Genomic DNA, 448,976 nt, shown 5'->3' on the forward strand with positions numbered 1-448,976 from the left:
TGGTGTCCACGAAGGCGGGGACCACGTCGACCACCTTGCCGCCGAGTTCTTCGTCCACCTCGCGGTGCAGTGCGTCCACCACCGTGCGGTCGCCGCGCTCGACGCCGCCGCCGGGGGTGATCCAGTACGGATGGGGGGAGCCGGGGCGGGTGCGCTTGATCAGCACGAGCGAGGCCGGTCCGTACGGGTCGTTCGGGTCGACCTCCAGCAGGATCGCCCGGGCGGTGCGCTTGACGACGGGGCGGGGCGGGGTGCGCATGGCGACCTCCGGGGCTGGAGCGTTGTGCGGGAGTCTCCCGCGACCCGGCGTGCCCGAAACGCGGCCCGCCGACGGGTGCGTCCGGCCGTGGCGGATTCGTAGCGGCGATAGATCTTGGATAGCGAAGATGAACGTTGAACAGCTCTTCGAAAGCCAGATTTTACTCTTGAATGACCTTTGATTCGAAGGATTTTACCGAGTGAACCGTGTCAGAGTCATTGCAGCCGCGCCGCGCCTGTGCTGCAATGGGCGACTATCGGGCAAATCGGAGTGATTCACTCCGGATGTCCTTCTCTGCAATGACTCGGGCTGGGGGCTGGCTGTGGCCATGGATCGGATCGCAGAGCGTACCGCGCCGCCGACGCGGCCGGCGCGCACTTCGCGCAAGGAACGGCAGCCCACCCTGATCTCCTCCGTCCAGCGGGCGCTGCGCCTGCTGGAGGCCGTCGGCGGCTTCCGCCACGGGGCCACCGCCAAGCAGCTCGCCCGCGCCGCCGGCCTCCCGCTCGGCACCGCGTACCACCTGCTGCGGACCCTGGCCCACGAGGGTTACCTGCGGCGGGCCGACGGCCGCTTCTTCTACGGCGACTCGGTCGACGGCATCGTCCGGGCCGACGACCGGCAGACCGAACGGCACGGGCTGCGGGTGCGGATGGAGAGGTTAAGCGACGAACTCGGCGCGGCCGTCTACTTCGCCCTCTACCAGGACGGCGAGGTCACCGTGGTGGACACCGTCGACGGCGCCCACCAGCCGGCCGTCGAACCGTGGGCCGACTTCCGGGCCACCGCCCACGCCCACGCGATCGGCCAGTGCCTGCTGAGCCAGCTCCCCGAGGAGGCCCGGCGCGACCACCTCGCGCGCCACCCCCCGGTGGGGCTCACCCCGGCCACGCTCGTCGACGAGTCGGCCGTCCTGCGCCGGATCGCCGGAGTGCGGCACACCATGCCGGTGGTCGAGCGCCAGGAGTACGCGATCGGCACCGTCTGCGCGGCCGTGCCGATCACCGTGGGCTCGGTGGTCGCCACCATGGCGGTCTCGCTGCCGGTCGAGCAGGCCGACCGGCTCGCCACGGTCGCGGGCCAACTGCGGCGCGGCGTCGGTGCGATGACGCCGTCGTTCGTACTCTGACCGACCCGCCGCACCCGGCCGGTCCGTGCGCGGACCGGGCGATCCCGCTCTTTCACCATTTGAAAAAGCACATCTTGTCCACGACGTCCCCGGACGGGGACGATGAGGCTGGACGTAGCGCACGCAATCCCTCCCCCTGTCAGCCAACAGCCTTGTCCGGGTACCCGCGAACCCTCACCCACGCGCGGCCGGGCAGAACGAGAGGTGTCGGTGCCATGCAGCACAGCACAGTCCAGGGCCACCTGACCATGAACCTGGTGGTCTCGCAGGAGCTCACCTTCCGCATCGTGGTCGACCTCGACTACGACCCCGCCGACCCCTACGCGGTCCGCTTCACCTTCCACCTGCCCGGCGACGAGCCGGTCACCTGGGTCTTCGCCCGCGAGCTGCTGCTCGACGGGCTGGCCCGGCCGTCCGGTGAGGGCGACGTCCACATCCACCCGGTCGGCGGGGAACTGGGCGAGGTCTGCCTGGTGCTGCGCTCCCCCGACGGCGACGCCGTGCTGCACGGCTCCGCGCCGCCGCTGATCGCCTTCCTGGCGCGCACCGACCGGCTGGTGCCGATGGGCGAGGAGGCCGCCGCCGGCGACCTCGACGCCCAGCTCGAACTCATCCTGCACGGCCACGAGAACGCCGGGTGATCCGCCGGCGGGCACAGGACGCGCATCGAAAGGGGCCCGTACCCGGGTGTTTCACCGGGTACGGGCCCCCTCCGTGCGGGCCGGCACGGGACGCGCTCAGTCCTCGTCGAGGGCGAGGTTGAGGCCCCAGGACACCAGGCTGACGATCAGCGCGCCGAACAGCGCCGACCAGAAGCCGTCGACGTGGAAGTCCAGGTCGAGCTTGTCCGAGGCCCAGGAGGTCAGCCAGAGCATCAGCGCGTTCACCACGAAGGTGAACAGGCCCAGGGTGAGGATGAACAGGGGGAGCGAGAACAGCTGCACGACCGGCTTGATGAGCCAGTTGACCACGCCGAACACCAGCGCCACGGCGAGCACCGTGAGCGTCTTGTGCTGCCAGTCGTCCCCGGTGAGCGTGATCCCGGCGACGATCCAGGCGGCGACCCAGATGGCCGCCGCGTTGATCAGTGTCTTGATGACGAAACCCTTCATGGGGCCAGCGTCCCAGGTCGGTCAAGCGGAGCGGTGTCCCGGCCGGCGGGTGGTGTGGAATGCCGGTGGTGTTCCCGCCGCCGGAGGACCGAGGCGTGTCCGAGGGCGCTGAGCAGGGCCGGTTAGGGTCGGGGCATGAGCAGCCTGAGCCTGACCGAAGAACTCTGGGCGGCGATCGAGCCGGTCTACGCCGAGATCCTCGACCACCCCTTCATCGCCGGCCTGACCGACGGCACCCTGCCGCGGGAGGCGTTCCGCCACTTCGTCGTCCAGGACTCGCACTACCTGCGCGACTACGCCCGCGCGCTGGCCGTCTGCGCGGCCAAGGCGCCCGGCGAGGAGGAGGTGCGGGCCTTCGCCGACGACGCGATCGGCGCGCTGGCCGCCGAGCAGGGGATGCACGCCGAGTTCCTGGACGCCTTCGGCGACACCGCCGAGGGCGCCGCCGCCGAGCCGGTGCTGCCGACCACCCGCGCGTACACCAGCTACCTGCTCGCCACCGTCTACGGCGGCTCCTTCGCGGAGGCGGTCGGCGCGGTGCTGCCCTGCTACTGGATCTACGCCCGGGTCGGCGAGCGGCTGCTCGCCGAGGGCTCCCCGGACCCGCTGTACGCGAAGTGGATCGCCACCTACGGCGACGAGGCGTTCCAGTCGGTGGTGCGCCGGGTGCTGGCGCTGACCGACCGGCTCGGCGAGGAGATGTCCCCCGCCGAACGGCGCCGGGTGACCGAGCACTTCGTCACCACCTCGCGCTACGAGTGGATGTTCTGGGACGCCGCCTGGCGCGGGGAGGCCTGGCCGGTCTGAGCCCCGCCGCGGGACTGCTCCGGGGCGGTGCCGGGGGTGTTCCCCGAGGTCGGGGCGGGGGTTCACCCGGGGGCCGGGGTCGGGGGGATCTCCGGGTTCTCTCGGGGCCGTTGGGCCTCGTTCCGCCCCGCGCGTCACCGTACGATCGAAGTACCGAAAGCGAACGGGATGCGGCACCGGACGGCAGCCGACCCCTTGGGGAGAGAAGGAACGGACATGGCTGAGCTCTGGAAGTCGCTGCCCTCGTGGGTGCGGAACATCGTCGTGCCGGTGCTGGTACTGGTGCTGGTGTGGAACCTGCTGATGTTCGTCTTCGGCGTGGTCGGCGCGCTGCTGGCCTTCGCCGTCAAGGCGCTGGTGGTGGTCGGCATCGCCGCCGCCGTGGTGGTGCTGGTGAAGAAGGCGGCCAAGCACTAGCCAGGACCCCGGAAGAGCCCGACGCCCGCGCCCCTTGGGGGGACGCGGGCGTCGGGCGTTTCCGGGAGTGCTCAGGCGGCCTCGCGCAGGAAGGCGTCGAGGTCCCGGTGCGGCCGCCAGCCCTGGGAACGGGCCCGGGCGAGGTCCAGCACCACGCCGCGGGAGAGCTGGTCCACCGCGTACGGGGTCAGGCCGGGAAGCCGTCCGGTGCGGGCGGCCAGCCGGGCCAGCGGGGCCGGGACGTGGTGGATCCGGGCGCTCACCCCGTGCGCGGCCAGCACCGCGCGGACCACCGCGTCGCGCCGGTAGGGGCGGGCGTCGGCGATGTTGTAGGCGACCGGCGTCCACGGGCGGTCGCCGGTGCGGCCCGCGCCGACCGCGGACAGGCAGGCGTCGGCGAGGTTCTGCACGGCGGTGAGGCTGAGCCGGACGTCGCCGCCGGGCAGCAGCAGCCGGCCGTGCCGCACCCGCTCCAGCAGCCGGGGCACCAGATGAGGGTCGCCCGGGCCGTAGACGGCGCGCGGGCGCAGCACCACGGCGCCCGCCGCGAGCGCGAGCCGTTCCCCGGCGGCCTTGGTGCGGCCGTACGCGTTGAGGTGGCCGGCCTCGGTGGGGTGGTGCTCCCGGACGGACTCGCGGCCGGGCCGGGGGTCGTAGACGCTGGCGCTGGAGACCCAGGCGAGCGGCCGGTCCCCGGCGGCGCGCAGCAGGTGCTCGGTGCCGGTGACGTTGACGGCGTGCTGGGCGGCCTCGGCCTCGGCCCCCGGGGGCAGGTCGGCGACCGCGGCGGCGCAGTGCACCACCGCGTCGACGCCGGTGAAGTCGGGCTCCCCGGCGGTGGCGTCCCAGCGGATGTGCTGACCGGCCGGGCCGGGGCGGCGGCCGTAGCAGAGCACGTCGTGGCCGGCGGCGACGGCGGCCCGGACGACGTGCGAGCCGCAGAAGCCGCTCGCGCCGGTGACGGCGATCCGCATCGGGTCTCCTCGGGGGTTCGGGCGGTGGTGTTCCGGGGCGGGGGGCAGGTGGGGAACAGGCGGGGATCAGGCGGGCGCGCGGGTGGCGCGCAGGGTGAGTGCGGCCCAGCCGGGCAGGGCGGACCGGCGGTCGACACGGGCGCCCGTGACCACCGGGGCGTACGGCGCGAGCGCGAGCAGCAGGTCGGCGAGCAGGGCGCGGGCCGCTCCGGCGCCGGGGCAGGCGTGCGGGCCGGCGCCGAAGACCGCCTGGGCGGCGGCGGGTCCGGGGGACGGCGCCGGCCGGTGCGCCCCGGCGGCGTGCCGGGCGACCAGGACCAGCCGGTCGCCCTTGCGGACGGCCCGGCCGGCCAGTTCGGCGTCGGCCGCGGCCACCCGGGGAGCAGCGGCGAGGGGCGGTGAGCCGGAGCAGCTCGGCGGCCAGCGCGGGCGCGCCGGCGGCGTCGACCGAGGGCCAGAGCCCGGCGTCCGCGCACCAGGCGGCGGCCCGGGGGAGGGCGGCGACGGTGGTGTTGACGGTGGCCACCGCGACCATCGCGTCCCGGGGTCGGGCAGCAGGTCGGCCAGGTCGGCGGCCCGCGCGGCGGCCCTCCGCGCGGCGTCGCGCGGGCGCGGGCCGGGCAGGTGGTCGCGGGCGGCGGCCGCGGCGGCCTCGGCGGCGGCGCCGGCCAGGGCGTGCGGGCAGCCCGTCGCGCCGGTCAGCGCGGCGGCCGTCAATCCGGCCAACGCGCGGGACAGCGCCACGAGTTCGAGCTCGCCGGTGGCGAGCGCCGGGACCCGGTCGGCGAGCACCGCCTGCCAGCGCGGGCGGAGCCGGTCCACCGCCGCCGAGTCCAGGGCGGCCGCCAACTCCCGGCGGGCGGTGCGGTGCTCGGCCCCCTCCTGGTCGAACAGCGCGCCGCCGTAGGTGAGTTCGGCGGCGGCTCCGCCGGTGGTGCCGGGCGCGGTGCGGTCCAGCGGGATCCGGGTGAGCGCCTCGCGGTAGGCCTCGGCGCCGTGCACCAGCACGGTGCGGCCGAGCCGGGCCACCGGACGGCGGCGGGTGGCGGCGAGCAGCGCGAACAGCAGCGGATGGCTGCGCAGATAGACCCGGCGGTCCCGGCGGCGGGCGCCCGGGTGCCGGGCGGGCTCCGGTCCCGTCCCGCCGGTCATATCGCCAACTGCCGGGCGCAGTAGGCCGCGGCGGCCGCTCGGTCGGGCTTGCGGGAGCGGCCGGCCAGCGGCACCTCGCCGAACAGCAGGGCGTCCGGGCGGGCCGAGCCCATCCGGTCCAGCGGGCCGGTCAGCGCGCCGCGCAGCCGCCGCGGGTCGGTGCCGGGCGAGGGCTGGACGAGGGCGACCAGCCGCTCGTCGCCCTGCCCGTCCGGGACGCCGACCAGCACCGCGAGTTCGACGCCCGGCAGGTGCAGGGCCGGCTCGTACAGGCCCGGGTAGATGTTCTCGGCGCGGCGCAGCACCATGTCCTTGAGCCGGCCGGCCAGCACGATCCGGCCGTCCGGGTCGGGCGTGGCGCGGTCGCCGGTGCGCACCCAGGGCTCGGGTTCCTCGCCCAGGTAGCGGTGCCGGGCGCCGGTGCCGGCGAGCAGCAGTTCGCCGTCCGGGCCGAGGCCGGTGCGCACGCCCGGCAGCGGGGCGCCGACCAGGTCGCCGGGGCCGGTGAAGGCGCTCTTCTCGGCCTCCTCGACGGCCGCCGCCGGGAACAGCTCGGTGAGCGCGTAGACGCCCCAGGCCTGCTCGGCGCCGGCCTGCTTGACCCGGCGGAGCAGGGCCGCGTCGGCGGGCGCCGAACCGGTCCAGACCCGGCCGGTGAACCGGGCCCCGGCGGCGAGCGCGGCGCGCAGCTGCGGCGGGGTGAGGTAGCTGTGGGCCGGGGCGAGCCGGGCGAACTGGCGGGCCAGTGCGGCGGGCTCGCGGGCCGGCAGGGCGACGGCGGCGCCGGCGGTGAGCGCGGGGACCAGTACGAAGAAGGTGCCCCCCAGCACCACCGTGCCCGGCCGGGGGTCGACCAGCTCGGTGACGGTGCGCAGCCCGGCGGCCAGGCCGCCGCGGGAGTGCACGACGGCGCGCGGGTCGGCGGTGGTGCCGGAGGTGAAGACGATCACGGCGTCGCCGTCGCGTTCGGGCACGGCGCGTGCGGGGATGCTCGGCACCGACGCGCCGAAGGGGTTGGTCCGCAGCCGGGGTGCGCAGCCGGGCAGCCGGTGCCCCAGCGTGGCGACCGGGCCGAGGGTGTCGAGCGGGGGCAGCGCGAGGTCGGCGCGGCGGGCGAGCGGCCCGGCCCAGCCGGCCACCGCCTGGGCGGCGGCGTCGGCGAGCACCAGGTCGGGCCGGGCCAGGGCGAGCCGGGCGGCCAGCACGTCGGGGCCCGCGGTCGGGTCGAGGACGGCGGTGCGCAGGCCGAGCCGGTGCGCGGCGATCAGGACGGCGAGGGCGCGCGGGCCGGGGCGGACGGCGACGCCGAGGGTGTCGCCGTCGCGCAGGCCGCGGGCGTGCAGGGCGACGGCGTGGTTGTCGGCGAGGTCGGCGAGTTCGCCGCGGCGGATCCGCACCCGGGTGGTGCCGAGCCGGGTGTGCCGCAGCACGGCGGGGCGGTCGGGGTGGACGGTGCGCAGGGCGTGGGCGAGCCGGTCGAGCACGGCGTGTCCTCGGGTTTCGGCGGGGCGGGCGGGCCGGTACGGGCGGGGGTCAGCGGACGTCGACGGCGCGGGCGCCGGCGCCGCGGTCCAGGTACCAGCGGGCGGTGCCGACCACCCCGTAGGCGCGGATCCGCCGGGTGGAGTTCTGCACCACCATGTCGCGGCGGTGGACGATCGCGGTGGTGTGCCGGCGGACCCGGTTGACGAACAGCCGGTCGGTCGGCGAGGGGCGGCGCGGCATGCCGCCGACCGCCTCGTACAGCGCGGCGGTGATCGCCATGTTGTTGCCCGCGTGCATCCGGTACCGGGTGAGGTAGCCGTGCCGGCGCCGGTGCGCGGGCCGGATCCGGCCGAACAGGGCGCCGAGCGCGACCAGGGCCAGGAAGACCGCGCGCCCGGCGGGCCCGTGCTCGTCCCGGCGGGCGGTGACCCGGCCGCAGACCAGGCCGCCGCTGTCGTGCAGCGCGGCCCTGGCGGCGGCCGTCCAGCCGGGTTCGGGCAGGCAGTCGGCGTCGGTGCGGGCGAGCAGGGTGGCGCCCCGCGCGACGGCGTGCCGGAACGCGGTGTCGACGGCGCAGCCGACGCCCTTCTCGGGCTCGACCAGCACCTCGACCGGGAACGGCGCCCGGGCGGCGAAGGCGCGGACGGCCTCCACGGTGCCGTCGGTGGAGCCGTTGTCGGCGACCAGCAGGGTGAAGTCCCGGTCCCGCTGGGCGGCGAGGGCGTCCAGGGTGCCGGCGATCCGGGCCTCCTCCTGGTAGGCGGGGACGATCACCCACAGCGTGGTCACGAAGCCTCCCAGACCATCGTCATCAGGCTGACGCCGCCGCCGAGCCCGAGCATCAGCACCTTGTCGCCAGGCGCCAACTCGCCGTGTATTCGGTCGAGTTGCATGCCTATCGTGGCGCTGGCGACATTGCCGAGATCGGGTACGGTGACCACCAGCTTCTCCTCCGGGACCCCGGTGGCCGCCATGAACCGCTCCAGGTAGGGGACGGTCACCTGGTGCACCAGCACCCGGGCGTAGTCGTCCCAGCCGAAGCCGGTGCGGGCGGCCACCCGGGTCAGGATGTCCAGGCCGATCTTCTCGAAGACGGCGCGCAACTCCGTGCCGCCGCCCCGGAAGTAGCTGTACTCGTCGCCGCGCGGGTGGCGCGAGCCGCCGCCCGGTATGCCGCCGATCTCCCAGTGCTCGGAGGCGGTCTCGGTCTCCACGTCGAGGATGCCGCCGCGCTCCACGGCCTCGACGACCACGGCGGCGCCCGCGTCGCCGAAGGTGTAGCCGGCGAATCCCTCGCGGAACTGCTCCGCGCCGCTCGGGTCGCGGCGCATCGCCCGGCTGGGCGTCTCGCCGGTGACCACCAGGGCCCGCCGGGCCCGGCCGGCCAGGATCATCGCGCGGGCCAGGTCGATCCCGTTGAGGAAGCTGTTGCAGGCGTTGCTGACGTCGAACGCGTGGGCGCGGGAGCCGAGTTCGGCCTGGACGAGGTGGGCGGTCGCGGGCTCGGCGACATCCCGGGTGGCGGAGGCGAAGAGCAGCAGGTCGAGGTCGAGCGGGTGCAGTCCGCGGGAGTCCAGGGCGCGCCGGGCGGCCCCGACGGCCAGCGTGGAGGCGTACTCGTCGTCGGCGGCGAAGTGCCGGGTGACGATGCCGGTGGCCTTCTCGAAGGTCCGCGCCGGCAGGCGCAGCCGGCCGCCGGCGGTGATCTCGTCCTGGAGCTGCCGGGAGGTCAGTCGGCGGGCGGGGAGCTGGGCTCCGACGGCGGTGATGCCGATCCGCGCGGTGGCTGCTGGGTGCATGCCCTCATCGTGCGGTGGGCCCGGTCGCGGCCGCCTGAGTACGGGTACTCAGGCGGCCGTAACCGGGCTACCCAAACGGGGTCAGTCCTCCGTGCGGGCCCGCTCGGCGAAGCCCGTGGGCACGGCGTCCACCGGCGCCGCGTCCACCGGTACCGGGACGGCCGCCGCCTGTGCCGCCTGCGCCGCCGCCGGGGCGGCGCCGTCCGGGCCGACGGTGGACAGCAGCTGCCGGGCCACCCCGAGCCCGGTGCCGCCCATCGCGAGCGCCTTGGCGAACAGCTCGCCCATCCCGTCGGCCCCGTTGAGCAGCACCATGTGCTCGACGTTGCCGAAGGAATCCGCGGCGGCCCGGACGATCTGCGGCCACTGCTCCGCCAACTCCTGGGCCACCACGGCGTCCTGGTTCTCGGCCAGGGCGTTGGCGCGCGCCTTGATGCCCTCGGCCCGGGCCAGCCCGATCGCCCGCGCCGCCGTCGCGTCGGCCAGACCGCGCGCCTCGGCCGCGGACGCCTCCGCCTGCCCGGTCGCCGTGGTCGCCTCGGCCTGCGCCAGCCCGCGCACCCGGGTGGCCTCGGCGTCCGCCTCGGCCGCGACCCGCACCCGGCTGGCCTCGGCGGCCGCCTCCAGTTCGGTCTCCCGGGCCTGCGCCTGCGCGGCCGAGATCCGCGCGTCGCGGGCCGCCTCGGCGGTGGTGCGGGTGTCGTACGCGCGGGCGTCGGCGGGCTTGCGCACGTCGATCTGGAGCTGCTGCTCCTTGCGCCGCGCCTCCAGCTCGGCGACCCGGGTCTCCTGGACCACCACCTCCTGCCGGGCGGCGGCGTCGGCGAGCGGACCGGCCTGCCGGGTGCGGGCGTTGGCGGTGTCCATCTCGGCCTGGTACGAGGACTGCTGGATCTCGCTGTTGCGGGTCGCCTCGGCCTTGCGGGCGGCGGCCTCCTGCTCGGCCTCGGTGGCCAGCCGGTCGGCCTCGGCCTGGGCGATCCGGGCGTCCCGCTGGACGGCGGCGGCGTGCGGGATGGCGAGGTTCTTGATGTAGCCGGTCGGGTCGATGATCTCCTGGATCTGCAGGGTGTCGATGATCAGCCCGAGCTTCTCCATCTCCAGCCCGGAGGCGGCCCTGGTCTCGCCGGTGAGCCGCTCGCGGTCGCGGATCATGTCCTCGACGGTGAGCCCGCCGACGATCGAGCGCAGGTGGCCGGCGAAGACGTTGTGGACGCGCTGGCTGATCAGCTTCTGCTGGTCCAGGAAGCGGCGGGCGGCGTTGGCGATCGAGACGTCGTCGTCGCCGACCTTGAAGATCACCACGCCCTTCACCCGGACCGGGATGCCCTGGGTGGTGACGCACTCGACGTTCAGCTCCGCCTCGTTGAGGTCCAGCGAGAGCCGGCGGACCCCCTGCAGGCCGGGGGTGACGAGGGTGCCGCGCCCGGTGACGATCCGGAAGCCCAGGCCGTCGCCGACCCCCTCGGTGCGGTGCCGCGAGCCGGAGATGATCAGTGCCTCGTTCGGCTCGGCCACCCGCCACATGAGTTTGAAGAGCGTGATCCCGATGACCAGTGCCCCGACGGCGGCCCCGGCGATGACGAATCCCATGGTTCAACTCCCCCTTCAGGCGCAGGAGATGCGCCGATTCGGATTGTCCGCCCGGGTCGTCCCGAGGGAAAGGGAAGTGACCTGACTGCCCGTCACAAGGTCGTCACCGGACGGTCATCGGAGTGTCACGGGCCGATCGGCGCCACGTACACCGTCCTCGGCGGCTGGTACTCGATCACCACCACCGGCGTCCCGATCGTCAGCCGCTCGCCGGGCACGGCCAGGTAGGCGAGGAACGCCTCGGTGCCCTGACGCTCCGGCACGTGCACCATCACCTCGCCGACCAGCCCCGCGCCAACCGCCCCGGAGACCCGCCCCGTGCTCCCGACCACGCCGGCCTCCTCGCCTCGTCCGCTCAGGGGCCAGTCTGCCCGCAGCGGCGGCTCCGCGTCCCCCGTTCACCGTCCGGACCTCGACGTTCCCCCTCCCGGACCCCTCTGGACCTCGGGCGATCGGCTCGCTACGGTGTTGGACGTCATGCGCGGGCAACACCGCCTGCGGACGCGGGAGCTCGGAGCACCGGGCTGAGAGGGCGCTGAACGGGACGTCGACGGACGGACCGGCGGCTGCGCCGACCGCAGGAACCTGACCGGGTAATGCCGGCGTAGGGAGTTTGAGGTCCGATGACCACCTTCGATGCACAGCCGCAGCCTGCCCCGGCCCGGTCCGGCCCGCAGGGCGCCGTCACCAGCGCGGGCACCGGCTACCCCACCCCGGCCTGGCGCAAGGCCCACCGCGAGGGGTCCCGCCCCGACCTGCGCGTGCCGTACCGCGAGGTCGTGCTCACCAACGGGAGGACCGTCCCGCTGTACGACACCTCCGGGCCGTACACCGACCCGGACCACGAGCCCGACGTGCGGCGCGGCCTGCCCGCCCTGCGCGACGCCTGGATCCGCGGGCGCGGCGACGTCGAGGAGTACGAAGGCCGCGAGGCGCGGCCCGAGGACGACGGCATCCGGCACACCTCGCCGCGCGGCGGCGACCTGCGCAACCTCGACGCGGTCTTCCCCGGCCGCCCGCGCCGCCCGCTGCGCGGCCGCGACGGCGCCGCGGTCACCCAGCTCGGGTACGCCAAGCGCGGCATCATCACGCCCGAGATGGAGTTCACCGCCCTGCGCGAGGGCCTGGCGCCCGAGTACGTCCGCGACGAGGTCGCCCGCGGCCGCGCCGTCATCCCGGTCAACGTGAACCACCCCGAGGTCGAGCCGGCGATCATCGGCACCAACTTCCTGGTGAAGATCAACGCCAACATCGGCAACTCCGCCGTCACCTCCTCGATCGAGGAGGAGGTGGAGAAGATGACCTGGGCCACCCGCTGGGGCGCCGACACCGTCATGGACCTCTCCACCGGCCGCAACATCCACACCACCCGCGAGTGGATCCTGCGCAACTCCCCCGTGCCGATCGGCACCGTGCCGCTCTACCAGGCGCTGGAGAAGGTCGACGGCAGGGCCGAGGAGCTGAGCTGGGAGGTCTACCGGGACACCGTCGTCGAGCAGTGCGAGCAGGGCGTCGACTACATGACCGTGCACGCCGGGGTGCTGCTGCGGTACGTGCCGCTGACCGCCCGCCGCAAGACCGGCATCGTCTCGCGCGGCGGCTCGATCATGGCCGCCTGGTGTCTGGCGCACCACCGGGAGAACTTCCTCTACACCAACTTCGAGGAGCTCTGCGACATCCTGGCGCGCTACGACGTCACCTTCTCCCTCGGTGACGGCCTGCGCCCCGGCTCGATCGCCGACGCCAACGACGAGGCGCAGTTCGCCGAGCTGCGGACGCTGGGCGAGCTGGGCCGGATCGCCCGCGCCAGGGACGTCCAGGTGATGATCGAGGGGCCGGGCCACGTCCCGATGCACAAGATCAAGGAGAACATGGATCTCCAGAAGGAGATCTGCGACGAGGCGCCCTTCTACACCCTGGGCCCGCTCACCACCGACGTCGCGCCGGGCTACGACCACATCACCTCGGGCATCGGCGCCGCGATGATCGCCTGGTGGGGCACGGCGATGCTCTGCTACGTCACCCCCAAGGAGCACCTGGGCCTGCCCAACCGCGACGACGTGAAGACCGGCGTCATCACCTACAAGATCGCCGCCCACGCCGCCGACCTCGCCAAGGGCCACCCCGGCGCCCAGGCCTGGGACGACGCCCTCTCCGACGCCCGCTTCGAGTTCCGCTGGGAGGACCAGTTCAACCTGGCCCTCGACCCGGAGACGGCCCGCGACTTCCACGACGAGACGCTGCCCGCCGAGCCCGCCAAGACCGCCCACTTCTGCTCGATGTGCGGCCCGAAGTTCTGCTCGATGAAGATCAGCAAATCCATCAACGAGAAGTTCGGCAACGGCGCGGCCTCGCCGGAGTACGACGCGCAGGCCGTCGAGGGCATGAAGGCCATGTCCGAGGAGTTCAAGGCCCAGGGCAACAAGGTCTACCTGCCCCTCGCGGACTGACACACCGCACCCGAGCGCCGTCCCGACCGACGCGGGACGGCGCTCGGGCCCCGGTGGCCGGTGGAAGGTGTCGCGTCCTACGCTCGTGGCGCTCCACTTCGGCCCGAGGTGGTGTCACCGGGACCGGGCAGCTCGCGCCGGGTGCGCAGCGGTGAGAAGAAGATCGGTACCCAGACCGTGGCCAGCCCGGCCGCGCCGACCCACAGGGCGGTGCGGACCGAGGCGAGTTCGCCCAGCAGACCGGCCAGGGCGGCGCCGACGGCGAGTGAGCCGGTCAGGACGACCCGCATGGTGGCGTTCATCCGGCCGAGCAAGTGGTCCGGTGTCACGCTCTGGCGGAAGCTGACGTTGATCACGTTGTCGATGCCGACCTTGCACGTGGTGATCAGCCAGGCCCCCGCGGCAAGCCAGAGGGCCGGGCCGCGATCGGCCAGCGCCAGCAGGACGCCGAACGGCGCGACGGCCAGGCCCATCAGCCACAGCACCCGACCCGCGCCGAGTCGGCGGGCCAGCCGCCGGGCCGACTGCGAACCGATGAACACGCCGAGGCCACCGGCCGCGAAGTACAGGCCGATGACACCGTCGGAGAGGCCGAGTTCACGGGTGAACAGCACCGGCAGCATGGTCTGGCAGAGCTGGATGGACAGGTTGGTGCAGGCTCCGGCGAGCGCGATGGCCCGGAGGGTCGGGTGGCCGAAGACGAAGCGCAGGCCCTCCCGGATCTCGCCGCTGAGGCGGGCGTCGCGCCGGTGCTGCGGTTGCGGCTCCGCCCGGCGGATGCGCAGCAGAAGGATCGCCGACCACAGGTAACTGGCTGCGTCGACCACGACCGCTGTCGGGGCGGACAGCAGCGCCACCAGGAAGCCGCCCGCGCTCCGCCCGCCGATCTGGGTGAGGGCGTCCACTGTCACCAGGTGGGCGTTGGCCGGGGTGAGCTGGTCCCGCCCGACCAGGTCGGGCAGTTGGCTCAGCGTGGCCACGTCGGAGAAGACCGTGGCCACGCCCGCCAGCAGGACCACCAGGTAGAGCTGTTGGATCGTCAGGCAGTCGAGCAGCCAGGCGGCCGGCACCGACCCGAGGAGCGCGACCCTGGCGAGGTCGGCGGCGATCATCACGGGTCGCTTGCGGATCCGGTCCACCCAGGCTCCGGCCGGCAGACCGATCAGAAGGAAGGCGAGGGTGCTCAGCGTTGCCAGCAGACCGACCTGTCCGGCCGAGCTGTGCAGGGCCAGGACGGCGGTCAGCGGGATCGCCAAGGAGCTCACCGCGGTGCCGAGCTTGCTCACCGCGGCGGCGCCGATGAGCAGGCGAAAGTCCGGGTTCCGGAGGACCGAAGGATGCGGATCGGGCGTGCGAGCGGCCGTGTCCGGCCCGTGGGCGATCTCATTGCTGGTCATGGAGTGAGGTTCCTGCCGCGCCGCCCGGCGGGCGAGGAATTTAGGCTGGCCTGAATCCTGACCCGCCGGCCGCCGGGTCTTGCGCCGCAGAGGGGGCTGCACCGTGCTGGACCTGGCATTCTCCGTTCGTGACCTGGCCCGCACCCGGTTCGCTCTGTCGCCGCTGTGGGAGGTGGTGGCCAGTGTCAGGGTGCTGAAGCATCCGGCCGAGCACCCGCTGCACCGCCCGTGGATCGATCAGGTCCGTCGCCGGTTGGCCGCCTCGGGGCTGGACTGGCGCCTGCTCGCCGATCTGGTCCCGGACCCGCCCCGGTCGATCCCGGTCTTCATTGCGCCACCACCGACGACCTCGGTCGCTGATCTGGGACTTGAGCTTGCCGTTCTGCGCGCGACGCCACCCGAGAAGGTCCGGTCCGGCCTCAGCGGCCGACGGGCGCCGCGCTCCGAGCGGATCGATCAGCTGCGCGGCGATCCGCACCGCGGTCTCGGCGAACTCGCCGAACTGGTGGAGAGCTACTGGGAGATCGCACTCGCGCCGCACTGGCCCCGGATGCGCTCTCTCCTGGAGGGCGACGTGCTGCACCGGGCCAGACTGTTCGCCGAGCACGGAGCGGATCAGCTGCTGGGCGACCTGGCGTCCAACGTGGCCTGGGACGAGGACACCCTGTACGTCGGGCACCACTATGTCCGCGGCAGCCGGCAGCTCGGCGGGCGCGGGCTCCTCCTTGTTCCGTCGGTGTTCGTCTGGCCCCGGGTCTTCTCCGTCATCAGCCCGAACTGGCAACCCACCCTGCGTTATCCGCCGCGCGGCGTAGCCACGCTCTGGGAACGGCGATCCGCCGTCCCGCAGGCACTGGCAGCGGTCATCGGCCGCTCCAGGGCCCGCCTGCTGGTCGAACTCGACACCCCCGCCTCGACGACCGACCTGGCCCACCGCACCGGGATCACCGCCGGAGGAGTCTCCCAGCATTTGACCGCTCTGCGCACCGCCGGCCTGGTCGACGCACACCGCAGCGGCCGGTACGTGCTGTACGTCCGCACAGCGGCGGCGGAAGTCCTGGTGGCCGCTTCGGAGGCCCGGCGCGACGAGGCGGCTGTGCTGCCTTCCGGCTGAAACTCTCCGCCATGAAGATCAGTCAGAAGATCCGCGACGCCACCTCCCGCTGGTCGGCCGACCCGGGACACCTGAGCGCCGCCCCGATCACCTCGGGGCGGCGCTTCGCCGTCCTCGGCTACTTCTCGGCGCCGCCGAAGACCATGCGGTGTCCGCGCGCGGTGTCCATGTACTCACGAACGCGGTGGATCAGCCCGTCACGGAGTTCGAAGACCAGACAGTAGTCATTGGCGTAGTGACGGCCGTTGGCGAGCGTGGCGGTCATGGTCTCCTCCACGATCACGCGCTCGCCGTCGGCATGGAAGCCGTGGAAGGTGACGTGGACGTCACTGGCGAACAGGCGGGAGAAGTCCTCGGCGAGGAAGCGCGTGATCACCTCCCTGCCGACCATGTGGCTGGGGCGGTCCAGCGCGGTGGCCGTCGCGTTTCCCGGAGGTGCCAGCCACTCGGCGTCCTCGGTGAAGACCGCGGAGATCTGATCGGCGTCGTGGCCGGCGAACGCCTTCCAGGCGGCCTGGACGATGTCGTGGCTGCTCATCGAGCCGCGGGCCGAGGCGGGCGCCGGTCCGGGCGGGGCCGATGAAGCAGCCTCCAGCGTGCGGCGGATCACCGCCGAACCCCGCTCGACGGACTCGGCGATCGGTGCGGCCAGGGCGTCGGGCAGGACATCGGTGTGCCACACGAATCTCGTCCGGCCGCCGGCCTCCGGAAGGGCCTGCATGGACGCGTGGTGGTGGGACGGGTGGAGGCTGCCGCCGATGACCGTGTAGGCGACCCGCATCGCCTCGTGGTCGAGGTCGACGAGCCGTTCGAGCACGACCGTGCCATCGGCGAAGGTGACGGTGCGGGTGTCCGAGCTCAGCCGGGTGCCGGTGACGAACCCGGGCGCCAGCCGCTCGTGCACCGCGCCGTAGTCGCTGAGCACCGACCACACCGCTTCGGGGCGGGCGTCGATGACGAGTTCCTTGTGGATCGAGGCCATGGGTGATCGACTCCTCGTCAGGCCGAAGCGATGCAGAACAGATGGCCCTCGGGGTCGGCGAGAACGGTCCACTCGCCTTCGCCGGGCTGGAACTGCGGCTTGGTCGCCCCCGCCGAGAGCAGTTCCTTCACCGCGACCTCGGGATCGGCGACCGTGAAGTCGAGATGGGCGTGCTTCGCGGCGTCGGGCCAGCCGGGCCCCCGGTAGCCGGCGACCCGCTGGAAGGTCAACCCGACCGGCCCCCTGCCGAGTTGGACGAAGTCGTCGTCCGCCTGCCCGATCTCCCAGCCGGTGACCTTGCGGTAGAACTCGGCGAGGGCCCGGGGATCGGCGCAGTCGATGGTGATCGCGGTGAGCTCCGCGTGGACGGCCATGGATGGCTCCCTTCGTGTCATCACGTGAGCCCCAGCATCCGGGGCAAGGGCGCCGAAGGTCTTGAAGATCCTTGCGGGCCGTTCTGTCGTACCCGGCGGGTACCGTTCGCGGCATGCTGTCCGCATCGACCCTCGCGGCCCGGCCGGAGTTCACCGTGGCCGTGGTGGGGTGCCGCTCCGACCACGCCCGGTGGTCGCAGCCGGAGACCCGCGACGATCACCGCCTGGTGCTGGTGCGGCGCGGCAGGTTTCGGCGATCGGCCGACGGCACCGACGCCGATCTGGACCCGACCATGGCCTACTGGGGCGCGCCCGGCGAACAGGAGCGCTTCGCACACCCGGCCGGCGGCGACGTCTGCACGTCGGTCAGCTTCGAGCCCTCCCTCCTCGGGCGCCCGCCCGCCGCGACGACGGTGCATGTCGACGCGCGCGTCGATCTCGCCCACCGCCGTCTGGTCGCCGCCGCGGGCACCGGTGACATCGACTACGCGCTGACGGAGGAACTGCTCCGCCTCGTCGCGGCCGCGGCCGGTGAGCCGGCCGTCCGCTCCCGGCCGGCCGACCGGGCGCTGGCCGCGGCGGCGCGCGAGGCGATCATCGAAGGGGCCCCGGAGGCCGAAAGGCTCTTCGCCCTGGCCGCGCTGCTGGAGGTGTCGCCCTACCGGCTGAGCCGGGTGTTCTCCAGGGAGACGGGCGTCTCGCTGACCCGCTACCGCAACCGTGTACGCGTCGCCCGGGCCATGGACCGGATCGCCGAGGGCGAACCCAGCCTCGCCCACCTGGCAGCACAGCTCGGCTTCGCCGACCAGGCGCACCTGACTCGCATCGTCCGCGAGCACGTGGGGCACACACCCACGGTGCTGCGCCGGCTGCTTGCCCCGGTTCGCGTCCCGCGAGGCTTTCGCTAGCGTTCCGGTTGCTTCGGCAGGGCTTCGCGCAGGCGGTCGACCAGCACCCGGGCCGCGGGGCTCACGGGTCCGGTGGCCCGCCAGGCGAGAGCGATGCGGGCACGGATCTCGGGCTCGACGATCCGCAGGGTCCGGAGCTGTCCCTCGACGCCGGGCTCGTCCTCGCCACCCGGTAGCACGGCAACACCCAGGCCCCGGGCGGCGAGCTTCGCGAGCACATGCGGGGCTGCCGCCTCGAAAGCGACCCGGGGCCGGAACCCTGCCTGCGCGCAGCCGCGTTCGAACGCCGCGCGCACCCCGGTGCCGCGCGACAGGCAGATCAGCGGCCGATCGCTCAGATCGGCCAGCGGGACGCTCGTGCGGTCCACGCGGTCGAGAAGCGGATCGCCGGGTGCGACGGCGGCGACCAGCGGAACATCGATCACCGTCTGGAAGGCCATCCCGGGCGGGGGTTCCTCCGCGGTGAGCCCGAGGACGGCGATATCGAGCTCGCCGGCCAGGAGCGCGGCCTGCATCCGCTCCGTGGTGTCCTCGGTGAGTGCCACCTCCACCGCGGGGTGGGTGTCGTGGAAGTCCGCGAGGAAGGCGGCGATGTCGAAGGCGTGGCCCGTGGCGCTGGAGACCAGCCCGAGCGTGACCCGTCCGCGCAGCAGCCCGGTGTACGCATCCACCGTCTGACGCACCGCGTCCGCCGCGGCCAGGGCGGCGCGGGCGTACGGCAGGACCGCCCGGCCCACCTCGGTCGGCGTCACGGACCGGCCGGAACGGTCGAGCAGGGGTTGCCCCAACTCCTTCTCCAGTTGCCGGATCTGGGAGCTGAGGCCGGGCTGCGCCAGATGCAGTCGGGCAGCGGCGCGGGTGAAGCCACCGTCCTCGACGACGGAGACGAAGTAGCGCAGCTGGCGGAGTTCCATAACCGGTGATTCTAGATCGCAGCAGAATTGTCTACTGGAGATATCGCTTGCCCGGCCGCAGGCTTGATCACATGGCGAACGCGAGTGCACGTACGGAATCGAAGGCCCGGGCCGGCGCGGTGACCACGCGCATCCGGCTCCTCCAGGGGGCGTCCCTGTTGTCCGCCGGCCTGCTCGCCGGAGCCTTCGGCTACGGCGCCGCCAACCTCGTCCCGACCTTCAACGCCGTGCCGATCGACATGAGACTCCACTTCCACACCGAGCTGATGAAGATGAACGGCATCACGATGCAGGGGGCGATGGCGGTCTCGGCCCTCAGCTCCCTCGCCCTGGCCGCCTTGGCACGCGGCCGCGCCCGGATCCTCGCCGGCACGGCAGGGGCCCTGATCGTCACGTCCTTCCTGATCACCCGGTTCGGGAACATCCCGATCAACGGCCGCATCAAGCAGTGGGCCGCCACCGCGCCGCCCGCCGACCACGCGGAGATCCTGCGCCGATGGGAACTGTTCAACGATGCCCGCACCTTGACCGCGGTGGCGGCGTTCGCCGTCCTGATCACCCTCGCCCTACGCGAGACAGGGCGAGTGCCGGCCGCGAGCTGAGCCCGGCCGAGAGGTCCGCGGAGTTCGCCGCCCACGGCAGCCGGGTCCGTCGGTCAGCCGGGTCCGTCGGTCAGGCGGCGTCCTCGGGGTACCAGCGGAGTTCGACGGTGTTGCCGTCCGGGTCCTGGACGTAGACGGAGGTGGCGTTGCCGCGGGCGCCGTAGCGCTGGACGGGGCCCTCCAGGACGGTGAAGGTGCCGGCGTCGATGACCTCCTGCCAGTCGAGCGGGTCCACGGTGAGGCAGATGTGGTCGACGTTGGACTCGCCGCGCGGGCGGGCCGTCAGGTCGATGATCGTCTCGGGGGTGACCCGGACGGACGGGAAGGAGACCTTCCCGGCCCGCCACTCCTCGACCCGGACCGGCTCCAGCCCGAGCAGGCCGCTGTAGAACTCCAGCGAGCGCTCGACGTCGCGGACGTTGAGCACGAGGTGGTCGAAGGCCTTCACGCGCAGGGCGGGCATGGTGGCTCCAGTCGGGGAGGGGCGTCGCGGCGGACGCGGCCGGGTGCTGTTCCTCCACGATCCACCGGCCGGCCGGTGCCATCAAGGCGGCATCGGTGAACGATCATTGAGACGGGCTGAACAACGGGAGGGGCGCGCCGGGTGCTCGCCGTGGCGGCCGGGCATCCGCCGGCGGGCGCCGCCTCGGTGTCGCTGGAGGTCCTGGGCGACCACCCGGTGGTGCAGTACCCCGAGGTGACCTCGGCGGCTTTCAAGCGGGACCGCACCCCCGACCGCACCCCGTCGGGGCGCCGCCCGGTGCCGAAGGGCCCGGTCGGGGGCACGTTCGCGGAGATGCTGACCCTGGTCGTGCCGATCCGCGACGCCCCGCCGATCGAGCGCGGGCCGGTCCGGCTGGAGGGGAGCACCACGGAGCGGATCCGCGCGTTCGTCCGGGCGGCGGCGGACTCCGTGGCGCGGGCGGCCTCCGTGGCGGCGGACCGGGTGCCGGTGACGCTCCCGGAGCGGGCCGGCCCCCGCGGGTCAGACCGGTAGGCGGGAGACCAGCAGCCGGCCCTCCATCGTCACGCCGCCGTCCATGGCGACGGCCAGCTCGTCCGCGTAGACGTACGGTCCCGGGACGTGCGGCGGCATGCCGTCGTCGGCGTGCACCGCGCCGGTGAGGTACGGGATCGGGCTGTGCCCGTGCACGACGCGCGCGCCGCCGTAGGTGTCCAGCAGCTCGCGGACGGCCGTCGGGCCGGGCTCGCCGCGGAAGGCGAACCGCTTGGTGAACCGGCGGAAGCAGTCCCACCACTCGTCGACGCCCTCGTCCGCGAGCAGGTCGTGGACGGCGTCGTTGACCTCGGCGATGGACTCGCCGTACTCCAGGTACGCGGTGGTGTCGGAGTGCAGCAGCAGGTGGCCGTCCTCCAGGGCGATCGCCGGGAGCCGGGAGAGCCAGCTGATGTGGTGCGCCTCCAGGCGGTCCAGGTCGTTCTGCTGGCCGCCGTTGAGCCGCCAGGCGGCGAGGAAGGAGGCGGTGCCGGCGGTGGACTGGACCGGCTCGTCGCCGTACCTGGCGGCGCCCAGGAAGAGCAGTTCGTGATTGCCCATCAGGGCACGGCAGTAGCCGCCGGCCGCGGCCGCCTCGGCGGCGAGCTGCATGACCAGGTCGATGACGCCGATGCCGTCGGGGCCGCGGTCGGTGAAGTCGCCGAGGAACCAGATCCGGGAGCGGCCGGCCGACCAGTGGCCGTCGGCGTCGATCAGGCCCTGGTGGCGCAGCTCGGCGCGGAGCTCGTCGAGGTAGCCGTGCACGTCGCCGACCACGTAGAGCGGGCCGGGCGGCTCGCCGGGGCCGGGGGCCGGGTACGGGTGGTAGGGCAGGCCGGGTTCGGTGAGCGGGGGGCCGAGCTCGATGGTCGGCGGGTCGTCGCCGCCGCTCTGGGCGTGCACGGTGTGGCCGTGCTCGGGGCCGGCGGCCGGCCAGTGCTGTTCGAGGTAGCGGGCGCCGCCGTAGCCGCTGTAGGTCTCGGCCTCGTAGCCGCCCCCGGAGTAGTCGGCGACGGGTTCCGGTTCGTAATAGGTGCCGTACGGCAGCACGTCGAGGTCCGGCTGGTGGCGTGGGCCTGAGTCCGGGTGTTCAGGCCCGGGGAAGCGGTCCTCGGGTGTCATTCGCCCATCATAGGAAGACCACTCTCCCGGCGTCGTCACCTGGTGGGTATCCAATCCTCCGGAGCGTCAGCCGGTCGGTCCGTCAGGTCCGTTTTGTCCCGACTCGGCAGGGGGTGGGCCGCACGCCCGGGGGTGCGGCCCGGGGTCACACCTCGCCCGGCGGGCGGGGCGGGCTGACCGTGGTGCGCGGGCTCCGGCGTTGGGAGGAGGCGCGGACGATGAGCTCGGTGGGCATCAGGGTGCCGGGCGGCGGGCCGGTGCCGGCGGTGCGGAAACGCGGTGGGAAGAGCCGGGCGATGTCGACGCCGGTGCCGGAGTCCACCCCCTCGATGGCGTCGATCAGCAGGTTCACCACGGTGGTGCCGATCCGCCGGGGCTTGAGCGACAGGGTCGTGATCGGCGGCTCGGTGGTCGCGTACACGTCGCTCTCGCTGCAGCAGACCAGCAGCAGGTCGTCGGGCACCCGCAGGCCGTAGCGGCGGGCGGCGGCGAGCAGGTCGGTGCCGTTGGGGTCGAAGAGGCCGTAGACGGCGTCCGGCCGGTCGGGGCGGGCGAGCAGCCGGTCGGCGGCGACGGCGCCGGCGGCCGGGTCGTGCGCGGGGTAGGTCTCGTAGACCGGCTCCTGGCCGACCTTGGCGCACCAGCCGAGGTAGGCCTCGGTGGAGAGCCGGGTGTAGGTGTCGGTGCTGGTGCCGGTGAGCAGGCCGATCCGGCGGGCGCCGGCCTCGGAGAGGTGGTCGAGGATGCCGAGCACGGCGGCCTCGTGGTCGTTGTCGACCCAGGCGGTGACCGGGCAGTTGCCCGGCTTGCCGTCGCTGACCACCGGGACGCCGGACCGGTACAGCTCGCTGACCAGCGGGTCCTGGTCGGGCGGGTCGATCACCACGGTGCCGTCCAGGGCGATGTTGCCCCAGACGTCGTGGCGGGAGGAGGCGGGCAGCACCACCAGCGCGTAGCCGCGGCCCAGGGCGGCGCTGGTGGCGGCCCGGGCCATCTCGGCGAAGTAGGCGAACTCGGTGAAGGTGAACGGCTCTTCGCCGTAGGTGGTGACGGTCAGACCGATCAGGCCGGACCGTCCGGTGCGCAGGGTTCGGGCGGCCGCCGAGGGGCGGTAACCGAGGCGCTCGGCGACTTCGCGCACCCGGCTTCTGGTCTCGTCGGGCAGGCGGCCCTTCCCGTTCAGCGCGTCGGAGACGGTGGTGATCGACACTCCGGCGGCTGCTGCCACATCCCGGATGCCGGCCCGCTCCAGACGCCGTGAGGTGGTGGGTCGCCGACCGCTCTGGTTGGCTGCTGCTGTCATGGCGGACCGATCGTATGGCTCCTGACAAGGGTCTGTGACCGGCGCATTGGGAGCCTGTGGAGATACGTTTCTCCATGAGTGAGCCCGCGCGCGCCCCTTCGATCCCCGGACGGAACCAGCCGGTTTACCTCTGACATGTGCCAAAGGAACCCGGCAGAATGGCTGATCTGCACCTGTAACCCGACCGGGCATCTCACTCCTACGGGTGAGTGCGATCGGTATCGTTCAGGGCACCCGACCGGGGTGGACCGGGTGCGTTCCCAGATCCCGGGCACGGCGGCGATCCCGACCGTGGCGGGCGAACGCAGCGGGAAAGACAGAAGGAGAGCGACCGTGACCGCAGCACAGGGCCCCCGCCTCAGGCCGACCCTGGACGGCATCCCCAGCTACAAGCCCGGCAAGCCCGCCGGCGCCGACGCGTACAAGCTGTCGTCCAACGAGAACCCCTACGAGCCGCTCCCCGGCGTGCTGGAGACGGCGGTCGCCGCGGCCGGCCGGCTCAACCGCTACCCCGACATGGCCGCCACCGAGCTGACCGCCGTGCTGGCCGAGCACTTCGGCGTGCCAGCCGAGCACATCGCCACCGGCACCGGCTCGGTCGGCGTCGCCCAGTCGCTGATCCTGGCCACCGCCGGCCCCGGCGACGAGGTGATCTTCGCCTGGCGCTCCTTCGAGGCCTACCCGATCATCACCCAGATCGCCGGCGCGACCCCGGTCCCGGTGCCGCTCACCGCCGGCGGGGACCACGACCTGGACGCGATGCTCGCCGCGGTCACCGGGCGGACCAGGCTGATCTTCGTCTGCAACCCCAACAACCCCACCGGCAACGTGATCCACCGCGCCGAGCTGGAGCGCTTCCTGGACGCCGTCCCGTCCGAGGTGCTGATCGTCGTCGACGAGGCGTACATCGAGTTCATCCGCGACCCCGAGGTGCCCAACGGCATCGACCTCTACCGGGACCGCCCGAACGTCTGCGTGCTGCGGACCTTCTCCAAGGCCTACGGCCTGGCCGGGATGCGGGTCGGCTTCGCGATCGCGCACGAGCCGGTGGCGAACGCCCTGCGCAAGACCGCGGTGCCGTTCGGCGTCACCCAGCTCGCCCAGGACGCCGCCGTGGCCTCGCTGCGCGCCGAGGACGCCCTGATGGTCCGGGTGGACGCGCTGGTCGAGGAGCGCGGCCGGGTGGTGGCCTCGCTGCGCGCCCAGGGCTGGGAGATCCCGGACTCGCAGGCCAACTTCGTCTGGCTGGAACTGGGCGAGCGCTCGCAGGACTTCGCGGCGGCCTGCGCCGCGGCCGGCGTGATCGTCCGCCCCTTCCCGGAGGGCGTGCGGATCTCGATCGGCGAGGTCGAGGGCAACTCGATCTTCCTCGCGGTGGCGGAGGCGTTCCGCAAGGAGCTGTAGGCCCTCGCGCGGTGCGCGGCGGAGCGGGAGGCCCGGTGGGGCCGCCCGCTCCGCCGCGGCGTTTCCGGGGCCGGCCGGGGCCCGGCGGGGGCCCGGCGGATCAGGAGTGCCTGGGGGTTCCTGGGAGGCGGCTGGAAGGTCGGTCAACGGTTCGCCCGGCGGCCGCCAAGGCGCCACCCGGCGGCGGGCGAACCGTGGACATATGCCCGGTTCGGGCGGTCAGCCATCTCCCAGGCGGCGTCCAGGACGGCGCAAGAGCGCCCCGGGATGCTGTCCGCCATGAAGGTGTTCCCGCGACGGCGAGGTGCCGTCCTCGTCAACTCCGCGCTCGGCGTGGCCCTGGTCGGTGCCGCCGCCCTGGCGTACACGGTGCTGGACGACGGCACCGGTACGGCGGCGGCCAAGACCCCGGTCCGGACGGCGACCGTCACCAAGGGCACGGTCCTGGCCACGGTGTCCGGAACCGGCACCCTGGCCTCGCCCACCGACGCCGCCCAGGACTTCACCACCGGAGGGCGGCTCACGGCCGTCAAGGTCGCCGTCGGTGACACGGTGACCAAGGGGCAGGTGCTCGCCACCGTCGACACCACCTCGGCCCAGCAGCAGGTGGACGCCGCGCAGTCCGCGCTGAACACCGCCACGGTCAACCTGGCCAAGGCCCGGGCGGGGGTCACCACAACCACCGTCCAGCAGCTGCCGGCCAGGTCCAACGGCTCGTCCGGGTCCTCCGGGTCGGGCGGGTCGGGCGGGTCGGGCGGACGCGGGGCGGGCGGGAGCAGTACGCCCGCCCCGCAGTCCGACCCCTCCGCGCAGACCGGCCCGTCCGCGCAGGCCACCGTCCCGGCGGCGCAGAACACCGTGCCCGAGCCGCAGACCACCACCATCAGCACCACCAAGGTCGACGACGCGGCGGTCGCCCAGGCCGAGCAGCAGCTCGCCACCGCGCAGACCAGCCTCGCCAACGCCCAGGCGGCGCTGGCCGGGACGACGCTCACCGCGTCGGTGGACGGCACGGTCGCCTCGGTGGCGGGCAAGGCCGGCGACACGGTCGGCTCGACCGGCGGCGGTTCCTCCTCCGCCTCGTCCGGCACCAAGTCGTCGTCCGGCTCCTCCACCGCCCCCAGCGGCTTCATCGTGCTGACCAACCCGACCGGGATGCAGGTCACCGCCAACTTCTCCGAGCTGGACTCGCTCAAGCTGAAGAAGGGCGAGGCCGCCACCGTCACGCTGAACGCGCAGTCCGACAGCAGGTTCAACGCCTCCGTGCTGTCGGTCAGCCCGCTGCCGGTGAGCGGCTCCGGCGGAGGGTCGTCCGCCGTCCAGTACGCGGCGACGCTCCAGATCTCCGGGGACGTCAGCAGGCTGCGCACCGGTCTGAGCGCGACCGTCTCGGTGGTCACCGGCGAGGCGGACGACGCCCTCTCGCTGCCCACCGCCGCCCTGTCCGGCACCGGGGCGAGCCGGACGGCCACCGTGGTGCACCCGGACGGCGGCACCGAGCGGGTCACCGTCGAGGTGGGTGTCGAGGGCGACACCACGGTGCAGGTGGTCTCCGGGCTGGCCGAGGGCGACAAGGTCGAACTGGCCTCCACCAGCGGCTCGAACGGCTTCCCCAACGGCTCCTTCCCGGGGGCCGGCGGCAACCGGGGCGGCGCCGGCGCGGGCGGTGCGGGCGCGGGCGGTGCGGGTGTGGCCGGGATCGGCGGCGCTGCGGGCGGCGCGGGCGCCGGCCGGGGCGGTGGCCGCTGATGCCGCACCGCCTCCCCGCCCTCCCCGCCGGCCCCGAGGCACCGGCCCCGGTGATCCGGATCCGCCGCCTCACCAAGTCCTACGGCCACGGCGACGCCACCGTGCACGCGCTGCGCGGCCCCGACGATCCGGCCACCGGCGCCCCGCTGGGCGTCGACCTGGACATCGAGCAGGGCGACTACGTCGCCGTGATGGGCAGCTCCGGCTCCGGCAAGTCGACCCTGATGAACATCCTCGGCTGCCTCGACGTGCCGACCTCCGGCCGCTACCTGCTGGACGGCATCGACGTCGGCCACCTGGACGAGCAGCAGCTCGCGCTGGTCCGCAACCGCAAGATCGGTTTCGTCTTCCAGTCCTTCAACCTCGTCCCGCGCACCACCGCGCTCGCCCAGGTCGAACTGCCGCTCGCCTACGCGGGCGTGCGGTCCGCCGAGCGCCGCCGCCGGGCGCTCGCCGCGCTCTGCCTGGTCGGCCTGGCCGAGCGCTCCGGGCACCGGCCGAACGAGCTCTCCGGCGGCCAGCAGCAGCGCGTCGCGGTGGCCCGGGCGCTGGTCACCGCGCCCGCGATGCTGCTCGCCGACGAACCCACCGGCAACCTGGACAGCCGCTCCACCGAGGAGGTGCTCGCCCTCGTCGACGGCCTCAACGCCACCGGCCGCACGGTCGTGCTGATCACCCACGAGGACGAGGTCGCCCGGCACGCCAAGCGGGTGCTGCGGCTGGTCGACGGCGCGATCGTCGCCGACGTCCGGCAGGCCCCGGTGGACGGGCCGCCGCCGGCGCTGCTCCGGGCGGGGGTGCCGGCGTGATCCTCTGGCAGACGCTCCGCTTCGCCGCCGGCGGCCTGGCCGCCAACAAGGTGCGCTCCGCGCTCACCATGCTGGGGGTGCTGATCGGCGTCGCCTCGGTGATCCTGCTGCTGGCCGTCGGCAACGGCTCCTCGGTCGCGGTCAAGGAGTCGATCACCTCGCTCGGCACCAACGCGCTCACCGTGACGTCCGGCTCCGCCACCGGCGGCGCGCGCTCGGCCGGCGCCGCCAGGAAGCTGACCGTGGCCGATGCCAGGGCGCTGGCCACCGAGGCGGACGCCGGGGCCGTCCGGTCGGTGGCGCCGGTGGTGACGGCGAGCGGCACCGCGTTGTACGGGGACATCTCCTACAACCCCGGCTCGATCGTCGGCACCTACCCGGCGTACTTCGAGACCGCCAACCAGAAGGTCGAGCACGGCGAGTACTTCACCGAGGACGACGTCCTGAACTCCCGCAAGGTGGCGGTGCTCGGGGCGACCACCGCCAGGCAGCTGTTCGCCGCCGCCGACCCGGTCGGCAGGACGGTGACCGTCGGCGGGACCCCGTTCACCGTGGTCGGCGTGCTGCAGGCCAAGGGCGGCACCGGCTTCACCGACCCCGACGACGTGCTGATCGCCCCGCTGCCGACGGTGCAGAACGCGTTCACCGGCTTCGGCTCGGTCAACCAGATCCTGGTCCAGGCGGGTTCGGCGGACAGCACGGCGCAGGCCCAGTCCGAGATCACCCGCGTCCTGCTCGGCACGCACGCGATCGCCGACCCGGGCAAGGCGGACTTCCGGATCAGCAGCCAGGCCTCGCTGCTCAGCGCCCGCGAGTCGACGACCAGGACCTTCACGGTGCTGCTCGGCGCGGTGGCCGCGATCTCGCTGCTGGTCGGCGGGATCGGCATCACCAACATCATGCTGGTCACCGTCACCGAGCGGACCAGGGAGATCGGCATCCGCAAGGCGCTCGGCGCCCCGCGCGGGGTGATCCTCGGGCAGTTCCTCACCGAGGCCACCCTGCTGTCGGTGGTCGGCGCCGGGCTGGGCGTGCTGGCCGGGATCGCCGGTGCCCGCTTCAAGATCGTCGGCATCGAGCCGGTGGTGATCCCCGAGTCGGTGCTCGGAGCGTTCGGCATCGCCGTCGCCATCGGCCTGTTCTTCGGCAGCTACCCCGCCAACCGGGCCGCCTCGCTGCGCCCGATCGACGCCCTCCGGCACGAGTGACCAAGGACCGCAGACCATGAGCGACGAGATCGAGCCGCGCACCCCCGCCGAGCAGGTCGCCCTGCTCTCCACCGCGCCGGACGCCCGGGACGTCAGCGGTGAGCTGGCCGCGCCGCCGCGCCGCCGGCTGCCCTGGGTCCCGCTCGCGCTGTCCGGGGCGGTGATCGCCACGGCGGCGTTCGCCGGCGGCGTCTGGTACCAGAAGGACCGGGGCCCCGACCGCGCCGGCGGATCCGGCCGGACGACGGCCGCCGGGGCCCAGCAGCCGCGGGGGGCCGGAGCGACCGGTTTCCCCGGCAACGGCACCGGCACCGGCAACGGCACCGGCAACCGCCGCAACGGCCAGGGAGGTCAGGGCGGTCAGGGCGGTCAGGGCGGTTTCACCCGGGGCACGGTCAAGGCCGTGGACGGCACCACGGTCTACCTCACCGACGCCAACGGCAACACGATCAAGGTGACCACCGCCGACAGCACCAAGGTGCAGCTCAACAAGGAGGGCAAGGTCGGCGACCTGCAGCCCGGCCAGAGCGTCACGGTGATGGGCACCCCCTCCGGCGACGGCGGCTACGCCGCGACCCAGCTGGTCGAGGGCACGGCCGGCTTCGGGGCGGGCGGAGCCGGCGGGCCCGGCGCCGCCCCCTCCCGGTCCGCGTCCGGCGGCTGACCCGGCCGCCCCGGACGCCCGCGCGGCCCGGCCCCACCTCCTCCGGGGGGCCGGGCCGCGCACCCCCTCGCCGCCGCGCGGCCCGCCGCCGGAGCCGTGCGCACACCACCCAGGGCCGCCCCGCGGGGCAGCCCGGACAAAACCGCCGGATAAGGTGTTAATCCAACATTCATCGATGGCCCATAGCCTCCCCGGGCTAGCCTCGAGCTGAACGCCATCGTCCGACCGGGAGGCGGAACCCCCGTGCAAGGCACTGTGTCGACACCAGGAACCTCGGCGGTGAACAGCGGCGGGCAGGGGGAGGCCTTCCTCCTCGTCGTCGACGACGAACCGAACATCCGCGAACTGCTGTCCGCCTCACTGCGTTTCTCCGGCTTCCGGGTGGCCTCCGCCGCGACCGGCGCCGAGGCGCTCCGGCTGATCGCCGCCGACCGCCCGGACCTGGTCGTCCTCGACGTGATGCTGCCCGACCTCGACGGCTTCACCCTCGTCGAGCGGCTGCGCGAGCAGACCAGCCGCGGCCTGATCGCCGGCCCCGCCCACGGCCACCCCGGCGACCACCTGCCGGTGCTCTTCCTCACCGCCAAGGACGGTGTCGGCGACAAGGTCCAGGGACTCGCCGCCGGCGCCGACGACTACGTGACCAAGCCGTTCAGCCTGGAGGAGCTGATCGCCCGGATCCGCGCCATCCTGCGCCGCTCCGGCGGACCGGCCGAGGACGGCCGGCTGATCGTCGCCGACCTCCTCCTCGACCCGGTGGCCCACGAGGTCACCCGCGGCGGCAGCGTGGTCGCGCTCTCCCCGACCGAGTTCAAGCTGCTGCACTACCTGATGGCCAACGTCGGCCGGGTGGTCTCCAAGGCCCAGATCCTCGACCACGTCTGGGCCTACGACTTCGGCGGCGACCTCTCCATCGTCGAGTCCTACATCTCCTACCTGCGCCGCAAGCTCGACTCCGGTCCGGCGCACGGGCCCAAGCTGATCCACACCGTGCGCGGCATCGGCTACGCCCTGCGCCGCCCGCCGCAGAGCTGAGCAGCACGGAGATGACCCCCGCGGAGCCGACCAGCGCGGAGCCGGGCCCGGCCGCGCCGCCGCGCCGCCGCGGCCGGCTGTCGCTGCGCGCCCGGCTGCTGGTGCTCGCCCTCGCGCTGGTCACCACCGGGCTGGTGGTCAGCGACACCGTGGTGCTCGGGACCGTCCGGCACCAGCTGGTGCAGCGGCTCGACGAACAGCTGGAGCGCTACGGCGAGCCACTCGCCCACCGCACCCCGTCCCGGCTCAGCTGGCCGGAGAGCAAGCAGCAGCTGCCCTCGGCCGCCGGCAAGCGCAGTTCCCCGCAGTTCCTGGCCACCCTGCCCAGCCAGTACCTGGTCCAGTACCTGTCCGCCGACGGCACCGTGCTGTTCGTGGCGCGCCAGCCGGTCTCCGAGAACGACCCGGCGCCGCAGCCGGCCCGCTTCGACCCGGCCCGGGTCGAGCCCGACACCCCCTTCGACCTGGCCGACCAGCGCGGCGGCCGGGACCGCTGGCGGGCGCTGGTGGTGCCGGTCCAGCGGCAGAGCGCCCCGGTGGCCGGCGCCTTCGCCGCGCCCACGCCCTCGGCGGCGTACGTGATGGTGGCCATCTCCCGGGAGGACGTCGACGGCACGGTCGCCCGGCTGCGCACCGCCTTCCTCGGCATCGGCGCCGCCGTCCTGGTGCTGATCGCCGCGCTCGGCTTCTTCGCCGTCCGGGCCGGGCTGCGGCCGCTGCGCCGGATCGAGGAGGGCGCCCAGCGGATCGCCGCCGGCGAGCTCTCCCACCGGATGCCCGTCCTCCCGCCGCACACCGAGGTCGGCCGGCTGTCCATCGCGCTGAACGGCATGCTGGCGCAGATCGAGTCCGCGTTCGCCGCCCGCGCGGAGTCCGAGGCCCGGATGCGGCGCTTCGTCGCGGACGCCTCGCACGAGCTGCGCACCCCGCTGGCCGGCATCCGCGGCTTCGCCGAGCTGTACCGGATGGGTGCCCTGCCGACCGAGGCCGACGTACGGCGCACCATGGGGCGGATCGAGAACGAGGCGGTGCGGATGGGCGCCCTGGTCGAGGACCTGCTGGTGCTCGCCCGGCTCGACGAGGAACGCCCGCTCGACCTCGCCCCGATGGACCTGCGCACCCTCGCCGCCGACGCCCTGCACGACCTCACCGCGCTCGACCCGAGCCGCCCGGTCGCGCTCACCGGCCCGGCCGGCAGCGGCCCGCCCGGACCCGCGCCGGTCCTCGGCGACGAGGCCCGGCTGCGCCAGGTGGTCACCAACCTGGTCGGCAACGCCGTCAAGCACACCCCGCCCGGCACCCCGGTGCGGATCGGCGTGGGCACCGAGGGCGGCCTCTGCCTGCTGGAGGTCACCGACTCGGGCCCCGGCCTCACCGCCGACCAGGCCGCCCTGGTCTTCCACCGCTTCTACCGCGTCGACGCCTCCCGCAGCCGCCACGACCGCCGCGGCGGGGCCGGCCTCGGCCTCGCCATCGCCACCGCCCTCACCCATGCCCACGGCGGCGCCCTCACCCTCCACACCACCCCCGGCACCGGCGCCACCTTCCGCCTGGAACTCCCCCACCAGCGCTCGTAGCCGAGGAGAACGTCGTCGCCGCCGCGTCCGGACGCGGCGGACCTCGCAGAACTGGCGGTGCCTGCCAAGTAGGACTGTCTGATCAATCCGGCGTCTGGTTTCCCCGCCGGACGGCCGGGAAGGGCCCCGCCCGTACGCGAAGGTCCCGCAACTCCCAGGAGATTCCCGGATGGCAGCGTCAGCAGCGTCAGCAGCACGTCCCGAGGTCTCCTTCCGCCGGGACCTCTCGGAGTGGCGGATCGTGCTCGTCGCCTGGCGGCTGCTGGTGCTCCAGGCCTCCCATCCGGTGGTCGCGGCCGGGATGGGCGAGCACTCCACCTACCGCAGCCACCCCTGGCGCCGGATCGAGCACACCCTCGACAGCGGGCGGCGGCTCTTCCAGGCCGACCAGGAGCAGCTCTGGCGCGAGGTCCAGCGGCTCGACCGGGCGCACCGCCGGATCCGCGGCACCACCGAGGACGGCCGGGCGTACGACGCCCACGACCCGGCCACCCGGGCCTGGGTGCTGCTCACCCTCTTCGAAGCGGTGGCCGCCATGCGGGAGTTGAGCGGCGAGCCGTACACGGCGGACGAACTCGACTCCCTCTACAAGGAGTTCGCCGAGATCACGGCGGTGTTCGGGCTGCCGGCGGGGGAGTTGCCCGCGACCGCCGCCGAGCTGCCCGGCTACCTGCGGCGGACGACCGCCGAGCGGCTGGAGTTCACCGGGGCGGCGCGCCACCTGCTGTACGACATGCTGCACGAGGCGCCCTGCCCGCGCCGGCTGCGCTTCCTCGGGCCGGCCGGCTGGCGGGTGCTGCGGTCGGTGGTCGCCCGGGTGCTCACCGAGCTGACCGTCGCGGACCTCCCGGCGGTGTACCGCGAGCGGTTCGGCCTGGTCCGCACCCGCCGCGGCGCGCTGCTCTCCCGGGTGCTGCACCGCGGCGGCCGGGCGGTGCTGAGCAGGCTGCCGGACCGTTTCCGCTACCGCGCCCCCGGTGTCCGTCCGCCGTCCCGGCCCCGGCGGATGCCGCGCCAGGACACCCGGCCGCCCCGGCTGGACCGGTTCTTCCGGGAGGTCCTCGACCAGACCGGCGACGGCCTGCTGACGGCCCGCGACCTCCAGGCGATGGCGCACAACGTCTGCTGGCAGCTGGAGCTCTCCGAGGAGGGCGAGGCCCGGGTGTACGCCGCGTTCGAGGCGTGGTGGGAGCAGCTGCGGGCGACCATGGACACCGACGGCGACGGCCGGATCAGCCGGGACGAGTACGTCGCCGCGACGCTGGCCGGCTGCGACCGCGACCCGGCCTACCTGGAGGGCGGCCTGCTGCCCGCGCTGCGGGCGGTGTTCGCGGCGGCCGACGCGGACGGGGACGGCCTGCTGGACTTCGCCGAGTACCGGGTGCTGTTCGGCGGCCGGCGGGTGCACCCGGCCGAGCTCTCGCACGGCTTCCGCCGGCTGGACACCGACGGGGACGGCGTCATCACCGTGGCCGAGTTCGTGCGCGGCTTCATCGACTTCTTCACCGCCCGCGCCGCCTCCGCCCCCGGCACCCAGCTCCTCGGCCGGCCCTAGACACGCCCCGGCCGCGCTCGGCCGGCCCGTCGCCGGGGGCGGACGCCTCGAACAGGCCGTCCTGGATGATCCAGCGGCTGTCAATGCTACGGATCGTCCACATTCTCCGCGCCACCCGCCCCCTCGCTCGTTGTGGTTCCGGAGCCCCCTTCGCAGACTGTGCGCACGGCATCGCTGCCGGTCAAACCCACCCCGCCTGCAAATCACCTGTAAGAGTGGTGGATACTGATGCTTGTGAACGTGTTCACGTTCACAAGCGGACAAGCTTGCGCGCTTGGGCAGCGGTCTCCCGCTATAGATGAAGTTTGTCCTGAAATGTGACCTCGACAGGGTCGGTTGGAGAGAGGGCGACGTGGAACTGGCAATCGCTCACGAGACCATCGCGCGATGGCAATTCGGCATCACCACCGTCTACCACTTCCTCTTCGTCCCGCTCACCATCAGCCTCGCCGCGATCGTCGCCGGCCTGGAGACCGCGTGGGTGCGGACGGACAAGGAGAAGTACTTCCACGCCACCAAGTTCTGGGGCAAGCTCTTCCTGATCAACATCGCGATGGGCGTGGTCACCGGCATCGTCCAGGAGTTCCAGTTCGGCATGAACTGGTCCGACTACTCCCGCTTCGTCGGCGACGTCTTCGGGGCCCCGCTCGCGATGGAGGCGCTGATCGCCTTCTTCTTCGAGTCGACCTTCATCGGCCTGTGGATCTTCGGCTGGGACAAGCTGCCCAGGAAGCTGCACTGCGCCTGCATCTGGATGGTCGCGCTCGGCACCGTGCTCTCCGCCTACTTCATCCTGGCGGCCAACTCCTGGATGCAGCACCCGGTCGGCTACGCGATCGACCCGGCCACCGGGAAGGCGCAGCTCAACGACATCGCGCGGGTGCTGTTCCAGGACACCACCATCACCGTCGTCCTGCACACCCTGACCGCGGCCTTCCTCACCGGCGCGGCGTTCGTGGTCGGCATCGCCTCCTTCCACCTCTGGAAGGCCAAGCGCAAGCCGGCCACCGCGAACCCCAAGCGGGTCGCCGCGATGCGCACCTCGCTGCGCCTCGGCCTCGTCCTCGCCGTCATCGCGGGCCTCGGCACCGCGCTCAGCGGCGACCAGCTCGCCAAGGTCATGTTCCGCCAGCAGCCGATGAAGATGGCCGCCGCCGAGGCGCTCTGGGACACCAAGGCCCCCGCGCCGTTCTCGATCTTCGCGGTCGGTGACGTCAGCAAGGGCCACAACTCGGTCGAGCTGGAGATCCCCGCCGCCCTGTCCTTCCTCGCCAACAGCGACTTCAGCTCCGCCGTCCCCGGCATCAACGACACCGCCGCCGCCGAGGCCGCCAAGTACGGCGGCGACCCCAAGGACTACATCCCGAGCATCTTCGTCACCTACTGGGGCTTCCGCCTCATGATCGGCTTCGGGATGACCTCCTTCGTGGCCGGCCTGATCGGACTCTGGACCACCCGGAAGAAGCGCTTCCTGGCACCGGAGTTCCGCACCGGCGACGAGGAGGTGCCGCGGCTGATGCTCACCCCGAAGCGGGAGCTCGGCCCGTTCCTCACCAAGTGGAGCTGGCGGATCGGCATCCTCACCATGGGCTTCCCGCTGATCGCCAACAGCTTCGGCTGGATCTTCACCGAGATGGGCCGCCAGCCCTGGGCGGTCTTCGGACTGATGACCACCGCCAGCGCCGTCTCGCCCAACGTGAGCGTCGGCACCCAGATCGGCGCGCTGTGCACCTTCACCGCGCTGTACGCGATCCTCGCCGTCATCGAGGTCAAGCTGCTGGTCAAGTACGCCAAGGCCGGCCCGGCCACCGACGAGCAGCCGCCCGCCAAGGACCCGTCCCTGCGCGGCCCGGCCTCCGACGACGACGCCGACAAGCCGCTCGCCTTCGCCTACTGAGGCCACTGAGGATCGATAGGACCGACACACCATGGAACTTCACGACGTCTGGTTCGTCCTGATCGCCGTCCTCTGGATCGGCTACTTCTTCCTGGAGGGCTTCGACTTCGGCATCGGCGTCCTGACCAAGACGCTGGCCAGGAACACCGCCGAGCGGCGGGTGCTGATCAACACCATCGGCCCGGTGTGGGACGGCAACGAGGTCTGGCTGCTGACCGCCGGCGGCGCCACCTTCGCGGCCTTCCCGGACTGGTACGCCACCCTGTTCAGCGGCTTCTACATCCCGTTGCTGGTCATCCTGGTCTGCCTGATCGTGCGCGGAGTCGCCTTCGAGTACCGGGCCAAGCGGCCCGAGCCGCGCTGGCAGCGCAACTGGGAGGAGGCGATCTTCTGGACCTCGCTGATCCCGGCCTTCCTGTGGGGCGTCGCCTTCGCCAACATCGTGCGCGGCGTCGACATCGACGCGCAGAAGAACTTCGTCGGCGGCTTCTGGGACCTGCTCAACCCGTACGCGCTGCTCGGCGGCCTGGTGACGCTCGTCCTGTTCGTCTTCCACGGCTCGGTGTTCGCCGCGCTCAAGACGGTCGGCGACATCCGCGACCGGGCCCGGGCCAGCGCCCTGCGCACCGGCCTGGCGACGGCGGCGCTGGCCGCGGTCTTCCTGATCTGGACCCAGGCCGACCACGGCAACGGCTGGAGCCTCGCCGCCCTGGTGATCGCGGTGCTGGCGCTGGTCGGCGCGCTCGCCGCCAACCAGGTGGCCCGCGAGGGCTGGGCGTTCGCCCTGTCGGGCGTGACGATCGTGGCCGCCGTGGCCATGCTCTTCCTCTCGCTCTTCCCCGACGTCATGCCCTCCACGCTCAACCCGGACTGGAGCCTGACCGTGAGCAACGCGGCCTCCTCGGCCTACACGCTCAAGCTGATGACCATCGTGGCGGCGGTCTTCACCCCGCTCGTGCTGCTCTACCAGGGCTGGACGTACTGGGTGTTCCGCAAGCGGATCGGTGTCCAGCACATCCCCGGGCACGACCCGGCCGCCGCCCTCGACAAGGCCTGACGCCGTGAAGCCGGTCGACCCCCGACTCCTCGGGTACGCCCGCACCACCCGGGCCTTCCTCGCCGGGACCGTCCTGCTGGGCGCGGCGAACGCGGCCCTGGTGGTCGCCCAGGCGGGCCTGATCGCCGAGCTCGTGGTCCGCGGCTTCCAGCAGCGGGCCGGGCTCGACGAGCTCACCGCGCCGCTGGCGCTGCTGGTGCTCACCGCGATCGGGCGCGGGCTGGTCGGCTGGCTCACCGAACTGACCGCGCACCGGTCCGTCGCCCGGGTGAAGTCCACCCTGCGGCGCCGGCTGCTCGACCACGCCACCGCGCTCGGCCCGGCCCACCCGGCGGGTCGGCGCACCGGCGAACTCACCGCCCTCGCCACCCGGGGCGTCGACGCGCTCGACGACTACTTCGCCCGCTACCTGCCGCAGCTGGCGCTCGCCGTGATCGTCCCGGCCACCGTGCTGCTGCGGATCGTCGGCGCCGACGCCACCTCGGCGGCGATCATCGCCGGTACCCTGCCGCTGATCCCGCTGTTCATGGTGCTGATCGGGATGGCCACCCAGGCCCGGATGGACCGCCAGTGGACCACCCTGGCCCGGCTCTCCCACCACTTCCTGGACGTGGTCGCCGGGCTGCCGACGCTCAAGGTCTTCAACCGGGCCCGCGCCCAGGCCGCCACCATCGCCCGGATCACCGCCGACTACCGCAGGGCCACCCTGCGCACGCTGCGGATCGCCTTCATCTCCTCCTTCGCCCTGGAACTGCTCTCCACCCTCTCGGTGGCGCTGGTCGCCGTCTCGATCGGCTTCCGGCTGGTGAACGGCAGCCTCGACCTGGAGACCGGGCTGCTGATCCTGATCCTCGCCCCCGAGGTCTACTTCCCGATCCGCCAGGTCGGCGCGCTCTACCACTCCAGCGTCGAGGGCCTGACCGCCGCCGACCGGATCTTCGAGGTGCTGGAGACCCCGCTCCCGGCCGCCGGCACCGTCCCCGCGCCGGACCTCGCCGGGGCCACCGTCGAGGCCGACGGCCTCACCGTGCGCTTCCCCGACCGCACCGCGCCCGCCCTCGACGACGCCGCGCTGACGCTGCACCCGGGCGCGACCGTCGCGCTCACCGGCCCGTCCGGCGCCGGGAAGTCCACCCTGCTCGGCGTCCTGCTCGGCCTCACCGCCCCGTACGCCGGCACCGTCCGGATCACCGCCGCCGACGGGCGGACGTACGACCTGGCCGACCTGGAGCCGGAGAGCTGGCGGCGGCAGATCGCCTGGGTGCCGCAGCACCCGCACCTGTTCGCCGGCACCGTCGCCGACAACCTGCGGCTCTACCGGCCCGGGGCCACCGACGACCAGCTGTGGACGGCCCTGCGCTCCGCCCACGCCCTCGACTTCGTCACCCGGCTGGACACCCTCCTCGGCGAGGACGGCGCCGGGCTCTCCGCCGGGCAGCGCCAGCGGCTCGCGCTCGCCCGGGTCCTGCTCGCCGACGACCGTCCGCTCGTCCTGCTCGACGAGCCCACCGCCAACCTGGACGGCGCCTCGGAGGCGGCCGTGGTGGACACCGTCCGGGCGCTGGCCGCCGACCCGGCGCGCACCGTGCTGCTGGTCGCGCACCGGCCCGCGCTGCTGGCCGCCGCCGACCGGCAGGTCCGGCTGGCCGGCCCGGCCGCTCCCCCGGCCTGCCCGGCGGCCGTCCCGGTGCTCGCGCACCGCGGCCTCCCGACCCCGCCGGCGCCGCAGGACGAGCGGTCGCCCGGCCCGGACGCGGTCAAGCCCCGCCTCGCCCTCTCCGTCCTCCTCGGCGCCCTCGCGCTCGGCTGCGCCGTCGCGCTGATGGCCACCTCCGGCTACCTCATCTCCTATGCCTCCGAGATGCCGCCGGTCCTCTACCTGATGATGGCCGTCACCTCGGTGCGCGCCTTCGGCATCGGCCGCAGCGTCTTCCGCTACGCCGAGCGGCTGGTCTCGCACGACGCCGTGCTGCGCACCCTCGGCACCCTGCGCGCCGCCGTGTACCGCAGGCTCACCGCGCTCGCCCCGGCCGCGCTGCCCGCGTTCCGGCGCGGCGACCTGCTCTCCCGGCTGGTCGCCGACGTCGACGCCGTCCAGGACCACTACCTGCGCTGGCGCCTGCCGGCCGCCGTGGCCGCCGTGGTCTCGCTGGCCGCCGCCCTCGCCATGGGCGCCTTCCTGCCCGCCGCCGGGCTGGTCCTCGGCACCGGCCTGCTGCTCGCGGGCCTGGTGGTGCCCGCGCTGGCCGCCCGCTGGTCGGCCGCCGCCGAGCGCCGCCAGGCCCCGGCCCGCGGCCGGCTCGCCACCACCGTGCTGGACGCGTTCAGCGGGACGGCCGAGCTCACCGTGGCCGGCGCGCTGCCCGGCCGGCTCGCCGCCGTCCGCGCCGCCGACAGCGCGCTGACCGGGCTGGCCGCCCGCTCGGCGGCCACCGCCGCGCTCGGCACCGGGCTGATCACCCTGCTGACCGGCCTCACCGTGGCCGCCGCCGCGGCCGTCGGCCTGCGCGGCGTCGAGTCCGGGGCGCTCGCCCCGGTCTGCCTGGCCGTGGTCGTGCTCACCCCGCTGGCCGCCTTCGAGGCCGTCACCGGCATGCCGCTCGCCGTCCAGGCCCGCCGGCGCAGCCTGGCCGCCTCGGCGCGGCTCGCGGAGGTGCTGGACGCGCCCGCCGCCGTCGCCGAACCCGCCGCGCCGAAGGCCCTGCCCGAGCAGCCGCTGCCGATCGCCGTCCGCGGGCTGACCGCCCGTCACCCCGGCCAGGAGAGCGACGCGCTGTCCGGCGTCGACCTCGACCTCGCCGCCGGCCGGCGGATCGCCGTGGTCGGCCCGTCCGGCTCCGGCAAGACCACCCTCGCCCAGGCGCTGCTGCGCTTCCTCGACCAGGACGCCGGGAGCGTGCTGCTCGCCGCCGGCCGCCCCGAGGCCGTGGACAGCCGGGAGCTCGCCGGTGAGGACGTCCGCCGGGTGATCGGGCTCTGCGCCCAGGACGCGCACGTCTTCGACAGCTCGCTGCGCGAGAACCTCCGCCTCGCCCGGCCGGACGCCGCCGAGGACGAGCTGCGCGCCGCCCTCGCCGCCGCCCGGCTGCTGGACTTCACCGAGACCCTGCCGGACGGCCTGGACACCATGGTCGGCGAGCACGGCGCCCGCCTCTCCGGCGGCCAGCGCCAGCGGCTCGCGCTCGCCCGGGCACTGCTCGCCGACTTCCCGGTGCTCGTCCTGGACGAGCCCGCCGAGCACCTCGACCTGCCCACCGCCGACGCCCTCACCGCCGACCTGCTCACCGCCACCGCCGGCCGCACCACCGTCCTGATCACCCACCGGCTGGCCGGCCTGGACGACACCACCGTCGACGAGGTGCTCGTCCTGGACGCCGGCCGTGTCGTCGAGCGCGGCCGCTGGTCCGAGCTCCTCGCCCGCCCCGGCGGGCTGCTGCGGGGGATGCGGGACCGCGAGCGGGAGACCGACGGGCTGCCGCTCGCGGTCGGCCGCTAGCCGGGGCGGGGCCGCCGCCCGTCGCGTCGCTCCTTCTGTCGAAAACCGTACAAACTACGCTCTTCACCATGGACCCCACGCCAGACCTGCCGGACTTCACCCCGCCGGAGCCGGAGAGCGACCCGGCGCCGCACCGGGTGCCCGAGATCTCCTCGCTCGGGCTGGACACGCTGGTCACCGAGGTGTCGGAGCGGCTGCAGTCCGCCGCCGCCGTCACCGACCGAATGCAGCGGCTGCTGGAGGCGGTGGTCTCGGTCGGCGCCGGGCTGGACCTGCACGCCACCCTGCACCGGATCGCCGCCGGCGCCGCCGAGCTGGTGGACGCCCGGTACGCCGCGCTCGGGGTGGTCGCGCCCGGGGGACAGGGGCTGCAGGACTTCATCCACGTCGGCGTCGAGGACGAGACCGTCCGGGAGATCGGCGAGCTGCCGGTCGGCCGGGGCATCCTCGGCGCTCTGATCGACCGGCCCGAGCCGCTGCGGCTGACCGACCTCACCGCCGATCCGCGCTCGTACGGCTTCCCGCCGCACCACCCGGCGATGAAGACCTTCCTCGGCGAACCGATCCGGATCCGCGACGAGGTGTTCGGCAACCTCTACCTCACCGAGAAGCGCAGCGGCGGCGCCTTCACCCCGGAGGACGAGCAGGTGGTGCACGCGCTGGCCGCCGCGGCCGGCGTCGCGATCGAGAACTCCCGGCTCTACGAGGAGGGCCGGCGCCGCGAACGGTGGATCGCCGGGGCGGCCGCCGTCACCACCGCGCTGCTCTCCACCGACGAGGCCGAGGTGGCGCTCACGGTGGCCGCCGAGCAGGTCCGGGAGCTGGCGGACGCCGCGCTGGGCATGATCCTGCTGCCGACCGTCGACGGCCAGATGCGGGTCGCCCACGCGTCCGGGGAGGCCGCCGAGTTCCTGCAGGGCGAGCTGATGCCGTCCGACAGCGTCGCGGGCAAGCTCTTCAAGGGGGAGAGCGTCCACCTCGACGACATGTCCACGGATCCGACCGTGGTGATCCGGCTGGCCCGCAGCTTCGGCCCCTCGCTGGCCGTGCCGATGGTGGCCGCCGGCCGGGTGCTCGGCGGGCTCTGCGTCTGGCGCTCGCGCGGCGCCGTGCCGTTCTCCGAGGCCGAGAAGCAGCTCGCCGAGACCTTCGCCTCGCAGGCCGCGCTCGCGCTGCGGCTCGCCGAGGGCCAGCGCGACCAGCAGCGGCTCGCCGTCTTCCAGGACCGCGACCGGATCGCCCGCGACCTCCACGACCTGGTCATCCAGCGGCTCTTCGCCACCGGCATGATGCTGGAGAGCGCGGCCCGGCGCGCCATCGTCCCGGAGGTGAAGGTCCGCGTCGGCGAGGCGGTGGACGAGCTGGACGCCACCATCCAGGAGGTCCGCACCACCATCTACGCGCTCCAGCACGACGACCAGGGCGACGCGCCGGACACCCTGCGGACCCGGCTGCTGCGCGAGTGCAGCCAGGCGGCGGCGGCGCTCGGCTTCAAGCCCTCGGTCTCCTTCGTCGGCCCGGTGGAGAGCCTGGTCGGCGAGAAGACCGGCCGTCAACTGCTCGCCGCGCTCCGGGAGATGCTCTCCAACACGGCCCGGCACGCGCGGGCCTCCCGGGTCGGCGTCGAGGTCGACGCGATCGTGCACCTGGACAACGGCGGCCGCCCGGTCGGCGGTGACCCGGAGTCGCTGGACCGGGCCGGGCGGCCCGGCGTCCTGCTGACCGTCACCGACGACGGCGTCGGCATCCCCGCGGGCGGGCGGCGCAGCGGCCTGCGGAACCTGGCCCGGCGCGCCGAGGCGCTCGGCGGCGACGCCTGGCACGAGCCCGGCCCGTACGGCCGGGGCACCCGGGTGCGGTGGACGGCCCGGTTGTGAACATCCGTCCGACCGAGGGGGCCTTCCTCGGACGGCTTCGAACGGTTTGTAAACGACGGGAATCCGTCGCGGGGTTGGTTGGCGCGCAGTCCGTGTGTACTCCGTGAAAGTTTAACGAGAGAGAACTTCCCGGCCAACGGAGCAAGTTGTGCATTTCGCGGCCTTCCGGCGCTCTCGTGTGCACACATAGCTTTACTCCCGTCTCGGAGAGCAAACCGGACTGTGGGGGAGCAGTGGACGCGTTGAGCCGCGGTCACACCGCAGCAGGGGCAAGTCGAGGGGGGTTCCGGGCCGAACGGGCACCGGACGGGCGGTACCGCTGGCAGTTGAAAGCACCGAACGGACGCGTCGTCGCGGTCACCCCGGCCGCGTACGAAACGGCCGGGGAGGCGGAGCGCGGCTTCGACGGCTTACGGGCCGTCGCGGACGGGCTCACCGCCCGGATCACGCACGTCCGGGACGGCATCGGCTGGATCTGGGTGATCCCCGGCTCCCGCACCCTGCCGGAGGTGCGGTCCAGCCGCGCCTACGAGCGGTACGCCACCTGCCAGAACGCCTTTCGACGCTTTGTCGTGCTGCTGGCCAAGCAACCGGCCCTGGAACTGCCCGAACTCTCCGAACGGGGGCCGTCGTTGAGAACGTCCGATGTCCGCTGACCGGCGCGGGCCGCGCCTGCTGACCGTCCCGGTCGGCGACCGCTCGCTGTCCTGGGCGCTGCGCGCGGCGAACGGGCGGCAGCTCGGCGTGGGCGTGCGCACCTACCGCGGTGAGGCGGAACTCGCCGAGGCGGTCCGCGAGTTGATCATCGAGCGGGCCGCGCTGCGATGTACCGTCGGCCAGTCCGAGGCCCGGCTGTGGGTGTGGACGGCGTACCTGCCGGTGCGCAGCACCCGCCCGGGCGCCGCCGACGCCGCCGGGCCGGTGGCCCGCAGCGCCCGCGGCTACCTGAGACGCGACCAGTGCCAGGCCGGCGTGACCGGCTTCCTCGCCGGACTCCAGCGTCTGGGCCAGGAGTTGCGCCGTCCCGGCCGGGACGACGCCTGGCCGTTCTGACGGTCCCTTTGCCCCGCTCCCAGCCGCCTTCGGGCGGCTTCTCGCGTTGGCCCCTCGGTGCGGCGCCCCCGTTTCCCCCTCTTCCGGTGAAGCACAGGTATCCGGCAACCCCCCGAGCCGCCACCTGGAGAAGAACGTCACCGGCCTCTGACCTGCGGATTTCCACCCCTCTGCGGCCGGGCTGACCTGTTGCTAAACCTCTCCGAACCGAGAAATCGACAATCGCCCGCGGCGATGGTCCGCCCTTCCGACGGAACCGCGCCGACCGACAGGATCGGCACTGCCGAAACGGCCACCGCGGACGTGGCCGCCGGCCCCGGGACTGACCAGCAGTACCCGGGACAAGCGATGTACATCTCTCCCACCGGAGGAAGAGGAACATGCGCAAGACCGCTGCCAAGCTGCTCGCCGCCGCCGCGATCGCGACCTCGGTCGCCACCGTCGCCGCCGGCACCGCCGTCGCCGACCCGGCCGCCGGTGTCACCCCGATCGCCCAGGACATCGTGGGTGTCGGCTCCGACACCACCCAGGAGGTCCTGAACGGCCTGTCGGGTGGCTACAACGCCGCCCTGGCCGCCGCGGGCGACACCACCTCGCCGCGTCTGTACAGCTTCGACGCCACCGGCTCGGCCCAGATCACCAGCAAGGCCGGCACCAGCCCGTTCGACCGTCCGAACGGCTCCGGCGCCGGCATCAAGTCCCTGGAGACCCGCACCAGCACCCAGGTCGACTTCGCCCGCTCCTCGCGTGGCCCGGCCAACGGCACCGACCTCACCAGCGACGTCTTCATCGCCTTCGCGCGGGACGCGGTCTCCTGGGCGGCCAAGGCGGGCGGCAACGCCCCGGCCAACCTGACCACCGCGAACCTCAAGGACATCTACACCTGCGCCAAGACCAACTGGCAGCAGATCAACCCGGCCCTGCCGAACGCCACCATCAAGCCGTACCTGCCGCAGACCGCCTCCGGCACCCGTGCCTTCTTCCTGAAGGCCATCGGCGGCGCCACCGCCGTCACCCCGGGCGCCTGCGTCGTCTCCGGTCTCCAGGAGAACACGGGCACCGAGGCGGCCCTGAACGACAACAACGCGGTCGTCCCCTACTCCGTCGCCCACTACATCGGCCAGGTCTACTACGGCCACACCAGCACCAACGACGCTGCGGGCCCGGTCACCATCCGCAACGTCAACGGCATCGCCCCGGTCAACGTCGGCCCGCCGGCCGTCATCAACCCCAGCTTCTCGTCCACCCCGTACGGCCGCAACGTCTACAACGTGGTCCGCAGCTCGGAGTGGACCGCCACCGACGCCCACGGTGTCGCCCTGCGGAAGATCTTCGGCACCGCCAACCCCGACGGCACCGGCGGCTACATCTGCGGCACCGCGGGTGCGGCCATCCTGACGAACTACGGCTTCGGCTCCCTGGGCAGCGCCTGCGGCACCGAGATCTCGCCGGTCTGATCCACCCCGCCCCATCTGCTCCACCCGTGACAACCGGCGGCCGCGGGCCTCGTGCCCGTGGCCGCCGGCCCGGTGATCCACCGGGAGCCCTCGCCGACACACCGTCACCGCCGCACAGGGACCAGGAGAAACGATGCGAAAGACCATGGGCAAGCCGCTCGCCGTCGCCGCGTTCGCCGCCTCGCTGGTCGGTCTGACCGGTGGTGCCGCACTCGCCGACCCGCCCGTCGTGCCGAACCCCGGCGACATCGTCGGCGTCGGCTCACAGACCACCGCGCCGCTGTTCAACCAGTTGTCCACGGACTACGACGCCGCCCTGACCGCGGCGGGTGACACGACCTCGCCGCGGCTGTACAGCTTCGACGCGATCGGCCCCTCGCCGATCGTGCTGAAGGCCGGGAGCGGCCCCGCCGCCCGGCCGACCGGGAGCGGTACCGGCCTGGTCGCCCTGCACGCCGTCCCGAGCCAGGTGGACTTCGTCCGCATGGACCGGGGCCGGCTGCCCACCGACCCCGCGTCCGACACCTTCGTGGCGCTCGCCAAGGACGCGGTCTCCTGGGCCGCGAAGCTCGGGGGCCACGCGCCGGCGAACCTGTCCACGGCGCAGCTGAAGGACGTCTACACCTGCGTCAGGACGAACTGGCAGCAGCTCGACCCGACGCTGCCGAACGCGACGATCAAGCCGTTCCTCCCGCAGCCCGGCTCCGGCCTGCGTGACTTCTTCCTGAAGGCCCTCGGAGGCGGTACGCCGATCATCCCGGGTGCGTGCGTGACCAGCGGCGTCGAGGACAACCAGGGCACCGACCCGGTCCTGAACGACGCCGACGCACTGGTCCCGTACTCGGTGGGCCACTACGTCGGCCAGGCCTTCTTCGGCCGCAGCACCGGCTCCGACGCGCCCGGGACGCTGACCGTCCGCAGCATCAACGGCGTCGCGGCGGTGAACGCCGCGACCCAGAGCATCAACGCCCCGTTCGCCGCGAGCGCCTACGGCCGGGTGCTCCACGACCTGGTCCGGGGCGCCGACTGGACGGCGACGGACGTGCACGGGACGGCGCTGCGGAACATCTTCGGCACCTCCGGCTTCATCTGCACCAGCGCGACGGCCCGCGCCGACCTCAAGAGCCACGGCTTCCTGCCGCTTCCGGTCGGTGCCTGCGGCAGCACCAGCTGAGCCGACGGCCGAGACCCTCACCGACACTGAAGGACCCCCCAGCATGCGCAAGGCTTTTGCCCGGCTCACGGCGAGCACCGCCCTCGCCACCTCCTTCGTCATGGTGGGAGGCCTGGCCGCTGCCGACCCGGTCGTGCCCCCGAGGGCCGAGGACATCGTCGGGTTGGGGGCCGATATCACGGCACCGCTGTTCAACCGGTTGTCCACGGACTACAACGCCTTCCTGGCGGCCTCCGGGGACAGCACCTCGCCCCGCCTCTACAGCTGGGACACGAAGGGCGGTCCGTCGATCGTGCCGAAGGCCGGAGCCGGTGCTCTCCCCCGGTCGATCGGTTCGAACGCCGGCATCCTCGCTCTGGAGAACACCACCACCGAGTTGGACTTCGCCCGCTCCGCGCGGCCTGCGGCCAACGGCTCGGACCGGAACACCGACACCTTCGTCACCTTCGCGAAGGACGCGGTCTCCTGGGCGGCGAAGGCGGGGGGCCACGCGCCGGCGGACCTGACCACGGCGCAGCTGAAGGACATCTACACCTGTTACAAGACGAACTGGCGGCAGATCGACCCGACGCTGCCGGACGCGACGATCAAGCCGTTCCTGCCTCGGTGGGGCAATCACCTGTCCGACACCGGCGAACGCTTCCTGAAGGCCATCGGCGGCGCGGTCGCAATCCCCCCCGGTGCCTGCGTCGGCACCGTCGACACGGAGAACGCGGGCACCGATCCGCTCCTGAACAACGACGACGCCGTCGTCCCGTACGCCTTGAGCCGCTACATCTCCCAGACGTACTTCGGCCACACGTCGGGCGCTGACGCCCCGGGGCCGCTGACCGTCCGGAGCATCGGTGGGAAGCAGCCGGTGGACGTGGTCGAGAAGGCCATTGGTGCGGGCTTCCTGAACTCGCCCTACGAGTTCCGCGTTTCCAACGTCGTGCGCGACGAACAGTGGCGGGCCGCCGACGCTCGGGGCGCCGCGCTGCGAGCCGTCTTCGCCATGGATGGATGGCTCTGCACGGACCCGGTTGCCAGGGCGACGGTCAAGAGCCACGGTTTCACGCCGACGCCGGGCTGCGGGAGCGCCATCAACCCCGTCGGCTGATCCCGACCGAAAGCTTCGGCCGCCGTCACCCGCCGGGCAGTGCGGGGCGGACGGCCGTAGGGGCGGCCTTCTCGGGTCGCCTGCACCACCCAGCACACACCTCTCCCAAGGAGCACAGCATGTCCCGTACCCGCGCCCGCCTCGCCGCCACTGGTACCGCCGTCGTCCTCGCCGCCACCGGTATGAGCGGTGTGGCCGTCGCCGACACGGACCCGGCGAGCACGCCGTCCACCGGCAGCGCGGTGGTCAACTCCAGCACCACCTTCCTGAAGGACCAGGCGCTCAACGGCATCATCGTCATCCCGCTGCCGTCCGCCACCCCCTCGTACGACAGCACCACCGGCATCAACACCACCTTCCAGGTGACCGGTGGCAGCGCCGACCTGCTCAACTTCTACGGTGACATCGAGCTCGGCGGTGGCCTGCTCTTCGTCAACATCTTCACGGGCAAGAGCGTCACCTTCAACCAGCTCCACTTCAACGTCAACCTGTGGTCGCTGACGGGCGTTCCGGTGGGCTCCACCGACGCGGTGAAGCTGCTGGACCCGAAGGGCCGTCTCCAGCTCGGCGGCACCAGCGCCAACTCGACCCTCGCCTCCTCGGACCTCCAGCTGGACGCGGCCGCCGCGACCTACCTGGACACCAAGCTGAAGACCGACTTCTTCAAGGGCGGCCAGTCGGTCGGCTCGTTCTCCCTGAAGTTCAACCAGGGCAGCTGATTATTGGTCAGATAGCACTTCGGGTATCACGACGGACCCGCGCCACGGCGCGGGTCCGCTCGCATGCGGAGTTCCCAACTCCGCTACGGAGTCGTCGCGTTGTGTTCTCGTACACCCTGGCGACCGGATTCGGCCATGTCGGGCTGGCCGAATAGTAGGCAACCGGAGCCGTCAGCCTGAGCGCGACCATTCCCTCGTGCCGCCCCCGGCGGCTCGCACATCCCGGAGGTGCCCGCCATGAGATTCCGCGTACCCGATCCGAGAGAACGAGAGCGGTGGCGCCGGCGACTACCTCCGCTGGCCCTCGTCCTGGCTGTGGTGGGCGCGGTGGTGACGGTGCCGGTCGGGCTCGGCACCGTGACCGAGGCGCACGCGGCCTCGGCGAAGTCGGTGACGGCGAGGCCGGTCTGGATTCCGGACTTCCAGGGCGGAGGGACCTACGGGCCCGAGGGAACCGTCACCGTCTCGCAGGCCGACAACCTGCAGGACCAGGTGATCGAGGTCTCCTGGACCGGGTTCACTCCGAGCGTGAACAAGTACGACCACAGCGCCCCCGCGACCTCCGCGACGCAGGGCGGCAGCGACGTGCTCTACCCCGTGCGGGTCTACCAGTGCCGCGGTAAGGACCCGAAGGTCACGGACTGCTACGGAAGCAGCCTGTTCGAGGCGGATCCGGCCAAGGGCTTCGAGAATCCCCCGCCTGAGCCGGGGACGACCGTGCCGGACTTCCCGTCGAACATGCGGCTCGGCGTGACCGGGGCGGACGGCTCGGGCCGCGTCAGCCTGGAGGTCTGGTCGAGCCGCTTGAGCCCGCACCTGGGCTGCGACGCTACGAACCCCTGCTCCATCGTGGTCGAGCCGAACTACGGCGGTGACACGGACGACCCGTTCAACAAGTACGGCGGGAAGCCCGACTGTTCGAGGCACCTGTACGACTTCGACGACTTCGACATCAATCTCTCGGCGACGGACTCCTGGCCGAACGGTCACGTCAACCGGCGGAAGGGTACCCGGTCCGGTGAGATGTGCGCCTGGGAGAACCGGACCGTCGTCCCGATCACCTTCGCCGCCACGCCCAAGGAGTGCGGGAGCGCGAACCCGAACGTGATCGCCACGGGCCTGGAGATGCTCAACCGGGCCATGCAGCAGTGGATCGTCGGACTCTGCGGGGACAAGACGCCGCTGACGGTGCAGTACACCTCGGCCGGCGGCGAGCCGGCGGCCCGCAAGTCGTTCCTCGGTGGCTCCCGCATCGATGTCGGCCTCACGGCTCTGCCGGACCGGGCGACCCCCACCCGGCCGTACGTGTACGCGCCGCTCGCCACGACCGGGATCTCGATCGCCTTCTGGGTGGACGACCCGGTGACCGGCCGGCAGATCCGGGACATGCGGCTGAACCCGCGGCTTGTCGCCAAGATGCTGACCCAGACGTACCAGGCCTGGGGCGCGAGGACGCCGACGGTCGAGGGGAACCCCGCCTGCATCTTCGAGGACAGGGAGTTCCTGCAGCTCAACACGCTGCCGGAGAGCAGCGGGCTGAGCTGGCCGAGCTGTGACACCGGTCCGGACGGTCCCAGCCCGGTGGTGCTGGGCACCTCGACCGACCTCACCTACCAGTTGACCTCGTGGATCGCCGGCGATCCCGACGCGGCGCGCTTCCTGGAGGGCGAGCGCGACCCGTGGGGCACCCGGATCAGCCTCGGCTACCTGCGGCCGGGGCTCTACCCGACCGACCAGCTCATCCGCGAGGACGAGAGCGGCCTGATCCGGCCCCCGGGGGACACGAACCCGCAGCCCGAGGACGTCAAGTTCTGGAAGCGGTTCGAGTGGAACCCGCTGCAGACCGGCCTCAATGAGGTGCTCCGGTACATCCAGGAGGGCCAGTCGACCGCGCGGAGCCGGACCGACGTGAACGGCACCTATCCGAGGATGGCCTCGCGGGCGCCCGGTACCCGCTTCAGCTTCGCGATCCTCGACAGCGGCCAGGCCAAGGCCTACCAGCTGCCCGAGGCCTCGCTGCAGAACGCGGCCGGAGCCTTCGTGCCGCCCGCGCTCAACACCTTCCAGGCCGCGGTGGGGGACATGCCGGTCGACCCGGTGACCGGTACCCAGCTGCTGCCCTACGGACAGCCGAACACCCTCTACTCCCTCGACCAGCGGCCGTACCCGCTCACCGTCGTGCAGTACGCGATGGTGCCGACCGCCAACCTGTCGGAGACGAAGACCGCCGACGTGAGCCGTTTCCTGAGCACGGTCACCGGCACCGGTCAGCTGTACGGCATCGAGCCCGGCCGGCTGCCCGAGGGCTTCCTCGCGCTCACCAAGGAGCAGAAGGCGCAGGCCCAGGAGGCCCTGGCCCATCTGCAGGCGCAGGACGGCAAGCTGCCCGGCAACCAGCAGCCGGCCCCCAAGCCCACCGAGCCCGGGACGCCGACCGAGGGCGAGAACGGCTCCGGCACCACCGGCGGCTCCGGGGGCGACTCGGGTACGACCGGGGGCGGCACCGGCACGACCGGCGGTACGTCGGGTTCCGGCACCACCGGTTCCACCGGGGGCGACTCCACGTCCGGGAGCGACGGTGGCACCGGCTCGTCCGGCGGCACCGGTTCCTCCGGCGGGAGCGGCTCGTCCGGCCTCGGTTCCGACAGCGCCACCACGGGCGGCGCCGGCGGCACCGCCCCGGCGGCCGGCGGGGCGACGCAGCCCGCCGCCAAGCCGGGCGCGACCCCCGGTCAGAGTGCCGGCCCGCTCGCGGCTGCCCCGGTGGCCGCGGGCTCGCCGCTGGCCGACCGCTCCGGCGGGGCGCGGCTGCTGCTGCCGATCGCGCTGATCGCCGGTCTGCTGCTGCTGGTCGGCGGCCCGGCCGCGCTCGTCCTGGGCGGGACCCCGGCCGGTGCGCGGGCGACCGCCGCCACCCGGTCCCTGTGGGCGCGGATCCGCCGCCGCCCCTGACCACGCCCGACCGCCAGTGACTCGGCGGGGCCGCCGTTCCGGCCCCGCCGAGTCCCCTTCCCGGGGGCGGGTACCCCTGTTCCGGCGTCTCGCGCCGGGGCGGCGGTGTTCGTCCACCGATCCCTGTACCGAACACTTTTCACCGAGCGCGCCGGAGAGCAGACCATGACAGCCGCCGCCGAGCCCGCGGCACCCTATGCCGAGGCTCCACGCCAGCCCGATCCCGACGTACCCCGCACCATCACCGCCCCTGCCACCCCCGGTGACCGGGTGTTCCGCGGCCTGCTGCGGGCGGCCGGCCTCTCGGTCTTCGCGATCATGGGGCTCATCGCGTTCTTCCTGATCCTGCGCGGCGCCCAGGCGCTGCGCGCGGTCGGCTTCGACTTCTTCACCGAGAAGAAGTGGCAGACCCAGGCGCACAACTTCGGCATCGCCTCGGTGCTGCCGAACGGCATCCTGATCGCGGTGATCGCGCTGGTCATCGCCGTCCCGGTGGCGATCACCGCGGCGATTTTCATCTCCGAGTACGCGCCGGTGAGGCTGCGCGCGACGCTGATCTCGCTGGTCGACCTGATGGCGGCGATCCCCAGCATCGTCTACGGCCTCTGGGGCCTGTTCTTCCTCCAGCCCCGGATCATCGGCACCGTCCGCTGGATGTCGAACCACCTGGGCGACGCGATCCCCTTCCTGAAGGTGCGCACCGGTGACATCGGCACCTCGTACACCTCGTCGACCTTCATCGCCGGCGTGGTCGTCTCGCTGATGATCATTCCGATCATCATCTCGCTGAGCCGCGAGGTCTTCTCCCAGGCGCCGCAGGGCGAGCGCGAGGGCGCGTACGCGCTGGGCTCGACCCGGTGGGGGATGGTGCGCACGGTCGTCCTGCCCTTCGGCAAGGGCGGCGTGATCGGCGCGGTCATGCTCGGCTTCGGTCGTGCGATGGGCGAGACCATCGCCGTCGCGCTGATCATCTCGCCGAGCTTCGACGTCATGAGCCACGTGCTGGAGAACGGCGCCAACTCGATCTCGGCGCTGATCGCGCTGCGGTTCGGCGAGTCGGACGCGCTGTCGCTGTCCGCGCTGATGGCGGCCGGCCTGGTGCTCTTCGGGATCACGCTGCTGGTCAACGTGGCCGCGAGCTTCGTGATCAGCCGCTCCCGTTCCGGCGCGGCGACGGCGGACTGAGCCGTGGCCGCTTTGCGAACCCGCCGCCCGGCCGCCCGGGTCACCGCCCGCCCGGCCCGCCGACCGCTCACGATCCGCTGCGAAGGGACGCCCCGATGACCACCCTCGACAAGCCGCCGGCCGAGGCGCTCGCGCCCGGGTCGGCCCCGGCGCGAGCGACCGTGCCGCCGCCGGAATCCCAGGGCCCGGAGCGGAAGTTGAAGATCGGCGGGGTGACCCGCGAGGACGTCTTCACCATCGTCGGCACCTTCGCCGGATCGCTCGGCCTGGTCTGGGTCCTGTTCGAGCGCGTGCTGCCGTTCAGCGGCGCGCTGGGCTTCATGATCTGCTGGTACGCGCTCTTTCTGACCGGCTACTACCTGCTCGGCCGGCTCCAGTGGGGCGGGCCGATGGTCCGCGAGCGCCTGGTGTCCGTGGTCGCCTGGACCTCCGGCCTGCTGGTGGTCGGCCTGATCGCCGACCAGATCGGCTACGTCGCCTCGCGTGGCTACGACGCGGCCCAGCACTCCAACTTCTTCACCGAGTCGATGGAGAGGACCGCCTCGCTGTCGCCGATCACCTCCGGCGGCGCGTTCCACGCCATCATCGGCTCGCTCGAACAGCTGGGCCTGGCCACGCTGTTCGCCGTGCCGCTGGGCATCGCGGCCGCCGTCTTCATGTCCGAGATCGGCGGCCGGATGGCCCGCCCGGTGCGCACCCTGGTCGAGGCGATGACGGCGCTGCCGTCGATCGTCGCCGGCCTGTTCGTCTTCGGCGTCGTCATCCTCACCCTCGGCTTCGACAAGAGCGGCTTCGCCGCCTCGCTGGCGCTGACCGTGATGATGATGCCGATCGTCACCCGGGCCGCCGAGGTGGTCATCCGCCTCGTCCCGGGCACCCTGCGGGAGGCCTCGTACGCGCTCGGTGGCAGCCAGTGGCGGACGGTGTGGAACGTCGTCCTGCCGACCGCCCGCCGCGGTCTGATGACGGCGGTGGTGCTCGGCATGGCGCGCGCCGTCGGCGAGACCTCGCCCGTCCTGCTGACCGCCGGCTTCACCTCCCGGCTCAACGGCAACCCCTTCGAGGGCCAGCAGATCTCGCTGCCGCTGTACATCTGGAGCTACGTCAAGCTCCCGTACGACGCGATGATCGCCCGCGCCTTCGCCGCCGCCCTGACCCTGATGGCGGTGGTGCTCATCCTGTTCGTCACCGCTCGCGTCCTCGGCGGCCGCGCCGCCGGGGAGATGAGCCGGCGCCAGAAGCGCAAGCTGGAGCGCGCCGCGCGCGCCGCGGCCCGCGCGGCGGCGGCGCCCGAGGCACCGACCGGCCACCCGGCCGTCGCCACCGGGGAGCACTGATGTTCCGACCCACCACCCTCCGCACCAGAGGAGTTCCCATGTCGCGGGAGGCCGAACGCCGCCCCCTGGCACGTCCGTTGGGCGTGCTGATGTCCACCCTGCTCGCGGCCGGTTCGCTGCTCCTGGGGCAGGCCGTCCCGGCGCACGCCGCCGTCGCGCTCACCGCGAGCGGCTCCAGCTGGGCCTTCCCGGCGATCGACCAGTGGCGCCAGGACGTCGGTCCGCAGGGCATCCAGATCGACTTCAACGCGGTGGGCTCCGCCCGCGGCCGTACCGAGTGGACCGTCGGCCGCAACGACTTCAGCGCCTCCGACGTGCCGTTCCGCAGCAAGGAGGACACCGGTGCCAGCGCCGATGTCCGCCAGAAGGGCGACGGCGGCATCGAGAACGCGATGTACGGCTACTCCTACGTGCCGATCACCGCCGGCGGCACCGCGCTGATGTACCACCTGACGGTCGGCGGCAAGCAGGTCCGCGACCTGCGGCTCTCCTCGCAGACCCTCATGGACATCTTCACCAACAAGATCACCAACTGGAGCGACCCGAAGATCACCGCCGACTACGGCAAGACGCTGCCGAGCCTGCCGATCACCCCGGTGGTCCGCTCCGACGGCTCCGGCGCCACCGCCCAGTTCACCCGCTGGATGGGCCGCTCCTTCCCCGACCAGTGGGACGCGTACTGCAAGTCCGTCAACGGCGTCCCCTGCGGCGAGTACACCGAGTTCTACCCGAAGTCCGGCCGCATGACGGCGCAGAGCGGCTCCGACGTCGTCGCCGGCTACATCAAGGCCAGCTCCGGCGAGGGCACCATCGGCTACGACGAGTACGCCTTCGCCAAGCGCAGTGACATCCCGGTCGTGAAGGTCCTCAACCCGGCCGGGTACTACACCCTGCCGACCGCGTCCAACGTGGCCGTCGCGCTCACCGCCGCCCAGATCCGCGGCGTCGACGACAACACCCCGCAGGACGACCCGAACTACCTCCAGCAGAACCTGGACGGCGTCTACAGCAACGCGGACCCGCGCTCGTACCCGCTCTCCAGCTACAGCTACCTGATCGTGCCGCGCGCCAACTCGCTCAAGGCGCTCCCCCGGTTCAGCAACGACAAGGGCGCCGCGCTGAGCAAGTTCCTCTCCTACGTGCTCTGCCAGGGGCAGGGCGAGGCGGACGAGCTGGGCTACTCGCCGATCCCGCGCAACCTCGTCCGCGGCGGTCTGCTCCAGGCCCAGCACATCCCCGGCAACGCCAGCCCGGTCGACCCCAACACCCTCGCCAACTGCGGCAACCCGACCTTCAACTCCGCCGGTGAGCTGACCCTCCTCAAGAACGCCCCGCAGCCCAGTGCCTGTGACGCCAAGGGCCAGCCGCTGGACTGCAAGATCGACGGCAGCGGCAAGCCCGTGAGCTCCGGCAGCGCCTCCGGCGGCGGTGCGGGCACCTCCGGCGGTGCCACCGGCGGTGCGGGCACCACCGGTGGTGCCACCGGCGGCGGTACGGGCGGCTCCGGCGGCGCGGCTTCCGGCTCGGGCGGTGCCACCGGCAGCAAGGCCGGTAGCGGCAAGACCGGCCAGACGCCCGGTGCGGGCGGCACCGGGGGCACCGGCGGCAGCGGAACGGGCGGTGCGGGTGGCACCGGCGGTGCCGGCGCCGCCGACCCGAACGCGCCCGCCGCCGACCCCAACGCGGTCGCCGCCGACGGCACGGGCGCGGACGGTGCGGCCGAGGAGGTCGTCGACCCGCAGACCGGCCAGGTGGTCGCCCGCGGCCGCGGCTCCGGCGGCGCCACCGAGGTCGCCGCCGACGTGGTGAACGTCGGTGGCCGGCCCGAGGACTGGACGCTGAGCGTCCTCACCGCCGTCGAGCTGCTCGCCGTCGTCCTCGTCCCGCCGCTGCTCGGCCGCCGTCTGCTGCGCCGCCGTTCGCAGACGGGCGGCCGGTCATGACGGCCCCCGCCCTGGAGAAGCCCGTCGGTCCGGCGCAGCCCGCGCCGGCCCCGGCGGACGCGACCCCGCCCGCGCCCGCGCCGCAGGCCGCTGCGGCCGGGTCCGGCGCCGGCGGCTCCGGCCGGACGGCCAAGCGGGTCCGGTTCCTGCAGGGGGCCTGGGCGGCGAGCCTGCTGGCGGCGCTCACCCTGGGCTTCGTCGGCTACCTGTTCACCCTCTCGCACGTGCAGCAGAAGCACTTCCAGTCCACCGCCTACAAGTCCTTCCGCGACCAGCTCGGCAAGGCGACCGCGCCGACCGGCAAGGCGCCGGACGGCGCGCCCGTCGCCCTGCTGGACATCCCGGCGATCGGGCTGCACCAGGCGGTCGTGGTGGAGGGCACCACCGGCCGGGACCTCATGCGCGGTCCCGGCCACCGCCGGGACACCGCGCTGCCCGGGCAGGCCGGCGTGACGGTGCTGTTCGGCCGCGGGGCGACCTTCGGGGCGCCGTTCGGCGAACTCAGCAAGCTGCGGGTCGGCGACAAGATCGAGGCCACCACCGGGCAGGGCAAGTTCACCTACACCGTCAACGTGTACGGCGACGAGGACCACCCGATCGTCGACCCGGTCCGCAACCGGCTGGTGCTGGTGACCAGCGACTCCAACTGGATCCCGAGCTCGACGGTGCTGATCGGCGCCCGGCTGGACGACGACCCGGCGGTCAACCCGGGCGGCCGCCCCGCCACCGTGCCGTACGACAAGGCGCTGGCCGCCGACAAGGGCGCGCTGGCCACGCTGCAGCTGTGGTCGCTGGGCCTGCTCGGCGCGGTGGCCGCCGCCGTCGTGCTGGCCCGGTACTGGCACCGCTCGGCCGCCTACCTCAGCCTCGCGCCGGTGATCGGCGCGCTGCTCTGGGCGGTCTACGAGAACGCCGCCGCCCTGCTGCCCAACCTCTACTGAAGCGCGCCCGGAGGACCGTACCGATGACGGATGCACCGATGACCGACCTGCCGCCCGACCAGGCCCCGGGGGCCGACGAGACCACGATGACCCTGCCGGCCGTCGACCACGACGGGCACGTCGGCCACGCCGACCACGCCGAGCACGGCGGGGAGCACCTGCTGTACCCGCAGGACGCGCACTACGAGGACTACGACCAGGAGGCGGTCCTGGCCGGGCTGGAGACCCGCGACGTCTCCGCCTGGTTCGGCTCCCGCAAGGTGCTGGAGCGGGTCTCGCTCGCCATGCCCGCCGGGGAGGTGACCGCCCTGATCGGCCCGTCCGGCTGCGGCAAGTCCACCTACCTGCGGATCCTCAACCGGATGCACGAGATGATCCGCGGCGCCGCGCTCTCCGGCGAGGTGCTGCTGGACGGCGACGACGTCTACCGGCCGGGCCGGCGTCCCGCCGACGTGCGCCGCCGGATCGGCATGGTGTTCCAGCGGCCCAACCCGTTCCCGGCGATGTCCATCCAGGACAACGTCTCCAGCGGCCTGAAGCTGGCCGGGATCAAGGTCTCCAAGGACGAGCGCGAGCACCTGGTGGAGACCAGCCTGCGCCGCGCCGGCCTCTGGGACGAGGTCGCCAGCCGGCTCCACACGCCCGGCGGCTCGCTCTCCGGCGGCCAGCAGCAGCGTCTGTGCATCGCGCGCTCGCTCGCCGTCTCGCCGGACATCCTGCTGATGGACGAGCCCTGCTCGGCGCTCGACCCGACCTCGACCCGCCGGGTCGAGGAGACCATCGCCGAGCTGCGCGGCCGGCTCACCATCGTGATCGTGACCCACAACATGCAGCAGGCCCAGCGCGTGTCGCAGAGCTGCGCGTTCTTCCTGGCCACCCACGACACCCCCGGCCGGATCGTCGAGGCCGGGCCGACCGAGCAGGTGTTCCAGAACCCGTACGACCAGCGGACCGCGGACTACGTCAACGGCCGCTTCGGCTGACCGCTCCCGTCCCGCCCCTCACTCGCCGCGGTGCCGGAGGATCTCCTCCAGCACCGCGGCGACGCCGTCCTGCTCGTTGCTCACGGTGTGCAGCGGCACCGCCGCCAGCACCTGCGGATGCGCGTTCGCGACGGCGTAGGCGGTGCCGGCCCAGGCCAGCATCTCCAGGTCGTTCGGCATGTCGCCGAAGGCCACCACCTCGCTCCGGTCGATCCCGTGCCCGGCGCACCAACGGGCCAGCGTGCTGGCCTTGGTGACGCCGGGCGCACTGATCTCCAGCAACGGTATCGGCGCCGAGCGGGTGATCTCGGCCAGCTCCCCGGCGGCCTCCCGGGCCTGCGCGAGCAGCTTGTCCGGGTCCAGGTCCGGGTGCTTGGCGAGCAGCTTGAACAGGCCGCTCACCGGGCCGCCCGGGCCGAGCAGCTGCTCGGCCGGGCCGACCGGGTGGTTCTCGTCCTGCCCCCACATCCGCACCTCGTAGCCGGGCTCACGGGCGAACCCGGCCGGGTACTCGAAGGCGAACGCGGTGCCCGGCAGCTTGGCCCGCAGCCGCGCCACCACCGCGAGCGCGTCCTCGGACGCCAGCGGGAACGACTCCAGCAGCGCGCCGCGCCGCACGTCCACCACGGCCCCGCCGTTCGAGCAGATCGCCACCCCGTGGCCGCCGATGTGCGCGCTCACCTGCTGCATCCAGCGCGGCGGGCGGCCGGTCACGAACACCACCTGGATCCCGGCCGCCTCGGCGGCGGCCAGGGCGGCGGCGGTGCGCTCGGTGACGGTGCCGCCGGAGCAGAGCAGCGTGCCGTCCAGATCGGTGGCGATCAGCCGGGTCGGGGGAGCGGTGCGGGGTGTGGTCACCGCTCCATCTTCGCCCACCGGCGCGGATCTCCCCCACACCCCGTCGGCAGCCCCGAAGCGATCACTGCGGCGCCTTTCGGCCCCCGCTGCGCCAGTTCCGGCCGAACCGCCCGCCTGCGGGGTGTCCCACCGCCTCCCACCGGGCAGGACTGCCTCGGCCACCCCGTCGGCAGGAAGAGCCATGCGAACTCGCCAGGTCCCAGACGAGATCGAGATCGAGCCCGCGCCCCTCCCCGAGGAGGAGGCCCCACCGTCGTCCCGCGAGCCGGTCCTGATCGGCGACATCCTCTTCGAGACCCTCGCCGAACTGGCCCGGCGCACCACCCCCGCGCACCCCCTGCGCCTCCCCGCCCAGCGCCCCCACCCCTGACCGCCCCCCGCGCGTCGTCCACCGCACCGCCCCCCGGGACCCGCGTAGGGTCGGGGCCATGCGACTGAGCACCGTGATCCTCCCCATCCACAGGTGGGGCGAGGGGCAGAAGATCTGGCGGCGGGCCGAGGAGCTCGGCTTCCACGCCGCGTACACCTACGACCACCTCTCGTGGCAGAGCTTCCGCGACGAGCCGTGGTTCGGCGCCGTCCCGACCCTGACGGCCGCCGCCGCGGCCACCGAGCGGCTGCGCCTGGGCACGCTGGTGACCTCGCCGAACTTCCGGCACCCGGTGACCCTGGCGAAGGACCTGCTCACGATCGACGACGTGTCGGGCGGGCGGCTGACGGTGGGCATCGGGGTCGGCGGTACCGGCTTCGACGCGACGGTGCTGGGCCAGGAGGCGTGGTCGCCGAAGGAGCGGGCGGACCGCTTCGAGGAGTTCCTGCCGCTGCTGGACGAGCTGCTGACGCACGACGCCACGACCCGCGAGGGCACCTACTACGCGGCGGTCGGGGCCCGGAACATCCCCGGCTGCGTGCAGACGCCCCGGGTGCCCTTCTACGTGGCCGCGACCGGACCGCGCGGCCTGCGGCTGGCGGCGCAGTACGGGCAGGGCTGGGTGACCTACGGCGACCCGAAGGGCCCGGCGGACGTGCCGGTCGAGCAGGCGCCCGGGGTGATCGCCCGGCAGATCGAGAAGCTGACGGCCGCCTGCGAGGAGCGGGGCCGCGACGTCGCGACCCTGGAGAAGATGCTGCTCCAGGGCTCGACGGCGGAGCGTCCGCTGGCCTCGCTGGACGCCTTCGTGGACTGGGCCGGCACCTACCGGGAGCTCGGCATCACCGAGCTGGTGGTCCACTGGCCGGTGCCGGACTCGGTCTTCGCCAACGACCTCGCGGTCTTCGAACGGATCGCCACCGAGGGCCTGGCCCAGCTGGGTTGACGGCGGCCCGGGGGCGGCGCGTCGCGGCCGCCGCCCCCGGGGACGGGCGCGGTGATCCCCTAGGGGAAGGGGGTGGCGCCGTCATACCGGAGCAGCAGACGGGGTCGTCATCGCAGCCCATGACCGGGTGCGGGGGCGGGCACTACGTTGAGGCATGTGTCCACTGTCATCAAGACGGACGGCCTCTCCAAGAGGTTCCCCCGGGTGACCGCCCTCGATCAGCTGACCGTTGAGGTCGAGCCCGGGGTGGTCGGTCTGGTGGGGGCGAACGGGGCGGGCAAGTCCACACTCATCAAGATCCTGCTGGGGCTGGCCCCGGCGACCTCCGGGACCGGGCGGGTGCTCGGGCTGGACATCGCCACCCAGGGGTCGGAGATCCGCGAGCGGGTCGGCTACATGCCGGAGCACGACTGCCTGCCGCCGGACGTCTCGGCCACCGAGTTCGTGGTGCACATGGCGCGGATGGCCGGGCTGCCGGCCGCCGCGGCGCGCGAGCGGACGGCCGACACGCTGCGGCACGTCGGGCTGTACGAGGAGCGCTACCGTCCGATGGGCGGCTACTCGACGGGCATGAAGCAGCGGGTGAAGCTGGCGCAGGCGCTGGTGCACGACCCGAAGCTGGTGCTGCTGGACGAGCCGACCAACGGGCTGGACCCGGTGGGCCGGGACGACATGCTGGCGCTGATCCGCCGGGTGTACACCGACTTCGGCATCTCGGTGCTGGTCACCACCCACCTGCTGGGCGAGCTGGAGCGCACCTGCGACCACCTGGTGGTCATCGACGGCGGCAAGCTGCTGCGCTCCTCGTCCACCGCGTCCTTCACCGGCACCACGGCCACGCTGGCCGTCGAGGTGACGGACCACCCGGAGGACCACACCCTGGACGCGAGCGCCGCGGTGCGCGAGCGGCTGGCGGGGGCGGGGCTCTCGGTGGAGGCGGAGGGCGCGCGGATCCTGCTGGTCGAGCTGACGGGTGACGACACGTACGACGCGATCCGGGACGCGGTCGCGGACCTCGGGCTCGGGCTGGTGCGGCTGGAGCAGCGGCGGCACCGGGTCGCCGAACTGTTCACCCAGGGCGCGGAGTCGACGGGGACGACGGGAACGACGGAGAACGAGGGGGGTACCGCAGATGTCGCTGCCCTCTGAGTTCCGGCCGGCCGACACCGGCGTCATCCACGACATCGGCTACCGCGGCTACACCGGCCCCCGGCTCGGCCGGGCGTACGCCACGCGCTCGCTGTTCACCCAGAGCCTGCGCGCCGCGTACGGCCTGGGGCGGTCCGGCAAGTCCAAGGTGCTGCCGATGATCGTGCTGGGCGCGGCCACCGTGCCGGCCCTGATCATCGTGGCGGTCGCGGTGATGACCGCGTCCGAGAAGCTCCCGGTCGACTACGCGCAGTACCTGAGCGCGATCGGGCTGGTGGTCTCGATCTTCCTCGCCTCGCAGGCGCCGGTGCTGTTCTCCCGGGACCTGCGCCACCACACCGTGCCGCTGTACTTCTCCCGCCCGATCACCCGCGCCGACTACGTGCGGGCCAAGTTCGGGGCGATGGCCTGCGCCCAGCTGCTGCTGATGATCGCGCCGCTGGTGGTGCTGTACGCCGGCTCGCTGCTGATCAAGCTGGACTTCGGCGACCAGACCGCGCACTTCTTCTACGGCCTGGTGGCCGCGGTGCTCTACGCGCTGGTGCCGACCTCGGTCGCGGTGGTGATCGCCGCCACCACGCCGCGGCGCGGCTTCGGGGTGGCCGCGATCATGGGCTACCTCGCGGTCAGCACCACGGTGGTCGCGGTCGGGCTCGAGACGAGCACGGCCACGCTCACCGCCGGCGAGAACCTCCCGGACTCCGTGCAGTGGGCGGTGCTGCTGTCGCCGGGCGGGCTGGTGGAGAGCCTGACCAACGAGCTGTTCGACCTCGGTACCGGCCTCGAGCGGATGCACGCGCCGGGCGGACTCGGCCTGCTGGTGTTCACCGCCGTCGCCGCCGCGATGGTGGCCGGTTCGTACCGGCTGCTGCTGCGCCGCTACCGCAACGTTTGAGAGGGCGTCATGGCCACCATCACCATCGACAAGGTCTCCCGCTGGTTCGGGAACGTGGTCGCCGTCAACGACGTCAGCATGGCGATCGGCCCCGGCATCACCGGTCTGCTGGGGCCGAACGGGGCGGGGAAGTCGACCCTCATCCACATGATGAGCGGCTTCCTGGCGCCGTCCACCGGGGCGGTGACCCTGGACGGCGCGCCGATCTGGCGCAACCAGGAGGTGTACCGGCAGATCGGGCTGGTCCCCGAGCGGGAGTCCATGTACGACTACCTGACCGGCTGGGAGTTCGTCCTCGCCAACGCCGAACTGCACGGCCTGGCCGACCCCGGCGCCGCCGCCCGCAGGGCGCTCGCCCTGGTCGAGATGGAGTACGCCCAGGAGCGGCGGACCGGCACCTACTCCAAGGGCATGAAGCAGCGGGTCAAGATGGCCTCGGCGCTGGTCCACGACCCGGCCGTGCTGCTGCTCGACGAGCCGTTCAACGGCATGGACCCCCGCCAGCGGCTCCAGCTGATGGAACTGCTGCGGCAGTTCGGCTCGGACGGCCGGACGGTGCTGTTCTCCTCGCACATCCTGGAGGAGGTCGAGCAGCTGGCCCGGCACATCGAGGTCGTGGTGGCCGGCCGGCACGCCGCCTCCGGCGACTTCCGCAAGATCCGCCGGCTGATGACCGACCGTCCGCACCGCTACCTGGTCCGCTCCAGCGACGACCGTCGGCTCGCGGCGGCGCTGATCGCCGACGGGTCGACGTCCGGCATCGAGCTGGACGAGCAGGAGCGGGCCCTGCGCGTCCAGGCGGTGAACTTCCAGGGGTTCACCACCCTGCTGCCGAAGGTCGCCCAGCGGGCCGGCATCCGGCTGTACACCGTGGCCCCGGCGGACGAGTCGCTGGAGAGCGTGTTCTCCTACCTCGTCTCCGCGTAGCGACCGCACCGTCCACCGACCGGCACCCACCACCAGGACCTCAGGAAGGCCGACCCACCATGAACCCGACCGTCGCCAGGCTGACGCTGCGCGGCCTGCTCGGGCGCCGCCGCGGCTTGCTGCTGCTGGTGGTCCCCGCCCTGCTGCTGGCCGTCTCGGCGTTCGCCGCCGGGTCGAGCGGCGACAAGCACGACCTCGTCGTGAACGTGCTCGGCAAGCTCGGCCTCGGCACCCTGCTGCCGATCCTCGGCCTGGTCGTCGGCACCGGCGCCATCGCCACCGAGATCGACGACGGCTCGATCGTCTACCTGCTGGCCAAGCCGCTGCCGCGCTGGAAGATCATCACCACCAAGCTGGCGGTCGCGATCGGCACCACCTGGGCCTTCGCGGCCCTGCCGATGCTGCTCGCGGGGCTGCTGCTGTACGGGACGAAGGAGGGCCTGGCGCTCGCCTACGCGGTGGCCGCGCTGGTCTCCGGGGCGGCGTACAGCGCGCTGTTCCTGCTGCTCGGCGTGGTGACCCGGCACGCGGTGGTGGCCGGGCTGGCGTACGCGCTGGTGTGGGAGTCGCTGGTCGGCAACTTCGTCGCGGGCGCCCGCACGCTCAGCGTCCAGCAGTGGGGGCTGGCGGTGGCCGAGTCGGTGGCCGCCGAGGGCTCGCTCACCTCGGCGGTCTCGCTCGGGGCGGCCGTGCCGCTGCTGCTGGTGGTCGCCGTGGCGGCAACCGCGCTGGCCTCGGTGCGGCTGGCCGGGCTCACCCTGGCCTCGGACGAGTAGCGAACCGGGCGCGCCCGGCGGGCGCCGGCCGCGGGGTCAGAGCGTCCGGTTGCGACCGGCGCCCCAGCCCGCGGCGGCGACGACGGCGGCCAGCGCCAGCATCAGCGCCAGCGGCGTGGTCCAGTCGCCGGTCAGCTGGTGCAGCGCGCCGGCCCCGACCGGGCCGGCCGCCGCGACCAGATAGCCGACCGCCTGCGACATGCCGCCCAGCTGGGCGGCGCCGGCGGCGCTGTCGGTGCGCAGCACGATGAAGGCGAGTCCGAGCCCGAGCGAGCCGCCCTGGGCGACACCGAGGATGGTGGCCGACACCCAGGCGCCGGGCACCGGGGCGATCAGCAGGACGGCGATGCCGAGCCCGTTGAGCACGGCCATCGAGACGGCCAGCGCCCGCTGGCGGGTCATCCGGCCGGCGAACAGCGGCACCAGGAAGGCGCCGGCCACCTGCACCAGGTTGGAGAAGGCGAAGACCAGGCCGGCCTCGCCGCGGTCCATGCCGTGGTCGGCCAGGATGGTCGGCATCCAGGCGACCAGGGTGTAGACCAGCAGCGACGAGATGCCCATGAACAGGCTGATCTGCCAGGCCAGCGGTGAGCGCCAGATGCCCTCGATCGGCCGGGAGGAGGCGGCCGACGCGGCCGGGCCCGCGGCGGTGCCGGCCGTGGCGCCGGCCCTCGCCCGCAGCACCTGGGGCAGCCAGGCCACCGTCGCGACCAGCGCCAGCACCGACCAGGAGCCGAGCGAGGCCTGCCAGCCGCCGCCGAGCGCGTGCTCCAGCGGCACCGAGAGACCGGCCGCCATCGTCGCGCCGACCAGCATGGTGGTCGAGTAGACGCCGGTCATGGCGGCCGCCCGGCCGGGGAACTCGCGCTTGACCAGGCCCGGCATGGAGACGTTCAGCACGGCGATCGCGACGCCGATCACCACGCACCCGGCGTACAGCGCCGCCACCGAGGGCAGCACCCGCAGCAGCACGCCCGCGCCGAGCACCAGCACCGCGCCCAGCACCACCCGCTCGGTGCCGAACCGGCGGGTCAGCCGCGGGGTGAGCGGGGCGCCGACGCCCTGGAAGAGCACCGGCACGGTGGTGATCAGCCCGCTCGCGGTGGCGGAGAGCCCGAAGGTGTGCTGGATCTCGGCCACCATCGGCGACACCGCCGCCAGGCAGGCGCGCATGTTCAGGGCGACCAGCACGATGCCGGTCAGCAGCAGTGCGGGGTGGGCCAGCCGGCTGCGGACGGGGAGCGGGGCGGTGCCGGTGGTGGTGACAACCGGCTGCTGGGCACGGGTGACGGCCATGGGTGGTGCTGCTTTCGTGGAGTTCAGGTGCACGGAGGGCGGAAGGGGGCCTCGGGCCCGTTCACTTCCGGGCGGCGATGGCGGCGAGGAGCTGCTCGACGGCGGCGGTCGGCTCGGCGAGCAGCGCGCGACACGCCCGCTCGGCCCGCTCCGGGTCGCCGCTCTCGATCGCGTCGACCAGGGCCTGATGGGTCGCCACGACCACCTCGGGCATCTCGTGGTCGCCGAACGCCGTCCGCATCGATTCGCGCACCGAGGCGCCGAAGTAGCGGTACACCTCGGTCAGCGCCGGGTTGTGCGCGGCCTCGACGACGGCGGTGTGGAACTCCAGGTCGTGCTCGACGGTCGCCTCGCGGCCGGCCCGCTCGGGGTGCGCCGCGATCACCTCGGCCTCACGGGCCAGCGCGGCCCGCATCCGCCGGATGTCCTCGGGGGTGTGCCGCAGCGCCGCCAGCCGGGCGGCCTCGGTCTCCAGCGCGGCGCGGACCTCCAGGACGTCCCGCACCCCGGAGCGCTGCACGCCGCGCAGCACGGCGGCCGGGTCGCTGGTGGAGCGCACGAAGGTGCCCTCGCCCTGCCGGGAGACCAGCATGCCCGCGTGCACCAGCACCCGGATCGCCTCGCGGACGGTGTTGCGTCCGATGCCGAGGCGCTCGGCGAGCTCGTGCTCGGTCGGGATCCGCGAGCCGACCGGCCAGACGCCGGTGCTCAGCTGCTCCCGCAGCTGCTCGATCGCGGTGTCGACGAGGGAGCGCCGCCCGGCGGTCTGCAGCGTGTCGTGGCCGCTGTGCGCGCTGCTCATGGCGGGCTCTCCTCCCCGGGTACGGGCGTCTTCGGGCGGTGTCCGGGCCGTGGACGGGCTCGGTCGTCGGTCATCCTACAACTGCTTGCCCGGTCATCCTACAACTGGCGGGCGAACAGCGCGGGAACCGTCCACGGCGGCCTGGCGTTCCTTCGGACGACCGGCGATCCGGCGAGGACGGAGCCCGGCCCACACCCCTTGATACGAGGAGAGCGTCCGCATGGTGTTCAAGAAGCTGCTCGGTGCCCTGGGCGTCGGCGGTCCCGGTGTCGACACCGTCCTGAGCACGCCGGTCGTGCAGCCCGGCGCGACGATGGCCGGCACGGTCGAGCTGACCGGGGGGACGGTGGAGGCGGACATCCGGGGGATCACGCTGACCCTGGTCGCCCGGGTGGAGATCGAGCACGAGGACGGCGAGAGCACCGGCCTGTACCCGTTCGCGCGCTTCTCGGTGACCGCGCCGCTGAAGCTGGCGCCGGGTGAGAACCGCTCGATCCCGTTCGCCGTCCAGGTGCCGTGGGAGGCGCCGGTCACCACCATCGCCGGGCAGCGCCTGCACGGCATGCAGCTCGGGGTGCGCACCGAGGTCGACATCGCGGGCGCGCTGGACAAGGGCGACTGCGACCCGCTGGAGGTCGAGCCGCTGCCGGTGCAGCGCCGGATCCTGGAGACGCTGCTCCAGCTGGGCTTCCGGTTCCGCTCGGCGGACCTGGAGGCCGGGCACATCCGCGGCACCGGGCAGACGCTGCCGTTCTACCAGGAGATCGAGTACTCCTCGGCGCCGCAGTACGCGCACGCCTGCAACTCGCTGGAGGTCAGCTTCGTGACCACCCCGGGCAAGGTCGAGGTGGTGCTGGAGGCGGACCGCCGCGGCGGCCTGTTCGGCGGCGGCGGGGACGTGATCCGCACCCATGTGGTCGACCACGGGCAGGCCGACGAGGACCTCACCGGGCTGGTCGACGGCTGGATCCGCGCCGCGCTCTGAGGTCCCCGCCGCGCCGGCCCGGCCGTCAGCCGTCAGCCGTAGGAGACGTTGCTGCAGATGTCGTCGTCGGCGGACCTCGCCCCGCTGACCACCTCGGCGGGCAGCGCCGCCGCCGCGCCGGTCGGCGCACCCGCGGCCCCGGTCGGCGCGGCGGCGGCCGGAGCGGCCACGGCGGCGTAGTCCAGGCCGAGCCGCACGCTGATCCCGGCCCCCCGGCCGGGCGCCACCGCGGCGCCCGGGAACAGCGCGGCGACCCGCTGCGCGTTGGTCCGCTGTCCGGCCCCGTACTCGACGGTGGTGGTCGCCGCCCGGGCGGTGCCGCGCGCGGTGGCCGTCGCGGCGACGGTGACCCGGGCCGCCCGGAGCGTCTCGGCGGCCCGGGCGGCCAGGCCGGGGGTGCCGGTGCCGTTGTGGACGGTGACCCTGATCGGCGCGCCGTCGGCTCCGAGCGTCGGCGTCGGCGGGGACGTCGGCGTCGGCAAGGACGGCGGTGACGGCGCGGGCGCCGGCGGGGACGGTGCGGCGGTGGCGTCCGGCTGGCGGCCGGTGGCGTCCTGGCCGTCGATGGTCCGGTCGGCCTGCAGGGTCCGCCACAGGGTGTCGACCGCCGGGTGCACCAGGTCGATCCGCGCGCCGCTGTAACGCCACGGCGTGGTCAGGAACTTGACCTCGTGCAGATCGATGTCCTTGAGCGTCAGCGCGAAGTCCATCAGCTTGGCGGCCGAGTCGAGGCCCGGGTCGACGGTCATCGACCGGGTGGCGGCGTCGGCCAGCGGCAGCAGCGTGCCGGGGTTGAGCCCCTTGGTCTTGATCCGGGCCAGCAGCGAGGCCAGGAAGGCCTGCTGGCGCTTCATCCGCCCGACGTCCGAGTCGTCGCCGATGCCGTGCCGCAGCCGGACGTAGTCCAGCGCCTGCTGCCCGGAGACCCGTTGGCGGCCCTTGGCGAGCACCACCTTGCCCTTCCGGCCCAGGTTGGGGTTGATGTTCCCCTCGTGGACGGCGTTCGGCAGGCAGACGTCGACACCGCCGACGGCGCCGGTCATCGCGGCGAAGCCCGCGAAGTTGACCTCGATGGTGTGGTCGATCCGGATGCCGGTGAGCTTCTCCACCGTGTTCTGCGTGCAGGCCGGGTTTCCTGCCTCGGAATTGCCCACCGAGAAGGCGGAGTTGAACATCTGTCCGGGCTGCTCCCGGGTCCAGGTGCCGTTCGGGAGCTTGCACCGGGGGATGGTCACCAGGGCGTCGCGTGGGATCGAGACGCCGACCGCGTGCCGGTGGTCGGCGTGGACGTGCAGCAGGATCGTGGTGTCGGAGCGGGCGCCGCCCTCGTCGCCGCCGCCGAGGTCGCCGTTCCTCCCGGCGCGCGAGTCGGAGCCGATCAGCAGCAGGTTGACCGGCCGGTGGCCCTGCGCGTCGGCGGACGGTTCGGGCGGGCGGTCGGGGGCGATGGCGTCGGGGTCGAAGGACCGGAGGTTGCCGTTCAGCCGGTAGTACACCGCCCCGCCGGCGCCGGCCAGGGCCACCAGCACCCCGGCCACCGACCAGGCGATCAGCCGCCGGGCGCCGCCCCGGGCGCCGCGCGGGCGGCCCTGCGGGGCGGCCCGCCGGCGGGCCTGGGTGATCCGGCCCTGGGCGGCGCGCTTCTGGTCCGTACGGCTCCGGTCGGCACGGCTCTGGTCGGTACGGGCTTGTGCGGTACGGGTCTGCGCGGCGTGGCGGGCCTCGGCCCGGCCGCCGGTGCGCGGCGCCGGGAACCGGCCGGGGGCGTCCTCGGGGGGTTCGGTCCGGACGCCGCCGTCGGCACGCCGCCGCCCAGCCGGATCCGGCGGGCTCTGGTCCCACTGGACTGACATGGCGCGCACCTCTCAGGGGCGGAAGCGGGCAACCCTGGGAGCATACAAACTCCGCGGGTGCCGCCCGGCGGCCCGAGACGGCCGCACCCCCGCCGACCCGCGGCTTCGCCGTACCGGCTCACCGCAGGGTCACTCCAACGGCTGAACCGGCGGCGGCCGGAACGGGGTTCACCCGGCCGCGGAGGGGTGTCGGACCAAGGGGCCGTCAGGCCGGGTACAGCCGCTCCAGCACGGCCGCGACGCCGTCCTCGTCATTGCTCAGGGTGACCTCGTCGGCGACCGAGAGCAGCTCCTGGTGCGAGTTGGCCATCGCGACGCCGTGCCGGGCCCAGCCGAACATCGGCACGTCGTTGGGCATGTCGCCGAAAGCGATGGTGTCGGTGGCCCTCACCCCGAGCCGGTGGGCGGCGACGGCCAGCCCGGTGGCCTTGGAGAGGCCGAGCGGCAGCAGTTCGACGATGCCGGCGCCGGCCATCACCACGCCGACCAGGTCGCCGGCCGCGCGGCGGGCGGCCTCGGCGAGGGCGTCGTCGGTCAGGGCGTGGTGCTGGATGTACAGCTTGCTGACCGGGGCGGCGAGCAGTTCGTCCCGCGCGGCCCGGACGACCGGCAGGTGGGAGGCGATCTGCAGCTCGTAGCCGGGGCCGGCCAGCACGTCGCCGTCCAGGCCGTCCTGGCTGGCGGCGACCGCCAGCGGGCCGGTCTCGTCCTCGATCCGCTCGATCGCGAGCGCGGCCACCTTGCGGTCCAGGGTGAGCGAGGTGAGCAGCCTGTGCGCGCCCGCGTCGTAGACCTGGGCGCCCTGGCCGCAGACGGCTATGCCCCGGTAGCCGATCTCGTCGAAGACCGGGCGGGCCCAGGCGGCGCCCCGGCCGGTGACGATGATGTGCAGCGCCCCGGCCGCGGTGGCACCGGCCAGCGCGGCGCGGGTCCGCGCGGAGACGCCCTCGGTGCTGTTCAGCAGGGTGCCGTCGAGGTCGGTGGCGACCAGCCTGAAGGGCAGGCCGCCACCGTCCGCGGGGGAGACGGGGCTGGGGCTGGTGATGCTCATGGGCCGTGGTCTCCCGGGAGTTGCTTCGTTGCTGCTGTCCGCGTCGCCGCGGTTCCGGCCGGTGCCGGTGGTCCTACTGGGCGGTCTCCAGGACGCTGCGGCCGCCGAGGTAGGGACGCAGCGCCTCGGGGACGACGACCGAGCCGTCGGCCTGCTGGTGGTTCTCCAGGATCGCCACGATGGTGCGCGGGACGGCGACCAGGGTGCCGTTCAGCGTGGCCAGCGGGCGGACCTTGCCCTCCTCGCGCATCCGGATGGCGAGGCGGCGGGACTGGTACTCGGTGGTGTTCGAGGTCGAGGTGACCTCGCGGTACTTGCCCTGGGTGGGGATCCAGGCCTCGATGTCGAACTTGCGCGCGGCCGAGGCGCCGAGGTCGCCGGAGGCGACGTCGATCACCCGGTAGGGCAGTTCGAGGGCGTTGAGGAAGTCCTTCTCCCACTGGAGCAGGCGGCGGTGCTCGTTCTCGGCGTCCTCGGGCGTGGTGAAGACGAACATCTCCACCTTCTCGAACTGGTGGACGCGGATGATGCCGCGGGTGTCCTTGCCGTAGGTGCCGGCCTCGCGGCGGAAGCAGGACGAGTAGCCGGCGTAGCGCAGCGGCAGCTTGTCGGCGTCGAGGATCTCGTCCATGTGGTAGGCCGCGAGCGGGACCTCGCTGGTGCCGACCAGGTAGCGGTCGTCGCCCTCCAGGAAGTACACGTTCTCGGCGGCCTGGCCGAGGAAGCCGGTGCCGTCCATGGCGGCCGGGCGGACCAGGGCCGGGGTGATCATCGGAGTGAAGCCGGCGGCGGTGGCCTGGGCGATCGCCATGTTGACCAGGGCGAGCTCCAGCAGCGCGCCGACGCCGGTCAGGTAGTACGACCGGGCACCGGCGACCTTGGCGCCGCGCTCGGTGTCGATCGCGCCCAGCAGCTGGCCCAGCTCGACGTGGTCGCGGGGCTCGAAGCCCTCGGCGGCGAAGTCGCGCGGGGTGCCGATCTCCTCCAGGGTGACGAAGTCCTCCTCGCCGCCGACCGGGGCGGCCGGGTCGATGAGGTTCGCCAGCGAGCGGAGCAGGCGCTCCGCCTCCTCCTTGGCCGCGCTCTGCTCGGCGTCGGCGGCCTTGACCTCGGCGGCCAGCTCCTTGGTGCGCTGGAGCAGGGCGGCCTTCTCCTCGCCCTGGGCCCTGGCGACGAGCTTGCCGAGGCCCTTCTGCTCGTTGCGCAGTTCGTCGAAGCGCGTGCCCGAGGACCGGCGGCGCTCGTCGGCGGAGAGGAGGGCGTCGACCAGGTCGACGTCCTCGCCACGGACGCGCTGCGAGGCGCGCACTCGGTCAGGGTCCTCACGGAGCAGGCGAAGGTCAATCACGGGGCCAAGCCTACCGGGCGGTGACCTGTCCACCGGTACCGGTTTTCCCCTGGGGATAACTCCCGCCGGCCTGTGGATAACCGCGGTGGGAAACCGTCCGGAGGCCGGTTATCCACAGGTTCGGGGCGTGGGCTGTGGATCGTGGGGAGGCGTCGATGGGCCGGGAATCCAACCGGGGAATTCAAGTTTCAAACCTGAATTGACCTTCTCGGGTGAGCGAATTGAAGCACTCGGACGGGTGATTTGCTGACACCCGGGTGACTCTGGTCCGATTAGTCATCTCTGCGACGCAAACCGATGATCCGACCGAAACGTGCAGTGGCTATACCGGTTTGTCGACTCATCCCCAGGCCTGTGGATAACCCGGGCCTGTGGACAGTGCCCACCCCTGTGGACAAGCCCCGCGGCGGGGCGGCCGCCCTGTGGACGGCCGCCCGGCGGGGTGGAAAACGGTTCGAAAAGGACACATGGCCGCCGAATGGCGCCCGGATGTCCGGCGGACGCAGGCGGTGTCCGGCGGCGTCCGGCGGTCTCAGGCGGTCCTCGGGGGCCCGGGCGGCCCAGGACGGCCCGGGGCGGACTTCAGATGTCCCCGCGGCCGTCGAGGCAGCGCGAGAGCCAGTCCGAGGCCGCGGCGAAATCCGCGTCCGTGGTGCCGGGCCGCCCGTGTCCCGCCGCCTGCCGGTCGGCGCGCGGATAGGAACCGAGGAACCGCACCTGCGGACAGATCCGCTTGAGGCCCATCATCGCCTCGCCCACCCGGCGGTCGCTGAGGTGCCCCTCGCAGTCGATGAGGAAGCAGTAGTTGCCCAGCCCCTCCCCGGTCGGCCGGGACTCGATCCGCATCAGGTTGACCCCGCGCACCGCGAACTCCTGGAGCAGCTCCAGCAGCGCACCCGGGTGGTCGTCCGGCAGCCAGGCCACCATCGAGGTCTTGTCCGCCCCGGTCGGCGAGGAGACCCGGCCGGGCCGCCCCACCAGCACGAACCGGGTGGTCGCGCTCTGCGCGTCCACGATGTCCTTGACCAGCGGGTCGAGACCGTAGATCGGCGCCGCGAACTCGCCCGCGAACGCCCCGTCGTACCGGCCCTCGGCCACCAGCCGGGCGCCGTCCGCGTTCGAGGCGGCGGACTCCCAGTGCGCGTCCGGCAGGTGGGCGGCCAGCCACTTGCGGACCTGCGCCTGGGCCACCGGGTGGCTGGTGACGGTCTTCACGTCGGACAGCTCGGTGCCCGGCCGGACCAGCAGCGCGAAGGTGATCGGCAGCAGCACCTCGCGGTAGATCATCAGCGGCGCGCCGGAGGCCAGCTCGTCGTTGGTCGCCGTGACGGCGCCCTCGACCGAGTTCTCGATCGGCACGAACGCGCCGGAGGCCTCGCCGCCGCGCACCGCGTCCAGCACCAGCTGCACCGAGGACATCGGCACCAGCTCCCGGGTGGCCGCCTCCGGCAGGGTGCGCAGGGCCGCCTCGGTAAAGGTGCCCGCCGGCCCGAGGTACGTGTAGCGGGTTGCCGACATGACGCCTCCAAGGGGAACGGGACCTGTGGGAAAGAACGGCGGATCGCCGGGAGGAGTCACCTTAGCCACTCCGTCCTCCTTCCGTGATCGCGGTCCGCTCTGTGGGAGGAGGACGGACAACCGGTGGACAACCGGCCGGCCGGGCCGGGTCAGTCGAGCAGGGTCTGCCCGACGTACCCGCCCTGCGGCGCGCCCGGCGGGACGGCGTACACACCGCTCGCCTCGTGCCGCAGGAAGCGGGAGAGGCCGTCGCCCCGGGCCAGCTTGCGCTGCACGGGGGTGAACCCCTTGCGCGGGTCGGCCTGGAAGGCGAGGAAGAGCAGCCCGGCGTCCGGCGAGCCGTCGGCGAGCAGCCCGTCGTGGTACGAGAACCCGCGCCGCAGCATCGCCGCCCCGCCGTTGGCGGCCGGCGCCGCGACCCGGATGTGCGCGTCCGCCGCAACGGCCAGCGCCCCGTCCGGCCCCTGGGCGGCGAGGTCCACCGGCGTCCGCTCGCCCGCGTCGGCGGGCGCGCCGAGCGGGGCGCCGTCCGACTTGCGCCGCCCGATCACCCGCTCCTGGCGGTCCACCGGCAGGGCCTCCCAGTTGTCCAGCAGCATCCGGATCCGCCGGAACACCAGGAACGAGCCGCCGGCCAGCCAGGCCGGCTGCTCTCCCCCGGCGGCGACGAACACCTTGGCCGCGAAGCCCTCCTCGGCGGGCTGCGGGTTGTTGGTGCCGTCGATCTGGCCCATCAGGTTGCGCCCGGTCATCGGGCGGGCGGTGGCGCCGGGCGTCCGGGCGAAGCCGGACATCTGCCAGCGCAGCGCCGCGGTGCCGGCCGCCTGCCGCTGCAGCACCCGCAGGGCGTGCACGGCCACCAGCGCGTCGTCGGCGCCGATCTGCACGAACAGGTCGCCGTCCCCGCGCGCCGGGTCCAGCGCGTCGGCCGGGAAGGCGGGCAGCGGCTCCAGCCCGGCCGGGCGGCGGTCGGCCAGGCCGGCCTTGTCGAACAGGCCCGCGCCGAAGCCGAAGGTGACGGTGAGCGAGCAGGGGCCGGCGTCCAGGGCGACCTGGTTGTCGAACTCGTCGGCCGGCTCGCCCACGGCCATCCGGGCGGCCGTCCGCGACCAGCGCCGCAGCAGCGCGCGCAGGCCGTCCCGGCCGACCCCGCCGGCCAGGTCGAAGGCGGCCAGCTGGACCCGGGCCTGCTGGGGTTCGAGGATCCCGCCCTGGTGCTCGCCGTGGAACCCCACCCGGGCGGGCCCGAGGCCGTCGCCGGCCGGGACCGGCGGGTGGTTCGGGCCGTGCCGGTCCGCGGTCAGGGCCGCGGCGGCGCCGGCGCCCGCGCCGGCCACCAGTGCGGCCCCGGCGGTGCCCAGCAGGGCCCGCCGGGTGAAGCCGGGGGCGGTGCCCCGGGTGGTGCCGTCCTGCTCGACGGTGCGGTCGGTGCTGGTCTCCATGAGGGTGGTCCGCCCTATCCGATCTTCAGCTGCTTGATCTCCGTGGTCTGGTCGATGTCGGAGGATCTGATGACCACCGACACCACCCAGTTCCCGGCGAGCGGCAGCTGCGCCGTCCCGGTCCAGCGCCCGGTGCCCTCGGCGGTCAGCGGGACGGCGAGCGGGCCGAGGTCGCGGTCCGGCAGGGTGAAGGCGAGCTCCACCTCCGGTACCTCGACCGGCTGCCCGTCCGTGCCGTCCAGCTTCAGGTGCACCTCGTTGGACCCGGTGCCCGCCGGGTTGAGGGTGACCGTCGCGGTGCCCTTGGCGTTCGGCGTGCGGCCCTTGGTGTCGTACGGGAGCGCGAGCTCCACCGTCCGGCCCGGCACCGTCTGCGGGGCGGACGCGCCGCCGCCGGTGCCGCCGGCCGCCGGGGCCGTGCCGTTGGCGGCCCCGGCCTTGACCTCGCCCGCCACCCGCCCGGGCGGGGCGTTGGTGAGCAGGGTGGTGGCGACCAGCACGGCCACCGCGACGGCCGCCTCGACCAGCACCGAGCGGCGCAGCCCGGCGCGGGTCGGGGTGAGCCCGCGGGCCCGGTCGGCGTTCGCCCGGGCGGCCCGCTGCCGGGCCAGCTGGGCCCGCCGGACCGGGTCGTCGGACTCCGCGCCGTCCTCGGCGCCGTCCGTGCCGTGGTCCGCGGTGGCGCAGCCGCCGGCCGCCACGGCGACCGCCGCCGGGACGACCTCGGCCGCCTCCGGGGTGGCCCGCAGCCGGGCCAGCCAGCCGCGGGACATCCAGGCGGCGCCGAGCATGGCGATCACGCAGCCGGTCTTCACCAGCAGCAGCCGACCGTAGTCGGTGCCGGTCAGCGCGCCCCAGCTGCCGAGGCCGCGCCAGGACTGGTAGACGCCGGTGCCGGCCAGCACCAGGACGGCGCCGAACGCGATCTTCGAGAAGCGGTCGGCGACGTCCGCGCCGATCCCCTCGCGCAGTCCGACCAGCAGGGCCGCGAGGCCGCCCAGCCAGAGCGCCATCGCGACCAGGTGGAGCATGCCGAGCGGCAGCGCGAGCCAGACCTGGATGCCCACCGAGGCGTGGTCGGCGCCGGCCCAGGTCGCCGAGAGCGCGACGGCCAGCACCAGTCCGGCCACCCCGAGGCCCAGCCGGGCGTCGCGCTGCGGGCGCTCGGCGGCGCGCCGCTCCAGCTCCCGCAGCTCGGCCTCCTCAGCGTCGCCGTCCTGCGCCGGCCCGGACCCGACGGCCTGTCGGGCGGGTTGTCCGGCGGCCCGTCCGGCGGGTTGTCCGAGCTGGCCGACCAGCAGCGACAGGAACACCCCGCTCGCGGCGAGCAGCAGCAGCCGGGCGGCCAGCGCGGTGCCGATCCGCTCGTCCAGGGTGGCGCGGACCAGCGACAGGTCGAACGCCTTGCCGATCCCGGAGCCGCGCTCGTACGGGCCGCGCAGCATCAGCACCGCGACGGTGGACACCAGCAGCGCCACCCAGCCGCTCATCAGCAGCCGCTGCACCGGGCGCCGGGCCGCCCCGGCCGGCCAGCAGAGCAGCACGAAGGCGGCCGCGCCGGCGAGCAGCGCGAACGCCCCGTACGCGACCGCCCGGCCGGTGCCGTAGAGCGCGGCGACCACGCCGTCCGCCTCGGCGCTCTGCAGCGCGGTGGTGGAGACGGTGGTGGCCGAGGGCGCGCCGATGGAGAAGGTGAACGCCCCGCCGATCGGGTGCGAGTCGTCCGACACGGCCCGCCAGGCGACGGTGTAGGTGCCGTTGGCGAGCCCGGCGCCGAGCCCGACCCGGGCGGTGTTGCCCTTGCCGTCGGCGTGCGCCGGGTTGCCCGCGTCCACGGCCTTGCCGGACGGGTCGAGCACCCGCACCGAGTCCGAGGAGAGCGAGACGGCCTCGCTGAAGGTCAGGGTGACGGACTGCGGCGCGGTGGGCAGGACGGCGTTCTGCCCGGGGTCGGTGGACTGCAGGGTGGCGTGCGCGGCGGCCGGTCCGGCGCCGCCGAGCAGCAGCGCGAGGACGGCGCCGAGCACGCCGATCAGCCCGGCGGTCCGCCGTCCCCGCAGTCCCGGTGCGATGAGCATCGTGCGGTCCCTTACTGCTGGCCGGGGCGGAAGGTGAGCTCCTTGACCGGCACCTTCACCGAGATGGTGCCGGTCCGGGTGAAGGTCAGGTCGAGTTCGAGCTCGTCGCCGACGGCGGGGGCCTTCTGCCATCCCATGATCATCAGATGGGTGCCGCCGCGGGCGAGCTGCAACGCGCCGTGCGCGGGGACGTCCAGCTTGTCGACCTGCTCCATGGTGCTGGCGGTGGAGCGGTGCATGGTGACCGAGGAGGCGCCGGGGCTGGAGACCTTGACCAGCTCGTCGCCCTGGCCGCCGTCGTTGCGCACGGTCAGGTAGCCGGCCGCCATCCCGCCGGCCGGCGGCAGCGGGATGTAGGAGTCGGCGACGCTCAGCCGGGCCGCCGCGGTGCCGGAGGGGGCGTCGCCGGCGCCGTCACCGCCGCCCGATCCGCAGGCGACCAGGAACGCTCCGGAGCCCAGTGCCGTCGCCAGCGCCGCCCCGGCGAGTGCCGTCCGGCGGAAGCCGAGGGCGCCCTTCACGCGGCGACTCCCTTGGCGAGCAGCGGCAGGTCGTGCTCGTAGGTCTTCACCTCGGTGCCGCTCAGGTAGAGCAGGTGGGCCTTGTCGTCGGAGGGCAGGAAGCCCAGCACCTGGGCGCCGTGGGTGGAGGTGACGGTGCCGTCCGCGTTGGTCACCGGGTCCTCGATCAGGATGCCGAGCGTCTTGGCGGCCGCCTTCACCTTCTCCAGGTCGCCGGTCAGGCCTATGAAGTCGCTGCCCATCGAGTCCAGCCAGGCGCGCAGCACCTGCGGGGTGTCGCGCTGCGGGTCGGTGGAGACGAACACGACGTTGACCTTCTGCCGCTCCTCCGCGGAGAGCTTCTTCATCGCCACGCCGATGTCGCCCATGGTGGTCGGGCAGACGTCCGGGCAGCTGGTGTAGCCGAAGAAGAGCAGCGTGGTCTTGCCGTTGGTCTTCTGGCGCAGGTCGTACGGCTGGCCGGAGGTGTCGGTCAGCTGGAGGTCCGGCTTCTCGAAGTTCTTGCCGAGGACGGTGCCCTCGTAGGGCGAGTCGGGCTTCTGCTGGACGACCTTGGCGGGGGAGGAGGAACCGCCCCCGTCGGAGCCGCAGGCGGTCAGGGTGAGCGCGGCGGCCAGGGCGACGGCGGCGGCGCCGGCCAGCCGGGCGGTGCGGGGGGTGCGGGCGGAGCGGGGCATGGGAGAGGTCCGATCGTGTGCGGTGGATCACCGGCGGGGCCGCGCCCGGAGGCGGGCGTGACCCGCCGAGGGTGCCGGGCGCGGCCCCGCCGGTGCGGGGGTCAGGAGGCCGAGCCGCCGCTCCTGCGGCGCAGGCCGAGGACACCGACGGCGGTGCCGATCACGCCGACCACGATGCCGACGACGCCGAGCACCCGGGCGGTGGAGTCACTGGCCTTGTCGTCGGACGCGGCGGTCCCGTCGGTGGCCGCGTCGCCGTGCGCGTGGTTGTCGGCGGCGGCCGACGGGGAGGCGGAGGCGGTCACGCCGTGGCCGTCGCCGGCGGCGGCCTTGGTCAGCTTCAGCACCGGGGCGGGCTTGGCCGGCTCCGGCTGGCCGTCCTTGGCCTCGTCGATCCAGCGGACGACGTCGCCGTTCTCGTAGCTCTGCAGCGCCTTGAAGACCAGCGAGTCGGCGTCGGTCGGCAGCGGGCCGAGCGAGACGCGGAACTCCTGGAACTGGCCGGGGGCGATCTTCACGCCGGCGTCGGCGGTCCAGGTGATCTTGGAGACGGCCTCGTTGACGTCGTTGCCGTGCACCTTGATCGGCTTGTCCAGCTTGGACTTCTCGACGACCGCGGTCCAGCCCGGCAGCGGCTGGGTCCGGACGGAGGCCAGCGGGTGGTCCAGCGGGAGGTTGACCTCCAGCTTCACGGTGCCGGCGGCGTCGTTCTCGTTCGGGACCCGGAAGTCGACGGCGGTGTAGCCGCCCTGCTCGGCGCTGCCCGGGTTCACGGTGACGTGCGCGCAGGCGGGTCCGGCCAGGACCACCACCGAGGCGGCTGCGGCGAGGGCGACGGCGGCGGTACGGCGGGGGGAAAGCGAACGCATGGGGTTCGTGTCTCCGTTCGGAGGCTCGGCGGGCAGGCCCGCTCCCGGGCACGGGAGGATCCGTGCCGCGGCGGGGCCGCGCGGCGTGGGGACGAGGTGGGGGAGGCCGCAGGACCGCACGCGTGGGCGGGGACGGCTCGGCTTGCGCGTACACCCGTCCGCCGTCGGGCCACAGCCGGTGGGGGACCGGGGGACACCGGGGCGCGGGTCAGTACGCGAGGGCCCCGAGCGGCGGGCCGCGCCGCACCACGCTGTGCCGCAGCACGGCACCGGCCGGCAGCGGGTCGTCCCCGCCGCGGCCGCCGGGCCGGCGGACCGGGCCGGCCGGCAGGCCGAACAGGCCGCGCAGCAGGACCGCGGCCAGGGCGCACGCGGTGCGCAGCGGCTCCGCCCCGCGGGCGCGCGCGGCCGACGCGGCGATCCGCACCAGCCGCCAGAGCGCCGCCTCGCCGCGCCGCAGCCACCAGCCGGCCACCAGGGCCGCGGCCAGGTGGGCCGCCAGCATCGTCGGCGTCATCCCGAGCACCCCGCCCTGCCACCACGGCGCGGTCGCGTACGCCTGCGGGTCCAGCCCCGCGCCGGCGACCAGCTGTTCGGCGGTCGGGCCGCCGGGCAGGCCGGCCAGGGTGCCGGGCCGGGCCTCGTTGCAGATCAGCCGGCCGGCCACCTGCGGCAGGGTCAGCGGGCCGGAGCCCGGCGGACCGCCGTGGTGCGCGCCGACCGCGCCGGCGGCCGCGTGGCCGCCGAAGGAATGGAAGAGGCAGTGCAGCCCGAACTGGACCGCCGCCAGCGCCCCGGCGATCGCGCCGAGCGAGCGCTCCCGCCCGCCGAGGGCGGCGGCGAGCACCAGGGAGGCGGCGAAACCGGCCGCGAGCGCCGGAAGGGCGACGTCCCCGCCGCCCGCCAGCGCGTGCCCGGCCGCCGCGATCAGCGTGCACACCAGGGCGAACGGGACCGCCCGGGCAAGCCGCAGGTCCCAGGCGGCGGCCCCCACCGGCGCGTCCGGTGCGGGGGCGCCCGGGTGCGGGGCGGCGGCTGGGGCAGTCATGGCCGGGCCATCATCTCATCGCGCACACCGGCCGGACCGGCAGGGTGGGAAATCCCTACGAATGCCCCGATCGGCCCCGCGCGCCGCCCCGCGCACCCCCCGGACGTGCGCCGCCCGGCACATGCCCGTCCCCCCGTCCATCCGCCGAACGGGCGGTAGCGGACCCCCGGCACGGTTCACCTGCGCACCGTCCGGAGATACCTCGTTATATGTGGAGCCGCAGCCAGGAGGGACCTCCCGTGGACATCTGGTGGACTCTGCACCTCAAGCGCGACCCGGCCAGCGTGCCGCTGGCCCGCCGCATACTGCTGGGCGCGATGGCGACCGCGGGCGTCGATCCGCAGATCGCCCAGGACCTCGGCGTCGCCCTCAGCGAGGCCTGCGCCAACGCCGTCGAGCACGGCGCGGGCGGCCGCCCCGACGACGGCTACCAGGTCACCGCGTCGATCAGCGGCGACCTGCTGCGGATCGAGGTGACCGACTCGGGCCCCGGCCTGCCCGGCCCCGCCGCCCCGGCGGCGCGCCGTCCGGTCCCCGCCCCGGCGTCCCCGCCCGCCCGTCCGGCCGGGCGGCCGCAGCCCCGGCACCGCTCCCGGCGCGGCCGGGCCAGCGTCCCCGGGCCGCTGCTCACCGCGCACCGCCCGCACCGCGACGGCCGCCCGTACGACACCCACGTCCTGCCCCCGGCCACCGACCCGGTGCCGCTGCCCTTCCTGCGGCCGCTGGACCTCGACGCCCTCCCCGACCTCACCGCCGAGTCCGGCCGCGGCCTCTTCCTCATCCACGCCCTCACCGACCACGTCCAGCTCCGCAACCACCCGCTGCGCGGGGCGATCGTCAGCTTCGACAAGATCCTCAAGTGGCAGGACGACGCCCTGCTGCGCCGGGCCTCCTAGGGAGCCTTCCGGCGGTCCGACGCGGACGGGGCGGCTGAACGGTTTCCCCGGTCCTCGGTGATGGACCCGACCGGCTGCCGGGCGCGAGGGTGGAGGCATGACCGCCGACGCGAACTCCCACCCGAATCCCGTCCAGTCGTCCGACGCCGCCGCCCCGCCGTACGGGGGCGGCGACCCGTACGCCGACTACCGCGCCGCCGAGTTCCCGTTCACCGCGCTGGTCGACCTCGCCGACCGCCGGCTGGGCGGCGCCGTCCTCGCCGCCAACGACGAGCTGTTCGCCGAGCGGGAGAACCTGCTGCTGCCCCGGCCGGCCGAGTTCCGCCCGCACACCTTCGGCAACAAGGGCCAGATCATGGACGGGTGGGAGACCCGCCGGCGCCGCGGCGTGGGCGCCGGCCACCCGCACCCGGCCGACGACGACCACGACTGGGCGCTGGTCCGGCTGGGCGTGCCGGGCGTCGTGCACGGCGTGGTCGTCGACACCGCCCACTTCCGGGGCAACCACCCGCGACAGATCGCCGTCGAGGGCGCCGAACTCCCCGGCACCCCGGGCCCGGAGGAGCTGCTGGCCCCGGGGACGGCCTGGCACCCGCTGGTCCCCCGCTCCCCGGTGCGCGGCCACGCCGCCAACGGCTTCGCCGTCGCCGACCGCCGCCGCTTCACCCACCTGCGCCTCAGCCAGTACCCCGACGGCGGCATCGCGCGCTTCCGGGTGCACGGCGAGGCCCGGCCGGACACCGCCTGGCTGGCCGCGCTCGGCACCTTCGACCTGGCCGCGGTCGAGAACGGCGGCGCCGTCGAGGACGCCTCGGACCGCTTCTACTCCGCCCCGGTCGGCCTCGTCCTGCCCGGCAGGTCCCGGGCGATGGGCGACGGTTGGGAGAACCGCCGGCGCCGCGACGCGGGCCACGACTGGGTCCGGCTGCGGCTGGCCGGGCGGGGCGCGGTCCGCGCGGTGGAGATCGACACCGGCTACTACGTCGGCAACGCGGCCGGCTGGGCGGCGCTGTCCGGCCGGGACGAGCACGGTACGGACCCCGGGGAGTGGTTCGAGCTGGTGCCGCGCACCCGGCTGCAGCCGGACGCCGTGCACCGCCTGGTGATCGACGCGCCGCGCCCGGCCACCCACGTCCGGCTGGACGTCTTCCCGGACGGCGGGATCGCCCGGCTGCGGCTGTGGGGCGGGCTGGTCTGAGGGCACCGCGCCCGGCCCGGCTCCGCTTGCCGGGCCGGGCGGGCCGCCGGACGATGGGGGAATGATGCACCGGATGCGCGCCGAGTACGCCGACGGCGGCGCCTCTGCCGCGGTGCGGCTGTGGCACATGGTCCGCGGCGGCGGGAGCGTCGCGATGTGCGGCCGGGAGCTGGACGCCCGGGCGCCCGCCCGGGAGGCGGTGGACTGGGGGCGCACCCCCGAACTCTGCTGCCACACCTGCGGGGCCTACCTGCTGCGCGAGGCGCCCTGGCTGGCCGACGAGCACCGGCCGGGCCCGCCCGGCGAACAACCGGAGACGGCCTGGCCGTCGGGCTGAACGCCCCACCGGTGGTGCGGTGGACGGCCGCCCCGGGGCCGGGGCTACCGTGGTCGCCATGGAGGAATCCCCGGTCCGGCCGCGGTCGTTGACCCGCGAGGCCGCCGCGCTGCGCGCGGGCGTACCCGCCCTGGCCGTCCACGTCGACCGGCTCTGCGCCCGGATCGAGCAGGTGGACCCGCTGATCCACGCCTTCGTGCCCGAGCCCGGCCGCGCCGACCGGCTGCACGCCGAGGCCCGGGCGCTCGCCGCCCGCCACCCCGATCCGGCGCAGGCGCCGCCGCTGTACGGGGTGGCCGTCGGGGTCAAGGACATCGTGCACGTGGACGGCCTGCCCACGCACGCCGGCTCGGTGCTGCCGCCGGGCGTCCTGGCCGGGCCGCAGGCCGCCGTGGTGGACCGGCTGCGGGCGGCCGGCGCGCTGGTCGCGGGCAAGACGGTGACCGCGGAGTTCGCGGGCGCAGCCCCGGGCCCGACCCGCAATCCGCACCACCCGGCCCACACCCCGGGCGGCTCCAGCAGCGGCTCGGCGGCGGCGGTCGCGGCCGGGCTGGTGCCGTTGGCGATCGGCACCCAGACGGTCGGCTCGGTGGTCCGCCCGGCCGCCTACTGCGGCGTGGTGGGCTTCCGGCCGACGCACGGGCGGATCCCGGTGACGGGCGTGATCCCGAACGCGCCGAGCCTCGACACCCTGGGCCTGTTCACCGCGGACCTGGCGGGCGCCGCGCTGGCCGCCCCGCTGCTGTGCGACGACTGGGACACCGGGTACCGGCACACCGGGGACGAGGACGTGCCGGTGCTCGGGGTCCCGGTCGGCCCGTACCTGGAGCGGGCCCGCCCGGAGGCGCTGCGGGCCTTCCGGCGGCAGCTGGAGCTGCTGGCCACCCGGGGCCTGATGGTGCGTCAGATCGATCCGCTGCCGGACTTCGCCGAGCTGGAGCGGCAGCTGCAGACGATCAACCGGTTCGAGATGGCGGCCTCCCACGCCGAGTGGTTCGACCGCTTCGGCGGCCTCTACCGGCCGGAGACGGTGGCGGGCATCCGGCGCGGCCGGAGCGTCGGCCCGGCCGCCTACCGGGCGGCGCTGGACGCCCGCGCGGACTTCCGCGCGCTGCTCGCCGAGCGGCGCCGGCGGGCCGGGGTGGACCTGCTGGTGGCCCCCTCGGCGACCGGCCCGGCCCCGTTCGGGCTGGACAGCACCGGCAGCGCCGTGATGTCGCTGCCGTGGAGCTGCGCCGGGCTGCCCGCGCTGAGCCTGCCCGCCGGGGTGACGGACCAGGGCCTGCCGCTGGGCCTCCAGGTGGTCGGCGAGGCCGGGGCGGACGAGCGGCTGCTCGCCCAGGCGGTGGTCCTGGAGCGGGTGCTGGACGCGGCCTGAACGGCGGGCTCAGTCCCCCCGCAGTGCGGGGGTGTCCGGGTCGACGGCGTCCGAGCGCAGCCGGCGCAGCGCGGCGCGGTGGGCGCGCTCGTACGGGGTGTCCTCGTCGAACAGCAGGGCCTGCGGGTTGGCGTTCTCCAGCAGGGCGATCAGGGTGAAGGCGATGTCCTCCGGGTCGGCGTCGGCGCGCAGTTCACCGGCGTCGATCGCCCCGTTCACCAGGCCGAGGACGGTGGCGTGCCACTCCCGCCAGTTGGCCGCGAGGGCGTCGCGCAGCGGGCCGGGGCGGGCGTCGTACTCGGCGTTGACCTCGTAGAAGAAGCAGCCGCCGGGGAAGACCCGGGCGCGCGAGTAGGCCAGCCAGGACTCGCAGAGCAGGCGGAGCTTGCGCAGGCCGGGGGGCTCCGGGGCGATCGGGTCGAGCACCGCGTCGGAGAAGATCCGCCGGGCCGCCCGGACGGTGGCGAGCTGGAGCTCCTCCTTGGAGCCGAAGCCGGCGAAGACCCCGCTCTTGCTGAGCCCGAGGTCGGTGGCGAGCCGGCCGATCGACAGGGCGTCCAGGCCCTCGACGGAGGCGATCTCGACGGCCCGGCGCAGCACCGTCCGGCGGGTCTCCTCGCCGCGCAGCACCCGCCCGTCGGTGCGGGACGTGGTCGCTCCGGCCACCGCTCTCACCCCAGTTCTCCGGCATCGGTCCGTGTCGCCAGGGTAGCGGGGCGGCGGGCGGCCGGCCGGTCCAGAAAAAGCACGAACGGTCGTGCTAATATCTCGCCCAGTTCGGCTCTTGCCCCTCGGCATCACCAGGGAGTTCCGCATGGACCCGGCCGTCGCACTGATCCGCACCACCCTGAACGCCGCCTCGCTGGCCGCCCCCGGCCTCGCCGGCCGGGCCGCGTTCGAGCTCTACCGCCACCCCCTGCGGCGCGGCCGCGTCCGCACCCGCGAGCGCGAGGTGCACGACCGGGCCGCCACCCGGACGCTGCGCCACCGCGGCGAGCCGGTGGTCGTCCACCGCTGGGGCGACGGCACCCGGCCGGTCCTGCTGATGCACGGCTGGCAGTCCCGGGCCTCCCGCTTCGCGGACTTCGTGCCCCGGCTGCGCGCGCTCGGCCTCACCGCCGTCGGCTACGACGCCCCCGGGCACGGCGACTCCGGCGGCCGGACCGCCACCGTGCTGGACCACCGCGCCATCGCCCTGCGGCTTCAGAAGGAGTACGGCGCCTTCGAGGCGGTGATCGCCCACTCGCTGGGCGTCAACGCGGCCTTTCTGGCGCTGCGCGAGGGGCTGGAGGCCGGGCGGCTGGCCGCCCTGGCCGGCGTCGGCGAGGTCTCCTGGCTGCCCGCCGGGTTCTGCGCCAGGCTCGGTCTGAACGCCACCGTGGAGCGGGAGTTGCGGCGCCGGGCGGAGAGCGGCGCGATGTTCCCCGGGGTCACCGACGTCCGGGCGCACTTCGACGCCGCCCGCCGCCCCGAGGAGATCGCCCTGCCGATCCTGGTGGTGCACGACGAGGACGACGACGTCGTCCCGTTCGCCGAGGCCCGCCGGCTGCGGGCCGCGTACGGGGACCGGCTGGAGCTGCTGGCCACCCGGGGGCTGGGCCACCGGCGGATCCTCACCGAGCCGACCGTGATCGACAACGTGATCGGCTTCCTGTCGGCCGCCCCGGTGCCGGTGTCCGAGCCGGGGTCCAAGCCGGTGACGAGGCCGGTGGCGAAGCCGGCGGGTGCGGCATGAGCCTGCTCGAACTGCACACCCGCTCCCTGGAGTTGGCCGCCACCGTGGTGGACGCCGTGCAGCCGGAGCAACTGGTGCTGCCGACGCCCTGCGGGGACTGGTCGCTGCGCCGGCTGCTGGAGCACACGGTCGGGCAGCACCGGGGCTTCGCCGCCGCGGCCGGCGGCGCCGGGCCGGACCTCGCGCTCTGGCACGACGTCCCCGTGCACGGCGATCCGGCCGGCGCGTTCCGGCACTCGGCCGCGCGGCTGACCGCCGCCTTCGCCGTCGCCGCGCCGCGGTCCGCGCCGCTCTGGCTGCCGGAGATCCGCGACGGCGGGCCGTTCCCCTTCGACCGGGCGGTCGGCTTCCACCTGCTGGACACCCTGGTGCACGCCTGGGACGTGGCGGTCGCGCTGGGCTCGCCGGCCCGGCTGGTGGCCGCCGTCGAGGAGGATCCGGCGCTGGCCGGGACCCTGCTCGCGGTGGCCGGGGCCGTACCGGCCGGTCCGGCGGACCGGGCGCCGGGGCGGGCCTTCGCCGCCGTCCGGGCGGCCGACGCGGCGGCCGGACCGTTCGGCCGCGCGCTGGCCCTGCTGGGCCGCGACCCGGCCTGGGCCCTCCCGGCGCGCTGAACCGCGCGACCGCTACCGGTCGTCGCGCCGCTCGTCGGGGAAGCGGGGCCCACCGATGAAGAACAGCAGCGCGGCGGTCGGGAAGCCGAACGAGGCGACCACCAGCACGATGAACTGCCAGAACATCCGCCGCTCCTCACCCTCGGCCGACAGATCCACTCCTGCTCCGACGGTATGACCGGATCCCCCACCCTGCCACCGGGGGCGGCCTCCTAGGCGTGCCCGAGGGCATCGATGCGGACCGGGCCCAGGCCGGCGGCTTCGAGCGAGGGGACGACCAGCGAGGCATCGCCCTCGATCACCACCGCCGGCCGATCGGTACTGAGGAACTCCCGTGCGGCGTCCCCGACCTCGCCGGGGACGAGGCCGGCGAGATCGGCGTAGCGCCGCGTGTGGAACTCGTCCGTGGCGCCGGCGGAGGCCAGGGCGCAGAGCGCGAGGCCGACCGCACCGGGAGTGTGGAAGCCGATCGGCAGCCGGCCGATGAGCAGGTTGACGCTGCTTTTCAACTCCCCTTCGCTCACGCCGTGTTCGCGTAGCTCGGCGATGCGGTCGAGCACCCGCGCGACGACGGTGCCCGCGTGCCGGGGCGTGGTCTGAGTGGCCACGCCGAAGACACCGGTGTCCTGGGTGAGCTGCAGGGCCGCGTGCACCGCGTAGACGAGACCGCGGTCGTCCCGCAGGTCGCGGGTCAGCCGGGAATGGACGGTGCCGCCCAGGACGTGGACGGCGATCGCCAGGGCGCTGTGCTGGGACCGCGCCACCAGCGGGACGTGGTGGGCCACCCTGATCACGGCCTGCGCCGCTCCGGGGCGGTCGACCACGACGATGTCGCGTCCGGCCGGCGTCCGCGCCTCGGGAGGTGTGTACGGAAGGGCCCCGACCGGTCCCGCGGCCGGGTGAACCGGCTGCCGGGGGACCAACTGCGCCGCCGCCTGCGCCACCCGGTCGAGGGCGATGCGGCGAAGGTCTCCGACCAGGACCACGCGCGGCCCGGAGGCCAGCAGTGCGCCGTGGTGATCGCGCAACACCTGCTCGGAGAGGCCGCGGAGCGTGCGCGTGGTTCCGTGCGGCGCAACGGTCGGACGGCCCGTCCGGTAGAGGACACGGCCCAGCGCCTCGGCGGCCGCGGTGCCGGGCCTGGCCCACCTCGCCTCGACCTGGGCCGACTGGGCGTCGCGCAGGCGGGCGACCCGCCCGCCCTCGAAGGAGGGGAACCGGGCGGCCCGCGAGACATGGTCCAGGACCCGCAGGACGGTGTCGGCCGGAGCGGTGGCGGACACGATCAGGCTGTCGTCGCCGATGGTCGTGGACCACGTGGCGCCGAGTCCCTCCAGGACGGGCGCGAACTCCTCGGCGGGGAGTGTTCCGGCGCCCTCCCGCAGGACCGCGGCGAGCAGATGGCTGAGGCCGGCCAGGGAGGTCGGTTCGCTTCGGATGCCCGCGTCGAACTGGACCGCCGTGAAGGCGGTGGGGCATCCGGGCAGATCGGCGGCCAGCACGGCGTCCAGCCGGGTCACCGGGGGGAATCGATAGGGCGCGCGGACCAGGACGGGCGGCGGGCCGGGGACGAGGACCGAACTCATGCGCGCTCCTCCTTCGCGGCGCCGGTGAGGACCAGGGCGAAGCGGTTCTCCCGGCCGAGGTGCGCCCGGGCGACGCGCGCCAGGTCGGCCACGGTGACCGCGGCCGACCGGGCCGGCAGGTCGCCGATGCCGGCGGCCCGTTCGTGCAGGGCCGCGTGCCGGGCCAGTTCGTCGGCCCGGGAACCGAAGGCGGTCAGCGAGCGCAGCCACCCCGCGTGCAGGACGGCCCGGGCCCGCTCCAGTTCGGCCGGGTCGATCCGGCCGGCCGCGATCTCGTCGAGCACCGACTCCACGCCGGCGATCAGCCGGTCGCCGCCGATACCGGGCCGGGCGGTCAGGCCGACGGTGAAGAGCGACGAGCCGTGGGTCAGCCCCCAGGCGAAGGCGGCCCGCTCCTCGGCCCGGGCGAGTGGCCGCTCGACCACCAGCCGCCGGTGGAGGCGGGCTCCGCGGCCCCGGCCGAGGAGCGCGGCGAGCACGGTCAGGGCGTCGTGGTCGGCACCCGGCGCCGCCGGTACCCGGTGCACGAGGTAGACCCGGTCGGCATCGGCCCGCTCCTCGGCCTCCAGCCGCAGCACCGGGCCGGACAGCGGCTGTGGCGGTCGCGCTGTTCGGCCCCGGGCTGCGTCCGCAGGCCCCGCGGGACCGGCCGGGACGCCCCCGAAGTACCGCTCCGCCTTGGCGAAGACCTCGTCGGGCCGGACCGCGCCGACGACGGTGAGCACCGCGTTGTCCGGCGCGTAGTGGCGCCCGTGGAACGCCGCCAGCGTGCCCGGGTCGACCTCGGCCAGGCGTTCGACCGAGCCGATCGGCGGATGACCGTAGGGATGACCGTCGGGATACACCGAGGCCAGCGCGAACTCCTGCCAGCGTCCGTACGGCGTGCCCAGGTGCTGCTGCTGGTGCTCCCTGCGGACGACGGCCAACTGGTTCCGCAGGACGTCCTCGGACCACCGGAGCCCGGCCATCCGGTCCGCTTCCAGCCACAGGGCGAGGTCGAGGGCGTCGGCCGGTACGGTCTGGTGGTACTCGGTGCGGTCCATGGTGGTGCTCGCGTTGACGCCGTCCGCGCCGATCGCGTGGAGCAGCGCGGTGTGCTCCCCGCGGCCGACCTGCTCCGACCCCTCGAACATGAGGTGTTCGAAGAGGTGGGCGAGTCCGGGCAGTTCGGCCGGGTCGTGGCGGGAGCCGACCCGGTACCAGAGGTTCACGGCGGCGACCGGGACCAGGTGGTCGGGGGAGACCACCACCCGCAGGCCGTTGGCGAGCCGGTGCTCGGCCACCGGCCAGGGGAACCCGGGCCGTTCCCCCGCGGCCCCCGCCGCCGGCGCCGTCGTCCCCGCCCGCCTCATCGCCACTCCTCGGCCCGGACCGGTGCCGTCCCCGCCAGCATCGAGCTGTACTCCCCGCCCGACTCGGCGAGTTCGGCGTGGCTGCCGCGCTCGGCGATCCGGCCGCCGTTGAGCACGATGATCTGGTCGGCGTCCCGGACGGTCGAGAGGCGGTGCGCGATCGTGATCGTCGTCCGGTTTTGGGACAGCTGCGCCAGCGCCTCCTGCACGGCCCGCTCGGTCCGGGTGTCCAGCGCGCTGGTGGCCTCGTCCAGCAGGAGGACCGGCGGGTCGCGCAGGATCGTCCGGGCGATGGCCAGTCGCTGCTTCTCGCCCCCGGAGAAGCGGTAGCCCCGCTCGCCGACCACCGTCGCGTACCCGTCGGGCAGGCTCGCGACCAGGTCGTGGATGTGTGCCATCCGGGCGGCCTCGACGAGCTCCTCGTCGGTGGCCCCGGGTTTGCCGAGCCGAAGGTTCTCGGCGACCGTCGCGTGCAGCAGGTGGGAGTCCTGGGAGACCGCCCCGACGGTCCGGGCGAGCGTCTCGAAGTCGAGGTCGCGGACGTCGACGCCGTCGATGGTGATCCGGCCGGCGGTGACGTCGTGGAGCCGCAGCAGCAGATAGCCCAGGGAGGTCTTCCCGGCGCCGGTCGGCCCGACCACGGCGAGCCGGGTGCCGGGCCGGACGTCGAGGCTGATGTCCCGCAGCACCGGTTCGTCGCCGTAGCCGAAGTGCACCCGCTCGAAGCGGACGTGCCCCCGTGCGGCGGTGAGCGGCGTGGGGGAGGACGGCTCCGGGACGTCCACCGGCAGGTCCAGGTACTCGAAGACCCGCTCGAACAGCGACAGCGAGCTCTGGACCACCGCGCCGACCTGGGTGAGCTGGACGGCGGGACCCAGCAGGGACTGCTGGAGCGCGGCGAAGGCGACCAGCGTTCCGACCGTGACCGGCGATCCGCGCAGGCCGGCCGCCCAGTAGATCAGCACCGGCATGGCGGCGACCACCACCTGGAGGCCCGCCTGGCGCCAGCGCCCCGCCATCGTGGTGCGGACGCTGATCTCGCCCAGCGCCGTCGACTGCCGCGCGAACTCCTCGGTCACCGCCCGGGAGCGGCCCAGCAGACGGCCCAGCAGGAAGCCCGAGACCGACAGCGACTCCTCGATCAGGGTGGTCAGCGCGGCCACCTTCTCGTACCGCTCGCGGACGATCTCGCGGCGTTCGCGGCCGACCCGGTTGTTCACCCACACGAACAGGGGCAGCAGCGCGAGCGAGACCAGCGCGAGGCGCCAGTCCAGGAGCGTCATCGCGGTCAGGGCGGCCAGGACCGTCGCGCCGCTGCCGAGCACCGTGGTGACCGCGGTCGTCACCACGGTGTCCATGCCGCCGATGTCGTTGGAGATCCGGGACTGCACCTCGCCCGTGTGGGTGCGGGTGAAGAAACCGAGCGACATCCGCTGGAGGTGCGCGTAGACCTCGGTCCGCAGACCGCTCATGATCCGCTGGCCGACGATCATCGACTGGTGGGCCTGGAACACACCGAGGGCGGTGCTCGCCGCGGTCAACGCGATCATCACCAGGGCGAGCAGCGTGAGCAGCCCGGTGCGGCCGTGCGGGAGCGCGTCGTCGAGGATCAGCCGGATCAGCAGCGGGGGCACGGTGGCGACCGCGGCGGAGACCAGCACCAGCAGGGCGATCACGGCGAGCCGCGCGCGGTGCGGGGCGAACAGCCGCACGATGCGTGGACGGATCGCGGCCGGTCGCGCCGGTTGCTTCTTCACTCGTGCCCTCTCCCGTCCCTGGTCGGTGGCCTGGCCTGCCCGGAGCGCCCCGGGCCGGCCCCGAGACGGGGCCGGCCTGCGGCGAAGCCGTCTGATCGCGGGTCAGCAGACGGTGAGGAAACCCTCCTTGACCAGCGTCCGGACGAGCACCACCCGGCCCGGCTCGTCCAGCTCGCCGGGGATGCTGGCGGCGCTGAAGACGCCGCTGTGCCGCTCGGCCGTGAACCGGACCTCGTCGACGACGTGCGCGGGCAGCCGCACCGTCTTGCCGTGGAAGTGGAGCTGTACGGCCTCCGCGCCGGTCTCGATGCTCCACTGCAAGGAGATCCGGCGGCGCACCTCGGTGTCCTTGTCGATCCGGTCCAGCCGCTCCAGGTCGTCCAGATGCCCTTCCAGGGAGGGCGGGTTGAGCGCGATGCCGGCCTTGACCGTGCGGCGCAGCTCCTCCTCGGCGGAGACCTTCCGCGGCAGGTCGGCGAGCAGCTCCGCGATCCGCTCCTCGACCTGCCGTTCCAGATCGGGGTTGCCGAGGAAGCCGAAGGGCAGCGCCTCGCGGTAGGCGACGTCCCGTTCGAACAGGGACTGCAGGGCCTCCGCGACGACGTTGCTCCACAGGACGGGGTGGATGCCGATGGTCAGGTGCAGCGAGGCCTCGTCGGTGGAGGTGCCGGCGTGCACGGTGCCGCGCGGCAGGTAGAGCACGTCACCGGCGTGCAGCTCGAACTCGGAGACCGGCTCGGTGGGTTCGGGCGCGGTCCGGTCGTACGGCTGGGTGCGCAGCGGCAGCGGCAGCGGCGCCCCGAAGAGCTGCCAGCGCTTGGTGCCGTGGACCTGCGCGATGAACACGTCGTGCATGTCGTAGTGCGGCTTGAAGCCGCGGGCGCCGGCCGGCGTGAGGTAGCTGTTGATGTTGATCCGCGCGGAGATCTCCGCACCGAGCGCGCGCATCAGCTGGTTCAGCGCCGGGAACCGGTCCTGGATGCCGTTGAGCACCAGCGACGAGCCGGAGCGGTACCGGTCGTAGATCCGTTCGACCGCCGTCAGTGTGCTGCCGGCGCCGAGTTCGGCGACCGGTGTCTCCTTGCCGTCGACCACGACCCGGAAGTCGCTGAGGTCGTTGCCCGAGGTGTGCAGGGCCCGGTCCACGTCCGCGAGGGTCAGCAGCTCCGCGAAGTACGAGGGGTCGTCGCGCCGGACGAGCACCGGCTTCTTCTCGTAGTTCTCCTCCCGGAAGGTCGCGATGTTCAACGGGTGGAGGAGCCGGGCGAGCCCGAAGTAGTCGTCCGGGCCGCGGCGGTGATCGGTCCCGTGGTGAGGAGATGTCATGCGGTGAGTCCTTTTTGCGTGCGGAGGAAGTGCGGCGCCGTGACCGTGCCCTTGTGGACCGCGGGTGCCCCGCCCGGAGGGGGCGGGGCACCGAAACGGACCTGTCAGTCGTGGTCGTCGATCGGACCCCAGTAGCCACCGGTGGCCTTGGCCCAGAAGTCCGCTCCGCCACTGTTGTTGGAGTCGCTGTCGTCGTACCAGCCCTTGCTGTTGTCGTGCGCCGACGACACCGGGCCGGCCGACTGCACGACCGTGATGTCCTCGGGATTGAGGGACGTGGACATGATGATCCTCTCTCGTTCCGTGGGTGGGACATGCCTTACAGGTTCCTGGCAAGGTGCACGGCCAGGTGGTCCGGTGAATTCGCCTATTTCTCCTCCGACGAATTCGGACACGATCCAAGAGTAATCAGGGGGGGTCGCCGGCGGTCAAGAGTGATTTCGCGGCGACCATTTCGTGCAGGCCGGGCAAATCGCCGGTCAGGTGGTTGATTTGCTTCGGTATAGGCCCATTTTGGAGTGAGATTGGTCACACCGAATTGTTTTCTCCCCCCTCTCCGGTCGGTTATTGAGGTAATTTCGGACAACTGGCTGATTAGGGGTCGGAAAGTTGTTTCGCGGGCATGGAGAAACGGATCGGCCGCCCGTCATTTGACGGGCGGCCGATCCGTTTTGTGGTCGATGAATAATTGATTTCAGGGCCGGGCGGCAGTTCGGCCCGGGGAGGTGTCAGCCGCCTCGCCGGTGCGCACCGGCCAGGCCGGTCTCGTAGGCGGCGATCACCAGTTGGGTGCGGTCGCGCGCGTCCAGTTTCATCAGCAGCCGGCTGACATGGGTCTTCACCGTGCCCGTGGTGAGGTTCAGCAGTCCGGCGATCTCCAGATTGGACAGCCCCCGGGCGATCAGGTGCAGGACTTCGCGCTCGCGCACGGTCACGCTCTCCAGGCGCTCCTCCGCGCTGCCCGGGACGGCTGGGCCGGTCAGGTACTCCTCGATCAGCCGGCGGGTGACCCGGGGCGACAGCAGCGCCTCGCCCGAGGCCAGCACCCGGACGGCGGAGAGGAGTTCGCGGGGCGGGGTGTCCTTGAGCAGGAAGCCGGCCGCACCGGCCCGCAGCCCGTCGAAGGCGTACTCGTCCAGGTCGAAGGTGGTCAGCAGCATCACCCGGACCGGCCCGGCGTCGTCCTGGGCGAGGATCTGCCGGGTGGCCGAGATCCCGTCCAGCACCGGCATCCGGATGTCCATCAGGACGACGTCGGGCCGGAGTTCGCGGACCAGCCGGACGGCCTGGTCGCCGGATCCGGCCTCGCCGACCACCTGGAGGCCGGGATCGCCGTCGATCAGCGCGCGGAAGGCGTCGCGCACCAGCACCTCGTCGTCCGCGAGCACCACCCGGATCGTCATCGGGCCGCCTCCGGCACGTCCGCGGCCCCGGTGGCGGGCGCGCCGCCCGGGGCGGCAGCGTCCCTGAGTGTGACGGCCACCCGGAAGCCGTGCGGTCGCACCGGCCCGCTGACCGCCTCGCCGCCGTACAGCGCGGCCCGCTCGGCGATGCCGATCAGGCCGTTGCCCGGCGCCGGCGGTTCCCCGGGGGCGCCCGCCCCGGCGTCGGTGACGGTGAGGGTGATCCCGCCCTCCCGGTACCCGATCGCGGCCTCGGCGCGGTCCGTCCGGGCGTGCCGGACCACATTGGTCAGCGCCTCCTGGAGGATCCGGTAGGCGGCCCGGTCGACGCCCGGGGGCAGTCTGCGCACCGTCCCGGTCACCGAGAGCCGCACCCGCACCCCGGTCCGCTCGATCTGCGCGAGCAGCTCGGGCAGATCGGCCAGTCCTCCGGGCAGCAGTTCGGCGGGGTCGCCGTCGCGGAGCACCCCGAGGAGCAGGCGCATCTCGCCCAGTGCCGCCCGGCTGGTGGTCTCGATGACGGCCAGCGCCTTCGCGGCCTCCGCGGGCCGGGTCGCGGACACATGGTGGCCGACGCCGGCCTGCACCGCGATCACGCTCATGCTGTGCGCGACGACGTCGTGCAACTCCCGGGCGATCCGCAGCCGTTCCTCGACCAGGGTGCGGCGGGCCAGGTCGGCCTCGGTCTCGGCCCGGTACTCCGCCTGCCGCCGCAGCCCCTCGCTGTACGCCCGGCCGCGCCGGACCGACCAGCCCAGCACCCAGGCGGTGCCGGTCGCGACGACGGCCTCCACCAGGTAGCCGGGCCCGAGTTGATAGTGGACCTGCCGATGGTGGCCGAAGAGCCCGACCAGGCTCAGCAGGGTCACCGTGACGGCCAGCGCTCCGGCCGACACCCGGGTCGGCCGCTCCACCGCCACGACGTACCCGGCCAGCACCATCGCCAGGATCGAGAAGCTCGCCGCACGGTCGAACACGCCCACCGAGGCGGCGGCCGCGGTCAACGCCAGTGCCGGCAGCGGCAGCAGACGCCGCACCGCCGTACCGGCGACCGCGAGCGCCAGGAGCACCCCGTCGACCGGCCGGCCGTCGCGCGCGAGGACGGGCAGGAACGGCAGGGCCAGCAGCACCGCCAGCACGCAGTCCGCTCCCACGAGCTGGGAGCGCCCCAGGCGTCTGGTGAGCGGGGGCTGCAGCGGCTGATCCACGGCGCGATCGTAGACGGAGGAGATGGCCCGCGCATCTGTCTCCAGACAGATGCGCGGGCGGGGTTCGGTTGTCCACACTGGGCACCGGAACGCCGGCATCCGCCGCCGGACGGGCATCCCTTCCTACCGAGCGCCGACCGGCGCCGACGACCGGGCCGGTGCCGTCGGGCCGCGCGGGCCGGGTGCGGGCTCGGCGCAAGGCCGGCTGGACACGAAGGCCACAGATGATCACCGTTACCGGACTCACCAAACGCTACGGCCCGACCACCGCGGTCGACGGCCTGAGCTTCGAGGTGAGACCGGGCCTGGTGACGGGGTTCCTGGGGCCCAACGGCGCCGGCAAGTCCACCACCCTGCGCATGATCCTCGGACTGGACGCGCCGACCGGCGGCTCCGCCCTGGTCGACGGCGCGCCCTACACGACGCTGGGGCGTCCGCTGCACCGGGTCGGCGCGTTGTTGGACGCGACGGCCGTCCACGGCGGCCGCAGCGGTCGCCGGCACCTGGCGGCGCTGGCGCGCAGCAACGGCATCGGCCGGGCCCGGGTGACCGAGGTGCTCGCCGAGGTCGGACTGGCCGATGCCGCGGGGAAGCGCGCGGGCGCCTACTCGCTGGGGATGAAGCAGCGGCTCGGGATCGCCGCCGCCCTGCTCGGGGACCCGTCCGTGCTGATCTTCGACGAGCCGGTGAACGGCCTCGATCCGGAGGGCGTGCGGTGGATCAGGCTGCTGCTGCGGCGGCTGGCCGCGGAGGGCCGCACGGTCCTGGTGTCCAGTCACCTGATGAGCGAGATGGAGCACACGGCCGACCACCTGATCGTGATCGGCCGGGGGCGCCTGCTCGCGGACTGCGGCATGGCGGAGTTCGTCGCCCGCGGCGGCGAGGGCGTGGTGCGGGTCCGGACGCCGGACGCCGCCGCCCTGCGGCGGGCGCTGCTGGCGGCCGGTGCCGCCGTCGGAGCGGAGGACGGCGAGGTCCTGGACGTCTCCGGTCTCGGCGCGCCCCGGATCGCCGACATCGCCCTGGCGGAGGGCATCGCCCTGCACGAGCTGACCGACCGGTCGGCCACTCTGGAGGACGTCTTCATGGAACTCACGGCCGAGGCCGGGGACCACCGCGCCGCCGGCGGCGCCCTGCCGGGGAAGAGGAGCTGATCATGGCTGTCGTCACCTCCCCGGCGCCGCCCGGTGCGTTCGTCCGGGTCGGCGACCTGCTCGGCGCCGAGTGGATCAAGCTGTCCTCCGTCCGTTCGACCGTGCTGACCGGTGTGCTCGGCGTCGCCGGGGCGATCGGTGTCACCCTGATGTTCGCCGACTCCGCGATGCGCCAGTGGGACCGGATGTCGCCGGAGTCCCAGGCCTCGTTCGACCCGCTCGGCGGGTCCTTCGGTGGCTTCCTGCTGCTGCAGCTGGCGGTGCTGGTGATCGGTGCGCTGTCGATCGGCGGCGAGTACTCCAGCGGTCTGATCCGCACCACCCTGACCGCGGTCCCGGACCGCCGCCGGGTGCTGCTGGCGAAGGCGGCCGTGGTCGGCGGGGGCGGGCTGGTGGTCGGCGGGGCGGCCGCGCTGTTCTCGGCGGCCGTCGCCCAGGCGCTGTTCGCGGAGCACGGGGTCGGACTGCCGCTGCTCTCCTCGGAGTTGCTGACGGGGATCGCGGCGACCGCGGTCCGGCTCGGGGCGGTGGCGGTGGTCGGCCTGGCGCTGACGGCCCTGCTGCGGAGCACCGCGGGGGGCGTGGTCTCCGGCTTCGCCGTGCTGTTCATCGCCCCGGCCTTCCTGCGCGGCTCCGAGGGCTGGATGCTGACGGTGCACCGGGCCCTGATGGAGAGCGCCGTACGGCGGCTGACGACCCACCACCACGATGTGCTCGGCCCGTCCGCCGGCAGCGCGTGGGCGAGTCTGCTCCTCTACCCCGCCGTCACCCTCGCGCTCGCGGCGTTCGTGATCGGCCGCCGGGACGTCTGACCCGCCCGCCCGCGTGCCCTCCACGCCGCCCACCCGGAGCCCACGGATGTCCTCGCCCGCTCAGCGCCTGCTCGCCCGCACCCCGCCCCGCCTGCGGTCCGCGGTGATCCGTCACCGCAGCCTGGCCAGGTTCCTGGCGGTGGGCGGGAGCTGCTTCCTGCTGACGCTGGCGATCAACTACGTCCTCAAGCTGACGGTGCTCCGGACCCACCCGGTCGCGGCGCAGACCGTCGGCATCGCGGTGGCGACGGTGGCCTCGTACCTGCTCAACCGCCGTTGGTCGTTCGAATCCCGGGGCGGCCACGGCGAGGCGGTGCCCTTCGTCGTGGTCAGCGCCCTGGCGCTGGGGGTCAACGACCTGCCGATGCTGCTCTCGCGCTATGTGCTCGACCTGCGGGAGCCGTACGTCAGCGGTTTCACCCAGGAGACGGCCGACTTCCTGAGCGGGATGGTCCTCGGGACGCTGCTCGCGACGGCGTTCCGCTACTGGGCCCTGAAGCGGTGGGTGTTCGTCCACTCGGCCGCGCCGGCCCCCGTTCCCGCCCCGGGAACGCCACAGGCCCCGCGGAGCGAACTGCCGCTCGCTCCGCGGGACCTGTCCGAGCCGCCGGTCCTCCGACCGGCGTGTTCCGTGTCGAGGGCGCCTCGGGTGTGACTAGTGACCGTCGGCGGGGATGGTGCCGAGGCGGCCGGCCTGGAAGTCCTCCATGGCCTGCTGGAGCTCGCGGTGGCTGTTCATGACGAACGGGCCGTAGTGGGCGACGGGCTCGCGGATCGGCAGGCCGCCGAGGAGGACGACCTCGAAGTTGTTGTCGCGGGAGTCCTGCTTCTCGTCGGCGCGCAGGGTGATCGAGCCGCCGTCGCCGAAGACCACGGCCTGGCCGCGGTGGAAGGGGCGGTGCTCGGTGCCGGCCGAGCCGTTGCCGGCCAGGCCGTAGGCGAGGGCGTTGAAGTCGGAGCGCCAGGGCAGGGTGATCTGGGCGCCGGGGCTGATCGACGCGTGGATCATGGTGATCGGGGTGAAGGTGGTGCCCGGGCCCTGGTGGCCGTCCAGCTCACCGGCGATGACGCGCAGCAGCGTGCCGCCGTCCTCGGTGCTGAGCAGCTTGACGCTGCCGCCGCGGATGTCCTGGTACTTCGGGGTGATCATCTTGTCCGAGGCGGGCAGGTTCACCCACAGCTGGAGGCCGTGGAAGAGGCCGCCCGACCGCACCAGCGACTCCGGCGGGGTCTCGATGTGCAGCAGGCCCGAGCCGGCGGTCATCCACTGGGTGTCGCCGTCGGTGATGGTGCCGCCGCCGCCGTGCGAGTCCCGGTGGATGAAGGTCCCGTCGATGATGTAGGTGACGGTCTCGAAGCCGCGGTGCGGGTGCCAGGGGGTGCCCTTGGGCTCGCCGGCCGCGTAGTCCACCTCGCCCATCTGGTCCATCATGATGAACGGGTCGAGGTACTTCTGGTTGATCTTGGCGAAGGCGCGGCGGACGGGGAAGCCCTCGCCCTCGAAGCCCTCGGGGGCGGTGGCCACCGTCAGGACCGGCCGGGCGCTCGTGACGGCGGGGTCGGGGGTGGTGACGCGCGGGAGGGTCAGCGGGTTGTCGACGGTCACGGCGGGCATGTCGGCCTCCTTCGGTGGATGGCTCCTCTGGCCTGTGTCCACGAGATTAGTTCAATCCTCAACAAGAAGCAAGTTGAAACTTGAACCAAATCTGCGCGGCGCGGCCGGAGCCAGGGGGCGGCGGGGCCCCCGTCCATCGTCCGTCAGCCGTACATCCGGCGCATGGTGAAGTCGACCATCTGCTCGACCGCCTTGGCGTCGAACACCATCCGGTGCTCGCCCTCCATGTCCAGCGCGAAGCCGTAGCCGGTCGGCAGCAGGTCGAGGACCTCGGCGCCGGTGACGGTGAAGTGCTTGGAGTCCTTGCCGGCGTACCGGCGCAGCTCCTTCAGCGAGCTGAACATCGGGATGACCGGCGTCGGGGTGTTGTGCAGGGCCAGGAAGCCGGGCCGGTCGCCGCGCGGGCAGTGCACCTTGGAGGTGATGAAGATGGCCTGGAAGTCCTCCACCGCCATCGAGCCGGTGGTGAAGGCCCGGACGGCGTCCGCCAGGGACGGCGGCGAGGGTTCCGGGTAGAGGGACTGCTGTGCGCTCGGCGGCTGCTCGCCGTACGCGCCGGGGCCGGGCATGCCGTTCATGCCCGGCTGCGGCCCCGCCTGCTGGTAGGGGTCGCCCGGGTACGCGTTCTGCTCATAGCCGTACACACGGACAGGCTATCGGGAGCGCGGCTCCCCGCGCGGGCGTCGATCCTGACAAGAGCGGGTCGTCCCGACTTGTGGGACGTGACCACGTTCATACGGTAATCCGCGGAGGATTCATCGACGGGGGCTTGAAACAAGTTACCGCTGGGTAGCATCATGAGGCCTACTGGTGGGTACGGGCGCCCGAACGCGGAGATGTCCCGGAAGCGACGAACCGGAGATAACGGCCATGGGTCACTACAAGTCCAACCTGCGGGACGTGGAGTTCAACCTCTTCGAGGTGTTCGGCCGCGAGCAGGTGTACGGCACCGGACCGTTCGCGGAGATGGACGTCGAGACCGCGAAGAGCATCCTGAGCGAGATCGCGCGCCTCGCCGAGAACGACCTCGCCGCGTCCTTCGCCGACACCGATCGCAACCCGCCGGTCTTCGACCCGGAGACCAGCACCGCGCCGGTCCCGGAGGCGTTCAAGAAGAGCTACCAGGCCTTCATGGACGCCGAGTGGTGGCGCCTGGGCATCCCGGAGTCGATCGGCGGCCAGGTCACCCCGAACTCGCTGATCTGGGCCTTCGCCGAGCAGATCCTCGGCTCCAACCCCGCCATCTGGATGTACTCCTCCGGCCCGGCCTTCGCCGGCGTCATCGCCGAGGAGGGCACCGAGGCCCAGCTGGAGATCGCCAGGCGGATGACCGACCGCCTGTGGGGCTCCACCATGGTCCTCACCGAGCCGGACGCCGGTTCGGACGTGGGCGCCGGCCGCACCAAGGCGATCCAGCAGGAGGACGGCTCCTGGCACATCGAGGGCGTCAAGCGCTTCATCACCTCGGGCGAGCACGACATGTCCGAGAACATCGTCCACCTGGTGCTGGCCCGCCCCGAGGGCGGCAAGCCGGGCACCAAGGGCCTGGGCCTGTTCATCGTCCCCAAGTACGACTTCGACTGGGAGACCGGCGAGCTGGGCGAGCGCAACGGCGTCTACGCCACCAACGTCGAGCACAAGATGGGCCTGAAGGCCTCGAACACCTGCGAGATGACCTTCGGCGCCAAGCACCCGGCCAAGGGCTGGCTGCTCGGCGAGAAGGTCGACGGCATCCGCCAGATGTTCAAGATCATCGAGTTCGCCCGGATGATGGTCGGCACGAAGGCCATCGCCACCCTCTCCACCGGCTACCTGAACGCGCTGGAGTACGCCAAGGAGCGCGTGCAGGGCGCCGACATCTCGCAGTTCCTGGACAAGACCGCCCCGCGCGTCACCATCACCCACCACCCGGATGTGCGCCGCTCGCTGCTGACCCAGAAGGCGTACGCCGAGGGCATGCGCGCCCTGGTGCTGTTCACCGCGTCCACCCAGGACGACATGGCGGCCGCCAAGCTGCGCGGCGAGCGCGACGAGGCCGCCGAGCGCCTCAACGACCTGCTCCTGCCGATCGTCAAGGGCTACGGCTCGGAGAAGTCCTACGAGCAGCTCGCCCAGTCCCTGCAGACCTTCGGCGGCTCCGGCTACCTGCAGGAGTACCCGATCGAGCAGTACATCCGGGACGCCAAGATCGACACCCTCTACGAGGGCACCACGGCCATCCAGGGCCAGGACTTCTTCTTCCGCAAGATCGTCAAGGACGGCGGCCAGGCGCTCACCGCGCTGTCCGAGCAGATCCAGAAGTTCCTCGGCTCCGCCGCGGGCGGCGACGCCCTGGCCGCCGAGCGCGCGCTGCTCGCCAAGGCCGCGGGCGACCTCGAGGCCATCGTCGGCAAGCTGCTCGCCGACCTCTCCTCGGTCGAGCAGGACGTCAAGAACATGTACAAGGTGGGCCTGAACACCACCCGCCTGCTGATGGTCTCCGGCGACGTCGTGGTCGGCTGGCTGCTGCTGCGCCAGGCCGCGGTGGCCCTGGCCAAGCTGGAGGCCGGCGCCTCCGAGAAGGACGTGCCGTTCTACCGGGGCAAGGTCGCGGCCGCCCGCTTCTTCGCCCGGAACGTGCTGCCGACCGTCACCCCGCAGCGCCTGATCGCCGAGGGCATCGACAACGAGATCATGGAGCTGGCGGAGGAGGCGTTCTGACGCCCACCCGTCTCCCGCCGCCGCCCTTCACCGGGCACGCCGCGCGTGACACCTTCCTGACCGCCTGACCCCACCCTCACGCCGAAGGGCCCGGTCCCTTGACCGGGCCCTTCGGCGTGCCCACGGGCGGTACGGCCCCGGTCGCCCCGGCGCCTACGCACGCGCTGACGATCGGTCAGCAGCGGGTGTGCCCGGGCGGACGCACTCGGTGACGGGCGGGCGGGCGGCGGCAGTTCACGTTTCTGTCTGCGTTCTGCATCCGTTGGGCTGCTCCGAGTGTCATGTCCGTGTACGGGCATATGCTCAAGGTGCGAAGCCGATCCCCCATTTCGGCCTCGGCCCTCCCTCGACCCAGGAGCAGCATGTCGACCGCCGCCCGCCAGGCCTTCTTCGACCGGACGCACACCGATGACCTGATCGCCTTCCTCGGCACCTCGCCGTCGCCCTATCACGCGGTCGCGAGCGCGGCCGAGCGTCTGGAGAAAGCCGGCTTCCGGCAGGTGCTGGAAACGGACGCCTGGGACGGAGTGGCCGGCGGCCGGTACGTCGTCCGCGGCGGCGCGCTGATCGCCTGGTACGTGCCGGCCGGCGCGGGCCCGGAGACGCCGTTCCGCGTGGTCGGCACCCATACCGACTCGCCCAACCTGCGGGTCAAGCCGATCCCCGACACCGGGTCCGCGGGCTGGCGGCAGGTGGCGGTGGAGATCTACGGCGGGGTGCCGCTGAACACCTGGCTCGACCGGGACCTCGGCCTCTCCGGCCGGCTCACCCTGCGGGACGGCAGCCGGCGGCTGGTCCAGCTGGACGAGCCGCTGCTGCGCGTGCCGCAGCTGGCGATCCACCTGGACCGCCAGGTCAACGACGGCATGAAGCTGGACAAGCAGCGCCACCTCACGCCGATCTGGGGCCTCGGCCCGGTCGACGAGGGCGCGCTGATCGCCTACGTCGCCCAGCGGGCCGGGGTCGACGCGGCCGAGGTGACCGGCTGGGACCTCATGACCCACGACGTCCAGCCCGCCTCCTACCTGGGCCGGGACCGCGAGCTGCTGGCCGGCCCGCGGCTGGACAACCTGCTCTCGGTGCACGCGGCCACCGCCGCGCTGGCCGCGGTGGCCACCGCCGCCGAGACGGACGGCGCGGCGCTGCCGTACATCCCGGTGCTGGCCGCCTTCGACCACGAGGAGACCGGCAGCGAGTCGGACACCGGCGCGCAGAGCCCGCTGCTCGGCAACGTCCTGGAGCGCAGCGTGTACGCGCGCGGCGGCGCCCTGGAGGACCGGGCCCGGGCGCTGGCCGGCACCGTCTGCCTCTCCTCCGACATGGGCCACGCCGTCCACCCGAACTACAGCGAGCGGCACGAGCCGGGCCACCAGCCGCTGCCCAACGGCGGGCCGATCCTCAAGGTCAACGTCAACAACCGGTACGCCACCGACGGCGTCGGCCGGGCGGTGTTCGCGGCGGCCTGCGAGAAGGCCGGCGTGCCGTGGCAGACCTTCGTCTCCAACAACGCCATGCCCTGCGGGACGACGATCGGCCCGATCACCGCGGCCCGCCTCGGCATCCAGACCGTCGACTGCGGCATCGCGGCGCTCTCCATGCACTCGGCGCGCGAGCTGTGCGGCGCCGAGGACCCGTACCTGCTGGCGAGCGCGATCAAGGCGTTCCTGGAGGGCTGAGCCCGCCCGAGGACGCGGAAGGGGCCCGGCGAGCACGCACTCGCCGGGCCCCTTCGTCCGTGCCGCGGGCCGGCTACTCCAGGCCCGCCAGCACCAGCGGCAGCCGGCGGGCGCCGTCGGCGGTGAGCTTCACCGGCACGCCCCAGTCCTGCTGGTGGACGTGGCAGGCCGGGTACTCGATCTCCGGGTCGTCGTCGCAGGACGCCGCCATCGCGGAGACGTGCAGCACGCCCTCGGTCACCGTGTCCGAGAGCACCAGCTCGCGGGAGAGCGCGGAGTCCGCGCCCGCACCGGAGACCAGCAGCTCGGGCGGGGTGGCGCTGACCAGCAGCCGGGTGGACGGGCCGTAGCGCTCGTCCAGCTTCTGGCCGGTGGGCGCCCGGAAGACCACGTCCAGCCGCAGGGCGCCCGGCGCGACCTCGGTGGCGGCCCGCTGGGTGCGGTGCGCCACCGCGTCCACCCGGACGGCCTCCTCGGGCAGCCGCAGCCGGGTCAGCCGGTGGCGGGCGGACTCGACGACCACGATGTCGCCGTCGGCCGGCACCGCGCCGGACGGCTCGCGCAGGTCGGTGGCCAGCGTGCTGACCTCGCCGCTGGCCGGGTCGTAGCGGCGCAGCGCGTGGTTGTAGGTGTCGCTGACGGCCACCGAGCCGTCCGGCAGCACGGTGACGCCCAGCGGGTGCTGGAACAGCGCCTGCCCGGCCGCGCCGTCCCGGTGGCCGAAGTCGAACAGGCCGGTGCCGACGGCGCTGTGCACGGCCTTGGTTTCACGTGAAACCCAGCGCAGCGCCGAGGTCTCGGAGTCGGCGACCCAGAGCCGCTCGCCGTCCGCCGAGACGGCCAGGCCGGAGGGCTGGGCGAACCAGGCCTCGGCGGCGGGGCCGTCGACCAGGCCCTCGTTGGTGGTGCCGGCCGCGACGCCGACCGTGCCCGCGGCCGGGTCGTACGCCCACAGCTGGTGGACGCCGGCCATCGCGATCCACACCCGGCCGTCGAACCAGGCGACGTCCCACGGCGAGGAGAGGTCCACCTCGCGGGCCGGCCCCTCGGTCGCCGAGCCCTGCCACCACTGCCGGCCGGTGCCGGCCAGGGTGGTCACGCCGCCGTCGGCGAGCCGGACGCCGCGCAGCGCGTGGTTGACGGTGTCGGCGACGATCACGTCGTACCCGGCGGTGCCCTCCGGCAGCAGCGCCAGGCCCTGCGGCTCGCTGAACCGGGGGCTGGTGCCGTCCACCAGGCCGCGCACCCCGTCCCCGATCCGGCGCACCACCGTCTCGCCGTCGGCCTCCAGCTCGACGAGGCTGTGGTGGCCGGAGTCCGCCACCAGGAAGTGGCCGTTGGGCAGCCTGACGGCCTTGCCCGGGAACTTGAGGTCCCCCGCGGCCGGCTCGGGCGCCACGTACGGGCCGTCGCCGCGCCGCAGGGTGCCCTTCGCCGCGTGCTCCGCCTCCAGCTCCTCGACCAGCCGGGCGATCGCGTGCGCGTGCCCCTCGCCGGCGTGCTGGGCGACCACGTAGCCCTCGGGGTCGATCACCACCAGCGTCGGCCAGGCCCGCACCGCGTACTGCTTCCACGTCGCGAGCGCCGGGTCGTCCAGCACCGGGTGGTGCACCTCGTACCGGTCCACCGCGTCCACCACGGCCCGGTGGTCGGCCTCGTGCACGAACTTGGGCGAGTGCACACCGACGATCACCACGGTGTCCCGGTGCTTCTCCTCCAGCTCCCGCAGCTCGTCGAGGACGTGCAGGCAGTTGACGCAGCAGAACGTCCAGAAGTCCAGGATGGTGATCTTGCCCCGGAAGTCGGCGAGCGTCAGCTCCCTGCCCCCGGTGTTCAGCCAACCGCCTGCCCCGACCAGCTCGGGGGCGCGTACACGTGCACGAGATGCCATGGGCTAATCAAACCCCACGCCGGTGTCCCTCATTCCGGGGGAAGCCGGTGGGGGCGCGGCGGTCAGGCTTCGCGGGACGCGGGGACCGGCTGCGGGAGTGCCTCGGGGAGCGGCTCGGCGGGCGTTGTGGGCCGGTCCGAGGGGGGTCCCGCGGGGGCCGGGACGGCGGCGGCGGGCTTGCGGACGAACCGCTTGATCAGCGTCCGGCCGGTGTTGATCAGGGGCTGCTCCAGCCGGTAGTACAGGGCGTCGGCCACGAACAGGCTGACCAGGGCGACGACCGTCCCCCGGAGCAGGGTGCCTCCGGGCAGCCAGGGGGCCAGTGTCCCGGCCATGCCCACCGCGATGCCCTGGAACAGGTAGAGGCCGTAGGAGCGCTCGCCCACGAACACCATGGGCCGCAGCGAGAGCAGCCACCGCCCGGGGCCCGGGCTCAGCAGCGAGGGCAGGACGAGGGCCAGGGCGAGCGAGTAGATGAAGATCGCCGGCTCCTCGGCACCGAAGTGCTTGGTGAGGTCGGGGATGTGCATGTGCAGGACGACGAACGCGACGGCCGCCGCCACGCCGGCGACCGGGTGGGTGATCGGCCGGAACAGGGCGTAGCCGCGCGGGGAGTGGAGCACGAGCGCCAGCAGCGCGCCGATCAGCAGGACCGAGTAGTGGATGCCCATCTTGTGCCAGGTGTCCGACCAGTCGACGAGCGCGGCGGCGATGGCGGCGATGGCGACCGGGATGCGCAGCCGGGTGGAGATCCTGCTGGCGAGGATCAGCACCAGCGGCCAGACCAGGTAGAACTTCCACTCGATGCCGATGGTCCAGGTGTGCAGGAACGGTTCGTAGCCCTGGAGGTGGTACTCGTTCATGAAGAACAGGTAGTGCGGGAGGTGGTTCATGAGCGCGTCCCAGCCGCCCCCGCTGCGGTACACGCCGACGGCGGTGACCGCGAGCGCCACGTAGTAGAGCGGCCAGATCCGGAAGATCCGGCGGATGTAGAACTCGCGGAGCGAGATCCGTCCCGTGCGGTCGTGCTCGCGCAGCATCAGAGTGGTGATCAGGAAGCCCGAGACCACGAAGAAGATGTGTACGCCGATCCACCCGGACAGCCCGGTGGCCCAGGGCCGCGCGTAGTGGAAGAAGACCACGATGACGGCGGCTATCGCGCGTAGGCCGTCCAGGGCGTCGAACCGTCGCAGCGCCAGGAAGTCGGCATGGGTCATGGTGCGCATGCGCATGGGCAGGATCTCCGGGGGTCCAGGAAGACGGCGCCCGGATCGTACGGATACCGACGGGGCGCGAGGCGGCCAGCATTATCGCGGATCGTGGTGGCCGGTTGCCAGTCGTCCGACGTACGGTGTCAGACCCGGTCAAACGGCCCCGCCGGCCCCGGCACCGGCCTCGGCTGGGGTGATGAGGTGGGGCAGGAAGCGGGCGCCCTGGTGGGTGATGGGGCTGTCGTCGGTCTCGCGGATGCCGAGGCCCGCGGCCTCGCCGTCCACCACCCAGGTGCCGAGGACGGGGCGGTTGCCGTCGAAGTCGGGCAGCGGGTGGAGCTGTTGGTAGCAGTGGCCCTCGGCGCCGTAGCGGTCCGGGTCGCCGGCCCAGTCGGCGAGCCGGGTCTCGCGGCCGCCCGGCTCGACGATGCGCACGCCCGCGCCCTCGCGGCCGAGCAGCGGCTTGGCGGCGTAGCCCGGGCCGTCCGGGGCGGCGAGCTCGCGGGGGCCGTCCAGGTAGGCGGGCAGCAGGTTGGGGTGGCCCGGGTTCAGCTCCCACAGGACGGCCAGCAGGGCCTTGTTGGAGAGCAGCATCTTCCAGGCCGGCTCGATCCACATCGTGGAGCCGGTGGAGCCGCCGTGGTCGACGACGTCCAGCAGCTGCTCGCCGAACTCGTCGGAGGCCAGCCACTCCCACGGGTAGAGCTTGAACGCGGCGCGGACGAAGCGGTGCTCAAGGTCGACGAAGCGGCCGGACAGGCCGTCCCAGCCGATGTCCTCCATGGCGATGCCGACCGTCTCGATGCCCGCCTGCTCGGCGCACTCCTGGAGGTAGAGGGTGGTCATCCAGTCCTCGCCCTCGGTGTCGCCGCGGGAGTGCGCGAAGTGCACCGGGCCGGGCGGCAGCAGGTGCTTCTGCCGGGCCCAGGCGGCGACCAGCCGCTCGTGCAGCGAGTTCCACTGGTCGGCGTGCGGGAACCGCTCCTCCATCCAGAACCACTGCGGGCCGGCCGCCTCGATCAGCGAGGTCGGGGTGTCGGCGTTGTACTCGAACAGCTTGGCCGGGCCGGTGCCGTCGTAGGCGAGGTCGAACCGTCCGTAGAGGGTGGGCTGTTCGTCGCGGCGGCGCCAGGACTCGGCGACGGCGGCGGCGAGCCCCGGGTCGGTGATGCCGTAGTCGGCGAACCGGCCGGTGCGCACCACGTGGTCGGCGGCGGCCAGCGACAGCTCGTGCAGCTCCTCGACCACCTCCTCCAGCGCCTCCACCTCGGGCAGCGAGAACTCGTAGTAGGCGGACTCGTCCCAGTAGGCGTGCGGGCCGCCCTGGTTGCACGGGTCCGAGCACATCGCGTAGATGAGGCCCTGGCCCTCGACGGTGGCCAGCCAGTCGGGGCGGGGTTCGAGGGTGCGGCGGCGCACGGCGGATCAGCCCCCGCCCGAGCCGCTGGAGCCGGACGGGCAGCCGAAGCCGCCGCGCTTGGTGGCGGCCTTGTCGAAGGTGCCGCCGGTGGCGGTGGTGGCGCCGGAGCCGCAGTAGTACCAGCGGCCGGCGGTGGTGGTGGTGCCCTTGGTGGTGCAGGAGTGGCTGTCGAGGACCTTGAGGGTGGCCGGGTCGACGCAGCGGCTCGGCGGGTTCTTCCCGGAGGAGGACGAGCAGCCGCAGAGGGCGAGCGCGAGGGTGCCGACCATGCCCAGCGCGACGAAGCCGGAGCGGCGGCGGGCGGGGGCGTCCGGTGTCGCGGCGTCCGGGTGGCGGACGTCCGGGTGGGGGACGTCCGGTATTCGGGCGGGAGCGACGGGCGGCGGCTGGGTCATGGCGCCTGATGGTACGCGTGCCACTGATGGGGCGGGAGGGTCCGTTCCCCCTCGGAATCCGGCCGCGATGGGTTATCTTTTGCCGATCCTTGACCGTGGGAGGGGGCCTGCGCGCGGGCCGCCCGCACCACGGCGTGCGACCTGCGACACGGACCCCGGGGGCCAGACACCCATGAACGACATCCTGCACGGTCTCGGCGCGGCGGCCGCCTTCGGCGGCGTCGGGGTGGTCCTGCTGCTGCTCGGCATCGTCCTGGTGGACGTCCTGACGCCCGGCCGGCTCGGCCGCCAGATCTGGGTGGAGCGCAACCGCAACGCCGCCGTGCTGCTCAGCTCGGCGCTGCTCGGCATCGGCGGCATCGTCTTCACCGCGATCCTCTACACCTACGAGGACTTCGGGAAGGGCCTGGTCTCCACCGCCAGCTTCGGCGTGCTGGGCCTGGTGCTGATGGCCGTCGCGTTCTGGGTGGTGGACGTGCTGACGCCGGGCAAGCTGGGCGCGATCCTCGTCGACCCGGAGCCGCACCCGGCGGTCTGGGTGACCGCCAGCTGCAACCTCGCGGTGGCGGCGATCGTGTCCGCCTCGATCGCCTGACCCGTTCAGGGGTGCCGGGCGCCGTTCAGCACGTGCTCGCGCCCCCAGGCGCCCAGCGGCGCCAGCGCCTCGTTGAGCCGCCGCCCGGCCGCCGTCAGCGAGTACTCGACCCGCGGCGGCACCTCGTCGTACGACTCTCGGTGCACGATGCCGTCCGCCTCCAGCTCCCGCAGGTGGGCGGCGAGCACCTTCTCGGTGATCCCCGGCACCTGCCGGCGCAGCTCGCCGAAGCGCAGGCCCGGCCGCTCGCCCAGCGCCCAGAGGATCAGCACCTTCCACTTGCCGCCGATCACGTCCATCGCGGCGTCGATCCCGCACACGTGCGCGCCGGGCCTCGGCACGGTTGCCGCCATGTCCTGCCCCACCCCTCGCCGGCCTGCTCGCTCACCCCAGGGTAACCACCCACTCCCAAGTGCGTACTTGATCGTTCCCGGAGGCCGGAACGAGGCTGATCGGCATGACACAGAACGCCGCTGACACCGTTTCGAAGACCCCGCTCACCCTGCTCGGCCTCGGTGCGATGGGCACCGCGCTGGCCGGGGCCTGGCTCGCCGCCGGGCATCCGCTCACCGTCTGGAACCGGACCGCCGCCAAGGCCGGACCGCTCGCCGCCCGGGGCGCCGCCGTCGCCGCCGGCGCGGCCGAAGCGGTCGCCGCCAACCGGCTGGTGGTGGTCTGCCTGCTCGACGACGCCTCGATCGAGGAGGCGCTGGCCGGCGCCGACCTCACCGGCAAGGACGTCGTCAACCTGATCACCGGCACCCCCGGCACGGCCCGCGCCCGGGCCGCCTGGGCCACCGCGCGCGGCGCCCGCTACCTGGACGGCGGCATCATGGCCGTCCCGCCGATGATCGGCATCCCGCAGGCCGGCCCGTACGTCTTCTACAGCGGCTCGCGGGACCTGTTCGAGGAGCACCGCGCGACCCTCGCCGCCCCGGCCGACGCCCGGTACGTCGGCGCGGACGCCGGCTTCGCCGCGCTGCACGACGTGGCGCTGCTGAGCGCGATGTACGGCATGTTCGGCGGCGTCGCGCACGCCTTCGCCCTGGTCCGCGGCGAGTCCGTCGACCCGCGCGAGCTGGCCCCGCTGCTCTCCTCCTGGCTCACCGCGATGGCCGGCTCGGTCGCGGCCACCGCCGAGCACCTGGCGGCCGGCGACTACACCGGGGGCGTCGCCTCCAGCCTGGCGATGCAGGTCGCCGGCGTGCCGACCTTCCTGCGCACCGCCGAGGAGCAGGGCGTGAGCGCGGAACTGCTCACGCCCTACTTCGACCTGATGCGGCGCCGCCTCGCCGCCGACCCGGCCCGGCACGGCGCGGAGGACCTCACCGGCGTGGTCGACCTCCTGCGCGGGTAGGGCCCGGGCCCTCCCGGTCGGCCGGTCAGCCGGCCGCCGGGCGGTCGGCGGTGAGGCGGCGGCGCAGGGCGGGGTCGGTCAGGGTGCGGGGCCGCCAGACGCCGTCCGGGGGGTAGACGTCGGTGCCGGGCGCGACGATCGCGTCGATGCGGTCCAGGGCGGCGTCGTCGAGGACGAGGTCGGCGCCCTGGAGCGCGGCCTCCAGCTGGCCCAGCGTGCGCGGACCGATGATCACCGAGGTGACCGCCGGGTGCGCGAGCGGGAAGGCGAGGGCCAGTTCGGGCAGGGTGCGGCCGAGGTCCTCGGCGACGGCGGTCAGCTCCTCGACGGCGTCCAGCTTGGCCCGGTTGACCGCCAGCGCCGGGTCGAACCGGGCCGGCATCAGGGCGGCCCGCCCGCTGCTCAGGTCGACCGGCCGGTCCTTGCGGTAGCGGCCGGTGAGGAAGCCGGAGGCGAGCGGGGACCAGGTCAGCGCCCCCATGCCGAGCCGCCGTACGGTCGGCAGGACGTCCCGCTCGATGCCGCGGGCGAGCAGCGAGTACGGCGGCTGTTCGGTGCGGAACCGGGGCAGGCCGCGCCGTTCGGCGAGGTGGTGGGCCTCGACGAGTTCGTGCGCCGGGAAGGTGGAGCAGCCGAAGGCGAGGATCTTGCCGGCCCGCACCAGGTCGCCGAGGACGGCGAGGGTCTCCTCGAGGTCGGTGGCGGGGTCGGGTCGGTGCACCTGGTAGAGGTCGATGCGGTCGGTGCGCAGTCGGCGCAGGCTCTCCTCGACCTCGCGGACGATCCAGCGGCGGGAGTTGCCGCCGCGGCCGCGGCCCTCGCCCATCGGGAAGTGCACCTTGGTGGCGAGCACGACGTCGTCGCGGTCGCCGCGGGCCTGCAGGGCCTTGCCGACGATCTCCTCGGACTCGCCGGCCGAGTACATGTCGGCGGTGTCGACGAAGTTGATGCCCGCGTCGAGGGCGGCGTGGATGATCCGGGTGCAGTCGTCGTGGTCGGGGTTGCCGATGGCGCCGAACATCATCGTGCCGAGGCAGTAGGTGCTGACCTCGATGCCGGTGCCGCCGAGGGTGCGGTAGCGCATGGTGGTGTCCCCCTGGGGATGCGGGTCGGTGATTCGGTTGCCGACCCTAGGAGTTGGAGTGGACTCCAGCGCAAGGCGCTTCCCTCTGCCGGGGGAGCCGGCTCGTCCCGGCGGGCGAGGTGCGGTCCGTCCGGCCACTGCGAGCGTGGCGGTATGACGACGACGGGCGGCCGATGGCGGCGGCAGTGGTGGGCGGACGGGCGGGTGGTGGCCGGCTGGGGCGCCGGGTACGCGGTGCTCGGCGCGGGCTGCGCGCTGGGCGGGACGCCGCTGTTCGGCGCCGCCGCCGCGGGCTGGGCGGTGGCGGCGGTGGGCCTCGCCGCCGCCGTGGCCGGGGCGGCGCTGGCCGCCGTCGGACCGCGCCCGGCGCTGAGGGGGTGCTGTGGGCGCTCTGCGGGCTCGCCGGGGCGGGTGCCTTCAGCCTGCTGATGGACGTGATCACGCTGCTGTTCGGCCAGGGCGTGGACAGCGGTCCGGGGGCGGCGCAGCACGCGCTGGCGGCCCTCGGCGCGGTGCTGCTCGCGGGCGCGGCGCGCTCCGGCGCCCCCGCCGCCGCCCCGGCCCCCGCCCCGGCCCCCGTCCGGTCGGCGGCCTCGGGGGCGGTCCACCTCGCGGCGCTGGCGGGGAGCGCGGCGTTCGTCCCGTACGCCGCGATGAAGCTGCTCTGGGCGTCCGGCGGCACCTTCGCCGGGGTGAGCGGGAGCGACATGCACGCCGCCTCCGTGCGCAACGGCGCCTCCGGGATCTGGCTCACCCTGGAGTCCTGGGGGCTGGACGGGACGGCGCTGCTGGCGGCGCTCGGGGTGTTCCTGCTCTGGGGGCTGGTCCGCCCCTGGGGACAGGTGTTCCCGCGCTGGACCCTCCTGCTGGCCGGCCGCCGCGTCCCGCGCTGGCTGCCGCTGGTACCCGCCCTGCTGGGCGCGGCCACGCTCGCGCCGTACGGGGTGGTGGGCGTCGGCTGGGCGGCGCTGGCCACGGCGGGGGCGGTGGAGGTGCCGCGCGGGGACTTCCCGTCGGCCGCGGACACCCTGCTGGTCGCCTGGATCGGACTGGGCGCGTTCGCGGTGTACGGGGTGGCGCTGGCGGTGGCGGCGCGCTCGTACTGGCGGCGCACCGCCGGCTGACCCGGGCCGGTGCCGACCGGTGTCGGACGGTGTTGCCGAAACAGCAACGAAAGTTGCCTCCCGCCCGGCGGTCGGCGCAGCCTGGCGGTGGAGGTGATCGCCGTGAGCGACACGCGAAACGGGACCGTTCCCGAGACCCCCGGCGCTGCCGACGGCTACGAGGTCGTGGTGGTCGGCGGCGGCGCGGCCGGACTGAACGCGGCCCTGGTGCTGGCCCGGGCCTGCCGCCGGGTGGCCGTGGTGGACGCCGGGCAGCCGCGCAACGCCCCGGCCGCGCGGATGGGGGGCTTCCTCTCCCGGGACGGCATCGCCCCGGCCGCGCTGCTGGAGACCGGCCGCGCCGAACTGGCGGGCTACGGGGTCGACCTGCTCGACGCCCGGGTGGACCACATCGAACCGGTGCCGGCCGCAGGCGCCCCCGCGTTCGACGTGCACCTGGCCGGCGGCCCGGCGCTGCGAGCGCGCCGGGTGGTCGTCGCCACCGGGCTGCGCGACGGCCTGCCGGAGCTGCCCGGCCTGGCCGAACGGTGGGGCCGCGACGTGCTGCACTGCCCGTACTGCCACGGCTACGAGGTCCGCGACCGCCCGCTCGGTGTGCTCGGCAGCCACCCGGGCGCGGTGCACCAGGCGCTGCTGCTGCGCCAGTGGTCGGCGGACGTGGTGCTCCTCGCCCACACCCTGGAGCTGTCGGCGGACGACCGCGCCAGGCTCGCCGCCCGGGGCGTGCGGGTCGTCGAGGGCGCGGTCAAGCGGGCGGTCGTCACCGACGACCGGCTGCGCGGCGTCGAACTGGCGGACGGCACGGCCGTGCCGCGCGAGGCGCTGTTCCTCTTCCCGCGCATGGTGCCCCGGGACGCCCTGCTGTTCGGCCTGGACTGCGAGCGGGACGCGCAGGGCTGGGTGACCACCGACCGCACCGGCCGCACCAGCGTGCCCGGGGTGTGGGCGGTGGGCAACGTCGCCGACCCGCGCGCCCAGGTGGTCACCGCCGCCGGAGCGGGCGCCGCGGCGGCGTTCGCGCTCAACCACGATCTGGTGGACGAGGACGTCGAACGCGCCCTCGTCGCCGCCTGAGCCACCCCGAAGCCACCCCGAGAGGAAGGACCTCCCGATGACCGGGCACCACCACCCCCCTGAGCACCACCACGCCCACGCCCACCACCACGGCCAGGACGCCGAGTTCGACTGGGACGCCCTCGCCGGCCACCTGGAGCGCGAGGCCGAACTCCAGGCCCCGGCCGTCACCGGGGCCGCCCGCTGGCTGGGCGGCCTGCTGGACGGCGCGCCCGTCCGCCGGGTGCTCGACGTGGGCAGCGGCCCCGGGGTGATCGCCGGGCTGCTCGCGGACGCCTTCCCGGCCGCCGAGGTCGTCGCCGTCGACCGGTCGGCCGCCCTGCTGGAGCGCGCCCGCACCCGCTCGGCCGGCCGCGTCGGCACCCACCGCGCCGACCTGCCCGGGGACTTCGGCACGCTCGGCCGCGCCGACCTGGTCTGGTCCGGCAACGCGATCCACCATCTCGGCGACCAGCAGGCCGCGTTGACCGCGCTGGCCGCCACCCTGCGCCCGGGCGGCCTGCTGGCCGTCGCCGAACGCGGCCTGCCGGCCCGCTACCTCCCGCGCGACCTCGGCCTCGGCCGCCCCGGCCTCCAGGCCCGCCTGGACGCGGCGCACGAGGACTCCTTCACGGCGATGCGCGAGTCCGTCCCGGACACCGTGGCGGTGGTCGAGGACTGGCCCGCCATGCTGGCCGTCGCCGGCCTGGTCCCCTCCGGCACCCGGACCTTCCTGGTCGACCGCCCGGCCCCGCTGGACGCCCCGGCCCGCGCGTTCCTGCACGTCCAACTCTCGCGCCGCCGCGACCAGTTGGCCGAGCGGCTGGACGGCGCCGACCGCGCCGCCCTGGATGCCCTGCTGGACCGCGACGCCCCCACCGGCATCCTGTCCCGCCCGGACGCCTTCTATCTCACCGCCCTCACCGTCCACACCGCCCGCGCGACCGACGGGCGCTAGCCGGGCCGTCGTCCCGGACCCACCGGTCCAGAAAGGCGGCGACGGCCGCGACGAAGGCCCCGGGCCCGGCCGGCCACGGGGAGCGGCCGCAGCCGGGGAGGGCGAGGGGGCGGTCGGGACGGTCCGGTGGTCAGAGGTCGGGCTTGCGGTGGCGGCCGGTACCGCGGCGCAGCAGCGGGACGGGGGTGTCGGCCTGGGGGAAGACCGCCGGGGGGCCGGGGGCGTGGGCCGGGCGGACGATCAGCGGGTAGGCCTCGGCGTAGTTCTCGGCCACCGCGACGGGCTGCCAGGCGTGGCCGTCCCACTCGACCACCAGCCGGGGCACGTCCTGGAAGAGGTGCGCCGCGCGTCGGGGGCCGGGGGCGAGGGTGATCGCGTCCCGCGTCCCCGGGGCCCGTCGGCGGCGCGCCCGCTTGGCGTACCAGTCGGCCAACGGCTCGTCGGCCGGGGGCTCTTCGGCGAACGGATCGTCCTCGGCGGCCATCGTCGGGGCCTCCCTCGGGTGTCGGTCGGGGACGGCCAGTCTTGCCGATCCGCCGTGGGCCGGGCGATTCCACGATCGGGTGAAAAACCGATGGACGGCCGCCTCCCCCGCGAGGGGAGGGCGGCCGCCCACCGGCTGCTACCCGCCCACCTGCCTACTCGCCGCCGCCGAAGCGCTCGCTCCAGGCGGCCAGGTCCTCGTCCGTGATCTTCGCGAACAGCACCGGCGGCACCGTGAACGGCGTCCCGGCCGGCACCGCGTCCAGCGCCCGCGCCGCGTCCGCGTCCACCCAGGAGGCGGTGCGCGCCGGGGCGTCGGCCGGCAGCGCGAAGGCCTCGCGCATCGCCTGCGCCGCCGCCGGGATGAACGGCTCGGAGACCACCGCGTACAGGTGGATGAGGTTCATCGCGGTGCGCAGCGTCAGCGCCGCCGCCTGCGGGTCGGTCTTCACCTGCAGCCAGGGCGCCTTCTCGTCCAGGTAGGCGTTGCCCGCGCTCCACAGGGTGCGCAGGCTCTGCGCCGCCTTGCGGAAGTTGAGCGCCTCCAGCTGGGCCTCGTAGTCGGCCAGCAGTTCGGCGATCTGCGCGCCCAGCCGCTCCTCGGCCTCGCCCGCCGGGTGCCCGGCCGGCACGTCGTCGCCGAACCGCTTGCGGCTGAACGACAGCACCCGGTTGACGAAGTTGCCGAGGGTGTCGGCCAGGTCCTTGTTGACCACCGAGGCGAAGAGGTCCCAGGTGAAGCTGGAGTCGTCGGACTCGGGGGCGTGCGCCATCAGGAAGTAGCGCCAGTAGTCGGCCGGCAGCAGCTCCAGGGCGACGTCGGTGAAGATGCCGCGCTTCTGGCTGGTGGAGAACTTCCCGCCGTAGTACGTCAGCCAGTTGAAGGCCTTGACGTAGTCGACCTTCTTCCACGGCTTGCGCGAGCCGAGGATGGTCGCCGGGAACATCACCGTGTGGAACGGGACGTTGTCCTTGGCCATGAACTCGGTGTAGCGGACGGTCTCGTCCGCCTCGTACCACCAGGACTTCCAGTCCCGCAGCTCGCCGGCCGGCGCCGCGTCCGCCCACTCCTTGGTCGCCCCGATGTACTCGATCGGCGCGTCGAACCAGACGTAGAAGACCTTGCCGGTGGCCGCCAGCTCCGGCCAGACGTCGGCCGGCACCGGCACGCCCCACTCCAGGTCACGGGTGATCGCGCGGTCCTGGAGGCCTTCGGTCAGCCACTTGCGGGCGATCGAGGAGGCCAGCACCGGCCACTCGTCGGCGTGCGCGGCGACCCAGTCCTCGACCTGTCCGGTCAGCTTGGACTGGAGCAGGAACAGGTGCGTGGTCTCCCGCACCTCCAGGTCCGCGCTGCCGCTGATTGCCGAGCGCGGCTCCAGCAGGTCCGTCGGGTCCAGCACCCGGGTGCAGTTCTCGCACTGGTCGCCGCGCGCCTTGTCGTAGCCGCAGTGCGGGCAGGTGCCGACGATGTACCGGTCCGGCAGGAAGCGGCCGTCGGTGTTCGAGTACACCTGGCGGATCGCCCGCTCCTCGATGAACCCGTTGGCGTGCAGCTCGCGGGCGATCTCCTGGGTGATCTCCCGGTTCTGCGGCGAGGAGCTGCGGCCGAAGTAGTCGAACGACAGCCGGAAGCCGTCGTACACGGCCTTCTGCTGCTCGTGCGCCCGGGCGCAGAACTCCGCGACCGGCAGCCCGGCCTCCTGCGCGGCCAGCTCGGCCGGCGTCCCGTGCTCGTCGGTCGCGCAGATGTACAGCACCTCGTGCCCGCGCCGGCGCAGGTACCGCGAGTAGACGTCCGCCGGCAGCATGGACCCGACCATGTTGCCCAGGTGCTTGATCCCGTTGATATAGGGGAGGGCGCTGGTGATCAGGTGCCGAGCCATCCTCGGATGCTCCGATTTCTCCCGCACGCACCCCTGTCCCGGAGTGCCGTGACGGGCGCAGGGTCTGGGCGGCGAGGGGGGCCGGGTACAGGCGCCGCCTCCCGGGCTGCCGGCCAGAGCGACGTTCCACTGTGGGCCTCCCAATCCTATCGAAGCCCACCCTCCCCCTCGCGCCCATTTCCCCGGCCCCTTCGCCGCTCCCGCCGCCCCCGGCGGGGAGCGGGCGGGCGGCGCAGGGGGGTCGGCTACGGGGCGACGAAGTGGTCGAACTCGCCGGCCTTCACACCGAGCACGAAGGCGGCCCACTTGCGGGGGGTGGTGCGGACGATGACGGCGTCGTTCCTGGGGTCGCGGATCTCGACCATGCCGTTGACGGTGCGGATCTCGAGGGCGTCGTCGCCCTCGCCGCCGGGGGCGGCCTTCTGCCAGCTGTCCATGGAGGGGTCGGCTCCTTCGAGGTTCGGGGTTCGGGGTCGGTGCGGTCAGGCGTGGGTGAAGCGGTCGAACTCGCCGCGCTTGACGCCTGCGAGGCAGAGCGCGAACGTCTCGGGGGTGGTGGTGATGACCGCGTCGGGGGCGTCGGACTCGCGGATCTCGATGCGGCCGCCGGCGGTACGGACCTCGACGCACTGGTTGCTGTTGCCGCTTATGGAGGACTTCTGCCAGTCGGTCATCGGGGTGGCCTGCCTTTCAGGTCCGTCATGATGCGCCGGATGAAGCCGCGGGACTCCTCGGGGCTCAGGGCGAGGGAGTCGGATTCGGCGACGATGGCGCGGTAGGACGCCAGGTCCGCTTCCGAGTCGATGAACTGCGGGCCCTGGGTCAGGTCGATCTGCACGGTGTCGAGTTCGGGGACCGGTCCGTGGGCGAGGAAGAGGTCCTCGCCCGAGCCCGGATAGGTGTCGACGCTGAAGGGGATCGCGCGGACGGTGACCCCGGGGCGCTCGGCATCGTCGAGCAGGCTCGCGAGCTGTTCCCGGAGGACGGTGGGACCACCGAACTGCATCCGGAGCGCCGCCTCGTGTATGAACGCGGTGAACGGCCTTCCGGCGGACAGGACTTGCTGACGTTCCGTGCGGAAGGCGGCGCGTACGTCGGCGTCGTGGCGCGGCAGCGGCGGGCGCAGCCGGGCGAACATCGCGGCGGCGTACCGACTGGTCTGGAGCAGGCCCGGGATCGAGGTCGTGTTCAGGACGAGCAGCGACTCCGCGTGGTGTTCGAGTTCGGCGATGTCGAGCATCCCGCTGGGAACCCGGCCGCGGAAGTGGTGCCACCAGTGCTTGCCGCGGTCCTGGGTCATCAGGGTCAGGGCTTCGATGAGCGGGAGGTTCGCGCACCGGCAGGCCGAGGCCCAGGACCGGAGGCGGTCGGCGCTGACGCCCGACTTCCCGTTCTCCATCTGGGAGATCTTGGGGACGTCCGTGCCCAGTGCGGCCGCCATGGCCTTGGGGGTCATGCCCGCGTGCTCGCGCAGCCTGCGCAGTTCCGAGCCGAGTCGTTGCTGGCGCACGCTGGGCGACAGGCGTGGTGGCATGCGCGTCTCTCCTCGGTCGGTGCCTTCGGTGCAGTTTGCCGCCCCGTGGACACCGGGTCCACCGAGTAGCCCGATGGGGTGAAGTGCACCAGGAGTAGTAGCAACTGTTGCCCCTGGAACCCTAGCGTCGTCGCTGCAGGGCCGGCCTGCTGCGGGTAGCCGACTTCACCCCTCAACTGGACTGGAGACAGTCGATGGTGCTTGCCCTCCTGCGTCCGCTCGGCAGCGATCCGGTCGGAGGGCCGCGGCCCGGCCCCCTCCCGCCGGCGACGGCTCGAACATGCGGGCGGGGGCTTGACCTCGTCGCCGCTTTGGCCGATGACTGGGGTGTGGAACTCATCGGGGTGTGCGGCAAGGCGGTCCGGGCCGTGGCGGCGGTCGATCGCTGATGGCCGTGGTGTTGCTGACGGGCCTGCTGGTGTCGGTGGTCTTCGTCGGAGTGGTGGCGCAGATCATCGCGACCCGTCAACCGCGGGAACGGCGCACGGGCAAACGGGACTTGGCGCCGCGCAACGAAAAGTAGCGCTCAGCCGGCGGCCAGCCGCCGCTCCAGGCGGGCGCGCGCGGCCGGCCACTCGTCGCGCAGCATCGAGAAGTACGCCGTGTCCCGCCAGACGCCGTTGGCCCGCCGCTTCTCCCGGCGGTGGACGCCCTCGTACTGCGCGCCCAGCCGCAGGATCGCGTTGCGCGAGCGCTCGTTGAGCGCGTCGGTCTTCCAGAACACCCGACCCATGCCCAACTCCTCGAACGCGTGGACGAGCAGCAGCAGCTTCGCCTCCGTGTTGACGGCACTGCGCCACACCGACCGGGCGTACCAGGTGCCGCCGATCTCGACGAGCTCGTCCTGCGCGTCGAACGCGTAGAACCCGGTGATGCCGACGGCCCGGCCGGACGCGAGGTCGATCACGGCGAACTTCACGGCCCTCCCGGCCGCCGTCTCGGCGAGCCGGAAGTCGAGGATCGCCCCCAGTTCCTCCTCCGACGCCGGCGCGGCGAACGGGATCCACCGCCACACCTCGGGGTCGGGGCCGACGGTGGCCCACAGGTCGGACAGGTGGCGGCGCTCCAGCGGCTCCAGGCGGATGTGGCGGCCGGTGAGGGTGACGGGGACGGGCGGCTTCGCGGTCATGATCGGAGACGGTAGTCCGTGAATGCACTAGAGGCAATGGACTTTTGCGCTAGTGCAATGGTCGGAGGGCGGACGAAGGCCCCGCGGGCGAACCCGCGGGGCCTTCGGTTCGGCGGGGGCCGGCCGGCCTACAGGAACGAGTTGATCTGGATCGTCTCGTCCCGGCCCGGGCCGACGCCGATGGCGGAGATCGGGGCGCCCGACATCTCCTCCAGCGCCTTCACGTACGCCTGGGCGTTCTTCGGCAGATCGGCGAAGGTCTTCGCCTTGCTGATGTCCTCGCTCCAGCCCGGCAGCATCTCGTAGACCGGCTTGGCGTGGTGGAAGTCGGACTGGTTGTACGGCAGCTCCTCGACCCGCTGCCCGTCGATCTCGTACGCCACGCAGACCGGGATCTGCTCCCAGCCGGTGAGCACGTCGAGCTTGGTGAGGAAGAAGTCGGTGAGGCCGTTGACCCGGGTCGCGTAGCGCGCGATCACCGCGTCGAACCAGCCGCAGCGGCGGTCGCGGCCGGTGGTGACGCCGCGCTCGCCGCCGATGCGGCGCAGCGCCTCGCCGTCCTCGTCGAGCAGCTCGGTCGGGAACGGGCCGGAGCCGACGCGGGTGGTGTAGGCCTTCAGGATGCCGATGACACGGTCGATCTTGGTGGGGCCGATGCCGGAGCCGGTGCAGGCGCCGCCCGAGGTCGGGTTGCTGGAGGTGACGAACGGGTAGGTGCCGTGGTCGACGTCGAGCAGGGTGCCCTGGCCGCCCTCCAGCAGGACGACCTTGCCGGCCTTCAGCGCCTCGTCCAGCACCAGGGTGGTGTCGGCCAGGAACGGCTTGATCTTGTCCGCGTAGCCCAGGTACTCCTCCAGCACCAGGTCGGCGGGGATGGCACGGCGGTTGTACAGCTTGACCAGCAGCTGGTTCTTGTCGTGCAGCGCCGCCTCGATCTTCTGGCGCAGGATCGACTCGTCGAAGAGGTCCTGGACCCGGATGCCGACGCGGTTGATCTTGTCCGCGTAGGTCGGGCCGATGCCGCGGCCGGTGGTGCCGATCCGGCGCTTGCCGAGGAAGCGCTCGGTGACCTTGTCCAGGGTGCGGTGGTACGGCGTGATCAGGTGGGCGTTGCCCGAGACCAGGAGCTTGGAGGTGTCGATGCCGCGCTCGTTCAGGCCCTTGAGCTCGGAGAGCAGCACGCCCGGGTCGATGACGACGCCGTTGCCGATCACCGGCGTCACATTCGGGCTGAGGATGCCGGAAGGCAGCAGGTGCAGCGCGTACTTCTGGTCGCCGATGACCACCGTGTGACCGGCGTTGTTGCCGCCCTGGTAGCGGACGACGTAGTCGACGGAGCCGCCGAGGAGGTCGGTCGCCTTCCCCTTGCCCTCGTCTCCCCACTGAGCGCCAACGAGCACGAGTGCCGGCACAGGCGTACACCCCTTCCGGTTGGGGCATCCTGCGTAGGCCGCAGTCTGCCCCGAGATAGACGAAGCCCCTGGCGCAATAGCGCAAGGGGCTCTTGCACCGAGAGATTACCTGAGGAAGGACCGGTTGTGTCGTCCCTGTCCACGCCTGCAACCGGCGGCCCGGAGCCGCTTCTCCTGCTCCTCGACCCGGCGGCCCGGCAGTCGGACGGCGAGTCGGTGCGGATCGCGAAGGACGTTCTCGCCGGTGGGACGGACGTCAAGGTGGCCTATCCGCAGACGCCTTCCGAGCTGGACCGGGTGCTTTCGCACCGAGGTCGGAGGCGACCGGTGGTGATCGGTTCCGATCTCGCGCTCCAGCGGGTGCTCCAGGCTCTGTACCGCCAACGTGAGCTGGGGACTGACCCGGTGGGCCTGGTGCCGGTCGGCCGTCCGGAGGAGGTGGCGGCGGCCCGCGGGCTGGGTGTGCCGGCGGCCCCGGTGGCGGCCGCGCGGGCGGTGCTGGCGGGGGCGGCGCGCAAGCTCGACCTGCTGGTGGACGACGGCGGCGGGGTGGCGCTCGGCGGGGTGCGGATCTCGGGGAGCGGGGTGCGGCGGCCGGTCGGCCGTCCAGGTGGTTGGCGTTCGCTATGGGCGAAACTGGCTGCGGCCGAGCAGGGGACCGTACTCACCCCGGAGCGCACCGGTCCGGTCCGGCCCGCCCGGGGGGAGCCGGGCCTGGAGGGGCAGAGCTCGCGGCTGCGGGTCGAGGCGGACGGCCGGCTGCTCGCCGATGTGCACCGGCCGGTCCGGGTGGTCCAGGTGACCCTGCCCTCCGGCGACGCGGCCGGCGAGGGCGTGATGGAGATCGTGGTCCGCGCCCCCGGCGCCCTGCTCCGGGCCCGGGCGGCCAGCGTCTCGGTGGCCGGCCGCGGCTTCGGGTACGAGGCGGACGGCCACCCGGTCGGCCCGGTCCGGGCCCGCACCTGGACCGTCCACCCGGGGTGCTGGGGCCTGCTGCTGCCCGCCGCCGGGCCGCCCCGCGCCGGCGGCGTCCCCGGGTGAGCAGGCTCACGTTGGACGAACGGCGGACGAACGCCGGGCGAAGCGCCGTGCGCGCCCGGAGCGCGCCAACGGGCGCGAGCCGTAAGGCCCGGCGGGTTCGCCGGTGGTTCCGGGAAGCCGAAATCCGCCTCGGGTAAGGGGTTTTGTCTACGCGCGTTACCGGCCCACGTCCGGTCACCTCCGGCCGCCCGGGTGCCCGAGGGCCGGATCGGCTGGCCTAGACTCGAAGGCGTGCCACGTGGTGACGGAAGACTCAACCACGATCTTCTTCCCGGTGAGAAAGGCCCCCAGGACGCTTGCGGCGTCTTCGGTGTCTGGGCTCCCGGCGAGGAGGTCGCCAAGCTCACGTTCTTCGGCCTTTACGCCCTGCAGCACCGCGGTCAGGAATCCGCGGGCATCGCAGTGAGCAACGGCTCCCAGATTCTCGTCTTCAAGGACATGGGACTCGTCTCCCAGGTCTTCGACGAGGCCTCGCTGGGGTCGTTGCACGGGCATATCGCCGTCGGACACGCCCGCTACTCGACCACCGGTTCCTCGGTCTGGGAGAACGCCCAGCCGACCTTCCGGGCGACCGTGCACGGCTCGCTGGCCCTCGGTCACAACGGAAACCTGGTGAACACCGCCGAACTGGCGGCCATGGTCGCCGAACTCCCCGGCGAGGAGCACGTCTCCCGCTCCGGGCGGACGGCCGCGACCAATGACACCGACCTGGTGACGGCGCTGCTCGCCGGCCACCCGGACCTCTCCATCGAGGAGACGGCCAAGCTCGTCCTGCCCAAGGTCAAGGGCGCCTTCTCACTCGTCTTCATGGACGAGAACACGCTCTACGCCGCCCGCGACCCGCAGGGCATCCGCCCGCTGGTGCTGGGCCGGCTGGAGCGCGGCTGGGTGGTCGCCTCCGAGACGGCGGCGCTGGACATCTGCGGCGCCTCCTTCATCCGCGAGGTCGAGCCCGGCGAGCTGATCGCCATCGACGAGAACGGCATGCGCACCTCGCGGTTCGCCGAGGCCAGGCCCAAGGGCTGCGTCTTCGAGTACGTCTACCTGGCCCGCCCGGACACCACCATCGCCGGCCGCAACGTCCACCTCTCCCGCGTGGAGATGGGCCGCCGGCTGGCGAAGGAGGCCCCGGCCGAGGCCGACCTGGTGATAGCGACGCCCGAGTCCGGCACCCCGGCCGCCATCGGCTACGCCGAGGCCAGCGGGATCCCGTACGGCTCCGGCCTGGTGAAGAACGCCTACGTGGGCCGCACCTTCATCCAGCCCAGCCAGACCATCCGCCAGCTCGGCATCCGGCTCAAGCTCAACCCGCTGCGCGAGGTCATCCGGGGCAAGCGCCTGGTCGTGGTCGACGACTCGATCGTCCGCGGCAACACCCAGCGCGCCCTGGTGAAGATGCTCCGCGAGGCCGGCGCCGCCGAGGTCCACATCCGGATCTCCTCGCCGCCGGTGAAGTGGCCGTGCTTCTTCGGCATCGACTTCGCCACCCGCGCGGAGCTGATCGCCAACGGCATGACCATCGAGGAGATCGGCCGCACGCTCGGTGCGGACTCGCTCTCCTACATCTCGATCGACGGCATGATCGAGGCCACCAAGCAGCCGAAGGACCGGCTCTGCCGGGCCTGCTTCGACGGTGAGTACCCGATGGAGCTGCCGGACCCCGCGCTGCTCGGCAAGCTCCTGCTGGAGGCCGAGATCAAGGGCGGCCAGCAGCCCCCCGCGGTCCGCGGCAAGCCCACCAGCGGCAGCGACCTGGACGGCGTCCAGTCGCTGCTCGGCGGGGCGGGCGCGGCCGACGCGCTGCGCCGCCCGTAACGACGTACCCCGGTGGGGTCCCGCACCCGGGGCCCCACCGCCGTTCCACCCCCCACCACAGACCCGAAAGGGCCGCACAGCAGTGACTACCGACCAGAACGGCGCCACCTACGCGGCCGCCGGCGTCGACATCGAGGCGGGCGACCGCGCCGTCGAGCTCATGAAGCAGTGGGTGAAGAAGGCCAACCGCCCCGAGGTGGTCGGCGGTCTCGGCGGCTTCGCCGGCCTCTTCGACGTCTCCGCCTTCAAGAACTACGAGCGGCCGCTGCTGGCCTCGGCCACCGACGGCGTGGGGACCAAGGTGGCCATCGCGGCCGCCATGGACAAGCACGACACCATCGGCCACGACCTGGTCGGCATGGTCGTCGACGACATCGTGGTGTGCGGCGCCGAGCCGCTGTTCATGACCGACTACATCTGCGTCGGCAAGGTCGTCCCGGAGCGGGTCGCCGCGATCGTCAAGGGCATCGCCGAGGGCTGCGCGCTGGCCGGCTGCGCCCTGGTCGGCGGCGAGACCGCCGAGCACCCGGGCCTGCTCGGGCCGGACGAGTACGACGTCGCGGGCGCCGGCACCGGCGTGGTCGAGGCGGACGCGCTGCTGGGCGCCGAGCGCGTCCGGGCCGGTGACGTGGTGATCGCGATGGCCGCCTCCGGCCTGCACTCCAACGGCTACTCGCTGGTCCGGCACGTGCTGCTGAACCAGGCCGGCTGGAAGCTGGACCGCAAGGTCGAGGAGTTCGGCCGCACCCTCGGCGAGGAGCTGTTGGAGCCGACCCGGATCTACTCGCTGGACTGCCTGGCGCTGATCCGGGCCACCGAGGTGCACGCCTTCTCGCACGTCACCGGAGGCGGCCTGGCGGCCAACCTGGCCCGGGTGATCCCGAACGGCCTGCACGCCCGCCTGGACCGCGGCACCTGGACCCCGCTGCCGGTCTTCCGGACCGTCGCCGAGGTCGGCAAGGTGGCCACCCTGGAGATCGAGAAGACGCTCAACATGGGCGTCGGCATGGTCGCGGTCGTCCCGCCGCACTCGGTGGACGCCGTGCTGGCGGTCCTGGAGGACCGCGGCGTGGAGTCCTGGGTGCTGGGCGACATCGTCGACCGCACCGGTGAGCACGAGGGCGGCGCGGCCCTCTACAACGCCTACGAGGGCTTCACGGGCTGAGCGCCCGTCCGATGCGCGCGCAAGGCCCCTCCGGCACTGCCGGAGGGGCCTTGCGCGTCCTGCCCGGCGGCGGGCCGACGGGTGCGGGAACGCCGAAGACCGGCCTGGTGCACTGGGCACCGAGGCCGGTCAGGTCAGACTGGAGAGACTACGCGCGACGGCGGGCCTGGGAGGGCCCGGTACCCGACTCGGTGTCGTCGTCCTCGCCGTCATCGGCGTAACGAGCCGCGTACTCCGCGTACGGGTCGTCGTCCTCTTCCTCTTCGATCGGCTCCGGCTCGATCGGGGAGGTGGAGGGCGATACGCCCAGCTCGCTGGAGAGACGATTGGCGTCGAACCCGCCGCTGTTGTACTTCAGCTCGCGGGCGACCTTCGTCTGCTTGGCCTTGGCCCGGCCGCGCCCCATGGGTCGACCCCCTCAACGATGGGGCTCACGGCCCCGAGTCTGACACGTGTTCATGATCAGGAGCGGCCTGCCCGAATGGGGAGAACCGTCCCTTGGAGCATCAACGGTACCTGTTTCTGCCGCTGGACGGTACGTCGTCAGTGTGACGTGGCGCGCACCGGCCGCACCCGCGACCAGGTCGTCCCAGGTCAGGGGAGGTTTTGCGGCTTTCTGCACGCTGTCCGGAGGTGTCTCAGGTCCGTTGTTTCCTCATCGATTATCCCCCCAAGGGGGACGTTGGATCACCCGATCGGGTGCAGAAGTGAGAATCCGGTTCCACATTGTGATGCGCGGGGGGCGGATGTTGGACGCCCCCCGCGCATCATCGGTCGGACCCGGCCCGGCCGGACCGGGATCAGCCCCGGCGGGCGCCCGGCAGCAGGACCGAGCGCAGCGCGCTGATCTCACGCATCCGCTTCTCCGCGAGGCGGTCGGCGGCGACGGCCGGCGGCACGCCGTCGGAGGCGGCCCGGGTGAAGATCTCCAGGGTGGTGTCGAAGATCTTCGTCGCCTTGTTCTTGGCGCGCTCGAAGTTGAAGCCGTCGATCTCGTCGGCGACCTGGATGACGCCGCCGGAGTTCACCAGGTAGTCCGGGGCGTAGAGCAGACCGCGGTCGGCGAGGTCCTTCTCGACGCCCGGGTGGGCCAGCTGGTTGTTGGCGGCGCCGCAGACGACGGTGGTGCCGGACTCGCCCAGCGCGGCCACCGTGTCGTCGGTGAGCGCACCGCCGAGCGCGCATGGGGCGTAGACGTCCAGCTCGGCCCGGAGCAGCGCGGCGGTGTCGGCGACCACCTCCACCTCCGGGTGGGCGGCCCGCACGCGGTTGACGGCGGCCTCGGAGACGTCGGTGACGACGACGGTGGCGCCGTCCGCGACCAGGTGGCCGACCAGGTAGTGGCCGACCTTGCCGACGCCGGCCACGCCGACCCGCTTGCCGCGCAGGGTGGGCTGGCCCCAACGGGCCTGGGCGGAGGCGCGCATGCCCTGGAAGACGCCGAAGGCCGTCAGGATGGACGAGTCGCCGGCGCCGCCGTGCTCGGGCGAGCGGCCGGTGACGAACTCGCTCTCGCGCGCGATGACGTCCATGTCCTGGACGTAGGTGCCCACGTCGCAGGCGGTGATGTAGCGGCCGCGCAGCGACTCGACGAAGCGGCCGTAGGCCCGCAGCATCGCCTCGTTCTTGTCCTTGTTCGGGTCGCCGATGATGACGGCCTTGCCGCCGCCGAGGTCGAGGCCGGCCAGCGCGTTCTTGTAGGACATGCCGCGGGAGAGGTTGAGCGCGTCCTCCAGCGCCGCCTCCTCGGAGGCGTACGGGAAGAAGCGGGTGCCGCCGAGGGCCGGGCCCAGCGCGGTGGAGTGGATGGCGATGATCGCCTTCAGCCCGGAGGAGCGGTCGTGGCAGAGGACGACCTGCTCGTGGCCGTCGCCGGTGGCGCCGTCCTGGGGGTTGCCGAAGATCCTGCCGAGCACGCCGGGTGCGGAGTGCGTGGGGGCGGCGGTCTGTACGTCGGTCACTGTGGTGACTCCAGTAATTCGAGGCCCGCTTGCTGTGGTGCGGGCGCCTAGGGCGAAGCGTAGCTCCGAGCACCGCGCCGGTCCGCCCCCTTGGCGAAGCTCGGGCCGCATGTCCGAGGGCTGAGACGGGGGTGGGTGCCAGCAGCCCGTTCGTGTCCCGGGGGTGCGTCCGCGAACGGGGCCGCGGCCCGGTGCCCACCGGGTGGCGGCCGCAGGACACTCCCGGGCGACGGGGGGTGCGTGCGACGATGCAGGACGTGACCGTCGTGCGTACCTCCGTGCTGCCGCCCTACGCCGCGCACCTGCGGGTCTACGAGCCGCTGGCCGCCTACCCGGAGCCCGAGCGGGCGCACTGGCAGGCCTACGCGGCGGAGCACGGCCCGGACGCGCCGGAGGCGGGCCGCTCGGTGGCCGCGGCGGCGCTGGCGGAGCAGCGCACGGCGCTGGCCGAGCTGGTCGGCCGCACCCCTCGGGCGCTGCCGGAGCGGGAGAGCGAGCGGGCCTTCGTCCGGCTCGTGGACGGGGTGCTGTACATCTGCCCGTGGGCGACCAGGCTGCGCAACTGGCAGGCGCTGGAGGAGCTGCGGGCCGGGGCGCCGGTGGCGCTGGTGGACACCGCGCTGCCGCCGGCCACCCGGGCGGAGGCGGAGGCGGACCGGGAGCGCTGGCGGGTGGAGCACCCGGACGCCCGGCCGTGGATCCTCACCAGCCGGTGGGAGGTGCCGGTCCGGTGGTTCCTTCCGTTCGGGGACGAGGATCGATGCTTCGTTCCCGCAGGGGCGGGGGAGAAAGGGGGGGAAGGGGTCCGGGGGGACCGGGCGTCGTTGTTCTATCTGACGCCGATGGCGCAGGCGCGCCGCCGGGTGGCCCGGGCGTACCGGGCGTTGCGCGAGGCGGTGCCGGAAGGGGAGCTGGTGCGGGGGGCGGAGCAGGTCGGGCGGTGGCTGGAGGAGTTCCATCCGCGGTCGCTGGTGGAGCTGGACTACGGGGGGCTGGTGCATCTGCTGGGGCCGGAGCGGCTGTCGGCGGACCATTCGGCCGGGGAGCTGGAGGACGGGCTGCGCGCGATGCGGGCGGGGGACAAGGCGGAGGCGGTGCGCGCGTACGAGGCGCTGTTGGTGCGCTGGCGGCGGGTGCTGGCACTGCGCCACGCGAACTGAGCCGGGCGGGCCGGGTGCGGCGGCCGCGGACCGGGCTGAGGAGGCGTCACCGCTGGCCCGGGCAGGTGTCGGTGGTACTTGTAAGACTGTAAGAGTCGTATGGCCCGAGCCATATGACCAAGGTCCCGGTTCGGGTCAATAGCTGTCGAACGTGACACTACTCACTGTTGACGCGAACTCACCCCTATGTGCAAAAATGGGACAACCAGCCCAACTTCACGTGAGCGTGCCCACTTTTGGGTGGTTCTGGAGTCGATGCGTGCTTTGCGGGAAAACGGCGGGTCTGGTCCCCTCGTAACCTAATGTCACTATAGGGTGACCGCCCGTTATGGGGTGGTCCATCGCCATCCGTCGGGCTTGAACCCGTGAGGGGTCAATTTTGGCGGTTTGGTCGATAGGGCTGGACGGATGGTGTAGTTGTAGACACCAGGACAAGCCGTTCGTCCTATAACCGACTCGGCCCGTCTATGCCATTTCGGGCATCGCGGGCCAAGGTGCAGAATTTGAAGGATAGAACCGCCCTGGTTCGGTTCTCCCGAGGAGGCCGCTCATGACCGCTCGTACCCCCGATGCCGAGCCCCTGCTGACTCCGGCAGAGGTCGCCACCATGTTCCGTGTGGATCCCAAGACCGTGACCCGCTGGGCTAAGGCCGGCAAGCTCACGTCGATCCGCACGCTGGGCGGCCACCGCCGTTACCGTGAGGCGGAGGTGCGCGCCCTGCTGGCCGGTATTCCGGCCCAGCGAACCGAGGCCTGACAGGCCGAACGTTCAAGGCTCTTTCGAAGGGGCTGCTTACCGGACTCCGCCGGGTCCGGTAAGCAGCCCCTTTGGTTTGTCCCGGACCTTGTTCCGGAGCTTGTCCCGGGCCGCCCCGAGGAGTTCGTCTACAGGCTTGTCGAACTCGTGCGATCCACCCGGAATGTTGAACTCCGGATAACGATTTGAGGGGGGAGGGGCGGGGGGGATTTGCTGTGAATAGCAGTACAATTTTACATATTAAATTAAGCCCTTCCGGGAAGGGCGCTCGAACGGCCGGTTCCCGGGAAACGCGGGTGACGACTATCACACGCATAGTCACTTGTGGTCTAGACCTAGTCCGGGTAAAAGAGCCGACCCGGCAAACGCGAGAGGCCCGGAACCAAACGGTTCCGGGCCTCTCGACTACGGCGATCCCGACGGGACTTGAACCCGCGACCTCCACCTTGACAGGGTGGCGAGCTAACCAACTGCTCCACGGGACCAGAGTGTTCCTGATCCGTCCGCTCCGCTTGCCGTTTCCTGCCGCGCTGCGAACAAGACAGATCGTAGCCCATGTGGGGCCCCCAGGTCGAACCGGCTCCTGAGGGCCCCCGGCGCAGCTCAGAGCGTGGCCCTGGCCGCCTCCATCGCCTTGGCGATCCGCTTCTCCGAGACCGGTGACGGCGTGCCCAGCGACTGGGCGAAGAAGCTGACCCGCAGCTCCTCGATCATCCAGCGGACCGCCCGCACCTCCGGGGAGGGCTGCCGTCCGGCCGGCACGGCCGCCAGCAGCTCCCCGTAGGCCCGCTGGACCTGCTGCACCTTCAGCAGCTGCTGGGCGTCCCGCTGCGGGTGGTTGGGCAGCGCCTCCAGCCGGCGGTCCACCGCCAGCAGGTAGCGCTTGAGGTCCGGCAGCCGCTGCCAGCCGGTCGCGGTGACGAAGCCCGGGTGCACCAGCGAGGCCAGGTGCAGCCGGATGTCGTTCACCGCGCTCAGCAGCACCGGGCTGCTCACCGACTTCAGCCGGGTCGACGCCTTGTGGAAGGCGATCAGCGCGGTGGCCGTCTTCAGCGTGGTGTCCGCCGAGAGGTCGTACAGATCGGCCCGGACCTTGTCGCGCAGCGCGGCGAAGGCGGGCTCGTCCCAGGCCGGACCGCCGGCCAGCGTCATCAGCCGGTCCGCGGCGCAGGCCACCACGTCCTCGAACAGGGCCGGGATCGAGCCGTGCGGGTTGTAGGACAGCGCGAGCTTGGCCTGGTTGCCCAGCCGGCCCTGGATCGACTTGGCGGGCGAGGTGGTGGAGAGCATCAGCAGCCGCCGGGTGCCCTCCCACATCGCCCTCTCCTGCGCCTGCGGGGTGTCGAACAGCCGGATGCCGACCGTCTCCCCCTCGTCCACCAGCGCCGGGTAGGCGCGCAGCGCGTGGCCGCGGGAGCGCTGCTCGAAGGTGCGCTGGAGCACCGGCAGGTCCTCCGGCCAGGCGGTCAGCCCGGAGCGCTCGATGCCCCGGCCGGAGGCGGCCGAGGAGAGCGTCTCCTTCAGCTTCGGGTTGAGCCGCTGCCGCAGCTCCTCCAGGTCCTTGGACTCGGCGAGCTTCTTGCGGCCGTCCACGACCCGGAAGGTCACCTTGAGGTGCTCCGGGACCCGTTCCTCGTCCCAGGCCTCCGGAGGCACGGTGACCGCCGTCAGCCGCTTCAGGGCGTGCTCCAGGGCCGGGAGCAGCGGCTCCTGGCGCTCCTGGTGGTCCCTCAGCCCGCGCAGCGCGGCACGGGCGAAGTCCGGGGCGGGCACGAAGTTGCGCCGCACCGCCTTCGGCAGCGCCTTGATCCAGGCGGTGACCAGCTCCTCGCGCAGGCCCGGGATCTGCCAGTCGAAGCCCTCCGCGGTGACCTGGTTGAGCACCGGCAGCGGGATGTGCACGGTCACGCCGTCCGCGTCGCTGCCCGGCTCGAACTGGTAGGTGAGCTGGAAGCGGAGCGCGCCCTGCTGCCAGTGGTCGGGGTAGTCGGCCTCGGTGACGCCGTCGGCGGCGTCGTTGATCAGCATCGACTTCTCGAAGTTGAGCAGGTCGGGCTGGTCCCGGCGGGCCTGCTTCCACCAGGAGTCGAAGTGCCGGGTCGAGACGATGTCGTCGGGCAGCCGGCCGTCGTAGAACTCGAACAGGGTCTGGTCGTCGACCAGGATGTCCCGGCGGCGGGCCCGGTTCTCCAGCTCCTCGACCTCGCTGAGCAGCTTGCGGTTCTCGGCGAAGAAGCGGTGGTGGGTCTCCCAGTCGCCCTCGACCAGGGCGTTGCGGATGAACAGCTCGCGGCAGAGCTCCTGGTCGATCCGGCCGTAGTTGACCTTCCGCTGGGCGACCACCGGCACCCCGTAGAGGGTGACCTTCTCGTACGCCAGGACGGCCCCGGCCTTCTTCTCCCAGTGCGGCTCGCTGTAGCTGCGCTTCACCAGGTGGCCGGCCAGCGGCTCGACCCACTCGGGCTCGATCTTCGCGTTGATCCGGGCCCAGAGCCGGGAGGTCTCCACCAGTTCGGCGGACATCACCCAGCGCGGCGGCTTCTTGAACAGGCCCGAGCCGGGGAAGACCGCGAACCGGGCGCCGCGCGCGCCGCCGTACTCGCGCTTCTCCACGTCGTACAGGCCGAGGTGGGAGAGCAGGCCGGCCAGCAGCGACTGGTGGATCCGGTCGGCGTCCGGCTCGGCGTCGTCGTGCGCCTCCTCGATGGTGACGCCGAGCTGCTTGGCGACCGTGCGCAGCTGGGAGTAGATGTCCTGCCACTCCCGTATCCGCAGGTAGTTGAGGAACTCGGCCTTGCACATCCGGCGGAACGCGGAGGAGGAGAGCTCGCGCTGCTGCTCCCGCACGTAGCGCCACATCGACAGGAAGGAGAGGAAGTCGGAGGTCTCCGAGGTGAACCGGCGGTGCCGCTCGTCGGCGGCCTGGCGCTTCTCGGCGGGGCGCTCGCGCGGGTCCTGGATGGAGAGCGCGGCGGCGATCACCATGACGTCGCGCACGCAGCCGTTCTTGTCCGCCTCCAGGACCATCCGGGCCATCCGCGGGTCCACCGGGAGCTGGGCCAGCTTGCGGCCGAGCGGGGTGAGCCGCTTGCGGACGTCCTTCTCCTCCGGGTCCAGCGCGCCCAGCTCGTGCAGGAGGCTGACGCCGTCCTTGATGTTCCGGGAGTCCGGCGGGTCCAGGAACGGGAAGGCGGCGATGTCGCCGAGGCCGGCGGCGGTCATCTGGAGGATGACCGAGGCCAGGTTGGTGCGCAGGATCTCGGCGTCGGTGAACTCGGGGCGGGAGAGGAAGTCCTCCTCCGAGTAGAGCCGGACGCAGATGCCGTCCGAGGTGCGGCCGCAGCGGCCCTTGCGCTGGTTGGCGCTGGCCTGGCTGATCGCCTCGATCGGCAGCCGCTGGACCTTGGTGCGGTGGCTGTAGCGGGAGATCCGGGCGGTGCCGGGGTCGATCACGTACTTGATGCCGGGGACGGTGAGGCTGGTCTCGGCGACGTTGGTGGCCAGCACGATCCGGCGGGAGTTCGAGCGCTGGAAGACCTTGTGCTGCTCGGCGGAGCTCAGCCGGGCGTAGAGCGGCAGGACCTCGGTGCTCCTGAGCTTCAGCTTGGTGAGCGCGTCGGCGGTGTCCCGGATCTCGCGCTCGCCGGAGAGGAAGACCAGGATGTCGCCCGGGCCCTCGGCCTGGAGCTCCTCGGCGGCCTCGCAGATCGCCTGGATCTGGTCGCGGTCGCGGTCCGCCTCGTCGGCGTCGCCGTCCTCGTCGTTCTCGTCGACGATCGGGCGGTAGCGGACCTCGACCGGGTAGGTGCGGCCGGAGACCTCGACGATCGGGGCGTCCTCGAAGTGCCGGGAGAACCGCTCCGGGTCGATGGTCGCCGAGGTGATGATCACCTTGAGGTCGGGGCGGCGGGGCAGCAGCTGCTTGAGGTAGCCGAGCAGGAAGTCGATGTTGAGGCTGCGCTCGTGCGCCTCGTCGATGATCAGGGTGTCGTACTGGCGCAGCTCGCGGTCGGTCTGGATCTCCGCGAGCAGGATGCCGTCGGTCATCAGCTTGATCAGGGTGTCCGGGCCGACCTGGTCGGTGAACCGGACCTTCCAGCCGACCGCCTCGCCGAGCGGGCTGCGCAGTTCCTCGGCGACCCGCTCGGCCACCGTGCGGGCGGCGATCCGGCGGGGCTGGGTGTGGCCGACCAGGCCGCGCACGCCGCGGCCCAGCTCCAGGCAGATCTTCGGGATCTGGGTGGTCTTGCCGGAGCCGGTCTCGCCCGCCACGATCACCACCTGGTGGTCGCGGACGGCTTCGAGGATCTCGTCCTTCTTCTGGCTGACCGGCAGCTCGGCGGGGTAGCCGATGGCGGGCACGGCGGCGCGGCGGCGCTCGACCAGCAGCTCGGCCGCGGCGACGTCGGCGGCGATCTCGGCGGCGACCTTCGCGCGGGCCTCGGGCTTGCGGACCCGGCGCGCGCCGTCCAGCCGGCGGCCGATCCGCACCTGGTCGCGCAGGGTCAGCTCGGGCAGGCGCGCGGCCAGCTCGCCGATGCCGGGCCCGTCGCTCCGGGCGGACTCGGCGGCGGACGGGACTGCGGGAGAACTCACGGCGGGCATCCCTCTAGGTTCGCAAGGAGATGCGGTGGAGCGCACCTCGGTTTTCGAGCGTCTCCAGTGTCACAGGGGACGCCCGTCCGCTGCCAACGGCGGCCCGGGGCGACGTCGGCACCGACCGGAACGGCGCCGTCGCGGTGCGTGAGGGAGCGGCGGCCCACCCCGCTGCCACGTGTGGAGAACGGCCGTCGGGAGGGCGGTGCCGGGCCGGGATCCCGGGGGCCGCGCGCCCCGGGATCCCGCTCTCAGGCCCGCAGCGCCCGGTCCACCAGGGCGCCGGCCGCGCCGGTGTACCCGGCCGGGGCGCACAGCGCGGTGAGCTCCTCGGGGGTGAAGTGCCCGGCCAGCTCGGCCTGTTCGCCGAGCACCTCGGCCAGCGTCCGGCCCTCCCGCTCGGCGGTCAGCGAGACGTCGGTGAGGAGCTGCTTGGCCACCGCCTTGCCGAGCTTGGGCGCCAGCCGGGCGGCGATCCGCTCGGAGACCAGCTGCCCGCCGGTGAGTTCCAGGTTGGCCCGCATCCGCTCCGGGCGGACCAGCAGGCCCTCGGCCAGCTCCACCGAGGTGTGCGCGGCGCCGCCGGCCAGCCGCAGGCACTCGCGCAGCAGCAGCCACTCGGCGTGCCAGGCGCCGCCGGAGCGCTCGTCCTCGGTGACCAGGCACTGGGTCAGCCCGGCGGCGAGCACCGGCACCTGGAGCGCGGCGCTGCGCAGCAGGGTGGAGAGCACCGGGTTGCGCTTGTGCGGCATCGCCGAGGAGGCGCCGCGCCCGGCGACGGCCGGTTCGACCAGCTCGCCGACCTCGGTGCGGGTCAGCGACTGCACGTCCACCGCGATCTTGCCGAGCGCCCCGGCGGTGAAGGCCAGCGCGGCGGCCAGGTCGGCCATCGGGGTGCGCAGCGCGTGCCAGGGCAGCGCCGGGCGGGCCAGGCCGGTCTCCGCCGCGAAGGCGTCCACCAGCCGGTCCAGATAGCCGCCGGCGTCGGCGTCCGGATCCGGGCCGTCCAGCCGGGCGTACTCCAGGTAGCCGGCCAGGGTGCCGGCGGCGCCGCCGAGGGCGACCGGCAGCCCGTCGGCCAGGACGGCGGCGAGCCGGCGGTCGGCGTCCAGCACCAGCTGCCGCCAGCCGGCCGCCTTGAGGCCGAAGGTGGTGGGCACCGCCTGGAGGGCCAGGGTGCGGCCGGCCAGCACGGTGTCCCGGTGCTCGGCGGCCAGGGCGGCGAGCGCGCGGGCGGTGCGTTCCAGGTCGGCGCGGATCAGCCGCAGGGCCCGGGCGGCGACCAGCATCGCGCCGGTGTCCAGGATGTCCTGGCTGGTCGAGCCGCGGTGCACGTACTCGGCGGCGGCCGGGTCCTCGGCGGCCACCACCCGGGCCAGCGCCTGGACCAGGCCGACGACCGGGTTGGCGGTCTCCCGGGAGGCCAGCGCGAGGGCGCGGGCGTCGAAGTGCTCGGCGCGGGCGGCCCGGGTGATCGCGGCGGCCGCGGCGGGGGGCACCGTGCCGAGCCCGGCCTGGGCACGGGCCAGCGCGGCCTCGGCGTCCAGCATGGCCTGGAGCCAGGCGCGGTCGGCCACGGCCGCCTCGACCGGGGTGCCGGCCCGCACCGGGGAGAGCAGCCCGGAGTCGGTGTCCGCCCCGGCCGGGGCCTGCTGCTGGTCGGTCATACGACGACGCCTCTCGGTTCGGTCTCGTCGGTCTCGTCGGTCTCGTCGGTCTCGCGCGGGGTGAACGTCCCGGCGGCTGCGTCGGTGCCGTCGGTGCCGTCGGTGCGGTCGGGTCCGTCGGCGCCGGTGCGCGGCGGGACGGGTGCGGCGGGCCACTCGGGAGCCGGGGAGAGCGCCAGCACCGCGCGGGCGATGGCGTCGGAGTCGCCCAGCGTCACCGAGTCGACGCCGGGGCGGATCCCGGCCGCGGTCACCCAGTGCACCCACTCGGTGGGGATCCCGTACGCGAAGCGGCGCGGGTGGGCCCGGCCGCGCGCGTCCAGCAGCCGGTAGGGCCGCTCGGTGACGGCGAGGCCGCCGGTCTGGTAGCCGCCGTGCTCGCCGGGGATCCGGTAGGCGGCGCACTGCTCGGTGTCCAGCAGGTGGCGCAGCAGCGGGTCGTCGGTGCGGCGCAGGTCGGGCTCGGGCAGCCGGGCCTCGACCAGCACCGAGGCCCGGACCGGCGGGCCGGGGACGGCGCTGGAGTGTGCGGTGAACGCCGGGTCGACCGGGTCGATCCGGATCTCGGTGCCGGGGCCGAGGAGTTCCAGCACCCCGGCCTCGATCAGGGCGATCAGCTGCTCGATCCGCTCGGTCGGCGGGCCGATGGACAGGAACGCGTTCAGCGGGGTGTACCAGCCGTCCAGGTCGTCCCGGTAGGAGGCGCCCTCGATGCCGCCGTGGTCGACCGCCAGCCGGATCTCGTTGCGCAGGTCGCGCAGCACGTCCAGGGCGGCCTTCAGCGGGCCGCTGAGGTTGCCGGCCCGGGCGTCGGCGACGTCCTGGCGCAGGTGGTCGAGCAGCCAGCCGCGGAAGTCCGCGCGGTCGGTGAACCCCCGTCCGGCGTACGGGCGGGAGAGCCGGTCCCAGCTCCACCGCTCGGCCGGCGGGAGGTCGTACGCGTCGAGCACCGCGGCCGGGTCGCCGGCGGTCAGGAAGCGGTCGGTGAAGTCCGCGCGCTCGGCGCCGCGGGCCTTGGCGGTGAGCAGCGCGCCGTAGTAGACGGCCTCCACCTCGCGGGAGACCAGCGGCCAGAGGTCGGTGGCGAAGCGCACCGGCTCGCCCCGGCGGACGCGCTCGCGCAGCGCGGCGACCACCTCGGTGGTGAGCAGTCGCGGCAGGTGGCGCCCGTAGGCGCCCTTCTCGTTCTCGCCGCGCGCGTGGTACGGGATGCCGCGCCGGGAGGTGGCGTAGAGCTTGGGCTCGGTGCCGGAGGGGCGGTAGACCAGGGCGCCGTCCACCCGCGCGAAGTGGCCGCCGCGGCCGAGCGTGAACAGCGCCATGTGGTCGAAGAAGTTGAGGCCCAGGCCGCGCAGCAGGACGCTCTGGCCGGGTCTGGTGGTGACGTGGACGTCGGCGGGGTTGGCCGGGCTGACGTAGTCGAGGTGGTGGATCCGGGCCAGGCTGGCGGTGCGCGCCTCGCGCGGGGTGAGCCGGGTGGGGACGTGGCCCTGGGCGAGGACGATGGCGTCCAGCCGGTTCAGTCGGGTGCCGTCCTCCAGCCGGACGCCCTGCGGGCCGCCCGGGAAGCCGTGCGCGTCGGCCATCGCGACCGCGCGGGAGCGGTGCACCCGGACGGTCACGGTGGGCGGGGCGGCGGCGACCACGGCCCGGAAGGCGTCCCGCAGGTACTGCCCGTAGAAGGCGCGGGTCGGGTAGGTGTTCGGGCCGAGGTCGGCGGCCTCGGCCAGCGTCTGGTCGTCGTGGCGGGCCGGATGGTCGGGAGAACTGCCCTCGCGGGCAAGGGACGTGGCCCATTCGTACAGGCTGGGGCCGGGTTCGACCGGCCCCTCGATCCGTACGCTGTCGTCGGTGTACACGGTGATCTGCGAGGCCACCGTGTTCATCAGGAGGTGGCGGGACTGGTCGGTGCGCCAGACCCGGCCCGCGCCGGGGGGCGCCGGGTCCACCACGTGCACGGTGACGGAGGCCCCGGCGGGCCCGGTTCGTTCGTTGGCGCAGAGCCGTTCCAGTACCGAGAGGCCGCGCGGACCTGCGCCGATGACACAGATCTGGAGATGACGATCGATCATGCCCACGGATGGTTATCGTAGTTGTGATGATCTGATGATGAAAAGCTCTTGACCCCGTGCATCCCGGCAACCCGCTCGTGCGGCTCCTCCTCAAAGGGCCCGCGGACCTGACGGATCAGCGGCCGGCTACTTCAGCTCCAGGCCGAAGTGCAGGGCGGTGACCGCCATCCGGTGCGCGTGGTAGAAGCGGTGCGCGCCGTGGTTGGCCGTCCCCGAGTCCAGCTCGATCCGTACGCAGCCGGCCGCCCGGGCGCGCTCCCGGAGCACCGCGAAGAGCCGCCCGCCGACCCCCGCCGAGCGGGCCGCCGGCGCGGTCACCAGGTCCTCGACGAAGGACAGCCGCCCCCGGCTGGTGGCCAGCACCCGGTGGGTGGCCACCGCCAGGCAGCGCCCGCGGTCGTCGTACGCGGCCGTGAAGACCAGCCCCTGGGCGTGCGCCTCGGCGGCGAAGGCGGCGAAGCCGTCCGCCCCGAGCGTCGGGCGCAGCGCCCGGATCAGCGGGGCGACGTCCCGGTGCAGCGCGGGTGAGTCCGGTCCGATGTCGACGACGGTCAGTTCCATGTCCCGTTCCCCCCGCGGGTCGTGGCCGCCCGGGTGTCCGGGCACTCCCCGGGAGGCTACTGCCCGGCGCCGTACACCGCGAGGAACGCCGTGACGCCGTTGCCCACGATGTCGGCGATCCGCTCGCCCGGCATCGGGAGGGCGCCGTAGAAGGTGGGCTGGGCGACGGCGAGGAAGGTCAGCAGGTTGAGCATCCGGGCGGCCTCCGCCGGGTCCGGCACCACCAGCAGCCCGCGCTCGGCGACGTCGGCCATCCAGTGCGTCAGCACCCGGTGGGTCTCCCGCGGGCCGGCCTCCTGCCAGGCCTCCAGGAGCGCCGGGCGGATGTGCAGCGCCTCGGCCTCGATGGTGCGCACCAGCGCCCAGTGCTCGGCGAAGGTGGTGAGCGAGTCGACCCGCTCCAGGCCGAAGTCGACGAGGTCGGTGCGCAGGTCGACGATCTTGCGCAGGTGGCGGTCGGCGATCCTGGCCTGGGTGGCGGCCACCGCGGTGGCGCCCTCCAGGACCACCGACTGGAACAGCTGCTCCTTGTCGGCGAAGTGGTTGTAGATGGTCCGCTTGGAGACGCCGGCCTCGGCGGCGATGACGTCCACGCTGGTGCGGGTGAAGCCCTCGCGGCCGAACACCGTGCGCGCGGCGCGGGTGATCGCCACCCGCTTCTCCGGCATGCCGCGCCGGTCGCCGCCCGGGCCGGTGGCCGGGGTCGGCGGGTCGGCCGGGGTCGGCGGGTCGGTCGGGGTCGCCGGGTCGGCCGCGGCCTGCGGGGTGGTCCGGTCGGTCACGGGGAACCCTCCTTGCGGTGCACTACATCGTGTAGTTTACGTCACACTTGATGTGAAGCGGACTTGAAGTCCTAGGCTCGAAGGACGTCCGGAGGCCCCAGGAGGGAAGCGTTCCATGGCCGTTCAGCTGAACCACACGATCGTTCCGGCGCGGGACGACGAGGAGACCGCCCGCTTCCTCACCGAGATCCTGGGCCTCGCCGCCCCGGTGCGCAGCGAGCCCTTCCTGGTCGTCCGGCTCTCCAACGACGTCGCCCTGGACGTGATGCGGATCGGCGGACCGGTTCCCACCGGGCACTACGCCTTCCTCGTCGACGACGAGGAGTTCGACGCCATCCTCGGCCGGATCCGGGAGCGCGGACTCACCTACTGGGCCGACCCGTTCCACCGCCACGCCGGTCGGGTCAACGACTGGTTCGGCGGCCGCGGCGCCTACTTCGAGGACCCGAGCGGCCACAACCTGGAGATCATGACCCGGGCCTCCGGCGACAGCCGCTGACCGGAGCCGACCCCGCCTCCTGCGTCCCCGGCGCCCTGACCTGCGGCTCTGCCCGTTCGGCCGGTCCTTGCGGGCCGGCCGTCGGCGTTCCCGGCAACGGTTCGGGGCCGGTTCGGGCTCTGGTGGGGCGAGGAGGCACTCATGGGAGCCAAGAAGGCCGAGCGGGACGCGGAGTTCAACGCGTTCGTGACCGGCGCCTGGCCACGGCTGATCCGCACGGCGTTCCTGCTGACCGGGGACCGCTACCTGGCGGAGGACGTGGTGCAGACCGCACTGGAACGGACCTACGCCGCCTGGGGGAGGGTCGTCCGGGCCGACGAGCCGTACGCCTACGTGCGCCGGATCGTGGTCAACGAGCACGCCCGCCGCTTCCGGCGCCGGGTGCCGGAGCAGCTGGTCACCGCCGTGCCGGAGCGGTCCGGCCCGGACGGCTTCGAGCGGCTGGACGACCGGGCCGCCCTGCTGGAGGCGCTCGGCACGCTGCCGTCCGGGCAGCGCCAGGCGGTGGTGCTGCGGTACTGGGAGGACCTGAGCGAGTCCCAGGCCGCCGCCGCCATGGGCTGCTCGGTGGGCACGGTCAAGAGCCAGGCGTCGAAGGGCATCGCCAGGCTCCGCGAGCTCTCCTCACTCACCACCAGGACGAGCATCGGAGGTGCGGCATGAACCGCGACGGGACGCCCGTGGACACGGCGGTCGAGGGCGGGGAGGAGGTGGCCCGGGCGCTGTCCGGGCTGGCCCGGACGATGGAACCCGGCCCGGCGCCGTACCCGGCGGTGCTGGCCGGCGGCCGGCGGCGGGTGGTCCGGCGGCGGGCGTCCCTGGGCGGCGCGCTGGCGCTGGCCCTGGTCGCCGCGGTCGGCGGCGTCGCGGCGGTGAACGGCGGGCCGGGCGGACCGGCCGGCAGCGCGGCGGTCGCGGTCTCCACCGCCGACCTCCCGGCCCTCCTGGTCCCGGGCGCCGCCCCGGCCGCGCAGGGCCCCCGCGACCCGCTCGTCCCGACCCGGATCCAGGTGCTCGCGGGCACCGTGGACGGCAAGCCCTGGAGCGTCCGGGCGGCCCTGTGGCCGGCCCCGGGCAAGGAGCGGATCCACGAGCAGGCCCGGAGGATCTGGGAGGAGGACGCCGCCGCCGGCTACCCCTGGCCCGCGCCGACCGAGGACTACGTCAACCGGTACGGCACCCCGGACGCGGACCACGTGGTCTTCTACTACGTCCTGGACGGCAAGCGCCTGGCGACTCCCGCGGAGGCCCTCGTCGCACCGCCGGGCGCCCCGGTGGGCCTGGCCTTCAACGCGCCCGACGACCGGTTCGCCAAGGTCTGGCTGGGCCGCCAGGCCAAGAACGGCGAGGCGGACCCGCTGTTCCACGTCCCGAAGGCCCAGGCCGGGCTGATCCGCCCGGACGTCGCCCGCGCCGAGATCCGCTGGACCGACGGCGTCACCGCCGAGCCGGCCATCCTCGCCCTCGGCGACTCCGAGGCCCGCTGGATCGCCGTCGCCAAGCGCGGCATCCCGGCCGAACTGCGCCTCTACGCGGCCGACGGCTCGCTGATCGCCGCCGACAGGAAGTGGCTGGACAGCTGACGGGACGCCGCGGCCGCGGTCCCGGCGGCCCGCGGCGGCCCGGTCAGTGCACGCCGAGCCCGCTCGGCCGGGCGGTGCGGTCCGGCACGGCCGGCAGCCGGCGCCGGATGCGCTGGGCGGCGAGCGCGAGCGGCCGGTAGCCGAGCGCCGAGGCCGAGGCGTGGGCCCGGTCGGCGTAGTCGGCGGCCCGTCCGAACCCGCCCTGCTGGAGCGAGGCCTCGGCGAGCCCGACCAGCGCGTGCAGTTCGGCCCGCCGGTAGCCGAGCCGGCCGGCCAGGCTGAGCGCGGCGCCGTACCGGGCGGCGGCGGTGTCCGGGCAGTCCGTGGCCAGCGCGGCGGCGCCGGTGGCGTTGAGGCACTCGGCCTCCGTCCAGCGGTCGCCGTGCGACTCGGCCGCGTGCAGGGCCTCGCGGGCCGCCGTACGGGCCTCGTCGGTGCGCCCGGCCTCGCCGTGCAACTGGCTGAGGATCGCCAGCGCCAGCGCCTCGGCCCGCCGGTGGTTGCCGGTGCGGCCGAGCGAGAGCGCCGCCCGCAGCGACTGGAGGGCGTTCCCGGGCCGGCCCAGCGCGGCGTGCGCCATGCCGAGTTCGACCAGCGCCATGGTCTCCAGGGCGCCCGAGCCGGTGGTGCGGGCCAGCCGCAGGCAGCGGGTGTAGTGGCGGTAGGCCTCGGGCCGGTCGCCCGAGTCGAACTCGGTCCGGGCGAGCGCGGCGAGCGAGACGGCGAGGCCGAGCGGGTCGCCGTTGCGGGTGTGCAGTTCGACGGCCGTGGTGAGCAGCGACCGGGCCTCGCCCAGGGTGCCGCGGATCCAGGCGGCGCGGCCCAGCTGGTCGAGCGCCGCCGCCTCGATCTGCGGCCGGTCCAGTTCGTGGCCGAGCGCCAGGGCCAGCCGGGCGTAGTCCTCGCCGGCCGTGATCAGGCCGGAGTTGTGCTTGGCGTCGCTGAGGTTGAGCAGCATGACCGCCTCGGCGCCGCGGTCCCCGGCCTGCCGGGCGGCGGCCAGGCCGGACTCGGCCAGCCGGCACCACTGGGTGAGCCGGGCGTGCTGCTTGCAGAACGGCCGCAGCGCCTCGGCGAGCAGCCAGGCGACCGGGAGCGGCCCGTGCTCGGCGGCGTACCGGACGGCGGCGGTCAGGTTGGCGAACTCCGCGTGCAGGTCCCGGCCCCCCGCCCGGGGGGCGGACCCCGGCTCGGGGGAGACGACGCCTGCCTGGTCGACGCTGCGGCGCGGGGCCGGGCCGCCGCCCGCCGCGGCGGCGGTCGCCACGTACCAGCCGAACAACCGGCCCAGCGCGGTGGTCCGCTCATCGGCCGTCAGCCGCTGGTGGGCGCGCTCGTGGGCGAAGAGCTGCAGCAGCTCGTGCGGGAACCGGTAGCGGTCGTCCACCCGCTCCAGCAGGTTGGCGACCTCCAGCTCGCGCAGCTGCCGCTCGGCCGCGGCCGGCGGCGAACCGGCCATCGTGGCCGCGGCGTCCACGGTGAAGTCCGGCCCGGGGACGAGCCCGAGCAGGCAGAAGAAGGTGCGCACCTTGGTGCGCAGCAGGTCGTAGGAGAGGCCGAGCGAGCCGGCCAGCGCGGTCTGCGCCTCGTCCGGCGCGGAGAGTGCGGCCACCCGGTCGACGGCGAGTTCCCGGGCGATCCGGCCGAGCGGCACGTCGGAGCGGTAGGCCGCGTTGGCGGCGACGATCCGCAGGGCCAGCGGCAGTCCGGCGCAGAGCCGGACGATCTCGTCCACGGCGGCCGTGTCGTCGCTCTGCCCGGGCTGCAGCAGCGCGCCCACCAGACGGTGCGCCTCGGCGGCGGGCAGCACCGGGACGACGAGCCGGTGCGCGCCCTCCCGGACGGTCAGGCTGACCAGCCGGCGGCGGCTGGTGACCAGCACCGCGCTGCCGCCGCCCCCGGGCAGCAGCGGCCGGACCTGGTCGGCGTCCCGGGCGTTGTCCAGCACCACCAGCACGCTGCGGCCGGCCAGCAGGGAGCGGTAGAGGCCGATCCGCTCGTTGACGCCCTGCGGCACCCGCTCGGCGGGCACCCCGAGGGCCCGCAGGAAGTCGCCGAGGACCTCGGCGGGGCCGACCGGCGCGGCCCGCCCGTGGCCGCGCAGGTCGACGAAGAGCTGGCCGTCGGGGAACAGCGGCGAGGCCCGGTGGGCGACGTAGAGGGCGAGCGCGGTCTTGCCGACCCCGGCGGTGCCCTCCAGGCAGACCAGCGGCAGCGTGTCGTCGGTGGGGCGCAGCAGCTCGGCGAGCCGGTCGAGGTGCTCCCGGCGTCCGGTGAAACCCCTGGGGCCGGAAGGAAGTTGGGCAGGCCTGGGCACGTCCGGCGCGATCGTCCGGGGCTGCGGCGGGGCGGGCGCCGGCACCGGGCCGGCCGCTGCTGCCTCCGCAGCCGGCGGCCCGCCGCGGCCCGCGGCGGGCCCGGGCGGCTGCGCCGGGGCCAGGCGCAGGACCCGCTCCTGGGCGGCGCGCAGGTGCGGCCCCGGGTCCAGGCCGTGCTCGTCGGCGAGCAGCCGGCGGACCCGCTCGTACACCTCCAGCGACTCCGCCTGCCGCCCGGACTGGGCCAGCGCCAGGACGAGTTGGGCCTGGAACCGTTCGCGCAGCGGGTGTTCGCCCGCCAGTCGGCGCAGCTCCGGGATCCGGCCGGCCAGCCGGCCCAGCTCCAGCTCCAGGTCGAAGAGGTCCTCCAGCGCGCCCAGCCTGGCCTCGGTCAGCCGCAGCCGCAGCGGCTCGATCCCCGGCCCGTCCACGCCCTGGGCGAGCGGCCCGCGCCAGAGCGCCACCGCCTCGGTGAACGCCTCCGCGCCGCCGGCCGCGTCGCCGGTGGCCCGCCGCGCCCGCCCGTCGGCGAGCAGTTCCTCGAACCGCTCGACGTCCACCGTGCCGGACGCGGCGAGGACGTACCCGGCGTCCGTCCAGGACAGGGTGGCCAGTCCGGCGAGCGCCCGGCGCAGGCCGGAGACGTACTTCTGCACCAGGTTGACGCTGCGCCCGGGGGCGTCGGCGCCCCAGACCAGCTGGACGATCCGTTCGGTGCGCACCGGGCGCCCGCTGTTGAGCAGCAGGACCGCCAGCACCGCCCGTTGCCGGGGCGGGCCGAGGTCCGCCGCGAGCTGTCCCCGTCCGACCCGTACTGGTCCGAGCACCTCGAACCACGCGTCGTCAGCCAACGCTCCCCCCAAAGCAGTTGTGACGTATCGCCCCCACGCGGACGTTACCACCGGCCGTCGGGAGCCCTCCGGATCGGCCCTTCCCGCCGCTTCCCGAACCCCTTCCCGGCGCCTTCAGCGGACGGTCAGCGCGCGGCCGGACAGTGAGCCGCAGGCCGGGACCCGCGAGGACCCGGCGCGGCGTGCGCGATCTCGCCGACGTCCTGCTGCTGCTTCCGCCGGACGGGCCCGTGCCCGCCCCGGCGGGGCCGCCCGGCCACGACCTCGCGGCCGGCCGGCTGCCGGGGTGGCAGGCCGGGGCGGCGGCCGTGGCCTGCCACCTCCGTCCGGACGGGGTGGTGGCCCGGGTCGTGGCCCTGGACCGGCCCGGCCGGGTGGGCGAGCTGCTCTCCGCGCTGCCGACCGGGCAGCGCTCCGCCACCCCCGCTCCGTGAGGTTCCCGATGCTCGAGCGACTCGGCCGGGCGGTCACCGCCCGGCCCTGGTCCGCCCTCCTCTTCGTGGTGGTCTTCCTGGTCGACGCCCTGGTCGTGGGCGCCGGCGTCACCGACCGCCTGCACAACGGCGGCACCTCCGACCCGGGCTCCGAATCGGCGCGCGCCGCCGTGCTGCTGGAGCACTCCTTCCCGGCCGGCTCGCCCAACCTCGTCCTGGAGATCTCGGTGTTCGCCGCCGTCCGGGGACGCCCCGCCGTCCCCCGCCTCACGTCTGGAGACCAGTTGTCATGACGCTCACCCTCGAACCCGGGGTCGGCCGGCGGGTGCCGTTGCTGCGGAGGCTGGGTCGGCTGCTGGTCGACCGGCGGCGGGCGGTGCTGATCGCCGGCGCCGTCGTGCTGGCCGTCGCCGCCGCGCTCGGCGCCGGCGCGCAGAAGTCGCTCTCGCTGTCGCGCTTCGAGGCGCCCGGCTCGCAGTCCGACCGGGCGGAGCAGGTGCTGCACCGCGAATTCGGCCACGGCAGCCCCAACATGGTCCTACTGGTCACCGCCAAGCACGGCACCGTGGACGACCCCGCCGTCGCCGCCGCCGGCCGGGCGCTGGCCGACGAACTGGGCGCCTCGGCCGGCGTCCGGACCACCGGCTCCTACTGGGCGCAGGGCAACAGCCCCGCGCTGACCGCCACCGACCGGAGCAAGGCCCTGGTCACCGCCTGGCTGGACGGCACCGCCACCGAGTCCCGGGAACGGCTCGCCGACCTCTCGCCGAGGTTCACCCGCGAGACCGCCGACCTCAAGGTCGAGGTCGGCGGCCAGGACGAGGTCTTCCGCCAGGTGGGCGCCCAGGCCCGGAAGGACTTCCTCGGCGCCGAGGCGATCGTGCTGCCGATCGTCCTGCTGCTCCTGCTCGTCGTCCACCGGCGCTGGTCGGCCGCCGGGCTGACCATCGGCGTCGGCCTCTTCTCGGTGCTCGGCACGATGACGCTGCTGCGCGGGGTCACCGCCTTCACCGAGGTCTCCACCTTCGCCGCCAACCTGGCCCTGGTGATGGGCCTGGGCCTGGGCATCGACTACAGCCTGTTCGTGATCTCCCGGTTCCGCGAGGAGTCCGCGGCCGGCCACGACAAGCACACCGCCGTGGTCCGCGCCGTCGAGCGGGCCGGCCGGACGGTGGTCTTCAGCGGGATCACCGTGGCCATCTCGCTGCTCGCCCTGTTCGCCTTCCCGTTCCCCTTCCTGCGCTCCTTCGCGTACGCGGGCGTCTTCGTCGTGCTCACCGCGATCGTCGGCGCCGTCGTCCTGCTGCCCGCCGCGCTCGCCGCCGTCGGGCACCGGGTGCTGCGGCCGGGCGCCGCCGCCGCGGCCCGCCCGGTCGAGGACGGCCGCTGGTACCGGCTCACCCACCGGGTGATGGCCCGCCCGCTGGTCTGGGGCACCGCCGTGGTCGCCCTGCTGCTGCTCGTCGGGGCGCCGTTCCTCGGCGTGAGGTTCGGCCTGCCCGACGAGCGGGTGCTGCCGGCCGACGCCACCAGCCGGGTCGTCCAGCAGCAGGTCCGCGACGGCTTCCCGGCCCGCGAGACCGACGCCCTCCAGGTCGTCGCCACCGGTGTCGCCGACCCGAAGGGCAGCACCGGGCCGACCGACGCCTACGCGGCGAAGCTCTCCGCCCTGCCCGGCGTCTTCCAGGTGGACACCTTCACCGGCTCCTACGCCGGCGGAGAGCTGCGCACGCCCCCGACCGCCGACTCCGCGCGCTTCGCCACCGGTTCCGGAGTCTGGCTCACCGTGATCCCCGAGGAGGCCGCGCTGGCCGGGGACATGCCCGGGCTGGTCGGCAAGGTCAGGGACGAGGCCGCGCCCTACCGGGTGCAGGTCGGCGGCTTCCCGGCCGACCTGACCGACTTCCGCTCCCGGCTGCTCTGCGCGCTGCCCCTGGTGGCGGGGCTGATCCTGGTGCCGACCTTCGTCCTGCTCTTCCTGATGACCGGCAGCCTGCTGATCCCGGCCAAGGCCACCGTCTCCAACCTGCTCAGCCTCACCGTGATGTTCGGCGCCCTGGTCTGGGGCTTCCAGGACGGCCACCTGGCCGGCCTGCTCGACTTCACCTCGGCCGGCTCGATGGAGCCCAGCATCCCGATCCTGATGTTCTGCATCGCCTACGGGCTGTCGATGGACTACGAGGTCTTCATCGTCTCCAGGATCAAGGAGGAGCACGACCGCGGCGCGGACACCGCCACCGCCGTCGCCACCGGCATCCAGCGCAGCGCCCCGCTGATCACCGCCGCCGCCGGCATCCTGGCCCTGACCTTCGCGGTCTACGCCACCGGCTCGGTCGTCTTCCTCAAGGAGCTCGGCGTCGGCCTCGCCCTCGCCGTCCTGGTCGACGCCGTCCTCGTCCGGGCGATCCTGCTCCCCGCCGTGATGCGCCTCGCCGGCCCCGCCAACTGGTGGGCCCCCGCCCCCTCCGCCGCCTCCACTCCCGCTTCGGCCTCACCGAGTAACCCCTCCGCCACCCCCACCCGCCCGGGGCGGCCCCCCTGCCCCGGGCACGACGAAGGCCCCGGAGAGCGAACTCTCCGGGGCCTTCGTGCCTTTTCAGGCTCCTGTGGCCAGGGCCGGGGTCGAACCGGCGACCTTCCGCTTTTCAGGCGGACGCTCGTACCAACTGAGCTACCTGGCCGTACTGCACCGCCTCTTGCGAGACGAGCGATCCCGACGGGACTTGAACCCGCGACCTCCACCTTGACAGGGTGGCGAGCTAACCAACTGCTCCACGGGACCTTGGAGTGGCGAACCACCCAGGTCTTGCGGCACAACACTTTACTACGGTACTGCGTGCCCCCAACGGGATTCGAACCCGTGCTACCGCCTTGAAAGGGCGGCGTCCTGGGCCACTAGACGATGAGGGCTTGCGGCCTGTCCGGCTGTTTCCAGCGTTCGGGGACGTCGAGAAGCATATGGGATGTCGGGCCGAACGCCAAAACGGGTTTCGGCCGGGCGGGCGGAGGGGTGGCGGCGGGGTCAGGACCACCCGAGCTCGTCGAGCTCGTGGTCGTCGAAGCCGAAGTGGTGGGCGACCTCGTGGATGACCGTGGTGCGGACCTCCTCGACGACCTGCTCGCGCTCCTCGCACAGGCGCAGGGTCGGGCCGCGGTAGACGATGATGCGGTCCGGCAGGACGCCCGCGTACCACTCGCCGCGCTCGGTGAGCGGGGTGCCCTCGTAGAGGCCGAGCAGCTCCGGGTCGGCGGGGTCGGGCTCGTCCTCGACGAAGACGGCGACGTTGTCCATCATCGCGGCGAGTTGCGGCGGGATCCGGTCCAGCGCGTCGGCGACCAGTACCTCGAACTCTTCCCGGGTCATCTCCACCGGTCCATTGTCGGGTCTGCGGTGACGGGGTGCCAGGCGATCGGGGCCGGTGTTACATGGGTCTGTGGCGACCTCGGAGGACCTGGCGGCGGACGGTGCGGCGGTGAGCGCGGCGCGGCGGCGGCCGCCGGTGCTGCGCGGGCAGGGCCCGGCGGTGGCGGTGGTGGCCGCCGGCGGGGCGCTGGGGGCGACGGCCCGGTACGGCGCGGGGCTGCTGTGGACGACCGGACCCTCGGCGTTCCCGTGGACGACGCTGCTGGTGAACGTGGTCGGGTGCGCGGTGATCGGGGTCTTCCTGGTGGTGGTCACCGAGGGCCGGCCGGCCCACCCGCTGCTGCGGCCGTTCTTCGGGACGGGCGTGCTCGGCGGGTTCACGACCTTCTCGACGTACGCGGTGGACATCCGCCGGCTGCTGGAGGAGGGCCGGCCCGGGCCGGCCGTGGCGTACCTGGGCCTGACCCTGGTGGCGGCGATGGCGGCGGTCTGGGCGGCGGCCGCGGTGACGCGCCGTCTGCTGCTGCGCGGGGCCGGGAGGGCGCGGTGACGGGCGCGGCGGAGCCCCGGCTGGGCGGTCCGGCGCTGCGGCTGACCGTGCTGGTCGGCGAGAACGACCGCCACCGCCACCGCCCGCTGTTCAGCGAGATCGTGCACCGGGCGCGGGCGGCCGGGCTGGCCGGGGCGAGCGTCTTCCGGGGGGTCGAGGGGTTCGGCGCGTCCTCGATGGTGCACACGGCGCGGCTGCTGTCGCTGAGCGAGGACCTGCCGGTGGCGGTGGTGATCGTGGACACCGAGGAGCGGGTGCGGGCGTTCCTGCCCGAGCTGGCGGGGCTGGCGGTGGAGGGGCTGGTGACCCTGGAGCGGTGCGAGGTGGTCCGGTACGCCGGGCGGGCCGGCGGGACGGCGGCGGGGGAGGGCCGGGCGTGAACTGGCTGCTGGTGGTGGCCGGCGCGGTGGTCGGCGCGCCGTTGCGGTACCTGACCGACCGGGCGGTGCAGTCCCGGCACGACTCGGTGTTCCCGTGGGGGACCTTCGTGGTGAACGTGGGCGGCTGCCTGGTCCTCGGGCTGGTGACCGGGGCGGTGGCGGCCGGGGCGGCGTCCTCGCACCTCCAGCTGCTGCTCGGGACCGGGCTGTGCGGGGCGCTGACCACGTACTCGACGTTCTCGTACGAGACGCTGCGGCTGGCCGGGAGCGGGGCGGGGCGGTACGCGGTGGCGAACGTGGCGGGCAGCATCGCGGCGGGCCTGGCGGCGGTGTACGCGGGGGCGGAGCTGGCCGCGGCGCTCTGGGGCTGAGCGCGGGCCCGAGCGCCGGGTCCCGGGGCCGGGGCCGGGCGCGGCGGTCCGGGGCTCGTCCGAGTGCTTCGGGTGGTCCCACCCGTGTCCGGGCGCCCGGGGCGGGCGTTGGACACCGCAAGGGTGGCCGTGCGCGGTTGGGTGGGCGGCCCGGGCGGGGCGGGTGCAGGAGAGGGACTCGGTGGCGGCGATGCGTGCGGTGCGGGTGGTGCGTGCGGTGACGGAGCGGGAATCGGCGGTGGTCCGGAGCGCCGTGGTGCGCGGCGCGGCGGTCCTGGCGGTGGCCGGACTGGGGCTGACCGGCTGCATGTCGGTCGGGCCGGGTGCGGACGAGAAGCACGGCGTGGTGCCGGTCGGCCAGGCCGGGACGCCGGCCAGGCCGGGGGCGACCCCGTCGGCCTCGCCGAGCGGCGGCGGACACCCGGGGGGCGCGGCCGGGCGGTCGGATCGTGCGGCGGGCGCGCAGGCCCAGAACGCGGCGACCGGGGGGATGAACGCGGCCCCGGGCGAGGTGGCCGGCGGCGTGAACGGGGTGTCGGGCGCGGGTGGCGGCAATGGCGCGGGGGGCGTGAACGGCGCGCCCAGCGGCGCGGACCCGGTGCCGGCGGCGGCCCTCGGCGACGCCGCGCCCGGCGCGACCGGCACCGCAGGGGGCGCGAACGCCAGCCCCGCGCCCCGTCCGGGCTCCGGCGGCACCGCCGCGGGCGGGTCGGCCGGGGGCGCGGCGGGCGGGGCCGCGGGCGGCCCGGGGCACCCCTCGGGCGGCACCGGGACCACCGCGGGCGGCTCCGGCGGGGCCACGGCGTCCGCCCCGGCGGCCAGCCCGACCGGGCACCCGTCCTCCCCGGAGCCCGGCCACACCACCCCCGCCCCGAGCGCCACCACCGCCCCGGAACCGACCCCCGCGCCGAGCACCACCGCGCCCTCCAGTTCGGGGGCACCGGGTGGGCACTGAGCGCCGATCCACAGCCTGGCCAGCGCGTTTGCCTCCGATCCCCGGACTCCTCTATGGTGGTAGATCGTTCGTTTGATCCATTTGACTGGCGCCCTAATCCCATCTGGCGCCCTTGGCGCGTTCCGGCGATCCGTGGCTGACCGCATAGAGGCGGTTGTGAAACAGAACCCCGGACTTTGGCGCGTGCCACTTCCGGAAGGTTTTGCATGTCTCTCGTTGACGACGCCCGCTTCGCCATGCCCGCGAGCGAGTCCGCCGCCGATGCCACCACCGCCCCCGCCGAGTCCGACGCCGAGCTGACCGCCGCCGTCGACGCCGTCGAGGACACCGACACCACCACCGACGCCGCCACCGAGGCCGAGGACGCTGCCGCCGAGGCCGACGACGCCGACGCCGAGCCGACCCTCACCTTCGGCGACCTGGGCCTGCCGGACGAGATCGTCCGCGCCCTCGCCAAGCGCGGCGTCACCACCCCGTTCCCGATCCAGGCCGCGACCATCCCGGACGCCCTGGCCGGCAAGGACGTGCTGGGCCGCGGTCGCACCGGCTCCGGCAAGACCCTCAGCTTCGGCCTGCCGCTGCTGACCCGCCTCGCCGACGGCGAGCGCACCCGCGCCAAGCACCCGCGCGGCCTGATCCTCGTCCCGACCCGCGAGCTGGCCATGCAGGTCGCCGACGCCCTGGAGCCGTTCGGCTCGGTGCTCGGCCAGCGCCTCAAGGTCGTCTGCGGCGGCACCTCGATGTCGAACCAGATCTACGCGCTGGAGCGCGGCGTCGACGTCCTGGTCGCCACCCCGGGCCGCCTGCGCGACCTGATCAACCGCGGCTCGGCCAAGCTCGACGACGTCCAGGTCGCCGTCCTCGACGAGGCCGACCAGATGGCCGACATGGGCTTCCTGCCCGAGGTCACCGAGATCCTCGACCAGGTGCCGGCCGGCGGCCAGCGCCTGCTGTTCTCCGCCACCCTGGAGAACGAGATCGACACCCTGGTGAAGCGCTACCTGAACAGCCCGGTCACCCACGAGGTCGACCCGTCGGCCGGCGCCGTCACCACCATGACCCACCACATCCTCGTGGTGAAGCCCAAGGACAAGGCGCCGATCACCAACGCGATCGCCGCCCGCAAGGGCCGCACGATCATCTTCGTCCGCACCCAGATGGGCGCCGACCGCGTCGCCGAGCAGCTCGTCGAGGCCGGTGTGAAGGCCGACGCGCTGCACGGCGGCATGACCCAGGGCGCCCGCACCCGGGTGCTCGGCGACTTCAAGGACGGCTACGTCAACGTCGTCGTCGCCACCGACGTCGCCGCGCGCGGCATCCACGTCGACGGCATCGACCTGGTGCTCAACGTCGACCCGGCCGGCGACCACAAGGACTACCTGCACCGCTCCGGCCGCACCGCCCGGGCCGGCCGCTCCGGCACCGTCGTCACCCTGGTGCTGCCGCACCAGCGCCGCGGCGTCTTCCGCCTGATGGAGGACGCGGGTGTGGAGGCCGGCCGCCACATCCTCGACCACGCCTTCGACGCCGAGGTGGCCCGGATCACCGGCGCCCGCTCGCTGGTCGAGGTCCAGGCGGAGAGCGCGGCCAACATCGCCGGCGCCGCCGAGCGCGAGGTCGCCGACATGGGCCGCCAGCTGGAGCGCGCCCAGCGCCGCGCCGCCGAGCTGCGCGACGAGGCCGACCGCCTGTCCGCGCGGGCCGCGCGCGAGCGGGCCGAGCTGGGCATCGAGGACGAGGCCCCGGCCGCCGAGGCCGAGGCCGGGACCGAGGGTGCCGCCGCCGACGAGGCCGCCGCCCCGGTGGCCGCCGCCGAGCCGGCCGCCCCGGTGGCCGAGGAGCGCGCGCCGTCCTACCGCGAGGCGCGCACCGAGCGTCCGTCGTTCGGCCGGGACCGCGGTGGTGACCGCCCGTTCAACCGCGACCGCGATGACCGCGGTGGCCGTTCCTTCAACCGCGACCGCGATGACCGTGGTGGCCGTTCGTTCGGTGACCGTGAGCGTGGTGGCTTCAACCGCGACCGTGACGACCGTGGTGGCCGTTCGTTCGGTGACCGTGAGCGTGGTGGCTTCAACCGCGACCGTGACGACCGTGGTGGCCGTTCGTTCGGTGACCGTGAGCGTGGTGGCTTCAACCGCGACCGTGACGACCGTGGTGGCCGTTCGTTCGGTGACCGTGAGCGTGGTGGCTTCAACCGCGACCGCGACGACCGCGGCAGCCGCTCCTTCGGCGACCGTCCGGCCCGTTCCTTCGGTGACCGCGACCGCGACGACCGCGGCAGCCGCTCCTTCGGCGACCGTCCGGCCCGTTCCTTCGGTGACCGCGACCGCTCGTTCGGCCGGGACCGCGATGAGCGCGGCGGCAGCAACAACCGTCCGTTCGCCCGCCGCGACGACCACCGCTCCGGCGGCCGTCCGCAGACCGGCGGCTTCAACCGGGACCGCGACGACCGCGGCGGCCGCTCCGGTGGCTTCAACTCCGGCGCCAACCGCGACGACCGCAAGCCGCGCTGGAAGAACTGACGCCGGTCAGCACCTGACACACCCGCAACGGGCCCGTTCCACTTCGGTGGAGCGGGCCCGTTGCCGTTCGCGCCGGTCCGGCCCGGTTGTTCTGCGGCCGAGAATAACCAGTGGCGCGCCACCACCGCCGTCGCCTACCGTCGGCGGCATGAGCAGCAGAACGCATGTGGCGGCGGTGAACGAGGGCATCGCCGAACAGGGGAGCTACCGTGCGACCGGGGGTGAACTCGTCGAGCTGGCCGAGCCGTTGGCGGCGGCGCGGGCCGGCACGGTGTCGTACGACCCGGCCGGGCTGGACGCGCTGGTCGCGGCGGGCGGGCCCGGTCCGGCGCCGGCGGGCACCTTCGAGGTGACGGCCGAGGGCAGCGTCCAGGCGGCCGGCCGGCTGGTCGAGGCGGGCGCCGGACCGGTCGGGGTGCTCAACTTCGCCTCCGCGCGGAACCCCGGCGGCGGCTACCTGCGCGGCGCCCGCGCCCAGGAGGAGGACCTCTGCCGCGGCGCCCTGCTGTACACCTGCCTGCTGGAGGCACCGGACTACTACGAGGCGCACCGGGCCTCCGCCGACCTCCGGTACAGCCACCGGGTGATCGTCTCGCCCGGGGTACCGGTGATCCGGGGCGAGGACGGCGGGCTGCTGGCGCGGCCGTACCCCGTGACCTTCCTGACCTCGCCGGCGCCGAACGCGGGCCAGCTGGCCCTGCGCACGCCCGGCGGCGTGGACGTCCGGGGCGTGCTCGCCGAGCGGGCCGAGCGGGTGCTCGCGGCCGCCGCCCGGCACGGGGTGCGCGCGCTGGTGCTCGGGGCGTGGGGCTGCGGGGTGTTCCGCAACGACCCGGCCGAGGTCGCGGAGGCCTTCGACCACGCGCTGGCCCGCTACGGCGCGGCCTTCGACCGGGTGGTCTTCGCGGTCTGGGACCGGACGCCGGTCTCGCCGAACCGGGCCGCCTTCGAGGCCCGGTTCGGCGGCTAGCGGGGCCGGGGTCGGGGCAGGGTCGAGGCAGGGGCCGGGCGTGGCCCCGGGCCTCAGGCCTTGCGGGTGACCAGCGCCGACGTGATCGCGGAGGCGGCCGTCACCACGCCGGTGACGGCGAAGACGGACGGCCAGGCGCCGATCTTCTTCGCCAGCGGGTGCGAACCGCCGAAGGCCACCACGTACAGGCCGGTCAGCGCGGCCGCGGCGGGCGCCCCCGAGCGCCGGTGCCACTGCGCGGCGGCCCCCGCGCCGGCCACGGCCAGCACGGCCCCGCCGAGCTGCCGCCTGCCGGTCCACCGGGCGACGCCGTAGCCGCCGACCAGGCCGCTCGCCGCGGTCAGCGCGGCCGGTGCGGTGCTCGCGAGCGCGTTCGGGATCCTCGCCATCGTCGACTCCACTCCTCGGCGGATCCGGTGCGGATCCGCGGCAGGTTCTCGGGACTCCTCGGACTTCCGACCCTAACCCGCCGCCTCCACGGCCTCGGAACCGCCGTCCTCCCCGGCTACCGCACGGCCTGCTCGAAGGGCAGCGCGGGCGCGGCGGCCGCCAGCCGGGCCACGGCCTCCTCCGGCGCCAGGACCCGCTCCAGCCGCAGGTCGCCGGGCACCTGCTCGACGAACCGCCCGGCCGCCCAGCTCCGCTCGTACGGCTGCGGGTCGAGGACGAGGGTCCGTACGCCGTCCACCACCGGGATGTCCTGCGGCATGCCCTCGTTCCAGATCCAACCGCCGTCCGGCGCGACCAGGTTGAACGCGCCCGTCGCGATGAACCGGCGGCCGTCGAGCCACTCGGTGCGGCTGAGCGCGACCACCTCCGGGTCGGGCCGGACGCCGGGCAGGTGGCCGCCGCCGATCAGCGCCTCGGCGAGCAGCGTGTGCAACTGGAAGTTGTCGGTCAGGCCGTCCATCCGGAGCAGGTAGCCGGTGCCGCTCGGGCGGTGCAGGACGAGCAGCGGTTCGTCGTCGAGGGCCGCGGCGAGGTGGCGCAGGCCCTTGAGGTCGTGCTGCTCCGAGCGCTCGCGGTAGCGGTCGATCAGCTCGGTGAGGACGTCGGTCACGCCGTCGGCGCGGGCCGTGCGGCGCACGGCGGCGTGCGTGCAGAGCGCGAACGCGGCCCGCCGCCACAGGTCGAGCGTCCACCAGCCGGCCACCGCCCGGTGGGCGTGCCGGGCGTCCGCCCGCCCGTCCCCGGCGATCCTGGCGTGGGCCCGGCCGGGGTCGTCGCGGTCGGGGTCCGGCAGGGCGTCCTCGTCGCTCTCCGCCCACCGGTCGAGCAGCAGCAGCGCACCGGTCAGGGCCTCGCGCAGCCCGGCGAGCACGGGGTCGGCGCAGGCCACCGGGTCGGCGCCGCGCTCGACGCAGGCGCCGACCATCATCGCCAGGTGCGCGCGGGGGAACGGCGGGGTGTCGGTGAGCAGCGCGGACAGCCGGGGACCGACCGCCGCCGACTCCGCCTCCCCGGCGGGCCCGAGCAGCCCGCCCAGCCGGCGCAGCGCGGCGTCGAAGCGCTCGCCGTCGTCCGGCCCGCCGTCCGCCAGGGCGGCCACGGCGTCCTCCAGGGCGCCCACCGCCCCGGCGAGGGCGGACTGCTGACGGACCGACGGCCCCGCGGGGCGGCCGTCCTGCGCGGAACGATCATCGGACACCATTCGCCGCAGCATAGGTGCCCGCGGCCCGCTGTCGGTACCGGGTGGGAGACTCGCCCCGTGACCGACCACGAGATCACCGACGGCCTCTACCGGATCCGCAGCGCCGCCACCGCCCTGCTGCTGGAGGTGCCCGGCGGCAGCCGCCGCAGCGGTGTGAAGGTGCTGCTCGCCGCCGAGGACGGCTCGGACGCCCAGCTCTGGCGGCTGACCGCCGTCCACCCGGGCGGCGCGCTGTTCCACGTCGAGAACGTCGCCGGCGGCAAGCGCCTGGACGTCACCGGCGCCGCGACCGACAACGGCGTGCCGGTCCAGCAGTGGTCCGCCAACGCCTTCGGCGCGCAGGAGTGGCTGGTCGAGCACCACGTCGACGCCCCCGGCACCTACACCCTCACCAGCTTCATCAGCGGCAAGCCCCTCACCGCCCCGGCCGGCGACGATCCGGCCGCCCCCGTCCACCAGTGGGAGGACACCGACTCCCCGACCCAGTGGTGGCACCTGGAACGGCGGTAGTCCGGCGCCGCCGCTCAGCCCAGCGGGTGCCCCTCGTGCTTGAACACCGACCGGTCGTGCCAGCGCAGGTAGTCGTGCCCGCGCGGGGCGACCGGCCGGCCGTGCGGGAGCGGCACCGGGCGGTCGTGCAGTGCCCGGACGGCCTCGCCGGCGGGGGAGTCGGTCCGAAAGTGCGGGGAGATCCGCACGGTGCGGTCCTCCGTCACCCCGAGCACGCCGAAGTCGAACAGCGCGTGGTGCAGCGAGCAGAGCGCGAAGGCGTTGGCGAGGACGTCGGGGCCGCCCTGGCTGTGCCACCGGATGTGCGCGGCCTCGACGCCGACCGGGTGGCGGCCGAGCTTGCCGTCGTAGCCGCAGAACGCGCAGGCGTGGTCGAACGCCCGCAGCACGTCGGCGGCGAACCCGGCGGCCCGCACCCGCCGTTGGACCAGCCGGAAGACCGGGCCGCCGAGGTCCGGGCCGCCGATAGCCGGGCCGTCGAGGTCCGGCTCCGCGACGGCCAGGTCCGGCAGCCCGACGCCGGCCTGCTCGCAGATCGCCGCCTCCAGGGTGGGCGTGAAGTGCAGGTCGAGCAGCAGCCGGACGGCGACCGGCCCGGCCGAGGGGTCCTCGGTGAGCAGCCGTTCGACCTCGGGCCGCAGCCGTCCCACCGCGCCCACCCGGCGCAGTGCCGCGCCGCTGTCCCCGACGTCCTGCGGGCCGAGCTCGCGCCCGGTGGCGTCGCACAGCGACCAGAGGCTCCGCTCCAGGTGGACGAACGGCATCGCCGCCCGCTGGACGGCCGTTGCCCGGCCGACGGCCGGCCCGAAGTCGTTGATCATCCGGCTGACCGGCTCCTCGGCCTGCGGGTACGCGACCGCGCTGGTCCCGAGGCGGGCGTGCCGGCCCAGCAGCCAGAGCAGCAGCAGCGGCTTGTGCGGGGCCCGCACCCCGCCGGGGTGCGCCTGCCGGAGCCGCCTCAGGGTGTCGAGCAGTTCCGCCCGTTTCATCTCCCGCTCTCCCCGCTCTCCCCCCGTGCGCTCCGCGGCCTACGCCGACAGGTTGGCCCGCAGGGCGTCGAGGTCGGCGTCGGTGGCGCCGTGGGCGTGCAGGTAGGCGGGGAGGGAGCCGTGCCGGTCGTGGATCCAGGCGAAGGAGGAGGCGAGCAGCTCCGCCGAGATCGGCCGGGAGAGCCGCTCGGCGCCGGTCTCGTCGAGGTACGGGGTGGGGCCGTCCAGCAGGCCCAGGCCGATGTTGGAGCGCAGGTAGTCGGCGGTGATGTCGGCCTCGGAGGCGCCCAGCAGGGACTGGACGACGGCGATGGTGAGGCCGGTGCGGTCCTTGCCGACGGCGCAGTGGACGACGGCCGACAGGGCGCCGGGCGCGCCGAGGCGGCGGATCGCGGCGACCAGCGACGGGCCGGCGGTGGCGGCCATGAACGGGTAGAGCTCGACCTGGTCCTCCGGCCAGGGGCGCTCGGTGTCCTCCCGGTCCGCGGGCAGGGTGGGGAGGTGGAGGGACTCCTGGTCGAGGCCGTCCAGCCGGTCCGGAAAGGACGTCCGCTCGTCCCGGCTGCGCAGGTCGATCACGGTGCGCAGGCCGAGGGCCTTGAGCCGCAGCGCGCCCTCGGGGGTGAGGGCGTGGAAGGAGCCGGAGCGGAACAGCACGCCCCTGCGGAGCGCACCGACGCCCCCGGCGTCACGGAAGTTGCGTACGCCGGGGATGTCGATGAAGGCGGACTGCACGTCGTCGGTCATGGCCACCACCGTACGGTCGCGCACCGGGCCAGGGGAAGGAGACGGTCCGCCTTTCCGATCTTGGCCGGAAGGCCGGCTTCCACCCCCGCCGCGCTCACCGGCCGCCGGAGACGTCCAGGAACGCGCCCGTGGTGTACGAGGAGGCCGGCGACAGCAGGAAGAGGATCGCCTCCGCGACCTCCTCGGGCTGTCCGCCGCGGCGCATCGGCAGGTTCGGCGCGACCCGGTCGACCCGGCCGGGCTCGCCGCCCAGGGCGTGGATGCCGGTGTGGATCAGGCCGGGGCGCACGGCGTTGACCCGGATGCCCTCGGCGGCGACCTCCAGGGCCAGCCCGCGGGTCATCGAGTCGACGGCCCCCTTCGCCGCCGCGTAGTCCACGTACTCGTTGGGCGAGCCGAGCCGGGAGGCCGCCGAGGAGACGTTGACGACGGCGCCGCCGCGCCCGCCGTGCCGGGTGGACATCCGGCGGACGGCCTGCGCGGCGCACAGGAACGGGCCGGTGATGTTGGCGGCCCAGATCCGGTTCAGCCGCTCCTCGTCGATGTCCTCCAGCCGACCCTGCTGCTCCAGGGTGCCGGCGTTGTTCACCAGGGCGGTGAGCGGCCCGAGTTCGGCATCGACGGTGTCGAACAGCCGGGCCACCTCGGCGCTGCGGGTGACGTCCGCGCGGACGGCGAGCGCGGTGCCGCCGTCGGCCCGGATCGCGTCCACCACCGAGGCGGCGGCGGCCTCGTCCGCCCGGTAGTTGACGCACACCCGGTACCCGCGCCGCCCGGCGAGCAGCGCGGTGGCGGCGCCGATGCCGCGCCCGGCACCGGTGATCAGAACGACGTCGGGCAGCTCGGAACCGTTCGCGGTCGACATGCTCCGCACCCTACTCGCCCGCCCCGACGGGCGCGCCGTCCCCGCCCCGGTCCGCCGCGAAAACGGTTCGCCGGAAAAAGGGTTCGCCCGGCGCGGTCCCGCCGGGCAGACTCCTCGGCACCGGCCGACGAGAGGAGCCCGGCCCGTGTCCACCGCGCCCGGCACCGTCCTGCTCTCCGGCATCGTCGGCTCGACCGCGTACGGGCTGGCCCACGCCGGCTCCGACCTCGACCGGCTCGGCCTGTTCGCCGCCCCGACCGAGGGCCTGCACGGCCTGCACCGCCCCGCCGAGTCGCACGTCACCACCGCCCCGGACCGCACCCTGCACGAGGCCGCCAAGTGGTGCCGGCTGGCGCTCGCCTGCAACCCCACCGCCTCCGAGCTGGTCTGGCTGCCCGACGACCTCTACGAGGTCCGCACCCCGCTCGGCGAGGAGCTGATCGCGATCCGCCGCTCCTTCCTCGGCGCCCGGGCCGTCCGCGACGCCTACCTCGGCTACGCCACCCAGCAGTTCCGCAAGCTGCGGACCCGCGACACCGCCGACCCGGCCACCCGCGCCCGGGCCGCCAAGCACGCCCGTCACCTGGTCCGCCTCCTCGACCAGGCCGTTCACCTGCACGAGGCCGGCCACAACCTGGTCCGGCTGCCCGACCCGGAGCGCGTCCGCGAACTCGGCGAGCGCATCGCCGACGCCCCGGACCGCGCCGAACGCCTGCTCGCCGCCGCCGCCGAGCGCCTCGACCGCCCCGGCGTCCTCCCCGACCGCCCCGACGAGCGCCCCGCCGACGCCTGGCTCCGCCGCGTGCGCGCCGCCCACTGGGCGCACCGCCCACCGGACGCCGGCGCGTGAGCCCGACCCCACCGGGTAGGATCACGGCGGCCCGCCGCCGCCACCCCGGCCCGGGCCACGGGCCGCTAGCTCAATTGGCAGAGCTGCGGACTTTTAATCCGTAGGTTCAGGGTTCGAGCCCCTGGCGGCCCACCTGGAACGAGACATCCCCAGCCCCGGTCTGCGGCGCGCCCCGGAAGGGCGACGGCCTCAGGCGGGTCCGGGCGCGGCGTCGGGGGCGGCGACGGGGGTCCCGGTCGGCCGGAGCGCCATCGCCCGGATCGGGAGCATGACCAGCGCGGTGGTGCCGCCGGAGGCGCGGGGACGCAGCTGGACGCGGATGCCGTGGCGCAGTGACAGGCGGCCGACCACGAAGAGGCCGATGCGGTGGGAGGCGGGGACGTCCACCGTCGGCGGGCCGGCGAGGCGGTCGTTGATCTCGGCGAGCTCGTCGAGGTCCAGGCCGAGGCCGGTGTCGTGGATCTCGACGAGCACCCGGCCGTCCGGCAGCGCGTGGCCGGTGACCCGGACGCGGGTCTGCGGGCTGGAGAAGGAGGTGGCGTTCTCCAGCAGTTCGGCGAGCAGGTGGACGAGGTCGGTGACGACGGGTTCGGCGACCTCGGCGGGCGGCACCTCGGTGTGTTCGATGCGCTCGTACTGCTCCACCTCGGAGGCGGCGGCGCGGATCACGTCGACCAGCGGGACGGGGCGGATCCAGCGGCGGCCGGGGGCCTCACCGGCGAGGACGAGCAGGTTCTCGCTGTGGCGGCGCACCCGGGTCGCGAAGTGGTCCAGCCTGTAGAGGCCGGTCAGCAGTTCCTGGTCGGTCTCGCGGAGCTCCAACTCGTCGAGGAGCGTCAGCTGGCGGTGGACGAGGACCTGGCTGCGGCGCGCGAGGTTGGCGGACATCGCGCTGGCGCTGCCGCGCAGGAGGGCCTGTTCGGCGGCGATGGACACGAGGTCGCGGTACAGGGTGTCGAAGCACCTGGCCAGGCGTCCCACGTCGTCCCGGCTGTGGATGCCGGCGGACGGGATCGTGAGTGCGGTGTCCGTCAGCCAGGACGGGTCACCGGCGAACTTCCGTCCAAGTGCCGGAAGTTCCCGCTCGGTGACGTGCTCGGCGTGCTCGCGCAGGGCGCGCAGGGCCGCCGAGGTCCGGAGCCGGCCGGATCGACGGACCTCGTCCACCAGCCGTTCGGCCTCCGCCTGCGCGGTGCGGCGTACCGTCGCGGCCTCGGTCCTGGCCCCCTGCAGGACGAGATCGGCCCCGTCGACCCGTTCGACCGCCACGCGGGTGGCCGCCGTGAGGACGTCGGAGGCCTCCTCCCTGATCCGCCGGGCTTCGCTCTCGGCCTCCGTGCGGATGACGGCCGCCCGTTCGTCGGCCGCGTTCAGCAGCCGGGCGGCCCGCTGCCGGGCGTCCGCCAGGAGCAGCACGGCCTCGGCCTCGGCCGCCGCGCGAACGCCTCGCGCGTGTTCCTCGGCCGTGCCGGTGGTGGCGTCCGCCGCCCGGGCCGCGTCCTCGATCAGCTGCTTGGTGGCGTTGCGGATGCGGCTCAGCGGGGACTGGATCTGTCGGTTCAGGGCCTTGAGGTCCACCCATCGGCGGCGCCAGTGCTCGATCAGCGCCGGGTTCGCCTTGTAGCCCCGGGGCTTCTTCTCGTCCACGGGGAAGGGGTTGCCGACCACGCGGACGAACTCCAGGAGGAAGTCCATCCCGGGGAGCCGCTTGCCGTTCAGGAGGTCGGCGATGCCCGCCTTGGTCAGCTTGCAGATCTCGGCGGCACCGCAGATCTCGCTGTAGGAGCGGGCGCCGTACTCGATGTGCAGGCGGTTCAACTCGTCGACGAACACGGCCAGCCGTGCGTCATAGGCCTCGACGGTCGCGAGGTCCGCCGGGTCGATCCCGGCCGGTCCGTCCGTCGCCGGATCCAGCTGTGGTGGCATCAGTCCACGATAGGGCAGCCGGAGTTGGAACGTCCAAGGACGCCCTTGAACGTTCCTGAACGCCGGCGGCGTTCAGGAACGGGGGCTGCGTGTCCGATCGGACGGCCCCGGCGTCCGGGAACCGGCGGGGGCGTACGGCCGGCTGGGCCGTCGCCGGGCTCCCTGTTCCTCTGGACGCATGACGGACGAAGAACTCCCCTCTCCCCCCGCCGGCGGATCCCGGTCTCCCGAGCCCGCCGAGGACTTTGCCGCCGGTCGCCAGCGGATGCTGGACCTGATCGGTCTGGTCAGCCTCCTGGTCATCGCCACCGGCGTCTACCTGACGGCGGGCAGCGGCGGATTCTCGGTGATCACCGGAGCCGGTGTCGGCCTGTACGGGCTCTGGCGGGCGCGTCGGTGAGTGCGGCCCCCGCCCGCCCCCCTCCGGCGGGCGGGGTGGCTCGGACGGCTGCGGCGAGGCGGCCGTGGTCGAGGGTGAGGACGTCGTCGACGGCGGTGAGGGCGGCGTGGTCGTGGGTGACCAGGAGGGTGGTCCGGCCGCGGGTGGCGTCGAGGATGTCGGCGAGGACGGCGGCGGCGGTGTCCGGGTCGAGGCCCTCGGTGGGTTCGTCGAGGACGAGGACGGGCGGGTCGGCGAGCAGGGCGCGGGCCAGCAGCAGGCGTTGGCGCTGGCCGCCGGACATGGTGGCGCCGTCCCCGCCCAGCACGGTCTCCCAGCCGTGGGGGAGGGACTCGATCCAGTCGAGCAGCCGGGCCCGGCGGGCGGCCTCGCGCAGGTCCTCGTCGGCGGCGTCGGGGCGGGCCAGGCGCAGGTTGGCCCGGATCGTGGTGTGGAAGACGTGGGCGTCCTGGGTCATGCCGGTGATCACCCGGCGGACGTCGGCGCCCGCGCAGTCGCGCAGTTCGCGGCCGCCGACCCGGATGCTGCCGCCCTCGTAGGGGACGAACCGCATCAGCGCCGCGATCAGCGTGGACTTGCCGGAGCCGCTGGCGCCGAGCAGGGCGACCCGGCGGCCGGGCGGCAGGCGCAGGCTGACGCCGTCGAGGGCGGCGGGGCCGTCGGCGCGGTGGCGGACCCGCAGGCCGGTGATCTCGACGCCGAGCGGGCCGGCGGCGGGAAGCGGTTCCGGGTCGGCCGGGTCGGTGACCGGCGGCGGGGTGTCCATGAGGTCGGCGAGCCGGCGGGCCGAGGCCCAGACGGTGGCGAGCCGGCGGGCGGCGGCGGGCAGGGCGGCCAGGGCGTCGAAGGACACCAGGGCGAGCACCGCGAGGACGGTGAGCTGGACGGCGGGCAGCCGGCCGTCGGCGTGGGCGCGCAGGCCGAGCCAGGTGGCGCCGACCGTGGCGGCGGCCTGGAACAGCAGGATCACGGCGGAGGCGAGCGAGGTGGTCAGCGCGCCGCGGCGCTCCAGGGCGGCGATCCGGGCGGTGGCGGCCCCGGCCCGCCGGTGGGCGCGGCCGCGGGCGCCGTACGCGGCGAGGTCGGCCGCACCCTCGGTCAGGTCGACGGTGAGCGCGGCGAGTTCGGCGCGCGCGGCCTGTTCCGCCCGGCCGGTCCGGCGGGACAGCGCGAGCACCAGGGCGGGCACCAGCAGGCCGGCCACCGCGAGCAGCACCCCGAGCAGCAGTCCGGCGGAGGGCAGCAGCACCAGGGCGGTGCCGGTGGCGGCCGCCGCGACCAGGCCGGCCGCGGTGACCGGGACGAGGACGCGCAGCAGCAGGTCCTGGGCGGCGTCGACGTCGTCGACCAGGCGGGTCAGCAGGTCGCCGCCGCGGAACGCCGGGGTCCCGGCCGGGGCGAGCGGGACGAGCGCCTCGTACACCCGGGCGCGGAAGCCGGCGACGGCGCGCAGCACGCCGTCGTGGCCGAGCAGGCGGTCGGCGTAGCGCAGGGTGCCGCGGCCGAGGGCGAGGGCGCGCACGGCGACGATGGCGACGGCGACGGCCGAGATCGGCGGCTGCTCGGCGGCGCGGGTGATCAGCCAGGCGGCGGTGGCCATCAGGGCGGCGCCGCTGAGCTCGCTGCCGGCGGCGGCGAGCACGGCGGGCAGCAGCCGGCGCCAGTGCGGCAGCAGGTGGCGCAGCAGCCGGACGGTGGGGCGGGAGGCGGCGGCGGTCATGAGAGCACTCGGCCCTCTCTCTCGGTGGCCGGGGCGGGTTCGGCCGGGTCGGGCCCGGCCGGGTCGGGGTCGAGGAGGCCGGTCCGGACGGTGACGATCCGGTCGGCGTGCGGCAGCAGGCTCGCGCGGTGGGCGACGACGATCGCGGTGCGCCCGCGGACGAGGTCGGCGGTGGCCCTGGCCACGGCGGCCTCGCTCTGCGCGTCGAGGTGGGCGGTCGGCTCGTCCAGCAGCAGGATCGGCGCGTCCTTGAGGAACGCGCGGGCCAGCGCGATGCGTTGGCGCTGTCCGGCGGAGAGTCCGGCGCCGTGTTCGCCGAGCAGGGTGCGGTAGCCCTGCGGCAGCGCCTCGGCGAAGCCGTCGGCGCAGGCGGCCCGGGCGGCCGCGCGGACCTCGGCGTCGGTCGCGTCGGGGCGGCCGAGGCGGATGTTGTCGGCGACGCTCGCGGCGAACAGGTGCGGGCGCTGCGGCACCCAGGCGACCTGGGCGAGCCAGGCCTCGGGGTCGAGCGCGGCGAGGTCGGTGCCGTCGATCAGGACCCGGCCGGAGCCGGGGGCGGTGAAGCCGAGGAACAGCGCGAGCAGGGTGGACTTTCCGGCGCCGCTCGGGCCCACCAGGGCGAGGTGCTCGCCGGGGTGGACGGTGAGCGAGACGGCGTCGAGGGCGGGCGCGGTGCGGTCGGGGTGGTGGACGGTGACCCCGTCGAGGCGCAGCCGCGCCGTCCGGGCGTCGGGGACGGGCACGGGGACGGGCGCGGGCACGGGGACGGAGGACGGCGCGCGGTGCGTCGCCGCGGGCTCCTCCTCGTCGAGGACGGCGAAGACCCGCTCGGCCACCGCGATGCCCTCGGCGCTGTCGTGGAACGCCGCGCCCGCCGCGCGCAGCGGCAGGTAGGCCTCGGGGGCGAGGAAGAGGACGACCAGGGCGGTGCGCAGGTCCAGCTCGCCGGCCAGCAGCCGCAGGCCGACCGGGACGGCGACCAGCGCGACCGACAGGGTGGCGACGGTCTCCAGCACCAGGGAGGAGAGGAACGCCACCCGCAGGGTCCGCATGGTGGCCCGCCGGTGGGCGTCGGCCATCTCCCGCACCACACCGGTCTGGTGGTGCTCGCGGCCGAACGCGCGCAGCGTCGGCAGTCCGGCGACGACGTCGAGGAAGTGGCCGCCGAGCCGGGCGAGCAGCCGCCACTGCCGGGCGGTGCGGCGGGCGGTGTGCATCCCGACGAGCGCACCGAACACCGGGATCAGCGGCAGCGTGATCACGACGATCAGCGCGGAGGTCCAGTCGGTCCACCACAGCCACCCGACGACCGCGAGCGGGACGACGGCGGTGGCGGCCATGGTGGGCAGGTAGCCGGTGAGGTACGGGTCCAGGGTGTCCAGGCCGCGGGTGAGCAGGGTGGCCGTCTCGCCGTGCCGGCGGGCGGCCAGGCGGTGGGGGCCGGTGTGCCGCAGGCGGGCGGCGAGGCGCTCGCGCAGGGCGCGCTTGGCCTCGGCGGCGGCGCGCTGGGCGAGGGCGCCGCGGGCCCAGGCGAGCAGGGCGCGCAGGACGAGGACGGCGGTGAGGGCGGCGAGGGCGGTGGCGCGCGGGCGCTGCCCGGCGAAGCCGTCCGCGAGGAGGCCGGCCAGCAGGACGGCCTGGCCGATGACCAGTCCGGCGCCCGCCAGCGCCAGTGCGGTCGAGGTGGTCAGGTGCCGTCGCACCACCGGGAGGTCGCGCCGCAGGCGGCGTTCGGCCGGCTTCATCCCGTGCTCCCTCCCGGGTCGGTTCCCGGCGTGCGGTGCGGACGGCTTGCGCGGCCCGTGCGGGCCGGTCGGGTGGCCGCCGGGCCGCGAGCCGGCTGGAAGCCGCCGGCCGGCAGCGGTGGGCTGCCGGCCGAGGGCGGTGGGTCAGAAGTAGCTGGGGTGGCGCAGCCCGGTCCGGCCGCGGAACGCCCACCAGCTCCAGGCCTGGTAGGCGAGGATCAGCGGGAAGATCACCACGCCGAAGCCGATCAGCAGCTTCAGCGTGGCCTCGTCGGCGACGGCGTCGTCGACGGTGATCCCCGCGCCGGAGGCCGCGGTCAGCAGGTACGGGTACTGGCCGGCCCCGATCAGCAGCACCGGCAGCGCGGTCGCGGCGCAGGTGGCGGTGAACGCCAGGACGTCGCGGCCGCGGGTGAGGCACCACCAGCCGGCCGCGAGGGCGGCGGCGACGAGCAGGAACAGGACCGCCGAGGTGGCCGTCTTCGTCATCGAGGCGCCCACCCCGAACAGCGAGAGCACCAGCGCCAGCGCGCTCGCAGCGCCGGCCGCGGCGATCAGGGTGGCGCCCACCCGCCGCGCGGTGGCGGCGAGTTCGGGCTCGGAGCGGAGGGCGATGAAGGCCGCGCCGTGCCCGGCGAAGAGCAGCGCGGTGGCCACCCCGCAGGTCAGCGGGAACGGCGCGAACACCTCGCCGGCGCCGATGTGGAAGGAGCCGTCCGCCCGGCGGGGCACGCCGTGCAGCAGCAGGCCGACCACGATGCCCCAGCACACGGCGGGCAGCGCGCCGCCGAGCACCACCAGGGCGTTCCACCGGCGCAGTGCCCGGGGACCGCGGGAGCGGCCGCGCAGCTGGACCGCGGCGTTGCCGAGCACCAGGCCGACCAGGATCGCCACGATCAGCGGGTACAGGCCGGACAGCAGGCTGCCCTCCAGGTGCGGGAAGGCGCCGAACATCGCGCCGGCGAAGGCGACCAGCCACACCTCGTTGCCGAGGAAGAACGGGGCGATCGCGTCGAGCGCGGCGTTGCGTTCCCCGGCGCCGCCCTCCTCGGCCGGGGCGGGGGCGGCGTCCGGAGCGCCGAGGAACGGGGACAGCATCTGGACGCCGTAGTCGTAGCCGCCGAGCACGAAGTAGCCGGCGAGCAGCAGGCCGAGGAGGGCCAGCCAGAGGGTCTCCAGGCTCATGTAGCCCAACCTTCCGTCACATCAGGTGAGTTCATCTCGGTGCGGGATCCGTCGCCGGGCTCAGAAGGCCGGGACCGGCTGCTTCTCGTCGGCGCCGCCCGCACCGGGCAGGTCGTCGGCGAGCGGATCGCCGGCGCCGAGCTGCGCGCCGTCCGGGCCGCGCCGGGCGAAGCGGGTGATCAGCGTCCAGTTGACCGCCGCGAGGGCGACGAAGATGGCGATGAACAGCGTGCAGGACACGGCCAGGGATCCCCTGCTGACGTTCGAGAGCGCGTCGTCGACGCTCAACTCGCCGTAGACGAGCCACGGTTGGCGGCCGATCTCGCGCACCACCCAGCCGCCGACGGAGGCGATGAAGGGCAGCGGGATGATCGCGGTCATCAGGTAGGCGAGCCAGCGCTTGCGCACCAGCAGGTCCTTCAGCAGCAGGAAGACGGCGATGAACGTGATGGTCGAGACGGTGTTGCCGAGGATCGACATCAGGTCCATCGAGTTCTTCACCCAGCCCTGCCAGGGCACGTAGTCCCCGGGGCCGTGCTGGGCGACCAGCCGGGCCTGCTCCTCGGCGACACCGCTGCCGTCGAGGAGGGCGGCCTTCATCGGCTGGGTCCGCTCGATCACCGGGATCTGGAGGTTGCCGACGATGATGACGAAGAAGGAGGAGAGCATGCTCACCCAGACGCCCAGCCGCAGCGAGCTGCGGAACAGCGCGGTCTCCCGGGTGCCCTTGGCGAAGTGCCACGCGCTGATGCCGGCGACGAAGACGCCGCCGGTGGTGAGCGCGGCGAGCGCGATGTGGCCGAGCGCGACCAGGGCGTTGGCGTTGGTGACCAGCGCGCCGAAGTCGGTCAGGTAGGCCACGCCGTCGCGCACCTCGTAGCCGACCGGGTGCTGGAGGAAGCCGTTGGCGACCAGGATCCAGAACGCCGAGGCGTACGCGGTGAGCGCGACCAGCCAGATCAGCGCGACGTGCACGCCGCGGCGCATCCGGCCCCAGCCGAAGATCCACATGCCGAGGAAGGTGGACTCGGCGAAGAAGGCGATCAGGGTCTCCAGGGCCAGCGGGGCGCCGAAGACGTTGCCGGCGAACTTGCTCAGTCCGCTCCAGCTGAGTCCGAACTGGAACTCCATGACGAGGCCGGTCACGATGCCGACCGCGTAGTTGATGACGTACAGCTGGCCCCAGAAGCGGGTCATGCGTTCGCGCACGGCGCGGGTGGCGGGGTCCCGGGTGTACGCGGCCCGGGTGTGCATGAACGCCACCATGGGGACCAGCCCCATGGTGAGGATGACGAAGAGCCAGTGCACGCTGGTGGTGGCCGCGAACTGGAGTCGGGCCAGGTCCGCAGCGCTCATGATGCGACCTTCCTTGGGGGGCGGTGTGCCTCCGGGTCGGCGGACGGATGAGGGGACGGGGGGAAGCGGGGAGGGGGAGGGGGAGGGAAGAGGTCGGGTTCCTCGCCTCGCGTGTGCAGGTGGCGGGCACTGCTGCCCGCCACCTGCTGCGACGAACCCCGCCAATGACGTTAGGCGAGGATTGCTTATGCATTCCAAGACCGGTTTTGCTATGTGTGGATAACCCGTCAGGCATCAGCAGAGGTGAACCGTGGATTTGCTGCAACTGCGCCACTTCCAGGCCGTCGCCCGTTTCGAGCACATCAGCCGGGCCGCCGAGGAGCTCAACGTCGCCCAGCCCTCGCTCAGCCGCACCATCGCCCGGCTGGAGGCCGAGCTGGGCACCCCGCTCTTCGACCGGCTGGGCCGGCGGATCCGGCTCAACCAGTACGGCGCGGTGTTCCTGCGCCACGTCGACCGCGCGCTCAGCGAACTCGACGACGGGCGCCGGGCGCTGCGGGAGGCCCGGGACAGCGGGCTCGGCCGGGTCGGTGTCGCCTCCGAGACGCTGCTGACCGTCACCCATCTGATGGGCGGCTTCCGGGCCGCCTTCCCGGGCGCCGAGGTGCGGCTCTTCCAGTCCAACGTGGAGGAGATGGACCGCCAACTGCGGGCCGGTGAGGTCGACTTCTGCGTGGCCTCGCAGCCGCTGGCCGGGCCGGACCTGGAGTCGGTCGAGCTGCTCCGCGAGGAGGTGCTGCTGGCCGTCCCGCGCGGACACTGGCTGGACGGCCGGGAGAGCGTGACGATCGCCGAGATCGCCGACGAGCCGTTCGTCACCACCCGCCGGGGTCACTGGCAACGCGCCCTGCTGGAGCGGCTGTTCGCGACCGAGGGGCTCACCCCGCGGCTGTCCTGCGAGGGCGACGAGCCGGGGGCCAGCCAGGACATGATCAGCACCGGCCTCGGCATCGGCCTCATCCCGGCGATGTCCCGGCTGGCCGGCACCGACACCCACGTCCCGGTGGCCTGGGTGCACATGGAGGCCCCGAACTGCTACCGGGTGCTCACCCTGGTCTGGAACCGGGCGGCCTATCATTCCGAAGCGGCCCGCCGTTTCCGGGAGTTCACCATCAGCAGGCCGCTGATGACGCACCGCCGCCCCGACCTGCGGATGCTCCGCGAGCGGGGCTGACCGCTCCGCCGCCCCGGTGATCGATCCTGGCGCGCCCCAGGGTCCTTTGCTACGCTCGAACGCGCTGCCGTGTTCCTGGCCGAGGGCTTCGCGTGTCCGAACGGCCGGTATGAGATGGCGGGTTGGCCGGGGAATCGCTCCCCGGGCCGACCGCCGGCGGCGCCGTCCTGCCTCCCCTTCGTCACGTGACCGGTGCCCGTGTTCCGGTGCGCCCTCGCGCGCGCCCGGGCGCCACCGAGGAGTTCCGTCATGCCCAAGATCACCTACGTCGCCGTCGACACGACGGAGCGCACCATCGACGTCCCGGTCGGCACCAGCGTCATGCGCGGCGCCGTCTTCAACGACGTCGACGGCATCGTCGCCCAGTGCGGCGGCAACCTCCAGTGCGCCACCTGCCACGTCTACGTCGACGAGTCGACGCTCGACAAGCCGGAGCCGATCCGGTCCGACGAGGACGCCATGCTGGACTTCACCGCCTGCCCGCGCCGCCCCAACAGCCGGCTCAGCTGCCAGCTCAAGTCGAGCGAGGCGCTGGACGGCCTGATCGTGCACCTCCCCGAGCGGCAGAAGTGATGGCGTACGCCACCGGCCCCGCGCCGGACCGGGCGTCGTCGCAGCGGGCGCCGTCGGCCCACCCCGGGTCGGTGGTCGTCGTCGGCGCCGGCCAGGGCGGTTACCAGACGGCCGCCTCGCTGCGTGAGCACGGCTACCGAGGGCGGCTGGTGCTCATCGACGCCGAGGACGAACTGCCCTACGAGAGACCGCCGTTGTCGAAGGCCTACCTCCACGGCGAGGCGGGCGAGGCCCAGCTCTGGCTGCGGCCGGTCGGCTACTACGCCCGCCGGTCGATCGAACTGGTCGCCGGCTCGGTGACGGCGGTCGACCCGGCCGCCCGGACGGTCCGGCTCGCCGACGGCTCGGCGTTCGACTACGACCACCTCGTCCTGGCCACCGGGGCCATCCCGCGCACGCTCGGCGTGCCGGGCGCCGGCCTGCGCGGCGTGCACACGCTGCGCACCGTCCAGGACGCCGCCGCCCTGCGGTCCTCGCTCGGCGCGGCCCGGCGCGCGGTGGTGGTGGGCGCCGGGTTCATCGGCCTGGAATTCGCCGCCGCGGCCCGGAGGGCGGGCTGCGAGGTGACGGTGGTCGAGGCCCTCGACCGCCCGCTCGCCCGGGTGGTCTCCGCCCGCACCGCCGAGCACTTCACCCGGCTGCACCGCCGGGAGGGCGTCCGGCTGATGTTCGGCCAGGGGGTGGCCGCCCTGCACGGCGACGAGCTGGGCCGGGTCGCCGAGGTGGAACTGGCCGACGGCGGCCGGCTGCCGGCCGATCTGGTGCTGGCCGGGATCGGGGTGATCCCGCGCACCGGCCTCGCGGCGGCGGCCGGCCTTCGGGTGGGCGGCGGCATCGTCGTCGACTCCCACCTGCTGACCAGCGACCCGCACATCTCGGCCATCGGCGACTGCGCGGCGTTCCCGCAGGTGCGCTCGGGCAACCGGCTGCGGCTGGAGTCGGTGCAGAACGCCGTCGGCCACGCCGAGGCGGTGGCCGCCCGGCTGACCGGCGCGGGCCGTGCCTACCGCGAGCTGCCGTGGTTCTGGAGCGACCAGTTCGCCACCACCGTGCAGATCGCCGGCCTGGACGAGGGCCATGACACCGAGGTGGTGCTCGGCGACGACCCGGACGCGTTCTCGGTGCTGCTGTTCCGGGCCGGTGAGCTGCGGGCGGTGGAGTCGGTGAACCGGCCGACCGACCATCTGGCGGCCCGACAGCTCCTTGACCGAGGCGTGGTGCTGAATCCGGTCGACGCCGCCGCCCCGGGCTTCACGCTCCGCGGCCACCTCGCGAGCCTGCGCGGCGGCTCCGCGATGCCCGTGGGCTGACCGGCGGAAACCGTTCTCCGGTGGGCCGGCGCCCGCCCCGCCGTACCGCGGGGCGGGCGCCCGGCAACGGAACAGGGGATTCCGAGAACATTGGCCCCACGCTTTTCAGAGGTGCGGCCGAAGAACAAACGTCTTTAATTTCCGATCGGTTTTCGGCCACGCCCGGACGGCGTTGTGTCGATCGAACCTTCACAGTTAGTTCATAGGTCACTGTTGCGAAAGCATCTGCCGGTGAGGCAGGATTCAAACAAGATCGCTTGCTTGCTCATTCACTCGTTCGAATAACAAACAGGGGATACGACTGTGCCTGAATCCGCCGGAGTGCAGGGATTCGCCGACGAGGCCGAGCTGCGCCGCCTCAACCGCGCCACCGTCGAGCAGTACATGCACACCCTCGGCCAGGACCGGCTGCGCCGGCACGAGCTCTTCACCGAGGACGGCGTGGGCGGTCTGTGGACCACCGACACCGGCTCCCCGGTCGCCACGCACGGCCGGGACCGGCTGGGCGAGCACGCCGTCTGGTCGCTGAAGTGCTTCCCGGACTGGGAGTGGTACAACATCGAGATCTTCGAGACCCAGGACCCGAACCGCTTCTGGGTCGAGTGCGACGGCCGCGGGAAGATCCTGTTCGGCGACTATCCGGACGGTTACTACGAGAACCACTTCCTCCACTCGTTCGAGTTGGAGAACGGGCGGATCAAACTGCAGCGCGAGTTCATGAACCCGTTCCAGCAGCTGCGTGCGCTCGGCATTCCGGTGCCGGAGATCAAGCGCACCGGAATACCCACCTGACAATTCAAGAAATCCACCGCCGGATCGGAGTACGTCGTGGAAGACGTCATACGGGAGATTCGTATCCGCGGGGCGTTGCATCAACCCGAATGGAGCGACCTCCTCCAGGTCAGCCGGGTGGGCGAGGCGCTTGCCTCGCGTCCCGCCCTGGCCCAGCCGGACGAGCTGGCCACCTTGCGCACCCTGCTGGGAAAAGTGGCGACCGGCGAAGCGCTGGTGCTGCAGGCGGGGGACTGCGCGGAGGATCCGCAGGAATGTACACGTCAACATGTGGCGCGGAAGTCCGCCCTGCTCGACCTGCTCGCCGGGACGCTCGGATTGCGGACCGGAAAGCCGGTCATCCGTGCCGGCCGCATCGCGGGGCAGTTCGCCAAGCCCCGCTCCAAGCCCACCGAAGTCGTCGACGGGGTCGAACTCCCGGTCTTCCGCGGGCACATGGTGAACGGACCGGAGCCGGACCCGGAGTACCGCCGGCCCGACCCGCTGCGCATCCTCACCGGCTACATGGCGGCCGGTGACATCGTCGAGCACCTGGGCTGGCGCGACCGCGCCGCCGGCCGCGACGTGGTCGAGCCGCCGGTGTGGACGAGCCACGAGGCCCTGCTGCTCGACTACGAGATGCCGATGCTGCGCATCGACGACAAGGGCCGGCTGTTCCTCGGCTCGACCCACTGGCCGTGGATCGGCGAGCGCACCCGCCAGGTCGAGGGCGCCCACGTCGCCCTGCTGTCCCAGGTGGCCAACCCGGTGGCCTGCAAGGTCGGTCCGGCCATGGAGCCCGGCGAGCTGCTCGCCCTCTGCGAGAAGCTCGACCCGTGGCGCGACCCCGGCCGCCTCACCCTGATCGCCCGGATGGGCGCCGAGACCGTCGCGGACCGGCTGCCGAAGCTCGTCGACGCCGTCCGCGGCGCCGGCCACCCGGTGGTGTGGCTCAGCGACCCGGTGCACGGCAACACCGTCACCGCGCCCGGGGGCCTGAAGACCCGTCTGGTGGGGACCGTCACGCTGGAGGTCGCCCGGTTCGTCGAGGCCGTGCGGGCCTCGGGCGGCGTCGCCGGCGGGCTGCACCTGGAGACCACCCCGGACGACGTGACCGAGTGCGCGTCCACCGAGGCCGACCTCGACTCCGTCGGCGAGCGCTACACCACCTGCTGCGACCCCCGGCTCAACCCGGCCCAGGCCGTCTCCGTGGTGTCCTCCTGGACCGCCTGACCCGGTCCGCCGCACCATTCGTCCGCGCGACGCCGCCCGCGCCACGTCGCCCGCACCGCGTTCACCGCACCGTGTTCACCGCACCACGTCATCGCAGCGGCCCCACCGCCCCGCTGCGCGCGCGCCCCTCACAGACCCTCGCATCAGGTAGAGAACCGGAGCCATGACCGGCATACCCCTCATTCCGTCGTACCCGTTACCGGCCGAGGCCGACCTGCCGCCGGCCGTCGTGTCCTGGACCGCCGAGCCGGACCGCGCGGTCCTCCTCGTCCACGACATGCAGCGCTACTTCCTCGCCCCCGTCCCCGACAGCACCCGCACCGCCCTGGTGCGCAACGCGGCCCGGCTGCGCGAGCGCTGCGCCGCCCTGGGCGTCCCGGTGGCCTACACCGCCCAGCCGGGCGGCATGACCGACGAACAGCGCGGCCTCCTCAAGGACTTCTGGGGCCCCGGCATGCGCCCCGCCCCGGAGGACCGCCAGGTGGTGGACGCCCTCGCGCCCGCCGAGCAGGACTGGCTGCTCACCAAGTGGCGCTACAGCGCCTTCTTCCGCACCGACCTGCTGGAGCGGATGCGCGACGCCGGCCGCGACCAGCTCGTGCTCTGCGGCGTCTACGCCCACGTGGGCGTGCTGGCCACCGCCGTCGAGGCCTTCGGCAACGACATCCAGGTGTTCTTCGTCGCCGACGCCACCGCCGACTTCTCCGCGGAGTACCACCGCTCGGCGCTCACCTACGCCGCCGAGCGCTGCGCCCGCGTCACCACGGTCGAGGGGCTGTTCTCATGACGGCCGGCCCGCCCGGCCCGGCCGGCGGCCCGGACCTGCTCCGCGCGGTGCTGGAGGGCCGCCCGGAGGCCTTCGCCCTGCTGCACCGGCCGGCCGCGGCCGCCGGGGGCGGGTCCGGCGGCCCGGTGGTGGAGGTGCTGACCGGCTCGGTCGCGCTGCCCGCCGCGCTGGCCGACATCCGGCTGCCCGCCGCCCCGGTGCCCGGCACCGGGGAGCGGCACGAGGTGCTCGTGGTGATCCCCTACCGGCAGCTCGCCGAGCGCGGCTTCGAGGCGGCCGACGACGGGGCGCCGCTGGTGGCGATGACCGTCACCGGCCAGCAGCGGGTGCCGCTGGCCGAGGCGCTGGTGCGCCTGCCGGACGTGCCGACCACGCTCGCCGGCGGCGCGTTCGACGTCGACGACGCGGCGTACGGCGAGGTGGTGAGCCGCATCGTCCAGGAGATGATCGGCACCGGCGAGGGCGCGAACTTCGTCATCCGCCGCACCTTCGTCGCCGACATCACCGACTACGGGCCGCTCAGCGCGCCCGCGCTGTTCCGCCGCCTGCTGGAGCGGGAGTCCGGCGCCTACTGGACCTTCCTGGTCCACACCGGCACCCGCACCCTGGTCGGCGCCTCGCCGGAGCGGCACGTCAGCCTCCGGGAGGGCACCGCGGTGATGAACCCGATCAGCGGCACCTACCGCTACCCGCCGTCCGGGCCGACCCTGTCGGGCGTGCTGGAGTTCCTCGGCGACCGCAAGGAGACCGACGAGCTCTACATGGTGCTCGACGAGGAGCTCAAGATGATGGCCCGGATCTGCCCGGGCGGCGGCCGCGCGGTCGGCCCCTACCTCAAGGAGATGGCCCGGGTCGCGCACACCGAGTACCTGATCGAGGGCCGTACCGACCGCGACGTGCGGGACATCCTGCGCGAGACGATGTTCGCCCCCACCGTGACGGGCAGTCCGGTGGAGAGCGCCTGCCGGATCATCCACCGCTACGAGCCGGGCGGCCGCGGCTACTACAGCGGCGTCGCCGCGCTGATCGGGCGGGACGCGGCGGGGAAGCGGGTGATGGACTCCGCGATCCTCATCCGGACCGCGGACATCACCCCGGGCGGGCGGATCGGCATCGGGGTGGGCGCCACCATCGTGCGGCACTCCGATCCGGCCTCGGAGGCGGCGGAGACCAGGGCCAAGGCGGCCGGACTGGTCGCCGCGCTCGACGGCGGCGGACAGAAACGTTTCGCCGACCACCCGAGCGTGCTCCGCGCCCTGGAGTCCCGCAACGACTCGATCGCCGGCTTCTGGCTCGCCGACACCGAGGCCCGGGCCTCGGCCCGGCCCGGCCTCGCCGGGCGCAGCGTGCTGGTGGTCGACGCGGAGGACACCTTCACCTCGATGATCGACCAGGAGCTGCGTTCGCTGGGCCTGCGCGTCACGGTCCGCCGGTTCGACGAGGAGTACGCCTTCGAGGGCCACGACCTGGTCGTGATGGGCCCGGGGCCGGGCGATCCCCAGGAGGCCGCGCACCCCAAGATGCGGCACCTGCGCGGTGCGATCGACACCCTGCTGGCGGAGCGCCGGCCGTTCCTCGCGGTCTGCCTCAGCCATCAGGTGCTCGGCCTGCGGCTCGGGCTGCCGATCCGCCGCCGTACGGTGCCCAACCAGGGGGTGCAGAAGGAGGTCGACCTCTTCGGCGCCGTCGAGCGGGTCGGGTTCTACAACACCTTCACGCTGGTGGCCGCGGCGGAGGAGTTCGCCGCGGACGGCGTCGGCCCGGTCCGGGTCAGCCGTGACCCGGCCACCGGCGAGGTGCACGCGCTGCGCGGGCCCGGCTTCGCCTCGCTCCAGTTCCACCCCGAGTCCGTCCTCACCCGGGAGGGGCCGCGGATCGTGGCCACCGCCCTGTCCGGACTGCTCGGCCCGGCGCGGGTCCCCGACCCGGCCTGACCCGCCGGTGGACCGCCGGGCCGGCGCATCTCCCCCCGATCCGCGCCGGCCCGGCTCCGCCCTGCCCGGCCCTGCCCGATCCAGCGCCGCCCGCCGCCCGCCGTGCCCGGCCGGCGTGGCGTGGCGTGGCGTGGCCCGCACCCGCATCCCCAACGACGAGTGGGAGGACCCATGCACCAGTACGTCGTCGTCGACGCCTTCGCGCGCCGGCCGCTCACCGGAAACCCGGTGGCGGTCTTCTTCGGGGCCGACGACCTCTCCGCCGACCAGATGCAGCGCATCGCCCGGGAGATGAACCTCTCGGAGACCACCTTCGTCCTCGCTCCCGAGCAGGGCGGGGACCACCATGTGCGGATCTTCACCCCGGTGAACGAACTCCCCTTCGCCGGACACCCGTTGCTCGGCACGGCGATCGCCCTGGGCGACCGCACCGAGGCCGCCGGACTGCGGATCGAGACCGCGATGGGCATCATCCCGTTCGAGCTGGAGCGGGAGGGCGGCCGGACCGTCGCGACCAGCATGCGCCAGCCGGTGCCGGTCTGGGAGCCGTTCGACCGGGCCGAGGAACTGCTGCGGGCGCTGGGGGTGAGCGGGTCGACGCTCCCGGTGGAGATCTACCGCAACGGCCCGCGGCACGTCCTGGTCGGCTTCGAGAGCGTCGAGGCGCTCTCCGAGGTGGACCCGGACCACCGCGCGCTGGCCCGCTTCCCGGACATGGCGACCAACTGCATCGCCGGCTCCGGGACGGTCTGGCGCAACCGGATGTTCTCGCCCGCCTACGGGGTCGTGGAGGACGCCGCGACCGGCTCCGCCGCCGGGCCGATCGCCATCCACCTGGCCCGGCACGGTCTCGGTGCCTACGGGCAGCGCATCGAGATCACCCAGGGCGTCGAGATCGGCCGTCCCTCGCCGATGGGCGCCCTGGTGCACGGCGAGGGCGAGCGCGTCGACAGCGTCGAGGTCTCGGGCCACGGCGTCATCACCATCGAAGGAGTCCTGCATGTCTGAGCACGGGTCCGGGCCGTCGAAGCGTTCCGAGTCGCTGACCGGGACGGTCGTGGTCGACTTCCCGGAGTTCCGCACCCCGCCGGCCGAGCCGATGGGCCTGCTGAACTCCTGGCTCGCCGCTGCGGCGGGGCACGGGGTGCGCGAGCCGCGCGCCCTCGCGCTGGCCACCGCGGACGCCCGGGGCCGCAGTTCGTCCCGGATCCTGGTGATCAACCGGATCACCGAGCGGGGGATCGTCTTCGCCACCCACGCCGGCAGCCAGAAGGGCCGGGAGCTGGCGGAGAACCCCTGGGCCTCCGGGGTCCTGTACTGGCGGGAGACCAGCCAGCAGATCGTCCTGGCCGGGCCGGTGCGGCAACTGCCGGACGCCACCGCCGAGGAGCTGTGGGCCGCCCGGGCGGTGTTCACCCATGCGATGACCACGGTCTCCCGGCAGAGCCGGCCGGTGGAGGACCTCGACCACTTCGAGGAGATCCGGGCCGAGGCCCTGGAGCTCGGCCGCCCGCAGCGGCCGCTGCCCCGTCCCGCGTCCTACACCGGCTTCGAACTGGTGCCCGACGTCCTGGAGTTCTGGGCCGACGGCACCGACCGGCTGCACGAGCGGCTGCGCTACGACCGCACCGCCGACGGCTGGGGGGTCAGCCGGCTCCAGCCGTGACCCCGCGCGGAGCCCCCTCCGCGCCGACCCCGCCCCACGCCCCCGGAGATGTCATGACCTCGCCACAATCCTTCGCCGACCACCACGACCTGCGCGCCCGCAACCGCCGGGCCGTCGAGCGGTACCTGGAGACCGGCCCGCAGGCCCGGCTGCGCCGGTACACCCTCTACACCGAGGACGGCACCGCCGCCCTGTTCTACACCGACATCGGCCGGCCCATCGTGGTCACCGGCCGGGAGAGGCTGAAGCGCCACAACGAGCTCTCCCTGGAGGTCCTGCCCGACTGGCAGTGGTCCGACGTCCGCCTCTACGAGACCCAGGACCCGGACCTCGTCATGGTCGAGTGCGAGGGCGAGGGGACGATCCGCTTCCCCGGCTATCCCGAGGGCCGCTACCGCAACCACTTCATCCACGGCTTCACCCTGCGGGACGGCCTCATCGCCGCCAGCCGTGAGTACACCAACCCGATCGAGCACATGAAGGCGCTCGGCATCGAGACCCCGCACATCCGGCGGGACTGGATTCCCACCGACTGACCGGCCGGCCGAGGCAATCCGGGTGCCGCACGCACGCACCGAGGAGATTCGATGGAGTCCCACCCCTGTCCCAGGAACCACGGACGGGCGGTCCCCGCCGCCGCCGGTTCCGTTCTCTGCGCCCCGTGCATCGGACAGCTGGAACGCACCCTGCGGGCGCTCCCCGAGCTGCACCGGGAGTGCCTGCACCACATCCAGTCGGAGCCCCGGCGGCGCAACCCCACCAAGGTGTCGGGGACCCGCCGCCGGGACCGGCTGAACCTGGCGGCGATCGACGCCCGCAACAACATCGTGGCGATCCTGGAGTCCTGGTCGCACTTCGCCGCCGAGCGGCTCGGCACCACCACGGCGGTCCGCTCCGTGCCGCACCTGGCGCGGTTCCTCGGCCGCCACCTGGACTGGCTCACCGCGCAGCCGCCGGCCGCCGAGTTCGCCGACGAGATCGAGGACCTGCGGGTCGAACTGCTCAACGCGATCGACCCCGACCCCGACAGCGCCGACCGCCCCGCGCCGCCCGCCCGGGACTGCGTGGTGGACGGCTGCCCGGGGACGATCGACGCCTCACCGCAGCACCACACCGGGGGACGGACCAGCATCGGCTGCTCGTCCGGACATTCATGGGGGATACGCGAATGGCTCACGCTGGGGCATCTCATGGACCAGCGGCGAAGGGCGGCGGTCTGAGCCGCCCGCCCCGCCACCGGCTCGTTCCGACGAACGTCGCCGCGCTCGCCGCCGGCGTCTCGGAGGCGACCATCCGCAAGTGGGTCAGCCGGGGGAAGATCACCCGCTACGGCACGCCGGGCCGCTCGGAGTTCGACATCGAGGAACTCACCGAGATCGCCCTGCGCCGCCGGGCCTGAGGCCGGCGGCACCGCACGGCGACCACCCCGCGGATCCGCTGCCGGGCGGGCGGCAACACCGCCCGTCAACGGATCCGCGGGTGCTCCGTGCCCGGATCGCGCGGGCCGTCAGCGCTTCTCGTAGCGGCGCTTGTGCCCGTTGATCCCGGCCAGCCGGAACGGGCCGGTGGTCTCCTCCGGGCTCGGGTGGTCGCCGCCGTCGGTCGGGAGCGACGCCCCGTGCAGTTCGCGGTAGCGGGCGTAGCCGATCGGCCGGCGCCGCTCGACCGCCGCCCGGTGCTGCGCCGTGCGCAGGTGCGCCCGGTAGCCCGGCGCGACCGTCCCGGCGAAGAACTCCGCGACGCTGCCCGAGCCGTAGCTGAGGAAGCCCACCGCCCGCCCGCCGAGGTCCTCCGCCTGGTCGAGCAGCGCGGCCAGGCCCAGGTACACCGAGGCGGTGTAGCTGTTGCCGATCACCTCGTTGTACGCGGTGGTCAGCCCCAGGGCCCCCTGGACCGCCGCCTCGTCGGTGTCGTACCCGGCGGAGTTCAGCAGGTGGCGGTGCGCCTTGTAGGCCATCCTGGTGAACGGCTGGTGGTAGCAGAAGGCGCTGAACGCCTCCAGCGGCCGGCCGCCCTGCTCGCCGTAGTCCTTCCACGTCCCCCGCACGGCCTGGAGGTAGGCGCCGATCGACTCCTGGCCGTCGACCAGCGCGGCGTCCCGGTAGTTCGGCCGCCAGAAGTCCATGACGTCCGCGGTGAACAGGCCCGAGGGCTCCTCGATCCGCACCAGCGCCGGGTCCGCGGTGACCAGCATGGCCACCGCGGCGGCGCCCTGGGTCGCCTCGCCGGGGCTGTCCAGCTCGTACCTGGAGACGTCGCTCGCCACCACCAGGACCTTCTGCGAGGGGTCGCGGTGGATCAGCCCGAGGGCGAACTGCAGGGCGGCGGTGGCGCCGTAGCAGGCCTGCTTGAGCTCGACCACCCGGGTCGCCGACGGCAGCCCGAGCAGCGAGTGGACGTACACGCCGGCGGCCTTCGCCTGGTCGATCGAGGACTCGGTGGCGAACACCAGGGTGCGGATGCCGTCCGCGCCGTGCCGGGCGACGACCGGGGCGGCGGCCGCGGCGCCCAGGGTGACGATGTCCTCGTCGGCGGCCGGTACGCTCATCGACCGCTGGCCGATGCCCACGTGGTACTTGCCGACCGGTGTGCCGTTGTGCTCGGCGAGCGCCGTGTGCGGCAGCACGAACTCGGTGGTGGCGAACGAGAGGTCGTGGATCCCGACCGCGGTGGCGGCGGTGCTCGTGGACATGCGCTACACCCCGACCTTCTGCGTCGCGCTGCCGCGTTCCAGGTGGACGTGGGCGCGCATCAGCTCGCCCGGGTTGGTCTGCGCCGCGAGCAGCGAGAGTTCGCCGCACAGCACGGTCGCCGCCGCGATGACGGCCAGCCGCCGGGCGTTCTCCCCCGGCTCGCGGTCGGCCCGGCAGCCGAGCCGGGCCAGGTTGCTCTCCACGAAGGCGAGCCCCTTGCCGTTGCCCACCGTGCCGACGATCAGGTTCGGCAGGGTGCAGGCGAAGTACAGGTCGCCGTCGCGGTCCTCGGCCATCACCACGCCCTGCGAGCCCTCGACGATGTTCGCCGCGTCCTGGCCGGTGGCCAGGTAGAAGCCGAGCAGCATGTTCGCGAAGTGGGCGTTGGCCGAGCGGATGCCGCCCGCCAGCAGGGTGCCCAGCATGTTCTTGCGGACGTTCAGCTGGACGACCTTCGCCGCCGTGGTGCGCAGCACGCCGCTGACCACCTCGCGCGGCACCAGCAGCTCGGTGACCACGTTCTTGCCGCGCCCCAGGATGCCGTTGACGGCGGTCGCCTTCTTGTCGGTGCAGTAGTTGCCCGATATCGAGCCGTAGGAGATCCCCGGGACCGTCCGCAGCAGGTGCTGCAGCAGCGCGTCGGAGGCGAGCGTCGCCATGTTGTGCCCGGAGGCGTCGCCGGTGGTGAACTCGAACCGGACGAACAGCAGGTTGGCGTTGATCTCGTGCCGGACGCCGACGAGTTCGGCGAACCGGCTGCAGCCGCGCACCACCTCCCGCAGTTCCTCGAAGCGCGCCTCGACGGCGCGGGCGGCGGCCAGCGCGGTCTGCGCGTCGGTCGCCTCGACCAGCACCGAGCGGGTCATCCGCTCGTCGACCAGGGTCGCGACGATGCCGCGCTCGGCGAGCATGGAGACCTTCGCGCCGCGGCCCACCGAGGGCCACAGCGGGGACTCGTAGGTGGCCAGCGGGACGTGGGTCTCGGTGGTGGCGACGTTCCCGGAGATGCGCACCGGTCCCACCCAGCGCATCGGGACGCCGGCGACGGCGTGTTCGTCGGTCATCGGGTGCCTCCCGTGAGGTCGTCGGCCGCGGCGGAGCGCCGGGCGAACTGGGCGGTGTCGATGCCGCGGTCGGCGCAGAACTCCCGCAGGGAGCCCTGGATCAGCAGGTCGCGGCGGGTGAGGTCGGCGGGGGTGGCCGCGCCGAGCATGGTCATCAGCGCCGCCAACTGGTCGAGCCAGGTGGAGAGCTGGACGACCAGCGCCTCCACGCCCTCGTCCATCAGCGTGCGCAGGAAGGTGCCGGAGGCCCCGACGCCCCGGGCGCCGAGCGCCAGCGCGCGGGCCACGTCGAGCGGGTGGCGCACGCCGCCGGAGGCCAGCACGGGCAGGTCCACGCCCTGCGCGTCCAGCAGGCAGGCGGCGGTGGACAGGCCCCAGCCCTCCAGGTAGGAGTAGTCGCGCAGGTCGCGCCGGCCGTTCTCGATCCGGGCGAAGTCGGTGCCGCCCCGGCCGCCGAGGTCGGCCACCCGCACGCCCAGTTCGCGCAGCGTCAGGACGGTTTCCCGGCTGAGCCCGAAGCCGACCTCCTTGACGATCACCGGGACGTCCACGCCGGCCGCGATCTTGCCGATCTGCGGCACCCAGGCGGAGAACGAGCGGTCGCCCTCGGGCATCACCGTCTCCTGGACGGTGTTGACGTGGATCTGCAGGGCGTCGGCCCGCAGCAGGTCGACGGCGCGGCGGGCCTTCTCCACCGAGGCGGTCGCGTTGACGTTGGCCAGCACGAAGCCGTCCGGGTTCTCCTCGCGCAGCACGCTGAACGTGGCGGCGCAGGACTCGTCCTTGAAGTAGGCGCTCATCGAGCCGGACGCGATCGGCACGCCGGTCTGCCGGGCGGCGATCGCGAGGTCGCGGTTGATCCGGCCGGTCATCTCGCTGCCGCCGGTCATCGCGTTGATGTACAGCGGGACCGGCCAGGAGAGGCCGGCGAAGGTCGTGGCCAGGGACACCCGCGGCCGGTCGATCCCGGCCAGGGCGTGGTGGACGAACGACACCTCGTCGAACTGGTTGCGCCCGACGTGGCCGTGCTGCTGCTCGACCGCGAGCCGGACGTGGTCGTCCTTGCGTTGAGAGATCATTGCGAGTCTCCTTCCAGGGCGGGACGCAGGGCCAGGGGTCGTACCCCGGCCGCGGCCCACCGCTCCCGTAGCTGGTCGATGTCCGGCGCCGCGCCCGCGGTGTCCAGCAGGGCGATGCCGCAGTCGCCGCCCCCGGCGCCCGAGGGCTTGGCCGCGCCGCCCACGGCCTCGGCCGCGTCGCACAGCGCCGTCAGGGCGGGGGTGAAGACGCCGAGTCCGACCTCGTCGTCGAACCGGGCCAGTTCCCGGCGGGCGCGCCGGATCTGTTCCAGGAGGGCCGGCGGGTCGCCCCGGTCGAACGCCTCGGCGGCGGCCCGTACGCAGTCCTCGGCGGCGGCCGCGTACCGCCGGTGGGCGGGTGTGCCGCGCGGGCCGCGCCGGTGCAGTGCGGACACCATCTGCGCGGTGGAGGCCGGGGTGCCGCTCCAGCCGACCTCCAGGGCCAGCCCGGGCACCGGCGGCAGCCGGCGCACCGCGAGGCCCGGCCAGGGCGCGGACAGCGCCTCGGCCACGCCCCGGCGGCGGGCCAGGTCCAGCACGGCGCCCCGGTCGGGCGACCGGTAGGCGATCCAGCCGCCCCAGGTGCCGGCGGCGAGGTCGCCGCCGGAGCCCTGGGGGTCCAGCCCGGCCGACGCCAGCAGGGCCAGCCGGTAGCGCTCCTCGGCCGACAGCGCCAGGCCGCCGTACGCGGCCACCGCCGCGACGGTCGCCACGGTCACCGCGCCGCTCGACCCGAGGCCGAACTTGACGCCGTTCTCGTGCAGCCGGCTGCCGATCGAGAGGTCCACCGCGGGCTCCGGAAGGCCGTGTTCGGCCAGCAGCCGGGCGACCGCCTCGACGGCGGCGACGACGTGGGCCAGTTCGCGGCGGGCCCGGGCCGGGTCCGCCGCGCCGACCGGGTCGAGCCGGCCGCCGCGCCACCGCCAGCGCACCGGCGCGGCGGCGAGGTCGGAGGCGATCAGCACGCCCGGGCCGGCGGCGGGCTCGGCGGCGGTGACGGTGACGTGGCGGTCGACCGCCACCAGGATCGCCGGGCCGCCCGGCTCCACCACCGCGTACTCGCCCGCGACGAACAGCTTGCCCGGCGCGCTCCGCACCACCGGCGGGCGGCCGCCGCTCACGGGTTCGCGCCCGGGTTCGCGTCCGGGTTCGCGCCCAGCAGCCGGGCTCCAGGCCCAGGCCCGGCGAGGTGCACCGCGGCGGTGCCGACGGCCCCGCGCACCGCCGCCGCCACCCGCTGGGCGTCCGCGCCCCGGCAGAGCACCTTGACGTTCGGCCCGGCGTCCATCGTCGCGTACGCCGCCACCCCGCCGCGCCGCAGCTCCAGCACGGCGTCCAGCACCGTCAGCGTGGCCGCCGACAGGTAGCGCACCGCCGGGCGGGCCGCCAGCATCGTGGCGTGCATCCCGAGCGCGTTGCGCTCGGCGATCTCGCCCACCGCGTCGAGGTCGGCGCGGTCCAGCGCGTGCCGCATCTCGATCAGGTCGGCCTGGCTGGAGGCGGCCCAGGGCCGGTACAGCGGCGAGGTGTCGACCGTGTGGCGCATCGCCTCCCGGCTGGAGACCGCCTTGGGACCGGCGTCGACCACCGCGACCACCAGCGCCGGGTCCAGCGCGCGCACCGGCACCGGCAGCGGCTCGGCGTACGAGCCGAGGTCGGCGTCGGCGTGGCCGGGCTGTCCGGCGTGCCAGAGGGCGAAGCCGCCGAAGACGGACCGCGCGGCCGAACCCGAGCCGCGCCGGGCCAGCCGGGAGAGCCCGGTGGCGTCGAGACCGAGCCCGTACGCGGCGCCGGCGGCGGCGGCCAGCGCGGCGAACCCACTGGCGGAGGAGGCCAGTCCGGCGCCGGTGGGCACGGTGTTCCGGGTCTCCACGACGGCCGGCAGCGCCAGCCCGGCGCGCTCGCGGACCAGTTCCAGGAAGGCGACCACCCGGCGCCGCGGCTCGCCGGCCAGCGGCACGCCGTCGAGGGTGACCGCGTCCCGCCCGGCGCCGGGCGCGAGCCGGACCCGAGTGGTGGTGGGGAAGACGTCCAGGGTCAGCGAGAGGCTGTCGGTCCACGGCAGGACGAGCCGCTCGTCCCGCTTGCCCCAGTACTTGATCAGCGCGATGTTCGGGTGCGCGACGGCGGTGGCGTCCCCGGCGGCGGCGGGGTGGTCGGGCACGCCGACGGGCTGCTCAACGGCCATGGCCGGCCTGCCCCCCGAACGGGACGGACCAGGTCTGGACGGCGCCGGCCGCCAGCAGCCGGCGGGTGACCTCGGCCGCCTGCTCCGCGCGGGCCAGCGCGATCACGCAGCCGCCCATCCCGCCGCCGGTGATCTTGGCGCCGAGGCCGCCGCCGGCCAGCGCGGCCTCGACCATCTTGTCGATCCGGTCGGTGCTCAGCCCGCTCGCGCGCAACAGTTCGTGGTAGTCGGTGAGTTGGGCGCCGAGCCGCTCCGCCCGGCCCTCGGCGAGCGCCCGCCGGGCCGTCTCGGTCAGCTCGGTGGCCCGGCGCACGAAGGCGTCCTGGGTGCCCGGGCGCTCCCCGAAGCCGCGGCGCAGCAGCTCGACGGCGTCCTTGGTCCGGCCCGCGACGCCGCTGTCCGCGACGATGAACAGGCCCTCGCAGCCGATCGGCAGCTCCTGCGCCCGGCCGGCCCGGAACAGCAGCGGGGCGGTCGCGCCGACGGCCATCGCGTCGACGCCGCTGGCCCGTCCGTGCGCCACGTTCTCGGCCGTCTGCACCAGGTCGAACGCCAACTTGGGCGACACCTCGCGCTCGAAGAGGTCGGCCAGCGCGTGGACCACCGCCCGGGCGCAGGCCGCGCTGGAGCCGAGCCCGCGGCCGACCGGGATCGCGCAGTCGATGACCACGTCGAGGTGCACGGTGTCGGGCACCCCCAGGACGGCCCGGAACTCGGCGGTCAGCCGGTGCAGTCCGTCGGAGGCCTGGGCGGCCCTGGGCCGCGCCTTGTCACCGGTCATGGTGAGGGAGAAGTCGTCGGGGTCGGCGGGCGACTGCGCGAAGGACCCGGCGGTGGCCGTGACGGTCAGCTGCGGCACCGGGAGAGCGAGCGCCGGGGCCCCGTAGACCACCGCGTGCTCGCCCAGCACGATGGCCTTGGCCCGGGCCCGGCCGGTGCCGACCGGCCGGGCCGCGCGGTGCTCCGACAGCCCCTCGGCTGCGGCGGGTAGGGACAACGAACTCAGCTCCCCGTGTCGTTTCTGCATGGAGATCGCTCATCCAGGGTTCTCGGAAGGAAGGAATCCGGTGGCGGGCCGCGTGCCGGGACGGCGAAGGGCCCGCCGGGGACCGAGGAGCGGTCCCCGGCGGGCCCGGGCGGGCACCGCCGGCGCGTCCTACTTCTCGGCGACCAGCATCCTCTCGACCGGCCGCCGCCACTGGTAGTACGACTGGATCTTGTGGTATTCGCCCTTGGGGGTGACCGTGACGCCGTAGACGAAGTTGCGGCCCTCGGTGCTGTACGGGGCGTCCTTCACCAGCCGCTCGATCTGCGGGGCGACGGTGACCGGCAGCGCCAGCGGCTCGGGCGTCATCACCGAGTAGGTGATCCGCGAGATCTCCGGGGAGTCCCAACCGAGCGTGGCGTACAGGACGAAGGCCTTCTCGTTGAACGCCAGCAGCTCGTCGCTGGGGCCGGGCAGGCCGATCTCGCGGAGCATCGAGCGGACGCCGTCGGGACCGAGGGTCTCCCGCGGCACCCGGCCAGAGGCGCCGCCGCCGAAGTAGAGGTTGACCGTGCGGCTGCCGTAGTCGATGCCGACCGTGCTGACGATGTCGGACAGCCCGTAGCGGTCGAAGAGGTCGAGGTGGGCGCCGATGCTCTCCGGCGCCGACGGCAGCGCCATCACCTCGCGGACCGTCAGCAGCCGTTCGGCGGCGGGGAAGGACCAGGCCTTGGTGAACCCGGCGCGGACCCCGAAGTCGACGCCGCAGCTGTCGATCGGGAGCTCGCCGTGCACCTCGGCCAGCAGCCGGCCGACGGGGTGGTCGGTCGGCCCGGTCAGGCCGTTGGCCAGCGCGACGGCGTACGGGTCGAGGCCCCGGGGGAGCATGGTGAAGCGGCAGTCGAGGTCGTCGGTGCCGCGCGGGCTGTTCTGCACCCGGAAGGAGATCACCGAATCCTCCAGCACGTCCTGGTAGGCGGTGAGGACGGGCCGGACCGTGTCGCGCTCGAAGGGCACGTCCACCACGCGGGCGGTTCCCTCGATGGCTGCGTAGAAGGTCTCCAGGAAGGCGTTTTCCGACATTGTTCCTCCACCTGTCCAATCGTGGCGTGCGTGTGTGGACGTCCCCCCGCGCACGCCGCGGCTCGGGCGGGTGACGGACCATCGAGGGGGAGCCGGTACTCGTGTCGGCCGCGGACCTGGTCCGACCTGCGCGGACCGGCGGCTTCGACACTCAACCCCCGCCCCCGGAACGGGTTTTGGGCAGGGTGGGCGTGCAGGAATAGTGACACGCGGTCCGCCGCCGGGCCAAGGCCCCGGGAAAGTGACCCGGATCACTCCCGGCCGCCGCGCCTTTGCCGCGCCCCCGTCGGGCCCTGCCGGACCCCGCCGGACCCCGCCGGCCCGTCCGCCGGGCCGTATTCGGCCGCACGGGTCGGCCCGGTCTGGCATGATGTCCACGGTGTCGGGGTGCTAGCTCAATGGGTAGAGCAGCGGACTTTTAATCCGTAGGTTCAGGGTTCGAGCCCCTGGCGCCCCACCGACACGAAGGCCCGGGCCGGACCACCTCCGACCCGGGCCTTCGCCGTTCCCGGGATACCGCCGCACGGCGGAACGGTTCGGTCGTATCGTCGGTTTGTATGATCCAGAGGTGGGCCCTCTGGGGAACGAGGGACCCGCGGTGGGAGTCGTGGGGGGTGTCATTCCGGGGGCGTTCGTCGGTTATTGCGACCGTCGTACGTGCAACCCCGGGGCGACCCCGGCCGTCTCTCTGTGTGCAACGCGTCCGGACACCGGGGGGCGCGGCGTCCGGCGGTGAAAGGTGCACGCATGTCAGGTCAGCGGAGCGAGGGTCCGGCTCGCGGTGACGACGCGCCCGGCGCGCCCACGGCCGACGGAGCGCACGCCGGCACGGTGCCCCCGCCGCGGCAGGGCGGCCGCGCCGAGGCCCGCCGGGCCGCCCAGGGCAGGGCGGGCGCCGCCCAGGGCGCGCCCCCGGCCGCCGGTGGTCGCGCGGCGGCCAGGGCCGCGGCGCGCAAGCCGAAGCGGAGCGCCAAGAAGATCGTCGCCTGGTCCGCCGCCGGTGTGCTGGTCCTGCTGGCGGGCACCGGCGGGCTGATCTACTACAAGCTGAACGGCAACATCAAGACCATCGACCCGGACGCGATAGCCAAGGACCGGCCGCCGGAGGCCCAGGCCGACGCGAACGGCAACAAGCCGGTCAACGTCCTGCTCATCGGTTCGGACAGCCGCGGCGGCAACAACTCCGACCTCGGCGGCGGCGACGCCGCCGGCGCCCGCTCGGACACCACGATCCTGCTGCACGTCTATGCGGACCACAAGCACGCCGTGGGCATCTCGATCCCGCGCAACTCCCTCGTGACGATCCCGCCCTGCAAGAAGCCGGACGGGAAGTGGTCCAAGGAGGTCAAGGGCGAGGACATCCTCTTCAACTCCGCCTTCTCCGTCGGGAACTCCGCGGACGGCAACCCCGCCTGCACCCAGAACACCGTGGAGAAGCTCACCGGCATCCGGATCGATCACACCATGGTGGTCGACTTCCAGGGCTTCGCCTCGATGACCGAGGCCGTGGACGGCGTCGACATATGCCTGCCCAAGGCCATCTACGAGGGCGACATGAACCCGAACCTCGGCAAGAAGGGCGGTCTCGTCCTTCCCTCCGGGCGCCAGAAGGTGGAGGGCCAGAAGGCCCTCGACTACGTCCGCCTGCGGCACGGCCTCGGCGACAACTCGGACATCGGCCGGATGAAGCGCCAGCAGGCCTTCCTGAGTTCGATGATCAGCGCGGTCAAGCAGCGCGGCCTCAACCCCACCAACCTGCTGCCGCTGGCCGATGCCGCCACCAAGTCGCTCCGGGTGGACGAGGGGCTCAACACCGTCGACAAGCTGATGTCCTTCGCGCTCTCGCTGAAGAACATCGACCTGCACGACATCAAGTTCGTCACCCCGCCCTGGAAGTACCACAAGGAGAACCTGGAGCTGGTGTCGCCCGACGTCGACAGGCTCTGGGACACCCTCAAGGCCGACCGCACCATCGACGGCCAGAACGCGACCGGCGAGCAGCCCCCGGAGGCGGCCTCGCCGACCGCGCCGGCGGCCCCCACCACCCCGGCCTCCCCGGTCGCGGCCGAGACCGCCAACACGGACTTCAAGGTGTCCGTCTACTCCGGCACCCCCGCCGGCGGCATGGCCACCAAGGCGGCCGAGCAGCTCAAGGCGGCCAAGTTCACCGCCACCGCGGTGGGCCCGGCGAAGAGTCTCAAGTACACGACCACGATGGTCCAGTACGGCTCGGGCCAGAAGGCGAACGCCGAGAAGGTCGCGGCGATGTTCCCCGGCGCGACCGTGGAGCCGGGCACCTCGCCGGGTGTCACCGTGATCGTCGGCAAGGACTTCGCGGCGGCCAACGGAGCGGCGGCCACGGGTACCGGCGGCTCCCTGACGGCGGCCCCGTCCACCCCGGGCACGCCCGCACCGCTGCCCACCAGCGTCACCAACGAGGCCCGGTCGGCCGACGACGACATCTGCCTCAACACGTCCTACTGATCGGCGGCCACCGCGCCGGCCCGGGGCGCGCCGTCCCCGGGCCCGTGCCATGGTGGGCCTGGCGGACACGCCCGGGGGGAGCCGCAGGCCCGAAAGGCGGAACCCATGGCCGAGATCGCCCTGGAGCTCGACATCGCCGCTCCGCGCGCCGTCGTGCTGGCCGCGCTGACCACCCACGACGGGCTGACCTCCTGGTGGACGACCGAGGTGGAGCGGGAGGACGACGTGCTGCTGCTCGCCGTCCCCGGGGACCCCGAGCCGTACCGGCTGCGGCGCGAGCGCACCGACCGGGACCGGGTGGTGTGGACGAACGCCGGGGCCTTCCCGCCGCACTGGGCCGGCACCTGGATCAGCTGGGACCTCGCCGAGCGGCCCGACGAGCGGGGCGACCCCGGCCACCGCACCCGGCTGCTGCTGCGGCACGGCGGCTGGCAGCCCGGCGGCGAGGAGGGCGTGCCGCTGGTGGCCGGCACCTGGGCGCAGCTGCTCGTCCGGCTCAAGGACTACGCGCAGAGCGGCCGGCCGCAGCCGCTCTTCACCAGGGGCGGCCACCACCACGCGCCGTGACCGCCGGGCGCCCCCGCGGTGACCGCCCGGCGGACGGCGACCCGCCGGGACGCCGTCCGGTGGCGGGATCGCGGATGCGCGGCGATCGTGGGCGGTGTACGGCCGTCGGCGCCGCGCGGCCGGACGGTCCGCGCCCCCGGCGGTCCACCCGGCGGACGACCATCGCTTGGAGGCCAAGGAATGCCCGTAGTCACCGCACCGTACAAGCCCGGTACCCCTTGCTGGGTGGACCTGACGGCGAACGACCAGCAGGCCGCGCTCGACTTCTACCGCGACCTGTTCGGCTGGCAGGGCGAGGTCGGCCCGGCCGAGTACGGCGGCTACGCCGTGTGCTCGCTGAAGGGCAGGCCGGTCGCCGGGATCATGGCCCGCTCCGCCCCGGAGGGGCAGCAGCCGCCCCCGGTCGGCTGGACCACCTACCTCGCCGCGGACGACGCCGACGCCGCCGCGCAGGCCGTCGCCGGCGCCGGCGGCACGATCGTCCACCCGGTGATGGAGGTCGGCGGCACCGGCCGGATGCTGGTCGCCGCGGATCCGACCGGCGCGGTGTTCGGCGTCTGGCAGACGCTGGACTTCATCGGCGCGGGCATCGTCAACGAGCCCGGCGCGCTGGTGTGGAACGAGCTCAACACCACCGACACCGCCGCGGCCGGGCGGTTCTACCAGCAGGCGTTCGGCCTGCGCCCGGGCACCATCCAGGGCATGGACGGGTTCTACTCGCTCAACGTCGGCGACCACACGGTGGGCGGCATGCAGCCGGTCGCCGGGTACCTGGCGCCGGGCACGCCCCCGCACTGGATGGCCTACTTCTCGGTGGACGACACCGACTCCACGGTGGACGCCCTGGTCAAGGCGGGCGGCTCGGTGATCCAGCCGCCGTTCGACATGCAGGCGGGGCGGATGGCGGTGGTGCGGGACCCGCAGGGCGCGGTCTTCGCCGTCACCGCGACCCCGGACTCGCCCTGAGGGTCCGGTTCCGGCCGCCGCGCGGTCGGTTTCGAACGAACCGCCGCCCGTTCCCGCGACGCGCCGCCGGGAATGGGCGGCACGGCGCGCGCGGACGGGTAAGACTGCACCCATGCTGGGGCTACCGGACGACATCCGCGCTTTCCTCTTCGACCTCGACGGGGTGCTCACCCAGACCGCCACGGTGCACGCCGCGGCCTGGAAGGACACCTTCGACGCCTTCCTGCGGGCCGAAGCCGCCCGCACCGGCGGGCCGTTCACCCCGTTCGACGCCGTCGCCGACTACGACGCCCATGTGGACGGGCGGCCGAGACTCGACGGCACCCGCGCCTTCCTGCACAGCCGGGGCGTCGACCTGCCCGAGGGCACCGACGCCGACCCGCCGGGCGCCCGCACCGTGCACGGCGTCAGCCGGGCCAAGAACGACACCGTGCTGCGGATGATCCGCGAGCAGGGCGTCGCCCCGTACGACGGCTCGGTCGCCTACGTGCGCCGGCTGCGGGCGCTCGGCCTGCCCACCGCCGTCGTCTCGTCCAGCGCCAACTGCCGGGACGTGCTGCGCGCGGCGGGCATCGAGGGCTACTTCGACGTGATCGTGGACGGCGTGGTCGCCAAGCGCGAGGGGCTGCCGGGCAAGCCCGCGCCGGACACCTACCTGGCCGCCGCCCGGGCGCTGGGCGTGGAGCCCGCGCACGCCGCCGTGTTCGAGGACGCGCTGGCCGGGGTCGCCTCCGGCCGGGCGGGCGGCTTCGGCGCGGTGGTCGGCGTGGACCGCACCGGCCAGGCCGCCGAACTGCGCCGCGACGGCGCCACCGTGGTCGTCCGCGACCTCGCCGAGCTGATCCCCGACCACCCGCAGCAGCCCGAGGAGGCGTCGTGACGAGCGGCCAGGAGCAGCCCTTCGCCGTCGATCCGTGGCAGGTCGTCGAACACGGCCTCGACCTCACCTCGCCGGCCCGCGCCGAGTCCGTCTTCGCGCTCTCCAACGGCCACATCGGCCTGCGCGCCAACCTCGACGAGGGCGAGCCGCACGGCCTGCCCGGCACCTACCTCAACGGCGTCTTCGAGCTGCGCCCGCTGCCCTACGGCGAGGGCGGCTACGGCTACCCGGAGTCCAGCCAGAGCGTCATCAACGTGACCAACGGCAAGATCATCCGGCTGCTGGTGGACGACGAGCCCTTCGACCTGCGCTACGGACAACTGGTCAGCCACCGCCGCTGGTTGGACTTCCGCGAGGGCCTGCTGCGGCGCTCCGCCGAGTGGACCTCCCCGGCCGGGCGGACCATCAAGGTCGACTCCACCCGGCTGGTCTCGCTCACCCAGCGGGCCGTCGCCGCCGTCGAGTACATCGTCGAGGCGGTGGACGGCCCGGTGCGGATCGTGCTGCAGAGCGAGCTGGTCGCCAACGAGCAATTGCCCGGCGGACCCGAGGGCGACCCGCGGGCCGCCGCCGTGCTGGAGGCCCCGCTGCTCGCCGAGGTGAACCACGCGGGCGGGACGAAGGCGGTACTGGTGCACCGCACCCGGTACAGCGGCATCCGGGTCGCGGCCGGCATGGACCACCTGATCGAGGGCCCGGAGCGGCTGGACACCGTCGCCGAGGCGGAGGCCGACCACTGCCGGATCAGCGTCACCACCGTGCTGAACCCCGGCGAGCGGCTGCGGCTGGTGAAGTTCATCGCCTACGGCTGGTCGGCGACCCGCTCGCTGCCGGCCGTCCGGGACCAGGTGGAGGCCGCGCTGACCGCCGCCCGGTACACCGGCTGGGACGGCCTGGTCGCCGAACAGTCCGACTTCCTCGAGGAGTTCTGGGACACCAGCGACGTCGAGATCGAGGGCGACGTCGAACTCCAGCAGGCCGTCCGGTTCGCCGTCTTCCACGTGCTCCAGGCCGGCGCCCGCAGCGAGGAACGCGCCATCCCCGCCAAGGGGTTGACCGGACCGGGCTACGACGGGCACAGCTTCTGGGACACCGAGGCCTTCGTCCTGCCGGTGCTCACCTACTGCCTGCCCGCCGCCGTCAACCAGGCCCTGCGCTGGCGGCACACCACGCTCCCGCTGGCCCGCGACCGGGCGGTCCAACTCGGCCTGGCCGGAGCGGTGTTCCCGTGGCGGACGATCCGCGGCGAGGAGTGCTCCGGCTACTGGCCGGCCGGCACCGCCGCCTTCCACATCGGCGCGGACATCGCGGCCGCCGCCGCCCGCTACGTCCGGGCCACCGGGGACACCGAGTTCGAGCGCGAGTACGGGCTGGAACTGCTCGTCGAGACCGCCCGGATGTGGCGCTCGCTGGGCCACCACGACTCCGCCGGCCGGTTCCGCATCGAGGGCGTCACCGGCCCGGACGAGTACAGCGCCGTCGCCGACAACAACGTCTACACCAACCTGATGGCGCAGACGAACCTGCGCGCCGCGGCCGAGGCCGCCGCCAGGCACCCGGGCGAGGCCGCCGCACTCGGCGTCGACACCGAGGAGACCGCCGCCTGGCGGGACGCCGCCACCGCGATGTTCATCCCGTACGACGAGAACCTCGGCGTCCACCCGCAGGCCGACGGCTTCACCGACCACCAGGTCTGGGACTTCGAGAACACCCGGCCGGAGAACTTCCCGCTGCTGCTGCACTACCCGTACTTCGACCTGTACCGCAAGCAGGTGGTCAAGCAGGCCGACCTGGTGCTCGCCATGCAGGTCCGCGGCGACGCCTTCACCGACGAGCAGAAGGCCCGCAACTTCGCCTACTACGAGCGGCTGACCGTCCGCGACTCCTCGCTCTCCGCCTGCACCCAGGCGGTGATGGCCGCCGAGGTGGGGCAGCTCGACCTCGCGTACGACTACACCGCCGAGGCCGCCCTGATGGACCTGCACGACCTCGGCGGCAACACCCGCGACGGCCTGCACATGGCCTCGCTCGCCGGGGCCTGCATCGCCCTGGTGGCCGGCTTCGGCGGGCTGCGCGACCACGGCGAGGTGCTCTGGTTCCGGCCCCGGCTGCCCATCGGGCTGATGCGGCTCAGCTTCTCGCTGCTGGTCCGCGGGCAGCTGCTGCGGGTGGAGATCGACCACGACCGCACCACGTACACGCTGCGCCGCGGCGAGGTGATCCACCTGCGGCACGACGGCGAGACGGTCCAGGTGAAGGCGGGCCGCCCGGTCTCGCTGCCCACCACCACCCCGCCCGCCCAGGAGCGCTGCAGCCAGCCCCCCGGCCGTGAACCGGCCCGCCGGCAGGCCCAGGCCGGCCTCTCCACCGGCCGCATCACCTCCGGCCCCGACCACCTGGCCGCCGAGTAGCCCGGGCACCGGGGGCGCCCCCTGCGCGGAGGCGCCCCCTCACCCGTCCGGCCCACCCCGGGTGCGGGGGGCCCGCCGGCGACGGACGGTGCTGGTGTCCCGCGTCCCCGGTGTCAGGAGATCCCCATGGTGAGCGTGGCCGAGCAGCTGGTCGCGGTGCTCCGGCAGGCCGGGGTGGAACGGGTCTACGGCGTGGTCGGCGACAGCCTCAACCCCGTGGTGGACGCGATCCGCCGGGCGGAGGGCATCGGCTGGGTGCACGTGCGCAACGAGGAGGCCGGCGCCTTCGCGGCCGCCGCCGAGGCCGAGCTGACCGGCCGCCTCGCGGTCTGCGCCGGCTCCTGCGGCCCCGGCAACACCCACCTGATCCAGGGCCTCTACGACGCCCAGCGCAGCGGCGTCCCCGTCCTCGCCCTCGCCTCGCACATCCCCTCCGGCCAGATCGGCACCGGCTTCTTCCAGGAGACCCACCCCGAGCGGGTGTTCACCGACTGCAGCAGCTGGTGCGAGATGCTCTCCACCCCCGGCCAGCTGCCCCGCCTGCTGCGGGTCGCGATCCAGCACGCCCTCGGCGCCCGCGGCGTCTCCGTGCTGGCCTTCCCCGGTGACGTCGCCGCCCTCTCCGCGGCCAACCCGACCGGCACCAGCCACTTCCTCACCGAGCAGGCCGTCGCCGCCCCGCCCTGGTCCCAGGTGCAGGAGCTCGCGCGGGCGCTCAACGCCGCGCGCCGGGTCGCCCTGTTCTGCGGCGCGGGCGTGCGCGCGGCGCACGCCGAGGTGATGGAGGTCGCGGCCGCCCTGCACGCGCCGGTCGGGCACTCCCTGCGCGGCAAGGAGTGGATCCAGTACGACAACCCGTACGACGTGGGCATGAGCGGCCTGCTCGGCTACGGCGCCTGCCACGAGGCGCTGCACTCCGCCGACCTCGTCGTGCTGCTCGGCACCGACTTCCCGTACGACTCCTTCCTGCCGCAGGCCCGCACCGTCCAGGTCGACCACGACGCCACCCGGCTGGGCCGCCGCACCGCCCTCGACCTCGCGGTGCACGGCGACGTCTCCGCCACCCTGCGCGCCGTGCTGCCGCTGCTGGAGCAGAAGCCCGACCGCTCCTTCCTCGACGACATGCTGCGCCGCCACTACCGCGCCCTGGAGGGCGTGGTCGGCGCCTACACCCGGGACATCGAGAAGCACCTGCCGATCCACCCCGAGTACGTGGCCTCGGTGCTGGACGAGGTGGCCGCCGACGACGCGGTGTTCACCGTCGACACCGGCATGAACAACGTCTGGGCCGCCCGCTACCTGCAGCCCAACGGGCGCCGCCGGGTGATCGGCTCCTTCCTGCACGGCTCGATGGCCAACGCGCTGCCGCACGCGATCGGCGCCCAACTCGCCTTCCCCGGGCGGCAGGTGGTGGCGATGGCGGGCGACGGCGGCCTGTCGATGCTGCTCGGCGAGCTGCTGACGGTGGTCCGGCACCGGCTGCCGGTGAAGACGGTGGTCTTCAACAACGGCGCGCTCGGCATGATCAAGCTGGAGATGCTGGTCTCCGGCTACCCGGAGTCGGAGATCGACAACGGCGACGTCGACTACGCCGGGATCGCCCGCGCGATGGGCATCCCGGCCAAGCGGGTCACCGAGCCGGCCCGGGTGCGGGAGGTACTGGCGGAGGCGCTGGAACGGCCCGGCCCGGCCCTGGTGGACGTGGTCACCGACCCGAACGCGCTGTCCATCCCGCCGCACATCACCGCCGCCCAGCTGAAGGGGTTCGCGCTGGCCGCCGGCCGGACGGTGCTCTCCGGCGGCGTCGGGCGGATGATCGACCTGGCCCGGTCCAACCTCAGGAACATTCCCCGCCCGTAGCGGGTCGACACGCGCTCTTGCCTGTGGGGCAAAAATATTGCCCATGCGGCAGGCGAGGTGTCCACTGGACACATGACCACCAGCCCAGCCGGTCCGCCCGAGGAGCCCCTCGTCCCCGCCGTCCCCGTCGCTCCCGGCGGCGACCACGAGACGCAGGAGGTGGCCGGCCTCGCCGCCAGGCTGCGCGACCACCGGCTCGGCAGCCGCCTCACCCTGGAGGTCGCCGCCGCCCGGGTCGGTCTGTCCCCAGCCTACTTGTCCCGACTGGAGACCGGACGCCGGCAGCCCTCACTGCCCGTCCTGCTCGGCCTCGCCCGCGCCTACGGCACCTCCGTCTCCGGCCTGCTCGGCGAGACCTTCACCGAGCCGGACCCGGTGGTGCGCGGCGGCGCGATCGAACCGGGCCGCGCCGGCGGCTGGGGCTACCGGCGGGCCGGCGCCCCCGGCCGGGCGATGCAGGCGCTGCGCGTGCACGTCCCCCCGGGCGTGCAGGACGCCGTGGTCCGCGTCCACCCCGGCGAGGAGTGGCTCTACGTCCTCCAGGGCCGGCTGAAGCTGACCCTCGGCGAACGCGTCCACCTGCTGGAGGAGGGCGACTCCGCCCACTTCGACTCGCTCACCCCGCACTGCATCGCCGCCGACTCCTCGTCCGGGGTCGAACTGCTCTTCATGCACACCCTGCTGCAGAGCCCCGGCGGCGAACTCTGCCTCGGTGGCGGCCCCGCCGCCCCGCACCACTGACCCGACGTCAGGAAACCCGGAGGAGATCCCCGATGGCCGAGACCGCCGCCACCCCCGCCCCGAACGCCGTGCCCGCTCCGGACACCAGGGCCGCCGATGCCCCGAAGACCATGGACGCGGGCAAGTGGGCCAACCGCCGCGTCTACCACCGCCTGGTGATCTACACCGCCGGCATCCACATCTTCGCCGGCTTCATCATGCTCCTGTTCGAACTGGGCAGCCGCAACAAGTAACCCCCCCCGCCCCGGCCGCCGAGGACCACCCCCGGCGGCCCCGGCCCGTTCCGGCCCTGGCAACCCGGGCACCCTCACCCCAGGCACCGCGCTGGCCCCGCCCGCCCGGTCCCCGGCGGCCCCGGCGGGCCCGGGCGTGCTCGGTCGACCCCAGTGCCCCGGCCGCCCGGGCGCGCACAGCGGCGGTGGCCCCGAGACCTCGTCAGCCGCCCCTTCCGCCCGCCCACCTCGCCCGGTCCCTGGTCGGCCCCAACCGGTCCCGGAGCCGTAAGCCTGGGCATCGTCGCCCACCCTTTCCCGTTCCGGGCCCGCCCGATCCCCGGGTCCTTGGTCGGCCCAACCGGTTCCGGAGCCGTAAGCCTCGGCACCCTCACCCCAGGCGCCGCGCCACTCCCGCCCGCCCGCCGACCCACCTCGCCCGCCCCTTCCCGTTCCGGGCCCGCCCCGGAGCCGGTCCTCAGGCCGTGCGCAGCACCTCGCACAGGGCCGAGAGGGCGGCGGGGAAGGCGCGGTCCGGCGGGGTGGCGTAGCCGACGACCAGGGCCGGCGGGGCGTCCGGGACGAGGGCCCGCTCCGTCAGGTACCAGCCGAGGCCGGTGAGGACCAGGCCGGCGGCGCGGGCGCGGTCCATCAGCTCGGGCTCCGGGAGGGAGCCGGGCGGCAGTTCCAGGACGGCGTGCAGCCCGGCGGCGATCCCGGTGACCCGCACGTGCGGGGCCCGTTCGGCGAGCGCCGCGACCAGTTGGTCCCGGCGGCGCCGGTAGTGCAGCCGGCAGCGCCGGACGTGCCGGTCGTACCGGCCCGAGGTGATCAGTTCGGCGAAGGTGAGCTGGTCGATCACCGGGCCCATGGTGTCCGCCGACTCCTTGAGCCGGGCGACCGGTTCGACCAGCTCGTCGGGCAGCGCCAGCCAGGCCAGCCGCAGACCGGGCGCCAGGCTCTTGGCGGCGGTGCCGCCGTACACCACCCGGTCCGGGGCGAGCGCCTGCATCGCGCCCAGCGGCTGCCGGTCGTAGCGGAACTCGCCGTCGTAGTCGTCCTCGATCACGTACCCGTCGTGCTCGCGGGCCCAGCGGACGGCGGCCGCCCGCCGGTCGGCGGCCAGCGCCGCGCCGGTCGGGAACTGGTGCGCCGGGGTGAGCAGCACCGCCCCCACCCGTCCCCCCGTCAGCCCGGCCAGCAGGTCCGTCCGCGCCCCGGCGCAGTCCAGCGGCAGTGGTGCGAGGCCGAGCCCGGCCGCCCGCAGGGTGTCCCGCTGCGGCGGCAGCCCGTACGTCTCGACGGCCACCCGCTCCGCCCCGCGCTCGCGCAGTGCGGCGGCCAGCAGGGCCAGGCCCTGGCCGAAGCCGGCGCAGATCAGCAGCCGGTCCGGGTCGGTGCGCACGCCCCGCACCCGGGCCAGGTAGTCGGCGAGCGCCCGCCGCAGCTCGATCCGCCCCAGCGGCGAGCCGTAGTCGAAGGCCTCGTGCGGGGCCACGGCCAGCGCCCGGCGGGCACTGGCCAGCCAGGCGGTGCGCGGGAACAGCGAGAGGTCCGGGCGCCCGGCGAGCAGGTCGTGCCGCCCGGTGGGGCGGTGGCCCGCCCGCAGCCCGACGGCCGGTCCGGCGGGCCGGGGCGCGGCGCGTTCGGCGACCGTCGTCCCGGAGCCCTGCCGGGAGCTGAGCCAGCCCTCGGCGGTCAACTGCCCGTACGCCTCGACGACCGTGTTCCGGGCGATCCCGAGGTCCTCGCCGAGCGCCCGGGAGGACGGCAGCCGGGTGCCGGGCGCGAGCCGTCCGTCCTGGACGGCCTCGCGCAGCGCGTCCTCCAGGGCGGCGCGCAGTCCGGCCCCGGCGGCGCGCCGTTCGCCGAGGTCGAGGTGCAGATCGCCGCCGAACGCGGTCCAGGGGGCGGCGGCGCGGGCGGCGCGCGGGGCGCTCCGGGGAGCGCTCGGCTCGGCGCCGGGGGTGGTTCGCGGGCGGCTCATGGCGGGATTATCGCCGCAACCCCCGCGGGCCCCGGACGTCCGATACATTGCGCCGGACGCACGATCGCGCTGGGGGTGGCGAACATGGCGTACCAGTACGGGAGTTCAGCCGTTCCGCAGCGAAGACGGCGGCCCGGCCGCGGCGGCTGTCCGACCGCCTTCCTCCTGCCGTTCCTCTTCGCGCCGCTGGGCGGTCCGCTCGCCGCGCCGGTCCTGGTTCCCGCCCTCATGCGGGCGCAGACCCCGCCGCAGCACGCCACGCCCGGACAGCTGGCGATCCTGGTGGGCATCGCGTACGCGGTCGCCCTGCTGGTGGACGGCCGGGCGGGCGGGGGCCGGCGGGCGGTCGCCCGGTGGGTGGTGCCGGTCCGGGCGGCCGTGCTGACCGCGGCCTGCTCGCTGGTGGCCCACCTGGTCGGCGAGTACCTCGTCCCGAAGGTCTTCGGCGCCGGCCAGGACCCGGCGGCGGCGAACGGCTACGCCCTGCAGTGCCTGCTGGTGGGCGTGTTCGCCTGGGTGTGGCGCCTGGGCGTCCGTTCCTGGGCGGGCGAGCCGGTGGAGCGTCCCCGGCCCCGCCGGACGGCGCCGGCCCCGGGTTCGGACCGCGCCTCCGCGCGCACCGCCACCGTCGGCCGCCCGGCGGCGGGGGAGGTGTGGGTGGCGATGGTCCCGTTCCGGGACCGCGCGGAGGCGGCGCGGCACTACTGCGTGGTCGTGGCCGCCCGGGCCGGGTACGTGGAGGTCCTGCAGATCACCAGCAAGGACAAGGACCACCGCGCCGACTACATCCGGATGGAGAACGAGGGCTGGGACCGCACCGGCAGGCCGTCCTGGGTCGAGATCGGGATGGCGCCGCGCCGGGTGCCGTACGGGAGCTTCCTCTCCGACCACCCGCAGGGCCCGTGCCCGCCGCGGATCTGGCGGGAGATCCAGCGCCGGCAGGCCGCCCTGGGCGCCGCCCGGCCGCCCCGCCCGCCCCGCCCGCGCCCCTCCGGCGGCCCGGCCCCGTCCGCCCGCGGCTCCCGCCGCCCCTGAGGCCGCGGCCCGCAGGCCCTCGTCGGCCCATCGCCTCCGGCAGGACCACCGCCGGGTTCTTCATCCGGGCGGTGCGGACGGTGTTCTGAGCAGTCATCGGATGATCCTCCGGAGCAAACTGCCCGCGTTCACGTCACGCGGACCGGTTAACGTCCGTCAATGAACTGACGGATCCCGACGCGAGGGTGTGACAGATGAACGGGGAAGACCTCCTGGCCGAGCGCTTCGAGGAGCACCGGCCCCATCTCCGGGCGGTCGCCTACCGGATGCTCGGCTCGCTCAGCGAGGCCGAGGACGCCGTCCAGGAGACGTGGTTCAAGCTGAGCCGGTCGGACGTCGCCGAGGTCGCCAACCTCGGCGGCTGGCTGACCACCGTGGTCGGCCGGGTCTGCCTGGACCTGCTGCGCTCGCGCGGCGCCCGGCGTGAGGACCCCCTGCAGGACCAGGACGGCCGGGAGGTGCGGCTGCCCGATCCGATCATCGGCGGAGCCCGGGCGATCGACCCGGAACAGGAGATCCTGACGGCCGACTCGGTCGGCATCGCGCTGATGATCGTGCTGGAGACGCTGGCCCCGGCGGAGCGGCTGGCGTTCGTGCTGCACGACCTGTTCTCGGTGCCGTTCGACGAGATCGCCCCGATCCTCGGCCGCACCTCCGCCTCCACCCGCCAGCTCGCCAGCCGGGCCCGCCGCCGCGTCCAGGGCGCCGCGCCCGCGCCGGACGCCGACCTGGCGCTGCGCCGCGAGGTGGTGGAGGCCTTCCTGGCCGCCGCCCGCGGCGGGGACTTCGACGCGCTGCTCACCGTCCTCGACCCGGACGTGGTGGCCCGCTCCGACGGCGGCGCCCTGCGGCCGGCCACCTTCCGGCGCGGCGCGAACGAGGTGGCGACCGGCGCGAGCGCCTTCGGCGCGCGGTTCGCCGGGGAGTCCCGCCCGGTGCTGGTCAACGGCGAGCCGGCCGTGGCCACGTTCCTCGACGGCCGCCCGGTCTCGCTCGCGGCGTTCACCGTGCGCGGCGGCAGGGTCGTCGAGCTGAACATCTTCACCGACCCGGAGCGCCTGGAGCGCCTCGGCCTGTCGGCGGCCTGAGGCCCGCCCGCCGGCCGCCCGCGCCGTCGGCCGCCGCCCGGGGGCCTCACCCCGGGCGGCGCCCGGCGTCCGGTGGAGCAGCCACCACAGCACCGTCCAGCAGACCGCGACGCCCAGGCAGGCCCCGGCCGTCATGGTCAGGTACAGCGGGTCGGTGGAGTGCCGGGCCGCGCTCAGCCGCCCGCCCACGGCGATCACGGCGCCGAAGTACACGACGTTCAGCACGAACGCGACGACGCCGTGCCCGGTCTGCTCCAGCAGGGTCAGCGCGGTCAGCGCCAGCGCCGTGCAGCCGAACGACGGCCCGGCCAGCTGGAGGAAGCGCACGGCCTGCCCGGCGGTGGCCGGATCGTCGGAGAGCCGCGCGGCCAGCGGCGCGCCCGCCGTCCACAGCACCGCCGTCACGGCGAGGTAGCAGCCGGCCGTCAGCAGGCCCCCGGTGCGCACGGCGCGCCGGGCGGCGCCCCGGTCACCGGCGGCGCCCGCCTGGTTCACCAGGATCGCGACGGCGGAGCCGAACCCCACGGCCGGGACGACCACCGCGCTCTGCAGCGCCGAGCCGAGCGCGAACCCGGCCACCGCACCCGGGCCGAACGGGGTCACCACGCGCAGCAGGGCCAGGTTGACGGCGCAGAGCAGCAGGAACGAGGCACCGACCGGCACCCCGACGGACACCACCGCCGCCCGCATCTCGCCCCGCCCCCGTCGGCCCGCCGGCGGCCCGACAGCCCCGCCCGCCGCAGCAGCGCCGCGCCGAGCAGCACCTCCACCACCCCGGCCACCAGGGCGGAGACCGGCAGCGCGGTCAGCCCCCAGCCCGCCCCGAGCCCGAGACCGCCGACCCCGGCCAGCAGCAGGCCCGCCGAGCCGAGCGTCAGCAGCATCCCCCGCCCGGTCGCGCCGGAGCCGCGCAGCACGGCCGCGCACAGCTCGCCCAGCGTGCCGACCGCGTTCACCGCCACCATCGCGGCCAGGAAGGCGAGGAACGGCGTCCGGTCGGCGGCGGGCACGTCGAGCAGCGCCCCCAGCGGCCCGGCGCCGGCCAGGACGACGGCGCCGCACACCAGGTGGCAGCGGACGCCGATCCGGGCCGCGGCGGCGAGGTGGCCGGGCAGCTCGCCGCGCCGCCCGCTCCCGGCGGCGCGCGCGGCCACCACCTGGAGTGCGATCGAGAGACCGGAGTTCAGGGCCACCAGCAGGAAGCCGACGGGCGTGTAGAGGGACCGCAGGTAGAGCGCGTGCCCGCCGGCCGCGCCCAGCATCGCCACCACGGCGAACTGCGCGCCGAGGGCGACGGCCTCGCTCAGCACGACGGGCGCGGCGAAGCCCGCGATCCGGCGGACGGTCGGTGGCGGCACGGTCGTCCGGGTCATGGCTCCCCCCGCTCGCACGCTGTCCGTCGACCATGCCAAATTTCCGGCCCCGTACGGAACCCCGGACACGCCCCTCCACCCGCCCCCGCCCGCCCCCGCACCTCCCCGGCACCTCCCCGGCACCGAGGTGCGGAAGGATGTCGAAAAAATCTTTCCGGCGGATGTCGAAACCCGGCTGGGCGGCTCCGACCGAAGGTGAGAGCGCGCCGCACGGGGCGTGCGGGACGGGAGGACACCCAAGATGAAGTACCTCGTCACGATCTACGGCAACCAGGCCAAGTGGGACGCGTTCCCGCCCGAGGAGTGGCCGACGGCGATCGCCAAGCAGGAGGCGTTCAACAACAGGTACCGCGAGACCGGCGAACTCATCGGCGCCTACGGCCTCGCCGACGCGGCCGCCGCCCAGCTGGTCCGCCGCGCCGAGGGCCTGCCGGTCGTCACCGACGGCCCGTACCTGGAGACCAAGGAGTACATCGCCAGCTTCTACCTGCTGGACTGCGAGAGCCTGGAGCGCGCCCAGCAGATCGCCGCCGACATGCCGTTCGCGGACGTCGAGCCGGTGGAGCTGTGGCCGATCCTGCACGAGTCCCCGGCGAACGCGGCAGACGTGTGAGCGTCGGCCGGCTGCCGGATCCGGGCGGTTTCGAGGGCCTGCTGCGCGACCTCGCGCCGCAGGCCCTCGGGACACTGGTCCGCCGCTACGGGCGCGGGCAGTTCGACGCCTGTGAGGACGCCGTGCAGGAGGCGCTGCTGGCGGCCGCCACCCAGTGGCCGGCCGAGGGGGTGCCGGAGAACCCGCGGGGCTGGCTGGTGACGGTCGCCGGGCGGCGGCTGGCCGACGCCGTGCGCAGCGAGGCGGCCCGCCGCCGCCGCGAGGACGCGCTCGCCCTCGCCACGCCGCAGTCCGCGCTGCTCAGCCCCGCGCCGGACGCGGCGTCCGCCTGCGGCCGGGACGACTCCCTGCACCTGCTGTTCCTCTGCTGCCACCCGGAGCTGTCCGCGCCCAGCCGGATCGCCCTCACCCTGCGGTCCGTCGGCGGCCTCAGCACGGCGCAGATCGCGGCGGCGTTCCTGGTGCCGGAGGCGACGATGGCGCAGCGGATCAGCCGCGCCAAGCAGGCCGTGCGGGCGTCCGGCCTGCCTACCGGAGAGCTGTCCGAGCGCCTCGCCGAGGTCCGCCAGGTCCTCTACCTGATCTTCAACGAGGGCTACACGGCGAGCACCGGCGACGACCTCACCGCACCCGAACTCTCCACCGAGGCGATCCGGCTGACCCGGCTGCTGCTCCGGTTGGTCCCGGACGACGCCGAGACGGCCGGGCTGCTCGCGCTCATGCTGCTCACCGACGCCCGCCGTCCGGCGCGCACGGGGCCGGGCGGGGAGCTGGTGACGCTGACGGAGCAGGACCGCTCGCTGTGGGACCCCTCGCTGATCGAGGAGGGCGTGGCCCTGATCATCCGGACCCTGCCGCACGGCCGGCCGGGGCCGTACCAGCTCCAGGCGGCGATCGCGGCGATCCACGACGAGGCGCCGGACGCCGAGTCGACGGACTGGCCGCAGATCCTCGCCCTCTACGACCTGCTGGCCCGGTACGGCGAGAACCCCTTCATCGCCCTCAACCGCGCGGTGGCGCTGGCGATGGTCGAGGGCCCGGCGGCCGGCCTCGCCGCCCTGGCACCGCTGGAGGCGGACAAGAGGTTCGCCCGCCACCACCGCCTCTTCGCCACCCGGGCCCACCTGCTGGAACTCCTCGGCGACCCGGCGGCCGCCGAGGTCCACCGCGAGGCCGCCCGCCGGGCCACCAGCGCCCCGGAACGCCGCCACCTGACCGAACGGGCCCGCCGCCTGGAGGCCGGCGTTCCCGACGACAACACCGGAGGAAGCACATGACCCAACTCCTGAGGATCCAGAACTTCAACGTCTCCAGTGACGGCATCGCCGCCGGCGAGGACCAGAGTCTGGAGCGGCCGTTCGGCCTCGACGGTCCCGAGCGGCTGTTCTCCTGGGCCGGGGCGACGGCGAGCTGGCCGATGCGCACCGACCCCGGGGGCAGCCGGGGCCTCGACGACTACCTGACCCGGGACTACGCCCGCAACATCGGCGCCGAGATCATGGGCCGCAACAAGTTCGGCCCCCAGCGCGGCCCCTGGCAGGACCACGAGTGGCAGGGCTGGTGGGGGGAGCGGCCCCCGTTCCGCACCCCGGTGTTCGTGCTGACCCACCACGAGCGCCCTTCCATCACCCTCTCCGACACCACGTTCCACTTCGTCGACGCCGACCCGGCCACCGCCCTCCGGCTGGCCCGGGAGGCGGCCCAGGGCCAGGACGTCCGCCTGGGCGGCGGGGTGACCACCATCCGGGAGTTCCTGGACGCCGATCTGGTGGACACGATGCACGTGGCGGTCTCCCCGGTGAAGCTCGGTTCGGGGCTGAAGCTGTGGGAGTCCCCGGACGAACTGCGCGACCGCTTCCACCTGGACGTCGTCCCCAGCGCGAGCGGCGTGACGCACCACCTGTTCTGGCGGAAGTAGCCGGTACGCAATGGCGGCCCCGGGAGGACTGCGCAACCTCCCGGGGCCGCCTGCCGTTCCCGGAGACCGGCGCATGACCGAACGCACCGTCGCCCGCGACGACGTGGGCCTCGTCCGTGGCCCCTCAGGCCTTCCGCTCCGCCTTCCACTCCTCGGCGAGGAGCCCGAGCAGCACCTGGTCCAGGAACTCGCCCAGCACCCAGGCCGAGGAGCGCAGCACGCCCTCGCGGACGAAGCCGTTGCGCTCGGCGGCGCGCAGCATCGCGGTGTTGTCGGCCAGGGTCTCGATCTGGAGCCGCTGCAGGCCGCGCACCACGAAGCCGTAGTGGCACAGCGCCGCGACCACGTCGGTCCCGTAGCCCTTGCCGCGGGTGGACGGCAGCAGTCCCAGCCCGATGTGGGCGGTCCGGTTGTGGGTGTCGATGCCCCACAGGGTCGCCGCGCCGACCAGCGCCCCGCCCTCCAACTCCACCACGGAGAAGGGGACGTTCACCTGGTTGGTGTCGTCCACCACGAGCCGGGGGTCGTTGGAGCCGGGCGTGATCGGCCGCCACGGCCGGCCCTCGGCCCGCGCGGAGTTGACCACGTCGTCGTAGAGCTCGGCCAGCAGGATCGGGATGTCTTCCTCGTGCCGGGCCCGCAGCCCGATGGTGTCGCCTCGAAGCATGCCGTCCTTCCTATCTGACGGATCGTCCGTCGGCAAACCAATTAGCCAGACCCCACCGACATCCTCGCCGAGCAGCCCGGCGCCAAGGTGGCTTACAGCACCCCGGTCGACCGGCTCCACCTCGACCGCAAGCGCCTCCGCGGTGCGCTGTCGGGCTTCAGCCGGGTCCTGAAGGCGCACTACGACCGGTCGTTCTGGCCGATGTGGTGGACCGAGGCGGTCAGCGTGGAGGAAGGTCGGGCGACGGAGTTCTCCTACTACGTCGGCGACACCGTCGCGAAGCGCTGGCGCGAGGCCCGCGCCGAGGGGTGAACGACGGTTACTGGATGCCGGTGACGGTGAACGCCCCCTACAGCTCCACCCGCCGCCAGCCCTCGCAGCCGCCCGGCTCCGCGGGGACGGCGGCGAAGTCGTAGCGGACGCTCCCGGGGCCGAGGGCCAGCAGTGAGATCGAGGACGAGCCCCAGATCCGGCCGTCCCCGAACTCGCGCCGCTGGACCAGCGCGGCGGGGTCGTCGAGCGCCAGCCCGTCGCCGGTGACGATCGGCAGCCAGCCGCCCCACGCCTCCTCGGCCGTCGCGGCGCCGGGGCGCGGCCGCGGCCGGGGCTCGGTGGCGAAGCGGGCGCGGAAGTGGGCGGCGCGGGCGGCCATCAGGGTGCGGATCCGCTCGGAGGCGGTGCGGCTCTCGGCCAACCCCTGCGGCCCGTCGTTGAGGACGACGCTCAGGCCGGTCGGCAGCTCCAGTTCGGCGGGCCGGCCGCCGCTGCCGCCCCAGCTCAGCACCCGCGCGCCGGACGGCCGGACGACCACCAGGTGGAACGGGTCGTAGCGGTCGAGGTCCAGGTCGCCGAGCCGGCCGCCCCGGACGGCGAACAGCGGCAGCTCACCGCGCGAGAGCCGTGCGCCCTCCGCCGCCGGGGTGCCGAAGCCGTTCAGCAGACACGCGGCCACCGGCCCCGTATCCGCACCGCCAGGCTCCACCGCGAGCCACGTCCCGCCCGCGACCAGGTCCAGCCCGCCGACGGCCGAGGCCTGGGCGGGCCAGTGGTGCCCGGGCGGCGCCCACCGGCGTCCGGCGTACTCGTCCCGCACCGACAGCAGCAGCACCGGCACCGCCGCCGCCGGCTCGATGCTCACGAACGCCGTACACACGTCCGGTCCCCCTGACCTCGTCGGTACCACCCTCCCCGCGATCCTCGCACGAACGTTCGTGGACCGGGAGTGGCCCGAGGCCTTCCGCCCGACCGTCCGGTCGTGCCACACTCTCCGCCCGGCCCCTCGGCCGCCGCACCCGAAGTGGCCCACGATTCCGATGGCCGAACGTACCGGGACAGTGGGCCGCCGGTTTCCTAGGCTGGTGGCCATGACGACGACGAACGACAGCGCCGAAGCCACCGTGTCCGCCCCGGCGCAGCGGATCTCCCTGCCCGAGCTGGCGCCCGAGTTCTACAAGGCGATGTTCGCCATGGAGCGCACCGCACGGCAGGGGGTGGACCCGGTGCTCGCGGAGCTGGTCAAGGTGCACGCCTCGATGATCAACGGCTGTGCGTTCTGCATCGACATGCACTCCACCGACGCGCTCAAGGACGGCGAGCAGCAGCACCGTCTGCTCTCCCTCCCCGCCTGGCGCGAGACCCCGTGGTTCACCGCCAAGGAGCGCGCCGCGCTCGCGCTGACCGAGTCGATCACGCTGCTGACCCAGGGGCACGTGCCGGACGCCGTGTACGACGAGGCCGCCGCCCACTTCGAGCAGGCCGAGCTGGCGCAGCTGATCGCGCTGATCACCACCATCAACGCCTGGAACCGGATCGGCGTGGCTTCCCGGCTCAGCCCGGCCGCGAAGTAGGGGCCGCCGCGATGAGCACCGAACAGCGGGACAGGGCCCGTCGTCTGCACGAACTCCACCGCCCCGGCGCGCCGCTGGTGCTCGCCAACGTCTGGGACGCGGTGGGCGCCCGGCTGGTCGCGGCCGCCGGGGCGCCGGCCCTCGCCACGGCGAGCGCGAGCGTCAGCTGGGCGCTCGGCAGCGCCGACGGCGACGCCGCCGACCGGGACGCGGTGCTGGCGCAGACCGCGCTGGTGGTCCGGGCGGCCGGGCCGCTGCCGGTCACCGCCGACCTGGAGAGCGGGTTCGCCGACACCCCCGCCGGCGTCGGCGGGACGGTCGCCGCGCTGCTGGCCACCGGCGCGGTGGGCGTCAACCTGGAGGACGGCGCCCGGCCCGCCGCCGAGGCGGCCGAGCGGATCGCGGCGGCCCGGGCGGCGGCGGACGCGGCCGGTGTGCCGCTGTTCGTCAACGGCCGCACCGATGTCTTCCTGCGGCGACTCGGCGCGCCGCAGGGGCGGTTGGACGAGGCGGTCGCCCGCCTGCGGGCCTACGTCGAGGCGGGCGCGGACGGCGTGTTCGTACCGGGGGTGGCCGACCCGGCGGTGATCGCCGCGCTGGTCGAGGCCGTCCCGGCGCCGCTGAACGTGCTGGCCGGGCCGGGTTCGCCGGCCGTGCCGGAACTGGCGGCGCTGGGCGTGGCCCGGGTGAGTCTGGGGCCGGGCCTGGCGAAGGCGGCGTACGCGGCGGTGCGCCGCGCCGCCGAGGAGGTGTACGCGGCCGGGACGTACACCGCGCTCGACGGCGGGCTGGACTACGGGGAGCTGCAGGGGCTGTACGTCACCGGGTGAGCGGGCTCACCGTGCCCACGGCGTGGTCGGGCAGGTTCCCGCTGGCGCGGCGGCCGGCGCCGGCGCGCCCGGCCCGGGCGCGGCGGTCCGCCGCACGCCGGTCACAGGCCCTGCCCGATCTGGCCGCTGAGGCCGGGGTGGGTCATCTGGCCGGTGCCGATGGCCTCGATCTCGGTGGCGGCCTTGCCGACCAGCGGCAGGTCCTTCGCGTGGTGGATGACGAGGTCGGCGGGGGAGAGGGTGAGCCCGTTGGACAGGCCGCCGAGCGCGTCCGGGGAGGACGCGGTGGAGGTGGCGGCGGACGCGGCGGGAGCGGCGGCGGCGAGACCGGCCACGGTGAGGGCGGCCAGGGTGGCGAGTTTCTTCATGAACCCCCCAACGACCCGGGCCGCCCTCGGTCACCGCAGGGTTCGGACGGTCACCCGCAGCGTCCGCACGCTGTTGCTGACGAACGACCCGATCGGCTCCGGCACCGGCCCGTCGGCGAGCGCCAGCGCGGGGTAGCGCTCGAACAGCAGCCGCAGCGCCGTCTCCGCCTCCAGCCGGGCGAGCCCGGAGCCGAGGCAGAAGTGCGGGCCGTGCCCGAAGGACAGGTGCCGGTTGGGCTGCCGGGTGACGTCGAAGCGGTCCGCGTCCGGGTAGTGGGCGCCGTCCCGCCCGGCGGCCGCGTACGAGGCGAGCAGCGCCTCGCCCCGCCGGATCACCGCGTCGCCGACCGGGATGTCCTCGCTCGCGTAGCGGAGCGGGAACTGGCCGACCGGCGAGTCGTAGCGCATCGTCTCCTCGACGACCGCCGACCACGGCACCGTGCCCTCCAGCACCAGCCGCAGCTGCCCGGGGTGGGCGAGCAGGGCGCGGACGGCGTTGGTGATGAGGTTGAGCGTGGTCTCGTGGCCGGCCACCAGCATCAGCAGCAGGGTGCCGACCAGCTCGGTCTCGCTGAGCCGGTCCTCGTCCTCGCGGGCGGCGATGAGGTCGGTGGTGAGGTCGTCGCCGGGCTCGGCCCGCTTGGCGGCGACCACCGAGCCGAGCAGCGCGAACAGCGACTGCTGCGCGGCGACGGCGGCCTCGGGCGTCGCGGAGCTGGAGACCAGGGTGTCGGAGAGCTCGTGCAGCTCGTCCTGCTGCTTGGGCGGCAGGCCGAGCAGCTCGCCTATCACCTGCATCGGCAGCGGATAGGCGAAGTGCTCGCGCAGGTCGAAGCCCTCCGACGCGCCCTCCAGCCCGGCGATCCGGTCGAGCAGCGCGACGGCCCGGGCCTCGACGGCGGGCTGCAGGGCGGCGACCCGGCGCGGCGTGAACGCCTGGGTGACCAGGCCGCGCAGCCGCCGGTGGTCCGCACCGTCGGCGGTGATCATGCCGGGGACGGTGACGAAGGTGATCAGCGGCCAGCCCTCGGGCAGCAGCCCCTCCCGGAAGGCCGTCCACAGCTGCGGGTTCTTGCCGACCCGCGGGTCGGCAAGCAGCTCCTGCAGGGTGTCGTGGTGGGTTACTGCCCAGACCACCACCCCGCCAGGGAGCTCCACCAGGACCGCCGGGCCGGCTTCCCGGAGTCGGGCGTTCTCCCCGTGCTGGTCGCGTCCGAGGGCGTCGAGCCGGACGGGTTCGGGCCGGACGGGTTCGGGCCGGACGCCGCCGTCTCCTCCACCGGGGCCGGGCCGACGGCCGGGTCCTGGTCTTCCGGGGCCGGGAACGGTATCTGCGGCGGTGTCCATGCGGAGGGCCTCTCGGGGGCTGGCGGGCGGGGCGGGGTGAAGGCGCTGTAGAGCACCGGAAGACTGACCAGGGCCCGCGACCAGGGGGACGGTCGCCAGGCCAGCTCATGGGCGGGGACGGCCAGTTGGAGGTCCGGCAGCCGGTGCAGCAGGGTCTCGACGGCGGTCTCGACGATGATCCGGGCCGGGTGCTGGGCCGGGCAGACGTGCTTGCCCGCGCCCCACGCCAGGTGCGCCCGGTTGCCGCCGATCGCGCCGTGCCCGAGCGCGCCGGGGCCCTGGGCGGCCGGGTCGGCGTTGGCCGCGGCCAGGCCGAGCACGAGCATGTCGCCCCGGCTGATGTACTGGCCGCCGAGCACGGTGTCGTCGGTGGCCCAGCGGCCGGGGAAGTTCTGCGTCGGCGGGTCGCGCCAGAGCACCTCCTCCAGCGCGTCGGCGACGGTCAGCCGGCCGCCGGTGAGGGTGGCCCGGAAGCGGCGGTCGGTGAGCAGCAGCCGCAGCGTGTTGCCGGTCCAGCAGATGGTGGTCTCGTTCCCGGCGACCATCATCACCACCAGGTGGTGCACCGCCTCCTCGTCGGTCAGCGCGGCCGGGTGGGCCAGCAGCCAGGAGGTGAGGTCGGCACTGGGCGTGGCCCGGCGGCGCTGCACCAGGTCCACCAGGACCGCCTGGAACTCCTGGTTGGCGCGCACCGATTCGGCGCCGCTGTCGGCGATGTGGTTGATCAGCCGGATGAGGTGCGGACCGGCGTCGGAGGGCAGGCCGAGCAACTGGGTGAAGACCAGCAGCGGCAGCCGGCGCGCGTACCGGGTGACCAGGTCGGCGGTGCCGTCCGGGCCCCAGCTGTCGATCAGCGCGTTGGCGGCCGTCTCGGTGGTCCCGCGCAGCTGCCGGTGGTCGATCCGGGCGAGCGTGTCGGCGACGGCGGCGCGCAGCCGCTGGTGCTCGGCGCCGTCCAGGTTGAGCAGGGTCGGGCGCCAGGAGGTCATCGGCTGGAGCCGCGAGTCCGGCGCCAGCCGGCCCTCGGCGGGCACCCGCCAGCGGCGCGAGTCCTTGGAGAACAGCGCCTCGTTGCGGGTGAGTTCGAGCAGCTCGGGGTAGCCGAGGACGAGCCAGGCCTCGACGCCGGGCTCCAGCTCGATCGGCGCCACCGGGCCGTACTGGGCGCGCAGCCGGGCGTACAGGCCGTGCGGGTCGTCGGCGACGGCGGCGCCGTACAGCGGGGTGAGCGGCACCCCGACGGGCAGCCCGCCGGGCAGGGTCCCGCGGTGGGTCGCGGCGTCGGCCGGGCCGCCCGCGTGGGCGGGGCATCCCGGCGGCGGGACGGCGGCCGTGCCGGCGGGCTCGGGAACGGTCATCGCTGCAGCTCCAGGACGGCGGTGCGGTGCAGGTGGTCGACGAAGTCGATCAGCAGGTCGTACGCCGCCCGCCGGTCCCGGGCGTCGCAGTGGAGGATCGGCGCCCCGGGCAGCAGGTCCAGCGCCGCGCGCAGTTCCTCCTCCGGGTAACTCGGCGCGTCCGGGAAGGTGTTGACCGCGACGGCGAACGGGATCTGCTGCTCCTCCAGCCGGCCGAGCACGTCGAAGCTCTCGTCCGGGCGGCGCAGGTCGACCATGGCGATCGCGCCGAGCGCGCCGCGCGACAGGTCGTCCCAGAGCGGCCAGAACCGCTGCTGGCCGGGCGTGCCGAACAGGTACAGCGCGAGCCGCCGGTTGAGCGTGATCCGGCCGAAGTCCAGCGCCACCGTGGTGGTGGTCTTGCCGCCGCGCCCGGTGAGGTCGTCCACGCCGGCGCTGGCGGCCGTCATGGTCTCCTCGGTGCGCAGCGGGGTGATCTCGCTGAGCGAGCCGACCAGGGTGGTCTTGCCGACCCCGAACGGTCCGGTGACCAGGATCTTCACCGCGCCCTGGACGGACGGCGGCAGGTACTGCGGTTCGGCGGGCGGACCGGAGGGCACGGCGGTCACCGGACCGGCGAGCGGGTCAGCGGAGTTGGCGGAGGCCAACGAGCACCTCTTCGAGGAGAGTGGTGGGCAGGCGCTCGGCCTGCGGGACGGGCGGGAGCACCTGGACGGCGCCGAGGTCCCAGAGGTCGCCGACCAGCACCTTGACGACGCCGAGCGGCAGCCCCAGGTGGGCCGCCACCTCGGCGATCGACAGCAGGCTGCGGCAGAGGTCGATGATCCGTTGGTGCTCGCGGTTGAGCAGCGCGTCATCGGGGAGCTCGGGCCGCTCCGGTAAGGCGCTGACCAGGCTCTCGATCGCCAGCTCGGGGCGGGTGGAGCGGCTGCGGCCGCCGGTGATGACGTAGGGGCGGACCGGGCTGCCGCTCACCGGTGGCCCCCCGCCGCGAGGTCGGCGCGCGGCGGGCTGGTGAGATGGGTGCCGATCCGCTCGACGAGGACCTGCATCTGGTACGCGACCAGGCCGGCGTCGACGGCCTCGCCGGTCACCACGGCCAGGTGGGCGCCGGCGCCGGCGGCGACGATGAAGAGGTAGCCGCCGCCGTACTCGATGATGATCTGCCGAGTGGCGCTGTGGTGACCGCCGAAGCCCTGGGCGACGCCGCGGGCCAGCGACTGCAGGCCGGAGCAGGCGGCGGCGAGGCGCTCGGCGTCCTCGCGGACGATGTTCTCGCTGCGCCCGATCTCCAGGCCGTCGTTGGACACCACGACGGCGTGCTGGACCTCGGGGACGTTGATGATGTCGGCGAGCAGCCAGCCGAGGTCAGGGGTGGTGGTCATGGAACTCTCCGGAACGCTGGGGAAGCTGGGGGGAAGAGGGAAGGGAAGGGTCGTGCGGGGCCGGGGCCGGGGAGTGGCCCGAGGGATGGAGACCGGCCTGGTCCTGGCCGAACGGGCCGCGGGGGCGGACCCGGTCCTGCCGCTGGACCTGAGCCTGGGCCTGAGCCTGAATCTGGGCCTGGGCCTGGTACGCCGCCTGGGACTGGGAGTTGGCCCGGGCGGCCGAGCGGCCGCTGGCGGTACCGGCCTGGAACATCGACATGAACGCCTGCGCCTGCTGCGCCGAGCGGTACGGCGGAGCCGGCGGCGGGGCGCAGGCGGCGTCGGCCGCGTGCCGGCTGGCGGCGCGGCCGCGCCGGTGGCTCCGGCGGGGCAGCGGCGGCGGCGTGGCGCCGCCGGCCGAGGGGTCGCCCGCCGAGGGTCGCCCGCCGGGGCCGCGGCGTACGGGGGCCGGCCGGCGGTGCGGCGGCCGGCGGGTAGCCGGCGGGCGAGGGGTAGACGGGCGGGTAGCCGGACGCCTGCGCCGGGTCGTACGGACCCACCGCGCCCTGGCCGGGCCGCGTCGGAGCCGCTCCGTACCCGGTGCCCCGGCCCGTCCCGGCCGGCGGCGGGCCGCCGCGGCGCGGGCCGCCCCCGAACACCGCGTCCTCCACGCCGAGGCCCGGCACGGTCGGCGGCAGCGGTTCGGTGAGCAGCGCGTTCGGCAGCAGCAGCACGACCCGCACCCCGCCGTACGGCGAGGGCGCGGAGCTGAGGGTGACCCGGAACCCGTACTGCTCGGCGAGCCGGCCGACCGCCGCCAGGCCGAGCTGCGGCACCTCGCCGAGGCGGGAGATCTCCACCGTGGAGCCGCCGGCCAGGGCGGCGGAGGCCTTGGCCACGGCCTGCTCGGGCATGCCGACGCCGCCGTCGTCGATCTCGATGACGGCGCCGTTGTGCACGGGCATCAGGGTGACGAACACCTGGGTGCTGGGCGGGGAGTAGCGGGTGGCGTTGTCCAGCAGTTCGGCCACCGCGTGGATCAGCGCCTCGGCGGCCGCGCCGACCACCGCGGTCTCGATCCGGCTGCGGATCATCACCCGCTGGAAGGGCAGGATGCGCGACTGGGCGCCGCGCACGACGTCCTCCAGCGAGACCGGCTCGGGCCAGTGCCGGCCGGCCCGGGCGCCGCAGAGCACGGCCAGCGTCTGGGCGAGCCTGGCCTGTTGGGCGGCGGCGTGGTCGGCCTTGAGCAGGCCCTCCAGCAGGGCCGGGTCGTCGTGGGTGCGCTCCATCTCGTCCAGCAGGGCCTGCTGGTCGTGCGCCATCACGAGGATCCGGCGGGCCACGCTGAGGAAGGCCCGCTGGGTGGAGGCGGTGAGCTCCTGCTCGTGCTGGACGGCGGCCAGTTCGGCGTTGCGGCGGGAGAGTTCGGCGGTGAGCCGGTCGCGGAGGGCGGCGATCTCGCGCTGCTGGTCGCCGGCCCGGCGGCGCTGGGTGGCGGCGACGGCGCGGTAGCGGGTGGCGGCCACGAGGGCGAGGACGGCGAGCACGCCTGTTGCCGTTGCGCACCACTGAGTCATCGTCACGCGGCGAATTCTAGGGTGATGATCCTACGAAGGTGTGACCGGATCTCGCCAAGTGACCGGATCTCGTCGATATCCTGTCAATACCGCGCCAATCCGTACTGCTTCGGACCCGATCGGACGGTCCGTGGACCTCCGATCGGTGCACCACCGGCCCTGCTAGTGCACAGTGGACAACCGGTGCAACAGCAGTAACGCGACGTCGTCCGGACGCGAACGCCGTTCGGTGACGTTCAGGGTGAGCAGATCGGCCAGTCGTTCCAGCGCCGGACCGGGCTCCACCCGCACCGGGCCGGCGTTGCGCGCCCACAGCTCCAGCCCGCCGAGCATCCGCTGCACCGACTCGTCGTAGTCCTCCTCGCGGTCCTCCACCAGGCCGTCGGTGTAGACGAGCAGCGTCTCGCCGGGCGTCAGGTGCTCCACCGCCAGCGGGTACGGCCGGTCCGGGGCGACGCCCAGCGGCGGGCCGCCGGGCAGCTCCAGCTCCACCGCCCGGGCGTCCTCGGAGAGGCGGACCGGGGCCGGGTGCCCGGCACGGGCGGCCCGCAGCGTGCCGTCGGCCGGGTCGAGGGTCAGATAGAGGCAGGTGGCGAACAGCTCGGTGTCCAGCTCGGCGAGCAGCCGGCTGGTGCGGGCCAGCGTGGCGGCCGGATCGTGCCCGTCGGTCGCGTACGCGCGCAGACCGCTGCGCAGCTGGCCCATCACCGCGGTGGCCTCGGCGTTGTGGCCCTGGACGTCGCCGATCACCAGGCCGATCCGGCCGTCCGGCAGCCGCAGCAGGTCGTACCAGTCGCCACCGATCTGCATGCCCTCGGTGCTCGGCAGGTAGCGGGCGGCGCTGGCGATCCCGGGCAGCCGGGGCAGGGTGCGCGGCAGCATCGCGCGCTGCAGCTCGGTGGCCCGGTGGTGGTGGGTGTCGTAGAGCCGGGCCCGCTCCAGGGACTGCGCGAGGATGCCCGCGAAGGCGGAGTAGAGGGTGCGGTCCTCGCGGCTGAAGACCCGTTCGGTGCCGAAGGTGATCAGACAGGAGCCGACCTGCCGGCCGGAGGCGACCAGCGGCAGCACCGCCCACGCGGCCGGGGCGAGCGGGCCGCCGGCGGTGTCCGCCCCCGGCGGCCGCTCGCGTTCCCGCCCCCGCCCCCGCCCGCGTCCCCGCCGGGCCGGCTCGCTGAACAGCGGGGTCGAACGGGCCAGCGCGCGCTGCATCACGCCCTCGGACAGGTCGGCCAGCCGGGTCAGCTCGGTGCGCCGGGGCCCGCCGTAGACGGTGTGCGCGACGGGCAGCAGCCGGCCCTCGTCGACCAGGTCCAGCACGATGCTGGCCGCTCCGAAGGCGGGCCGGGCGACGTCGGTCACGGTGGTGGTGACGTCCCGGACGGTGACCGCCCGGGACAGCGCCCGGGTGAGCGCCAGCAGCAGCGCGGACCGGGCCGCGGCGGCGGAGGTCCCGCCGGCGGCCGCCCCGGTGTTCCCGGCCCTTTGGGCGACGCGGCCGGTGGCCGGGCGTTCGCCGGGGGCGCGGCCGTGGTCGAGGTCGGCGATCAGCCCGGAGATCCGGACCGGCCGGCGGTGCACGTCCAGCATGACCTCGCCGGTCTCCTCGATCCGGATCACCCCGCCGCCCCGGCGCGGCACCCGGTAGCGGATCCGGTAGGGGCCGCCGGTGGCGAGCGCCTCGGCGAGCGCGGCCTGGACGTCCGGCAGGTCCTCGGGGTGGACGACGAGGTCGAGGTCGGGCGCGGGGGACGGGCCGCCGCCGGCCGGGGCGGGCCGGTCGACCAGCCGCAGCGCCTGGGCGTCCCAGTGGGTCTCGCCGGTGACCAGGTCGCGTTCGAAGGCGCCGTGCCCGGCGGCGCGGACGGCGAGCGAGAGCAGCGGGTGGGCCGTCCCGGCGGCCGGATCGCCGTCCGGGCCGGGCCCGGGCCGCACCCCGTTCGGCGCGGCGCCCCCGGTGCGCGGCGCCCGGGGCGCCCCGGCGTGCTCCAGCAGGTACGCCAGCCGGTGCGCGCAGGCGTCCGCCAGGGTCTCCAGGACGTCCAGGTCGCGTCGCGGGACGGTGCCCCGGTGGGCGAGCGCGAGGACGAGGACGCCGGTCGGCTGCTCGTCGACGATCATCGGCAGGGCGACGACGGCGACCATCCCGGTGCCCATGCCGGCGTTCCGGTTGGGGTAGTCGACGCTGGTGCGTTCGGGGCTCAGCAGATAGGGGCGGCGCAGCTTCAGCGCCATCGCGGCGGGCAGCTCACTGGCCGGGTCGACCACGCTGTAGCGCTCGTGGGCCCAGTCGGGCAGGCCTTGCGAGGCGGTGAGCCGGAGCATGCCGCCGGGGTCCAGCAGATAGAGGGCCGAGCCCTCGCCGGTGATCCAGCCCGGGCCCTCGGCGAGCACGGTGCCGAGCAGTTCGGCGGCGCTGGTGCAGCCGAGCAATAAGCGGACGCAGCGCATGGCACTGCGCGCGGTGGGGCTGCTGCGCGGGTCCACGGGACGGCCGGCCTCTCCGGTTCCTTATGGGGCGGTTAATTCTTAATACCTTATTTCTTAAGTGGGTGAGGCGTGGGGCGAACGGCGACTCCCGGGACGCCCGCTCACCCGGGGTTCGGGCGCCCCCTTTGGGTCCGGTACCCTTCTCCGTACGACGTGCCGCCGTGCAGGCGGGGCGTCCGCGGTGCGGGGCTATAGCTCAGACGGTTAGAGCGCTTCCCTGATAAGGAAGAGGCCACAGGTTCAAGTCCTGTTAGCCCCACAGCACGCCGAAGGGCTCGGAGCGTTCCCCGCTCCGAGCCCTTCGGCGTTCCCCGTTCCCGGCCGGCGCCGCTCGGCGGCCGCTCAGGGGCGGGGCCAGCTGCGCAGTCCGGCGGTCAGCACGGTGATCATGCGGTCCTGGGTCTCCCCGAGGTCCTCGGCGAGCTGGAAGGCGCCGCCGGTCGACAGCGCGGCGAAGCCGTGGGCCAGCGAGCGGAAGGTGCGGGCGGCGTGGATCGCCTCGGAGCCCTCCAGCCCGTACCCGCGCAGCACCGCGACGATCACCCCGACCAGCCGGCCGGCCGCCGCGACCAGGTCCTCGTCCGGCTGCGGTGCCTGCGGCAGGGCGCCGTAGCGGTGCGGGTGCTCGGTGGCGTACGCGTGGTACGCCCGCAGGACGGCGGCGACCGCGGCGTCCCCGCCGCGGCCGAGCGCGGCCTCGGCGAGCCGGTCGGCCAGCTCCCCGGTCACCCGAACGGCGACCAGCCGGCGCAGTTCGGCCAGGCCGCCGCTGACGTGCTTGTACAGCGAGGGGGTGGCGACCCCGGCGCGGGCGGCCACGGCGGCCAGGGTGAGGGCCTCGGGGCCCTGCTCGTCGATGAGGGCGAGGGCGTGGTCGACGACCTGCTCGGGGGTCAGTCCGACTCGGGGCACTGCGGTTCTCCTAGCGGGGGGAGGGGCTGACGGGGACGGTGGTGGCGCTCAGGCCAGGTCGGCGAGGAAGGCCAGCAGGGCGTCGGCGGTGGCCCGGGGGTGGTCGGCCATCGGGTAGTGTCCCGCGCCCTCGATCATCACCTTGCGCGCGTTCAGCGCGGCGGCCTGCCGGTCGGCGACCAGCTCCGGCTTCGCGAAGTCGGGGTCCTTCGCGCCCATCACGACCAGGGCCGGGCAGCGCACGGCGGCGGTCCAGCCGACGGGCGACGAGTCGCCGCGCACATAGCCCCGGGTGGCGGTCTTCCGGCCGGGGGTGCGCATCGCGGCGACCAGCGCGGCCACGTACTCCTCGTGGTCGGCCGGCTTGGGGCCCGGGTAGGCGGCCTTGCGGTGGTAGAGGCCCCAGAACGCGGGCGAGTGCACCAGCAGCGCGCCCATCGCGCCGACCGCCAGGCGCTGCAGCGCGCCCGGCGGCACGTTCTCGACGAAGGCGTCCAGCAGGACGATGCCGGCGACCCGCCCGGGGGCGTCCCCGGCGGCCTTCACGACGCTGGCGCCGGTGTACGAGTTGCCCGCCAGCACGGCCCGGTCGATGCCCAGGTGGTCCAGCAGGGCGAGGACGTCGCCGGCGATCGCGGCGGGGGAGTAGTCGTCCCAGAGGATCGAGGACTCGCCGAAGCCGCGCAGGTCCATGGTGATCACCCGGCGGCCGGCGGCGGCCAGCAGCGGGCGCAGGTGCCGGTAGGCGGCCCGGCTGTCGAGCATCCCGGGGAGCAGCACGACCGGGGCGCCCTCGCCGTGCTCGGTGTCGTCGAAGGCGATCCGGCCGCCGGGGAGGTCGAGGTGGCGGGTGACGGGAGCGGTGGTGCCGTTCATGGGGAGCCTCCTGGGCCGGGGATCGTCGGCGATCGCTGATAGCCATAAAGCTAAGGCTAATAGCCTTAGCCGTCAAGCCGTCGGCGGCGCCCGGCCCCGTCCGTGGGTTCGGTCAGACTCCCTCCACCTTGAACGGGTCGTGCTCGGCCAGCAGCTTGTCCAGCCGCGCCTGGTCGACCCGGGTCACCAGTTCGGAGGTCTCCTGCCGGTCCCGGACCACCTTGGCGAGGGTGAACGTCGAGGTGATCGTGTAGAGCAGGCCGAGGGCGAGGAAGGCCCGGGTCCACGGCTCCACCGGGAGGAAGGCGATCCCGGCGCCGAGGGCGATGGCGGAGAGGGCGAAGGACAGCACGGCCTGGATGTGGTACGCGGCCGTGGTGCGGGACTGCATCGGTGCGCTCATGGGCGTCAGGATGGCCGCGCCGGACCCGGTCGCACATGAGTAGGGGTACTCAAGTGAGGGGCCGTTCGTTGACGTCCCGACACGTTCGGTAGTGTCAGTTGTCATCAAACGTCCCAAATCGCCCATCGGGTCGCGTGGAGCCCGGTCCGTATCCTGCCGTCACCAACGGATGGCTTGGAATCGGGGGCCTCTCGGATTAACGTTTGATAACGCAGCGCGGTCCGCAACGCCGTACCCAGACGGCACCGTGCGCCGTCGCCTAATCCCGCCGGCCGGCCTCCGGGCAGGCCAGGGAGCCGGGGAACCACGTTCCTTGGGGTGAATCGGCCAGGCCCTGGCCCGTCCAGGTCCAGCCGTAGGAGACCTTCCTGCTCCGAACCCGTCAGCTAACCCGGTAGGCGCGAAGGAAGGAAAGGAGCGCGCCTCCGTGGCGTCGACGCATACTCCGGCACACCCGTCCGGCACCCAGCTGCTCGACCACCCGGGCCCCTTCGCCGGGCACGGCCCGTTCGGCGGCCCCGCCGACGAGACCGCCCCGCCGACGGCGGAGACCAGTAGGCACCGGATGCCCCGCCAGGGCCGCGGCACCGCTCCGCTGCTCGGCGTCACCGCCGTCGCCGCCACCCTGGGCGCCACCGGCTTCGCCTCCGCCACCCCGGCCGCCGCGCCCGCCGTCGAGGCGCCCGACGAACTGCCGGTCGCGCTCTCCGCCGACCCCGGCCTCGCGCTCGCCGCCCGCATCCAGCAGCAGGCCGACAGCCAGCGCACCGCGGCCGAGGAGACCGCCCGCGTCCAGGCCGCCCAGGAGGCCGAGGCCAAGCGCGCCGCCCAGGTGGCCCAGCAGGAGCAGGCCAAGCGCGCCGCCGAGGAGGCCGAGAAGGCCAAGCTCGCCGCCATCAAGCTGCCGGTGAACGACTACCGGCTCTCCGCCCACTACGGCCAGAGCGCCCGCTACTGGGCCCACCTGCACACCGGCCTCGACTTCGCCGCCGACCAGGGCGAACCCGTCTACGCGGTCGGCCAGGGCACCATCACCTCGGCCGGCTGGGCCGGCGCCTACGGCTACCGGATCGTCGAGACCCTGCCCGACGGCACCGAGATCTGGTACTGCCACCTCTCCTCGATCATCAAGGGCTCCGGCAAGGTCGTCCCCGGCCAGCAGATCGGCAAGGTCGGTGCCACCGGCAACGTCACCGGTGCGCACCTGCACGTCGAGGTCCGCCCCGGCGGCGGCGCCCCCGTCGACCCGGAGAGCTGGTTCGAGCAGCGCGGCGTCACCCCCTGACGCTCCCCCGGCCTTCCGCCGCGCCCCGCCGGACCGCCGTCCGGCGGGGCGCGGTGCTGTCGGGGGATCAGCAGGTGACGGGCGCCGTGACGGTCGCGGTCGCCCCGTAGCCCCAGGTGGTGGTCAGGAGGGTGGCCGTCACGGTGGAGCCGCACGGCGCGGTGGCCGCGAGGTAGCCGAACCCGCGCCCGCCGGGCGGGAGTATGCCGCTGCCGGTGTCGGTGCCGAGCGAGGCGCCGCCGACGACGCCGAGGGTCAGGGTGTACGAGGCGGTCTGCGCCGTCCAGCCGGGGGTCGGCGTCGTGTAGCCGCCGGCCGTCACGCCGGTGCCGTCGACCGTGATGCAGACGCGGTTCTGGAGGACGCCGTAGAAGCCGTCGGCGCAGGTGGAGGTCGAGGCGACCGCGGTGGTCGCCGTGGTGCCCGTGGTCTGCGCGGTGGCCTGGGTGGCGCCCGCGACACCGAGCGAGGACAGCGCGGTACCGGCCGCGAGGAGGGCAGCGAAACGCTTCACGAGGGTTCTCTCCTTCGAAAACGGTGGAAAGGGAGGATGCGAAGCGCATGTGACATGTCACGCTCCACTCGACGGATGATTCCACCGTGCGCGATCCATTGCTCGTGATCGGCCCCAAAGTCCTGGATGAGTACCGGAATTGACCGTCCGGTGGCTCGAATCCACGGTGCCGCCGGGCTCCCGGCACCCCGACCGGGGCGACGGGAGCCCGGCGCGTTCCTACTCCTCGTCCTCGACCGGCTCCAGCCCCGCCAGGTAGGCGTCGATCTCCGCCTGCCCCGGCTCCGGTGCCAGCTCCGGGAACTCGTCCACCAGCAGCCGCGGCAGTCCCGGCACCGTCCACGCGCCGGCGAGCTCCAGCGCCACCTCGACCGCGGCCTCCTCGAACGCCCCGAAGTCCCCGGCCAGCTCGTCCGGCATCGGCCGGCCCAGCGCCGTCAGCTCCGCCAGGTTCCGGTAGCTGCGCCGCATCAGCCCCTGCTCCAGCAGCCGCCGCGCGCCGTCGGTGGCCATCCCGACCGCCAGCGGTCGGGCCGCGCCGTCCCAGCCCCCGTCGTCCACCGGGTCCAGCACGCCGTCCGCCTCCAGCGCCGCGAACGCCGCCGAACGCTCCTCCCGCGGCAGCTCCCGGAACCCCTCCAGCCAGGCCCGCACCGCCGCCTCCCCGTCGGTGTCCACCCCGGCCGCGCGCAGCAGCAGGGTGTACAGCCGGGGCCAGGTCACCAGGTCCGCCCGGCGCAGCAGCCCGGCCGCCACCTCGCCCTGCCACTCGGCCTCGGCGTGCAGCCGCTCCTGCCGCTTGGCGTTCAGCCGCTTCGCCGCCCGCTGGTGGTCGACCAGCAGCCGCACCGCCGCGCCGTACGCCAGCGGGTCCTGCCCCGGCTCCGGCTGGACGTACAGGTGGAGGCGCTCGTACAGCAGGTGCTCCACCGCGGCGGAGGTCAGTTCGGGCCAGCCGTCGTGCATCCTGCCGCCGCCCAGCTCCAGCAGCGCCAGCACCGCCCGCAGCGGGGCCTCGGCGACCGGCTCGCGGCCCTCCGCCTCCGCCCAGGCGAGCAGTTCGGCGGCCTTGGTGCGCGGGGCGAGCCGCAGGTCTTCGTCTTCCATAACCACGAACCGTAACCGCTGGTCGGCGGTAGGGTCGGGAGCCATGGTTCCCGTCCGACTCACCGGCGCCCGGCTGGCCATCCGCGAGTTCCACCACACCCCCGAGGACGTGGACGCGCTGCACGCGGTGTTCGGGGATCCGGAGGCCACCCGCTACCTCCCGTTCGCGCCGCGCGACCACGAGACCTGCGCCGACCAGGTCGCCCAGTTCGTGGAGGAGGCGGAGAAGGAGCACCGGGAGGTCTACCGGCTGGCCGTCACCCGGCTCGCCGACGCCGACGACCCGGCCCGCGCCGTCCCGGTCGGCAACGCCGCGCTCGGCCTCGTCCCCCACCACGCCGCCCAGCTCGGCTACGCCCTGCGCCGCGACGTCTGGGGGCTCGGCTACGCGGGCGAGGTCGTCGGACTGCTGCGCGACCTCGCCTTCGGGCCGCTCGGCCTGCACCGGCTGGAGGCCCGGGCGGACGTCGACAACGCCGCCTCGATCCGGGTGCTGACCAGGGCGGGCTTCCGGCTGGAGGGCCGGGTCCGGCACGACTACCGGCGCCACGACGGCTGGCGCGACGCCTACCAGTACGCGCTGCTCGCCGACGACGTCCCCGCCGGGGACCGGGCGGCCGGGAACCCCGCTCAGGGGGGATAACCCCACCCCCGGTTCGCCGGGGAGCCGGATGTCCCGCCCGGGCGCGCTTTGACAGGCTAGGGGAGTCAGCAGGAGAGACCCCCCAGAGCCCGAACCGCGACCGACCCGAGGGACCGAGACCCGGCCATGAGCACCCACAGCATGCAGCGCAACGAGTACGACGCGTACGACGGCGGCGAGAGCCACGCCGTCTCCCGCCGCATCGAGGAGCCGCCGTACGCCTGGCGGGCCCCGTTCACCTCCTACTTCTACCGCGAGATCGGCTACACGCTGACCGGCCTGCCGGTCGCGATCGTCGGCTTCACCGTCGCCGTCGTGCTGTTCTCGCTGGGCATCGGCACCTTCGTCACCGTGCTCGGCCTGCCGGTGCTGGCCGGGCTGACCGCCGCCGCCCGCGGCTTCGGCGGGCTGGAGCGCGCCCGGGCGCGCGGCATGCTCGCCCTGGACGTGCCCGCCCCGGCGCCGGTGCGGGCCGCCCGGCCGGGTGCCTGGGGCGCGATCACCGCCCGCCTCGCGGACGCGGCCGGCTGGAAGGCCGTGCTCTACCAGGTGGTGATGTTCCCCTGGGCGATCCTCAGCATGACGCTGTCGCTGGTCTTCCTCTGCGTCGGCTGGACGCTCACCTTCTACCCCCTCTACCACTGGGTGTTCCCGCGCTACACCGACTGGTCGGGCTACCGGGTCTTCGACTTCACCGACAACGACGGCGTCCGGCACGTCTACGACATCCAGTCGCCGCTGCAGATCGCCGGGGTGTGCCTGATCGGGGTGCTGTTCGTCTTCCTGACGCCGCAGCTGGTGCGCGGTCTGACCAACGTCAACCGCCTCGCCGCCCGCGGCCTGCTCGGCCGCTGACCCCGGGCCCCGCCCTCTCGGCCCCGCTCTCTCGGCCCGCCCTCGCGGCCCCCGCCCGGACGCCTCCGGGTGCGGGGCCGCGCGGCGCGTGGTCGGATGGCCGCGATGGCCGACCGAACCGTCCGCGCCCCGGCTCCGCCCGCCGCCCCCCTGGTCACCTCCCGCTCGCTGGACGAGTACTGCGAGCTCTTCGGCCTCACCCGCGCCGGGATCGCCGCCCTGCCGGGGCCGCTGCTCGACTGCCCCGGCGGCGCCGCCGCGCTGGTCGCCGAAGCCCGCCCGCTCGGCTGCCGGGTCGTCGCCGCCGACCCGGTGTACGCCCGCCCGGCCGAGGAGATCACCGCCCGGGCGCTGGCCGCCCGGGCCGCGATGGCCGCGGCGATGGCGGCCCGCCCCGACCTCTACCCGGCCCGCCGGCAGCGCCGGCCCGAGCACTACCTGCGCGGCTGGGACCGGGCCCGCCTGCTTTTCGCCGCCGACCGCGCCGCCCACCCCGGCCAGTACGTCGCCGCCGCGCTGCCCCGGCTGCCCTTCGCGGACGGCACCTTCGCCCTCACTCTGAGCGGCTACCTGGTCTTCGCCTACCCCGAGCTGTTCGGGCCGGAGCGGCGGCTGGCCGCACTGGCCGAACTGGTCCGGGTCACCGCCCCCGGCGGCGAGGTCCGGATCCACCCGCTGAACGACGGGGAGGGCCGCCGCAGCACCGGACTGGACGCCGTCCGCCACGCCCTCGGCGAGCGCCGGATCTCCAGCGAGATCCGCGTCCTGGCGCCCACCGACCGGGGTGACCGCGCCCGCCGGGTGCTCGTCCTGCGCCGGGTCGGCCACCATCGGTAATAGGTGAACAGCCGGTGTGCCCCTATACTCACCGGTCATGACCGAGATGTTGATCAAGCCGGCCGCGGTCTCGGACGCCGACCGGCTCACCGCCCTGATCCAGGACTGCTCCGCCTACCGCGGCGACTACGCGCCGATGATCGCCGGCTACCGGGTGACGCCCGAGTACCTGGCCGAGCACGAGGTCCACCTCGCCGTCCGCGCCGACGACGACCACCTGCTCGGCTTCTACGCGCTGATCACCGACATCGCCGATCTCGACCTCATGTTCGTCGCCGACGCGGCACAGGGCCTCGGCGTCGGCCGCCGGCTGATCACCCACCTGCTCGACCGCGCCCGCGCCCTCGGCGTCACCGGCGGCATCCGGGTGGTCTCCCACCCGCCCGCCGAGGCCTTCTACCTGCGGATGGGGGCCGAGCGGGTCGGCACCTTCCCGGCCCGGCCGCCGATCGGCTGGGACCGGCCCGAACTCCGGTTCGCCCTCTAGCCTCCGTCAGTCCCGCGGTTGCCCGGACCCCGCCGTCGGCGCCGTCGCCGTGGCGGTGGCCGACGCAGGGCGCGTTGCGCCGTCCGCGGCCGGCCCGCCCTGCTGCTGCGGCAGGAACGCCGGCGCGTCCAGGCCCGAGAGGATCTTCTCCGCCAGCCAGCTCCGGTCCGAGCCGTACGGGATCCCGTCCGGCGCCATCAGCCGCCCCGCCACCGCGTCCCGCAGCCGCCGCGCCTCCCCGGCCGGCAGCCGGGACATCAGCCCGCGCGCCGCCAGCAGCGCGTGGTACTGCTCGAACCCGGAGCGCGGGCGCTCGATCGCCTCCAGCACGCTCGGCAGGTCGGCCAGTGCCGGATCGCCCTGCATCAGGGCCAGCGCCTGGATCCGCCGCCCCTCCGAGCCGTCCGCGAACAGCTCCCGCACCTGGGACGGGGTCAGCGCCGAGCGCCGGGCCGTCGACCGCACCTCGGCCACCACCCGTTCCGCCCCGGCCGCCCGGTCCGCCGCCGACAGCGAGCCGGGCAGGTCGTCCGGCTTCCCGTCGCTGGTGCCGACCAGGCCCAGGTGCTGCATCGCCCGCATCCGCAGGTCGTCCGCGCCCACCTTGTCGCCCTTGCGGTCCCGGTCCTGCCCGGCGAGGAAGAGGTCCAGCGCCTGGTCGGCGTCGGAGAGCACCCGCGGCAGCGCCAGCCGGGTCAGCAGCCAGCCCGCCAGGAAGCCGAGCAGCAGGAAGTACAGGACCAGCGCGGCCGCGAACGGCGCGGTGCCCGGGCCCCCGCCCAGGGCCGGGGCGAGCGTCGTGCCGAGCCGGCCGAGCCGCTCGCCGAGCGAGCCGAGCTGGGTCAGCCCGACGCCCAGCAGCACCTTGGTGAGCCAGTCCGAGACCTGCTCCAGATTGGTGTTCGGCGCGTACGAGCCGTGCGGTTCACCGCCCTCGGCGGCCGCCGCGCCGCCTGCGCCGCCGCGGACCCGGGGGACCCCGAACAGGAACCCCAGCGCCCCGCCGACCAGCGTCGCCGCGCAGGCCACCACCAGTCCGCCGCCCAGCGCCTGCCAGGGGTGCGGCCGTCCCAGCGAGAACAGCACCAGGCCCACCAGCCCCGAACCCAGCAGCATTCCGGCCGCCGCCCGCTGTGCCGTCCGCACGACCGCCGCGCCGCCGGTCCGCCGGTTCCGCGTCGCCATCGCCCACCACCCCCAGTGCCCGCACCCCACCCCTGCGGAGCGCGCGCCGACTCTAGCGGGGATGCCCCCGACGTCGAGGGCGTGATGCCCGGCCGGGGCCGCGGGCACACCCGGACGGACCCCTCCGGGAACGCAGACGGCCCGCGGGCTGCTCCTCGATCGCCGGGCCCACTGGAAGGGGCCGGGCGCCGAGGCACCGGGGATGTACCGGTGAGCCCACGGGCCGGGTGACTGCTGGGATTTCGCCTGCCGGGGGCCTGGGGCCCCGTCCTGCGCAGGCAGGGGCGGCTCTAGCGAGCAGCCACCTCACTCATCCTGATGGAACTCAACTCAGGATCACCTCCTTTCAGTGTGCCGCCACCATAGGCAGGCCACCGGGCGGAGGGCAACGCATTTATCCGGGTGCTTCCCGGCGGCCTTCGCAGGCCGATCAGGCGGACTTCACCTGGGACTTGAACTTCGAGAAGTCGATCACCTGGTCGGCCGGCGGGGACTGGACGCTCAGCGGCTTGTTGATGTCGGTGAAGTCCGCCTGGCCGCCGCCCTGGCCGGTCTTCTCGATCCGCACCGGGTACGGCGCGCCCTCGGTGGCGACGTGCACGACGATCTCGTCGCCGCCGCTGTTCTTCGACTTGAGGCTGAAGGTCTTCGTGCCGTTGACGGTGCCGGCCGAGCCCTTGGTGAGGCCGGTGGACTTGCCGTCCTCCAGGAAGCTCTTGGTGAGGTCCTTGAGGTTGCAGGCGGTGGTGAGTTCGCTCATCTCGGGGTCGTCCTTCACGCCCGAGATGTAGCGGCCCTTGAGGAGCTCGGCGGCCTGGGCGCCGTCCGCGCCGCCGCCGGCGACGTTGCTGATGAACTCGCTGTCGGGCTTCAGGTAGACCTGCTTGCCGTCGCCCAGCAGCTCGAACTTGCCGACCCCGGGCATGGTGACGGTGCCCTTGCACTGCCCCTGGGTGTCGACCGCGAGGTCGAGGGCCATGTTCTGGTCGGCGCTGCTGATGGTGCCCACGATCTTGACCGAAGTGGCGCCGGCCAGGGCCTCCTTGGACTTCTTCTGGATCTCCTCGGCACTGAGCTTGGCGGTGTCCAGCTTCGTGGCGGAGGCCTTGTCGTCGCCGCAGGCGGTCGCCCCGGCCGCCAGCAGGAGACAGACCGCGGCGGTACCGGCAAGACGCTTCGACAGCATGAGTGCTTCCTAACCCGGCGCGACGGTGCGCGTCCGAACGGGTGACGTTGCCCCTCAGTATGATCGAAGGATCATTCAACCGATCTTGACTCGCCGTGCTGTTACAGCTTCGTGGCGGGACCGCACCGCCCGGCGTCGCCGGGCATGACGAAGGCCCGGAGGACGAATCCTCCGGGCCTTCGGCTACTGAGTAGCGGGGACAGGATTTGAACCTGCGACCTCTGGGTTATGAGCCCAGCGAGCTACCGAGCTGCTCCACCCCGCGTCGGTGAACACAACGATACGGGGAAGTCGCCCGAATGGGAAATCGGTTCCACACCCACCCCTCGGCCCCCGCACGGCGCCCCTCGGCACCCTCGGCTCACCGGCCTTTCACCGGCCTCTCGACGGACCCCGCACGGGGTGCCGCCCGGCCCGCGTCCGGGCCCAGGCGGCGAAGCAGACCAGCGCCGCGAAGCACGGCACCATCAGCACCGCGTAGACCAGCAGGAAGCCGTGCGTGCCGAGGTCGGCCGCGGCGTTCCAGGTGCCGTGCAGGGCCGTCGCCAGGACGAGCCCGCCCGGCGCCGCCAGCCGGGCCAGCAGACGGCGCCCGGTGGTGAGGGCCAGCGCCAGGCCCAGCCCGGTCAGCGCGGTGAACAGCGGGTGGGCGAACGGCGAGAGCAGGCCGCGCAGCACGAAGGTCTGCACGGTGCCGTCGAAGTCCCGCAGGCTCGGCGGCTCGCCGAGGCCGATGCTGTCCAGCCGCTGCTGCTGGTCGTCGGTGAACGCCCGCCCGAGGTAGAGCGCGTTCTCGGTGAAGGCGAAGCCGCAGGCGGTGATCCCGCCGAGCACCACTGCGGCGGCCAGGACGCGCGGCCGGGACCGCGCCCGCCGGTGGTCGGGGAGCGCCGCGCGTGCGCCGGCGTCCGGGTGCGGTCCGGGGCGCGGGTGGGGCAGCGGGCGCAGGTAGGGGCGCAGCCGCAGCCGGCCGCGCGCGTGCGGCAGGGCGAGCCGGCGCTCGTACCCGCGCGGCTGCCGGTGGCCGGGGAGCGCCAGGGCGCGCCCGGGCCGGGGCGGCCGTCGTGCCGGGCCGCGCAGCGCGGCCGCCGGCCGAGCGGCAGCAGCAGGACGAGCAGGGCGGCGCCCTTGGCGCTCTCCTCGATCACCGGGGTGACCAGGTCCGCGCCCAGCGCCTCGCCGAGGCTGCCCTGGTGGGCGGTCAGATAGCTGCTGGCCCAGCCGTTGGCGAGGATCGCCACCGTGGTGGCGGCGCAGGTGCCCCAGCCGAGGCAGAAGACGGTGTACCGCAGCGGCACCCGGGCGGTCTGGTTGAGCCAGGCGAGTCCGCCGAGCACGAAGGGCAGCGGGACCGTCGCCAGCCCGAGGCCGACCAGCAGCCCGGCGGTGCCGGTCTGGCGGCGGACCAGGTGGAGGATCAGCACGCCGCAGCCGGCCAGGGCCAGGACGACGGTCGCGGTCAGGGAGGAGAACGCCGCCGAGCGGAGCGAGCGCGCGGCGCGGGCGGCGCGGGTTCCGGCGGGAGAGGCCGTCGGGGCGGCGGACGCGTCCGTCCGGGCGGGCCCGGGGACGGGCGCGGGGGCGGGCGCCGGGAGGGCGGGCACGAGCCGGTGTGCCCGGCGCCTCCGGGGCCCCGGGATGGTCCGGGTGCCGGCGGTGGGCGTGGGCATCTCTCGGTCGTCGGCGGCCCGCACGGTGATGTGGTACCCACCGCCGGACGGGGTGCTCACCCGGCACAGGGTAGGCCACCGCGCCCGGCGGCCGGGGGGAGTCGGGGCGGACACCCCGCCGGGGCCCCGCCGGGCAGTGGCCGCCGGGGCCGTCGCGGCCCGCCGGGTCGAACACCCGGCGCGGGTTCAGCGGCGGCGGAACAGCAGGTCGTGCACCACGTGGCCCTTGGCGAGGCCGGCCCGTTCGAACTTGGTGAGCGGGCGCCAGTCGGGTCGCGGCGCGTAGCCGGGGACGGAGCCGTCCGGGTGGTCCGCCGGCTCCAGCCAGCCGGTGCCGTCGCCCTCGGGGTGCAGGTTCTCCAGCTCCGGCGAGGCGGACAGCACGGCGAGCATCTGCTCGGCGTAGGGCTCCCAGTCGGTGGCGCAGTGCACCAGCGCGCCGGGCGCCAGCCGGGGGAGGACCAGCTCCAGGAACGACGGCTGGACCAGCCGGCGCTTGTGGTGCTTGGGCTTGGGCCACGGGTCGGCGAAGTAGACCCGCAGGCCGGCCAGCGAGGCGTCGGGCAGCATGTCGCGCAGCAGGATCACGGCGTCGCCGGCGGCCGGGCGGACGTTGGTGCTGCCGTCGCGCTCCAGCAGGCCGAGCAGGTTGCCGTGGCCGGGGGTGTGGACGTCGGCGGCCAGGATGCCGGTCGAGGGGTCGGCGGCGGCCATCGCGGCGGTGGTCTCGCCCATGCCGAAGCCGATCTCCAGGGTCACCGGCAGGCCGTCGAACAGCGCGGGCAGGTCGAGCGGCGTGCCGTCGATGGCTATGCCGTACTTCTCCCAGCCCCGGTCCAGCGCGCCCGCCTGGGCGTTGGTCATCCGGCCCCGGCGCGGCTGGAAGCTGCGGATGCGCCGCTCGCTGTGCTGGGCCTCGGTGGCCTTGTGCGGGTACATCGGCGCGGGGTACGCGGCGGGCGCCGCGGAGAGCCGGGCGGAGGGCGAGGGCGGGGGGATCGGGGCGGTGGCAGTCACAATCACCCGAGTCTACGGGGCCGTCGGCGGCGGGCCGGCGGCCCTGTGACGGTCCCCACGTCCCCGGGATCCGTCCGCTTCCTCAGCCGCCGGCGGCCAGTGCGGCCAGCGCCCGGCGGGCCACCTCCCGGCCGATCGGGAGCGAGGCCGTCGCCGCGGGGGAGGGCGCGTTGAGCACGTGCACCAGCCGGCGGGTGGAGCGCGGGTCGTCCGGGTCGAATCCGGCGAAGGCGAAGTCGTCCAGCAGCGAGCCGTCCCGGGCCACCGCCTGGGCGCGCACGCCCGCCCCGGCCCGGACCAGGTCGGCCGCCGTGACGGCGGGCAGCAGCCGCTGGACGGCCGCGGTGAACGCCCGCTTGGACAACGAGCGGTGCAGCTCGCCCACCTCGTAGCGCCAGTGCCGGCGGGCTATCTGCCAGGTGCCGGGGAAGGCGACCGTGCCCGCCAGGTCGCGTGGCCGCACGGTGCGCCAGTCGTAGCCCTCGCGGGCCAGCGCCGGCACCGCGTTCGGGCCGACGTGCACGTCCCCGTGCACGCCCCGGGTCAGGTGGACGCCCAGGAACGGGAACGCCGGGTCGGGCACCGGGTAGACCAGGCCCCGGACCAACTCCCGCCGCTCCTTGACGAGTTCGTAGTACTCGCCGCGGAAGGGCACGATCCGCACCCCGGGGTCGTCGCCGGCCAGCCGGGCGATCCGGTCGCTGTGCAGGCCCGCGCAGTTCACCAGCACCTGGCAGCGCAGTTCGCCCGCCGAGGTCTGCACGGTGACGCCGTCGGCCCGCCGGACGACCGCCCGCAGCTCGGCCCCGGTGCGGATCTCGGCCCCGGCCTCGCGGGCCAGCCGCGCGTAGGCGGCGGCCACGGCGGGGAAGTCGCAGATGCCGGTGGTCCCGATGTGCAGCCCGGCGATGCCGGTGACCTGCGGCTCGTACCCGGCGATGCCCCCGCGGTCCAGTTCGGTGACCGGGATGCCGTTGGCCCGGCCGCGCTCGGCCAGGGTGCGCAGCCGGTCCAGTTCGGCGGGCCCGGTGGCCACGATCAGCTTCCCGGTGACCTCGTGGGGGATGGCGTGGGCGCGGCAGAACTCCACCATCTCGGCGGCGCCGGCCACCGCGTAGCGGGCCTTGAGCGAGCCCGGCCGGTAGTAGACGCCGCTGTGGATGACCCCGCTGTTGCGCCCGGTCTGGTGGGCGGCCAGGCCGGGCTCCTTCTCCAGCACGGTGAGCCGCAGCCCGGGCCGGGCCACGGTCAGCGCGTACGCCGTGGCCAGCCCGACGATCCCGCCCCCCACCACCAGCACGTCGACGTCGTACCGCACGGCCCGCTCCTCGCCTCGCCTCGTCCGACCGTCCCCGTCCGTCCGCGATGCTGCCACGCCGACGGGGGCCGGTCGAGGGGGCGTCGGCGCCCCGGGGTTCCCGGTCAGGCCGGGGCGACGATCACCGCGCGGGCCCGTTCGGTCAGCTCGCGGACGCGGCGCTCGCCCTGGAACGGCTCCAGCCGGCGCAGCATCTCCACCACGTACTCGCGGCTGCGCTGCGAGGAGATCCGCCCGGCCACGTCGACGGCGCGTTCGCCGGCCGCCACCGCCGCGTCGAGGTTGCCCGCTTCGGCCTCGGCCATCGCCGAGACCACCAGCCGCAGGCCGTGCGAGCGGACGAACCCCTCGGTGGGCCGGGCCAGCGCCTCGCGGGTGAACTGGCGGACCTTGGAGGGCACGCCGAGGTCGCGGAAGCACTCGGCGGCGTCGGCCGCGAGCCGGTCGTAGGCGTAGAAGTCGATCCACGCCGGATCGGGATCCCCGGCGCGGGCCCGTTCGAGGGCGCTCTCCGCCGCCCCGAGCGCGGTCGCGCACGCCGGAGCGTTCCGGGCCTTGGCCTGGGCCCGGGCCTCGACCAGGTGGAAGAAGCTCATCGTCCGGGCGGTGGCCAGGCCCCGGTTGCGCTCCAGGGCGGCCTGGGCGAGGTCGACGGCCTCCTCGGCGAAGCCCCGGTAGCCGGCCTGCAGGCTCATCGAGGCCAGCACGTAGCCGCCGAGCGGCACGTCCGCGGCGGCCCGGGCGAGCCGCAGGGCCTGGATGTAGTAGCGCTGGGCGGCCTCGTGCTGGCCGGTGTCGAAGGCCATCCACCCGGCCAGCCGGGTGAGTTCGGCCGTCGCGCCGAACAGCGCCCGGCCCACCGCGTCGCTGTAGGAGGCGAGCAGCAGCGGCGCCGCCTCGACCCGCAGACACTCCGGCACCATCGACGAACGCCAGTCCCCGCCCCCGTACTTGGAGTCCCAGCGGCGGGCCTCCTGGGCGGCCTCACGGAGCTTGGCGGCGTCCGAGTGGCCGACCCGGTACGAGCCGGCCTCGGCGGGGGAGCGCGGCAGCTCGCGGGCCACCGAGCCGTCGGCGGGGGTGATCAGCCAGCGGGAGACCGGGGTCGCGTACGCCGCGACCGAGAAGGTGCCGGTCAGGCTGTCGCTCCAGCGCCCGCCGCCGGGGCCGCGCCGCAGGTCGAGGTCGACCCGCCAGAGGTCGGTGGCGGAGCGGACGGCGTCGGGGACCTCGCGCGGGAAGGCGAGGCCGAGTTCGGGCGCCGGGTCGGTGTCGCCGAGGCCGATCTCCTCCAGCGGCACCGGCCGGCCGAGCTTGCCGCCGATCGCGGTGGCGATCAGGTGCGGGACGGGGCCCTGCGGCACCATGCCCTTGCTGACCCAGCGGGCCACCGAGGTCTTGTCGTAGCGGAGCGTCAACCCGCGCTGGGCGCCAAGGTCGTTGACGCGGCGGGCCAGCCCCGCGTTGCTGATCTGAGCGAGGGTCAGGAGCGTGCCGAGCCGTTCGTTCGGTCCTCGTGGGCTGACGGTCATGGTGGCGGCGGCACCTCCTGCGGCCTCGTGCGCGGGGCCCGGGCGGCACCGGGCCGTAGCTGCTGTACCTAGAGTAGTCGGACGCGTTCCGACGGTTAAGAGGCCGCATTCCGGATGGCGGGATCGCGCGCCCGGGCCCGGGGCGGTGGACGGTCCGGGGGATTGGTCCGGACCACCCGGATCCGGCCGTCCGGGGGTGTTCGGGCGGAGCGCCGGAGCGTCGTGCTCCGGTCCCGTGTCGATGTGCGCCCGGCCGTGCCCCCTGGCCCGACCGGCTGGTCGGCGATTCGCTGGTGGTCGTGGGTCGGCCCGCCGTCGAGGACCCGGCGGGCCGGGGGATGCCGCCGCCTTCATCCCCGCGGGCGGCGGTGACGTCCGGGAGGGCATGCGGATGCCCTCCCGGGCAGAGCGACGCCTTTCGGCCATTTCGCGATGGCCATGACAGGGCGCCGTGGAGGGCGGTCCGGGCCATGGAGGGGGAGGCCCGGCCCGCCCCGACGGGGACGGGTGTCCGAGTGCCGCCCGAGTGCCGCCCGAGTGCCACCCAGGGATCGTCCAGGGATTGTCCGGGGATCGTCCGGGTGTTCGAAACCGTCTGCCGTCGTGCGCACCCGACCGCCCGGGCACGTACCGGAAACGACAACTCCGGTCGCCGGACGCCCAACCGGTGGCACCATGTCTTCTGACGGCGCGCCACGGGCCGGCCAGGGGGACCGCCCGCTGACGGGCGTGCCGCACGGTGCAGGTCCTCGGGCGGTGGAGGCGCGATGCGGTGGCTGACGGGCTGGTGCACGGGCGCTCCCCGACCGGGCACGCCGGCGCACGAGCCGCCCGGCGCGATCGCCCCGATCGCCGCGCGCCCCCTGTGGAGCGGCCCCGACCCGCTCTGGGCGGTCGGCGACTGGCGGCCCGAGGAGATCCGCCTGGTCACCCTCCGGCCCGGCGCCCCCGCCGTCGTCACCACCGGCCCCACCTCCCCGGACCCGGTCGAGGCCGGACCCGCCGTCCTGCGGCTCGCCGTCCTCGGCCACTGCGGCGCCACCGACGCCGAACTCGCCGCCGGCCTGGCCGCCGCCCGCGGCGGCGCCGTCCGCCACCTCACCGCCTGGCCCGGCGGCTACACCGCGGTGCTGCGCAGCGGCACCCGCTCCACCGTGCTGCTCACCGACCTGGCCGGCGCCCGGCCCGTGTTCCACACCCCCTGGGGCGGCGGCACCGCGTACGCCACCGCGGCCCTGCCGCTCGCCGACCTGGTCGGCGCGCCGTTGGACACCGGCCACCTCGCCGCCCGGCTCGCCTGCCCCGAGGCGCCGGAGGCGCTCGGCACCGGCACGCCCTACCTCGGCGTGCAGCGGGTGCCGCCCGGGCACGCGCTCGGCCTGCGCGACGGGCGGCCGTACCTCTCCGGGTACGACGAGCCGGGTGCCGGCGGCGCGCGCGGGCGCGGCGAGGCGGCGGCGGTCGGCGAGCTCACCCGGGCCCTGCTGGAGTCGGTGCGCTTCCGGGTCCGCACCAGCCCCGGCGGGCCGCCGGGGCGGGCCCGGCTCGGCGTCGACCTCTCGTACGGGACGGCGTCCGCCACCGTCGCGCTGCTCGCCGCCGCCGTCCCGCTCGCGGCCGGCGGAGCGGCGGTGCCGCGCCGGTCCGGCCCGCCGCCCGGCGAGTCCGAACCGGCCGCGGCCGGGCCCGCGGCCGCGCGCACCGGGGCGGTGAAGGGCTCCTGGGCCCGTGCCGCCGGCCGGGCGAGGAGCGCCCCGGAACCGGTCGCCGCCGTCACCTCCGGCGAGTCGGCCGCCTCCGCCGGTGCACCCGTCCCGGTGCCGGTGCCGGTGCCGGCCTCGGACGTCCCGCGGCTGCGCCACACCGTGCTCGCCGCCGGCCCGGACACCCTCCCGTACGCGGACCTGCGCACCGATCCGACGTCCGGGCGGCTGACCGACGAGCCCGGGCCGGAACTCGTCGCCGCGGCCTGGGCCGGGGCCCGCTTCGAGGCGGGCGGCACCGACCACCTCACCGGCTACGGCGCCCGGCACGTCCTGGACGGGCACCCGGCCCGGCTGGCCGACCTGGTCCGGGCCGGCCGGTCGCGCGAACTCCTCTCCCCGGTGGCCGCGCTGGCCGGGGCCGACCGGGCGGCCGCCGGTGTCCTGGCGGGCGCGCTGCGGACCCCGCTGACCGTGGTGCGCGCCGCCCACCGGCTGGCCCGGAGCCGGTGGGCGGACGCGCTCGACGACACGGCCGTGAAACTGACCCTCCGCCGCACGCCCGACGGCGGCGGCACGGCGGGCACCCGCTCGGCGGGCGACCTCGCCTGGGTGGTCCCGGGGCCGGCCGCCCGCTGGCTGTCCGACGAGGCGCTCTCCGCCGTCGCGCTGCGGCTCCGGCTGGCGGCGCGCGAACCGGCGCCCGGCGAACACCCGGGCGCGCACCGGGCGCGGCACGCCCTCCATCGGCACGCGCGCGGGTTCCGCACGCTGGTGCACGCCACCGAACAGCCCGGGCAGCGCCTGCACGCGCCCTTCCTCGACAACCAGGTGGTGCGCGCCGCCCGGCTGCTCCCGGACGACGTCCGGCTCCAGCCCGGGGCGCGGCACGCGCTGCTGCGGTCCGTCCTGGCCGGCACCGGGCGTACCGACCTGCCGCCCGACTGGGGCCGCAGGCCCCGCCCCGACCGCACCGCCCCCGCCCGGGCGGGCCTGCGGCTCGCCGCCGACGGCCTGGCCGAGCTCTTCGACGCCCCGCTGCTCGCGGAGGCCGGCCTGATCGACCTGCCCGCCGTCCGCACCGCCCTCGCCCGCGCCACCGACCAGGCCGGCCCCCTCCCACCCGCCACCCTCGCCGGCCTCGCCGAGCTGGTGGCCACCGAACTCTGGCTCCGCCGCATCCGCGCCCGCCGCCACGGCGCCTGCTGGACCGGCCTCCCCCACCCCACCCGCCCCGCCCTCACCCCCACCCGCTTCCCCTGACCCCCCTCACCCCACCCACACCCCGCCCCCGCGGAGCAGGAAGTCGGTCGGCCCGACTTCCTGCTCCCGGCGGCTCGTCCGTGGCCCACGAATATGCAGACCGGTCTACTGATTCCCTCGCCTTGTCCCGTGCCCGCTGGAGTGGAAAGTCGGCCCGGCCGACTTCCTGCACCCATGGGTCCCGTTCGTGGCCACGAATATGCAGACCGGTCTACCGATTTCCCCCGCTCGGCCCCGTGCCCCGCTGGAGTGGAAAGTCGGCCCGCCCGACTTCCTGCGCTCATGGGCCCCGTTCGTGCCATGAATATGCAGACCGGTCTACCGATTTCCCCCGCCCGGCCCCGTGCCGCTGGAGTAGGAAGTCGGCCAGGCCGACTTCCTGTGCGGACGCCGTGCTGCGCCGTGCCTCGTGGGCGTGTTCGGCGCGGCTCGGGGATGGGGGCGGGGTGGGGCGGCGATCATGGCGAGGCGTCCCGTCCCCGGCTCCCCTTCTGTCCTGCACCCACGGAGGTCATGGTGACCAGTGCCAGCCCGGACCCGTCCGTCCCCGTCGTGCTCTCGGTGCTCGGGCGGCCGCCGACGGGGCGGCCGCCGGGGGTGCTCGCGGCGTGCGACGGGTCGGACGGTTCGCTCTGGGCGTTGGAACGGGCGATGACCGAGGCCGAGGCGCACGGCCTGCCCCTCTACGTGCTCGCCGTCGTCAACCCGGCACCCGCCGGCTACCCGCCCGGGATGGCCGAGCTGGTCCAGGAGAGCGTGGAGACCCTGGTCGAGTCGATGGCCGACGGCCTGCGCCGCTCGGTGGCCGCCGTCCAGCAGGCCCGCCCCCACCCCTGCACGGCGGAGATGTCGCTGCACGTGGTGCTCGGGAACGTGATCGAGGTCCTGCTGGCCGCCTCGGCCCGCCAGCACACCCTGGTGCTCGGCACCCGGGGCAACGGCGGCTTCACCCGCCTCCTCCTCGGCTCGGTCAGCAGCGCCGTCGCCCACCACGCGTCCTGCCCCGTCCTGCTCGTCCCCGCCCCGCCCGAGGGCTGAGCACCCGGGGCAGCGGACGCGCCGGGAATGTCCCGAGATGGTTCATCGTTCACCAACCTCGGAACACAAGCCCCCCATCTTCCCTGGAGCCCCCGTCATGAAGGTCGAGATCTACTCCGACATCGCCTGCCCCTGGTGCTACATCGGCAAGCGTCGCTTCGAGCAGGCCCTCGACGGCTTCGCGGGCAAGGAGAACGTCGAGGTGGTCTACCGGCCGTACCAGCTGGTGCCGGACGCGCCGGCCGCCGCCAGCCCGCACCGCGCGTGGCTGGCCGAGCGCTACGGCCCGCAGTCCGTCGCGATGGACGCCCGGGTGGCCGAACTGGGCCGCACCGAGGGCATCACCTACGACTTCGACGCCGCCCTGCACGCCAACACCTTCCTCGGCCACCGCCTGCTGCACCTGGCCGAGACCGAGTACGGCGCGGCCGCCCAGGGCCGCCTCAAGGAGGCCCTGCTCAAGGCGCACTTCACCGACGGCGTGGACGTCGGCGACCGCACCGCGCTCACCGAGGTCGCCGTCGGGGCGGGCCTGGACCGCGACCGGGTGACCGCCTACCTCGCGGGCGACGAGGGCACCGCCGAGGTCCGCGCGCAGCTGGACGAGGCCCGCGAGGTGGGCATCACCGCCGTGCCGACCTTCGTCTTCGAGGGCAAGTGGGCCGTCCAGGGCGGCCAGGACGCCGAGACCTTCCGCCGGGTGCTGGAGCAGGTCGCCACCGAGATCGGCGAGCGCCGGCCGGCGCCGGTGCAGGTCGCCCCGGCCGGCGAGGCCTGCGCGGACGGCTCCTGCGCCATCTGAGCCGACACCCGCGACCGGCCCGCGCCCCCGCGGCACCCCCGAGGCCCGCTTCAGACGCACCTGAAGCGGGCCTCGGCCCAGTCGGCCATGTTCAGCGCCGACCAGATGCCGTTCGCCGGCGTCACCACCAGCCGGATCGACTTCTGCCCCTCCAGCGACACGTGCACCGGCACCGCCGGTTCACCCGCCCGCAGCGTGCGCGAACTCCACAGCGTCCGCCCGTCGCCGCCCTGGACCGAGAAGACCACGCCGCCGAGCGTCACGCTCAGGTCGTCCATCCCGGCCACCGCGTCGAACGACGTGCAGTTGCGGTTGAGGTCGATCAGCGTGGTCGCCGGAGCGTGCACGCTGACGCCGTGCCGGTGCTCGGCGCCGCCCACGGAGACGGCGTCCCGCTGCCAGAACCAGTCGCTCCCCTTCTGCCGGATGCTCGGCTGCGGCGGGGGCACCCGGTTGTTGCCGGGCTTGATCACCGGCAGGCTGTCGGCCCAGAAGTCGCTCGGCTCCGGGGGCGTGGGGACCGCCGTCGGCACGTTGGCCGTGACGGTGGGCGTGGGGATCACCGGGATTTCGGGCGTGGGGATCACCGGCAGCTCGGGTGTCGGGATCACCGGCAGGCTCGGCTGCGGCGTCACCGGCACCGGGGGCTTGGGCCTGGCCGGTGACGGCGTCGGGGACGGCCCGGACTTCGGGGGCGCGGGCGCCGGCGAGGCCGCCGTGGTGGCCGGCGGCGTGCCGGGCGCGGCCGGCGGCACCGGCCTGGGCTTCGAGCCGGGCGTCGCAGGCGCGGACGGCGCGGACGGCGCGGTGACGGGCTCCTCCACCGGGGCCGGCTCGGCGCCCGCCGGCGCGGGCTGCGGCGCCGGTTGCGGGGCGGCGGGTTCGGGCGCGGGGGCCGGCGGCGCGGGCGCGGCCGGGGCGGACGCGGGGGCGCGGCCACCGGCGGCTTCGGCTCGGGCGAGCCGGTGAGCGCGTACGCGGCCACGGCGGCTGCCGCCACCGCGACGGCGGCGGCGATGCCGGCCTTGGCGGCGGTGCCCAGACCCTCGCCGGCGGCACCCGCGCCCGCACCCGCACCGCCACTTCCGCCCGCGGCCCCGGCCCCGCCCGCAGCCCCACCCGCGGCCCCGGTCCCTCCCGCAGTTCCTCCCGCCGTCCCCGCCGCACCCGCGGCGGCACCCCCGCGGTCGCCCCACCCCCGCCGTGGCGGCCGCGGTCCCGGCGGCCGCGCCGCCGACCACCGCCGCCCCGCCCACGGCGGCCGCAGCGGCACCGACGCCGCCCACACCGACCCAGAGCAGCACCCCGCCGGGCAGCAGCGCGCGCAGCCCGTGGTTGATCTCGGACAGCTCCAGGCACGCGGCCGTGCACCGGTCGCACTCCTTGAGGTGCCGCCCGACCTCCGCCGAGGCGCGCTTGCGCAGCGAGCCGCGCGCGTACGCGCCGAGCCGGTTGGCGTGCGCCGCGCAGTCCCGGTCCTGGCTGCCCGAGACATGGGCCTGCAGGAACCCGGCGGCGAGCCGGTCACGGGCCCGGTGGGCCTGGACGGCGGTCGCGTTGGCGGTCTTGCCGAGCATCACCGCGACGGTCTTGGGCGACTCCCGCTCGACCTCGGTGTGCCAGAGCACCATCCGGTCGTCCTCGGGGAGTTCGGCGTAGGCCTGCATCACCATGCGCTGGTCGGCCATCGCCATCGCCCAGGCGTCGGCGCCGGGGTCGGCCAGGTCGAGGTCGACCACGGCGGCCGAGGTCTGCGCGAACACACTGAAGTCGTCGACGAGTTGCTCGCGCCGCTCGCTGCGGGTCCAGGCCGCGGCGACGTTCCGCACGGCGGTCAGCAGGTAGGCGCGGACGGCGAATTCCGGACCCTTGCCGGCCTTCAGCGCCTGCAGGGTGCGGGCGAACACCTCGCCGGCCAGGTCCTCGGCGGTGAAGCTGTCACGGCAGCAGGTCCGGGCGTAGCGGCGCACCGAGTCGACGTGCCGGCGGTAGATCTCCTCGTACGCGGTGTCGTTCCCGGCCCGTACGAGCGCGGTCAACTCGGCGTCGGAGGGCGGACGTTCGCCGTCGACGGGATCGGCGGGCGCCGGCACGGTGGGGCGCGCCGGGGTGCCGGTCCCGACGAAGGCCTCCGGGGTGACGCTGCCGTGCCCGGCGGGGGCCTGTCCGGGGACGCGGCCCTGGGGGAGGGCGGCGGCGGAGGCGGAGAGCGTCTCACGGCTGGGCATCCCGGCCTGGTCGGGCACCTGGCCCGCCGGACGCCCGGACTGCCCGGACTGCACGGGGCCGGACACCTGGGCCGCTGCCGACGGCCCCGCGCCGGCCGCCCCGGCGTCCGCGCCCGGACCGTCGGGCCTCCAGTCGGACCCCCAGTCGGGCCCGGTCCCCGCGGACCGCCCGAAGTCGAGGCCGTAGCCGTAGTCGTTCTGTTCCTCGGCACTCACAACGGACCCCAGATTCCACGACAGCCCCCGTAGTGTGGCAGGGCGCGCAGGAGTGCGTGGGCGCACGAGCTCCCGCTGCACGGCGCCGAGGGCGCGCGAACGGCGCGCATCGGGACATTGGCTCCAACCACGGGCAAAGGATGGCATAGCGCAGAGTGGGGCGGTAGCCGGACCGGCCGCGACCCACTCTTCCGTGGGCCGTCGCGGATGTGTTCGCCCGGAGCGCGGCGCCTCGGCGGGCGTCGCCCGCGCCGGGCGCGCGACCCGTTTCCACGCGCCGCCCGGTTCACCAACCTCCTTGCCCGCGACGGACGGTGGCCGTCCGGCGAGGTGACGTTCAGCGGGCCCGCAGGCCGTCGAGCAGGATCTGCAGCAGCCGGTCCGACGGGCCTTCGGCAGGTTGACCGTCCGTCTGCGGACCACCGGCCGACTGCGATGCGTCCCCGGCCGCCGGGCCCGCCGCGCCGGGACCGGAGGCCCCGTCCGACGCCGTACCCACCGGACCGGCACCGACCGCCCCGCGCCACGCGTGCACCGGTACCGACGCCGTCAGCACCAGCACCACGTCCGCGACGGTGACCCCGGGCCGCAGCTCACCGGCCGCGCCCGCCCGCGCCACCAGGGCCGCGAGCAGCTGCAGCAGCAGCCGCGGGTCCGCGTCGGCCACCAGCGCCGCGGCCTCGGCCTCGGACGTCGGGACCCCGGTGTCCGGGAACCCGCCGGACGCCGCCGGTGCGACGCCCAGCGGCTCGTACCGCGCGGAGCCGAACCCGCCGGCCGGTCCGGTCGGCCCGAGGGGGTCCGGCGACCGCTGCTCGGGCACCCGCCCGAGCTCCTCGGCGTACCGGAACGCCTCCGGCGGCAGCAGCCGCCCGGCCCCGCTGGACACCGCACGTGCCAGGTACCCGGCCAGCGCCTCCCACGCCCCCGAGCCGCCGTACAGCGACTCGCGGGCCTGGGCGGTCAGCCAGGCCACCTCCTCGGCCGCGATCCGCTGGACCAGCACCTCCTTGCTCGGGAAACGCCGGTACACCGTGCCCACGCCGACCCCGGCGCGCCGCGCGACCTCCTCCATCGGCGCGCCGTAGCCGAACTCGCCGAACACCTCGCGGGCCGCGCGCAGCACGCTCTCGAGGTTCCGGCGGGCGTCGACCCGCAGCCGCGCGCCCGGTGGAGGCCCGGACTGTGTCATCTCGCCGCCCCGGTACGGGACCGCCGCGTACGACGTCCCGGTCGGCCCGGCCGTCTCGGCGGGGCCGCGTTGCTCCGGCACCACGCCCTGGCCGGGATGTGCCGCACCCGCTCGCCCCAACAGTCGCTCCTGTTCCATCATCCCAACTCTCCCCCACAGACGTCCGGTTCCGGACCCTGTCGTCGCCCGCCCCTGCACCCCCCGGTGCAGCTACGCCTGAAAGAAATGACCGATGACCCATCGCTCGTGCCGTTGGTGGTACCGCCCGGGTGACGCCCGACCGTGGGTGCGGCCGCGCGCAGACCACCCGGACCCCGATCCGGCGGGCGCCGCCGGGCCGATCGGTGCGATCGGACCGGCGTGTCGGCGCCCGTATCCGGGGCCTTGTCCGGGAACTACCCTTCCCCGGATCACGGTCCCGCAGTCGGGTTCTCCCGCCAACACTAGAACTGGCCGTAATGGCCGCTCCACGGTGCGTCGCCGCCAGTTGACATGGCAGTGGCCGCGCCGCCACACAATCCGACCATAGTTCACCGCAGTTCGCGGCCGAAAGTGCGTCAGAAAGTCACCCCGGCAGCACATCCGCCCCCGCCCCGCCCCACCGGCCCCGTCCGCCACTGCACGGATGGTGGACAAGACGGCCTCGGCGGTCCTTTATTGGGGGGCGTGATGGGGGCATGCCCGGTCGAAGGCGGGCACCGGGACCCATCGACAGGAGGTGCGCCATCAGGATCCTGATCGTCGGCGGCGGCTGCGCGGGCATGTCCGCAGCGCTGCACCTCCAGCGCGGCCTGCGCGAGCGGCTGCGCCGCGGCGAGGTCCACCTCACCGTGGTCGAGCCGCAGGCCTACCTCACCTACCACCCGCTGCTCGCGGAGGTCGCGGCCGGCAGCATCGACCCCCGGCACGTGGTCGTGCCGCTCCGCCGCGAGCTCACCGAGTGCAAGGTGCTCACCGCGCGGATCACCCGGATCGAGCACGCCACCCGCCGGGCCTGGGCCGACGCCGCCGGCCCGGGCGAACCGCCGGCACCGGTCGAACTCGACTACGACGTCCTGGTGCTCGCCCCCGGAGCGGTCTCCCGCACCGCGCCCGTTCCCGGCCTGGCCGAGCAGGGCCGCGGCTTCTCCACCGTCGGCGAGGCCGTCGGCCTGCGCAATCACGTCCTGGAGCAGCTGGACCTGGCCGCCACCACCCGCGACCCGGCGCTCCGCCAGGCCGCGCTCACCTTCGTCTTCGTCGGGGGCGGCTACGCCGGCGTCGGCGCGCTCGCCGAACTCGAGGACATGGCCCGGTACGCGGTGCGCGGCCACCACAACATCACCCCCGAGGACCTGCGCTGGGTGCTGGTCGAGGCCACCGACCGGATCCTCGCCGAGGAGTCGCCCGAACTCGCCGACCACACTTTGGCCCAGCTGCGGGACCGCAGCGTCGACGTCCGACTGCGCACCACCCTGGAGTCGGCCGTGGGCGGGGTCATGGCGCTCTCCGACGGCAGCCGGTTCGCGGCCCGCACCCTGGTCTGGACGGCCGGGGTCCGCCCGCACCCGCTGCTGCGCGACACCGACCTGCCGCTGGACACCGCCGGCCGGGTCCGCTGCCTGCCCACCCTCCAGGTGCTCGGCCCGGACGGCCGCGCGCTGCCGGGGGCCTGGGCCGCCGGGGACTGCGCCGCCGTGCCCGACCCGCACGCGGACGGGGCGCCGTGCGCGCCGAACGCCCAGCACGCCTTCGCCCAGGCCGAGCTGCTGGCCGCCAATGTGCTGGTCGCGCTGGAGGGCGGCCCGCACGCGCCCGCCATCACCGAGTACCGGCCCGGGGCCCCGGTCTGTTCCACCTCGCTGGGGCTCGGCCGGGCGGTCGCCCACACCAGGCGCGGCGGACGGCTCACCGGCCGCCGCGCCTGGTGGCTGCACCGGGCCCGCCACCTGCGCCGGCTGCCGAGCGGCGAGCGGCGGGTGCGGGTCCTCATGGACTGGGCGCTGGCCGGGCTCTTCGCCCGCGAGGTCGTCCCGATCGGCCGGCCCGAGCAGTCGGCCCCGGCCGACGAGCGGCCCGTGTGAGCGGCGCCGGCGGACCGCCCGCCACCGCCCGCTCGGAGTACCGGGACGGCCCCGCGGCCGACCGGACCACCACGCCTGGCGCGGACGACTTCCGGAATCGGGCCTCCGCCTGACAGGATCGGCCCGACCGAGTCATTACCCCGTGTGCTGACGAGTGCACAAGAAGTGATGATATGTCTGGAACCCGAGGAAGCGGCCGTCGTTTGAACCTCATGCGCTGGAGCGCCCGGCTCACCGGAGTCCCGTGGCGTGCCACCCCGCGGTCCGGGGCCGGCACCGACCGCGGCACCCCGCCCGGCGACGCTGTCGTGGTGCCCGGCCCCCGCGACCCCACCAGCCCCGCCGGTTCGGCCGACACCTCCGACGCCCTCGCCATCTCCGACGCCCTCGACCCCACCGGCGTGCTCGACCCCCACCGGCCCCAGGACCTCCGCGAGGTCCTCAACCGCATCCCGGCCCCGGTCGCCGTCACCTACGGCCCGCTCCACCAGCTCGGCTACGCCAACCGCGCCTACCGCGAACTCTTCGGCGAGCGCCCCACCGGCCTGCCCGCCTGCGACGCCCTGCCCGAACTCGGCACCCTCGGCGTCCTGCCCCTCATGGACCAGGTGATCCGCGGCGGCAGCCCCCGCAGCGTCAAGGCCCGCTGCATCCTCGGCCTCACCGGCAACCGCTACTACAACGTCTCCTGCGTCCCCCTCGCCCGCGACCCGGGCCGCGAGGGCCCCGACGGCGGGCCCGTCCTTTCCACTCCAACGAGCGACGACCCGACCTCCGGCGTCCTTGTCTTCGCCGCCGAGGTCACCGACCAGGTCCTCGCCGCCGCCCGGCTGCGCGAGTCCGAACGCCGCCACCGCGAGGCCGCCGTCACCCTCCAGCGCAGCCTGCTCCCGCAGAAGCTCGACCAGCCGGCAGACCTCCGCGTGGCCGCCACCTACCAACCCGGTGGAGCCGAGGCCGCCGTCGGCGGCGACTGGTACGACGTCATCGCCATCGGAGGCGGCCGCACCGCCCTCGTCATCGGCGACGTCATGGGACGCGGCCTGCGCGCCGCCGCCGTCATGGGACAGCTCCGCACCGCCGTCCGCGCCTACGCCCGCCTCGACCTCCCGCCGCACAAGGTGATGACCCTGCTCGACGGCCTCGCCATGGAGATCGACGCCAACCAGATCGCCACCTGCACCTACGCCGTCTGGGACCCGCAGCGCCGCACCCTCGGCTACGCCTCCGCCGGCCACCTCCCGATCCTGCTGCGCTGCCCCGACGGCACCGTCCTGCGCAGCGAGGAACAGAACGGCCCGCCCCTGGGCACCGGGGGAGGCGTCCACATCTCGCACACCCTCCGACTGCTGCCCGGCACCACCGGCGTCCTCTATACGGACGGGCTGGTCGAACGCCGCGACGAGGACATCGACCAGGGCCTCGACCAGCTCGCCCGTACCCTCGCCGGCGCGGTCGGCGCCCCCGACGTGGTCTGCGCCCGTCTGCTGCGGGCGATGGGCGTCACCTCCGAACACGACGACGACGTCGCCGTCCTCGCCTTCCAGCTGCCGGCCGAGGAGGAGTCCCCCGAACGGAGACCGGCGCTTGACTCGGCCGCCCGAGAGGTCTAGTGTTCTTCGAGCTGCCTGGCTGGGAGCACCGGACACGCGTCTGCGCGGACGGTCCCGAGGTAGCCAATCCTCTGAAACACCACCTCTTCCCGGTTACGGGCCGAGGCGTGTCGTTATTCGTTTCGACGCGTTCCGGCTCAGGGTTTATTCGGTGTGCCTGTTTTCAGGGATTGCGGCCGGATTCGCTTTTCGGAGCGGGGATCGGCTAGAGTTTGAAACGTCGGACGGGGCGTCAAGCCGCAGAAGACGCCAGCGAGTTGGATGAAGGAAGCGCCGGGAACGGCACGGAAAACATCTGGTAAGCTGGAAACACGAAAGAACGAAGCGCCCGGAGGGCCGGTGTGAAAGCCGCCTGATGGAAGCGTCCGTTCCTTGAGAACTCAACAGCGTGCCAAAAGTCAACGCCAGATATGTTGACATCCCCGGCCTCAGATTCTCTGGGGTTGGAGATTCCTTTTGAAATAACACTAGCGAGGACGCAGTGCGCGGGGCCGCCTAATTCCGGTGGTTGCCGTGCCGCTCAACGCGGGTGTGAACCCGATTACGGGTAATCATTCACGGAGAGTTTGATCCTGGCTCAGGACGAACGCTGGCGGCGTGCTTAACACATGCAAGTCGAACGGTGAAGCCCTTCGGGGTGGATCAGTGGCGAACGGGTGAGTAACACGTGGGCAATCTGCCCTGCACTCTGGGACAAGCCCTGGAAACGGGGTCTAATACCGGATATGACCTGGGACCGCATGGTCCTGGGTGTAAAGCTCCGGCGGTGCAGGATGAGCCCGCGGCCTATCAGCTTGTTGGTGGGGTAATGGCCTACCAAGGCGACGACGGGTAGCCGGCCTGAGAGGGCGACCGGCCACACTGGGACTGAGACACGGCCCAGACTCCTACGGGAGGCAGCAGTGGGGAATATTGCACAATGGGCGAAAGCCTGATGCAGCGACGCCGCGTGAGGGATGACGGCCTTCGGGTTGTAAACCTCTTTCAGCAGGGAAGAAGCGCAAGTGACGGTACCTGCAGAAGAAGCACCGGCTAACTACGTGCCAGCAGCCGCGGTAATACGTAGGGTGCGAGCGTTGTCCGGAATTATTGGGCGTAAAGAGCTCGTAGGCGGCCTGTCGCGTCGGATGTGAAAGCCCGGGGCTTAACCCCGGGTCTGCATTCGATACGGGCAGGCTAGAGTGTGGTAGGGGAGATCGGAATTCCTGGTGTAGCGGTGAAATGCGCAGATATCAGGAGGAACACCGGTGGCGAAGGCGGATCTCTGGGCCATTACTGACGCTGAGGAGCGAAAGCGTGGGGAGCGAACAGGATTAGATACCCTGGTAGTCCACGCCGTAAACGTTGGGAACTAGGTGTTGGCGACATTCCACGTCGTCGGTGCCGCAGCTAACGCATTAAGTTCCCCGCCTGGGGAGTACGGCCGCAAGGCTAAAACTCAAAGGAATTGACGGGGGCCCGCACAAGCAGCGGAGCATGTGGCTTAATTCGACGCAACGCGAAGAACCTTACCAAGGCTTGACATATACCGGAAACGGCTAGAGATAGTCGCCCCCTTGTGGTCGGTATACAGGTGGTGCATGGTTGTCGTCAGCTCGTGTCGTGAGATGTTGGGTTAAGTCCCGCAACGAGCGCAACCCTTGTTCTGTGTTGCCAGCATGCCTTTCGGGGTGATGGGGACTCACAGGAGACTGCCGGGGTCAACTCGGAGGAAGGTGGGGACGACGTCAAATCATCATGCCCCTTATGTCTTGGGCTGCACACGTGCTACAATGGTCGGTACAAAGGGCTGCGATGCCGTGAGGCGGAGCGAATCCCAAAAAGCCGGCCTCAGTTCGGATTGGGGTCTGCAACTCGACCCCATGAAGTTGGAGTTGCTAGTAATCGCAGATCAGCATGCTGCGGTGAATACGTTCCCGGGCCTTGTACACACCGCCCGTCACGTCACGAAAGTCGGTAACACCCGAAGCCGGTGGCCTAACCCGTAAGGGGAGGAGCCGTCGAAGGTGGGACCAGCGATTGGGACGAAGTCGTAACAAGGTAGCCGTACCGGAAGGTGCGGCTGGATCACCTCCTTTCTAAGGAGCAATATGCCGCTTGCAGGCGAATGTCCTGCACGGTTGCTCATGGGTGGAACGTTGACTATTCGGCACAGGAAGAGATCAGAAGGTAGTACTGCTTCGGCGTGGAACGCTTCTGGGATTGACTGTGTCGGGCACGTTGTTGGGTCCTGAGGGAACGGAAACGTACCTCAGTGATGCCGGTCCCATGCTTGTTGAGGTGGGTGTCTGGTCGTTGTTTGAGAACTGCACAGTGGACGCGAGCATCTGTGGCCAAGTTTTTAAGGGCGCACGGTGGATGCCTTGGCACCAGGAACCGATGAAGGACGTGGGAGGCCACGATAGTCCCCGGGGAGCCGTCAACCAGGCTTTGATCCGGGGGTTTCCGAATGGGGAAACCCGGCAGTCGTCATGGGCTGTCACCCATACCTGAACACATAGGGTATGTGGAGGGAACGCGGGGAAGTGAAACATCTCAGTACCCGCAGGAAGAGAAAACAACCGTGATTCCGGGAGTAGTGGCGAGCGAAACCGGATGAGGCTAAACCATGAGCGTGTGAGACCCGGCAGGGGTTGCGCTGATGGGGTCGTGGGATTTTTCTTGACCGGTCTGCCGGCCGGTCGACGAGTCAGAAACCGTATGGATAGTCGAAGGACATGCGAAAGGTCCGGCGTAGAGGGTAAGACCCCCGTAGGCGAAATCTGTACGGCTCGTTTGAAGAACTCCCAAGTAGCACGGGGCCCGAGAAATCCCGTGTGAATCTGGCGGGACCACCCGCTAAGCCTAAATATTCCCTGGTGACCGATAGCGGATAGTACCGTGAGGGAATGGTGAAAAGTACCGCGGGAGCGGAGTGAAATAGTACCTGAAACCGTGTGCCTACAAGCCGTGGGAGCGTCGTTCATCAGCTTGCTGATGGGCCGTGACTGCGTGCCTTTTGAAGAATGAGCCTGCGAGTTTGCGGTGTGTAGCGAGGTTAACCCGTGTGGGGTAGCCGTAGCGAAAGCGAGTCCGAATAGGGCGTTTGAGTTGCATGCCCAAGACCCGAAGCGGAGTGATCTAGCCATGGGCAGGTTGAAGCGGAGGTAAGACTTCGTGGAGGACCGAACCCACCAGGGTTGAAAACCTGGGGGATGACCTGTGGTTAGGGGTGAAAGGCCAATCAAACTCCGTGATAGCTGGTTCTCCCCGAAATGCATTTAGGTGCAGCGTCACGTGTTTCTTGCCGGAGGTAGAGCACTGGATAGGCGATGGGCCTCACCGGGTTACTGACCTTAGCCAAACTCCGAATGCCGGTAAGTGAGAGCGTGGCAGTGAGACTGTGGGGGATAAGCTCCATGGTCGAGAGGGAAACAGCCCAGAACACCGACTAAGGTCCCTAAGCGTGTGCTAAGTGGGAAAGGATGTGGAGTCGCAGAGACAACCAGGAGGTTGGCTTAGAAGCAGCCACCCTTGAAAGAGTGCGTAATAGCTCACTGGTCAAGTGATTCCGCGCCGACAATGTAGCGGGGCTCAAGCACATCACCGAAGTCGTGTCATTGCAGCATGAAGGGCCAACGCCTGCTGTGATGGGTAGGGGAGCGTCGTGTGCCGGGTGAAGCGGCGGTGGAAACCAGTCGTGGACGGTATACGAGTGAGAATGCAGGCATGAGTAGCGATACAAGAGTGGGAAACTCTTGCGCCGATTGACCAAGGGTTCCTGGGTCAAGCTGATCTGCCCAGGGTAAGTCGGGACCTAAGGCGAGGCCGACAGGCGTAGTCGATGGACAACGGGTTGATATTCCCGTACCCGCTTTGAAGCGCCAACGCTGAACCGAGTGATGCTAAGCCCGTGAAACCGGCCTGGAGTCTTCGGACAAAGGGACGTGGTGGAGCCGGCGATCCAACCTCGTATTAGGTGAGCGATGGGGTGACGCAGGAAGGTAGTCCAGCCCGGGCGGTGGTTGTCCCGGGGTAAGGGTGTAGGACGTTGCGTAGGCAAATCCGCGCAACACATAGTCTGAGACCTGATGCCGAGCCGATTGTGGTGAAGTGGATGATCCTATGCTGTCGAGAAAAGCCTCTAGCGAGTTTCATGGCGGCCCGTACCCCAAACCGACTCAGGTGGTCAGGTAGAGAATACCGAGGCGTTCGGGTGAACTATGGTTAAGGAACTCGGCAAAATGCCCCCGTAACTTCGGGAGAAGGGGGGCCATTCCTGGTGACGAGTCTTGCACTCCGAGCTGGGGGTGGCCGCAGAGACCAGCGAGAAGCGACTGTTTACTAAAAACACAGGTCCGTGCGAAGCCGTAAGGCGATGTATACGGACTGACGCCTGCCCGGTGCTGGAACGTTAAGGGGACCGGTTAGCTCCATTTCGGTGGGGCGAAGCTGAGAACTTAAGCGCCAGTAAACGGCGGTGGTAACTATAACCATCCTAAGGTAGCGAAATTCCTTGTCGGGTAAGTTCCGACCTGCACGAATGGCGTAACGACTTCTCGACTGTCTCAACCATAGGCCCGGTGAAATTGCATTACGAGTAAAGATGCTCGTTTCGCGCAGCAGGACGGAAAGACCCCGGGACCTTTACTATAGCTTGATATTGGTGTTCGGTTCGGCTTGTGTAGGATAGGTGGGAGACTTTGAAGCCGTGACGCCAGTCATGGTGGAGTCGTCGTTGAAATACCACTCTGGTCGTGCTGGATGTCTAACCTGGGTCCGTGATCCGGATCAGGGACAGTGTCTGGTGGGTAGTTTAACTGGGGCGGTTGCCTCCTAAAGAGTAACGGAGGCGCCCAAAGGTTCCCTCAGCCTGGTTGGCAATCAGGTGTTGAGTGTAAGTGCACAAGGGAGCTTGACTGTGAGACTGACGGGTCGAGCAGGTACGAAAGTAGGGACTAGTGATCCGGCGGTGGCTTGTGGAAGCGCCGTCGCTCAACGGATAAAAGGTACCCCGGGGATAACAGGCTGATCTTCCCCAAGAGTCCATATCGACGGGATGGTTTGGCACCTCGATGTCGGCTCGTCGCATCCTGGGGCTGGAGTAGGTCCCAAGGGTTGGGCTGTTCGCCCATTAAAGCGGTACGCGAGCTGGGTTTAGAACGTCGTGAGACAGTTCGGTCCCTATCCGCTGTGCGCGTAGGAGTGTTGAGAAGGGCTGTCCCTAGTACGAGAGGACCGGGACGGACGAACCTCTGGTGTGCCAGTTGTTCTGCCAAGGGCATGGCTGGTTGGCTACGTTCGGGAGGGATAACCGCTGAAAGCATCTAAGCGGGAAGCCTGCTTCGAGATGAGCACTCCCACCTCCTTGAGAGGGTAAGGCTCCCAGTAGACGACTGGGTTGATAGGCCGGATATGGAAGCCCTGTGAGGGGTGGAGTTGACCGGTACTAATAGGCCGAGGGCTTGTCCTCAGTTGCTCGCGTCCACTGTGTTGTTCTGAAACAACGACCCCCACACGTCTGGTCATGGTGTGGGTGCGGTTGACAGTTTCATAGTGTTTCGGTGGTCATAGCGTGAGGGAAACGCCCGGTTACATTCCGAACCCGGAAGCTAAGCCTTACAGCGCCGATGGTACTGCAGGGGGGACCCTGTGGGAGAGTAGGACGCCGCCGAACAAATTTTGAGAAGAACCCCCGCCGGTATTCCGGCGGGGGTTCTTTGCGTTTGCCGTTGACGTATCGTCAGGGCATGGACGATGGAACGGCAACACCGGGCGACGCGACCACGGTCCTCGCCTCCGACGTACTGCGGCCGGCACAGCGGGATGCGGCCCTGCGGGTCCTGGCGGACGCCCAGGGCGCGGACGGCCGGGAGGCCGTGTCCGAGCAGGGACGTCTGCGCCTGCGCTCCTCGGAGACGGCGCGGACCGGCGCGACCCACTTCCTCGAGACCGTCGGACACGACGCGGAGGGCGCCGAGACCGTCGGCTACGGCCAGCTGGAGATCCCCGAGAGCGGCAGCGCCAACCCGGCCGCCGAGCTCGTGGTGGCGCCGGCCGCCCGCGGACGGGGTTACGGGCGGCCCCTGGTGGACGCGGTGCTCGCCGAGGCCGGGCGGGCGGGCCGGGATCACGTCGACTTCTGGGTGCACGGCGGACACCCGGCGGCCCGGCACCTGGCCGAGGGATACGGCGCCGAGCTGGTCCGCGAGCTGCGGCAGATGCGCCGCACCGGGCCGCAGACCGAGACCGTCCCGCTCCCGGACGGGATCGAGCTGCGGACCTTCCGGCCCGGCGAGGACGACGCGCAGTGGCTCCGTCTGAACGCCCTCGCCTTCGCGCACCACCCGGAGCAGGGCTCCTGGACCGGGCGTGACCTGGCCGACCGGCTGGGCGAGCCGTGGTTCGACCCGGCCGGCTTCTTCCTCGCCACCCGGGGCGGCAGGCTGGTCGGCTTCCACTGGACGAAGGTGCACCCGGCGACCGCGACCGAGCCCGCGCTCGGCGAGGTGTACGTGGTGGGCGTCGATCCGGCGGAGCAGGGCAGCGGCCTCGGCCGGGCGCTGACCGCGGCCGGTCTGCGCCACCTGACAGGCAGTGACGCCGCAGCCGGTGAGCGCGGTCTGGAGACCGTGCTGCTGTACGTCGACGCGGACAATCCGGCGGCGGTGCGGGTGTACGAGAGGCTCGGATTCACCGTCCACGAAGTCGATCTGATGTATCGCGCGGGGGTCGTCCACCCGAATTTCCGGTGACCTCCTACCGGTGACCGAGAGTGACCGGTCGATCAGCGCGCCCCGGCGGCGCCTAGCGGAGAAAACGGGGCTGCGGCAACGGGCGTGCGCCCCTCGCCGCAGCCCTGACCGCCTCAGCTTTCCTCCTGGCCACGCGGTGTTTACCGTGGATTCAATTAATGCCGTGAAGATCACAGGATGAAGTCCGTAGTGTCTCGCTCGTGCAGCACCGGTCGGCACGTGTCGACCGGTTCTGTGACGACCGCGCCGGGTGGGTGGGCGTTGGTGATGGGCGAGGGCGACAGCCCGAAGAGCATTTCGCGTCCGGACGCCGTCCTGCTGGAGGAGCTGGAGCCAATGAGCATCCCCCGCCCCGTCCCTGCCCCGCTGTCCCCGCCCGCGCGGATGGCCAGCGCGCTCGGGATACCGCCGGAACTGACGGTCGCCGACGAGCAGGACCTCGAGGAACTGCCGCAGGGCCGCTTCCTGGACCGTGAGCGCAGCTGGCTCGCGTTCAACGAACGCGTGCTGGAGCTGGCCGAGGATCCGGGAATACCGCTGCTGGAGCGCGCCAAGTTCCTGGCGATCTTCGCGAGCAACCTCGACGAGTTCTTCATGGTCCGGGTGGCCGGCCTCAAGCGCCGGATCGCCACCGGCGTCGCCCAGCGCAGCGCTTCCGGGCTCCAGCCGCGCGAGGTGCTGGACCTCATCTGGACCCGCTCGCGGGAGCTGATGGCCCGCCACGCCGCCGCGTTCCAGCAGGAGGTGCTGCCGGACCTCGCCGCCGAGGGGATCGACGTGGTCCGCTGGTCCGAGCTGGCGGAGAAGGAGCAGGCGCGGCTGCACACCCTGTTCCGGCAGAAGATCTTCCCGGTCCTCACGCCGCTGGCGGTGGACCCGGCGCACCCGTTCCCCTATATATCGGGGCTCTCGCTCAACCTGGCGGTCGTCGTGCGCAACCCGGTCTCCGGGCACAAGCACTTCGCCCGGGTGAAGGTGCCGCAGTCGCTCGCGCGCTTCCTGGAGGCCTCCCCGCAGCGGTTCGTGCCGCTGGAGGACGTCATGGGGGCGCACCTGGAGGAGCTCTTCCCGGGCATGGAGGTGCTCGCCCACCACGCCTTCCGGGTCACTCGCAACGAGGACCTGGAGGTGGAGGAGGACGACACCGAGAACATCCTCAAGGCCCTGGAGAAGGAGCTGATGCGGCGGCGCTTCGGCCCGCCGGTGCGGCTGGAGGTCGAGGAGTCGATCGACCCCTACATCCTGGACCTGCTGGTGCGGGAGCTGAACATCACCGAGGCGGAGGTCTTCCCGCTGCCCGGGCCGCTGGACCTGACCGGGCTGTTCGGCATCGCCGAGCTGGACCGGCCGGAGCTGAGGTACCCGAAGTTCGTGGCGGGCACCGCGCGCGGCCTGACCGACGTGGAGTCGGCCTCGCAGCCGGACATCTTCGCCGCGATGCGCGAGCGGGACGTGCTGCTGCACCACCCCTACGACAGCTTCTCCACCTCGGTGCAGGCCTTCCTGGAGCAGGCCGCGGGCGACCCGGACGTGCTGGCGATCAAGCAGACGCTGTACCGGACCTCGGGCGACTCGCCGATCGTCGACGCGCTGATCGACGCGGCGGAGTCCGGCAAGCAGGTGCTGGTGCTGGTCGAGATCAAGGCGCGCTTCGACGAGCAGGCCAACATCAAGTGGGCCCGCAAGCTGGAGGAGGCCGGCTGCCACGTGGTCTACGGCCTGGTCGGGCTGAAGACGCACTGCAAGCTGTCGCTGGTGGTCCGGCAGGAGGGCGACACCCTGCGCCGGTACTCGCACGTCGGCACCGGCAACTACCACCCGAAGACGGCCCGGCTGTACGAGGACATCGGTCTGCTGACCTCGGACCCGCAGGTCGGCGCGGACCTCTCGGACCTCTTCAACCGCCTCTCCGGATACTCGCGCCGTGAGTCGTACCGCCGGCTGCTGACCGCCCCGCGCGGGCTGCGCGACGGCCTGGTGGCGCGGATCCACAACGAGATCGCCAACCACCGGGCCGGGCGTCCGGCGCACGTGAGGCTCAAGGTCAACTCGATCGTCGACGAGACCGTGATCGACGCGCTCTACCGGGCCTCGCAGGCCGGCGTGCCGGTGGACGTGTGGGTGCGCGGCATCTGCGCGATCCGGCCGGGTGTGCCGGGGCTGAGCGAGAACGTCCGGGTGCGCAGCATCCTGGGGCGCTTCCTGGAGCACTCGCGGATCTTCGTCTTCGGCAACAACGGCGATCCGGAGGTGTGGATCGGCAGCGCCGACATGATGCACCGCAACCTGGACCGCCGGATCGAGGCGCTGCTGCGGATCACCGACCCGGCGCACCGGGCCGAGCTGTCCGGGCTGCTCGACCTCGGGATGTCGGACGAGACGGAGTCCTGGCACCTCGGGGCGGACGGGGCCTGGGCCCGACACGCCCAGGACGACGACGGCAAGCCGCTGCGACAGGTGCAGGACCTGCTCATCGACTCGCGTCAGCGTCGTCGGGCCGCCACCGCCCGATGACCGCCGGTCGCCGCCACGACCCCGCTGACGCCAGACGTGACGACGTGAGCCGCGACGCCGCGCGGCGGGCCCGCACCCTACCGAACGGTGCGGGCCCCGCCGCCGGGGGACACGGCGGCACGAGACTCGACGACGCGACCGCGCGACCCACCGACGCGAGCCGCTGAGCGGTAGGGACCCGCTGAGCGGTCGGCCACCAGCCCCGGGGACGGCCCCGGGGGAACGGGGATCTACCTAGCCATGACCGATGCGCCGATGACGGCCCGGGCGGCCTCCACCGCGACCGCCGGGGACATCCTCTCCAGCCATCTCACCGCCCTGGCGAGCGCCTTCCTGCGCGCTCTGCCGCTGGCGGTGGGCGAGGTCGGTGCGAGACCGGGTGCGTCCGTCGTCCCGTCGGAGGGCACGGCGGATCTGCTGCGGGCGGTGCGGCGGATCAACGGGCTGCTGAACACCTTCTCCGCCTCCTTCGAGCCGCTCTGGGGGCAGGAGTCGCGGACCGAGCTGGCCTGGCTGCTGAACCTGCTGGCGCTGGAGCCGGGGTACGTGCGGCGGTCGGCCCGGCTGCTGGGCGCGCTGGACGGGCTGAGCGGGAGCGAGGCGGAGGGGCCGGGCATGCTGGCCGGCCACGCGGGGGCGCCGAAGGCGCGGGCGCTGCTGGACCGGCAGCTGACCCTGGCCCGGACCAGGGCGCACTCCACGGTGCTGCAGGAGCTGCGCTCGGCGCGGCTGCACGCCCTGGCGGACCGGATGACGCTGCTGGTGGCGGAGGCGCCGCTGGCGGCCTCGGCGGACGACCGGGCGGGCGCGGTGCTGGTGCCGCAGGCGGCGGCCGCGTTCGGGGCGCTGGCGGCGAGCGCCCAGCAGCTGCCGTTGCAGCGGACGGCGACGCCGTACGGCGGGGACGGGCTGCGCCGGCTGGGGTCGGTGCCGGGTGCGCGGGGCGCGCTGGACGCGGACGCGGCGCTGGCGGCGGACGACGCGCCGTGGCACCGGACGCGGGTGCTGGTGAAGCGGGCCCGGTACGCGCTGGAGGTGTGCGGGCGGCCGTCGGCGGTGCTGGACGAGCTGGACCTGGTGCTGCTGCGCCACCAGGAGGCGTCGGAGGCGGCGGTGACGGCGGCGACGGCGGCGCGCACGCCGCGGATCACCCCGGCGACGGCGTACGTGCTGGGCGTGGTGCACGCCGACCAGCGGCTGGAGGTGGAGGCGGCGCGGTACGCCTTCGGGCGGCGGTGGCCGGAGCTGCCGCCGGGCTCGGAGGCGTGGCTGGACCTGCCGCCGGCCGAGGGCTGGGGGGCGGCGGCGGAATCCCGGACGGCCTGAGGTGGGCGGGCGGCGGGGGCCGGAGGACGGTGGGCGGGCCGGATCGAGACCCGTCGGCCGGCCGTGGTCCGGGCAGGGGGCGTGCGACCGGACGGTTTCCGGCGGGCGGGTGGTGCTGGCGGCGGGGGCGGTGCTCTGGCTGCCGGGCCGCCCGAAGAAGAGCGGCCGGCTGGGCCGGCCGCGGATCGCGGTGATCCACCGGCCGAAGTACGACGACTGGAGCCTGCCGAAGGGGAAGCTGCACCCGGGTGAGGGCGTGGTGGAGGCGGCGCTGCGCGAGGTGCGGGAGGAGACGGGGTTCTGCTGCGTGCTGGGGGCGGAGCTGCCGACCCAGCACTACCTGGCGCAGGGCCGGCCGAAGGAGGTCCGGTACTGGGCGGCGGTGCCGACGGCGGGGGAGTTCCGGCCCAACCGGGAGGTGGACCGCCTGGAGTGGCTGCCGGCGGGGAAGGCGCGGGCGCGGCTGAGCCGGGAGCAGGACCGGCGGCTGGTCGACGCCCTGCTGGAGCTGCTGGAGGCCAGGCCAGTGCGGTCGCGGGGCCCGGAGGCGTGAAGGAACAGTGGAAGTGATCTTCCCGCGCCCTTGCCGTGACGCAACCGTTACTACCTGACGTAGTTTCCTGTCATCCGTTCGAGGTTCACTCCCCGTTCACTTACGACCGGCTGACGCGTCACCTACCCGGCCTAACTTCGGTACCACCGGCGGGCCGAACGGGCCCCGGACCTCAGCAAAACCCGCGCTCCGCCTTGCCCGACAGGGTCTGCGCGCCGGGCAATGCCACAGAAAGGGACACCCTGTGAAGCTCCAGCGGAACGGCCGCTCCAAGGCCCTCGCGATCGGTGCCATGGCGCTCGTCAGCTCGCTGTCGCTCGCCGCCTGCGGCTCGGACGATAACAACAACAACGCCGCCGCCCCGTCGGGCTCCGGCTCCGCCGCCGCTCCCGCCGCGATCAACTGTGGCTCCAAGCCCACCGCGCTGGTTGCCGCGGGCTCCACCGCCCAGGGCAACGCGATCGACATCCTGAAGAACAACTTCGAGGCGGCCTGCAAGGGTGCCACCGTCAACTACGGTGGCGGCGGCTCCGGCGCCGGTGTCCAGCAGTTCAACCAGGGCAAGGTCCAGTTCGCCGGTTCGGACTCGGCGCTGAAGCCGGCCGAGGTCGACGCGAGCAAGGCCGTCTGCACCGGTGGCCAGGGCATCAACCTGCCGCTCGTCGCCGGCCTGGTCTCGATCGTCTACAACGTGGACGGCGTGGACAACCTGGTCCTGGACGGCCCGACCATCGCGAAGATCTTCGACTCGCAGATCACCAAGTGGAACGACCCGGCGATCGCGGCCCTGAACCCGACGGCCAAGCTGCCGGACGCCGACATCCAGGCCTTCCACCGCACCGAGGACTCGGGCACCACCGAGAACCTGACCAAGTACCTCGCCAAGACCTCGGGCGGCGCCTGGGCCTACCCGGCCAGCAAGGCCTGGGCGGGCAAGGGCGGCCAGGGCGCCAACGGATCGGCCGGTGTCTCGGCCCAGGTGAAGCAGGTCAAGAACTCGATCAGCTACGCCGAGCTGTCCTTCGCCCAGACCAACAACCTGAAGAGCGCCGCGATCGCGACCGGCGCCTCCAAGCCGGTCGAGGCCACCGCCGCCAACGCCGCGAACACCTTCGCCAAGGCGCAGATCGCCGGCACCAACAGCAGCGACCTGGCGCTGACCCTCGACTACGCGACCAAGGACGAGGGCTCCTACCCGATCGTCCTGGTCACCTACGAGATCGCCTGCGACAAGGGCAACAAGGCCGACACCCTCGACACCCTGAAGGCCTTCCTGGCCTACACCGCCAGCGACGCGGGCCAGAAGGCGATCGGCGACGCGGGCTACGTCCCGCTGCCGAAGTCGCTGACCGAGAAGGTGAACACCGTCATCGGCACGCTCGCCTGACCCGCTAGGACCTCCGCTGGGGCGGCCCCGTGAACGAGGGGGGCCGGGGCCGCCCCCGCGGGAAGCACCGAAGAAACGCACCACGTCCGGGGCACCGCCGCCAGGGTGCCGCCCCCTCGGGGCCGCACCACCAGACCGGAGTAGACCAATGACTTCATCCACCCCTGCCGCCCCGCGAGGCAGGGAACGCCGCCAGCGCGACAGCCGGGTCGGCGACAAGATCTTCATGAACCTGTCCCGCGGGTCGGGCATCCTGCTGCTGGTGGTCATGGCCGCCATCGCCGGCTTCCTGACCTGGCGCTCGGGCGTCGCCCTGAGCAAGAACGAGGGCAACTTCCTCACCACCTTCGAGTGGACGCCGGACGCCCCGAAGCCGGTCTTCGGCATCGCCGTCCTGGCGTTCGGCACCATCGTCAGCGCGCTGATCGCGATGGTGATCGCCGTCCCGGTGGCCATCGGGATCGCGCTCTTCATCTCCCACTACGCACCGCGCCGGATCGCCCAGCCGTTCGCCTACCTGGTGGACCTGCTGGCGGCCGTGCCCAGCATCATCTACGGCCTGTGGGGCGCGCTCTTCCTGGTGCCGCACCTCGGTGGCCTGAACAGCTGGCTGGACGAGTACCTCGGCTGGACGTACATCTTCGACCAGTCCCGGACCGGCACCCCGCCGCGCAACCTGTTCACGGTCGGCATCCTGCTGGCGATCATGATCCTGCCGATCATCACCGCGGTCAGCCGTGAGGTCTTCCGGCAGGCGCCGCGGATGCACGAGGAGGCGGCGCTCGCGCTCGGCGCGACCCGCTGGGAGATGATCCGCACCGCGGTGCTGCCGTTCGGCCGCCCCGGCATCATCTCGGCCTCGATGCTCGGCCTCGGCCGCGCGCTCGGCGAGACCATCGCGGTCGCCGTCGTGCTCTCCTCCAGCAACGTCCTCTCGCTGCACGTGCTCGACCCGGGTGGCGGTACCTTCGCGCAGAACATCGCGCTGAAGTTCAACGAGGCCCAGCCCTACGGCCGGGACGCGCTGATGGCCTCCGGCCTCGTCCTGTTCGTGATCACCCTGTTGGTGAACGGTGCCGCGCGGCTGATCGTCGCCCGCCGCAAGGAGTACTCGGGGGCCAACGCATGAGCGCTGCTACGACGTCGGTTCCGGCGGACGCCCGCCCGCTGGGCCGCCCGCTGACCGCCAACCGGCTGCCCAAGTGGGCCCCGGCCGGCGTGGCCGTGGGCTCGATCGCCCTCGGCTGCGGCATCGGCCTGGTCGGCGGCCTGGAGAGCAAGCTCCAGTGGGGCCTGATCTCCGCGGCCCTGTTCCTGGTGATCAGCTACGCGCTCGCGGCCCAGGTCGAGGGCCGCCGGCAGGCCAAGGACCGGTTCGCCACCTCGGCGGTCTGGGTCGCGTTCATCCTGGCCGTCATCCCGCTGCTCGCGCTGACCGTCTACACGGTCCAGCAGGGCATCGGCGTGGTGGACGGCAACTTCCTGACGCACTCCATGATGGGCGTGCGCTCGGCCGGTCCCGGCGGCGGTATCTACCACGCGCTGATCGGCACCCTGGAGCAGGTCCTGCTGGCCACCCTGATGGCCGCCCCGATCGGTCTGCTGACCGCCGTCTACCTGGTCGAGTACGGCCGCGGCACGCTCGCCAAGGCGGTCACCTTCTTCGTCGACGTCATGACGGGTGTCCCGTCGATCGTCGCCGGTCTGTTCGTCCTGTCCTTGTGGAACATCGCCCTCGGCTTCAACTACTCCGGCTTCTCGGGCAGCCTCGCGCTGGCGATCCTGATGATGCCGGTCGTGGTCCGCTCCACCGAGGAGATGCTCAAGCTCGTCCCGAACGAGCTGCGCGAGGCGTCGTACGCGCTCGGCGTGCCGAAGTGGAAGACCATCCTGCGGATCGTCCTCCCCACCGCCATCGGCGGCATCACCACCGGTGTGATGCTCGCGGTCGCCCGCATCACGGGTGAGACCGCCCCGGTGATGATGCTGGTCTTCGGCGCCGCCTACATCAACAACAACCCGTTCGACGGACCGCAGCAGTCGCTGCCGATGTACATCTGGCAGCAGTACGCCGTGGTGAACAACGACTACGGCTACGCCCGCGCCTGGGGTGCCGCGCTCGTGCTGATCGCCTTCGTGATGGGGCTCAACCTCATCGCCCGCGGCATCGCCCGGTGGCGCTCGCCCAAGGCCGGACACTGAGCGACCGACTGACGTACGACGAAGACTGAGAGAAGACGAACGATCATGGCCAAGCGCATCGACGTCAGCGGACTGTCCGCCTACTACGGCTCCACCAAGGCCATCGAAGACATCTCGATGGCCATCGAACCCCGCTCGGTGACGGCCTTCATCGGCCCCTCCGGCTGCGGCAAGTCCACCTTCCTGCGGACCCTCAACCGGATGCACGAGGTGATCCCCGGCGCCCGCGTCGAGGGCAAGGTGCTCCTGGACGACGAGAACCTGTACGGCTCCGCCGTCGACCCGGTCGCCGTGCGCCGCTCGGTCGGCATGGTCTTCCAGCGCCCGAACCCGTTCCCGACCATGTCGATCTACGACAACGTGGTCGCCGGGCTGAAGCTCGCGGGTGTGCGCAAGAAGTCCGTGCTGGACGACGTGGTGGAGAAGTCGCTCAAGGGCGCCAACCTCTGGAACGAGGTCAAGGACCGGCTGAACAAGCCGGGCGCCGGCCTCTCCGGCGGTCAGCAGCAGCGCCTGTGCATCGCCCGCGCCATCGCGGTCGAGCCGCAGGTCCTGCTGATGGACGAGCCCTGCTCCGCCCTCGACCCGATCTCCACCCTGGCCATCGAGGACCTGATCGGCGAGCTGAAGTCCCAGTTCACGATCGTCATCGTGACGCACAACATGCAGCAGGCGGCCCGCGTCAGCGACCGCACCGCCTTCTTCAACCTGGCCGGCGTCGGCCAGCCGGGCAAGCTGATCGAGCTGGACGACACCCAGCGGATCTTCTCCAACCCGTCCGTGCAGGCGACCGAGGACTACATCTCCGGCCGCTTCGGCTGATCGGTCCGCCCGACCCGCGGGCGGCGCTTCACAAGCTGCTTCGCGGTGCTGCATGGCGGTGCCGCCGCGGAGCTGAAAAGGGCCCGCCCCCCGAGATGTGGGGGGCGGGCCCTGTCGCGTCCGGACGGTTCGGGCGTCAGCCCCAGAACAGGTGGACGAACCAGTACACCAGCGCCGCGACGAGGCCGGCCGCCGGCATCGTGATGAACCAGCCGAGCACGATGTTCTTGGCGACGCCCCAGCGCACCGCGCGGAGCCGCTTGGTGGCCCCGGCGCCCATGATCGCCGAGGTGATCACATGGGTGGTGGAGATCGGCGCCTTGAAGACGAACGAGGTGATGTACATGACGGCCGAGGCGGTGGCCTCGGCGGCGAAGCCCTGCGGCGGGTCCAGCTCGATGATCTTCCGGCCCAGGGTCCGCATGATCCGCCAGCCGCCCGCGTAGGTGCCCAGCGAGAGCATGGTCGCGCAGGAGATCTTCACCCAGACCGGGATCGGGTCCCCGGGGTTCTCGTGGCCCGAGATGACGAGGGCCAGCACCACGATGCCCATGGTCTTCTGCGCGTCCTGCAGGCCATGCGCGAGTGCCATCGCGGCGGCCGAGGCCGTCTGGGCGACCCGGAAGTTGCGCTTGGCCCGGTGAGGGTTGGCCCGCCGGAAGATCCAGAGGATCGCCAGCATCACCAGGAAGCCGCCGACCAGACCGACCACGGGCGAGACGATCATCGGAATGATGATCTTGTCGATGACGCCGCTCCAGATCACCTCGGTGCCGCCGGCCAGCGCGGCTCCCACCATGCCGCCGAACAGCGCGTGCGAGGAGGAGGACGGCAGGCCGAAGTACCAGGTGACCAGGTTCCAGGCGATGGCGCCGACCAGCGCGGCGAACAGGATCACCATGCCCTGGTCGCCGGTCGGGGTCTCGATGATGCCCTGCGAGACGGTGTGCGCCACCCCGCTGCCCAGGAAGGCGCCCGCCAGGTTCATCACCGCGGCCATCGCCAGCGCCGCCCGGGGCGTCAGCGCCCGGGTGGAGACCGAGGTGGCGATCGCGTTGGCCGAGTCGTGGAAGCCGTTGGTGTAGGTGAAGAAGAAGGCGACGCCGACGACGGCGATGAGTGCTGCCATGTCCACGGGGGTCAGGACTCCTTGACCGCGATGGTCTCCACCGTGTTGGCGACGTGCTCGAAGGCGTCCGCGGCCTGTTCGAGGACGTCCACGACCTGCTTGAGCTTGAGCACCTCGATCGCTTCGTACTGGCCGGAGAAGAGGTGGGCGAGCAGCTTGCGGTGGATCTGGTCGGCCTGGTTCTCCAGCCGGTTGACCTCGATCCAGTACTCGGTCAGGTTGGACATGCTGCGCAGGTTCGGCATGGCCTCGGCGGTCAGCTCGGCGGCGCGGGCCAGGACCTCGATCTGCTGCTCGATGCCCTTCGGCAGGGTCTGGATGTCGTAGAGGACGACCAGGTCGACGGCCTCCTCCATGAAGTCCATGATGTCGTCCAGCGACGAGGCGAGGTTGTAGATGTCCTCGCGGTCGAAGGGCGTGATGAAGGACGAGTTCAGCTGGTGGAAGATCGCATGGGTGGTGTCGTCTCCGGCGTGCTCGGCGGCGCGCATGCGCTCGACGATCTCCGCGCGGGCCGACACGTCTGATCCCAGCAGTTCCAGCAGGAGCTTGGAGCCGACGACCAGGTTCTCCGCGGCTGCGGCGAACATGTCGTAGAAGCTCGTCTCCTTCGGGGTCAGGCTAAAACGCACGGAAATCTCCGATGTGCGGGGTAGGGGACTGAACGATGCTAGGGGCAACCGGGCGCCGTGGCGCAAACGGGGTGCTCGAAGAGGAGCCGGAACCTCCCCTTCCGTTCTGCTGCCGCAGCAGTGGCTCCGATCCGCACCACAGGTGCGGTCACGAGCCCCCAGTCTGACGGAACCTCGCCCGGATCGCCCCTGCCGTGCGGCGGGAAGAGCGGGGTGTTCCCCGGACGGGGGAACCCCGTCCGGACGCGTCCGCGGCCGGTCGGCCGTGCCGGAGGAACACCACGACGGGCCCTGGTGTTGGACACTGGAGGCCGACGCAGCCACCAGGCACTCAGACGAAGGCGGGCCGATGACCACCACGCAAGCGCGCACCGAGCCGGAGCAGGCGCCCGGGGCGGAACCGCACGGCGAGCACGCCGCACCCGGGACCCCGGGCGCCGAGACCGCCCCCACCGCCCACGGCCCGCACGGGTACAGCGGGCAGAAGGACGCGCACCTCAAGCGGCTGCGCCGGATCGAGGGCCAGATCCGCGGCCTCCAGCGGATGGTCGACGAGGACGTCTACTGCATCGACGTGCTCACCCAGGTCTCGGCCGGCACCAAGGCCCTGCAGTCCTTCGCGCTGTCGCTGCTGGAGGAGCACCTGCGGCACTGCGTCGCGTCCGCCGCCGAGGAGGGCGGCACCGAGCTGGACGCCAAGGTCGCCGAGGCCACCGCGGCGATCGGCCGGCTGCTGCGCAGCTGACCCCGGCACCGGCCCGCCCGTCCGGGCGCTAGCCCTCCGGGCCCTCCCGGTCCTGCGGGTCCCGGGCGGGACCGGCGGCCGGACCGCCGTCGGTCCGGTCGAGCAGCACCTCGTCGATCCGCTCGGTCGGCAGCCGGTCGCCGCTGCTGGCCGTGGCGGCGATCATCAGCTCACCGGCCAGCTCGATCTCGTCGAGGGCCGCGTCGTCGTGCCCGCCGCTGCGGCCGCCCGTGGACGCCATCACCTGCACCACCCCTTCAGCGCCTCGCCAGCCCGGGCGGCAGCCACCCGACATCCAGCCTAGGCACTTCGGAGCCCGTCCACATGGCACGGACGGGCCATCTCGGCGCCGCCGAAACGGGTGGGCCCGGGGGCGTCCGGGCCCACCCGGACCGGCGGCCTCCCCGCGGGCCCGCGCCCGCGGCGTCCGGGCCGGCTCCCCGCGGCGCGCTACTTCGGGCTCTCGGTGGGCTTCACCGCGAAGATGTCCGCGGCCGGCGGCTCGGCGGCCTCCACCGGCGCGCCGAAGTCGCTCAGGGTGGTGGTCGAGACCACCTTCACCTGGTCCTTCGCCTCCTTGGAACCGGCCACCCCGGCGAAGGTGAACACCTCGACCACCTTGTGCAGCCGGCCCTGGTCGTCCAGCCAGACGTCGTAGGGGACCTCCTTCACGGTGAAGGTCTGCGCCCCCATCCGCAGGCCGTCCCCGCCGCGTCCGCCGGTGGCGTCGGCCGCCTTGGCGAGGTCCAGGGTGCCGCGGTAGTGCTTCAGCGCCACCCCGTCGAGGGTCTCGGCGCCGACGAGCTCGGCCTTCTGCGCGCCGCGCAGCGCACCCGCGGCGGACGACGGGTCGGTGGCGCCGCCGCTGACCAGGTTGCCGTCCGGCAGCTGGCGGACGTCCAGCTTGACCCACTTGCCCTCCGGCACCTTGGCGCCGCTGTTCTGCAGGTAGACCGTGCCGGGCAGGAGCACCTCGACGATCTTGCCGGTGGTCGCGGCGCCCGGCGGCACCTGCACCTCCAGCCGGCCGATCCGCTTCACGTAGTCGTAGCCGCCGGTGCCGGTGAAGACCGCCTTCTTCTCCGCGGACTCGGTCACCAGCTCGGTGACGGCGTGCGCCGAGCCCGAGCGGCCGGTGATGTCGGCGGCGCCGCGGACCGCGGCCAGCGGGTCGGCGGAGAGCTGCTCGGGGGCGCCGCTCGCCTGCTGGTCGGCCGAGCCGGCGTCCACGCCGCCGGCGGCGTCCGGTGAGCAGCCGGCCAGGGCGGCCGCCCCGGCGAGCACGGCGGCGAGCAGGGCGGCTCCCGCCGCCGGACGCGCCCGCCGCTCGGTGCGGCCGCCCGTCCGGCCGGTGCGCTGCTGGTCGGTCATCTTCATCCTCGCGACAACCCCCTCGGGCCCGACTGCCCCGCCGGCCACCATCAGCGGGTGGGCAGAGCTCTTTCCGGGCAAACGAGTTGGGGCGCCAGGAGTTACGCGGCGTCCCGCGTGTCACAGGCGTCGCGCACCGGTGCCCCGGCGCGTTACGGTGAAGCCCGTGCACAGTGAGCTGCCGGCCGTTCCCGGCACCACCCCGATGCCCGAGCACCGCGTCGCGATCAGCGAACGCGGTTCCTTCTGCCACGCGACCTGCGCCTGCGGCTGGTACTCCCCGGCCCGGCGCTCGCGCGACCTCACCCGGCGCGAGGCGGAGGACCACCTCGCCGCCGAAGGGGCGGATCCGGGGTAGGCCGTTCACACCGGGCGTCCGCGTCGGGTGCGCGCGCGTCGGGTGCGCGCGTCAGGTGCCCGCGCCGGGTGCCCGCGTCACGCGGCCAGATCGGACTCCCGCGGCTGTTCCTCGGTGCGGACCGCGCCCCGGGCGCCGCCGCCGCGCCGGCCCCGTCCGCCCGGTCCGGAACCCCGTTCGGCGCCCCGTCCGGCGCTGATCAGCGGGGCCAGCGGCGTGCGGGCGAGCGCGTGGCAGAGCGGGACGAGCACGGCCATCGCGATCGGCGCCAGCAGCAGCACCACCGCGGTGGCCAGCGCGAAGCCGCCGATCACGTCGGTCGGGTAGTGGACGCCCATGTACATCCGGCAGAAGCCCTGCAGCAGGGCGAGGCCGCCGGCGATCCAGCCGAGCCGCCGGTTGACCAGGAAGAGCGCCACCGCGATGCCCATCGACATCGTGGAGTGGTCGCTGACGAAGGAGTACGTGCCGGCCTTGCCCTCGACCAGCACCTCCAGGCCGGAGTGGTCCACGAAGGGCCGGGGGCGGTCCACGATCGCCGAGATCGGCAGGTTCGCCAGCTCGGCGATGGCGACCGAGAGCGGGGCCCAGAGCAGCCCGGCGACCGCCACCGGGGCGTCCGGGCGCCGCCGGGCCCGCAGCCAGCCCACCAGGCCCAGCAGGGCGAGGCCGATCAGGATGCCGTACTCGCCGATCCAGGACACCAGGTGGTCCACGGAGGCCGGGGCGTGTCGGGCCAGGCCGTTGACGGCGTAGAGCAGGCCGAGGTCGGGGTTGGTCGTGTCGGCAAGCGGCGTCGACACGCCGCACCTCCTTCTGGGTCCGCTGCACCTGGTCGTCGCTCCGTGGCCCGCACGCCGGCCGCCCGGCGCGGGGCGGTTGACGGGGAGCCATCGGACACAACGTCATCACCGGTGTACAGCGTTCCACGGAAACGCGCGGTTATCGAAACTTGACTCAGCGTCCACACCGCGCGCACACCCGGCGGGCGGGCGGGGTTCAGTTCTTTGCGGGTAGTTGACCTGGACCTGCCGTGCCGGCGCCGGTCGCGACGGCGCCGGCGGTGGGCCGGCCGGGGGCGGCGGCCTGGACGGCCGCCTGTGTCGCCGGGGTGGTCGGGGCCGGGGCCGGGGCGGTCGGGGTCGGGGCCGGGGCGGTCGGGGCGGGCGTCGTCGGGGCCGGGTCGCCGGGGCGGCTCGGGGCGATCACCCCGCCGTCGTCGTTGCGGGTCGGCAGGGCCTGGGCGCCGTCCGAGGTGACCCGGGTGGCGCCGATGTACTCCCGGGTGTCGATCTTGTCGTAGCGGATCACCGCGTTGGTGTGCGGCGCGTTGATCATGTACCCGCCGCCCACGTAGATGCCGACGTGGTGGATGCTGCGCGGATCGGTCAGGTCGGTCGCCCAGAACACCAGGTCCCCCGGACGCAGCTGGTCGCGCGACGGGTGCGGCCCGGCGTACCACTGGTCGTTGGCGACCCGCGGCAGGAGGATGCCCACGCTCTCGAACGCGGCCCGGGTGAGCCCGGAGCAGTCGAACCGCCCGCCCTGCGACTTCAGCCCCTCGCCGCCCCACAGGTACAGGGTGCCGAGCTTGGTCTGGGCGAAGTAGATCGCGCCCGCCGACTGCGCCGAGACCTCCACCGGGACGGCCGGGTCGGCCGGTGCGGCGAAGCTGCGGGCCGTCGCCAGGATGTTGCGCACGTACCCCTGGGTCTCCCGGTACGGCGGCACGCCCCGGTACTTCGTCACCGCGCCCGGGCCGGCGTTGTAGGCGGCCAGCATGTTGGACTGGCGGTCGCCCGGCACCTTGGAGACGTCCCTGGCGAGCGCGCAGTCGAAGGTGGCCGCCGAGGCGATGGCGTCCAGCGGGTCCCAGGGGTCCCGCCGGCCGTCGTTGTTGCCGTCGGTGCCGTACGACGCCCAGGTGCCCGGCATGAACTGCGCCAGGCCCTCCGCCCCGACGCCGGAACGGGCCCGCGGGTCGAAACCGCTTTCCTGGTACAACTGCGCGGCGAGCAACGGGGGGGAGAGGTCGGGGCAGAGCCGTCCCCACTGTTCGATCGGCCCTTGGTACGCGGCCGGAACGGTTCCCGGGGAGAGCCCCGCGGCATTGCCCTGCTGCTGTGGCGTCCCGCTCGCCGCATACGTCCCGAGCGTCACCAGACCGACGAAGCCGGCGAGGACAACTCCCGCAGCAGCGGCGGCCGTACCACCTTTCCGGAGTACCATCAGCACCATCCCGACGAATCGTCAGTCGAAGTGTCCCGGAAGGCGTTGCTCACCGCAATCATCAGAGATACAAAGAGTGAGCGCTATCCTTCGTACGGTGGACATCCTCGCGTACGTGTCCGATGCCTCACGACCAATCCGCGAGAAGTAGCCAAGTCGACATCAGATCTGGCCAAGAATAGGTACTGACCCTTCGCGCGGGTGGGGTCTGGGCCCTTGAATTTGCCTGATCGGGCGGTGAGATGGAAATGAACCAGAGCAGCGTGCACAGCATCGCGATCGGCCACCTGGCCGAGGACCCTCCAAAGAAGCCGAATATCGACACCATCATCGGCGGGATCGCCCCGGACTGGGGCCCGTTCGCGAGTCTCGGGTCGGAGGCCCGGGTGATGGTGGAGGTCGTCATGGCCGTGGCCATCCTGGGCTGCCTCGGCATCGCCGTCTGGGGCGCGGCCAAGCAGCGGATCGGCGCCACCGCGATGCGCGACAGCTTCGGCGCCGAACAGGGCAAGGGGCTGATCATCGCCGGGCTGACCGGCGTGTTCATCATTGGATCACTCGGCACTCTGTTCACCATTGTGTACGGCATGGCGGTCTGACGGTCGAACAGTTCGGGCGGATCGAACAGTTCGGGTGGATCGGACAGTCGGGGCGGACCCGGCAGTTCGGATGCTTCGGGCTCTTCGGTGCTTCTCGGTGCTCTTCGGGCCACCGTGACGTGACGTGGCGGTGGACGGCGGGCCACTCGTGCCCGCGGACCTGTCCGATCGTCTGACCGTCCGACCTCCTGTCCGGGCATCCGTGAATGTCCGGCGCCCCGCCGGGAATCCATCCATCACCCCTCCCCTCCGCGCCCGCCCACGGCCGGAGGGGCCCCCGGAGCCGCCAGCAGGCTCCCCGCACCAGGAGGGCCGCCGTGCCGTTGTCCGACGACCAGCCGCACACCCGTACGCGGCTGCCGGTCGGCGAACAGCCCTCCTCCCAGCCGAGCCTCCGTCAGGCACGCCCGCTGCGGACCCTGCTGACCGTCGTGCTGGTCATCGCCCTGCTCGTGCTGGCCATCTCGATCGCCAACCGGGGCAAGCCCGCCCCTGGCAACGGCAACGCCGGCCGTTCCGCCGACCGGGCCGGCGCCACCGCCGCCTCCGGCGCGGGCCCCGCCCCCAGCGGCGACCAGCCCGTCACCGCCACCGTCAACGGCATCGCCTCCGGCTTCCCGCACACCGACCAGGGCGCCCAGTCCGCCGCCGCCAACTACGCGGTGGCCATCGGCTCCGCCGACATGTTCCGCACCGACACCCGCCACACCATCGTCACCACCATCGCCGACCCCGCCGCCGCCCCGACCCTCCAGTCCCGCCTGGACCAGGGGTTCGGCGGGGACACCGTGGCCCGCTACGGCCTGGACGCCCAGGGCCGCGCGCCCAAGGGCCTCACCTTCGTCAGCCGCACCGTCCCGGTCGGCACCAAGTCGGTCGGTTACACCGACGCCGAGACCAAGGTCGAGGTCTGGTGCAGCGGCCTGACCGGCCTGGCCGGCGAGCGCTCCATGCTGCCGGTGGTGGCGAGCTGGTTCACGCTCACCCTCTCCCTCCGCTGGACTGGCAGCGACTGGAAGCTCACGGACTACACGAGCCGGCAGGGGCCCGCCCCCATGCCGGGTGATGAACAGGCCGCCACCGCCGAGGAGATCACCGGCGCCGTCCAGCAGTTCGGGGGTTTCCGCTATGCCCGTTGACCCGACCACCGCCCCACCGGCCTCCCGCGGCGGCGTACGCCGGGGCGCCGCCTCCGTGGGTGCCCCGCGGCCCGCCGTCCGCCGCGCCGGGACATTGGCGGGTGCGCTGGCGACCCTTCAGCTCGGCGCGCTTCTCGCGGCGCAGCGCGTCTTCGCGGAGCCTTCCCCGACGGGGTCGCCGTCGCCGTCCCCGTCGGCGACCTGCCAGAAGGTGGACCTTCCGATTCCCGGCAGCGACGCGGGCTGTGCCCCGAACGGCGCCGTGGTCATCCCCGGGAGTGGGACGGTGGGGACGGTGGCGGATCCGCTGGGGTCGTTGGCGAAGGGGTGTGCGCAGGCGGCGGCGTGGGTGGTGCGGAAGCTGTCGGGGGCGATCGACGGGACGACGGAGGTGGACTTCACCAATGCGTCGTTCCTGCAGCAGTACGCGGTGGTGTTCGCCGCGTCGACGATCGTCACGCTGGTGCTCTGGCTGCTCGCGGTGACCAAGCGGGCGGTGCGCGGGGCGCCGTTGGCGACGGCGATCTCGGAGGCGATCGGGTTCCTGTGGCTGACGGTGGTCGCGTCGGCGTTCACGCCGTTGATCCTGTACACGGTGGTGAGCGCGACCGACGGGCTGACCAAGGCGGTCGCGGTGGGGACGAAGTCGGACACCGGGACGTACCTGGGCGGGTTCGCGGACACCCTGGAGAAGGGTGACATCGGCGGCGGGCCGCTGATCCTGATCATCACCTCGCTGGTGGCGGTGCTGGCGGCGGCGGTGCTCTGGATCGAGCTGTTGATCCGGGCGGCGATGCTGTACGTGGGCGCGCTGCTGGGGACGGCGGTGTACGCGGGGCTGGTGGACAAGCAGTTGTGGAAGCACGTGCGCCGCTGGGCGGGGGTGATGGTGGCGGTGGACCTGGCGAAGCCGATCATCGTGATCATCCTCGGGCTGGCCGGCGCGGTGTCGGCCGGGGCGGGGGCGAGCGACGACTTCGCCCGGGTGCTGTCGGGGCTGGCGATCCTGTTCCTGTCGATTTTCGCGAGCGCCGCCGTGTACCGGTTCGTGCCGGGCTTCGGCGACGAGATGATGAACATGCGCAGTGCCCGGGCGAGCGCGGTCTCGGCCGGATCGGCGATGATCAACGGGACCGCGAACTTCATGCGGCAGGGCATCAGCACGCACGGGGACCGCGGCCCGCAGCCGGGCGGCGGGGGCGGGGGCGGTGCGGGCGGCGGCTCGGTCGCCCCGGGCATCGCCGCCCACGCGGCGCGCACGCCAGCGCCGCCGTCGCAGGCCGGGCCGCCGTCCCAGGCCTCGGCTCCGATCCGCGACAGCAATCCAGCGAAGGGAGGGTGACGGGTAAGTGAGCAGCGAACCACTGGGCCAGTACGGCGCCCCGTACGCCCAGCCGTACGTGCACCAGCGCCGTACCTACCTGATCGGCAAGGCCCGCCCGAACGCGCCGATCGGCCGCAACCGGGAGTCCGGCGAGATCGTGCTGATCATCTTCGGGGCCTTCCTCGGGATGGTCTGGGGCCTGATGATGCCGATCCTGCCGTTGCGCATCGCCGGCCTGGTCGGTCTGCCCGTGCTGGCGATCGCGGCGGTGTACGTGCCGTACCGGCGCCGGACGTTCTACAAGTGGGTGGAGATCAACCGCACCTACCGCCGGACGGTCCGCAGCGGCCGGGCGGTGTGGAAGTCGGACGCGATGGACGCCGGGACGCGGCTGGACGGCCGCGAGGTGGAGATCGGGCCGCCGCCCGGGGTGGGGCGGCTGCGCTGGCTGTCGGCGCCGTTCGGGCCGGACGAGGTCGGGGTGCTGATGCATCTGGAGCGGCGCACGGTGACGGCGGCGATCGAGATCGAGGGCCCGGGTGTCGGGCTGCGCGACTCGGAGGACCAGGAGGCGCTGGTCGACCGGTTCGGGACGCTGCTGAAGCACGTCGCGAACGGGGACGGTTTCGTGACCCGGCTGCAGATCCTGGCCCGCACCCTGCCGGCCGACCCGGACGCGCACGCCAAGGACGTGGAGCGGCGTGGGGATCCGGCCGCGCCGCGCTGGCTGATGGACTCGTACGACCAGCTGCAGTCGATGGTGTCGACCTCGTCGGAGCAGCACCGGGCGTACCTGGTGGCGTGCATGCACTACACCCGGGACCTCGCGGCCGAGGCGCACGCGATGGGCCGCACCGCGACCGACCGGCGGGCCCGGGACGACGAGGGGCTGGCCGCGGTGATGGCCCGCGAGCTGACCGACATCTGCGCGCGGCTGGCGGAGGCGGACATCCGGGTGCGGCAGCCGCTGGGCCAGGCCCGGCTCTCCTCGCTGCTGCACTCGATGTACGACCCGGACCACCCGATCGACCACATCCAGGCGATGTCGAAGCGCAACGCCTGGCCGGCCGAGCTGGACGCCACCAATCCGCAGTACCTGGAGGCGAAGACCCGCGAGTCGGCGACCCGGGAGCCGTGGTGCCACGCCACCGCGTGGGTCAAGGAGTGGCCGCTGACCCCGGTCGGCGTGAACTTCCTGGCGCCGCTGCTGGTGCACACCCCGGACGTGATCCGGACGGTGGCGGTGACGATGGACCTGGAGCCCACCGACGTCGCCATCGAGCGGATGCTCACCGAGAAGACCAACGACGATGCGGAGGCCAGCCGCGCCGCCAAGATGAACCGCACGGTCGACCCGCGCGACCTGGCCCACAGCGGCCGGGTGGACCAGCGCGGTGACGACCTGGCGTCCGGCGCGGCCGGCGTCAACCTGGTCGGCTACATCACGGTCTCCTCGCGCAACCCCGACGCGCTGGCCCGGGACAAGCGGACCATCCGGGCCTCGGCGGGCAAGAGCTACCTGAAGCTGGAGTGGTGCGACCGCGAGCACCACCGCGCGTTCGTCAACACCCTGCCGTTCGCCACCGGTATCCGCCGCTGAGCGGGCACCGGCCGAGCGACTGATCTGGAGGCCCCCGTATGGCGATCGGCAACCTCACCGACGCGTTCACCAGCCTGATGTTCGGCAAGGTGGAGACCACCCGGCTGCCGGTGCGCACGTCCACCGGCCAGGCGCAGGCGGTGTACCTGCCGACCGCCGCGCCGGGGCTGGGCGACTCCGGGGTGATCATCGGGCGGGAGGTGTACAGCGGGAAGGGCTATGTGTACGACCCGTTCCAGCTGTACGGCCAGCAGCTGCCGGCCCCGCACTGGCTGGTGCTGGGGGAGTCCGGCAACGGCAAGTCGGCGCTGGAGAAGACCTACGTGCTGCGCCAGCTGCGGTTCCGGGACCGGCAGGTGGTGGTGCTGGACGCGCAGGGCGAGGACGGGGTCGGCGAGTGGAACCTGATCGCCAACGCGCTGGGCATAAAGTCGATCCGGCTGGACCCGATGGCGGCCCGGGACGGCGGGGTGAAGCTCAACCCGTTGGACCCGGCGATCACCCAGACCGGGCAGCTGTCGCTGCTGCGCACCATCGTCGAGGTGGCGATGGGGCGCGGGCTGGAGGAGCGGGCCGGCTTCGCGCTGAAGGCCGCGCACGCGCACGTGGTGGCGACGGTCCTGGACCGCCAGCCGGTGCTGGACGACATCATCGACACCCTGCGCAGCCCCGAGCTGTCCTCGGTGGAGTCGCTGGGCGTGGCGGTGGAGGAGGTGCAGTCCTGGGGCCTGGACGTCGCGCTGGTGCTGGACCGGCTGGTCGACGGTGACCTGCGGGGCATGTTCGACGGCTCGACCACCGACGGCATCGACCTGGACGCGCCGCTGATCGTCTTCGACCTGTCGCACATCGACCGCAACTCGATCGCGATGCCGATCCTGATGGCGATCGTCGGGGTCTGGCTGGAGCACACCTGGATCAGGCCGGACCGCAAGAAGCGGATCTTCCTGGTCGAGGAGGCCTGGCACATCATCAACAGCCCGTTCGTGGCGCAGCTGTTCCAGCGGCTGCTGAAGTTCGGCCGCCGGCTGGGCCTGTCCTTCGTCGCGGTGGTGCACCACCTGTCGGACGTGGTGGACGGGGCGGCGGCGAAGGAGGCGTCGGCGATCCTCAAGATGGCCTCCACCCGGACCATCTACATGCAGAAGGCCGAGGAGGCGCGGGCCACCGGGCGGGTGCTCGGCCTGCCGCGCTGGGCCGTGGAGATCATCCCCACCCTTTCGCCGGGCATCGCGGTCTGGGACGTCAACGGCAACGTCCAGGTGGTGAAGCACATCATCACCGAGGCGGAGCGTCCGCTGGTCTACACCGACCGCGCGATGACCGAGGACGCGGTGGCCGAACGGGTGCGGGCCGAGCGGCACTTGGCGGCCGAGCCGGGCGTCTGAGGGCGGTTCGGGCCGGGCGGCGGGGCGGTGTCCCGGGCGGACGCCCCGGCGGGCCGCCGGCCGTGCCGCAGGGGAGCTCCGGCGGAGAAAGTCCGGCGACGATTCGTCAGGAGGTAACCCTGTCGTTACGTCCGGGGGCCTGACAGCTACGCGCGTTGACCCTAGGCTGCACTCGCGCAACGACACTCGTCTCGCGCGCCCGGGCCTGTCCACAGCTGGGCGCTCTCACAGGTGCAGGGGACCCCCTACATGCTCTCCGTCAGAACCCGACGGTCGGCGCTGGCCGTCGTCGCCGCGGCCGGCCTCGTCGGCACGGTGGCCATGCCGTCCGCGGCCCAGGCCGCGACCGCGAACAAGCCCAAGACCGTCAACCTCCAGTTGCTGGCCATCAACGACCTGCACGGCAACCTGGAGCCCCCGGCCGGCTCGTCCGGCACCATCCGGGAGATCGACCCGGCCACCGGCCAGCCGGTCAGCACCCCGGCCGGCGGCGTCGAGTACCTGGCCACCGCGCTGCGCCAGGCCCGCATCCCCGCCGACGACTCGATCACCGTCGCCGCCGGCGACCTGGTCGGCGCCTCCCCGCTGACCTCGGCGCTCTTCCACGACGAGCCCACCATCGAGGCGCTGGACAAGCTCGGCCTGGACGTCACCTCGGTCGGCAACCACGAGTTCGACGAGGGCTCGGCCGAGCTGCTCCGCCTCCAGAACGGCGGCTGCCACCCGACCGATGGCTGCTACGAGGAGGGGCGCAAGTTCAAGGGCGCCAACTTCAACTACCTGTCGGCCAACGTCACCAACGAGAAGACCGGCAAGCCGCTGCTGGCCCCGTACTGGGTGACCAAGTCCCAGGGCGTGAAGATCGGCTTCATCGGCGTCACCCTGGAGGGCACGCCGAACATCGTCACCGCCGAGGGCGTCAAGGGCCTCAAGTTCGCGGGCGAGGTCAGCACGATCAACAAGTACGCCGCCGAGCTGAAGGCCAAGGGCGTCAACTCGATCGTCGCGCTGATCCACGAGGGCGGCCTGCCGGCCAGCAGCACCTACAACTACGACTGCGGCGCGGCCGGCCAGGGCATCTCCGGCCCGATCGTCGACATCGCCAAGCAGATCGACCCGGCGGTCGGCGCCATCGTCACCGGCCACACCCACAACGCGTACGCCTGCACCATCCCGGACCCGCAGGGCGTGCCGCGCTCGGTGACCAGCGCCGCCTCCTTCGGCCGGCTGTACACCGAGATCGACCTGAAGCTCGACAAGACCAGCGGCACCATCGTGCGCCCGTCGGTCAAGGCCGAGAACCACATCGTGCGCCGGACGGTCGAGAAGGCCCCGGACATGACCCAGCTGATCGACCACTACGCGAAGCTGGCCGCGCCGATCGCCAACCGTCCGATCGGCTACATCGCCTCGGACATCAACGGCCGCGGCAACAGCGACCCGGAGAAGCCGCTCGGCGACGTCATCGCCGACGCCCAGCAGGCCGGCCTCGCGCCCGCCGACAAGGGCGGCGCGCAGGTCGCCTTCATGAACCCCGGCGGCATCCGCGGCGACCTCGTCCACAAGGCGAGCGGCGCCGAGGGCGACGGTGTGGTGACCTACGGCGAGGCGTTCACCGTCCAGCCGTTCACCAACATGATGCAGGTCAAGACGCTGACCGGCGCCCAGCTGATCCAGCTGCTCCAGCAGCAGGTCAGCGGCTCCAACGAGGCCTCGCCGAAGATCCTCCAGCCGTCCAAGGGGCTCAGCTACACGCTGGACATGCGCAACAAGGGCGCGGACCGGATCGTCGTCGACTCGGTCCGCCTCAACGGCGCGCCGGTCGACCCGGCCGCCAAGTACCGGGTCGCGGCCAATGAGTTCCTGGCCGGCGGCGGCGACGGCTTCCCGGCCTTCGCGGCCGGCACCGACAAGCTCGTCGGCGCCTCCGACCTGGACGTCTTCGCCGCCTACCTCGGCGCCAACAGCTCGGCCGCCGCGCCGCTGAAGGCCCCGGCGCAGGACCGGATCAAGGTCATCGCCGCGGGCAGCACCACCGGCTGAGCCGGGGGTCGCCGGCCGTGAGCCGGCCGGGGGCGGGGCGCTGTCGGGGCGCCCCGCCCCTTCTCCGTTCCTAGGCGGGGGTGGAGCCGCCGGGCAGGCGGACGGTGGCGAGGGTGCCGGGGCCGCCGTCCTGGGCCGGGCCGAGCGCGACCTCGCCGCCGGCCTCCCGGACGCTCTGCGCGACGATCGACAGCCCCAGGCCGGAGCCCGGGAGCTGGCGCGAGGAGGGGGAGCGCCAGAAGCGGTCGAAGACGTACGGGAGCTCGTCCGGCGGGATGCCCGGGCCGTGGTCGCGGACGGTCAGCACGCCCCCGTCGAGCCGGACCTCGATGGTGCCGCCGGGCGGGCTGTACTTCACCGCGTTGTCCAGCAGGTTGATCACCGCGCGCTCCAGGGCGGCGGCGTCGGCGTGCACGTACCAGGGCGCGGTGGCGGTCTCGAAGACCAGCCCCGGTCCGCGCAGCTTGGCGCGCTCCACGGCCCGGTCGGCGATCTCGTGCAGGGCCACCACGGTGAGCGTGCGGACCGGTTTGGGGGAGTCCGGGCGGGAGAGCTGGAGCAGGTCGCCGATCAGCACGGTGAGCTCCTGCATCTGGGCCTTCATGTTGCCGAGGAGCTTGGTACGGGTGGCCGGCGGGAGCGGGCGGCCGGTGTCGTCGCTGCGGATCAGCAGGTCGACGTTGGTGCGCAGGGAGGTGAGCGGGGTGCGCAGCTCGTGCCCGGCGTCGGCGATCAGGCGGGTCTGCCGCTCGCGGGAGTTGGCGAGCGCGGTGCTCATGGAGTTGAACGAGGTGGAGAGCCGGGCGATCTCGTCCTCGCCCTGCACGGGGATGGTGGTGCCGACCTCCTCGGTGCGGGCGATGTGCTCGACGGCGTCGGTCAGCTGGTCGACGGGCTTGAGCGCGGAACGGGCGACCAGCCGCCCGGCGACGGCGGCGAGGATGACGCCGCCGAGGGCGACGCCGCCGAGGAGGAAGGCGAGCTGGCGCAGGGACTCCTCGACGCCCTTGGTCGAGGTGGCGACCATGATCAGCGCGGGCTGGCCGGTCTCCAACTGGGCTCCGGAGATCCGGATCATGGCGGGTTCGCCGTTGGTGTACTGCCCGTCCCGGATGAGGAACTGGTTCGGATCGAGGTTCAGTGCCCGGACGTCTCCGGGGTCGATGACCATGGCCTTGGCGGCGGCCGGAGGCAGACAGACGAGGGACGGCTGGGTGAGGACGACGAACTGGGTGTCGCGGGAGGCGGAGACTCCGCCCGGTGAGCTCTGGGTGAAGCCCTGGACGTTCTTCAGCGCCGCCTGCGGTGTGGTGGCGCAGTCCTTGAGGCTCAGCCGCGGCGCCGGGCCGCCGCCCCGCACGTTCTGCAGGTCGCTGCGGACCACGCCGTACATCCGCTCTTCCACGATGAACCAGCAGGCCAGCGCCGAGAGCGCGATCGCCACCGCGACCGCGGCCGCCGTGAGGAAGGTGAGCCGGCTGCGCAGCGAGCGGGCGCGGTACCAGGTGGTGAGGCGGCCGCGGCGCGGGATGCCGGGCGGGGTGAGCGGGGGCGGTGGGACGGTGGGGCTCACGCGGCGGAACCGGCGGCGGAGCGGAGCGCGTAGCCGACTCCGCGGACGGTCTGGATGAGCCGGGGCAGGCCGCCCTGCTCGGTCTTGCGGCGCAGGTACATCACGTACACGTCCAGGGAGTTGGACGAGGGCTCGAAGTCGAAGCCCCAGACCGCCTTGAGGATCTGCTCGCGGGTGAGCACCTGGCGGGGGTGGGCGAGGAACATCTCCAGCAGCATGAACTCGGTGCGGGTCAGTTCGACCGGCCGGCCGGCCCGGGTGACCTCGCGGGTGGCGGTGTTCATCCGCAGGTCCGCGAAGGCGAGGACGTCGGTCTCCTCCTCGACGGCGGCCGCCCGGGCGGCGGCCTCGGTGGCGAGCGCGTTGCGCCGCAGCAGGGCGCGCACCCTGGCGAGCAGCTCGTCGAGTTCGAAGGGCTTGGCGAGGTAGTCGTCGGCGCCGACGTCGAGGCCGGTGACCCGGTCGCCGACGGCGTCCCGGGCGGTGAGCATCAGCACCGGGACGGTGTCGCCGCGCGAGCGCATCCGGCGGACGGTGGTCAGGCCGTCCATCCGGGGCATCATGATGTCGAGCAGGACGAGGTCCGGCCGGTCGTGTTCGACGGACTCCAGGGCCTCGTAGCCGTCGGTGGCGGTGGCGACCTCGTAGCCCTCGAAGGCGAGGCTGCTCTCCAGGGCGTCCCGGAGCGCGGGTTCGTCGTCGACCACGAGGAGCCGGGCGGTGGTCTGCTGCCCGGGCTCGGCAGGGGTGCGGTCGTCGGCGGACGGGGTCATCGGCGGTTGCCCTTTCTGGTGGCGGGAGGGCCTGTTCGGGTCAATTGTCGGACGTGGTCAGATGTTCTGGCCGGACTGCAGCTTCGGCAGCACCTGCTTGATGTCGTCGATCGGGATGGCGAAGCCGAGGCCGACGCTGCCGGCGCCGCTGCCGCCGGCGGTGGCGCTGGACCCGCTGGGCGAGTACATGGCCGAGTTGATGCCGATGACCTGCCCGTTGGCGTTGATCAGCGGGCCGCCGGAGTTGCCGGGGTTGAGCGCGGCGTCGGTCTGGAAGGCCTGGTAGGTGGCGGTCTCGCCGCCGCTCTGCGGGGTGGTGCCGCGCAGTCCGGGCAGGTTGGGGAAGCCGAAGCCGCCGTTGCCGCTGGTGGTGCCCTCGTCGAGCTGGACGGTGACCTCGCGGTGCTCGGCGCTGATGATGCCGGAGGTGACGGTGCCGGTGAGGCCCTCGGGGTTGCCGATGGCGACGACCGGGTCGCCGACCGCGACGGCCGAGGAGTCGCCGAGGACGGCGGGGGTGAGGTCCTTGGCGCCGGTCGCGGTGATCACCGCGGCGTCCAGGCCCTTGTCGGTGCCGGTCAGGGTGGCCCGGGCGGTGGAGCCGTCGTGGAAGGTGACGGTGATCTGGCCGCCGCCGGCCGCGCCGGAGACCACGTGGTAGTTGGTGAGGATCCGCCCGTCCTTGTCGATCACCACGCCGGTGCCGGTGGCGGTGCCGTTCGCGGTCTTCACGGTGATCTGGACGACGCTGGGCGTCACGGCGGCCGCGACGGCGGCGACGTCGGCGCTGCCGTCGGAGCGGGCGGTGACCGGGCTGGCGATGGTGCCGGTGCGGGGGGCGGAGCCGTGGCCCTGGGCGGCGACCACGCCGCCGGTGACCCCGCCGAGGACGGCGGCGATCGCGGCGACGGCGGTGACCAGGGCGAGCCGGCCGCGCAGCAGGCCGCGCCGGGCGCGGTGGCCGGGGCCGCCGGAGGCGCCCGGCGTGCCCGCCTCGGGCGGGAACGGCGGGGCCGGGGGAGGGGGCGGGGTGCCGGCGGCGGGGTGGGCGGGGCTTCCGTGGCCGGCGGCGTCGTACACGGTGCCCTCGTACCCGGTGCCCTCGTACCCGGCGTGGTCGTGCGCGGTGCGGTCTTGCGTGGTGCTGTCGAGGACGCTGCCCGGGATGACCCGGGGCTGCGGGTACCCGTACGGGCCGTCGTACTGCTCGCCGTCGGTGCGGCGCTGCCACTGCTGGTGATCGCTCATGGCGACCAACGTCCGCCCGGTGGATGAGAATCGGGTGAGAACCCGCTCAGAAGGCTCCGAGAAGCCCGTTGACTTCTCATAAAGCCTGGTCAGGCTACGATCCGGCGCCGTCCGGCGAGCAGCCGCAGGAACGCCGCACGACCAGGCGCGACGGGAAGATGCGGACCCGTTCGGTGTCCGAGCCGGGCACCATCAGCGAGTCGTCCAGCACCAGGTCCACCGCCGCCCGGGCCATCGCGTCGCGGTCGGAGGCGACGGTGGTCAGCGGCGGGTCGGCGAGCGCGGCCTCCGGCACGTCGTCGAAGCCGGCCACCGCGAGGTCCTCCGGCACCCGCAGGCCCAGCTCGCGGGCGGCCCGCAGCACGCCGATGGCCTGGTCGTCGGTGGAGCAGAAGATCGCCGGCGGGCGGTTCGCGGAGCGCAGCAGGTCGAGCGCGACGTCGTAGGCGCCGTAGCGGTGGAAGGGCGCGTCGACGAGGTGCGGCTCGGTGGGCAGGCCGTGCGCGTCCATGGCGCGCTGCCAGCCCTCGACGTGGTCGATGACCGGGTCGCCGGGCGCGGGGGACTCGACCGGGCCGCCGAAGCAGGCCACGTACGGGTGCCCGTGCACCTCGAGCAGGTGGCGGACGATCGCCTCGGCGCCGGCCACGTCGTCGGTGACCACCGCGACGTCGTCGATCGCCTCGGGCCGGCGGTGCAGCAGCACCACCTTCGCGCCCTCCATGGCGGCGAACTCCTCGGCGGCCCGCTGCGAGGGGCCCTGGCTGACCAGGATCAGGCCGGAGACCCGCATGCCGAGGAAGGCGCGGACGTAGTGGACCTCGCGGTCGTCGACGTAGTCGGAGTTGCCGATCAGCACGAGCTTGCCGCGCTCGGAGGCGGCCCGTTCCACGGCGTGCGCCATCTCGGCGAAGAAGGGCTGGCGGGCGTCCGGGACGACCATGCCGATCAGATTGGTGCGGCGGGAGGCCATCGCCTGCGCGACGCTGTTCGGCCGGTAGCCGAGCTGCTCGATCGCGGCGAGCACCTTCTCCCGGGTGGCGGGCGCGACCGGGCGCGGCCCGTTGTTGATCACGTAGCTGACGACCGCGGTCGAGGTACCAGCCAGTCGGGCTACATCGTCGCGCGTCACTTTGGCCACGGGGGGGAGTCTACGCGTGTGGCGTGCGGCCGGGCAGTGGGGGACCCGCGCCGCGCGGGCGCGGCGCGCGGACGCCCGGGGCGCGCCCCGGGGCGAATCCGGGCAGACCGGACGGGGCGGCGCGACGGCGGCCCCGCCCGGTCCCCCGGTCAGGTGTCCAGGACGGCCGGGGAGCGCCGGCGGGCGGGCGGTTCGGCCCGCTCGGCGCGCTCCCCCTTGTCCCCCTTGTCGGGGATGACGAAGCGGTAGCCGACGTTGCGCACGGTGCCGATCAGGCCCTCGTGCTCGACGCCGAGCTTGGCGCGCAGCCGGCGGACGTGCACGTCGACCGTCCGGGTGCCGCCGAAGTAGTCGTAGCCCCAGACCTCCTGCAGCAGCTGCGCCCGGGTGAAGACCCGGCCGGGGTGCTGGGCGAGGTACTTCAGCAGCTCGAACTCCTTGAAGGTGAGGTCGAGCACCCGGCCCTTGAGCTTGGCCGAGTAGGTGGCCTCGTCGACCGAGAGGTCGCCGCTGCGGATCTCCATCGGACTGTCGTCGGTGGTGACCTGGAGGCGGCCGAGGGCGAGCCGCAGCCGGGCCTCGACCTCGGCGGGGCCGGCGGTGTCGAGCAGGACGTCGTCGATGCCCCAGTCGGCGGTGACGGCGGCCAGGCCGCCCTCGGTCACCACCAGGATCAGCGGGCAGCCGATGCCGGTGGAGCGCAGCAGCTGGCAGAGGCTGCGGATCTGCGGCAGGTCGCGCCTGCCGTCCACCAGGATGACGTCGGCGCTGGGTGTGTCGACCAGGGCGGCACCCTCGGCGGGGGCCACCCGGACGTGGTGCAGCAGCAGGCCGAGGGCGGGCAGGACCTCCGCGGAGGGCTGCAGCGCGTTGGTGAGGAGGAGCAGAGAACTCATACCCGGTAGTCCCCTTTCCGGGTCGTCGCGGTCGCGTTCCGGCTGCCGCCACAGCCGGCTGGCGCGCGTGCTGGTGAGGGGGAGGAGACGGACGTCCGAGGGGAGGCGGGGGACACGGCGGCGCGCGCGGCCGAACGGGGCACGTCCTGGAGGTCCCGCAACCCCTGGTGCACCGTTTCTGCCCTGCTCATCCGTGAACCTTCCGGTCCTGGCCCGTCCCGGGCGGCGGCCCGGAGCCGGGGGTGTCCGACGCCCCGGCCCGGTCCCGGCACGTCGTTGTGCCGCGTGTGGCGGGGCGGTCCCTGCGGCACGCCGGGGGTGGGCCGACGATTCGCAAGGACGTCCGTACTGGCGTCCTGAAAGCACAAAAGGATCCGGGGGCGACTCTGCCCGGATCCCTCGGGGATCGAGGATAACCGACCGGCCCCCGCACCGGGAGGGCCCGAATCCGGCGGTTCGGCCTTTTCGGGCGCGCCCCGGGTGAGCCCCGCCACAGCCTCGCGACGGCGCCGCCGGGCGCCGGGCCAGGGCGATTGCCGCTCGCGCGGGCGAACACGCCATCATGGGGGACACATCGGCGGCACCGTGCGCGTACCACTTTCGGGCGAGGCGCGGGCGCCTGCGATGGTGGACCCGGCCGGGACACCCGGGCCCGGGCGAGGACGACGAGAAGGGGTTGCCATGGGCGCGACCACCGGGCACGACCCGGCGGCCGCCGTTCGGGTGAGCGGGACGATCCGCTACTGGGCGGCGGCGAAGTCGGAGGCCGGGCTGGGTGAGGAGCCGTACCTGGCGGCGACCCTGGCCGAGGCGCTGGCGCAGGCCGTGGAGCGGCACGCGGACCGGCCGAGGCTGCTTCGGCTGCTCGGCCACTGCTCCTACCTGGTGGACGGCTCGCCGGTGGGCGGCCGTGACCACGCGACCGTGGCCCTCACCGAGGGCGGGACGGTCGAGGTCCTTCCCCCGTTCGCGGGCGGGTGAGCGGCATGACCGGGATGAACGAAACCCCCGAGGGGCAGCAGCCCCAGCAGCCGCAGCCGCCGTACCAGCCGCAGTACCCGTATGGGCAGCCGCAGCAGTCTCAGCAGCAGGCGCCGCAGGGCTACCCGCCCGGGCAGGCGCCTTATCCGTACGCCCCGCCGCAGGCGTACGCGCCGGATCCCTATGCGCAGCAGGGGCACGCGGAGCAGTCGCACGCCCCCGGCACGGGCCACGCGCCCTACGGCCAGCAGCCCTACAGCCAGCAGCCCTACGACCAGCAGCCTTACGGGCAGCAGTCCTACGGGCAGTCGCCGTACGGGGCCGGGCCGGGCGCGGACGACGCCGCGACCACGCTGCTGCCGCCCGTTCCGCCGATGGACGACCCGGCGGCCACCACGCTGCTGCCGCCCGTCCCGGCGTCGGGCCCGATGCCGCCGGTCGCACCGGGGCAGCCGCCGGCCCAGCCGTCGGCGCAGGGGCCGGCCCGCCCCTACACCGAGCCGCGGCGCGGCCGTTCGCACCGCCGGACGGAGCCCTCCGCGCCCGCCGAGGCGTACGCCCCCGTCCAGCCTCCCGCCCAGTCCTTCGCCCCGGCCCCGGCCCCGGCCCATGGGCAGGGCCTGGACCAGCCGACCATGACGCTGAAGCGCCCGGAGCCCCCGGCCCCCGTGCTGACCGACCCGGCCGCGGCCCGCGCGGCCCGCGCCGCGCGGGCCGAGCGGGCCGACCGGAACGCCCACGCCGCGCCCGCCCGCCCGGCCGCGCCGTTCCCCGGCCCGGCCCCGTCGCTGGGCGCGCAGCCGTTCCCGGCCGCGGCCCCGGCCGGCCCGCCGTCCCCGGCCGCGCCCGTCCGGACCGGTTCGCCGATCAACGACCCGGGCCTCCAGCCGGCCCTGATCACCGCCGGCGCCGCCGCCCTGCTGGCCGGCGGCGCGGCGCTCGGCCAGGTGCCCCTCGCGCTGGTGCTCGTCCTGCTCCAGGGCCTGACGGCGGCCGGCTGGTTCCGGCTGAACGGCATGTGGCCGGCCCGCCAGGGCATCGCGCTGGCCGCGCTGTCCGGCGTGGTGGCCGACGTCTCGGTGCTGCTGGCCGACGCGGACGGCGGTCCGGCCGCCGTGGTGGGCACCCTCGGCGGGTTCTTCCTGCTGGTCCTGGTGCTGCAGACGTTCCGGCCGGCCGATCCGAAGGAGCGGTTCTACGCGCTCACCGTGCTCGGCTCGGCCACCGTGGTGACGGTGCTCTGCACCGCGCTGCTGCTGGCCGACTGGGTGCCGGCGGCGGTCGGCGCGGTCGCGCTGGCGACCCTGCTGGCGGCCGCGCCGCTGCCCGGGCCGCGCTGGCTCGGCCCGCTGCTGGGCCTGCTCGCGGCGGTCGGCCTGGGCCTCGCGGTCGGCGCGCCGCCGTTCCTGGGCGTGGCGGCCGGTCTCGGTGCGCTGATCGGTCGCCGGGTGGCCGGGTACGACTTCCCGTCCCGGTTCGTGCACATGACGGCGGGCGTGGCCCTGCCGCTCGCGGTGTCCGCGCCGCTGGTCTGGATCGCCACCGCGCTGCTCGGCTGACCGCCCCTCGTCCCGCCCCGGAACCATGCTCCGGGGCGGGACGTCGTACGGTCGTGCGGAAGCGGCCGCACCGGAACGGCCCGGTACGCCGGGGCGACGGCCGGCCGGGACCGGCCAAGGCGGACGACAGCGACCGGCGACGACGGGGGAGAGCGATGCGCGGCTGGTTGAAGGCGACGATCGGCGTGGTGGTGCTCGCCGGGGTGCTGGTGGGCGCCGACCGGATCGCCGTCGGCGTCGCCGAGGACGAGGCGGCCGACCAGATCCTGCGGAGCGGCCGGATGAGCCAGAAGCCGGACGTCTCGATCGAGGGCTTCCCGTTCCTCACCCAGGTCGTCTCGAAGAAGCTGGACGACGTGCGGATCTCCTCGGACGGGCTGACCGTCGGCGAGGGCAAGGACAAGGTGGCCCTGCACGCGTTCCGGGCCGAGCTCTCCGGCGTCGAGGTGAGCGGCAACATGAGCAGCGCCGTCGTGGACCACGGGAGCGGCACCGCGCTGATCACCTACCCGGACCTCGCCAGGCTGCTGCCGCCGGCCTCGGAGCTGGTGCCGAACGCGGGCCGGCTCTCGCTCGGCGCCGGCACCCGGCTGAGCCTCTCCTACGGCGGTCCGGGCAAGGTCAAGGCCTCGATGGGGCCGTTCCCGGTCGGCGACGCGGCCGTGCACAGCCAGGGCGACACGGTGACGGTGGACGGCTTCACGCTGAGCACGATGGCCTCGCTGCTGGCCGGGGTGTCCGACCAGGCCCTGGCCCCGATCAGTTTCACCCTCTCCACGCTGCCCGCCGGGCTGAATCTGTCCTCGGTCACGCCCCGGGAGGACGGCCTCCAGCTGGCCTTCGACGGCAAGGACGTCAAGCTCATCGGCTGATCCCGGCACACCCGGCCGGCCCTTCCGCAGGCCCTCCCACCGTTCCGCTCCGCGAGACGCGCTGTCCAGCGTCGGCCGTGGAGCGGTGCCGTTCCCGCCTCCCGACCGTCCCCCGCGCGCCCGCCGCCCAGGCCCCGGCCGGTTCCCGACGCCCATGAAATGGTCAAATCCCACGATGCGAGCCATCGGGTCTCGCTATTCGATACGCTGATGACAGCGGGCACCGGGTGTCCCTAGCATCGTCCGCATGAAGCGACAGACGGACCTCACCAAGCGGCGGGCGGTAGACCTGTGCCGCGTGGCCGCCTGTCTGTGTCGAATGCGTTAACTCGGCGCTTAGGCAGGGCAGTTGCCCCCATCGCCGATCTCCTCCGGTGATCGCCGTCGGTCCTTCGGGCCGGGCGTAGCCGCCGTACTCCGCCACATATCGCCCGGTCGGGCCGCACACCGCCCTCCGTCCCAATATTCGGACATGAATTCGGACCGGCGGCCGACGGGCACCCGCACCACCGCTGAGCAGCAGCACCCGAAGCAGCGAACACCTTCCGCCAACCGCCCCCGGATGGAGAACATCACCATGAGCCGCAGCGACGTCCTGGTCGACGCCGACTGGGTCCAGGCCCGCCTGGACGACCCGAAGGTCGTCATCGTCGAGGTCGACGAGGACACCTCCGCCTACGAGAAGAACCACATCCGCAACGCGGTCCGGATCGACTGGAAGACGGACCTCCAGGACCCGGTCCGCCGCGACTTCATCGACCAGGCCGGTTTCGAGGCGCTGCTCAGCGCCAAGGGCATCGCCAACGACGACACCGTCGTGCTCTACGGCGGCAACAACAACTGGTTCGCCTCCTACGCCTACTGGTACTTCAAGCTGTACGGCCACGGCGACGTCCGCCTGCTCGACGGCGGCCGCAAGAAGTGGGAGCTGGACTCCCGCGACCTGGTCGTCGAGGTGCCGCAGCGCGCCGCGACCGAGTACACGGCGCAGGCCGTCGACTCCTCGATCCGCGCCTTCCGCGACGACGTGATCGCCGCCATCGGCACCCTCAACCTGGTCGACGTCCGCTCGCCCGACGAGTTCTCCGGCAAGCTGCTCGCCCCGGCCCACCTCCCGCAGGAGCAGTCGCAGCGCCCCGGCCACGTGCCGACCGCGCTCAACGTCCCGTGGGCCAAGAACGCCAACGACGACGGCACCTTCAAGAGCGACGACGAGCTCAAGGCCCTGTACGAGGCCGAGGGCCTCGACCTGGCGACGGACACCATCGCCTACTGCCGCATCGGCGAGCGCTCCGCGCTCACCTGGTTCGTGCTGCACGAGCTGCTCGGCCAGGAGAACGTGAAGAACTACGACGGTTCCTGGACCGAGTACGGCAGCCTCGTCGGCGTGCCGATCGAGCTCGGCAACTGACCAGCCGGCTCCACCCGTAAGGCAGAAGGGAAACAAGACAATGTGCGGTGCGAAGGCCGGCGGCCCGGACCTGGCAGGAGTTGACGTGGCGAACGAGACGATCATCCAGGGTTCGGTGACCCGCGACGGCGAGCCGGTCAACGGCTACGTCCGACTGCTCGACGAGAACAACGAGTTCACGGCCGAGGTCCCCACCTCGGCGACCGGCCAGTTCCGGTTCTTCGCCCGCCCGGGCAAGTGGACCCTGCGCGCGCTCATCCCGGGCCAGACCGTGGACCGCCAGGTGGTCGCCTCCCAGGGCAACCTGACCGAGGTCGCCATCGCCGTCTGACCGGCGGCGAGCGACAGCAGTACCGAGGGCCCCTGCCACGCGGGGGCCCTCGGGCATACCGTGGAAGGGTGCAGTCCCGACGGCGGCGCCGCTACTACTACGCCATGATGGGCGTCTGCCTGGGCCTCTTCGTGCTGGCCTGGGGAGCGGTCCGGTTCGTCTCCGTCCCGGCGGCCGTGGGGCTGTGCGTGGTCGCGATGGTCATCCCGCCGGCGGCGGCGGTGTTCGCCAACCGGCGCGATCCCGAGGACGACTGGTGGGACGACCCGCGCTGGGAGGATCCGAAGTGGGACGACCCCGGCCACGACCGGGACCGCCCCGACGACGAACCCCGTCAGTAGACGAGCGCCTGCACGCCGTCGGCCATGATCTCGCTGACGAAGACCTGCGCGCCCGCGATCCGGGCGCCCTCGATGAGGTCCTTCTCCTCGATCCCGCGCCGGGCCGCGCACTGGGTGCACACGGTGATGACGCCGCCGCCGGTCAGGATCCCGTCGATGAGGTCCGGCAGCGGCGCCGCGTGCGGCAGCTCGAACTCCGCCGCCCGCCCGGGCAGGGCGAACCAGGACGACTCCCCGGTCAGCCAGAGCGACACCTCGATGCCGCTGGCGACGGCCACCGCGGCCACCGTGAACGCCTGCGAGCACCGCTCGGGGGCGTCCGCCCCGGCGGTGACCTTGATGACGAGCTTCTTCGAAGACATGCCGACACCCTAGATCGCCGACGTGGTGGGGCTCACCGAGACCCGTCCCCACCCGCCGGATAGAGTGAGCGGCAGCAAAATCCACCACACTGTCGCCGCAATGGGAGCCACCCGTGTCCGGTCTGGAAATCTTCTTCGACGGTCTGCTGGCCCTCATGGCCGTGCTGATCACCTGGTTCGCCATCTTCTCCGTGATGAAGCTCTACCAGGGCCAGCGCTGAGCACTGCCGTACGGTTGAAGTACTCCCGCACCGACGACAGCGACCAGGAACATGATCGAGATCCCCTCTGACCTCCACAAGGACGTCGTCCCGCTCGCCTTCCTCCTCGGCACCTGGGAGGGCGCGGGCGTCTACGCCCCTCTGCCGGGTGAAGGGGGCCCCGGTACCGAGAAGTGCAACTTCGGCCAGGAGATCGTCATCCGCCACGACGGACGGCCCTTCCTGGAGTTCCGCTCCCGCACCTGGGTGCTGAACAACGAGGGCGAGAAGGTCCGCCCGCTGGAGAACGAGCACGCCTTCTGGCGCATCACCAGCAACCAGCACGGCACCAGCGGTGCCCGCGGGGTCGAGATCTCGTCGGTCCGCGACGACGGCACGGTGGAGATCTGGTACGGCGAGCTGGCCGACGGCAAGCCGCAGATCGACGTCTCCACCGACGCGGTGGCCCGGATCGAGGGCTCCCCGGAGTACTCGGGCGGCAAGCGGCTCTACGGCTTCGTCAACGAGGAACTGCTCTGGGTGGGCGAGAAGGCCGCCCCGAACGTCCCGCTGCGCCCGTACATGTCGGCGCAGCTGAGGAAGGTGCTCTCGCCGGCCCAGCTGGTCAAGGACATCAACGACCTGCCGGACGACGGCATCGCCTTCTTCAAGTAGGCGACACGCAGGCACGGCCGCCCGCCGCGGCGCGCACATGGGTAGGGACCGGCCCCCGGCCGGTCCCTACACTTGGTCCAGGACCCCCGACGTTTGGCAGGGAACAGGACCGTGGCGGACACCGGCACCACCGACTGGCAACTCTCCGGCGACTGGAAGGCCGACCTGCGTGAGCGCGGGTACCGGCTCACCCCCCAGCGGCAGCTCGTGCTGGAGGCCGTCGACGCGCTCGACCACGCCACCCCGGACGACATCCTCTGCCACGTCCGGCAGACCGCCAGCGGCGTCAACATCTCCACCGTCTACCGGACCCTGGAGCTGCTGGAGGAGCTGGGCCTGGTCTCGCACGCCCACCTCGGCCACGGCGCCCCGACCTACCACCTGGCGGGCCGCCACCACCATCTGCACCTGGTCTGCCGGGACTGCGAGAAGGTCACCGAGACCGGCACCGAGATCGCCCAGCCGCTGATCGACAGCCTCCGCGCCCGGCACGGCTTCGACACCGACCTCAAGCATTTCGCCATCTTCGGCCGCTGCGCCGACTGCACCGCCGAGCGCGCCGCCGAGCGGTCGTAAGCTTGCCGGTATGACCGGTCTGAAGAGCCCGCTGCTTGCCCTGCCCGGAGCCGTCCCCGCCGAGGGAACCGACGAGGGCGTGGCCGCCCACTACGGCGACCTCTTCCGCGAGCAACGGAGCCTCGCCCGGGGCACCGGCTTCGTGGACCTCTCCCACCGCGGCGTGCTCACCGTCACCGGCGAGGACCGGCTGAGCTGGTTGCACCTGCTGGTCACCCAGCACGTCAGCGCGCTGGCGCCGCAGCAGGCCACCGAGGCGCTGGTGCTCTCCCCGAACGGGCACGTCGAGCACGCCCTCTACCTGGTCGACGACGGCACCACCACCTGGGCGCACGTCGAGCCGGGCACCCAGCAGGCGCTGGTCGGCTACCTGGAGAGCATGAAGTTCTTCTACCGGGTCGAGGTGGCCGACGCGACCGCCGACTACGCGGTGGTCCACCTGCCGGCCGGCTCCACCGCCTCCGCCGAGGGCGCGGCGGCCGTCCGCGAACTGCCCTACGGGCGCGACCTCTTCCTGCCGCGCGCCGAGCTGGCGGAGCGGACGGCGGACTACGGTCCGGCGGCCGGCGTCTGGGCGTACGAGGCGCTGCGGATCGAGGGCCACCGGCCGCGGCTCGGCTTCGAGACCGACCACCGGACCATCCCGCACGAGGTGGACTGGCTGACCAGCGCCGTCCACCTGCAGAAGGGCTGCTACCGGGGACAGGAGACGGTGGCCCGGGTGCACAACCTGGGGCGTCCTCCGCGCCGGCTGGTCTTCCTGCACCTGGACGGCACCGAGGAGGTGCTGCCCCCGCACGGCACGCAGGTGCGGCTCGCCTCGGACCCGCAGGGGCGGGCGCTCGGCTTCGTCACCTCCTCGGCGCGCCACCACGAGCTGGGACCGATCGCGCTGGCCATCGTGAAGCGCAACGTCCCGGTGGACGCGGTGCTGCTGGCCGGCACGGTGCCGGGGACGCAGGACGTGATCGTCCCGCAGTAGCGCCTCAGACCTCGACGAGCACGGTGAACGGGCCGTCGTTCACCAGGGCGACCTTCATGTCGGCGCCGAAGCGGCCGGTCTCGACCTTGGCGCCGAGCGCGCGCAGCTGGGCGACCACCTCGTCCACCAGCGGCTCGGCGACCGGGCCGGGCGCGGCGGCGTTCCAGGTGGGGCGGCGGCCCTTGCGGGCGTCGCCGTAGAGCGTGAACTGGCTGATCACCAGCAGCGGCGCCCCGATGTCGGAGCACGACCGCTCCACACCGCGATTCCCCCGCTCGCCTTCGGCGTCGGCTCGGGGGGAGGGGTCATCGGCCGGCAGCAGCCGCAGCGTCCAGAGCTTGCGGGCCAGCTGGGCCGCCTTGGCGGGGGTGTCGTCATGGGTGACCCCGACCAGGACGCAGAGCCCGGGCTCCTCGATCGCGCCGACGGTCTCCCCGGCCACCGTCACCCGGGCCTCGGCCACTCGCTGCACCACTGCTCGCATGCGGCCATTCTGCCGGAGCCGGCGAGGGGCGTGAGCAGAGCCCTGGGGCGCTCGGAGCCATAGCGCACGCCGGGTAGCACGCGCCTGCGTGCAGCATGGCGGTGTTCTCCCGGCGAAAAGCTTCGGTCGTATCAGCCACCCCTCTTCGCCAGGGGGCCGTTCGGGTGCACGGGCGGTGCGGCGGCGCCGGGCGGGGTGGCACGCTGGGAGACCGTACGAGGGCGGTCCCGCCGCTCCGCCGCACAGGGCGGGGGCGATCGGACGCGTCCGAGGTCCGGGGCGCCGAGGTCCGCCGCGCCGGGCCCGGTTCGGCCGGGCGGCCGAGCCGGTAGGGCAGGCGTTCTGGTCGTGTCGCCCCGGCGGGTGGCCACGGCCGGGGGCGGGAATCTTCGCGGGCGTCCGGGCGTGCCTCCGGACGGGAACGCGCCACTGGCGCGCGCGGCGGTTGACGGGCCGGACCGGCGGCAGGCGACGGGGCGCCGCGAGTGGGCGGGATCGGGACGACGGCAGGTGGGTTGGTTGATGGACGCGATCAGCGCGGCACAGGACCGGTACGGGCGGCTGCCCGAGGAGCCCGGGGCCGGCTCCGAGCCGGACCTCGGACGGTTGGGCCTGGACCAACTGCGGACCCTGCGCCGGGACACCCTGGAACAGGAGGCCGACCTCTCCTACCTGCGGCGGCTGCTGCACGGCCGGATGGACATCCTGCTGGCCGAGCTGGACCGCAGGCCGGGAGCCGGTGCCGCCCGCCCGGCGGACGCGGCGGAGCCGGCCGGCGCCCTGCTGGAGCGGCTGCCGGCCATCCTGACGGACGCGCCGTCCACCGTCCGCCGCTCGGCCCGGCACGTCACGCTGGGGCCGCCGCGCGGGGAGCAGTCCCAGCTGGAGGCGGACACGTTGATGGGCGACGTCCAGCTGGCCGACCTGGCGGCGCACCCGGCCGAGGAACTTCTGGCGGCGCTGGAACGGCTGCGGGAGCACGAGCGGGAGGTGTCCGGGCGGCGGCAGCGACTGTTGCGGACGGCGGACGGCTGCAACGCCGAAATCACCCGCAGGTACCGTGATGGGGAAGCACGGGTCGACGACCTGCTCGCAGGCGGCCCGCTCTGACAGGTGCGAGGGCCGCCGGGGGCGGGGGACGGGCCCGGCTCGCCCCCCGGTTCACCCTCACCTCCGGAAGGCTTTCGCCATGTCCAGTTCCGCTGCCCTGCCCGTGCTCGCCGAGGTCGTCCGCTCGGGTTTCGTCGAAGGCCGACACCACGGTTCGCTGGTGCTGCTGGCCGCCGACGGCTCGGTCGAGTTCGCGCTGGGCACGCCGGACGCGCCGGTCTTCCCGCGTTCCTGCGCCAAGCCGTTCCAGGCGGTGGCCACCCTGCGGGCCGGGCTGGCGATCGAGGGGGAGCTGCTGGCGCTGGCGGCCTCCAGCCACTCCGCAGAATCGTTTCACCTTGATGGCGTGCGGCGGATCCTCGCCGGTGCGGGGCTGGACGAGTCCGCCCTGCGCACCCCGGCCGACCTCCCGCTCGACGACCTGGAGGCGGAGCTGCACCTGCGTTGGGGCGGCGACCGCGAGCCGATCCTGATGGACTGCTCCGGCAAGCACGCCGGCTGGCTGGCCGCCTGCGCCGCCAACGGCTGGCCCACCGACAGCTACCTCGACCCGGAGCACCCGATCCAGCGGCTGGCGCGCGAGGCCCTGGAGGAGGCCGTCGGCGAGCCGGCCGCGCACTCCGGGGTGGACGGCTGCGGCGCACCGCTGCTGGCCGTCGGCCTGACCGGCCTGGCCCGCGCCTACCGCGCCCTGGTGCTGGCCGAGCCCGGCACCCCGCAGCGCCGGGTCGCCGACGCGATGCGGGCGCACCCCGAGTACGTGGCCGGCACCCGCCGGGCCGACACCCGGCTGATGCGGGCGGTGCCCGGTGCGCTCGCCAAGATGGGCGCGGAGGCCGTCCAGGTGGTGGCGCTGCCGGACGGGCGGGCGCTCGCCTTCAAGATCGACGACGGCGCCGAGCGGGCCCGCGGCCCCGTCCTGGCCGCCGCGCTGCGCCGCCTCGGGGTGACCACCGGTGACGGCACGCTGGAGCGCATCGCCGCCTCCCCGCTGTACGGCGGCGGCGTCCGGGTCGGAGAGGTCCGCGCGGCCTTCTGATAGTCGCCCGCTCGCCTCCGGGGCGCTGTGACCCGGTGCCGACGGTCGGCGCTCCCTCGCTCCTGCGTCGCTCCCTCGCTTCTCCCTTTCGGCACCGGCGCGCCCCTTCGGCTCGGGGCGGGTGGGCCTTCGGCCCGTGCCGGGGCGGAGTCGCCCGCTCGCCGCAGGCAGGGGGCTCGGGGCGGGGTTACTCACACGCCCGTCTCCGCGTGCGGACGGACGGCCCCCGGTGCACCGTGGACCGGGGGCCGTCGCACAGCTGAGGGAGTCCGCCATGACCGAGCACGTGTACCGGGTGACCGAGATCGTCGGTTCCTCGACCGAGAGCATCGACGCCGCGATCCGCAACGGCGTCGACCGCGCCTCCCGGACGCTGCGCCACCTCGACTGGTTCGAGGTCTCGCAGATCAGGGGCCACCTCGCCGAGGGGCGGATCAAGCACTACCAGGTGTGCATGAAGGTCGGATTCCGGCTGGAGGACGAGAGCTGAGTCGTCCGCGCCGGGTCACCCGCGCTCCGGCAGCACCAGCGGCAGCCCCGTGCGCGGGTGCGGCAGCACCTCGACCGGGTGCCCGTACACCTCGCTGAGCAGCGGCCCGCGCAGCACCTCGGCCACCGGCCCGTCGGCGACGGTCGCGCCGTCGGCCAGCAGCACCACCCGGTCCGCGTAGGCCGCCGCGAGCGACAGGTCGTGCAGGACGACGACCACCCCGTCCCCGGCGGCGGCCCGGGTGCGGGCGAGGCGCAGCACCAGTTCCTGGTGGCGCAGGTCCAGCGCGGCGGTGGGTTCGTCGAGCAGCAGCAGGGCGGTGCGCTGGGCGAGCACCCGGGCCAGGGCGACGCGGGCGCGTTCGCCGCCGGAGAGCGCGGTGAACGGCCGTCCGGTGAAGGCGGCGGACTCGGTCGCGGCCATCGCCTCGGCGACCACCCGCTCGTCCTCGGCGGCGGCCGCGGTGTCGGCCCAGGGGGCGCGGCCCATCCGGACCACCTCGTCGGCCGGGAACGGGAAGGACAGCGCGGCCGCCTGCGGCAGCAGTGCCCGGCGCCGGGCGAGGTCGGCGGGCCGGTAGCCGGCCAGCGGGCGGCCGTCCAGCCGGACCTCGCCCGCGGTCGGCGCGAGGTCGCCGGCCAGCACGGAGAGCAGCGTGGACTTGCCCGCGCCGTTCGGCCCGAGCAGGGCGACCACCTCGCCGGCGGCGACCCGGACGTCCGCGCCGGCCAGCAGGTCGCGCCCGCCGACGGTCAGCCGGACGGCCTCGGCGGTGAGCAGTTCGGTGCCGGGGGCCGGTCGTCCGGGCACCTCGGGGCGGCTGCGCAGCGTACGGATCCTCATGCCCAGCCTCCCTGCTTGGTCCTGGTGCGGCGCAGCAGCCAGAAGAAGAACGGGCTGCCGATCAGCGCGGTGAGCACGCCGAGCGGGAGTTCGGCCGGTTCGGCCAGGGTGCGCGCGGCGAGGTCGGCGGCGACCAGGACGAGCGCGCCGCCGAGCGCGGAGGCGGGCAGCAGGAAGCGGTGGCCGGGGCCGGCGACCATCCGCAGCAGGTGCGGGACGACCAGGCCGACGAAGCCGATGATGCCGCTGACCGCGACGGCGGCGGCGGTGAGCAGGGCGACCACGGTGATCAGCACCAGCCGCATCCGCTCGACGTCCACGCCGAGGTGGCGGGCGGGCCGTTCGCCGAGCGCCAGCAGGTCCAGCGAGCGGGCGTAGCGGGGTGCGACGGCGAGGCCGACGAGGGCGAACGGGAGGACGGCGAGCACCTTGCCCCAGGTGGCCTGGGAGAGCGAGCCGAGCTGCCAGAAGGTGACCTGGCTGATCGCCGCGGAGTCGGCGGTGAACAGGAACAGGCCGATCAGGGCGCCGCAGAAGGCGTTCACCGCGACGCCGGTGAGGATCAGCGTGACCACCTCGGTACGGCCGCCGGAGCGGGACATCGCGTAGACCGCGAAGACCGTCAGCAGGCCGGTGGCGAAGGCGGAGGCGGTCACCGTCCAGGTGCCGAGCCCGTCCAGGCCGAGCACGATGCAGCCGACCGCGCCGACCGCGCCGCCGGAGGAGACGCCGATGACGGCCGGTTCGGCGAGCGGGTTGCCGAACATGCCCTGCATCAGCGCGCCCGCGCAGCCGAGCGCGCCGCCGACCAGCAGGGCGAGCACCACCCGGGGCAGCCGGACGTTCCAGAGCACCGACTCGGGGACGCGGTCGAGTGCGTGGCCGCCGAGCCCGAGCCGGTGGCCGACGGAGGCGAGGATGTCGCCGAGCGGGATGCGGTAGGCGCCGGTGCCGGCCGCGAGCAGGGCGCAGAGCAGCAGGGCGGCGGCGAGGCCGGCGGTGATCAGGGCGGTGCGGCTGGTGCGCCCGGCCACGGGAAGGCTCCGGTCGGTGACGGCGGCGGTCACTGGGCGGCCTTCGGGTAGAGCTGTTCGGCGATCTCGCGGATCACCTGCGGGGTGCGCGGGCCGTAGCTGAGCAGTTGGCCGTCCTCGATCGAGACGATCCGGCGGTCGAGCCCGGCCGGGGTCTGGGCGACGCCGGGGAGCTTGAGCAGGCCGTCGACGCCGTCGACGGAGTCGAGTCCCTTGCTCATCACCAGGATCGCGTCGGGGGCGGCCTTGACCAGGGCCTCGCTGGTGAGCGGGGTGAAGTCGCCGCTGAGGCCTGCGGCGGTGCCGGCGTCCTCGCCGCCGACCGCCTCGATCAGCGAGCCGGCGCCGGAGGCCGGGCCGCCGAGCAGGTAGACCGAGGCGCTGCCGCGCAGGTAGAGGAAGGCGACCTTGGGGCGGCGCTCGACGGCGGGCAGGGCGGCCCTGGCCTCGGTGATCCGCTGCTCGGTGCGCTCCTTCAACTGCCGTCCGGCGTCGGGGACTCCGAGGGCGGCGGCGACGGTGTCGATGCGCGGGCCGACGTCCTCCAGCCGCTTGGCGTCGTCCAGGACGAGCAGCGGGACGCCGGCCGCGCGGATCTGCGCGATCGCCTCGGCCGGGCCGGTGGTGCGGTCGGCGAGGACGACGGTCGGGTGCAGGGAGAGCACGCCCTCGGCGGAGACGTCGTGGGCCTGGGTGATCACGGGCAGGGCGGCGGCCTGCTCGAAGGTGGTGGAGACGTCCCGGGCGACGACCTTGGGGCCGAGGCCGAGGCTGAAGACGATCTCGGCCAGGCTGCCGTTGAGCGGGATGATCCGCTCGGCGCTGGTGACGGTGGCCGTGCGGCCGTCGGCGGAGGTCGCGGTGGCGGGGAGCTGCGGGGTCGGCGGGTCGGGCAGCGGCTCGACCGCGTCCGGGGCGCGTGAGCCGGTTCCGGTGGCCGAACCGGTGGCGCCGGTGGCCGCGCCGCAGGCGGTCAGCGCGAGCAGCAGACCGAGCAGGAGCAGCAGGATCGCGGGGCCGCGGACGGCCCGATGTCGGGTGGTACTGCTGCTCAACGTCGTTCCCTTCGTCGGGAGTTGTCGCCGCCGGTGAGTGGGGTGCGGGGGTGCCCGGCGGGGCTCTTGACTCATATATTAGGTTAGCCTTACCTAAAACCAGCAAGGGGGTCGGCGATCCGCCGACCCTGCTTTCCCCTGTCGCGCCGAGGAGTGATCCGCGTGCCTCTGCCCCATCGGCTCCGCCGTCTGACCGCCGGCCTGGTGGCCGCCCTGGCGGCCCTGTTGACGGTCGCCCTGCTGCCCGGCCAGGCGGTGGCGGCCGAGGGGCGGGTGTCCGGCGGGCGGCTCGACTGGGGGATCAAGCAGTCCTTCCTGACGTACGTCACCGGGCCCATCTCCCAGGGGAGCTGGTCGCTCACCGGCGGCGCGGCCACGGTCGCCGGCAGCGGCTTCCGCTTCCACTCCGCCACCGGCACGTACGACCCGGCGAGCGGCGCGCTGAGCGCCGCGTTCTCCGGCGGGGTCCGCTTCACCGGGCACCAGGAGAACGGCGCCAACGCGCTCGACCTGAGCATCGGGCGGCTCACCTTCCGGGCCACCGCGGGCGGTGCGGCCGGGCTCTACGCGGACGTCAGCAGCAAGTCCCGGGAGACCGGGCAGGTCAGCAGCGCGAGCCAGGCCAAGCTGGCGGACCTCTCGCTGGCCGGCGTCGACCTGCGCGGCGCGGCCGGGACCCTGACGCTCGGCAACGTCCCGGCGACGCTGACCGACGCGGGCGCCAAGGCCTTCGGCGGGTTCTACACCGCCGGGACGGCGCTCGACCCGGTCAACCTGTCGGTCAACCTCCCGGCGGCGCAGCCGGCCCCGGCCGCGCCCACCACTCCGACGGCCTCGACGGCCCCGACGGCCCCGTCCGCGTCCACCGCGCCGAGTGCGGCCGCGTCCGAGCCCGCGTCGCCGAGCGCCGCGCCGTCGTCGACCGCCCCGGCGGCTCCGACCGACACCCCGGCCCCGACCACCGCCCCGGCCGCCGCCACCGAGTTCGGCAACGGCGCGCTCGACTGGGGTGTGCGGCGCACCTTCCGCGACTACGTCACCGGCGGGATCGCCCAGGGCCGTTGGGAGCCCACCGGCGGTGCGGCGGACGGCGGCGCGTTCTTCCGCTGGACGCCCGCCAAGGGCACCTACGACCCGGCGAGCGGTGCGCTCACCGCCGCCTTCTCCGGCAGCGTGCGCTTCACCGGACTGAAGAGCGGCGACGCCTACGGCCTGGACCTCACCCTGGCCAACCCGGGCGTCACCGTCGCCGACGGCAAGGGCGTCCTGCGCGCCGACGTCTCCGGCCGCACGCCGGACGGCGCCGCGCAGCAGCTCACCGGCGTCGAACTGGCGACCTTCGACCCGGCCGGCCTCAAGGCCGAGGGCGGGCTGCTCAAGGCCGTCGAACTCCCGCTCACGCTCACCGAGCCGGGCGGCAAGGCCTTCGGCGGCCTCTACCCGGCGGGCACGGAGATGGACCCGCTGAGCTTCGCCGTCGCCCTCGACCCGGCCGCCGCCCTCCCGCCGCTGCCCGACATCGGCAGCGCCCCGGCCGTCGCGCCGAGCCCGTCCGTCACGCCGGTCGCCGCCACCACCGACGCCGAGGGCTCGGGCGGCGTGCCGACGGCGGCCGTGGTGGCCGGCGGTGCGGCCGTCGCCGCGCTGGCCGTGACCGGTGGCCTGTTCGCCCTCCGCCGCCGTCGGTCCACCCCCGCCGACGCGGTCTGATCCCCTTTCTCCCCCCCGTTCATCGATCGGAGTTCCCCCCATGTCCCGCAACCGCACCCGGATGGCCGCCCTGGCCGCCGTCACCGCCGGCCTCGGCCTGACCGCCTTCGGTGCCCCGGCCCTGGCCTTCGGCGCCGGCGCGCCGAGCAGCGTCACCTACGACACCGGCGCGCTGGACTGGGGGGTGAAGGCCAGCTTCCGGAACTACGTCACCGGGCCGGCCGGCCAGGGCGCGGTGGAGCTGAGCGGCGGCGCGACCACCAACGCCGACGGCACGTTCCACTTCGGGCTGGCGAGCGCGCGCTACGACCTGAGCACGCATGTGCTGACCTCCGCGTTCACCGGCGGGGTGCGGTTCACCGCCCACCACGGGGCGCTGGACGTCGGGCTGAGCGACCTGAAGATCACCACGGCGGGGACGGCCGGCACGCTCACCGCGGACACCGCCTCCAAGGAGTCGATGGGCGCGACGGAGGTCACCAAGCGGGACGACGTGCCGCTGGTGACCTTCACCGTGGGCCGGGACACCACGACGGGCGTGCCGACGGCGGCGAAGCTGACGGAGGAGGGTGCCAAGGCGTTCGCGGGCTTCTACCAGGCCGGGGCGGACATGGACCCGCTGGCACTGCTGCTCAAGCAGAGCCCGGCCACCCCGTCCCCGACCGCCACGCCGACGGTCACGGCCACCGCCACCGCCACGGCCTCTCCCACGGCGACCGCCACCCCCACGCAGTCGCCGTCCGCGACCGCCTCTCCGACGGCCACCGCCACGCCGTCGGCCACGCCCTCCGCCACCCAGTCGCCGTCGGCGACCTCCTCGCCGTCCGCGACCTCGTCCCCGAGCGCCACCACCACCGCCACGACCACGCCGTCCGCGACCGGCAGCCCGTCCACCGCGCCGAGCGGCAACGGTGAACTCGCCGTCGTCAACGGCACCCTGGACTGGTCGGTCAAGGAGAGCTTCCGCAAGTACCTGCAGAGCCCGGTGGCCAACGGCAAGGTCGAGTTCGGCGCCGGCGCGGCCGACTACCGCTTCGGCGGCGGCAGCGGCAGCTACAACACCAAGAGCCACGCCCTGTCGGCGGGCTTCGCCGGCTCGGTGCGCTTCCTCGGCCACCCGGCCGAGGGCGGCGGCTACCAGCTGGACACCACCTTCTCCAAGCTGGGCCTGAGCATCGACAAGGACGGCGCCTTCCTGACCGCCGACGTCAATGCCAAGTCCCTGGACGGGAGGACGACCTCGCTGTCCGCCGCCCGGATCGCCAAGCTGGACGTGTCGAAGGCGAACCTCGCCCCGGTCAACGGCGTGGTGACGCTCAACGCCGTCCCGGCCACCCTGACCGCCGAGGGCGTCCCGGCCTTCGCCAACTACAAGGCGGGCGAGGCCCTCGACCCGGTCACCGTCTCGCTGGCCTTCGACAAGAACGCCCAGCTGCCCACCACCCCGCCGTCCGGCGGCACGGCGGGCGGCACCACCACCGGCACGACCGGCTCCGCCGGAGGTACCGGTACGGTCGGCGGAGCCTCCCTGACCACCACCGGCGGCACCACGGTCGGCGGCTCCGGCGTGCTGGCCTCCACCGGCTCCTCCACCCCGGTGGCCCCCCTCCTGGCCACCGCAGGCGGCCTGCTCCTCCTCGGCGGCGGCGCCACCGCCCTGGCCCGCCACCGCAAGTCGACCACCGCCTGATCAGAAGGGCCGGAGTGGGAAGTCGGCGGACCCGACTTCCCACTCCGCACGATGGGCCCTACCCGCAGGGGAAGTTCCTCGACCGGCTCCGCGATACCCACGCCGCCGTCCGCCCTCACCCCGCCAGGCCACCGGCTGGATCACGGGCCGCCCCGGCGCTCGCCCGAGCTCACGGCCGCCGCCGACCACGTCCGCACCTTCGCGACCATCATGACCAACCGCGAAGGAGACCGGCTTCGACACTGGATCGCCGACGTCTGCGCAGACGAACAGGCCGGCCTGGCCAACTTCGCCGCCAGACTGCTCCCCGACCTCGACGCTGTCGTTTACGGCATGAGCACTGACTGGTCATCTGGCCTGTTCGAAGGCCGCGTCAACGACCTGAAGGCGCTCAAGCGCAGCATGTTCGGCAGAGCGAAACCGCCGCTCTTGCGCAAGCGGCTCCTCCTACTCGCGGCCAGCCGCCAGTCCTAACCTCTGGTGCCTCGGGTCTGACGGTCCAGGAAAGCGATCAACCGCGTCTCCGAACATAGAAGCCGCTCTCGCTGCCCAAGGGGAAGAGAGGCAAGGGTGTCGACCACGACTCGCTTCCGCGGGATGTGCACCAGGTTGCTGGAGTAGATCCTGCAACCGGAACACCACGCGAGTCCGATGCAGCGCTCGAACATGGAGGACTCGGGCGGGTGCAAGCGGTACTGGAACGAGCGGACAGGCGTTCCGCAGGCGGCGCAGACTCGTCGAACCCCGTCGGGAATCGCCGCCCAGGTCGCGACCTTTCGCCAGTAATGTCGCCCGGCCTGTGCTCTTCAAGTCGTCATGCTGGGCATTCTGCCTCACAGCGATTCGCCCAACACAGCCGACCGAGCAGCGTTCTGGCCGACCACAGACCGTAGCTGCCACAGCATGCCCTTCACGAAATCCGTGCCTGAACCAAAACTCACCGGCGCAGACAGATCCCGGAGCAGGAAGTCGGCCTGACCGACTTCCCACTCCATGCCCGGCGGACCGGAGCTGTGCTCGGTGGTCCTCGCTCGACCCGAGCGAGGACCACCAACCCACCAGCACGTAGTTCCTGCGGCGCCTCGCGTGGAGCGAGGGGCCGCCCACAAAGCCGCGCAGCTTCCACCTGGAGTAGGAAGTCGGCCTCGTCGACTTCCTACTCCGTCGGACCTCAGGCGAAATGGCGACCGGTGGCCCCTTGCAGCGAGCAAGGGGCCACCGAAGGCAATAGCGCACAAGCGTCGCCCATAGTGGAAAGTCGATCTCGCCGACTTCCCACTCCCACGGGGCTGCTCCTCGCTCGGGTCGAGCGAGGAGCAGCCGGGGGCTGGCGGGGTGATTGCGGGCCAGGGAGTCGGACGGGCCGACTTTCCACTCCGCGTACCGAACCTCGCAGACCGCGCAGCACCCACGACATGGCTCCGGAGTGGGAAGTCGTCCCCTTCGACTTCTTACTCCAGGGCGGGGTGGGGCGGGTGGGGGGTGCGCGGATTGGCTGGCGGGGTGATTGCGGAGCAGGAAGTCGGATGGGCCGACTTCCTGCTCCCGTTCAGTCGTTCAGGCGCTCAGCGGGTACCGGGTGTCCAGGTCGCGGAAGAGGGCGCCGTTCAGCTGGAAGGCGCGCTTGCACTCGTCGACCACCCGGCGGCGCTCGACCTCGTCCAGGGCCAGTCCGGCGGCGTCCAGCTTGGACCGGTAGTCGCGCTTGAAGGCGGCCGGGTTGTCCACGCCCTCGAAGACGTAGAACCGCACGCCGTCGCCCTTGCGCTCGAAGCCCCAGGTCTTCTCGGCGATACCGCGGATGATCTGACCACCCGACAGGTCGCCCAGGTAGCGGGTGTAGTGATGGGCGACGTAGCCCGCCGGCCACTCGGCCGCGAGCTCCTCCAGCCGGGTGACGTACGCGGCGGTGGCGGGCAGCGGGGCGAGGCCCTCGCGCCACTGCGGGCCGCGCAGGTGGGCCAGGTCGCGCTCGATGGCCTCGGTCCGCAGCACCGCGGGATCGATGAACGGCCCGGCCACCGGGTGCTCCGCCAGCTCGGCGGCCCGCTCCTCCAGCGCCCGGTAGACGAACCAGAGCTGGCCGGTGAGGTCGGCGTACGCCTCGACGCCGAGGTGCCCGCCGAGCAGGCGGCTCATGAAGGACGACTGCTCGGCCGCCTCGTGCTCGGCGCTGCTGGCGGTGCGCAGCACGGTGGAGAACGGGACGACGGGCTGCTCGGGTATGGGCATGCGGGCCTCCAGAGATCGAGAACACCCCCGATTGCTTTGGTTAGCCTAACCTAATCAATCATCATGCCGACAGGGTGTCGGGAAGAATCGCGCCGACCCCCGGGAACGGCGAAGGCCGGGACCCGCGGAAAACTCCGCGAACCCCGGCCTCCGACTGCCTCGACCTACCTCGAAGCGCCCTGGCGGACGGACCGCCGGACGGACGAGACGGGTACGACGGCTCAGTGACCGCCCTGCTCCGCCAGACGCTTGATCGACGCGGTGACCTCGGCCTCGGCCTCGGTGCGGCCGACCCAGTTGGCGCCCTCGACGGACTTGCCGGGCTCCAGGTCCTTGTAGACCTCGAAGAAGTGCTGGATCTCCAGGCGGTCGAACTCCGACACGTGGTGGATGTCCTGCAGGTGCTCCCAGCGCGGGTCGGTCGCCGGGACGCAGAGCAGCTTGTCGTCGCCGCCGGCCTCGTCCGTCATCTTGAACATGCCGATGACGCGGCACTTGATCAGGCAACCGGGGAAGGTCGGCTCGTCCAGGATGACCAGGGCGTCCAGCGGGTCACCGTCGTCCGCCAGGGTGCCCTCGACGTAGCCGTAGTCGGCCGGGTAGCGGGTCGAGGTGAAGAGCATCCGGTCGAGCCGCAGACGGCCGGTCTCGTGGTCGACCTCGTACTTGTTACGAGAGCCCTTCGGGATTTCGATAAGGACGTCGAACTCCAACGGTTCCTCCAAGGTAGGGACTGACAGAATCCAAGTGTCTCCTACGGGAGTGAGTGCTCAGGAAAGGGGCCGGGTCGGTGCGAGCAGGGGCTGGGTCGGGGGACCGACGTGGGGGGACGGCCGCCGGGCTGTTCGGGGCGGCGTTGCTGGTCGCCGGAACGGTGCTCGGCACGGGCGGTGCGCACGCGCAGCCGTCCCCGACGCCGACCGGATCGGCCTCGCAGGGCGGCCGGACCGCCGGGAACGCCCAGGGGGACGAGGACGAGGGCAACGGCCGGCGGGACGACGGCAGGGGCGACAAGGGGGACAAGGGCGACCGGAACGGCAACCGGCCGGGCCACCGGGGCGGCGAGTCGCCCCACCCGTCCGCGAGCGCCACCGGCACCACGCCCGCCACCGGTGCGGCGGGCCCCACCGGCACCACCGGTCCCGCCACGGCCCCGCCCGCCGCCAAGTCCACCGGGGCCGCCCACCCGGCGCCCGTCGGGACGGTGCTGGCCGCCGCCGGGGCGGGAGCGGACACCGGCCTGCCCACCGCCCAGGGCCTTCAGCAGGCGCTCGCCGCCGTGCTCGCCGACAAGAACCTCGGCACCGTCGGCCTCGCCGTCGCGGACGCCGCCGACGGCCAACTCCTCTACGGAAACGGTGAGAACACCGCCGCCACCCCGGCGTCCACCACCAAGCTGGCCACCTCGATCGCGGCCCTGTCGCTGATCCCCGGTGACACCCGGCTGACCACCAGGGTCGTCAAGAACGCGGCCACCGGCGGGATCACCCTCGTGGGTGGTGGCGATCCGACGCTGACCGGGCTGCCCGCCGACCAGGTGCAGATCGGCGGCGTCCCCGCCGACCCGGACACCGCCCCCGCCTCGCTGGACGCGCTGGCCCGGCAGACCGCCGCCGCGCTGAAGACCGCGGGCACCACCACCGTCGCGCTCGACTACGACGTCTCCCTCTACACCGGCGCCCTGCTGCACAAGAACCACGACGGCGAGAACATCGCCGCCGTGACGCCGCTGATGGTCGACGAGGGCAAGGTCGACCCGAAGAGCCGCGAGGACGCGCCCGCCCGCGTCGGTGACCCGGCCCTGGCGGCGGCCGACGCCTTCGCCAACCTGCTCAAGGCCCAGGGCATCACCGTCCAGGGCAAGGCGAAGCAGGTCACCGCCCCGGCCGCCGCCGACGCGCCCGTGCTCGGCCGGGTCGACTCGCCGACCGTGGCCCGGCTGGTCGAACGGCTGCTGACCACCTCCGACAACACCCTCGCCGAGGCGATCGCCCGGCAGGCCGCGATCGCCGCCCACCAGCCGGCCAGCTTCGAGGGCGCCGCCACCGCCGTCACCCAGGAACTCGCCCGGCTCGGCGTGCCGACGACCGGGGTGGTGCTCAACGACGGCAGCGGCCTGCACACCGGCAACGCGATCCCGCCGGTCGTCCTGGTGAAGCTGCTCGCGCTGGCCGCCTCCGCGCAGCACCCGACGCTGCGCCCGGTGCTGACCGGCCTGCCGATCGCCGGATTCACCGGCACCCTCGGCAAGCGCTTCGGCTCCGCCTCGGGCGCCGCCGACGCGGCCGGCCTGGTCCGCGCCAAGACCGGCAGCCTGAGCGGCGTCAACACCCTGGCGGGCACCGTCGTGGACGCCGACGGCCGCCTGCTCTCCTTCGCCCTGATGACTCGGACCACCGCCCCCGCCGACACCGCCCGCACCGCGATGGACCGCGTGGTGGCCCGCCTGGCCGCCTGCGGCTGCCACTAGCCAGGACAGGTGTCTCGACCTCGCGTTGCCGCCGGGCGCCGACGACCACCCCTGGCCCGGCGCCCGGGAGATGCCCCGCCACGCCATGGTCCCGGCCGGCGGTGCACGCACCCATGGAGGCGCCGCAGGGTCCGCCCGGCCCGCCCTCCGGGCGACGGGAGCCCGGTGACCTGCGCCCGGGTGGTCCGGCCGGACCCCGTGGCCGCCGGGCGGCTCGATCACGGAGCCGCCCGGCCCCGAGCAGGAGGGTCCGCCCGGCCCGCTTTCCGAGCGCCGGCGCGAGTCCGGTGACAGGGTCCGGGCCGGATTCGTCCGGCACGCCCGGTGCGGTGCCGGTGGGCCGCCACGAGCCGGGCGTGGGCGTCGCGTGCCGCGCTTATCCGGTGCCGTGCCGCCCGGCGGGGACTTCGCGTGGGGTGGCGCGCGCCGGGGGTGGGGTGAGCCCGTTGTGGTCGTGCCTCGGTGCGGGCGGGTCAGTGCCCCCGCAGGGTGTGGGCATCGCGTGCCGGGGGCGGGTCGAGCCCGATGTGGTCGTGCCTCGGTGTGGGGCCGCGTCGGGCCGCGTCGGGTGTGGGCTTCGCGCGCCGGATACGAGGCGCCTCCGCTGCGGTGCTTCCGGCAGGGCCGCCTCGGTGTGGGTCGGTCGTGCGGGCGGGGTGACTCCGGTGGGGCTCCTCGGCGTGGTCGGCGGTCCGGTCCGGGCGGGGACTTCGCGTGGTGGTGGCGTGTGCCGGGGGGCGGGGCGCGTGCGGCCGGGGCAACCCGCGTCCGGGGCGGGCTTCGTGTGCTGCGGGCGGGCCCCTCGGCGTGCCGGGGCGGGGTCTTCGGGCGGGGGTGGCGCGGGTGCGTTCCGGCCGGGTGGGCGGCGGGCCGTTGCCGGGCGGCCATTGACCGGCCGTTCCGGCTCCCCCCGGCGGGCGGGAGCACGTACGGTGAGGGCATGACGAGCGCGAGCGGCGGTGCCGACATGGTCGACTGGAATCTCGCGGTCGCGACCGCGACCCGGCTGGTGCGGCCGGGGCCGGAGGTGAGTCGGGCCGAGGCGGCCGCGGTGGTCGCCGAGCTGCGCCGGCACGCGCTGGCGGCCGAGGAGCACGTCCGGGAGTTCACCGGCATGCGCTCCAGCAGCCTGGCCGAGGCGGCCGCGACCCCGGTGCTGATCGTGGACCGGCCCGGCTGGGTGCGGGCCAACGTGGCGGGCTTCCGCACCATCGTGCAGCCGCTGGTGGAGAAGCTCCAGGCGCGCCGGACGAACGGGTCGGCCTCCGCGGTGTTCGGCACGGTGGGGGAGAAGGCCACCGGCATCGAGGTCGGCGCGCTGCTGGCGTTCCTGGCCACCAAGGTGCTCGGCCAGTACGAGACCTTCGCCCCGGGCGAGCCCTCGCTGGAGGCGCCGGACAGCCCGGCCGCGCTGTTCGACAAGCCCCGCCTGGGCCCCGAGGGCCCCGGCCCCGGACGGCTGCTGCTGGTGGCGCCCAACATCGTGCACGTGGAGCGGGAGTTGGACGTCGACCCGGCCGACTTCCGGCTCTGGGTCTGTCTGCACGAGGAGACCCACCGCACCCAGTTCACCGCGGTGCCCTGGCTGCGCGACCACATCCAGTCCGAGGTGCAGTCCTTCCTCGCCGAGACGGACGTCGACCCGGGCGCGCTGCTGGAGCGGCTGCGCGACGCCGCCGGCTCGCTGGGCGCCGGGCTGCCGGGCCTGGGCGGCGGCCGGGGCGGCGACGCGGCGTCGTCGGCCGGCCTGCTGGAGATCGTCCAGTCGCCGGCCCAGCGGGAGATCCTCGGCCGGCTGACGGCCGTGATGTCCCTGTTGGAGGGGCACGCGGACGTGGTGATGGACGGCGTGGGCCCGGCCGTGGTGCCGAGCGTGGCCGAGATCCGCGAGAAGTTCCAGCAGCGCCGGGACCGCGGCGCCAACCGGCTGGACCTGGTGCTGCGCCGGCTGCTCGGCATGGACGCCAAGCTCCGCCAGTACCAGGACGGCGCGGTCTTCGTCCGGGGCGTGGTCGAGCAGGTCGGCATGGAGGGCTTCAACCGGGTCTGGACCTCGCCGAACACCCTGCCGACCAAGGAGGAGATCCACGACCCCGCCGCCTGGGTGGCCCGCGTCGTGCGGTGAATCGGGGGAGGGGCGCGCTCAAACCCGTTCGTACGGGTGGTCCAGTCGTGCACATGGCGGGTGAAGATACGTTTCTTCATTCACCCGAACGTGGGACGGTGGTCGTACCGGTGGCGCGGGTGGCGTAGCGGGTGTCTCCTTTCTGCCACCATCTGTGAGCGCCCGGTAACAGGGCGCGCACGGATGCGCGGTCCCCCGCCGCGCCCACCGCCGTCCTGTCCCCCCTCCGCGAGGAGTCGTCGCCGTGGGCCCTCACCCCGCTGTCGCCGCGATACGCCTGGCCGTTCGCCGCACCCTCACCGACCTCGTCGCCGAGGTAGGTTCCACCTTCACCGCACCCGCCCGGGAGCCGCGCGAGCGCACCGGCGGCGTGCCGCTGCCCGCCGCAGCCCCGCTGCCCGCCGCGCTGTCCGCCGCCGTCGGCACCACGCTGATCGGCAACGCCCACCGCCACCCGTCCGGGCTGCCCCGCACCCCCGCCGCGCCCGGCTCCCCGCTGGTCCTGGTCGCCGTCAGCGGCGGCGCGGACTCCATGGCGCTCGCCATCGCGGCGGCCTTCGAGGCCCCCAAGATCGGTCTGCGGGTCGGCGCCGTCACCGTCGACCACGGCCTGCAGGCGGGCTCCGCCGACCGCGCCGCCCAGGTCGCCGGCCGGCTGAGCGAGCTGGGCCTGGACCCGGTCGAGGCGGTCGCCGTGCGGGTCGGCCGCGAGGGTGGGCCCGAGGCCGCCGCCCGGGACGCCCGCTACGCCGCGCTGGACGAGGCCGCCGAGCGGCACGGCGCGGTCGCCGTCCTGCTCGGCCACACCCGCGACGACCAGGCCGAGACCGTCCTGCTGGGCCTCGCCCGCGGCTCGGGCGCCCGCTCGCTGGCCGGCATGCCGGCCCAGAAGGGCCGCTACCGCCGCCCGCTGCTGGAGCTGGACCGCGCCGCCACCCGGCAGGCCTGCTCCGCCCAGGCGATCCCGGTCTGGGACGACCCGCACAACTGCGACCCGGCCTACACCCGCTCCCGGGTCCGCCACGAGGTGCTGCCGGTGCTGGAGAAGCACCTGGGCGGCGGCGTGGTCGAGGCGCTCGCCCGTACCGCCCGGCTCTTTCGCGACGACGCCGACGCGCTGGACCAGTGGGCCGCGCTGGCCGAGCGCGACATCCGTACGGGCGAGGGCGCGCTGGACGCGGTCAAGCTGGCCGAACTGCCCCCCGCCGTGCGCCGCCGGGTGCTGCGCCGGGCGGCGCTGCGGGCCGGCTGTCCGGCCGGGGACCTGTTCGCCCGGCACCTCGAGACGATCGACCTGCTGGTCACCGGGTGGCGCGGCCAGGGGCCGCTGCACCTACCCGGGGGCGTCGAAGCGACCCGGCGGTGTGGCACGCTGGTCTTTCGGCGACAGGGCGACTGACGGGCGCGCATGCCCGGGGGAGCCGGCCGCCGGCCATTCAGACCCCGACACGTTTGAGGACGTATCCCCGGTGGACCAGAACGACATGGGCGCTGACCTCGCGAAGGTGCTCATCAGCAAGGACGAGATCGACGCCAAGCTCCTGGAGCTGGCCGAGCGCATCGACCGGGACTACGCAGGCAAGGATCTGCTGATCGTCGGCGTCCTCAAGGGGGCCGTGATGGTCATGGCGGACCTCGCCCGCACCCTGCACTCGCAGGTCACCATGGACTGGATGGCCGTCTCCTCGTACGGGATGGGCACGAAGTCGTCCGGCGTCGTGCGGATCCTGAAGGACCTCGACACCGACATCGCCGGCCGCGACGTGCTGATCGTCGAGGACATCATCGACTCCGGCCTGACCCTGTCCTGGCTGCTCGGCAACCTGGGCTCGCGCGGCCCGGCCTCCCTGGAGGTCTGCGCCCTGCTGCGCAAGCCGGACGCCGCCAAGGTCGAGATCGACGTCAAGTACGTCGGCTTCGACATCCCCAACGAGTTCGTCGTCGGCTACGGCCTCGACTACGCGGAGAAGCTGCGCAACCTGCCGTTCATCGGCACCCTCGCCCCGCACGTCTACGGCGGCTGAGACCCGTTCGGACGACGGGCGGGAACAGCAGCCTGTTCCCGCCCGTTGGATCCGGGGGACCATAGAAGAACGCCGTATCGCCGTGCTCCCGCCATATGGGGGTCGTACTGCGGTACGGTCCAATAAACCGCTCTTCACATGAGCAGTAACCGAATGCGCCGGCGGCCCACAGCCACGCGGCGCCGTTGAGTGGCAGGAGGGACGGGGCGGCAACGCCCCGCATGGATGGACGTCAAGCGATACTTCCGTGCGCCGATCATGTGGATCGTGCTGGCCGTCCTCGCCGTCATCGTGTTGATGCAGGTCGTTTCGGACTCGAACGGCTACAAGACGGTGGACACCGGTCAGGTCGTCGCAGCGATCGACGCGAAGCAGGTCAAGTCGGCGCAGATCACCACAGGTGATTCGAACACCATCAAGATCCAGCTGAAGGACGGCGCCAAGCTGCCCGCCGTGAGCAGCGGCAAGGCGCAGTCCGGCAGCAAGTTCCAGGCCTCGTACATCGGCGACCAGGGCGTCGCGATCGCCGACAAGCTGCAGGCCCAGATCAACGACAACGACCAGAGCACGCTCTCCGAGGGCTACACCGTCAGCCCGGAGAAGCAGAGCACCCTCGTCAGCCTGCTGCTGTCGATGCTGCCCATTGTGATCATCGTGCTGGTCTTCCTGTTCCTGATGAACCAGATGCAGGGCGGCGGCTCGCGCGTCATGCAGTTCGGCAAGTCCAAGGCGAAGCTGCTCACCAAGGACACCCCGAAGACCACCTTCGCCGACGTCGCCGGTGCCGACGAGGCGGTGGAGGAGCTCCACGAGATCAAGGAGTTCCTGCAGGAGCCGGCCAAGTTCCAGGCCGTCGGCGCCAAGATCCCCAAGGGCGTGCTGCTGTACGGCCCGCCCGGTACCGGCAAGACCCTGCTGGCGCGCGCCGTCGCGGGCGAGGCCGGCGTGCCGTTCTACTCGATCTCGGGTTCGGACTTCGTCGAGATGTTCGTCGGTGTCGGCGCCAGCCGCGTCCGCGACCTCTTCGAGCAGGCCAAGGCGAACGCCCCGGCGATCGTCTTCGTCGACGAGATCGACGCCGTCGGCCGGCACCGCGGCGCGGGCCTCGGCGGCGGCCACGACGAGCGCGAGCAGACCCTCAACCAGCTGCTGGTCGAGATGGACGGCTTCGACGTCAAGGGCGGCGTCATCCTGATCGCGGCCACCAACCGCCCGGACATCCTGGACCCGGCGCTGCTGCGCCCGGGCCGTTTCGACCGTCAGATCGCGGTCGAGCGCCCCGACCTCCAGGGCCGTCTGGACATCCTCAAGGTGCACCAGAAGGGCAAGCCGATCGCGCCCGACGTCGACCTCTCGGCCGTCGCCAAGCGCACCCCCGGCTTCACCGGTGCCGATCTGTCGAACGTCCTGAACGAGGCGGCCCTGCTGACCGCCCGCTCGGACAAGAAGCTGATCGACAACTACATCCTGGACGAGGCGATCGACCGCGTCGTGGCGGGTCCGCAGAAGCGCACGCGGATCATGTCCGACAAGGAGAAGAAGATCACCGCGTACCACGAGGGCGGTCACGCCCTGGTGGCGGCGGCCTGCCAGTACAGCGACCCGGTGCACAAGATCACCATCCTGTCCCGCGGCCGGGCCCTCGGCTACACCATGGTGCTGCCGGAGGAGGACAAGTACTCCACCACCCGCAACGAGATGCTCGACCAGCTGGCGTACATGCTGGGCGGGCGCGCGGCGGAGGAGCTGGTCTTCCACGACCCGACCACCGGTGCCTCGAACGACATCGAGAAGGCCACCGCCACCGCGCGGGCCATGGTCACCCAGTACGGCATGACCGAGCGGCTGGGCGCGATCAAGTTCGGCAACGACAACTCGGAGCCGTTCCTGGGCCGTGAGATGGGTCACCAGCGCGACTACTCGGAGGAGGTCGCCGGGCTGGTCGACGAGGAGGTCAAGAAGCTCATCGAGTCCGCGCACAACGAGGCCTGGGAGATCCTGGTCGAGAACCGCGACGTGCTCGACAACCTGGTTCTGGAGCTCCTGGAGAAGGAGACCCTCAACAAGGAGCAGATCGCCGAGGTCTTCGCCCCGATCGTCAAGCGCCCGGCCCGTCCGGCGTGGACCGGCTCCGCCCGTCGGACGCCGTCCACCCGCCCGCCGGTGCAGTCGCCCAAGGAGCTGGCGCTCACCAACGGCGCCGCCGCCACCGCCGAGGCCGCTCCGGCCGACGTGGTGAAGCTCCCGCCGCTGCCGGTCGATCCGCCGACCGAGGACTGACGGGAGCTCCGGCACCCGACGGAATGGATGCCGCGTCACCGGGGTTTGTACCCTGGAGGCGCGGCATCCGTGCTGTTCAACCCTTGTTCGTCAACCAGTTAGCGAGGCCCGCATGATCGACCCGGTGACGCTCGACGGTCCGCCCGCCGTCGGCACCTTCGACCAGAAGCGCGCCGAGAACGCGATCCGCGAGCTGCTGCTGGCCGTCGGGGAGGACCCGGACCGTGAGGGCCTGCTGGAGACGCCGGCCCGGGTGGCGCGGGCCTACAAGGAGATATTCGCGGGGCTCTGGCAGGAGCCCGAGGACGTCCTGACCACCACCTTCGACCTCGGCCACGACGAGATGGTGCTGGTCAAGGACATCGAGCTGACCTCGGTCTGCGAGCACCACCTGGTGCCGTTCCGGGGCGTCGCGCACGTCGGGTACATCCCGTCCACCAGCGGCAAGATCACCGGCCTGTCCAAGCTGGCCCGGCTGGTCGACGTCTACGCCCGCCGGCCGCAGGTGCAGGAGCGGCTCACCAGCCAGGTCGCCGACGCGCTGATGCGGATCCTGGAGCCGCGCGGGGCGATCGTGGTGGTCGAGTGCGAGCACATGTGCATGTCGATGCGCGGCATCCGCAAGCCCGGTGCCAAGACCATCACCTCCTGCGTGCGCGGGCAGCTGCGCGACCCGGCGACCCGGGCCGAGGCGATGAGCCTCATCATCGGGCGCTGACCGGGTCGCGGCGGCCCCGCCGGTCCGGACGGGCGCGGGCCGGTCAGATCGGCTCGTGCTCGGGCTCGTGCTCGGGCTCGGTGTGCGGCGGCGCCGGGTCGCCCAGCGCGTTGCGGCGCGCGGGCGTCCGCAGCCGCACCATCCGCCGCCAGCCGTACAGCAGGTCGTACAGGTAGAGCGCGTGCACCCCGGCCGCGACCGCGGCCCGCTGCCAGCGCGACCACCCGAGGATCCTCGCCATCCGGGACGTCACCGCGAGGCCGACGTCCCGGTGGGTGCGGATCTCGCCGCGGGCGCTGGTCTCCAGCACGTGCCGGATGTACGGCCCGTGGCCCTCGGCGGCCAGCCGCAGCAGCTCCTCGTGGCAGTAGGCGAGGTGGTTGTCCTCGTCCGCCGAGATCATCCGCATCGCCCGGCCGAGGTCGGGGTTGTCCCCGTACGCCCTGACGAGCTGGCGCATCTGCTCGGCCGCGCGCTGCTCGGTGACCCGGCTGTGCGCCAGGTAGGTGATGATCTCGCGGTCGGTCAGCGGGACCGCGGTGGTCAGCCGCTCGTGGGCGAGGCCGACGCCCTGGCGCTCCAGCAGCATGCAGTAGTCGGCCTCGGCGGGCACGTCGACCTTCGGCAGGCCGCGCTTGTGGAGCAGCTGGGCGAAGATCCGGCCGTGCTTGCGCTCGTCGGCGCCGTGCCGGGCGATCTTCGGAGCGAGCACCGGGTCGCGGGTGAGCTCGGTGATCCGCTCGTTCTCCCACCCGCCCTGGTCCTCGCCGCCGGCGGCGATGCTGCAGAACAGTTGGTAGGCCTCGTCGTTCCGGTAGATCTCGTCGAAGAGCGATCGGGTGCTGAGCATGGGTCCTCCTGCCCGGATCCGGGGCGGCGCCGGCCGTCGTTCGGCCGGGGCGGTCGAGATACGTCCCCCCGCGGCGGCGGGCGCCGTGCCCGACCGGCCGGTATTCACCCTCCTGGGGGCGCTCGGGGGTTCAGCCGAGGTGGTGGCCCATCCACTCCAGCGAGGCGGGCAGCTCGCGCACCCAGCTCTCGAAGTTGTGGCCGCCGTCGTCCAGGTACATCGACTCGGCCTGGAACTGCGGATTGGCGGCGGCGACCTGCTGGGCCAGCTCGACGAACTGGACGGTCTGCGGGTAGTCGCCCTCCTTGCGGGTGGAGACCACCAGCATCGACAGCGCGGGGGCGGGCAGGTTCTGCAGCCGCCAGGTGAGGTCGCTCTGCTCGGCGAGCGCCCGGTCCCCGCCGAACAGGCTGCCGCCGGTGAACTGGTCCTCGTTGACCTTGAAGTCGGCGTGCAGCCCGCCCGTGCTGCCGAAGACGGTCGGGAAGCGCATCGCCAGCCGCAGCGCGCAGCTGCCGCCGGTCGAGTAGCCGAAGACGCCCCAGGAGGCGGGGGAGCGGCCGATCCGGTACGCGGAGCGCAGCGCCTCCGGGACGTCCTTGGTGAACCAGGTCTCGGTGCGCGGCCCGCCGACGACGTCCACGCACTCGGTGTTGCGCGGCGGGGTGAGGGTCGGGCGGGCCAGCACCACGATGGCCGGCTGCATCCTCCCGGAGCGCTGGAGCTCCGCGGCGGTCTGGATGACCGGCAGGTCCTTCATCAGGTTGAGGGTGGTGCCGGGGTAGCCGGCGATGGCCAGCAGCACCGGGAAGCGGGTCAGGCCGAGCTTCGGGTCGAAGTACTCCGGCGGCAGGTAGACGAACATCTGGTCGGACAGTCCGGTCTCCTTGCCGGTGATCCGGACCGACTCGACCTTGCCGACCTCCTCGGGCGCCCCTTTGGGCAGGTCTGCGACGGTCTCCATGCCGCCCTCGTTGGTCGGCTCCAGCAGGGCGTCGTCGGCCGGCGCGCCGCCCCGGTGGTTCTCGCTGCTGGTGAGGGCGAGCTTGGTGCCGCCGGGGCTGAGCAGGTCGTCCCATGAGGTGTAGAACCCGAACGAGTTGTTGACGCTGAGCGCCAGCACCGCGAGCACCGAGGCCTGAGTCACCGTCAGCAGTCCCACCCGGCCGAGCACCGGCAGTGGCCGCTGCCGGGCCAGCCTGGGCCAGATCCAGAGGGTGGTGAGGAGCGCCGCCGCGCCCAGGGCGAGCAGCGAGTTCATCAGTGCGTCGCTGGTCAGTTCCATACCGTCGGCCTTCCGGTGGGACACTGTCGGTGCAGGCTTCATCGTCTGGTGGTCCGTCAGCCCCGGCCACCGCGGCTAGGCTGTCCGGACGCCGGGAGAGCCCGGGAGGCCGACGGCGCTCGCACGCAACCGACGCCCCAAAATGCGGCGTCCACCGTACGTAGGACGTACGCGGGGGCCCGTCGCGCCACGCGGCGGGGGGCTCCGGCGCCCACCCCTCGGCTCAATTCGCAGTGCCCCAAGGGCGCCGGTTTACCCTTCGTTGCCGGTTCCTTGGTGTGCGCATTGCTCGATGAAGGAAAAGGAATGAAGGTCCATCACGGCTCCCGCCCGGGAGTGACCGGACACCCCTCCACAACCTCTACGCTGAACCCCCATGAGCGTTCCCGTGTCCGTTGAGCCGAGCCCCGAGCAGCCGCCGCGTCGTCGCGGCCTGCAGACGCTGCGTACCCAAGCGGCCGCCGTTCCGAGGGCCTGGCTCCCCGGCGCGGTCGGCTACGCCTGTCTGCTGATCGGACTGGTGGACATCGCCAGCGCGGTGTTCCCCAAGCTCCGGCACACCAAGGTGCACACCTTCGCCGGACAGCTGCCCGGCGGCACCACCACGCTGGCCGCCGCCGGCACCCTGATGATCGGCCTGCTGCTGGTGCTCCTCGCGCACGCGCTGCGCCGGCGCAAGCGGCGTGCCTGGCGCGCGGTGTGCGTGCTGCTGCCGATCGGCGCGGCGCTGCACCTGCTGCGCTGGCACCAGCTCGGCCCGGCGGTCGTCTCACTGGTGCTGTTCGGGGTCATGCTGGTGCACCGGCGCGAGTTCTACGCCAAGGCGGACCCGCGCACCCGCTGGCGCGCCGTGGTCAACCTGGTCGTGCTGGGGGCCTTCAGCATCCTGCTCGGCCTGCTGATCGTCAGCACCCGGACCAAGTACGAGCTGGGCGACCCGGGGCTGTACCAGCGGCTGGAGCACGTGGTCTACGGGCTCTTCGGCTTCGAGGGCCCGGTGCACTACAACGCGGACCGGATCGAGGACCTGGTCGGCTACCTGCTCGGCGCGATGGGCCTGATCACCGCCTTCACCACCACCTACCTGGCGCTGCGGCCGGAGAAGCCGAAGCCGGAGCTGACCGCCGAGGACGAGGAGAAGGTCCGGGCGCTGCTGGAGCGGCACGGCGCGCGGGACTCGCTCGGCTACTTCGCGCTGCGCCGGGACAAGAGCGTGCTGTTCTCGCCCACCGGGAAGGCGGCGATCTCCTACCGGGTGGTCTCCGGCGTGATGCTCGCCTCCGGTGACCCGGTCGGCGACGTCGAGGCCTGGCCCGGCGCGATCAAGGTGTTCATGACCGAGGCCCGCGAGCACGCCTGGGTGCCGGCCGTGATGGGCTGCAGCGAGGTCGGCGGCGAGGTCTGGACCCGCGAGGCGGGGCTGGACGCGCTGGAGCTGGGCGACGAGGCGATCGTCGACACCGCGACCTTCTCGCTCGCCGGCCGGGCCATGCGCAACGTCCGCCAGATGGTCAAGCGGATCGAGCGCAACGGCTACTCCTGCCAGGTCCGCCGGGTCGCCGAGCTGAGCCCGGAGGAGAAGCAGCGGATCGCCGACGCCGCGGCCCGCTGGCGCGGCACCGACACCGAGCGCGGCTTCTCGATGGCGCTCGGCCGGTTCGGCGACCCGGGCGACGACGACTGCGTGGTGGTCACCGCCCACAAGGCGCCGGAGGAGGGCGAGGGCGGCGACGACCTCAAGGCCGTGCTGCACTTCGTGCCCTGGGGCCGGGACGGCATCTCGCTGGAGCTGATGCGCCGCGACCGGGCGGCCGACCCGGGCCTGAACGAGCTGCTGATCGTCGCCGCGCTGCAGGCCGTCCCGGCGATGGGCGTGCGCCGGGTGTCGCTGAACTTCGCGATGTTCCGCTCGGCGCTGGCCCGCGGCGAGCGGATCGGCGCCGGACCGGTGCTGCGCGCCTGGCGCGGACTGCTGGTGTTCCTGTCGCGCTGGTTCCAGATCGAGTCGCTGTACAAGTTCAACGCGAAGTTCCAGCCGGAGTGGGAGCCCCGGTTCCTGGTCTTCCCGAACAACCGCGACCTGCCCCGGATCGGCTTCGCGGCGATGCAGGCGGAGGCCTTCATCACCCTGGGCATGCCCCGTCTCGGCCGCAAGCCGCAGCGCCAGGGGCTGCTGCCGGGCGATGCCAGGCCGACGGTCACCGAGGCCGCCTGAGCCCCGTGACCGCCTGAGCCCCGTGACCGCGGTGCCGGCCCCCGTCGAGGACGCTCCCCGGCGGGGGCCGGGCGCGTTGCGCGGGCGGCGGCGGGCGTGTCCCGGGGGTGGCCCGGGTGGCCGGAAGCGGACGGTCAGATAATGGGGGTATGAGCAATTCGGTGCCCTTCTCGCTGCCGCCCGGACTGCCGCGGCTGGACCGCTGCGCGGTCATGGGCGTGGTCAACGTGACCCCCGACTCCTTCTCGGACGGCGGGCTGTGGCACGATCCCGCCAAGGCGATCGCCCACGGGCTCGCGCTGCGGGCCCGGGGCGCCGACCTGGTCGACGTCGGCGGCGAGTCCACCCGTCCCGGTTCGGAGCGCGTCCCCGAGGAGGAGGAGCTGCGCCGGGTCGTCCCCGTGGTGCGTGAGCTGGCCGCCGCCGGGGTGGCGGTCTCCGTCGACACCATGCGGGCCTCGGTGGCCGAGCGGGCCGTCGAGGCCGGCGCGCTGGTCGTCAACGACGTCTCCGGCGGCCTGGCCGACCCGGCGATGGCCCGGGTGGTGGCCGAGACCGGCGCGCCGTTCGTGGTGATGCACTGGCGCGGGCAGTCCGCCGACATGGACCGGCTGGCCGTCTACGACGACGTGGTCGCCGACGTGGTCGCCGAGCTCACCGCCCGGGTCGACGCGCTGCTCGCCGCCGGGGTCAAGGAGGACCAGCTGATCCTCGACCCGGGGCTCGGCTTCGCCAAGACCGCCGAGCACAACTGGGCGCTGCTCGGCCGGCTCGACGCGCTCACCGCGCTCGGCCGGCCCGTGCTGGTCGCCGCATCGCGCAAGCGGTTCCTGGGTACGCTGCTGGCCGACCCGGAAACCGGGGAGCTGCGCCCGGCCCGGGAGCGCGACGACGCCACCGCCGCGGTGTCGGTGCTGTCGGCGCGGGCCGGCGCCTGGGCGGTGCGGGTGCACGATGTGTCCGGCACGGCGGACGCCGTCCGGGTGGTCGCGGCCTGGCAGCGCGCGGCCCGGCAGGGGTGACGGTCGGTGAAGACGGGAGGGTCATGGCGGGTGACGGCAGGTTGAGCGGGGAGACGGCGGGCCGACGGGCCGGCGGGGCGGACCGCGAGGCGGTCCTGGCCGCCAACCGGGCGCTCTACGAGGCACTGGAGACCGGTGACCTCGCGGCGGTGGAGGACGCCTGGCTGGGTGCCGGCGAGGCGGACGACAAGGGGGGCGTCGTCTGCGTCCACCCGGGGTGGCCGGTGTTGCGCGGACGGGCCCAGGTGACCCGCTCGTACATGCTGATCATGGCGAACACCGAGTACATCCAGTTCATCCTCACCGACGAGGAGGCGGAGGTGCACGGTGATGTGGCCCTTGTCACGTGCACCGAGAACATCCTTTCCGGCGGCGAGGCCGAACAGGAGGGCGAGCTCGGGCCGCTGGTCGGCGGAAAGGTCGTGTCCACGAATCTCTTCCGGCGCACTGAGGCCGGGTGGAAACTGTGGTCGCACCACGGTTCACCCGTTCTGACCAGCGCCGACGAGGACGACGAGGACTGATTCCGGGCCGCGGCGGGAAATCGCGGGACAATGTCGCCGGGCGGCGGCCGGGGAATTCCCGGCAGGTCACCGAACGTTCACGTCAATCGCCATTCCGGTGCGCGTGGCGACGGTTCGTGCCGGGTAGGACGGTCGGGTGTTGTCGGCGCGCGCGGGTAGATTCGAATGGGTCAGCGGCGGGCACGACGCCCGTCTCCGCCCTGCCCGCGGCCCTGCTCCGGGGCGGGGCCCGTCCGACTGGGAGCAGTGATTCGTTTGCTGGACCGCGTCACCCTGCGGGGCCTGCGTGCCCGCGGCCACCACGGCGTCTTCGAGCGCGAGCGGGCCGAGGGCCAGACCTTCGTGGTGGACCTGGTGCTGTACCTGGACACCCGCCCCGCCGCCGCCGGCGACGACCTGACCCGTACGGCGCACTACGGAATCGTGGCCGAGGAGGTCACCGCGATCATCGCCGGAGAGCCGGTCGAGCTGATCGAGACGCTGGCCCAGCGGATCGCGGACCAGTGCCTGAAGCACGAGCCGGTGGAGGAGGTCGAGGTGATCGTGCACAAGCCGGACGCCCCGATCACCGTGCCGTTCGACGACGTGACCGTGACCATCCACCGGACCCGCGGATGACCCGCACCGTCCGCCCGGTGCCCGCCGTAGGGCCCGTCTCAGCCATAGGGGAAGTCCGATGACCACAAGTGACCCGACCGCCGCCCCGAGCGCCTTCGACCTGGAGCAGCGGCTGGACTCGGTCGACACCACCCTGCACAGCCAGCGCTTCGCCGTGATCGCCCTCGGCTCCAACCTCGGCAACCGCCTGGACACCCTCCAGGGGGCCGTGGACGCCCTCGCGGACACGCCCGGGCTCAAGGTCAAGGCCGTCTCCGCGGTGTACGAGACGGACGCCGTGGGCGGCCCCGCCGAGCAGCCGGCCTACTACAACGCGGTGGTCGTGCTCCGCACCACGCTGCCGCCGCACGACCTGCTGGAGCGCGGCAACGCGATCGAGGACGCCTTCGGCCGGGTCCGCGCCGTCCACTGGGGCCCGCGCACCCTGGACGTCGACATCCTGGCCTACGAGGGCGTCGTCAGCGAGGACCCGCGGCTGCTGCTGCCGCACCCGCGCTCGCACGAGCGGGCCTTCGTGCTCGCCCCGTGGCTGGACGCCCAGCCGGACGCCGAGGTGCCCGGGCACGGGCCGGTGGCCGAGCTGCTGGCGGCGCTCGGCGGCCCGGACGCCCAGGGCGTGCGGCGGCGCGACGACATCCGCCTGACGCTGCCGGAGTAGGCCGCCGGGTCCGGGGGCGGTCCGGAGCGTGCCCGGCCGGGTCCGCGCGCGGGCCGGGGAACTCGCGCGGGGCCGCCGTCCGTACCCCTAGGTGTCCGCCCCGGTCCGGGACCGCTCGGGCCGGGGCCCGGTACGGTGGCCTGACGCCGTCGTACCGCGCCGCCCGCGAAAGGACCCCGTCCGAGTGAAGCTGCTCCGCCTCCGCCTGCTGATCGGCATCACCGCCGCCACGACGGCGCTCTCCTGGGCCGGCGCCAAGCTGTGGGCCGCGCTGGACACGCTGCCCGCGGTCCCGGGCGCGGCGCCGGTGGTGCTGGCGGCGGTGGCGGTGATCCTGCTCGCGACCGCGCTCTCGCTGCGCTCGCGGCTGAAGGCGGCGCGCGAGCGGCAGCCCGGGGCGAAGCGGGTGGACCCGCTGGGCGCGGCCCGGGCGGTGGTGCTGGGGCAGGCCAGCGCGCTGGTCTCGGCGGTGGTCACCGGGGTCTACGCGGGCGCCGGGATCTACCTGCTGGGCGAGCTGGACGTGCCGGCCCGCAAGGACCAGGCGATCACCGCGGGCTTCGCGGTGCTGGCCGGCGCGGCCGTGATCGCGGCGGCGCTCTGGCTGCAGCACATCTGCCGGCTGCCGGAGAACCACGACGACCCGGGCGGGCACGGGCCGGCGGCCACCCATCGCTGACCAGGGCTTTTCCGGTGATCTTGAGTGATTTCCCGGATGCGTCCGGTAAAACCGCCGCGGTGTCAAGGGCCGAACCGGACCCTGGGCTGACACGGCCCCAATTCGCACGCTAGTTTCTTGGCATGTCTCGCGGACGCCACCGTCATTCCTCCGTCCTCGGCCGGGTCTTTCCCCCCACTGCCGCCGGCGTGCTCATCGTCGCCGCGCTGGGGGCGCTGCTTTTCAGCCGGGACACCGTGCTGGTCCGCTCGGTGGGCGCGGCCGCGGTGCTCGCCACGCTCGGGTTCGCCGTGCTGCTGCGCCAGCGCGACCGGGCCGCGCGGGCGGCGGCCGAGGTCTCCGTCGCGCAGCGGCTGCGGGCCGAGGAGCGGTTCGAGGAGCAGCTCGCGGAGGCCGAGTACGCGGCGGAGGTGGCCGAGGAGCGGGCGACCCGCTTCGGGCGGCGGCTGACCGCCGAGAAGTCGCGGCTGGCGAAGGCCGAGACGGAGATCGCCCGGCTGCTCAAGGAGCGGGCCGTGATGGTCGCCGAGCAGGCCCTCAAGGAGGCCGAGGCGGCCCAGCGGGCGCTCGCCGCGACCCGCCCCAGGCATCCGGCCAGTCCGGCCGCGTACGTGCGCGCCGGGGCCGTGCTGCGGCAGCTGGAGCGGCGGGCGGCGCAGGCCCAGGAGCAGCGGGAGCGGGAGGCCCGGCGGGAGGCGGAGCGTGCGGCGGGCGCGGAGGTCGCGCTGCGCGCGCGGACGGCGCCCGCGACGACGTCCGCGCCGGCTCCCCAGCGGGTCGCGCCGGCGGTTCCGGCGCCGGCCGCTCCTCGGTGCCCGCGCCCGGTGCGGCGCCCTCCGCGGCCGCTCCCGCGGCTGCCGGGGGCCCGGCCCGGCCGGTGCTGACGGCGACCGTCGGGCAGCTCGGTGGAGCCCCCGCCGTGCCGCCGGTGCGGGCGGCCGAGCGGCAGCGTCCGCGTCCGGCGGTCTCCCCGGCCCCGCGTCCGCAGGGCTTCAGCTTCTTCGGCCGCGGCTCCGGCGCGGCGGTCCGCGCGGCGGCTCCGGCGCCGGCCGTGCGCAGCGTCGAGGAGCTCGGCGAGCGGGCGGACCTCGCGGACGTGGTCGGCGACGAGGCGGTCGCGGCCCAGGCCCGGGAGCAGAGCCGGGACCAGGAGCAGGCGGCGGCGCGGGCGGCGGGCGCGGAGGCGCAGACCCGGGTGCTGCCGCAGGTCGGCGACGCCGACCCCGAGGTGGTCGACCTGACCCCGCACGACGAGACCGAGCAGATCGAGGTGCCCGAGCTGCGCGCCTCGCGCTGAGGCGGTGGCCGACGGCCGGGGAGCGGCGCCGGGTGGACGGGGACGTCCGCCCGGCGCCGCTCGCGCGTTCGGGGCGGGTCCGTGAACGGCGGGTCCGCGGCCGGCGGGCGCGGGAACGACGCGGCGCCCGCCCCGCCGGGTGGCGGAACGGGCGCCGGAACGGCACCGGGGTGCCGGAGCGTCAGATCTGGACGCCGAAGTCCTGGGCGATGCCGGCCAGGCCGGAGGCGTAGCCCTGGCCGACCGCGCGGAACTTCCACTCGGCGCCGTTGCGGTAGAGCTCGCCGAAGATCATGGCGGTCTCGGTCGCGGCGTCCTCGGAGAGGTCGTAGCGGGCGATCTCGGCGCCGCCGGCGGAGTTCACCACGCGGATGTAGGCGTTGCGGACCTGGCCGAAGTTCTGCGACCGGGCGACGGCGTCGTAGATCGAGACCGGGAAGGTGATCCGGGCGGCCTCGGCCGGCAGCGCGGCGAGGTTGACGTTGAGCGCCTCGTCGTCGCCGGCGCCCTCGCCGGTGCGGTTGTCACCGGTGTGGACGACGGTGTTGTCCGGCGTGCTGGTGTTGTTGAAGAAGACGAAGTGGCTGTTGGACAGCACCTTGCCGTCCGCGTTCAGCACGATCGCGCTGGCGTCCAGGTCGAACTCGGCACCGGTCGTGGTGCGGACGTCCCAGCCGAGGCCGACGGTGACCGCGGTCAGGCCGGGGGCCTCCTTGGTCAGCGAGACGTTGCCACCCTTGGAGAGGCTCACTGGCATGGTGTGTGCTGTCCCTTCGATTGCTATGTGTGGGGGATAACGCGGGAACCGCCGGATTTGGTTCCGCGCGGCCGGGCCTTTTCGCCGTCGGCACGGTTTCGGGTATTCCCTCGTCAGATCCGCCGGAACCGGCCCTGGAGCTCCCAGATCGCCGGGTTGTCGGCGAGGTCCGGGTGCATGTCGAAGAGGTCGGCGAGGGTGTCCTGGAGGAAGTCGCGGGCCTCGCGGCGCAGATCGCCGTGGCGCACCACGGCGGGCGGCTCGTCGGGCAGCCAGGTGGCGGTGACCTCGACCCAGTTGAAGCGGCGGGCGAACCGCAGCAGTTCGGTGTTCTGGGTGAAGTCGAGGTCGGCGGTCTGGACCCGGGCCGCGCGGCCGCCGGCCGGGTCGCGGTCGAGTTCCTCGACGATGTCGCACAGTGCCCAGGCGAAGTCCAGCACGGGGACCCATCCCCAGGCTGTGGACAGTTCCGCGCCCTCGGCGTCGAGGTAGACGTCGCCGCAGAACAGGTCGTGCCGCAGTTCGCGTACGCCCGCGGTCCGGTAGTCGGTCTGCGGGGGGTCGGGGAAGCGGTTGGAGAGGGAGTAGCCGAGCTCGATCACACAGGCCATTGTCGGGGCTGTCCGGTCCTGACCGGATAACCGGGTGACCGGCGCGGCCCGGCGCGGGATGATGGGCGCATGCCCGAGCCCATCCGCGTCCGGGGATCGGTGGTCGTCCCCGACGCCGAGCTCGTCTGGCGCTTCTCCCGTTCCTCCGGCCCCGGTGGCCAGCACGTGAACACCTCCGACACCCAGGTCGAGCTCCGCTACGACCTGGCGGCCTCCGCCGCGCTGCCCGAGGTGTGGAAGCAGCGCGCCCTGGAGCGGCTGGCGGGCCGGCTGGTGGACGGGCGGGTGCTGGTGGTCCGGGCCTCCGAGCACCGCTCGCAGTGGCGCAACCGGGAGGTCGCCGCGGCCCGGCTGGCCTCGCTGCTGGGCGAGGCGACCGCGCCGCCGCCGAAGGCGCGCCGGGCGACCAAGCCGAGCCGGGGCATGGTCGAGCGGCGGCTCTCCAGCAAGCGGCACCGCTCCGAGCTGAAGCAGGGGCGGCGCTCCCCGCGCGGCGAGGGGTAGCGCGCGGGTTCAGCCCAGGGCGCGGTAGCCGCCGCGGAAGTACAGCAGCGGACGGCCGCCCGGGTCGGGCACCGTCGCCTCCAGGACGCGGCCCAGCAGCAGGGTGTGGTCACCGGCGGCCATCCGCTGCTCGGTGCGGCACTCGACGGTGGCGAGCGCGCCGTCGATCAGCGGGGCCCCGCTGTACGGGCCGCGGTGGTGCGGGGCGTCGGCGAACAGCAGCCGGTCGCTGAGCCGGCCCTTCATGGCGAACCGCGAGCCGAGCGCCTTCTGCTCCTCCGACAGCAGCGAGACCGCCCAGGTGTCGGCGCGGGAGAGTACCTCGTCCATCCGGGAGTCCTCCCGGACGGAGATCAGGACCAGCGGCGGCTCCAGCGACACGGAGAGGAAGGACGTGGCGGTCATGCCGGCGTCCTCGCCGTCATCCGGGTCGTGGACGGTCACCAGGCTCACACCGGAAGCGAGCTGGGAGAGCGCCGCCCGGAACTCGTCGGGGGTCGCTTGGGTGGCAGCTTCGGGCTGCGGGGACGGGTACACGTACCGCACGGTAGCCCGCGACCGGGGGAAACGACATCGGGCCCTGGTCGTAGGACCAGCGGCGCAGCGCCGTTCGGCCCGTCGGAGTGGTGTAAAGGTTACGGTCCGCGCCCGGGCTCACTCGCAGGAGTGAAGAGGACGGGCTGCCCGGCGGTCAGTCGGCTACAGCGCGCGGCCAATGCGACCGACCACGGGAAATGTTCCGATGGGCGGTGATGTCCCGGTATGGGACAGATGAACGGATTAAGGGCGCATTAGTCTTGTGTGATTTAAGTCACAAGTGCTGACCTATTGCTGACCGAGCGTGCCGAACGCTGTGCTCCCTGTGATTCAGTTCTTCTGGCAATCGGACGATAACCAATCAAGACCTATCCGAAGCAGCCGGGGAGCCCCCGCATGGAAGCCGAGTCGGAGCCGTACGTCCGTCTCGCGACCCTCCGCACCTTGCACCGGGTCGTGGCGGACCTCAACGCTGCCCGCAGCCTGGCGGGCACGCTGCAGGCCGTGGTCGAGGGCGCGGTGCACGGACTCGGTTTCGACGCCGCCGCGGTCAGCCTGGTGCGGCCGGACGGCGACCTCGTGGTGGCGGCCGTCTGGGAGCTGGAGGAGAGCGCCATGGGCGGGCCCTCCGTCCTGCTCGGCCAGGTCGGCTCCCGCGAGTCCTGGGACCGGCTGCTCGGCGTCAGCGACCACTGGGGCACCCTGCGCTTCCTCCCCTACGACCGCGGCTGGGCGGTTGCCAGCGACATCCCGCGCTGGATCGGGGACGGCCCGATGCCCGTCTACGCCAACGACTGGCACCCCGCCGACGGCCTGCTCGCCCCGATGTACAGCGCCGGCGGCGACCTGCTCGGCGTCCTCTCGGTGGACCGCCCGCGCAGCGGCAAGCGGCCCGGCGCCTGGACCCGCGAGGCCCTGGAGATGTTCTCCCTGCAGGCCTCCATCGCGATCGGCAACGCCCGGCTGCGCGCCGAGATGCAGCGCGCGCTGGCCCGCCTGGAGAAGGAGCAGCAGGCGCTGCGGGCCAGCGAGGAGAGCTTCCGCCAGGCCTTCGAGTACGCCCCCAGCGGGATGGCCATCACCGAGCTGCACGGCGCCGGGCGGGGCCAGCTGACTCGGGTCAACGACGCGCTCTGTCGCCTGCTCGGCCGCCCCCGGGCGGTGCTGCGCCAGCAGAGCTTCGCCGACCTCGTCCACCCGGACGACCGGGCGCTGCTGGAGCGCACCAGCGCCGAGAGCGGCCGGGCCGAACTGCGGCTCTCCCGCCGGGACGGCGGCTACCAGTGGGTCTGCCTGCGGAACTCGATCGTGGCCGACGCCGCCGAGGGCCCGAGCTTCCTGCTCACCCACGTCGAGGACATCGAGGACCGCAAGCGGCACGAGCTCCAGCTCGCCCACCGGGCCAGCCACGACGCGCTCACCGGCCTGCCGAACGGCGCCGAGCTCAAGGCCCGGCTCGGGCGCCGGCTCTGCGCGCTCCCGCGGACGGCCGCCGCCGGGAACCAGGCCGGGCCCGCCGAGGCCGGCCACGGGAGCAACGGCCACGGCGGCACGGCGTACGGGAGCAACGGGTACGGCGCCGACGGTTTCGCCGGGTACCCGGAGAGCCTGTTCGGCGACTCCTCCCACCCGGCCGGCGGCTACGACCCGGAGCCGGCGCACGGCCACGGCCTGCCGGAGGGCTACCCGGCGCCCGCCGCCGACGGCACGCCGGCCGGCCCGAACGGCTTCGGGGAGCACGTGCACGCGGTGGTCCCGGCCGACCACGGCCCGAGCGGGGAGCTGCGGTCCGGCCCGTTCCGCTCCAGTGCGGCGGCCGCCGCCGCCGTCGAGAAAGGGCTCGCGGTGCTCTTCTGCGACCTCGACGGCTTCAAGTCGATCAACGACCGGTTCGGCCACAACGCCGGCGACGCCGTCCTGGTCGAGGTCGCCCGCCGGCTCAGCTCGGCGGTGCGCGACGGCGACACGGTGGCCCGGCTCGGCGGCGACGAGTTCGTGGTGCTCGCCGACGGCATCGGCCGGGACGAGGCGAAGGACCTCGCCCACCGGCTGCGCAACGCGATCATCCCGCCGATGCGGATTGACGGACGGGCGATGCGGGTCGGCGTGAGCCTGGGCATCGGCTGGGCCGGCTGCGGGATGAGCATCGAAGAGGTCCTGCACACCGCCGACGAGCGGATGTACGACGAGAAGCGGGCCCGCGGCGGCGCGGTGCGCGGGGCCCGCGGCGAGCGCTCGCACCGGCGGGCCGGGTAGGGACACCGGGGCGAGGCTACTCGCGGGTCGTCAAGGGGTCTGTCCGGGGCGCGCGCGGCGGCAGGTAGGGTTCCGGGGTACGAGCGACCACGACCAGCGCCGACGGCACGGCAGCCCGGCGGCGCGACCGCGATGGGGGAGTTGACCACCGTGACCACCGCCGGCAGCAGCGGAGCGCCCCAGGACCCGGAGGGCGGCGCCCCGCAGGAAGACGATCCGTTCGGCTACCTCTACCGTCCGGCCGACGGCGGCTCGGGCCAGCAGGCCGAGCCGCAGCAGGGCGTGCCGCGCACGTCGTACAGCCGCCCGATGGAGGTCGGCCGTGCCCAGTACGGCCAGCCGCCGCGGCCGCAGCAGCCCTACCCGCCGCAGCCGGGCTACCCACAGGCCCAGCCGCCGCAGCAGCCGTACCCGCCGCAGGGCGACTTCGGCGCGGCCCCGACCCAGCAGACCCGCTACGCCGAGCACTCCCGCCCGCAGCCGGGCGAGGAACGGCCGCCGAGCGGCGGCCGGAGCAAGGGCGCGGTGATCGGGGCGGTGGCCGTGGTCGCGGCCATCGCGATCGGCGCCGGCATCGCCCTGTCCGGGGACCCGGACAAGGACAAGGACAAGGACAAGGACAAGGGCGGCACCACGGCGAGCGCCCCGGCCGCCCCGGGCGGCGCCACCGGTACCGCGAGCCCGACCGGCTCCGCGTCGGCGACCCCCTCGGCGAGCGCCTCGGCCGGGCCGGGCACCGTGGACGCGACCCAGCTGCAGGGCCAGAACGCGCCGTCCGGCAACACCGTCAAGGGCACCAAGTCGGCCGACGGCAGCTATCTGACGCTCAACCCGGGCGGCACGATCACCTGGAGCGGCGACCTGGCGGCAGCCGGTACGTACAAGTTCACCGTGCACTACAACAACCCGGGTGCCGACGTGCGGGCGACCGCGGCGGTCAACGGCAAGGACTGGCCGGGTGGGGCGTTCTTCAAGAACTACTCGCCGGGCAAGGACCCGGCCTCGTCCTGGTTCAACACCTACATAACCCCGCCGATGCAGGCGGGGCCGAACACGATCGTGCTCTCGCTGCCGCCGGGCAGCGGCACGATCCTGATCGACCAGGTGACGCTGGAGGCGGGGTAGCTCCGCACCGCGGACGGCCGCCCGTTCCCCCGAGGGGAGCGGGCGGCCGTGTCGTGTGCGGGCCGGGTCAGACGGCCGCGATCGGGGCGAAGCGGTCGCCGCCGGTGATCCACTCGCCGCGGCGCATCACCGCGACCAGGTCCAAGCTCGCGGAGTCGACGACGGCGAGGTCGGCGAGCTTGCCGGGCTCCAGGCTGCCGACCTGGTCGGCGAGGCCGAGCAGCCGGGCCGGGACGGTGGAGAGCGACTCGACGGCCTGGTTGAGGCCGAGGCCGTTGACCGTGACCGAGCGCTTGAACGCCACGTCCAGGGTGAGCGTCGAGCCAGCGATCGCGCCGCCCTCGACCAGGCGGGCGACGCCGTCCTTGACCTCGACCTGGAGCGGGCCGAGCGGGTAGAGGCCGTCGCCCATGCCGGCCGCGCCCATGGCGTCGGTGATGAGGGCGACCCGGGAGGCGCCGGCGGTGCCGTAGGCGAGGTCGAGCACGGACGGGTGCAGGTGCACGCCGTCGTTGATCAGCTCGACGGTGACCCGCTCGTCCTCCAGCAGCGCCACGATCGGGCCGGGCGCGCGGTGGGCGATGCCGGGCATCGCGTTGAAGAGGTGGGTGGCGACGGTGGCGCCGGCCTCGATGGCCTCCAGCGTCTTGGCGTAGTCCGAGTCGGTGTGGCCGACGGCGGCGATCACGCCGAGGTCGGCGAGCATCCGCACGGAGTCCAGGCCGCCGGGGAGCTCGGGCGCCAGGGTGACCATCCTGGCGTGGCCGCGGGCGGCGTCGACCAGCTTGCGCACCAGCGCCGGGTCGGGGTCGCGCAGCAGGTCCGGGCGGTGGGCGCCGCAGCGGTTGTGCGAGATGAACGGGCCCTCGAAGTGGATGCCGGCGAGGACGCCGTCCTCGACGAGCTCGGAGAGCACGGCCGCCTGGCGGGCCAGGTCGTCGATCTCGCCGGTGACGGTGGAGGCGACCGTGGTGGTGGTGCCGTGCTCCAGGTGGGTGCGGGCGACCTTGAGGGCCTCCTCGGCGATGCCGGAGGCGTAGGACGCGCCGCCGCCGCCGTGCACGTGCAGATCGACGAAGCCGGGGACGACGGTGTACCCGGTGAGGTCGAGGTCGCCGGGCGTGGCGGAGCCGCCGAGACCGGCGATCCGGTCGCCCTCGACGGCGAGGCGGTCGCCCTCGACGACGCCTCCGGGCAGGACCAGCCGGGCGCCGGCCAGAGCGAGTCGGTCCGCGGTCACGCGGTCACCTCCATGGAGAGCAGATCCCAGGCGAGCAGGCCCGCGCCCAGTGACGCGGCGGTGTCTTTGAGCATGGCGGGTACGACCTCGGGGGGCATCTGGAAGGTCAGCCGCTCGGTGACCGCCGCCCGCAGCGGGGTGAAGAGGGTGTCCCCGGCCTCGGCCAGCCCGCCGCCGACGATGACCCGGGACGGGTCGAGCAGGCTCTGGGCGAGCACGATGCCGTCGGCCAGGGCCTCCACCGCCTTCTGCCAGACCGCGACCGCGCGCGGGTCCCCGGCGTCCACCGCGACGGCGCAGGATGCCGCGTCGGCGTCGGGGTCGCCCACGGCCTCGGCCCAGGCCCGGGAGACGGCGGAGGCGGAGGCGAGGGTCTCCAGGCAGCCGCGGGCGCCGCAGCCGCACTGCGGCCCGCCGGGGCGGACCACCACGTGGCCGATCTCGCCGCCGAAGCCGTGGGCGCCCGCCTCGATCCGGCCGTCGATGCCGATGGCGCCGGCGATGCCGGTGCCGAGGGCGATGAACAGGAAGCGCCCGATGCCCCGGCCGCCGCCGAGCCGGCCCTCGGCGAGGCCGCCGGTGCGCACGTCGTGGCCGAGCACGACCGGCATCGCGCCGCCGTCCGGGGTGGCCAGACGCTCGCCCAGCAGCTTGCGCAGCGGCAGGTCGCGCCAGCCGAGGTTGGCGGAGAAGACCGCGATGCCGTGCTTCTCGTCGATCGTCCCCGGGACGGCGACACCCGCCGCAAGGGGCGCGGCGCCGAAGCGGCTGCGGCCTTCGTCCGCCAAGTCGGCGGCGAAGTCGAGGATGGCGGTGACCACGGCGTCCGTGCCGTGCTCCCGCCCGGTCGGGCGGCGTGCTTCGAACAGCACGGAGCCGTCCTGGGCGAGCAGCGCGGCTTTCATGCCGGTGCCCCCCACATCGAGTGCGATGACGTGCTTCACGGAGGACAGTTTCCCTTGACCAGGTCTAAGAGGTCTAGTCCAGTTGTCGGATTGGTCTGGTCCAACGGGGTGAGCTTTGTCGCAGAAGCATGTGGTGTGCGGCACTTTGCACGAGCCCCCCGGGCGGGGTCCGGGACGGGTCCGGCAGGCCGGATCCGCCGGTTTTGTTGCGCGGTGTGCAACAAATCCCGCACTTCGATAACTACCCGGCGCCAGGGCGGCGCAGATGTGGACCGCCGTGCGCCCGGTTTGGCAGCCTTGCGGCCTCCCCCCGGCCGGATCCCTCCCCCGATCCGGTCCGTTCCACCCCAGGATCCCCCTCGAAGGCGGTACCCGCGTTGGACAGACGCGCCCAGGTCCCCACCCGGTTGTTCGGCGTCGCGCTGGCCGGAGCCCTGGCCGGAGCCCTGGTGCTCACCGGCTGCGGCGGCCAGGACGGCGGCCCCGTCACGCTCCGGCTGGTCGCCGCCGACTACGGCGAGAGCACGGACACCAGCTCCAAGCTGTACTGGGACGACGTCGCCCGCCGCTTCGAGGCCGCCAACCCGGGCATCAAGGTGGACGTCGAGGTGGCGAGCTGGACCGACATCGGCAAGCGGGTCGACGAGCTGGTGAAGAGCGGCAAGTCGCCCGACCTGCTGCAGACCGGCGGCTTCGCCGACCAGGCCGCCGCCGACCGGCTGTACCCCGCCTCCGACGTGCTGTCCCTGGAGACCCAGGCCAACATCATCGATTCGTTCTCGCACGCGGGGCAGGTGCTCGGCACGCAGTACGGCATCCCGTTCGTCTCCTCCTCCCGGGTGCTCTTCTACAACAAGGCGATCTTCCAGAAGGCCGGCGTCGCCCAGCCGCCTACCACCTGGAACGAGCTCAAGGCGGCCGCCGAGAAGATCAAGGCCAAGGTCCCGGGCGTGGTGCCGTACGGGCTGCCGCTCGGGCCCGAGGAGGCGCCGGCCGAGTCGATGCTCTGGACGCTGAGCGGGGGCGGCAGCCTCTCCGACGACGTCGGCAACTACACCATCGACAGCACGCAGAACCAGACCACCTTCACCTGGCTGAAGACCAATCTGGTCGCCACCGGTCTGACCTACCCCGAGCCCGGCAAGGTGAACCGCACCCCGGTGTTCAGCGACTTCGCGGCCGGCAAGGTGGCGATGCTCAACGGGCACCCGACCCTGCTGCGGATGGCCACCAACGGCAAGATCGACTTCGGGACGGCGCCGATCCCCAAGAAGGACGGCCTGGCGAAGACCGGCAGCCTCGGCGTGGCCGACTGGATGATGGCGTTCAAGGCCAACGGGCACCGCAACGAGATCCGCACGTTCCTGTCCTTCGTCTACGGCAAGGACAACCAGCTCAAGTTCGACGAGACCTACAACCTGCTGCCGGTCACCCAGGACGCCTTCGACGCGATGACCAAGGACCCGAAGCACGAGGACCTCAAGCAGTTCGCGGCCGGGCTGGGCAACGCGAGCTTCTACCCGTTCGGCGACCCGGCCTGGGCGGAGGTCTCCAACCGGATCAAGGCCGGCATCGGGGCGGCGGTGACCGGCGACGCCAAGCCGGTGCTGGAGGACCTCCAGCAGGCGGCGGTGAAGGAGGCGGCCCGGATCCGCAAGTGAATCCGGGCCGGGGGCGGGCGTCGGAAGGCGTCAGTGGGTGATCGTGTAGACCTTGCGGAGCGTCTCGTGGACGGTCCAGGTGGTGCGGTCGCCCGCCCGGAGCACCCCGCAGTCGCCCGGACCGAGCTCCAGCACCGGGCCGCCGTCGACCACGACGGTGGCCCGGCCGCTCAGCACCACGAACACCTCGTCCGCCTCGACGTCGGTGGCCACGCCCGGGGTGATCTGCCAGATGCCGGTCTCCCCGGTGGCGGACTCGGCGAGCACCAGGCCGGACACCTCGGGGGTGCCGGAGACGATCTGCGCCGGGTCGAGCGGGTCGGCGACGAGTTCCGCGGTCGGGACGTGCAGGGTGAAGGCGGCGGTCGGGATGCTGGTCATGGGGTGACGCTAGCCGCGGGACGGCAGCCGCGCAGGACGCAGAGTGTGTCGGGTCCCCGGGGGAGAATGACACTCCGTAGTGATGGACGGAGGTGGGCCCGGATGGGCGCGGACGACGAGGCGGCACGGGAACCGGGTGCGCCCGGCGCGCTGGACGAGCGGGACCGGGCCGTGCTGGAGCTGGAGGGCCGCTCCTGGCGGACGGCCGGCGCCAAGGAGCGCGCCGTCCGGGAGGAGCTGGGGCTCTCCAGTACGCGGTACTACCAGCTGCTGAACGCACTGCTGGACCGGCCGGAGGCGCTGGCGCACGCGCCGGTGCTGGTCAACCGGCTGCGCCGGGTCCGGGACGCCCGCCGGGCCGCACGGTAGGCCCGGCGGGGCGGCGTCGGGGCGGCGTCGGGCCCGACGGGTGACCCCCGCCGGGGGTGGGTACGGTGCCAGGCATGGGCCTTGCCGACATGACGCGACCGCTGACGGATGCCGGGCGTGCGGGGCTGGACGCGCTGCTCGGTGCGCCCCGCGACGCCGTGATCGCCCTCGACTTCGACGGGACGCTCGCCCCGCTCGTCCCCGACCCGAGCCGGGCCCGGGCGCACCCGGGCGTGGCGCCCGCGCTGCGCGCGCTGGCACCGCGGGTCGGCACGGTCGCGGTGGTGACCGGCCGCCCGGCCGACCTGGCCGTGGAGTACGGCGGGCTCGCCGACCTCGGCGGCGTGGTGGTGCTCGGGCACTACGGCGCGGAGCGCTGGGAGGACGGCGAGCTGACCGCGCCGCCGCCGCACCCGGGCGTGGCCGCGGTCCGCGAGCGGCTGCCGCAGGTGCTGGCGGCGCTCGGCGCGCCGGACGGCACCTGGGTGGAGGACAAGGGGCGCTCGGTGGCCGTGCACACCCGGCGCGCGTTTGGGCCGGTCGCCGCGTTCGAGCTGCTGCGCGGGCCGATGGAGCAGCTGGCGGGCGAGCACGGGCTGGTGGTGGAACCGGGCCGGCTGGTGCTGGAGCTGCGGCCGCCGGGGGTGGACAAGGGCGCGGCGCTGACCGGGCTGCTGCGCGAGCGCGGTGCCCGCTCGGTGCTCTACGCGGGCGACGACCTCGGGGACGTCCCGGCGTTCGCGGCGGTGGAGAAGCTGCGCGGGGAGGGCCTGGCCGGGCTGCTGGTGTGCAGCGACGCGCCGGACGCGCCGGTGCGCGAGCTCGCCGACCGGGCGGACCTGGTGGTCCCGGGCCCGGCCGGCGTGGTGGAACTGCTCGGCGCGCTGGGGGAGGAGCTCAGCCGCCCGGCCGCAGGGCGTTGAGCTGATCCAGGAACCACTGCTGGGGCGGCAGCGCCGTCGCGGCGGCGGCCAGCCGCTTGGTGCGGTCGGCGCGCTCCCCGGCCGGCATGGTGAGCCCGGCGTGCAGCGCCTCGGCGGTGGCCACGACGTCGAACGGGTTGACGCTCAGCGCGTCCTCGCCGAGTTCGGCGTGCGCGCCGGCCTCCCGGGACAGCACCAGGGCGCAGCCCCGGTCGGAGACCACCGGGACCTCCTTGGCGACCAGGTTCATGCCGTCCCGGATCGGGTTGACCAGGGCCACGTCGGCCATCCGGTAGGCCGCCAGCGAGCGCGGGAAGTCGTCGTCGACGTGCAGGATCAGCGGCTTCCAGCCGGGCGTGGCGAACTCCGCGTCGATCTCGGCGGCGAGCGCGCGCACCTGGTCGGTGTAGGCCCGGTACTCGGCGAGGTCGGTGCGGGACGGGTAGGCGAAGGCGATGTGCACCACCCGGTCGTGCCACTCGGGACGGGTGCGCAGCAGGTGCCGGTAGGCCAGGAAGCCGCGGACGATGTTCTTGCTCAGCTCGGTGCGGTCGACCCGGACGACGGTGCGGCGCTCGCCGACGGCGGCGCGCAGGGCGGCGAGCCGCTCGTCGACGTCCGGGCGGTGGGCGCGCTCGCGCAGGAAGTCGGCGTCGGCGCCGAGACCGTGGACGCCGAGGGCGGTGGTGCGGCCGGCGTGGCTGACGGTGAGCGCCTCGCGGTCGACCGTCGCGCCGAGGAAGCGCTCGCAGCAGTCGGCGAAGGCGAGCGCCCAGCGGCGGGTGAGGAAGCCCGCGCGGTCGGCGCCGAGGATGCCGGTGAGGACGCTTTCGGCGATGTCGTCGGGCAGCAGCCGCAGGTACTCGGGCGGTGCCCAGGGGGTGTGCGAGAAGTGGCCGATCCGCAGGTCGGGGCGGGCGGCGCGGAGCAGGGCCGGGACGAGCGAGAGGTGGTAGTCCTGCACCAGGACGGCGGCGCCGGGGGCGGCCTCGGCGGCGAGCGCCTCGGCGAAGGCGCTGTTGTAGGCGGTGTAGGCCTGCCACTCGGTGCGGAAGCCGGCGTCGAAGGCGGGGGCGGTCGGGGTGTTCCAGAGCAGGTGGTGGACGAACCAGAGGGTCGAGTTGGCGATGCCGTTGTAGGCGCGGGCGAAGGTCTCCGGGTCTATGTCGAGCATCCGCACGGCCTGCCCGCCGACGTCGTGGCCGGCCCGGTCGAGGCGGCCGTCCGGGGCCTGGCGGGCGGCCCGGCGGTCGGCCCCGGAGAGGGCGGCGCAGACCCAGACGGCGTCCGGGTCGTCGATGGCGGAGAGCCCGGAGACCAGGCCTCCGCCGCCTCTGCGGAGGGTCAGCGTGCCGTCGTCCGCGGTGCCGAAGGACACCGGCCCCCGGTTGGACGCCACCAGCACGGGGGCGGCGCCGGTCGGATTCGAACGCTCGGTCGTGTCAAGGCCCATGGTTGGTTGGTTGCCGGGGGCCCGGGGCGGCAAACGTGTCAATGCCGGGTGGCGTACTCGGGGACGGTGTGCATCGGCGGGCGCTCGGTGGCGGTGACGGGGTGGGTGTGGGCGGTGAAGGCGCGGGTCCGCGGGTCGCGGGTGAACTGGGTGAGCCGCGGGTGGAGCAGATCGGCGGAGGCCTTGAGCCGGTGGGCGCGGTCGAGCCGTTCCAGCGCGGTGCGGTAGATGGTGGCGGCCATCCGGCCGAGCGCCTGGCCGTCCTGGTGCCGGTGGTGGCGGACGCCGACGTCCACCTGGGCGAGCGCGTCCAGGCCGGCCGTCTCCAGGGCGTCGACCAGCAGGCCGAGTTCGACCCCGTAGCCGGTGGGGAAGGGCAGCCGTTCGAGCAGCGAGCGCCGGGCCGCGTACTCGCCGCCGAGCGGCTGGACGAAACCGGCGAGTTCCGGCCAGTGCAGGTTGAGCAGCGGGCGGGCGACCAGTTCGGTGACCCGGCCGCCGCCGGCCGGCACGACCGCGCCGTCCGTCTCCAGCGGCCGGTCGTACATCGCCTTGACCAGCTGGATGTCCGGCTCGGTGAGCAGCGGGCCGATGATGCCGGAGACCAGGGTGGGGTCGAACTCGCGCAGGTCGGCGTCCACGAAGCAGACGATCTCGCCGCGGGTGACCAGCAGCGAGCGCCAGAGCACCTCGCCCTTGCCGGGGGCGGCGGGCAGCCGGGGCAGGATCGCGTCGCGGTGGACGACGGTGGCGCCGGCCTCGGCGGCGACCTCGGCGGTGGCGTCGGCGGAGCCGGAGTCGACCACCACCAGCTCGTCGACCAGCGGCAGCCGCTCCATCAGCTCGCGGCGGATCACCCGGACGATCTCGCCGACGGTGGCCTGCTCGTCCAGGGCGGGCAGCACGACGCTGACCGTGCCGGCCGGGCCGAGCGCGCGCTTGGCCGCGAGGAGCGTGCGCACCGGGCGGTCGGCCGCGTTCCACGAGCGCCGGCGCAGCCAGGACGCCGTCTCGGGGAGGAGCTCGGGGGTCGGTTCGGCGGGCACGGTGCGCTCCTCGGCAGGGTCGGGTACGGGGCCGGATGGGACAGGACATCTCGCGTGGCGGACGGTGCCGTTCGGGGTTGACGCCTTCGGATACAGTCTTCGTACAGCGGTCGGACCTTCGCACGCCGGGGTCGCCGCTGAGCAGGACCACAACTTCACAGAGCTCATCCAGAGGGACTGAGGGAACGGCCCGTTGACGTCCCGGCAACCTTCTCGCCCGGTCGGCTTCAGGCCCCGGCGGGACAGGTGCCAATTCCGGCCCGGGCGCGACCGCGTCACGGGGAAGATGAGGAGAGAGGCCTCGCCACATGGCTATCGACACCGCCGCACCCGTCACCGTTGACCTCGGCCCCGCAGCCCAACTGTCCTGTCGGGAGTGCGGCACCAAGTTCCCGCTCGGCCCCAGCTTCGCGTGCCTGGAGTGCTTCGGCCCGCTGGAGATCGCCTACGACTTCGGCAGCGAGGGCGCCGAGGAGCTGCGCAAGCGGATCGAGGCCGGTCCCGCGTCGATCTGGCGCTACGCGCCGCTGCTGCCGGTCCCCGCGGACGTCGCGACCAAGCCGAACCTCAACCCGGGGTGGACCCCGCTGGTGAAGGCGGACAACCTGGGCCGCGAGCTCGGCTTCACCGCGCAGCTGCACGTCAAGGACGACTCCGGCAACCCGACCCACTCCTTCAAGGACCGCGTGGTGGCCTGCGCCATCGAGGCGGCCCGCGCGTTCGGCTACACCACGCTGTCCTGCTCGTCGACCGGCAACCTGGCCGGCGCGGTGGGCGCGGCGGCGGCCCGGGCGGGCTTCCGGTCCTGCGTGTTCATCCCGCACGACCTGGAGCAGGGCAAGGTCGTGATGGCCGGGGTGTACGGCGGCGAGCTGGTCGGCATCGAGGGCAACTACGACGATGTGAACCGGTTCTGCTCGGAGCTGATCGGCGACCCGGCCGGCGAGGGCTGGGGCTTCGTCAACGTCAACCTTCGGCCGTACTACGGCGAGGGCTCCAAGACGCTCGCGTTCGAGATCTGCGAGCAGCTGGGCTGGCGGCTGCCGGAGCAGATCGTGATCCCGATCGCCTCGGGCTCGCAGCTCACCAAGATCGACAAGGGCCTGCAGGAGCTGATCAAGCTCGGCCTGGTCGAGGACCGGCCGTACCGGATCTTCGGCGCCCAGGCGGCGGGCTGCTCGCCGGTCTCGGCCGCGTTCAAGGCCGGCCACGACGTGATCCGACCGGTCAAGCCGGACACCATCGCCAAGTCGCTGGCGATCGGCAACCCGGCCGACGGCCCGTACGTGCTGGACATCGCCCGGCGCACCGGCGGCGCGGTGGAGGACGTGACGGACGAGGAGGTCGTGGCCGCGATCCGGCTGCTGGCCCGCACCGAGGGCATCTTCGCGGAGACCGCGGGCGGCGTGACGATCGGCGTGCTCAAGAAGCTGGTCGAGACCGGTCAGCTGGACCCGTCGAAGGAGACCGTCGCGATCAACACCGGCGACGGCCTGAAGACCCTCGACGCCGTCGCGGAGGCCGGGATGACCGCCGTCATCCGGCCGAACCTGGAGTCCTTCCGGGACGCCGGCCTGGCGTCCGTCTGACCCCCGCGCCCCACCCGTCCCGCCCCGTTCCGCCCGCGCGCCCGCACCGAGGAGACCCCCATGAGCGCCAACGTCCGCATCCCGACCATCCTGCGCACCTACACCGGCGGCGCCAGCGAGGTGCCCGCCGAGGGCGCCACGCTGGGCGAGGTCGTCGCCGACCTGGAGAAGAACCACGCCGGGATCGCCGCGCGCATCCTGGACGACACCGGCAAGCTGCGCCGCTTCGTCAACGTCTACGTGAACGACGACGACGTGCGCTTCGCCGAGGGCCTGGCGACGGAGATCAAGGACGGCGCGAACATCTCGATCATCCCGGCGGTCGCCGGCGGCTGAGCCCGCGCCGCGCCCGTTCCCGCCGGGGCGGGTGCGCCGTTACCGGCCGTTCGCGGCACGGAATTCCGTGCCGCGGACGGCCGCGCGCATTTTGGCGGGAATATTCTCGGTCCCGCGCGGAGTAAAGTGTCGCTCGACCGGGAACAGGGGCCGCCCTCCCCCTCTTCCGGGAACGAATCCACCGCACTGCCACCACCGCCGCCGTCCGCCCGTCGAGGCCGGGAGCGGGCCCGGGACCCGGGAATCATGTCAGGCCGGTGTCAGAATTCTGGCGACAATTTTTGGCAATTCGTCCGCTATGTCCGGCGGGAATTGCGGCTTTCCTGTTGATTGCTCCCGCCCTGTCCCCCGGGGTGTCGGGTGAATTCCCCGGCATTGGGCCTGTTGCAGAGGGCGTCGATCCGGATACATTCAGCCGCGGTCGACGCAATCGCCCGTTCGCCGGATGCCGTTCGGCGACATCGGGAGGATCGCGGCGTGCACGGCCGCGCCCAGGGGGGGTTCCCCGGGCCGGCCTCCAACCAGACCCGTGCCCGCAGACCTGCGGGGGCGTGAAGGGCCAGCACAGCACTAGGGGAGTTCGGAATGGCTCAGGGCACCGTCAAGTGGTTCAACGCGGAGAAGGGCTACGGCTTCATCGCGGTCGACGGTGGTGCGGACGTCTTCGTCCACTACAGCGCGATCCAGATGGACGGCTACCGCACCCTTGAGGAGGGCCAGCGGGTCGAGTTCGAGATCTCTCAGGGGCAGAAGGGCCCGCAGGCGGACATGGTCCGCGCGGCGGTCTGACCTTCCGACACCCAGGAGTTCGGCTCGGCCCATCGGCTGGTGCACCTCTTGCTTCACGGCGGGCCCGTGCGACACGCGTCGCACGGGCCCGCCGTCATGCCCGTCGCGGCTCGCGGGTCGCGCATTGGGCTTGCACTCGCCCACCCAGAGTGCTAATCATTGGCGTTAGCACTCAGAGCTTGAGAGTGATAAGCGGACCGGGTCGGTGAGGCCCCCGGGAGCGGTAGGGGAATGGACCCCCGCACACCAGGGCCGTCCGTCGCGGGCACCCCTTGGTCCGAGCAGTCGACCGTGTCCCGGAGGACCACTTCAGATGGCCAAGATCATCGCCTTTGATGAGGAAGCTCGCCGCGGCCTTGAGCGTGGCATGAACCAGCTCGCCGACGCGGTGAAGGTCACGCTCGGCCCCAAGGGTCGCAACGTCGTGCTGGAGAAGAAGTGGGGCGCCCCCACCATCACCAACGACGGCGTCTCCATCGCCAAGGAGATCGAGCTCGAGGACCCGTACGAGAAGATCGGCGCGGAGCTCGTCAAGGAGGTCGCCAAGAAGACCGACGACGTCGCGGGTGACGGCACCACTACCGCCACCGTGCTCGCCCAGGCGCTCGTCCGCGAGGGTCTGCGCAACGTCGCCGCCGGCGCCAACCCGATGGCCCTCAAGCGCGGCATCGAGAAGGCCGTCGCCGCCGTCTCCGACCAGCTCCTGGCCCAGGCCAAGGACGTGGAGACCAAGGAGCAGATCGCCTCCACCGCCTCCATCTCCGCCGCCGACACCCAGATCGGCGAGCTCATCGCCGAGGCCATGGACAAGGTCGGCAAGGAAGGCGTCATCACCGTCGAGGAGAGCAACACCTTCGGTCTGGAGCTGGAGCTCACCGAGGGCATGCGCTTCGACAAGGGCTACATCTCGGCGTACTTCGCCACCGACCTGGAGCGTATGGAGACCTCGTTCGAGGACCCGTACATCCTGATCGCCAACTCCAAGATCGGCTCGGTCAAGGACCTGCTGCCGCTGCTGGAGAAGGTCATGCAGAGCGGCAAGCCGCTCGTCATCATCGCCGAGGACGTCGAGGGCGAGGCCCTGTCGACCCTGGTCGTGAACAAGATCCGCGGCACCTTCAAGTCCGTCGCCGTCAAGGCCCCGGGCTTCGGCGACCGCCGCAAGGCCATGCTCCAGGACATCGCCATCCTCACCGGTGGCACCGTGATCTCCGAGGAGGTCGGCCTGAAGCTGGAGAACGCCGGCGTCGACCTGCTGGGCTCCGCCCGCAAGGTGGTCATCACCAAGGACGAGACCACCATCGTCGACGGTGGCGGCGACAGCGAGCAGGTCGCGGGCCGCGTGAACCAGATCCGCGCCGAGATCGAGAACAGCGACTCGGACTACGACCGCGAGAAGCTCCAGGAGCGCCTCGCCAAGCTGGCCGGCGGCGTGGCCGTCATCAAGGCCGGCGCGGCCACCGAGGTGGAGCTCAAGGAGCGCAAGCACCGCATCGAGGACGCCGTCCGCAACGCCAAGGCCGCCGTCGAGGAGGGCATCGTCGCCGGTGGTGGCGTCGCCCTGCTGCAGGCCGCTGTCGCGTTCGACAAGCTGGAGCTGGACGGCGACGAGGCCACCGGTGCCAACATCGTCAAGGTCGCGCTGGAGGCCCCGATCAAGCAGATCGCGACCAACGCCGGCCTGGAGGGTGGCGTCGTGGTGGAGAAGGTGCGCAACCTTCCCGCCGGTCACGGCCTGAACGCCGCCACCAACGAGTACGTCGACCTGGTCGCCGAGGGCATCATCGACCCGGCCAAGGTCACCCGCTCCGCGCTGCAGAACGCCGCCTCCATCGCGGCGCTCTTCCTCACCACCGAGGCCGTCATCGCCGACAAGCCGGAGAAGGCCGCCGCGGCCGCCGGCGGCGGCATGCCGGGCGGTGACATGGACTTCTGATCCTGACGGATCGGACGGTTCCTCGTTCGCACGGGCGGTTCCCCTCGGGGAGCCGCCCGTGCGGCGTTCTCGGACGTTCCTGGGAGACTGGACGGATGGCTACGACAGACGACATCGAGACGGCGCTGCACACCGCGCGGGCGCTGATCCTGGCCGACCTGACCGCGCGGGACACCGCCGACGCCGCCGTGGTGTCCCTGGTGGAGCAGGCCGTGGTGCACCGCCGGTGGTGGCTGGAGCAGTGGCCGGACGGCACCGGGTACGTGCTGGGCCTGGTCGCCCAGGACGTCCAGGACGCGCTGCTGGAGAGCCACGGGCGCTGGCCGCTGTGCGCGGACTGCGCGGCGGACGGGGACCCGCACGCGCTGGGCGTGGAGCCGGAGCTGGGGCCGGATCCGCACTGGGTGTGCGGCAAGCACGGTGCCGTGGTGGCGGCGGTGGGGGAGCTGTCGTAGGCCGCCCTCCCCCCGCGGTCCCGCCGCCGTCGCGCCTCCGGGTGCGGCGGCGGTTTTTTCGTGTCGAGTGGAACCGATGGACGGCATATGTAGTCTACCGACTTATATAGTCCATCTGAGCTTTTCATGGCAGCGAAGGGGAGACCCATGTCCCAACCGGATCGGACCCGGCCCGTCCTGGAACTGCGCGCGGTCACCCGGGTGCACGGCGCGGGCGCGGCCGAGGTGCACGCCCTGCGCGGCGTCGACCTGTCCGTGCGCGCCGGCGAGTTCGTCGCCGTGATGGGGCCCTCCGGCTCCGGCAAGTCCACGCTGCTCACCCTGGCCGGCGGCCTCGACCGGCCCAGCGGCGGGCAGGTGCTGGTCGAGGGCGTCGACCTGGGCGGCCTGAACCGCACCGCGCAGGCCGCCGTGCGCCGCCGCTCGGTCGGCTACGTCTTCCAGGACTACAACCTCGTCCCGGCGCTGACCGCCGCCGAGAACATCGCGCTGCCCCGGGAGCTGGACGGCGTCCCCGGGCGGACCGCCCGCCGCGAGGCCCGGGCCGCGCTGGGCGAGCTTGGCATCGCCGAGCTGGCCGACCGCTTCCCCGAGCAGCTCTCCGGCGGCCAGCAGCAGCGCGTCGCGATCGCCCGCGCCCTGGTCGGCGAACGGCGCCTGGTCCTCGCCGACGAGCCCACCGGCGCGCTCGACTCCGCCACCGGCGAGGCCGTGCTGGGTGTGCTGCGGGCCCGCTGCGACGCGGGCGCCGCCGCCATGATGGTCACCCACGACGCCCGGCACGCCGTCTGGGCCGACCGGGTGGTCGTCCTGCGCGACGGCCTGGTGGTCGAGGAGACCGCCGGGCGGCAGGCCGCCCGGCTGCTCCCCGCCGCTCAGGACGGGGGCCGGCGATGAGGCTCTCCGCCCTGCGCGTCGCCCTGCGCATCGCACGCCGCGACGCGCTGCGGGCCAAGGGCCGCAGCGCCCTGGTCGTCGCCCTGGTCGCGCTGCCGGTGCTCGGTGTCACCGGTGCCGACGTCGTCCACCGCAGTGGGCAGCTCACCCCCGGCGAGCGGGTCGAGCGGATGATGGGCGGCGCGGACGCGCTGGTCGCGGCCCACCGCCCGGGCCGCTCGGTCGAGCAGGCACCGATCGCCGAGGACGGCGTGCGGGTGATGCAGGAGGCCGAGACCGACCCGGCCTCGGCGCCCGCCGCCGCGGCCGCGGCCTCGCCGGCCGCGCTGCTCGCCGGGCTGCTGCCGGCCGGCACGGTCCTGCTGCCGGCCACCCCCGGGCCCGAGGTGAGCGCCTCGACCCGGGAGGGCCTGTTCACCACCGCGACCACCGAGGCCGACCTGGCCGACCCGGCCTGGAAGGGCCGGCTCGACCTGGTCGACGGCCGGGCGCCGGCCGCGCCGCACGAGGCCGCCGTCACCCGGGCATTCCTCGACGAGGCCGGACTGCGGCTCGGTGACGCCACCACGCTCAAGGGCCTGGACACGACCCCGTTCACGCTGACCGGCGTGGTCGAGCACCCGGGGGACCTGAACAAGGTGGAGCTGGTGGGTCGGCCCGGCGAGGTGATCGCCCCGCTGGCCGCGGTCACCCAGGACACGGCGTCCGGGCTGATCCCGGTCGGCGCCGGCCTGGACGCCCGCGCCGAGCGCTGGCTGGTGCGACTGCCCGACGGCGCCGGGCTCGACTGGGCCGCGATCCGGCAGCTCAACCGGTACGGCTTCACCGCGACCTCCCGGGCGGTCGCCCTCGACCCGCCGCCCGCCTCCGCCGTCCCCTACGACCCCGACCGGTGGAAGCTGGTCGAGGGCGGCGTCGACGACCGGCTCGTCGTGGTGGTCACCGCGGCCGGGATGGCGTTGCTGGAGGTCACCCTGCTGGCCGGTCCCGCCTTCGCGGTGGGCGCCCGGCGCTCGCGCCGGCAGCTCGCCCTGATCGGCGCCGCCGGCGGCGACCGAGGCCACGTCCGCGCGGTCGTGCTCGGCGGCGGGCTGGTGCTCGGGCTCGCCGGCGCCGCCCTCGGCCTGGTGCTCGGCACCGTCCTGGTCGCCGTGCTGCGGCCGTGGGCCGAGGCGGCCGGCGGCAGCCGCTTCGGGCACTTCGCCATCGCCCCGCTCGACCTGCTGGCGATCGCCGCCGTCGGCGTGGTCACCGCGCTCGCCGCGGCCCTGGTGCCCGCGGTGCAGGCCGCCCGCCGTGACGTGGTGACCGGGCTCACCGGCCGGGACACCGTCGGCACGCCCGGCCGCAAGCTGCCGCTGCTGGGGCTGCTGCTGGTCGTCGCCGGTGCGGCCGCGGCGCTGTACGGCGCCGCCGATCGGCAGAACGGCGGCCTGCCGGTGGTCGGGGGCCTGACCCGGCGGGCGCTCTCGGTCCTCGCCGGCGCCGCCACCGCCGAACTGGGCGTCCTGCTCTTCGCCCCGCTGCTGATCGCCCTCTGCGGCCGACTGGCCGGTCTGCTGCCGCTCGGCCCCCGGCTGGCCCTGCGCGACTCGGCCCGTCACCGGGGCCGGACCGCGCCGGCCGTGGCCGCCGTGATGGCCGCCGTCGCCGGAGCCGTCGCCGTCGGCGTCTACACCGCCGGCACCGACGCCCAGGAGCGTGCCGCCTACCGTCCGGCGGCCCCGGTCGGCGCCGTCGTGCTCGACGCCGTGGCCGATCCGGGCGGCCCGGAGCCGACCGCGTTGCGCGCGGCCGTCGAGCGGGACCTGCCCGGCCTGGGCACCCGCGCCGACGTCTACGACATGACGTACGTGTTCTGCGCGGGCTGCTCCAGCACCGTGCTGGCCAAGGGGGCCGGCGACCGGCCGGGCCCCGGCACGAACCGGAGCCGCGGCCTGGCCGGGGACACGACCGTCCTGCACAACCTGTTCGGGCTGCGCGACCGGAACGCCGAGGAGGCGCTGGCCGCGGGCCGGGCCGTCGTCTTCGACCGCGCCTACCTGCACGACGGGAAGGCGGTGCTGACGATGCAGGGGGCCGCCGGCGGATCGGTCCAGCCGGGCCAGGCGCCCTTGCCCGAGGTGCGGGAGGTCGCCGTCGAGGCCGTCCTGGTGGAGAACGCGGACGCGGCCCGCTACGGGTCCGTGCTGATGAACCCGGACGCGGTGCGCCGGGCCGGCCTCACACCCCGGCCCACCGGATCGGTCTGGCTGCCGGACGACGCGCCGGGCGCCAAGGCGCAGCAGCGCGCCGAGGCGGACGTTGTGCGGCTCCTCCCGCACGCCCGGCTGCTGGTGGAGCGCGGCTACCAGCCGAAGCGCGACGTGAACACGCTGGCGCTCGGCGGTTTCGCCGCCGTGGTGGTGCTGGGCGCCGCGGCCGTGGCCACCGGGCTGGCCGCCGCCGACTCGCTGGGGGACCGGGCCACGCTGGCCGCGGTCGGCGCGCCGCCGCGGATCCACCGGGTGCAGGCCGGGCTGCAGTGCGCGCTGATCGCGGGGATCGGCGGGGTGCTCGGGACGGTCAGCGGGTTCGTGCCCGCGCTGGGGCTGCTGCGCTCGCGGCTGGCCTCGGAGCTCGGCGGGTCGGGCGTGCCGGTCGCGGTGCCCTGGGAGCTGCTCCTGCTGGTCACGGTGGTGCTGCCGGTCGCGGCCGGGATGATGGCGGCCGCGTTCACCCGGTCGCGGCTGCCGCTGGGGCGGCGGACGGGCTGACGCCGGGCGGTCCGGCCGCCGGCCGCGCGGGTCCGCCCGTGCTCAGCCGGCGGCCTCCAGGCGGGCGAGCTCGGCGGCCAGATTGGTCCGGGCGGCGGCGTCGAAGCGGGCGTGCGCGGTGGGCGTGCGGTAGAGCGCGGGGAGCGCGAGCAGCCGGCGGAGCACGGCCGCGCGCCCGGCTCGGAAGTCCGGCTCCGGCACGAAGGCGTACTCCTCCCGGACGGCCGCCGCGTACGCCGCGTAGGCCTGCGGCGGGCCGCCGAGCACGGCGAGGTCGGCGTCGCACAGCACCTCGCCGTCGCGGTCGCCGGGCCCGGGGTGGTGGGTGACGGTGAGCCGCACCAGCCGGGTGACCTCCTCGACCCGGGCCGCGGGCAGTCCCGCCGCGCTGAGCGCCCGGACGGCGAGGACGGCGCTGCGCTCCTCGTTCTCGGAGCGGTCCGGACGGTAGACCGCGTCGTGGAACCAGGCGGCCAGCCGGACGGCGTCCGGGTCGTCGGCGTGCCCGGCGAGCGCGTCGACCTGGCCCAGCACCGCGCGCAGGTGGTCGGTGGTGTGGTACCGGCGCTGCGGCTCGGACCAGCGGCGCAGCAGCTCCCGGCCGGCCGGGGCGGGGTCGCCGTCCGTGCCGCAGCGGTGGAGCAGGGCGGTCCAGCCGGTGAGCAGGGCCTCGGCGAGTGGGGCATCGGTGGCGGGCATAGGGCCATTCTGCTGCCCGGGAGCGCACGGACGGCCTGTTCCACTGGACTTGATATGCCGATGACTTGTATATGTAAGCGCATGACAGAACGGGCCATGCAGGAACCGACACTGCTCCTCCTCACCGCACTGGCCGACGCCCCGCGGCACGGCTACGCGCTCATCCAGGAGATCTCCGCGATCTCGGACGGCCGGGTCAAGATGCGCACCGGGACGCTGTACGGCGCGCTCGACCGGCTGCTCCAGCAAGGGCTCATCGAGGTCGCGGCCGAGGAGATCGTGGACGGCCGGGCCCGGCGCACCTATGCGCTCACCGAGGGCGGGCGCGGCGCCCTGGCCACCGAGGCGCAGCGGTTGCGCGCCGTCGCCGAGGAGGCCCAGCGCCGGCTGGCGGCCGTCCGCCCGGCCGGCTTCCGCCCCGCCGGCGGGACCGCCAAACTCGCGTTCACCAGCGTCAGGGGGGCCTTCGCATGACGATTCAGACATTCCCGGGAGCGATGGGGGAGCCGGTGGCGTTCCGTGCCGCGCTCCTGCTCTACCCGGCCCGCTACCGGCGCGAGCGCGGCGACGAGATGTCCGCCGTCTTCGCCGACAGCACGGCGCGGGCCGGCAGGCTCGCCACCGCCCGGGAGGCCTTCGACCTCGGGGCGTACGGGCTGCGGGTGCGCACCGGACTGACCTCCTCCTCGCTCGCCGGGCGGCTGCTCGCGGTGGCCGCGCCGCTGGTCGCCGGAGCGATCGCGGGGCAGGGCCTGGCCCGGGCCGCGCACGACGCCCTCCAGCCGTCCCGGTACTCGATGTTCAGGGTTCCGCACCTGCTCGGGGACCTGCCCGGCTACTTCTGGTACGTCGGCCAGGTGGTCGTGCCGCTGCTGCTGGCCGCCGCCGTCCTGGCCGGCTGGTGGCGGCTCGCCCGGGTCGCGGCGTTCGCGGTGGCGACCGTCGGGGTGCTGGGGCTGCTGTGGGCGGTCGCGATCGCGTACAACGGCTGGGACGCCTTCCTGCAGTCCTGCGAGGCGACCCCGCAGCTGTTCGCCGGCCTGCTGGTCGCGCTCGTGCCGAAGGACCTGCTGGAGCGGCCGGCCTGGCGCGACCGGGTCCTGGTCGCCGCCGCGGCGGTCGGCGGCTGGCTGGTCCTGGTGGCCGAGGACTTCTACAGCTCCTGGGTGCTGATGGACGGTGTGGCGGCCGGGGCGCTGCTGCTCGTCCCGCTGGCCGCGCTGCTGTTCACGGCGCGGGAGTGGCTGCTGCCGGCGGCGGCCGGGCTCGCGGTGCTGGCGCTGACCCTGTCGTTCAGCCTGTTCCGGCTCTGGCAGGTGGTCGGCGGGATGTGGCGGCTGCTCCCGGTGGCGGGCGCGGTGCTGGTGGTGCTGTCGGTGGCCGGCCGGCTGCTGCGCCGGGGCGCCGACGGGGCGGGAGGTGGCCGGAGCCTCGCCTAGGAGTTCTTCCGCAGCGGCCGGACGACGGGGTTGTGGGACCCGGTCGTCCGGCCGCTGCGCGGTTGTCGCGGCGGCGCGCGTCGTCCGGCCAAGTGGCCGCACGGGGCTCGCCGGAGGCGGACCGATGTGGCAGGCTATCCGATATGTCTAGACCAATTTTCGAAGTCATCGCGTTGACGCCCCAGGACGCCCGGGCCGCCGAGTCGGGCGGCGCCGACCGGCTCGAACTGGTCACCGACATGGCCGCCGACGGACTCACCCCCTCGGTCGAGGACTTCGCCGCGATCCGCGCCGCCGTCGAGCTGCCGCTGCGCGTCATGCTCCGCATCCGGGACGGCTTCGCCCCCGGCGACCTGGACGAGCTGCGCGCCCGCGCCGCCGCGCTGCGGGCCGAGGGCGCCGACGAGTTCGTCTTCGGTTTCCTGGACGCCGGGGGCGGTGTCGACCTGGCCGCCACCGAGGCCGTCGCCGAGGCGGTGGCCGGCTGCCGCTGGACCTTCCACCGGGCGATCGACCACAGCGCCGACCGGGCCGCCGTGCGCGCCGCCGTGGGCGCGCTGCCCGGCCTGGACACCTTCCTCACCTCCGGCGCGGCCGGCGGGGTGGACGCCGGCCAGGATGTCCTGCTGGCCGAGCTGGCCCGGGCCGGCGAGCCCGGCTACACCCAGCGGATCCTGATCGGCGGCGGCCTGCGCGCCGAGCACCTGCCGGGCCTGCGGGCGGCCGGGTTCGACGCCTTCCACGTCGGCGGCGCGGTCCGGGTGGACGGCTGGCAGTCGCCGGTGGACGCCGCCAAGGTCGCCGAGTGGCGGGCGCTGATCGGCGGCTGAGCCGCCGCCGGGCACCGGGGCCGGCCCGCCGCGATGACGGGCCGGCGCCGGTCGTCCGGCCGCTCCGGTTCGGCCCCGCGGGTTCAGTCCTGGCCGTTCAAGTCCTGACCGTTCAGTCCTGGCCGTTCAGCTGCTCCGGCAGCGGCTCGGCGTGCAGCACCTCCAGGCCGGAGACCGCGCGGGTGAGCGCCACGTACAGCCGCCGCAGGCCGGTCCGCTCGTCCGGCTCGCCCGCGACCACCGCGGCCGGCTCGTCCAGCACCACGTAGTCGTACTCCAGACCCTTGGCCAGCGACGCCGGGACGAGCGTCAGCCGGGCCTCGGCACTGGTCTCGGTGCCGGGCGCGAGATGCGCCAGCCCGGCCTCCGTGAGCGCCTGCGCCAGCAGCGGGACGCGCGCGTCGGCCGCGATCAGACCGGTCGAGCCCTCCCGCTCCAGGGCCCGCCGGCAGGCCTCGACCACGGCCTCCGCGCGCTCCTCCCCGGCGACCTGGCGGATCGTCAGTGAGCCCGGGGCCTCGCGCACCGAACTCGCCGGGTTCAGGCCGGGGGCGATCGACGGCAGCAGCCGGGAGGCGTACGCGATGACCTCCTCCGGCACCCGGAAGCCCTTGGTCAGCTCCTCGATGTGGGCGGCCGGCTTGCCCAGGTGGTGCAGCGCCTCCGGCCAACTCGCCGTCGCCCAGGGGGTGGTGCCCTGGGCGAGGTCGCCGAGCACGGTCGCCGAGCCGGTGGTGCAGCGGCGGCCGACCGCGCGGTACTGCATCGGCGAGAGGTCCTGCGCCTCGTCCAGCACCACGTGCCCGAGCGAGGCCGTGCGTCGCACCAGGTCGGTCGCCTCGTCGACGAGGACGGCGTCGGCGGCGGTCCAGCGGGCGGTCTTCACCGAGCGGCCCGGCTTGGGCCACAGCACGGCCGCCTGCTCCTCGGCGCTCAGCACGCCGTCCGCGCACGCGGCCAGGAACTCCGGCTCGGAGAGCAGTCGCAGCACCAGCTTGGCCGGGTCGACCGCCGGCCAGCACGCCTTGACCGTCGCCTTCACGGCGGCGTTGCGGGCCACCGCGTCCTGCACCCGGTCGTCCGGGGCCTCGCCGCCCTGCTCCATCTTCAGCAGCACGGCGTGCGCGATCCGCTGCGGCAGCGCCTCGGCCGCCGCCCCGTAGCGGATGTCGCGGCCCTTCAACTCCTCGATGATCTCGACCAGTTCGTAGGCCGGGACGCGCCAGCGGCGGGAGCCGCGGACGACCACGCACGGCTCGGTGGGCAGCGCGATGCCGGAGCGGACCGCCCGGCGCAGCACCTCCGCCATCCGGGCGTCGCCCTTCAGCCGGGCCGCCTCGGGGGCGTCCTCGCCGCGCACCTCGACGTGCCCGACCAGCTGCTGCACGGTGGCCTGCGCGACGTCCAGCTCGCCCAGGGCGGGCAGCACCTGCTCGATGTACGAGAGGAAGGCGTTGTTCGGGCCGATCACCAGAGTCCCGGTGCGGGCCAGCCGCTCGCGGTGCGCGTACAGCAGGAACGCCACACGGTGCAGGCCGACGGCGGTCTTCCCGGTGCCGGGGGCGCCCTGCACGCAGAGGGTGCCGGAGATGTCGGCGCGGACGATCTCGTCCTGCTCCGGCTGGATGGTCGCCACGATGTCGCGCATCGGGCCGACGCGCGGCTTCTCGATCTCGGCGGCCAGCAGGGCGGAGGCGGTGCTGTGCTCGGCGGGGTCGCAGAGGTGCTCGTCCTCGTACGCGGTGAGCTCGCCGCCGGTGTAGCCGAAGCGGCGGCGGCGCTCGACGTCCATCGGCTCGGTGCGGCTGGCCCGGTAGAACGGCTGGGAGACCGGCGCGCGCCAGTCGATCACCATCGGGTCGCCGTCGGCGTCGTGCACGTGACGCCGGCCGATGTAGAAGCTCTCTCCCGCCCGTCGCCCGCCACCACCCTTGTCCGACGCGCTTCGCGCGGCACCGTTTGTGGACCCCTCGCTCAGCTCCTCGCCGATCGCGTGCAGGTAGTCGAGCCGGCCGAAGAACAGCGGGGTGTGCGAGAGGTCGGCCAGGGCGGCGATCCTGGCCTCGATCTGGTTGTGCAGCACCAGGGCGGTGACCCAGGTGCCGGTCACGTCGCGGATGTCCAGGGACTCGACGTCCTCGCGCATCGCGCGCAGCGCGGCCCTGGACGCGGCCAGGTGGTCGCGTTCGCGCTGCAGGGGTTCGGTGGTGGGGGTGGCGGGCACAGCGAACCTTTCCGGCTGCCCCGGACGCGGGCGCAGCGGATCGTAGGAGCTCACGGTGGATACCGGCCGGTTGCCGAACGGCCGGCACCTCCCCCGGCTGCCTGCGCGACTACAGCAGGTACCACGGTTCGGGAGGGGCAGACGGACGATCCTAGCCGCGTCCGCCCCTCCGTTCCACCCCCGTCTCCTGCGTTACAGGACGTCGTCCGCGTCGATGATGCGGTAGGCGTAGCCCTGCTCGGCGAGGAAGCGCTGGCGGTGGGCGGCGAAGTCCTGGTCGACGGTGTCCCGGGCGACCACCGAGTAGAAGTGGGCGGAGTGGCCGTCCGCCTTGGGGCGCAGGACCCGGCCGAGGCGCTGGGCCTCCTCCTGCCGGGAGCCGAAGGTCCCGGAGACCTGGATGGCGACGGTCGCCTCCGGCAGGTCGATGGAGAAGTTGGCGACCTTGGAGACGACCAGGACGCCGATCTCCTTGTTGCGGAAGGCGTCGAACAGCTTCTCGCGCTGGGCGTTGCTGGTCTCGCCCTTGATCACCGGGGCGTCCAGGGCCTCGCCGAGCTCGTCCAGCTGGTCGATGTACTGGCCGATGATCAGCGTCTGGTCCTTCTCGTGCTTCTTGACCAGGGCCTCCACCACCCGGCGCTTGGTCGCCGTGGTCGCGCAGAAGCGGTACCGCTCCTCGGGCTCCGCGGTCGCGTAGGCCAGCCGCTCGGAGTCGGTGAGGGTGACCCGGACCTCGCAGCAGTCGGCGGGCGCGATGTAGCCCTGTGCCTCGATCTCCTTCCACGGCGCGTCGAAGCGCTTGGGACCGATCAGGCTGAACACGTCGCCCTCGCGGCCGTCCTCGCGCACCAGGGTGGCGGTCAGGCCGAGCCGGCGGCGGGCCTGGAGGTCCGCGGTGAACTTGAACACCGGCGCCGGCAGCAGGTGGACCTCGTCGTAGACGACCAGGCCCCAGTTGCGGGCGTCGAAGAGCTCCAGGTGGGCGTAGACGCCCTTCCGCTTGGTGGTCATCACCTGGTAGGTGGCGATGGTGACCGGGCGGATCTCCTTCCTGGTGCCGCTGTACTCGCCGATCTCGTCCTCGGTGAGCGAGGTCCGCTTGACCAGCTCGTGCTTCCACTGCCGGGCCGAGACGGTGTTGGTGACCAGGATCAGCGTGGTCGACTTGGCGTGCGCCATCGCCGCCGCGCCGACCAGCGTCTTGCCGGCGCCGCAGGGCAGCACGACGACGCCCGAGCCGCCGTGCCAGAAGCCCTCCACCGCCTGCTCCTGGTAGGGACGCAGGGTCCAGCCGTTCTCCTCCAGCTCGATCGGGTGCGCCTCGCCGTCCACGTAGCCGGCGAAGTCCTCGGCGGGCCAGCCGAGTTTCAGCAGCACCTGCTTGATCTGCCCGCGCTCGGAGGGGTGCACCACCACGGTGTCCGGGTCGAGCCGGGCGCCGACCAGCGGGACGATCTTCTTGGAGCGCAGCACCTCCTCCAGCACCGGCCGGTCGGTGCTGGTGAGCACCAGCCCGTGGACCGGGTGCTTGAGCAGCCGCAGCCGCCCGTACCGGGCCATCGTGTCGGCCACGTCGACCAGCAGCGCGTGCGGCACCGGGTAGCGCGAGTACGTCACCAGGGCGTCCACGACCTGCTCGGCGTCGTGTCCGGCCGCCCGCGCGTTCCACAGCCCGAGCGGTGTCACCCGGTACGTGTGCACGTGTTCGGGCGCCCGCTCCAGCTCCGCGAACGGCGCGATGGCGCGGCGGCAGTCGGCGGCCTTGGGGTGGTCGATCTCCAGGAGGAGAGTTTTGTCGCTCTGGACGATGAGCGGTCCGTCGTTCACGCGGGGGAGCCCTCCACTGGCTGACAGGTCGGTCGGGTCTGCGGGTCCTTCGGGACGCCGACCCTCCAGTGTCGCCCATCCGACCGGGTGGACGGGACCGCTCGGGGCGGGAGGGCTACTTCCACTCGTGGAACGTGCCGGTGGACTTGCCGTCCGGGGCGACCTCGTACTCGAAGAGGCCGACGACGTGGTTGAGGCGGTCGAGCCCGGGCGAGGCGGTGTGGAAGAAGAGCGAGCCGCGCCAGCTGGTGCCGCCGCCCTCGGTGAAGTGGCCGATGCCGATGCCGTGCCAGACGACGCTCTGGCCGTCGGCCGCCATGTCGACGCCCTGGCCCTCGCCGTGCAGGCTGCCGTCGGCGCGCAACTCGGACTCGTAGGTGCCGAAGCCGGTGACGGCGGTGCCGTAGTAGCTGCCGCTGCCCTCGAACGAGACCTCGACGACGACGTGGCCGTCCCCGGCGTCGAGGACGCGGCGGCCGGTGTCATGGCCCTGGGTTTCGCCGATGAGATCGCCGAGCATGATGACTCCTTTCGTCACCCCCCGCACTCCGGACTACGCCGGTGGGGGCGGGTCGTCAACTGCCGGTACGCGCGGTGCGGACGGGGTGGCGGGGGGTGACCGGGGGCGGGGTGGCTCGTTGGGCAGGGCATGAACAAGTCGAAGCGTGTCCTCACCGCCCTCGCCCTCGTCGGGACGGCCTTCGCCGCCACCGCCTCCACGGCCACCTCCGCGCACGCGATCGCGGGCATCGGGGAGGGGCCGGGCGGGCTGCTGGCCTCGCCCGGGTTCCTGCTCGCGGACCTGGCCGGGGCGAGCTCGGTGATGCCGGTCGGTCAGGGGGACCTCGCCGCCATGGCGGAGAAGGCGATGAAGGAGAAGCAGGCGGAGCAGGCGGCCAAGGGGTAGGGGGCCCTGAGGCCCTGAGGCCCTGAGGCCCTGAGGCCCTGAAGCCCTGAGGTCCGGGGGCCGTTACTCGTCGAGTTCGGCGACGCCGGTGATCCGGTGCAGCGCGAAGGTGCGCAGTTCGCCGTCGTGGTGGTCGAAGGCGGTGACGTAGCCTCCTTCGACCTTGACCGGGTCGATGATCCGCTGGCTGGCGAGGCCCTCCGCGTTGAGGTAGCCGATCCACATCCGCTCGCCGAGCAGGACCGCGGTCTGCAGTGCCGCGAGCGTCTCGGCGGCTGCGGTGCGCGGGAGTTGGCGTCCGGCCGGGGCGGCGGGCTCGCGGCGGGCGGCGGTGGCGGCCCGGTCGCCGGCCCGGATCACCTTGACGGCGGCGGCGAGCAGGGTGTCGTCCGGCGCGGGCGGGCCGTCCGGGACGGGGACCGGGGCCGCGCGCGGCGGGGTGCGGTGGCTGTCCGGGCGGGTGATCAGCACATCGCCCTCGGCGGACTCGGCGGCCGGCGCGTACCCCATGGCGCGCAGGCCCGCGAGCAGGACGTCGGGGGCGGCCTGGGCGGCCAGCACGGTGGGCGCGAGCAGCCGCAGCCGCAGGTCGGCGGAGCGGCGGTCGGCCAGGATCTCGTTCAGCAGCGCCGGGTCGTCGCAGCGCAGGTAGGACGAGGCGGCGCCGACCCGCAGCAGGCCGTGCCGGCGGGCGACGTCGTCGATCAGGTAGGCGAGCGGCTGCGGGACGGGCGTGCGGGAGTGCTGCGCCAGGAAGGCCCGCAGGTCGGCGGCGGTGCGTCCGGCGTCCAGCGCGCGGCGCACCGACCCGGGGGTGAACCGGTAGACGGTGGCGCCGCCCTTGGACTCGATGTCGGCGCAGAGCGCGAGCGCCTGGGCGAGCGGGGTGAGCAGCGGGCCGGGGGCGATCGCGGTGAGGTCCGGCTGCAGGATGACGTGGTCGAGCGGCTGCGGCAGCAGCGGGGCGAGCACGGCGGCCGGGTCGTGCTCGGCGGTGAGCAGGGCCCGGGCGGGGGCGGCGAGCGCGCCGCGGCCGGTGATGCCGAGGAGTTCGGCCTCGGTGAGGGTCCAGGCGGCCAGCTGGTCGCGCAGGTCGCCGCTGCCGTCGGGGGCGGTCGGGCCGCCGCGCAGCGGGCGCTGCCAGCGCAGGGTGGGCAGCAGTTCCTCGGCGGTGGCCGGGGTGCCGGGCGGGAGTTCGGCGAGCAGGGCGAGGGCGGCGCGGCGGACGGACGGGGCGAGGGTGCGGTCCAGCTCCGGGCCGAGCGCGGCGCGCGGCTTGCCCCGGCCGTCGGCGGTGCCGGCGAGGGCCGGGACGCGGGTGGCGGCGAGCCAGGCGCGGGCGAGTACGGTCCAGCGCCCGGCGGTGTCCAGCCGCAGCCACTCGTCGTACCCCGGGGTCGGCGCCCAGTGTTCGTCGGCCTCGCCGTCCGGGGCCAGCAGGCCCGCGGTGTAGGCGAGTTCGAGCCAGAAGGCGGCGATCGGCTCGGTGCTCTCCAGGGCCTGGGCGGTGCGCTTGAGGTCGCGCACACCGAGGCCGCCGGCGCGCAGGGTGGGCGGCGGGGTGAGGCCCCAGAGGTCGAGCAGGTCCTCGACGGTCCGCACGGCGGTGTGCGCCTGCCCGGCGGCGGCGCCGTCCACCGTCCGGGGGTCGCGCGGCGCGGCGGCGGGCGCCGGCTCGGGCGCGAGCGGTTCGACGGTGCGGTGCGAGCGGCCGCCGCGCAGGTGGAGGGCGAGTTCGCGGGGCAGCACGACGCTGCCCGGGCTGCTGGGCAGCAGCAGGCCGCGGGCCAGCAGCCACTCGACCGGGCTCTGCGCGTCCTCGGCGGTGACCGGGCGGGTGGCGTCCGGGACGGTGCCGGTGGGCGGGCCCCAGACCAGCCGGTCGAGCAGCCGCAGGGCGGGTTCGGGGGCGGTGGCGAGCAGGTCCTCGCAGCGGGTGCGGTCGGTGAGCAGCGCGGTGAACGCGGCGACGGCGGTGACCGGGTCGGGCGTCGCGGGCTGCCCGGCGGAGGCGAGCAGCTGCTGGAGGCGGGCCGGGGACATGCCGGTGCTGGCCTCGGCGAAGGTCGGGCCGAGACCGGTGCGGCCCGGGTTGGTGGCGGTCGGGGCGAGCGCCTCGCGGGCGGCGATGACCAGGCGCAGGCCGTTGTCCGGGCCCCAGAGCAGTGCGCGGTCGCGCAGGGTGGCCAGGGCGCGGGGGAGCGCGGAGGCGACGGCGGACCGGTCGGCGGCGCTCAGCGGGGTGGCGCCGGGGTGCGGCTTCACCTTGGCGGGTCCGGCCAGCAGGGTGCGGACGGCGGCGGGCGGGGAGCCGTCGGGGAGCGCGGCGAGGGCCTCGGCGGCCTGCAGGGTGAACCGGTCCAGCCGCTCCAGCGCGCGCAGGGCGGAGGCGCGGGAGGAGAGCCGGGCGGTGAGCTGGGTGAGGTCGCCGGGCACGGGGTTGAGCAGGTCGGGGCGGGACCGGAGCAGGGCGGCGAGGTCGTCGTCGGGCCGGGCGCGGAGTTCCTCGGCGAGGGTGCGGGGGCCGGCGGAGGACTTGGCCTGGCGTGGAGGGCCCTGCTGTGCGGTCATTCGACCTAGGTTAGTCGGGTGGCGGCGGGACAGGAGGGTCCCGGCGTCGGCGGGACGGCCGGTGCCACGGGGCGCGCCCGGGGCGCTCCGGCTCGCGTGGCGGGGCGGCGGGTGGGTACCGTCACGGTCGGCGGGGCTGACGCCGCGTCCGGACGCGTGGCGGGTCCGGTTCGGTACGGGCAAGGCGGGGTGTGGGATGTCGGACGGCGAGTGGTGGCGCAAGCAGGGGCCCTGGACCGAGCCGCCGGGTGCCCCGGGGGCGGCGGGCCGGGGCGGGGGTGGTGACGGGGACAGCGTGTACGCGCAGGAGCCGGCGCCCGCCGCGCCGCCGCGCCCCCCGGTGCCGCCCCGCCCCGCCGGACCGCCGTCCGCGCCGCAGTCCAGGCCGGCCGACGGTGCGCCCGCCACGTTCCTGCCGCCCCCCGCGCGCGCCCCGAGGTCCGGGCGGTCCGGGCCGTCCGCTCCGGCCCCGTCCGCCCCGTCCGCGCCGCCCGGGCGGGACGGCGGATCGCCGTGGCTCGCGAAGCCGGCCGAAGGGGCCCCCGTCGACCCCGAGGCGCTGCCGCCCGCGTACCGCGCCGTGAACACGGGCGACTGGGACTACGTGAGCATCGACTTCGGGGACGGCCCGGCCGTGTCCAACCGGCCGATCCCCGAGCAGCGGACCGCACCCGAGGACGAGAACGGGCCCGGCGCGGCGGGCGCGGACACCGCGCCGGGCGAGGCCGCGGCGACCGAGCCGCCCGGCGCCGCCGCCCCGAAGAAGAAGGGCCGGGCGAAGAAGGCCAAGGCGCGCAGGGGCCGGGCGGCCGAGGACGGGGCCGCCCCCGCCGAAGGCGCCCCCGCGGCCCCCGACGCCTCCGCAAAGCCCGCCAAGGCCGGGGTGTCCGCCGGCCGCCGCCCCTCACCGCTGCTGCTGCTCTCCGCCGCGGTGCTGATCGGCGGCGCCGTCACCGGACAGCTGATCGCCATGCTGATCGGCTGGGCGCTCGGCTACGTCTCCCGCCACCTGTCCGACCTCACCCGCAAGGTGGCCGTGTTCGGGATCCCGCTGATGACGATCAGCGGCAGTTCGCTCTGGGTCTGGGGCCGCGCCCAGGGCCGCTGGGGCACGGGCCTGAATCCCGGCGAGCAGGCCAACCGGGTGATGTGGGACTCCGCGCCGGGCGTGCTGCGGGTGGCGGCCGTGCTGTCGGCCGTCTTCCTGCTCCTGATGTCGCTGCGCCGGCGCGGTGGAGGAGCGGACGGGGCGGGCGGGTAACTCCCCTCCGGTGAACGGGAAGAGGGTAAGACGTCGCCTTCTGTTCATGGTTCGGCGCCCGTCGCTCTGATGGAATGTCGGCCTTGGTGTCCCGACGCCCAGCAGCCGCAGGAGGTCTCCCGTGCCGCCGTCCCCGTTGCCCTCGTCCCCGACATCCCCGACATCCCCGACGTCCCTGCCGGCCGTTGCGCCGAGGCCCCGGTCCGCCGCGCTCAGCCGCCGCGGACTGCTGGTCGGCGCGGCCGTCGCCGCCGGCGTCCAGGCGCTCGACATCCGCACGGCGCACGCGGAACCGGTCCGGCGCGACCCGTTCCTGCTGGGTGTGGCCAGCGGCGATCCGCTGCCCGACGCGGTGGTCCTGTGGACCAGGCTGGTCGCCGACCCGTTCGACGCCGCCGCCATGGGAACCCGCACCGTGCCCGTCTCCTGGGAGGTCGCGACGGACCCGGGCTTTTGCCGGGTCGTCCGGCGCGGCGTCGCCGCCGCCGAGGCCGAGCGCGCCCACAGCGTCCACGTCGACGTGCGCGGACTGCAGCCCGGCCGCGACCACTGGTACCGCTTCCGGGCCGGCCGCCACCTCAGCCCGGCCGCCCGGACCCGCACCGCCCCGGCGGCCGGCGCCCGCCCCGGCCGGCTCCGCCTCGGCGTGGTCAACTGCCAGGACTGGCAGAACGGTTACTGGCCCGCCTACACCGCCCTGGCCGCCGAGGACCTCGACGCCGTCGTGCACCTCGGCGACTACATCTACGAGACCGATCCGGGCGGCCGCCACCCGGACCGCCTGCACACCGCCCCGCGGACCCCGGGCCTCGACCAGCTGATCACCCTCGCCGACTACCGGGCCCGGCACGCGCAGTACAAGACCGACCCGGCGCTGCAGGCCGCGCACGCCGCCTTCCCCTGGATCGTCACCTGGGACGACCACGAGGTCGAGAACAACTACGCCGGCCTGGTCGACGAGATCGACGACACCGGCGCCCGTCACCAGGACACCGCGGCCATGGCCCGCGAGCGCGCCGCCGCCTACCAGGCGTACTACGAGCACATGCCGCTGCGGAACCCCTACCGCAACGGCTCCCCGGACTACCGGCTGTACCGCCGCTTCGACTTCGGCGACCTGCTGCGGCTCAACGTGCTCGACACCCGCCAGTACCGCACCGACCAACCGGGCGGCCGCGCCCAGGACTTCGGGCCCGTCGCGGACGGCCTGGGGAACACCTCCGGCACCCTGACCGGCGCCGAGCAGGAGGATTGGCTGCACCGCGGCCTGACCGGCTCCCGGGCCCGCTGGAACGTCCTCGCCCAGCAGGTGATGATGAGTCAGATCCGCTTCCCCGACTTCCTCGACCCGGCGCACCCGCTGCCGCCGATCGCCAACCTCGACCAGTGGGACGGCTACGACCCGGCCCGCGCCCGGCTGCTGCACTTCCTGCGGGACGCCGAGGTGGCCAACCCGGTGGTGCTCGCCGGAGACATCCACTCCTCCTGGTTCAGCGACCTGCGGATCGACCGCGACGACCTCGCCGCCGCCCCGGTCGCCGTCGAGTTCACGGCCACCAGCGTCAGTTCGGACTTCCCGGCCGCCTTCGACGCGCCGCTCAAGGCGCTCAACCCCTCGCTCAACCCGCACGTGAAGTACTTCGAGGGCCTGCGCCGCGGCTACCTGCGCCTGGACGTGGACCGGGAGCGGTGGCTGACCGACGCCCGGACCGTGGACAGCATCGACGTACGCGAGTCGCCGGTGCGGACCTCCGCCTCCTGGGCCGTGGTGGCCGGCGAGCCGGGCCTGGTCCCGGCCTGACCGTCCGGCCGTCAGGCCGTCCGGCGCAATCGTCGGCATGCCGGGACCCGGTTCGGTGGTGCTCGGGGTGGCGGACGTCCGCCGCGCGGCGGCGTTCCGGGGCGAGGCCCGCTCCTAACCCTTCCGGCGGCGGCGACGGCGGCCGTGGTGGTGCTCGTGCCCGTGGCCGTCGCGGTGGGCGCGGGTCTCCATGCCGCTGCGGACGGTCCGGCTCAGGGCGCCGGCCGCCGCCGCCAGGAAGACGAAGTTGTAGGCGATCTGCAGCAGCACCACCAGCCGCGGTCCCTGCCCGGCCGCGGTGATGTCGCCGTAGCCGATGGTCGCCATCGTGACGACCGTGAAGTACAGCGAGTCGAGCCGGGTCTCCAGCCCGACGAACTCGCCCGGGCGGTCGGCCAGCACGTAGTAGGTGCCGGCGAAGACGGTCAGCGAGAGACAGATCAGGAAGGCCAGCCACACCCCGGGGTGACGGCCCGTGCCGCGGAAGGTGTCGACGATCCGGGCCAGCAGCAGCCCGGTCAGCCCGGTCAGCACCACCCCGAAGAGCAGCCAGCTCAGCACCGGGCGGTCCTCGCCCAGGACGCGCAGCGGCACGGTGAAGTAGCCGAGCAGCAGCAGGGTGAACGAGCCGAGCAACAGGCCCCAGGCCCGCAGGTCGAAGTTGTCCCGGGGCGCGGGCGTGGGCGGGGTCGGGGGCGCCGACGGCGGCTGCTGGGTGCTCATCCCGGTCGGCGCGCCCCGGCCGGGACGCCGTCGGGCTCGTCCAGGAACTCCAGCAGCGCCAGTACCGCCACCAGCGCGAGCGCCAGGCAGAGCGTCACCAGGACGGTCGGATAGCTCCACAGCAGGAACGCCAGCGCGGCGCCCGCCACCGCCGCCCAGCCCAGCCAGGCCTTCCACCGGTGCACGAACCGCCCCACCGGGCCCAGCCGCAGCCCGGCCCGCTCGGCGGCGCGCCGCACCGCCCCCAGCCCGGACGCCCACATGCCCCGGGTCGTCCCGGCCCACCGCCCGCGGCCGCCGATCCAGGCGCCCAGCGCCACCAGCACCCCGAGCGCGATCACCACCCGGACCGCCGACCGCAGGTAGCGCACCAGCGTGTCGTACACCGCCTGCGCCGCCGCCAGGTCGACCCCGGCCGCCAGCCGGTCCAGGTACAGGGCGCGGAAGACGGACAGCGCGATCCCCAGCAGCAGCGCCCCGCCGGCCATGCCCAGGGCGACCGTGACGACGGCCCGGCGGCGGCGGACCGCCAGCAGCACGCCGCCGACCGCGCAGGCCACGGTCAGCACCGGCAGCCAGAATCCGGCCAGGTCCAGCAGCCGGAAGCCGGTGCGGACCTTGGGGATCGCGTCCGACTGCACCAGCGTGTACTGGGTGTGCACCTCGGGGATCCGCGCGGCGATCGACAGGCCGTTGTCGACCAGCCGGGCCTTCACCCGGTCGATCAGCGGTGCGAGGTCGAGCACCACGGTGTCGTTCCTGATCACGACGGTCCCGCCGCCCTGGCCGGTCAGCATCTTCTCGACGGCCGCGTGGGCCTCCCGGTTGACGTCGGTCCAGATGGTGGCGAACGCGTCGCTCGCCACCACCCGCTGGACCTGGTCGTGCACGAAGCCGGAGATCCCGTCGGTGAGCGCCTGGCCGATGCCGCCGAGCAGCGTGTTCAGCAGGGGGCGGTCCGCCGGGGCGACCGAGGTGAGCAGCGAGTCGACCGGGAGGTAACCGACGATCTCGTCGGTCACCCGGTCGGTGACGGCCGTCCGGATGGCGGGGTCGCCGGCCAGCGGTGCCATGGTGGCGACGTAGCGGTCGGTGTCGGTGATCTGCGACCTGGTCCAGACGGCGGCGACGCTCAGCGGCGTCAGCACGCAGGCGAGCAGGACCAGCAGGACGGCGAAGGCGGAGCGGGCCCGGTGGCGCCGGGGCGGCGCCGCCGCCTCGTGGGCCTCGACGGCGCTGAGACGCGCGCGCAACTCGGCGAGCTCGTCGGGCCGGTCGCCGGCGGGCTCGTTGGTCGCCATGCCTCGACTCCGTTCCTCCTGTCGTGCACACCAGGAGATAACGGATCAAAAGGGACGGCCAGTCGAGTCCGTCAGTGGACGGCCGAACAGGCGGACACGACGAAGCCCCCGCCGCGGGGCGGGGGCTTCGGCCGGGTTCGCGCCGCCTGGTCTCAGGCGGTGGTGGTGGGCCGGGGCTGCTCGGTGGCCTTGGTCACATGGGTCGGGTTCACGGCCTGGCGGGGCTGCTCGGCAGCCGGCTGCGCCGGGGCGGCGGTGCTCTGCGCGGTGCCCTGGGCGGCGTCGGCGGCGGGCGTGTCGTCCTCGCGCATCGCCTTCGTCTCCGCCTTGAGGATTCGCATCGACTTGCCGAGGCCGCGGGCCATCTCCGGCAGCTTCTTCGACCCGAACAGCAGGATCACGACAGCCAGCACCACGAGCACGTGCCAGGGCTCAAGACCGTTACGCAGCATCCCTGGCCACCGGTCCCTTCTCGTCTAGAGTCATACGTCACAGTTGGGCAAAGCGCCCGTCCTGGCCAGTATGCCTGCCCGTGGCGGCGAACGTATACACCGGTCGGGAAACGCTGGTCAAAAACCAGATGTTGCGCGGGCGGGCCGAGCCCCGCCCCACGGGCCCCGTCCGGGCCACCCCCATCACCCGAGGTCGCGCCCCCCGCCCCCCGCCCCCTGGACCCGGCCGCCCCCGGCGCGACAGGTGGCCGGGCGCCCGTGGACCGCACGTCCGGCAGCCCTCCCGCCCCGGCGTTTTGGCCGGTTCCGGTCACACGGGCTGACGGGCTGTGGGCCACGTCGCGCGGTTCACGCCGCACGCGCAGCGGGACCTCCTGAAGGTTCCCCGGCCGGAGGCGATGCGGATCCTCCGCCGACTCTCGGATCTACAACGGGGGTTGGACGCCGGGGACACCGCGGGGTTCGACATCAAGGCGTTGCAGGGCCACAGCGCGCGGTGGCGGCTGCGGGTCGGGGACCACCGGGTCGTCTACACGGTTGAAGGGGGACAAGTGGTCGTCTGGGTCCTGGCGGTGGGGAATCGGCGAGAGGTTTATCGCGGCCAGTGATCCCCGGGAACGCGGCAGCCCCCGGCCGGGTGGGGGCGGGGGCTGCGATGACGCGCTGCGGGGGATCGGCGGTGGGGCGGTCAGGCGGCGGCCGGCTCGGGGGTGGGGGCCGGGGCGGCGGCGGGGAGGTGGCGCATCAGGCGGTAGGCGAGCAGGGAGGCGCCGAGCACGAGCACGAGGCCGACGACGGCGGCGACGTGCAGGCCGTCGGTGAACGCGGTGCGGGTGGTGGCGAGGAGGTCGGCGCCGAGCTGGCCGGGCAGCTGGGCGGCCACGGTGACCGCGCCGCCGAGGGTGTCCTGTGCGGCGCGGGCGGCCTCGCCCTCCACGCCGGCCGGCAGGGCGCCGTCCAGCTGGGAGCGGTAGACCGCGGCGCCGGCCGCCCCGAGCAGCGCGATGCCGAGGGAACTGCCGAGCTCGACGGCGGTCTCGGAGGTGGCGGAGGCGACGCCGGCCCGCTCGGCGGGGGCGGAGGAGACCACGAGCTCGGCGGTGAGGGTCATGGTGCCGACGGTGCCGGCGGCCAGCACACCCGCCGCGGTGAGGATGAGCGCCAGCGGGGAGTCCGCGCCGACCTGGGTCATCAGTGCGAAGCCGCCCGCGCCGATCAGGAAGCCCGAGGCCATCATCACCGCGGGGCGCACCTTGCCGGCGAGCGCCGAGGTGATGCCGACGGCCGCGCCGACGCCCACGCTGGGAACGAGTGACCAGAGCGAGGCGGTGAGCGGGCTCATGCCCTTGACCAGCTGCAGGTACTGCGAGGTGAAGAGGGTGAAGCCCATCATCGCGAACATCGCCACGGTGTTGACGCTGATCGCCCCGCTGAAGGCGCGGATCCGGAACAGGCCGAGATCGAGCAGCGGGTGCGCGGCGGTGCGCTGGCGCCAGACGAACGCGCCGCCGAGGAGCAGGCCGGCCGGGACGGCGAGCGCGGCGAGCAGGTCCCAGCCGTCCACCGCGAGCGTCTTGACGCCGTAGATCAGCGGCAGGACGGCGGCCAGCGAGAGGACCGCGCCGAGCAGGTCGAAGCTGCCGTGCTGCGGGGAGCGGTACTCGGGGAGCAGCACCGGGGCGGCGAGCAGGACCAGGGCCATCACCGGGAGGGCGAGCAGGAAGACCGAGCCCCACCAGAAGTGGTCGAGCAGCAGGCCGCCGGCGACCGGCCCGAGGGTGGCGCCGGCGGTGAGGATGCCGCCCCAGGCGCCGAGCGCGACCTGGCGCTGCTTGGGGTCGTGGAACATGTTGCGGATCAGCGCGAGGGTCGAGGGCATCACGGTGGCCCCGGCGACGCCCAGCAGGGCGCGGGCGGCGATCAGCTGGCCGGCGCTGTCCGCGGAGGCGGCGAGCAGCGAGGCGCCGGCGAAGCCGGTGGCGCCGATCATCAGCAGCAGGCGACGGCCGATCCGGTCGCCCAGCGCGCCCATCGTGATCAGCAGCCCGGCCAGCAGGAACGAGTACATGTCCATGATCCACAGCTGTTGGGTGCCGCTCGGCGCCAGCGTGGTGGAGATGTAGGGGACGGCGAAGAAGAGCACGCCCATGTCCATGGTGAGGACGAGGGTCGGGAGCAACAGGACGGCGAGGCCGATCCATTCGCGACGGCCTGCGCGGCCTGGGGTGGCGGTCATGAGGAAGACGGTACGGATGTGTCAGACGTTTGTCTAGTACGAGCGTCTAAATCATTCGTGCCAGACAGGCGTGCAAGACATCCGTCTGGATCGGACGTAGCATTCGGGCATGGGAAATCGAGAGGACCTCATGGCCGGCGCCAAGCGCTGCCTGATCGAGAAGGGCTACGGGCGCACCACCGCCCGGGACATCGCCACCGCCTCCGGCGTGAGCCTGGCGGCCATCGGCTACCACTTCGGCTCCAAGGAGGCGCTGCTCAACGCGGCGCTGATCGAGGCGACCGGGGAGTGGGGCGTCATGGTGGGAGCCGTGGTGGCGCGGGCCAACGAGGCGTCCGACGACCCGGAGGAACGGTTCGTCGCCGTGTGGGACGGCGTGCGTGAGACCATCGCCGAGCACCGCGGCCTCTGGGCCGCGCAGTTCGAGGCGATGGTGCAGGTCGAGCGGGCGCCCGAGCTGCGGGAGGCCCTGGCCGGGGCCCAGAAGGACGGGCGGCTCGGGCTTGCGGCCGTGTTCCAGGGGCTCTCCGAGGTGTCGGACACCGAGGAGGAGCTGGCCCGCGGCACCTTCTACCAGGCCTTGCTGGTGGGCCTGGCCGGGCAGTGGCTCGCCGCGCCCGAGATGGCGCCGGGCGGGCGGGACCTGCTGCGCGGGCTGGAGCTGGTCGGCGGCTCGCTGCTGAAGCCGAAGCCCGCGGGGGCGTGGCACGGCCCCGCCTGAGACCGTTCGGCGCCCGCGCCGGGGGCTCAGACGGTGACGGCCGTCAGCAGCACCACCGAGTCGATGTGGGCCAGCAGGCCGTGCCGCTCCTGCGGAACGGCCTGCAGCTGCCCCGTCGAGAGCTCCTCGCGCCGCCCGGCGATGGTGAGCGAGACCCGCCCGCGCAGCACCTGGACGCTGGCGGCGGCCGGGGCGTTGTGCTCGTCGAGCGAGGTGCCCGCGGTCAGCGCGATCACCGTCTGCCGCAGCACCCCGTCGTGCAGCACCAGATGGGCGCTGCGGCCGTGCGGGCTCTCGGCCGCCAGGGCCGCGTGCTCCGCGACGAGCTGTTCGAGATCGACCATCGCGCGTCCTCCTGCCGTCCGGTGCCGTCCTGCTGCGCGGGCGCTCCTGCGGCCCAATGTCCCGGACGCGCCCCGCTCCCGCACGCCGAGCCGCGTCGCGCGCGGGTGCGCTCGGCGTGCGGCGGCGGCCGACTGCCTCCATCGTGGAGGCATGGCGACCAACGAGCGTTTTCTCAGCGGGTTCCAGATCAACCGCTCGCTGCTGGCCGGCGGCGCGGTGCTGACCGGCATCGGCGCGCTGTTCGGCACGGCGGGCGCGGTGATGGTGTGCGCGGCGCTGGCCACGGCCGGCCGCGCCTGGGTGCGGCGGCTGGACACCCCGCCGACGGCCCTGGCCCAGCGGGCCCTGCACGAGGCGAAGGTGGCGTCCTCGGCCGGCTGGGACGCGTGGCGAGCCGAGCACCACTCGCCCAACTGATCGCGGGACCGCGGCCGTTCACCCGCTCGACTCCGCCGGCCGGGTGAACGGCCGGGCCGCCGCCGGGGCCGGCTACAGCCCGAGCGACTTGGCGACGATGCTGCGCATGACCTCGCTGGTGCCGCCGTAGATCCGGAACACCCGGTTGTCGGTGTAGAGCCGGGCGATCGGGTACTCCAGGATGTAGCCGTAACCGCCGTGCAGCTGCAGGCACTTGTCGATCACGACGGACGCCGACTCGGTGCAGAACAGCTTCGTGGCCGCCGCGTCCGCCACCGTCAGCGCGCCCTGCTGGTACAGCTCCAGCGCGCGGTCGACCATCGACTGCTGCGCCATCACCTGGGCCTCGCAGTCGGCCAGCGTGAACTTGGTGTTCTGGAACTCGGCGACCGCCTTGCCGAACACCTTGCGGTCCTTGACGTACTGCACCGCGAACCGCACCGCCGCCGCGGCGGCCGCGTACGCGCCGACCGCGATCGCCAGCCGCTCCTGCACCAGGTTGTGGGTGAGGTACGCGAACGCCCTGCCCTCCTCGCCGAGCAGGTTCTCCACCGGCACCTTGACGTCCGAGAACGCCAGCTCGGCGGTGTCCGAGGTGCGCAGGCCGATCTTCTGCAGCTTGCGGCCGACGCTGTACCCGGGGGAGGCGGTGTCCACGCAGAGGATGGAGAGCCCGGCCCGGCGGTTCTCCGGGTCGTACGGCGCGGTGCGGCAGACCACCAGGACGAGGTCGGCGAGGACGCCGCCGGTGATGAAGGTCTTGGCGCCGTTGAGGACGTAGTGGGTGCCGTCCTCGGAGAGCCGCGCGGTGGTGGAGATGCCCGCGAGGTCGGAGCCGGCGCCCGGCTCGGTCATCGCGATCGCGGTCATCAGGTCGCCGGAGACGAAGCCGGGCAGCCAGCGCCGCTTCTGCTCCTCGGTCGCGTACTCCAGCAGGTAGGGCAGCACCAGGCCGGTGTGCACCCCGGAGGAGCCGAAGCTGACGCCGGCCCGCGCCGTCTCCTCGGCCACCACCGCCTGGTACTTGAAGCCGCTCTCGCCCGCGCCGCCGTACTCCTCGGGCACCTCGATGCCGAAGACGCCGAGCGCGCCGAGCTCGCGGTAGAAGTCCCGCGGCGGGTGGCCCTCGGCCTCCCAGCTCTCGTAGACGGGGACGACCTCGTTGGCGATGAAGTCCCGGATGGTCTCCCGGAAGGCCTCGTGGTCCTCGGTGAACACGGTGCGGCGCACGGCGGCGCCTCCCTTCGACGGTGCCTGACGTTCGGTGGAACCCGACGTGCGGTGGTGCCTGACGTTCGGTGGAGCCCGGTGCGGCGGACCCGGGCGGCCCCGCCGGTCGCCCCACAAGTTAATCCCGGGTAGCTTCGGCTGTCCAGGGTGGGGGGAGCGGCGTCGGCGCTGCTGCGAACGGCCCGGCGGCGGCTTCCCCGGGCCCTTGAGTGAACGCCTGCTAGCCTGCCGGGCAGCCTCCGGACGGCTGCCGGGGCGGCGGTCGGAGCAGGTGCGGGGAGGGACGGGCGTCATGGTGGTGCGGCGGCCGCCCGCGGAGGTCCGGCGGGCTCAGATCCTGGCCGTGGCCGCCGAACGCTTCCACCGCGGCGGCTACCACCGGGTCTCGATGGCGGAGATCGCCGCCGGCGTCGGCATCACCGCGCCGGCGCTCTACCGGCACTTCCGGGGCAAGCCCGAACTGCTCGACCGCACCGTCCGGGTGGGCCTGGACGCGCTGGCGGACGGGGTGCGCTCCGCCGGTTCGACGGCCGGACTCACCGCCGCGCTGGCCGCCGTCGCGGTCGCCCACCGCCCACTGGGCACCCTGGTGCAGCGCGACGCCCGGCTGCTGCCGCCCTCTCGGCGGGCGGCCCTGCGCCGCGAACTGCGCGCCGTCGTCGGCCGGATGGCGGCCGTGCTGCGCGCCGAACGCCCCGGACTCGCCGCCGCGGACGCCGAGTTGCTCTGCTGGTCGGCCCTCTCGGCGGGCGCCGGGCTCTCCTACCTCCCGGCCGCCCCGCAGCCGCGCCGGGCCGAGCGGCTGCTCCGCGAGCTGCTCACGGCGGTGCTCGCCGTCCGGCTCGACGGCGCCGGCCCCGGTCTCGTGCCCGGCCCCGGTCTCGTGCCCGGTCTCGTGCCCGGTGCCGACCCCGTGCCCGGCCTGCGGTCGCGCCGGGAGGAACTGCTGGCCGCGGCCGTGCGGCTGTTCCACCGGCAGGGCTTCGACAACGTCAGCACCGAGCGCCTCGGCGCCGCCGTGGGGATCTCCGGGCCCAGCGTCTACCGGCACTTCGACAGCAAGGCCCAGCTGCTGGCGGCGGCCCTGGTGGGCGGCCGGGAGCGGCTCCGGCACGAGGTCGGCGGCGCGATCCCCGGCACCCCGGGCGAGCCGGAGCGGGCGCTGGCGGCGGGCCTGGCCGCGTACGTGGGCTTCGCCCTGCGCAACGGCGACCACCTCGGCGTGATGCTGAGCGAGACGGAGCGGCTGGCGCCGCCGGACCGGCGGGCCGCGGTGGACTTCCGGCGGGACTTCCTGCGCGCCTGGGTCGACCAGCTCGTGAGGGTGCGGCCGGAGGAGGGCGCGATGGCCGCCCGGATCCGGGTGCACGCGCTGTTCTCGCTGGTCGACGACGGGGTGCGGAACCGCCCGGCCGGTGCCCGGCCGGATCTCGGTGACTGCCTGCTGCGGCTCGGCCGGGTGGTGCTGGGCCTCCCGGAGCAGCCGCCGACCGGGCCCCGCTGACCGGACCCCGCGCGCCGCTCAGCGGCCGGGCCGCGGGGCGACCGAGGCGGCGAGGCCGGTGACGTCCTTGGTGAATGCTTTACTGTTTCATTGCCAAGAGTCGACCTATCCTTCAGGCCCTCAGGAGTCCGCACCGTGACCAGCCTCGCCCTCGGCCCGTCCTGGCTCGATCCGACCCACCTGATCTCCACCTTCGGGCCGATCGGCATCCTGGCCATCGTCTTCGCCGAGTCCGGCCTGCTGATCGGCTTCTTCCTCCCCGGTGACTCGCTGCTCTTCACCACCGGCCTGCTGGTGGCCGACGGCACCTACCTGCACCAGCCGCTCTGGCTGATCTGCGCGTTGATCGTGGTCGCGGCGGTGGCCGGCGACCAGGTCGGCTACCTGTTCGGGCGGAAGGTCGGCCCGAGCCTGTTCCGGCGCCCCGACTCCCGGCTGTTCAAGCGGGAGAACGTGGAGAAGGCGGCCGCCTTCTTCGACCGGCACGGGCCGAAGGCGATCGTGCTGGCCCGCTTCGTGCCGGTCGTCCGCACCTTCACCCCGATCGTCGCCGGGGTGAGCGGGATGAACTACCGGGTCTTCGTCCTCTTCAACGTCATCGGCGGCGTGCTGTGGGGCGCCGGCGTCACGGTGCTCGGCTACTTCCTCGGGCAGATCCCGTTCGTCCGGGAGAACATCGAGGCGATCCTGGTGGGCATCGTGCTGGTCTCGGTGGTCCCGGTGGCCGTCGAACTGCTCCGCGCCCGCCGCGCCGGCCGGGCCGCCCCGTCCGGGGTCACCCCGCCCGGGACCGGCGCCGTCCGGACCGACGCCGAGGCCGTCCGGACCGACGCCACCGCGGCGCCGGCCACCCGAAACGGTGGCCGCCACCGCGCCGGGTAGGCGTCCGGGGAGGCCCGCGCCCGCCGCCGCGTACATGTGCGTCCGGCAGTTCGATCAGGCAAGGTGTATCCGGAGATCGAACGGCGGCCCGGGGGACCGGCACCGCCAGGGGCGGCAAGGAGCGGAAGTGCCGAAGCGGGGCCGGCCGGGCGGCGGCAAGAGGGCCAGAGGCGGCCGGGGCGGCCGTCCGCAGCGGCAGGCCCGCCCGGCCGCCGGCACGCCGCTCCACCCGTCCGAGGCGCCGCCCACCGAGGGGCTGCTCGGGCGCCCCGCCCCGGTCACCGAGCCGACCGTGGAGATCCCGCTCGCCCCGCCCGCCCCCGAGACCAAGGGCCTGCTGGCCCCGGAGCCCGAGCCGGCGGGCACCTCGGAGCCGTCGGCGCCCGCCGGCGAGCCGCTCGCCCCGGTGTACCGCCGCCGCTCCGCGGCCGAGGACACCCTCACCCCCGAGGAGTGGCGGGCCGCCGGCTACACCCCGCCGGCCGGCATCCCCGTCGGCGCCCTGAGCCCCGGCGCCCCCGGCGAGGCGCCCTGGCCGGACCGGATGCGCACCCTGCTGCGCACCCCGATGTCCGAGCGCCCCGCCTTCGAGCGCACCGCCCGCGAGCTGCACCCCTCCGCCGCCGCCACCCGCAACGTGCCGCGCATCCTCGACCTCACCCTGCGCATCGGCGAACTGCTGCTGGCCAGCGGCGAGGCCGCCGAGGACGTCGAGGCGGCCATGCTCGGCATCGCGCACGCCTACCGGCTGGACCGCTGCGAACCGCAGGTCACCTTCACCCTGATCGGCATCTCGCACCAGCCCTCGCTGGTCGAGCCGCCGATCACCGCCGACCGGGTGGTGCGCCGCCGCACCTCCGACTACACCCGGCTGAACGCGGTCTACGAGCTGGTCGCGGACATCACCGCCGAGCAGGTCAGCGTCAACGACGCCTACCGCCGGCTCGCGGCGATCCGCCGCAACCGGCACCCGTACGCGGCCTGGCTGCTCGCGCTGAACACCGGTCTGCTGGCCGGTGCGGCGACCTTCCTGGTCGGCGGGAAGATCGACGACAAGGCCTGGCTGGTCTTCCTCAGCGCCTTCGTCGCCGCCGTCCTCGGCGACCGGCTGGCCTCGCTGATCGCCCGCCGCGGGCTGCCGGAGTTCTACCAGTTCGTGCTGGCCGCGATGCCGGCCGCGGCCTCCGGCATCGTGCTCTCCTTCAACGAGCTGGGCCTGCGCGGCTCGGTGGTGATCACCGGCGGACTGTTCGCGCTGCTGCCCGGACGCGCCCTGGTGGCCGCCGTGCAGGACGGCCTGACCGGCTTCTACATCACCGCCGCGGCCCGTCTGCTGGAGGTGATCTACCTGGTGGCGGGCATCGTCATCGGCGTGATGCTGATCCTCTACCTGGGGGTCGGCTTCGAGGCGAAGCTGCGGCCGGACGAGTCGCTGGTCGGGAACAGCGACCCGCCGGTCCAGATGGTGGCCGCGATGGTGCTGACCCTCGCCTTCGCGATGCTGCTGCAGACCGACCGCCGCTCGCTCGCCCTGGTCACCCTCAACAGCGGCATCGGCTGGGCCAGCTACGGCGTGCTGGCCTACAACGCCGGGGTCTCGCCGATCGTCGCGACCGGCGTGGCGGCCGGCCTGGTCGGCCTCTTCGGCCAGCTGATGGCGCGCTACCGCAACGGGTCCGCGCTGCCGTACGTCACCGCCGCGATCGGGCCGCTGATGCCGGGTTCGGCGCTCTACCTCGGGATGCTCTCGTTCGCCCAGGGCCACCCCAACGCGGGCCTGGTCCAGATCACCCGGGCCGCCGCGATCGCCATGGCGCTGGCCATCGGCGTGAACCTGGGCGGCGAGATCGCCCGGCTCTTCATGAAGCTCCCGGTCGGGGTCGAGCGTCCCTCGCTCGCCCCGGTGATCCCCCGCCGGGCCGCCAAGCGCACCCGCGGCTTCTGACGCCGGCCGTTGGCCCGCGGGCCATGTCGCGGCAGACCGCACGCAGTACCAGGAACGAAGGTAAGACCCATGACCACACTGCTGGACGGCTACCGCGAGCACATCGTCGCGACGCACAAGCAACCGCTGTTCCTGCTGCTGGTCGGGTTCATCACCTCCTTCGTCTTCATCCGGTTCAGCGTGCGGATGATCAGGGCCCAGGTGCGCTGGTGGCCCGGCAACGTGACGCCCGGCGGGCTGCACATCCACCACATGGTCTTCGGCCTGGGCTTCCTGCTGGCCGGCGGCATCGGGGTGTTCGCGACCTACGGCGGGCACCCGTGGATCGACGTCTTCGGGCTGCTCTTCGGTATCGGCTGCGGCCTGGTGCTGGACGAGTTCGCGCTGATCCTGCACCTGGACGACGTCTACTGGGGCGAGCAGGGCCGCAAGTCGGTGGACGCGGTGATCTTCGGCATCCTCTTCACCGGCCTGCTGCTCGTCGGATACGTCCCGCTCGGCGCCGAGCCGACCGGGGAGACCAGGTGGGGGCTGGTCACCGTCATCTCGGCGAACGCGCTGGCGATGGTCGTCACCCTGCTCAAGGGCAAGGTGTGGACCGGGCTGCTCGGCATCATGGTGCCCGGCCTCTCCTGGGTCGGCGCGGTCCGGCTGGCCCGACCGAGCAGCCCCTGGGCGCGCTGGCGGTACGCCGCGAGCCCGCGTCTGCGGGCCCGGGCGCTCCGGCGCGAGCGCCTTCTGCACCGGCGCGCGGACCGGGCCCGGACCTGGCTCTTCGACCTGATCGCCGGGGCGCCCGACAAGGTCCCGGCGCACCACCCGGCCGCCCACCGGGTGGCCGAGCAGATGGCCGCCCGGGCCACCGCCCACCTGGACGCGCACGCCGCGCGGGCGCTGGCCCGGCGGTCCGCCCGGCTGGCCGACCGCCGCTCGGCGGCGGGCGGCGCGGAGCACCCGACGGGGAGCCGCCGAGGCGTCGGCGCGGCCGACGGGCCGGGCGGGTACGACGGTCCGGCCGACCGGGCGGGGCGGCACGGCCGCTCCCAGCAGCGGCGGCGGGTGGTCCGGGCCGGGCGCAGCCGGGCGTACGCGGTCGGGCCGGCCGGCCAGGCGCCCCGGCCGGGCCGGCACCGCTGGCTGCGGACGCGTACCCGCAGGATGAGCCGGTAGTCCGGCTGCCCCGGCTGCCCCGGGCGGTCCGCCGGGGCCGGGCCGCGATCGGATCATCCGACGGCCACCCGGTCGGCGGCGCGGGCTTGAGGGGGGAAAGCGGTCCGGCTTGAGAACATGGCGGTCAGTGACCGTCCTGTCACGGAAGGGGAGTCTTCGCCGGGTCGCCGGCGGCCGACACCGGCCGGTCCCGTCGTCACCCCGGTCCCCGCGGCGGTGCGCGCGTGCGGCCGCTCCGCTCCCTCGTGACCGTTCGAAGGGGTGAACCGTGGCGCGCAGGCTCCTGCCGACCCTCCTGTTGTCCCTCACCGCCCTGCTCGGACTGCTCCCCGCCGCGGCGGCCGCCCCGGCGGAGCCCGGTCCGTCCGCCCCCGCCGAGCCGCCCGGGCCGCCGCCGGCCCCCGATCCGTCCGGGGCCGCCGCAGCGGGGGAGCAGGCCTACCCCTCCGCCGGGGAGATCGACCGGGCCCGGACCGAGGCCGACCGCCGGGCCGGCACGGTCACCGCCATCGAGGCCGGGCTCACCGCCGCCAAGGCCGAGACCGACCGGGCCGCCCGGACCGCCGAAGAGGCGGTCGAGGCCTACAACGGCGCCCAACTCTCCCTCACCCGGGCCCGCGCGGAGGAGTCCGCCGCCGCGGCCCGGGCGGCCGCCGCCGAGGCCGAGCGGGCCGCCGCCGCCGAGGAGGCCGCCGCCCTGGCCGCCGAGACGTACCGGCAGGGCGCCGGCGCCGAACTCTCCGCGATCAACGCCCTGCTCGGCGCGCACGGCCCGCGCGAGGCCGGGGACCGGGCCGCGGTGATCGGGGTCGCCAGCGACCGAACCCGGCAGATCCTCGACGCGGCGGTCTCCACGGCCGCCGGGGCGTCCCGGGCCTCCGCCGCCGCGCACGCCGCGACCGGGGCCGCCGAACGCGCCGCCGCCGAGGTCGGCGCCGCCCGGGCCCGCGCCGAGGCCCGGCTGACCGACCAGCAGAACCAGGTCACGGCCACCGGGCTGCGGCGCGAGCAGCTGCTCGCCGAGCTGGCCGCCGCCCGGAGCACCACCGTCGAGCTGGAGCGGCAGCGGCGCGAGGCGCTGGAGGCGATCGCCGCCCGGGAGGCCGAGGCCAGGGCCGCCTCCGAACGGGCGGCCGCCGAAGCCGCCGGGAAGGCCGCCGCCGACGCCGCGCGGACGCTCCCGCCCGCCGGCTCCGCCGCCGCACCCCCGCCGCCGCGTTCCTGGTCGGCCGAGGGCGCGGCGGCCGCCATCGCCTTCGCCCGCGCCAGGATCGGCCTGCCCTACGTCTGGGGCGGCGAGGGCCCGGGCGGCTACGACTGCTCCGGGCTGACCATGATGGCGTGGCGCGAGGGCGGCAAGCGGCTCAACCACTTCGCCGCCGACCAGTACGCCCAGTCCACCCCGGTCACCTACCGCCAGCTCCGCCCCGGCGACCTGGTCTTCTGGAGCACCACCGGCCGCGCCGCCGACATCCACCACGTCGGCCTCTACATCGGCGACGACCAGATGATCGAGGCCCCCCGGGCCGGCGTGCCGATCAAGCAGGCCAGCCTCTGGATCATGGGCACCCCGGACTTCTACGCCCGCCCCTGACCCGGTCCGGGCGTCCGCTCACCGCGCCACCGGCAGGCACTCGGCGAGCAGGCCGAGGACGTCGCGCCAGGCCCGCTCCGCGTGCCGCGGGTGGTGGCCGACACCGGGGAGCACGGTCTGGTCGACCGGCGGGTGGTGGAAGGCGTGCAGCGCCCCGCCGTAGACCACCAGGCGCCAGTCGACGCCCGCGGCCTGCATCTCGGCGGTGAACGCCTCCCGTTGCGCGGGCGGCATGATCGGGTCCTCCGACCCGACCCCGGCCCACACCGGGCAGCGGATGCGCGCCGTCTCGCCCGGTTCGCCGGTGGTCAGCCCGTTGACCGTTCCGATCGCCCGCAGGTCGACCCCGTCGCGTCCGAGTTCCAGCGCGATCGCGCCCCCGGTGCCGTAGCCGATGGCGGCGATCCGGCCGGGGTCGGTCCGCGGCTCCCCGCGCAGCACGTCGAGCGCCGCGTGGCCGATGGCCCGCATCCGGCCGGGGTCGGCGAGCAGCGGCATCACGCGCGCCAGCATCTCCTGGGGGTCGGTGAACCAGTGCCCGCCGTGGAGGTCGAAGGCCAGCGCCACATAGCCCAGTTCGGCGAGGGCGTCGGCCCGGTCGCGCTGGACGTCGTTCAGGCCCGGCCCCTCGGGGCCGAGCAGGACCGCGGGCCGGCGGCCGGTGCCGGAGGGGATCGCGAGGTGTCCGACCATCATCAGTCCGTCGGCCGGATAGGTGACCGTGCGTGTGGTAATCGTCGTCATGGACCGGACGGTAGTGCGGCCCGGGCCGGCCCGGGCCGGTCTTCACCGTGGGCGGAAAACGCGGGTACGGGGGCCGCCCTCCGCCCCGGAATAAATCGGGTGCCCTCGTCGAAATCCCGCCGTACGGTGAGCGAATGGGCAACGAAACGAACGACGGCCCCGGTGACCCGGGCAGCGGCCGCGTGAAGGAACAGGGCGGGATCGTCGACGGGATCGAGATCCGCGCTGTCGGGGAGGACGAGGTCGAGGCGTGGGACCGGGCGCTCGTCCTCGGCTTCCTGCGCGCGCACGTGGGCCGGGCGACGGAGTTCCGCCGCCGCCAGTGGGAGCCGGGCCGGATGCTCGGGGCGTTCGACGACGGGCGGATCGTCGCCACCTTCCGCAGCTTCGACGCCGAGCTGACCGTCCCCGGCGGCGCCGTGGTGAAGGCCGACGCGATCACCGCCGTCACCGTGACCGCCACCCACCGGCGGCGCGGCCTGCTCCGCCGGATGATGACCGCGGACCTCGCGGCGGCCCGGGAGCGCGGCGCCGCCGTCGCCATCCTGATCGCCGCCGAGTACAACATCTACGGCCGGTACGGCTTCGGCCCCGCCACCCGCGGCCACGGCTGGAACATCGACCTGCTCCGGGCCGGCGGTCTGCGGCCCGGCCTGCCCGCCGTGCCCGGCGGGCGGATCGACCTGGTCACCATGGAGGAGCTGCGCAAGATCGGCCCCGAGCTGTTCGACCGCTGGCGGGTCACCCAGCCCGGCGCGATCGACCGCGACGAGCTCACCTGGAAGCGCCACACCGGTGAGATCGAGGTCCCCGGCTTCGACTGGAAGGAGCCCTTCGCCGCCGTCCACCGGGACGCCGAGGGCGCCCCCACCGGTCTGGCCGTCTACAAGGTCGACGACACCTGGGACGGCTCCTACCCGAACTGCACGCTCACCGTGCTCGACCTCTTCGCCCTCGACCGGCCCACGGCCACCGAGCTGTGGCGCTACCTCTTCTCGGTCGACTGGGTGCGCAAGGTCTCGGTCGAGAACGTCGGCCCGGACGACCCGCTGCCGATGCTGCTGAACGAGCCGCGCGCCGCCACCCCGCACGCCGACAACGCCGACTTCATGTGGCTGCGGGTGCTGGACGTCGAGGCCGCCTTCAACGCCCGGACCTACGGCGCACCCGGCCGCGTGGTGCTGGACGTCGAGGACCGGGACGGCTACGCCGCCGGCCGCTGGGCGCTCGAGGTCGCCGCCGACGGCACCGGCCGCTGTGCGCGGACCACCGACGAGGCCGACCTGGCGCTGGACGCCTCGGCGCTCGGCGCGCTCTACCTGGCCGGCGAGACGCTGCCCCGGCTCGCGGTGGCCGGCCTGGTCACCGAGCTGCGCCCGGGCGCGGTGGCCGCCGCGGACCTGCTGCTGCGCAGGCCGCTGCTGTCCTGGAACATCGACGGCTTCTGACCGGCGCTCACCCCCGGCCCGCGCGGCCGGGGGTGCCCGCCCCCCACGGCTGCTCCGCGGCTACTTCACGGCGGTCTTGCCGATGGTGGGCAGGATGAAGTCCTGGATGAGGCCCTTGGCGTCGCGGACGATCGGCCGGAACACCCGGTAGCGCGAGAGGTTGATCACCCGGGCGGCCATGGGGGTCGAGCGCCGGACGAACTCCCGGGTCCGTTCGGTGTCCTCGGTCCGGTCGAAGACCCAGTAGAGCACCACGACCATGAGGTGCAGCCAGAGCACGTCGGGCAGCAGCTCGACCAGTTCGGCGTCCAGTTTCGGCGCCAGCTCGGAACCCTGCAGCACCTCGCGGAACAGCTCGACCGCCGTCGCCCGGGCCGGGTGGGACTCGTCGGAGAACGGGCTCAGCGAGCTGTTCGGGTCGGCGGCGGTGCGGAAGAACTGCGCCGCGAACTCGTGGTACGGGGCCGCCGTGTCGAGCCAGGAGGTCAGGGCGATCTCCAGGCGCTCGGCGAAGTCCCGGGTGTGCGCCATGCGGTTCCTGGCGTCCGCCGCGTGGTCGTACGTCATCCGGTCGTAGAAGCCCTGGATCAGGAACTCCTTGGCCGAGAAGTAGTAGTAGGCGTTGCCGACCGAGACGCCCGCCTCGGTGGCGATGGCGCGCATGGTGGTCTTCTCGTAGCCGCGCTCCTGGAACAGCCGCATCGCGGTCTCCAGGATCAGGGCCCGGGTCTGCTCGCTCTTGTCGGTCTTCGGCTGCGCGCGGCTGCCGCGCGGCTCGGCGGGGCCCGCGGCGCCCCCGTCGGTGCCGGTGCTGCCGCTCGCCGCGCTCGTGCCGCTCGCCGCGCTCGTGCCGTTCGTCGCTGCCAGGTCGTCCACGGCCCCGAGCCTAGCCCGATCGGCCCATGTCCCGGCCGTGCCGGCCTGCCCGGCACCGGATGAGAGGCTTGTCGAATGAGCACCGTGATCCGCCCGGGCGGTACCCGGGACGCCGAGGCCGTCGCCGACCTGCACGCCGCCAGCTGGCGCACCGCGTACGCCGGCATCGTCCCCGACGACGCCCTCGGCGACGGGCTGGCCGCCGAACGGCGCGAGATCTGGGAGCTGCGGCTGGCCGCCGACTACGGCGGCCCGGAGACCACCCCCGAACTGCTGATCGCCGAACGGGACGGTGAGGTCGTCGGGTTCGCCTACCTCGTCCCGCACGGGGACGGCCGGATCCTGCTCGACAACCTGCACGTCCGCCCCGGACTCACCGGCGGCGGCATCGGCCGGCGGCTCCTGGACGCCGCCCGCGCCCACACGGCCCGTCGCCACCCCGGGACCGACCTCTACCTGGAGGTGCTGCAGGCCAACACCCGCGCGATCGCCTTCTACGAACGCGCGGGCGGCCACCGCACCGACGCGCGCGCGGGCTTCTTCCCCGGCGGCCACACGCTGCCCGAGTACGAGTACACCTGGCCGGCCTCCGAACTCGCCCGTCAGCCGTGGTCGTAGACGGTCACCGGCACTCCCCGGGCGGTCAGTCGGGCCGTCACCAACGGCTCCACCGACTCCCAGCGCCCGCCCGCCAGCCCGCACCCGATCCGCGGCATGTGCACGGAAGCGCCCAGGTCGCGCGCGTGCCCGCCCAGTGCCGCGAGCGCGGCGTCGATGGCCTCGTAGCGCACCGGCGGCCCGGAGGAGCGGCTGGTGCGGATGCCCCGCTGGCCGATCAGGTTGGCCACCCAGAGGTACGGCCCGACCTGCACCAACTGGACGGCGCCGAGCCCGAAGTCGTTCCCCGCCCGCTCCCGGTGCCACCGCCGGTACGCCGCCTCCGGCTCCGGCCAGCGGCGCGAAAGGGCCAGCACGAACCCCTTCCCCCACCCGCCGAGGTCGTTGCAGACGTGCGCGATGACCTTCACCCCCTTGCCCCGGGGCGTCGTGGCATCGCCGCGGACGTAGGCGATGGCGCTCACAGCCGTCATGCCCCGAACGCTAGCGCGCCGCACCGACAGCGGGTTCGGGACTTTCCGCCGCGACGGCCAGGTGGCGGCGGCCCGCGAGGGCGATCAGCAGGGCGAGCGCGGCCGCCCCCGCCGGGATCCAGTAGCCGGTGCCCGGCCCCGCGTGCTCGGCGACCACGCCGGCCAGCGCCGAGCCGCCCGAGATGCCGACCACGATGCCGGACACCGCGATCGCCATGCCCTCGTTCAACTGCCGCTGCGGCAGCAGCTCCTGGAGCAGCGTCATACCGGTGACCATGGTCGGCGCGGTCCCCGTGCCGGCCGCGAACAGCGCCGCCCCGAGCAGCGCGAGGCCCGCGCCGCCCAGTCCGGCGGCCAGCGGCAGGAGCAGCAGCCCCACCATCGCCGCGACGCCCCGCAGGAAGCGGGTGCCCGCCGGTCCGCTCGGCCGCAGCGTCCCGAAGACCAGCCCGGCCACGCAGGACCCGGCCGCCACCAGGGCGAGCAGCCCGCCCGCGACCGGCCGGTGCCCGAGCGCCTCCGCGTAGGCCACGGTGGTCAGGTCGAGCGCGCCGAAGATCACGCCGGTGCCGAGGAAGGTCAGCGTCAGCACCCGCAGTCCCGGCATCCGCAGCGGCGAGCCGTGCCGTCCGGCCGCGGGGCGGTCGGCGAGCGGCGGTTCGGTGCCGCGCTGGGCGGCGAACAGCAGCGCGCCGGCCGCGCCGAGCCCGCCGGCGGCGAGCATGCCGGCCTCCGGCGCGATCGTGGTGCACAGCACCATGCCGAGCACCGGTCCGGCCATGAAGCAGAGTTCGTCCAACGCCTGTTCCAAGGAGTTGGCGAGGTGCCGGTCGTCCGGCCGGTCCCGCAGCAGGTGCGCCCAGCGGGCCCGGGCCATGCCGCCGAGGTTCGGCGCCGCCGCGCAGGCCGCCCAGCAGAGGTAGAGCGTCCAGTCGGGCGCCCCGGCGCGGACGCAGAGCAGCAGTCCGGAGAACGGCACCACGTTGTAGAGCGCCGCCGGGACGGTGACCCGCGCCTGCCCGAACCGGTCGACCAGCCGGCCGATCACCGGCATGCCGACCGCCCCGGTGACCAGGCCGGCCGCCGCGACGGTGCCCGCGAGCGCGTACGAGCCGCGCCGTTCGGCGAGCAGCACCACCAGCGAGACGCCGGTCATCGACATCGAGAGCCGGCCGAGCAGCCCGGCCAGGGTGAAGGCGGCGGTGCCGGGGCGGGCGAACAGGCGTCGGTAAGGGGCGAGCATGGGACTCCGCGGGAAGAGGGGGGGAGGGAAGCCCCCAGCCTCGGGCCGCCGGCCGCGCGCGGTCCAACACCGGTTCGGCCGCGTCGACAACAGCATGTTGTCAATGGCCCCGGTCCGCCCGGCCCGGGAGCGTTGCTAGCCTGCCGCCATGCCCCGTGACCTGCACCCCCGCCTGCTCCGCGGCTTCGTCGCGACCGCCGAGACGCTGCACTTCGGGCGGGCCGCCGAGCGCCTGCACGTGGCCCAGCAGGCCCTCAGCCGGGACGTCCGGACGCTGGAATTGCTGCTCGGCGACGCGCTGTTCACCCGCACCACGCGCAGCGTCGAACTCACCGCCGCCGGGCACGGGTTGCTGCCCCGGGCGCGCCGCCTGCTGGCGCTGCACGACGAGATCCTGGCCGGCGCCGCGCACCGTCCGCTGCTGCTCGACCTCATCAGCGACGTCACCGGACCGGACCTCGCCGGCTACCGGGTGCTCCATCGGGCCCGCGCCGCCTGGCCGGAGGGGGAACTCCTGGCCCGCTTCCACGGCGGTCTGGCGGCCGCCGCCGACGAACTGATCGCCCACCGGCTGGATGTCTCGTTCGGCCGCTTCGCCGGTCTGCCCGCCGGGGTGCGCGCCCAACTCGCGCAGCGGCCGGTCCGGTTGGAGCGGATCTCGGTGATGATGGCGGCCGGCCATCCGCTCGCCGGGCGGCCGGTCCTGCGACTGGCCGAGCTGGCCGGCCATCCGGTGGACGTCTGCGTGGGCAACCCGGCCACCACCGAGTGGGCCGACCTCGGCCTGCGGCTGCTGCGCGAGCACGGTCTGACGCCGGCGCCGCCGCGGGTCCCGCCGGTGGGGGTGGACGAGACGGCCCGCTACCTGGCCCGGCACGGCGATCCGATGCTGACCACCGCCGGCGGCCCGACGCTGCCGGGCGCGGTGAACGTGCCACTGGTCGAGCCGGTGCCGCTCAGCCTGGTGAGCCTGGTGCACCGCCCGGACCTGCGGCATCCCGGGCTGACCGCGCTGCTGTCCGCGGCCGCCGAACTCGGCGCGCGCGAGGCGTGGTTGCGGCGCCCGGCGGACAGCTGGCTCCCGGCTCCGGACGCCGCGCTGCTGGCGCCCTGAGCGGTCCGCCGTCCGGGCGCGCAGGCCCCGGCGAAGGTGGTGTGCGAACCGGCCGGGACCGAGGAATCGCCGGGCGCCGGAAGGTTGTTCGAGCCGAAGACGACTCCACCCCTGCCGCTCGGGGGTCGGCAGGGGTGGAGTCGGGTGCGGGCGCGCGGTCGCCGGGGGCGCCGACCGCTGCGTGCCCGCGGTCGGGGAGGGCCCACAGGGCCCGGGGCCGCGGTCGGCCGGGTCAGGCCGCCTTCACGGCGGAGATGTCGAAGGTGAGCTTCACCTTCTCGCCGATCAGCACGCCGCCGGTCTCCAGGGCCGCGTTGTAGGTCAGGCCCCAGTCGGTGCGGTCCAGGACGGCCTTGCCCTCGAAGCCGACCCGGTCCACGCCGTAGGCGTCGACGGCGGTACCGGTGAAGTCGAGGTCCAGGACGATCGGGCGGGTGACGTCCTTGATGGTCAGGTTGCCGGTCAGCCGGTAGGAGTCGTCGCGCACGCGCTCGGCGGCGGTGCTGCGGAAGCTCATCTCGGGGAAGGTCTCGGCGGAGAAGAAGTCGCCGGTGCGCAGGTGCTCGTCGCGCTGGGCCTGGTTGGTGTCGATGCTGCCGACCTTGATCACCAGCTCGGCGCTGGAGTTGGCCGGTGTGGTGCCGTCGAGGTGCAGCTTGCCGTCGTACTCGGTGAAGCGGCCCTTGACGTTGGTGACCATCGCGTGGCGGACGGAGAAGCCGATCTCGCTGTGGGTGGTGTCGATGGTCCAGTCGCCCGAGAGGTGGCCGAGGTCCGGGCCCTCGGCGACGGCGACGGCGGTGGTGGTCGCGGCGGCGACGTTCTTGGTGCGGTTGAACAGGCCCATGGTTCCTCCTCGGGTCCGAAGCCATTTGTTTAGGCTTCAACTTGTTGGCTTCACTGTAGTCCGGTTTCGTTCAAAGTTCAACCATGCTGGTCGGGGGCCTGTCGGTAGGGTCGGAGCCGGTCCGGCCGCCCCGGTTTGACCCTCGACCTGGTCGAGGCCCCAGAGTCCCCGCATGGAGAGCGACCTGCGCAGCATCGGAGAGCTGGCCCGCGACAGCGGTCTGAGCGTGAGCGCCCTGCGCTTCTACGACGGCGCCGACGTGCTCGCCCCCGCCCGGGTCGACCCGCGCACCGGCTACCGCTGGTACGCGCCCTCGCAGCTCGCCGACGCCCGGCTGCTGGCCCGGCTGCGCCGGGTGGGCCTGCCGCTGGCCGGCATCCGGGCCGTGCTCGGCGCGGCCCCCGGCAGCGGCGACGGCCGGCGGGTGCTGGACGCGCACCTGCGCCGCCTGGAGGACGGCCTCGCCGACGCGCGCCGGGAGCTCTCCCTGATCCGACGGCTGATCGACCAGAGGGAGAACCCGATGACCGCCACCCCCGAAGAGCACCGCTTCACCGTCCCCGCCCGCGCGCTGGCCGGGGCGCTGGACGCCGTCCGCTTCGCCGTCGGCAGCGACCCGGGGCTGCCGGTCCTGTCCGGCGTGCTGTTCGACCTGGACGGCGGGCTGCTGCGGCTGGTCGCCACCGACCGCTACCGGATGGCCCTCGCCGAGATCCCCGTCGACGCCTCCGACGCCTCCGACGCCTCCGACGCCTCCGACGCCTCCGCGGCCTCCGTCGCCGCGATCGTGCCGACCGCCCTGGCCGACGCCCTCCGCGCGCTGCTGGGCTCCGGCCCCGGTGTCGGGCCGGTGGAGCTGACGCTCGGCGGTGCGACGGTGCGCGTCGCGGTGGACGGCCACCGGATCGAGGGCGCCGCGCTCGACCACGACTACCCCGACTACCGCGCGCTGGTCCGGCTGGACCCCGTCCACCGGGTCGCCCTGCCCGCCGCCGACCTGCGCGACGCGGTCGCGTCCGCCCCGACCCGCAGCCTCCCGTCCGGCCCGGACGGCGCCGACTGCGAGGTCGCCGTCCTCGCGGTCGACGCGGCCGGCCGCCTCACCGTCGCCGCCCCCGACCCCGGCGCGCCGGGCCCGGACGCCCTCCGGGTGGCGGTCAACCGGGACTTCCTCCTGGAGGCGCTCGCGGCCGGCGCCCCGGGTCAGCTCGTCCTCGAACTCGGCGGCCCGGTCGCCCCCCTCGCCCTCCGCACCCCCGGCCACCCCGGCACCTTCTCCGTGCTCATGCCGGTCCGCCTCCCGGCCTGACGCGCCCCGGCCCGGCGGAAAGGAGCCGTTTGCTGGTGCTAGCGGTGCGCTTGCAAAAGCAAGCAGGGTGGGGCAGGGTGGCCCCATGGCCTCCCTGAACGTCGGCTCGCTGGGCGAGTACATCCGCGAACAGCGGCGCAACGCGCAGTACTCGCTGCGGCAGTTGGCGGAGGCCGCCGGCGTGTCCAACCCCTACCTCAGCCAGATCGAGCGAGGGTTGCGCAAGCCGAGCGCGGAGATTCTGCAGCAGATCGCCAAGGCGCTGCGGATCTCGGCGGAAACGCTCTACGTCCAGGCCGGGATCCTGGAGGAACGGCGCGGTGAGGGCCTGGAACTGCGGGCCTCGATCCTGGCCGATCCGCTGATCAACGAGCAGCAGAAGCAGGCGCTGCTCGCGGTCTACGACGCCTTCCTCAAGGAGAACGCCGCCGGGAAACCGTCCGGCGCGGACGAGGGTGCGGGCGGGAGCGCGGACGAGCACGAGGGCAAGGCACCCTAGACACCACGGGAGGACCGGCCGTGCCGATCACGGACGAGATCAAGAAGACCCTGACCGACCCGACCCCGCTGTACGCCCTCGCCGGCGCCGGGGAACTCGCCTACGAGAAGCTGCGGGAGGTGCCGGGCAAGGTCGAGGCGCTCGCGGCCGACCGCAAGGGCGCCCAGGAGAAGGCCACCGCCCGGCTGGCCGAGGCACAGGCCAAGGTCACCGGCACGGTCACCGCGCTGCCGGCCGACCTCAAGGTCCTGCAGGAGAAGGCGCAGACCTTCGCGCTCCAGCAGGTCGGCCGCGCCGTCGAACTGGCGGTGAAGGCCAAGGAGACCTACGACGGGCTGGCCGAGCGCGGCAAGGTGGCGGTCGAGCGCGGGCGCGAGGCCGGGGCCGGCGCGGACGAGGCTCTCGCCGAGCGGATCGACGCGGAAGCGGCCGAGGGCGAGCTCGTCGAGGGCGAGCTGGTCGAGGACGAGGCGCCCGCCGCCCCGAAGCGCGGCCGCTCCCGCAAGACCGCGGAGTAGGGCCGCGGAGCCCGGGGCGCATCGGGCGCCGCCGGGTCGTTGACCCCTTGGCGGACGCCCCGCCGTGCCAGGATGGACGGACGGGGTGCCGCAGCGAGACGAGGAGGCCGTGATGGGCGGAGTGGCCCAGATCCTGTTCCTGGACTACCTGAATCCGTTCTGGTGGCTGGCCGTCGCCATCCTGGGCTACAAGCTGTTCGCGCTGATCGACGCCGCCACCCGCCCGGAGGACGCCTACCGGGCGGCCGACAAGAAGACCAAGGGCTTCTGGCTCGCGGTCCTCGGCATCGCCTTCGGACTGGACCTGCTGTTCGGCGCGAACTTCATGACCAGCTTCCTCACCCTGGGGGGCCTGGTCGCCGCGATCGTCTACGTGGTCGACGTCCGCCCGGCGATCCGGGCGCTGACCAACCGGGGCGGCGGCCGGGGCGACCGGCGCAACATGGGGCCGTACGGGCCCTGGTGACGGCGGGACCACCGAGCCCCGGCGTCCGGCGGGCCGACCGCGCGGATGCCGGGGCTCGTGCCGTCCGGCGCAGTCCTAGCCGAGGATCAGCTGCATCGGGTTGCGCTCCAGCAGCAGCACCGCGACGTCGTCCGTCAGGGCGCCGCCGTTCAGCTCCTCGACCTCGGCGATCGCGCTGTCGACCAGCCGGCCCCGGGTGAGCCCGGCGGACTGGTGGTCGCCGATGAGGTCGGCCAGGCCGTCCTGGCCGAGGCGGCGGGAGCCGGCGCCGATCCGGCCCTCGATCAGCCCGTCGGTGTAGAGCAGCAGCCGCCAGCCGGGGCGCAGCTCGAACCGGTGGGCCGGCCAGACGGCCTGGCCGTCGTCGCAGGGGAGCAGGCCGAGCGCGGGGCCGGCGTGGTCGGCGGGCAGGCCGATCGGGGCGTGGTCGTCGCCGAGCAGCAGCGGCGGCGGGTGGCCGGCGAGGTGGAGGCGGGCCCGTTCGGCGGCCTCGGGGGCGGCGGCGTCGCCCGGCTCGATGCTCAGCATGCAGAGCGTCGCGAAGATCTCGTCGCTGCGCCGTTCGTGTTCCAGCACGTGCTGAAGGGTGGTCAGCAGGGTCTCGCCGGTGAGGCCGGCGAAGACCAGGGTCCGCCACGCTATCCGCAGGGCCACACCGAGCGCCGCCTCGTCGGGACCGTGGCCGCAGACGTCGCCGATCACCACGTGGACGACGCCGTCCTCGGTGCGGACCGCGTCGTAGAAGTCGCCGCCGAGCAGGGCTCGGCGGCGGCCCGGGCGGTAGCGGCGGGTGAAGGAGAGGTTCGCGCCCTCGAGCAGCGGGGTGGGCAGCAGGTGGCGCTGCAGGCGGGCGTTCTCCTGGCCGCGCAGCTCGGCCTCGACGAGCCGGCGCTGCGACTCGTCGGCGCGCTTGCGCTCGACGGCGTAGCGCAGGGCGCGGGCGAGCAGGGGGCCGTCGGTCTCGTTCTTGACCAGGAAGTCCTGGGCGCCGGCGGCCACGGCGGCCGCGCCGAGTTCGGCGCCGGCGGCGTCGGTGAGGACCACGACGGCGGTGTGCGGGGCCCGGCGGAGCAGTTCGTGCAGGCCCTCCAGGCCGTCCGAGGGGTCCGAGGGGTGCGGCAGGTCGGCGGGGGCGGCGAGGTCGAGCAGGACGCAGCTGAAGTCACCGCGGCCGGCTTCGGGGCCGCGCGACCGGCCGCGCCGGGAACCCGGGCCGGCGGGGGTGAGCAGGGCGAAGGCCTGGTCGAGGCCGCGGGTCCAGTGGATCTCGATCGGGGCGCCGCTGTCGGCCACCGCGGCCTTGAGCAGCTGGGCGTCGGTGGCGTCGTCCTCGATCACCAGCAGCTTGAGCGGGGCGGTGGCGGCGGCCTTGGGGACGGACGGGGCCGCGGGGGCGGCGTCCGCACGCGGGTGGGGTATCGGCGCGGCCGCCGTGGCCGGGCCGGCCGGCTGCCGGACCGCCGCGGGGGAGCGGTCGGACGCGGACCGTTCGGGGCCGGACCGTTCGCGGGCACCCCCGGAGCGGGCGCCGTGCTGGGCGCCCGGCGGGTCCGCGGCAGCAGGTGCCCGCCCGTCTCCCGTAGCGGGCATCGGCTGATCCTCCCTTTCCCCGCATGCGTAACGGCCGGCGTCCGTCCGCAGTGCCCGCTTGGCACCCTGCGGCGGGGAACTTCTCGCGACCATAACGTGATCTCCGGGGATTTCTCTGACCGACCGGCGCCGTTGTGGCTGTCGCCACGCCGGTGGCGGTGTGTTGGATGGGTGGTGAGGACATGAGAGGGGCCCGTGCCGACGGGTGTCGGGGCGGACGAGGAGAGGAGTCCCGTGATGGTGACACGGATCACCCTGGTCGAGGGTGACATCACGGCGCAGCAGGTGGACGTCGTCGTGAACGCGGCCAATTCCTCCCTGCTGGGCGGCGGTGGTGTGGACGGTGCGATCCACCGCCGGGGCGGGCCGCGGATCCTGGAGGAGTGCCGCGGGCTGCGGGCCTCGCGGTACGGGCGGGGGCTGCCCACCGGGCGGGCGGTGGCGACCACGGCCGGCGACCTGCCGGCCCGCTGGGTGGTGCACACCGTGGGGCCGGTCTACCTGGCGGACGAGTACGAGGGGCGGGCGGAGTTGCTGGCCTCCTGCTTTCGCGAGTCGCTCCGGGTGGCGGCGGAGCTGGGTGCGCGCACGGTGGCCTTCCCGGCCGTGTCGGCCGGGATCTTCGGGTGGCCGCCGGCGGATGCGGCCAGGATCGCGCTCGGCACCGTCGCGGCGGTGACGGCGGAGCCGGGGGGCGGACCGGAGGAGGTGCGGTTCGTGCTGTTCGGGTCCGAGATGTACGGGGTGTTCGCGGGTGTCGGGCGGGAGTTGGGGCTGACGGGACTGGAGTGAGGCCCGGGCCGGGTCCCATGGTGGCGTGACGAGGCGTCAACACGCCAGAGATATTCGATAACTCGTTCGAGTGAAACCATGGATCCGGTCACCGGCGCCCGCCGGGGGCTGCGGTGGGGGAACGGTGGATCCAGGGTCTGCGGGGCCCTGGCCCACGGGACCAGGACCTACGGGGCCAGGGCCGTCCAGGGCAGGGTGACCTCGCCCTGCCGCCACCGCCCGCGCGCGTCCACCAGCGGCCACGACCCGGCCAGCGAGCCGCAGGACGCCGCCCAGCGCTGGCGGGCGCCGAACGCCCCGTACGGCGCGGCCGCCGCCCAGGCGCGGTCGAAGTCGCGCAGGAACGCGTGCACCGGCCGCCCGGGCACGTTGTGGTGGATCAGCGCCTTCGGCAGCCGTTCGGCCAGGTCGGAGGGCTGGCCGAGGCCGCCCAGCCGGGCCGCGAAGGTGACCGTCCGCGGCCCCTCCGGGCCGAGCGCCACCCAGACGTGCCGGCGGCCGATCTCGTCGCAGGTGCCCTCGACCAGCAGCCCGTCCGGGGCCAGCCGGGCGCACAGCCGCTCCCAGACCCCGGCCACCGCCGACTCGTCGTACTGCCGCAGCACGTTGGCGGCCCGGATCAGCTGGGCGGGCGCCCCGCCGTCCAGCGGCACCTCGAAGCCGCCGCGCCGGAAGGTCAGCAGCGGCGGCACCGCGTACGGCAGCGCCGCGGCGACCCGGGCCGGCTCGATCTCGATCCCGACCACCCGGACGTCCGGCCGCACCGCCCGCAGCCGCCCGGACAGCTCGACGGCCGTCCACGGCGCGGCGCCGTACCCGAGGTCGACGGCCACCGGCGGGTGCCCGGCGGAGCGCAGCGCGGGCCCGAGCGTATGGGCGATCCAGCGGTCCATCCGGCGCAGCCGGTTGGTGTTGGTGGTGCCGCGGGTGACGGTGCCCACCGGTCGCCCGGCCCGTCCGCGGGCGGGCGCGGTCGCGGTGTCGGGGGAGGAGGCGGCCATGCCCCACAGGGTACGGGGCCCTCGGCGGCCCTCGGCGGCGTGGCCCATCTCATCCGGCGGCCCGGGAATGCCGGTCGGCGATCGCGTGGTTGGCAGACTGATGGTGATGTGTGCCCGGACGGGGCAGCGGTCGGGCGCGCCGTACCGGGCGCCGCGGACGTGCGGCGCGCGGGCGGTGGCGCACACACCGGACAGCAGGCAGAACAGCAGGCAGCAGGCAAGCAGGGCTGCCGAGGCGGGCAGTACACGAGGAGGCTCCAGCCAGGTGATCCAGCACCCCGTCCGTTCGGTACGCCGTGCCCAGCCGGCCGCACCCGCGCGCGGCCGGCTCCAGTCGCTCGTCCAGGGCGGCCGGCGCCGCCCGCGCCGGATAGCCATGCTCAGTGTCCACACCTCCCCGCTGCACCAGCCGGGGACGGGCGACGCGGGCGGCATGAACGTCTACATCGTGGAGCTGGCCAAGCGCCTGGCCGAGCTCAACATCGAGGTCGAGGTGTTCACCCGGGCGATCTGCTCGGACGACGCGCCCACCGTGGAGCTGGCCCCGGGCGTGCTGGTCCGGCACGTCACCGCGGGCCCGTACGAGGGGCTGGTGAAGGAGGACCTGCCCGCCCAGCTGTGCGCCTTCACCCACGGGGTGCTGCGCACCGAGGCCGGGCACCGCCCCGGCCACTACGACCTGGTCCACTCGCACTACTGGCTCTCCGGCCAGGTCGGCTGGCTGGCCGCCCAGCGCTGGGGCGTGCCGCTGGTGCACACCATGCACACCATGGCGAAGGTGAAGAACGCGGCGCTGGCCGAGGGCGACACCCCCGAGCCGGCGGCCCGGGTGATCGGCGAGACCCAGGTGGTGGAGGCGGCCGACCGGCTGATCGCCAACACCACCGAGGAGGCCGCCGAGCTGGCCCGGTTCTACGCGGCGCGCCCGGACCAACTGGCCGTCGTCCACCCGGGCGTCAACCTGGACGTGTTCCGCCCGGCGGCACCGGGCGCCGCGCAGGCCCGCCGGGCCGCCCGGGCCCGGCTCGGGCTGCCCGCCGGGGCCGCGGTGCTGCTCTTCGCCGGCCGCATCCAGCCGCTGAAGGCCCCGGACGTGCTGCTGCGCGCGGTCGCCGTGCTGCTGGAGCGGCGCCCGGAGCTGCGCGAGCGGCTGGTGGTGCCGGTGGTCGGCGGGCCGTCCGGCACCGGGCTGGCCAGGCCGGAGAGCCTGCACAAGCTGGCCGCCCAACTGGGCATCGGCGACGTGGTGCGGTTCCACCCGCCGGTGGGCCAGGCGCTGCTCGCCGAGTGGTACCGGGCCGCGACGGCGCTGGTGATGCCCTCGTACAGCGAGTCGTTCGGGCTGGTCGCACTGGAGGCGCAGGCCTGCGGCACGCCGGTGGTGGCGGCCGCGGTGGGCGGCCTGCCGGTCGCCGTCCGGGACGGCGAGACCGGCACCCTGGTGGCCGGCCACGACCCGGTGGACTGGTCGTACGCGCTGGAGCCGTACGCCACCGACCCGGAGCTGGTGGCCCGGCGGGGCGACGCGGCGGCCCGGCACGCGGCCGGGTTCGGCTGGGACACCGCCGCCGCGAGCACCGCCGAGGTGTACGCCGGCAGCCTGGCCAGGTCGGTCGGTCGGCTGGCCGGGGCGCGCCAGCGGCGGGGCTGAGCCGCCGGGGTCCGGCCGGCCGCCGCCGGTGCGCCGCTGCGCGCGGGTGTACTGCTGCGCGCGGGCGTACCGCCGAGTAACGTCACCCCCATGGCAATCCGCACCAAGGACGAGGCCCTGACCCTCCTGCGCACCGCCCTGGACGAGGCCGGGGTGGCCTGGGAGCCGGCCCCCGCCGACCCGTACACCCTGGTGGCGGCCCTCCCGGGCACCCGGAAGCTGAGCACCACCTGCGCCCTGCGGGTCGGCGACCACACCCTGTCGGTGAACGCCTTCGTGGTCCGCCGCCCGGACGAGAACCACGAGGCGGTCTACCGCTGGCTGCTGGAGCGCAACACCCGGCTCTACGGCGTGGCGTACGCGGTCGACCGGCTCGGGGACGTCTACCTGGCGGGCCGGCTGCCGCTGGAGTCGCTGACCCCGGACGCCGTGGACCGGTTGCTGGGCACGGTGCTGGAGAACGCCGACGAGCCGTTCAACACGCTGCTGGAGCTGGGCTTCGCCACCGCGATCCGGCGGGAGTGGGAGTGGCGGACCAAGCGCGGGGAGTCGACCCGCAACCTGGCCGCCTTCGCCCACCTCGCCGCCCCGGGCCCGGACTCCGCGCCGGTGGCCGCGGCCGCCGAACAGGAGGCAGCCGAACAGCAGGCCGCCGAGTAGCCGGCCCCCGGGTGGCCGACGGGAGGCTCAGCCGCCCGTCGCGGCCCGCTCCGGCTCGGCGGGCCGCTCCGGCTCGGCGGCCCGCGCCGTGCCGGGGACCGGGGCCGCCGCCACGGCCGCGGACTTCGCCAGCGCCGCCCCCGGCCGCCGGCCGAGCAGGACGTACCCGCCGGCGGCGAGCGTGCCGAGCACCGCGCACGCCCCCCACATCACCCCGCTGCCGGCCCGCTCCAGCAGCACCCCGCCCGCGGCCGGGCCGAGGAACGAGGCGAGCGACCAGGAGAGCGAGTAGACGCCCTGGTAGCGGCCACGCGCCTCGGCCGGCGACAGCTCGGCGACCAGACCCATCATGGTCGGCGCGTTCAGGATCTCGCCGAGCGTCCAGACCGCCACGGTGAAGGCGTAGAACCAGGCCGAGGAACCGGCCAGCGCGGTCAGCCCGAAGCCCCAGCCGATGAACAGCGCGCTGGCGACCAGCAGGGCGGTCCGGTCCCGGCTGGCCATCCACCGGGTGAGCGGGATCTGGAGCACCACGATGAGCAGGCCGTTGAGGCCGATCACCAGGCCGTACTGGGTGGAGGTGATGCCGGCCCGGCCCATGTCCACGGCCAGCGTGGTGGAGCCCTGTTGGGCGACCAGGGCGAGCAGCAGGTTGAGCACCACCACCGCCATGAACCGGCCGTCCTGGAACACCGCGCCGAGGCCGATCGCCGGCCGGGCCGCCGCTCCGCCCTGGTCCGCGGCGGGCGCGTCGGGCCTGGTCTCGGGGATGCGCACGAAGATGACCACCGCGCAGACCACCGTGGAGAGCGCGTCCAGCAGGAAGAGCGTGAGGTAGCCGTGGGTGGCGATCAGCCCGGCGACCGCCGCGGAGAGGCCGAAGCCGATGTTGATCGCCCAGTAGTTCAGCGCGAAGGCGCGGACCCGGTCCTCGGCGGGCACGATGTCCGCGATGATCGCCGAGGTCGCCGGCCGGGTCGCGTTGTTGCAGAAGCCGACCAGGAAGGCGACCACCGCGATGGCCACCTGACCGTCGCTGAAGCCGAGCAGCGCGGTGAACAGGGCGGTGCCGAGCTGGGCGGCGACCAGGGTCGGCCGCCGGCCGATCCGGTCGGCCAGCACCCCGGCGACGACGGAGGCGATCGCCGAGCCGAGGCCGAACAGCGAGGCGACCAGACCCGCGTACGAGGCCGAGTAGCCGCGGTCGGTGGTCAAGTAGAGTGCCAGGAACGTGACCACGAACGCGCCGAGCTTGTTGATCAGCGTGCTGGTCCACAGCCACCAGAACTGGCGCGGGAGTCCGCTCACCGCCTCGGTGACGGCTCCGGCGGCTCTTGCGGAAAGGGACGGGTCGGGCATGTGGGGGCTCCCGGGCAGGCGGACGTCCGCTGAGCCGTACGGGCAGGACCGCTCAGCAAGCGGGTAAGAGTCTCTGGCGCGGAGCACACCTTACCTGTCTGGCGAGGTCACGACCAGGGGGTTTTACGGGCTCCACTAAGCTGGGGGCCATGGCTGACACGACGTACCGACTCATCCTGCTCCGCCACGGCGAGAGCGAGTGGAACCAGAAGAACCTGTTCACCGGTTGGGTCGACGTCGACCTCAACGAGAAGGGCGAGAAGGAGGCCGCGCGCGGTGGCGAGCTGCTCGCCGCGGAGGGCTTCCTTCCTGACGTCCTGCACACCTCGCTGCTGCGCCGCGCCATCCGCACCTCGCAGATCGCCCTGGACAAGGCCGACCGCCACTGGATCCCGGTCAGCCGCAGCTGGCGCCTGAACGAGCGGCACTACGGCGCGCTCCAGGGCAAGGACAAGGCCCAGACCCTGGCCGAGTTCGGCGAGGAGCAGTTCCAGCTCTGGCGCCGCTCGTACGACACCCCGCCGCCGGCGCTGGCCGACGATGCCGAGTACTCGCAGGCCGGCGACGCCCGTTACGCCGAGATCCCGAGCGAGCTGCGTCCGCGCACCGAGTGCCTGAAGGACGTCGTCGAGCGGATGCTGCCGTACTGGTACGACGCCATCGTCCCGGACCTCGCGGCGGGCCGGACCGTCCTGGTGACCGCCCACGGCAACAGCCTGCGCGCGCTGGTCAAGCACCTCGACGGCGTCTCCGACGCGGACATCGCCGGCCTCAACATCCCGACCGGCATCCCGCTGGTCTACGAGCTGGACGCCGACTTCAAGCCGATCGTCCCGGGTGGCCGCTACCTCGACCCGGAGGCCGCCGCCGCCGCGATCGAGGCGGTCAAGAACCAGGGCAAGAAGTAGCCCGGTCCGGCCGTCGAGGGCCCCGCTCCCCGTCTCGGGGGAGCGGGGCTCTTCGCGTTCAACTCGCTTGCGGCTCGCGCGAGTTCGCCATGTCGTGAAAATGGTTCAGACCATTGACGGCCCCGGTGGCGGCTCCTACGGTGTGAGCACCGACCGGGGCGGTCAGGCCGGTCCCCCCACACGCGCGCGTGTCCGCGCCCGGCGCACTCTCCATCCACCCCCACGGAGGAGCACCATGCGCACACGTCATGTCGTCGGAGCCGTGACCGCCGCCCTCGCGGTGCCGGTCGCGGTCGCCCTGCCGGCGCAGTCGCACGGCTACATCACCACCCCGCCCAGCCGGGCCGCGCTCTGCGGCGCGGGCACCGTGACCGACTGCGGCGAGATCCGGTGGGAGCCGCAGAGCGTCGAGGGGCCGAAGGGCTTCCCGGCCACCGGGCCGGCCGACGGCGCCATCTGCGCCGGGGGCAACAGCCGGTTCGCCGAGCTGGACGACCCGCGCGGCGGCGCCTGGCCGGCCACCGCGGTCTCCGCGGGCCAGCGGCTGACCTTCACCTGGCGGTTCACCGCCCGGCACGCCACCTCGGGCTTCCGGTACTACCTGACCAAGCCCGGCTACAGCGCGACGCAGAAGGTCACCCGGGCCAACCTGGAGCTGACGCCGTTCCTGAACGTCCCCTACAACGGCACCCAGGTGCCCGGCACGCTCAGCCACACCGCGACCCTGCCGTCCGGCCGGACCGGTCACCAGGTGGTCGTCGCGGTCTGGGACGTCGCGGACACCGGCAACGCCTTCTACTCCTGCACGGACGTCACGTTCTGACGCCCGGCCCGTCCGGCGGGACCACCGCCCGGCGGGTGCTCACCCAGCGGACCCCGTCGGCGGCCCGGCGGTGAGGAGACCGGGGTGCGCGGCCGTCTCCCACGGCAGCCGTGCACCCCGGGGCTCCGCGCCGGCACCGGGGGAGGGGACGGACGGACGGTCTCAGTGGCCGCAGCAGCCGCCGTCGACCCCGCCGCACTGGCAGGGCGCGCCGGACTGGCAGCCGCAGCCGCAGCCCGGTCCGCAGCCGCAGCCGGCCGCGAGGACGGGCAGCAGCTTCGGGGCGGGCGGTTCGATGGTCTCGGGAGCCGATGCCGGGTCGGTCGGGTTTGCCTTCATCGCGCTGACCCCTCCTTCGGACGGGCACACCTCGGTGCCTACGGCTTCGAGTGAAACCGCCGACCGGAGGGAGCGTCAACGGGCGCGCAGTGGTGGGGAGTCCGGCCGCTCGTGCTTCCCCACCACCCCGCCCCGGGGTTTACTCACCCCCGGGGCGGAACGCCGTCCGAGGACGGGAGACCGACCGCAGCTCACTCCACCTCGGCGGCGGCCTCGGTCGCCGCGACGAACTCGTCCACGTGCTCGCCGGTCACCAGGTACACCACGCGCTTGGCCACCGAGACCGCGTGGTCGGCGAACCGCTCGTAGTAACGGCCGACCAGGGTGACGTCCACCGCGGTCTCGATGCCGTGGTGCCAGCGCTCGTCGATGAGGTGCGCGAACAGCTCGCGGTGCAGCGCGTCGATCGCGTCGTCGTCCTGCTCCAGCTCCAGCGCCTTGTCGACGTCCTTGGTGGCGATCACCAGACCGGCCTTGGCGACCAGCCGCTGGGCGAGCTGGCCCAGCTCCAGGACCGTCGCGTGCAGGTCGCGGGGGACGGCCGACTCGGGGTAGCGCAGCCGCGCCACCTTGGCGACGTGCTGGGCGAGGTCGCCGCAGCGCTCCAGGTCGGCGCTCATCCGCAGCGAGGTGACGACGATGCGCAGGTCGGTGGCGACCGGCTGCTGGCGGGCGAGCAGGTCGATCGCCCGGTTCTCCAGCTCGTGGTGCAGCTCGTTGATCTTCTCGTCGGCGGCGATCACGCTCTCCGCCAGCGCCAGGTCCGCGTCGAGGAGCGCCGTGGTGGCCCGCCCGAGGGCCGAACCGACCAGCCGGGCCATCTCGACCAGGCTGTCGCCGATCGAGTCGAGTTCCTCGTGGTACGCGTCGCGCATGCTCTCTCCTCAGTAGCTGTGTCGGTGGCGGTGCCGACCGGTCATCCGGTACGACGGTCTGAACGACGTACGGATGACCGCTGCTGGTGGCGCGCATCGTACGCGCACACCCGGGGCGGCGCGCGACCGTCCGGCCGTGCCACCCCTCCCACACGGGCTCCGGCGCCCACTCTGGGCCGTCCGGGCGACCACGCACGACCCGTTCGGTGAATCAGCAGCTACCTGAAGGTGAATTCTCGGCAACGCGTGGCCGATCCCTTGATCGGGGCCATGGGGAGCGCCCGCATCGTGCGCTTAGGCTGGCGGTATGGACGTGAACGTGGCCGCCGCCGCTGCCTGCGCCATAGCCGGGCTCGGCGTCGGCCTCACGGCCTCCATCGCCTTCCGTTGGAGCGAGCGCGAGCAGGCCAGGGGCAGGTACGGCGGAACAAACCGGCACCAGGGCCGCCACCAGGGCCTGGCCCCCGCGCAGGAACCCCCCCTGCCGCCGGGGGTCGACACCGTTCTCTCCGTGCTGCGGTCCTGCGCGATCGTGCTCGGCGAGAGCGACGACGTGGTCAAGGCCAGCTCGGCGGCGTACGCGATGGGTCTGGTGCGCGGTGGCGCGGTCGCCGTCGACCAGCTGCTCGCGCTGGCCCGCTCGACCCGCCGGGACGGCGAGATCCGCCAGCTCGAACTGGAGCTGCCCCGCCCGGGCGCGGCGCGCGCCGTCGAACCGCTCGCGGTCTCGGCCCGGGTCGCCCCGCTGGGCTCCCGGCTGGTCCTGGTGCTGGTCGAGGACCAGACCGAGCGCCGCCGGGTGGAAGCCGTGCGCCGCGACTTCGTCGCCAACGTCAGCCATGAGCTCAAGACCCCGGTCGGTGCGCTCTCGCTGCTCTCCGAGGCGGTCGCGGACGCGGCCGACGACCCGGAGGCGGTGCAGCGCTTCGCCGGCCGGATGCAGATCGAGGCGACCAGGCTGGCCAGCCTGGTCCAGGAGATCATCGACCTCTCCCGGGTCCAGGACGACCGGCTGATGGTCGACCCGGAGCCGGTCGCGGTGGACGAGCTGATCGCCGAGGCGATCGACCGCTGCCGCCAGCAGGCCGCCGCCAAGCAGATCCTGATCGCGGCCGGCGGCATCGCCGGCCTCTACCTGCACGGCAACCGCGGCCAGCTCGCCGCCGCGCTCGGCAACCTCGTCGAGAACGCCGTCAACTACAGCCCGCCGCGGACCAGGGTCGCGATCGCCACCCGCCGGATCTCCAGCGCCGCCGCGCTGGGCGAGGCCGACGGCGAGCTCATCGAGATCTCGGTGACCGACCAGGGCATCGGCATCTCGGAGAAGGACCGCGAGCGGGTCTTCGAACGGTTCTACCGGGTCGACCCCGCCCGCTCCCGGCAGACCGGCGGCACCGGCCTCGGCCTCTCCATCGTCAAGCACGTGGCCGCCTCGCACGGCGGCACCGTGTCGGTGTGGAGCGTCGAGGGCCAGGGCTCCACCTTCACCCTCCGCCTGCCCGCCGGGCAGGCACCCGTGGACCGGCCCCGTGCGGGGGAGTCCGCGGAATTCCTGTCAGAAACAACCCCCCAGCTTGCCCCGGAGGCCTGATCGTGACCCGAGTACTGGTGGTCGAGGACGAGGAGTCGTTCAGCGACGCCCTCTCGTACATGCTCCGCAAGGAGGGCTTCGAGGTGGCCATCGCCGCCACCGGCCCCGACGCACTGGAGCAGTTCGAACGCAACGGCGCCGACCTCGTCCTGCTCGACCTGATGCTGCCGGGGCTGCCCGGCACCGAGGTCTGCCGCCAGCTGCGGGTCCGCTCCAACGTGCCGGTGATCATGGTCACCGCCAAGGACAGCGAGATCGACAAGGTGGTCGGTCTGGAGATAGGCGCGGACGACTACGTCACCAAGCCCTACTCCACCCGTGAGCTGGTCGCCCGGATCCGCGCGGTGCTGCGCCGCCGCGGCGAGAACGAGGGCCCCGGCGACGGCGGCGGCCCGGGCGCCCTGGAGGCGGGCCCGGTCCGGATGGACGTCGACCGGCACGTGGTGACCGTGGACGGCGCCAAGGTCGACCTGCCGCTCAAGGAGTTCGACCTGCTGGAGATGCTGCTGCGCAACGCCGGCCGGGTGCTCACCCGGATGCAGCTGATCGACCGGGTCTGGGGCGCGGACTACGTCGGCGACACCAAGACGCTGGACGTCCACGTCAAGCGCCTGCGGGCGAAGATCGAGCCGGACCCGGGCGCGCCGCGCTACCTGGTCACGGTGCGCGGCCTCGGCTACAAGTTCGAGCCGTAAACCCCGGCGCCCGGGAACGGGAACGCGAAACGCCCCTCCGGCACCGGCCGGAGGGGCGTTCGCGTTGCCGTGGCGCGGCGGAGCCGGGCCTCAGTGCGCGGCCGGGACCCCCGGGGCGGGCGTGGTGCCGGCGGCCGTGCCGGTCGCGGCGGGGACGGTCGGCGTGGCGGTACCGGCGGCCGGGGTGGCGGCCTTGCTCGGGGCGGCGGCCGGGGCCGTCGGACCGAAGCCCTTGTACAGGTCCTTGTTCGGGCTGACCTGGGCCTCGGTGTCGAGCTTGTCGTGGTTCTTGAACGTGAAGGAGGTCGCCACGTAGCCGCCCACGCTCACGGTGGTGGAGGCGACCCGGGCGGTCGGGTTGCCCGGCCCGCCGAGCAGCACCGCGCCGCCGGGCGGGACGGAGATGCTGGTCAGCGGGGCGCCCTTGTCGTCGGCGAAGGTGGCGGGGGCGCCACCGGCGACGGTGATGGACTGCAGCTCGAGTACCTCGGGCCCGCTGTTGCTGATGTTCACCGTCACATTGGCGGGGCCGGTGTGCTCACCGGAGGACTCGTCCCCGGTGACCACGACGATGTTGTTCAGCCGGACGTCGGTGCCCAGGGTGGCCGACGCGTTGTCGGGCTTGATCTGCAGGGTGGCCGGGGTGTTCCCGGCGGCGCAGGAGGACAACGAGGCGATGGCCAGGGCGGCGAGGGCGGCGATGCCGCCGCGTCGAAGGCTGCGGCTCACGGCGGCGGCTTCTCCTAAGTCACGTGTCGGAAGGTCAGGTCTCAGATTATCGACCTCGCTTATGCCGTCCTCACGGGGTGGTCCCTTCGTGTCGCGCACCCGGGGCGGACGGGCGTCCGGACGGCGGCATGTCCACGTGTTCAGGTCAAGTGCCGACCAAGATCGGATCACGATCCGGAAACGACCCGATAAACGGTGAAAGCTCAAGATCAAATCACGGTTTCGGGAGTGTTGCCAGACGTTTCAGCGGGCGGCAGAACCGCCTCCGACCTGCGGGAAGCCCTCCCCGAACGCCGGTCGCAGCACGTCATAGGGGTCCTTGTCAAGCCCCGAGACCTGCCCTGACCTGCGAAAACGCCCTTCGGGTGCGCCGAAAAGCGTGTTATTCTGGAAAGCCACGGAAGGGGTCCTGTCACATGACGTTCAAGGTTGGCGACACGGTGGTCTACCCCCATCACGGGGCCGCGCTGATCGAGGCCATCGAAATTCGCCAGATCAAGGGTGTGGACAAGACCTACCTGGTGCTCAAGGTGCAGCAGGGAGACCTGACGCTCCGCGTGCCCGCCGAGAACGCGGAGTTCGTCGGCGTTCGCGATGTGGTCGGCCAGGAAGGTCTGGACCGGGTCTTCGAGGTGCTGCGCGCACCGTACACCGAAGAGCCGACCAACTGGTCCCGTCGCTACAAGGCGAACCTGGAGAAGCTCGCCTCGGGTGACGTTATCAAGGTCGCCGAGGTCGTGCGCGACCTCTGGCGTCGCGAGCGCGAGCGCGGCCTCTCCGCCGGGGAGAAGCGCATGCTCGCCAAGGCGCGCCAGATCCTCGTCAGCGAGCTCGCGCTGGCGGAGAACACCAACGAGGACAAGGCGGAGACGCTGCTCGACGAGGTGCTCGCCTCGTAGCGGCCGTCCGCTCCACAACGCTCACAGCGCCCGATGCCGGCGCGCCGTCCCGCGGACCGATGGTCCGTGGGTGGTGCCATGGCACTTCGGGCGCTGAGGCGTGTCCGGACGACGCCCCCGCGCCCGAGCGGCCTGGTCGGCCTCGGGTCTGCATGACCGTTTCTGCTGCTGTAGCGGGCGGAAGACGGTGGTGCTTCGGAAGGGGTCCGCGCCCGTCGTGCACGCCATGGCCATACCCACTTCGCCGAAGGAGTGAAACCTGAACGCCACAGCAGCAGTCGCAGCAGCAGTGGTGCCCGCCGCCGGCCGCGGCGAGCGCCTGGGGCCGGGCGCCCCCAAGGCCCTGCGTGAACTGGGGGGCGTGCCGCTCCTGGTGCACGCCGTCCGGGCGCTGACCCGCAGCCGGGCGGTCGGCCTGGTCGTGGTCGCCGCCCCCGCCGACGGGGTGGCCGAGGTCGTCGCCCTGCTCGACAGTCACGGACTGGAGGGCAAGGACATCCGGGTGGTGGCCGGCGGGGCGACCCGCCAGGAGTCGGTCCGGCTCGGCCTGGCCGCCATCCCCGCCGAGGTCGGCATCGTGCTGGTGCACGACGCGGCCCGCCCGCTGGTCCCGGTCGAGGTGGTGGACGCGGTGGCGTCCGCCGTCCGGGCCGGGGCCGAGGCGGTGGTGCCGGCGGTGCCGCTGGCCGACACCGTCAAGCGGGTCGAGCCGGTGCCCGGCGGGCCCGAGCCGGTGCTCGACACGCCGGACCGGTCCACCCTGCGCGCAGTCCAGACCCCGCAGGGCTTCCGCCGGGACACGCTGGCCGAGGTGCACGCCAAGGCGCTGGCCGAGGAGGCCGCGGCGGACGGCGGCGGCCTGCCGCCGGTCACCGACGACGCGGGCCTGGTCGAGCGGTTCGGCGGCCGGGTGGTCGTGGTGCCCGGCCACGAGGAGGCCTTCAAGGTGACCCGTCCGCTGGACCTCGTCCTCGCCGAGGCCGTCCTCGCCCGCCGGAGGGCCGCCGATGCCTACTGATCCGCGGACCCCCGTCCTGCCCCGGGTCGGCATCGGCACCGATGTGCACGCCTTCGAGCCCGGCCGCCCGCTGTGGGTGGCCGGACTGGAGTGGCCGGGCGCCGAGGCCGGCCTGGCCGGGCACTCGGACGCCGACGTGGCCGCGCACGCGGCCTGCGACGCGCTGTTCTCGGCCGCCGGGATCGGCGACCTGGGCGCGCACTTCGGCACCGACCGGCCGGAGTGGGCCGGCGCCTCCGGGGTGACGCTGCTCGGCGAGGCGGCCCGGCTGGTCCGCGCGGCGGGCTTCGAGATCGGCAACGTCGCGATCCAGGTGATCGGGGTCCGGCCGAAGATCGGCAAGCGCCGGGCGGAGGCGCAGGCCGCGCTCGGCGCCGCGGTCGGCGCCCCGGTCTCGGTCTCCGGCACCACCACCGACGGGCTCGGCCTCACCGGGCGCGCGGAGGGGCTCGCGGCGATCGCCACCGCGCTGGTGTACGAGCGGCCCTGACGTCCGCGGGCAGCGGCCGGGGAACAATCCGGAGCTGATGGGTGTTCACCGGGCGATGCGCGGGCCCGAGTCGATAGTGTTCGGGTCGGGTCCGCGCGGGCTTCCCCCCTCGGGCCGTACCCGCCGCCGACGAGATGAGGTTTCCGATGAGCGCCCAACTCTCCGACCAGGCCAAGGCCCTGCTCGACGCCAAGAGCTTCGCCGTGGTCACCACGATCCAGCCCGACGGCAGCCCCCAGTCCTCCGTGGTCTGGGTGAAGCGCGACGGCGAGGACATCCTGTTCTCCACCGTCGAGGGGCGCCGCAAGCACCTCAACCTGGTGAAGGACCCCCGGGTCTCGCTGCTGGTCAACCCGCCGGAGAACCCGTACACCTACCTGGAGGTGCGCGGCGACGTCTCGCTGACCCGCGAGGGCGGCCGGGAGCTGATCGACGAGCTGGCCCACAAGTACCAGGGCCAGGAGACGTACGGCTACGACGGTCCGGACGACGTGCGCGTGATCGTCCGGGTCACGCCGCGGAAGGTGGTCGGCTCGATCTGAGCCACCGGGGCGGCGGGGGTGGCCCCGGGATGTCACCCGACGGAAATGGATCTGTCGGGGGTCTTGACATTCCGGAATGTCGCGGGGCACCCCCTGCCGCCCACTACGCTTGACGCTGTGAGCATTCGACTGTACGACACCAGCACCCGACAGGTACGCGACTTCGTCCCGCTTGTCCCGGGTTGTGTCTCGATCTACCTGTGCGGCGCTACCGTCCAGTCGGCGCCACACATCGGGCACATCCGGTCCTACCTCAACTTCGACGTGATGCAGCGGTGGTTCGCCTACCGCGGCTACCAGGTGACCTTCGCCCGGAACGTCACCGACATCGACGACAAGATCATCGCCAAGGAGCGCGAGCTCGGCACGCCGTGGTGGCAGATCGCCTACGAGAACGAGCGCGCCTTCAACGACGGCTACAACGCCCTCGGCTGCCTGCCGCCGACCGTCGAGCCGCGCGCGACCGGGCACATCCCCGAGATGGTCGAGATGATGCGCGGGCTCATCGAGAAGGGCCACGCCTACGAGGCCGACGGCAACGTCTACTTCGACGTGAAGTCGTACCCCGACTACCTCGCGCTCTCCAACCAGAAGCTGGAGAACCTGCTGCAGCCCTCGGGCGAGGGCGAGACCGGCAAGCGCGACCCGCGCGACTTCGCGATGTGGAAGTCGGCCAAGCCGGGCGAGCCGAGCTGGGACACCCCGTGGGGCCGCGGCCGTCCGGGCTGGCACCTGGAGTGCTCGGCGATGGCGCACAAGTACCTGGGCCCGGCCTTCGACGTCCACGGCGGCGGGCTGGACCTGATCTTCCCGCACCACGAGAACGAGATCGCGCAGTCCAAGGCCTTCGGCGACGACTTCGCCAACTTCTGGGTGCACAACGCCTGGGTCACCATGGCCGGCGAGAAGATGAGCAAGTCGCTCGGCAACTCGGTGCTGGTCTCCGAGATGGTCCGGCGCTGGCGGCCGATCGTGCTCCGCTACTACCTGGCCGCCCCGCACTACCGCTCGATGATCGAGTACAGCGAGGAGTCGCTGCGCGAGGCCGAGGCCGGATTCGGCCGGATCGAGGGCTTCGTCCAGCGCGCCGTGGAGCGCTGCGGGCCGGTCGACGCGGCGCCCGAGGTGCCGCCGGCCTTCGCCGAGGCGATGGACGACGACCTGGGCGTGCCGCAGGCGCTCGCGATCGTGCACACCGCCGTCCGCCAGGGCAACAGCGCCCTCACCGCGGACGACAAGGAGAGCGCGGTGGCGCGCTTGGCCGAGGTCCGTGCGATGCTCGGAGTACTGGGTCTGGACCCGCTCGACCCGCAGTGGGCCGGGACCGAGCGCGGCGAGGACCTGCACGGCGTGGTCGACTCGCTGGTCAGGCTCGTCCTGGACCAGCGGCAGGCGGCGCGGGCCCGCAAGGACTTCGCGACCGCGGACGCCATCCGCGACCAGCTCGGCCTGGCCGGGCTGGCGATCGAGGACACCCCGTCCGGCCCGCGCTGGACGATCAACAGCCAGTAGCCCCCGGGCGACCGAGGGGTGAGGTGGGCCGTACCGGACCGGTGCGGCCCTCCCGCATGACGGAGCGCATGCCGTCGGGCGCCACCGGCACAGGCCGGGGCGGCCGGCCATGCCGGACAGACAGACAGGAAGTACAGCCATGGCCGGCAACAGCCAGCGCAGGAACCGCCGCAACCCCGGGTCGAAGAAGGGCGCGAGTGTCGGTACCGGCGGCCACAGCCGGAAGGCACTCCAGGGCAAGGGCCCGACCCCGCGCGGGGAGGAGCGAAAGGGCCACCCGAAGCAGCGGGCCGCCAACGCCGCGATCAAGCGCGAGCGGGACGCCAAGGCCCGGGCCGGCATGCGCCGGGCCGGGGGCGGCGGCCGGGGCGGCCGCGGCGGCGCGGGCAGCGCCGAGCTGGTCTTCGGCCGCAACTCGGTGGTCGAGGCCCTGCAGGGCGACGTGCCGGCCAACGCGCTGTACGTCCAGCAGTTCATCGACACCGACGACCGGGTCCGTGACGCCTTCCAGGCCGCCAACGACCGGGGCATCCCGCTGATGGAGGCCCCGCGCCCGCAGCTGGACCAGATGACCGGCGGGATGAACCACCAGGGCCTGGTGCTGCAGGTCCCGCCGTACGAGTACGCGCACCCCGAGGACCTGCTGGAGGAGGCCGCGGACTCCGGCCGGGACGCGCTGATCGTGGCGCTGGACGGCGTCACCGACTCCCGCAACCTGGGCGCCGTGGTCCGTTCCGCCGCTGCGTTCGGCGCGCACGGCGTGGTCATCCCGGAGCGCCGGGCGGCCGGCATGACCGCCGGTGCCTGGAAGACCTCCTCGGGTGCGGCGGCCCGGCTGCCCGTCGCCCGGGCCACCAACCTGACCCGGGCCCTGGAGGCCTACCAGAAGGCCGGTCTGATGGTGGTCGGCCTGGCGGCCGACGGCGAGGCGGAGATCGGCGACCTGGAGGCGCTGACCGGGCCGGTGGTGATCGTCGCGGGCAGCGAGGGCAAGGGCCTGTCCCGGCTGGTCGCGGAGACCTGCGACCTGCGGGTGCGGATCCCGATGTCCGGCCTCACCGAGTCGCTGAACGCGGGTGTCGCGGCCGGCGTCGTGCTGTACGAGGCGGCCCGGCTGCGCGGCAAGGTCGGCTGACCGCCGTACCGCCCGGGGCCCTGAGGGCCCGAGCACAGCGCGGGTGTCCGGCGCAACGGGTTCTCCGGAACCGCCCGCCGTTCGCCCGCAAGTCAGGGGAAAGCGATCGGATCCGCCCGGGTCCGATCGCTTTTCTCATGATCACTTCAAGGAGACTCCCGATATCCACTCGGGAGAGTGTCCTAACCGGGCGTCACCCGGTTAGACGGGCGTGGACACCAGAACACCTCGGCGCCCGCTCCTGGGCAGTGGCAGCACCGGGATGGACGACCCGGGCCCCGGCCTCAACACCGTCAAGGTGCCGTCGGACCCGGCGCGCCTCAGCAGCACCCAGGCGAGCTTCCGGCTCAAGCTCGGCGCCCCCGTGGCGCCGTTGATCGAGGCCCCGGCCGGACTGCTGTCCACCGGCGCCGCGTTCGGCGACCCGTACGGCACCCAGGGCCTGATCCGCCGCCCGCTGGTCACCCCGCGGGTGGTCGTCCCCGCCGCGGACGTGCCCTCGCTGGTCGGCGGCCTCGCCGGGGCGCCGCCGCGCCGCAAGGGCCGGGTCACCCCGGTCACCTGGACCGGCGAGGCACGCCCGGACGACATCGCGGCCACCCGGCTGCTGGAGGCGGTCCGACTGGGCGCCGTCCCGGCCGGGGTCGGCGGGCGCGGCGGACGGTCCGGCGGCTCCCTGGCGGACGCGGACACCCGGCCGCTCCCGCCGTACGGCGCCCGGGCGGTGCCGCGCCAGTCGCGCGAGGGCGACGGCACCGCCACCGAGGCCGGCGTCGGCCCGGTCGGCGCGCCGCAGGGCTGGACGCCCAGCGGCGAGCTGCCCGAGGTCTCGGCCGCCGACGCCGAGGGCAGGCAGCCCTGGTACCCGGGCCGGCGGGTCGACCTCGGCCTGGTGCTGCTGCCGCTGCGCGCGGTGCTCGGCTCGCTCTCCGTCTACGCCGGGTTCAGCAAGCTCTGCGACCCGGTGTACTTCGACGGCGGCGAGCGCGGCTCGATGATGCGCTGGCTCTCCTCGCTGCACCCCTGGAAGGTCGCCGAGCCGCTGCTGGCCTTCGCCATGGCGCACCCGGTCGGCGCCGGCCTGGTGGTGTCGTTCACCGAGATCGTGGTCGGCGTGCTGACCGTCCTCGGCCTCTGGCAGCGGCTCGCGGCCGGCGCGGCGATGACGCTGTCCGCCGCGCTGCTGTTCACCGTGAGCTGGCGGGCCGTCCCGGTGTACGACACGCCCGACCTGATCTTCCTGGCGGCGTGGAGCCCGCTGCTGATCGCCGGGGCGCCGTTCGCCTCCTTGGACGGGCGGCTCGGCCTGGAGGCCTGGCGGCGCCAGGGCGCGGGCGACCCGGTGGCGCTGCGCCGCCGGGTGCTGCGGCGCGGCGCGGTGGCCACCTCGGTGGTCGTCGGCCTGACCCTGCTGCTCGGCTCGATGCTGGGCGCGGCGGTCCGCACCGGCGCCCGGCCGCAGCACCCGGCGCCGTCCCGGCCGGCCACCGACTACGGCACGCCGGTCTGGCCGAGCGGCGGGCCGTCCGCCACCCCCGCCGGCAAGGCCCCGGGCGCCCCGGCGGCCTCGGCGGCCCCGTCCCGGCCGGCCGCGCCGAGCGCCGCGGCCACCACCGCCGCGCCGTCCGGCACTCCGACCCCGACCCCGAGCCCGACCCCGGCGAAGCCGAGCACGGCCACGCCGAGCGGCAAGGCGAAGCCGTCGGGCCGGCCGGAGACCGGTGCGCCCTCGGGGACGGCGGCCTCCGCGTCGTCGGCCGGGTCGGCGCCCGCGCAGCGCGGCACCCCGGCCCCGGCGACCGGCACCGGCTCGGCGCCGAAGCCCGCGCCGAGTGGCGGGGCCGGCGCCCCGAGCGGCTCGGGCAACGGCGCCGGCGGCTCCGGCTCGGGGCTGCTGGGCGGGGTGCTGGGCAGCGCGCCGCTGGCGCAGCTGTCCGGCGACGGCGCGGGCGCGTCGTCCGCCCGCCCGGAGGCGCCGACGGCCACCTGACGGGCCGGGCGAACGGCCCGGTGACGGCGATCGGCCGGGTGCTCCGTGGGGAGCACCCGGCCGATCGCGTGGCCGCCGCGCTGCTACCGCGGGGCGCGCCCGGCGCCCGAGGCGAGCTCCTTGGCGGCCTCGGTGAGGTCCTTCGCGGTGTCGATGGCCCGCCAGTAGACGCCCTGCGGCAGCTGGTAGCCGGCCAGCCGCTTGCCGCGGGCCAGCTGCGGGAAGGTGGTCCGCTCGTGGTCGCCGACGTCCGGCAGCAGCTCGGCGAACTCCGGGCTGAACACGTAGAGGCCGGCGTTGATGAGGAAGGGCGACGGCGGGGCCTCGATGAAGTCCAGGACGTTGCCGAACTGGTCGGTCTCCACGGCGCCCCAGGGGATCCGCGGCCGGGCCAGCGCCAGGGTGGCCACGGCGTCCCGCTCGTGGTGGAAGGCGGCCATGTCGCGCAGGCTGAACCTGGTCCAGATGTCGCCGTTGGTGGCGTACCAGGGCTCGTCGGGGCGGGGCAGCGCCTTGGCGGCGTACTTGAGCCCGCCGCCGCGGCCGAGCGGCTCGGCCTCGACCACCGTGCGGACCCGCAGCGGCAGGTCGGCCTTGTCGAGCCAGTCCTCCAGCACGTCCGCGAGGTGGCCGCAGGAGATGACCACGTCGGTGACGCCCTCGGAGGCGAGCCAGGCCAGCTGGTGGCCCAGGATCGGGGTGCCCGTGCCGGGGATCTCGACCAGCGGCTTGGGGCGGTCGTCCGTGTAGGGGCGCAGTCGGGAGCCCTGTCCGCCGGCCAGGATGACGGCCTGGGTCACCGGGACCGGCACCGGGCTGACGGCGGGGGTGTGCGGAGGAACGGCCGTGGGGCCGGAATCAGCGGTCATGGCTGAACAATAGGCGCACCGGCCCCGGCCGTTGCGTCCGCTCGGACCCGGTCCGGGCCCGGTTCCACCGGCCCGGCGCGGTCAGCTCGCGGCGCCGGCGGCGAACGAGCCGTCGCAGACCGGGCGGGCGAAGGAGCGGGCCCGCTGGACGTCGCCCTGGTACTTGCGCACCGCGGCCCGGCCGAGCTCGGTGGCGAGCGCGCTGCAGTACGGCGTGAGCGCGGGCTGCTCGCGCATCGAGCGCTCCAGCAGGTCGAGCGCGCTGCCCGGGTTGTGGGCGCGCAGCTCGTCCAGGAGGGTGACGCGCAGCGCGTCCTGCGGGGGGAGGCCGTCCGGGGTCCGTCCGGTGCCCACCGTCCGGCCGATCCCGGCGCCGTCCTCGCTGGCGGCCGCCACCACCTGCTGGTCCAGCGAGGTCGGCGGGGCCCACGGCACCCTGGTCACGGCGAGGGTGCCGGTGGTCACCAGGACGACGGGCAGGGCGAGGGCGACGGTCTGGCCGATGCGGCGAACTAGCTGTTTCACGCACAGGAGCGTAGCGGTGCGTACGGCTCTCCTTGCCCTCCGTTACCCCATCGGGTGACAGGGTGTCCCGGTTCGTCCCGGCGCCGGGTTGACGACCGTCACCCGTCGGAGTGGCCGCGGACGACGGGAGCCCCGTCGGACCGGATGACGGTCCGACGGGGCTCCGCGGTGCGGCCGGGTGCCTCAGTTGGAGAGGCGGGCACCGGTGCTGGTGGAGAACACGTGGGTCTCGTTGGCGATCGGCACGACGTGGACGGTCTCGCCGCGGGCCGGGATCTGGCGGCCGTGCACGCGGACGACCAGCTCCTTGTCCTCGCCGCCGATCTTGGTGGTGCCGTACACGAAGCCGTCCGAGCCGAGCTCCTCGACCACGTTGACGGTGACGGCGACGCCCTCGATGCCGCCGCCCGCGACGATCTCGAAGTGCTCCGGGCGGATGCCGACGGTCACGGTCTTGTCGGTGCCGGCGCCGGCCAGGTCCTCGCGCGAGATGTTGACGAGCGAGCCGCCGAACTTCACGCCGCCGTCGACCAGCGGCACCTCGACCAGGTTCATCGCGGGCGAGCCGATGAAGCCGGCCACGAAGAGGTTGGCGGGCTTGTCGTACATGTTGCGCGGGGTGTCGACCTGCTGCAGGAGGCCGTCCTTGAGCACCGCGACCCGGTCGCCCATGGTGAGCGCCTCGGTCTGGTCGTGGGTGACGTAGACGGTGGTGATGCCCAGGCGGCGCTGCAGGCCGGCGATCTGGGTGCGGGTCGAGACGCGGAGCTTGGCGTCCAGGTTGGACAGCGGCTCGTCCATCAGGAAGACCTGGGGCTCGCGGACGATCGCGCGGCCCATCGCGACGCGCTGGCGCTGACCGCCGGAGAGCGCCTTCGGCTTGCGGTCCAGGTACTCCGTCAGGTCGAGGATCTTGGCGGCCTCCTCGACCTTGGTGCGGATCTCGGTCTTGTTGACGCCGGCGATCTTGAGCGCGAAGCCCATGTTCTCCGCGACGGTCATGTGCGGGTACAGCGCGTAGTTCTGGAACACCATCGCGATGTCCCGGTCCTTCGGCGGCAGGTGGGTCACGTCGCGGTCGCCGATCCGGATGGCGCCGCTGTTGACGTCCTCCAGGCCGGCCAGCATGCGGAGGCTGGTCGACTTGCCGCAGCCGGAGGGGCCGACCAGGACGAGGAACTCGCCGTCGGCGATGTCCAGGTCCAGCGCGTCGACCGAGGGCTTGGTCGCCCCGGGGTAGACACGGGTCGCCTTGTCGTACGTCACAGAAGCCATGGCTGTGCTCTCCTCCACCGGCAGGAACGTGCCGGACGATCCGAGTAAAGGTGGGTGGTACCGATCCGCCGATCGGCCCAGTGGTCTGAACCACTGCGCCAACCGACTCCGGGCGACGCTACCTGCGCTTCCCCCGCTTGTCAGCCCCCGGCCGACCCGATTTAGGCATCGGTTCCATCACGCCCGGCCCCCGCCCCCACCGGCCCCCGGATATCCCCCCACCGCCCGCGCGCCGCCCGGTAGACTGCCCCCGGTGCCGCCGTGACCTCGTCGCGGACGGTCACCATGCCTCCTTAGCTCAGCTGGCCAGAGCACCGCTCTTGTAAAGCGTAGGTCGTCGGTTCGAATCCGACAGGGGGCTCCGCAGGTCCCTCGACAAGGCCCCCCGGCGTGCAGCCGGGGGGCCTTCGTCGTTCCGTCGGGGCGCGGTCACGGCCGGGGCGGGCGGCTGCGGGGGCGGAGTTGGCGCAGGGTGTGGGCCGGGGCGTGGGCGGTGAGGAGTTCGGCGGCGCGGCGGTAGGAGAGCCGGGCGCGGTGGGTGTGCGGGCAGCGGTCGGCGGCGGGGGTGGCGGCGGGGGCGCGGCGGGTGGTCAGGAACAGGGGGCCGGTGGTGCGGCCGGCCAGGAGGAGGGGGAGCAGCCGGGCGGTGGCGGCCTGCCAGGTGAGGGGAGGGGCCGGCGGGCGGGTGCGGCGGCGGGGGAGGTCGAGGTCGTCGGCGTCGAGGGCGAGGACGGTCTCGACGGGGGCGCCGCTCTCGTGGAGGAGGTGCCACAGGGCCTGTTCGCGCAGCGGGACGCGGAGCGCGAACAGGGCGCGGAGCTGGTCGGGGGTGAGCGGCGCGGGTCCGCTGCCGGGGGCCGGGAGGGGGCGGGGGCGCAGGCCGTCGGCGGGGTCGGCGCTGGTCCAGCCCTGCGCGCGCCACCAGGCGAGGGCGGCGCGCAGCGTGGAGAGTTCGCGGTTGAGGGTGCGCGGGTCGGTGTCGCGGGAGCGGCGGTCGACGGCGGCCCGCAGGCGGGCGGCGGCCTCGGGGTGGTCGAGCAGGGCGAGCGGCAGGACGGGCGGCCGGGCCCGGCGGCGTTCCGGGCCGGTGGGGGCGGGGCGGTCGGCGAGCGCCCAGGCCCAGGTGCGCAGGGCGATCCGGTAGACGCGGCGGGAGCCGTCGCCCAGCCCGGAGGCCGCCAGGTAGCGCTCGACGGCGACCGCGTACTCGACCGGCGGGGGGTGGGCCATCCAAGCCTGCTTTCCGCAGTAAATGATGTGGGGAGGAGCTGGGGAAAAGGATAGGGCGGTGCGCGGTAAATAGCAGGTGGCCGGGGAGTTTTGAGGGTGTTTACTGCGGCAGGCGGCGGCCGGTCGGACATTGATGGGGAAAGGCTCAGGTTTTTCTCCGGAAAGCCTTGTGGGCGGTTTCCGTCCGTGGGCAGACTGGGTGGCCATGACAGGGGAGACGGAACGGATTTTGGCCCGCCGTCGACGGCTGGGCAGCCGTCTGGCCGTGCTGGGCGAACGCGACTTCGGATGGTTCTTCGTCGGCTACGCGACCTCGCTGGTCGGGTCGACCATGGCGCCGGTCGCGGTGGCGTTCGCGGTGCTGGACGGCGGGGGCGGCGGGACGGAGCTCGGCTGGGTGATGGCCGCCCGGATCCTGCCGATCGTGCTGGTGATGGTGGCCGGCGGAGTGGTCGCGGACCGGTTGGGCAGCCGGCGGGTGATGCTGGCGGCGGACGTGCTGCGCTGCGCGGTGCAGGGCGCCTTCGCGGCGCTGCTGGCCACCGGGCACGGGTCGATCCCGGTGATGGTGGCGCTGGTCGCCGTCTGGGGACTGGGCGAGGGGGTGTTCCTGCCGGCGCTGGGTGCGCTGGTGCCGGCCCTGGTGCGCCGGGAGGAGCACCTGCCGGATGCCAACACCCTGCTGGGGCTGGCGCGTTCGGTGTCCACGGTGGCCGGTCCCGCGCTCGCCGGCGTGATCACGGCGGGGCTCGGCCCGGGGGCGGTGCTGCTGATCGACGCGCTGACCTACGGGGTGGGCGCGCTCGCGCTGGCCCGGCTGAGCGCGGCGGTGCCGGACGGCGCGGGCGCGGCCGGCGGCGGGGCCTCGGTGCTCGCCGATCTCCGGGACGGCTGGGGCGAGTTCCGCTCCCGCCGGTGGCTCTGGGTGACCACCGTGCAGATGGCGCTGTTCAACCTGCTGGTCTGGGCGCCGTTCCTGGTGCTGGGGCCGCTGACCGCGCAGCGCGAGCTGGGCGGGGCGCGGGCCTGGGGGCTGGTGATCGGCGTGTACGGGGTGGGCGCGGTGCTGGGCGGGCTGCTGATGCTCGGGCGCCGGCCGGGCCGGCCGCTCGCGGTGGCGACGGTGGCGACCCTCGGCTGGGCGCTGCCCTCGGCGGCGCTCGCGGCCGGGCTGCCGCTGGTCTGGACGGCCGCGGCGGCGCTGGTGGCGGGCGCCGGGTCGGCGGTCTGCGGCTCGCTGTACAACTCGACCCTGCAGAGCTGGGTGCCGGCGGAGGTGCTGGCCCGGGTGACGGCGTTCGGCGGCCTGGGCGCGTTCGTGCTGGGGCCGCTGGGCTTGGCGGCCGCCGGTCCGCTGGCCGACCGGGTGGGGGTGGCGGCCGTACTGGCCTTCGGCGCGGGCTGGCAGCTGGTGGCCGCGGCGGCGGTGCTGGTGGTGCGCGAGGTACGCGACCGGCGCTGGGAGGAGCCGGACGGGGGAGCGGCGCCGGGAGCCGGAGCGGCCGAGCCGTCCCCGAGCGCGGCGGGTGCCGGGTGAGCGGGGCGGTCGTACGGTGGAGGGGCGGGGGGCGAACGGAGGAGGCAGGACATGCCCGGTTCTCTCACCATCAGCCACCACGAGGCCGCCGCGAGCCTGGACCACACGGACGCGGTGCGGCTCGCCGCCGTCCTGGACGAGCTCGCGTACCTGCTGGGGATCCCGGGGCCGAACCGGATCAACGACACCCAGCTCGCCGCCCTGTGCGAGGGGCGGGCCCCCGACCGGGCCGAACTGGCACGCTGGTCCCGGGGACTCGCCGCGGAGCTGCGGGGGCGGCGCCCCTGACCGCGGCCGCTCGATTCCCCCGCTCGCCTCCGGGCGCTGCGAACCCGACGCCGACGGTCGTCGCGGCGGCGCTCCCTCCTTCGTCGGTCGCTTGCCGCTCCTCGCTTTCGGCGTCGGCGCGCCCTTCGGCCCGGAGCACCCGCCGGACCCGCCGTACGATGGCGCGCGGGGCGGGCGGTCCGCGCGCGGCCGAGGACGTGGGGGAAGACGTGGCGGAGCGTACGGCGGCGATGTCCTGGCTGACGGTGGACACCCCGCTGCCGAGCGGTCCGCTGCACGTCGCGGTGACCGCGCAGGGCGTGGCGGCCGTCGGCTACCTCGGCCGGGAGGGCGAACTCCCGCGCTGCGCCGACCCGTCGAAGATCGCCGCGGTCACCGGCCGGGTCGGCGAGTACCTCGCGGGCCGCCGCCGGCAGCTGGACCTGCCGATCGACTGGAGCCTGAGCGCCGGACCGCACCGGGCGGTGCTGCAGACGCTGCTGCGCGAGGTGCCGTTCGGGCGGACCATCACCTACGGCGAACTCGCCGTCCGCAGCGGGGTCTTCGGCGAGGTCGAGGAGCCCGGGCTGGCGGCCAGGACGGTCGGGCAGATGATGGCCGCCAACCCCGTCGCGCTGCTGGTGCCCTGCCACCGGGTGGTGGCGGCGGACGGGATCGGCGGCTTCGGCGGCGGCCGGGTCGGGATCGACGTGAAGCGCTGGCTGCTCACCCTGGAGGGCGTGATGGAGCCGACGCTGGACTGGAACGGTCCGCTGTAGCCGCTGGGTTGACGGAGGGTCAGTGCACCAGCTGGCCCGCCGCCAGGCCGGCCGGGTCGAGCGGCGGCAGCCGGCGCGGCAGGACCGGCTGGATCCCGGAGACGAGGGTGTACTCGATGCCCGCCGGATCCCCGGTCCACTCGGTGTCCGGACGCTCGCCGAGTGCCAACTGCACCGCGTTCCAGGGCAGGTTGAGCCCGCACAGGCGCAGCTGGTGCAGCCCGCCGGAGGGCCGGGTGTTGACGTCGATGACCACCGGCTCGCCGTGCAGGTGCCGGAACTGCACGTTGGAGAGGTACGCCATCCCGGTCGCCTCGACCAGGCGGCGGGCGGGTTCGAGGTACCGGGGTGCGGTGGTGAAGCTGCGGCGGCGCCGGTGCTTGCTGCGGCCGACGCCGGCGAGCAGGGTGCCGTCCAGGTCGGCGAGGCAGTCCACGGAGACCTCGGGGCCGTCGAGGAAGGGCATGACCAGCAGCTCGGTGGCGGCGTCCGGGTCCTCGCGGGCCGCCCGGTCGAGCGCGGCGGCCACCTGGTCGACCTGGACCCGGCTGTCCCAGCCGGCCAGCCGGTGGAGCCCGAACGGCTCGCGGGTGAGGACCCGGAAGCCCTCGCCGCCGGCGCCGGAGGCGGGCTTGAGGCAGGCGGTGAGGCCGGCCGACTCGATCCGGTCGACGGCGTCGACCAGGTCCCCGGCGGTGCGCACCAGCCACCACGGCGGGGTGGGCAGTCCGGCGTCGGTCATCGCCGCGTAGCCGTCGGCCTTGCTCGCGAAGGCGGCGATCGCGGTGGCCGGCGGGCAGGCGAGGGCGGTGCCGACGGCCTCGAACTCCTGGCGGTGCAGGGATATCGCGAGCTGGTGCAGCCGGGGCACGAAGACGTCGATCCGGTGGCGGGCGCAGTGGTCGAGGGCGAACGCGACGTAGGCGTCGGGGGTGAGGTCGGCGGGTTCCAGGTCGGCGGTGTCGGCGGCGGCGAGGACGGGGGAGTCGGGGTCGGCGTGGGTCGCGTGGACGCGGACCGGGCGCGGGGCGGCGCGCAGCTGTTCGATGAAGAACACGTTCTCGGCGTACGTGCGGTTGAGCCAGACGGTGACGGGGGCGCTCATGGGGCCTCCCAGGGCAGGGGTGAACGAGGGGAAGGGCTGTCTCGCGGCCGCGCTCGTCCAGTGGCCCGTGGCCCTTTGAGGTGGCACCTTAGCGGCTTGCTGCGCGGGCGTGAACGCGGGGTGGTCCTGCCGAGCACGGGTCGGGGAAGAGAACCGGACCGTACCGTTCCGGAAAAAATTAGATCACCTGATCGAATAAATATCGATCAGACATTCCATTCGTCCTATTTTTTCGGTTATCCCGACCACTCGAAAGAGTGATTGCGGTGACCCTTCGAATGGGCCCACCATGGATTGTTGCAAGTTGCCAGGCGACACTTCATCCGGTACGGGTACGCGAAGGGCTTCCTATGTCGACCGAAACCAACGTCGGTATTCCTGCACCGGGCGGTGAAGCGCAGGCCCAGGACCAGCAGAGTCTTGCCACCGCCGCCGCGCGGAACCTCGCGACGACGACCAAGTCGGCGCCGCAGATGCAGGAGATCAGCCCCCGTTGGCTGCTCAGGACGCTCCCCTGGGTCGAGGTCTCGGCCGGCACCTACCGGGTCAACCGGCGGCTGCGGCACGCCGTCGGCCGTGGCCGGGTCGGCTTCGACCGGACGGGCAGCGAGGCCCGGATCATCGCACCGACCCTGCGCGAGGTGCCGGTGCTGCGGGGCTTCCCGGACGACGCCGTGCTGGAGGAGCTGGCCGGGCGCTTCGTCCAACGCGAGTTCTCCGCGGGTGAGGTCCTGGTCCCGGCCGGGGCGCCGATCGACGAGGTCTTCATCATCGCCTACGGCAAGGTCAGCCGGATCGGAACGGGCAAGTACGGCGAGGAGGCCGTCGTCGGCTCCGCGGCCGACGGCGACCACCTCGGCGACGAGGTGCTCCGGCAGGAGGACGCCACCTGGCCGTACGCCCTCCGGGCGGACACCGCCGGCACCGTGCTCTCCCTGCGGTGGTCCGCCTTCCAGGAGCTCGCCGACCGCTCCGAGGCGCTCCAGTTGCAGGTCATGGAGTACCTGGCCGGGTTCCAGCAGCCGCAGAACAAGCACGGCGAGGCGGCGATCGACCTCTCCGCCGGCCACCACGGCGAGTACGGGCTCCCCAGCGCCTTCGTGGACTACGAGCTCAAGCCGCGCGAGTACGAGCTGAGCGTCGCCCAGACGGTCCTCAAGGTGCACAGCCGGGTGGCCGACCTCTACAACCAGCCGATGAACCAGACCGAGCACCAGCTGCGGCTGACCATCGAGGCCCTGCGCGAGCGGCAGGAGCACGAACTGGTCAACAACCCGGAGTTCGGCCTGCTCGCCAACGCGGACTACGACCAGCGCATCCAGACCCACTCCGGCCCGCCCACCCCGGACGACATGGACGAGCTGCTGAGCCGCCGCCGCAGCACCAAGCTCTTCCTGGCCCACCCGCGGGCCATCGCCGCGTTCGGCCGCGAGTGCAACCGGCGCGGCCTCTACCCGGACACCGTCGAGGTGCAGGGCCGCCGGGTGTTCGGCTGGCGCGGGGTGCCGGTCTTCCCGTGCAACAAGCTCCCGATCGTCAACGGGACCACCACCTCGATCCTCGCCCTGCGCACCGGCGAGGACAACCAGGGTGTCATCGGCCTGCACCAGACCGGAATTCCGGATGAAGTCGAGCCGAGCCTTTCGGTGCGGTTCATGGGAATCAACGAGAAGGCCGTCATTTCCTATCTGGTGAGCGCCTACTACTCCGCCGCGATTCTGGTGCCGGACGCCGTCGGCGTGCTGGAGAACGTCGACATCGCGCACCGCTAGGGCCGACCGCGGCAGGGCCGGCCCGACCCCGGGCCGGCCCGTCGTACCACCAAGGGGGAGGACCCATGGGAATGTTCACGCTGGAGCGCGACCATCGCGAGGGACACGAGGCGCAGGACGTCCTCGCGCGCGCCCGCACCCTGGTCGACCCGGTGCTCCGGGCCGCCGTGGACTCGCTGCCGGGCACCATGCGACGGGTCGCGGGCTACCACTTCGGCTGGTGGGAGGCGGACGGCTCGCCGTCGACCGCGTCCTCCGGGAAGGCCATCCGGCCCGCCCTGGTGCTCGCCGCCACCCAGGCACTGGGCGGCGACCCCGCCGCGGCCACCGCCGCCGCGGCCGCCGTCGAGCTGGTGCACAACTTCACGCTGCTGCACGACGACATCATCGACCGGGACGAGACCCGGCGGCACCGCCCCACCGCCTGGCTGGTGTTCGGCACCACCGAGGCCATCCTGGCCGGGGACGCCATGCACGCGCTGGCGCTGCGCCTGCTCGCCGAGGACGGCCACCCGGTCGCGGGCGAGGCCGTGCGCCGGCTGGCCGACTGCGTGGTGGAGCTCTGCGAGGGCCAGCAGATCGACTGCGCCTTCGAGCAGCGCAGCGACGTCTCGCTGACCGAGTGCCTGGCGATGGCCGAGGCCAAGACCGGCGCGCTGCTCGGCGCCGCCTGCGCGATGGGCGCCCAGTACGCGGGGTGCTCGGAGGCGGCGGCCAAGGCGATGGACGGCTTCGGCCGGGAGATCGGCCTGGCGTTCCAGCTGATCGACGACCTGATCGGTATCTGGGGCGATCCGGCCGTCACCGGCAAGCCGGTCGGCGCGGACCTCCTGGTCCGCAAGAAGTCGCTGCCGGTGGTCGCGGCGCTGGGCTCCGGGACGCCCGACGGGGCCCGGCTGGCCGAGCTGTACGCGCTGGAACGGCCACTCACCGGCGAGGAGTTGGCGAGCTGCGCGGCCGCCGTCGAGGCGGCCGGCGGGCGTGCCTGGGCGCAGGGCGAGTCCTGCGACCGAATGGCCGCGGCGATGACCCAGCTGGCGCTCGCGGTACCCGAGCCGTCGGCCGCCGACGAGCTGCTCGCGCTCGCCGAACTGGTCACCCGCCGCACCCACTGAGCCGGCCCCGCGGGGGGAGCGGGAACCTCCGCGCTCCCCGTCGTCGGGACCGGTTCCGCTCGTCAGTCCGACCGGGCCGGGGTGTCCAGCAGTCGCCGCTCCTTCGCCGGCTCGATGCCGTGCAGGATCCGGCCGCGCTTGCGCCCGTCGGCCTCCGTGTCGTCCGCCGGCCCGCGCTGCCGCAGCCACGCCCAGGTGTCCCGGGCGGTCTCGGCGAAGGGCCGGCACCGCAGCCCGGCCGCCTCGGCCCGTCCGGTGTCGGCCAGCCAGGTGCCCGCCGCCTCCGGCACGTCGGGCATCCACAGCGGCAGCTCGCTCCAGGGCTGGACGCTGTCCGGTCCCTCGGCCGTCAGCGGCCCGTCCGGGACCCAGACCAGCTCGGTGTCCGCGCGACCGGCCGCCTCGGCGCAGCCCGCCAGGAACTCCCCGAAGGTGAGCCGGCCGGGCGGCGCCGTGGTGAGGAAGCGGCCGGCCGTGCCCGCCGTCAGCAGGTCCAGCCCGAACACCGCGAAGTCCCGGACGTCGATCAGCTGCATCGGCCGCCCCGGCTCCCCGGGCGCCAGCACCCGTCCGCCCCGGGCCATCCGCTCCAGCCACCACGGCAGCCGGCCGCCCTGCTCGTACGGGCCGATCAGCAGCCCGCTGTTGAGGACCAGCGCGCGCTCGGCCCCGAAGTACTCCAGGACGGCGCGCTCGCAGCCGGCCTTGAGCGCGGCGCTGAACTCCTGCCCGGGCGGGGTGTCGGCCGGGCACGCGTGCAGCGGGGAGGTCTCGTCGACCACCCGGGCGGGCCAGTCGGCGAAGGCGTGGACGGAGGAGATCAGCGTGTAGTGGCCGGAGCGCTCGCGCAGCAGCCGGGCGGAGTGCGCGGCCTGGGCGGGCTGCTGGGCGGAGGTGTCGACCACGGCGTCCCAGCGCCGCCCCTCGGCCAGTCGTGCCAGGTCGTCGGCCGAGTCGCGGTCGCCGCGGACCGCCTCCACGCCGGGGAGGTCGGTGGCCGCGCGGCCGCGGTTGAAGGTGGTCACCTCGTGTCCCCGGGCGAGGGCTTCGGAGGCGAACGCCCGTCCCAGGAAGGACGAGCCGCCGAGCAGAAGGATCTTCATACCGGCAAGGCTGTCCCGCCCCCTTCCCCCGCATACCGCCGTTCGCCACGGGCGGAGAGCGGTGCCGTCCGGGCGGGTCCGGCGTCCCGCGGCGGCCGAGATGCCGACCCCCGGGGGCCCGCATAGCATCCGATTTGTACCGATGCACCCCTCCGATACGTCCGTCGTGCAGCCGCCGCGCCCCGGCAGCGGGGTACGGCGCAGGGAAGAGCGGCACCATGGTCAACCCGGCACTCGTGGACCCGGACACCATCCGCGCGACCGCCGCCGAGGCGTGGGTCCGCGGCTACCCGGTCCTGCAGAACTACCGCACCCTGTACACCCAGGCGCTGGACGACGCCGACCCGCGCCACGTCGGCGGCTTCGGCGTCTTCCGGCACTACCCGCGCCCCGCCACCCCGGCCGACACCGATGTCGTCACGCCCAACAACGACACCCCGTACTCCTGGGCCTGGCTCGACCTGCGGACCGAACCCTGGGTGCTCTCCGTCCCCGCCACCGACCGCTACTACGTCCTGCCGGTGCACGAACTCGACACCGTCTACGCCGGGTTCGTCGGCTCCCGGGCCACCGGCCAGGAGGCCGGCGACCACCTGGTGGCCGGCCCCGACTGGCAGGGCGAACCCCCGCCCGGCATCCGGAGCGTCATCCGCGCGACGAGCCGGCTGGTCGGCATCCTCGGCCGCACCCACCTCGGCGGGACGTCACCCGCGGCCGTCGCGGAACTCACCGAGCTCCAGCGGCGGTACCGCCTGCGCCCGCTGCACGCGTACACCGGCACGCCGGAGCCCGCGCCCGCCCCACAGCCCCTCTGGCCGGTCTGGCGCGACGAGGTGCTCGACACCGTCGAGTTCTTCGTCTTCCTCGACTTCCTGCTCGGCTTCCTGCCCGCCGAGGCCGCCCCGCCCGCCGAGGCCGATCTGCGCGGCCGGCTGGCCGACCTCGGCATCGACGGCCGCGGCGAGTTCGAACCGGCCGCGCTGCCCCTCGCGGTGCGCGCCGAGATCGAGCGCGGCATCGCCGACGGCAAGGCCGAACTGGCCCGCGCCGCCGCCCGCACCGAGTCCTCCGTCGGCCTCTTCGGCACCCGCGAGCAGCTCGGCACCCGCTACCTCGACCGGGCGGTCGGCGCGCTCACCGGCCTGTACGGGCTGCCCGTCGAGGAGGCCTGGTACGGCGGCTGGCAGGCCGACAGCGAGGGCCACCGCCCGCCGGACGCCAGCGAGCACGACCACGTGCTGCGGTTCCCGCCGGACGCGCTGCCGCCCGCCCGCCACTTCTGGTCGGTGACCCTGTACGCGCTGCCCGGGCTCCACCTGGTCGACAACACCCTGGACCGCTACTCCGTCGGCGACCGCACCCCCGGCCTGGTCCGCGACCCGGACGGCGGGCTCACCCTCTACGTCCAGCACAAGCGGCCCGCCGACGCCGGGCACTGCGCGAACTGGCTGCCCGCCCCGGACGGGCCGTTCACCGTCGTCATCCGCCTGTACGGGCCGGACGCGTCCGTGCTCGACGGCCGCTGGACGCCGCCGCCGCTCACCCCGCGCTGACCCCGCCGCCCACCCGCCCCGACCCCCGGCACCCGGGAAGGACGCTCCATGAACCAGCCCGAGCTGGAGGCCCTGGCCGCCGACGCCTACGTCTACGGCTATCCGCTCGTCGCCGGCCTCACCACGGTCGACCGCTTCGTGCACGGCGGCCTGGGCGTCCTGCCGCCCACCCCGTTCAACCGCTTCGCCCACGCCACCCGGCTGGCGGGCCCGGAGGACGACTTCGCCTCCGTCAACAACGACGTCCTGTACTCGGTCGCCCACCTCGACCTCTCCGAGGGCCCGCAACTGCTGCACGTGCCCGACGCCGCCGGCGCCTACCACGTGCTGCAGTTCGTCGACGCGTGGACCGACAACTTCGCCTACCTCGGCAGCCGCGCCACCGGCAGCGCGGCCCGGACCCGGCTGATCGTCCCGCCCGGATGGCACGGCACCCCGGCCGATCCCGAGCGGGTGATCGCCTCGCCGACCACCGTCGCCACCGTCGTCGCCCGCTTCGCCTGCACAGGGCCGGACGACGTCCCGCGGGTCCGCGCCCTCCAGGAAGGGCTCGTCCTCGAACCGCTGGAACCGGGTGGGGTCGCCGCCGGACTCCCCGCTCCGGACCCGGACGTGCCCGAGCGGCTCGCCTTCTTCGAACGGCTCCGGGTCTGGATGGCCGCCTACCCGCCCGCCGAGCCCGACCGCGCCTACCAGCAGCGGTTCGCGCCGCTCGGCCTGCTCGACCCCGGCCCCTCCCCGTACCGGGCCGCCGCCCCCGACTGGACGCTCGCCCTGGCGACCGGACTCGCCGCCGGGCGCGAACGCGTCGAGGACGCCACCCGGCCGCCCGAGAACCATCCGCCCGGCGAGTGGCGCGCCGCCGTTCACCTGTTCGACCACAACACCGCCTTCCTCGGCCCCGGCACGCTCGACGACCCCGAGTGGCGGATCCCCGACCGCCGCGCCGCCTACCTCAGCCGGGCCGCCGCCGTCCGCGCCGGCCTCTGGGGCTGCCACGCCTACGAGGCCCTGCACGCCGCCACCACCGACGACGCCGACGGCCGCCCCCTCGACGGCACCCGGCCCTACACCCTCCGCTTCCCCCCGGACGGGCTGCCGCCCGCCGAGGAGTTCTGGTCCCTCACCGTGTACGGCCTCCCGGACCACCGCCTGGTCGCCAACCCGGCCGCCCGCCACTCGATCGGCAGCCGCACCCCCGGCCTGCGCCCCGACCCGGACGGCGGCCTCACCCTCCACCTGCGCCACGAAGCCCCCACCGACCCGTCCGGGGCGGCGAACTGGCTCCCCACTCCGGCCGGCCCGTTCCGCCCGGTGATGCGCCTCTACCGCCCGGGCCCCGCCGCCCTGGACGGCACCTACCGCCTCCCGCCCCTGCGCCGGGCGTAGGGCGTAGGGCGTGTCCGACCATTCCCGCCGGGCGGGCGACGCCAGGGCGCGCACGCCCCCGGCCCGGCCGGAGGTCGGGGGAGCCGCCCGCCGATCCGACGCGAATGGTCAAACACGCTCAGGGCGTCGTCACGGCTCCCCGGCTCCGCCGGGTCCCGTGCGACGGCCCGGTTGCCGGGTGGGGCCGGTCGCGGTGGGCGGCGGTCACGGCCGCCTGCCGCCGGGAGGGTGGCGCGAGGTGGTGCCGGGACGCCCGATGTGCCGGTTTTGTCCGGCCCGGCCCCGGGGAGGCGTCCTGGGGGACCGGTGTCCCCGGGCGGGGCGCGGACCCAGCCGTCGCCCGCGCACCGCCCGGGCCCGCCCGAGCAGGAAGGAAGCGTGCATGGGCGACGCCGTCGGCCGGATGCTGGTCTCGGCCGCGGGCATCGCGATCAGCCCGATGGCACTGATCGCGACCGTCCTGCTGCTCGCCACACCCAGGGGCCGGGCCAACGGGACGGCGTTCGCCGCCGGCTGGACGGCCGCGCTGACGGCGGTGGCCGCCGTCGTGGTGCCGCTCGGCTCGTGGCTCGCGGCGGGCACGGTGGCCCCGGACTGGTCGTGGTGGTTCGAACTGGCCGTGGGCGGCCTGCTCCTGTTGCTCGGCGCGCGCCAGTGGTGGGACCGCCCGCGCGAGGGCCGGGTGCACGGCCCGCCGGCCTGGATGCGCACCGTCGACCGCTCCACCCCCGTCCGGTCGGCCGCACTCGGGGCGGCCCTGCTGGCGGCCGACCCGAAGAACCTGCTGCTGGCCCTCGCCGCCGCGGTGGCGATCGGCACCGGTGGCGCCCCGGTGTCCGGCCGGGCGGGCGCCGGCGCGCTGCTGGTGCTGATCGGCTCGCTCGGCACCCTGCTGCCCCTGGCCGTCCACCTCCGCGGCGGCGACCGCGCGCCCCGCCGCCTGGACGAGTGGCGGGCCTGGGCGGCCACCCACAACACCGCGGTCCTGCTGACCCTCCTGGTCGTCCTCGGTACCGCCCACCTCGGCTCCGCCCTCTCGGGCCTGACCACCTGACGCCGGGCCCCGCTCAGTGCGGTGCGGGGCTCGCGGGAGCGGTGGCGGACGGGGACAGGGTCGGGGTCGGGGACGCCGGACCCGTCGGTTCGGCGCCCGGTGTCGGGCCGGTGGTCGGCGTCGCGCTCGGAGTGCTCGGGCTGCTCGGGGCGGCCGTGGGCGTCGGCGTGGCGGACGGGGTCGGGCCGTTCCCGGTGGGGGTGGCGCTCGAGGCCGGGGTGGCGCCGCCCCGGTGCTGCGGGCCGCCCTCCAGGGTGACCACGGCCTGGGAGGGCGGCAGCGCGATCCGGGCGGTCCAGTGGGTCGCGGGGGCGAGGTCCTCGTCGACGCCGACGATCACCGTGATCCGCTGCCCGGGGGCGAGCGTGCCGGCGTCGCGGCTGAGCCGCAGCCAGGACACGTCCACCACGGCGTGCCAGTGGATCTCGGTGCCGCCGGCGTTGGTGAGGGTGAGCACCGTCCGGCTGCCGTACTCGCCCGCCTCGACGGTCAGCGGACCGGACGCCGCCGCCCCGGCCGGCGCGCCGGCCGGGGCGGGCGCGGGCACGGGCACGGCCGTGGGCGTGGGGGCCGCGACCAGTGGTCCCTGGACCCCCGGCAGCAACGTTTCTGCGGAGAGCGGCCCCGCCGCCGCCAGCTCCATCCCGGCCGCCGCCGGACCGGATCCGCGGTGGGCCCCGCCGACCGCCCCGATCACGGACCCGACCGCGCCGCCGGCCCCCACGGACCCGTCCCGGTCCGCCGGAGCACCGGCCGGTCCGCCCGTCGGACGGCCGGTCGAACCGCCCCTCGACCGGTCCCCCTCGACCCGGACCGAGGAGACCGCCGCCGTGCCCGGCCCGCCGCCGCCCCGGTGCCCGGCCCACAGGGCGACGACCGGCGCGGCCAGGACGGCGGCCAGCACCCCGGTGGTCACCACCCGCCGCCGCACCGTCGGCCCCCGGCCACCGTCCGGCGCGCGGCGCCGGGGGAACCCGTCCTGATCGAAGCGGAGCCCGGGCCCGGTCGCCGGCCGCGGCACTCCGGCCCGCCGTCCCGCGCGCTCCCGCACCGCCGAGGGCAGGAACACGACGGCTCCGCCCGGGTTCCCGGCGCCCGCGCCCGGCGCGGCGAGCACCGGCAGCCCGGACGGCTCCGCCGTCCCGTCCTGCGGCACCTCGTCCGCGACCCGCTCCGCCGTGCCCCGGCAGGTCGGGCACTCCACCACGTGCCGCACCAGCTCCCGGCGGAGCGCGGGGCCGAGCACCCGGTCCCGCCGGCTCTGCGCCCCCGCCCCGCCGAGCCGTTCCAACTCGGGGCAGCTGCCGGCGCCGAGCACCAGCAGGGCGGCCCTGGTCCGGCCGACCTCGGCCCGTGCGGAGGCGAGCAGCACCCGGACGCTCTCGAACGGCTGCCCCAGGACGGCGGCCACCTCGATCGGGGTGAGCCGGTGCCGGACGGACAGCTCCAGCGCCTCGCGCTGCTCGGGGTCGGTGCCGGCCGCCTCGGGCCAGGCCAGCGAGGCCAGTTCGCGCCGTCGCCGGAGCGCCTCCGCCCCGTCGCCGCCCGCCCCGTCGTTCCGGTCCGCCCCGTCCGCCAGCCGCCGCAGGCAGCAGTACCGCGCCAGCGAGTACAGCCAGGCCCGGACCAGCCCGGGCTCGGCGAGCCGCCCGCCGTGCCGGACCGCCAGCGCGCGCACCTCCCGCAGGGCGGCCGCCGCGGCCTCGTGCTCGCACAGCACCGAGAGGCAGTAGGTGAAGAGGCCGTCCGCCTGCCGCTCGTACGCCGCGAGCACGGCGTCGCGCGGCCCTTCCGTACTCGTCGTCACCCGTCCGACGGTAGAGAGCGCACCCGCCCCGTCCGAGGTATTCCGCCCGGTTGTACTTCTTTCGGGTAACAACATCGCCCATGCGTGGACCAGGCCGACGGTCACCGCGCCGGGCGGCCGGCCCCCCGCTGTCGTACCCAGGCGCTACGGTGACCGCATGGCTGCCCGTACCAAGACCACCGCCAAGCCGCGCCCGGCCTACCGCTGCACCGAGTGCGGCAACCAGCTGCCCAAGTGGGTCGGCCGCTGCCCGGAGTGCAACGCCTGGGGCACGGTCGAGGAGTACGGCGCGGTGCCGATCCGCACCACTGCCGCCGGCCCGGTCAGCGCCCCCGCCCGCCCGATCGCCCAGGTCGACGGCCAGGTGGCGACGGCGCGGTCCACCGGCGTGCCCGAGCTGGACCGGGTGCTCGGCGGCGGCCTGGTGCCGGGCGCGGTGGTGCTGCTGGCGGGCGAGCCCGGCGTCGGCAAGTCCACCCTGCTGCTGGACGTCGCCGCCAAGGCGGCCTCCGCGCAGCACCGCACCCTCTACGTCACCGGCGAGGAGTCGGCCGGCCAGGTCCGGCTGCGCGCCGACCGGATCAACGCGCTCTCCGAGCACCTCTACCTGGCCGCCGAGTCCGACCTCGGCGCCGTCCTCGGCCACGTCGAGGCGGTCGGCCCGGGCCTGCTCATCCTGGACTCGGTGCAGACCATCGCCTCCGCCGAGCTGGACGGCGCGCCGGGCGGCCCGGCCCAGGTCCGCGAGGTGGCGGGCGCGCTGATCCGGGCCTCCAAGGAGCGCGGCATGGCCACCCTGCTGGTCGGCCACGTCACCAAGGACGGCCAGATCGCCGGCCCCCGCCTGCTGGAGCACCTGGTGGACGTGGTGCTGAGCTTCGAGGGCGACCGGCACGCGCGGCTGCGGATCATCCGCGGGGTCAAGAACCGGTACGGCGCGACCGACGAGGTCGGCTGCTTCGAGCTGCACGACGAGGGCATCGAGGGCCTGGCCGACCCGTCCGGCCTCTTCCTGACCAGGCGTGACAAGCCCGTGCCGGGCACCTGCCTGACCGTGACCCTGGAGGGCAAGCGGCCGCTGGTGGCCGAGGTGCAGGCACTGATGGTGGATTCGCAGATCCCCTCCCCGCGCCGGACGACCTCCGGCCTGGAGTCGCCCCGGATCGCGATGATCCTGGCCGTGGTCGAGCGTCACGGCGGGGTGAAGCTGGGCAAACAGGACATCTACACCGCCACCGTCGGCGGGGTGAAGCTCTCCGAGCCCTCGGCGGACCTCGCGGTGGCGCTCGCGGTGGCCAGCTCCTCCTCCGACACCCCGCTGCCCAGCAACCTGGTCGCGATCGGCGAGGTCGGCCTGGCCGGCGAGGTGCGGCGGGTGACGGGTGTGCAGCGGCGGCTGGCCGAGGCGCACCGGCTGGGCTTCACCCACGCGCTCGTCCCGCCGGACCCGGGCAAGGTCCCGCCGGGCATGAAGGTGGTCGAGGTGGCGGACATCGGGGAGGCGCTGCGGGCGATCCCGGGCCGCCGCCGGGCCGCCGCCAAGCCCAGGAGTGAGGCACCGTCGGCCCCGCCGGCGCCCCGCGCGCACCGGCCGGCGGCCCACCCGGAGGAACTCATGACGGGGTGGGAGCCGCTCGACTCCGACGAACTGCGCTGACCCAAGCCCTGTCGTTGCCGCACGCAGTTAGACTTTCCCCTGTCTCATTGGTGATAAGGCAGTACTAAGCGACAGAGCAACAGACCGTAGGCCGGCGCCCCGCGCGAGGGCACGCGGTACGGGGTCGACCGGAGGAGTCACGTGGCAGCCAGCGACCGGGCGGACAAGTCCTCCCGCGAGGAGGCCCTGCTGCGGGCCTCCCTCACCGCCATCGCCCCCGGCACCGCGCTGCGCGACGGCCTGGAGCGGGTGCTGCGGGCCAACACCGGCGGCCTGATCGTGCTCGGCTTCGACAAGACCGTCGAGTCGCTCTGTACCGGCGGTTTCGTGCTGGACGTCGAGTTCACCGCGACCCGGCTGCGCGAGCTGTGCAAGCTCGACGGCGCGGTGGTGCTGGACAAGGACATCACCAAGATCGTCCGGGCCGGCGTCCACCTGATGCCGGACTCCACCATCCCGACCGACGAGACCGGCACCCGCCACCGCACCGCCGAGCGGGTCAACCGGCAGACCGGCTTCCCGGTGGTCGCGGTCTCGCACTCGATGCGGCTGATCGCCATGTACGTCAACGGCACCCGCCGGGTGCTGGAGGACTCCACCACCGTGCTGTCCCGCGCCAACCAGGCGCTGGCCACCCTGGAGCGCTACAAGCTGCGCCTGGACGAGGTGGCCGGCACGCTCTCCGCCCTGGAGATCGAGGACCTGGTGACGGTCCGGGACGTCACCGCCGTCGCGCAGCGGCTGGAGATGGTCCGGCTGATCGCCACCGAGATCGCCGGCTACGTGCTGGAGCTCGGCATCGACGGCCGGCTGCTCTCGCTCCAGCTGGACGAGCTGATCGCGGGCGTGGAGCCGGAGCGCGAACTGGTCGCCCGGGACTACTTCCCGGAGCGCGCCGCCAAGAAGGGCCGGACCGTCACCGAGGTGCTGGCCGACCTGGAGGCGCTGACCCACGCCGAGCTGCTCGACCTGCAGACGGTGGCCAAGGCGCTCGGCTACTCGGGCTCGCCGGAGTCGCTGGACTCGGCCGTCTCGCCGCGCGGCTACCGGCTGCTGGCCAAGATCCCGCGCCTGCCCAACACGGTGATAGAGCGCCTGGTGGAGCACTTCGGGGGCCTGCAGAAGCTGCTGGCCGCGAGCATCGACGATCTGCAGACGGTCGAGGGCGTCGGCGAGACCCGGGCCCGTTCGGTCCGCGAGGGGCTCTCCCGACTTGCCGAATCGTCCATCCTGGAGCGCTACGTCTGATTCGGGCCCACCCCGCCCGGACGCCGAGGCCCCGCGGACGCCGAAGCCCGGACCGCCTGAGCGGTCCGGGCTTCCTGCTGCGGTGGCGGCCGGTGCGCGCCGGTGAGGTCCGCTCAGTTCTCCAGGCGGATCGAGGCGCGGGCCGAGGCCTGGCCGCCGGAGAGGCCGGTCAGGTCGGCGACCACCAGGTAGGTGCCGGCCGGCGCGGGCGCCGGGTCGGCGGTGGCGCACTGCGGCTTGCTGCGGACCCGGTCCCAGCTGAAGGTCTCGGTCAGCCCGCCGCTGGCGGGGAGCTGGACCCAGCTGCTGTTCCGGTCGGCCGGGCAGTCGCCGGAGGACCAGATCCGCTCGCCGTTGCTGGCGGTGACGGTGATCGCCGAGGCGGTCCGGCCCAGGTCCAGCCGGCAGGTGGTGCCGGAGGAGTTGTTGATGGTCAGTGCCAGCTTGGGCTTGTCCTTGGGCTGGTAGGCGTTCTGGGCGCCGGTCAGATTCAGCGTCACCTGCGAGGAGGCGCAGACCGGCAGGGCCATGATCTCGGGAGTGTTCACCGGGGGCGGGCCACCGGTGCCGCCACCGCCGGTACCGCCCGCGCCGCCGCCCGCACTCCCGCCCGCGCCGCCGCTCCCGCCGGCCGCACCGCCGCCCGCCGCCGCCCCGCCGGTCGCGGGTGCCGGGTTGGCGCCGCCGGTCGTGCCGCCGGTGCTGAGGCTGACGTCACCGCCGCCGGAGCCGCCCACCGCGCCGCCGGAGCCACCACTGCCGCTGCCGGGGCGGGAGTTGTTGGCCGGCCCGGTCGGCGAGGCGCCCGGCGTGATCGCCTGGGCGGGCGTCTGGCTCTGCGACTGGGTCGGTACGGCCTGCGCGGCCTTGTCCTTGCCGTCGCCACCCCCGCCCTGATCGGTCATCAGCCAGATGACGAGGGCGGCGACCGCGACGGCGGCGACAAGCACGACGATGCGCCGACGCCAGTAGATCGAGGCCGGCAGCGGTCCTACGGGTTGACGCAGAGAGGGCACGCCCAAACTCTACGAGACAGTGTGTGCCCCTTGACGCACCAACACCGCACACTCACCCCTTCCTTCACATGATCCGCCATTTGCGCCGTTCGAGGGAGGCTGAATGGGGTGTTTTGCCCGTTGAACCGGAGCACCATGATCCGCTTCGGCTGCCGACCCGGACATGGGAGGATCGAAGGGCCATGGCTGCCAACACCGTCACCCCCGCCCTCCCCGCCCCCGCGACCCCGGACGGGGCCCCGAAGCCCGTCGAGGCCCTGAAGCTCGCGCTGCCGCTGCCCGTGCTGCACGCGACCGTCCTCGACTGGTACGAGGCCAACGCCCGCGATCTCCCCTGGCGCACCCCGGACGCCTCGCCCTGGGCCGTGATGGTCAGCGAGTTCATGCTCCAGCAGACCCCGGTCAAGCGGGTCCTGCCCGCCTGGGAGGCCTGGATGGAGCGCTGGCCGACCCCGGCCGACCTGGCCGCCGAGTCGCCCGGCGAGGCCGTCCGGATGTGGGGCCGGCTGGGCTACCCGCGCCGGGCGCTGCGTCTGCACGGCGCCGCCGTGGCGATCACCGAGGAGCACGACGGCGAGGTCCCGGACGACCACGCGACGCTGCTCTCGCTGCCCGGCGTCGGCGAGTACACCGCGGCCGCGGTGGCCTCCTTCGCCTTCCGCCGGCGGCACGTCGTGCTGGACACCAACGTCCGCCGGGTGTTCGCCCGCGCGGTGACCGGCGTGGAGTACCCGGCGCAGGCCACCACGGCGGCCGAGCGGCGCACCGCGACCGCGCTGCTGCCCGACGCCGCCGGGACGGCCGCCACCTGGGCGGTGGCCGTGATGGAGCTGGGCGCGCTGGTCTGCACGGCCCGCGGCCCGGAGTGCGGGGACTGCCCGCTGTTCACCTCCTGCGCCTGGCAGCGGGCCGGCCGGCCGCCGTACGAGGGCCCGGCCCGGCGCGGCCAGACCTACGAGGGCACCGACCGCCAGGTGCGCGGCAAGCTGCTCGCGGTGCTCCGCGAGGCGCACGGCGAGGTGCCGCAGGCCCGGCTCGACGAGGTCTGGTCGGACGCCGTGCAGCGGGCCCGCGCGCTGGACGGACTGGTCGCCGACGGGCTGGTCGAACCGGTCGAGCAGGGCGTCTACCGACTGCCCCGGTAGCCCCGGAGCGCCCCGGGCATCCGCGCGGACATCGACGCGGACAGACGCGAGGGCCCCCGTCCGCCGGTGCGGCGAACGGGGGCCCAGGTGCGTTCCGGCGTCAGATCGCGACGGCCTCGACGGTGTCGGCCGCGGGGCCCTTCTTGCCCTCGCCGCCCTCGCCGCCCTCGGCCGGCGGGGCGCCGGCCCCGCGCAGCGGCACCTCGCGCACGAAGACCGCGGCGGCGACCGCGATCACCGCGACGGCGGCGCCCCACAGGAAGACGGTGTGCATGCCGTTGGCCACCGCGTGGTGGTAGGCGTCCTGGACCGGCGCCGGCAGTGCCTTGAGCGCGGCCGGGCTCAGCTGCGCCGGGTCCCCGCCCTGCGAGCCGCCCGCCCCGCCGGCCGAACCGAGCCGCTCGTTCATGGTCTCGGTGACCCGGTTGTTGAACAGCGCGCCGAACAGCGCCACACCGAACGAGCCGCCGATGGTGCGGAACAGGGTGGCGGTGGAGCTGGCCACGCCCATGTCCTTGAGCTCGACGCTGTTCTGCGCGACCAGCATGGTGATCTGCATCAGGAAGCCCATGCCGGCGCCGAGCACCACCATCCAGCAGGCGGAGGCGAAGCCCGAGGTGCCGGTGCCGAGGGTGGAGAGCAGCAGCATGCCGGCGGTCATCACGACGGTGCCGATGATCGGGTAGATCCGGTACTTGCCGGTCTTGGTCACCGCCTGGCCGACCACCAGCGAGATCACCAGCATGCCGAACATCATCGGCATCAGCAGCAGGCCGGAGTTGGTCGCCGAGGCGCCCTGCACGGTCTGCTGGTAGAGCGGCAGGAAGACGGTCGAGCCGAACATCACGAAGCCGACCACGAAGCCGATGATCGAGACCAGGGTGAAGTTGAGGTTCCGGAACAGCGACAGCGGCAGCATCGGCTCCTTGACCCGCTGCTCGACGTAGCAGAAGCCGATCAGGGTGGCCGCGGCCAGCGCGGTCAGGCCGAGGATCTGCTTCGAGCCCCAGGCGTACTCCTGCCCGCCCCAGGTGGTGATCAGGGTGAGCGAGGTGATGCCGGTGGTGAGCAGCACCGCGCCCAGGTAGTCGATCCGGGCCTTGTTGCGGACCTTCGGCAGCTTCAGCGTGACGACCACGACGGCGAGCGCGACGGCGCCCAGCGGCAGGTTGATGTAGAAGGTCCAGCGCCAGTTCAGGTGGTCGGTGATGAAGCCGCCGACCAGCGGACCGCCGATGGTGGCGAGGGCCATCACCGCGGCGAACATGCCCTGGTACTTGCCGCGGTCACGCGGCGGGACGAGCGCGCCCATGATCGACATCACGCCGACCATCAGACCGCCGGCGCCCAGGCCCTGGAGGGCGCGGAAGCCGATCAGCTCGTTCATGTCCTGGGAGAGGCCGGAGAGCGCCGAGCCCGCCAGGAAGATCACGATCGAGGTGAGGAAGATGCCCTTGCGGCCGTAGAGGTCGCCGAGCTTGCCCCAGATCGGGGTGGAGGCGGCGGTGGCCAGGGTGTACGAGGTGACCACCCACGACAGGTGCTCGGCGCCGCCGAGCTCGCCGACGATGGTCGGCATCGCGGTGCCGACGATCAGACCGTCGAGCATCGCGAGCAGCATGGTGACCACCAGGCCGATCATGACCAGGCGGATCTCGCGGGCCGAGCGGGGCTGCTCCTCCTCGGCCGGTTGCTTCTCGGGGGTGGTGTCGGCCTTGGGGTGTGACATGGGTGCGCGTCTCCCGGACAGGATGCCGGGCGACCGGTGCGGCCTGGGACGGCCTCCTTACTTGTCGCCCGGCTAGTTTGTGGACCGTCGGCACGGTAGGTTGTCCACTAGCCGGTCGTCAAGCCAGTTTTTCGACAGGCTCCCTGGGCAGGAAGAATGAGCGCAGGAGCGGTCGCCGCGGAGGTGCCCGCAGCTGCGCCGCGACGGCCGTCGGCCGCAGCGCAGACCGGACCACGACGCAGTCAGAGGCAGGCGATGGGCACGACGCACGGCCCCCGTAGCGACACCCGGGCGCGCATCGTCGCGATCGCCCTGGAGCTCTTCTCGGAGCACGGCTACGAGCGCACCTCGCTGCGGGAGATCGCGGACCACCTCGGCGTCACCAAGGCCGCGCTCTACTACCACTTCAAGACCAAGGAGGACATCGTCCAGGGCATCGTGACGGCCACCGCCGCCCCGATCGACGAGCTGATCGCCTGGGGGCGCGAGCAGACCTGGACGCCCGAGGTGCGGGACGAGCTGATCCGCCGGTTCGCGGCCGGGATGTCCGAGCGGGCGCCGCTGCTCCGCTTCTTCCAGGAGAACCAGCCCGCGCTGCGCGACCTGCCGGCCGGCCGGGAGTTCCGGGCGAGCATGATCGCGCTGGTCCGGCTGGTGCACGGCCCGGAGGCGAGCTTCGAGGACCGGCTGCGTGCGGCGATGTCCCTGTTCACCATCAACTCGGCGCTCTTCCTGCTGCACCAGGACAAGGGGACCGAGCTCGGCCGCGAGGTCGGCGAGGTGCCGGTCGCGGAGGCCACCCGGGAGGAGGCCGTCGAGGCCGCCCAGCACGTGGCGCTGGAGATCTGCCGGCTGATCGGCAGGCCCGCGCCGACGGACTGAGCGGCCGCGGCAGGCTCCGGACGGGGGATCAGAAGTCGGTGACCCCGCGCGCGGACAGGTAGGCGATCGGGTTGATCACCGCGCCGTACTGGTTGGCGGAGCGGATCTCGAAGTGCAGGTGCGGCCCGGTCGAGTTGCCGGTGCTGCCGGAGCTGCCGATCTGCTGCCCGGCCGCGACGCGCTGGCCCGCCGACACCGAGATCGACGACATGTGGGCGTACTGGGCGTACCGGCCGTCCGCCAGCCGCAGCACGACCTCCTTGCCGTACGCGCCGTCCCAGCCGGCCGACACCACGGTGGCGTTGCCGACCGCGAGCAGCGGGGTGCCCGGGGAGACCGCGAAGTCCACGCCGGTGTGGTAGCCGGCCGCGTAGTGGGGGTTGCGCACACCGTACGGGTTGCTGGTCGGCGCGCCCGGGACGGGGGCGGACCACTCGGGGGCCGGGGCGGGCGCGGGAACGGGCGCGGGGGCCGGCTCCGGGGCGGGCGCGGGTGCGGCGGGCGCCTCCTGCGCAGCGGGCTCCGGCTGCGCCTCGGCGGCGGGGGCCGGCTCGGCGGCCTGCACGGTCAGCAGGTTGGCCGCGACCGCCACGTACTCCTGGGCCGAGGCCTGCTCGGACGGCAGCGTGTACGAACTCGGACCGGCGACCTGGACCAGCGCCGGAGCGGGCGCCGCCCCGTGCGGCGCGGTGAAGGCCGAGCTGCCGGGGGTGGTCGGGGTGATCGTCTGCGCGGAGGCGCTGCCCGTGGCGGCGACCAGCAGCGCGCCGGTCAGCACGGCCGCACCGGCCGCGGCGGCCGTGGTGGAGTGGTTGCGGCCGGTCTGCCGGAGGAAGGAGTCGGCGAGCCGGCACAGGGCCGGCCCCAGAGGCGGGACAGAAGGCATCGGAGCTCGACCTCACGAACGTACGGGGGCAGCACGCTGAGCCCGTTCGGGCGTGCTGAGCGGGGGACCACTCAGGTGTAACCGTCACCGAGCGGAGTCCCAAACCGTGTGACGTACTACGGCGTGTAGTCACATCGGGCCGGGAATTCAAACCGACGGAGTAACGATCATGCGGTCCGATCGTCCGTTCATGGCGCGACGGCCGGGGAGCACCGCCCGGCCGTGCTACTACCCCCGCTCGTACCGGGCCCGCGGGTTGTGAGCAGCGCCACCCGCACGGTGGGTTTCAGCCGCCCGGACACCAAGAAATCCGGCCCGCCCCCGCGGGTGCGGGAGCGGGCCGGATCGGCTCAGCGGTGCCTGGTCAGGAACCCGGCGTCAGAGCGCGGTCGATCAGTTGTCGACCGGGCGGACGCGGATCCAGGTCTCCAGGTAGTTCGAGGACTCGTTCTCGACCTCGATGCTGGTGCCCGTCTTCGGGACGATGACGGAGCTGTACGGGTTGTCCTTCGACCAGTAGGACTTCAGGTCGGAGAACTCGTCGACGCCCTTGGACTTCGGGACGACCGTCTCGACGCCGGCCCGGTGCAGGGTCAGGCTGTCGGTCTTGCGCGAGCCGAAGGTGGAGTCGTAGCCGTTGATGCGCGGGCGCATCAGCGTGCCGTCCTTCCACCTCAGCGGGGTCGGGTGCGAGTCGACCGGCAGGACCAGGCCCTGGCCCGGGTGGTTGGTGACGTTGTTGTCACTCTGCGACTCGTCCCAGTACCAGACCAGCAGACCGGCCTGGTAGGGGTAGTGCTCGACCCAGAGCGGCTTGTCGGCGAAGCCGAAGTTGTACGGGCCGACCTTCAGGGTGCGGTCGTACGAGACGTACTGGCGGTTCTCCGCGATGTAGTACTGGTTGTAGTCGTTGGTGAACGACCCGGTGGTGCGGGAGAAGCCCTTGGCGGTCCAGCCGTTGTCGCCGTTCTCGGCACCGTCGGTGAAGACGGTGGCGCCGTCGGCGGTCACGGCGAGCTCGTCCAGGGCCAGGCCCTTGAGGTGCAGGCCGCCGTCGGTGACGTAGCGGAAGCGGACCTTGACGGCCTTGCCGGCGTAGGCGTCCAGCGGGAAGACGAGGTCGCCCCACTTGTCGCCCGAGTTGCCGGTCAGCGAGGCGTTGCCCGAGGGGTCCTTCGGCAGCGCGACGCCGTTGTAGGTGCCGTTCAGGGCGCTCCAGTTGGTGCCGCCGTCGGTGGAGACCTCGGCGTAGCCGTAGTCGAAGTCCTGCTCGATCTCGTACCAGGCCTTGGCCGACAGGGCGGCCGAGGTCTTGCCGGTCAGGTCGACGTCACGGGTCAGCGAGACGTTCAGGTCGTCCGCGCTGCCGCTCCACCACTCGTTGGCGCCCGCGTAGGGCTTGTTGACGGTGGTGGTGACGGCCTTCTTCGGCAGGTCGACGACCAGCGCCTGCGGGAGCTTGCTGTTGTACTCCGCCGGGCCGATGTGGTGGGTCGACTCGGTGCCGGCCTTGGCCTTGGTGTAGTTCAGCCAGCCGAGCTGGAGCTTGCTCCAGGCGTCGAGGTCGTTCGGCATGTCGCCGATCGAGTTCTTGCCCTCGCCCAGCCAGGAGCCGGACGACATCAGCGACCAGAAGCCGACCGAGTTGTCGATGCCGCTGCCGGAGGTGTCGTAGAGGTCCGGCAGACCGAGGTCGTGGCCGTACTCGTGGGCGAAGACACCGAGGCCGCCGTTCTCGGGCTGCATGGTGTAGTCGCCGACCCAGACACCGGTGCCGCCGACCGGGGTGCCGCCCAGCTTGTTGCCGGCCGGACCGGTGCTGCCGGCGCCGGTGCCGTAGACGTACGAGCGGTGGGCCCACAGGGCGTCGGTGCCCTGCTTGCCGCCGCCCGCCGACTGGTCCTCACCGGCGTGCACGATCTGGAAGTGGTCGATGTAACCGTCCGGCTCGTTGAAGTTGCCGTTGTGGTTGTAGTCGTACCGGTCCCACTGGTCGTACTGCGCGATGGCGGCCTTGATCTGCTCGTCCGTCTGGCCCTTGGCCTTCTGGTCGGCGACCCAGGTCTCGATCGCGTCGCGGATCAGGTCCTGCGCGTTGGCGCAGACGTGCTGGCCGCAGTAGTCCGAGCCGTAGCGGGCCTCGTTCCACTTGACCTTCACCCAGTCGGTGACCTGACCGTCCACCGAGTAGCGGCCCGAGGACTGCTTCTCGTAGTAGGTCTTGAGCGAGTCACCGCTCTTGTTGAAGTACAGGTCCTGGTAGTGCTGCTGGTTGTAGTCAGCCTGCCAGAGGGTGGAGTTGTTGGTGGCCGCGTCCGGCTTCTCGATCTGGTTGCGCTGCGGACCGGGCGTGCCGCCGTACTTGATCCGGCCGTCCGGCGTCTTCGTGGTGTTGTCCACGTCGTCGCCGAACTCCACCAGGATGGTGAAGATCTTGTCCGTGCGCTCACGGGCGAGCTCGACGTACTTGTCCTTGCCCAGCTTGATGCTGGAGCTGCCGCCGTGCTGCTCGACCTTGGCGGTGCCGGCGAGCAGCTGCTGGGTGGCGGCCTTCTGCTCGGCCTCGACCTTCTCGGTCAGCGGGCCCGGCAGGTTGTGTTCGGTGCTGGTCTGGACGGCATCGGCCGGGTCCGTCGGCACGGGGGCGGAGCCGGCGGCGACGGCCGTGCTCGGGAGCAGCCCCGCGCCGAGTGCGGCTATGACCGCCGCGGCCGAGGCGACCGAAGCGGCTTTCCTGGTCATCTTCAACGTTGTGACGTCCTCCCCAAACCGGTCCGGCTCTTGGCCTTCCGGTAAACCAATGAAAGACAGGTGGACGTCATTTGATCCAAGCGTCGTCGGAAAAGATAGACCTTGACCGTGACATGGCCACGGCGCTATGCTCCGCGACTTCGTATCAGCTGACGCACCGTCAACAACATTGACATTAAAGATGACCGTAGCTTTGGTCGCACCCGCACCGACCCCCCATTCGGCCGCCGGCCTGCCCCTTCGTGCGCCGGATCACGGCTTCGGCACCGGGACGGAAAACGGCTCGGGCCCCCGGCGCGAACGCCGGGGGCCCAAACCGTTTGCTGTTATCTGTTAAATGTTGCTACTTCGTCAGGTCGGGACCCGGCGAGGCGACGGCGGCCGGGGTGTCCGCGACCGCGGACTTCTCCTCGCCGCGGAAGGTGAACTTCGCTTCCTTGCCCTCGCCCTCGACACCGACGACCACGATGTGGCCGGCCCGCAGCTCGCCGAAGAGGATCTTCTCGGAGAGGTGGTCCTCGATCTCGCGCTGGATGGTCCGGCGCAGCGGCCGGGCGCCCAGGATCGGGTCGTAGCCGCGCTTGGCCAGCAGCTTCTTGGCCTCGACGCTGAGCTCCAGGCCCATGTCCTTGTCCTTGAGCCGCTCGTCCACCTTGTCGATCATGAGGTCGACGATCTGGATGATGTCGTCCTCGGACAGCTGGTGGAAGACCACGATGTCGTCGACGCGGTTCAGGAACTCGGGGCGGAAGTGCTGCTTGAGCTCCTCGCCGACCTTCGCCTTCATCCGGTCGTAGCCGGTCTGGCTGTCGCCCTGGGCCGCGAAGCCCAGGTTGAAGCCCTTGGAGATGTCCCGGGTGCCGAGGTTGGTCGTCATGATGATGACGGTGTTCTTGAAGTCGACCACGCGGCCCTGGGAGTCGGTCAGGCGACCGTCCTCCAGGATCTGCAGCAGCGAGTTGAAGATGTCCGGGTGGGCCTTCTCCACCTCGTCGAAGAGGACGACGGAGAACGGCTTGCGGCGCACCTTCTCGGTGAGCTGGCCGCCCTCCTCGTAGCCCACGTAGCCGGGGGGCGAGCCGAAGAGCCGGGAGACGGTGTGCTTCTCCGAGAACTCCGACATGTCGAGGGCGATCAGCGCGTCCTCGTCGCCGAAGAGGAACTCGGCGAGCGTCTTGGACAGCTCGGTCTTACCGACGCCGGACGGGCCGGCGAAGATGAACGAGCCGCCGGGGCGCTTGGGGTCCTTGAGGCCCGCACGGGTGCGCCGGATGGCCTGGGAGAGCGCCTTGATGGCGTCCTTCTGGCCGATGACGCGCTTGTGCAGCTCGTCCTCCATGCGCAGCAGCCGGGAGGTCTCCTCCTCGGTCAGCTTGAAGACCGGGATGCCGGTGGCGGTGGCCAGGACCTCGGCGATGAGCTCCTCGTCCACCTCCGCGACGACGTCCATGTCGCCGGCCTTCCACTCCTTCTCGCGCTTGGCCTTGGCCTGCAGGAGCTGCTTCTCGTCGTCGCGCAGGGACGCGGCCTTCTCGAAGTCCTGCGCGTCGATCGCGCTCTCCTTCTCGCGGCGCACGTCGGCGATCTTCTCGTCGAACTCGCGGAGGTCCGGCGGCGCGGTCATCCGGCGGATGCGCATCCGGGAGCCGGCCTCGTCGATGAGGTCGATCGCCTTGTCCGGCAGGAAGCGGTCCGAGATGTACCGGTCGGCCAGGGTGGCGGCGGCGACCAGGGCGGCGTCCGTGATGGAGACCCGGTGGTGGGCCTCGTAGCGGTCGCGCAGGCCCTTGAGGATCTCGATGGTGTGCGGCAGCGACGGCTCGGCGACCTGGATCGGCTGGAAGCGGCGCTCCAGCGCGGCGTCCTTCTCCAGGTGCTTGCGGTACTCGTCGAGCGTGGTGGCACCGATGGTCTGCAGCTCGCCGCGGGCCAGCATCGGCTTGAGGATCGAGGCGGCGTCGATGGCGCCCTCGGCGGCGCCCGCGCCGACCAGGGTGTGCAGCTCGTCGATGAACAGGATGATGTCGCCGCGGGTGCGGATCTCCTTGAGGACCTTCTTCAGGCGCTCCTCGAAGTCACCGCGGTAGCGGGAGCCGGCCACCAGGGCGCCCAGGTCCAGCGTGTAGAGCTGCTTGTCCTTGAGCGTCTCCGGGACCTCGCCCTTGACGATCGCCTGGGCCAGGCCCTCGACGACGGCGGTCTTGCCGACGCCGGGCTCACCGATCAGCACCGGGTTGTTCTTGGTGCGGCGGGACAGCACCTGCATGACCCGCTCGATCTCCTTCTCGCGCCCGATGACCGGGTCGAGCTTGGCCTCGCGGGCGGCCTGGGTGAGGTTGCGGCCGAACTGGTCCAGGACCAGCGAGGTCGACGGGGTGCCCTCGGCGGGCCCGCCGGCCGTGGCCGACTCCTTGCCGCCGGGGGTCTGGTAGCCGGAGAGCAGCTGGATGACCTGCTGGCGGACCCGGTTGAGGTCGGCGCCCAGCTTCACCAGGACCTGGGCGGCGACGCCCTCGCCCTCGCGGATCAGGCCGAGCAGGATGTGCTCGGTGCCGATGTAGTTGTGGCCGAGCTGCAGGGCCTCCCGGAGCGACAGCTCCAGGACCTTCTTCGCCCGGGGGGTGAAGGGAATGTGACCGGACGGGGCCTGCTGGCCCTGGCCGATGATCTCCTCGACCTGCTGGCGAACGGCCTCAAGAGAAATCCCGAGGCTCTCCAGGGCCTTAGCGGCGACACCCTCACCCTCGTGGATCAGACCCAGGAGGATGTGCTCGGTGCCGATGTAGTTGTGGTTGAGCATCCGGGCTTCTTCCTGAGCCAGGACGACAACCCGCCGCGCGCGGTCGGTGAACCTCTCGAACATCGTTTATCGCTCCTCAGAGCGGTCGGGCAGTTCGGGGTCCGTCCCCGCCCTGTCCTTCCGCATGCTAGTCCCGCTCAGCGGCGCGGCCCACGGATTCACTCCCTCGAAGGGGAGCGAGATGCTGCGCGACCAGCCGACACCAATCCCAACCCGATGCTGGGAGACGGTGTTCCCGCCCGCGGGCCGGATGCACCGGATACCGCTACGCCATCGGCGAACAACCTCCGCCGGGGCGCTGCCAGTGGGTGCCCGACCGGTCACGCGTCCTGCCCCGGGCGGAGTCCCGGACCCCGTCCCTCTGCATTCATACCCGGTATCGGGGCGGTTCTCGCGCAGTTTCCGCGGTGACGGTGTTCGCCTGGCGAGAAGTCGGGCCGCCGCTGACGCCGGGTCAGCCGCGGCCGGACGACCGGTGCGCCGTCCCGGTGGCGTCCGCGTTGCCGCTTCGCCCTTACAGCGTTGCACAGGCCGTGACGGTGTGCGCCGCGGGGCGCGGAGGGCTCCCCTCCGCGCCCCACGTGTGTGCCGAGGACGCCTCACGCGTCGCCCGGGACCCCGCACCCGTCCGGGCGGCCTGGCGTCGCCCGGTTCAGGACGCGTTGGCCTTCTCGTAGGCCTCGCGCACGTTGCTGGGGACGCGGCCGCGGTCGTTGACCTCCAGGCCCTGCTCCTTGGCCCACGCGCGGATCTTGGCGGTGTCCGGGATGCTGCCGGACGGGCGCGGGGCGGAGCCGCGGCCCGCGCGGCGGGCGCCGGCGAGGCGGCCGCTCTGCTTGCGCCCCTTCTCCACGTACGGAGCCAGCAGACCGCGGAGCTTGTCCGCGTTGGCGCTCTTCAGATCGATCTCGTAGGCAACGCCGTCGAGCGCGAACGTGACCGTTTCGTCCGCCGACCCGCCGTCGAGATCGTCTTCAAGAATGACCTGCACCCTCTGTGCCACGGGCTTCCCTTTCCGCTAAACGACCCATTGCCTAAGGAAAGGAAAGCGCCTTTCTCCGGAAAACACAAACCCCTGGCCGTCCCGGGGGCGGCTCACAGGTGCAGCAGCATGCGTGAGTTGCCCAGTGTGTTGGGCTTCACCCGCTCCAGGTCGAGGAACTCGGCGACACCTTCATCGTACGAGCGGAGAAGTTCTTCATAGACATCCGTAGCGATCGCCGCCGGGTCTGTCGTACCATCATCGGTTTCCTGGAGCTCTCCGATCTCCACGAAACCGTGTTTCGCGAAGAAGACGACCTCGAACGTCAAGCAGAAAATCCGACGGACGCCGAGCCAGCGGGCGGTCTGCAGCAGCTTCTCCAGCAGCAGGTGCCCGACGCCGTGGCCCCGGCAGGAGCGGTCGACGGCGAGGGTGCGGACCTCGGCGAGGTCCTCCCACATCACGTGCAGCGCGCCGCAGGCGACCACGGTGCCGTCGTCGTCGCGTTCCGCGACCCAGAACTCCTGCACCGATTCGAACAGTGTGACGGTGGGCTTGTCGAGCAGAATGCCGTCGCGCGAGTAGGCATCGATGAGCCCGCGCACTGCCCGCACGTCCGTGGTCCGCGCCCGGCGGATGGTGACCTCCATGGCGGGACGCTATCGTGCCGGGCCCGATCGGGTCTCCCCGGTATCCGGTCCGCTCCCGGGTTCGCTCTCCGGTTCGCGCTCGGACCCGCTCTCCGGGGAATCCGGGGCGGCCGGATCGGACGGGGACAGAGCGGCCACCCGCAAGGCGTCCCGCAGTGCCTCCCGTTGCTCCGGCGACATCAGACCGAAGAAGTGCACCAGGGCCGCGGCGGGATTGTCGCTGGTGGCCCATGCGTCGTTCATCAGGGCCGCCGTGTACGCCTCACGTGAGGAGACCGGTTCATATCGATAGGCCCGCCCCGCGCGCTCCCGGCGGAGCCAGCCCTTTCTGTGCAGCTTGTCCAGGACGGTCATCACCGTGGTGTACGCGATTTCGCGTTCCGACCGCAGATCCAGGAGAACCTCGCGAACCGTGACCGGTCGGTTCCACTGCCACACCCGGGTCATGATGGCGTTCTCAAGTTCGCCGAGTTGCCGGACCATAGTCCGGCCAGGATAGGGAGTGAATGGGGCAAATCTTGTGAAGTGCCGCCAAACCGGCGCGCCGCCACCCCCGGGAATCCGGGAATGGCGGCGCGGCGTGCTCGCGGGCGGCTGACGGGGTCAGTCGACCAGATCCTCCTTGGTCTTCTGGGCCCCGCCCTGGCTGCGGATGATGGCCCGCACCAGGAATCCGAAGCCGATCGCCATGACCAGCGGCGGGACGATCGCGCTGACGTAGTCCATCAGGTCACTCCTCCTCGGTCTTCTCCGCCGCACCGGCGGACGCCTTGGGCTCCGGCTTCACCAGCGGGAAGAGCACCGTCTCCCGGATGTTCTTGCCGGTGAGCAGCATGATCAGGCGGTCCACCCCGAGACCGAGGCCGCCGGTGGGCGGCATCGCGTACTCCAGGGCCCGCAGGAAGTCCTCGTCGACCTGCATCGCCTCGACGTCGCCGCCGGCCGCGAGCAGGGACTGCGCGGTGAGGCGGGCGCGCTGCTCGACCGGGTCGACCAGCTCGGAGTAGGCGGTGCCGATCTCGGTGCCGAAGATCACCAGGTCCCACTTCTCGGCCACGCCCGGGATCGAGCGGTGCGCGCGGGTCAGCGGGGAGACCTCGGTCGGGTAGTCCTTGAGGAAGGTCGGCCGGACGGCGTTCTCCTCCAGCAGGCGCTCGACCATCTCCAGCACGATCTGGCCGTGGCCCCAGTCCTTCTCGAAGGGGATGCCGTGCTCGGCGGCCAGCTTGCGCAGCTCCTCGACGCCGGTCTCCGGGGTGACCTCGGCGCCCAGGCGGGCGGAGATGCCCGGGTAGACGCTGATCTCCTCCCAGGGCTCGGCCAGGTCGATCTCGTGCTCCACACCGTGCGGGTCCAGGCCCTTGATCACCGTGGTGCCCAGGGCGTCCCGGGCGGCGTTGACGATGGTGGCCCGGATCAGCTCGGCCTGGGTGTCGTAGTCGCCGTAGGCCTCGTAGGACTCCAGCGAGGTGAACTCGGGGTTGTGGGTGGAGTCCGCGCCCTCGTTGCGGAAGTTGCGGTTGATCTCGAAGACCTTCTCCGCGCCGCCGACCACCAGCCGCTTGAGGTACAGCTCGGGGGCGATCCGCATGTAGAGGTCGATGTCGTACGCGTTGATGTGCGTCTTGAACGGCCGCGCGTTGGCGCCGCCGTGCACCGGCTGCAGCATCGGGGTCTCGACCTCGATGTAGCCGCGCTCCTCGTAGGTGCGGCGGATCGAGCGGACCACCGTGGAGCGCAGGTGGAGGATCTCGCGCGCCTCGGGGTTGACGATCAGGTCGACGTAGCGCTGGCGGACCCGGGCCTCCGGGTCGGTCAGGCCCTTGTGCTTGTCCGGCAGCGGGCGCAGGCACTTGGCGGTGAGCTCCCAGCGGTCCACCATCACCGACAGCTCGCCGCGCCGGGAGGTGATCACCTCGCCCTCGACGCCGACCTGGTCGCCGAGGTCGATGTCGGACTTCCAGGCCGCCAGCCGCTCCTCGCCCAGCTTGTCCAGGGAGAACATCACCTGGAGGTCGCCGGACCCGTCGCGCAGGGTGGCGAAGCAGAGCTTGCCGCCGGTGCGGGAGAGGATCACCCGGCCGGTGATGCCGACCCGCTCACCGGTCGCGGTGTCCGGGGCGAGGTCCGGGTGCTTGGCCCGGAGGTCGGCGATGGTGCTGGTCCGGGGGAAGCCGACCGGGTAGGGGTCGACGCCGGCGGCCCGGAGCCGGTCCAGCTTCTCGCGCCGGACGCGCATCTGCTCGGGAAGGTCGTCGGTCGCGGGGATAGGGCTCTGATCGCTCACCCCACCAGAGTAGCCAGCCCGGAGCGGTGCTCCGCCACGGGATTACCGTGCCGCGCGGTGCGGCGGGGGCGCCGGAAACGCGACCGGGGAGGCCGGGCCGGACGGATCCGGCGCGGCCTCCCCGGGAGGCGGTGGCGGGGCGGGCTCAGCCGGTGCCGGTGGCCAGTTCCACGTCCTCGGGCTCGGCCGGCGCGGCCGGGCGGGCCGGCGGCTTGGGACGGCGGCCGAACAGCTCCGCGGGGGTGGGCATCCGGTGCGGCCGGGCGGGCCGGCGGTCCTGGGGCGCGCTGGGGTCGGCGGACTGCTCGACGGGGGGCTCGGTGCTGCTCATCGGGATCCGTCCTCCAACAGGGGTGCCAACAGGGGAGAGGCCGACAGGGGACAGGGAAGTGCTCGGGGGTGCGGCGGGGCTCGGTACGGCGACGAGGTGGCGCTGGCCGGTGCTGAGGGCGAGCCGCTCCCGGACGGCGGCCTCGGCCAGCGCGTGGCAGCGCCCGGCCAGCCGGGAGCGGCGGGAGCGCTCGCCGTGCCCGCAGGGCTGGCGGCTCAGCCCGCGCAGCGCGGTGAGGTCCTCCGGCCCGGGCAGGTAGCCGTCGGCCACCGCCTCCTCCAGCCGTTCCAGGTAGCCGGTGACGCTGCCGGGCAGGGCGGCCCGGTACCGGGCGAGGTCGGCGAGGAGGAAGGCGCGCAGTCGCCCGCCCTCCTGGACGGCCTCGTCGATCGCCTCGGTCAGGCGCAGCGCGTCCTGGACGTCCTCGGCCCACAGCGCGGCGCCCGCGTCGGCGTGCGCGGGCCGGCCGGGGAACTGGAGGTGGACGGGGACGGCGGGGTGCAGGGCTTGGGCGAGGGCGCGGCGCAGCACGCGGACTTCGTCGGCGCTGAAGGCCATGCCGCCGCGCGATCCGTGTGGCGTAGGCATGGGTTGACACTACGTGAGGAATATCCGATTTGTCGGTAGTGTCGCGCCGATGCCCCACGTTTGCTCCGGGAACGTCCTGCGGGCGGGCCGCGGGGGGCCCGCCCGCAGGACGGCCGGCTCAGCGGCGCAGCGCCTCCGCGGGCTGGATCCGGGCCGCCCGCCAGGCCGGGTAGACCCCGGCCAGCAGCCCGGTGAGCAGGCCGATCGCCGGTGCGGCGGCCACCGTCGCCGGGTCGACCACGGGCGTCCAGTCCCGGGCCACGGCCACCCCGAGCACGGTCAGCACCCCCAGCGAGGTGCCGACCAGGCCGCCGATCAGCCCCAGCGAGGCCGACTCGGAGAGGAACTGGCCGGTGATGTGGCGGCCGCGGGCGCCCAGCGCCCGGCGCAGGCCGATCTCGCCGGTCCGCTCCAGGACGGCGACCAGGGTGGTGTTGGCGATGCCGACCGCGCCGATCACCAGACAGATGCCGGCCAGCAGCAGGAACAGCTGGTTGAGGTCGGAGGTGACGTTGGAGCGCAGGGTGCGCGGGTCCGGCGGCGGGACCGGTTTGAAGTACTCGGGGTGGGCCGCGTCCAGGGCGAGCGGGGCCTCGGCGGCGATCTGCCGGGCGGCGCCGATCCGGGTCGAGATGATCATCTTGGCCCGGTCGCGCTCCGGCTCGCCCCAGAGCTTGGCGGCCGCCCCGCGCGGCACCGTCACCGAGAGCAGCAGGTCCGCCTTGCGCTTCACGTCGTCGACGATGCCGATCACGGTGAACGGCTTGTCCGCCAGGAAGATCGCCGGCTGGGTGTCCAGCGTGGTGATGCCCAGCCGGGAGGCCAGCGCCGCGCCGATCACCGCCACCTGCCGGCCGGTGGAGTCGTGCCAGCTGTCGAAGGTCCGGCCCTGCACCAGGTGCGGCTCGGCGGCCGCGAGCACCCCGGCCGAGGCGGCCACCACCGACACCTGCTCGCCGCCGCCCTGCCGGCCCACCGGCGCGGCGCGGACGGCGCCGGAGGCCCGGCTCACCGGCCAGTAGACCCCGGCCGCCTCGACCCCGTTCAGCCGCTGGATCCGCGCGTCGGCGTCGGCCGGGAAGGAGAGCGGCACCAGCTCCGGGCGGGTGCCGCCGATGTCCTCGACGCTCACCTCGGTCGCGCTCAGCACGCTGAACCGGGAGTCGATCTGCGAGGAGGTGGTCGCGGTCAGCCCCAGGATGGCCACGAAGGTGCCCACCCCGAGGACGGTGCCCAGCCCGGTCAGCGCCGAGCGGGCCGGCCGCTGGAGCACCCCGGCCAGCGCCTCGGCGAACAGGTCGCGCAGCGGGAACCGGGAGGGCTCGACCACCCGGTCGCGGCGACGGATCGGCCTCATGCCGCGGCCACCTCCTCCTCGCGCAGCACGCCGTCCCGGATCGCCACGGTCCGCCGGCCGCGCGCGGCCACCTGCGGGTCGTGGGTGATCAGCAGCACGGTGAGGCCCTGGTCGTGCAGTTCGTCCAGCAGGGCCAGGATCGACTCGGCGGTGACGGTGTCCAGGTTGCCGGTCGGCTCGTCGCAGAGCAGCAGCGAGGGGCGGCCCACCAGCGCCCGGGCGATCGCCACCCGCTGGCGCTCGCCGCCGGACAGCCGGGTCGGCAGCGCGTCCAGCCGGTGGCCGAGGCCCACCCGGACCAGCGCCGCCCGGGCCAGCTCGCGCCGCTCGGCGGCGGCGCGCCGGCCCCGGGTGGCCGTGTAGAGCATCGCCAGCGCCACGTTCTCGACCGCCGAGCGGTGCGGCAGCAGGTGGAAGGACTGGAAGACGAAGCCGATCCGGCGCCCGCGCAGCGCGGTGCGGTCGGCGTCCGCGAGCCCGCCGGTGTCGATGCCGTCCAGCAGGTAGCTGCCGGTGGTGGGGGCGTCCAGCAGGCCGGCGATGTTCAGGAAGGTGGACTTCCCGGAGCCGGACGGGCCGACCACGGTGACGTACTCGCCGGGGGCGATCGCGAGGTCGCACGGCTTCAGCGCGGTCACCGGCGGCGGGCCCGGGTAGGTCAGGCCGACCTGGCGGAACTCGATGACGGGGGCGGCCCCGTCGGTCACGGCGGTCAGGTCGGTCACTTGGCGCCCGTCCCGGTGGCGTCCTTGACGCCGACGATCACCTGGTCGCCCGGCTTCAGGGTGCCCTCGGTCAGCGGCCGGACCTCGGTGCTGCCGCCGCCGACCGTCCCCGGGGTGACCTCCACCCGGCGGCGCTGCCCGTTCTCGTACACCGTCACCACCGTCCTGCCGTCCGCCGTCGCGGAGACCGCCGACAGCGGGACGACCAGCACCGGGCCGGCCGAGGAGGCGGCCTGGACGGTCAGCCGGACGTCCTGGCCGGCCAGCCGCGGGTCCAGCGGGGCGTCCGGCTGGACCACCATCTGGTAGCCGTTCGCCGGGGCGCCCTGCGCGGGGGCCGGGTTCTGGCCGCCGCCCGGACCGGCACCCGGCGCGGCTCCGGCCTGCTGGCCGTCCCCGGGGGCGTCGGCCACCGCGCCGACCTTGCCGGCGGCCTTGACGCCGGTCACCTCGGAGAGGATCTCCACCGCCTGTTCGGGGTGCACCAGGCCCTTGTCGCTGATGGACAGGCTGCCCTTGACCACCAGCGCCCCGGCCGAGACGGTCAGCACCTTGCCGGACACCTCGCCGCCGATCCGGCCGGCCACCGCGTCGACCCGGGCCGGGAAGCCGGAGAGGAACAGCAGCTCGGCGGCCGGGACCATCGGGCCGGCCGCGGCCCTCGCGTCCGTCACCTTCTTGCGCAGCTTGGTGAGGTCCTCGGTGGCCCGGTTCACCTGTTTCTGGGCGGTGTCGGCGGCGGTGCGGGCCGCGTCCACCGGGCTCTCCCCGGCCGGGGCGGCGCCACCGGAGGTGCCGCCGGAGGCGGCGGGGCGGTCGGTGCCGGTCGCCCCGGCGGTCGGCGCGGCGCTCTGCTGCGCCTGCTGCTGGGCCTGCTGCTGGGCCTGCTGCTGGGCGGCCGCCACCGCGTCGTCGTAGCGCTTCTTCGCCAGCTTCAGCGCGTCCTTGGCGTCCGTCAGCGCGCGCTCGCCACCCGTGACCGCGTCCTGGGCGGCGGCCACCTGGACGTCCCCGTCCGGGGTGGCGGGCAGCGGGTCGTAGCCGCGCGCGGCGTAGAACCTCTTCACCGCGTCCTTGGTGGCCGCGCCGTAGGTGTCCTCCGGGTCGCCGTCCGAGCCGAACCCCAGCTCCTTCAGTGCCTGCCGGAGCTGGCGGACGTCCTGTCCGGTGGCGCCGGGCTTGAGGTCCCGGTACACGGGCAGGTCGCCGTGCAGGGCGAACACCGGCCGCCCCGCCACCTCCAGCACCGACTGCCCGGCCTGGACCTGGTCGCCGACCTTGACCGGCAGCTTGGTCACCACCGGCTTCGCCCCCGCCGCGCCACCGCCCCCGGCCGGCGCCACGTCCACCGACTGCCCGGCGCTCACCTGCCCGCGGATCACCACCGAGTCGGTCAGCACCCGCTTCTCCACGGGCGCCGTCAGCACGTCCGGCGCCGGCGGCTCGCTGTCCGCCGCCGCCTGCGCGGGCGACTTGATCATCGTCGAGGCCGCCACCCCGCCCCCGGCCAGCGCCACCGCGGCCGCCATGACCACCACCAGCGCCCGCCGGCGCCGCCGGATCCCCCGCCCGCCGGTCACCTCGTCCTCGCCCGCCGCCTCCGGCGTCACGTCCGGCCCCGCGAACTCTGACACGCCCCCACCCTCGTTCCGGGAAATCGATCCAACTGTCCAGCCATGGTGACGCGTTGACGACCCCTCAGGGTTGTCGACGACTTTCCGGGCTCAGCCGGCCACGGCCCTGCTCGCCGCCTGGGCGAGGCGCTTCTCGGCGTCGGCGGCCTCCTTCAGCACCTGGGCGTTCTGCTCGACGATCCGCTGCTCCACCTGCGAGCGCACCTGGAACCACACATCCGCCAGCCCGCTGCTCGTCCGGCAGTCGGCGTCCGCCCGGGCGACCGCCAGCTCCTGCGCCCCGGCGGCGCCGACGACCTTCTCGAACTGCTGCACCGCCTCCTGCGGGCTCGCGTACGTGTACCCGCTCGGCTTCATGCACCCCGACCACTGCGCGAGCGCCGCCACCAGCCGGGAGTCGGCCGTGGTCTGCTGGTCGGCCTGCACCGACAGCTCCCTCAGCCGGTTCCGGGCCGAGTTCCCGGCCTGATCGGCCGCCGCCAGCCTGGCCGTCGCCTCCTTGGCGCACTTGGCCGCCGCGGTGTCCCCCGCCGAGTCGGCGACGACGGGCTGCTCCGTCTCCGGCGGTTTCGCGTCCCGGCCGTGGGCGGAGCCGGCGTATCCGAAGTCCTTCAGCGCCTGGACGGCCGGCCACGCGTACGGGTTCGAGGCCGTTCCCTGCGCCTTCTGCCGGGCCACGAGCTGTTCGGCCGTCACCGGCGGCTGTTCGGTGACCTGGTAGCCCTGGTCCCGCGCGCACTTCGCGGCGAGCTTGTTCAGGGCGTTCGAGGTGGCGGCCTGGCTCTCCGCGTCCCCCCGCATCGTCGCCTCCAGCGGCAGCCCCGCGTCCCGCGCGACCTCGGCGGCCGCGGGCCCGCCGGCGGCCTGCGACGGGGGCGGCGTGGCCGCCGGGGCCGAGGAGCCCCCGCCGGAGCCGCCGGAGGAGCATCCGGCCAGTGCCACCGCCGCCGCCACGGCCAGCAGCAGCGCCGGCGGGCGCCGCCGGGCCCCCGCCCGCCGCCGCCCGCCCCGTCGTCCGCCGCTGCCTCCGGTGTCACATCCGACCACTTGAACTCGGCCACGCCCCACCCTCGTTCCGGAAAGTCGATCCAACTGTCGAATTATGCAGACAGGTTGACTGTCCGTCAGGGTTGTCGCGAGTTTCCTGGCGCACCCGGCCGCCGGGGCCGAGCCACCCCCTCAGGAGGCGAGGGCCTGGGCGGCGGTGCGCAGCCGGTCCTCGTTGTCCTTGCGGACCTGGGCGAGGGCCGGGGCGTTCTGCTCGATGAGCTGGGTCTCGTAGGCCGCCTCGACGGTGAACCAGACGCCGACCACATTGGCCTGCTCCTTGCAGCCGACGTCGGCCGCCGCCGTGGCGCGCTCCACGTCGGTGGGGGCGGCGGAGGTCCAGCGCGGGTCCTCGAGGATCTTGATCGGGTCGGCGTAGTCGTAGCCCTTGGCCTTCATGCACTCGGACCAGGTCCGGAAGACGGCCAGGACCCGCTCGTCGGTCTTGGACTTCTCCCGGGCGGTGGCGTCGATGTCGCGGGCGAGCTGGGCGTCTCCGCCGCCGCTGTTGGTCGGGCCGGCGCCGAGCTTGTCCTTGCTCTCGCCCAGGCAGCCGCCCTTGGGGATCGTCGCGCCGTTGTAGTCCTGCCCGCCCTGGCCGCTCTTGACGTTCGCGGCTGCGCTGCCGGTCAGCACCAGCCGGGTGGAGTCGGAGACCTGGGGCGGCGCCGGTGGGGCGGTGGGCCGGTCGCCCTCCGCCCCGTGGTAGCCGTTCGCCTGGGCACCGGCCGCGGTCGTCTCCAGGTACCGGCGGTCGGTGCGGCTGCGCGGCCGGTTCCCGGCGGGGATCTGCGGCGCGGCCTGGTACTGGATGCCGAACCGCGCCATGCAGCGGCTCACCAGCACGGACTCGGCCCGCTCCAACTGGTCCCGCTGCTCGTAGCTGAGCAGGTAGGGGTCGATCGGCAGGGTCTGGTCGGCGGCGGTGGCGATGCTGGGCGGTGCCGAGACCGACGGGACGCCCTTGACCTGCGTCGACGTGCCCTTGCCCTCCTCGGACGTGGTGCTGCTGCAGGCCGCTGCGAGCAGCGCGAGGACGCCCGCGAGGGCCACTCGGGCCGCGGGCGCCGCGGTCGGGCGGGTGTGCGTCATGGCGTGGAGGTCTCCGTGGATCGTGCGAAGGGGCCGGGCGGCCGGTCCCCGGAGGTGCGAGGGGCCGGCCGCCCGGTTCTGATCAGCCGGTGAACTTGCCCGCCGCGTTGTTGTCGTGCGTGACCGTCAGGTCGGCCTCGCCGTACGCGGCGATCCAGTCGACCCGTCCGCTCCCGCCGCCCGCGCTGAACTCGTACACGGTGAAGGCGGAGGCCGGGTTCCAGTTGTCCACGTAGGCGGCGTGGTTCTTGACGTACACGCCGGCGCCGCTGGAGCCGTAGGCGCCGGGGTTGAAGCGGTAGAGCGTCCCGTAGTTCGGGATGTCGCCCTGCTGCTCGAAGGAGGCGCCGTAGCCGTGCGAGCTGGAGTTGTAGTACAGGCAGGCGCTGTAGAGGTGGCAGCCGCTGAGGGCGGAGGCCTGCGGGGCGAGCGCCACACCCAGGCCGACGGTGGCGAACAGCGCCGCGCCGGCGCCGGTGATTCGCTTGAGGTTCATCGGAGAATCCTTCGGACCGCCCGCCGGCGTCGCGCCGGCGGGACCGCGAAGGAGAGGAGCGCACAGTGCTCCCCCCCAAGAGCCGCCGGGACGTGATGTGCGAGAGAACGTCCCGGCGGTCATGAATCTAGGCGGCGGTTCGAGTCATGACCATTGTCCGCGAGGACAGTCGGCCATGTGCTGGTAGAGCGCGACCAGGGCCAGGCGCAGCCGCGAGTCGACGCCGAGGCGGTCCATCAGGGCGGCGACGTGGGCCTTGACGGTGCGTTCGGTGATGCCGAGGCGGTCGGCGACCTCCTGGTTGGAGAGGTCCAGGACCAGGAGGTGGAGCACCTCTTCCTGGCGGTCGCTCAGGCTGTCGATCCGGGACGCCGAGATGCGCAGGCCGTCCAGGGCGTCGTCGACGGCCGTGATGGTTCCGTGCATGTGTTTCCCCCCTCAGTGCCTACCGCTCCGTGGTGGGAAGCGGTGGGTGATGGGGCCCCGTCGACCGACGCTAGCACGGGGCGGGGCACGGAAGATGATCACGAGCGGTCGCGATGGGGGGACCGTGCGTGAATGTCCTCGTTCGCGAAGATGTGATCCGCGTCACACCTCGCGGGCTCAGCTCGGGCGGTTGCGCTCGTAGACCAGGCGCAGGCCGATGAGGGTCAGCCAGGGCTCGTGGACGTCGATCGAGCCGGCCTCGCCGAGGACGAGCGGGGCCAGGCCGCCGGTGGCGATCACCTGGACGTCGTCGGGGTCCTTGGAGAGTTCGCGGGCCATCCGGTCGACCAGGCCGTCGACCTGGCCGGCGAAGCCGTAGAGGATGCCGGACTGCATGCCCTCGACGGTGTTCTTGCCGATCACGTTGCGCGGGCGGGTCAGTTCGATCTTGCGCAGCAGGGCGCCGCGGTTGCCGAGCGCCTCGACGGAGATCTCGATGCCGGGGGCGATCGCGCCGCCGACGTAGTCGCCGCGGGCGTTGACCGCGTCGAAGGTGGTGGCGGTGCCGAAGTCGACCACGATGCACGGGCCGCCGTAGAGGTGGTTGGCGGCCAGCGCGTTGACGATGCGGTCGGCGCCGACCTCCTTGGGGTTGTCCATCAGGACGTGCACCCCCGTCTTCACCCCCGGCTCCACGATCACCGCGGGGACGTCGCCGTAGTAGCGGCGCGTCACCTCGCGGAACTCGTGGAGCACGGAGGGGACGGAGGAGCAGATCGCCAGGCCCTCGACCTTCGCGTCGGCGATCGCCGTGCGCGATCCCTGCGAGCCCATCAGGCCGTGCAGCAGCACCGCCAGTTCGTCCGCCGTGCGGCGCGGATCCGTGGAGATCCGCCAGGTCTCGACGACCTCTTCACCGCCGAACAGGCCGAGGGTGGTCTGGGTGTTGCCGACGTCGATGGTGAGCAGCATGGGGTGCTTTCTTCGTCGAGGACCAGCGGGCGGACGGAACGGGCGTGCGGGCGGACGAGCGGTCAGGCGCGCAGGTCCAGGCCGATGTCCAGGATCGGCGAGGAGTGGGTCAGCGCGCCCACCGCCAGGTAGTCGACACCAGTCTGGGCGACCTCGCGCGCGGTGGCCAGGGTGAGTCCGCCGGACGCCTCCAGCCGGGCCCGGCCAGCCACCAGGGCGACCGCCTCGACCAGCTGCGGGACGGTGAAGTTGTCCAGCAGGATCAGGTCGGCCCCGGCCTCCAGGACCGGCGCGATCTGCTCCAGGGTGTCGACCTCGACCTCGACCGGCAGCTCCGGGTAGGCGGCCCGGACGGCCCGGAACGCCTCGGCCACGCCGCCGGCCGCGACCACGTGGTTGTCCTTGACCAGGGCCGCGTCCGACAGCGCCATCCGGTGGTTGGCGCCGCCGCCGCAGCGGACCGCGAACTTCTCCAGCGCGCGCAGGCCCGGGGTGGTCTTGCGGGTGTCGCGGACCACCGCGCCGGTGCCCTCCAGGGCGTCCGCCCAGGCACGGGTGGCGGTGGCGATGCCGGACAGGTGGCAGAGCAGGTTCAGCGCGCTGCGCTCGGCGGTCAGCAGGTCCCGGGTGCGGGAGCGGACCGAGAGCAGCACCTGGCCGGCCTCGACCCGGTCGCCGTCCTGGACGTGCCGCTCGACCTCGAACTCCTCCTCGCAGACCAGCGAGACGACCGCCTCGGCGATCCGCAGGCCCGCCACCACGCCCGCCTGGCGGGCGGTGAAGTCGGCGGTGGCGACGGCGTCGGCCGGCACGGTCGCCACCGAGGTGACGTCCTCGCCGCCGGCCAGGTCCTCGGCCAGCGCCAGGGTGGCGATGTCCTCGACCTCGATCGGGTCGAGACCGGCGTCCTCCAGCAGCTCGGCGAGCTGCGGGTCCAGGCCGGTCTCGTAGCCCTCGCCGTCCCCGCAGGCGCAGCCGTCGCCGCAGCCGCCGGCCAGCGGGAGCTCCTCGTGCTCGTGCTCGTGCAGGTGGGTCACATCGGTCGCGTCGGTCATGGTGCTACTGCTCCTCGAGGGTGCTGACGGGGCCGCCGGAGGCGGTGAGGGTGGTGATCAGGTGGCGCCGCCCGTGCGCGTCGTCCCGCTCCGGGAAGTCCTCGCGCCAGTGGCAGCCGCGGGTCTCCTCGCGCTGCGCGGCGGCGGTGACCAGCGCGTCGGCGACCAGCAGCAGGTTGGCGGCCTCCCAGGTCTCCACCCGGGGGTCGGCCGGCTTCTGCTCGGCGGCGTCGGTGCGGGCGTGCTCGAAGAGCAGCGCCAGCCCCTGCGCCGTGGCGGCCATCGACGCGGCCGAGCGCAGGACGCCCGCGCCGCGCGACATCAGCCGCTGGATCTCGGCCCGCGCCTCGGGCGCGGGCAGCGGCACCGGGCGGGCGGCGCGGGCGGCCGCCACGTCGACGGTGCGCGCGGGCAGGTCGCCGGCCGCGTGCCGGGCGGCCAGGTCGGCGGCGATCCGCTCGGCGAAGACCAGGCCCTCCAGCAGCGAGTTGGAGGCCAGCCGGTTGGCGCCGTGCACCCCGGTGCAGGCGACCTCGCCGCAGGCGTAGAGGCCGGGGACGGAGGTGCGTCCGCGGGGGTCGGTGCGCACCCCGCCGGAGGCGTGGTGCGCCGCCGGGGCGACCGGGATCGGCTCGGTGACCGGGTCGATGCCGTGCGCGCGGCAGGACGCCAGGATGGTCGGGAACCGCCGCTCCCACATCGCGGCGCCGAAGTGCCGCCCGTCGAGGTACATGTGCTCGGCGCCCTGGAGCTGCATCCGGCGGGTGATCGCCTTGGCGACGATGTCGCGCGGGGCCAGCTCGGCCAGCTCGTGCTGGCCGGCCATGAACCGCACGCCGTCCGCGTCGACCAGGTGGGCGCCCTCGCCGCGGACCGCCTCGGAGATCAGCGGCTGCTGGCCCTGGGCCTCCGGGCCGAGCCAGAGCACGGTGGGGTGGAACTGGACGAACTCCAGGTCGGTGACCTCGGCGCCGGCCCGCAGCGCGAGCGCCACGCCGTCGCCGGTGGAGACCGCCGGGTTGGTGGTGGTCGAGAAGACCTGGCCCATGCCGCCGGTGGCGAGCACCACCGCGCGGGCCAGGACGGCGCCGACGCCGTCCCGCTGCCCCTCGCCCATGACGTGCAGGGTCAGCCCGGCGGCGTGTCCCCGGGCGTCGGTGAGCACGTCGAGGACGAGGGCGTGCTCGATGAGCTCCACCTCGGGGTCCCGCCGCACGGCGTCGACCAGGGCGCGGGATATCTCGGCGCCGGTGGCGTCCCCGCCGGCGTGCGCGATCCGGTTGCGGTGGTGGCCGCCCTCGCGGGTGAGCAGGATCGCGCCGTCCTCGCCGCGGTCGAAGGCGGCACCGACCGCGATCAGTCGGCGGACCGCGTCCGGGCCCTCGGCGACCAGGGTGCGCACGGCGTCCTCGTCGCACAGCCCGGCGCCGGCCACCAGGGTGTCGGTCAGGTGCTGCTCGGGGGTGTCCCCCTCGCCCAGGGCGGCCGCGATGCCGCCCTGGGCCCAGCGGGTGGAGCCGTCGTCCAGCATCGCCTTGGTGACCACCAGGACCCGCAGGCCGGCCTTGCGGGCGTTGAGCGCGACGGTGAGCCCGGCCACGCCGGAGCCGACCACGACGACATCGGTGTCGGTGGTCCAGCCCGGTGCCGGGGCGGTGAGGCGGTGCGTGACGGCGGACATGGCGTGGTGGCTCCTTAGCGCGCGGCGGCGTCGACGGCGCCGTTGTCGCCACGGTACGCCGCGTCCCCGCGCAGCAGTCCGGTGCCCTCCCCGGCCTCGGCCGGGTCCCCGCCGGTGCCGGTGATCCGGTTGTGCCCGTCGACGAAGACGACCTTGGGGAGGTAGCCCTTGGCCTCGGCGGTGTCCATCTGCCCGTAGGCGATCAGGATGACGAGGTCGCCGGGGTGGACCAGGCGGGCGGCGGCGCCGTTGATGCCGATGACGCCGGAGCCGCGCGGGCCGGCGATGGTGTACGTCTCCAGCCGGGCGCCGTTGTTGATGTCGACGATGTGGACCAGCTCGCCGGGGAGCAGGTCGGCGGCGTCGAGCAGGTCCTCGTCCACCGTGACCGAGCCGACGTAGTGCAGGTCGGCCTGGGTCACGGTGGCCCGGTGGATCTTGGACTTGAGCATGGTGCGGAGCATTGCGGGTCACGCCTCCTGTGAGTGCATGCCTGGGGGGAACTGCTGGTGGGTACCACCGGATCACCGGACGGTCGGATCACCGGACGATTCTGTGCCTGCTGCTCGGCTGCCTAGCGGCAGATGAGGTGAACGTTGTCGATCAGGCGGGTCGCGCCCACCTTGGCGGCCACGGCCAGCACCGCCTCGCCCTGGAAGTCGTCCGGCGCCTCGGTGAAGTCGTGCGGATCGATCAGGGCGAGGTAGTCGAGGTCGACGCCCTCGGCGGCGTCGAGCACGGCCCCGGCGGCCTCGCGCACGGCCTTCGGGCCCCGCGCGGCCGCGTCCCGGCCGGCGAACAGCGCCTCGGACAGGGCGAGCGCGCGGGTGCGCTCCTCCGCCGAGAGGTAGCGGTTGCGGGAGGAGAGCGCCAGGCCGTCCTCCTCGCGGGTGGTCGGCACGCCGACGACCTCGACGTCGAAGTCGAGGTCGGCCACCATCCGGCGCACGAGCGCCAGCTGCTGGGCGTCCTTCTCGCCGAAGAAGGCGAAGTCCGGGTCGGTGATGTGCAGCAGCTTGGCGACCACGGTCAGCACGCCGTCGAAGTGGCCGGGCCGGGTGGCGCCCTCGTAGCGCGCGCCCATCGGGCCGGCGGCCATCCGCACCTGCGGCTCGCCGTTCGGGTAGACCTCGTCGACGGACGGCGCGAAGACCACGTCGGCGCCGTTGGCCTCGGCGAGCCGCACGTCCTCGTCCAGGGCGCGCGGGTAGCGCTCCAGGTCCTCGCCGGCGCCGAACTGCAGCGGGTTGACGAAGACGGTGACGGCGACCCGGCCGTCCCGGCCGACCTGCTTGCGGGCGGCGCGGATCAGCGCGGCGTGGCCCTCGTGCAGGGCGCCCATCGTCATCACGACCGCGTTGTCCACCGGCTGCTCGTCCGGCCAGAACGCCGCCTCGAAGTCGTCGACGGTGTGGGTGATCACGGCCCGGTGGACCTTCGGGGCGCGCTGGGCCTTGCCCGGCTGCTTGCCGCGTGCCATTACTGCGTCTCCTCGTTCAGTACGTCCAGCAGCGCCGCCGCCGACGCTTCGTCGATCGTCCCGTGGGCCAGGGCCCGCTGGGCGGTGGCCCGGGCCATCGCCCGGTAGGCGGCCGGGATGTCCGGGGACACCGTACTGAGCTGCGCCAGATGGCGCCGTACGGTGCCGGCGTCGCCCCGGGCGACCGGGCCGGTGAGGGCCGCGTCGCCGGAGCGCAGCGAGTTGTCGAGCGCGGCGCCGAGCAGCGGGCCGAGCATCCGGCCGGGCTCGGCGACGCCGGCCGCGCGCAGCAGCTCCATCGCCTGCGCGACCAGTGTGACCAGGTGGTTGGCGCCGTGCGCCAGGGCGGTGTGGTACCGCGGGCGGACGTCCTCCGGCACCCACTCGGGCTCGCCGCCCATCTCCACCACCAGCGCCTCGGCGACCGGGCGCAGCTCCTCGGGGGCGGTCACCCCGAACGGGCAGCCGGCCAGCCGGGCCAGGTCGACGGAGGTGCCGGTGAAGGTCATCGCGGGGTGCAGCGCGAGCGGGAGCGCGCCGGCCCGGGTGGCCGGCTCCAGCACGGCCACGCCGTGCGCGCCGGAGGTGTGCACCAGCAGCTGGCCGGGGCGGACGGTGCCGGTGGCGGCCAGGCCGGCCACCAGGTCGGCCAGCGCGTCGTCGGGGACGGTGAGCAGGACGAGGTCGGCGGCGGCCAGCACCTGCGGCGGGGTGACGATCCGCACGCCCGGCAGCAGCGCCTCGGCGCGGCGGCGGGAGGCGGCGGACACCCCGGAGGCGGCGACCACCCTGTGGCCGGCGAGCTGCAGGGCGGCGCCGAGCGCCGGGCCGACCCGGCCGGTGCCGACCACGCCCACGGCGAGGCGGGCGGGGCGGTTGCCGGGGTCGGCCGGGTCGCCGAGGCCGTCGGCGAGCGGGGCGAACTCGCCGTGGTCGGCGAAGTCGGACGGACTCACGGGTCCACCTTTGTCCATGGGCTCCGTTCCAGTCCACCTGACGGGGTACCGGACGTACCGGCCCATTCTACGGGGGCGGGTGCGCGGGCCCGTCGGCTCAGTCCGCGGCTCCGGCGCGGATCAGGCCCGCCTCGTAGGCCAGGACCACCGCCTGGACGCGGTCGCGCAGGTTCAGCTTGGCCAGGATCCGTCCGACGTGGGTCTTCACGGTGGCCTCGGAGAGCACCAGCCGGGCCGCGATCTCCCCGTTCGACAGGCCCTGCGCGACCAGCAGGAACACCTCGCGCTCGCGCTCGGTGAGCGGACCGAGGGTGTCCGCGCGGCCGGAGCCGCTCTGCGGGGTGGGCAGCACCTCGGCGAACCGGTCGATCATGCGGCGGGTGGTGGTCGGCGCGACCACCGCGTCCCCGCCGTGGACGGCGCGGATCGCGGCCACCAGCTCGGTCGGCGGCACGTCCTTGAGCAGGAAGCCGCTGGCGCCGGCCTTGAGCGCGGCGAAGGCGTACTCGTCGAGGTCGAAGGTGGTGAGGATGAGCACGTGCGGGGCGTCCGGCAGCGGGCTGCCGTCCTCGGCCAGGCAGATCCGCCGGGTGGCCTGCACGCCGTCCAGCCGCGGCATCCGGACGTCCATCAGGATCACGTCCACCGCGGTGTGCCGGAGCCTCTCCAGGGCCTGGGCACCGTCCCCGGCCTCGGCGGCGATCTCGATGTCGCCCTGCGACTGCAGGATCATCCGGAATCCGGTACGCAGCAGCTCCTGGTCGTCGACCAGCATCACGCGGATGGTCAAGGGTGGCTCCTAGCTCCTCGGGGGGAACGGCGGGGGGTCGGTGGGCGCCCGGGGTCCGGGGTCAGTGGGCCGCCTTGAGCGGCAGCACGGCGCGGATCCGGAAACCGCCGCCGGGGCGCGGCCCGACGTCGAGGCTGCCGCTGACCATGCCGACCCGCTCGCGCATGCCGATCAGGCCGTGCCCCTGGCCGTCGGCGCCGCCCGCGACCAGCTGCTCGTCGGTGCTGCCGCGGCCGTCGTCCTCGATCAGCACGGCCAGCTCGCGCTCGCCGAAGTCGACCGCGACCCGGGCGTGCACGTCGGGGCCGCCGTGCTTGCGGACGTTGGTCAGCGCCTCCTGGACGATCCGGTAGACGGTCAGCTCGACGCCGCGCGGCAGTTCGCGCGGATCGCCCGAGGTGGCGAAGTCCACCTGGAGGCCGGCCGTGCGGACCTGGTCGAGCAGCTCGGGCAGCTCCTCGACGCCCGGCTGCGGCACGTACTCCTCGCCCTTGGTGTCGGCGGTGCGCAGCACGCCGAGCAGCCGGCGCATCTCGACCAGCGCCTGCCGGCCGGTGGAGGCGATGGTGCCCAGCGCCTCCTTGGCCTGCTGGGGCGAGTTGTCCAGTACGTAGGCGGCGCCGTCCGCCTGGACGATCATCACCGAGACGTTGTGCGCGACCACGTCGTGCAGCTCGCGGGCGATCCGGGCGCGCTCGGCGGCGACCGCCACCTTGGCCTGGGCGTCGCGCTCGCGCTCCAGCCGGGACGCGCGGTCCTCCAGCTCCACCAGGTAGGCCCGGCGGACCCGGGTGAGCCGCCCCCACGCCCAGCAGAGGATGAACGGGGTGGTCATCAGCCCGGCGAAGAACAGCGCCTCGGGAACGGAGTACTCGACGTAGCTGATGTCGCCGTCGGGCAGCCGGGTGGCCTTCTGCGGGTGGATCTGCCAGAACACCAGCGGCCCGGCCAGCAGTCCGGCGGCCAGGGCCACCCGGGACGTCCAGGGCCGGCCGAAGGCGGCACCGGTGTAGGCGAACACCAGATAGGCGACGCTGGAGAGCGCCGGGTTGACGCTCAGGGCCACCTGGGTGAGGCCGACCAGGGTCGCGGCGGCCACCGTCAGGTCGGGGAACCGGCGCCGGAAGGCCATCAGCAGCGGCAGCACGACGGCGATGACGACGTCGGCCACGGCGCGCCAGCCCCCGTTGCGGCTGCCCTCCTCCGGCAGCAGGCCGAACACGAGCACCAACGCCGCCCAGGCAGAGTCGACCACCATGGGGTGACGGCGGAGCCAGGCGTTGAGTCGATGCACGGGTCAAGCGTAGGCAGTTGCGGCGTGTCCCCAGGTCCGCCGGGAGAGCGATCCGTCCTACTCCCTAGGTCGGAGAGGCCGGGGTACCGATGCCGTACAGATTGGGCGGGTGCGGACCGGGTGTGTAGCGTCCCGCCCCATGACCTGGATGCGGTGGGCGCCCGCGACCGAGCGCGCCCTCTACGGACCCGACGGCGGTTTCTACCGCAGGCCGGAGGGCCCCGCCGGGCACTTCCGTACCTCGGTGCACGCCTCCGCGCTGTTCGCCCGGGCGGTGGCCCGGCTGCTGCTGGAGGTGGACGCGGCGCTCGGCCGTCCGGAGGAGCTGGCGTTCGTCGACGTCGGGGCCGGGCGGGGCGAGCTGGTCGCCGGGGTGCTGGCGGAGCTGCCGGAGGCGGTGGGGGAGCGGCTGCGGGTGTACGCGGTGGAGCTCGCCGACCGCCCGCCGCTGCCGCCCGCCGCTCCGTCCACAGGGCTGTGGACGGAGCGATGGTGGGACGCGGTGCTGTGGACGGACCGGGTGCCGCGCGGCGCCACCGGCCTGCTGTTCGCCAACGAGTGGCTGGACAACGTGCCGCTGGACACCGGTGAGGTCGGCGAGGACGGGCGGCTGCGCTACCTGGAGGTGGACACCGCGACCGGCGAGGAGCGGCTCGGCGAGCCGGTGGACGCCGCCGACGCCGCCTGGGCCGCCCGCTGGTGGCCGGCCGAACGCCCCGGGGACTTCGCCGAGTTCGGCACCCCCCGGGACGCCGCCTGGGCGCACGCCGTGGCCGGCCTGGACCGCGGCCTGGCCGTCGCCGTCGACTACGGGCACACCGCCGGACGCCGCCCGCCGTTCCCCACCCGCACCGGCTTCCTGGACGGCCGCGAGGTGGCCCCGGTGCCCGACGGCTCCCGTGACGTCACCGCGCACGTCGCGCTGGACGCCGTCGCCGTCCCCGCTCTCCACAGCCTGTGGACGACCCAGCGCGAGGCGCTGCGGGCGCTCGGCGTCAGCGGCGCCCGGCCCGCGCTCGCCCTCGCCTCCACCGACCCGGCCGGCTACCTGCGGGCCCTCGGCGGCGCCGGCGAGGGCGCGGAGCTCACCGACCCGGCCGGCCTCGGCGCGTTCGGCTGGCTCGCGCAGACCGTCCGGATGCCGGTACCGGCGAGCCTGGAGGCACTGCCGGGATGGCAGACTCTCACCCCATGAGGGAGACCACGGTCGGCATCGGGGCGGGAGCCGAGAACTTCACGGACGAGGCGGGCGCCACCGACATGGTGCTCAG

General features: G+C 73.8%; 408 protein-coding genes, 9 tRNA genes, 3 rRNA genes, 5 pseudogenes and 3 riboswitches (2 of these 428 cut by a window edge). Of the genes and pseudogenes, 231 read left to right on the forward strand and 194 right to left on the reverse strand.

Annotation, left to right across the window (positions count from 1 at the left end):
* A protein-coding gene (locus tag ACFCLZ_RS19645) for an NUDIX domain-containing protein (RefSeq protein ID WP_380277714.1) crosses the window boundary here: on the reverse strand, nt 1–259 show its start. 269 nt of this gene lie to the left of the window's left edge; the window shows 259 of its 528 coding nt (coding positions 1–259); it begins with the start codon at nt 257–259; its stop codon lies off the left edge, out of view.
* Between the two features lie 328 nt (nt 260–587).
* Here ACFCLZ_RS19645 and ACFCLZ_RS19650 point away from each other — a divergent pair, with 328 nt between their 5' ends.
* Nucleotides 588–1,388 carry an IclR family transcriptional regulator gene (locus ACFCLZ_RS19650; RefSeq protein WP_380277716.1) on the forward strand — a complete coding sequence of 267 codons (801 nt, stop codon included), beginning with the start codon at nt 588–590 and terminating at the stop codon, nt 1,386–1,388.
* 215 nt (nt 1,389–1,603) lie between these two features.
* Nucleotides 1,604–2,029 (forward strand): SsgA family sporulation/cell division regulator, encoded by a 426-nt coding sequence (locus tag ACFCLZ_RS19655; protein ID WP_380277718.1) that lies wholly within the window; start codon nt 1,604–1,606, stop codon nt 2,027–2,029.
* A gap of 96 nt (nt 2,030–2,125) precedes the next feature.
* On the opposite strand, the gene ACFCLZ_RS19660 is transcribed toward ACFCLZ_RS19655, so the two are convergent.
* Nucleotides 2,126–2,500 carry a phage holin family protein gene (locus ACFCLZ_RS19660; protein WP_380277720.1) on the reverse strand — a complete coding sequence of 125 codons (375 nt, stop codon included), beginning with the start codon at nt 2,498–2,500 and terminating at the stop codon, nt 2,126–2,128.
* Between the two features lie 135 nt (nt 2,501–2,635).
* On the opposite strand from ACFCLZ_RS19660, the gene tenA reads away from it, so the two are divergent.
* The gene (gene tenA / locus ACFCLZ_RS19665) at nt 2,636–3,307 is read left to right on the forward strand and encodes a thiaminase II (protein ID WP_380277722.1); all 672 of its coding nucleotides are present in this window, start codon (nt 2,636–2,638) and stop codon (nt 3,305–3,307) included.
* A gap of 216 nt (nt 3,308–3,523) precedes the next feature.
* Nucleotides 3,524–3,724 (forward strand): DUF5326 family protein, encoded by a 201-nt coding sequence (locus tag ACFCLZ_RS19670; RefSeq protein ID WP_380277724.1) that lies wholly within the window; start codon nt 3,524–3,526, stop codon nt 3,722–3,724.
* Nucleotides 3,725–3,795: 71 nt separating this feature from the next.
* Here ACFCLZ_RS19670 and ACFCLZ_RS19675 read toward each other — a convergent pair whose 3' ends face one another.
* The 7 genes from ACFCLZ_RS19675 to ACFCLZ_RS19705 all read right to left on the reverse strand — a co-directional run bounded on the left by ACFCLZ_RS19675 (nt 3,796) and on the right by ACFCLZ_RS19705 (nt 11,059).
* Nucleotides 3,796–4,698: an NAD-dependent epimerase/dehydratase family protein gene (locus ACFCLZ_RS19675; RefSeq protein ID WP_380277726.1), complete on the reverse strand. Its 903-nt coding sequence runs from the start codon at nt 4,696–4,698 to the stop codon at nt 3,796–3,798.
* A 66-nt stretch (nt 4,699–4,764) separates the two neighbouring features.
* Nucleotides 4,765–5,850 (reverse strand): cytochrome P450, encoded by a 1,086-nt coding sequence (locus ACFCLZ_RS19680; protein ID WP_380277728.1) that lies wholly within the window; start codon nt 5,848–5,850, stop codon nt 4,765–4,767.
* Nucleotides 5,847–7,334, reverse strand: coding sequence for a class I adenylate-forming enzyme family protein (locus tag ACFCLZ_RS19685; RefSeq protein ID WP_380277730.1), 1,488 nt, complete (start codon nt 7,332–7,334; stop codon nt 5,847–5,849). Before ACFCLZ_RS19685 ends, ACFCLZ_RS19680 begins: the two co-directional genes overlap by 4 nt.
* A 49-nt stretch (nt 7,335–7,383) precedes the next feature.
* Entirely contained in the window at nt 7,384–8,124 is a 741-nt protein-coding gene (locus ACFCLZ_RS19690) for a glycosyltransferase (RefSeq protein ID WP_380277732.1), read from the reverse strand.
* Nucleotides 8,121–9,134, reverse strand: coding sequence for a 3-oxoacyl-ACP synthase III family protein (locus tag ACFCLZ_RS19695; protein WP_380277734.1), 1,014 nt, complete (start codon nt 9,132–9,134; stop codon nt 8,121–8,123). Before ACFCLZ_RS19695 ends, ACFCLZ_RS19690 begins: the two co-directional genes overlap by 4 nt.
* Before the next feature lie 81 nt (nt 9,135–9,215).
* On the reverse strand, nt 9,216–10,727 hold the full coding sequence (locus ACFCLZ_RS19700; protein ID WP_380277736.1) for a flotillin family protein: 1,512 nt from the start codon (nt 10,725–10,727) through the stop codon (nt 9,216–9,218).
* A gap of 125 nt (nt 10,728–10,852) precedes the next feature.
* Nucleotides 10,853–11,059: a hypothetical protein gene (locus ACFCLZ_RS19705; protein ID WP_380277738.1), complete on the reverse strand. Its 207-nt coding sequence runs from the start codon at nt 11,057–11,059 to the stop codon at nt 10,853–10,855.
* Nucleotides 11,060–11,220: 161 nt separating this feature from the next.
* Nucleotides 11,221–11,355, forward strand: a riboswitch (TPP riboswitch).
* On the opposite strand from ACFCLZ_RS19705, the gene thiC reads away from it, so the two are divergent.
* On the forward strand, nt 11,351–13,177 hold the full coding sequence (thiC, locus tag ACFCLZ_RS19710) for a phosphomethylpyrimidine synthase ThiC (protein ID WP_380277740.1): 1,827 nt from the start codon (nt 11,351–11,353) through the stop codon (nt 13,175–13,177). Its footprint overlaps the riboswitch before it by 5 nt.
* A 77-nt stretch (nt 13,178–13,254) precedes the next feature.
* Here thiC and ACFCLZ_RS19715 read toward each other — a convergent pair whose 3' ends face one another.
* Nucleotides 13,255–14,574, reverse strand: coding sequence for an MFS transporter (locus tag ACFCLZ_RS19715; RefSeq protein WP_380277742.1), 1,320 nt, complete (start codon nt 14,572–14,574; stop codon nt 13,255–13,257).
* 103 nt (nt 14,575–14,677) lie between these two features.
* On the opposite strand from ACFCLZ_RS19715, the gene ACFCLZ_RS19720 reads away from it, so the two are divergent.
* A complete protein-coding gene (locus tag ACFCLZ_RS19720; protein WP_380277744.1) occupies nt 14,678–15,688 on the forward strand; it encodes a DUF5937 family protein in 1,011 nt (336 codons plus the stop codon).
* 118 nt (nt 15,689–15,806) lie between these two features.
* Here the strand turns inward: ACFCLZ_RS19720 and ACFCLZ_RS19725 are convergent, their stop codons facing one another.
* The gene (locus tag ACFCLZ_RS19725) at nt 15,807–16,670 is read right to left on the reverse strand and encodes a nuclear transport factor 2 family protein (RefSeq protein WP_380277746.1); all 864 of its coding nucleotides are present in this window, start codon (nt 16,668–16,670) and stop codon (nt 15,807–15,809) included.
* 17 nt (nt 16,671–16,687) lie between these two features.
* The gene (locus ACFCLZ_RS19730) at nt 16,688–17,044 is read right to left on the reverse strand and encodes a VOC family protein (RefSeq protein ID WP_380277748.1); all 357 of its coding nucleotides are present in this window, start codon (nt 17,042–17,044) and stop codon (nt 16,688–16,690) included.
* A 113-nt stretch (nt 17,045–17,157) separates the two neighbouring features.
* Between ACFCLZ_RS19730 and ACFCLZ_RS19735 the strand changes: the two genes are divergently transcribed.
* Nucleotides 17,158–17,952 carry a helix-turn-helix transcriptional regulator gene (locus ACFCLZ_RS19735; RefSeq protein ID WP_380277750.1) on the forward strand — a complete coding sequence of 265 codons (795 nt, stop codon included), beginning with the start codon at nt 17,158–17,160 and terminating at the stop codon, nt 17,950–17,952.
* Here ACFCLZ_RS19735 and ACFCLZ_RS19740 read toward each other — a convergent pair.
* Nucleotides 17,949–18,866: a LysR family transcriptional regulator gene (locus ACFCLZ_RS19740; RefSeq protein WP_380277752.1), complete on the reverse strand. Its 918-nt coding sequence runs from the start codon at nt 18,864–18,866 to the stop codon at nt 17,949–17,951. The two genes, ACFCLZ_RS19735 and ACFCLZ_RS19740, sit on opposite strands and share 4 nt — an antisense overlap.
* A 71-nt stretch (nt 18,867–18,937) precedes the next feature.
* On the opposite strand from ACFCLZ_RS19740, the gene ACFCLZ_RS19745 reads away from it, so the two are divergent.
* On the forward strand, nt 18,938–19,468 hold the full coding sequence (locus ACFCLZ_RS19745; protein ID WP_380277754.1) for an anthrone oxygenase family protein: 531 nt from the start codon (nt 18,938–18,940) through the stop codon (nt 19,466–19,468).
* A gap of 70 nt (nt 19,469–19,538) precedes the next feature.
* Here the strand turns inward: ACFCLZ_RS19745 and ACFCLZ_RS19750 are convergent, their stop codons facing one another.
* On the reverse strand, nt 19,539–19,931 hold the full coding sequence (locus ACFCLZ_RS19750) for a VOC family protein (RefSeq protein ID WP_380277756.1): 393 nt from the start codon (nt 19,929–19,931) through the stop codon (nt 19,539–19,541).
* A 141-nt stretch (nt 19,932–20,072) separates the two neighbouring features.
* On the opposite strand from ACFCLZ_RS19750, the gene ACFCLZ_RS19755 reads away from it, so the two are divergent.
* Nucleotides 20,073–20,465, forward strand: coding sequence for a hypothetical protein (locus tag ACFCLZ_RS19755; RefSeq protein WP_380277758.1), 393 nt, complete (start codon nt 20,073–20,075; stop codon nt 20,463–20,465).
* Here ACFCLZ_RS19755 and ACFCLZ_RS19760 read toward each other — a convergent pair.
* On the reverse strand, nt 20,454–21,587 hold the full coding sequence (locus tag ACFCLZ_RS19760) for a metallophosphoesterase (protein WP_380277759.1): 1,134 nt from the start codon (nt 21,585–21,587) through the stop codon (nt 20,454–20,456). The two genes, ACFCLZ_RS19755 and ACFCLZ_RS19760, sit on opposite strands and share 12 nt — an antisense overlap.
* Before the next feature lie 145 nt (nt 21,588–21,732).
* Nucleotides 21,733–22,890 (reverse strand): LacI family DNA-binding transcriptional regulator, encoded by a 1,158-nt coding sequence (locus tag ACFCLZ_RS19765; protein ID WP_078879728.1) that lies wholly within the window; start codon nt 22,888–22,890, stop codon nt 21,733–21,735.
* 333 nt (nt 22,891–23,223) lie between these two features.
* On the opposite strand from ACFCLZ_RS19765, the gene hisC reads away from it, so the two are divergent.
* From hisC to ACFCLZ_RS19885, 24 genes are all read left to right on the forward strand, one after another.
* Nucleotides 23,224–24,294, forward strand: a complete 1,071-nt coding sequence (gene hisC / locus ACFCLZ_RS19770) for a histidinol-phosphate transaminase (RefSeq protein ID WP_380277762.1) — start codon at nt 23,224–23,226, stop codon at nt 24,292–24,294.
* Nucleotides 24,295–24,573: 279 nt separating this feature from the next.
* Nucleotides 24,574–26,043 (forward strand): efflux RND transporter periplasmic adaptor subunit, encoded by a 1,470-nt coding sequence (locus ACFCLZ_RS19775; protein ID WP_380277764.1) that lies wholly within the window; start codon nt 24,574–24,576, stop codon nt 26,041–26,043.
* Entirely contained in the window at nt 26,043–26,852 is an 810-nt protein-coding gene (locus tag ACFCLZ_RS19780) for an ABC transporter ATP-binding protein (RefSeq protein ID WP_380277766.1), read from the forward strand. The genes ACFCLZ_RS19775 and ACFCLZ_RS19780 overlap by 1 nt, the downstream gene beginning before the upstream one ends.
* Nucleotides 26,849–28,060, forward strand: coding sequence for an ABC transporter permease (locus ACFCLZ_RS19785; protein ID WP_380277768.1), 1,212 nt, complete (start codon nt 26,849–26,851; stop codon nt 28,058–28,060). The genes ACFCLZ_RS19780 and ACFCLZ_RS19785 overlap by 4 nt, the downstream gene beginning before the upstream one ends.
* Before the next feature lie 16 nt (nt 28,061–28,076).
* Entirely contained in the window at nt 28,077–28,724 is a 648-nt protein-coding gene (locus ACFCLZ_RS19790) for a hypothetical protein (RefSeq protein ID WP_380277770.1), read from the forward strand.
* A gap of 279 nt (nt 28,725–29,003) precedes the next feature.
* Nucleotides 29,004–29,759, forward strand: coding sequence for a response regulator transcription factor (locus tag ACFCLZ_RS19795; protein WP_380277771.1), 756 nt, complete (start codon nt 29,004–29,006; stop codon nt 29,757–29,759).
* Nucleotides 29,760–29,770: 11 nt separating this feature from the next.
* Nucleotides 29,771–31,336, forward strand: coding sequence for a sensor histidine kinase (locus tag ACFCLZ_RS19800; RefSeq protein ID WP_380277772.1), 1,566 nt, complete (start codon nt 29,771–29,773; stop codon nt 31,334–31,336).
* 169 nt (nt 31,337–31,505) lie between these two features.
* Nucleotides 31,506–32,891 carry an oxygenase MpaB family protein gene (locus tag ACFCLZ_RS19805; RefSeq protein ID WP_380277774.1) on the forward strand — a complete coding sequence of 462 codons (1,386 nt, stop codon included), beginning with the start codon at nt 31,506–31,508 and terminating at the stop codon, nt 32,889–32,891.
* 352 nt (nt 32,892–33,243) lie between these two features.
* Complete coding sequence (locus ACFCLZ_RS19810) at nt 33,244–34,788, forward strand: cytochrome ubiquinol oxidase subunit I (protein WP_380277776.1); 1,545 nt, start codon at nt 33,244–33,246, stop codon at nt 34,786–34,788.
* 31 nt (nt 34,789–34,819) lie between these two features.
* Nucleotides 34,820–35,845, forward strand: coding sequence for a cytochrome d ubiquinol oxidase subunit II (gene cydB, locus ACFCLZ_RS19815; RefSeq protein WP_380277778.1), 1,026 nt, complete (start codon nt 34,820–34,822; stop codon nt 35,843–35,845).
* 4 nt (nt 35,846–35,849) lie between these two features.
* Complete coding sequence (gene cydD / locus ACFCLZ_RS19820; protein ID WP_380277780.1) at nt 35,850–39,341, forward strand: thiol reductant ABC exporter subunit CydD; 3,492 nt, start codon at nt 35,850–35,852, stop codon at nt 39,339–39,341.
* Nucleotides 39,342–39,409: 68 nt separating this feature from the next.
* A complete protein-coding gene (locus ACFCLZ_RS19825) occupies nt 39,410–41,218 on the forward strand; it encodes a GAF domain-containing protein (protein WP_380277782.1) in 1,809 nt (602 codons plus the stop codon).
* 326 nt (nt 41,219–41,544) lie between these two features.
* Nucleotides 41,545–41,874, forward strand: a complete 330-nt coding sequence (locus tag ACFCLZ_RS19830) for a hypothetical protein (RefSeq protein WP_380277784.1) — start codon at nt 41,545–41,547, stop codon at nt 41,872–41,874.
* Nucleotides 41,864–42,271 (forward strand): hypothetical protein, encoded by a 408-nt coding sequence (locus ACFCLZ_RS19835; protein WP_380277786.1) that lies wholly within the window; start codon nt 41,864–41,866, stop codon nt 42,269–42,271. Before ACFCLZ_RS19830 ends, ACFCLZ_RS19835 begins: the two co-directional genes overlap by 11 nt.
* Nucleotides 42,272–42,651: 380 nt before the next feature.
* Complete coding sequence (locus ACFCLZ_RS19840) at nt 42,652–43,728, forward strand: PstS family phosphate ABC transporter substrate-binding protein (protein ID WP_380277788.1); 1,077 nt, start codon at nt 42,652–42,654, stop codon at nt 43,726–43,728.
* A 133-nt stretch (nt 43,729–43,861) separates the two neighbouring features.
* A complete protein-coding gene (locus ACFCLZ_RS19845; RefSeq protein WP_380277790.1) occupies nt 43,862–44,902 on the forward strand; it encodes a PstS family phosphate ABC transporter substrate-binding protein in 1,041 nt (346 codons plus the stop codon).
* Nucleotides 44,880–46,001: a substrate-binding domain-containing protein gene (locus ACFCLZ_RS19850; protein ID WP_380277792.1), complete on the forward strand. Its 1,122-nt coding sequence runs from the start codon at nt 44,880–44,882 to the stop codon at nt 45,999–46,001. The genes ACFCLZ_RS19845 and ACFCLZ_RS19850 overlap by 23 nt, the downstream gene beginning before the upstream one ends.
* Before the next feature lie 119 nt (nt 46,002–46,120).
* Nucleotides 46,121–46,720 (forward strand): hypothetical protein, encoded by a 600-nt coding sequence (locus ACFCLZ_RS19855; RefSeq protein WP_380277794.1) that lies wholly within the window; start codon nt 46,121–46,123, stop codon nt 46,718–46,720.
* Between the two features lie 237 nt (nt 46,721–46,957).
* Nucleotides 46,958–49,672 (forward strand): hypothetical protein, encoded by a 2,715-nt coding sequence (locus tag ACFCLZ_RS19860; protein WP_380277796.1) that lies wholly within the window; start codon nt 46,958–46,960, stop codon nt 49,670–49,672.
* A gap of 165 nt (nt 49,673–49,837) precedes the next feature.
* The gene (gene pstC, locus ACFCLZ_RS19865) at nt 49,838–50,857 is read left to right on the forward strand and encodes a phosphate ABC transporter permease subunit PstC (protein WP_380277798.1); all 1,020 of its coding nucleotides are present in this window, start codon (nt 49,838–49,840) and stop codon (nt 50,855–50,857) included.
* A 95-nt stretch (nt 50,858–50,952) separates the two neighbouring features.
* Nucleotides 50,953–52,194, forward strand: coding sequence for a phosphate ABC transporter permease PstA (gene pstA, locus ACFCLZ_RS19870; RefSeq protein ID WP_380277800.1), 1,242 nt, complete (start codon nt 50,953–50,955; stop codon nt 52,192–52,194).
* 38 nt (nt 52,195–52,232) lie between these two features.
* Nucleotides 52,233–54,137 carry a phosphate ABC transporter substrate-binding protein PstS gene (locus ACFCLZ_RS19875; protein ID WP_380277802.1) on the forward strand — a complete coding sequence of 635 codons (1,905 nt, stop codon included), beginning with the start codon at nt 52,233–52,235 and terminating at the stop codon, nt 54,135–54,137.
* The gene (locus ACFCLZ_RS19880; RefSeq protein WP_380277804.1) at nt 54,134–55,078 is read left to right on the forward strand and encodes a sortase; all 945 of its coding nucleotides are present in this window, start codon (nt 54,134–54,136) and stop codon (nt 55,076–55,078) included. Before ACFCLZ_RS19875 ends, ACFCLZ_RS19880 begins: the two co-directional genes overlap by 4 nt.
* Before the next feature lie 23 nt (nt 55,079–55,101).
* Nucleotides 55,102–56,061, forward strand: a complete 960-nt coding sequence (locus ACFCLZ_RS19885) for a phosphate ABC transporter ATP-binding protein (RefSeq protein ID WP_380277806.1) — start codon at nt 55,102–55,104, stop codon at nt 56,059–56,061.
* 18 nt (nt 56,062–56,079) lie between these two features.
* On the opposite strand, the gene ACFCLZ_RS19890 is transcribed toward ACFCLZ_RS19885, so the two are convergent.
* Nucleotides 56,080–56,919 (reverse strand): HAD family hydrolase, encoded by an 840-nt coding sequence (locus ACFCLZ_RS19890; RefSeq protein WP_380277808.1) that lies wholly within the window; start codon nt 56,917–56,919, stop codon nt 56,080–56,082.
* A gap of 181 nt (nt 56,920–57,100) precedes the next feature.
* Between ACFCLZ_RS19890 and ACFCLZ_RS19895 the strand changes: the two genes are divergently transcribed.
* The 6 genes from ACFCLZ_RS19895 (at nt 57,101) to ACFCLZ_RS19920 (ending at nt 61,982) form a co-directional block, all read left to right on the forward strand.
* Nucleotides 57,101–57,289 (forward strand): hypothetical protein, encoded by a 189-nt coding sequence (locus ACFCLZ_RS19895; protein ID WP_380277810.1) that lies wholly within the window; start codon nt 57,101–57,103, stop codon nt 57,287–57,289.
* 58 nt (nt 57,290–57,347) lie between these two features.
* Nucleotides 57,348–58,235 (forward strand): LLM class flavin-dependent oxidoreductase, encoded by an 888-nt coding sequence (locus ACFCLZ_RS19900; RefSeq protein ID WP_380277812.1) that lies wholly within the window; start codon nt 57,348–57,350, stop codon nt 58,233–58,235.
* Between the two features lie 156 nt (nt 58,236–58,391).
* Nucleotides 58,392–59,384 carry an ABC transporter ATP-binding protein gene (locus tag ACFCLZ_RS19905; protein ID WP_380277814.1) on the forward strand — a complete coding sequence of 331 codons (993 nt, stop codon included), beginning with the start codon at nt 58,392–58,394 and terminating at the stop codon, nt 59,382–59,384.
* On the forward strand, nt 59,368–60,279 hold the full coding sequence (locus ACFCLZ_RS19910; protein WP_380277816.1) for an ABC transporter permease: 912 nt from the start codon (nt 59,368–59,370) through the stop codon (nt 60,277–60,279). Before ACFCLZ_RS19905 ends, ACFCLZ_RS19910 begins: the two co-directional genes overlap by 17 nt.
* A gap of 9 nt (nt 60,280–60,288) precedes the next feature.
* Complete coding sequence (locus ACFCLZ_RS19915) at nt 60,289–61,206, forward strand: ABC transporter ATP-binding protein (RefSeq protein WP_380277817.1); 918 nt, start codon at nt 60,289–60,291, stop codon at nt 61,204–61,206.
* 59 nt (nt 61,207–61,265) lie between these two features.
* A complete protein-coding gene (locus ACFCLZ_RS19920) occupies nt 61,266–61,982 on the forward strand; it encodes an ABC transporter permease subunit (RefSeq protein ID WP_380277819.1) in 717 nt (238 codons plus the stop codon).
* A 36-nt stretch (nt 61,983–62,018) separates the two neighbouring features.
* On the opposite strand, the gene ACFCLZ_RS19925 is transcribed toward ACFCLZ_RS19920, so the two are convergent.
* Nucleotides 62,019–63,278 carry a CynX/NimT family MFS transporter gene (locus tag ACFCLZ_RS19925; RefSeq protein ID WP_380277821.1) on the reverse strand — a complete coding sequence of 420 codons (1,260 nt, stop codon included), beginning with the start codon at nt 63,276–63,278 and terminating at the stop codon, nt 62,019–62,021.
* Between the two features lie 61 nt (nt 63,279–63,339).
* The gene (locus ACFCLZ_RS19930) at nt 63,340–64,080 is read right to left on the reverse strand and encodes a FadR/GntR family transcriptional regulator (RefSeq protein ID WP_380277823.1); all 741 of its coding nucleotides are present in this window, start codon (nt 64,078–64,080) and stop codon (nt 63,340–63,342) included.
* Between the two features lie 220 nt (nt 64,081–64,300).
* Here ACFCLZ_RS19930 and ACFCLZ_RS19935 point away from each other — a divergent pair, with 220 nt between their 5' ends.
* Nucleotides 64,301–65,065, forward strand: a complete 765-nt coding sequence (locus tag ACFCLZ_RS19935; RefSeq protein WP_380277825.1) for a sporulation protein — start codon at nt 64,301–64,303, stop codon at nt 65,063–65,065.
* 32 nt (nt 65,066–65,097) lie between these two features.
* On the opposite strand, the gene ACFCLZ_RS19940 is transcribed toward ACFCLZ_RS19935, so the two are convergent.
* The 10 genes from ACFCLZ_RS19940 to ACFCLZ_RS19985 all read right to left on the reverse strand — a co-directional run bounded on the left by ACFCLZ_RS19940 (nt 65,098) and on the right by ACFCLZ_RS19985 (nt 77,470).
* Nucleotides 65,098–66,918 (reverse strand): LCP family protein, encoded by a 1,821-nt coding sequence (locus ACFCLZ_RS19940; RefSeq protein ID WP_380277827.1) that lies wholly within the window; start codon nt 66,916–66,918, stop codon nt 65,098–65,100.
* Between the two features lie 205 nt (nt 66,919–67,123).
* On the reverse strand, nt 67,124–67,969 hold the full coding sequence (locus ACFCLZ_RS19945; protein WP_380277829.1) for an HAD family hydrolase: 846 nt from the start codon (nt 67,967–67,969) through the stop codon (nt 67,124–67,126).
* Between the two features lie 73 nt (nt 67,970–68,042).
* On the reverse strand, nt 68,043–69,317 hold the full coding sequence (serS, locus tag ACFCLZ_RS19950; RefSeq protein ID WP_380277831.1) for a serine--tRNA ligase: 1,275 nt from the start codon (nt 69,315–69,317) through the stop codon (nt 68,043–68,045).
* A gap of 582 nt (nt 69,318–69,899) precedes the next feature.
* Entirely contained in the window at nt 69,900–70,835 is a 936-nt protein-coding gene (gene pheA / locus ACFCLZ_RS19955; RefSeq protein ID WP_380277833.1) for a prephenate dehydratase, read from the reverse strand.
* Between the two features lie 149 nt (nt 70,836–70,984).
* Nucleotides 70,985–72,277, reverse strand: coding sequence for an iron uptake transporter deferrochelatase/peroxidase subunit (efeB, locus tag ACFCLZ_RS19960; RefSeq protein ID WP_380277835.1), 1,293 nt, complete (start codon nt 72,275–72,277; stop codon nt 70,985–70,987).
* Between the two features lie 14 nt (nt 72,278–72,291).
* The gene (locus ACFCLZ_RS19965) at nt 72,292–74,355 is read right to left on the reverse strand and encodes a FixH family protein (RefSeq protein ID WP_380277837.1); all 2,064 of its coding nucleotides are present in this window, start codon (nt 74,353–74,355) and stop codon (nt 72,292–72,294) included.
* An 11-nt stretch (nt 74,356–74,366) separates the two neighbouring features.
* Nucleotides 74,367–74,876, reverse strand: coding sequence for a copper chaperone PCu(A)C (locus ACFCLZ_RS19970; protein WP_380277839.1), 510 nt, complete (start codon nt 74,874–74,876; stop codon nt 74,367–74,369).
* Nucleotides 74,873–75,553, reverse strand: coding sequence for an SCO family protein (locus ACFCLZ_RS19975; RefSeq protein WP_380277841.1), 681 nt, complete (start codon nt 75,551–75,553; stop codon nt 74,873–74,875). Before ACFCLZ_RS19975 ends, ACFCLZ_RS19970 begins: the two co-directional genes overlap by 4 nt.
* 101 nt (nt 75,554–75,654) lie before the next feature.
* A complete protein-coding gene (locus tag ACFCLZ_RS19980) occupies nt 75,655–76,422 on the reverse strand; it encodes a YcnI family protein (RefSeq protein ID WP_380277843.1) in 768 nt (255 codons plus the stop codon).
* A 208-nt stretch (nt 76,423–76,630) separates the two neighbouring features.
* The gene (locus ACFCLZ_RS19985) at nt 76,631–77,470 is read right to left on the reverse strand and encodes a hypothetical protein (RefSeq protein ID WP_380277845.1); all 840 of its coding nucleotides are present in this window, start codon (nt 77,468–77,470) and stop codon (nt 76,631–76,633) included.
* Between the two features lie 239 nt (nt 77,471–77,709).
* Here ACFCLZ_RS19985 and ACFCLZ_RS19990 point away from each other — a divergent pair, with 239 nt between their 5' ends.
* The 4 genes from ACFCLZ_RS19990 to ACFCLZ_RS20005 all read left to right on the forward strand — a co-directional run bounded on the left by ACFCLZ_RS19990 (nt 77,710) and on the right by ACFCLZ_RS20005 (nt 81,279).
* Nucleotides 77,710–78,366 (forward strand): ATP-binding protein, encoded by a 657-nt coding sequence (locus ACFCLZ_RS19990; RefSeq protein ID WP_380277847.1) that lies wholly within the window; start codon nt 77,710–77,712, stop codon nt 78,364–78,366.
* A gap of 97 nt (nt 78,367–78,463) precedes the next feature.
* On the forward strand, nt 78,464–79,564 hold the full coding sequence (gene alc / locus ACFCLZ_RS19995; protein ID WP_380277848.1) for an allantoicase: 1,101 nt from the start codon (nt 78,464–78,466) through the stop codon (nt 79,562–79,564).
* Nucleotides 79,565–79,625: 61 nt separating this feature from the next.
* The gene (locus tag ACFCLZ_RS20000; protein ID WP_376086541.1) at nt 79,626–79,901 is read left to right on the forward strand and encodes a hypothetical protein; all 276 of its coding nucleotides are present in this window, start codon (nt 79,626–79,628) and stop codon (nt 79,899–79,901) included.
* A 58-nt stretch (nt 79,902–79,959) separates the two neighbouring features.
* A complete protein-coding gene (locus ACFCLZ_RS20005; protein WP_380277850.1) occupies nt 79,960–81,279 on the forward strand; it encodes an amidase in 1,320 nt (439 codons plus the stop codon).
* A gap of 9 nt (nt 81,280–81,288) precedes the next feature.
* On the opposite strand, the gene ACFCLZ_RS20010 is transcribed toward ACFCLZ_RS20005, so the two are convergent.
* On the reverse strand, nt 81,289–81,945 hold the full coding sequence (locus tag ACFCLZ_RS20010) for a TetR/AcrR family transcriptional regulator (RefSeq protein WP_380277852.1): 657 nt from the start codon (nt 81,943–81,945) through the stop codon (nt 81,289–81,291).
* A gap of 148 nt (nt 81,946–82,093) precedes the next feature.
* On the opposite strand from ACFCLZ_RS20010, the gene ACFCLZ_RS20015 reads away from it, so the two are divergent.
* Together ACFCLZ_RS20015 and ACFCLZ_RS20020 are read left to right on the forward strand one after the other, a co-directional pair.
* Entirely contained in the window at nt 82,094–83,014 is a 921-nt protein-coding gene (locus ACFCLZ_RS20015; RefSeq protein ID WP_380277854.1) for an alpha/beta fold hydrolase, read from the forward strand.
* On the forward strand, nt 83,011–83,628 hold the full coding sequence (locus tag ACFCLZ_RS20020) for a TIGR03086 family metal-binding protein (protein ID WP_380277855.1): 618 nt from the start codon (nt 83,011–83,013) through the stop codon (nt 83,626–83,628). Before ACFCLZ_RS20015 ends, ACFCLZ_RS20020 begins: the two co-directional genes overlap by 4 nt.
* Before the next feature lie 12 nt (nt 83,629–83,640).
* Here ACFCLZ_RS20020 and ACFCLZ_RS20025 read toward each other — a convergent pair whose 3' ends face one another.
* The 8 genes from ACFCLZ_RS20025 to ACFCLZ_RS20060 form a co-directional block, all read right to left on the reverse strand.
* Nucleotides 83,641–83,787, reverse strand: a complete 147-nt coding sequence (locus ACFCLZ_RS20025) for a hypothetical protein (RefSeq protein ID WP_380277857.1) — start codon at nt 83,785–83,787, stop codon at nt 83,641–83,643.
* Between the two features lie 53 nt (nt 83,788–83,840).
* Complete coding sequence (locus tag ACFCLZ_RS20030) at nt 83,841–85,214, reverse strand: M16 family metallopeptidase (RefSeq protein ID WP_380277859.1); 1,374 nt, start codon at nt 85,212–85,214, stop codon at nt 83,841–83,843.
* Nucleotides 85,211–86,566, reverse strand: a complete 1,356-nt coding sequence (locus tag ACFCLZ_RS20035; RefSeq protein WP_380277861.1) for a M16 family metallopeptidase — start codon at nt 86,564–86,566, stop codon at nt 85,211–85,213. Before ACFCLZ_RS20035 ends, ACFCLZ_RS20030 begins: the two co-directional genes overlap by 4 nt.
* Nucleotides 86,563–88,323, reverse strand: coding sequence for an ABC transporter ATP-binding protein (locus tag ACFCLZ_RS20040; RefSeq protein ID WP_380277863.1), 1,761 nt, complete (start codon nt 88,321–88,323; stop codon nt 86,563–86,565). The genes ACFCLZ_RS20035 and ACFCLZ_RS20040 overlap by 4 nt, the downstream gene beginning before the upstream one ends.
* Before the next feature lie 102 nt (nt 88,324–88,425).
* Nucleotides 88,426–89,649 (reverse strand): cupin domain-containing protein, encoded by a 1,224-nt coding sequence (locus tag ACFCLZ_RS20045; protein WP_380277865.1) that lies wholly within the window; start codon nt 89,647–89,649, stop codon nt 88,426–88,428.
* 104 nt (nt 89,650–89,753) lie between these two features.
* Nucleotides 89,754–89,933 (reverse strand): hypothetical protein, encoded by a 180-nt coding sequence (locus ACFCLZ_RS20050; protein ID WP_380277867.1) that lies wholly within the window; start codon nt 89,931–89,933, stop codon nt 89,754–89,756.
* A 444-nt stretch (nt 89,934–90,377) separates the two neighbouring features.
* Nucleotides 90,378–91,052, reverse strand: coding sequence for a response regulator (locus ACFCLZ_RS20055; RefSeq protein ID WP_380277869.1), 675 nt, complete (start codon nt 91,050–91,052; stop codon nt 90,378–90,380).
* Nucleotides 91,049–92,260 (reverse strand): sensor histidine kinase, encoded by a 1,212-nt coding sequence (locus tag ACFCLZ_RS20060; RefSeq protein ID WP_380277871.1) that lies wholly within the window; start codon nt 92,258–92,260, stop codon nt 91,049–91,051. The genes ACFCLZ_RS20055 and ACFCLZ_RS20060 overlap by 4 nt, the downstream gene beginning before the upstream one ends.
* Before the next feature lie 224 nt (nt 92,261–92,484).
* On the opposite strand from ACFCLZ_RS20060, the gene ACFCLZ_RS20065 reads away from it, so the two are divergent.
* The 3 genes from ACFCLZ_RS20065 to ACFCLZ_RS20075 are packed head-to-tail and all read left to right on the forward strand — an operon-like array spanning nt 92,485 to nt 94,881.
* On the forward strand, nt 92,485–93,414 hold the full coding sequence (locus tag ACFCLZ_RS20065; RefSeq protein ID WP_380277874.1) for an ABC transporter ATP-binding protein: 930 nt from the start codon (nt 92,485–92,487) through the stop codon (nt 93,412–93,414).
* A gap of 2 nt (nt 93,415–93,416) precedes the next feature.
* Nucleotides 93,417–94,226 (forward strand): hypothetical protein, encoded by an 810-nt coding sequence (locus tag ACFCLZ_RS20070; protein WP_380277876.1) that lies wholly within the window; start codon nt 93,417–93,419, stop codon nt 94,224–94,226.
* Between the two features lie 46 nt (nt 94,227–94,272).
* Nucleotides 94,273–94,881, forward strand: coding sequence for a GtrA family protein (locus ACFCLZ_RS20075; protein ID WP_380277878.1), 609 nt, complete (start codon nt 94,273–94,275; stop codon nt 94,879–94,881).
* On the opposite strand, the gene ACFCLZ_RS20080 is transcribed toward ACFCLZ_RS20075, so the two are convergent.
* A complete protein-coding gene (locus tag ACFCLZ_RS20080) occupies nt 94,882–95,841 on the reverse strand; it encodes a pirin family protein (protein ID WP_380277879.1) in 960 nt (319 codons plus the stop codon).
* A 143-nt stretch (nt 95,842–95,984) separates the two neighbouring features.
* The gene (locus tag ACFCLZ_RS20085) at nt 95,985–96,485 is read right to left on the reverse strand and encodes an SseB family protein (protein ID WP_380277881.1); all 501 of its coding nucleotides are present in this window, start codon (nt 96,483–96,485) and stop codon (nt 95,985–95,987) included.
* 226 nt (nt 96,486–96,711) lie between these two features.
* Here ACFCLZ_RS20085 and ACFCLZ_RS20090 point away from each other — a divergent pair, with 226 nt between their 5' ends.
* Entirely contained in the window at nt 96,712–98,541 is a 1,830-nt protein-coding gene (locus tag ACFCLZ_RS20090; protein WP_380277883.1) for an acyl-CoA dehydrogenase, read from the forward strand.
* Between the two features lie 362 nt (nt 98,542–98,903).
* Complete coding sequence (locus tag ACFCLZ_RS20095) at nt 98,904–100,217, forward strand: M18 family aminopeptidase (RefSeq protein ID WP_380277885.1); 1,314 nt, start codon at nt 98,904–98,906, stop codon at nt 100,215–100,217.
* Nucleotides 100,218–100,290: 73 nt separating this feature from the next.
* Here ACFCLZ_RS20095 and ACFCLZ_RS20100 read toward each other — a convergent pair whose 3' ends face one another.
* The 4 genes from ACFCLZ_RS20100 to ACFCLZ_RS20115 all read right to left on the reverse strand — a co-directional run bounded on the left by ACFCLZ_RS20100 (nt 100,291) and on the right by ACFCLZ_RS20115 (nt 105,134).
* On the reverse strand, nt 100,291–102,108 hold the full coding sequence (locus ACFCLZ_RS20100) for an NHL domain-containing thioredoxin family protein (protein WP_380277886.1): 1,818 nt from the start codon (nt 102,106–102,108) through the stop codon (nt 100,291–100,293).
* Between the two features lie 62 nt (nt 102,109–102,170).
* Nucleotides 102,171–103,340, reverse strand: a complete 1,170-nt coding sequence (locus ACFCLZ_RS20105; RefSeq protein WP_380277888.1) for an acyltransferase family protein — start codon at nt 103,338–103,340, stop codon at nt 102,171–102,173.
* A gap of 132 nt (nt 103,341–103,472) precedes the next feature.
* Complete coding sequence (locus tag ACFCLZ_RS20110) at nt 103,473–104,738, reverse strand: glutathionylspermidine synthase family protein (protein WP_380277889.1); 1,266 nt, start codon at nt 104,736–104,738, stop codon at nt 103,473–103,475.
* Between the two features lie 6 nt (nt 104,739–104,744).
* Complete coding sequence (locus tag ACFCLZ_RS20115; RefSeq protein WP_380277891.1) at nt 104,745–105,134, reverse strand: hypothetical protein; 390 nt, start codon at nt 105,132–105,134, stop codon at nt 104,745–104,747.
* 172 nt (nt 105,135–105,306) lie between these two features.
* On the opposite strand from ACFCLZ_RS20115, the gene ACFCLZ_RS20120 reads away from it, so the two are divergent.
* A complete protein-coding gene (locus ACFCLZ_RS20120) occupies nt 105,307–105,729 on the forward strand; it encodes a DUF350 domain-containing protein (protein WP_380277893.1) in 423 nt (140 codons plus the stop codon).
* Nucleotides 105,730–105,734: 5 nt separating this feature from the next.
* On the opposite strand, the gene ACFCLZ_RS20125 is transcribed toward ACFCLZ_RS20120, so the two are convergent.
* Nucleotides 105,735–106,082 carry a winged helix-turn-helix transcriptional regulator gene (locus tag ACFCLZ_RS20125; protein ID WP_380277895.1) on the reverse strand — a complete coding sequence of 116 codons (348 nt, stop codon included), beginning with the start codon at nt 106,080–106,082 and terminating at the stop codon, nt 105,735–105,737.
* Between the two features lie 104 nt (nt 106,083–106,186).
* On the opposite strand from ACFCLZ_RS20125, the gene ACFCLZ_RS20130 reads away from it, so the two are divergent.
* A complete protein-coding gene (locus ACFCLZ_RS20130) occupies nt 106,187–107,086 on the forward strand; it encodes an NAD(P)-binding domain-containing protein (RefSeq protein ID WP_380277897.1) in 900 nt (299 codons plus the stop codon).
* A 25-nt stretch (nt 107,087–107,111) separates the two neighbouring features.
* Here the strand turns inward: ACFCLZ_RS20130 and ACFCLZ_RS20135 are convergent, their stop codons facing one another.
* On the reverse strand, nt 107,112–108,170 hold the full coding sequence (locus tag ACFCLZ_RS20135) for an aldo/keto reductase (RefSeq protein WP_380277899.1): 1,059 nt from the start codon (nt 108,168–108,170) through the stop codon (nt 107,112–107,114).
* A 153-nt stretch (nt 108,171–108,323) separates the two neighbouring features.
* Between ACFCLZ_RS20135 and ACFCLZ_RS20140 the strand changes: the two genes are divergently transcribed.
* The 4 genes from ACFCLZ_RS20140 to ACFCLZ_RS20155 all read left to right on the forward strand — a co-directional run bounded on the left by ACFCLZ_RS20140 (nt 108,324) and on the right by ACFCLZ_RS20155 (nt 111,305).
* Nucleotides 108,324–108,599, forward strand: a complete 276-nt coding sequence (locus tag ACFCLZ_RS20140; protein WP_380277901.1) for a hypothetical protein — start codon at nt 108,324–108,326, stop codon at nt 108,597–108,599.
* A complete protein-coding gene (locus tag ACFCLZ_RS20145; RefSeq protein ID WP_380277903.1) occupies nt 108,599–109,294 on the forward strand; it encodes a hypothetical protein in 696 nt (231 codons plus the stop codon). The genes ACFCLZ_RS20140 and ACFCLZ_RS20145 overlap by 1 nt, the downstream gene beginning before the upstream one ends.
* A gap of 102 nt (nt 109,295–109,396) precedes the next feature.
* Nucleotides 109,397–110,368, forward strand: a complete 972-nt coding sequence (locus ACFCLZ_RS20150) for an NAD(P)/FAD-dependent oxidoreductase (protein WP_380277905.1) — start codon at nt 109,397–109,399, stop codon at nt 110,366–110,368.
* Between the two features lie 37 nt (nt 110,369–110,405).
* A complete protein-coding gene (locus ACFCLZ_RS20155; RefSeq protein ID WP_380277907.1) occupies nt 110,406–111,305 on the forward strand; it encodes a class I SAM-dependent methyltransferase in 900 nt (299 codons plus the stop codon).
* Nucleotides 111,306–111,435: 130 nt separating this feature from the next.
* On the opposite strand, the gene ACFCLZ_RS20160 is transcribed toward ACFCLZ_RS20155, so the two are convergent.
* From ACFCLZ_RS20160 to ACFCLZ_RS20180, 5 genes are all read right to left on the reverse strand, one after another.
* Nucleotides 111,436–111,789: a DUF6087 family protein gene (locus ACFCLZ_RS20160; protein ID WP_380277909.1), complete on the reverse strand. Its 354-nt coding sequence runs from the start codon at nt 111,787–111,789 to the stop codon at nt 111,436–111,438.
* A gap of 154 nt (nt 111,790–111,943) precedes the next feature.
* Nucleotides 111,944–113,674: a methionine--tRNA ligase gene (metG, locus tag ACFCLZ_RS20165; RefSeq protein WP_380277910.1), complete on the reverse strand. Its 1,731-nt coding sequence runs from the start codon at nt 113,672–113,674 to the stop codon at nt 111,944–111,946.
* 245 nt (nt 113,675–113,919) lie between these two features.
* Nucleotides 113,920–114,111 carry a DUF397 domain-containing protein gene (locus ACFCLZ_RS20170; protein ID WP_380277912.1) on the reverse strand — a complete coding sequence of 64 codons (192 nt, stop codon included), beginning with the start codon at nt 114,109–114,111 and terminating at the stop codon, nt 113,920–113,922.
* A gap of 45 nt (nt 114,112–114,156) precedes the next feature.
* Nucleotides 114,157–114,348, reverse strand: coding sequence for a DUF397 domain-containing protein (locus tag ACFCLZ_RS20175; protein ID WP_380277914.1), 192 nt, complete (start codon nt 114,346–114,348; stop codon nt 114,157–114,159).
* Nucleotides 114,345–115,208, reverse strand: a complete 864-nt coding sequence (locus ACFCLZ_RS20180; RefSeq protein ID WP_380277916.1) for a helix-turn-helix domain-containing protein — start codon at nt 115,206–115,208, stop codon at nt 114,345–114,347. The genes ACFCLZ_RS20175 and ACFCLZ_RS20180 overlap by 4 nt, the downstream gene beginning before the upstream one ends.
* A 388-nt stretch (nt 115,209–115,596) precedes the next feature.
* On the opposite strand from ACFCLZ_RS20180, the gene ACFCLZ_RS20185 reads away from it, so the two are divergent.
* The gene (locus ACFCLZ_RS20185; RefSeq protein ID WP_380277918.1) at nt 115,597–115,731 is read left to right on the forward strand and encodes a hypothetical protein; all 135 of its coding nucleotides are present in this window, start codon (nt 115,597–115,599) and stop codon (nt 115,729–115,731) included.
* Between the two features lie 3 nt (nt 115,732–115,734).
* Here ACFCLZ_RS20185 and ACFCLZ_RS20190 read toward each other — a convergent pair whose 3' ends face one another.
* Complete coding sequence (locus ACFCLZ_RS20190; RefSeq protein ID WP_380277919.1) at nt 115,735–116,337, reverse strand: GNAT family N-acetyltransferase; 603 nt, start codon at nt 116,335–116,337, stop codon at nt 115,735–115,737.
* Nucleotides 116,338–116,465: 128 nt separating this feature from the next.
* Complete coding sequence (locus tag ACFCLZ_RS20195; RefSeq protein ID WP_380277921.1) at nt 116,466–117,749, reverse strand: adenylosuccinate synthase; 1,284 nt, start codon at nt 117,747–117,749, stop codon at nt 116,466–116,468.
* Between the two features lie 126 nt (nt 117,750–117,875).
* Between ACFCLZ_RS20195 and ACFCLZ_RS20200 the strand changes: the two genes are divergently transcribed.
* The 3 genes from ACFCLZ_RS20200 to purM all read left to right on the forward strand — a co-directional run bounded on the left by ACFCLZ_RS20200 (nt 117,876) and on the right by purM (nt 121,770).
* Nucleotides 117,876–118,790 carry a diacylglycerol kinase gene (locus tag ACFCLZ_RS20200; protein ID WP_380277923.1) on the forward strand — a complete coding sequence of 305 codons (915 nt, stop codon included), beginning with the start codon at nt 117,876–117,878 and terminating at the stop codon, nt 118,788–118,790.
* Between the two features lie 231 nt (nt 118,791–119,021).
* Nucleotides 119,022–120,605 carry an amidophosphoribosyltransferase gene (purF, locus tag ACFCLZ_RS20205; protein ID WP_380277925.1) on the forward strand — a complete coding sequence of 528 codons (1,584 nt, stop codon included), beginning with the start codon at nt 119,022–119,024 and terminating at the stop codon, nt 120,603–120,605.
* A gap of 82 nt (nt 120,606–120,687) precedes the next feature.
* Entirely contained in the window at nt 120,688–121,770 is a 1,083-nt protein-coding gene (gene purM / locus ACFCLZ_RS20210) for a phosphoribosylformylglycinamidine cyclo-ligase (RefSeq protein WP_380277927.1), read from the forward strand.
* A gap of 148 nt (nt 121,771–121,918) precedes the next feature.
* On the opposite strand, the gene ACFCLZ_RS20215 is transcribed toward purM, so the two are convergent.
* Both ACFCLZ_RS20215 and ACFCLZ_RS20220 read right to left on the reverse strand, forming a co-directional pair.
* A complete protein-coding gene (locus tag ACFCLZ_RS20215; RefSeq protein WP_380277929.1) occupies nt 121,919–122,176 on the reverse strand; it encodes a DUF3073 domain-containing protein in 258 nt (85 codons plus the stop codon).
* A gap of 394 nt (nt 122,177–122,570) precedes the next feature.
* Nucleotides 122,571–123,731 carry a Glu/Leu/Phe/Val dehydrogenase dimerization domain-containing protein gene (locus ACFCLZ_RS20220; RefSeq protein WP_380277930.1) on the reverse strand — a complete coding sequence of 387 codons (1,161 nt, stop codon included), beginning with the start codon at nt 123,729–123,731 and terminating at the stop codon, nt 122,571–122,573.
* A 248-nt stretch (nt 123,732–123,979) separates the two neighbouring features.
* On the opposite strand from ACFCLZ_RS20220, the gene ACFCLZ_RS20225 reads away from it, so the two are divergent.
* Nucleotides 123,980–124,891 (forward strand): hypothetical protein, encoded by a 912-nt coding sequence (locus ACFCLZ_RS20225; protein WP_380277932.1) that lies wholly within the window; start codon nt 123,980–123,982, stop codon nt 124,889–124,891.
* 550 nt (nt 124,892–125,441) lie between these two features.
* Nucleotides 125,442–125,648: a developmental transcriptional regulator BldC gene (gene bldC / locus ACFCLZ_RS20230; protein WP_014137253.1), complete on the forward strand. Its 207-nt coding sequence runs from the start codon at nt 125,442–125,444 to the stop codon at nt 125,646–125,648.
* 411 nt (nt 125,649–126,059) lie between these two features.
* On the opposite strand, the gene ACFCLZ_RS20235 is transcribed toward bldC, so the two are convergent.
* The 6 genes from ACFCLZ_RS20235 to ACFCLZ_RS20260 all read right to left on the reverse strand — a co-directional run bounded on the left by ACFCLZ_RS20235 (nt 126,060) and on the right by ACFCLZ_RS20260 (nt 135,326).
* A tRNA-Asp gene (locus tag ACFCLZ_RS20235) sits at nt 126,060–126,133 on the reverse strand.
* Nucleotides 126,134–126,251: 118 nt separating this feature from the next.
* Entirely contained in the window at nt 126,252–130,253 is a 4,002-nt protein-coding gene (hrpA, locus tag ACFCLZ_RS20240) for an ATP-dependent RNA helicase HrpA (RefSeq protein WP_380277934.1), read from the reverse strand.
* A gap of 242 nt (nt 130,254–130,495) precedes the next feature.
* Nucleotides 130,496–131,911, reverse strand: a complete 1,416-nt coding sequence (locus tag ACFCLZ_RS20245; protein WP_380277936.1) for a lyase family protein — start codon at nt 131,909–131,911, stop codon at nt 130,496–130,498.
* Nucleotides 131,908–133,983 carry an FAD/NAD(P)-binding protein gene (locus tag ACFCLZ_RS20250; RefSeq protein WP_380277938.1) on the reverse strand — a complete coding sequence of 692 codons (2,076 nt, stop codon included), beginning with the start codon at nt 133,981–133,983 and terminating at the stop codon, nt 131,908–131,910. The genes ACFCLZ_RS20245 and ACFCLZ_RS20250 overlap by 4 nt, the downstream gene beginning before the upstream one ends.
* A gap of 126 nt (nt 133,984–134,109) precedes the next feature.
* Entirely contained in the window at nt 134,110–134,544 is a 435-nt protein-coding gene (locus ACFCLZ_RS20255; RefSeq protein ID WP_380277940.1) for a GNAT family N-acetyltransferase, read from the reverse strand.
* A gap of 56 nt (nt 134,545–134,600) precedes the next feature.
* Nucleotides 134,601–135,326, reverse strand: a complete 726-nt coding sequence (locus ACFCLZ_RS20260) for a TetR/AcrR family transcriptional regulator (protein ID WP_380277942.1) — start codon at nt 135,324–135,326, stop codon at nt 134,601–134,603.
* 115 nt (nt 135,327–135,441) lie between these two features.
* Here ACFCLZ_RS20260 and ACFCLZ_RS20265 point away from each other — a divergent pair, with 115 nt between their 5' ends.
* The 3 genes from ACFCLZ_RS20265 to ACFCLZ_RS20275 all read left to right on the forward strand — a co-directional run bounded on the left by ACFCLZ_RS20265 (nt 135,442) and on the right by ACFCLZ_RS20275 (nt 137,408).
* A complete protein-coding gene (locus tag ACFCLZ_RS20265) occupies nt 135,442–135,825 on the forward strand; it encodes a VOC family protein (RefSeq protein ID WP_380277944.1) in 384 nt (127 codons plus the stop codon).
* Nucleotides 135,826–135,966: 141 nt separating this feature from the next.
* Nucleotides 135,967–136,488, forward strand: a complete 522-nt coding sequence (locus ACFCLZ_RS20270; RefSeq protein WP_380277946.1) for a SigE family RNA polymerase sigma factor — start codon at nt 135,967–135,969, stop codon at nt 136,486–136,488.
* A complete protein-coding gene (locus ACFCLZ_RS20275) occupies nt 136,485–137,408 on the forward strand; it encodes a hypothetical protein (RefSeq protein WP_380277949.1) in 924 nt (307 codons plus the stop codon). Before ACFCLZ_RS20270 ends, ACFCLZ_RS20275 begins: the two co-directional genes overlap by 4 nt.
* A 43-nt stretch (nt 137,409–137,451) precedes the next feature.
* Here the strand turns inward: ACFCLZ_RS20275 and ACFCLZ_RS20280 are convergent, their stop codons facing one another.
* Nucleotides 137,452–140,577, reverse strand: a complete 3,126-nt coding sequence (locus ACFCLZ_RS20280; RefSeq protein ID WP_380277951.1) for a BTAD domain-containing putative transcriptional regulator — start codon at nt 140,575–140,577, stop codon at nt 137,452–137,454.
* Nucleotides 140,578–140,759: 182 nt separating this feature from the next.
* Here ACFCLZ_RS20280 and ACFCLZ_RS20285 point away from each other — a divergent pair, with 182 nt between their 5' ends.
* The 3 genes and pseudogenes from ACFCLZ_RS20285 to ACFCLZ_RS20295 all read left to right on the forward strand — a co-directional run.
* Nucleotides 140,760–141,011 (forward strand): hypothetical protein, encoded by a 252-nt coding sequence (locus ACFCLZ_RS20285; protein ID WP_380277953.1) that lies wholly within the window; start codon nt 140,760–140,762, stop codon nt 141,009–141,011.
* An 8-nt stretch (nt 141,012–141,019) separates the two neighbouring features.
* The gene (locus tag ACFCLZ_RS20290; RefSeq protein ID WP_380277955.1) at nt 141,020–141,304 is read left to right on the forward strand and encodes a hypothetical protein; all 285 of its coding nucleotides are present in this window, start codon (nt 141,020–141,022) and stop codon (nt 141,302–141,304) included.
* Nucleotides 141,301–143,409: pseudogene (locus ACFCLZ_RS20295) on the forward strand (MMPL family transporter); the annotation flags it as partial. The gene ACFCLZ_RS20290 and the pseudogene ACFCLZ_RS20295, both read left to right, overlap by 4 nt.
* A gap of 209 nt (nt 143,410–143,618) precedes the next feature.
* Here the strand turns inward: ACFCLZ_RS20295 and ACFCLZ_RS20300 are convergent.
* The 4 genes from ACFCLZ_RS20300 to ACFCLZ_RS20315 form a co-directional block, all read right to left on the reverse strand.
* Nucleotides 143,619–143,692, reverse strand: a tRNA-Phe gene (locus ACFCLZ_RS20300).
* Nucleotides 143,693–143,719: 27 nt separating this feature from the next.
* Nucleotides 143,720–143,793 (reverse strand) — tRNA-Asp (locus ACFCLZ_RS20305).
* A gap of 55 nt (nt 143,794–143,848) precedes the next feature.
* Nucleotides 143,849–143,921: transfer RNA gene (locus ACFCLZ_RS20310), tRNA-Glu, on the reverse strand.
* A gap of 112 nt (nt 143,922–144,033) precedes the next feature.
* The gene (locus ACFCLZ_RS20315) at nt 144,034–144,375 is read right to left on the reverse strand and encodes a metallopeptidase family protein (RefSeq protein ID WP_376086595.1); all 342 of its coding nucleotides are present in this window, start codon (nt 144,373–144,375) and stop codon (nt 144,034–144,036) included.
* Nucleotides 144,376–144,445: 70 nt separating this feature from the next.
* Here ACFCLZ_RS20315 and crcB (ACFCLZ_RS20320) point away from each other — a divergent pair, with 70 nt between their 5' ends.
* The 6 genes from crcB (ACFCLZ_RS20320) to ACFCLZ_RS20345 all read left to right on the forward strand — a co-directional run bounded on the left by crcB (ACFCLZ_RS20320) (nt 144,446) and on the right by ACFCLZ_RS20345 (nt 150,123).
* On the forward strand, nt 144,446–144,925 hold the full coding sequence (gene crcB / locus ACFCLZ_RS20320) for a fluoride efflux transporter CrcB (protein ID WP_380277957.1): 480 nt from the start codon (nt 144,446–144,448) through the stop codon (nt 144,923–144,925).
* Nucleotides 144,922–145,305, forward strand: a complete 384-nt coding sequence (locus tag ACFCLZ_RS20325) for a DUF190 domain-containing protein (RefSeq protein ID WP_380277959.1) — start codon at nt 144,922–144,924, stop codon at nt 145,303–145,305. Before crcB (ACFCLZ_RS20320) ends, ACFCLZ_RS20325 begins: the two co-directional genes overlap by 4 nt.
* The gene (gene crcB / locus ACFCLZ_RS20330; RefSeq protein ID WP_380277961.1) at nt 145,302–145,676 is read left to right on the forward strand and encodes a fluoride efflux transporter CrcB; all 375 of its coding nucleotides are present in this window, start codon (nt 145,302–145,304) and stop codon (nt 145,674–145,676) included. Before ACFCLZ_RS20325 ends, crcB (ACFCLZ_RS20330) begins: the two co-directional genes overlap by 4 nt.
* A 181-nt stretch (nt 145,677–145,857) precedes the next feature.
* Complete coding sequence (locus ACFCLZ_RS20335) at nt 145,858–146,631, forward strand: hypothetical protein (protein WP_380277963.1); 774 nt, start codon at nt 145,858–145,860, stop codon at nt 146,629–146,631.
* A gap of 206 nt (nt 146,632–146,837) precedes the next feature.
* Nucleotides 146,838–149,153 (forward strand): DEAD/DEAH box helicase, encoded by a 2,316-nt coding sequence (locus ACFCLZ_RS20340; RefSeq protein ID WP_380277965.1) that lies wholly within the window; start codon nt 146,838–146,840, stop codon nt 149,151–149,153.
* Nucleotides 149,154–149,301: 148 nt separating this feature from the next.
* Entirely contained in the window at nt 149,302–150,123 is an 822-nt protein-coding gene (locus tag ACFCLZ_RS20345; RefSeq protein WP_380277967.1) for a TIGR02452 family protein, read from the forward strand.
* A gap of 53 nt (nt 150,124–150,176) precedes the next feature.
* Here the strand turns inward: ACFCLZ_RS20345 and ACFCLZ_RS20350 are convergent, their stop codons facing one another.
* Both ACFCLZ_RS20350 and ACFCLZ_RS20355 read right to left on the reverse strand, forming a co-directional pair.
* Entirely contained in the window at nt 150,177–150,512 is a 336-nt protein-coding gene (locus ACFCLZ_RS20350) for a hypothetical protein (protein ID WP_380277969.1), read from the reverse strand.
* 116 nt (nt 150,513–150,628) lie between these two features.
* The gene (locus tag ACFCLZ_RS20355) at nt 150,629–151,774 is read right to left on the reverse strand and encodes a hypothetical protein (protein WP_380277971.1); all 1,146 of its coding nucleotides are present in this window, start codon (nt 151,772–151,774) and stop codon (nt 150,629–150,631) included.
* A gap of 57 nt (nt 151,775–151,831) precedes the next feature.
* Here ACFCLZ_RS20355 and ACFCLZ_RS20360 point away from each other — a divergent pair, with 57 nt between their 5' ends.
* On the forward strand, nt 151,832–152,284 hold the full coding sequence (locus ACFCLZ_RS20360) for an RICIN domain-containing protein (RefSeq protein WP_380277973.1): 453 nt from the start codon (nt 151,832–151,834) through the stop codon (nt 152,282–152,284).
* Between the two features lie 14 nt (nt 152,285–152,298).
* Here the strand turns inward: ACFCLZ_RS20360 and ACFCLZ_RS20365 are convergent, their stop codons facing one another.
* The 3 genes from ACFCLZ_RS20365 to ACFCLZ_RS20375 all read right to left on the reverse strand — a co-directional run bounded on the left by ACFCLZ_RS20365 (nt 152,299) and on the right by ACFCLZ_RS20375 (nt 154,861).
* Nucleotides 152,299–153,273, reverse strand: a complete 975-nt coding sequence (locus ACFCLZ_RS20365) for a phosphorothioated DNA-binding restriction endonuclease (protein ID WP_380277975.1) — start codon at nt 153,271–153,273, stop codon at nt 152,299–152,301.
* 39 nt (nt 153,274–153,312) lie between these two features.
* Nucleotides 153,313–154,020 carry a tyrosine-protein phosphatase gene (locus ACFCLZ_RS20370; protein WP_380277977.1) on the reverse strand — a complete coding sequence of 236 codons (708 nt, stop codon included), beginning with the start codon at nt 154,018–154,020 and terminating at the stop codon, nt 153,313–153,315.
* Between the two features lie 94 nt (nt 154,021–154,114).
* A complete protein-coding gene (locus ACFCLZ_RS20375) occupies nt 154,115–154,861 on the reverse strand; it encodes an SDR family oxidoreductase (RefSeq protein ID WP_380286224.1) in 747 nt (248 codons plus the stop codon).
* A 169-nt stretch (nt 154,862–155,030) separates the two neighbouring features.
* Between ACFCLZ_RS20375 and ACFCLZ_RS20380 the strand changes: the two genes are divergently transcribed.
* Nucleotides 155,031–155,735 carry a DNA polymerase beta superfamily protein gene (locus ACFCLZ_RS20380; RefSeq protein WP_380277979.1) on the forward strand — a complete coding sequence of 235 codons (705 nt, stop codon included), beginning with the start codon at nt 155,031–155,033 and terminating at the stop codon, nt 155,733–155,735.
* A gap of 59 nt (nt 155,736–155,794) precedes the next feature.
* A tRNA-Lys gene (locus ACFCLZ_RS20385) sits at nt 155,795–155,867 on the forward strand.
* 57 nt (nt 155,868–155,924) lie between these two features.
* Here ACFCLZ_RS20385 and ACFCLZ_RS20390 read toward each other — a convergent pair.
* Nucleotides 155,925–157,661 carry an ATP-binding protein gene (locus ACFCLZ_RS20390; RefSeq protein WP_380277981.1) on the reverse strand — a complete coding sequence of 579 codons (1,737 nt, stop codon included), beginning with the start codon at nt 157,659–157,661 and terminating at the stop codon, nt 155,925–155,927.
* Between the two features lie 178 nt (nt 157,662–157,839).
* Here ACFCLZ_RS20390 and ACFCLZ_RS20395 point away from each other — a divergent pair, with 178 nt between their 5' ends.
* The gene (locus tag ACFCLZ_RS20395; protein WP_380277983.1) at nt 157,840–158,061 is read left to right on the forward strand and encodes a hypothetical protein; all 222 of its coding nucleotides are present in this window, start codon (nt 157,840–157,842) and stop codon (nt 158,059–158,061) included.
* On the opposite strand, the gene cydC is transcribed toward ACFCLZ_RS20395, so the two are convergent.
* From cydC to ACFCLZ_RS20415, 4 genes are all read right to left on the reverse strand, one after another.
* Nucleotides 158,012–159,781, reverse strand: coding sequence for a thiol reductant ABC exporter subunit CydC (cydC, locus tag ACFCLZ_RS20400; protein ID WP_380277985.1), 1,770 nt, complete (start codon nt 159,779–159,781; stop codon nt 158,012–158,014). The two genes, ACFCLZ_RS20395 and cydC, sit on opposite strands and share 50 nt — an antisense overlap.
* Entirely contained in the window at nt 159,778–161,526 is a 1,749-nt protein-coding gene (cydD, locus tag ACFCLZ_RS20405; RefSeq protein ID WP_380277987.1) for a thiol reductant ABC exporter subunit CydD, read from the reverse strand. Before cydD (ACFCLZ_RS20405) ends, cydC begins: the two co-directional genes overlap by 4 nt.
* 144 nt (nt 161,527–161,670) lie before the next feature.
* Complete coding sequence (gene cydB / locus ACFCLZ_RS20410) at nt 161,671–162,711, reverse strand: cytochrome d ubiquinol oxidase subunit II (protein ID WP_380277989.1); 1,041 nt, start codon at nt 162,709–162,711, stop codon at nt 161,671–161,673.
* A gap of 60 nt (nt 162,712–162,771) precedes the next feature.
* Nucleotides 162,772–164,067 carry a cytochrome ubiquinol oxidase subunit I gene (locus ACFCLZ_RS20415; RefSeq protein WP_380277991.1) on the reverse strand — a complete coding sequence of 432 codons (1,296 nt, stop codon included), beginning with the start codon at nt 164,065–164,067 and terminating at the stop codon, nt 162,772–162,774.
* 250 nt (nt 164,068–164,317) lie between these two features.
* On the opposite strand from ACFCLZ_RS20415, the gene ACFCLZ_RS20420 reads away from it, so the two are divergent.
* From ACFCLZ_RS20420 to ACFCLZ_RS20475, 12 genes are all read left to right on the forward strand, one after another.
* Nucleotides 164,318–165,241: a LysR family transcriptional regulator gene (locus ACFCLZ_RS20420; protein WP_380277993.1), complete on the forward strand. Its 924-nt coding sequence runs from the start codon at nt 164,318–164,320 to the stop codon at nt 165,239–165,241.
* Between the two features lie 249 nt (nt 165,242–165,490).
* Nucleotides 165,491–165,814 carry a 2Fe-2S iron-sulfur cluster-binding protein gene (locus tag ACFCLZ_RS20425; RefSeq protein WP_380277995.1) on the forward strand — a complete coding sequence of 108 codons (324 nt, stop codon included), beginning with the start codon at nt 165,491–165,493 and terminating at the stop codon, nt 165,812–165,814.
* Nucleotides 165,814–167,124, forward strand: coding sequence for an NAD(P)/FAD-dependent oxidoreductase (locus tag ACFCLZ_RS20430; RefSeq protein ID WP_380277997.1), 1,311 nt, complete (start codon nt 165,814–165,816; stop codon nt 167,122–167,124). The genes ACFCLZ_RS20425 and ACFCLZ_RS20430 overlap by 1 nt, the downstream gene beginning before the upstream one ends.
* Nucleotides 167,125–167,427: 303 nt before the next feature.
* Nucleotides 167,428–167,916 (forward strand): PhzA/PhzB family protein, encoded by a 489-nt coding sequence (locus ACFCLZ_RS20435; protein ID WP_380277999.1) that lies wholly within the window; start codon nt 167,428–167,430, stop codon nt 167,914–167,916.
* A 36-nt stretch (nt 167,917–167,952) separates the two neighbouring features.
* Nucleotides 167,953–169,128 (forward strand): 3-deoxy-7-phosphoheptulonate synthase, encoded by a 1,176-nt coding sequence (locus tag ACFCLZ_RS20440; protein WP_380278001.1) that lies wholly within the window; start codon nt 167,953–167,955, stop codon nt 169,126–169,128.
* A 163-nt stretch (nt 169,129–169,291) separates the two neighbouring features.
* Nucleotides 169,292–169,915: an isochorismatase family protein gene (locus ACFCLZ_RS20445; protein ID WP_380278003.1), complete on the forward strand. Its 624-nt coding sequence runs from the start codon at nt 169,292–169,294 to the stop codon at nt 169,913–169,915.
* A complete protein-coding gene (locus tag ACFCLZ_RS20450) occupies nt 169,912–171,849 on the forward strand; it encodes an anthranilate synthase family protein (protein ID WP_380278005.1) in 1,938 nt (645 codons plus the stop codon). Before ACFCLZ_RS20445 ends, ACFCLZ_RS20450 begins: the two co-directional genes overlap by 4 nt.
* Before the next feature lie 171 nt (nt 171,850–172,020).
* Nucleotides 172,021–172,857, forward strand: a complete 837-nt coding sequence (locus ACFCLZ_RS20455) for a PhzF family phenazine biosynthesis protein (RefSeq protein WP_380278007.1) — start codon at nt 172,021–172,023, stop codon at nt 172,855–172,857.
* Nucleotides 172,850–173,515: a phenazine biosynthesis FMN-dependent oxidase PhzG gene (phzG, locus tag ACFCLZ_RS20460; protein ID WP_380278008.1), complete on the forward strand. Its 666-nt coding sequence runs from the start codon at nt 172,850–172,852 to the stop codon at nt 173,513–173,515. Before ACFCLZ_RS20455 ends, phzG begins: the two co-directional genes overlap by 8 nt.
* A 53-nt stretch (nt 173,516–173,568) precedes the next feature.
* The gene (locus ACFCLZ_RS20465; RefSeq protein WP_380278010.1) at nt 173,569–174,051 is read left to right on the forward strand and encodes a PhzA/PhzB family protein; all 483 of its coding nucleotides are present in this window, start codon (nt 173,569–173,571) and stop codon (nt 174,049–174,051) included.
* A 51-nt stretch (nt 174,052–174,102) separates the two neighbouring features.
* Nucleotides 174,103–174,735: a hypothetical protein gene (locus ACFCLZ_RS20470; RefSeq protein WP_380278012.1), complete on the forward strand. Its 633-nt coding sequence runs from the start codon at nt 174,103–174,105 to the stop codon at nt 174,733–174,735.
* Complete coding sequence (locus ACFCLZ_RS20475) at nt 174,684–174,914, forward strand: hypothetical protein (RefSeq protein WP_380278014.1); 231 nt, start codon at nt 174,684–174,686, stop codon at nt 174,912–174,914. The genes ACFCLZ_RS20470 and ACFCLZ_RS20475 overlap by 52 nt, the downstream gene beginning before the upstream one ends.
* A gap of 108 nt (nt 174,915–175,022) precedes the next feature.
* Here the strand turns inward: ACFCLZ_RS20475 and ACFCLZ_RS20480 are convergent, their stop codons facing one another.
* The 7 genes from ACFCLZ_RS20480 to ACFCLZ_RS20510 all read right to left on the reverse strand — a co-directional run bounded on the left by ACFCLZ_RS20480 (nt 175,023) and on the right by ACFCLZ_RS20510 (nt 182,607).
* Nucleotides 175,023–176,207: a hydroxymethylglutaryl-CoA synthase gene (locus tag ACFCLZ_RS20480; protein ID WP_380278016.1), complete on the reverse strand. Its 1,185-nt coding sequence runs from the start codon at nt 176,205–176,207 to the stop codon at nt 175,023–175,025.
* 3 nt (nt 176,208–176,210) lie between these two features.
* On the reverse strand, nt 176,211–177,272 hold the full coding sequence (locus ACFCLZ_RS20485) for a hydroxymethylglutaryl-CoA reductase (protein WP_380278018.1): 1,062 nt from the start codon (nt 177,270–177,272) through the stop codon (nt 176,211–176,213).
* Nucleotides 177,269–178,351 (reverse strand): type 2 isopentenyl-diphosphate Delta-isomerase, encoded by a 1,083-nt coding sequence (gene fni / locus ACFCLZ_RS20490; protein WP_380278020.1) that lies wholly within the window; start codon nt 178,349–178,351, stop codon nt 177,269–177,271. The genes ACFCLZ_RS20485 and fni overlap by 4 nt, the downstream gene beginning before the upstream one ends.
* Entirely contained in the window at nt 178,348–179,472 is a 1,125-nt protein-coding gene (locus ACFCLZ_RS20495) for a phosphomevalonate kinase (RefSeq protein WP_380278021.1), read from the reverse strand. The genes fni and ACFCLZ_RS20495 overlap by 4 nt, the downstream gene beginning before the upstream one ends.
* Entirely contained in the window at nt 179,469–180,539 is a 1,071-nt protein-coding gene (gene mvaD / locus ACFCLZ_RS20500; protein WP_380278022.1) for a diphosphomevalonate decarboxylase, read from the reverse strand. The genes ACFCLZ_RS20495 and mvaD overlap by 4 nt, the downstream gene beginning before the upstream one ends.
* The gene (mvk, locus tag ACFCLZ_RS20505; protein WP_380278024.1) at nt 180,529–181,566 is read right to left on the reverse strand and encodes a mevalonate kinase; all 1,038 of its coding nucleotides are present in this window, start codon (nt 181,564–181,566) and stop codon (nt 180,529–180,531) included. Before mvk ends, mvaD begins: the two co-directional genes overlap by 11 nt.
* Before the next feature lie 129 nt (nt 181,567–181,695).
* A complete protein-coding gene (locus ACFCLZ_RS20510; RefSeq protein WP_380278025.1) occupies nt 181,696–182,607 on the reverse strand; it encodes an aromatic prenyltransferase in 912 nt (303 codons plus the stop codon).
* 384 nt (nt 182,608–182,991) lie between these two features.
* Here ACFCLZ_RS20510 and ACFCLZ_RS20515 point away from each other — a divergent pair.
* The 9 genes from ACFCLZ_RS20515 to ACFCLZ_RS20555 all read left to right on the forward strand — a co-directional run bounded on the left by ACFCLZ_RS20515 (nt 182,992) and on the right by ACFCLZ_RS20555 (nt 192,749).
* Nucleotides 182,992–183,064 (forward strand) — tRNA-Lys (locus ACFCLZ_RS20515).
* A 290-nt stretch (nt 183,065–183,354) separates the two neighbouring features.
* Nucleotides 183,355–185,091 (forward strand): LCP family protein, encoded by a 1,737-nt coding sequence (locus ACFCLZ_RS20520; RefSeq protein ID WP_380278027.1) that lies wholly within the window; start codon nt 183,355–183,357, stop codon nt 185,089–185,091.
* Nucleotides 185,092–185,196: 105 nt separating this feature from the next.
* Nucleotides 185,197–185,658: an SRPBCC domain-containing protein gene (locus ACFCLZ_RS20525; protein ID WP_380278029.1), complete on the forward strand. Its 462-nt coding sequence runs from the start codon at nt 185,197–185,199 to the stop codon at nt 185,656–185,658.
* A 180-nt stretch (nt 185,659–185,838) separates the two neighbouring features.
* Entirely contained in the window at nt 185,839–186,624 is a 786-nt protein-coding gene (locus ACFCLZ_RS20530; RefSeq protein ID WP_380278031.1) for a VOC family protein, read from the forward strand.
* Nucleotides 186,625–186,736: 112 nt separating this feature from the next.
* Nucleotides 186,737–187,504 carry an HAD family hydrolase gene (locus tag ACFCLZ_RS20535; protein WP_380278033.1) on the forward strand — a complete coding sequence of 256 codons (768 nt, stop codon included), beginning with the start codon at nt 186,737–186,739 and terminating at the stop codon, nt 187,502–187,504.
* Nucleotides 187,501–189,915, forward strand: a complete 2,415-nt coding sequence (locus ACFCLZ_RS20540) for a glycoside hydrolase family 65 protein (RefSeq protein WP_380278035.1) — start codon at nt 187,501–187,503, stop codon at nt 189,913–189,915. Before ACFCLZ_RS20535 ends, ACFCLZ_RS20540 begins: the two co-directional genes overlap by 4 nt.
* A gap of 126 nt (nt 189,916–190,041) precedes the next feature.
* Complete coding sequence (locus ACFCLZ_RS20545) at nt 190,042–191,775, forward strand: pyruvate dehydrogenase (protein ID WP_380278037.1); 1,734 nt, start codon at nt 190,042–190,044, stop codon at nt 191,773–191,775.
* 72 nt (nt 191,776–191,847) lie between these two features.
* Complete coding sequence (locus ACFCLZ_RS20550; protein ID WP_380278039.1) at nt 191,848–192,516, forward strand: helix-turn-helix domain-containing protein; 669 nt, start codon at nt 191,848–191,850, stop codon at nt 192,514–192,516.
* Between the two features lie 32 nt (nt 192,517–192,548).
* Nucleotides 192,549–192,749 (forward strand): DUF6126 family protein, encoded by a 201-nt coding sequence (locus tag ACFCLZ_RS20555; RefSeq protein ID WP_380278041.1) that lies wholly within the window; start codon nt 192,549–192,551, stop codon nt 192,747–192,749.
* Between the two features lie 457 nt (nt 192,750–193,206).
* Here ACFCLZ_RS20555 and ACFCLZ_RS20560 read toward each other — a convergent pair whose 3' ends face one another.
* Nucleotides 193,207–194,715: a PLP-dependent aminotransferase family protein gene (locus ACFCLZ_RS20560; protein ID WP_380278043.1), complete on the reverse strand. Its 1,509-nt coding sequence runs from the start codon at nt 194,713–194,715 to the stop codon at nt 193,207–193,209.
* A gap of 84 nt (nt 194,716–194,799) precedes the next feature.
* Here ACFCLZ_RS20560 and ACFCLZ_RS20565 point away from each other — a divergent pair, with 84 nt between their 5' ends.
* Nucleotides 194,800–195,750, forward strand: coding sequence for a hypothetical protein (locus ACFCLZ_RS20565; RefSeq protein WP_380278045.1), 951 nt, complete (start codon nt 194,800–194,802; stop codon nt 195,748–195,750).
* Nucleotides 195,751–195,944: 194 nt separating this feature from the next.
* Nucleotides 195,945–196,838 (forward strand): sigma-70 family RNA polymerase sigma factor, encoded by an 894-nt coding sequence (locus ACFCLZ_RS20570; protein ID WP_380278047.1) that lies wholly within the window; start codon nt 195,945–195,947, stop codon nt 196,836–196,838.
* A 255-nt stretch (nt 196,839–197,093) separates the two neighbouring features.
* On the opposite strand, the pseudogene ACFCLZ_RS20575 reads toward ACFCLZ_RS20570, so the two are convergent.
* Nucleotides 197,094–197,528 (reverse strand): annotated as a pseudogene (locus ACFCLZ_RS20575) (MATE family efflux transporter); the annotation flags it as partial.
* A complete protein-coding gene (locus tag ACFCLZ_RS20580) occupies nt 197,438–198,211 on the reverse strand; it encodes an MATE family efflux transporter (protein WP_380278049.1) in 774 nt (257 codons plus the stop codon). The pseudogene ACFCLZ_RS20575 and the gene ACFCLZ_RS20580, both read right to left, overlap by 91 nt.
* 241 nt (nt 198,212–198,452) lie before the next feature.
* On the opposite strand from ACFCLZ_RS20580, the gene ACFCLZ_RS20585 reads away from it, so the two are divergent.
* Genes ACFCLZ_RS20585 through ACFCLZ_RS20595 form a run of 3 tightly spaced genes read left to right on the forward strand, consistent with a single transcriptional unit; the run spans nt 198,453 to nt 200,742 of the window.
* The gene (locus ACFCLZ_RS20585) at nt 198,453–198,824 is read left to right on the forward strand and encodes a YciI family protein (RefSeq protein WP_380278051.1); all 372 of its coding nucleotides are present in this window, start codon (nt 198,453–198,455) and stop codon (nt 198,822–198,824) included.
* Nucleotides 198,821–200,101, forward strand: a complete 1,281-nt coding sequence (locus tag ACFCLZ_RS20590) for an RNA polymerase sigma factor (RefSeq protein WP_380278053.1) — start codon at nt 198,821–198,823, stop codon at nt 200,099–200,101. The genes ACFCLZ_RS20585 and ACFCLZ_RS20590 overlap by 4 nt, the downstream gene beginning before the upstream one ends.
* On the forward strand, nt 200,098–200,742 hold the full coding sequence (locus ACFCLZ_RS20595) for a dihydrofolate reductase family protein (protein WP_380278055.1): 645 nt from the start codon (nt 200,098–200,100) through the stop codon (nt 200,740–200,742). The genes ACFCLZ_RS20590 and ACFCLZ_RS20595 overlap by 4 nt, the downstream gene beginning before the upstream one ends.
* A gap of 124 nt (nt 200,743–200,866) precedes the next feature.
* On the opposite strand, the gene ACFCLZ_RS20600 is transcribed toward ACFCLZ_RS20595, so the two are convergent.
* Complete coding sequence (locus ACFCLZ_RS20600) at nt 200,867–201,409, reverse strand: GNAT family N-acetyltransferase (protein ID WP_380278057.1); 543 nt, start codon at nt 201,407–201,409, stop codon at nt 200,867–200,869.
* A gap of 87 nt (nt 201,410–201,496) precedes the next feature.
* Here ACFCLZ_RS20600 and ACFCLZ_RS20605 point away from each other — a divergent pair, with 87 nt between their 5' ends.
* A complete protein-coding gene (locus ACFCLZ_RS20605) occupies nt 201,497–201,721 on the forward strand; it encodes a hypothetical protein (RefSeq protein WP_380278059.1) in 225 nt (74 codons plus the stop codon).
* Between the two features lie 37 nt (nt 201,722–201,758).
* Here the strand turns inward: ACFCLZ_RS20605 and ACFCLZ_RS20610 are convergent, their stop codons facing one another.
* The gene (locus tag ACFCLZ_RS20610; RefSeq protein ID WP_380278061.1) at nt 201,759–202,547 is read right to left on the reverse strand and encodes an NRDE family protein; all 789 of its coding nucleotides are present in this window, start codon (nt 202,545–202,547) and stop codon (nt 201,759–201,761) included.
* 226 nt (nt 202,548–202,773) lie between these two features.
* Between ACFCLZ_RS20610 and ACFCLZ_RS20615 the strand changes: the two genes are divergently transcribed.
* Together ACFCLZ_RS20615 and ACFCLZ_RS20620 are read left to right on the forward strand one after the other, a co-directional pair.
* Nucleotides 202,774–203,256: a carboxymuconolactone decarboxylase family protein gene (locus ACFCLZ_RS20615; RefSeq protein WP_380278063.1), complete on the forward strand. Its 483-nt coding sequence runs from the start codon at nt 202,774–202,776 to the stop codon at nt 203,254–203,256.
* Between the two features lie 11 nt (nt 203,257–203,267).
* Entirely contained in the window at nt 203,268–204,086 is an 819-nt protein-coding gene (locus ACFCLZ_RS20620; protein WP_380278064.1) for an isocitrate lyase/phosphoenolpyruvate mutase family protein, read from the forward strand.
* Nucleotides 204,087–204,187: 101 nt separating this feature from the next.
* Here ACFCLZ_RS20620 and ACFCLZ_RS20625 read toward each other — a convergent pair whose 3' ends face one another.
* The 8 genes from ACFCLZ_RS20625 to ACFCLZ_RS20660 all read right to left on the reverse strand — a co-directional run bounded on the left by ACFCLZ_RS20625 (nt 204,188) and on the right by ACFCLZ_RS20660 (nt 212,590).
* Nucleotides 204,188–204,454 carry a hypothetical protein gene (locus ACFCLZ_RS20625; RefSeq protein ID WP_380278066.1) on the reverse strand — a complete coding sequence of 89 codons (267 nt, stop codon included), beginning with the start codon at nt 204,452–204,454 and terminating at the stop codon, nt 204,188–204,190.
* 30 nt (nt 204,455–204,484) lie between these two features.
* Complete coding sequence (locus tag ACFCLZ_RS20630; protein WP_380278068.1) at nt 204,485–205,591, reverse strand: cytochrome P450; 1,107 nt, start codon at nt 205,589–205,591, stop codon at nt 204,485–204,487.
* Entirely contained in the window at nt 205,576–207,159 is a 1,584-nt protein-coding gene (locus ACFCLZ_RS20635) for a cytochrome P450 (protein WP_380278070.1), read from the reverse strand. The genes ACFCLZ_RS20630 and ACFCLZ_RS20635 overlap by 16 nt, the downstream gene beginning before the upstream one ends.
* Complete coding sequence (locus ACFCLZ_RS20640; RefSeq protein ID WP_380286225.1) at nt 207,156–207,758, reverse strand: ATP/GTP-binding protein; 603 nt, start codon at nt 207,756–207,758, stop codon at nt 207,156–207,158. The genes ACFCLZ_RS20635 and ACFCLZ_RS20640 overlap by 4 nt, the downstream gene beginning before the upstream one ends.
* Nucleotides 207,759–207,783: 25 nt before the next feature.
* A complete protein-coding gene (locus ACFCLZ_RS20645; RefSeq protein ID WP_380278072.1) occupies nt 207,784–208,134 on the reverse strand; it encodes a DUF742 domain-containing protein in 351 nt (116 codons plus the stop codon).
* Nucleotides 208,131–208,544, reverse strand: a complete 414-nt coding sequence (locus ACFCLZ_RS20650; RefSeq protein ID WP_350560123.1) for a roadblock/LC7 domain-containing protein — start codon at nt 208,542–208,544, stop codon at nt 208,131–208,133. Before ACFCLZ_RS20650 ends, ACFCLZ_RS20645 begins: the two co-directional genes overlap by 4 nt.
* A complete protein-coding gene (locus ACFCLZ_RS20655) occupies nt 208,541–210,106 on the reverse strand; it encodes a sensor histidine kinase (protein WP_380286226.1) in 1,566 nt (521 codons plus the stop codon). The genes ACFCLZ_RS20650 and ACFCLZ_RS20655 overlap by 4 nt, the downstream gene beginning before the upstream one ends.
* 162 nt (nt 210,107–210,268) lie before the next feature.
* On the reverse strand, nt 210,269–212,590 hold the full coding sequence (locus tag ACFCLZ_RS20660; RefSeq protein ID WP_380278074.1) for a SpoIIE family protein phosphatase: 2,322 nt from the start codon (nt 212,588–212,590) through the stop codon (nt 210,269–210,271).
* Nucleotides 212,591–212,778: 188 nt separating this feature from the next.
* Between ACFCLZ_RS20660 and ACFCLZ_RS20665 the strand changes: the two genes are divergently transcribed.
* Nucleotides 212,779–212,852: transfer RNA gene (locus tag ACFCLZ_RS20665), tRNA-Ile, on the forward strand.
* 83 nt (nt 212,853–212,935) lie between these two features.
* On the opposite strand, the gene ACFCLZ_RS20670 is transcribed toward ACFCLZ_RS20665, so the two are convergent.
* The 3 genes from ACFCLZ_RS20670 to ACFCLZ_RS20680 all read right to left on the reverse strand — a co-directional run bounded on the left by ACFCLZ_RS20670 (nt 212,936) and on the right by ACFCLZ_RS20680 (nt 214,784).
* Nucleotides 212,936–213,505: a TetR/AcrR family transcriptional regulator gene (locus tag ACFCLZ_RS20670; RefSeq protein ID WP_380278076.1), complete on the reverse strand. Its 570-nt coding sequence runs from the start codon at nt 213,503–213,505 to the stop codon at nt 212,936–212,938.
* A 48-nt stretch (nt 213,506–213,553) separates the two neighbouring features.
* The gene (locus ACFCLZ_RS20675) at nt 213,554–214,381 is read right to left on the reverse strand and encodes an alpha/beta fold hydrolase (protein ID WP_380278078.1); all 828 of its coding nucleotides are present in this window, start codon (nt 214,379–214,381) and stop codon (nt 213,554–213,556) included.
* Between the two features lie 112 nt (nt 214,382–214,493).
* A complete protein-coding gene (locus tag ACFCLZ_RS20680) occupies nt 214,494–214,784 on the reverse strand; it encodes a YiaA/YiaB family inner membrane protein (RefSeq protein ID WP_380278080.1) in 291 nt (96 codons plus the stop codon).
* 246 nt (nt 214,785–215,030) lie between these two features.
* Nucleotides 215,031–215,199: riboswitch (cyclic di-AMP (ydaO/yuaA leader) on the forward strand.
* Nucleotides 215,200–215,211: 12 nt separating this feature from the next.
* On the opposite strand from ACFCLZ_RS20680, the gene ACFCLZ_RS20685 reads away from it, so the two are divergent.
* Entirely contained in the window at nt 215,212–216,069 is an 858-nt protein-coding gene (locus tag ACFCLZ_RS20685) for a M23 family metallopeptidase (RefSeq protein ID WP_380278082.1), read from the forward strand.
* A gap of 67 nt (nt 216,070–216,136) precedes the next feature.
* Here the strand turns inward: ACFCLZ_RS20685 and ACFCLZ_RS20690 are convergent, their stop codons facing one another.
* Entirely contained in the window at nt 216,137–216,583 is a 447-nt protein-coding gene (locus ACFCLZ_RS20690; protein ID WP_380278084.1) for a hypothetical protein, read from the reverse strand.
* A gap of 219 nt (nt 216,584–216,802) precedes the next feature.
* Nucleotides 216,803–217,690, reverse strand: coding sequence for a hypothetical protein (locus ACFCLZ_RS20695; RefSeq protein WP_380278086.1), 888 nt, complete (start codon nt 217,688–217,690; stop codon nt 216,803–216,805).
* Nucleotides 217,691–217,733: 43 nt separating this feature from the next.
* Here ACFCLZ_RS20695 and ACFCLZ_RS20700 point away from each other — a divergent pair, with 43 nt between their 5' ends.
* The 4 genes from ACFCLZ_RS20700 (at nt 217,734) to ACFCLZ_RS20715 (ending at nt 220,512) form a co-directional block, all read left to right on the forward strand.
* Nucleotides 217,734–218,333 (forward strand): GNAT family N-acetyltransferase, encoded by a 600-nt coding sequence (locus tag ACFCLZ_RS20700; protein WP_380278088.1) that lies wholly within the window; start codon nt 217,734–217,736, stop codon nt 218,331–218,333.
* Nucleotides 218,334–218,459: 126 nt separating this feature from the next.
* The gene (locus tag ACFCLZ_RS20705; protein WP_380278090.1) at nt 218,460–219,188 is read left to right on the forward strand and encodes a sensor domain-containing protein; all 729 of its coding nucleotides are present in this window, start codon (nt 218,460–218,462) and stop codon (nt 219,186–219,188) included.
* A 105-nt stretch (nt 219,189–219,293) separates the two neighbouring features.
* Complete coding sequence (locus ACFCLZ_RS20710; RefSeq protein WP_380278092.1) at nt 219,294–220,025, forward strand: class I SAM-dependent methyltransferase; 732 nt, start codon at nt 219,294–219,296, stop codon at nt 220,023–220,025.
* 37 nt (nt 220,026–220,062) lie between these two features.
* Complete coding sequence (locus ACFCLZ_RS20715; protein ID WP_380278094.1) at nt 220,063–220,512, forward strand: GNAT family N-acetyltransferase; 450 nt, start codon at nt 220,063–220,065, stop codon at nt 220,510–220,512.
* Nucleotides 220,513–220,518: 6 nt separating this feature from the next.
* Here ACFCLZ_RS20715 and ACFCLZ_RS20720 read toward each other — a convergent pair whose 3' ends face one another.
* The 8 genes and pseudogenes from ACFCLZ_RS20720 to ACFCLZ_RS20755 form a co-directional block, all read right to left on the reverse strand.
* Nucleotides 220,519–221,697 (reverse strand): hypothetical protein, encoded by a 1,179-nt coding sequence (locus ACFCLZ_RS20720; protein WP_380278096.1) that lies wholly within the window; start codon nt 221,695–221,697, stop codon nt 220,519–220,521.
* A 430-nt stretch (nt 221,698–222,127) separates the two neighbouring features.
* Nucleotides 222,128–222,883, reverse strand: coding sequence for a hypothetical protein (locus ACFCLZ_RS20725; RefSeq protein ID WP_380278098.1), 756 nt, complete (start codon nt 222,881–222,883; stop codon nt 222,128–222,130).
* A 191-nt stretch (nt 222,884–223,074) separates the two neighbouring features.
* A tRNA-Met gene (locus tag ACFCLZ_RS20730) sits at nt 223,075–223,148 on the reverse strand.
* A gap of 107 nt (nt 223,149–223,255) precedes the next feature.
* A complete protein-coding gene (locus tag ACFCLZ_RS20735) occupies nt 223,256–223,720 on the reverse strand; it encodes a PrsW family glutamic-type intramembrane protease (protein WP_380278100.1) in 465 nt (154 codons plus the stop codon).
* Between the two features lie 272 nt (nt 223,721–223,992).
* Nucleotides 223,993–224,553: pseudogene (locus tag ACFCLZ_RS20740) on the reverse strand (PrsW family glutamic-type intramembrane protease); the annotation flags it as partial.
* Between the two features lie 186 nt (nt 224,554–224,739).
* Nucleotides 224,740–225,570: a tRNA (guanosine(46)-N7)-methyltransferase TrmB gene (gene trmB, locus ACFCLZ_RS20745; RefSeq protein WP_380278102.1), complete on the reverse strand. Its 831-nt coding sequence runs from the start codon at nt 225,568–225,570 to the stop codon at nt 224,740–224,742.
* Nucleotides 225,571–225,652: 82 nt separating this feature from the next.
* Complete coding sequence (lhgO, locus tag ACFCLZ_RS20750; protein ID WP_380278104.1) at nt 225,653–226,888, reverse strand: L-2-hydroxyglutarate oxidase; 1,236 nt, start codon at nt 226,886–226,888, stop codon at nt 225,653–225,655.
* A 104-nt stretch (nt 226,889–226,992) separates the two neighbouring features.
* Complete coding sequence (locus ACFCLZ_RS20755) at nt 226,993–228,420, reverse strand: MFS transporter (protein ID WP_380278106.1); 1,428 nt, start codon at nt 228,418–228,420, stop codon at nt 226,993–226,995.
* Between the two features lie 767 nt (nt 228,421–229,187).
* Between ACFCLZ_RS20755 and ACFCLZ_RS20760 the strand changes: the two genes are divergently transcribed.
* From ACFCLZ_RS20760 to ACFCLZ_RS20770, 3 genes are all read left to right on the forward strand, one after another.
* Nucleotides 229,188–231,386: an asparagine synthase-related protein gene (locus tag ACFCLZ_RS20760; RefSeq protein WP_380278108.1), complete on the forward strand. Its 2,199-nt coding sequence runs from the start codon at nt 229,188–229,190 to the stop codon at nt 231,384–231,386.
* A gap of 516 nt (nt 231,387–231,902) precedes the next feature.
* A complete protein-coding gene (locus ACFCLZ_RS20765; protein ID WP_380278110.1) occupies nt 231,903–232,424 on the forward strand; it encodes a universal stress protein in 522 nt (173 codons plus the stop codon).
* Between the two features lie 97 nt (nt 232,425–232,521).
* Entirely contained in the window at nt 232,522–233,226 is a 705-nt protein-coding gene (locus tag ACFCLZ_RS20770) for a DsbA family oxidoreductase (protein WP_380278112.1), read from the forward strand.
* A 50-nt stretch (nt 233,227–233,276) separates the two neighbouring features.
* Here the strand turns inward: ACFCLZ_RS20770 and ACFCLZ_RS20775 are convergent, their stop codons facing one another.
* Nucleotides 233,277–235,670 (reverse strand): sigma-70 family RNA polymerase sigma factor, encoded by a 2,394-nt coding sequence (locus ACFCLZ_RS20775; RefSeq protein WP_380278114.1) that lies wholly within the window; start codon nt 235,668–235,670, stop codon nt 233,277–233,279.
* A 337-nt stretch (nt 235,671–236,007) separates the two neighbouring features.
* On the reverse strand, nt 236,008–237,000 hold the full coding sequence (locus tag ACFCLZ_RS20780; protein WP_380278115.1) for a TetR/AcrR family transcriptional regulator: 993 nt from the start codon (nt 236,998–237,000) through the stop codon (nt 236,008–236,010).
* Nucleotides 237,001–237,539: 539 nt separating this feature from the next.
* On the opposite strand from ACFCLZ_RS20780, the gene ACFCLZ_RS20785 reads away from it, so the two are divergent.
* The 13 genes and pseudogenes from ACFCLZ_RS20785 to pstB all read left to right on the forward strand — a co-directional run bounded on the left by ACFCLZ_RS20785 (nt 237,540) and on the right by pstB (nt 256,076).
* Nucleotides 237,540–238,925, forward strand: a complete 1,386-nt coding sequence (locus ACFCLZ_RS20785) for an NAD(P)/FAD-dependent oxidoreductase (RefSeq protein ID WP_380278117.1) — start codon at nt 237,540–237,542, stop codon at nt 238,923–238,925.
* Between the two features lie 203 nt (nt 238,926–239,128).
* Nucleotides 239,129–240,481: pseudogene (locus ACFCLZ_RS20790) on the forward strand (PP2C family protein-serine/threonine phosphatase); the annotation flags it as partial.
* 611 nt (nt 240,482–241,092) lie between these two features.
* Nucleotides 241,093–242,616: ribosomal RNA gene (locus ACFCLZ_RS20795) — 16S ribosomal RNA — on the forward strand.
* A gap of 253 nt (nt 242,617–242,869) precedes the next feature.
* Nucleotides 242,870–245,990: ribosomal RNA gene (locus tag ACFCLZ_RS20800) — 23S ribosomal RNA — on the forward strand.
* A gap of 87 nt (nt 245,991–246,077) precedes the next feature.
* Nucleotides 246,078–246,194 (forward strand): 5S ribosomal RNA (rrf, locus tag ACFCLZ_RS20805).
* Together the 16S, 23S and 5S rRNA genes form the textbook arrangement of a ribosomal RNA operon.
* 73 nt (nt 246,195–246,267) lie before the next feature.
* Nucleotides 246,268–247,272, forward strand: a complete 1,005-nt coding sequence (gene mshD, locus ACFCLZ_RS20810; RefSeq protein WP_380278119.1) for a mycothiol synthase — start codon at nt 246,268–246,270, stop codon at nt 247,270–247,272.
* 336 nt (nt 247,273–247,608) lie between these two features.
* Nucleotides 247,609–249,786 (forward strand): RNA degradosome polyphosphate kinase, encoded by a 2,178-nt coding sequence (locus ACFCLZ_RS20815; protein WP_380278121.1) that lies wholly within the window; start codon nt 247,609–247,611, stop codon nt 249,784–249,786.
* Between the two features lie 240 nt (nt 249,787–250,026).
* Nucleotides 250,027–251,112, forward strand: coding sequence for a CHAD domain-containing protein (locus tag ACFCLZ_RS20820; protein WP_380278123.1), 1,086 nt, complete (start codon nt 250,027–250,029; stop codon nt 251,110–251,112).
* 109 nt (nt 251,113–251,221) lie between these two features.
* Nucleotides 251,222–251,665 carry an NUDIX hydrolase gene (locus ACFCLZ_RS20825; protein ID WP_380278125.1) on the forward strand — a complete coding sequence of 148 codons (444 nt, stop codon included), beginning with the start codon at nt 251,222–251,224 and terminating at the stop codon, nt 251,663–251,665.
* 244 nt (nt 251,666–251,909) lie between these two features.
* Complete coding sequence (pstS, locus tag ACFCLZ_RS20830) at nt 251,910–253,052, forward strand: phosphate ABC transporter substrate-binding protein PstS (RefSeq protein ID WP_380278127.1); 1,143 nt, start codon at nt 251,910–251,912, stop codon at nt 253,050–253,052.
* Between the two features lie 148 nt (nt 253,053–253,200).
* Nucleotides 253,201–254,181, forward strand: a complete 981-nt coding sequence (pstC, locus tag ACFCLZ_RS20835) for a phosphate ABC transporter permease subunit PstC (RefSeq protein WP_380278129.1) — start codon at nt 253,201–253,203, stop codon at nt 254,179–254,181.
* Nucleotides 254,178–255,254 carry a phosphate ABC transporter permease PstA gene (pstA, locus tag ACFCLZ_RS20840; RefSeq protein WP_380278131.1) on the forward strand — a complete coding sequence of 359 codons (1,077 nt, stop codon included), beginning with the start codon at nt 254,178–254,180 and terminating at the stop codon, nt 255,252–255,254. The genes pstC (ACFCLZ_RS20835) and pstA (ACFCLZ_RS20840) overlap by 4 nt, the downstream gene beginning before the upstream one ends.
* Before the next feature lie 45 nt (nt 255,255–255,299).
* On the forward strand, nt 255,300–256,076 hold the full coding sequence (gene pstB, locus ACFCLZ_RS20845; protein ID WP_380278133.1) for a phosphate ABC transporter ATP-binding protein PstB: 777 nt from the start codon (nt 255,300–255,302) through the stop codon (nt 256,074–256,076).
* A 136-nt stretch (nt 256,077–256,212) separates the two neighbouring features.
* Here the strand turns inward: pstB and ACFCLZ_RS20850 are convergent, their stop codons facing one another.
* The gene (locus ACFCLZ_RS20850; protein WP_380278135.1) at nt 256,213–257,211 is read right to left on the reverse strand and encodes an anion permease; all 999 of its coding nucleotides are present in this window, start codon (nt 257,209–257,211) and stop codon (nt 256,213–256,215) included.
* 5 nt (nt 257,212–257,216) lie between these two features.
* Nucleotides 257,217–257,837: a DUF47 domain-containing protein gene (locus ACFCLZ_RS20855; protein ID WP_030312623.1), complete on the reverse strand. Its 621-nt coding sequence runs from the start codon at nt 257,835–257,837 to the stop codon at nt 257,217–257,219.
* A gap of 349 nt (nt 257,838–258,186) precedes the next feature.
* Here ACFCLZ_RS20855 and ACFCLZ_RS20860 point away from each other — a divergent pair, with 349 nt between their 5' ends.
* Nucleotides 258,187–258,582, forward strand: a complete 396-nt coding sequence (locus tag ACFCLZ_RS20860; protein WP_380278137.1) for a metal-sensitive transcriptional regulator — start codon at nt 258,187–258,189, stop codon at nt 258,580–258,582.
* Between the two features lie 28 nt (nt 258,583–258,610).
* Here the strand turns inward: ACFCLZ_RS20860 and ACFCLZ_RS20865 are convergent, their stop codons facing one another.
* Nucleotides 258,611–258,823: a hypothetical protein gene (locus ACFCLZ_RS20865; RefSeq protein ID WP_380278138.1), complete on the reverse strand. Its 213-nt coding sequence runs from the start codon at nt 258,821–258,823 to the stop codon at nt 258,611–258,613.
* A gap of 209 nt (nt 258,824–259,032) precedes the next feature.
* On the reverse strand, nt 259,033–259,953 hold the full coding sequence (locus ACFCLZ_RS20870; RefSeq protein ID WP_380278140.1) for a hypothetical protein: 921 nt from the start codon (nt 259,951–259,953) through the stop codon (nt 259,033–259,035).
* A 166-nt stretch (nt 259,954–260,119) separates the two neighbouring features.
* Here ACFCLZ_RS20870 and ACFCLZ_RS20875 point away from each other — a divergent pair, with 166 nt between their 5' ends.
* Entirely contained in the window at nt 260,120–260,311 is a 192-nt protein-coding gene (locus ACFCLZ_RS20875; RefSeq protein WP_380278142.1) for a hypothetical protein, read from the forward strand.
* A gap of 77 nt (nt 260,312–260,388) precedes the next feature.
* Here ACFCLZ_RS20875 and ACFCLZ_RS20880 read toward each other — a convergent pair whose 3' ends face one another.
* Together ACFCLZ_RS20880 and ACFCLZ_RS20885 are read right to left on the reverse strand one after the other, a co-directional pair.
* On the reverse strand, nt 260,389–261,114 hold the full coding sequence (locus ACFCLZ_RS20880; RefSeq protein ID WP_380278143.1) for a phosphatase PAP2 family protein: 726 nt from the start codon (nt 261,112–261,114) through the stop codon (nt 260,389–260,391).
* Between the two features lie 418 nt (nt 261,115–261,532).
* Nucleotides 261,533–262,540 (reverse strand): annotated as a pseudogene (locus ACFCLZ_RS20885) (NlpC/P60 family protein); the annotation flags it as partial.
* 248 nt (nt 262,541–262,788) lie between these two features.
* Here ACFCLZ_RS20885 and ACFCLZ_RS20890 point away from each other — a divergent pair.
* From ACFCLZ_RS20890 to ACFCLZ_RS20915, 6 genes are all read left to right on the forward strand, one after another.
* A complete protein-coding gene (locus ACFCLZ_RS20890) occupies nt 262,789–263,139 on the forward strand; it encodes a hypothetical protein (protein WP_380278145.1) in 351 nt (116 codons plus the stop codon).
* A gap of 317 nt (nt 263,140–263,456) precedes the next feature.
* Nucleotides 263,457–264,278: a hypothetical protein gene (locus tag ACFCLZ_RS20895; protein WP_380278146.1), complete on the forward strand. Its 822-nt coding sequence runs from the start codon at nt 263,457–263,459 to the stop codon at nt 264,276–264,278.
* A 295-nt stretch (nt 264,279–264,573) separates the two neighbouring features.
* Complete coding sequence (locus ACFCLZ_RS20900) at nt 264,574–265,620, forward strand: hypothetical protein (RefSeq protein ID WP_380278147.1); 1,047 nt, start codon at nt 264,574–264,576, stop codon at nt 265,618–265,620.
* A 7-nt stretch (nt 265,621–265,627) separates the two neighbouring features.
* A complete protein-coding gene (locus ACFCLZ_RS20905) occupies nt 265,628–267,202 on the forward strand; it encodes an SCO6880 family protein (protein WP_380278149.1) in 1,575 nt (524 codons plus the stop codon).
* A 38-nt stretch (nt 267,203–267,240) separates the two neighbouring features.
* Nucleotides 267,241–268,590: an ATP-binding protein gene (locus ACFCLZ_RS20910; protein ID WP_380278151.1), complete on the forward strand. Its 1,350-nt coding sequence runs from the start codon at nt 267,241–267,243 to the stop codon at nt 268,588–268,590.
* Between the two features lie 249 nt (nt 268,591–268,839).
* Nucleotides 268,840–270,633 (forward strand): bifunctional metallophosphatase/5'-nucleotidase, encoded by a 1,794-nt coding sequence (locus tag ACFCLZ_RS20915; protein ID WP_380278153.1) that lies wholly within the window; start codon nt 268,840–268,842, stop codon nt 270,631–270,633.
* A 70-nt stretch (nt 270,634–270,703) separates the two neighbouring features.
* On the opposite strand, the gene ACFCLZ_RS20920 is transcribed toward ACFCLZ_RS20915, so the two are convergent.
* The 5 genes from ACFCLZ_RS20920 to ACFCLZ_RS20940 form a co-directional block, all read right to left on the reverse strand.
* On the reverse strand, nt 270,704–272,206 hold the full coding sequence (locus ACFCLZ_RS20920; RefSeq protein WP_380278154.1) for a sensor histidine kinase: 1,503 nt from the start codon (nt 272,204–272,206) through the stop codon (nt 270,704–270,706).
* Nucleotides 272,203–272,979, reverse strand: coding sequence for a response regulator transcription factor (locus ACFCLZ_RS20925; protein WP_380278156.1), 777 nt, complete (start codon nt 272,977–272,979; stop codon nt 272,203–272,205). The genes ACFCLZ_RS20920 and ACFCLZ_RS20925 overlap by 4 nt, the downstream gene beginning before the upstream one ends.
* A 57-nt stretch (nt 272,980–273,036) precedes the next feature.
* Nucleotides 273,037–274,227: a S1C family serine protease gene (locus ACFCLZ_RS20930; protein ID WP_380278158.1), complete on the reverse strand. Its 1,191-nt coding sequence runs from the start codon at nt 274,225–274,227 to the stop codon at nt 273,037–273,039.
* Nucleotides 274,228–274,321: 94 nt separating this feature from the next.
* Nucleotides 274,322–275,368: a LacI family DNA-binding transcriptional regulator gene (locus ACFCLZ_RS20935; RefSeq protein ID WP_380278160.1), complete on the reverse strand. Its 1,047-nt coding sequence runs from the start codon at nt 275,366–275,368 to the stop codon at nt 274,322–274,324.
* 149 nt (nt 275,369–275,517) lie between these two features.
* A complete protein-coding gene (locus ACFCLZ_RS20940) occupies nt 275,518–276,264 on the reverse strand; it encodes a response regulator transcription factor (RefSeq protein WP_380278161.1) in 747 nt (248 codons plus the stop codon).
* A 681-nt stretch (nt 276,265–276,945) separates the two neighbouring features.
* Here ACFCLZ_RS20940 and ACFCLZ_RS20945 point away from each other — a divergent pair.
* The 7 genes from ACFCLZ_RS20945 to ACFCLZ_RS20975 all read left to right on the forward strand — a co-directional run bounded on the left by ACFCLZ_RS20945 (nt 276,946) and on the right by ACFCLZ_RS20975 (nt 281,759).
* Nucleotides 276,946–277,245, forward strand: a complete 300-nt coding sequence (locus ACFCLZ_RS20945) for a MoaD/ThiS family protein (protein WP_380278163.1) — start codon at nt 276,946–276,948, stop codon at nt 277,243–277,245.
* Nucleotides 277,246–277,250: 5 nt separating this feature from the next.
* Complete coding sequence (locus ACFCLZ_RS20950; protein WP_380278164.1) at nt 277,251–278,804, forward strand: hypothetical protein; 1,554 nt, start codon at nt 277,251–277,253, stop codon at nt 278,802–278,804.
* 155 nt (nt 278,805–278,959) lie between these two features.
* Nucleotides 278,960–279,676: a DUF2993 domain-containing protein gene (locus ACFCLZ_RS20955; protein WP_380278166.1), complete on the forward strand. Its 717-nt coding sequence runs from the start codon at nt 278,960–278,962 to the stop codon at nt 279,674–279,676.
* A gap of 247 nt (nt 279,677–279,923) precedes the next feature.
* On the forward strand, nt 279,924–280,004 hold the full coding sequence (locus tag ACFCLZ_RS20960) for an Ms5788A family Cys-rich leader peptide (RefSeq protein ID WP_350517234.1): 81 nt from the start codon (nt 279,924–279,926) through the stop codon (nt 280,002–280,004).
* A gap of 249 nt (nt 280,005–280,253) precedes the next feature.
* Nucleotides 280,254–281,087 (forward strand): sulfurtransferase, encoded by an 834-nt coding sequence (locus tag ACFCLZ_RS20965; RefSeq protein WP_380286227.1) that lies wholly within the window; start codon nt 280,254–280,256, stop codon nt 281,085–281,087.
* 40 nt (nt 281,088–281,127) lie between these two features.
* On the forward strand, nt 281,128–281,418 hold the full coding sequence (locus ACFCLZ_RS20970) for a DUF1416 domain-containing protein (protein ID WP_344343425.1): 291 nt from the start codon (nt 281,128–281,130) through the stop codon (nt 281,416–281,418).
* Nucleotides 281,419–281,486: 68 nt separating this feature from the next.
* Complete coding sequence (locus tag ACFCLZ_RS20975; RefSeq protein WP_380278168.1) at nt 281,487–281,759, forward strand: DUF3099 domain-containing protein; 273 nt, start codon at nt 281,487–281,489, stop codon at nt 281,757–281,759.
* On the opposite strand, the gene ACFCLZ_RS20980 is transcribed toward ACFCLZ_RS20975, so the two are convergent.
* Nucleotides 281,753–282,121, reverse strand: a complete 369-nt coding sequence (locus tag ACFCLZ_RS20980; RefSeq protein ID WP_380278170.1) for a DsrE family protein — start codon at nt 282,119–282,121, stop codon at nt 281,753–281,755. The genes ACFCLZ_RS20975 and ACFCLZ_RS20980 overlap by 7 nt on opposite strands.
* Nucleotides 282,122–282,393: 272 nt before the next feature.
* On the opposite strand from ACFCLZ_RS20980, the gene ACFCLZ_RS20985 reads away from it, so the two are divergent.
* From ACFCLZ_RS20985 to ACFCLZ_RS20995, 3 genes are all read left to right on the forward strand, one after another.
* Nucleotides 282,394–282,996 (forward strand): FABP family protein, encoded by a 603-nt coding sequence (locus tag ACFCLZ_RS20985; RefSeq protein WP_380278172.1) that lies wholly within the window; start codon nt 282,394–282,396, stop codon nt 282,994–282,996.
* A gap of 111 nt (nt 282,997–283,107) precedes the next feature.
* Entirely contained in the window at nt 283,108–283,572 is a 465-nt protein-coding gene (locus tag ACFCLZ_RS20990) for a Fur family transcriptional regulator (RefSeq protein WP_380278173.1), read from the forward strand.
* A 19-nt stretch (nt 283,573–283,591) separates the two neighbouring features.
* Nucleotides 283,592–284,554: a YgfZ/GcvT domain-containing protein gene (locus tag ACFCLZ_RS20995; RefSeq protein WP_380286228.1), complete on the forward strand. Its 963-nt coding sequence runs from the start codon at nt 283,592–283,594 to the stop codon at nt 284,552–284,554.
* Nucleotides 284,555–284,558: 4 nt separating this feature from the next.
* On the opposite strand, the gene dtd is transcribed toward ACFCLZ_RS20995, so the two are convergent.
* Complete coding sequence (gene dtd, locus ACFCLZ_RS21000; RefSeq protein ID WP_380278175.1) at nt 284,559–285,038, reverse strand: D-aminoacyl-tRNA deacylase; 480 nt, start codon at nt 285,036–285,038, stop codon at nt 284,559–284,561.
* Between the two features lie 522 nt (nt 285,039–285,560).
* On the opposite strand from dtd, the gene ACFCLZ_RS21005 reads away from it, so the two are divergent.
* The 3 genes from ACFCLZ_RS21005 (at nt 285,561) to ACFCLZ_RS21015 (ending at nt 287,677) form a co-directional block, all read left to right on the forward strand.
* On the forward strand, nt 285,561–286,148 hold the full coding sequence (locus ACFCLZ_RS21005; RefSeq protein ID WP_380278177.1) for an ABC transporter substrate-binding protein: 588 nt from the start codon (nt 285,561–285,563) through the stop codon (nt 286,146–286,148).
* 79 nt (nt 286,149–286,227) lie between these two features.
* Nucleotides 286,228–287,187: an asparaginase gene (locus ACFCLZ_RS21010; RefSeq protein WP_380278179.1), complete on the forward strand. Its 960-nt coding sequence runs from the start codon at nt 286,228–286,230 to the stop codon at nt 287,185–287,187.
* Nucleotides 287,188–287,461: 274 nt separating this feature from the next.
* Entirely contained in the window at nt 287,462–287,677 is a 216-nt protein-coding gene (locus ACFCLZ_RS21015; protein ID WP_380278181.1) for a dodecin, read from the forward strand.
* A gap of 15 nt (nt 287,678–287,692) precedes the next feature.
* Here ACFCLZ_RS21015 and ACFCLZ_RS21020 read toward each other — a convergent pair whose 3' ends face one another.
* The 3 genes from ACFCLZ_RS21020 to ACFCLZ_RS21030 are packed head-to-tail and all read right to left on the reverse strand — an operon-like array spanning nt 287,693 to nt 290,684.
* Complete coding sequence (locus tag ACFCLZ_RS21020) at nt 287,693–288,520, reverse strand: heme ABC transporter ATP-binding protein (protein WP_380278183.1); 828 nt, start codon at nt 288,518–288,520, stop codon at nt 287,693–287,695.
* Entirely contained in the window at nt 288,517–289,587 is a 1,071-nt protein-coding gene (locus ACFCLZ_RS21025; protein WP_380278184.1) for a FecCD family ABC transporter permease, read from the reverse strand. Before ACFCLZ_RS21025 ends, ACFCLZ_RS21020 begins: the two co-directional genes overlap by 4 nt.
* On the reverse strand, nt 289,584–290,684 hold the full coding sequence (locus ACFCLZ_RS21030) for a hemin ABC transporter substrate-binding protein (protein ID WP_380278186.1): 1,101 nt from the start codon (nt 290,682–290,684) through the stop codon (nt 289,584–289,586). The genes ACFCLZ_RS21025 and ACFCLZ_RS21030 overlap by 4 nt, the downstream gene beginning before the upstream one ends.
* Before the next feature lie 87 nt (nt 290,685–290,771).
* On the opposite strand from ACFCLZ_RS21030, the gene ACFCLZ_RS21035 reads away from it, so the two are divergent.
* The 3 genes from ACFCLZ_RS21035 (at nt 290,772) to ACFCLZ_RS21045 (ending at nt 294,483) form a co-directional block, all read left to right on the forward strand.
* A complete protein-coding gene (locus ACFCLZ_RS21035) occupies nt 290,772–292,319 on the forward strand; it encodes an HtaA domain-containing protein (RefSeq protein ID WP_380278187.1) in 1,548 nt (515 codons plus the stop codon).
* A gap of 40 nt (nt 292,320–292,359) precedes the next feature.
* Nucleotides 292,360–294,009, forward strand: a complete 1,650-nt coding sequence (locus tag ACFCLZ_RS21040; RefSeq protein ID WP_380278189.1) for an HtaA domain-containing protein — start codon at nt 292,360–292,362, stop codon at nt 294,007–294,009.
* 210 nt (nt 294,010–294,219) lie between these two features.
* Entirely contained in the window at nt 294,220–294,483 is a 264-nt protein-coding gene (locus ACFCLZ_RS21045) for a hypothetical protein (protein WP_380278191.1), read from the forward strand.
* A gap of 1,083 nt (nt 294,484–295,566) precedes the next feature.
* Here ACFCLZ_RS21045 and ACFCLZ_RS21050 read toward each other — a convergent pair.
* Together ACFCLZ_RS21050 and ACFCLZ_RS21055 are read right to left on the reverse strand one after the other, a co-directional pair.
* Entirely contained in the window at nt 295,567–296,241 is a 675-nt protein-coding gene (locus ACFCLZ_RS21050; RefSeq protein ID WP_380278192.1) for a heme oxygenase (biliverdin-producing), read from the reverse strand.
* A gap of 221 nt (nt 296,242–296,462) precedes the next feature.
* Nucleotides 296,463–296,954: an inorganic diphosphatase gene (locus ACFCLZ_RS21055; RefSeq protein WP_344344657.1), complete on the reverse strand. Its 492-nt coding sequence runs from the start codon at nt 296,952–296,954 to the stop codon at nt 296,463–296,465.
* A 77-nt stretch (nt 296,955–297,031) separates the two neighbouring features.
* Between ACFCLZ_RS21055 and dacB the strand changes: the two genes are divergently transcribed.
* From dacB to folE, 6 genes are all read left to right on the forward strand, one after another.
* On the forward strand, nt 297,032–298,711 hold the full coding sequence (gene dacB / locus ACFCLZ_RS21060) for a D-alanyl-D-alanine carboxypeptidase/D-alanyl-D-alanine-endopeptidase (protein ID WP_380278194.1): 1,680 nt from the start codon (nt 297,032–297,034) through the stop codon (nt 298,709–298,711).
* A gap of 940 nt (nt 298,712–299,651) precedes the next feature.
* Nucleotides 299,652–300,836, forward strand: a complete 1,185-nt coding sequence (locus ACFCLZ_RS21065; RefSeq protein WP_380278195.1) for a zinc-dependent metalloprotease — start codon at nt 299,652–299,654, stop codon at nt 300,834–300,836.
* 244 nt (nt 300,837–301,080) lie between these two features.
* A complete protein-coding gene (tilS, locus tag ACFCLZ_RS21070; protein WP_380278197.1) occupies nt 301,081–302,235 on the forward strand; it encodes a tRNA lysidine(34) synthetase TilS in 1,155 nt (384 codons plus the stop codon).
* Nucleotides 302,236–302,305: 70 nt separating this feature from the next.
* Nucleotides 302,306–302,860 (forward strand): hypoxanthine phosphoribosyltransferase, encoded by a 555-nt coding sequence (hpt, locus tag ACFCLZ_RS21075; RefSeq protein WP_049654051.1) that lies wholly within the window; start codon nt 302,306–302,308, stop codon nt 302,858–302,860.
* Nucleotides 302,861–303,085: 225 nt separating this feature from the next.
* Nucleotides 303,086–305,140, forward strand: coding sequence for an ATP-dependent zinc metalloprotease FtsH (ftsH, locus tag ACFCLZ_RS21080; RefSeq protein ID WP_380278200.1), 2,055 nt, complete (start codon nt 303,086–303,088; stop codon nt 305,138–305,140).
* A 112-nt stretch (nt 305,141–305,252) separates the two neighbouring features.
* The gene (gene folE, locus ACFCLZ_RS21085; protein WP_030309924.1) at nt 305,253–305,858 is read left to right on the forward strand and encodes a GTP cyclohydrolase I FolE; all 606 of its coding nucleotides are present in this window, start codon (nt 305,253–305,255) and stop codon (nt 305,856–305,858) included.
* Nucleotides 305,859–305,901: 43 nt separating this feature from the next.
* Here the strand turns inward: folE and ACFCLZ_RS21090 are convergent, their stop codons facing one another.
* Both ACFCLZ_RS21090 and ACFCLZ_RS21095 read right to left on the reverse strand, forming a co-directional pair.
* A complete protein-coding gene (locus tag ACFCLZ_RS21090; RefSeq protein ID WP_380278202.1) occupies nt 305,902–306,708 on the reverse strand; it encodes a ferritin-like domain-containing protein in 807 nt (268 codons plus the stop codon).
* Between the two features lie 130 nt (nt 306,709–306,838).
* On the reverse strand, nt 306,839–307,993 hold the full coding sequence (locus tag ACFCLZ_RS21095; RefSeq protein ID WP_380278204.1) for an alpha/beta hydrolase: 1,155 nt from the start codon (nt 307,991–307,993) through the stop codon (nt 306,839–306,841).
* A gap of 376 nt (nt 307,994–308,369) precedes the next feature.
* Here ACFCLZ_RS21095 and ACFCLZ_RS21100 point away from each other — a divergent pair, with 376 nt between their 5' ends.
* The 8 genes from ACFCLZ_RS21100 (at nt 308,370) to ACFCLZ_RS21135 (ending at nt 315,006) form a co-directional block, all read left to right on the forward strand.
* Complete coding sequence (locus ACFCLZ_RS21100; RefSeq protein WP_380278206.1) at nt 308,370–310,208, forward strand: phosphatidylglycerol lysyltransferase domain-containing protein; 1,839 nt, start codon at nt 308,370–308,372, stop codon at nt 310,206–310,208.
* Between the two features lie 149 nt (nt 310,209–310,357).
* A complete protein-coding gene (gene folP, locus ACFCLZ_RS21105; RefSeq protein WP_380278208.1) occupies nt 310,358–311,230 on the forward strand; it encodes a dihydropteroate synthase in 873 nt (290 codons plus the stop codon).
* A gap of 41 nt (nt 311,231–311,271) precedes the next feature.
* Nucleotides 311,272–311,754, forward strand: a complete 483-nt coding sequence (locus tag ACFCLZ_RS21110; protein WP_380278210.1) for a nuclear transport factor 2 family protein — start codon at nt 311,272–311,274, stop codon at nt 311,752–311,754.
* A gap of 258 nt (nt 311,755–312,012) precedes the next feature.
* The gene (gene folB, locus ACFCLZ_RS21115; RefSeq protein ID WP_380286229.1) at nt 312,013–312,372 is read left to right on the forward strand and encodes a dihydroneopterin aldolase; all 360 of its coding nucleotides are present in this window, start codon (nt 312,013–312,015) and stop codon (nt 312,370–312,372) included.
* Nucleotides 312,373–312,430: 58 nt separating this feature from the next.
* On the forward strand, nt 312,431–313,030 hold the full coding sequence (folK, locus tag ACFCLZ_RS21120; protein ID WP_380278212.1) for a 2-amino-4-hydroxy-6-hydroxymethyldihydropteridine diphosphokinase: 600 nt from the start codon (nt 312,431–312,433) through the stop codon (nt 313,028–313,030).
* Between the two features lie 184 nt (nt 313,031–313,214).
* Nucleotides 313,215–313,709, forward strand: a complete 495-nt coding sequence (locus ACFCLZ_RS21125; protein WP_380278214.1) for a DUF3180 domain-containing protein — start codon at nt 313,215–313,217, stop codon at nt 313,707–313,709.
* Between the two features lie 122 nt (nt 313,710–313,831).
* Nucleotides 313,832–314,593 (forward strand): hypothetical protein, encoded by a 762-nt coding sequence (locus ACFCLZ_RS21130; RefSeq protein ID WP_380278216.1) that lies wholly within the window; start codon nt 313,832–313,834, stop codon nt 314,591–314,593.
* Nucleotides 314,587–315,006 carry a hypothetical protein gene (locus tag ACFCLZ_RS21135; RefSeq protein ID WP_380278218.1) on the forward strand — a complete coding sequence of 140 codons (420 nt, stop codon included), beginning with the start codon at nt 314,587–314,589 and terminating at the stop codon, nt 315,004–315,006. Before ACFCLZ_RS21130 ends, ACFCLZ_RS21135 begins: the two co-directional genes overlap by 7 nt.
* A 181-nt stretch (nt 315,007–315,187) precedes the next feature.
* Here the strand turns inward: ACFCLZ_RS21135 and ACFCLZ_RS21140 are convergent, their stop codons facing one another.
* Nucleotides 315,188–315,763: a TerD family protein gene (locus ACFCLZ_RS21140; protein ID WP_380278220.1), complete on the reverse strand. Its 576-nt coding sequence runs from the start codon at nt 315,761–315,763 to the stop codon at nt 315,188–315,190.
* 113 nt (nt 315,764–315,876) lie between these two features.
* On the reverse strand, nt 315,877–316,374 hold the full coding sequence (locus tag ACFCLZ_RS21145) for a hypothetical protein (protein WP_380278221.1): 498 nt from the start codon (nt 316,372–316,374) through the stop codon (nt 315,877–315,879).
* A gap of 69 nt (nt 316,375–316,443) precedes the next feature.
* On the opposite strand from ACFCLZ_RS21145, the gene arfB reads away from it, so the two are divergent.
* Nucleotides 316,444–316,878 carry an alternative ribosome rescue aminoacyl-tRNA hydrolase ArfB gene (gene arfB / locus ACFCLZ_RS21150; RefSeq protein ID WP_380278223.1) on the forward strand — a complete coding sequence of 145 codons (435 nt, stop codon included), beginning with the start codon at nt 316,444–316,446 and terminating at the stop codon, nt 316,876–316,878.
* A gap of 9 nt (nt 316,879–316,887) precedes the next feature.
* Here arfB and ACFCLZ_RS21155 read toward each other — a convergent pair whose 3' ends face one another.
* A complete protein-coding gene (locus ACFCLZ_RS21155; protein WP_380278225.1) occupies nt 316,888–317,424 on the reverse strand; it encodes a flavin reductase family protein in 537 nt (178 codons plus the stop codon).
* Between the two features lie 387 nt (nt 317,425–317,811).
* On the opposite strand from ACFCLZ_RS21155, the gene ACFCLZ_RS21160 reads away from it, so the two are divergent.
* Both ACFCLZ_RS21160 and ACFCLZ_RS21165 read left to right on the forward strand, forming a co-directional pair.
* Complete coding sequence (locus ACFCLZ_RS21160) at nt 317,812–319,671, forward strand: diguanylate cyclase domain-containing protein (RefSeq protein ID WP_380278227.1); 1,860 nt, start codon at nt 317,812–317,814, stop codon at nt 319,669–319,671.
* A gap of 150 nt (nt 319,672–319,821) precedes the next feature.
* Entirely contained in the window at nt 319,822–320,796 is a 975-nt protein-coding gene (locus tag ACFCLZ_RS21165) for a hypothetical protein (RefSeq protein WP_380278229.1), read from the forward strand.
* Between the two features lie 67 nt (nt 320,797–320,863).
* On the opposite strand, the gene nagA is transcribed toward ACFCLZ_RS21165, so the two are convergent.
* A complete protein-coding gene (gene nagA, locus ACFCLZ_RS21170) occupies nt 320,864–322,036 on the reverse strand; it encodes an N-acetylglucosamine-6-phosphate deacetylase (protein ID WP_380278231.1) in 1,173 nt (390 codons plus the stop codon).
* On the reverse strand, nt 322,033–322,980 hold the full coding sequence (locus tag ACFCLZ_RS21175) for an ROK family protein (protein ID WP_380278233.1): 948 nt from the start codon (nt 322,978–322,980) through the stop codon (nt 322,033–322,035). The genes nagA and ACFCLZ_RS21175 overlap by 4 nt, the downstream gene beginning before the upstream one ends.
* A 338-nt stretch (nt 322,981–323,318) precedes the next feature.
* Between ACFCLZ_RS21175 and ACFCLZ_RS21180 the strand changes: the two genes are divergently transcribed.
* A complete protein-coding gene (locus ACFCLZ_RS21180) occupies nt 323,319–324,602 on the forward strand; it encodes an extracellular solute-binding protein (RefSeq protein WP_380278235.1) in 1,284 nt (427 codons plus the stop codon).
* Between the two features lie 30 nt (nt 324,603–324,632).
* Here the strand turns inward: ACFCLZ_RS21180 and ACFCLZ_RS21185 are convergent, their stop codons facing one another.
* Nucleotides 324,633–324,983, reverse strand: a complete 351-nt coding sequence (locus tag ACFCLZ_RS21185) for a cupin domain-containing protein (protein WP_380278237.1) — start codon at nt 324,981–324,983, stop codon at nt 324,633–324,635.
* Nucleotides 324,984–325,085: 102 nt separating this feature from the next.
* On the opposite strand from ACFCLZ_RS21185, the gene ACFCLZ_RS21190 reads away from it, so the two are divergent.
* Together ACFCLZ_RS21190 and otsB are read left to right on the forward strand one after the other, a co-directional pair.
* Nucleotides 325,086–325,352 (forward strand): DUF3263 domain-containing protein, encoded by a 267-nt coding sequence (locus ACFCLZ_RS21190; RefSeq protein ID WP_380278239.1) that lies wholly within the window; start codon nt 325,086–325,088, stop codon nt 325,350–325,352.
* 74 nt (nt 325,353–325,426) lie between these two features.
* Nucleotides 325,427–326,275, forward strand: a complete 849-nt coding sequence (gene otsB / locus ACFCLZ_RS21195) for a trehalose-phosphatase (RefSeq protein WP_380278241.1) — start codon at nt 325,427–325,429, stop codon at nt 326,273–326,275.
* Here otsB and ACFCLZ_RS21200 read toward each other — a convergent pair.
* Both ACFCLZ_RS21200 and ACFCLZ_RS21205 read right to left on the reverse strand, forming a co-directional pair.
* A complete protein-coding gene (locus tag ACFCLZ_RS21200; protein ID WP_380278243.1) occupies nt 326,250–327,728 on the reverse strand; it encodes a trehalose-6-phosphate synthase in 1,479 nt (492 codons plus the stop codon). The two genes, otsB and ACFCLZ_RS21200, sit on opposite strands and share 26 nt — an antisense overlap.
* Before the next feature lie 38 nt (nt 327,729–327,766).
* A complete protein-coding gene (locus tag ACFCLZ_RS21205) occupies nt 327,767–328,774 on the reverse strand; it encodes a glucosyl-3-phosphoglycerate synthase (protein ID WP_380278245.1) in 1,008 nt (335 codons plus the stop codon).
* Between the two features lie 161 nt (nt 328,775–328,935).
* A riboswitch (SAM riboswitch) is annotated at nt 328,936–329,067 on the forward strand.
* 15 nt (nt 329,068–329,082) lie between these two features.
* On the opposite strand from ACFCLZ_RS21205, the gene thrC reads away from it, so the two are divergent.
* From thrC to ACFCLZ_RS21240, 7 genes are all read left to right on the forward strand, one after another.
* Nucleotides 329,083–330,363 (forward strand): threonine synthase, encoded by a 1,281-nt coding sequence (gene thrC, locus ACFCLZ_RS21210; RefSeq protein ID WP_376096531.1) that lies wholly within the window; start codon nt 329,083–329,085, stop codon nt 330,361–330,363.
* A 60-nt stretch (nt 330,364–330,423) separates the two neighbouring features.
* Nucleotides 330,424–330,699, forward strand: coding sequence for a MoaD/ThiS family protein (locus ACFCLZ_RS21215; protein ID WP_376096534.1), 276 nt, complete (start codon nt 330,424–330,426; stop codon nt 330,697–330,699).
* Nucleotides 330,700–331,284: 585 nt separating this feature from the next.
* Nucleotides 331,285–331,488, forward strand: a complete 204-nt coding sequence (locus ACFCLZ_RS21220; RefSeq protein ID WP_030289665.1) for a cold-shock protein — start codon at nt 331,285–331,287, stop codon at nt 331,486–331,488.
* 313 nt (nt 331,489–331,801) lie between these two features.
* Nucleotides 331,802–333,424: a chaperonin GroEL gene (gene groL, locus ACFCLZ_RS21225; protein WP_380278247.1), complete on the forward strand. Its 1,623-nt coding sequence runs from the start codon at nt 331,802–331,804 to the stop codon at nt 333,422–333,424.
* A 95-nt stretch (nt 333,425–333,519) separates the two neighbouring features.
* Nucleotides 333,520–333,879 (forward strand): hypothetical protein, encoded by a 360-nt coding sequence (locus ACFCLZ_RS21230; RefSeq protein ID WP_380278249.1) that lies wholly within the window; start codon nt 333,520–333,522, stop codon nt 333,877–333,879.
* Nucleotides 333,880–334,026: 147 nt separating this feature from the next.
* On the forward strand, nt 334,027–334,776 hold the full coding sequence (locus ACFCLZ_RS21235) for an ABC transporter ATP-binding protein (RefSeq protein WP_380278251.1): 750 nt from the start codon (nt 334,027–334,029) through the stop codon (nt 334,774–334,776).
* Entirely contained in the window at nt 334,773–337,532 is a 2,760-nt protein-coding gene (locus tag ACFCLZ_RS21240) for an FtsX-like permease family protein (protein ID WP_380278253.1), read from the forward strand. The genes ACFCLZ_RS21235 and ACFCLZ_RS21240 overlap by 4 nt, the downstream gene beginning before the upstream one ends.
* 42 nt (nt 337,533–337,574) lie before the next feature.
* Here the strand turns inward: ACFCLZ_RS21240 and ACFCLZ_RS21245 are convergent, their stop codons facing one another.
* A complete protein-coding gene (locus tag ACFCLZ_RS21245; protein ID WP_380278255.1) occupies nt 337,575–338,231 on the reverse strand; it encodes a hypothetical protein in 657 nt (218 codons plus the stop codon).
* A gap of 81 nt (nt 338,232–338,312) precedes the next feature.
* On the opposite strand from ACFCLZ_RS21245, the gene ACFCLZ_RS21250 reads away from it, so the two are divergent.
* From ACFCLZ_RS21250 to ACFCLZ_RS21260, 3 genes are all read left to right on the forward strand, one after another.
* Nucleotides 338,313–338,705, forward strand: coding sequence for a PadR family transcriptional regulator (locus tag ACFCLZ_RS21250; protein WP_380278257.1), 393 nt, complete (start codon nt 338,313–338,315; stop codon nt 338,703–338,705).
* Nucleotides 338,702–339,670, forward strand: coding sequence for a hypothetical protein (locus ACFCLZ_RS21255; protein WP_380278259.1), 969 nt, complete (start codon nt 338,702–338,704; stop codon nt 339,668–339,670). The genes ACFCLZ_RS21250 and ACFCLZ_RS21255 overlap by 4 nt, the downstream gene beginning before the upstream one ends.
* Before the next feature lie 143 nt (nt 339,671–339,813).
* A complete protein-coding gene (locus ACFCLZ_RS21260) occupies nt 339,814–340,500 on the forward strand; it encodes a copper homeostasis protein CutC (protein WP_380278261.1) in 687 nt (228 codons plus the stop codon).
* A gap of 112 nt (nt 340,501–340,612) precedes the next feature.
* Here the strand turns inward: ACFCLZ_RS21260 and ACFCLZ_RS21265 are convergent, their stop codons facing one another.
* The 3 genes from ACFCLZ_RS21265 to ACFCLZ_RS21275 all read right to left on the reverse strand — a co-directional run bounded on the left by ACFCLZ_RS21265 (nt 340,613) and on the right by ACFCLZ_RS21275 (nt 345,074).
* Nucleotides 340,613–342,724 (reverse strand): HelD family protein, encoded by a 2,112-nt coding sequence (locus ACFCLZ_RS21265; RefSeq protein ID WP_380278262.1) that lies wholly within the window; start codon nt 342,722–342,724, stop codon nt 340,613–340,615.
* A 192-nt stretch (nt 342,725–342,916) separates the two neighbouring features.
* Entirely contained in the window at nt 342,917–344,554 is a 1,638-nt protein-coding gene (locus ACFCLZ_RS21270; RefSeq protein WP_380278263.1) for a DNA repair helicase XPB, read from the reverse strand.
* A gap of 115 nt (nt 344,555–344,669) precedes the next feature.
* A complete protein-coding gene (locus ACFCLZ_RS21275; RefSeq protein WP_380278265.1) occupies nt 344,670–345,074 on the reverse strand; it encodes a hypothetical protein in 405 nt (134 codons plus the stop codon).
* A 129-nt stretch (nt 345,075–345,203) separates the two neighbouring features.
* On the opposite strand from ACFCLZ_RS21275, the gene ACFCLZ_RS21280 reads away from it, so the two are divergent.
* The gene (locus tag ACFCLZ_RS21280; protein ID WP_380278266.1) at nt 345,204–345,461 is read left to right on the forward strand and encodes a hypothetical protein; all 258 of its coding nucleotides are present in this window, start codon (nt 345,204–345,206) and stop codon (nt 345,459–345,461) included.
* Nucleotides 345,462–345,524: 63 nt separating this feature from the next.
* Here the strand turns inward: ACFCLZ_RS21280 and ACFCLZ_RS21285 are convergent, their stop codons facing one another.
* Nucleotides 345,525–348,032 (reverse strand): helicase-associated domain-containing protein, encoded by a 2,508-nt coding sequence (locus tag ACFCLZ_RS21285; RefSeq protein ID WP_380278268.1) that lies wholly within the window; start codon nt 348,030–348,032, stop codon nt 345,525–345,527.
* 196 nt (nt 348,033–348,228) lie between these two features.
* Here ACFCLZ_RS21285 and ACFCLZ_RS21290 point away from each other — a divergent pair, with 196 nt between their 5' ends.
* Nucleotides 348,229–349,293, forward strand: coding sequence for a hypothetical protein (locus ACFCLZ_RS21290; RefSeq protein WP_380278270.1), 1,065 nt, complete (start codon nt 348,229–348,231; stop codon nt 349,291–349,293).
* A gap of 121 nt (nt 349,294–349,414) precedes the next feature.
* A complete protein-coding gene (locus ACFCLZ_RS21295; protein WP_380278272.1) occupies nt 349,415–351,094 on the forward strand; it encodes an alkaline phosphatase D family protein in 1,680 nt (559 codons plus the stop codon).
* A gap of 114 nt (nt 351,095–351,208) precedes the next feature.
* Here ACFCLZ_RS21295 and ACFCLZ_RS21300 read toward each other — a convergent pair whose 3' ends face one another.
* The 3 genes from ACFCLZ_RS21300 to tatA form a co-directional block, all read right to left on the reverse strand.
* The gene (locus ACFCLZ_RS21300; RefSeq protein WP_380278274.1) at nt 351,209–351,817 is read right to left on the reverse strand and encodes a potassium channel family protein; all 609 of its coding nucleotides are present in this window, start codon (nt 351,815–351,817) and stop codon (nt 351,209–351,211) included.
* Nucleotides 351,814–353,118, reverse strand: a complete 1,305-nt coding sequence (locus ACFCLZ_RS21305) for a hypothetical protein (protein WP_380278275.1) — start codon at nt 353,116–353,118, stop codon at nt 351,814–351,816. Before ACFCLZ_RS21305 ends, ACFCLZ_RS21300 begins: the two co-directional genes overlap by 4 nt.
* Nucleotides 353,119–353,270: 152 nt before the next feature.
* Nucleotides 353,271–353,570, reverse strand: a complete 300-nt coding sequence (tatA, locus tag ACFCLZ_RS21310) for a Sec-independent protein translocase subunit TatA (protein WP_380278277.1) — start codon at nt 353,568–353,570, stop codon at nt 353,271–353,273.
* Nucleotides 353,571–353,899: 329 nt separating this feature from the next.
* Between tatA and ACFCLZ_RS21315 the strand changes: the two genes are divergently transcribed.
* Nucleotides 353,900–354,178 (forward strand): type II toxin-antitoxin system RelE/ParE family toxin, encoded by a 279-nt coding sequence (locus tag ACFCLZ_RS21315; RefSeq protein ID WP_380278279.1) that lies wholly within the window; start codon nt 353,900–353,902, stop codon nt 354,176–354,178.
* A gap of 80 nt (nt 354,179–354,258) precedes the next feature.
* On the opposite strand, the gene ACFCLZ_RS21320 is transcribed toward ACFCLZ_RS21315, so the two are convergent.
* Complete coding sequence (locus ACFCLZ_RS21320; protein WP_380278281.1) at nt 354,259–355,806, reverse strand: MFS transporter; 1,548 nt, start codon at nt 355,804–355,806, stop codon at nt 354,259–354,261.
* A gap of 109 nt (nt 355,807–355,915) precedes the next feature.
* On the opposite strand from ACFCLZ_RS21320, the gene ACFCLZ_RS21325 reads away from it, so the two are divergent.
* Entirely contained in the window at nt 355,916–356,527 is a 612-nt protein-coding gene (locus ACFCLZ_RS21325) for a TetR/AcrR family transcriptional regulator (RefSeq protein WP_380278283.1), read from the forward strand.
* 26 nt (nt 356,528–356,553) lie between these two features.
* Here the strand turns inward: ACFCLZ_RS21325 and ACFCLZ_RS21330 are convergent, their stop codons facing one another.
* A complete protein-coding gene (locus tag ACFCLZ_RS21330; protein ID WP_380278285.1) occupies nt 356,554–356,871 on the reverse strand; it encodes a cupin in 318 nt (105 codons plus the stop codon).
* Nucleotides 356,872–357,022: 151 nt separating this feature from the next.
* On the opposite strand from ACFCLZ_RS21330, the gene ACFCLZ_RS21335 reads away from it, so the two are divergent.
* A complete protein-coding gene (locus tag ACFCLZ_RS21335) occupies nt 357,023–357,289 on the forward strand; it encodes a hypothetical protein (RefSeq protein ID WP_380278287.1) in 267 nt (88 codons plus the stop codon).
* Between the two features lie 72 nt (nt 357,290–357,361).
* On the opposite strand, the gene ACFCLZ_RS21340 is transcribed toward ACFCLZ_RS21335, so the two are convergent.
* A complete protein-coding gene (locus ACFCLZ_RS21340; protein WP_380278289.1) occupies nt 357,362–358,519 on the reverse strand; it encodes an acyl-CoA dehydrogenase family protein in 1,158 nt (385 codons plus the stop codon).
* A 343-nt stretch (nt 358,520–358,862) separates the two neighbouring features.
* On the opposite strand from ACFCLZ_RS21340, the gene ACFCLZ_RS21345 reads away from it, so the two are divergent.
* The 5 genes from ACFCLZ_RS21345 to ACFCLZ_RS21365 all read left to right on the forward strand — a co-directional run bounded on the left by ACFCLZ_RS21345 (nt 358,863) and on the right by ACFCLZ_RS21365 (nt 365,614).
* Nucleotides 358,863–360,023: a TetR/AcrR family transcriptional regulator gene (locus ACFCLZ_RS21345; protein WP_380278291.1), complete on the forward strand. Its 1,161-nt coding sequence runs from the start codon at nt 358,863–358,865 to the stop codon at nt 360,021–360,023.
* Between the two features lie 135 nt (nt 360,024–360,158).
* Entirely contained in the window at nt 360,159–360,905 is a 747-nt protein-coding gene (locus ACFCLZ_RS21350; RefSeq protein WP_380278293.1) for a DedA family protein, read from the forward strand.
* Between the two features lie 127 nt (nt 360,906–361,032).
* A complete protein-coding gene (locus tag ACFCLZ_RS21355; RefSeq protein ID WP_380278295.1) occupies nt 361,033–362,850 on the forward strand; it encodes a threonine/serine exporter family protein in 1,818 nt (605 codons plus the stop codon).
* Between the two features lie 69 nt (nt 362,851–362,919).
* Nucleotides 362,920–364,020, forward strand: a complete 1,101-nt coding sequence (locus ACFCLZ_RS21360; RefSeq protein ID WP_380278297.1) for a hypothetical protein — start codon at nt 362,920–362,922, stop codon at nt 364,018–364,020.
* A 268-nt stretch (nt 364,021–364,288) separates the two neighbouring features.
* Nucleotides 364,289–365,614: a C40 family peptidase gene (locus ACFCLZ_RS21365; protein WP_380278299.1), complete on the forward strand. Its 1,326-nt coding sequence runs from the start codon at nt 364,289–364,291 to the stop codon at nt 365,612–365,614.
* Between the two features lie 18 nt (nt 365,615–365,632).
* Here the strand turns inward: ACFCLZ_RS21365 and ACFCLZ_RS21370 are convergent, their stop codons facing one another.
* Nucleotides 365,633–366,358, reverse strand: a complete 726-nt coding sequence (locus tag ACFCLZ_RS21370; RefSeq protein WP_380278301.1) for a dienelactone hydrolase family protein — start codon at nt 366,356–366,358, stop codon at nt 365,633–365,635.
* Between the two features lie 134 nt (nt 366,359–366,492).
* Here ACFCLZ_RS21370 and ACFCLZ_RS21375 point away from each other — a divergent pair, with 134 nt between their 5' ends.
* A complete protein-coding gene (locus ACFCLZ_RS21375) occupies nt 366,493–367,806 on the forward strand; it encodes a GNAT family N-acetyltransferase (protein WP_380278303.1) in 1,314 nt (437 codons plus the stop codon).
* Nucleotides 367,807–367,866: 60 nt separating this feature from the next.
* Here ACFCLZ_RS21375 and ACFCLZ_RS21380 read toward each other — a convergent pair whose 3' ends face one another.
* Nucleotides 367,867–368,682 carry a TetR family transcriptional regulator gene (locus ACFCLZ_RS21380; protein WP_380278305.1) on the reverse strand — a complete coding sequence of 272 codons (816 nt, stop codon included), beginning with the start codon at nt 368,680–368,682 and terminating at the stop codon, nt 367,867–367,869.
* Between the two features lie 75 nt (nt 368,683–368,757).
* On the opposite strand from ACFCLZ_RS21380, the gene ACFCLZ_RS21385 reads away from it, so the two are divergent.
* Nucleotides 368,758–369,300, forward strand: coding sequence for a GNAT family N-acetyltransferase (locus ACFCLZ_RS21385; protein WP_380278307.1), 543 nt, complete (start codon nt 368,758–368,760; stop codon nt 369,298–369,300).
* On the opposite strand, the gene ACFCLZ_RS21390 is transcribed toward ACFCLZ_RS21385, so the two are convergent.
* A complete protein-coding gene (locus tag ACFCLZ_RS21390; RefSeq protein ID WP_380286230.1) occupies nt 369,285–369,764 on the reverse strand; it encodes a macro domain-containing protein in 480 nt (159 codons plus the stop codon). The two genes, ACFCLZ_RS21385 and ACFCLZ_RS21390, sit on opposite strands and share 16 nt — an antisense overlap.
* A gap of 19 nt (nt 369,765–369,783) precedes the next feature.
* Entirely contained in the window at nt 369,784–371,016 is a 1,233-nt protein-coding gene (locus ACFCLZ_RS21395) for an MFS transporter (RefSeq protein ID WP_380278308.1), read from the reverse strand.
* 148 nt (nt 371,017–371,164) lie between these two features.
* On the opposite strand from ACFCLZ_RS21395, the gene ACFCLZ_RS21400 reads away from it, so the two are divergent.
* A complete protein-coding gene (locus ACFCLZ_RS21400; RefSeq protein ID WP_380278310.1) occupies nt 371,165–372,130 on the forward strand; it encodes a LysR family transcriptional regulator in 966 nt (321 codons plus the stop codon).
* 232 nt (nt 372,131–372,362) lie between these two features.
* Here ACFCLZ_RS21400 and ACFCLZ_RS21405 read toward each other — a convergent pair whose 3' ends face one another.
* Nucleotides 372,363–372,977 (reverse strand): YceI family protein, encoded by a 615-nt coding sequence (locus tag ACFCLZ_RS21405; RefSeq protein WP_380278312.1) that lies wholly within the window; start codon nt 372,975–372,977, stop codon nt 372,363–372,365.
* 172 nt (nt 372,978–373,149) lie between these two features.
* On the opposite strand from ACFCLZ_RS21405, the gene ACFCLZ_RS21410 reads away from it, so the two are divergent.
* From ACFCLZ_RS21410 to ACFCLZ_RS21425, 4 genes are all read left to right on the forward strand, one after another.
* The gene (locus ACFCLZ_RS21410; RefSeq protein WP_380278313.1) at nt 373,150–374,286 is read left to right on the forward strand and encodes a MerR family transcriptional regulator; all 1,137 of its coding nucleotides are present in this window, start codon (nt 373,150–373,152) and stop codon (nt 374,284–374,286) included.
* Between the two features lie 85 nt (nt 374,287–374,371).
* Complete coding sequence (locus tag ACFCLZ_RS21415) at nt 374,372–374,785, forward strand: helix-turn-helix domain-containing protein (RefSeq protein WP_376097080.1); 414 nt, start codon at nt 374,372–374,374, stop codon at nt 374,783–374,785.
* A 20-nt stretch (nt 374,786–374,805) separates the two neighbouring features.
* Nucleotides 374,806–375,303: a hypothetical protein gene (locus ACFCLZ_RS21420; protein ID WP_380278316.1), complete on the forward strand. Its 498-nt coding sequence runs from the start codon at nt 374,806–374,808 to the stop codon at nt 375,301–375,303.
* A 112-nt stretch (nt 375,304–375,415) separates the two neighbouring features.
* A complete protein-coding gene (locus tag ACFCLZ_RS21425) occupies nt 375,416–375,769 on the forward strand; it encodes a DUF2516 family protein (RefSeq protein ID WP_380286231.1) in 354 nt (117 codons plus the stop codon).
* Nucleotides 375,770–375,844: 75 nt separating this feature from the next.
* On the opposite strand, the gene ACFCLZ_RS21430 is transcribed toward ACFCLZ_RS21425, so the two are convergent.
* Nucleotides 375,845–377,359, reverse strand: coding sequence for a PP2C family protein-serine/threonine phosphatase (locus ACFCLZ_RS21430; RefSeq protein ID WP_380278318.1), 1,515 nt, complete (start codon nt 377,357–377,359; stop codon nt 375,845–375,847).
* A 240-nt stretch (nt 377,360–377,599) separates the two neighbouring features.
* On the opposite strand from ACFCLZ_RS21430, the gene ACFCLZ_RS21435 reads away from it, so the two are divergent.
* Nucleotides 377,600–378,151 (forward strand): O-acetyl-ADP-ribose deacetylase, encoded by a 552-nt coding sequence (locus ACFCLZ_RS21435; RefSeq protein ID WP_380286232.1) that lies wholly within the window; start codon nt 377,600–377,602, stop codon nt 378,149–378,151.
* A 167-nt stretch (nt 378,152–378,318) separates the two neighbouring features.
* Here ACFCLZ_RS21435 and ACFCLZ_RS21440 read toward each other — a convergent pair whose 3' ends face one another.
* Complete coding sequence (locus ACFCLZ_RS21440) at nt 378,319–379,152, reverse strand: class I SAM-dependent methyltransferase (RefSeq protein ID WP_380278319.1); 834 nt, start codon at nt 379,150–379,152, stop codon at nt 378,319–378,321.
* 268 nt (nt 379,153–379,420) lie between these two features.
* On the opposite strand from ACFCLZ_RS21440, the gene mshA reads away from it, so the two are divergent.
* Entirely contained in the window at nt 379,421–380,803 is a 1,383-nt protein-coding gene (gene mshA, locus ACFCLZ_RS21445) for a D-inositol-3-phosphate glycosyltransferase (protein ID WP_380286233.1), read from the forward strand.
* A 90-nt stretch (nt 380,804–380,893) separates the two neighbouring features.
* Entirely contained in the window at nt 380,894–381,463 is a 570-nt protein-coding gene (locus ACFCLZ_RS21450; RefSeq protein WP_380278321.1) for a YbjN domain-containing protein, read from the forward strand.
* A gap of 27 nt (nt 381,464–381,490) precedes the next feature.
* Here ACFCLZ_RS21450 and ACFCLZ_RS21455 read toward each other — a convergent pair whose 3' ends face one another.
* Entirely contained in the window at nt 381,491–382,822 is a 1,332-nt protein-coding gene (locus ACFCLZ_RS21455) for an MDR family MFS transporter (RefSeq protein ID WP_380278323.1), read from the reverse strand.
* 149 nt (nt 382,823–382,971) lie between these two features.
* Here ACFCLZ_RS21455 and ACFCLZ_RS21460 point away from each other — a divergent pair, with 149 nt between their 5' ends.
* Together ACFCLZ_RS21460 and ACFCLZ_RS21465 are read left to right on the forward strand one after the other, a co-directional pair.
* Entirely contained in the window at nt 382,972–383,730 is a 759-nt protein-coding gene (locus ACFCLZ_RS21460; protein ID WP_380278325.1) for a phosphoglyceromutase, read from the forward strand.
* A 235-nt stretch (nt 383,731–383,965) separates the two neighbouring features.
* Nucleotides 383,966–384,553, forward strand: coding sequence for a lytic polysaccharide monooxygenase (locus tag ACFCLZ_RS21465; protein WP_380278327.1), 588 nt, complete (start codon nt 383,966–383,968; stop codon nt 384,551–384,553).
* A gap of 162 nt (nt 384,554–384,715) precedes the next feature.
* On the opposite strand, the gene ACFCLZ_RS21470 is transcribed toward ACFCLZ_RS21465, so the two are convergent.
* On the reverse strand, nt 384,716–384,892 hold the full coding sequence (locus ACFCLZ_RS21470; protein WP_380278329.1) for a hypothetical protein: 177 nt from the start codon (nt 384,890–384,892) through the stop codon (nt 384,716–384,718).
* 191 nt (nt 384,893–385,083) lie between these two features.
* On the reverse strand, nt 385,084–385,767 hold the full coding sequence (phoU, locus tag ACFCLZ_RS21475) for a phosphate signaling complex protein PhoU (protein ID WP_380278330.1): 684 nt from the start codon (nt 385,765–385,767) through the stop codon (nt 385,084–385,086).
* 307 nt (nt 385,768–386,074) lie between these two features.
* Here phoU and ACFCLZ_RS21480 point away from each other — a divergent pair, with 307 nt between their 5' ends.
* Together ACFCLZ_RS21480 and ACFCLZ_RS21485 are read left to right on the forward strand one after the other, a co-directional pair.
* Nucleotides 386,075–387,358, forward strand: a complete 1,284-nt coding sequence (locus tag ACFCLZ_RS21480) for a sensor histidine kinase (RefSeq protein ID WP_380278332.1) — start codon at nt 386,075–386,077, stop codon at nt 387,356–387,358.
* Nucleotides 387,359–387,360: 2 nt separating this feature from the next.
* Nucleotides 387,361–388,053, forward strand: a complete 693-nt coding sequence (locus tag ACFCLZ_RS21485) for a response regulator transcription factor (protein WP_030305055.1) — start codon at nt 387,361–387,363, stop codon at nt 388,051–388,053.
* A gap of 90 nt (nt 388,054–388,143) precedes the next feature.
* Here ACFCLZ_RS21485 and ACFCLZ_RS21490 read toward each other — a convergent pair whose 3' ends face one another.
* Nucleotides 388,144–388,782 carry a DUF461 domain-containing protein gene (locus ACFCLZ_RS21490; RefSeq protein ID WP_380278334.1) on the reverse strand — a complete coding sequence of 213 codons (639 nt, stop codon included), beginning with the start codon at nt 388,780–388,782 and terminating at the stop codon, nt 388,144–388,146.
* 416 nt (nt 388,783–389,198) lie between these two features.
* Between ACFCLZ_RS21490 and ACFCLZ_RS21495 the strand changes: the two genes are divergently transcribed.
* The 7 genes from ACFCLZ_RS21495 (at nt 389,199) to ACFCLZ_RS21525 (ending at nt 396,368) form a co-directional block, all read left to right on the forward strand.
* Entirely contained in the window at nt 389,199–389,681 is a 483-nt protein-coding gene (locus tag ACFCLZ_RS21495; protein WP_030244332.1) for a CarD family transcriptional regulator, read from the forward strand.
* Nucleotides 389,682–389,970: 289 nt separating this feature from the next.
* Nucleotides 389,971–390,699: a 2-C-methyl-D-erythritol 4-phosphate cytidylyltransferase gene (ispD, locus tag ACFCLZ_RS21500; protein WP_380278336.1), complete on the forward strand. Its 729-nt coding sequence runs from the start codon at nt 389,971–389,973 to the stop codon at nt 390,697–390,699.
* Nucleotides 390,689–391,189, forward strand: coding sequence for a 2-C-methyl-D-erythritol 2,4-cyclodiphosphate synthase (ispF, locus tag ACFCLZ_RS21505; protein ID WP_380278338.1), 501 nt, complete (start codon nt 390,689–390,691; stop codon nt 391,187–391,189). Before ispD ends, ispF begins: the two co-directional genes overlap by 11 nt.
* Nucleotides 391,190–391,335: 146 nt before the next feature.
* Complete coding sequence (locus ACFCLZ_RS21510) at nt 391,336–391,731, forward strand: PPOX class F420-dependent oxidoreductase (protein WP_380278339.1); 396 nt, start codon at nt 391,336–391,338, stop codon at nt 391,729–391,731.
* 117 nt (nt 391,732–391,848) lie between these two features.
* Nucleotides 391,849–393,243, forward strand: a complete 1,395-nt coding sequence (cysS, locus tag ACFCLZ_RS21515; protein ID WP_380278341.1) for a cysteine--tRNA ligase — start codon at nt 391,849–391,851, stop codon at nt 393,241–393,243.
* Nucleotides 393,244–393,382: 139 nt separating this feature from the next.
* Nucleotides 393,383–394,378 carry a 23S rRNA (guanosine(2251)-2'-O)-methyltransferase RlmB gene (gene rlmB / locus ACFCLZ_RS21520; RefSeq protein WP_380278343.1) on the forward strand — a complete coding sequence of 332 codons (996 nt, stop codon included), beginning with the start codon at nt 393,383–393,385 and terminating at the stop codon, nt 394,376–394,378.
* A gap of 262 nt (nt 394,379–394,640) precedes the next feature.
* On the forward strand, nt 394,641–396,368 hold the full coding sequence (locus ACFCLZ_RS21525; RefSeq protein WP_380278345.1) for a DoxX family protein: 1,728 nt from the start codon (nt 394,641–394,643) through the stop codon (nt 396,366–396,368).
* An 83-nt stretch (nt 396,369–396,451) separates the two neighbouring features.
* Here ACFCLZ_RS21525 and ACFCLZ_RS21530 read toward each other — a convergent pair whose 3' ends face one another.
* The 3 genes from ACFCLZ_RS21530 to ACFCLZ_RS21540 all read right to left on the reverse strand — a co-directional run bounded on the left by ACFCLZ_RS21530 (nt 396,452) and on the right by ACFCLZ_RS21540 (nt 399,037).
* Nucleotides 396,452–397,237: an NDP-sugar synthase gene (locus tag ACFCLZ_RS21530; RefSeq protein ID WP_380278347.1), complete on the reverse strand. Its 786-nt coding sequence runs from the start codon at nt 397,235–397,237 to the stop codon at nt 396,452–396,454.
* Nucleotides 397,238–397,318: 81 nt separating this feature from the next.
* Nucleotides 397,319–397,762, reverse strand: coding sequence for a hypothetical protein (locus ACFCLZ_RS21535; protein WP_380278349.1), 444 nt, complete (start codon nt 397,760–397,762; stop codon nt 397,319–397,321).
* Between the two features lie 183 nt (nt 397,763–397,945).
* The gene (locus ACFCLZ_RS21540) at nt 397,946–399,037 is read right to left on the reverse strand and encodes an ABC transporter ATP-binding protein (RefSeq protein WP_380278351.1); all 1,092 of its coding nucleotides are present in this window, start codon (nt 399,035–399,037) and stop codon (nt 397,946–397,948) included.
* A 287-nt stretch (nt 399,038–399,324) separates the two neighbouring features.
* Between ACFCLZ_RS21540 and ACFCLZ_RS21545 the strand changes: the two genes are divergently transcribed.
* Nucleotides 399,325–399,398: transfer RNA gene (locus ACFCLZ_RS21545), tRNA-Thr, on the forward strand.
* Nucleotides 399,399–399,466: 68 nt separating this feature from the next.
* Here the strand turns inward: ACFCLZ_RS21545 and ACFCLZ_RS21550 are convergent.
* Nucleotides 399,467–400,267, reverse strand: coding sequence for a hypothetical protein (locus ACFCLZ_RS21550; RefSeq protein ID WP_380278353.1), 801 nt, complete (start codon nt 400,265–400,267; stop codon nt 399,467–399,469).
* Nucleotides 400,268–400,472: 205 nt separating this feature from the next.
* Here ACFCLZ_RS21550 and ACFCLZ_RS21555 point away from each other — a divergent pair, with 205 nt between their 5' ends.
* From ACFCLZ_RS21555 to ACFCLZ_RS21565, 3 genes are all read left to right on the forward strand, one after another.
* Nucleotides 400,473–401,804 carry an MFS transporter gene (locus tag ACFCLZ_RS21555; RefSeq protein WP_380278355.1) on the forward strand — a complete coding sequence of 444 codons (1,332 nt, stop codon included), beginning with the start codon at nt 400,473–400,475 and terminating at the stop codon, nt 401,802–401,804.
* Between the two features lie 51 nt (nt 401,805–401,855).
* The gene (locus ACFCLZ_RS21560) at nt 401,856–402,092 is read left to right on the forward strand and encodes a hypothetical protein (RefSeq protein WP_380278357.1); all 237 of its coding nucleotides are present in this window, start codon (nt 401,856–401,858) and stop codon (nt 402,090–402,092) included.
* Between the two features lie 209 nt (nt 402,093–402,301).
* Nucleotides 402,302–402,850, forward strand: coding sequence for a methylated-DNA--[protein]-cysteine S-methyltransferase (locus tag ACFCLZ_RS21565; RefSeq protein WP_380278359.1), 549 nt, complete (start codon nt 402,302–402,304; stop codon nt 402,848–402,850).
* A 19-nt stretch (nt 402,851–402,869) separates the two neighbouring features.
* On the opposite strand, the gene ACFCLZ_RS21570 is transcribed toward ACFCLZ_RS21565, so the two are convergent.
* A complete protein-coding gene (locus tag ACFCLZ_RS21570; protein ID WP_380278361.1) occupies nt 402,870–403,955 on the reverse strand; it encodes an ATP-grasp domain-containing protein in 1,086 nt (361 codons plus the stop codon).
* A 350-nt stretch (nt 403,956–404,305) separates the two neighbouring features.
* Here ACFCLZ_RS21570 and ACFCLZ_RS21575 point away from each other — a divergent pair, with 350 nt between their 5' ends.
* Complete coding sequence (locus ACFCLZ_RS21575) at nt 404,306–405,727, forward strand: family 2B encapsulin nanocompartment shell protein (protein ID WP_380278363.1); 1,422 nt, start codon at nt 404,306–404,308, stop codon at nt 405,725–405,727.
* Between the two features lie 65 nt (nt 405,728–405,792).
* Nucleotides 405,793–406,842, forward strand: a complete 1,050-nt coding sequence (locus tag ACFCLZ_RS21580) for a family 2 encapsulin nanocompartment cargo protein polyprenyl transferase (RefSeq protein ID WP_380278365.1) — start codon at nt 405,793–405,795, stop codon at nt 406,840–406,842.
* Between the two features lie 62 nt (nt 406,843–406,904).
* Here ACFCLZ_RS21580 and ACFCLZ_RS21585 read toward each other — a convergent pair whose 3' ends face one another.
* The gene (locus tag ACFCLZ_RS21585; protein WP_380278367.1) at nt 406,905–407,945 is read right to left on the reverse strand and encodes an NAD-dependent epimerase/dehydratase family protein; all 1,041 of its coding nucleotides are present in this window, start codon (nt 407,943–407,945) and stop codon (nt 406,905–406,907) included.
* A gap of 218 nt (nt 407,946–408,163) precedes the next feature.
* Here ACFCLZ_RS21585 and ACFCLZ_RS21590 point away from each other — a divergent pair, with 218 nt between their 5' ends.
* From ACFCLZ_RS21590 to ACFCLZ_RS21600, 3 genes are all read left to right on the forward strand, one after another.
* Nucleotides 408,164–409,498, forward strand: coding sequence for a DUF1254 domain-containing protein (locus ACFCLZ_RS21590; protein ID WP_380278369.1), 1,335 nt, complete (start codon nt 408,164–408,166; stop codon nt 409,496–409,498).
* Between the two features lie 48 nt (nt 409,499–409,546).
* Nucleotides 409,547–410,887, forward strand: a complete 1,341-nt coding sequence (locus ACFCLZ_RS21595; RefSeq protein ID WP_380278371.1) for a DUF1254 domain-containing protein — start codon at nt 409,547–409,549, stop codon at nt 410,885–410,887.
* 382 nt (nt 410,888–411,269) lie between these two features.
* On the forward strand, nt 411,270–411,941 hold the full coding sequence (locus ACFCLZ_RS21600; RefSeq protein WP_380278372.1) for a GAP family protein: 672 nt from the start codon (nt 411,270–411,272) through the stop codon (nt 411,939–411,941).
* 13 nt (nt 411,942–411,954) lie between these two features.
* On the opposite strand, the gene ACFCLZ_RS21605 is transcribed toward ACFCLZ_RS21600, so the two are convergent.
* Entirely contained in the window at nt 411,955–413,748 is a 1,794-nt protein-coding gene (locus ACFCLZ_RS21605) for a sigma-70 family RNA polymerase sigma factor (protein WP_380278374.1), read from the reverse strand.
* Between the two features lie 157 nt (nt 413,749–413,905).
* Between ACFCLZ_RS21605 and radA the strand changes: the two genes are divergently transcribed.
* Entirely contained in the window at nt 413,906–415,405 is a 1,500-nt protein-coding gene (gene radA / locus ACFCLZ_RS21610; RefSeq protein WP_380278376.1) for a DNA repair protein RadA, read from the forward strand.
* A gap of 189 nt (nt 415,406–415,594) precedes the next feature.
* Complete coding sequence (gene disA, locus ACFCLZ_RS21615) at nt 415,595–416,653, forward strand: DNA integrity scanning diadenylate cyclase DisA (protein WP_344345239.1); 1,059 nt, start codon at nt 415,595–415,597, stop codon at nt 416,651–416,653.
* Nucleotides 416,654–416,766: 113 nt separating this feature from the next.
* Here the strand turns inward: disA and ACFCLZ_RS21620 are convergent, their stop codons facing one another.
* Nucleotides 416,767–417,669 (reverse strand): hypothetical protein, encoded by a 903-nt coding sequence (locus ACFCLZ_RS21620; protein ID WP_380278378.1) that lies wholly within the window; start codon nt 417,667–417,669, stop codon nt 416,767–416,769.
* A gap of 182 nt (nt 417,670–417,851) precedes the next feature.
* Between ACFCLZ_RS21620 and ACFCLZ_RS21625 the strand changes: the two genes are divergently transcribed.
* Nucleotides 417,852–418,814, forward strand: a complete 963-nt coding sequence (locus tag ACFCLZ_RS21625; protein ID WP_380278380.1) for an A/G-specific adenine glycosylase — start codon at nt 417,852–417,854, stop codon at nt 418,812–418,814.
* A gap of 100 nt (nt 418,815–418,914) precedes the next feature.
* Here the strand turns inward: ACFCLZ_RS21625 and ACFCLZ_RS21630 are convergent, their stop codons facing one another.
* Nucleotides 418,915–420,543, reverse strand: coding sequence for an MDR family MFS transporter (locus ACFCLZ_RS21630; protein WP_380278382.1), 1,629 nt, complete (start codon nt 420,541–420,543; stop codon nt 418,915–418,917).
* A gap of 255 nt (nt 420,544–420,798) precedes the next feature.
* Between ACFCLZ_RS21630 and ACFCLZ_RS21635 the strand changes: the two genes are divergently transcribed.
* The gene (locus ACFCLZ_RS21635; RefSeq protein WP_380278384.1) at nt 420,799–421,425 is read left to right on the forward strand and encodes a TetR/AcrR family transcriptional regulator; all 627 of its coding nucleotides are present in this window, start codon (nt 420,799–420,801) and stop codon (nt 421,423–421,425) included.
* 28 nt (nt 421,426–421,453) lie between these two features.
* On the opposite strand, the gene ACFCLZ_RS21640 is transcribed toward ACFCLZ_RS21635, so the two are convergent.
* The 24 genes from ACFCLZ_RS21640 to ACFCLZ_RS21755 all read right to left on the reverse strand — a co-directional run bounded on the left by ACFCLZ_RS21640 (nt 421,454) and on the right by ACFCLZ_RS21755 (nt 447,705).
* Nucleotides 421,454–422,311, reverse strand: a complete 858-nt coding sequence (locus ACFCLZ_RS21640; RefSeq protein ID WP_380278385.1) for a M23 family metallopeptidase — start codon at nt 422,309–422,311, stop codon at nt 421,454–421,456.
* 393 nt (nt 422,312–422,704) lie between these two features.
* Nucleotides 422,705–425,053: an immune inhibitor A domain-containing protein gene (locus ACFCLZ_RS21645; RefSeq protein WP_380278387.1), complete on the reverse strand. Its 2,349-nt coding sequence runs from the start codon at nt 425,051–425,053 to the stop codon at nt 422,705–422,707.
* 352 nt (nt 425,054–425,405) lie between these two features.
* Entirely contained in the window at nt 425,406–427,925 is a 2,520-nt protein-coding gene (locus ACFCLZ_RS21650) for an ATP-dependent Clp protease ATP-binding subunit (RefSeq protein WP_380278389.1), read from the reverse strand.
* A 589-nt stretch (nt 427,926–428,514) separates the two neighbouring features.
* Nucleotides 428,515–428,865, reverse strand: coding sequence for an Lsr2 family protein (locus ACFCLZ_RS21655; protein ID WP_380278390.1), 351 nt, complete (start codon nt 428,863–428,865; stop codon nt 428,515–428,517).
* A gap of 92 nt (nt 428,866–428,957) precedes the next feature.
* On the reverse strand, nt 428,958–429,494 hold the full coding sequence (locus ACFCLZ_RS21660; RefSeq protein ID WP_380278392.1) for an amino-acid N-acetyltransferase: 537 nt from the start codon (nt 429,492–429,494) through the stop codon (nt 428,958–428,960).
* Nucleotides 429,495–429,503: 9 nt separating this feature from the next.
* Nucleotides 429,504–429,977: a BlaI/MecI/CopY family transcriptional regulator gene (locus ACFCLZ_RS21665; protein ID WP_380278394.1), complete on the reverse strand. Its 474-nt coding sequence runs from the start codon at nt 429,975–429,977 to the stop codon at nt 429,504–429,506.
* A 120-nt stretch (nt 429,978–430,097) separates the two neighbouring features.
* Nucleotides 430,098–430,220 carry a hypothetical protein gene (locus ACFCLZ_RS21670; protein WP_355357848.1) on the reverse strand — a complete coding sequence of 41 codons (123 nt, stop codon included), beginning with the start codon at nt 430,218–430,220 and terminating at the stop codon, nt 430,098–430,100.
* Nucleotides 430,221–430,224: 4 nt separating this feature from the next.
* Nucleotides 430,225–431,781: a bifunctional lysylphosphatidylglycerol synthetase/lysine--tRNA ligase LysX gene (gene lysX, locus ACFCLZ_RS21675; protein ID WP_380278397.1), complete on the reverse strand. Its 1,557-nt coding sequence runs from the start codon at nt 431,779–431,781 to the stop codon at nt 430,225–430,227.
* A 145-nt stretch (nt 431,782–431,926) separates the two neighbouring features.
* On the reverse strand, nt 431,927–432,700 hold the full coding sequence (locus ACFCLZ_RS21680; RefSeq protein WP_380278399.1) for a hypothetical protein: 774 nt from the start codon (nt 432,698–432,700) through the stop codon (nt 431,927–431,929).
* Nucleotides 432,701–432,818: 118 nt separating this feature from the next.
* Nucleotides 432,819–434,057, reverse strand: a complete 1,239-nt coding sequence (locus ACFCLZ_RS21685; protein ID WP_380278401.1) for an ABC transporter permease — start codon at nt 434,055–434,057, stop codon at nt 432,819–432,821.
* Complete coding sequence (locus ACFCLZ_RS21690) at nt 434,054–434,782, reverse strand: ABC transporter ATP-binding protein (RefSeq protein ID WP_380278403.1); 729 nt, start codon at nt 434,780–434,782, stop codon at nt 434,054–434,056. The genes ACFCLZ_RS21685 and ACFCLZ_RS21690 overlap by 4 nt, the downstream gene beginning before the upstream one ends.
* Nucleotides 434,779–436,416: a peptidoglycan-binding protein gene (locus tag ACFCLZ_RS21695; RefSeq protein ID WP_380278405.1), complete on the reverse strand. Its 1,638-nt coding sequence runs from the start codon at nt 436,414–436,416 to the stop codon at nt 434,779–434,781. Before ACFCLZ_RS21695 ends, ACFCLZ_RS21690 begins: the two co-directional genes overlap by 4 nt.
* Before the next feature lie 90 nt (nt 436,417–436,506).
* A complete protein-coding gene (locus ACFCLZ_RS21700) occupies nt 436,507–437,358 on the reverse strand; it encodes a hypothetical protein (RefSeq protein ID WP_380278407.1) in 852 nt (283 codons plus the stop codon).
* 237 nt (nt 437,359–437,595) lie between these two features.
* On the reverse strand, nt 437,596–438,555 hold the full coding sequence (locus tag ACFCLZ_RS21705; RefSeq protein ID WP_380278409.1) for a hypothetical protein: 960 nt from the start codon (nt 438,553–438,555) through the stop codon (nt 437,596–437,598).
* 82 nt (nt 438,556–438,637) lie between these two features.
* Nucleotides 438,638–439,051 (reverse strand): hypothetical protein, encoded by a 414-nt coding sequence (locus tag ACFCLZ_RS21710; RefSeq protein WP_380278411.1) that lies wholly within the window; start codon nt 439,049–439,051, stop codon nt 438,638–438,640.
* Between the two features lie 144 nt (nt 439,052–439,195).
* Nucleotides 439,196–439,477 (reverse strand): LuxR C-terminal-related transcriptional regulator, encoded by a 282-nt coding sequence (locus ACFCLZ_RS21715; protein ID WP_380278413.1) that lies wholly within the window; start codon nt 439,475–439,477, stop codon nt 439,196–439,198.
* A gap of 177 nt (nt 439,478–439,654) precedes the next feature.
* Nucleotides 439,655–440,449, reverse strand: a complete 795-nt coding sequence (locus ACFCLZ_RS21720) for a type III pantothenate kinase (RefSeq protein ID WP_350564455.1) — start codon at nt 440,447–440,449, stop codon at nt 439,655–439,657.
* Between the two features lie 62 nt (nt 440,450–440,511).
* Nucleotides 440,512–441,504: a carboxylating nicotinate-nucleotide diphosphorylase gene (nadC, locus tag ACFCLZ_RS21725; RefSeq protein WP_380278415.1), complete on the reverse strand. Its 993-nt coding sequence runs from the start codon at nt 441,502–441,504 to the stop codon at nt 440,512–440,514.
* Nucleotides 441,505–441,508: 4 nt separating this feature from the next.
* Nucleotides 441,509–443,185 carry an L-aspartate oxidase gene (locus ACFCLZ_RS21730; RefSeq protein WP_380278417.1) on the reverse strand — a complete coding sequence of 559 codons (1,677 nt, stop codon included), beginning with the start codon at nt 443,183–443,185 and terminating at the stop codon, nt 441,509–441,511.
* A gap of 14 nt (nt 443,186–443,199) precedes the next feature.
* Nucleotides 443,200–443,649, reverse strand: a complete 450-nt coding sequence (gene panD, locus ACFCLZ_RS21735; protein WP_380278419.1) for an aspartate 1-decarboxylase — start codon at nt 443,647–443,649, stop codon at nt 443,200–443,202.
* A 110-nt stretch (nt 443,650–443,759) separates the two neighbouring features.
* A complete protein-coding gene (gene panC / locus ACFCLZ_RS21740) occupies nt 443,760–444,665 on the reverse strand; it encodes a pantoate--beta-alanine ligase (RefSeq protein WP_380278421.1) in 906 nt (301 codons plus the stop codon).
* Nucleotides 444,665–445,621: a Rossmann-like and DUF2520 domain-containing protein gene (locus ACFCLZ_RS21745; protein WP_380278424.1), complete on the reverse strand. Its 957-nt coding sequence runs from the start codon at nt 445,619–445,621 to the stop codon at nt 444,665–444,667. Before ACFCLZ_RS21745 ends, panC begins: the two co-directional genes overlap by 1 nt.
* 97 nt (nt 445,622–445,718) lie before the next feature.
* Nucleotides 445,719–446,411 carry a response regulator gene (locus ACFCLZ_RS21750; protein WP_380278426.1) on the reverse strand — a complete coding sequence of 231 codons (693 nt, stop codon included), beginning with the start codon at nt 446,409–446,411 and terminating at the stop codon, nt 445,719–445,721.
* Nucleotides 446,412–446,472: 61 nt separating this feature from the next.
* Nucleotides 446,473–447,705 (reverse strand): sensor histidine kinase, encoded by a 1,233-nt coding sequence (locus ACFCLZ_RS21755; protein ID WP_380278428.1) that lies wholly within the window; start codon nt 447,703–447,705, stop codon nt 446,473–446,475.
* Between the two features lie 139 nt (nt 447,706–447,844).
* Here ACFCLZ_RS21755 and ACFCLZ_RS21760 point away from each other — a divergent pair, with 139 nt between their 5' ends.
* Nucleotides 447,845–448,900, forward strand: a complete 1,056-nt coding sequence (locus tag ACFCLZ_RS21760) for an SAM-dependent methyltransferase (protein WP_380278430.1) — start codon at nt 447,845–447,847, stop codon at nt 448,898–448,900.
* Nucleotides 448,897–448,976, forward strand: the beginning of a protein-coding gene (locus ACFCLZ_RS21765; RefSeq protein ID WP_380278432.1) for an NADH-quinone oxidoreductase subunit D. It continues 1,090 nt past the right edge of the window; 80 of the gene's 1,170 nt are visible here — the first part of the coding sequence; it begins with the start codon at nt 448,897–448,899; the stop codon falls past the right edge of the window. Before ACFCLZ_RS21760 ends, ACFCLZ_RS21765 begins: the two co-directional genes overlap by 4 nt.

Origin of the sequence: Kitasatospora purpeofusca (assembly GCF_042691725.1) — a bacterium.
GTDB classification, from domain to species: Bacteria; Actinomycetota; Actinomycetes; order Streptomycetales; family Streptomycetaceae; genus Kitasatospora; species Kitasatospora purpeofusca_B.

Coding starts and splice junctions, on each gene's coding strand:
- ACFCLZ_RS19650 (WP_380277716.1), top strand. CDS start 588: ATGGATCGGATCGCAGAGCGTACCGCGCCGCCGACGCGGCCGGCGCGC.
- ACFCLZ_RS19655 (WP_380277718.1), top strand. CDS start 1,604: ATGCAGCACAGCACAGTCCAGGGCCACCTGACCATGAACCTGGTGGTC.
- ACFCLZ_RS19660 (WP_380277720.1), bottom strand. CDS start 2,500: ATGAAGGGTTTCGTCATCAAGACACTGATCAACGCGGCGGCCATCTGG.
- tenA (WP_380277722.1), top strand. CDS start 2,636: ATGAGCAGCCTGAGCCTGACCGAAGAACTCTGGGCGGCGATCGAGCCG.
- ACFCLZ_RS19670 (WP_380277724.1), top strand. CDS start 3,524: ATGGCTGAGCTCTGGAAGTCGCTGCCCTCGTGGGTGCGGAACATCGTC.
- ACFCLZ_RS19675 (WP_380277726.1), bottom strand. CDS start 4,698: ATGCGGATCGCCGTCACCGGCGCGAGCGGCTTCTGCGGCTCGCACGTC.
- ACFCLZ_RS19680 (WP_380277728.1), bottom strand. CDS start 5,850: ATGACCGGCGGGACGGGACCGGAGCCCGCCCGGCACCCGGGCGCCCGC.
- ACFCLZ_RS19695 (WP_380277734.1), bottom strand. CDS start 9,134: ATGCACCCAGCAGCCACCGCGCGGATCGGCATCACCGCCGTCGGAGCC.
- ACFCLZ_RS19700 (WP_380277736.1), bottom strand. CDS start 10,727: ATGGGATTCGTCATCGCCGGGGCCGCCGTCGGGGCACTGGTCATCGGG.
- thiC (WP_380277740.1), top strand. CDS start 11,351: ATGACCACCTTCGATGCACAGCCGCAGCCTGCCCCGGCCCGGTCCGGC.
- ACFCLZ_RS19715 (WP_380277742.1), bottom strand. CDS start 14,574: ATGACCAGCAATGAGATCGCCCACGGGCCGGACACGGCCGCTCGCACG.
- ACFCLZ_RS19725 (WP_380277746.1), bottom strand. CDS start 16,670: ATGGCCTCGATCCACAAGGAACTCGTCATCGACGCCCGCCCCGAAGCG.
- ACFCLZ_RS19730 (WP_380277748.1), bottom strand. CDS start 17,044: ATGGCCGTCCACGCGGAGCTCACCGCGATCACCATCGACTGCGCCGAT.
- ACFCLZ_RS19735 (WP_380277750.1), top strand. CDS start 17,158: ATGCTGTCCGCATCGACCCTCGCGGCCCGGCCGGAGTTCACCGTGGCC.
- ACFCLZ_RS19740 (WP_380277752.1), bottom strand. CDS start 18,866: ATGGAACTCCGCCAGCTGCGCTACTTCGTCTCCGTCGTCGAGGACGGT.
- ACFCLZ_RS19745 (WP_380277754.1), top strand. CDS start 18,938: ATGGCGAACGCGAGTGCACGTACGGAATCGAAGGCCCGGGCCGGCGCG.
- ACFCLZ_RS19750 (WP_380277756.1), bottom strand. CDS start 19,931: ATGCCCGCCCTGCGCGTGAAGGCCTTCGACCACCTCGTGCTCAACGTC.
- ACFCLZ_RS19760 (WP_380277759.1), bottom strand. CDS start 21,587: ATGACACCCGAGGACCGCTTCCCCGGGCCTGAACACCCGGACTCAGGC.
- ACFCLZ_RS19765 (WP_078879728.1), bottom strand. CDS start 22,890: ATGACAGCAGCAGCCAACCAGAGCGGTCGGCGACCCACCACCTCACGG.
- ACFCLZ_RS19775 (WP_380277764.1), top strand. CDS start 24,574: ATGAAGGTGTTCCCGCGACGGCGAGGTGCCGTCCTCGTCAACTCCGCG.
- ACFCLZ_RS19780 (WP_380277766.1), top strand. CDS start 26,043: ATGCCGCACCGCCTCCCCGCCCTCCCCGCCGGCCCCGAGGCACCGGCC.
- ACFCLZ_RS19790 (WP_380277770.1), top strand. CDS start 28,077: ATGAGCGACGAGATCGAGCCGCGCACCCCCGCCGAGCAGGTCGCCCTG.
- ACFCLZ_RS19800 (WP_380277772.1), top strand. CDS start 29,771: ATGACCCCCGCGGAGCCGACCAGCGCGGAGCCGGGCCCGGCCGCGCCG.
- ACFCLZ_RS19805 (WP_380277774.1), top strand. CDS start 31,506: ATGGCAGCGTCAGCAGCGTCAGCAGCACGTCCCGAGGTCTCCTTCCGC.
- cydB (WP_380277778.1), top strand. CDS start 34,820: ATGGAACTTCACGACGTCTGGTTCGTCCTGATCGCCGTCCTCTGGATC.
- ACFCLZ_RS19825 (WP_380277782.1), top strand. CDS start 39,410: ATGGACCCCACGCCAGACCTGCCGGACTTCACCCCGCCGGAGCCGGAG.
- ACFCLZ_RS19835 (WP_380277786.1), top strand. CDS start 41,864: ATGTCCGCTGACCGGCGCGGGCCGCGCCTGCTGACCGTCCCGGTCGGC.
- ACFCLZ_RS19840 (WP_380277788.1), top strand. CDS start 42,652: ATGCGCAAGACCGCTGCCAAGCTGCTCGCCGCCGCCGCGATCGCGACC.
- ACFCLZ_RS19845 (WP_380277790.1), top strand. CDS start 43,862: ATGCGAAAGACCATGGGCAAGCCGCTCGCCGTCGCCGCGTTCGCCGCC.
- ACFCLZ_RS19855 (WP_380277794.1), top strand. CDS start 46,121: ATGTCCCGTACCCGCGCCCGCCTCGCCGCCACTGGTACCGCCGTCGTC.
- ACFCLZ_RS19860 (WP_380277796.1), top strand. CDS start 46,958: ATGAGATTCCGCGTACCCGATCCGAGAGAACGAGAGCGGTGGCGCCGG.
- pstC (WP_380277798.1), top strand. CDS start 49,838: ATGACAGCCGCCGCCGAGCCCGCGGCACCCTATGCCGAGGCTCCACGC.
- pstA (WP_380277800.1), top strand. CDS start 50,953: ATGACCACCCTCGACAAGCCGCCGGCCGAGGCGCTCGCGCCCGGGTCG.
- ACFCLZ_RS19875 (WP_380277802.1), top strand. CDS start 52,233: ATGTCGCGGGAGGCCGAACGCCGCCCCCTGGCACGTCCGTTGGGCGTG.
- ACFCLZ_RS19880 (WP_380277804.1), top strand. CDS start 54,134: ATGACGGCCCCCGCCCTGGAGAAGCCCGTCGGTCCGGCGCAGCCCGCG.
- ACFCLZ_RS19885 (WP_380277806.1), top strand. CDS start 55,102: ATGACGGATGCACCGATGACCGACCTGCCGCCCGACCAGGCCCCGGGG.
- ACFCLZ_RS19895 (WP_380277810.1), top strand. CDS start 57,101: ATGCGAACTCGCCAGGTCCCAGACGAGATCGAGATCGAGCCCGCGCCC.
- ACFCLZ_RS19900 (WP_380277812.1), top strand. CDS start 57,348: ATGCGACTGAGCACCGTGATCCTCCCCATCCACAGGTGGGGCGAGGGG.
- ACFCLZ_RS19910 (WP_380277816.1), top strand. CDS start 59,368: ATGTCGCTGCCCTCTGAGTTCCGGCCGGCCGACACCGGCGTCATCCAC.
- ACFCLZ_RS19915 (WP_380277817.1), top strand. CDS start 60,289: ATGGCCACCATCACCATCGACAAGGTCTCCCGCTGGTTCGGGAACGTG.
- ACFCLZ_RS19920 (WP_380277819.1), top strand. CDS start 61,266: ATGAACCCGACCGTCGCCAGGCTGACGCTGCGCGGCCTGCTCGGGCGC.
- ACFCLZ_RS19925 (WP_380277821.1), bottom strand. CDS start 63,278: ATGGCCGTCACCCGTGCCCAGCAGCCGGTTGTCACCACCACCGGCACC.
- ACFCLZ_RS19930 (WP_380277823.1), bottom strand. CDS start 64,080: ATGAGCAGCGCGCACAGCGGCCACGACACGCTGCAGACCGCCGGGCGG.
- ACFCLZ_RS19935 (WP_380277825.1), top strand. CDS start 64,301: ATGGTGTTCAAGAAGCTGCTCGGTGCCCTGGGCGTCGGCGGTCCCGGT.
- ACFCLZ_RS19940 (WP_380277827.1), bottom strand. CDS start 66,918: ATGTCAGTCCAGTGGGACCAGAGCCCGCCGGATCCGGCTGGGCGGCGG.
- ACFCLZ_RS19945 (WP_380277829.1), bottom strand. CDS start 67,969: ATGAGCATCACCAGCCCCAGCCCCGTCTCCCCCGCGGACGGTGGCGGC.
- pheA (WP_380277833.1), bottom strand. CDS start 70,835: ATGTCGGCAACCCGCTACACGTACCTCGGGCCGGCGGGCACCTTTACC.
- efeB (WP_380277835.1), bottom strand. CDS start 72,277: ATGGAGACCAGCACCGACCGCACCGTCGAGCAGGACGGCACCACCCGG.
- ACFCLZ_RS19965 (WP_380277837.1), bottom strand. CDS start 74,355: ATGCTCATCGCACCGGGACTGCGGGGACGGCGGACCGCCGGGCTGATC.
- ACFCLZ_RS19975 (WP_380277841.1), bottom strand. CDS start 75,553: ATGCCCCGCTCCGCCCGCACCCCCCGCACCGCCCGGCTGGCCGGCGCC.
- ACFCLZ_RS19980 (WP_380277843.1), bottom strand. CDS start 76,422: ATGCGTTCGCTTTCCCCCCGCCGTACCGCCGCCGTCGCCCTCGCCGCA.
- ACFCLZ_RS19985 (WP_380277845.1), bottom strand. CDS start 77,470: ATGACTGCCCCAGCCGCCGCCCCGCACCCGGGCGCCCCCGCACCGGAC.
- alc (WP_380277848.1), top strand. CDS start 78,464: ATGACCGCCGACGCGAACTCCCACCCGAATCCCGTCCAGTCGTCCGAC.
- ACFCLZ_RS20000 (WP_376086541.1), top strand. CDS start 79,626: ATGATGCACCGGATGCGCGCCGAGTACGCCGACGGCGGCGCCTCTGCC.
- ACFCLZ_RS20005 (WP_380277850.1), top strand. CDS start 79,960: ATGGAGGAATCCCCGGTCCGGCCGCGGTCGTTGACCCGCGAGGCCGCC.
- ACFCLZ_RS20015 (WP_380277854.1), top strand. CDS start 82,094: ATGGACCCGGCCGTCGCACTGATCCGCACCACCCTGAACGCCGCCTCG.
- ACFCLZ_RS20020 (WP_380277855.1), top strand. CDS start 83,011: ATGAGCCTGCTCGAACTGCACACCCGCTCCCTGGAGTTGGCCGCCACC.
- ACFCLZ_RS20030 (WP_380277859.1), bottom strand. CDS start 85,214: ATGAGTTCGGTCCTCGTCCCCGGCCCGCCGCCCGTCCTGGTCCGCGCG.
- ACFCLZ_RS20035 (WP_380277861.1), bottom strand. CDS start 86,566: ATGAGGCGGGCGGGGACGACGGCGCCGGCGGCGGGGGCCGCGGGGGAA.
- ACFCLZ_RS20045 (WP_380277865.1), bottom strand. CDS start 89,649: ATGACATCTCCTCACCACGGGACCGATCACCGCCGCGGCCCGGACGAC.
- ACFCLZ_RS20050 (WP_380277867.1), bottom strand. CDS start 89,933: ATGTCCACGTCCCTCAATCCCGAGGACATCACGGTCGTGCAGTCGGCC.
- ACFCLZ_RS20055 (WP_380277869.1), bottom strand. CDS start 91,052: ATGACGATCCGGGTGGTGCTCGCGGACGACGAGGTGCTGGTGCGCGAC.
- ACFCLZ_RS20065 (WP_380277874.1), top strand. CDS start 92,485: ATGATCACCGTTACCGGACTCACCAAACGCTACGGCCCGACCACCGCG.
- ACFCLZ_RS20070 (WP_380277876.1), top strand. CDS start 93,417: ATGGCTGTCGTCACCTCCCCGGCGCCGCCCGGTGCGTTCGTCCGGGTC.
- ACFCLZ_RS20075 (WP_380277878.1), top strand. CDS start 94,273: ATGTCCTCGCCCGCTCAGCGCCTGCTCGCCCGCACCCCGCCCCGCCTG.
- ACFCLZ_RS20080 (WP_380277879.1), bottom strand. CDS start 95,841: ATGCCCGCCGTGACCGTCGACAACCCGCTGACCCTCCCGCGCGTCACC.
- ACFCLZ_RS20090 (WP_380277883.1), top strand. CDS start 96,712: ATGGGTCACTACAAGTCCAACCTGCGGGACGTGGAGTTCAACCTCTTC.
- ACFCLZ_RS20095 (WP_380277885.1), top strand. CDS start 98,904: ATGTCGACCGCCGCCCGCCAGGCCTTCTTCGACCGGACGCACACCGAT.
- ACFCLZ_RS20100 (WP_380277886.1), bottom strand. CDS start 102,108: ATGGCATCTCGTGCACGTGTACGCGCCCCCGAGCTGGTCGGGGCAGGC.
- ACFCLZ_RS20105 (WP_380277888.1), bottom strand. CDS start 103,340: ATGCGCATGCGCACCATGACCCATGCCGACTTCCTGGCGCTGCGACGG.
- ACFCLZ_RS20115 (WP_380277891.1), bottom strand. CDS start 105,134: ATGACCCAGCCGCCGCCCGTCGCTCCCGCCCGAATACCGGACGTCCCC.
- ACFCLZ_RS20120 (WP_380277893.1), top strand. CDS start 105,307: ATGAACGACATCCTGCACGGTCTCGGCGCGGCGGCCGCCTTCGGCGGC.
- ACFCLZ_RS20125 (WP_380277895.1), bottom strand. CDS start 106,082: ATGGCGGCAACCGTGCCGAGGCCCGGCGCGCACGTGTGCGGGATCGAC.
- ACFCLZ_RS20130 (WP_380277897.1), top strand. CDS start 106,187: ATGACACAGAACGCCGCTGACACCGTTTCGAAGACCCCGCTCACCCTG.
- ACFCLZ_RS20135 (WP_380277899.1), bottom strand. CDS start 108,170: ATGCGCTACCGCACCCTCGGCGGCACCGGCATCGAGGTCAGCACCTAC.
- ACFCLZ_RS20140 (WP_380277901.1), top strand. CDS start 108,324: ATGACGACGACGGGCGGCCGATGGCGGCGGCAGTGGTGGGCGGACGGG.
- ACFCLZ_RS20145 (WP_380277903.1), top strand. CDS start 108,599: ATGGACGTGATCACGCTGCTGTTCGGCCAGGGCGTGGACAGCGGTCCG.
- ACFCLZ_RS20155 (WP_380277907.1), top strand. CDS start 110,406: ATGACCGGGCACCACCACCCCCCTGAGCACCACCACGCCCACGCCCAC.
- ACFCLZ_RS20160 (WP_380277909.1), bottom strand. CDS start 111,789: ATGGCCGCCGAGGACGATCCGTTCGCCGAAGAGCCCCCGGCCGACGAG.
- metG (WP_380277910.1), bottom strand. CDS start 113,674: ATGGCTCGGCACCTGATCACCAGCGCCCTCCCCTATATCAACGGGATC.
- ACFCLZ_RS20170 (WP_380277912.1), bottom strand. CDS start 114,111: ATGGACAGCTGGCAGAAGGCCGCCCCCGGCGGCGAGGGCGACGACGCC.
- ACFCLZ_RS20175 (WP_380277914.1), bottom strand. CDS start 114,348: ATGACCGACTGGCAGAAGTCCTCCATAAGCGGCAACAGCAACCAGTGC.
- ACFCLZ_RS20180 (WP_380277916.1), bottom strand. CDS start 115,208: ATGCCACCACGCCTGTCGCCCAGCGTGCGCCAGCAACGACTCGGCTCG.
- ACFCLZ_RS20185 (WP_380277918.1), top strand. CDS start 115,597: ATGGCCGTGGTGTTGCTGACGGGCCTGCTGGTGTCGGTGGTCTTCGTC.
- ACFCLZ_RS20190 (WP_380277919.1), bottom strand. CDS start 116,337: ATGACCGCGAAGCCGCCCGTCCCCGTCACCCTCACCGGCCGCCACATC.
- ACFCLZ_RS20215 (WP_380277929.1), bottom strand. CDS start 122,176: ATGGGGCGCGGCCGGGCCAAGGCCAAGCAGACGAAGGTCGCCCGCGAG.
- ACFCLZ_RS20225 (WP_380277932.1), top strand. CDS start 123,980: ATGCAGGACGTGACCGTCGTGCGTACCTCCGTGCTGCCGCCCTACGCC.
- bldC (WP_014137253.1), top strand. CDS start 125,442: ATGACCGCTCGTACCCCCGATGCCGAGCCCCTGCTGACTCCGGCAGAG.
- hrpA (WP_380277934.1), bottom strand. CDS start 130,253: ATGCCCGCCGTGAGTTCTCCCGCAGTCCCGTCCGCCGCCGAGTCCGCC.
- ACFCLZ_RS20245 (WP_380277936.1), bottom strand. CDS start 131,911: ATGACCGACCAGCAGCAGGCCCCGGCCGGGGCGGACACCGACTCCGGG.
- ACFCLZ_RS20250 (WP_380277938.1), bottom strand. CDS start 133,983: ATGATCGATCGTCATCTCCAGATCTGTGTCATCGGCGCAGGTCCGCGC.
- ACFCLZ_RS20255 (WP_380277940.1), bottom strand. CDS start 134,544: ATGGAACTGACCGTCGTCGACATCGGACCGGACTCACCCGCGCTGCAC.
- ACFCLZ_RS20265 (WP_380277944.1), top strand. CDS start 135,442: ATGGCCGTTCAGCTGAACCACACGATCGTTCCGGCGCGGGACGACGAG.
- ACFCLZ_RS20270 (WP_380277946.1), top strand. CDS start 135,967: ATGGGAGCCAAGAAGGCCGAGCGGGACGCGGAGTTCAACGCGTTCGTG.
- ACFCLZ_RS20275 (WP_380277949.1), top strand. CDS start 136,485: ATGAACCGCGACGGGACGCCCGTGGACACGGCGGTCGAGGGCGGGGAG.
- ACFCLZ_RS20290 (WP_380277955.1), top strand. CDS start 141,020: ATGCTCGAGCGACTCGGCCGGGCGGTCACCGCCCGGCCCTGGTCCGCC.
- ACFCLZ_RS20315 (WP_376086595.1), bottom strand. CDS start 144,375: ATGACCCGGGAAGAGTTCGAGGTACTGGTCGCCGACGCGCTGGACCGG.
- ACFCLZ_RS20340 (WP_380277965.1), top strand. CDS start 146,838: ATGTCTCTCGTTGACGACGCCCGCTTCGCCATGCCCGCGAGCGAGTCC.
- ACFCLZ_RS20345 (WP_380277967.1), top strand. CDS start 149,302: ATGAGCAGCAGAACGCATGTGGCGGCGGTGAACGAGGGCATCGCCGAA.
- ACFCLZ_RS20350 (WP_380277969.1), bottom strand. CDS start 150,512: ATGGCGAGGATCCCGAACGCGCTCGCGAGCACCGCACCGGCCGCGCTG.
- ACFCLZ_RS20355 (WP_380277971.1), bottom strand. CDS start 151,774: ATGGTGTCCGATGATCGTTCCGCGCAGGACGGCCGCCCCGCGGGGCCG.
- ACFCLZ_RS20365 (WP_380277975.1), bottom strand. CDS start 153,273: ATGAAACGGGCGGAACTGCTCGACACCCTGAGGCGGCTCCGGCAGGCG.
- ACFCLZ_RS20370 (WP_380277977.1), bottom strand. CDS start 154,020: ATGACCGACGACGTGCAGTCCGCCTTCATCGACATCCCCGGCGTACGC.
- ACFCLZ_RS20390 (WP_380277981.1), bottom strand. CDS start 157,661: ATGCCACCACAGCTGGATCCGGCGACGGACGGACCGGCCGGGATCGAC.
- ACFCLZ_RS20395 (WP_380277983.1), top strand. CDS start 157,840: ATGACGGACGAAGAACTCCCCTCTCCCCCCGCCGGCGGATCCCGGTCT.
- cydC (WP_380277985.1), bottom strand. CDS start 159,781: ATGACCGCCGCCGCCTCCCGCCCCACCGTCCGGCTGCTGCGCCACCTG.
- cydD (WP_380277987.1), bottom strand. CDS start 161,526: ATGAAGCCGGCCGAACGCCGCCTGCGGCGCGACCTCCCGGTGGTGCGA.
- cydB (WP_380277989.1), bottom strand. CDS start 162,711: ATGAGCCTGGAGACCCTCTGGCTGGCCCTCCTCGGCCTGCTGCTCGCC.
- ACFCLZ_RS20415 (WP_380277991.1), bottom strand. CDS start 164,067: ATGAGCGCTGCGGACCTGGCCCGACTCCAGTTCGCGGCCACCACCAGC.
- ACFCLZ_RS20425 (WP_380277995.1), top strand. CDS start 165,491: ATGCCCAAGATCACCTACGTCGCCGTCGACACGACGGAGCGCACCATC.
- ACFCLZ_RS20430 (WP_380277997.1), top strand. CDS start 165,814: ATGGCGTACGCCACCGGCCCCGCGCCGGACCGGGCGTCGTCGCAGCGG.
- ACFCLZ_RS20445 (WP_380278003.1), top strand. CDS start 169,292: ATGACCGGCATACCCCTCATTCCGTCGTACCCGTTACCGGCCGAGGCC.
- ACFCLZ_RS20450 (WP_380278005.1), top strand. CDS start 169,912: ATGACGGCCGGCCCGCCCGGCCCGGCCGGCGGCCCGGACCTGCTCCGC.
- ACFCLZ_RS20455 (WP_380278007.1), top strand. CDS start 172,021: ATGCACCAGTACGTCGTCGTCGACGCCTTCGCGCGCCGGCCGCTCACC.
- phzG (WP_380278008.1), top strand. CDS start 172,850: ATGTCTGAGCACGGGTCCGGGCCGTCGAAGCGTTCCGAGTCGCTGACC.
- ACFCLZ_RS20465 (WP_380278010.1), top strand. CDS start 173,569: ATGACCTCGCCACAATCCTTCGCCGACCACCACGACCTGCGCGCCCGC.
- ACFCLZ_RS20470 (WP_380278012.1), top strand. CDS start 174,103: ATGGAGTCCCACCCCTGTCCCAGGAACCACGGACGGGCGGTCCCCGCC.
- ACFCLZ_RS20475 (WP_380278014.1), top strand. CDS start 174,684: ATGGCTCACGCTGGGGCATCTCATGGACCAGCGGCGAAGGGCGGCGGT.
- ACFCLZ_RS20480 (WP_380278016.1), bottom strand. CDS start 176,207: ATGTCCACGAGCACCGCCGCCACCGCGGTCGGGATCCACGACCTCTCG.
- ACFCLZ_RS20485 (WP_380278018.1), bottom strand. CDS start 177,272: ATGACCGACGAACACGCCGTCGCCGGCGTCCCGATGCGCTGGGTGGGA.
- fni (WP_380278020.1), bottom strand. CDS start 178,351: ATGATCTCTCAACGCAAGGACGACCACGTCCGGCTCGCGGTCGAGCAG.
- mvaD (WP_380278022.1), bottom strand. CDS start 180,539: ATGGCCGTTGAGCAGCCCGTCGGCGTGCCCGACCACCCCGCCGCCGCC.
- mvk (WP_380278024.1), bottom strand. CDS start 181,566: ATGCAGAAACGACACGGGGAGCTGAGTTCGTTGTCCCTACCCGCCGCA.
- ACFCLZ_RS20510 (WP_380278025.1), bottom strand. CDS start 182,607: ATGTCGGAAAACGCCTTCCTGGAGACCTTCTACGCAGCCATCGAGGGA.
- ACFCLZ_RS20520 (WP_380278027.1), top strand. CDS start 183,355: ATGTCAGGTCAGCGGAGCGAGGGTCCGGCTCGCGGTGACGACGCGCCC.
- ACFCLZ_RS20525 (WP_380278029.1), top strand. CDS start 185,197: ATGGCCGAGATCGCCCTGGAGCTCGACATCGCCGCTCCGCGCGCCGTC.
- ACFCLZ_RS20530 (WP_380278031.1), top strand. CDS start 185,839: ATGCCCGTAGTCACCGCACCGTACAAGCCCGGTACCCCTTGCTGGGTG.
- ACFCLZ_RS20535 (WP_380278033.1), top strand. CDS start 186,737: ATGCTGGGGCTACCGGACGACATCCGCGCTTTCCTCTTCGACCTCGAC.
- ACFCLZ_RS20545 (WP_380278037.1), top strand. CDS start 190,042: ATGGTGAGCGTGGCCGAGCAGCTGGTCGCGGTGCTCCGGCAGGCCGGG.
- ACFCLZ_RS20550 (WP_380278039.1), top strand. CDS start 191,848: ATGACCACCAGCCCAGCCGGTCCGCCCGAGGAGCCCCTCGTCCCCGCC.
- ACFCLZ_RS20555 (WP_380278041.1), top strand. CDS start 192,549: ATGGCCGAGACCGCCGCCACCCCCGCCCCGAACGCCGTGCCCGCTCCG.
- ACFCLZ_RS20560 (WP_380278043.1), bottom strand. CDS start 194,715: ATGAGCCGCCCGCGAACCACCCCCGGCGCCGAGCCGAGCGCTCCCCGG.
- ACFCLZ_RS20565 (WP_380278045.1), top strand. CDS start 194,800: ATGGCGTACCAGTACGGGAGTTCAGCCGTTCCGCAGCGAAGACGGCGG.
- ACFCLZ_RS20570 (WP_380278047.1), top strand. CDS start 195,945: ATGAACGGGGAAGACCTCCTGGCCGAGCGCTTCGAGGAGCACCGGCCC.
- ACFCLZ_RS20580 (WP_380278049.1), bottom strand. CDS start 198,211: ATGACCCGGACGACCGTGCCGCCACCGACCGTCCGCCGGATCGCGGGC.
- ACFCLZ_RS20585 (WP_380278051.1), top strand. CDS start 198,453: ATGAAGTACCTCGTCACGATCTACGGCAACCAGGCCAAGTGGGACGCG.
- ACFCLZ_RS20595 (WP_380278055.1), top strand. CDS start 200,098: ATGACCCAACTCCTGAGGATCCAGAACTTCAACGTCTCCAGTGACGGC.
- ACFCLZ_RS20600 (WP_380278057.1), bottom strand. CDS start 201,409: ATGCTTCGAGGCGACACCATCGGGCTGCGGGCCCGGCACGAGGAAGAC.
- ACFCLZ_RS20615 (WP_380278063.1), top strand. CDS start 202,774: ATGACGACGACGAACGACAGCGCCGAAGCCACCGTGTCCGCCCCGGCG.
- ACFCLZ_RS20620 (WP_380278064.1), top strand. CDS start 203,268: ATGAGCACCGAACAGCGGGACAGGGCCCGTCGTCTGCACGAACTCCAC.
- ACFCLZ_RS20625 (WP_380278066.1), bottom strand. CDS start 204,454: ATGAAGAAACTCGCCACCCTGGCCGCCCTCACCGTGGCCGGTCTCGCC.
- ACFCLZ_RS20635 (WP_380278070.1), bottom strand. CDS start 207,159: ATGACCGTTCCCGAGCCCGCCGGCACGGCCGCCGTCCCGCCGCCGGGA.
- ACFCLZ_RS20650 (WP_350560123.1), bottom strand. CDS start 208,544: ATGACCACCACCCCTGACCTCGGCTGGCTGCTCGCCGACATCATCAAC.
- ACFCLZ_RS20655 (WP_380286226.1), bottom strand. CDS start 210,106: ATGACTCAGTGGTGCGCAACGGCAACAGGCGTGCTCGCCGTCCTCGCC.
- ACFCLZ_RS20675 (WP_380278078.1), bottom strand. CDS start 214,381: ATGAACGGCACCACCGCTCCCGTCACCCGCCACCTCGACCTCCCCGGC.
- ACFCLZ_RS20680 (WP_380278080.1), bottom strand. CDS start 214,784: ATGAGCGCACCGATGCAGTCCCGCACCACGGCCGCGTACCACATCCAG.
- ACFCLZ_RS20695 (WP_380278086.1), bottom strand. CDS start 217,690: ATGGAAGACGAAGACCTGCGGCTCGCCCCGCGCACCAAGGCCGCCGAA.
- ACFCLZ_RS20700 (WP_380278088.1), top strand. CDS start 217,734: ATGGTTCCCGTCCGACTCACCGGCGCCCGGCTGGCCATCCGCGAGTTC.
- ACFCLZ_RS20705 (WP_380278090.1), top strand. CDS start 218,460: ATGAGCACCCACAGCATGCAGCGCAACGAGTACGACGCGTACGACGGC.
- ACFCLZ_RS20710 (WP_380278092.1), top strand. CDS start 219,294: ATGGCCGACCGAACCGTCCGCGCCCCGGCTCCGCCCGCCGCCCCCCTG.
- ACFCLZ_RS20715 (WP_380278094.1), top strand. CDS start 220,063: ATGACCGAGATGTTGATCAAGCCGGCCGCGGTCTCGGACGCCGACCGG.
- ACFCLZ_RS20720 (WP_380278096.1), bottom strand. CDS start 221,697: ATGGCGACGCGGAACCGGCGGACCGGCGGCGCGGCGGTCGTGCGGACG.
- ACFCLZ_RS20725 (WP_380278098.1), bottom strand. CDS start 222,883: ATGCTGTCGAAGCGTCTTGCCGGTACCGCCGCGGTCTGTCTCCTGCTG.
- ACFCLZ_RS20755 (WP_380278106.1), bottom strand. CDS start 228,420: ATGACCGTCAGCCCACGAGGACCGAACGAACGGCTCGGCACGCTCCTG.
- ACFCLZ_RS20760 (WP_380278108.1), top strand. CDS start 229,188: ATGCGGTGGCTGACGGGCTGGTGCACGGGCGCTCCCCGACCGGGCACG.
- ACFCLZ_RS20770 (WP_380278112.1), top strand. CDS start 232,522: ATGAAGGTCGAGATCTACTCCGACATCGCCTGCCCCTGGTGCTACATC.
- ACFCLZ_RS20780 (WP_380278115.1), bottom strand. CDS start 237,000: ATGGAACAGGAGCGACTGTTGGGGCGAGCGGGTGCGGCACATCCCGGC.
- ACFCLZ_RS20785 (WP_380278117.1), top strand. CDS start 237,540: ATGCCCGGTCGAAGGCGGGCACCGGGACCCATCGACAGGAGGTGCGCC.
- mshD (WP_380278119.1), top strand. CDS start 246,268: ATGGACGATGGAACGGCAACACCGGGCGACGCGACCACGGTCCTCGCC.
- ACFCLZ_RS20815 (WP_380278121.1), top strand. CDS start 247,609: ATGAGCATCCCCCGCCCCGTCCCTGCCCCGCTGTCCCCGCCCGCGCGG.
- ACFCLZ_RS20820 (WP_380278123.1), top strand. CDS start 250,027: ATGACCGATGCGCCGATGACGGCCCGGGCGGCCTCCACCGCGACCGCC.
- pstC (WP_380278129.1), top strand. CDS start 253,201: ATGACTTCATCCACCCCTGCCGCCCCGCGAGGCAGGGAACGCCGCCAG.
- pstA (WP_380278131.1), top strand. CDS start 254,178: ATGAGCGCTGCTACGACGTCGGTTCCGGCGGACGCCCGCCCGCTGGGC.
- pstB (WP_380278133.1), top strand. CDS start 255,300: ATGGCCAAGCGCATCGACGTCAGCGGACTGTCCGCCTACTACGGCTCC.
- ACFCLZ_RS20860 (WP_380278137.1), top strand. CDS start 258,187: ATGACCACCACGCAAGCGCGCACCGAGCCGGAGCAGGCGCCCGGGGCG.
- ACFCLZ_RS20865 (WP_380278138.1), bottom strand. CDS start 258,823: ATGGCGTCCACGGGCGGCCGCAGCGGCGGGCACGACGACGCGGCCCTC.
- ACFCLZ_RS20870 (WP_380278140.1), bottom strand. CDS start 259,953: ATGACCGACCAGCAGCGCACCGGCCGGACGGGCGGCCGCACCGAGCGG.
- ACFCLZ_RS20890 (WP_380278145.1), top strand. CDS start 262,789: ATGAACCAGAGCAGCGTGCACAGCATCGCGATCGGCCACCTGGCCGAG.
- ACFCLZ_RS20910 (WP_380278151.1), top strand. CDS start 267,241: ATGGCGATCGGCAACCTCACCGACGCGTTCACCAGCCTGATGTTCGGC.
- ACFCLZ_RS20915 (WP_380278153.1), top strand. CDS start 268,840: ATGCTCTCCGTCAGAACCCGACGGTCGGCGCTGGCCGTCGTCGCCGCG.
- ACFCLZ_RS20925 (WP_380278156.1), bottom strand. CDS start 272,979: ATGACCCCGTCCGCCGACGACCGCACCCCTGCCGAGCCCGGGCAGCAG.
- ACFCLZ_RS20930 (WP_380278158.1), bottom strand. CDS start 274,227: ATGAGCGATCACCAGCAGTGGCAGCGCCGCACCGACGGCGAGCAGTAC.
- ACFCLZ_RS20940 (WP_380278161.1), bottom strand. CDS start 276,264: ATGAGTTCTCTGCTCCTCCTCACCAACGCGCTGCAGCCCTCCGCGGAG.
- ACFCLZ_RS20945 (WP_380278163.1), top strand. CDS start 276,946: ATGGGCGCGACCACCGGGCACGACCCGGCGGCCGCCGTTCGGGTGAGC.
- ACFCLZ_RS20950 (WP_380278164.1), top strand. CDS start 277,251: ATGACCGGGATGAACGAAACCCCCGAGGGGCAGCAGCCCCAGCAGCCG.
- ACFCLZ_RS20955 (WP_380278166.1), top strand. CDS start 278,960: ATGCGCGGCTGGTTGAAGGCGACGATCGGCGTGGTGGTGCTCGCCGGG.
- ACFCLZ_RS20960 (WP_350517234.1), top strand. CDS start 279,924: ATGAAGCGACAGACGGACCTCACCAAGCGGCGGGCGGTAGACCTGTGC.
- ACFCLZ_RS20965 (WP_380286227.1), top strand. CDS start 280,254: ATGAGCCGCAGCGACGTCCTGGTCGACGCCGACTGGGTCCAGGCCCGC.
- ACFCLZ_RS20970 (WP_344343425.1), top strand. CDS start 281,128: ATGTGCGGTGCGAAGGCCGGCGGCCCGGACCTGGCAGGAGTTGACGTG.
- ACFCLZ_RS20980 (WP_380278170.1), bottom strand. CDS start 282,121: ATGTCTTCGAAGAAGCTCGTCATCAAGGTCACCGCCGGGGCGGACGCC.
- ACFCLZ_RS20985 (WP_380278172.1), top strand. CDS start 282,394: ATGATCGAGATCCCCTCTGACCTCCACAAGGACGTCGTCCCGCTCGCC.
- dtd (WP_380278175.1), bottom strand. CDS start 285,038: ATGCGAGCAGTGGTGCAGCGAGTGGCCGAGGCCCGGGTGACGGTGGCC.
- ACFCLZ_RS21005 (WP_380278177.1), top strand. CDS start 285,561: ATGGACGCGATCAGCGCGGCACAGGACCGGTACGGGCGGCTGCCCGAG.
- ACFCLZ_RS21010 (WP_380278179.1), top strand. CDS start 286,228: ATGTCCAGTTCCGCTGCCCTGCCCGTGCTCGCCGAGGTCGTCCGCTCG.
- ACFCLZ_RS21015 (WP_380278181.1), top strand. CDS start 287,462: ATGACCGAGCACGTGTACCGGGTGACCGAGATCGTCGGTTCCTCGACC.
- ACFCLZ_RS21020 (WP_380278183.1), bottom strand. CDS start 288,520: ATGAGGATCCGTACGCTGCGCAGCCGCCCCGAGGTGCCCGGACGACCG.
- ACFCLZ_RS21030 (WP_380278186.1), bottom strand. CDS start 290,684: ATGAGTCAAGAGCCCCGCCGGGCACCCCCGCACCCCACTCACCGGCGG.
- ACFCLZ_RS21040 (WP_380278189.1), top strand. CDS start 292,360: ATGTCCCGCAACCGCACCCGGATGGCCGCCCTGGCCGCCGTCACCGCC.
- ACFCLZ_RS21045 (WP_380278191.1), top strand. CDS start 294,220: ATGACCAACCGCGAAGGAGACCGGCTTCGACACTGGATCGCCGACGTC.
- ACFCLZ_RS21050 (WP_380278192.1), bottom strand. CDS start 296,241: ATGCCCATACCCGAGCAGCCCGTCGTCCCGTTCTCCACCGTGCTGCGC.
- ACFCLZ_RS21065 (WP_380278195.1), top strand. CDS start 299,652: ATGACGAGCGCGAGCGGCGGTGCCGACATGGTCGACTGGAATCTCGCG.
- ftsH (WP_380278200.1), top strand. CDS start 303,086: ATGGACGTCAAGCGATACTTCCGTGCGCCGATCATGTGGATCGTGCTG.
- folE (WP_030309924.1), top strand. CDS start 305,253: ATGATCGACCCGGTGACGCTCGACGGTCCGCCCGCCGTCGGCACCTTC.
- ACFCLZ_RS21090 (WP_380278202.1), bottom strand. CDS start 306,708: ATGCTCAGCACCCGATCGCTCTTCGACGAGATCTACCGGAACGACGAG.
- ACFCLZ_RS21095 (WP_380278204.1), bottom strand. CDS start 307,993: ATGGAACTGACCAGCGACGCACTGATGAACTCGCTGCTCGCCCTGGGC.
- ACFCLZ_RS21100 (WP_380278206.1), top strand. CDS start 308,370: ATGAGCGTTCCCGTGTCCGTTGAGCCGAGCCCCGAGCAGCCGCCGCGT.
- folP (WP_380278208.1), top strand. CDS start 310,358: ATGAGCAATTCGGTGCCCTTCTCGCTGCCGCCCGGACTGCCGCGGCTG.
- folK (WP_380278212.1), top strand. CDS start 312,431: ATGACCACAAGTGACCCGACCGCCGCCCCGAGCGCCTTCGACCTGGAG.
- ACFCLZ_RS21130 (WP_380278216.1), top strand. CDS start 313,832: ATGTCTCGCGGACGCCACCGTCATTCCTCCGTCCTCGGCCGGGTCTTT.
- ACFCLZ_RS21140 (WP_380278220.1), bottom strand. CDS start 315,763: ATGCCAGTGAGCCTCTCCAAGGGTGGCAACGTCTCGCTGACCAAGGAG.
- ACFCLZ_RS21145 (WP_380278221.1), bottom strand. CDS start 316,374: ATGGCCTGTGTGATCGAGCTCGGCTACTCCCTCTCCAACCGCTTCCCC.
- arfB (WP_380278223.1), top strand. CDS start 316,444: ATGCCCGAGCCCATCCGCGTCCGGGGATCGGTGGTCGTCCCCGACGCC.
- ACFCLZ_RS21160 (WP_380278227.1), top strand. CDS start 317,812: ATGGAAGCCGAGTCGGAGCCGTACGTCCGTCTCGCGACCCTCCGCACC.
- ACFCLZ_RS21185 (WP_380278237.1), bottom strand. CDS start 324,983: ATGACCAGCATCCCGACCGCCGCCTTCACCCTGCACGTCCCGACCGCG.
- ACFCLZ_RS21190 (WP_380278239.1), top strand. CDS start 325,086: ATGGGCGCGGACGACGAGGCGGCACGGGAACCGGGTGCGCCCGGCGCG.
- otsB (WP_380278241.1), top strand. CDS start 325,427: ATGGGCCTTGCCGACATGACGCGACCGCTGACGGATGCCGGGCGTGCG.
- ACFCLZ_RS21200 (WP_380278243.1), bottom strand. CDS start 327,728: ATGGGCCTTGACACGACCGAGCGTTCGAATCCGACCGGCGCCGCCCCC.
- thrC (WP_376096531.1), top strand. CDS start 329,083: ATGGCTATCGACACCGCCGCACCCGTCACCGTTGACCTCGGCCCCGCA.
- ACFCLZ_RS21215 (WP_376096534.1), top strand. CDS start 330,424: ATGAGCGCCAACGTCCGCATCCCGACCATCCTGCGCACCTACACCGGC.
- ACFCLZ_RS21220 (WP_030289665.1), top strand. CDS start 331,285: ATGGCTCAGGGCACCGTCAAGTGGTTCAACGCGGAGAAGGGCTACGGC.
- groL (WP_380278247.1), top strand. CDS start 331,802: ATGGCCAAGATCATCGCCTTTGATGAGGAAGCTCGCCGCGGCCTTGAG.
- ACFCLZ_RS21230 (WP_380278249.1), top strand. CDS start 333,520: ATGGCTACGACAGACGACATCGAGACGGCGCTGCACACCGCGCGGGCG.
- ACFCLZ_RS21235 (WP_380278251.1), top strand. CDS start 334,027: ATGTCCCAACCGGATCGGACCCGGCCCGTCCTGGAACTGCGCGCGGTC.
- ACFCLZ_RS21240 (WP_380278253.1), top strand. CDS start 334,773: ATGAGGCTCTCCGCCCTGCGCGTCGCCCTGCGCATCGCACGCCGCGAC.
- ACFCLZ_RS21245 (WP_380278255.1), bottom strand. CDS start 338,231: ATGCCCGCCACCGATGCCCCACTCGCCGAGGCCCTGCTCACCGGCTGG.
- ACFCLZ_RS21250 (WP_380278257.1), top strand. CDS start 338,313: ATGACAGAACGGGCCATGCAGGAACCGACACTGCTCCTCCTCACCGCA.
- ACFCLZ_RS21255 (WP_380278259.1), top strand. CDS start 338,702: ATGACGATTCAGACATTCCCGGGAGCGATGGGGGAGCCGGTGGCGTTC.
- ACFCLZ_RS21260 (WP_380278261.1), top strand. CDS start 339,814: ATGTCTAGACCAATTTTCGAAGTCATCGCGTTGACGCCCCAGGACGCC.
- ACFCLZ_RS21275 (WP_380278265.1), bottom strand. CDS start 345,074: ATGCTCGGCGATCTCATCGGCGAAACCCAGGGCCATGACACCGGCCGC.
- ACFCLZ_RS21280 (WP_380278266.1), top strand. CDS start 345,204: ATGAACAAGTCGAAGCGTGTCCTCACCGCCCTCGCCCTCGTCGGGACG.
- ACFCLZ_RS21285 (WP_380278268.1), bottom strand. CDS start 348,032: ATGACCGCACAGCAGGGCCCTCCACGCCAGGCCAAGTCCTCCGCCGGC.
- ACFCLZ_RS21290 (WP_380278270.1), top strand. CDS start 348,229: ATGTCGGACGGCGAGTGGTGGCGCAAGCAGGGGCCCTGGACCGAGCCG.
- ACFCLZ_RS21300 (WP_380278274.1), bottom strand. CDS start 351,817: ATGAGCACCCAGCAGCCGCCGTCGGCGCCCCCGACCCCGCCCACGCCC.
- ACFCLZ_RS21305 (WP_380278275.1), bottom strand. CDS start 353,118: ATGGCGACCAACGAGCCCGCCGGCGACCGGCCCGACGAGCTCGCCGAG.
- tatA (WP_380278277.1), bottom strand. CDS start 353,570: ATGCTGCGTAACGGTCTTGAGCCCTGGCACGTGCTCGTGGTGCTGGCT.
- ACFCLZ_RS21320 (WP_380278281.1), bottom strand. CDS start 355,806: ATGACCGCCACCCCAGGCCGCGCAGGCCGTCGCGAATGGATCGGCCTC.
- ACFCLZ_RS21325 (WP_380278283.1), top strand. CDS start 355,916: ATGGGAAATCGAGAGGACCTCATGGCCGGCGCCAAGCGCTGCCTGATC.
- ACFCLZ_RS21330 (WP_380278285.1), bottom strand. CDS start 356,871: ATGGTCGATCTCGAACAGCTCGTCGCGGAGCACGCGGCCCTGGCGGCC.
- ACFCLZ_RS21335 (WP_380278287.1), top strand. CDS start 357,023: ATGGCGACCAACGAGCGTTTTCTCAGCGGGTTCCAGATCAACCGCTCG.
- ACFCLZ_RS21360 (WP_380278297.1), top strand. CDS start 362,920: ATGACCACACTGCTGGACGGCTACCGCGAGCACATCGTCGCGACGCAC.
- ACFCLZ_RS21370 (WP_380278301.1), bottom strand. CDS start 366,358: ATGACGACGATTACCACACGCACGGTCACCTATCCGGCCGACGGACTG.
- ACFCLZ_RS21375 (WP_380278303.1), top strand. CDS start 366,493: ATGGGCAACGAAACGAACGACGGCCCCGGTGACCCGGGCAGCGGCCGC.
- ACFCLZ_RS21385 (WP_380278307.1), top strand. CDS start 368,758: ATGAGCACCGTGATCCGCCCGGGCGGTACCCGGGACGCCGAGGCCGTC.
- ACFCLZ_RS21395 (WP_380278308.1), bottom strand. CDS start 371,016: ATGCTCGCCCCTTACCGACGCCTGTTCGCCCGCCCCGGCACCGCCGCC.
- ACFCLZ_RS21400 (WP_380278310.1), top strand. CDS start 371,165: ATGCCCCGTGACCTGCACCCCCGCCTGCTCCGCGGCTTCGTCGCGACC.
- ACFCLZ_RS21405 (WP_380278312.1), bottom strand. CDS start 372,977: ATGGGCCTGTTCAACCGCACCAAGAACGTCGCCGCCGCGACCACCACC.
- ACFCLZ_RS21410 (WP_380278313.1), top strand. CDS start 373,150: ATGGAGAGCGACCTGCGCAGCATCGGAGAGCTGGCCCGCGACAGCGGT.
- ACFCLZ_RS21415 (WP_376097080.1), top strand. CDS start 374,372: ATGGCCTCCCTGAACGTCGGCTCGCTGGGCGAGTACATCCGCGAACAG.
- ACFCLZ_RS21425 (WP_380286231.1), top strand. CDS start 375,416: ATGGGCGGAGTGGCCCAGATCCTGTTCCTGGACTACCTGAATCCGTTC.
- ACFCLZ_RS21430 (WP_380278318.1), bottom strand. CDS start 377,359: ATGCCCGCTACGGGAGACGGGCGGGCACCTGCTGCCGCGGACCCGCCG.
- ACFCLZ_RS21440 (WP_380278319.1), bottom strand. CDS start 379,152: ATGGCCGCCTCCTCCCCCGACACCGCGACCGCGCCCGCCCGCGGACGG.
- ACFCLZ_RS21450 (WP_380278321.1), top strand. CDS start 380,894: ATGGCAATCCGCACCAAGGACGAGGCCCTGACCCTCCTGCGCACCGCC.
- ACFCLZ_RS21455 (WP_380278323.1), bottom strand. CDS start 382,822: ATGCCCGACCCGTCCCTTTCCGCAAGAGCCGCCGGAGCCGTCACCGAG.
- ACFCLZ_RS21460 (WP_380278325.1), top strand. CDS start 382,972: ATGGCTGACACGACGTACCGACTCATCCTGCTCCGCCACGGCGAGAGC.
- ACFCLZ_RS21465 (WP_380278327.1), top strand. CDS start 383,966: ATGCGCACACGTCATGTCGTCGGAGCCGTGACCGCCGCCCTCGCGGTG.
- ACFCLZ_RS21470 (WP_380278329.1), bottom strand. CDS start 384,892: ATGAAGGCAAACCCGACCGACCCGGCATCGGCTCCCGAGACCATCGAA.
- phoU (WP_380278330.1), bottom strand. CDS start 385,767: ATGCGCGACGCGTACCACGAGGAACTCGACTCGATCGGCGACAGCCTG.
- ACFCLZ_RS21480 (WP_380278332.1), top strand. CDS start 386,075: ATGGACGTGAACGTGGCCGCCGCCGCTGCCTGCGCCATAGCCGGGCTC.
- ACFCLZ_RS21495 (WP_030244332.1), top strand. CDS start 389,199: ATGACGTTCAAGGTTGGCGACACGGTGGTCTACCCCCATCACGGGGCC.
- ispF (WP_380278338.1), top strand. CDS start 390,689: ATGCCTACTGATCCGCGGACCCCCGTCCTGCCCCGGGTCGGCATCGGC.
- ACFCLZ_RS21510 (WP_380278339.1), top strand. CDS start 391,336: ATGAGCGCCCAACTCTCCGACCAGGCCAAGGCCCTGCTCGACGCCAAG.
- rlmB (WP_380278343.1), top strand. CDS start 393,383: ATGGCCGGCAACAGCCAGCGCAGGAACCGCCGCAACCCCGGGTCGAAG.
- ACFCLZ_RS21525 (WP_380278345.1), top strand. CDS start 394,641: ATGGACGACCCGGGCCCCGGCCTCAACACCGTCAAGGTGCCGTCGGAC.
- ACFCLZ_RS21530 (WP_380278347.1), bottom strand. CDS start 397,237: ATGACCGCTGATTCCGGCCCCACGGCCGTTCCTCCGCACACCCCCGCC.
- ACFCLZ_RS21540 (WP_380278351.1), bottom strand. CDS start 399,037: ATGGCTTCTGTGACGTACGACAAGGCGACCCGTGTCTACCCCGGGGCG.
- ACFCLZ_RS21550 (WP_380278353.1), bottom strand. CDS start 400,267: ATGGCCCACCCCCCGCCGGTCGAGTACGCGGTCGCCGTCGAGCGCTAC.
- ACFCLZ_RS21555 (WP_380278355.1), top strand. CDS start 400,473: ATGACAGGGGAGACGGAACGGATTTTGGCCCGCCGTCGACGGCTGGGC.
- ACFCLZ_RS21560 (WP_380278357.1), top strand. CDS start 401,856: ATGCCCGGTTCTCTCACCATCAGCCACCACGAGGCCGCCGCGAGCCTG.
- ACFCLZ_RS21570 (WP_380278361.1), bottom strand. CDS start 403,955: ATGAGCGCCCCCGTCACCGTCTGGCTCAACCGCACGTACGCCGAGAAC.
- ACFCLZ_RS21575 (WP_380278363.1), top strand. CDS start 404,306: ATGTCGACCGAAACCAACGTCGGTATTCCTGCACCGGGCGGTGAAGCG.
- ACFCLZ_RS21580 (WP_380278365.1), top strand. CDS start 405,793: ATGGGAATGTTCACGCTGGAGCGCGACCATCGCGAGGGACACGAGGCG.
- ACFCLZ_RS21585 (WP_380278367.1), bottom strand. CDS start 407,945: ATGAAGATCCTTCTGCTCGGCGGCTCGTCCTTCCTGGGACGGGCGTTC.
- ACFCLZ_RS21590 (WP_380278369.1), top strand. CDS start 408,164: ATGGTCAACCCGGCACTCGTGGACCCGGACACCATCCGCGCGACCGCC.
- ACFCLZ_RS21595 (WP_380278371.1), top strand. CDS start 409,547: ATGAACCAGCCCGAGCTGGAGGCCCTGGCCGCCGACGCCTACGTCTAC.
- ACFCLZ_RS21600 (WP_380278372.1), top strand. CDS start 411,270: ATGGGCGACGCCGTCGGCCGGATGCTGGTCTCGGCCGCGGGCATCGCG.
- radA (WP_380278376.1), top strand. CDS start 413,906: ATGGCTGCCCGTACCAAGACCACCGCCAAGCCGCGCCCGGCCTACCGC.
- ACFCLZ_RS21625 (WP_380278380.1), top strand. CDS start 417,852: ATGGCTGCCAACACCGTCACCCCCGCCCTCCCCGCCCCCGCGACCCCG.
- ACFCLZ_RS21630 (WP_380278382.1), bottom strand. CDS start 420,543: ATGTCACACCCCAAGGCCGACACCACCCCCGAGAAGCAACCGGCCGAG.
- ACFCLZ_RS21635 (WP_380278384.1), top strand. CDS start 420,799: ATGGGCACGACGCACGGCCCCCGTAGCGACACCCGGGCGCGCATCGTC.
- ACFCLZ_RS21640 (WP_380278385.1), bottom strand. CDS start 422,311: ATGCCTTCTGTCCCGCCTCTGGGGCCGGCCCTGTGCCGGCTCGCCGAC.
- ACFCLZ_RS21645 (WP_380278387.1), bottom strand. CDS start 425,053: ATGACCAGGAAAGCCGCTTCGGTCGCCTCGGCCGCGGCGGTCATAGCC.
- ACFCLZ_RS21650 (WP_380278389.1), bottom strand. CDS start 427,925: ATGTTCGAGAGGTTCACCGACCGCGCGCGGCGGGTTGTCGTCCTGGCT.
- ACFCLZ_RS21660 (WP_380278392.1), bottom strand. CDS start 429,494: ATGGAGGTCACCATCCGCCGGGCGCGGACCACGGACGTGCGGGCAGTG.
- ACFCLZ_RS21665 (WP_380278394.1), bottom strand. CDS start 429,977: ATGGTCCGGCAACTCGGCGAACTTGAGAACGCCATCATGACCCGGGTG.
- ACFCLZ_RS21670 (WP_355357848.1), bottom strand. CDS start 430,220: ATGGACTACGTCAGCGCGATCGTCCCGCCGCTGGTCATGGCGATCGGC.
- ACFCLZ_RS21680 (WP_380278399.1), bottom strand. CDS start 432,700: ATGCCTACGCCACACGGATCGCGCGGCGGCATGGCCTTCAGCGCCGAC.
- ACFCLZ_RS21685 (WP_380278401.1), bottom strand. CDS start 434,057: ATGAGGCCGATCCGTCGCCGCGACCGGGTGGTCGAGCCCTCCCGGTTC.
- ACFCLZ_RS21705 (WP_380278409.1), bottom strand. CDS start 438,555: ATGACGCACACCCGCCCGACCGCGGCGCCCGCGGCCCGAGTGGCCCTC.
- ACFCLZ_RS21710 (WP_380278411.1), bottom strand. CDS start 439,051: ATGAACCTCAAGCGAATCACCGGCGCCGGCGCGGCGCTGTTCGCCACC.
- ACFCLZ_RS21715 (WP_380278413.1), bottom strand. CDS start 439,477: ATGCACGGAACCATCACGGCCGTCGACGACGCCCTGGACGGCCTGCGC.
- ACFCLZ_RS21720 (WP_350564455.1), bottom strand. CDS start 440,449: ATGCTGCTCACCATCGACGTCGGCAACACCCAGACCACCCTCGGCCTG.
- nadC (WP_380278415.1), bottom strand. CDS start 441,504: ATGACCGACGCGACCGATGTGACCCACCTGCACGAGCACGAGCACGAG.
- ACFCLZ_RS21730 (WP_380278417.1), bottom strand. CDS start 443,185: ATGTCCGCCGTCACGCACCGCCTCACCGCCCCGGCACCGGGCTGGACC.
- panD (WP_380278419.1), bottom strand. CDS start 443,649: ATGCTCCGCACCATGCTCAAGTCCAAGATCCACCGGGCCACCGTGACC.
- panC (WP_380278421.1), bottom strand. CDS start 444,665: ATGGCACGCGGCAAGCAGCCGGGCAAGGCCCAGCGCGCCCCGAAGGTC.
- ACFCLZ_RS21760 (WP_380278430.1), top strand. CDS start 447,845: ATGACCTGGATGCGGTGGGCGCCCGCGACCGAGCGCGCCCTCTACGGA.